Here is a 442312-nt window from a genome sequence, read left to right on the forward strand (position 1 = left end):
GTAACGGATATCTGGAGAGTGTTAAAATGTGGGAATATCGGGCGGACCGATACCCGTGGTTTGCTCCCCAGTTGTCGGCTTCATCCCACGGCTAAAACCGTGGGCTTTCGCCTCGCTACCGCTGTAACAGGTCGCCGACCGCCGGCCCGGTCGGTACGCCTCAGTCGGCCACCGCCACCGCGACCTCGCGGCTCCGCGGGCCGTCACACTCGACCAGCAGGACCGACTGCCACGTCCCGAGTTCGAGGTCGCCGTCCGCGGCCGGGATCGAGACGCTCGGCCCGAGCAGCGTGGCCCGGAGGTGCGAATCGGCATTCCCGTCCAGCGCGTCGTGTGCGTGGCCCTCGTCGGGCACGAGTTCGGCGAGGAAATCCGCCACGTCGCCGCGCAGTCGCGACTCGTTCTCCTGCACCACGAGCGCCGCGGTGGTGTGCCGGACGAAGGCGGTGCAGACGCCGTCTGCGTCGTCGGGCACGGCCGCGGCGACGCGGTCGGTCACGTCGACGGTCGTCAGGCGCTCGTCGGTGTCGACGGTGAAGCGGGTTGGCATAGGAGGAGCGTGAGCCACCCCGGAGAAAAGCCTACGCCAGCCACTCGTCGGGCTTGGTGTCGTAGTCCACGTCGCTGGCAGCGATCCCCTCGACCTCCTCCCACGGCAGGTCCTCGACGGTGTGCTCGTCGCCGTCGTAGCGGAGCAGTTTGCCGCGCTCCTCCGGTTCCGGCTCCCTGTTCCGGCGCTTGGCGACCTCGATGTCGTGTTCGTCGACCTCCTTGACAATGGTCATGAGGTTCACCGGGCGCCCCCACAGCTCGAAGACGCGTTCGAGCGTGCGCTTGGCCTGCTCGATGTCGAGCATCACGCCGTTGTAGTGGTGGCCCAGCAGCAGTTCGTTCCGGTTGTTGTAGTTGCCGTCGTACACCGCGATGGTCGGCTTCCCGAAGTTGGTGAACTGGAGCAGGAGCTTCTGTTTCACGTCCTCGTAGTCGGTGCTGGCGACGCGGTTGCCGCCGGTCGCCTGCGAGTACTCGTAGGTGAAGTACTCGTTGGCGTCGACGAACTCCTGTGAGAGGAACTCGTCGATGAACGTCACGTCGTTGTGGCTCTCGCGGATCTCCCGCATCCGGTCCCAGCCCCGCGAGAAGTCCACGTCGGCGAGCGCCTCGTCCACGTCGTCGTACACGGCGTCGTCGAACAGGTAGCGGCCGATGCGCTCCAGGTCGCTCTGGCCGATCTGGGCGAGGAACCCGCGGTTCTGCCGCTTGATCAGCGAGTAATGTCGGCGGGCCAGCCCCTCGTAGGTGAGCATCTTCCATGGATGGCGGTCCACGTCGATCTCGCCCTCGCGGGCGCGGTCGAGCGCCTCGCGGTCGACGTACTCGTCCGGGAGGTCGGCCACCGCGTCGAGCGAGTCCGCCGTGATGGCATCGAGCGCCGCCGGCGGCTCCAGCGCCGACAGCACGCGGTCGAAGTCGACCGTGTCGGTGAAGTTGCGCCACGACACCCCGTCGACGCGCAGGAGCTTCTCGACGACTTCCCGGCGGTTCGTCGTGTTCTCGATGTACTCCCACAGCTCCTTGCCGAGCTTGTAGGGGTTGAGGCCCGGCGATCCGAGGACGCGGGCCTGATGGTCGGCGTAGCTGAGGAACTCGTCCGGCCCGGCGAACGCCTCCTCGCCCATCATCATCGACTCCCAGTAGGCGGCCCACCCCTCGTTCATCACCTTGCTCATCTTCTGGGCGGCGAAGTAGTACGCCTCCGCCCGGAGCATGTCGAGCACGTCGCGCTGCCACGGCTCCATCTCGTCGGCCTTCCCCGCCTCCTCGTCGTACTGCTTCCCGTGGCGGCGGAGGAAGGCCAGCACGTCCTTCTCGGGCTCGTCCGGGAACGAGACGGAGTCGCCGTCCTCGTCCTGCCGTTCGAGCCACTCGTCGCTGAACACCTCCTCGCGCACCTCGTCGGAGACGTCCAGTTCGGCGAGCTGCTCGCTCAGGTCGTCGTCGGTCTCGACGGGGTCGGGCGTCGACAGCACCTCCGGGTCGAACACCTGGTGCTGGTCGATGTTGTCCTCCAGCGAGAGCAGGTTGTCGATCCAGCGCTCGACCTCGGAACGGTCGATCTCCGGGTCGCTCATGTACTCGCCGATCTTCCGGCCGTGCCGCTCCAGCATCGCCGCGGCGTCCAGGTCGTCGGCGAACATGCCGAACCACTCGTTGTTGGCGAAGAAGTCGGCGTGGGCCTCGACGTGGGTGATGACGGCCTTCTGGTCGGCCAGCGAGTTCGACTCCTGCAGGAACGCGTGTGAGGGGTTGTCGTTGTTGACGATCTCGAACGCCTTCCCGCCGCCGTAACGGTCCTGCTTGCGCTGGCGGTCGTACTTCATCCCCCAGCGCCAGTGGGGGTAGCGCCGCTGGAACCCGTCGTAGGCGATGAGCTGGTTCATCTCGTCGTAGTCGACGATCCAGTAGTTCACCGGGTACGGCTCCAGCCCCAGGCGCTCGGCCAGTTCGTTCGCGTCGTCGACCGGCTCCTGCAGGTCGGCGGCGATCCGGCGCGCCTCGTAGCGGTCGAAGCTCATCGTTCCTCCGTGTGGCGGCCGCAGTCGTCCGGGGTCGGTGGCTGTGCTGTGGTCATGATTCGTCCTCCTCCGTGCTGAGGATCTCGTAGATCGCATCGGTCACGTCGTCGGGACCGGTGACGTACGCCACGGCCACGTCGTCGTTCTCGCCGAAGTGGCGCTCGACTTCCTCGGCGTGGGTGGCGTTGATGGCGTTGCCGCTTGGCTGGGTCTCCACGTAGGCGTGGAGGTTCGCCGGGATTTCCTCCATCAGCGGGATGACGCCCTCCTCGGTGTCGTTCGAGGAGTTCTCGCTGTCGCCGGCCGCGAACACGTAGCGGTTCCAGTCGCTCCAGGGGTACTCCGCCAGCAGTTCCTCGGCGAGTTCGTACGCCGAGGATATCTTCGTCCCGCCGCCGCTGCGGATGCCGAAGAAGTCGTCGCGCTCGACCTCCCAGGCCTCGGCGTCGTGGGCGATGTAGACGAACTCGGCGTTGTCGTACTTCCCCTGGAGATACCAGTCCAGCGGCGTGAACGTGCGCTCGACCAGTTCGCGCTTCTGCTCGCGCATCGAGCCGCTCACGTCGCGGATGTTCACGACGACGACGTTCTTCTCCTTCTCCTCGATGACCTCGGGATGGCGGTAGCGCTCGTCCTCCCGGCGGAACGGGACGTGGTCGATCCCCTCCCGGCGGATCTGCTCCTGCACCGTCTCGCGCTCGACGTTTTCCTCGACGGCCGCGATGCTGTCCCACTCGTCGCGCTCGTCGGCCGGGATGTCGCTGTACGCGTCGTCCAGCCACGCCCGCGAGACGGGGATCGACTCGCCGCGCGCCCACTCGAACGCCTTCGCCGGGCCGACGCCGTCGACTTTCAGCACCTCGCGGAGGAACTCCCCGTCGAAGTCCATCGCCAGCTTGCGCTTGAGGCCCTGTTTGAACATCCGCTCGAAGTCGAGCGTGCTGTCGGGACCGGTCTTCGTGAGGTCCTTGTACGGCCCCTCGGTCTCCTCGACGACGCTCTTGCCCTTCGGTTCGAGGTCCAGCCCGAGTTCCTCGTCCAGTTCCTCGGCGAACTCCTCGGGGTCCATCTGGTAGTACTCGTGCTCGCCGTGCTCCTCGCCGGGGTCGCCCTCCTCGTCGCCGTCGCCGGGCTGGGGCTGTGGCTGCCCGACGGGGTCGCCCACGTCGGCGTCGCCCTGTCCGACGCCGCCCTGGTCCAGCTGGTCGTACTCGAACTCCGGGAGGTCGACGATCTTGATCGGCACCCGGACCTCGTCCGAACGGCTCCCACCGAGGTCGCCGTACTGGATGAACTCCGAGAGGTCCTCGCGCCGTTCCTCGCCCACCTCGTAGAACCGCTCGACGTCGTCTTTCAGTCCCATTTGTAGCTCACCTGTCCCATGACGTGTCGGCTTGTCAGCTCCGCCGACGCCTCGCTGTAGCCGAACAGTTCGACCATGTTGTCGATCGTCTCGGCTTTGATCGCGGCCGTCTCGGTGTCGCTCGGCGGGTCGTCCCACTGTCGCGGGTCGAAGTCCTCGAACAGCCGCGACACGTCCTCCCAGTCGTGGGATTCGAGGACGCTCCGGATCACCGGGATCTCCGTGAGGTCGGCGTCGGCCGCCGAGAAGTCGTCGCCGCGGTGCTCCCACGCGTGGCGGTTCAGCGCGGTGATCACCTTCTCGGTGCGGAACTGCCGGACGGCCGGCGAGGCCTCGTCGCCGTCGTAGCTCTCCGGCGAGAACCGGCCGAGATGCTCGGTCTCGAACACCTTCATCTTCAGCGGGTCCGGGTCGACGCGCTCGCCGCGCTCGTTCTCCAGCTGCTCGTCGGTCGCCCAGGCGTACACGTGCTCGACGTACTCGGCGACGGTCTCCTCGTCGACCCGGCGGTCGCGCATCATCGCGTCGAGCACGTCATCCTCCTGGCGCTGGAACACGTGGTTCTTGACGGGGACGACGCGGTTCTCGAACTCCGTCCGCTCGCCCGGCGAGAACACCGGAGCCTCCGTCAGCCCCTCGGCCATCGCGTTCAGCACGTCGCGGGGCATGATCACGTCCTCGACCGGCAGGTCCGCGTGGTGGCGGTCCGGGGTGCCGTGGAGCAGGTCCGCGATCGTGTCGCGGGTGTAGGTCACCGGGATGCCGTGGTCGCCGTCCGACGTGCCGTCGCCGAACTCGAAGTCGTCCTTCTCGACGCGCTCGTCGCCGTCCCGGAGGTAGCCGCGGTCGAACAGCAGCGCCTTGTCGACGAGGTCGAGTCCGGGCGGCAGATCCTCGTCGTCCAGCCTTGTGACGACGCTGTACAGCGCCGCCGCCTCGACGGCGTGGGGCGCGAGTTCGCGCTCCCTGAGGTCGCCGTCGGCGTCCTTGACGGCCACGGTGATCGGCTCGGCGATCTTCGCCTCGACCGCCTCCTCGTCGCCGTCCCACACCTCGGTCTCGTTCGTGAGTTCGCGCCGCACGAGTTCGGTCTCCAGGCTCCGGTTGGTGAGGTACGCGAACTCGTGTTTGTCGAGGCGGCGCTTCAGCGCCTTCAGGGGGTCCATCCCGTTCTTCTCGGCGTGCTGGTTCAGCTTCGCCTCCAGGTCCGGGTTCGAGATGATCACGAGCTGGGTGTCGATGTCCATCCCGATCCCCTTGTCCAGCTTGACGGTGCCCTCGTCGGGCACGTTCAGCAGCTTCTGGAGCAGGTCGGCGTGCTGGGCGGCGTCCTCGACGACGGTGAGGAGGCCGTTGCCCTGCGAGAGCACGCCGTCGTAGGAGAACGCCTGCGGGTTCTTCCGGCCGCGGGAATCGAGTTCCTGCAGCATACCGCGCATCCACGTGCCGACCAGCCGCTCCTTGGGCTGGCCCTCGTCCTCGGAGTGGAGGACGCCGATCCCGCGCCCCACGTCGACGACGTAGTTCTTCACCCGGAGGTGCGACTCGTCGGTCACCGCCGAGAACAGGTCCTCGACGCCGCGCCGGCGGTACTCCTCCTCCAGGTAGTCGTACGCCTCTCGGGAGAACGGGTCCAGCCGCTCCTCGACGCGGACGTCGAGGTGGTCGTCGTTCGCCTCGTTCAGTTCCGCCAGCAGTTCCTCGCGCACGTCGTCCGGGAACGCCGAGAGCGGGTGTGCCTGCACCGGGCTCTCGTACCACTGGTCCTCGTCGGCGGGCGCGTCGCCGCCGTAGGAGAGGCCGCGGGTGTCGGCCGCCGTCGCCACGTTCCACTCGACGGTGTAGCGCCGGCCCTCCGGGGTCTTCGAGTACTCCCGGAGCCCGTTGATCAGGCAGCGCTTCAGCTCGGACTTGCCGGTCGCGGTCGGCCCGTCGAACCAGATGATCTTCTCGTCTTTCGCCCGGCCCGCCGCGATGGAGCGCAGGTCGTCGACGAACGCGTTCAGAACTTCCGTGTTGCCCAGCACGGCGTGCTCGCCGTCGTTGTGCGGGTCGTCGAAGAAGCGGTAGCGCTCCGTCTCCTCGCCCTCCTCGACGACGGTCCGCGTGCCGGCCGCCTCGATCGCCTCCAGCAGGTACTTCGAGGCGTGGGAGGCGATTCGGGGGGTCTCGAACACCGCGTCGACGTACTCGGCGAGGCTCACCGGCTCCTCGTAGGCCCCTTCGAGGGCGCGGTCGGCCTCGCTGACGAACTCGTCGCCGCGACTCATCAGTCCTCCATCTCGGCTTTGGCGACCTCCGCGCCGGCGAACTCCAGCACCTCGCGAGCGCCCGACTCGGAGTAGCCCTGCTCGATCAGGGCGTCGATCCACTCGTTGCGCTCGTCGTCGTCGAACTCGTTGCTGGAGACCAGCGCCGAGAAGTTGATGTTGTGTTTCTTGTCCTCCCAGAGCTTGCGCTCTAACGCGCGGCGCAGGCGCTCGTTGTCCTGCGGATTGAACGCCTCGCCCTCGCGGGCGCGCCGGGAGACCCAGTTCGACACCTCCTGCCGGAAGTCGTCCTTCCGGTCCTCGGGCACGTCGAGTTTCTCCTCGACCGAGCGCAGGAACGTCTCGTCGGGCTCCTGCTCGCGCCCGGTGAGCTCGTCCTCGACGGTCTGGTCGTCGATGTAGGCCATCACGTGGTCCATGTACTTCTCGCCCTGGCGCTGGATCTCGTCGACGTCGTAGGCCAGCGCGTGGCGCACGTCCTCGATCGCCCGCTCCTTGTACTCCTCGCGAACGGTTTCGAGGTAGCGGTAGTACGTCCCGAAGTTCTCCTCGGGGATCGAGCCGTGGTGTTCGAGGTTCTCCTCGAAGAAGTTGAACACCGTCAGCGGCGAGAGGAACCCGCGGCTCCGGTGTTTGGAGTCCATGATCGCCTCGGCGATCTCGTCGCCGATGAAGCGCGGCGAGATGCCCATCATCCCCTCGCCGATGTCGGCTTTCTCCTCGGCCTCCTCGCGGAGCTTCTTCACGTCGACCTCGTCGCCCTCGTCGACCTCGCCGTTGTACGCCTTGGCCTTCTGGAGCAGGTCGACCGTCTCGGTGTCGGGCTCCTCGATCCGGGTCAGGACGCCGAACAGCCCGGCCATCTCCAGGGTGTGCGGTTCGACGTTGATGTCGGGCACGTCGGCGTTGGCGAGCATCTTCCGGTAGATGTCGGCCTCCTGCTCGTAGGAGAGGACGTACGGGAAGTCGATCCGCTTGGTGCGGTCGTTGAACGCCTCCATCTTCTCGTCGCCCTTCTTGTCCTTGTACTCGGGCATGTTCGTCCGGCCGACGATCACCTGGTCGATGTCGATCCGCGGGTTGTTCTTCGGCTTGATCGTCTGCTCCTGGGTCGCGTGCAGGAAGTCGTAGAGGAACTCCCGCTGGAGCTTCAGCAGCTCCTCGCCCGAGAAGATGCCGCGGTTGGCGTTGCAGAACGCGCCGGAGTAGTCGAACGCCCGTGGGTCGGACTCGCCGTAGACGGCGATCTTCGAGTAGTTTACGTCGCCGGTCAGCTCCGTCTCGTCCTGGTTCTTCTTGTCCTTCGGCTCGAACGTCTCCAGGCCCTGCCGCTTGTTCTCGTCGGCGACGAGCCGGACGACCTCGATGTGGTTCGAGAGCACCTGCTCCAGGTCGTCGTCGTAGTACGACAGGAGCCGGTCCATGTAGAACTCGGACTCCGGATCCAGCGCCTGCTCGTTGCGGATCGAGTACGGGGCGTCGAGGCGCTCGTTGAGGTCGGCGATGATCGACCCCCGCTGCTCGTGGGGCACCAGCACAAGGGGGTCCTGATTCATCGGGGACCGGACGGTGTCGTCGGCCGGGTCCTGGTCCTCGATCACGTCACAGAGGTTCGTCCAGCGGAACGTGTACAGCCGCCCCTCGTCCCGGGCGGTGTAGTCCTCGTAGTACTCCCGGATCTGCTGGTCGAAGGCGGACTTCCCCGACCCGACGGGGCCGAGCAGGAGTTTGATCCGGCGCTCCGGGCCGAGGCCGCGGGCCGACGACTTCACCTTGTTGACGAACTCGTGGATCGCCTGGTGGATCACGCGGCCGTAGAACGTGTTCTCGCCGTCGTTGACCGGGTCCTCGGAGACGAGTTTGTACTCGACGACGCCGGCCTCCTCGTCGTACTCGGTGCCGTAGTAGTCAAACATGTCCGCGACGCGCTGGTGTGCGTTGCGGGCGATCTTCGGGGACTCGTACACCTCCTCCAGGTACCAGTCGAACGGCTTCGCCGCACGCAGGTCCTCCGGGACCGAGTCCTGGTACTCCTGACTCAACTCCTCTAGCGTGTCGATATCTCCTGTCATTGTATCACGGTCGGTTGGTTGCCCACCCGTTCGGGCGGCCGGGCCGTCGGCCCGACCGCCGCGGCGACTGGCAGCGGGGGGAGAGCGCGGGACCGACCCCGCAACTTCGGCGCGCACCTGCCGTCGTCCCCACCCGACGCCGCAGTAGCGACTTCCGCCGACGGCGGCCACGACGCGTCGATCCGAGTTACCCGGGAGCGTGACATGTGTGGTCGTCTGTCATGCCCGCGCGCGAGACCGTCACTTCGTCCGCTGGGGGCGACTGAGAACGTCGTCGACGACTGAGTCGATCCGGGGCGCGAGGGTGGCACGGTGGCAGGCTCCACCGATAGTATTTAATCTATGAGTTCCTGAGCAACTTAAGCGTAACCCCAAAAGGTATTTGTCGCCATCAGATCCGCAATGAACGTTCCGGAATTAACCGGAACGTCGGCCACCGGTCCGGAGGATCGCGGACATATTCTGCCCCATTTATATACACACCGGTGATAGCGCGGTCGTCGAGCGCCGGTAGCGGACCCGTCCGGACTACGGCGCGGAACCGTACACCCCTTACGGTGGGGACGCGTACGGCTTCGCGATGAGCGACCTCGACACGCCCGACGGCTGGGTCGTCTGGAACGAGGGCGCGGACGGCCGGCTGGTGCTCGCGTACCGCCCCGACGTGTTCGACGCCGGCGAGTTCCCCGCCGAGTGCCTCCCGACGCTGTATCTGACCCGGGGCCGAAAGGGGGGCCGCCCGCCGGGCGAGTCGCCCGCGGCCGGCGCGGACTGGCACGTCACGCTGTTCCTCGAACCCGACGTCGACGACGGCGGCGAGCGCTACGACTCGCGCGAGGCGGCCGTCGAGGGTGCCATGGAGCGCGCCGCGGCGTTCGCGGCCGGCGAGGTCGACTACCGCGCGCTGTACCAGGTGCCGCGGGAGTCGTACTTCGAGCGACTGGACGAACTGACGGGTCGGGAAGCTTAACCCATCCGGCCGACTACGGTCGGCCATGTCACAGGTCACGCTCGTCGGCACGCGCCTCGCGGCCGTCGACGAGGAGTTCGTCTACCACGGCGAGGCCCCCGGCTGTGACGGCTGCCCCTACCGCGACCAGTGTCTGAACCTCTCGGAAGGCGTCAGGTACCGCGTGGTCACCGTGCGCGAGAACGCCCAGTCTCTCGACTGCGCGGTCCACGACGGCGACGTGCGCGCGGTCGAGGTCGAACCGGCCCCGGTCCGCGCGAACGTCCCGTCGAAAAACGCCTACGCCGGCAGCAAAGCGAGCCTCGCCGGTCCCTGCCCCCACGTCGAATGCCCCAGCCACGAGTTCTGCGTCGCCGACGGCGCGGACGACGAGACGGAACGGCAGATCGCCGAAGTCGTCGGCGACCCGCCACACGACACCTGCGCGCTGGACCGCGACCTGACGCTCGTCGAGTTCGCGCCCGAGGAGTGACCGCAGGGCGGAATGCCGGCGGGTTAAGTCGCCCCGGCCCCTACCGGCGTGCATGGACGACCCCGACACGCCAGCCCCCGCAGCGGGGGACGCCGACGGCGGCCCGGAGTTCGCCGGCGACCCGCCCGCAGCGCTGGCGCTGCTCGCCGACGCCGTCGACCCGCTACGCGCCACGCTCCAGCAGGCGACCGGCGCGTTCGGGCTGCCCGACCCCGAGATGCTCGTCAGCGACGTGCTCACGACGCCCCCCGACGAGCGGTTCGCCCGCTGTGCGCGCCGGTACGCCGAGCGATTCGGCGACGGGGCGCTGCTCTCCGACCCCGAGCGCCTGACCGCGCTGACCGCCGACCTGCCCATCGCGGACCCGGTCGGCCGCGCGGTCCGGGTCGTCGTCCGGATCGCGGGCCAGCTTGAGGGCGAACTGCTCGCTGCAGCACCCGAGACGCCGGCCGACGCGGAGCCGTACCTCGCGCTGGCGGTCGCGGCCCGCCAGCTCCGGGACCTCGCGCTGGACGTCGGGGTGACGTTCGACGCCGGCGGCGGGAGCGACGGCGACCTCGCACACCTGCTCTCGGCGACGCTCGCGCTGACCGCGCGGTTGCTCGAACTCGCGCCGGGCGACGCGCCGACCGCGGACGGAACCGCGGAGGGGTCCGACGACCACGGGGAACAGCCCGGGGATCAGGCCGAGCACGCTGCGGAAGAAGTCGAACTCACTCCGGAGGACTGGCTCGACACGGTCGCCCGCGACGTGGTGCGGGCGGGCTACCACCGCGAGTCGGCGATGGGCGACACCCCGTCGACGGTTCCGGCGGCCAAGTCCGACGCCGAAGTCCGGCGTATCGTCCGCCTCCGCGGCGCTGCTGCGGCCGTGGACGTGCTCGACCTCGACCCCGCCGGTGCCGCCGCGCTGGTCGACGAGTCGCCGGCGACCGTCGAGGCGCTGCTCGACCGACGCGGCTGATCCACCGGCGAGCGTGGCGCTCCGTTCGTCGGTGAGCTGGGCCTCGTGGCCGCCCTACTCGCCGATGGTGACCTCGCCGCCGACGCTCCCGACGCGCTCGGCGGCGTAGCCGAACACGCTGGCGTAGCCGTACGCCGACAGCAGCACCGGGAAGAAGTCCGTCTCGGCGGTGACCGCCTCGCCGTCGACGGCGGCGAACGGCTCGCCGGCGGTCACCCGCTCGAAGTTCTCCGCGAACACCTCGTACTCCGTGGCGGGGCGCTTGTCGATCGCCCGCAGCAGCTTGTACACCGGCACCTCGCGCCGAACGGTGTCACCCGGGAGGACGCCCGTCGCGGTGAGGAACTCCCGGGCGATCCGGAGCGCGTTCTCCTCGGCCTGCGCCGACCCCTGTAGCCCCGCCTCTATCTCGATTGCGTCGGTCGCCACGAAGATCCGGCCCTCGATGTACTCGCTCGTCTCGACGAGCGCCGTGACCGAGAGCTGCGGCGGGACCTCCCGCGCGAGGTCGTCGATGCCGTCGACGACCGCGAACGGCTCGGCGTAGGACTGCGTCGAGTGGATCGCGAGCGTCAGACAGCCCTCGATCTCCTCGCTTATTTCGGCGGCGAGCCGGCGCTCGTGTTCCTCGGCGTCCGGGTCGCCGGGGAACGCGCGGTTGAGGTCGGCGTCGACGTACCGCTCCTCGCGCGCTATCGCCTCCTCGTTGGCGACGATGAACTTCACAGGTCTGTCGACGGTGAGCGGCTCGTCCAGCAGTCGCTCGACCGCCCGGACGCCGCAGGGTTCGTCGCCGTGGATCCCGCCGACGACGGCCACCTCCGGGGTCCCCTCGCCGCGCTGTTCGACACGCATCGTGTCGTGACACGAACTCCTCGGTAAAGTGGCTTGAGATCCACACCCGGGCGCCACGAGGCACGACGGGTCGGCGGCCGACGGAGCGGACCGAACCCCGCCAAGGAGACGTGTCGCCGCCCGACACCTCGGCCGACCACCTCCTGCACAGGGTTATCCGCGTGGGTCGCGTACCGTTTCGAATGGCAGACGACAAGAGCGGCCGAGACAAGCAAGCGCGGGACGCAGAGCGGCGACAGCGAAAGCGCGACCTCGCAATCGAACTGGAGCGCTCGGACGAGACGGAGCCCCCGGTCGAGGAGCGCGAACTCGGGGACCTCGAAGCGGAACTCGAATCCCTTGAGTTCCCGGCGACCGGGACGGAGGTCGTCGCCGCCGTGGGCGACCGGACGGTCGCGTCGGCTGACGGGAGCTACCCCGTCGAGGAACTCGTCCCGGCGACGGACGCGGAGGCGTTCGGCTCGCCCGAAGCGGTGCGGGCGCGAGTCCAGCGACCGACGGTCGCCGCGGCGATGAAACGCGTCGTCGAGGCCGGCGAGGAGCTCCCGAACGGGGAACTCGGCCGGTCGCAGCGAGAGGCCTACGAGAAGACGTTCCGGGCGCTCACGGCGATAGACGCCGACGACGACGACGAGGGCGTCCGAGCGGTCGCGGACTGGATCGTCGAGCAGGTCGCCGAGAAGGGCAAGGTGCCGGACTCGCGGGGAGTGCGACGGCAGGCGGCGAAGTTCTGTCGGGCGAACGGGTACGAGGTTCGGAACGACGAGTGGCTCGGGGTCTAACCCGCGACCGGCGAACCACCGCGGTCGAAGGCGGCCGCCGCTACTCCAGGCCGGCCGCGTACGCGAAATCCTCGTCGCGCGCCGTCGGTCGGTCGCCGTCCAGCGGGATCCGCCAGTCGTGGAGCGTCTCGGGGTCGTCCAGCGCGTTCGACAGCGTCGTCCGCACGGCGAGCAGGTCGACGCCGTAGAAGTCCCGCGGCACGCCGTGGAAGTACTGGAGCGCGGTCTCGAACAGCGAGCGCATCCCGTCGTCGTCGCGGAAGTCGAAGTGCTTGTACGCGCCGGCGGCGACCTGTACCATCCCGTGGAGGAACTTGCTCTCGGTCGTCCCGCGGCCGTAGTTGTACCACTCGTCCTCGAAGCAGTCGTGCGATTCGTGGAACTCGCCGGCGTTGTAGAGCCGCACCCCGTGGACCGTCGCCCGGCGGAGCGTGGCGTGCTCCCACTGGCCGTCGTCGCGCCACCCCGTCGGGTCCCCGGCCGGCGGGCCGACGCTCGGGTCCCGCGTGTGGTCGTCCATGGCCGGATCGTCGCCGCGGACGCGGGTAACTCCTCCGGCGGATCGACGCGCCGAAGTGTTCGCCCCTCGGAACACTGGCACGAATGCCGTACGACGCCATCCTGCTGGACCACGACGGCGTGATCACCACGCCGCCCGGTCGCGACCTGCTCCACGACGCCGCCCGCGAGGCGTTCGCCCGCGCCGGCGTCGAGTCGCCGCCCGACCGCCACGTCGAGGGGCTCGCTCTCGGCGTCACCGAGGACTGGCTCGACGACCTGTGTGCCCGGTACGGGCTGGACCGCGACGCGTTCTGGCGGACGCGCGACGAGACGGCCTCGACCGCACAGCGCGAGGCAGTCCGGGCCGGCGAGAAGACGCTGTACGACGACGTGCCCGCCATCTCCCGGCAGGTCTCGGCACACTCGCGGAGCGTCTCGGCGCAGACCTGACAGTGCTCGGCGTCGTGGCGCTCACACTCGTCCGCGCACTCCTCGCAGGCGTCGGCGCAGGTTTCGGCCAGGTCCTCGCTGAACGCGGAGTTCCGGGCCATGAACCGCGCGTGCATGGTCGTCAGGTCCGCCACGTCGCGACAGAGCCGCAGGCACTCGGCCATCTCCTCGCCCTCGCCGGCGCACTCGTCGGCGCACCACTCGCAGGCCTGCGCCGCCTCGAAGCAGTTGTCGATGCACTCCGCCATCAGGTCGTCCTCATCGACGTGACTGATCTCGGTCAGGGACATCGCGTCGGCGGCTACGCCGTCACGGCACTTCGTTATCGGCCGCCAAGTGACGTTACCATCGCAGGGAAACCCGCGTAACCGTCGCCGAGGGCCTGTCGACGGGGCGACCATGTCGGCGTAACCATGGATTTCTCCGACGCTGTGCGGGGCCGTCGCTGACGAGATCGCAGAGTAGTTAAGCGATTCGGGACAAGAGCCGACCGCGTGCGAGGGTAGCCAAGCCTGGAAACGGCGGCGGACTCAAGATCCGCTCCCGTAGGGGTCCATGCGTTCAAATCGCATCCCTCGCACTGCTGGCCCACGCGGGCCCTCGCAAACAGTGCGGAAGTTCGCCTCTCGGGGCGATCTTCCCTCGCAAAACGTCTCACTGAACCGCCCGCCAGCGACGGCTGACGCTACTCCGCTTCGTCGTCGTCAGTGAGCCAGCGGATCGCGCCGCCCGCTGCCAGCGCCGTCAGCGCGCTCCCGACGCCGAAGCCGGGCATCGCCTGGGAGTCGCCTGCGAACTCGGCCGAGCCGTTGGCGGACTCGTTGCCGGCGGCATCGGCGGTCACGTCGTCGGTGCCCGACTCATCGCCACCATTGCCGCCACCGCCGCCGCTTCCGCCGTTGCCTCCACCGCCGCCACCGGCGTTCCCCGGGGCGACGACGGTGACGACGCCCTCCTGCCCGAGCGACTCGTGGGGCTGGCAGTGGTACTCGTACTCGCCGACGACCCGGAACGTGTGCTCGTGGACGTGGCCCTCGTCCTCGACTGATTCGTGTCCCTGCCACGTTGCTCCCTCGGGCTGGCTCTCCACAGCGAGGTTGTGGCTGCCGTCGGCCCACCGGAACCGGACCGTCGTCCCGACCTCGACTGTCAGTTCCTCCGGGTCGAACGTGTTGTCGCCAGTGTGCTCGACCACGCGGGGGTCGTCGCCCAGATTCTCCGCGACGACGATGGATCCTACCTCGCCGACACCCTCGTGGGGCGCGCAGTGGTACTCGTACTCGCCGGGGACCTCGAACGTGTGTTCGTGGACGAACCCCGGGTCCTCGATCGGCTCGACGCCGCTCCAGTTCGCCCCGTCGGGCTGGCTGTCGACGACGATGTTGTGCGCGCCGCCCTCGGCCCATTCGAACGTAACGGTCGTCCCCGGTTCGACGTACAGCCGGTCCGGGATCGTGAAATCGTCGGTGAAGCGCACGGTCGGACCGCTGCCGCCGCCGGCCCCTCCGCCGCCGCCTCCGCCGGTATCTTCATCACCACCGCCGCCACCGCCTCCCCCGCCATTGCCGGGGTCGGTCACCGTGTTGTACTTCTGCCGACCTACCGAGCCGTGCATCGGCACGTCGAGCGTGTCGTACCACATCGTTTCTATGACCGGGTGGAGCACAGGGAGCAGAACGATGTCCTCCCAGTTCGCTTGCTCCATCGCGACGTACGCGCCGGGATCCGGATCGGGCCTCTGCTGGATGTACTCCCACGCCGCGGCCGCCTCCTCGGCTGCGTTGGTTCCGGCCCAGTCGACGTACGACAGGGGTGCCGACTGGGCGTCGGCGCGCTCCGGGGCTAACAGCTGGAGGAAATCGGGTGCACCTGGGTAGTTGCCTCCCCATCCCAGGGAGTACGCTTCGAGGTCGCCGTTGCGTCCGCGTTCGGTGAGCGTCCCGAAATCCATCCGCTGGACCGTGAGGTCGACGTTCGCGGACTGGAGCTGGTCGCTGAGAATCCCCCCGAGGTCGGCCCAGAACGCCCCCGTGTACACGGCGAACTCCAGTTCGTAGGGGTCGCTCTCGCTGTACCCCGCCTGCTCCATGATCTGCCGTGCGCGCTGAATGTTCGTTTCGTCGATACCGTACGGGTACTGCTCGGCGTGCTCGCGGTAGCCCGCGGCGTTGTTCGGGAACAGGTTCGGTGGGGTCAGGTGGGCCGCGGGTCGAGCCGGTTCGTTGAACAGCTCCTCAACCACCGTCGACTGGTTGAGTACGTGTGCGAACGCTTCCCTGACGGCCCGGTTCGTGTTCTCCTGATTGAACCCGACGTAGTAGGTGATCAGGTCCGGCACGGAGAAGTAGTCCACCGTCTTCTCGTTCTCAAGCGGCCCGTAGGTGCCGATCCGGCGGCCGCGGTCGTCGGTTCGGTCGATGGAGCGCTTCCCCGCGTCGAACCGTTCCGGCGGGACGGTGACCTCGTGGGCGTTCTCGTCGACGACCGTATAGCCGTATCGGTCCATCGGAGCCTGGATCAGTCGCCAGTTGACCGCCTCGACCGACGGAACCGTCCCGTGGTACTCCTCCCACCGACGGACCTCGATCCCGTTGCCCGGTTCCCAGCCAACGAACTCGAACGGGCCGGTGCCGACGGGGTTTTGCGCGAACGCCGGCTGCTGCAACTCGCCGCTGTACCCCTCGACGTCGCCGACGATCCCCTCCGGCATGATCGAGCACCAGGGCATCGCGAGCATCTCTTCGACGGAGTGAAACGGGGTTTCGAGCCGTATCGAAACGGTGTACTCCGACTCCGCCGTGACCGCCAGCGACCCCGGAGCGTACTCCCCGTCGCCCGAGCGGTGTTCGATACCCATGTCGTCGAGCAGGAACAGCTGATATCGGGACTGGTCGGACTGGACGATCCGCTCGAACGAGTACACCACGTCGTCGGCGGTGAGTTCGCTCCCGTCGTGGAACCGGACGCCCCGCTTCAGGTCGATCTCGACGTAGCGGCCGTCGTCCTCCGTCCGGATATCGCTGGCGAGCAGCGGCTCCGCCCGGGTTTCGCCGTCCGGGAAATGAGTCAGCGTGTCGAACACCTGCGTGATGACTTCCATCGAGGTCTCGTCGCTGGCGACCACGGGGTCGAAGCTTTCGGCGCGGCCGGCGACCAGTTGCAGTACGTCAGTGCCGGGCGGGATGGCGGACCGCCGTTCCGCGATGCTCCGACCGGCCACCGCGGCCGCCGTCGCCGTGCCGGCCGTCGCTTGCAGCAATCGTCGTCGTGAGAGCGTCGGATCCATACTGTTTCGGTCCGCCGGAGGGGGAATAAATTTGGTGACAGGTTACGGGTCGTCGCCGCGCTCGGCCTCGAACACGTCGGCGTGGAGCCGCTCCGTCACCGTCTCCATCAGCGTCGCGAGGTTCGCCGCGTCCTCGCGGTTGTACGAGACGAGCGTGTCGAGCGCGCCGTCGTTCCCGGCCTCGTACTCGCGCCAGAGGCGAACGGCGTCCTCGCCGGAGATGTCGGGCCGGTCGCGTTCGAGCCCGACAGCCTGCTCTATCGCCTTCAGGCCGCCGGTGAGACCCACCTGCCGGCAGGGGTACATGAGGTCGACGTGGGGCGTATCGACCGACACGTCGAACGACGTTTCGAGGAACGGCACGTCGAAGCGCTTGCCGTTGAACGTCGCGACGAGCGAGGCGTCAGCGAACTGCCGTTCGACGGCGTCGGCGGTGAGGTTCTCGCCGCGGACGAGCGTCGTCGTCTCGCCGTCCTGGTGGAAACTCACCGTCGTCACGCGGTCGCGCTCGGGCGAGAGCCCGGTCGTCTCGATGTCGAAGTAACAGACATCAGACCGGAAGTTCTCGTACAGCCGCCAGTGGCTCCCCTGCGGGAACCGCTCGGCGAAGAAGTCGGCGTCGCCGTCGTCGAGGCGCTCCCACGCCGTCGCGATGAACTCCTCGACGCGCTCGCCGGTCGTCGGCCCGAGCAGGTCGGGGTCGAACGCCTCCCAGCGCGTGACCCCGTCCCGCCAGAGCCGGCGCTCGGTCGCTTCGCCGACGCCGTCGACCGGGATGAAGCTGTTCTCGATGCGCACGTGGTGACGGGTGCGCCGCGGCGACAAAACCCTTTCTACACCGAGGAGTTCGCGGCCGGCCACCACGCTCTCCGGCGACGCGTTCGGGCGGAGCGCCGGGCGGTTTCGTCCCCGCGTTCGGGCGTCGAGCAGTACCGTTATGGTGCTCGCATCTGTCCCAATCGACTATGGAAAACGATCTGCTGGCGGACGAAGCGGCCGACAGGGTCGTCTCGCTGTGTCGCACGGCTATCGGCGACAGCCTCCGGTCGATCACCTACTTCACGCGGGACGACTTCGAGCAGCTGTACCTGCGCGACGACCTGGAGCAGGACGCCGACCTGATGGGCTTCATCGGCAACGAGTGGCAGGACTTCAAGACCACGCAGTCGGCGTACGAGGGGACCGAACTGGGGGACTACGAGTTCACGATCCGCGCGTTCGAAAACGGCTACCTCGTCCGCGTGACGACCGACACCGAAGGCGTGTTCGCGACGGCGGACAGCATGACGCTGCAGACGTACGAGGACGTCGCGGCCGCGCTCTCGGAGATCCTGGAGGAGCGCTGACGGCCGCCGGTCACGGCATCGGACCCCGACGGTCCGGTTGTCCGGGGATAGATTGACGACACCGGGATCCCAACCCCGGGTATGGAACTGGACGAGACGGACCGGGAGATCCTCCGCATCCTCCAGGCCGACGCTCGGACGCCGTTCAGCGAGGTGGCACGGGAGATCGATATGTCGAGCGCGACCGTCCACGACCGGGTCTCCCGGATGGAGGAGGCCGGCGTCATCGAGGGGTACCACGCCGAGGTGGACCCGCGGGCGGTCGGACTGGGCATCTCCGCGGTCGTCGGCCTGCGCGTCGAGCAGGGCCGCGAGCAGGACACGCTCGACCGCTTGCAGGAGATCGAGGGCGTTCAGGAGATACACCTGACCACCGGCGAGTGGGACGTGATGGCGCGGGTGTACGCCGACGACGCCGACGCGCTCCGGGAGCTGATGTTCGAACGGGTCGCCCGGATGGACGGCTTCGCCCGGTCGCAGACGATGGTGATCCTCGGGACCCACCACGAGAGTCCTGAGCTGCCGGTGGAGTAGCGCCGGTCACACTGGAACGCCCGCGGGACCGGCAACGCGCGGCGGGCGCACGAGACCGGAAACGTCAAACCGCCCGCGTCGCAGATGCACGCTATGGACGACGTTCTGGACCGGATCGACCCCGAACGCGGGTGGGCCGCGCTCGTCGCCGCCCTCGTGGCCTGCTTCAGCATCGGGTCGGTCGTCTTCCCCCGGACCGTGTACGCGGAGTTCGTCTGGCACTACTTCTGGGGCCCGGTGTACGCCGACTCCGAAGGGGCGAGCTGTGTCGCCTGGGCTGACGGCGAACGCCGCCTGCTGGGTGTAGACGAGTGTCGGGCGCTGGCGAACGACCCCGAACGCCTCGCCGAGATCGGTCCGGTGGCCGAACCCGGCTACACGATCGTCTCGGAGATCGGGTACGTGATCATCCTGCTGATCGCGCTGATCGGCGTCATGTTTCTGCTCCGGCGGCTCGACATCCAGCGCTACCGGGTCGGCTTCTTCGCGCTGTTCCCGTTCATGCTGTTCGGCGGCGCGCTCCGGGTCGTCGAGGACGCGAACGTCGCGGCGATCCGCGCCGGCGTGGGCCAGCCGATCAGCTACCCGCTGAACACGCTGCTCATCAGCCCGCTGATCTACTTCACGATGTTTTTCTTCGCGCTGGCGGCCGTCGTGATCTCGGTGTGGCTCGACCGCAACGGGTACGTCTCCGGCTACGAGTACCCGCTGGCGGGCATCGGAACGGCGGCGCTCGTCGCCTGCGTCGGCTATCTCGGGGCCCTCGCGGCGACGAAGGAGTACGTGTACTTCTACCCCGCGATCCTCGGGGTCGTGCTCGTCGGCGCGACGCTGTCGGCCGGGATCACATGGGCGCTCGTCAAGCGATACGCGCCCGAGGTCAACCGCGGGACTGGGCTGATCGGGCTGGTGATCATCTGGGGCCACGCCATCGACGGCGTCGCCAACGTCGTCGGCCTGGACTGGGCCGGCGAACTCGGCGTCCACTACGGCGACCTCGGGCCGAAACACCCGGTCAACGCGGGGATCGTCGACCTCACCGACGCCGTGTTGCCGGCCAGCATCACCCACTACACCGGCACCGCGTGGCCGTTCCTGTTCGTGAAGCTCGTCGCGGCCGTCTTCGTCGTCTGGATCTTCGACGAGCAGATATTCGAGGAGAACCCGCGCTACACGATCATCCTACTGATTACAGTGCTCGCGGTCGGTCTCGGGCCCGGAACCCGGGACATGCTCCGGGCCACGTTCGGCATCTAGCGCCGCGAGCGCCCGCTCCGGGAAATGTCGGCTCCCGCAGTCGGCACACACCGCAACGTCCACCGTCCCAGTCACGTTCGCATTAACCGCGTCCGCTCCCAGCGTTTGCTCTTCGAGTCGCCCCCCACACGTCGCACAGCCGAGGTCGAACTCCGTCGTCATTCCGGTCCTCCGAAGAAGCCACGTACGTTCATGCGATAGGATGACACACCGCTAGGGAGTACGTGGGGTCCCAACATAAAGTTACGTGCTGGGGGAATAGACGACGCTCGCCGGGATCAGACGGCGGCTCAGGGGTACGGATGGTGTCGCCGGTCGAGGCGCGGTTCGAACCCGAGGTCGGCCGGGACGGTCCCCGCACGCTCCCCGAAGACGGGGTCGCCGGTGAACAGCGGCTGTGCGCCGGGGACGACGACCCGGACGGCCTCCAGGTCGATCCCTGCCGCGTCCCGGGTCGTCAGCCGGGCGGCGTGGGGCGTCAACCCGGCGTCCGCGACCCGGTCGACCACGGCGTCCAGTTCCGCCGCGCCGGTCGGCACGTCGCCCGGACCGACCCGGTCGCTCGGCACCGAACCGTCCGCGTCGAGGAACGCCTCGGCCTCGGGCGGGCGGTCGGCGTAGTCGGCGATGGCGCTGGGGTCCTCGGCGGCCTCCGCCGGTCCCATCGAGCGCAGTTCCGTCCAGTTCTGGACGGCCTCGGCGAGCGCCGCCGTCGCCGCCCGGTCCGGGTCGAGGTCGGCGTCGGAGCCGACCGCGAATCGCGGCCACTCGCCGTCGCGGTGGACGGCGACGCTGACGACCGGCACGTCCACGTCCTGTGTCACCAGCAGCGGCGTCACGGTCAGCCCCTCCGAACGCGCCCGGCGGGCCAGCGTCTCGAACCGCTCGTCCTCGACAGTCAGCCCGAGCGGGTCGAACGTGGAGTACCAGGCGAGCATCGTCGCGTCGCGCTCGACCACCTCGTACAGCCCGGACAGCAGCGCGCCGACGGTGGAGGTGCCGAGCCCGAGACCGGTGGTGATCGACTGGAGGTGGCGCTGTTCGGGCGGCGGGAAGTGGACCGCCTCGGCCGGGAGCGAGACCGGGTCGCCCGACGCGAGGGTCTCGCCGGGCACCCACGGGATCGGCTCGTCGACCGACTCGTCGGTACCGCGGACCAGATCCGACGGCGGAACGGCGTCCGCCACGTCGTCGGGACGCGCAACGCGGAACTCGTCCTCGCGGTAGACGCCCGCGCAGTACCGCTCTATCGCCTCGCCGAGCGCCTTCATGAACGCCCGGTCCCAGTCGGCGTCGACGCCGGCGGCCTTCGCGGCGGCCGACGCGTCGCTGAACCCCTCCGTCTCGGCGTTGTTCGCCAGGTAGTACGGCGCGGGGAACGACTCGATCTCGCCGACGGAGTTGACGAGACCGACGCGCTCGTCCAGCGCGCGCTCGGCGCGGGCGAGCGCGGCGTCCACGTCGACCGCCTCGTGGTCGCGGCCGAGCGAGCGGTCGCGCTCGCCGCCGCAGTCACACCCCGGAACCGGGCGGAACTCCCGGCGTGCGTGGGGCACCTCGACGACGCCGCCGAGGATCGACGACTCCCCGCCCGACAGCAGGGTGACGGCCTCCCGGCCCGCTATCGCGCCCGCCAGCCGGACGGCGGCGCGGTCCGCCGAGGCGTCCTCGGCGACTTCCCCGTCGGACGCGTTGGCCGCGACGCGCTGGCGCAGGCAGTCGAAACAGCCGGACGACGGCGCGAACCCGGCGACGGCGGCGTCGATGGCCGCCAGCGGAACGCCGCCCAGACCGCCCACCTCGACGGCCAGCCACGGCGTGCCGCCGTCGCGGGCCGCCCGGTCGGCCGCCGCGAAGTCGTCGTCGCCCGCGACGGCCGAGACGAGGGCGAAATCGGCGGCCGCGACGCTCCCGGGCGTGCCGCTTGACCCTTCGACGCCTGCGTCTTCGAGCGCGGCACGGGCGGCCTCGACGGCCGGCCCGTCCCCGACGTACGTGACCTTCATGGCGTGGACAACTCGCGGCGGGAGCAAAAGGGCGGCGGGTTCACGTGGCGTCCGGGACGGACACGACGCTACCGGGACGGCGTCGAAGGGGAGAAACGGTCCGCAGCGTCAGGCCAGCAGGCTGGTCGCCGCGCTGGCGAGTTCGTCGCTCTCGGCGTCGCGGAGCCGGTCGTCGCCGAGCTTCAGGCGCAGGCGGGGGCGACCGACGTCGATGGGGACCTTCTCGGTGTCGATCAGGCCCATGTCCTCCAGCTTGGTCTTGGTGCGGGAGAACGTCGCCTTCGAGGCGATGCCCACGTCCTCGCCCCACTTGCTGATGTCGTACAGCAGGGCCTCGTTCTTGGCGGCGACCAGCAGGCTGATCGTCACCTCGTCGAGCCCGTCGCCGTCGCCGCGGGCGGTCTCCAGCGAGTCGAGGATCGTCGTGAAGTCCGACTCGGCGTCGGCGCTGATCTCGTCGGCCAGCGTCTCGCGGACGCGGCTGATCGGCGGCGTGCGGAGGCCGAACTCGTCGGCGTCGTCCCACTGCGTGTCGTAGGCGTCGTAGGCGGCGTCGACGAACCCGCCGTCGTCGGCGGTGAGGCCGCCGACCTGGTCGCCGGCGTCGACCAGCGCGACGACGCTGTCGGCCGTCACGAGCAGGGAGTTCCGGCGGTCGTCGTCGGTCGTGCGGAGCGCGAGCGAGCCCTCGTCGATGAGGTCCGCCGCGTTGCTGGCGACGATGAAGTCGTCCATCACGTCCTTGAGCGTGCGCTCGTCGGCCAGCAGTCGGATCGACGGGAGGCTTTCGTCGGCGTCGATCGCGACGCGGATCAGGTCCTCGATCGCGTCCGCGGTCGGGTTGACGACGATCACGTCGTCGGCGTCGGAAAGCACCCGGGTCAGTATATCGTCAAGTTGGCTGTCCAGTAAATTCGAGGTCATGCCTATACGGCAGAAAGAACAGCCAGCTATTTAATTTTACTGGCCGGATTCGGAGCAAATCTTGCTCGTTTCGGACTGTTCCGGCCGAACGCGTGGGATTCATTGCCCCGGCCATCGGCTCGGCGTCGGCGAGCGCTACAGCGAGCGAGCGAGGTCGGTCGACCAGTACACGTCCCCGTCGTGGACGACTGGCATCTCCACCCCCTGGAGGAAGGTGCGAGTTGCCTCCCGGTCGAGCACGAACTCCGACTCGTTGCCACAGAGGTAGGCGTACTCGCCGTCGCCGGCGCGGGGCCGGTAGAACGCGCCGAGGTTCCCCGGCGAGAACTGGTCGTAGGTCAGCAGGAACCCGCCGTCGACCCCCTGAAGCCGTATCGTCGCCGGCGGGCGCTCCCGGCCGCCTGTCAGGACGTGCGTCCCGTCGCCGACGACGGCGTAATCCTTCCCCATCAGGATCCGCCGGCGGGAGAGCCGCAGCGCCCGTTCGATGCAGAAGCCGTGGACGAGCAGGCGCGCGAACGTCGACCCGACCGTCGCCGCGTGGTCGTCGAGCACCTCGGAGAACGTCACCGCGCCCGCGACGCTGCCCTGCTCGACGAGCGCCATCCCCTCGTGGTAGGAGCCACAGGCGTTGAGGAAGAACGTCTCGACGTTGCAATCGTCGAGTTCGGCCGCCGAGAGGTGGCCGTCCGGACAGCAGAGTCCGTCCCGCTCGCAGTGGCCGATGTAGTGGACGAAATCCCGCCGCGACTGGAACACCTCGGCCAGTTCGGCCCGTGGCAACCGGCGGCGAACGGAAAGGTCGAGCGGGATGTCCTCCGACCGCTCACGGTAGATCCGCTCGACCTCGTCGTGTTCCTTGGCCATCTCGGTGTCGTTGAGCACGACCGTCACCGACGTGGGACCGTCGTCCCGGTCGCGGTAGTCGAGGCGGTTCTCGTGGGCCGCCTGTGCCGATTTGAACACGTCTATCGGGACGCCGTCGGCGAGCCAGCCGTGGACGCGACCGCTGCGGAGTTCCGGTTCGACCACGTCGACCGAGGCCACCTGTCCGGAGCCGCCCGCCGACGGCGCGCGGTAGAAGTCGTCGAGCGACCGTTCGACCAGCTCCGACCCTTCGAGTTCGGAGGTCCGGGGGCGGTAGACGAGGCTCATGTCGTCGAGCAGGTACGGGAGACAGTCGACGCGCTCCGGTCGCGGCTCGACGTACGTCGAGAGGTGCCAGTCGGGGAGCCGCCGCTCTATCGCCCCGTACGGCACGTCGAGGTAGGTCGACAGCCGCTCGGCGGGCGACATATCGGCGAGCCGGGCGGCGTCGAGGCCGAGCGCGTCGAGCAGGTTCCGCTCCGCCAGCGCGCTCGCCCGCGGCCCGACTTCCCGGACGAGACAGTCGAGGAAGAACGCCTTCCTCAGCAGCCGCGGGGTGGACCGCTCCAGACCCGGCATCGGGTCCAACTGCCGTTCGACGCCGGCCGAGGGGGCGCGGACGACGGCGGCGCTTCGCTCCTCGGTCACGACGTCGGCACCGAGGTAGTACGCGAGCGGCGCGAGTACGAAGAGGTCGGGAAACGACGGCGGTGCCGCGACCTCGATCCCCGTTTCGGGCGTCGCGGCGACGACGCGGTCGGGGACGTGCTCGTCGCGGATCGTTTCGGCCGTCTCGACCAGCGGCGGATGGCCGCGCAGCGCCGGAAAGGACCGTTCCGGGCCGACGGTCTCGTGGGCCGCGGCGCAGTGTGTCAGCGCGGTCGCCAGTCCCGACGGCGTCGGCGGGACCCTGACGGTTTCGAGGGCACGGTCCCGTGGCGCGCGAAACCCGATATCACAGCGACGGCGCTCGGGGAAGGAGATGACCGTCTCGTCGCCGTGGGCTCGGACGACCGCGGCCCCCTCGAATCGGAGGACGAGGTCGATCGATGCCGCCGCTTCGACGACGTACTCGTCGGCCGGGAGGTCGCGTCGGGACGGGCCACGCAGCGGGTCGATCCGCTCGCCGGTCGCCAGCGAGGTGACGGAGAGGTCGCGGGACGGGATCCGAAACTCGTCGGCGGTGCCGGCCAGCGCGCCGTCGGTCCGTCGCGGGAGCGTCGCGTCGGTCGCGCGGAGGTCGAACCCAGGGGCGGCCACTGCGAGGTCCGCGCCGTCGGCGGACGCCCGCAGGCCGGATTCGGTCTCCACCCACTCCATCGTTGGCCTGAGAGCACGGGGCACTGGCAGGTTATTCTTTCGGAAGCTACAGGTGTGATACGAGCTGTCGGCGGGCGGGCACCGGGGCCGTCGTCGTGAGAAAGGTACACTTATGGCCGCGCCCGACCCGTGTTCGAACATGAACTACGACACCGTCCGCGAGGCCGATCCGGCGGTCGCAGACGCCCTCGCCGACGAGGTGGACCGGCAGCGCGACACGCTGTCGATGATCGCCAGCGAGAACCACGTCAGCGAGGCGGTGCTGGAGGCCCAGGGGAGCGCGCTCACCAACAAGTACGCCGAGGGCTACCCCGGCTCGCGCTACTACGCGGGCTGTGAGAACGCCGACGAGGTCGAGGAGCTCGCCATCTCCCGCGCGAAGGAGCTGTGGGGGGCCGACCACGTCAACGTCCAGCCCCACAGCGGCTCGCAGGCGAACATGGGCGTCTATCTGGCGATGCTCGACCCAGGCGACAAGATCCTTTCCCTGGACCTGACCCACGGCGGCCACCTCAGCCACGGCCACCCGGCGAACTTCGCCGGCCAGACGTACGAGGTGGAGCAGTACGAGGTCGACGAGGAGACGGGGTACGTCGACTACGAGGGCCTCCGCGAGCACGCCGAGGCGTTCGAGCCGGACATCATCGTCTCGGGCTACTCCGCGTACCCCCGCGAGGTCGAGTGGGAGCGCGTGCAGGCCGCGGCCGACGCCGTCGACGCCTACCACCTCGCGGACATCGCCCACATCACCGGACTCGTCGCCGCGGGCGTCCACGAGTCGCCGGTCGGCGTCGCGGACTTCGTCACGGGCAGCACCCACAAGACGATCCGCGCCGGCCGCGGCGGGATCATCATGTGCGACGAGGAGTACGCCGACGACGTGGACAGCGCCGTCTTCCCCGGCGCGCAGGGCGGCCCCCTGATGCACAACATCGCCGGCAAGGCCGTCGGGTTCAAGGAGGCGCTGGAGCCCGAGTTCGAAACGTACGCCGAGCAGGTCGTCGAGAACGCCGAAGTTCTGGGCGAGACGCTGGAGGACCGCGGCTTCTCGCTGGTCTCGGGCGGCACGGACACCCACCTCGTGCTGGCCGACCTCCGCGAGTCCCACCCCAACGTGACGGGCAGCGACGCCGAGGAGGCCCTGGAGGAGGTCGGCATCGTCCTCAACGCGAACACGGTGCCGGGCGAGACGCGGTCGCCGTTCGTCGCCAGCGGCATCCGAGCGGGGACGCCCGCGCTGACGAGTCGTGGGTTCGGGGCCCAGGAGATGGAGCAGGTCGGCGCGTGCATCGCCGACGTGGTCGACAACGTCGACGACGCGGACGTGAAAGCGGAGGTCGCCGAGCGCGTGCAGGCGCTCTGCGACGAGCACCCGCTGTACGAGTAACGGAGCGGCGAGCCCCCCCACGCCCGCCCGAACGCCCCCGGTCCCGCGTCCCTGAATGATCCACTTCTTTGCACAGATCCTGATCGAGATAGTCGAAGATACGCACGAACCCGAGGGTTGAAGGCCGCCGCGCTCGCCGATGTACGTAATGACAAACGTCATCGACGGGAACGCGGTCGCCGACGGCATCCGCGACGACCTCTCGGACGCCATCGACGCGCTCGAAGCCGAGGGCGTCACGCCCGGTCTCGCCACCGTGCTGATGGGCGGCGACGCCGGCTCCGAGACGTATATCTCGATGAAGCAGAAGGCCTGCGAGTCGGTCGGCATCGACGGGACCCACGTCGACATCGACCCCGAGAAACCGCCCGAGGCGCTGTACGACACCATCGACGAACTGAACGCCGACCCGTCGGTCAACGGGATCCTCGTCCAGATGCCCCTCCCCGAGCACGTCCCGAAGCGGGAGGTGCTCCGCCGGGTCGACCCGGCGAAGGACGTGGACGGCTTCCACCCGGAGAACGTCGGCCGCCTCGTCGCGGGCGACGCCCGATTCAAGCCCTGCACGCCCCACGGCATCCAGAAGCTACTGGACGCCGCCGACGTGGACCCCGAGGGGAAGGACGCAGTCGTGGTCGGGCGCTCGGAGATCGTCGGCAAGCCGATGGCGAACCTGCTGATCCAGAAGGCCGAGGGCGGTAACGCCACGGTGACGGTGTGTCACTCCCGTACCGGGGATTTGGCCGCGAAGACCCGCGACGCGGACATCGTCGTCGCCGCGGCCGGCGTGCCGGAGATGATCGACGGGTCGATGCTGTCCGAGGGGGTCACGGTGATCGACGTGGGGATCAACCGCGTGGACGCGGACACCGACAAGGGGTACGAACTCGTCGGCGACGTCGAGTTCGAGAGCGCGAAGGAGAAGGCGTCGGCGATCACGCCCGTCCCCGGCGGCGTCGGCCCGATGACGATCGCGATGCTCCTGTACAACACGGTGAAGGCGACGAGCCTGCAGGAGGGCGTCGACGTGGAACTGCCCTGACTCGTCCCAAGCGCGCTACGTCTCCAGCCGGTCCAGCCGGTCGGTAGCGGTGGCGAGCGCGTTCTCGTCGCCGTCCCGACAGTACGCCGAGATGTCCCGGACGACGGCGACCAGCGCGTTGGCGGTTCGCGGGGCCACGTCGCCGCCGAGCGCCCGGACGCGTTTGACGTGGTCGCCGAGGCGCTCAAGCGCGTCCTCCGCGGCCGGGTCGGCGTCGTCGTTCCACTGCCGGAGGTCGCGGCCGTACTCGCGGACGGCGTTCGCGGCGGCCAGCCCCCGCGCCTCGCGGATCGACTCGGGGACATCGGCGGCGTTGGGGCGCTCGCCTTCGTCCGCGCCGCGGAGCAGTTCGAGGAAGTAGATCTCCTCGGCCTCCGAGGGCTGGAACGACCGCCCGAACACGTCGGCGGCGTGCATGAGCTCCGCGGCCGCGAGATACGTCTCGTCCAGCTCGCGGAGGTCGCCGCCGTGGACGAACCCGCGCTTGCGGACGTAATCGCGACAGGTCTCCTTGGCGGCGTCGGCGACCCGGTGGAGCGGCTTCACGTCGACCAGGTCCCGCGCCTCCGTGAGGTCCAGATCGACGGGGCTGGTGGTGTGCAGCCGTCGCTCCTCGTCGACGCCGACGCTGTGCATGCTCCCGCAGTCCGGGCAGGTGACGCTGCCCGTGTCGTAGTACGACCAGCGGGTCCCGCAGTCCTGACACTCGCGCTCGCCGCGGATCTCCATGGGTGCCGGTTCGCCGCGGCGGGCCAAAACTCCGGCGGCTCGCGGCACCCCGGCCGGATCTGCGTGACCGCCGCGTTTATTGGGGCTCCGGGGGTACGGTCGGGTGCAATGTCGTTCCAGACCCCGCAGTCCGACACCGAGGATAGAGGAAGTCGCCACGCGGCGGCTGGTCGAGAAATTCTCCCCCGAACGTAACGCCGATACTGCGCCGACAGACGAACACCCCGACCAGCGACCGCCATCGGATTCCGACCGTCGGGAGTTCGTCCGCACGGCGGGCACGCACCGGGCGGACGGCGCGTACGTCGTCGAGCGCCGCGGCGCGGAGTCGTCCGGCCACCGGAAGGTGTTCGACGGGTTCGCGGAGTGCCGGCGACTGTACGAGCGACTCCCGGACGAGTTCACGGCCGACGACGTGCGGCACGCCGGCCTCACCGGCGCGCGCCGGCACATGCTCGTGTGGCACTTCGCCGAACACGACGGCTTCGACTGCGAACTCGCGGCCCGGCAACCCCTCACGGCGCGCAAACGGGACCACCCGGAGGTGAACCCCGACGAGTAGCCCGGGATTCATACCGTCCGCGGCCGTACGCCCCGCCATGCGCTCCGAAGAGGAGATCCGCGAGCAGTACGAGTTTCTCGTCGAGGAACTGGACGACGAGGAGATGAACCACGAGGGCGTCCGGCAGATGTTCAGCTACTACCGGCGGGCGCTCGGCTGGGTGCTGGAGGAAGAACACATGTGAACAGTGTCCCACGAAAGTAATCGTACGCCGACACGTCTGTTCCCGGGTCGTTACATTTAAGGTATCCTCGCTTCTACGTACAGGTGACGCTTCGCTTGGAGGGCCGAAGCGTCAGCGGGGACCAATTCAGGGCGGCAAGCGAACCACGCGCGCTTTTCACTCGCGTGGTTCGCTTTCCATTTCCTATTCGACTCGCATATCGTCACCAGCGACGCGTTCGTCGGTTTCGCTCTACTCGACTCGGACGTCACCCTCAGCGTCGCTTCCGTCGCTCTCGCTCCACTCGACTTCGAGCTCGAAGCTCGTCTCGTCGGGGCCGGACCCAGTCTCGCGCTCGACTTTGATCTCGAACGTCGGCGATGCGGGCGGGTCGACCGTAACCGACTCCTCGCCTGCGGCGAACGTCACCGGGTCGCCGTCGTCCAGTTTGTTCGCGACGTTTCGGAGCACCGACGCGATCTCCGCACCGTCCATCCGGCTCTCTGACTCGAAGAGTACTTCTTCGGGCATACGCCCGATACGTGCCGCTACGGAATAAGCGAACGTCGGTGCGACGGCGTCGGCAGGCGACGCCCTGGACTGTACTGCCGGCCGACAGTTAGTCGCTCTGTTCAGATATATTAGTAATGTGCTGTTTGTGGAAACAACTGAAATATGGATGTTTGGCCCGGATGAACGGCAGTAAGTCGGTATGTTTATTTTATTCCTACACTAACCCCATTGCGTACTTTACCAATGTACGACCTGACAGGATTCCAGCGAGACCTGCTGTACGTCATCGCCGGCGAGGAGGAGCCACACGGACTCGCGATCAAGGAGGAACTGGAAGCCTACTACGAGAAGGAGATCCACCACGGGCGTCTCTACCCGAACCTCGACACGCTCGTCGACAAGGGCCTCGTGGAGAAGGGGCAGCGTGACCGCCGGACCAACTTCTACACGCTCACTCGGCGCGGTAGCCGCGAGATAGAGGCTCGCCGCGACTGGGAGTCCCAGTACGTGACGGTCTGACGGCTACGGAACGCCGTCGAAACGGCGATGACCGGCCGCCCCAGGTCTCCGGTCCCCGCTACCCGGTGACGTGACCGGGCGATCGGATCTCGCCAAGAATTAACTTATCCACCGAAAAAGGGGGAAGAGTGGAAGTCGTCGCACAGCTCACGTCGGCGCCGCTGGAGAGCACTGTCGTCCGGATAGCGCTGGCCGGCGCGCTCGGGCTGTTTCTCGGGCTGGAACGCGAGTGGTCGCACAAGGACGCCGGGATCCGCACGTTCTCGCTCATCAGCCTGCTTGGCGCGGTGTTTACCGTGCTCGACCGCCCCGAACTCCTCGTCGTGGGCGGCGTCCTCGTCATCGTGCAGGGGATCGTTCTGGCGACTCAGGGCCTGCTCACCGACCCGGACGAGGGCGGGCTCTCGCTGACCACCTCCGTCTCGATGCTCGTGACGTACGGCGTCGGCGTGCTCGTCGGCCGCGGGTACATTCTTGAGGGCGTCACCGTCGCGGTGCTCTCGTCGCTGCTGCTGGTGTTGAAGCGGGAGCTACACGACCTCGCGGACAGCCTCTCGCGCGAGGAGATCCAGTCAGCCACGGAGTTTGCCATCCTCGCCTTCGTCGTCTACCCACTGCTCCCCGCCGGCTCGATGACCGTCGGGGCCGAACCGGTCACCGTCTCGGTGGAGCCACGCGTCGTGTGGCTGATGGTCGTCACCGTCGCCGCCATCGGCATCGTGAACTACATCGTGGTCCAGACGTACGGCGGCCGCGGCATCGCCGTCACCGGCTTTTTCGGGGGGCTCGCCTCGTCGACCGCGGTCGTGGGGACGATGCTCGACCACGCGCGCCAGCGACCGGACGTGTCGTCCTACGCCGTTGCCGCCATCCTGCTCGCCGACGCCGCGATGGCGGTTCGGAACCTCGCGATCGCGGTCGCGTTCACGTTCCCGGACGTGCTGACGGGTGCGATACTCCCGCTCGGCACTGTGGTCGGGGGGAGTTTCGCCATCGCCGCCTACACCGCCGACTGGTCCGAGACGGTGCAGGTCGACCTGACCAGCCCGTTCTCGCTGACGAACGCGCTGGCCTTCGGCGGGATCTTCGCGCTCGTCATCGTCGCGGGGGCCGTCGGCCAACAGCAGTTCGGATCGGCCGGCTTCTACGTCGCGACGTTCCTCTCCGGCCTCGTCTCCAGCGCGGGCGGGACGACGTCGGCCGTCGTCCTCTACCGGGGCGGCACCATCGGCGGCACGACTGCGGTCATCGGCATCCTGCTGGCCACGGCCTCCTCGATCGGCGTCAAGGCGATGCTGACGGTGCTGGGGCCGAACCGGCGGTTCGCCTACCGCGTCGCGCTCTGGAGCACCGTCCTGTTGCTCGGCGCGGGCGTGGCGACGGTCGCCGTCGGAGTGTAAGAATTGCGCCGACCGTAACGAATTATTTAACCTATCCCTCCCGGATTGTGTCGTATGGACAGGCACACCGCGACGCCGGAGGTCACGGAGATGCCGGGCGAGCGAGCCCAGGAGTGGGCCGACTACCACCACGAGGCCGCCGCCACGACGACCTACGTTTACGACTTCGTCTGGGACATCACCGAGGACGCCGAGGGACCGTTCTGTACGGACGTGGACGGCAACGTGTTGCTCGACTTCACGAGCCACGTCGCCGCCGCGCCGCTCGGCTACAACAACCCGAAGATCGAGGAGAAACTGGCGTCGTTCGACCTCGTCGACCCGCTGAAGATCGCCGGACAGGATTTCTACGCCAGCGGCGGGTGGCCGCCGGAGGACCCCGAGTTCCCCGGCCCGACGCAGTTGATGCACCGACTTACCGACCTGTCCGACCACTACGACATGGACACCGTCTTCCTGTCGAACTCCGGTGCGGAGGCCGTCGAGAACGCGATCAAGGCCTGTTACGACCACCGCGACGGAGCGAAGTACGCCATCACCTTCGACGGCGCGTTCCACGGCCGGACGCTCGGCGCGCTCTCGCTCAACCGCTCGAAGTCGGTGTACCGCCGGAAGTTCCCCGAGATGGCGGGCGTCCACGACGTGCCCTTCTGCGACGATTCGAACTGCGCGCCCGGCTCCTGTGACTGCGGCTTCTTCCCCGGCGGCGCGGACGACCCTTCCGTTCTGCGGCGAAAGCTGGACCCGAAGCGCGGCCACATCGACCCCGATGAGGTGGCGTACCTCATCATGGAGCCGATCCAGGGCGAAGGTGGCTACCGGTTCCCCAGCGACGCGTTCATGGAGGAGGTCCAGGCGGTCTGTGCCGAACACGACATCCCGATCATCGCCGACGAGATCCAGTCGGGCGTCGGTCGCACCGGCGAGATGTGGGGCTCGGACCACTACGCGATCGAACCCGACGTGATCACCAGCGCGAAGGGGCTCCGCGTCGGCGCGACGATAGCGAACGAGGATACCTTCCCGGACGAGCGGGGCCGCCTCTCCTCGACGTGGGGCGCGGGCGACGTGGTCGCGGCCCTTCAGGGCGTGCTGACGCTCGACGCGATCGAGGAGTACGACCTCATGGACAACGCCGTCACCCGGGGCGAACAGCTCAAAACCCGGCTCCGCGAGGCCGACGACGAGGTCGTCACGGACGTGCGCGGCAAGGGGCTGCTCGTCGCCATCGACCTCGACACGAAGGAACGCCGCGACGACCTGCAGGAGGCGGCGCTGAAACGCGGCCTGCTCACGCTGGGCTGTGGCTACCGGACGCTGCGCCTGCTCCCGCCGCTGGACGTGACCGAACGGGAGATCGACCTCGGTGCGGACCTGCTGCTGGAGTCCATCGCCGACGTGGCTCCGGCGGCAAGTGTCAGCAACGAGTAACGAGTCAGTCCCGGGTCGCCTCGCGGACGACGATCAGGTTCGCCACCATCCCGCCCGTCGTCAGCGTCACGACGCCCGTCCCGAACACGAGCAGGGCGAAGGCGACGGCTGCAGCGGTGTCGCCGACGAACTGGTCCCCGATGACGCCGGCGACGCCGAGCGCCATCGCCGGCGCGCCGACCGTCAGGCCGGCGCGAAAGGCGAGGTCCACCCGCGAGTCGAGCACGCTGACGCCACTGTCGTCGTGCCCGTACCGTCGGTAGGCGACGACCGCCCCGACGAGCACGGCGACGACGAGCAGGGCGAACAGGGCGAGACCGCGGTACAGCGCGCTGACCATGGTCGAACTCGGAACGGCGAACGGAAACCGTTTGTGTTAGAACTGGTACCGACGGTCGTCCTTCTGTTGTTGCTGGGGGAAGCTCCCGCCGGTCATCTCCTCGAACGTCATTCCGGAGAGGTACTCGTCGTAGGTCACGTCGTACGTGCTCCGCAGGTGGAAGTCGAGCTTGCCGGTGTCGACTGTCGACTGGAACAGCAGGTGGACGGCCCGCCGGACCAGGTCCTCCGGCTCGTCGGGGTCAAGCGCCGCGACGAGCATCGTCAGTTCGCGCTTCGTCTCCTCGTCCAGCGTCAGGTCGAGATCCCCGTCTACCTCGTCGTAGGCGTCCTCCACATCGGCTTCGAGGTCGTCGAGACTCATGTCGGGGTGGTCGGCCGCGCGCCGGAAACGGTTTTCGAGTCGGCGGCGTCCTGTAACGCCATGCGGCCGCGAGTCGGGGTCGACCGGCAGGCGTATGTCGGTCCCGTCGCTAGCCGACGGCGATGAGCGAGGCCGACGCGCCCGCGCTGCCGGACGACGCCGACGCCGTCCGGGCGGCGCTGGTCGAGTGGTACGAGGACGACCACCGCGATTTCCCGTGGCGGCGCACCGAGGACCCCTACGAGATACTCGTCTCGGAGGTGATGAGCCAGCAGACCCAGTTGAGCCGGGTCGTCGAGGCGTGGGAGGCGTTCCTCGACCGCTGGCCGACCGCCGCCGACCTGGCCGACGCCGACCGCGCGGACGTGGTCGGCTTCTGGACGGACCACTCGCTCGGGTACAACAACCGCGCGAAGTACCTCCACGAGGCCGCCCGGCAGATCACCGAGGAGTGCGGCGGCGAGTGGCCCCGCGACCCCGACGGTCTCTCGGAGTTGATGGGCGTCGGTCCGTACACCGCCAACGCCGTGGCGAGTTTCGCGTTCAACAACGGCGACGCGGTGGTCGACACCAACGTCAAGCGCGTGCTGTACCGCGCGTTCGACGTGCCGGACGACGACGACGCGTTCGAGCGCGTGGCGCAGGCACTCATGCCCGAGGGCCGGTCCCGTGTCTGGAACAACGCGGTCATGGAACTGGGCGGCGTCGCCTGCGGGAAGACGCCGGCCTGCGACGAGGCCGGTTGCCCGTGGCGCGAGTGGTGTCACGCCTACGAGACGGGGGACTTCACCGCGCCGGACGTGCCGACACAGCCGGACTTCGAGGGGAGCCGGCGGCAGATGCGGGGCAAGGTCGTCTCGCTCCTGCGCGAGTACGACGAGCTCGCGCTGGACGAACTCGGCCCCCGAGTCCGCGTGGACTACAACCCCGATGGCGACGGCGAGGCCACCCGCGAGTGGCTGCGCGGCATCGTCGAGGACCTCGAAGCCGACGGGCTGGTCCAGTTCGACGCCGACAGCGGGGTCGCGCGGCTCGCGCGCTGACGCCGGCGCGGCCGCCGAAGGTTTATGTACCGAACCGCGGCCATCGTGTCTCGATGCGCTACGCCATCGAGAAGCGGCCCAGTTACGCGGTGCTCGACGTGACGCTCGAACGCGGCGAATCGATCGAGGCGACACCGGGCGCGATGATGACTCGAACCGCCGGGGTCGACAACGAGACGAACGTCGGCGGCAACGACGGGCTGACCGGGATGGTCAAGCGGGCGGTCAGCGACGAGCGCGGACTGGTCGACAACGCGTTCGTCGCGGACGCCGACGAGGAGCGAGTGACGCTCGTTCCGGACCACCCCGGCGACATCACAGCCGTCGACGTGAGCGACCGAGGGCCGGTCCGGGCGCAGTCCGGCTCCCTGCTGGCGTGGGAGCCAGCCGTCGAGCGCTCGACCGAGGTCAACAACCGGTCGAACCTGTTCTCGTCCGGCGAACTCACCGTGCTGGGGCTGTCCGGACAGGGGCTGGCCTTCGTCTCCTCGTACGGCTCGATGTACGAGGTCGACGTGACGGCGGGCGACCCGCTGGTCGTCGACGAGGACCATCTCGTCGCGTGGACGGCGGGACTCGATATGAACCGCCGCAAGGACGGCAGCATCAAGTCGACGGTGCTCGGCGGCGAGGGGTTCGTGACGGAGTTCCGCGGCGACGGGCACGTCTGGCTCCAGACGCGGGACCCACTGACGTTCGCGGCTCGCGGGACCGATCACGAAGACGAGAACGACGACGCCGACGGTCCGAGCGTCGACGACTTCATCTGACTGGCGGTGTCCGGCGGGTCGGACTACGCTCCGGCAGGCCGGTTCAGAACGGCCGCCGAACGCCGAGACGGTCGGGCCAGCACGATGACGGGGTTCGACACCCTGTCGAGCCGGCTATCCCACGACCGGATGGCGGATAGTATTAGTCCCTGCCGGCCGGACCGCAGGGTATGACCGACGGACCCCACGTCGTGGCGATAGCCGGAAGCCTGCGTGCGGAGAGCAAGTCGCGACGCTCGCTCGAACACGCGCTCGACGCGGCCGCCGCGGGGGGCGCGACGACGGAACTGCTGGACCTCCGGGAGTTCGACCTGCCGATGGTCGACCCGGACGAGGACACGCCGCCGGACGCCGAGGCGCTGAAGGAGGCCGTCCGGGGGGCCGACGCAATCCTGCTCGGGACGCCGGTGTACCACGGATCGTACGCCTCGCCGCTGAAGACGGCGCTCGACTACTGCGGCTTCGACGAGTTCGAGGACAAGACGGTCGGCCTGCTCGCGGTGGCCGGCGGGAGCTTCCCGATCACGGCGCTGGACCACCTCCGGTCGGTCTGCCGGTCGCTGAACGCGTGGGTGATCCCCCATCAGGCGGCCGTTCCGAAAGCCGGGAGCGCGTTCGAGGACCGCGAGTTCGTCGACGACGGGCTGGCGAAGCGCGTCCGGACGCTCGGCCGGCGAGCCGTCCAGTACGCGAACATCGAACCCGACCCCGACTCGTTCGAGAGCGAGGCAAACGTCGGCGCGGTCGACCGGTAGCGTCGCCGACGGACGCGGCCGGACTGGGACGGTTCCGATACACCGCGATCGGGCGGCGACGAACGCGAAGGGAACGGCTTTACTTTCGCGGCCGAACGGTCCCACACATGGACGCGTTCGACGCCACGACGCGCCGCGGAGGGGTTCCGTGACCCAGTGGATCGAGAACCCGACCGGCGGGCGCGACCGCGGGCCGGCGGCGCTCGTCCGCGCGTGGGCCGAGGTGCTGGTGCGCCCGACGCGGTTCTTCCGGTCGGCGGTCGCGCCGGGCGACCAGGCTCCCGGACTGGTGTTCGCGATGGCCGTCGTGCTGGTCGAGGAACTCGTTCGCTTCGCGCTGGTCGCCGACGCCTACCCCGTGATAGCCGACAGCCGTCTGCTGTCCGGCGTGCTGTGGCTCGGCGTCGCCGTCCTGCTGGTCGCGCCGGCGGCGCTCCACCTCACGGCCGCGCTCCAGACCGTCCTCCTGATCCCGTTGGTCCGGGACCGGGCGGGGATCAGCGAGACGGTCCAGACGATCGCCTACAGCGCCGCGCCCTGCGTCGTCGCGGGCGTTCCGGTGCCGGAACTGCGCGCGCTCTGTGGCGCGTACGGCGCGGTCCTCCTCGTTGTCGGGATCCGGACGGTCCACGGGACGACCGGCAAGCGGGCGGCGCTGGTCGCCGCCGTCCCCGCCGCGGTCGTGTTCGGCTACGGCTTCCGGGCCTTCGCAGCCGTCGAGACGCTGCTGCGGCAGTGGTATATCATCTGACGGCCGGATCGCTGTGTCGTCGCCGGCTGATCCGGGCGTCGGACCACTCTTTGCCCCGCCGCTCGTATCGTGGCGCATGGGCTTTCACACCTACGACCCGGAGCGCGCGGACAATCTGGAGGACGCGGCGTCGCGCTACCGCCACTGCTCGGCCGAGGAACTGCTCGGCCCGCTTGCGGGGGCGTCGACCGTCGTCGACATCGGAAGCGGGACGGGCTTTTACACCGACGACGTGGCCGCCCACGCCGACCACGTCCACGCGGTCGACGTGCAGAGCGAGATGCACGACCGCTACCGCGAGAAGGGCGTACCCGACAACGTCGACCTGGTTACCGCCGAAGCCGCCGACCTCCCGCTGCCGGACGGCGAGGCCGACGCCGTGGTCTCGACGATGACGTACCACGAGTTCCATAGCCCCGACGCGCTGGCCGAACTCCGGCGCGTCCTCGCTCCCGGCGGTCGCCTCGTGCTCGTCGACTGGTCCGCCGACGGCCCCGGCGAGGCCGGGCCGCCGACCGACGAGCGGTTCGGCCCGGACGACGTTCGTGAGCATCTGGCCGACGCGGGGTTCGACCTGACCCGCCTCGACGAACGGCCCGAGACATGGGTCGCCGTTGCGACCGCCCCGGACGCGTAGTTACGCGGCCAGCGCGTCGACCACGGCGTCTACGTCTTCCGCGTCGTTGAACGCGTGCAGCGACACCCGGAGCGACGCGGGGTCCGGGATCGACCGCACGACGATCCCGGCCTCACGCAGGCGATCGACGGTGTCCGCCGGGTCGTCGTCGGCGAGCGTCACGAGTCCGGATTCGAACTCGCGGGGCGAGAGCAGGCGCTCGTCGTCGATCCCGGCCTTCAGCCGGTCGGTCAGGCGCTCGATCCGGTCCCGGACCGCGTCGACGCCGACCGACTCGATCACGTCGATCGCTTCACGGAGTCCGGCGTACGGTGCGGGTGAGACGGTGCCGACCTCGAACCGCGGCGCGCCGGGGTGGAGCTCGTACCCGTCGTCGCCCGCCTCGGCCACGCCGCGGTAGCCGAGCGCGGCGGGGTCGAGGTCCGGTCGGTCGTCGTTCACGTAGAGGAAGCCCGCGCCCCACGGACCGAGCAGCCACTTGTGGCCGGCCGCCGCGACGAAGTCCGCGCCCCACTCGTCGTAGTCGACCGGGACCTGCCCGGGCACCTGGACGGCGTCCACGAGCACGCGAGCGCCGTTGTCGTGGGCGATCTCGACCGCCTCGGCGACCGGGAGCCGCGTGCCGTAGTTCCACGAGAGGGCGCTGAAGACGAACAGCTCCGCGTCACGGGTCGCCTCCTTCACCGCGTCCAGCGGCAGGCGGCCGCCCTCGCAGGCGACGGTTCGCGGCTCGATCCCGCTGGTCTCGGCGAGGTGTTGCCAGGGGAGGACTCCGGCCGGATGTTCGAGGTCGGTCCGGACGACCACGTCGCCGGGTTCCCAGTCCATCGCGGCCGCCACGCGGCCGATCCCGTCGGCCGTGCTGTTCGTGAGCGCTATCTCCGACGGTGCCGCGCCGACGAAGCCCGCGACCGTCTCGCGGGTCTCCTCGTAGGCGTCGAAGGCGAACTCGTAGGGGTCGCTGGCCGCGTGGGAGCGGTCGTGGGCCTCGACCGCATCCGTCGCGGCCTCGGTCACGCGTCGGGGGCTGGGTCCCGATGCACCGGTGTTGAGGTAGACGGCGTCGTCGGTCGCGGGGATCGCGGCGCGGAGGTCTTCCGGCGTCATGGTCCGTCGGTTCGGTCCCCCGGAGTATAGTACCGGCGGCGCGGGGATCCGGGACACGGTCGGGAATCCCGCACGACCGGACCGGGCGTGTCGTGCAACCGAACACGTTCCGGAGAAGGCGTTTGGGGGTTTCCTCCGAACCGCCCCGCACATGGCATCCAGTGCGACGCAACTCTCCATGACTGCGGCGATGGCGCTCCTGCTTCTCCTCGTCGTCCGGTGGATCGGGACGCTGGAGGACTGGCGGTCGTACGCGCCAAGCGGTGTCGGCCGGGGCGGCACCGCGACCGAGCGCGAGCACGCGGAGAAGCCGGGCGGCCTCGTCCGGTGGCTCACGACGGTCGACCACAAGGACATCGGCCTGCTGTACGGGCTGTTCGCCGTCATCTCCTTCGCGTGGGGCGGGATCGCGGTCCTCCTGATGCGGACGGAACTGACGACGGCGACCTCCGCCTTCCTCTCGCAGGGGACGTACAACGCCCTGCTGACGAGCCACGGGATCACGATGCTGTTCCTGTTCGGGACGCCGATACTGGCGGCGTTCTCGAACTACCTGATCCCCCTGCTCATCGGCGCGGACGACATGGCGTTCCCGCGGATCAACGCCATCGCGTTCTGGCTCCTGCCGCCCGGGGCGCTGCTCATCTGGGGCGGCATCCTGCTGGAGCCGTTCGGCGCGATAGAGGGCGCACAGACCGCCTGGACGATCTACCCGCCGCTGTCGGTCGAGCAGACCAACCCCGGCGTCGACCTGCTGATACTGGGGCTCCACCTGACGGGCGTCTCGGCGACGATGGGTGCGATCAACTTCGTCGCCACCATCTTCACCGAGCGCAGCGACGAGGTGGGCTGGTCGAACCTCGACATCTTCTCGTGGACCATCCTCGTCCAGTCGGCCCAGATCATCTTCGCGTTCCCCCTGCTCGGGAGCGCGCTGGTGATGCTCCTGCTCGACCGCAACTTCGGCACGACCTTCTTCGCGACGGAGGGCGGCGGCCCGATCCTCTGGCAGCACCTGTTCTGGTTCTTCGGCCACCCGGAGGTGTACATCCTCGTCCTCCCGCCGATGGGGCTGATCAGCTACATCCTCCCGCGCTTTGCGGGCCGGAAGCTGTTCGGCTTCAAGTTCGTCGTCTACTCCACGCTCGCGCTGGGCGTGCTCTCCTTCGGCGTCTGGGCCCACCACATGTTCACGACGGGCATCGACCCACGCCTGCGCGCGAGCTTCATGGCCGTCTCCATCGCGATCGCCATCCCGAGCGCTGTCAAGACGTTCAACTGGATGGCGACGATGTGGAACGGCGCGCTCCGGCTGACCGCGCCGATGCTGTTCTGCATCGGCTTCATCGCCAACTTCATCATCGGCGGCGTCACCGGCGTGTTCGAGGCGGCGATCCCCGTCGACATGATCCTCCACGACACGTACCACGTCGTCGCGCACTTCCACTACGTCATCATGGGCGCGATCGCGTTCGCCGTGTTCGCGGGCATCTACTACTGGTTCCCGCTGGTGACGGGGCGGTGGTACCAGCGCACGCTGGCGAAGTGGCACTTCTGGCTCTCGATGGTCGGCACCCACCTCACGTTCTTCCCGATGGTGTTGCTCGGCTACGGCGGGATGCCGCGGCGGTATGCGACCTACGACCTGACGGTCGGCCCGCAGGCGTACTTCGTGGACCTGCACCAGCTGGTGACCCTCGGAGCGTTCATCCTCGCTGCCGGCCAGCTGATCTTCGTCTGGAACCTCGTCGTCTCCTGGCTGGAGGGCAAGCGCGTCACGGACGCCGACCCGTGGGACCTCGACGAATGGGGCCTCAAGACCCGCGAGTGGGACTGGTTCGAGCAGCAGCGCGCCCGCCCCGACGGCGGTGCCGCGACCGACTCGCCGACGCCGGCCGACGGCGACGCCGGGACCGAGTGACGTGACGCGCTCGCCCGTTCCAATCGGCTTTTACGCGCTCGCCGGCTATCTCCGCCCATGTCGAAGGTAAGCATCGGTCTCCGCGGGTGGCGCTTTGAGGAGTCCGAGATCCTCACCGAGGACGGCGACTGGCGGCCGTTAGCGGAGATCCCGGAGGAGACCAGGGACCGGCTGATCCGCCTCCGGTCGCTCGTGACCAAGCCCTGCGACGCCTGCTACCTGATCCACGGCGAGGCGGAGAAGTCGCGGTGCCGCGAGGCGGCGATCGTGTACGGCGAGCCGTACTCGGAGGTCGTGCTGTGTGACGACCACGAGGCCGACTTCCTCTACTGGTTCCGCGAGGTCGGCGGCGAGGAATACGCCGGCGAGGAGGAACTGCAGGACGAGTTCCACGAGTGGTTCGCCGGCGGCGGGCGCGCGCCGGACGGGTACATCGGCGTCGAACACGTCGACACCGACCCCGAGGAACTGCCCGAACCGCCGGAGGACGCAAAGCCCGAGGAGGAGCGCCGCCGTATCAACCTCCGCGAGGCGATGGAGCCCGAGGACGAGGACCTCGACGACGAGGACGTGGAGGATCTCGACCTCTCTGCCGACTACCCCTCATGAGCGCGCCGGCCGTCGTCGTCGTCGAGCCACAGACGCCGGGCAACGTCGGCACCATCGCGCGGGCGATGAAGAACTTCGGGTTCTCGGACCTGAAGCTCGTGGACCCGCCCGAACTCGACCGCGACGGCGAGGCGTACGGCTTTGCCGGTCAGGCCCGCGAGGACGTGCTGCCGAACGCCGACCGCGTCACGTTCGACGAGGTGGTCGAGAACTACCACACGATCGGGATGACGGCGATCACGAACGAGGACTGCCGGAAGCACACCCGGTTCCCGTTCGTCACGCCCGCGGAACTGGCCGACGACCTCGCGACGGTCGACACCGAGGCCGCGCTCCTCTTCGGCCGCGAGGACAACGGCCTCCGGAACGACGAACTGGAGCGCGTCGACCGCATCGGCGCGATCCCGGCCAGCGCCGACTACTCGTCGCTCAACCTCGGGCAGGCGGCGACCGTGACGCTGTACGAACTGCGCGACCTGACGCTGGATGAGACCCAGCTGCCGGACCGCGAACGCGAGCGCGCCGCACAGCCCGCCGTCGAGCGCCTGCACGACGAGTTCTCGGCGTTCCTCGACGCCGTCGGCCACCCCGAGGAGAAACAGCCCAAGACGGAGCGGATGCTCCGCCGGGTGGTCGGCCGGACCCACCCGACCGAGCGCGAAACGTCGCGGCTGACTGGACTGTTCCGAAAGGCGGCGGCGCGGCTGGACGAGTAGCTCGGGACCGCGAGGTTTCGGTGGGCAGGGGGTCGAAACGGGCGGAGGGCTAATGACGCGCTCCGACGACACTGTAAACACACCACCGATCATGCACACCGACGGAGAGACGCTGCCCCCGGAGACCCGCATCGGCCGGACCGCACTCGCGGTGTCGGACCTCGCCGAGATGACCGACTTCTACCGAACCGTCGTCGGACTGACGGTCCTCAGCCGCAGCGACGCGGGAGCCGTCCTCGGTGTCGAGGACACACCGCTGCTGGTCCTCGAACACAGCCCGGACGCCCCCGAGCGACACCGGTCCGGAGCGGGCCTCTTTCACAGCGCGTTCAGGGTCCCGTCGCGTGCGGCGCTGGGCGACGCGCTGGCCCGGGTTCGGGAGCACTGGCAACTCGACGGCGCGTCCGACCACGGCGTCAGCGAGGCGCTGTACCTGACTGACCCGGAGGACAACGGGGTCGAGATCTACCGGGACTACCCGCGGGACGACTGGCCGTACGGCGACGACGGGCGCGTTCGGATGGGCACGTACCCCCTCGATCTCGGTCCGCTGGAAGCCGCTTCGGCGGGCAACCCGGGAGTGCCGGCCGGGACGGACGTTGGCCACGTCCATCTCGAAGTCACGTCACTGGCGTCGTTCGGCGAGTTCTACGTGGACACCGTCGGGTTCGAGGCCCAGGCCGAGGTCCCGGACGCGCGCTTCGTCGGTGCTGGCGGCTACCACCACCATCTCGGCGCGAACGCGTGGAACCACCGGTCCGAGCCAGTCGGCGGCCGCGGGTTGGCCTGGTTCGAAGTGGTCCTTCCGGACGAGGAGGCACTCGACGCGGTCCGGGAGCGAATCACGGGGGGCCAGTACGCGGTGACCGAGACGGACGACGGTATCGCCGTCACCGGACCGGACGGGATCGAGGTACGGTTCCGCGCGTGAAGGTTTCCGAGAAGTAATCGGCACGCAGTTCCACGCTGGCCTGCCGGTTCGGTCGAAGCGGTTACAGAAGCGTTCCAGATGCGGGGATCGCGCTACGCCCGCTGCTGGATCTCCTCGCGGAGCACCTCGCTCACGAGGTCGCCGTCGGCCTTGCCCCGGAGCGCGCCCATCGCCTCGCCCATCAGCGCGGAGAACGCGCCCATCCCTTCCTGCTCGACCTGGTCGGCGTTGCGCTCGACCACGTCGACGACCGCCTCGCGGACCTCGCTCTCGTCGACGCCGCCCAGATCCTCGCGCTCGACGGCCTCGGCGGCGGTCAGGTCGGGGTTCTCGGCGAGCGCAGTCAGGAGGTCCTCCAGCCCCTCGCTGGGCACCTCGCCGTCGTCGACGAGCGCGACCGCCTCGCGGAGGTGCGTCTCGGTCAGCGCGTCGACGGGCACGTCGTCGCGCCGGAGCGCGGTGAGCGTCGATTCGAGGGTGTCCGCGGCCAGCGTCGGGTCGACTCCCGCCGCGACCATCTCCTCGAACAGCGGCATGTAGCGGCCGTAGGCGACCTGCTCGGCCAGCCCGGCGTCGAGACCGTGCTCGGCCTGATAGCGCTCGACCTTCTCGGTGAGCAGTTCGGGCGTCTCGACCTCGGTCACGTCCGGTTCGACCGGCGGCACGTCCGTCTCGGGGTACATCCGCGCCGCGCCGGGGAGGGGTCGGAGGTACGACGAGGTGCCGTCCTCGTTCGCGCCGCGGGTCTCCTCGGGGACCGCTTCGACCGCGACGGCGGCGCGCTCGGCGGCGGCCTCGATCGCCGCCTCGGCCACGTCCGGGTCGTCGGCGACGATGGCGACGGCGTCGTCCGCGTCCGCGCCGACGGCGTCGCGGAGGGCGGCGACCTCCTCGGCGGTGACGCCGTAGGCGGGAAGCTCGTCCGTGTGGAAGATGCCGCCCGCACCGTGGCGCTTCGCGTGGTCCGAGAGCTCGGTGCCGAGGCGGCGGTCGGGCTGGATCTCCCGGCCGACGAGGCCGTCGAAGCCGTACAGCGGGACGGCCTTCACAACACCGCCGTCGTCCAGTGCGCCCCGGATCACGCCGCTGTCGGTGTCCGCGAAGGCGTCGGTGACGTCGGTGGGGTCGCCGACCTCGGCGTCCCGGGACTGCAGTTCCTCGGCGACGTCGAGCAGTTCGACCTGCCGGCGCACCTCGTTGCGGACGAGGTCGTCGATGTCGTCGAGGCTCTGGACGCCTTTCATCTCGACGCGCGCGCCGTCGGCGATCGAGACGTTCACGTCCTGCCGGATCGTGCCGAGGCCGCGCTTGACCGCGCCGGTCGAGCGCAGCAGCATCCCGATGCGTTCGGCGGCGGCACGGGCCTGCTCGGGCGTGCTGATGTCCGGCTTCGTCCCGATCTCGACCAGCGGGATGCCGAGGCGGTCCAGCGAGTAGCGGACCCCCTCGTCGGTCTCTTCGACGCGCTGGGCGCTCTCCTCCTCCAGCATCAGGTCCTCGACCCGGACCGTCCCGTCGTCGGTCTCGATCGCGCCGCCGCTCGCGATCTTCGTCGTGCGCTGGAAGCCGGAGGTGTTCGACCCGTCGACCACGATCTTCCGCATCACGTGGGCCTGGTCGACGGGGTTCATGTCCAGCAGCTGTGCGATCTCCAGTGCGACCTCCATGGCCTCGTCGTCGAGCCGGTGGGGCGGTTCGTCGTCGGCCTCGACGAGGCAGGTCGTGTCGTAGCCCAGATACTCGAACTCGCGGTCGACCTGACTCTCCTCCAGGGCCGCCTCGTCTATCTCGCCCAGTTCGCTCTTCGTCGGGTGGAGGTAGCGCGTGAAGCGCCGCGTCGCCGCCTCCGGCTCGCGCAGTTCCGTCGGGCACTCGCAGAACAGCTTCGTCGCCGTGTCGAGCTGCTGGTGGATCTCCAGCCCGGCGACCAGCCCGAGCGCCTCGTAGTCGTACTCCGTCATTGGTACGGTGTGGGAGCGCGGGCGGTAAAAAACCGTTCAGTTCGCGGCCGTGTCGTCCGGGCCGTCGGATCCGTCGTCGGACCCCGCCGCCGTCCCGTCCGGATCGCCCGAGGCGTCGCCGTCGGTGCCGCCGTCCGTGTCGTCGTCGTCCGCGGATTCGGTCGGCGAGCCAACGGACCCGTCGCCGTCGACCGACGATTCGGCGTCGTCGACGGACGCGAGGTCGGCGTCCCCGCTAGCCCGCCCGGACCGAAGGCGTTCGCGCCGCTCGCGGAGGCTCCCCTGCAGGCGCTCGCGGAGCGTGTCGCGGAGCCGGACGGCGTCCTCGTCGTCGATGTCTATCGCCGTCGCGTCGCGCTTGCGGATGCTAAAGGAGCCGGCGGTGTCCGCGGTGAGGCTCGCCAGTCCCCAGCGGCGCTGGAAGACCGTCCGGGTCCGGACGACCGTCTGGAGGCGGTAGTAGGGGACGACCTTCGTCGTCCGCGTCCAGAAGCCGGCCCGGGTGAGCACGTGGTCGTCCTGCACGTCGTAGCCGCGGTGCGTCCAGGTGAGCTGAGCGGCGACGGGGACGACGACCAGCAGGGCCAGCGCAGCGTACCACTGTGTCGGTGCGCCGAAGGCGACGTTCGCGCCGTACAGCACCGCGGTCAGCGCGCCGACGGCGAGCGAGTAGCGCCCGAGGTACCGGCGTCGGGCGCGCTCGGGCGGGCGCTCGAACTCCGGTTCGTCGAACGCCTCGACCGACTTCGCGAGGTCGCGGACGTGGTCGCGCCGGGCCAGCGGCACGGCGGACTCGGAGCCGGCGGCCTGCCCGGCGGCGTACCCCGCCGTCTCGACGACGAGCGTAGCGTAGCCCGCCCGCCGCGTCACCGGGTTGTCGGTCATCGTCACCGTCTGGACCTTCTCCGTGGGGATCGAGCCGCTGTAGCGCTGGAGCAGGCCGCGCTCGTACTGGAGTTCGTCGCCGACGCGAGTGAGTTCGAAGTCGTAGTACCGGGCGAAGGTCAGGGCGGCGCTGATGACCCACGCGCCGATCACCAGCGCGACGAGCCGGGAGACGACCAGCAGGATCGGCGGCTGCGGGGTCGACGGCGTGAAGAGGGCGAATATCGTCGACAGGTCGACGAGGTCGACGTACGGGAAGAAGACGACGGAGAGGACGAGTGCCCCGGGGCTGACCGAGGCGACGCTGAGCAACAGCAGTTCCTGCGTCCGGATGGCGAACAGCTGTTCGGTGGGTTCGTCCGTCCGGTCGCGCGGGGCGGCGGTGGTTCCGTCCCCGGTCCAGCCGTCGGATTCCGACTCCGCGGCGTCGCCGGAGCGCTCGCTCCGCCCCTCGCCGTTTTTCGCGCGGCGGAGTTCGCTCTGGAGGCGCTTCGCCTCGTCGTACCCGACGTACTGGAGCGACGCCTCGGTCTGCCCGCCGCCGGCCGTCTCCAGCGTGAGGACCGCCACGTCGAGCGCGCGCTGGACGACGTTCTGGCTGATGTCGACGTTCTGTATCCGGTGGAGGGGGATCTCGCGCTCCCGCCGGGCGACGACCCCGGAGTCGATGTCGAAGGTGTCCTCGGTCAGTTCGTACTCGAACCGCCGGTAGTACGCCACCTCGTAGGCGACGCCGGCGAGGAAGCCGACGACGGCCAGCGGGACCGTGAGGGCGAGCCCCTCCAGCCCGAACGGCCCGGCGGCGACCACGCCGAGGAAAAACAGGGCGGAGCCGCCGGTGAAGCCGCGCGACACGCCGCGGTACGGGAGCGAGATGGGGTGGAGTTTCATCGTGGGGCGCTCACACCGCGTCCTGCTGTTCGCTCTCCCGGGCCAGTTCCCGCAGGTCGGACTGGAGCGCCTGTGCGCGCTCGGGCGTCAGTCCGGGGATCGTCACGTCGGCCCCGCGCGACCCGGCGGTGTACACCACGACGCTCGCCAGCCCCGTCGCGCGCTCCAGCGGGCCGCGCTGGGTGTCGACGTGCTGGACGCGAACGAAGGGAACGACGGTGTCGACCCGCGTCAGGACGCCGCGCTCGAGGTACAGCGCGTCCTCCTGCAGGTCGAACCGCCAGATACGGTAGTGGGCGACCGCGTGCGCGGCACCGAGGACGGCGGCGACCACGCCGAGCGCGAGCGGGAGGGCGACATCGAGGGCAGCGACGCGGCCCAGGTCGATGCCGACCGCGTCGGCTCCCCGGATCCCGACGCCGGCGACGACTGTCAAAACCGCTGCGGCGACGACCGCACCGACGCCCCAGACGACGCGAATCCGCGGGTGGAGGCTCTCCATGGTCCGACGTGACAGGCCGACGGCTGATTAAACCGCCCGTTTTCGCCGCGCGAGCGTGGATCCGCCATCGCGCTTATTCGGCAGGGTACCGTACCCCCGTGCATGGAGATCCGTGAACCCGACACCGTCGACGGCGACGCCGTCAGGGACGTTGCGGGTCGGTCGCTCCGCGCGTCGTACGCCCTCAGCCCGGACGCGATCGAGGTACTGGTAGGGGACCGGCAGAGCGACGAGCGCCTGCGCGAACTGGCGGAGATGGAGCGCGGCGTGTTCGTCGTCGCGGCACGGGACGACGGCGTCGTCGGCTTCGCACAGGGCGAGGTCGACGACGAGGGGCACGGCAACGTCCGCTGGCACCACGTCGCGCCGGAAGCCCGGGGCGAGGGGATCGGCACGGAACTGTTCGAGCACGTCGAGTCGGCCCTGCTGGACCGCGGGGCCGAGACGGTCCGGGCGCACGTGCTCGGGGACAACATGGAGGGCGCGCAGTTCTTCGAGCGCTTCGGTTACGCCGAGGCGGGGACGACGGAGGTCGAGATAGACGGGGCGACCCACGCCGTCAACCTGTTCCTGCAGGAGTCGGAGACGGACGCCGAACCCGGCGACGAGCGCACTGCCCCCACGAACGTGCCCGAGACCGTCGAGGACGAGGGGGAAACGCTGTACGTCGACCGCGAGGCGGAGATACCGGGGGACAAGGGACCGTTCTTCGAACTGTACTCGGACGCGGCCCGCGAGTCGCTGTACGCGTACTGGTGCTCGCACTCGGAGAACGTCGTCGCCGCGGGCGACGACCTCGGCCGGCTGGAGTGTTCGGACTGCGGAAACGTCCACCGCGCCGACGAGTGGGACGACGGCTATCTATAGCGTCACTTTCGCATCCGAGACCTCGACGAGGTCCTCGCCGCGTCCCTCGCCGTCGCAGTCCTCGTTCGGACATCGGTAGTGCCAGCCGTCGCGTGTGGCGGCCCCCTCGCGGAAGCGCTCGCCGCAGGCCCGACAGACCATGTCCGCGTCCGCGCAGGTGTCCCGGTGCAGGTCGAGGGCGAGTTCGGTCGAGAAGCTCTGATTGCAGTTACGACAGGTGTGCATACTGTGGAGTATCACGGCATCACCCAAAACTACACATGTTCGTTCACGGCATCGAGAGCCGGTAACACGGCCCACGAACGGTGCCGCTCGGACCGCGTCGTGGTGGCAAGCGGGCCTTACTCGTCGCCGCCGAGGATGCCGCGGTGGGTCATCTTCTCGGGGTCGAGCACCTCGTCGACCTCGTCCTCGTCGAGGTAGCCCTTCTCCACGACGACCTCGCGGACGGTTTTGCCCTCCTTCAGCGCGGTCTTGGCGACCTCGCTGGCCCTGTCGTAGCCGATGGCGGGGTTCAAGGCGGTGGCAAGCGCCATGCTCTGCTGGACCTGCGCCTCGCAGTGCTCGCGGTTGGCCTCCAGCTTCCGGACGAACTTCTCGGCGAACGTCTCGCTGGCGTTGGCCAGCAGCGCCGCGGACTGGAGGTAGTTGTACGCGATGACCGGCTTGTACAGGTTGAGGTCGATCTGGCCCTCGGCCGCGCCGGCGGAGACGGCGGCGTCGTTGCCGACGACCTGCTTGTGGACCTGGTTGACGGCCTCGGCGACGACGGGGTTGATCTTGCCGGGCATGATGGAGGAACCGGGCTGGTTCTCCGGCTGTTCGATTTCGCCGAGGCCGTTGCGCGGCCCGGAGGCGAGCAGGCGGAGGTCGTTGGCGACCTTGTTGAGCGACCCGGCGACCGTCCGGAGCGCGCCGTGGGCCTCGCTCATCGCGTCGTGAGCGGCCTGGGCCTCGAAGTGGTCGTCGGCCTCGCGGAACTGGACGCCCGTCTCCTTGGTGACGTACTCGGCGACGAGGCCGGGGAAGTCCTCGTGGGTGTTCAGTCCCGTCCCGACGGCGGTGCCGCCGAGCGCGAGTTCGGCGAGGTGTTCCCGGGTGTTGTCGACGCGCGCGAGGCCCTTCTCGACCTGCGTTCGGTAGCCGCCGAACTCCTGGCCGAGGCGGACCGGCGTGGCGTCCTGGAGGTGCGTGCGACCCGTCTTGACCACGTCGTCGAACTCCTCCTCCTTGGCTTCGAGCGCTTCGCGGAGCGTGTCGAGCGCCGGGATGAGGTCCTTCTCGACGGCCTCCAGCGAGGCGACGTGCATCGCCGTCGGGATCACGTCGTTGCTGGACTGGCCGAAGTTGACGTGGTCGTTGGGGTGGATCTCGCGGGTCCCGACCTCGCCGCCGTAGATCTCCGTCGCGCGGTTGGCGATCACCTCGTTGGCGTTCATGTTCGTCGAGGTGCCCGACCCCGTCTGGAACACGTCGACGGGGAACTGGTCGTCGTGCTCGCCGGCGATGACCTCGTCGGCCGCTTCGACGATAGCCTCGCCCTTCTCCTCGGGGATCAGGTCGAGGTCGAGGTTCGCCTGCGCGGCGGCTTTCTTCACGACGCCGAGCGCGCGGACGAACCGCCGGCCGAACGTGAGCCCGCTGATCGGGAAGTTCTCCACCGCGCGCTGGGTCTGTGCGCCCCAGTACGCGTCGGCCGGCACGCGCATCTCGCCGAGGCTGTCCCGCTCCGTGCGGTAATCGTCGGACATACTCGGAGGACGGACCGGTACGAGGTAAAAGCCACCGGAACGCGACGGATCCGGCCGGCCACGGAAACGACATCGGCTCGAAAGTAATTTCTTTCACCGTGCCAAACCCGAGATAACGGGGCTACAGTCCCGTAGACGCGACGGCGTCCCGAATATAATCTCCATGATATAAAAAGTTCACTCGATAGCGAATTAATTTGGGAAACATTTAAGTTGCTCCCCTATTATCTTTCGTGTGAGTCTCTCACAGAGGCAGGAACATGACAGACGAAACCACATCCGACGACGTTTCGCGTCGTACGATACTCAAGACGACCGGTGCGGCCGGTGCGATCGGGATGACGGGCACGGCTGGTTGCCTGAGCGCGATCACCGGCGGCGGCGGTGGCGGGTCCGGGACGCTCAACGTCCTGCACGGCTGGACCGGCGGTGACGGGAAAGCGGCCGGCGAGGCGCTGTTCGAGGCGTTCAGGGAGTCTCACGAGGACGTCGAGACCGACGTCGAGCCGATCGGCGGCGGCGGTAACGAGAACCTCGACACCGTCGTGAGCAACCGCCTGAGCAGCAACGAGCCGCCGAGCGCCTTCGCCGGCTGGCCCGGTCGCAACCTCACCCAGTACGAGGGCGTTCTCGGCGACATCGAGTCGGACGTCTGGGAGGAAGCGGGTCTGAAGGACGCACACATCGACGAGGCGGCCGAACTCTGCCAGTTCGACGGTAACTACTCGGCGGTCCCCATCGGCTCCCACCGACTGAACTGCCTCTTCTACAACGTCAGCGTCGTCGAGGAGGCGGGCGTCGACCCGTCGTCGCTCTCCAGCGTCGATGATCTGATCAGCGCGCTCGGTCAGGTCCAGGAGAACACCGACGCCGTCCCGATGGCCCAGGCGATGAAGGCACCGTGGACGACGCTTCAGCTGTTCGCCGTCGTCCTGCTCGGGCAGGAGGGGTACGACTCCTACATGAACTTCGTCGAGGGCGGCGACGCGTCCAGCGCCGTCTCCAGCGCCCTCGAATCCACGAAGGAGATCCTGGAGAACTACATCAACAGCGACGCCGCGTCGGTCGGGCTGACCGGTGCCAACTCCAAGATCATGAACGGCGAGGCGGCGTTCATCCACAACGGGAACTGGGCCGCCGGCGCGTACCGGAACAACGACATGACCTACGAGGAGGACTGGGGGTACGTGCCGTTCCCCGGCACCGAGGGCATGTACACGTTCCACATCGACTCGTTCATCTATCCGGTCAACAGCAGCAGCGGCGAGAACCCCTCCCCCGAGGCGTCGAAGGAGTTCCTCCGCTTCGTGGGCGGGAAGGAGGCACAGATCGCCTTCAACAGCCGCAAGGGGTCGATCCCCACGCGGACCGACGTGTCCGCCGACGAGTTCGGCCCGTACCTCCAGCAGACGATGGAGGAGTTCGCCAACGCCGAGGAGCTGCCGCCGACCATCGCTCACGGCCTCGCCGTGAGCCCGACGCAGCTTCAGGACCTCAAGGGTGTCATCACCTCCGAGTTCACGGGGCCGTACAACGTCGACGCGGCGACCCAGGGAATGCTGGACGTCGTCCAGGAGTAACACCGCGTCGATCTTCCAATGCGTCATTTATTGACCGCCGCAAAACGGTTACTCGTCGGCAAAGGCAGCGACGAGGAGGTCCGTGCTGACGGAGGAACGGTAGAGGAATCTACCGGCTTCCGCGACCGGTTCGACAGCGACCTCGTCGAGTCGAGCCCGTTCTGGCTCCCGCCGTTCCTGCTGATGGGCTTTTTCGTGTACGGCGCGATCATCTGGAACCTCCTCATCTCGCTGACCGACCACGCCGGCTACGGACGGCCAGACTACTCGAACCTGGACTTCGAGATGTACGTCCGGGCGTTCAACGATTCGCAGTTCATTTTCGCGGCACGCAATACGGTCGTCCTCATCGTATCGTTCATCGTGGTCTGTCTGGTGCTCGGGCTGTTGCTCGCGATCCTGCTCGACCGGCAGATCCGGTTCAAGAACGGGTTCCGGACGATTTACCTGCTCCCGATGAGCCTCTCGTTCGTCGTGACGGCCCAGTTCTGGCTCTGGCTGTACGACATCGACGACGGGATCGTAAACAGCGTCCTCGGCGTCGTGGGGCTCGGTCCGTACAACTGGATCGGCAACCCGCAGCTCGTCCTCGGCGCGGTCCTGTTCGCGCTGGTGTGGCAGTTCAGCGGCTACACGATGGTCGTCTACCTCGCGACGCTCCAGTCGATCCCCGACGAGCACTACGAGGCGGCCCGGGTCGACGGGGCCAGTACCCTGAAGATGTACTGGCGGGTCATCATCCCTCAGCTGCGCAACGCGATGGTCAGCGCCACCGTCGTCCTGATGGTGTTCGCGCTGAAGGCGTTCGACTTCCTGTACGCGCTCGTCGGCGGCTACCGGCCACCGAAGGGGGCCGACATCCTGCCGACGCTGATGGTTCGGACCGCGTACGGTAGCAACCAGTTCGCGTACGGCTCGGCGATCGCCATCCTGCTGTTCCTGCTCGCGCTCGGCATCGTCGCACCGTACCTCTACTACCAGTACAAGAACGGATACCTATGAGCGGGGAAACGACATCCACGACCGACGAGACGACCGAGACGGGCTTCGACATCAGCGGCAAGCGCGTCGGACTCTACTCGGTGCTGGCGGTCCTGGTCGCCTTCTTCCTGGCCCCTATCGAGACAGGGGTCGTGACGTCGATCAAGACCACCACCGCCGTCACGGAGACCGCGCCGTACGCGCCGCCGGGGCCGGACGGCTTCACGCTGGCGAAGTGGCAGACGGCGTTCGACCAGCTCAGCAGGGGCCTGTTCAACAGCGTGCTGATGGCGGTGCCCGCAACCGTCTTCTCGGCGCTGTTCGGCAGCATGGCGGCGTACGGCCTCACCCAGATCAGCTGGAAGGGCCAGATCCCCATCCTCTCCCTGTTCGTCGCCGGGATCTTCATCCCGTACCAGGCGGTGCTGGTGCCGCTGACGCAGTTCTGGTCGATCTACTTCCCGGTGGACGACCTGTTCTGGTTCATCTGGGAGAGCGAGGCGGTCCCGGCCGACTACTCGGGGCTGCTCGAACTGACAATCACGCACATCGCGTACGGCATCCCGATCTGTACGATCCTGTTCCGGTCGTACTACAAGTCGATGTCCGTCGAGATGATCGAGGCGGCGCGGCTGGACGGCGCGAGCATCCGGCGCATCTACCGGCGGATCGTGTTCCCGCTGTCGACGCCGATGTTCGCCGTCGTGCTCATCTACCAGTTCACCCAGATCTGGAACGAACTGCTGTTCGCGCTCATCCTCATCTCCAGCGGGACCAGCGAGGCCGCGCCCGTGACGCTCATCCTGTCCGGACTGGGCGTCGCACAGCAGGGCACCGACTTCGCCCTGCGGATGGCCGGAGCGCTGCTGACGGCGCTGCCGACGCTGGTCGTCTACATCATGTTCGGCGAGGAGTTCGCCGAGGGAGCAGCGACATGACTATCATCCATACAGATCCACGATAAACCATGGCAGAACTCACATTCGACCACGTGACGAAGGTGTTCGTCGACGACGACGGCAGCGATATCGTCGCCGTCGACGACGTGTCCGCCGAGATCGAGGACGGCGACTTCCTCGTCCTCGTCGGCCCGTCGGGCTGCGGGAAGTCCACGACCCTGCGGATGGTCGCAGGACTCGAATCGATAAGCAGCGGCGAGATACGGCTCGGCGACGAGGTACTGAACGACAAGAAGCCGTCGGCCCGGGACATCGCGATGGTGTTCCAGTCCTACGCCCTCTACCCGCACATGACGGTGCGGACGAACATGGCGTTCGGGCTGCAGGAGTCGACGGACATGCCCGACGACGAGATAGACGCCCGTGTCGAGGACGCCGCCGAGATGATGGGCATCGGCGACCTGCTCGACCGGAAGCCCCGCGACCTCTCGGGCGGGCAGCAACAGCGCGTCGCGCTGGGCCGCGCCATCGTCCGCGACCCCGAGGTGTTCCTGATGGACGAGCCGCTCAGCAACCTCGACGCGAAGCTCCGGTCACAGATGCGGACGGAGCTGCAGCGCATCCAGGAGGACCTCGACACGACGACGATCTACGTCACCCACGACCAGACGGAGGCGATGACGATGGGCGACCGGATCGCAGTCCTCGACGACGGCCAGCTCCAGCAGGTCGGCACGCCGCTTGAGTGTTACCACGAGCCGAACAACCGCTTCGTCGCGGGGTTCATCGGCGAGCCGTCGATGAACTTCTTCGAGGTCGAAAACGAGACCGGCACGCTCGTCGGGCAGGACTTCGAGTACCCGCTCTCGACCGAGACCGCGAAAGCCATCGAAGGCAAGAAAGATGTCACCCTCGGGATCCGCCCGGAGGACATCGAGCTCACGACCGACGGCGACGGCGACCACGACTTCGCCACGACCGTCGACGTCGTCGAACCGATGGGCGACGAGAACAACGTGTACCTCGCGTTCGACGGGAGCGACAGCGACGAGCCGCGGACGTTCGTCGTCACCGTCGACGGGATGCGCCACGTCGAGTCCGGCGAGTCCGTCGTCGCGCACATCCCGGAGGACGCGGTCCACCTGTTCGACGGCCGCACCGGCGAGGCGCTGCGGAACCGCCGGCTGGACGCCGTCGAGACGCTCGAACCGAAGATCTAGGTCCAGCGGTCGAGCCCGGTCTGGCTGACCGACTCCTCGATCCGTTCGAAGCCGCGCGCCACCTCGTCTTCCCTGACGCCCCACTCGTCGACCACGTACTCGCGAGCGGCGGCCACGTCCGGGTCGACCGTCGCGTCGAACTCGTACTCCTCGGTGACGTTCGGGTGCAGGAACAGCTCACGCACCACGTCGGCGTTCTCGACGTAGGCGTCGCGGGCCTCCAGCACGCCCCAGAGGTCGCCGTGTTCCTTCACCGCGGAGACGGCCGTCTTGGGACCGATGCCCGTCACGCCCTCGTTGAAGTCCGTGCCACAGAGGATCCCCGCGTCGACGAGCTGTTCCCAGGTGATGTCGTGTTCGGCGAGGGTCGCCTCGAACCCCATCAGCTCGGGGTCGCCCTTGCTCGTCAGCTGGCGGAGCGTCTCGGGCGCGCCGAACAGGAGCGCGTCGTAGTCCTCGGTGCCGACGTAGTCGATGTCGCCCTGCCGGGCCATGTGGGCGGCCTGCGCCTCGCCCTCCGCCGGGGCTTCGACCTGCGGCACGTCGAGCAGGTCGAGCAGTTCGCGGGTCGTCCGGTGGATGGCGTCGGTGAGCCGCTGGGTCTGGGAATCCAGCCGGGCGGCCTCGACGGCGTCGCCGCGCTCGCGGGCGTCTTCGAGGCGCTCCTCGCGGGCCTCGCGGGCCTCGCGGCGCTCGGCGATCTCGTCGGCCTTCAGCTCGGAGGGGCCGCCGTCCCAGACGAACACCGGCGTCACGTCCCCCTCGAAGAACTTCGGCAGGCCCTGGACGACGCCGATCAGGTTCGCCACTTCGGTGCCGTCGGCGGTCGTGTACGCGCCGTCGTCGGTCCACCGCACCGTCGTCGTCAGGTAGCGGTACAGCCAGTTGTGCGCGTCCACGCCGACGACGCTCCCCGCGAGGTCGTCGAACGGCACCGGCTCGATGACGGCAAGATCGCGCAGGTCAGCGTTTCCCATTGCCCGGACGTAGGCGGGCGACGGCTTGTAGTGTTTGCTCTCGCCGATTCCGGTGGTCGCCGGTACCGGCGACCACCGGGACACAGAGAGAACAACACTGTGAAGGGTTGGTATCGGACCGGGCCGTCTGTCAACCGCCCGGGGCGGCGACGGGTATTTACGCGTGAGCCGCGAAGCGTGACCGAAGTTCACATGCCACAGGGTACGGTGGCCTTCTTCCACGACCGGAAGGGGTACGGGTTCATCGAGACCGACGACGCCGAGGAGGACATCTTCTTCCACATGGAGGACATCGGCGGCCCGGACCTGGAGGAGGGACAGGAGGTCGAGTTCGACATCGAGGAGGCCGACAAGGGGCCGCGAGCGGTCAACCTGACGCGCCTGTAGGGGGAATCGACGGCTGCGACGCCCACACGGAGCGACGGCGCTGGCCGCGGTGGCCGGTGTCAGTCCTCGCCGGCGGCGCTCCCGCGCTCGGCCATCATCGCCTCGGTCTTGCCGACCCAGCCGCCGCGGTGGAAGCCGGCCGCGACCAGTATCGTCGCCCAGACGAAGTAGACGACGATGCCGGCGTACGCCGCCACGACGCCGTAGTCCAGCCGGATCCCGACCACGTACGAGATGCCGATCATCCCGACGAACATCCCCGTGATCCGGGCGACGAACGGCGTTCGGGTGTCGCTCCCGCTCGTGAGCGCCCCGGCGAGCACGACGTACACGACGGTGAAGGGCGCGGCGACGGCGTAGGCCCGGGTGAATCCGACGGCGTACCGGGCCGTCTCGGCGTCGCCGGTGAAGACGGCGACGAGCGGTTCGGCCCCCACGAAGAGCACGCCGCCGAGCGTTCCGACGGTGACCAGCCCGAGCAGCGCCGCCGCCCAGCCGCCGTACCGGGCCGCGCCGGCGTCGCCCTCGCCGAGCGACTGGCCGACGACGATGCCGGTGCCGGTGCGGTACCCCCGCGACAGCGGCGCGGTGACCTGCTGGAACGCGCGCCGGCCGATCTGGTAGGCGGCGTTGACCTCCGTCCCGAACACGAGCAGGATCGAGTTGAACGGGAAGTCCATGACGAACGTCGCCACCCCTTCGAGGATCCGCGGGAGGCTGATCGCGAGCAGTTGCCGGGTGATGGTCCAGTCCCGCGGCCGGACCAGGTTCGCGAGCGTCCACGGCCGCCACATGGCGAGAAGCAGGACGCCGGCGGTGAACACGTTGCCGAAGGCGGTCGCCAAGCCGACGCCCACGATCTGCAACTGCGGGGCGGGACCGAGTCCCAGACCGAGGACGAGCGTGCCGGCGACGTTCAGCGCGTTCGAGAACCCGTTGACGTACATCGGCGTCCGCGTGTCGCCGGTGCCCTGTATCGAGCGCGCCGCAACGAGCGCGACGTGGCGGGCGGGGCTGGTCGCGAGGATGATCGCAAGGTACACCCCGCCCATGGAGACGACCTCGGAGCCGGCACCCAGAACGTCGATCGCCCAGTCGCCGAGCAGGAGGCCGAAGGCGGCGAAGGGGAGGCCGGCGAGCGCGCCGAGCAGCACCGCCTGCGTCACCGCCTCGTCGCGGTTCGCGTCCGCGCCGCTCCCGGTGTCCTGGCTGGAGAGCGCGATGACGCCGCTGCCCAGTCCCAGCCCGATCCGCAGGGGGAGGCGCGCGTACAGGTCCGCCAGCCCGACGGCGGCGATGGCGGCCGGTGAGAACAGCCCCGTGACGACCACGTCCGTCGTCCGCATCAGCGTCCGGAGGAACTGCTCGACCATCACCGGCCACGAGAGGTCGAGGACTCGTCGCCAGAGGTCCAGCAGCCGCCGGCGTCCGCCGTCGGGGAGCACTTTCGGCTACTTCTCGGGCGGGCGGTTAGAAGCTACCGGAGGGGGAAATCACGGCTTCACGCGCGCGACGGCGGCTCCTCGGCCTCGGCGACGAACGCGCGCTCGGCGTCGGTCAGGTTCTCGCGGCCGCGGAACTCCGCCATCCCCTCGCGGTATCGCGCCCCCCCGCGGTCGTCCGGACGCTCCAGCACGAGTTCCGCGATGCCGGTGGTCTCGCCGGTGTAGCCGAAGCCGGCCTTGTACAGCGCCTCGTACGCGAAGGGGTTGTTGACGGCGATGCGGACGCGGTCGTAGCCGCGGTCGGCGGCGCGTTCCGCGACGAACTCCGCGAGTTCGGGGCCGATCCCCTCGCCGCGCTGGTCCTGCCGAACTGTGATGTACCGGATCCACAGCGTCGCCGCGTCGGTGCGGTCCTCGTTGAACGCGGCGGCGGCGAGGAGTGCGTCGTCGTCCGCGTCGTCCTCGGTCTCGCTGGCTCTGTCCCCGGACTCGTCCTCGCCCCCGTTCGCGCTGTCCGGCCGGACCACGGCCTTCCCCGTGTTCGACATGACGAACTTCCCGGCGTAGCTGAACCGCTCGTGGTCGAGGCGGAGCGTCGGGCCGTCCGCGGGCCAGCCGAGCAGTTCGGTCTCCATGGACGGGCGGACGGGTGCGGGCCGCTTCAGGCTGACGCTGTCGCCGTTAGTGGCCGTCTTACTAACCCGGATAACGTACTCTCGCCAACAGGAATGGGACCGCGCTTCACTACCGGCGTCGACCGACTCGACCGCGAACTCGACGGGGGGATCCCGGCGGGTAGCCTCGTCGCGCTGTCCGCGCCGCCGGCGAGCCAGTCCGAGCGACTGCTGTACGAGATCGCGGCCCAGCGCCGGACGCTGTACGTCACGACCGAGCGCGCCGCCGCCGGCGTCGAGGCGGCGCTCCGGGACGCCGTCACGCCCGGCACCGTCGAGGTGTGCGAGGTTGGCGGCGGGGACCCGCTGACGGAGCTGATTCGGGCCGTCCGCGCGCTGAACGAGCGGACGCTCGTCGTCGTCGACCCGGTCGCGCCGCTCGAACGGACGCCGAACTACCGGGCCGCGCTGACGGAGCTACGGTCAGTGCTGCGGGAGAAGGAGGCGGCCGCCGTCCTGCACTGCGTCGACGGGCGGGCCGTTCCGGACGGCCGCGACGCCACCGAATACATGGCCGACGTTATCTTCGACCTCTCGGTCGACCTGCACCGGAACCGGCTCCGGACCCGGCTGACCGTCCCGAAACTCCGGGCCGGCGACGCCCCGCAGGACGCGCTCAGGCTCGACTTCAAACGGCGCGTAACGGTCGACAACAGCCGCGACATCGCCTAGGCGGAGCGGGCGGCTCGCTGTGCCGGCGTCGCAGACGGCGCATAACAATGGGGCAAAGCGGTGCCGACGGTCGTATGGGTGCCACGAACCACTCCGACCTGACGGCCGCGGCCGACCCCGCCGTCTCCATCACCGTCGTCGTCGCGGGCGTCCGCGTCGAGAAGACCGTCGTCACCGACGCCTTCCCCGTGCCGGTGGTCGCGCTCTCGGTCGACTCGCTCCACGACGACCCCGCCTCCGTCCGGATCGTCGACGAGGTGCCCGCGAGCGTGCCGCTTGCGGATCTCGGCAACGGGGGCTGGGAGACCGTCGACGACGAGCGGATCGCCTGGTCCGGCCGGCTGGCGGCCGGCGAGGAACTGGTGACTACCTACGGCGTCGACGCCGACCCCGACGCCGCTGACGCCTTAGAGACGCCGCCGACGGTCGAGTCCGTGGAGCCGGAGCCGTAGCGCCGGCCACGGCATCAGTCGAGGGTGTCCTCGGTGATGGCGTTCGGCAGGAGCTCGCCGAGCGTGTACTTCGCGAACCCGTCGCCCTCGTCACAGAGGACGACGAAGTCCTCGTCGCAGAACTCCGTGAACGTCTGTCGACACCGGCCGCAGGGCGTGACGCCGTCGCGCTTGGCGGAACTCACAGCCACGCGTTCGAACTCGGTGTGGCCGGCGTGGACCGCGTGGGCGACCGCGACGCCCTCGGCGTGGAGGGTGTTGCTGTAGTTGGCGTTCTCGATGTTACAGCCCGTGAACACCGTTCCGTCCGCGGTTTCCAGGGCCGCGCCGACGGGGTACTCCGAGTACGGGACGTGTGCGGTTTCGTGGGCCTCGCGAGCGCGTTCGACGAGTTCGTTGTCGTCCATGCGCTCCGGTTCGGCCACCGGGGAGAAGTAAGCACCGGAGCCGGTGATACCGGTCGGCCCGTGACCGCTCACTCAGCGACGGCGGCCTCGACGGCGTCCCGGGCCGTCGCGATCAGGTCGTCCACGTCGTCGCTCTCGGCGTAGATCCGGACGTACGGCTCCGTCCCGCTCGGCCGGACGAGCACCCACGAGCCGTCGGGCAGTTCGACGCGGACGCCGTACTCCGTGTTCGCGTCGGCCTCAGGGAACCGCTCGGGCATGGTCGTCGCCAGCCGCTCCATGGCGGCGTCCTTGCGCTCGTCCGGGCACTCCACGCTCACCTTCCGGTACGGGCGCTCGGTCACAGGTTCGCGGAGCGCCGCGACACCGCCGGCGTCGGCGACCAGTCCCGAGATGACGGCCGCGCTGGCCACGCCGTCGATCCAGCCGCCGAACGCGGGGTGGATATGCTTCCACGGCTCGGCGGCGAACGCGATTTCGGTCCCCGCGTCGCCCGCCGCGCGCTCCCGGGCGATCCCCTCGTGGAGCGCGCCGAGGCGAACCCGTTCGACGCGGCCCCCTGCGGCCCGGACCCGCTCGTCGATCCGCGCGGAGGCGTTCGGCGTGGTCACAACGACCGGGTCGGCTGCGTCGCTTGCCGCGGTGTAGTGGTTCGCCAGCACCGCCAGCACGGTGTCCTCGTGGACCACGTCGCCGTCCGGCCCGATGATCACGATCCGGTCTGCGTCGCCGTCGTGCCCGATGCCGAGGTCGTGGCCGTCGCGGACGAACTCCCGGAGGTCCGTAAGCGACTCCGGCGTCGGCTTGCTCTCGCGGCCGGGGAAGTGGCCGTCGACGTTGGCGTTCAGCGCGGCCACGTCCGCGCCGAGCGCGCGGAGCACCTGCGGCGTGGCGACGCTCGCCATACCGTTGCCACAGTCGACGGCGACCGACAGCCCGGCGAGCGGCGTATCGTCGCCCGCGTCGAGAGCGTCACGCGCGTACGCCGCCACGGCGTCACGGTAGCGGTCCAGCACGCCGAGCCGCTCGCCAGCGCCCCACTCGGCCCAGTCCGTGGGCGATCCACCCTCGTCGACGCGCTCCTCGACGGTCCGCTCCGCGTCGCGGTCGTACTCGACGCCGTCGTCGAACAGTTTGAGGCCGTTGTCCTGCGGCGGGTTGTGGCTCGCCGTCACCATCACGCCGCGGCGGCCCTGCGAGGCGAAGGCCAGCGCCGGCGTCGGCACCTGCCCGACCCGGCGCACGTCCGCGCCGGAGCTCTCCAGCCCCGCCTCCACGGCCGCCGCGAGCGCCGGTCCGGTGACGCGCCCGTCCCGGCCGACCACGAACGTCTCGCCGTCCACGCCCGCCGCTCGCCCGACCGCGAGCGCGAGTTCCGGCGTCACGTCGTCGCGGACGGGACCGCGGATCCCTGCGGTTCCGAACAGTGTCATGCGTGGCGGTTTTCACGCGGCCGTCAATACTGTGTCGGTCGACGCCGTTCCGCCCGCTGATACGGTCGGATCGCCCGACGAACGTCGGCGGGCGAGTGTCGAATCGGCAGGCCGGGACAGCCGACAACGGGCCGTCTCGTCCCTGTTCGAGACGCCCCAGCGCACGGCGTGCGGAGCCGCGTGCACCACATCCATTTAAGCAGATGTGGTCAGTACTGGCAATCGAGGACACCGGTCACACGATCCGACATGAACACGCACGATACCGACGTTCCGCTGGACTCGCTGCCCGGGGGAACGAACCTGCTGGTCGTGGGGCCGTCGATGACCGGGAAAAGCGACCTGATATTCGACGTGCTGGCGGACGGGTACGCCGACGACGAGGGCGCTATCGCGGTCACGACGCAGGACGGTCCCGACCGGGTCCACGCCCGCCTCACCGACCGGCTCGACACCGACTCTGTCGCCGAGCTCGGCGTCGTCGACTGCACCGGTCAGGACGGGCCGAACCACAGCGACGAACGCATCCGGCGGGTCTCGTCGCCGCGTGACCTGACCGGGATCGGGATGGCCAGTTCCGACCTGATGGACCTGTTTACCGACCGCGGCTACAGGCCGCGGACGGCACTCGATTCGCTCTCGCAGTTACTGCTGTACGCCGACGTCCAGACGGTGTTCCGGTTTCTGCATATCTTCACCGGGCGCGTCGATACGGCCGACACGCTCGGCCTGTATACGCTCGACAGCGACGCCCACGACGAGAAGACGGTCCACACGATCCAGCAGCTGTTCGACGGGATGATACGGACGAAAGTCGAGGACGACGAGCGGATGTTCCGCGTTCAGGGCCTGTCGGACGTCGACGACGAATGGGTCCGGTTCTAGAGTTCGACGCCGCTCGGAATGAGGCTGTGCTGTCTGAGCAGGTTCCCCTCGCTGTTGTACACGAGGAAGGTTCGCTTGTCGTAGACGACCAGTTCCTCGCCGTCGACGTGGATGCGCACCTCGTACCGCCCGTCGTCGTCGGCCGCCTCCTCGCCGTAGCGCCGCGCGGCGCGGATGAAGGCGAGCACGTCGTCGGCGTCCTCGTTCAGTTCGAGGATGAAATCACCGGTGACCCGGTTCGTGACGCTCACGACGCCCGTCGCGTCCGGGTCGTCCAGCGGCGACTGGAGTCGGAACGCCACGTCCGTTCCGTCCGCGTCGAGGAACTCGTCGTCCGTCCCGGTGAGTCCCTCCCGGAGGGTAGACGCCGGGCCGTCGAAGTCGATCCGTACTGTCGGCTTCGCGGGGTCCCCGCCCTCGTCCACCCAGCCAACGTCGCTCACGTCTAGCGTAAAGTAGTCGCGCCTCATTCCCTGTCCGATGGTACGTTCTCGCCGGGTATGAACGTAACGCCCGAGGCGGGCCGTCCGAGACGGTCGCAACTTCGGTGGTTCCCCGGCCCCTGACACCGGTCACGACGGACGTGGCAGCCGCGAGTGGCCGTCCATTTTAAGTCACGCCGACCTAACATCCGACAAGTGACTCCTATCGGTACAGTGCGCCGTTCAGGTGGTGGCTGATGGCGGGGGACCCGGACGACCGACGGGCTGGCGCGTCGGAGGGCTCGGCCGACGACCAGCCGTCCGCCGCCCCGGCGGACGACCCGACAGCCGGCGACGGCCCACGCGACGACGGCGACACCAGGCCCGCGGAGCCGGGCGGGCTCGACAGCGGCGTGTCGAACCCGACCACGACCGGGGACCGGCCCGAACTGTCGACGTTCGACGCGCTACGGCGACGGATCCGCCGCACCGTCGAGATGCTCCGCGGGTCGACGGTCGACCCGGAGAACTACGACCCCTCGCGGCACGGCCATCTGGTCACCTTCGACGGGCTGGACGGCCACGAGGAGGTCGAGCGCTACTGGGTGAACGCCCCCTTCGCGTTCGTGTCGATACTGTTCGACGAGGCGGCGAACAAGCACCTGTACCACGTCGTCGAGCCGGAACTGGACGCCGACGAGTACGCGCTGCTGTCGGCGCTGTTCGAGGACATCCGCGATCCGCTGATCTACCGGCAGGACGTCGACGAGGAGAACGTGGAGTCGGTGCTCGCCGAGGAGCTTCGGGAACACCTCGAACGCTACGGCGCGGAGGTCGACATGCGGACGTTCCACACGCTGTTTTACTACCTCCACCGGGCGTTCCGCGGGTTCAACAAGATCGACCCGATCATGCAGGACCCCCACATCGAGGACATCTCCTGTGACGGCTACGACCTGCCGATCTTCGTCTATCACGACGAGTACACCGACATCGAGACGAACGTCTCCTTCCAGCGCAACGAACTGGACAACTTCGTCGTCCGTCTCGCCCAGCACTCCGGCCGCCACATCTCCATCGGCGACCCGATGGTCGAGACGACGCTCCCGGACGGGAGCCGCGCCGAGCTCGCGCTCGGCGAGGAGGTGACCCCTCGCGGCTCGGCCTTCACCATCCGGAAGTACTCCGACGAGCCGTTCACGCCGGTCGACCTGCTGGAGTACGGCACGTTCAGCGTCGACCAGATGGCGTACCTCTGGCTGGCGATCGAGAACAACAAGAGCCTCGTGTTCGCCGGCGGGACGGCGTCCGGCAAGACCACGTCGATGAACGCCATCTCGATGTTCATCCCGCCGCGCTCGAAGGTGCTGACCATCGAGGACACGCGCGAACTGACGCTGTACCACGACAACTGGCTCTCCAGCGTCACCCGTGACCGCCTCGCCGAGGGCAACGACATCACGATGTACGACCTCCTGCGCTCCGCGCTGCGCCACCGCCCCGAGTACATCGTCGTCGGCGAGGTCCGCGGGGAGGAGGCGATCACGCTGTTCCAGGCGATGAACACGGGCCACACGACGTACTCGACGATGCACGCCGACAGCGTCCGCACCGTCATCAACCGACTGGAGAACGAGCCGATAAACGTCCCGCGGGCGATGGTCCAGAGCCTGGACGTGCTCTGTGTCCAGACGCTCACCCGGTTCGAGGGCGAGCGCGTGCGCCGCAACAAGACCGTCGCGGAGATCGAGGGGATCGACCAGCGGACCGGCGAACTCGACTACTCGACGGCGTTCTCGTGGAACGCGAGCGACGACTCCTTCGACCGCGGCGACAGCCAGCTGCTGGACGAGATCCGCGACGACAACGGCTGGGACCAGTCCGAACTGCTGCGGGAACTCCAGCGCCGCCGAGACTTCCTCCGCTTCCTCTGGGAGAACGACGTGAGCGACTACCGCCGGTTCACCGCGATGATAAACGAGTACTACTCCGACAAGGAGGCGGCGATGGATTCGATCGGGGCGGACGACGAGCCGCTCGAACCCGAGCCGGCGACCGACTGATGGCGCTCGTCAACTACCTCCCGCTGGTCGTCGCCGTCGCCGTCCTGCTGCCGGTGGCGCTTGCGCCGGTCAGCACCCGGGCGGACCGCGTCGTCACCCGGTTCGCGATGGTCGTGTTCGGCGAGTACGTCAGCGACGTGGGCCGGAAGCGCGCAAGGCGACGCCGCCAGCTCCGCGCGGCCCACCTCCCGACGACGTTCCGACTCTACGCGGCCAAGACGCTGTTTTTCGCCTCGCTGATCGCGCTCGCGGGGAGCGTCCTGGCGACGTACGTCATCTGGGGCGTGCTCACGCTGCTCGCCGTGGACCCGGCGACGATCCGCGAGGCGGTGCCAGAACAGATCGCCTTCGTGGCGAGCGTGGGCGGGGTGACGAGCGTGCCACCGACGGACCTCCTGTTGCTCCTGTTGGCCGCCGGGCTGACCCTGGGCACCGTCGGCGGGCTGGCGACGTACTGGCTCCGCTGGTGGTATCCGCGACACCGCGCCGACGGGCGCGCCGAGCGGATCGAGGTCACGATGCCGGGCACGGTCGCGTTCGTCTACGCGCTCTCCCGCAGCGGGATGCCGTTCCCGAAGGTGATGCGCATCCTCTCGCGGAACCGCGACGTGTACGGCGCGGCCGCCGACGAGATGCGCGTCGCCGTCCGGAACGTGGACCTGTTCGGGATGGACATGATCACGTCGCTGAAGACGATGGCCCGCCGGACGCCCAGCGACGACTTCAAGGAGTTCGGCGAGAACCTCGTCAGCGTCCTCCAGAGCGGGCGGAGCCTCTCGGAGTTCCTCCGACAGCAGTACGAGCAGTACCAGGAGGAGGCCGAGGCCCAGCAGGAACAGCTGCTCAACCTCCTTGCGACGATGGCGGAGGCGTACGTCACCGTGCTGGTCGCCGGGCCGCTCTTTCTCATCACCATCCTCGTGGTCATCGGGATCACCGTCAGCGACACGCTCCCGGCGTTGCGGCTCGTGGTGTATCTCCTGTTGCCGGTCGCCAACGTCGGCTTCGTGATCTACCTCGACTCGGTGATGGGGTCGTACACCGGCTCCGTCGACCGGACCGAACGGGAGGACATCTCGTTACGCGCACCCGACGTTCGCCGCGTGGCCTCGGCGCGCTCCGACGGCGGTCAGCCGGCGGGCGACCACCCGAACATTGAGCGGCTCCGCGCACACCGGCGGTTCCGCTGGCTTCGCGACCGGCTCGGACAGCCGGTGCAGACGGTGATCGACGACCCGACAACACTCCTGTGGGTCACGATCCCGATCGCGATACTCGTCACCGCGGTTCGGTTTCCGTCGGCGATGGTCGACGGGCAGGTCACGGCGGCCGGGGTCGACGACCTGCTGATCCAGGCGGCGCTGTTCGTCGTCGGTTCCTTCGCCCTCGCCTACGAGGTGCACAAGCGCCGGATCGAGGCGATCGAGGCGTCGATCCCCGACTTCCTCGACCGCCTCGCCAGCGTCAACGAGGCGGGGATGACCGTCGTCGAGAGCCTGAACCGCGTCCGGGGCGGCGAACTCGGCGCGCTCAACCGCGAACTCGACCGCGTGTGGGCCGACATCCAGTGGGGCGCGGACATCGACGCCGCGCTGCGCCGGTTCGAGGCGCGGATGCGAACCCCGACGGTCTCGCGGGTCGTCACGCTCATCACGCAGGCGATGAACGCGAGCGGCGACCTCTCGACGGTGCTCCGGATCACCGCCGCGCAGGCGAAGGCGGACCGCCGGCTCAAGCGCGAGCGCAGACAGGAGATGCTGACGTACGTCGTCGTCGTGTACGTCTCCTTCGGCGTCTTCCTCATCATCATCGCGGCGCTGAACAACGTCCTGATCCCGAATCTCCCGGAGGGCGGCGCGGTGGCGAACGACACGTCCGACGCGATCGGGGGCGTCCAGTCGCTCCAGACCGTGAACAGCCTCGGCAGTCTGAACGAGGCGGCGTACACCCTCGTGTTCTTCCACACCACGATCATCCAGGGGGCCTGCTCGGGCTTCGTCGCCGGGCAGATGACCGGCGGGAGCGTCCGCGACGGGGCGAAACACGCCGCCATCCTGCTCGCGCTGGCGTACGCCGCCTTCCTCGTCATCTGATCGCCGGTGTTTACGAGACGCGGCCCGAACGACCGCTATGGACCGCCGCCCCGCCGCGGTTCGGGACACCTACGACCGCATCGCCGGCCACTTCGCGCAGACCCGCGAGTACCCCTGGCCGGAGGTCGAATCGTTCCTCGCCGACGCCCCGGCGGGCGGCGTCGCGCTCGACCTGGGCTGTGGCAACGGCCGTCATGCCGAACTTCTCGCCGAGCGCGCGGACCGCGTCGTCGGCGCGGACGTGAGCAGCGGGCTGCTGGAAACCGCCCGCGACCGCGCCGCCGAACGCGGGTTCGCGGTCGACCTCCTGCAGTGCGACGCCGCCGCGCTCCCGCTGGCGACCGACGCCGTCGCCGTCGCGGTCTACGTCGCCACGCTCCACCACCTCCCGACCCGCGAGGCCCGCGTCGCCAGCCTCGACGAGCTCGCCCGCGTCCTCGCGCCGGACGGCGTCGCGCTCGTCTCCGTCTGGAGCACCGCCCACGACCGCTTCGACGCCGACGAGGGGTTCGACACGACCGTCGACTGGACGCTGCCGGGCGGCGAGACGGTCCCGCGGTTCTACCACGTGTACTCGCCCGCCGAGTTCGAGGCGGATCTGGGCGACAGCGACCTGACCGTCAGGAAGGCGTTCGTTTCCAGCGGCAACTGCTACGCCGCCGTCGAGCCCGCGGCCGACTGAAAAGGACAACGCCCTTATTGCAGGACGAGTTAGCGATTCGTGAGCGCCGGACTGGTGGACGGTATCCGCCGAACCGCTGCGCGAGTGAGCGCCGATGGTGAGCAAACCCGGAGGGTTTGCGAGCCACGGGGCACGAGCGAACGAAGTGAGCGACCTGCGCCGATGTCCGACCGAGCGTAGCGAGGTCGGGGTCGGGGCGAATGAACGCAGTGAATGAGCGCCGATGGTCTAGTGGCAGGACCTGAGCCTTCCAAGCTCATGGCCCGGGTTCAAATCCCGGTCGGCGCATTTCTGCGAGGAACGGACGTGACGAGCGAAATCGCCGGCGGGATTTGAACTACGCGAGACCGAACGAAGTGAGGTCTCGCCATCGAGTTCAAATCCCGGTCGGCGCACTCCCTACGGTCGTTTGCCGACCGACCTCCCGCTCGCGTTGCTCGCGGGAGTCCCGGTCGGCGCATTTCTGCGAGGAACGGACGTGAGACACGTTTGAGCGGCCGGCTTCCCGCCCCGAACTCACCGCTCGGTGTACGGTTTCTCTATCTCGGGGTCGACCGTGAGGACCGCGTTCATCCGGCGGGTGACGGCGTCGAACAGCGTGATGGCCGGCGAGAGCGCTCGCTCCACGAACCGCACCGGCGACGCGACCGCGAGCGCCCAGCGTTGCGCGTTGCCGAGGCCGAACGCCTTCGGCACGATCTCGCCGAAGATCAGGACGAGAGTGCTGGTGACGACGGTGGTCGCCACGATCGCCTGCCCTGGCGGGAGATAGTTGGCGATGAGAACCGTCACGATGCTGGAGATGGCGACGTTCACGATGTTGTTGCCGACGAGCAGCGTCACCAGAAGGCGGTGCGGGTCGTCGTACAGCTCCCGCAGCACGTGCGCGCGCTGGTCGTCGCTCGCTGACTCCCGCTCGACCCACTCGGGCGGGAGCGAGAAGATCGCCGTCTCGGAACTGGAGAAGAACGCGCTCAACGCGAGGAGGCCGAGGACCGCGACGACTCCGCCACCCACGACGACTGGACTGATCATGGAGCGTCGTTCGGACAGGCCGTCCATGAAACCCCCCGGAAGACGGCGCGTGCTCGATCGGCACGACCGCGACGCAGGGCAGGCTACCGGGACGCATGGACCGCCACGCGTTCTCCGATTTCGGCGGCCTCGTAGGCCCGGTCGATGATCCGGAGGTCGGCGTACCCCTCCTCGCCGTCGGACTCGCAGGTCCCGCCGTCCAGCACGCAGTCGGCGAAGTAGTCGAACTCCTCGCACACCTCGTCGACCGGGCGGCCGGCGTAGCTGGTCCGGGCCTCGCCGCGGGCGAGGACGACGCCCTCGGTGGCGTGGCCGCCGAAGGGCGAGTGGACGATCACCTGGCCCTCGGTCCCGAGCACTTGGAGGCGGCTGTCGTGGTGGCCGCCGAAGCTGGCGGTACAGGACGCCGTGACGCCGTCGGGGAAGGTCAGCAGGAGCGCGGCGTGTTCCTCGACGCGGTCGAACGGCGCGCCCGAACTCTGCGTCTCGGCGCTGACGGCGACCGGGTCGGCGTCGAGCAGGAACCGGCTGGTGTTCAGCGGGTAGACGCCCAGGTCCATCAGCGCGCCGCCGCCCGCGACGTCGGGGTCGAGCCGCCAGGACTCGGGGCCGGCGTTGTCGAGCAGGCGCGAGGAAAAACCCGCGTGGATCTGGACGGGGTCGCCGATAGCGCCGTCCCGGATCGCCTCGCGCATCCGGCGGATCGCCGGCTCGGTCCGGAGCCGGTAGGCGGTCATGAGCACCACGCCCGCGTCGGCACAGGCGTCGACCATCCGCTCGGCGTCCGCGACGGTCGCGGCGAGGGGCTTCTCGCAGAGGACGTGCTTACCGAGGTCGGCCGCGGCGACGGCGTACTCGTCGTGAAACGCGGGCGGCGTCGACACGTACGCCGCGTCGTAGCGGTCGGCCGCCTCCCCCTCGCGGAACGCGTCGTAGGAGACGGTGCGCTCGGTCCCGAACTCGTCCGCGAGCGACGCGGCCTTGTCGGGCGACCCGCTGACCAGCACCGTCGCCTCGCAGAAGTCGCTGTCGCGGATCGCCGGGAGCGCGCGGTTGCGGGCGAAGCCGCCGAGACCGACGACCGCGATCCGGACGGTGCCCTCGCTCGCGGTCCGCCAGTCGCGGCGGTTGAACTCACCGAAGTACGTTCCGGAGTCCATCCCTCGACGTACCGCCGCCAGCGGCTAATGCGTTGTTCGTTCCCACGCGAGATGTCGGATCCCGATCGTGCCGTGTCACCGGGGTATTTATCCGCCGCCTGCCAACCCGCGGGTATGCCCGGAGACAGCGAGGACCCGAACGACGAGGTACAGTACCACCTGGAGGTCGGTCCCGAGGACGTGGCGGACGCCGTCCTGTTGCCCGGCAACCCCGAGCGCGTCGACAAGATCACGGCGCTGTGGGACGACCACGAGGAGCGCGCCCATCACCGCGAGTACCGCACCGCGACTGGGACGTACGAGGGCGCGCCGATCAGCGTCACATCGACGGGGATCGGCTCGCCCTCGGCGGCCATCGCCGTCGAGGAACTGGCCCGCGTCGGCGTCGACACGTACATCCGCGTCGGCTCCTGCGGGTCGATCAAGCCGGAGGCAGAGGTCGGCGACCTGATCATCACCACCGGCGCGGTGCGACAGGAGGGGACCACAGACGAGTACGTCCGGGAGGACTACCCCGCCAGCGCGAACCACGAGGTCGTCTCGGCGCTGGTCGCCGCCGCCGAACGGCTGGGCCACGACTACCACACCGGGATCACGACCAGCACCGACAGCTTCTACGCCGGCCAGGGCCGCCCCGGCTTCGACGGGTTCGAGGCCGCCGGCAGCGACGAACTGGTCGAGAACCTCAAGGAGGCAAACGTAACGAACATCGAGATGGAGGCCAGTTCCATCATCACGCTCGCGAACCTGTACGGCCTGCGCGCCGGCGCGGTCTGTTCCGTCTACGCGAACCGCGAGACCGGCGAGTTCCGCACGGAGGGCGAGAGCCGCGCCGCGGAGACCGCGTCGCTCGCGGTCAAACTGCTGGCGAAGATGGACGCGAAGAAGGCCGAGGCCGGCGTCGACGAGTGGCACGCCGGGCTGAGCCTGGACTGACGACGGGCCGGGAGGACCCGCTCCGGGTAGCGGAGCGTGGTCCGATACGGGGGAGGGCAGGCGGTCAGCGGCAGGCGAGACCCGACAAGCATCCGCGCGAGCGGAGCGAGCGGGGTTCCCTACACACCAGCATACGGCGGCTTTGCTGCCGTTTCACCGCGAGCGCCGGCGGCGCTCGCGGCCTTTTTCATCGAAGTTTTTCCCGGGAGCGGTCGCCGAAGGCGACCCGACCGGGAAAAAGTTCGTCTAGAGATCGGGCCACGCCTTCAGCGCGCGGCCGTACGACGACACGTCGGCGATCCAGCGGGCGGCGATGGCCTTCTTCAGCGTCTCGGCGGGGAGGGAGCCGAAGGTGTTGAACGGGAGCATCATCACGTCGTGGGCGACGGCCTCGTCGCCGACGGAGATGACCGTCCCCTTGTCCTTGTGGGTCCAGGTTTTCAGCGGCCGGTCGTCAACCGCACGGGCGACGTTCTCGCCGGCGACCTCGGCGGCCTGCCAGGCGGCCTGGGCCGTCGGCGGCGCGGGCTGGTCGTTCTGCTCGACGATGGCGGAGTCGCCGAGGGCGAACACCCGGTCGTCGCTTGTCTCGAAGGTGGCCTCGGCGTTGACGCGGTTGTGCTCCTTCTCTACGTCCGCGCCGTCGAGCGCGTCGCGGCCGGTGATGCCGCCGGTCCAGAGGAAGGTGTCGTACTCCAGGGGCTCGCCCTCGTCGAAGTAGATGGCGTCCTCGCCGGCCTCGACGATGGGGTCGTCGGTGAGGATCTCGATGTCGGCGTCCTGAAGCCGCTTCCGGAGCGCGCCCTGGACCTCGGGGTCGTTGCCCGGGAAGATCTCTTCGAGGGCTTCGACGAGGTAGATGTCGATGGGGGCCTGGTGCTCGTCGCGGAACTCCGCTATCTCGCCGGCGCTCTGGATGCCCGAGAGGCCGGCACCGCCGACGACGACCTGCGCGGGGTCGTTCCGGGTGGCGTCCCGGGCGGCGGCCTTGACTTCCTCGTGGATCTCGAGGGCGTCGTCGAGGCTCTTCAGCGTGAGCGCGTTCTCCGCCATCCCCTCGATGCCGTAGTAGGCGGTCTGGCTGCCGAGCGCGACGAGGACGTAATCGTAGTCGATCTCGTCGCCGTCGGCCAGTTCGACCGTTCGTTCGTCGACGTCCAAGTCCACGACCTCACCCTCGACGAAGCGGGTCGTCGGGGACTTGATCTCGTCGACCGGAATGGTGATCTTCTCCTGAACCGTCGGGTCCCGGATGCAGCGGTGTGACTCGTGGAGGACGAGGTGGTAGTCGTTGTCGGCCACCCACGTCAGCTCCGCCGAGTTGCCGAGTTCGTCTTCGAGCTGCTTGACCGCGCCTGCACCGGCGTACCCCGCGCCGAGAACGACAACCTTGGCTGTCATGGCTCGAACTGGGGAACCCTGCGATACAAAGGCTTTGAAAGCCACACCGCGTGGTTCGTGGTAGCACGATACGCCGTCTCACGATCGGACGGCGGCCTGCCCGACTTGAGTCGAAAACGAAACCGCAGTCAGTGCTCCGGTTCGCCCGCGGGTGCCCGCATCTCCTCGATCCGGAGGATGAGGATGTTGCTGGTGTCGTCCTTGCCGTCCACCTCGCCCTTGATCTGGAGCTTCGAGAGCGGCGTCGGGCCGACGGTGACCGAGTCGCCCTCGTGGAAGTCGCGGACGGACCCCTGCAGGTGGATCTCGGCGCGACAGAGTTCGGGGTGGTGGACGCTGCTCAGGTCGATCTCCTCGACGTTGGCGTCGGTCACGTTCTCGCCCTCGTGCTGGAGCGGGACGGCGGCCGGCTCGTCCATCTGCTGGATCTCCAGCGCCTCGTAGGCGGTCGCGGTCGGCTTGTACCCACCCTTCGGTCCCGGAACGCCCTCGACGAGCTGGAGTGCTTTCAGGCTCTGCATCTGGTTGCGGATCGTCCCCGGATTCCGGTCGACCTCGTCGGCGATGTCCTCGCCCTTGACCGCGTCTTCGGTCTCCCGGTGGAGATTGATAAGCGCGTTGAGAATTGTTTTCTGACTGGGCGTCAGTTCGATCGATGACATGGGAAAACCTTCGTAATAGATTTCCTTAAATCCGACGGTGAAGCTAGGATTTAGCGACGTCGAACCGTCGGTCGCTCGGAGCCGTAAGCCTGTTGATGTCAGGAGGGCGGCGGGATCGGTCTCCCGATCGATCGGCGACTGCGGGAAAAATAGAACAACTGACATACGAACTTTTTCAGCCCCTCCGGGAAGCGATAGCCATTTGTCGGTCGGTCGTGGCGTTGCAGCCATGCACGGGCAACGCGTCCTCGTAACCGGCGGCGCGGGGTTCATCGGCTCGAACCTCGCCAACCACCTTGCGGCGGACAACGACGTGGTCGTCGTCGACGACCTCTATCTCGGCACGCCCGAGAACCTCGACGACGACGTCGAGTTCCACGAGGCCAGCGTGCTGGACGACGACCTGCCGACCGACGTCGACGCCGTGTTTCACTTCGCCGCGCTCTCCTCGCGGGCGATGCTGGAGGACGACCCCCAGCGCGGCGCACGCGTCAACGTCGAGGGGTTCGTCAACGTCGTCGAGCAGGCCCGCGCCGACGGCTGTGACACCGTCGTGTACGCCTCTACGTCCTCCATCTACGACGACGACCTGCCCTCCAGTGAGGACGAGGACGTCGTCGCCGACACCGGCTACGAGGCGTCGATGCTGGGCCGCGAGCGGTACATGGAGTACTACAACGAGTTCTACGACGACCTGACCGTCGCCGGGATGCGCTTCTTCTCGGTGTATCAGGGGTACGGCGGCGCGGAGGAGCACAAAGGCGAGTTCGCCAACACCGTCTCGCAGTTCGCCGACAAGGTGGCCCGGGGCGAACCGCCGGTCCTGTGGGGCGACGGCACGCAGACGCGGGATTTCGTCCACGTCTCCGACGTGGTCAGCGCGCTGGTTCGGGCCGCCGAGGAACGCCTGACCGGCGCGTACAACGTCGGGACGGGGGACCACTACTCGTTCAACGAGGTGGTCGACCTGATCAACGATGCGCTCGGCACGGATGTCGAACCGGAGTACGAGCCGATCCAGCTGAAAAACTACAATCACCAGCAGCGAGCCGACGCCTCGAAGCTCCGCGAGGCGACGGGCTGGGAGCCGACGGTCGACTTCGAGGACGGCGTTCGGCGGGTCTGCGAACCGTACCAGTAAATCACCGGATTTAATCGCCGCGACGGCGGAGCCCCGGGCATGACCGACACCGTCAGAGTCGTCGGCGTCCCCGCCGACTACGGGGCGAACCGACGCGGCGTCGACATGGGACCGTCGGCGATCCGGTACGCCGGACTGGCCGAGGCCATCGAGAGCGCCGGCGTGGACTGCGTGGACGGGGGCGACGTTCCGGCCCCGCGGCCGGAGGAGCGCGATCCCGACCGGGAGACCCCGGCGACCGGCGACGCGAAGTTCCTCCGCGAGATCGAGGGTGTGTGTCGTCGCCTGCGCGACGAGACCGCCGGCGCGATCGCGGACGGTGAGACGCCGCTCGTGCTCGGCGGCGACCACTCCATCGCGATGGGCTCTCTCGGCGGTGCCACCCGTGACGCCTCGCTCGGGGCCGTCTGGTTCGACGCCCACGCTGACCTGAACACGCCTGCGACGACGCCCAGCGGCAACGTCCACGGGATGCCGCTGGCCGCCGCGCTCGGCCGAGGGGAGATCGGCGCGACCGAGTGGGCGAACGCGCCCGGACTCGCAGAGGAGAACGTCGCCCTCGTCGGCCTCCGGAGCCTCGACGACCCCGAGAAGGAGGTTATCCGGGAGAGCGACGTGGCTGCATTCACGATGTCGGACATCGACGAGCGCGGCATCACGCCCGTCGTCGAGGACGCGCTGGACGTGGCCACCGACGGCACCGACGGCATCCACGTCAGCCTCGATCTGGACTGGCTCGACCCCAACGAGGCACCCGGCGTCGGGACGCCCGTCCGGGGCGGCGTCACCTACCGCGAGGCCCACGCCGCGATGGAGGCGGTCGCCCTACGCGACGAGCGCAACGGCGTCCTCCGGTCGATGGAGGCCGTCGAAGTGAACCCCATCCTCGACGAGCAGAACGAGACGGCCCGACTCGCCGTGGAACTCGCCGCCAGCGCCTTCGGACGGCGGGTGCTGTGAGCGCGCGGCCCGACAGGCCTTTAAGTGCTTCTCGCAACAAGGGTTCGTAGTGAGGAGGACCGCGGCGGGGTTCTACGGACGTTCGACTCCCGAGCGACGGTGTTATCGGGTTCAGTGAAAACAGCGAGTGACAACCGACGGAGCGACGGCGCTACTCGCCGTCGGGTTCCGGCAGCACGTCGACGCTGGCGACGGTGTCGCCGTCCGCCAGGTCCATCACGGTGACCCCCATCGTGTTCCGGCTGACGGAGGTGACGTCGTTCGCCCGAGTTCGCATGATCTGGCCCTGTTCGCTCATCGCGACCAGCCCGTCGGCCGGCCCGACAGATTTGACCGAGACGACGCGGCCGTTCCGGTCGCCGGTCTTGATGTCGATCAGACCCTTGCCGTAGCGTGACTGGGTGCTGTACTCCGCAAGCTGGGTTCGCTTGCCGAACCCGTTTTCGGTGACGGTGAGCAGCGCGCGGTCGTCGCCCTCGTCGGTCGCCACGAGGCCGGCCACTTCGTCGTCGCCCTCCAGTTTGATCGCGCCGACGCCGCGGGCGTTGCGGCCCATCTCGCGGACCTCGCTCTCGTCGAACCGGATCGTCATCCCGTCGCGCGTGGCGACGACGAGGTCGCGCTCGCCGTCGGTGACCGCCACGTCGACCAGTTCGTCCCCGTCCTCCAGGTCTGCGGCGATGATCCCCGTCGAGAGGACGTTCTCGAACTCGGTCGCGGCGGTGCGCTTGATGTAGCCGTCGCGGGTGACCGTCGTCACGCACTCGTCGTCGGTGAACTCGTCGGTGGCGACGACGGCGGTGATCTCCTCGCCGTCGTCGAAGTCGATGAGGTTGACCGCGGACTTGCCGCGCGCGGTGCGGCTCATCTCCGGGATCTCGTAGGTCTTCAGGCGGTACACCTGCCCGTGGTTGGTGAAACACAGCAGGTAGTCGTGGGTGTTGGCCCGGAACACCTTCGAGACGCGGTCGCCCTCCTTCACGTCGACGCCGATGATCCCCTTGCCGCCGCGGTTCTGCGCCTCGAACCGGTCGAGGGGCATCCGCTTGACGTAGTCGTCCTCGGTGACGACGACGACCACGTCCTCCTCGGGGATGAGGTCCTCGTGGGTGACGGTGCCCTCGTCCTCGACGATGCTCGTCTTGCGCTCGTCGCCGTACTCCTCTTTGATCTCGCGCAGTTCGTCCTTGATGACCGCGAGGAGTTCGTCCTCGTCGCCGAGGATGGTCTCCAGGCGCTCGATGCGCTCCTGGACCGCCTCGTACTCCTCCTCTATCTCCGCGGCCTCCATCGAGGTGAGGCTGCCCAGCTGCATCCGGACGATATGGTCGGCCTGGTCCTGCGAGAAGTCGTACGCCTCGATCAGCGCGTCCTTGGCGGCGTCGCGGTCGGCGGCGTCGCGGATCAGTTCGACCACGTCCTCGGCGTTTTCGAGCGCGGTGAGGCGGCCTTCGAGGATGTGCGCGCGGTCCTCCGCCTCCGCGAGGTCGTACTCGCTGCGGCGGCGGACGACCTCCTTGCGGTGGGCGACGTACTCCTCAAGGGTCTCCTTCAGCGTCAGCACCTTCGGCTGGCCGTCGACCAGCGCGAGGTTGATGACGCCGAACGTCGTTTCGAGGTGGTTCTCCAGCAGCTGGTTCTTGACGACCTCGGCGTTCGCGCCGCGCTTGAGTTCGACGACGACGCGGACGCCGTCCCGGTCGGACTCGTCGCGCAGGTCGCGGACGCCCTCGATCTTCCCCTCGTTGACGTCCTCGGCGATGCGCTCGACCATCCGCGCCTTGTTCGCCTGGTAGGGGACCTCCGTGATGACGATCCGCTCGTCGTCCTCGACCTCGAACTCGGCGCGGACGCGGATCCGTCCCCGGCCGGTCGAGTACGCGGAGTAGATGGCGTCGCGGCCGACGATGTTCGCGCCGGTCGGGAAGTCCGGCCCCTTGACGTGCTCCATCAGGTCGTCCACGTCGCAGTCGGGGTCGTCGATGAGGTGGATCGTCGCGTCGATCACCTCGCGCAGATTGTGCGGCGGGATGTTCGTCGACATCCCCACTGCGATGCCCGAAGAGCCGTTGACCAGCAGGTTCGGGAACGCCGAGGGGAGGACCTCCGGCTCCTGCAGGCGGTCGTCGTAGTTGGACTGGAAGTCGACGGTGTCCTTCTCGATGTCTTCGAGCAGTTCCTCGGAGATGGGGCTCATCCGGGCCTCCGTGTACCGCATGGCGGCCGCGGGGTCGCCGTCCATCGAGCCGAAGTTCCCCTGGCCGTCGACCAGCGGGTAGCGCATCGAGAAGTCCTGGGCCATCCGTGTCAGCGTGTCGTAGATGGGCCCGTCGCCGTGCGGGTGGTAGTCACCCATCGTCTCGCCCACTACGGACGAGGACTTGCGGTGCGAGGAGCCGCTGGAGACGCCCATCTCGTGCATCGCGTAGAGGATGCGGCGGTGGACGGGCTTGAGACCGTCGCGCACGTCCGGCAGCGCGCGGCCGGCGATGACGCTCATCGCGTAGTCGATGTAGCTCTGCTCCATCTCGTCCTCGATGCGGACGCGGTCGACGCGCGCGGCGTCGGCGTCCACGTCGGTCGGATCGGGTGCGTCGGAACTCATGTGTTCACCTCGTTAGCCGTCGTATTAGATCCGCGAGCGCCGGTCGGCGCGAGCGGCTTTTTTGGCCTCTCGGCGAGCGACGCGAGCCGAGGCTCGGGAGAGCGAAGCTCTTCCGGTGGAGCTTTTTGGCGTGAGCGGTGCCCGCAGCCCGCCTGTGGCGGGCGAGGACACCCGAGCGCGAAAAAGGTCGTCATATGTCCACCCACTCGGCTTCCGGCGAGTGTTCCTTGATGAACTGCTTTCGCGGCTCGACGGCGTCGCCCATCAGCACGGAGAACATCTTGTCCGCGGCGGCGGCGTCCTCGATGGTGATCTGCTTCAGGACCCGGTTCTCCGGGTTCATCGTCGTGTCCCAGAGCTGCTGGGGGTTCATCTCGCCCAGCCCCTTGAACCGCTGGACCTGGGTCGGGTTGCCGTCGCACTCCTCCTCGATGATCCGGTCGCGTTCGGCCTCGGTCATCGCGTCGTACGTGTTCCCGCGGTAGCGGACGCGATAGAGGGGCGGCTGGGCGGCGTACACGTAGCCCGCCTCCAGCAGCGGCTTCATGTGCCGGTAGAACAGCGTCAGCAGGAGCGTCCGGATGTGCGCCCCGTCGACGTCCGCGTCGGTCATCATGATGATCTTCTCGTAGCGGGCGTCCTCGATGTCGAACTCGTCGCCGATCCCCGTCCCGACGGCGGTGATCATGTTCCGTATCTCGTCGTTTTCGAGGATCCGGTCGAGCCGGTGTTTCTCGACGTTCAGGATCTTCCCGCCGAGCGGGAGGATCGCCTGAATCTCCGGGTCGCGGCCCTGCTTCGCGCTGCCGCCCGCGGAGTCGCCCTCGACGATGAACAGTTCGGAGTCGCTCGGCTCCTTGGTCTGGCAGTCGGCCAGCTTCCCGGGCAAGGCGGTGGATTCGAGCGCGCTCTTCCGGCGGGTCAGCTCCTCGGCCTTCTGTGCGGCCTTGCGGGCCTTCGCGGCCTCGACGGCCTTGGAGACGACGGCCTCGGCGGTGTCGGGGTGTTCCTCGAAGTACGTCCCGAGGCCGTCGTGCATCGCGCTCTCGACGATGCCCCGGACCTCGCTGTTGCCGAGCTTCGTCTTCGTCTGGCCCTCGAACTGTGGGTCGGGGTGTTTGATCGAGATCACGGCCGTCAGCCCCTCGCGGATGTCCTCGCCCTTGAGATTCTCGTCTAAGTCGCCGAGCAGGCCGTTGTCGCTCGCGTAGTCGTTGACGATCCGCGTGAGTGCGGTTTTGAACCCGGTGAGATGGGTGCCGCCCTCGCGGGTGTTGATGTTGTTGGCGAAGGCGTGCAGCGAGCCCTGCAGTTCGTCGGTCGCCTGCATCGCCATCTCGACCTGGATCCCCTCCTCCTCGTCGTCGAAGTAGATCACGTCCTCGTGGAGCGGGGAGCGGGTCTCGTTCAGGTAGTGGACGAACTCCCGGATCCCGCCCTCGTAACGGAACGTCTCGCCGCTCCCGTCGCGCTCGTCCTGCAGCGTGATCGCGACGCCGGAGTTGAGGAAGGCGAGTTCGCGCAGGCGACTTTCAAGCGTGGAGTAGGTGAAGTCGGTGTGCTCGAAGATGTCGTCGTCCGGCCAGAACCGGATCGTGGTGCCCGTGTCCTCGTCGGGCTCCATGTCCCGGACGCGCTCCAGTTCGTACTCGGGTTCGCCGTGGTCGAAGCGCTGTTTCCACACCGCGCCGTCGCGCTTGACCTCGACTTCGAGCCACTTCGAGAGGGCGTTGACGACGCTGACGCCGACGCCGTGGAGACCGCCCGACACCTGATAGGACTTGTTGTCGAACTTCCCGCCCGCGTGGAGGACCGTCATGATCACTTCGAGGGCGGGCCTGTCGTGTTCCTCGTGGGTGTCGACGGGGATGCCGCGGCCGTCGTCGTGGATGCTGACCGAGTCGTCCTCGTGGATCGTGACGGTGATCTCGTCGCAGTGTCCGGCCAGCGCCTCGTCTATCGAGTTGTCGACCACTTCGTAGACGAGATGATGCAACCCGCGAGAATCCGTAGAACCGATGTACATCGCCGGGCGCTTCTGGACGGCCTGAAGGCCCTCCAGTACCTGTATCTGCCCAGCGCCGTACTCTGTCTCCTCGCTCATAAAATCTGTTTGCGGCTAAGCCTCCGGGGGTAATAAAGGTCACGTACGCGCTCGCGCGTGCGTGATTTCGCCGGCATGACACGACACCGTTGGCCGGCCGGACTCGTCCGAACACCGCCGCCCGCCTTCACTTTCACCGCGGTAGCACACAGGTTTTAACCCCGCCCCGACTAAGTGGGGGCACAGAATGACCTCGTTCCAGTCGACGCTCGGCGAGGACGAGGGGATCGCCGAGGAGTTGGCCGAGAGCCAACGGCAGATCTCCATCGCCGAGTTCTTCGAGAAGAACAAGCACATGCTCGGGTTCGACAGCGGTGCCCGAGGGCTGGTAACCGCCGTGAAGGAAGCGGTCGACAACGCCTTGGACGCCGCTGAGGAGGCGGGCGTCCTTCCCGACATCTACGTGGAGATAGAGGAGGTCGGCGACTACTACAAGCTGGTCGTCGAGGACAACGGGCCGGGGATCACGAAGGAACAGCTCCCCAAAGTGTTCGGGAAACTGCTGTACGGCTCCCGGTTCCACAAGCGAGAGCAGTCCCGCGGGCAGCAGGGTATCGGGATCTCCGCGGCCGTCCTCTACTCCCAGCTCACCAGCGGCAAACCCGCGAAGATCACGAGCCGGACGCAGGGCGCGACGGAGGCCGAGTACTTCGAACTGATCATCGACACCGACGAGAACGAACCGGAGATAAGCGTCGCGGAGACCACCTCCTGGGACCGCCCGCACGGCACCCGCATCGAACTGGAGATGGAGGCGAACATGCGCGCCCGCCAGCAGCTCCACGACTACATCAAGCACACGGCGGTCGTCAACCCCCACGCCCGCCTCGAACTCCGCGAACCGCAGGAGCAGTTCAAGTTCGAGCGCGCGACCGACCAGCTCCCCGACGAGACCGAGGAGATCCGCCCGCACCCCCACGGCGTCGAACTCGGCACCGTCCTGAAGATGCTGGAGGCGACCAGTTCACACTCCGTCTCGGGGTTCCTGCAGGAGGAGTTCACCCGCGTCGGGAAGAAGACGGCCGACGGCGTCCTCGACAACCTCCGCGACCGCCACTTCGGGCGCGAGATGGCGTGGGAGCCGCCCCGCGACCACGAGGACGAGGACATCGCCGCCGCGGTCGCCGACGCTACCGCGAACAAGGGCGCGGACGCGACCGATGCGTTCGCCGAGGCCGTCGAGGATCGCATCGACGACCACGACAGCGTCGCCCACCACCAGGTCGTCGACGCCGTGCGCGAGGCCGCCGAGGAAGTCGGCGACGGCTTCGGTGCGACGTTCGGCGCGACGGTGCAGGACAACGCCGCCGCGGCCGCGTGGGACGCGATCCTCGGCGTCGACGAGGACGCGGACGTACCGGAGGGCCGCCGCAAGGCCGACCTCTACGGGCTGATCGACGACGCGACGAGCACCCGGAAGGACGACGCCACGGTCGAGGCGCTCGCCTCGCGACTGGCCAACCGGTTCCGGAACCACGAGGACGACCGGGACCGGCTGACACACGACGAACTGGTCGAGTACGTCGACTGGGCGGCCGACCGCACCGCCGACCGCGAGGACGCGTCGATCGGCGACACCGCCCGCGAGAACGTCGTCGAGGCGGTCTGGTCGCGGATGGCCACCGTCCCCGACGACGTGCCGAAGGTCCGGGAACTCGCCGACGACCGCGACGCCGCCAGCGACCTGCTGGAGGCGATGCGCGAGACGGACATCATCGCGCCGCCGACGAACTGCCTCGCGCCGATCACCGACGAACTCGTCGAGGCGGGGCTGAAAAAGGAGTTCGACGCCGACTTCTACGCCGCCTCGACCCGGGACGCCGACGTGACCGGCGGCGACCCGTTCATCGTCGAGGCCGGCATCGCCTACGGCGGCGAACTGCCCGAGGACGGCAAGGCCCAGGTGATGCGCTTCGCCAACCGCGTGCCGCTTGTGTACCAGCGCGGCGCGTGCGCCACGACGGACGTGGTGAAAGACATCGGCTGGCGGAACTACAACCTCGACCAGCCGGGCGGCTCCGGCATCCCGAACGGGCCCGCGGTGATCATGGTCCACGTCGCCTCGACGAACGTCCCCTTCACCAGCGAGTCGAAGGACGCCATCGCCAACATCCCGGAGATCGAGGACGAGATCGAACTCGCGATCCGCGAGGCGGCCCGCGACCTGAAGAGCTACCTGAAGAAGCGCCGCTCGATGGAGAAGCGCCGAAAGAAACAGGACGTGCTCGCGACCATCCTGCCGGAGATGGCCGAGAAGGTCGCCGCCGTCACCGACAACGAGGAGCCGGACATCGACGACGCGATGGCCCGGATCATGAACAACGTGCGCGTCGGCCGGGAGGTGAAGGCGAACGGCGACGGCCGCGAGGTACGGGTGACCGTCGAGAACCACTCCGGCACGAACGAGTCGCTGGAGCTGACCGACATCGTCACCGCCGAACCCGCCTCGCTGCCCGACGACGCCACCGTCGTCGAGATGGACGGCGAGTGGTTCGTCAAGTGGTCCGTCGACGTGGCAAGCGGCGAGGACGCCACGCTCGCCTACGAGACGGCCGACGAGGCAACGTTCGACCTCGACGTCGAGGGGGTCGAGACCGAGAAGCTGACCATCAACGATGAGCACTGACACCGACGCCGACGCACGGGAGGAGTTGATCGAACTCGCCGCCGAGTTCTACGACCAGTTCGAGGAGGGCGACGTGCCGGAGATGACGCTGCCCACCCGGACCAAGAGCAACATCGAGTACGACGAGGAGAAGAACGTCTGGGTGTACGGCGACCGGCAGAGCACCCGGTCGGCCAACAGCGTCCGCGGGGCGCGCAAGCTGCTGAAGGCGATCTACACCATCGACTTCCTCGCCGACCAGCTGGACGAGGACCGCTCGTCGACCCTGCGTGAGCTGTACTACCTCTCCGAGTCGTGGGAGACCGAGGAGGCGCAGTTCAACAGTCAGGACGAGTCGAACCAGCTCATCGAGGACCTGGAGATCGTCTCGGAGGTCAAACGCGAGGACTTCCACATGCGCCCGGAGGAGTCCGGCGCGAAGGTGATGGGGCCGCTGCTCCTGCGGGAGCAGACGAACCGCGGCGACCGGGAGATCCACTGTCAGAAGGACGTGGGCCAGGGCGGCTACCAGATCCCGAACAACCCGGACACCATCGAGTTCCTCGACAACGACGCGGCGTTCGTCCTCGCCGTGGAGACCGGCGGCATGCGCGACCGGCTGGTCGAGAACGGCTTCGACGACGAGCACGACGCCCTCGTCGTCCACCTCGGCGGCCAGCCCGCCCGGGCGACCCGGCGGCTCATCAAGCGACTGCACGACGAACTGGAGCTGCCGGTCACGGTGTTCACTGACGGCGACCCGTGGTCGTACCGCATCTTCGGGTCGGTCTCCTACGGGTCGATCAAGAGCGCGCACCTCTCGGAGTACCTCGCCACGCCGGAGGCCCAGTTCATCGGCATCCAGCCCGCCGACATCGTGGAGTACGACCTTCCGACGGACCCGCTCAGCGACTCCGACATGAACGCCCTGGAGTCGGAACTGGAGGACCCGCGCTTCCAGACCGACTACTGGAAGGAGCAGATCGAGCTCCAGCTCGAGATCGACAAGAAGGCGGAGCAGCAGGCGCTCGCGTCGCGCGGGCTGGACTTCGTCACCGAAACCTACCTCCCCGAACGGCTCGGTGAGATGGGCGTGCTCTAGCGACGGCTAGCTGCTCCGACCTATCAGCCGGCGGTCCACGGCGCATAAACTGCTTCCTGCCGTACGATACGGTATGGCACACTCTCCGGAGAAACCCGAGCGGTACGTCTGCACGAACTGTCTGGTCGTCAGCGTCGGCGTCGTCGAGCACACGGACGGCGGCCACCAGTACGACCCGCCCACAAGGTGTAGCGCGTGCGGCGAGACCGACTTCGTCGAGGAGTCGCAGTACCCCCACCAGCACGGCTGAAGGTGATCGCGCGGTCCCCCCGTCCTCACTGCTCGTCGGCCAGCCGTTCGACGCGCTCCAGCGTGTCGGCGTCGTCGGGGTCCACGTCGTCACGCACCGCGAGGAACCGGGGGAACCGGAGCGCGTACCCCGAGGAGTACGTCGGCGATTTCTGGATCTCCTCGTAGCCGACCTCGAAGACGACCGCGGGGTCGATCTCCACTTCCTGCCCGTCCTCCGCAAGGATGTGGGGTTCGAGCAGGTCGGTCAGATCCGCGAGTTCCTCGTCGGTGATCCCGGTCGCGACCTTGCCGAGCGTCTCGTAGCCGTCGCCCGACTCCTGCCCGGACGCGTCCCCGGCCCGCGCCGAGAGCAGGAAGGTCCCAAGGTGATTCGCGCGGCGGCCCTCGCCCCACTCCGCGCCGGTGACGACAAGATCCAGCGTCTCAACGTCGGGTTTGCGCTTCCGCCAGTGCTTCCCCCGGCGGCCCGGGGAGTACGGCGAGTCGGGGTTCTTGAGCATGATCCCCTCGTGGCCGGCGTCAAGCGAGTCGGCCTCGATGGCGGCTATCTCGTCCGGGTCGTCGCTGATCCACAGCGTCGACAGCCCCTCGCCGTCCGGCAGGACCGCCTCCAGCCGCTCGTGGCGCTCGGAGAGCGGCGCGTCGAGCAGGTCGTCGCCGGCGTGGTGGAGGCAGTCGAAGAACACGGGCCGGACCGCCACTTCCTCGCGGGCGGCGGCAACGTCGTGTTTCCGGCGGAAGCGCCGCAGGACCTCCTGAAACGGAAGTGGATCGCCGTCGTCGTCGACCGCGACCACCTCGCCGTCGAGGATGACGGGGTCGTCGATGCGCTCCGCGGCGAACTCGACCACCTCCGGGAGCGCGTCGGTCACGTCCTCCATGTTCCGGGAGAAGACGCGGGTGTCGCCGGCCGGGTCGTGGTGGAGGGCGACCCGCGCGCCGTCGTACTTCCACTCGACGGCGGCGGCGTCCCAGTCGTCCAGCGCGCCGCTCACGGTGCCGGTCTGGGCGAGCATCGACTGGACCGGGCGGCCGACCTCCAGGCGCATCGCGTCCAGCCCCTCGACCCCCTCGTCGCGGGCGACGGCGGCCACTTCGCCGTAGTCGTTCGACACCTGAAGCGCGCGTTCGACGGCGTCGACGGGCACGTCGAAGGCCTCGGCGGTCGCGTCCCGGACGGCCCCCTCGCCGACGCCGATCCGCATCTCCGAGAGAACGATCCGCGCGAGGTAGCGCGCTTCGTCCGGGGAACAGCGGTTGAACAGGCCGAAGAGGAGGTCGATCTTCGCGTCCTGGCTCCCCTCCCCCTCGGTCGCGGCCAGCGTCGCCAGTTCGTCGGCCACCTCGCCGACCGTCAGGCCGTCGTCGCCCGCCCCGCCGGCGAACGCGCCGAGACCGCGCTGGCCCCCGAACTCGTAGCTGGCGGCCACCTCGCCGATCTCGCCGCGGTCGGCGAGGCGGTCCTCCACGTCGTCGGCGGAGACGTTCTGCCCCGCCGCCCGGGCGATCGCCTCGTAGCAGTAGTTCGGCCCGATGTCGAGCGTCGTCGAGTCCCACGCGGGGAAGACGCGACCCTGCACGAACCGGGCGACGGTCGGCAGGTCGTCGTCCGCGGCGCGGAGCAGGTCGGTGAGGCGGTCGACTATCTCCAGGTCGGCCGTCTCGGCCTCGATCGCCGCCGCGCGGTCGGCGAACTCCTCGAACTCCATCACCGCCCGGTAGCGCGGGCGGGGAATTAAACGGTCCGGATGGCGACGAGGCCGATCGGGACGAGCCACGGGTTTGAAGACGGTCGCACGCTCACGGGGGCGTATGACCGACGACCTCGCCGGGGCAGTCGACGACGTGCTCGACATCGACGCGGCGGAGTTCCAGGACCGCGTGGAGTCCGAGGCCGAGGTGATCGTCGACGAGCTGCGGGACGGGACCTTCGACAACCCGCAGGCGATCCTCGGGCTGGAGTACGAGTTCTACGCGGTCTCGGAGCCGCGGCCGGACGCCAGGAAGGCCGGCGGTGCCGAGGACGCCGGTGACATGCCCACGCTGAAGCGGGTACCGCGACGCCTGCTGGAGCTCATCGGCTTCGAGAAGGAACTGGGGCTGCACAACGCCGAGATGACCGTCAGCCCCCAGCCGATGAACGCTCACGGGCTGGCGGCACAGGAGGCGGAGGTGAAAGCCCGGCTGTCGACGGCGCTCGACACCACCAAGGCGGAGGGGATGCGGCTGGTCAGCGACGGCATGTGGACCATCCCGCCGGAGGGCGAGACGGCGTCGTCGTACCTCACCGACAGCGTCGAGGACCGGGGCGTCCGGATCGCCTCGAACATGAGCGACTCGGTGCGGTACCACGCGATGGCGAACACGGAGCGCGCGACCGCGGCCGGGATGCACGTCAACGCGCCACACGTCACGCTGGACGCCGACACCGTGATGCCCGAGAGCCTCATCACGTCGATCCAGCCCCACTACCAGGTGCCGCAGGCGGTCGACCTGCCGGACTACTTCCGGTACGCGCTCCGGGTCGCCGGGCCGCTGCTCGCGCTCGGCGTCAACTCCCCCTTCTTCCCGCCGGACCTGTACGACGACGACGCCGACCCCGAGACGATCCTCTCGGACGCGTGGATGGAAAACCGGATCAGCGTGTTCGAGACGGTGCTGAACGCCGAGCACGACACCGCCGGCAAGGTGCGGTTCCCGCGGGACATCGACAGCGTCGAGGACGCCGTCCGCCGGATCGCCGAGGACGACACGCTCGTCCCGATGCCCGTCGAGGAGGGCGACCGCTTCGACGACAGGTTCGCCCACTTCCGGCTGAAACACGGCACGTTCTGGCGGTGGGTCAGGCCGGTGTTCGGCGGCCCGGACCGCTCGTCGGCCAACGCCCGGATCGAGTTCCGCCCCGTCCCCGCCCAGCCGACCGTCCGTGACTCCGTCGCCGTGCTCGCCGCCTTCGCGGGGCTGATGGAGAGCCTGCCGCGGCTGGAACATCCCGTCGCGGAACTGGACTGGGAGACGGCCCGTGATAACTTCTACGCCGCCATGCGCGACGGGCTGGACGCCGACCTGCGCTGGATCCCGAACGACGGCCAGGAGACGAGCGACTTCGAGGCCGTCTACGCCGACCTGTTCGACCACGCCGAGGCGGGACTGCAGGCACGGGGGCTCTCCGACGAGGAGGCGGCGAAGTACCTCTGGCCCCTGCGCCAGCGGGCGCGCCACCGGCTGACGCCGGCCGGCTGGAAACACGAGCAAGTTCGGCAACGGCTGTACGACGGGGCCACGTTCGAGGAGGCGGTCCACGGCATGCAACGGGAGTACGTCGACCGCCAGCGCGACACCCTGATCGAGGGGAGCTTCGCGGACTGGGTCGACGACAGCCGGCTAGCCGGAAGCGATTAGGGAGGGGGCTGAGATACCCGAACCATGGTGACGTTTCTCTCCGGCGGGACCGGGACGCCGAAGCTCCTGGACGGCGCGGCGGCCGCGTTCTCGCCCGCTGACACCACGGTCGTCGCCAACACCGGCGACGACGTGGAACTCGGGGGACTGCTGGTCTGTCCGGACCTGGACACCCTGATATTCCAGGGTGCGGGGCTGCTCGACCGGGACACCTGGTGGGGGATCGACGGCGACACCGAGCGAACGCACGACGGCCTCGGCGACATCGCCGCGGCGCTGGACCTGAACACCGGGCCGCAGTACCTCCCGGACAGCCGACAGACGGCGGGGCGGCCGCTCGCCGCGTGGCGGCGCTTCTCCGGCGTCGGCGAGTTCATGACGATCGGCGACCGCGACCGGGCGATCCACATCACGCGAACGAGCCTCATCGACGAGGGACACACCCTCTCGGAGGTGACGGACCGCTTCGTCGACGGGTTCGACCTCGCCGTCGACCTGCTCCCGATGAGCGACGACCCCGTGGCGAGCCTGATCCACACGCCCAATGGGAAACAGCATTTCCAGGAGTTCTGGGTCGCCAACCGCGGCGAGCCGACGGTCGAGCAGGTGGAGTTCCGCGGGGCGTCCGAGGCCGAGCCGGCCCCGGGCGTGTTAGAGGCCCTTGAGGACGACGTGGTGATCGGCCCGTCGAACCCCGTCACGAGCATCGGCCCGATGCTTTCGATCGACGGCATCGGCGAGGCGCTTCAGGAGACCACCGTCGTCGCGGTCTCGCCGTTCGTCGAGGACGAGGTGTTCTCCGGCCCGGCCGGGAAACTCATGGAAGCGGTCGGCGGCGAGGCGTCGACGGCGGGGCTGAAGACGGCCTACCCCTTCGCCGACGCGTTCGTGCTGGACGAGGACGACGACACCGAGTTCTCGGAGCCGGTCGTCCGGACCGACACGGAGATAACCGGCCCCGACGACGCCGCCCGCGTCGCGGAAGCCGCGGCGAAGGTGCTGGAGGTGGCGACGTAGTGTTCCGCCCCCGGGTCGCGCTCGCCAGCCTCAGCGGCGAGGCCGACGCCGACTGGGCGCTGGCGGCCCGGGCGTACGCGGGCGCGGCCTTTCTCGGCGGGATCGCGATAGACGAGGCGTCCCGCGAGGCCGCCCGCGAGATGGTCGCCGACCGGGACCGGACCGAGTTCCTGCCGGCCGACCCATTCGTGTTCGTCGACGACCAGCTTGCCGCACTCGACGGCGAACCGATACGTGCCGGGATCAACGTTCGGAGCGCGACGGTCGACCCGGTCCGGGACGCCGCGCGGATCTGTGCCGACCACGGCGCGGTCCTCGAAGTCAACGCCCACTGCCGGCAGGCGGAGCTCTGCGCCGCGGGCTGCGGGCAAACGCTCCTGCGCGATACGGAGCGCCTCTGCGAGTACGTCCGCGCCGCCGCCGGGACGGGCGCGCCGGTGAGCGTGAAGGTCCGCACGGAGGTGCCCGGCGTCGACCTGCCGGCGACCGCCCGGCGGGTCGCCGAGGCGGGGGCCGACGCCGTCCACGTCGACGCGATGGACTCCGAGGCGGTCGTCGCGGACGTGGTCGACCGGGCGGACGCGTTCGTGATCGCCAACAACGGCGTCCGGGGGCGCGAGAGCGTCGCGGAGTACTTCGAGTACGGCGCGGACGCGGTGAGCGTGGGCCGGCCGAGCGACGACCCCGACGTGCTCGCGCGGGTCCGTCGGGCGGTCGACGAGCTCGCCGTCGACGCCCACGCATAAGTGGCACCGCGCGAAAGGATCCCCCCATGAAAACGCCGGCGCAGAACGCGGAACTCGCGCTCCTGCTCGAAGTCGCCGGGACCCCCAAGCCGGGGAACGTCGACCGAGAGCGGGAGTACCCTGACCTCCGGTTCGAACACTTCCTCGCGGGCGCGGTCGGCGCGCGCGACGGTCTCGACATGGCGGCCGACGGCGCGCCGGTCGGCGAGGCGTTCGAGCGCGCCGTCGAGGGGATGAGCGACCAGCGCGGCGGCAACACGCAGTTCGGCGCGTTGCTCCTGCTCGTTCCGCTCGTTCAGGCGGCCGACGACCTCACGCCCGAGGGAGCGACCGCGGTCACGGAGAACACGACGGTCGACGACGCCGCCGGCTTCTACCGCGCGTTCGACCACGTCGACGTGGACGCGGGTAAGCTACCCGCGGACGCCGAGGCGCTGGACGTGCGTCGGGGGAGCGACGCGGTCCCCGATGTCCGCGAGCGGGGCCTGACGCTGTACGACGTGATGGCCGAGAGCGCCGACCGCGACGGCGTCGCCCGGGAGTGGGTCGGCGGCTTCGAGCGCACGTTCCGTGCCGCGGACCGCATCGCCGCGGGTGACGGCCCGGTCCCCGCCCGGGCGGCCGACACGTTCCTCTGGCTGCTGTCGCGGCAGCCCGACACGTTCGTCGCCAAGCAACACGGGACCGAGGCGGCCCGGAGCGTCATGGTCCGGGCACAGGAGGCCCGGGAGGGCGGTCCGGACCTCGTCGCCGCCTTCGCCGACTCGCTGGTCGAGTCGAACGTGAATCCCGGAACGACGGCCGACATCGTGGCGGCGGCGCTGTTCGTCGCGCTCGAACGGGACGGTGTCGACGTGTGAGCGGTGCGGACTGGCCGGTCGACCTCGACGGCGTCACCGAATCCGTCGTCACGACCCTCGGGCCGAACGACCTGTGGAACGCGGCGGCGCTCGGCCTGCACGCGGGCGACCCCGTCACGGCGACGACGTGGGGCAACACCCGGACCCGCCGGAACTTCGACCGACAGGGCGGCGGCTACGTCCAGTTCACGCGGGATCCTCTGTTGTTCGTCGAGGCTGCGCTCTCGATCCACGAGACCGCGGAGCCGGTGCTCGATGCGGCCGATGCCTGGATCGAGGTCGACGCTGACCGGGTCGACGCCGGCGAGGACGGCGGGACGCGCTGGGAGCGCTGGGAACTGCGTCCCGTCGATTCCGGCGTCGAGCGCGAGGTGGTGCCGACGACGAACCGCGGCTACTACGCCGTCGTCGAGGCGACGGTCGCGGCCTCCCGGCTCGACGTGGCGGCCTACGACACCGGCACACTGCTCGACCGGCTCTCGTACTTCGAAGGAATCGTCGAAACCTGCGGCGGCGAGCGCGAACTGGCGGCGTTTGAGCGCCTGACGGAGCTCACCGGGTGGAAATCGCAGAACGAATCATTTTAGGGCCGGACCGGGCAAGAACGGTGTATGCCGATCAAACCCGACTACGTCAAGAAGACCGGGAACGTGCTCCTGGAGCGATACCCGGAGGCGTTCAGCGCGGACTTCGAGCAGAACAAGGAGAGCGTCACGGCACTCACGAACATCGAGGCCAAGGGCGTCCGGAACCGCATCGCCGGCTACGTCACGCGCAAGCAGGGCGCGTCCGCGGAAGCGTAACGAACCCGAGTTCTCGCCGCGTTCACGTTCCGGGGAGCTGCGGCTCCGTCCCGGCTTCTCTCTCCGATCTGACCGGATCGCCTGCAAAAGGTGGTCCCATCCAAACCGTTTTGCGTCGCCGTTGCCGAAGGTAGGGCAATGTCCGTACGAGTAGGCGTGCTTGGCGCGACCGGTGCGGTCGGCCAGCGACTCATCCAGCTGCTCGACCCGCATCCCGACTTCGAGATCGCAGCGCTCACCGCAAGCGAGGACTCCGCGGGACGACAGTACCGCGAGGCGGCGAAGTGGCGCGTCGACAGCCCCATCCCCGAAGGGGTTGCCGACAGCACCGTCCACGCGACCGACCCCGACGAAGTCCCCGACGATGTGGATCTGCTCTTCTCCTCGCTCCCCTCCAGCGTCGGCGAGGCCGTCGAACCCGACTTCGCCGAGGCCGGCTACGTCGTCTCGTCGAACTCCTCGAACGCGCGGCTGGCCGACGACGTGCCGCTCGTCATCCCGGAGGTCAACCACGACCACCTCGACCTCATCGAGGTCCAGCGCGACGAGCGCGGCTGGGACGGCGCGCTCATCAAGAACCCCAACTGCTCGACGATCACGATGGTGCCGACGCTCGCGGTCCTCGACCAGTTCGGGCTGGAGCGCGTGCAGGTGTCGACCCTGCAGGCCGTCTCCGGCGCGGGCTACGACGGCGTCAGCTCCATGGAGATCATCGACAACGTCCTCCCGCACATCGGCGGCGAGGAGGAGAAGATGGAGACCGAATCGCGCAAGCTGCTCGGCGAGTTCGACGGCGCGGCGCTGTCGTGGCACGACGCCGACGTGTCCGCGTCCTGCAACCGGGTTCCGACGCTCGACGGCCACCTCGAAAACGTCTGGGCCGAGACCAGCGAGGACGTGACGCCCGACGCCGCCGAGGATGCGTTCCGCGACGCGCCCGGTCTCGACCTGCACTCCTCGCCCGACAGCCTCATCCGCGTGTTCGAGGACCCGAACCGCCCCCAGCCGCGCCTCGACCGCAACATCGAGGGCGGCCAGGGGATCGCGGTCGGCCCCGTCCAGTCGACGACCGACGGCCTCCAGTACGACTGTCTCGCCCACAACACCATCCGCGGCGCGGCCGGCGCGAGCGTGCTGAACGGGGAACTGCTGCTCGATCAGGGCTACTTATAAGCGTCAGTTCACCCGGTTCGCCAGTTCCTCGCCGGCGGCGAACCGCTCGGCGTTGCCGGCGACGATGTCGGCCAGGCGCTCGTAATACTCGGGCGTGTGGCCGGCGTTGTGCGGCGTGATCTGCACGTTTCCGAGGTTCCAGAGCGGGTGGTCCTCCGGCAGCGGCTCGGGGTCGGTTACGTCCAGCGCCGCGCCGCGGATCCAGTTGCTCCGGAGCGCGTCGACCAGCGCGTCCGTGTCGACGACCGGGCCGCGCGCGACGTTGACGAGGACTGCCTCGGGCGGCATCGTGACGAACTCCTCAGCTCCGATCAGCCCCTCGGTTTCGTCGGTGAGCGGGCAGGCGAGCACGAGGTACTCGGTCTCGGCGACGACTTCGCCGACCTCGTCGAAGCTGACGACCTCGTCGGTCGGGCCGCCTTTTTCCGGGGAGTACCGGACGCCGACCGTGTCGACGCCGAACGGTTCGAGGCGGTCGACGACCGCGCGACCGATCGCGCCGAGGCCGACCACGCCGACGGTGCTGCCCTGCAGTTCGTGCGCCCGGTAATGTCGCCACTCGCGGCGCTCCTGCCGGCGGCGGCCCTCGTGGAACCGCCGGGCGAACGAGAGGATCGCACCGAGGACGTGCTCGCCGATGTTCGGGCCGTGAACGCCCGAGGCGTTCGTGACGGCCACGCCGCGCTCGTTCAGGGCGTCCATCGGGAGGTGGCCCGTGCCGGCGTAGGCGCAGGCGAACACCTCCATCTCGGTCGCGCGGTCGAGCAGGGCCTCGTCCAGTTCCATCCCCGTGACGTAGCGCGCGTCGGCGATCAGGTCGCGCTCCGCGTCGGGGGTGCGGGCCAGCGTCACGCTCCCCCCGGGGAGCCGTTCCCGGATCGCGTCGGCGTACTGCTCGACGGGCGCGCCGTGTGTTCCCTTCCGCAACACGAGCACCTCGGGTGTGTCGCTCATGATCGGGACCACCGGGGGGAGCCGCTTAATCGGTCGGGTTGCGGCGGACCTGTCGAGCGCGGACGCGACGGCCGCCGCGGTCCGCGCGTCAGCGCCCCTCGAACGACGGCTCGCCGTCGCCGAGGAACGCGGCGTGGCCCCGGGCGTAGTCGTCGGTCTCCGCGAGCCGCGAGACGGAGTCGGTCTCGGCGGCCAGTTGCGCGGGCAGCGTCCGCGAGTAGCTCCGGTTGAGCAGGCGCTTGGTCGCCGCGTACGCACGCGTCGGCCCCTCCGAGAGCGTCGCGGCGAGTTCCGCCAGCCGGTCGTCGAACGCGTCCGGCTCGACGGCCTCCGTCGCCAGCCCCATCTCGACCGCTTCGTCGGCGGGGATCGGCTCGTCCAGCAGGGCGATCTCGCGGGCGCGCCGGTGGCCGACCAGTCGGGGCAGGAAGAACGTCGACCCGCCGTCGCCCGACAGCCCCAGTTGCGGGTAGGCGAACTCGAACCGGGCGTCCGCCGAGACGAGGACGATGTCGGCCGACAGCGCCAGTCCGAACCCGCCGCCGGCGGCGACGCCGTTGACGCCCGAGACGGTCGGCATCGGCGCGCTCGCGAGGTTCCGGACCGCGCCGTGCAGCCGCGACGCGACCGTTCGAAGCCTGCGGCCGTCGGTCGCGTCGCCCTCGAACGCCGAGAGGTCCGCGCCGGTGTTGAACACGGCCCCGGTGCCGGTGAGGACGGCGGCGCGCACGGCGTCGTCCTCGACCAGGTCGGCGGTCGCGTCCCGGAGTTCCGCGGCCATCGCCGCGTTCATCGCGTTGTGGTGGTCCGGGCGCTCCATGACGATCCGGCCGACGCCGTCGACGCGCTCGACGGTGAGGTAGTCGAACTCCTGCATGGACGGCCCTGCGCGGGCGACCGACAAAAGTCCCCACGACGGACGCCGGCGGGATCGCGACTCGAAGTGCTCGCGTCGCTGACGCGTGCTGACTGCCTCCCGCCCCGAGTGGTGGGAATTTAATACTTCGTAACCTGTCGGGTCGGGGTATGGAACGGATCGACGTTGCCGTCGTCGGCGGCGGTCCGGCCGGGACCGCGGCCGCCCTGACGGCGGCGCGAAACGGCGCGGACGCCGTCGTCTTCGAGAAGGGAGTTCCCCGCGAGGACCGGGACGGACCCGGCCCGGACTCGACGGATGCCGCCGGGATGCTCGACTACTGGGTCGACATCATGGATGTCGACCACGAGGCGATCCCCGACGACGTGATCCTGCAGGAGTTAGCCGACGTTGACTTCCTCGGCCCGAACGAGTCCTGCACCCTCCGACACACCGGGATCGAATCCTCGTACCCGAACTTCGGCTTCACCTTCCAGCGCGCCCGGATGGACGACTGGTGGCGCGACCGCGCCGAGGACGCCGGCGCTGAGTACCGCGTCGGCGCGAGCGTCCAGGGCGTGGAGACGGACCTCGACGGGCCGACCCACCGCCTCTCGCTGGCCGACGGCGGTGAGGTGGTCGCCGACGCGCTCGTCCTCGCGGACGGGCCACAGCGGACCGTAACGAACCGCGTGCTCGACGGCTTCCTCCCGGATCGGTCGATGGCGGAGGTCCTGCCCTCCGTCGAGGCCAACCACATCGCCTACCAGGAGCATCGTCGCGTTCCCGAGGAGGTCTTCGACGACGACACGCTGAAGTTCTGGTGGGGGGTGATGCCCGGCGAGACGGCGTACCCCTGGGTGTTCCCGAACGACGACAACGTCGCCCGGATCGGGCTGACGATGCCCATCGGCATGGACATCGACGACGTGGAGAACCCCGAGGCGTACGCCCTGCTCCGCGAGGACGACGACGAGATCCCCCGCGGTGGCGAGTACATCCGCCGCCTGCTCGAACGCGAGTACGGCGACGAGTACGACATCGAGTCGGACTTCCCCCTCGTCGAGGACCGCGGGAAGTCCGGCGGCACGGAGACGTACCCCATCTCCTCGACTCGCCCGATCGACTCGCCGACCGGCGCGAACGTCGCCGTCGCGGGCGGCGCGATGGGCACTACCTCCGCGTTCCACGAGGGCGGCTACCACGTCGCGATCCGGACGGGGAAGATCGCGGGCGAACTCGCCGCGACCGACTCCCTGGGGCGCTACAACGACGCCTGGAAGGACGCCATCGGCGACGAGATACTCCGCAACGTCGCGTTCGCAGACATCGTCGCCGACTACGGGCCAGCGGACTGGGACGACGCCTTCGGGACCGTCGACGGCCTGCTCGCCGACGAGGACAGCGACCGCCTGCTGAAGCCGAGCCTCCGGAGCGGCATCTCGGGGGCGAAGATCTACGCGACGTACAAGCGGGCCAAACGGAAGTACCGCGACGGGAAGTACGTCCAGCTCTCCGAGTCGGCCTACTCTGTTTGAGGCGGCTGCTGGTCCCCGTCACCGCCGGATCGCAACGGTTAAGCGTATTTTAGGCAACCCTAAAACATGTCCAGTGGATCGGCTCGCGGCCCGACGCGCAGACAGTACATCACGACGACCGGCACCCTCATCGGTGCCGGCACGCTCGCCGGCTGTACGAGCACGGGGCCGGAGTCCGAGGAGGATGGGAACACCGGCGACGGTGACGACGGCGGTCCACACACCGCTACGATGTCGCCCGTCGGAACCGTCGAGTTCGACGAGGTCCCCGAGAGCGCCTTCGTCGCCTTCCCGCAGTACGCCGACGCCGCCGTCGCGCTCGGCCACGGGGACGCCGTGAACACGCTGTTCACCCCCGATCTGGCCGGGACGACGATGAACGCGTACTACGAGCGACTCCCGGGCGTCTCGTTCGACTACGAGGGGCTGACCGACCCGCTCGCAGAGGGCCTGTCCCGGGAGCGACTGCTCGAACTCGACAGCGACGTGCACTTCATCGACCCGGCCTACGTCGTCTCGACGGACGGCTGGGAGCGGTCGGACGTCGAGGATGTCGCCGAACAGGTCGGGCCGTGGTTCGGCAACTACTACAGCGGCACGCACGCCACCCCGCCGTCGGCCTACCGGGACGGCTACGAGTACTACGACCTCTGGGGGGTCGTCGAGCGCGTCGCCGCCGTCTTCGACGAGACGCACCGCTACGAGGCGCTGGCGTCCGTCCACGCCGACCTGCTGTCGACCATCGAGTCCGGACTCCCGCCCGCCGAGGAGCGCCCGACCGTCGCGCGGGTCTCCTTCATGAACGACACGTTCTACGCGCTCAAGGCCGACGCGCCGGGGTACTGGCAGGCCGACACCCGGCCGCTCGGAGCCGAGGACGTGTTCGCCGGCGGGGAGTGGAACCTCTGGGGCACCCTCGACTACGAGGCGATGCTGGAGGTCGACCCGGACGTGATCCTCAACCTCTGGGGGACCGCCCCGAGCTACTACGTCGAGGACACGCGTCAGACCGTCGCCAACGACCCCGCCGGGAGCAAGCTCTCCGCGATCGATAACGACCGCTTCTACGCGTCCGGGCTGCGGTATCAGGGGCCGATCATGAACCTGTTCCAGCTGGAGATGACGGCGAAACAGCTCTACCCCGACCAGTTCGGCGAGTGGCCCGGCTTCCCCGAGGGCGGCCCGTACCCCGAGTTCCCCGAGAGCGAGCGCCTGTTCGACCGCCAGCGCCTCGCCGACGTGGTCGCCGGCGAGGTCTGACCGCCGCGACACGTTTTTGTCCGCCCCCGGCCAACTCGCACCCGAGCGCCTCAAGTCCCCGCCCGAGCAGTCCCGTCAGGGAGCGATGACAGCGCGGAGAACCCGGGCGCGCGACATTCCCACGCCGCGGCGACGCGGCGCTGGCCCGGCACGAGGGTTTCCCGGTCGACGCGGCACGCCGCCAGGGATGAGACCGGTCGTTAGTGTTCCGGGCCACATCTCACCGAATGACCAGTGACGACTCGGTCGACCGGTTCGAGCGCCCCGTCACGGTCGCCAGCGATCCACCGCCGGACGCCGCGGCCGGTGCGGTGACAAACGACTTCAATGCCATCCCCGTAGTTTGCGGTACGCATGTACGACGAGATCCTGCTCCCGTTCGACGGCAGCGACGGGGCCGCCGAGGCCCTGCACCACGCCGCCGAGGTCGCACACTGGGCCGACGCGACCATCACGCTCCTGTTCGTCGCGGACACGACGCGCGACAGCGTCAGCGTCGTCGAATCCACGGTCGTCGACTCGCTCGTGCAGGAGGGCGAGGCCGTCGTCGAGGACGGGGAGAAGACGCTCGAAACGCTCGGCGTCGCGCACAACTCCGACGTGGTGCAGGGGAACCCCGCACCCACGGTCGTCGACTACGCCGAGCGATACGACTACGACCTGGTCGTCATGCCGACGCACGGCCGGGAGGGGGTGTCGCGATACCTCGTCGGAAGCGTCACGGAGAAGGTCGTCCGCCTGTCGTCGGTCCCCGTCCTCACAGTGCGGATGCAACCGGACGAGCGACTCGCGTTCCCCTACGAGGACGTGCTCATCCCGACCGACGGGAGCGACGGGGCGGCCCGCGCCGCCGAGCACGGACTCCCGCTCGCGGCCGCTCTCGACGCCACCGTGCACGCGCTGTCGGTCGTGGACGACACGGCGCTGGGACCTGACGTTCGCTCCACCGTCTCGGAAACCGAACGGGAGCAGGTCGCGACAGACGCCGTCGACGACCTCGCGTCCCGGGCGGAGACCCACGGCGTCGCGAACGTCGTCCGGCACGTCGAACGGGGGAGCCCGATCGAGGTCCTGCTCGACACCGTCGAATCGACCGATGCCGACGCTGTCGTGATGGGAACGACGGGGCGGCGCGGGACCGACCGGATCCTGCTCGGGAGCGTCGCCGAGAAGACCGTCCGCTCCGCGCCGGTGCCGGTGATCACGGTCGGCGGCGGGGAGTAGGGGTTCGATCCCGCCGCGACCGGAGCCGTCAGGACACCTTCTTACCGGTCCCGTGCCGACGTTTCCGCATGAACGGGATCGAGCTGACGCTTCGCCTCGTCGCGGGACTGGCGCTCATCCTCGCGAACGGCTTCTTCGTCGCGATCGAGTTCGCGCTCACCCGCGTCCGCCAGTACCCGGAGTCGGAGTTCGACGTGCCGGGACTCAGGCGTGCCTGGGAGATGACACACGACCTGGAGATCTACCTCACGAGCTGTCAGGTCGGCATCTCCGCGACGAGCATCGCCGTCGGTATCGTCGCCGAACCGGCACTGGCCGCGCTGATCGATCCGGTGTTCGAGAACACGCTGCTCGCGGCCGTCGGCGCTGGCGGGATCGTCGCCTTCATCATCATCAACCTGCTGCACCTGACCCACGGCGAGCAGACGCCGACGTATCTCGGGGTCGAACGGACGAAGTTCGTCGCCCGGTGGGGCGCGACGCCGCTCTACTGGTTCGCCAAGCTGCTGTACCCGGTCATCGTGATCGGCGACAAGGTCGCCAAGTGGACCCTCGGCCTGTTCGGGATCGAGATGACCGGTGCGTGGCTCGAAACCGAAACCGAACGCGTCGAGTCGCGGGCGGAGCTTCGCAACCGGCTCGGGTCGCTGCTCGCCCGCGGCGACGTTCCTGCAGAGCGAAGGGAGGAGGTTCTGAACGCCCTGACCGTCGGTGAGCGGCCGGTCAGCGAGGTGATGACCGACCGGGACGAAGTCGTCTTCCTTTCGACGGCGGCCCCAGTCGAGGAGAACGTCGAACGGATCGGCGGGAGCCCCCACACGCGGTTCCCGCTGGTCGGCGACGACCCGTCCGACTTCCGCGGTATCGTGTACGTGCCCGCCGTCGTCGACCGCATCGACGAACTCCGCCGGGGCGAGGTCACGTTCGAGGACATCGCCGCCCCGCCAATGACGATCCCCGATGACACGCCGATCAGCGAGGCCGTCGACCGGTTCCAGGCCGAGCAGCAGGAACTCGCGCTCGTGAGTGACGGGACCGACGACGCCCCCGTCGGGCTGATCACCGCCACCGACGCTCTGGAAGCGGTGATGGGCGAGATAGAGGACCCGCTCGATGTCGAACTGGAACCCCGGGGAATGCAATGACGATCGCCGGGTCAGTCACCACTCGCACACCGCTTCGGGCCCGGAAACGGTGATGAAGCACCGTCGGGCACGCCCGCGGCCCGGTCAGGCGTCGTCTTCACCCGCCCCGTCGTCCGTCGAGTCGTCGCCGTCCGTGCCGGACTCGCCGACCTGTACCGTTTCGACCTCGACGTCGTCGTCCGCGTCGTCCGCCTCCTCATCGGGTTCCAGCAGGAGCGTCACGGCACCCGCGGCGACCATCCCGACGCCGACCGCCCGGAGCTGGCGGACGTAGGCGGGCCTGGCCTCGAGTTCCCCGGCGTTCTCGAAGTTCGTCCCGATCAGCTTCTTTATTAGCGCGATACTCACCTGCGGCACGAGGGCGGCCACCGCGCCCTGCGCGATGCTCCACAGGGCGGCGTACCGTCGGCCTTTCGAACAGTTCATCGTGCGGAGGTTAGGACGAGAGACGTATTAGTTTGCCGACGGCATCGCACCCGGACACGATCCGGTCCCATGCCGGGCCACTGCCACGCGGGCGTCAGACGACTCCGGGCGGCCAGCGCAACAGGTAATATAAAACACCGGATCAATCCGGCACCATCGACTCGTGGCGAGACCGGGTAGGAACAGGTAATGGCGACGACGGCGGACCCCTCACGGACCGACGGCACGCGGGAGACCGAGCGCTCGACCACGATCCATCGGGATGGCGAGCGACGAGTCGCGTACAGCGAGTACGGGCGTCCGGAGGGGTCTCCGGTCGTGTTCCTCCACGGAACACCCGGATCGCGTCGACTCGGGAAGCTACTCGACGAGGCGGCGACGGACCACGACGTTCGGCTGCTCGCCCCCGACAGGCCGGGGTATGGACGGTCCTCCCCGTGGCCGGATCGTGGCGTCTCGGACGCCGGAGGGTTCGTCGCGACCGTCCTCGACGACGCCGGCGTGGAGCGCGCCGGGGTCGTCGCGTTCTCCGGCGGCGCGCCGTACGCGCTCGCCGCCGCGGCGACGCATTCCGACCGGATCGCGCGGGTCGACCTCGTCGCCGGGGCCACGCCGCCGGCGGTGAGCGAACGGACCCCGGCCGTCCAGCGCCTCCTCGGCGGGCTGGCGAGCACGACACCCCGGGTCCTTCGGGGCCTGTTCCGCGGGCAGGCGTGGGTGGCAAAGCGTCGCGATCCCGCCTTCGTCGTCGGGCTGTACGCGGACGCACCCGAGTCGGTGCCGGACGACGTGGCGGCGGTCGTGCAGGCCGACTTCGTCGAGGCGTTCGCCGAGCACCGCAGCGGCGCTGTGACCGAGTTCCGCCACGCGGCGACCGACTGGGGGGTCGACTACGCCGCGGTCGACGCGCCCGTCCACCTCCGGCACGGGTCGGACGACGCGAACGTCCCGGTCGACGACGCGCGGCGGTTCGCGGACCGGCTTCCCGCGGCGGCGGTCACGGTCCTCGACGGCGCGGACCACCTCGGGACGCTGCTGCGGAGCGCACCGGACGTGATGAGCGCGCACGCCTGACCCGGGCGACCACCCGGATTGAAATAGTCCCGACCGATGCACTCCGACGTGAAGCGGATCGAGTTCTCGATGACGTACGACGGGGTCGTCCACCCGCTGCACCGTCGGGTCATCGCCGACGGTGACCTCGGCCGCGCCGAACTCCTGACGTGGAGTCCGACCCCCGACGCGACCGCGCTGCTGTGGCTGGACGGACCGCGGGACGCGGCCGAGCGTGCCGTCGCCGCCGACGGGACGGTCGACGCCGTCACGTTTAGCCCCGGGGACGACGGCACCTACGCGTTCGTCGCGCGGGAAGAGTACGCGTTTCCGGCGGCGGTTCTCGACGCGATCGCTGCGGCGGAGGTGGCGTTTCTCCCGCCGGTCGCCTTCCTCGGCTCCGGCGCAGTCGAGTTCGAGGCCGTCGGCGAGGCCACGGCCCTTAGCGCGCTCCACGACGCGCTCTCGGAGCTGGGTGACCTTCGCATCGAACGGGTCCGTCGGTTCGAGCGGAACCGTTCGCCAGCGCGGCTGACCGACCGCCAGCGGGCGGCGCTGGAGGCCGCCGTCGAGGAGGGCTACTACGAGATCCCGCGGACGGGAACCGTCGAAGACGTGGCCGAGGCGCTCGGCAGTTCTACGAGCGCGGTGGGGGAGCTGATACGGAAGGCGGAGGCGGCGGTGGTCGGGAGTTACGTCAAGTGAGCAGTTGAGCGCAAGCCGTGATCCGGGGTGTACACGCGCCTGTCACCCGGGCGTCGGATACCATCGCTGCGACGGTTACAGCGCCAGCGAAAGCGATCGCACGCCGATACCGAGCGCGGCTCCGCCGACGGCCACGCCCGTCACGAACTGTATCAGGTGACGGCGGACGACGGCCGATTCGGTCCCCCTGCTGATGCGATAGCTGTCGGGTTCGGACGCGGCGACGGTCGCGTCGACGCCGCTGCCCCATTCCTCCGGGACGCTTTCGACGCTCGCTCCGGCGACGTGGACGGTCTCACCCGGCTCCAGCCGCGCCTCCCGGTACCTGACGGTCGCTTCCTCGTCGTCCCAGGTGTCGACGGTCGCGTCGAACCCGTCGTCGCCGCCGTCGAGCGCCGCCAGCCTCTCGCCGGCGTCCTCGGACAGCGTCTCGCCCTCGTCGACGGTCAGTACGGACTCGCCCATGTGGCCCGTGATGTCGAGAGTTGCGCCTTCGGGGTCGACCATCACGCGCGCACCGCCCTCGCCGACCGTGAACGGCCGGCGTATCTCGTCGCTCTCGGCCAGCCCCCAGGTGACCTCGTGGTCGTCCATGCGCATGTGCTCCTCCGAGGAGTAGACCTTCATCCCCTCCTCGTCCCTGTCCGGTCGTATCGACTTCTTCTCCATCCACACCTCGCAACAGAGCGCCGGCTCGCCCGAGAACGGGGCCGCGAACGCGTCCTCGTCCGCTCGGGGTTCCGCCCGACCGTCGAACTCGACGGTCCCCTCGCTCCCAGCTACGTCCCGTACCGACACCGCGTCGTTGCGGTACAGCGAGAGGCCCGACCGGAGCTGGCGAAGCCCCCCGTAGAACAGGCCGACACCGAACAGGGAGAAGACGGTCCCGATAACGACGCCATCTATCGCCGTCATACTCTCGGTTTATCCGTTCGGACGAACATGAAACTACGTCGTGGGATCGTTGCACGCCGTGCACAGCAGGCCTGCGGCGAGTCGCCTTCCTCCGCAGGACGCCAGTCGAGCGCCCGTGCGGTCCGCGGATCGGAAACCGTTTTTCGCGCTCCCGCCAACGGTGGGGTATGAACGCCAGAGCAGTCGCCGACCTCGGCCCGAACGACCGCGCCGCGCTGTTCGACCGCGACGCCGGCGTCGAGGCGGTGCGGAGCGACGTCGTCGACATCGTCGAGCGCGTCCGAACGGAGGGCGACGTGGCGGTTCGGGATTTCTCCCGGGAGTTCGACGACGTCGAGGTTGCGAACCTCGAAATCACGGACCGGGCCGAGCGCGCGTACGACGAACTGGACGACGAACTGCGCGACACCATCGAGACGGCGGCCGCGAACGTCCGCGAGTTCCACGAGGCACAGGTGCCCGCGGACTGGCGGGAGTCGTTCGACGGTCGGGAACTCGGCCGGCGATTCCGCCCGCTCGAACGCGTCGGCGTGTACGCGCCCGGCGGCACTGCGGCATACCCCTCCAGCGCGATCATGGGCGTCGTGCCCGCGAAGGTCGCCGGCGTCGAGGAGGTCGCGGTCGCCACGCCGCCGGCCGAGGAGATGAACTCCGTCACCCTCGCGGCCATCCACGCGGCGGGGGCCGACACCGTCTACAGCGTCGGCGGCGCACAGGCCGTCGCGGCGCTGGCCTACGGGACGGAGACGGTCCACCGCGTCCAGAAGGTCGTCGGCCCGGGCAACCGCTGGGTCACGGCCGCCAAGGCCGAGGTCCGGGGCGACGTCGACATCGATTTCCTCGCCGGACCGAGCGAGGTGCTGGTGCTCGCCGACGACACCGCCGACCCCGAGTACGTCGCCGCCGACCTCGTCGCGCAGGCCGAACACGACGAGAACGCGTCGGTCGTCGCGGTCACGGACGACGAGCCGACCGCCGAGGCCATTGCCGACGCCGTCGAGGCGCAGGCCGACGGGCGGGACCGCGAGGGGACGGTCCGGGCGGCGCTCGAAAGCGACGCCAGCGGCGTGTTCCACGCCCGGTCGATGAGCGAGGCCGTGCTGTTCGCCGAGGAGTACGCGGCCGAGCACCTCTCGATACAGGCCGAGGACGACGAGGCGCTGCTCGACCGGGTCGACAGCGCCGGCAGCGTCTTCCTCGGCCCGTACACCCCCGTCGCCGCCGGAGACTACGCCAGCGGCACGAACCACGTCCTCCCGACCAACGGCGGCGCGAAGCGCCACGGCGGCCTCTCCGTCGACACGTTCCTGCGCTCCACGACCGTCCAGCGCCTCTCCGAGGAATCGCTCGGCGACCTCCGGGACACCGTCGAAACGCTCGCCGAGGCCGAGGGGCTGGAGGCACACGCCGAGAGCGTTCGGACGCGGTTTGACGGGCGGTAGCAGGAGGTCGCCGGACGGGTGGTGATCGGCACCTTCAGCGTCAGGGTTAACACGTTCGGCCGCGTCGTGTGAGATATGAGTACGGACGCCGCGGGGAGCGGGGAGACGCGCCCCGAGATCACCGTGACCGAACAGGCCGCCGAGCGCGCCCTCGACCTGCTGGAGGGCGAGGACCTCGACGTGACTGAGGCCGGGCTGCGGCTGTTCGTCCAGCAGGGCGGCTGTGCCGGTCTCTCCTACGGGATGCGCTTCGACGACGAGGCCGACGAGGACGACACCATCTACGAACACCACGGCCTGCAGGTGTTCGTCGACCCCGCCAGCATGAACTACATCGAGGGCAGCGTGCTGGACTACGAGACGGGGTTACAGGGCGAGGGGTTCCACGTCGAGAACCCCAACGTCGTCAGCGAGTGTGGCTGCGGCGAGTCGTTCCGGACGTAGCCCGAACGACGGCGGCCCGGTGACGCTCCCTTAGTCTTCCAGTTCGAACGCCACCGTGACCTCGGCCTGATACTCGCGGTCCTCGGCGCTGGCTATCTCGACGCCGAGTTCGTCGACCTCGATCCAGTGGACGTTGTTCAGCGTCGCCTCCGCGCGGTCGATCGCGTCGTCGGCCGCGGCGTCGAAGCTCTCCGAACTGGTACCGATCAGCGTGATCTTCTTGAACACCATGGCACACAGGCGTTTTCCCGCCGCTCGACTTAATCCTCGGGGTCGGGACACCCCTCCGTCCGCCCGCTCCGGCTGTCGGCAGTCGGCTTCGGCGTCGAGCCGAGAGTTAGACCGGACGGATATCAGAGCCGTTCCCGGACGCGCTCGACCCCCCAGCCGCCGCCGAACGGCCCCCAGTCGGCGAGCATGTCGTGTTCGACGACGTGGTCGGCGACGTAGATGCTGCCCACGGCGAGTATGATGCCGGCGACCACGTCGGTGCCCCAGTGGATACCGAGATACATCGTCGACAGCGAGACGCTAACCGAGAAGATCCCGGCGATGGGCACCCACGCGAGGTACTCGTCGCGGGTGCGCCAGGCAAGCAGGAACGTCGTAGTCGCCAGCGAGGCGTGGAGCGAGGGGAACACGTTCGTGTTGTGGTTGATCTCGCCGGTGAGTAGCTGTGACTGCGGATACGTGATGTACAGAAGGGAGTTGACGATGTCGGGGATGAGGTTCCGCGGGCCGTACGCGATGAAGGCGACGTAACAGACCAGCCCGACGCCGTAGTTGAACCCGTACGCGACGAGCAGTTCCTTCATCGAGCGCATCTCGTCCCGGGCGAAGTAGGCGATGACGGGGAAAACGAGGAGGAACACGTAGCCGTACAGGTAGATGAACACGAAGTAGTCCGTCAACAGCGGCGTCCGTATCGACTGGATGTCGGCGACGAGCGTGCCCTCGAGGCTGTAGATGAGTTCGGTGATGTTCCAGTCGAGCGCCCACGACAGTTCGCCGGTGTAATCCATCGTGAGCTTTCGCACCCCGAGAATGATCAGCAGGAGGCTCAGATAGGGGGCCACTTCGTCGAGCCGCCAGCGGTAGTTCCTGATCGCGTGCCACAGCCGGCGAGGGCCGACGAGGACGGTAGTCGTGACGGTGAGGAGGATAGAGACCATCACCGCGAGCTGCAGTACCACGTCTACCAGACCCATACGTACACCTACGGAGCGTACGTTTTAAGTTCGACGGAAGCAGTCAGCGCTACCCCTGGATCAGCAGTTCGCCCTGGCTGCTGTACCGATAGCCGGCGTCGCGGAACAGCTGTTTCGCCGCCTCGACGTCGACGGTCCCGTCCTCCCCGGGGAACTCTCCGAGGGCACTCGTCCCCGACCACTGCAGGTCGTCGGGGATGTACTGGTCGTCCACCAGCGGGGCGTTTCCGGGCGTCGCGTAGCTGTCGAATATCTCGTCGGTGATCGTCCGGCGGTCGAGCAGGCGTCCGAGCACCTGCCGGAACCGCGGGTTCGAGAGCGGTGCCGACCGCGTGTTGAACCCGAGGATGTAGAACTCGCGCGGGTCGCCGACCATGAGCTGTACCGAGTCGGAGCGGTTCGCCCGTGGCACGTCACCGGTGTCAAGCGACGACCCGATGATGTCCAGTTCGCCGTTCTCCACGAGTTCGATCCCCGCCGGCCCGGAGGGGACGACGGAGAACTGCAGGCTCTCGTACGCCGGCCTGCCCGCGAACTCGTCGACTGGCGCGTCCAGGTCGCGGCCGTCGAGGAGGAAGTGGTCGTCGAACCGTGTCAGGGTGAGCCCCTGTCCCTGGGTCGCGCTTTCGAACGCCAGTGGCCCGCTTCCGACCGGCTGGCGGTTCTGCCAGACGAGCGCTCGCGTCAGGTACTCCTGGATCACGTTCGTCTGTTCGGACCAGACGTGTTGGGGGAAAAGCGGGACTGCGAACGCGCTCGTCGCCACGTCCCGGCTACAGGGGTCGAACTCGATCCGACACTGGCGGTTCGAGACCGCGGTGACCGACGAGACGAGGCTGGAGGCGGCGCGATACCGTGGGGCGGGGACCGTCCCGTTCGCGTTGCCCATCGACGTGTCGGACAGGAACCGGTAGGTGAACGCCACGTCGTCGGCGGTGATTGACTCGCCGTCGTGCCACTGCAGTCCGTCCCGGAGGTTGAGAACTGCCGTCGTCGATTCGGTGTCGTCCTCGTCGCCGACCCAGCGCCAGCTCCGGGCCAGCCAGGGGACGGTCTCGCCGTTGATCCGCCGGCAGAGCCGGTCGTAGATGAGTCCGAGTATCCGGTCGCGGTCGTGTTGCTCCACCGCCAGCGGGTTTCGGTTACCCGTGACCGCACCGTTCCGTGTCGCCACGCGGATGCTGTCGCGGGGGTCGCCCGTGTCTGTCGGGCTGAGCCGGAGGTAGTCGACCGCCCGCTGTAGCGTCGGGACGGTCCAGTTCCGCTGGAGTTCGGCGTCGGCGGCCCCGAGAAACTCCGGGTAGGCGATGACGGAGAACGGCTGAATGTTGACCGCCGTTCGGAGCGCACTCGCGATCGCCATCTCCCGCGTCCGCCCGTCCGACGTTCGCTGGCGGGTCAGGTCGTCGTCGAGCGTGACGTTGGTGATGCCAAAGGGGTTCTGCCAGCCCTGCTCCTGCACGAACAGGGAGTGAAGCAGCGAGTACAGTTCGTCGGGGTGTTCGATGCCCGGGTGTCGGGCGACGAAGATGTCGAACTCCTGGTCCAGAAGGACGTCGGTCATCAGTTCGCTCTCCGCTTTCGGTTCGATCGAGGCGTCGATACCGAGCGACTGCAGTCGTTCGGCGTACTGCCGAGCGATCTCGATGCCAGCGGCGTCCTGGTCGGCAGGGAGGGATTTGACCGTCAGCGAGATCTGGTCGGGGGCGTCCCGGGTCGAACTCGCCCACAGCTCCGTCACACAGCCGGCAGTACCGGCGGCTGCTGCCGCTCCGAGTCCCCCGAGCAACTGGCGTCGGCCGAGACTCGCACCGCGCTCCTTCATACACCATCCAAGCGGCGGGCCGTATTTGATTGTTTCCTTGAGAGAACGGCTGGAACGTGCGCCATCACTCCGTCTCGGAACGGCTTTCGAGCCGGGTCCCTATCGCACCGACCACGTCGGTCAAGTGTGCGGTTCCCCACGTCGCCACGATCACGGCCCCGCCGAGGTTGTAGAGGAGGTCTTTCATCGTGTCCTCCAGACTGTACTGGGTGAGCACGCGCGGCGCACCGGTCGCGGCGGCGAACTCGGCGATGGCGAACTCGACGACCTCCCAGAACACGCCGAAGGCCATCACGAACATGAGGATGAACACGAACATGAACCGACCCGGGAGGTGTATGCCCTCGCTGTGTTCCTCGATCGCCCGGACCGTCGCGTACCCCGCGCCGGCGACCAGCGACGACGACAGCGCGTGGGTCATGTGGTCCCACCACGGGACCGTCCGGTAGAACGTCGCTCCCGACCCGGGGATCCCCACCACACCGAGCGCGTGGAGGAACGCGGCGCTCGTGATCCACAGCGTCAGCGCGGGGTCCATCGGCACGCCGTAGTCGCGCTGGAGCAGCGTCGGGATCTGTGTCACCAGCAGTCCGACCGCGCAGTTGACCATAACGCCGACGCTCCCTCGCTCCATCCCGAGGAAAAAGAGGACGATCAGTCCGATCTCCATCGCGTAGGAGATCTGGTTCTGTCGTTCCTGGGAGATCCCGAAGTAGTCGCGAACCCTCATGCGAACTCCTCCGTCACGTCTCCGGGGAGGCGATCCTCCGGCTTGACGCGCCGACGGAAGTACAGTTCGAAGACGACGCCCGCGACGATCCCCGCGACGAAGGAGTAGACGAACTCCATCATCAGCGCGCGCTCCGGGTCGGCGAACCCGTCGAGAAACCCGGTCCCAAGCTGGATGTCGGCCGCCCACCGGACGACGGCCCACGTGCCGGCCGCCGCCATCGTGGTGACGACGACGAAGAGGATGGCGAAGCCGTACGTCATGTCCACGTCGGTGAACACGTGGATCTGGACCGCGATGATGAGCGCGACCGCCGCCACCGAGATGTACGTCGCGAGGGTGCCGGTGACCGGGACGGTCGCGACGGCCCTGCCGAGAACGGGCAGCGCCGCGACGGCGATCACCTCCCACGGGAGCATCACTTCCGCCGACCGGTACGCCACGAACGGGAGCAGCGAGAGGACGAAGACCGCCGCCGCGAAGCCGGCCCACAGGAGTTCGCCGACCAGCAGTTCCTCGACCGCGACGAGTCCGAGGAACCCGACGAGCAGCCAGGCCAGCCCGGCGTTGAGCCGTCGGTCGCGGAAGAGGCGGTCGATGTTCGCGTCTGCCATACGCTAACGTAGCCGTCTCGTGTGTAAAAGATTGCGTCCGCGGAACGGCACAGGGGACGAGCCGACAGTCGTCACATCGCCACGACAGCGTAGGCGGCTGCGTACGCCGCCAGCGCAACCGTTAGCGCCGATAACCCGGTGAGGATTCGTCCGAGGACGCCGTCGACGGACCGCGTCCACGCCGGACGGCCAAGCCGGCGAGGCAGCGTCGGACGGCGTAGCGGCGGCCCGATGAGCAGGCCCACTGCGAGGATGCTGAAGACGAAGTGGTACGACGTGGACAGCGTCGGCGGGTCGATCGCCAGCGCGGCCGCGCCGTACAGGCCGCCGACCGCCGCACGACGGCCGACGTACTCCGGGATCGACCGGTCGGTGAGTCGGCAGTAGACGGCGGCCGCGAGCCACAGCACGCCGAGTTCGACCGCGAACGCGCCGAGGAGGTGGACCGTCGGGTCGGCCGACAGCGCCACGCGCGAGACGAGCACACGGTCGGCGAAGGGGTACAGCAGGTGGGGCGGCTGGCCGGTAAACGCGTCGCCCCACGGGTGCGACCAGAGCCCGACGAGCGCGGCTCCGAACACCGTTCGCGGCCCCAGCCCGCCGTACGTGTCGGCCAGCCGCGCGACGAGCGCACCCGCCGTGAGGAACGCCGCCATCACTATCGCGGCGAGCGGGTCCGTGACGACGAACGCGGTGGCGACGAGCGCGCCCGCGACCGCAACGCCGGCCGCGTGAGAGCGCCGGGAGCGGTCGCTCCAGAGCGCGAACGCGACGGCCGCCGGAACCGCGACGACCAGCGAGTGCGTGACCGACCGGTGGACGGCGGTGCTCGCCGCCCAGAACGACTCCGCGGCGGCGACCGGCCCGCCGGTCGCGTCGAGCAGGCCGACCGGCGCGTACACCATGTCAGCGTCCGGCGCGGCCGCGAAGCCGGCGGCGACGAGGCCGACCGTCAGCGCCCGCTCGCGGTTCGCCCCGGCGGCAGCAAGCCCGCCGGCGACGATGGCGAAGGCGAACAGCGCGTGGCCGACCATCATGACAGTTCGGCTACGCGCCGCCAGCGCTTAAGCCCCTCGGGGGGTACGGTAGCGTGGCGCGTCCCGCGGGGTGTCGGGATCAGCCCTCCGCCCCGGTCGAGTCGCCAGCGTCGGTCGCCTCGCGTTTCGTCCACTCGGACTCGATCTTCCCGTTCGCGCGGACGAGCGTGTCGCCGTCCACTTCGAGGCGCGTCTTGCGGAGTTCGATCGCCTGCACCACGCCGGTCCTGTCGCCGGTGGTGACGGTGTCGCCGGGCATGAAGTCCGGGTCGCGCAGGAGGTAGATCCCGGCGACTGCGTCGGCGATCATCCCCGAGAGGGCGTAGGAGACGCCCAGCGCGACGAACCCGCTCGCCGTCCCGAGCGCGGCGGCGATCCGGCCCAGCCCGACCACCGAGAGAAAGGCGAGGGCGACGGCGAACCACAGCAGGATGGCGGTGATCCGGGCCAGGAACTGCCGGTAGACGGGGTCCTCCCCGGCGAACGCACGGTTGAGGAACCGAGAGACGACGAGCATGACCAGTTTCACGCCGGCCGCGGCGATGAGGACGAACAGGAGTCCGGCGAGGATCCGCGGGAGTGCCCCGACGACCGTGGCACCGAACTCCCTGAACGTCCCCTCGACGACCTCGACGATCCCATCAGTGATCTGAAGTAACATGGCACGGACCTCGGACGCCGGCGTGTTAAACGTGGTTCCGGGGGGCGAGGATTTTTGACGTCATCACACGCAGTTGCCGCCATGCCACGCGACAGCGACGACGCGCCCGAGGTCGGCGAACTGACGCCGCCGGACCGGACGCTGATGGGACCGGGACCGAGCGACGTGCACCCGCGGGTCCTCCGTGCGATGAGCACGCCGCTGGTCGGCCACCTCGACCCCTCCTTCATCGACGTGATGAACGAGGTCCAGGAGCTGCTCAGGTACACGTTCCGCACTGACAACAAGTGGACGATCCCGGTGTCCGGAACCGGCTCGGCGTCGATGGAGGCGGCCATCGGCAACCTCGTCGAGCCCGGCGACACGATGCTCGTCCCGACGAACGGCTACTTCGGCGGCCGGATGGAGAGCATGGCCGAGCGCGCGGGCGGCGAGGTCGTCCACGTCGACGCGCCGTGGGGTGAGCCGCTCGACCCCGTCGACGTCGAGGACGCGTTCGCGGAGCACCAGCCCGACGTGTTCGGCTTCGTCCACGCGGAGACGAGCACGGGCGTCCGCCAGCCCGACGTGCCGGAGCTGACGCGGATCGCCCACGAGCACGACGCGTACGTGATAGCCGACTGCGTCACGTCGCTGGGCGGCGTCGAACTGCGCGTCGACGAGTGGAACGTCGACGTGGCCTACTCCGGCCCGCAGAAATGTCTCTCCTGCCCGCCGGGCGCGAGCCCGCTCACGCTGAACGACCGCGCGATGGACAAGGTGCTCTCCCGCGAGGAACCGGCCCGGTCGTGGTATCTCGACCTCTCCTTGCTGGAGGGGTACTGGGGCGACGAGCGCGCGTACCACCACACCGCGCCGATCACCAACGTGTACGCGCTCCGCGAGGCGCTCCGGCTGGTCGCCGAGGAAGGGATCGAGGCGCGCTGGGAGCGCCACCGCGAGACGGCGGGCGCGCTGAAGGCCGGCGTCGAGGCGATGGGGCTGGAGATGAACGCGCCCGACGAGTACTGGCTCCCGAGCCTCAACGCGGTCCGGGTGCCCGACGGCGTCGACGACGGCGACGTGATCGACGCGCTGCTGGACGGCTACGACCTGGAGATCGCCGGCGGGCTTGGCGACCTCTCCGGGGAGATATTCCGGATCGGCTGCATGGGCCACTCCGCGCGCCCCGGCAACGTCGCCCTGCTCATGAGCGCGCTGGGCGACGTGCTGGAGCGACAGGGCGCTGACGTCGACGTGGACGCCGGGCTGTCGGCGACGAGTGAACGGCTGGGCTGACGCTTGCGGGGTCAGACCGCGGCGACGGTCGCTTTCAGACCGCCGTGTCGCGGCACGGGGGTGCGCGGACGACCTCGTAATCGTCGTCGGCGACCGAGATGATCGCCCACTCGTACTCGGGGTCAGCGCGCTGGAGTCGGTTTCGAAGGGTCGGGGCCTGTTCCTCGGAGGTTACGAAACAGCGATAGCGCCCTGACTCGGGCGTTTCGGACGGCTCCTCGGTCACTGTCACGCGGACCGATTTCCAGTCGCGCTCGGCGCGGAACTCCTCGCCGTCGTCCGTGACGGTGTAGCCGAGGTCGGTGAAGATCGTCCTGGCCTGTTCGTCCAGCTGCGTGGTAACAGGTCCCATTCGATACCGTGTACCACGGGATGGGTTATAAGCTTTCTCACGGAACGGCTCGTTGATACGTCGTTCCGGTGGCTACGGGCGTCGGCGGCACCATCGCGCTCATACGGCTTGCGCTCACTCGTGGGCGGCGTCCCACTCGGTCGGCTTCCGGAAGTTGCCACAGACGTTGCATTCGATCCGGCCCATCGAGTCCATCGCGTTGTCGAACGTCTCGCAGTTCGAGCAGAACCAGCCGTACCTGCGCTCCCGGTCGGGCGTCCGATACGTGACGAAGAAGGGACCGTCGGTACCGCGGTCGCCGTCGCCGCGGTCGACGTACACCGTCTCGCCCTCGTCCGTCGTTCGCTCCTCCATGGGCCCGATAATGCGTCCCGGGCGCTTAAACGCCGCCGATCGGGTCGCGGGGCGGGCAGGTCGGGTAGCCGACGATTGAGAAAGTTTACCGGCGGTGACGCGCTGGGACCCTGTAATGACCCGCATCGTCGTCCCCGTCCGCTACCCCCTCTCGAAACACTCCAAACGGACCCTCTCGGAGGCGCTCGCCCTCGCCGCGGAGCGCGACGGCGAACTCACGGTGCTTCACGTGAACCTCTACCAGAACGGGAAGACGGTGAACCGATCGGCGCTGAAACAGGCCGTCGAGCGGGAGTTCGGCGACCTCTCGAACGTTCGCTACGCCGTCCGGACGGGATTCCTGATCGAGGAGTCCATCCTGGAGGAGGTCGCCGCCGAGGACGCGGACGTGGTCGTGATCGGGCACAAGCAGGTCGGACGGTGGCGGCGGATGCTCCGGCGGATACTCGACGAACCGGACATCGAGCGGTATCTCCGCAAACACCTCTCCTGTCAGGTCGTCACGGTCGGCCTGGAGTAGTTACGCCCCGCGCTCGTCCGGCCCGGTGGCTCCGCCGTCGACGTGGACGCTCGCGGTCCCGCTGGTGTCGTCGAACACGAGATGCTGGTGCGGGTAGGCGATCGTCACGTCGTCGGTCTCGGAAAACGCCGTCCGGATCCGCTCGTTCACCGCCGACCGCACCGTCAGCAGTTTGTACGGCTGTTTCGCCCAGTAGCGGAGCGTGAGCAGGACGCCGTCGTCGGCGTACTCGTCGACGTAGCACGTCGGGGCCGCCGGGTACCGCGCCGCGCCGATGCGGATCGTCGGGCCGCCGCCCACGACGGCGTCGACGTCCCTCGCGGCCCGCTCCATCAGGTGGCGGGCGGTCTCCACGTCGCTCTCGTAGGTCACCTGCACCGACAGCGACAGGCGCGTCCGCTCGTCCTCGGCGGAGTGGTTCACGATGTCGCGCTCGCGGATGCTGGAGTTGGGGATGACGAGGAACGTGTTGTCGAGCGTCATCATCTTCGTGTACCGCAGCGTGATGTCCTCGACGTAGCCGCGCTGGCCGCGGTCGGCCAGTTCGATCATGTCGCCGATCTCGTAGGGCTGGTCCGCGAGGACGAACAGCCCGCTGATGATGCTACTCGCGATCGGCGCGAGGGTGATACCGACCACCGCGGAGAGGACGGTAACGGAGATGAGCACGTCGCCCGGCTGGAGACCGACCTGGATGCCCGCCAAGGCGGCCGCCCCGAGCAACACCACGGCCCGGACGCCCCGGAGGACGGTCCGCGTGACGCTCGGGCGTCGGAACCGCCGGGCGACGCTCCGGCCGGCCAGTCGGACGGCCAGCTGCGAGACGTACCAGCCGACCACGAGGATGGCGAGCGCGATGACGGGGTCGGGCACGACGAGCTCCACGCTCGACGACAGCTCCTGCAGCGCCGACCACCACTCCCGGACCTGCGCCTGTCCGACGGTGGGTTCCCCCTCAACCCGACCCTGCGACATACCGGAGACGAACCCGGCCCGCGAGAAAAGGGTTGGGGCGGCGGCGATCCGCCGCCGCTGATGCGACCGTCGTGCCTGTCTCTCGGCCGTCGCCGGTCCCGGGCCGGGACAGTCGGGGCCGAGTACAACAGTCCGTATGAAGTGGTGCCATCACGTACGGGATGTATGCACACGGGAGCGAGTCACGATTCGGCGTTTCGGGTCAGCGAGGACGCCTCGCCGGAACGAACCGTGATCGCGGGGTTCTCGTCGTTCGGCCTCGCGGGGCTGACCGCCGTCGACTACCTCGCCGACCACCTCGGCCTCGAACCACAGGGCCACGTCAGCGCGGAGGGCGTTCCGACCATCACGCCGTTCGAGGCGGGCCGCCCGCGGCATCCGACGCGGTTCCTCTCGGGCGAGGGCGTCGACGCGACGCTGCTGCTCTCCGAGCAGTCGATCCCCCTCCCCCTCGCCGACCGGTTCGGTCGGTCGCTGCTCGACTGGATGGACGAGGAAGGGGTGCTTGAGGTAGCGGTCCTCGCGGGGATCCCCGTCGCCCACGGTCCCGACGAGCACCGGACGTTCTACGTCGCCACCGACGACTACCGGGAGCGCCGCCTCGCGGACGCGGACGTACCGCCGATGGCGAACGGCTTCCTCGACGGGGTCAACGCGGCGCTGCTGGAGCAGGGCATGGAGAGCAGCCTCCGGGTCGGCGTCCTCGTCACGCCCGTCCACGCGCAGGTGCCCGACGCCGAGGCGGCGCTCCGCCTGCTCGACACCCTCGCCGGCCTGTACGACCTCGACATCGACACCGGACCGCTCCGCGAGTTCGCCGACGGCGTCCAGCAGTACTACGCCGAACTCTCCGAGCGCCTCGACCGGGTCGCCGACGAGGACCGGCCCGAGGACCGGATGTACATGTAGCCCACCGGGAGTGTGCGCCTGCGCACGCACGGGCGGCCGGATGAAACTCGTTTTCGAAACGCGGTGCAACTCGCGTTTCGGTAAATCCTTTATCCAAGAACGATCGTGTGGGTTACATGGCCACGGACGACCTCCGCTCGACGATGGAGCAGGTCGGGGAGCGGTTCAACCTCGGCGAGTACGAGATCGACGCGTACCTCTCGGTGCTGGAACACGGGCAACTGACGGCCAGCGAGATCGCGGACAAGACGGAGATCCCTCAGCCGCGGGTGTACGACACCGTGCGGAGCCTGAGCGACAGGGGGCTGGTCGAACTGCGCGAGTCCCGCCCGATGAAGATCATCGCGGTCGACCCCGAGGACGCGTACGCGGACGTGCAGTCGTCGCTCTCGGGGATGGTGTCGGAACTGGAGTCGCGGTATCAGGCACCCGCCCGCGAGACGGAGGCGGTGTCGCTCGTCAAGTCGCGGTCGACGATCCTCCGGTATCTCTCCGAGGTGATCGACGAGGCGGAGTACGAACTCGCGCTCTCCCTGACGCCGGAGCTCTTGGAGCGGTTCGAGGAGGACCTCGCGGCGGCGCGGGCCGACGGCGTGAGCGTCGAACTGCTCCTGACGCCCGCCATCGACGCGCCGGATCCCGAGGAGTTCGATTACCTGCGCGTCGCCACGACGGCCCGCGCCCGGCGCGGGATCACGACGCCGGTGATCGCCGTCGCGGATGGTGAGTACTCGATCTACGCCACGCAGGACGCGCTCCGCGACGACCAGGACCGCTACGGCGTCATCTTCAATCGCTCGGCGCTCGGCTTCCTCGTCTCGGGCTTCTTCGGCACCGTGCTCTGGACGACGGCGGCGAAGACGCTGGCCGCCGACGGCTCCGACCGGCCGTTTCCGCGTCGTTACGCCTCGATCCGCCGGTGCGTGAAACACCTCATCGAGGCGGGCGGCGAGTTCTACGCGACGATACAGGGCCGGGACGTGGAGACCGGCGAGTCCCGCATGGTTCAGGGGAAGGTCGCCGACATCGCCTTCGAGGCCAGCGAGGAGGTCGCCGCGCTCACCGTCGAGACCGAGGACGGGCGGGTCGACATCGGCGGACAGGTCGCCGCGTTCGAGGACATCGAGGCCTACGAGATCCGGATCGGCCGGGACGAGCCGCCGTCGTTCGAACCCTAGAAGGTGTACAGCCGCTCCTCGCAGTCCGCGCAGGCCAGCACGTCCGCGGGGCCGCCCGTGGGGTCCCGCGGCCCGCCGCAACACCGCGTCTCCGTCGTCTCCTCGACCGGGCCGTCGCAGGCCGGACACCGCTCCAGGAAGGTCCGGAGCGGCTCCGCGGCCGCCGACCGGACGGCGGGGTCGTCGACCCGGTCCGCAAGCGCCCGCGCCGCGCCGACCGACGCGAGCGCGACAGGAACGGTCAACTGTCGCTCGTCGACCGCCGACCCGGTTCCGGGATCGATGATGACGTACCGCCGGGAGCCGACCCGCTCGACGCGCGCCTCCTCGGCCGCGGGCGCGGCGTCCGCCGCGGCGGCGGCCAGCGCGTCCTCGTTCATCCCCCGAAGCGTCTCGACCTCGGCGCGCCACGCCTCGCGGAACGACTCGTCCAGATACAGCGTCTCGCCGTCCGGGACGACGACGCCGGCGTCGACGAGCGCGGCGAGCACATCCTCGCCAGCCGCCCCGGAGCCGTCGTCGTCCTCTTCCCCGGCGAGCGCGTCGCTCGTTCCGTCGGCCCCCGGCGCTTCGCCGGCGTCGCCCCCGTGGAAGGGGTCGACCGGGAGCGCAGCGACGAGTTTCGGGGCGAACTGCGGGGTGTATGGGACCAGATACCCGCGGACGGCTATCGCCGCGGCACCGACGACGGCGACGGCCGCGGCGGCCGGCGGACTGACGACAGCCACCCCGACGCTAGCAACCGCAAGCAACAGGCCGTTGACCGCCGTACAGGGCCAGCAGCGCCGGTCGCCCGTATGTTCCGGCCGTCTGACAGCGTCCAGCAGGGTCGACATAGTCGGGCAGTCCGGCGGGGAGGGCTTCAGCGTTCCGGCGTCAGAATTTTTAACCACGGGTGTGGTAGTAATTAGTATGACCAGTTCTCCCATGGAGTACACGCGGCTCGGCGACACGGGACTGGAAGTCTCCCGGCTCTGTCTCGGCTGCATGAACTTCGGCAGCGACGAACCGTGGATGATCGGGGACGAGGCCGAGAGCCGCGAGGTCATCGACCGCGCGCTGGACCTCGGGATCAACTTCCTCGACACGGCGAACGTCTACTCGCAGGGGGAGAGCGAGGAGATAGTCGGCGACGCCATCGAGGGCCGACGCGACGAACTCGTGGTCGCGACGAAGGTGTACGGCCGGATGCGCGAGGGACCGAACGGGCAGGGACTGTCGCGCAAGCACGTTCTGGAGCAGGCCGAGAAGAGTTTGGAGCGGCTCGGTACCGACTACATCGACCTCTATCAGATCCACCGCTGGGACGACGACACGCCGATCGAGGAGACGCTGTCGGCCCTGGACCACCTGGTCGAGGAGGGGACGGTGCGGTACGTCGGCGCGAGCACGATGCCCAACTGGCAGTTCCAGAAGGCGCTGTACACCGCCGACGTGGAGAACTACGAGCGGTTCGTCTGCATGCAGCCGGAGTACAACGCCGTCGACCGCCACGAGGAGGCGAACCTCCTGCCGGTCTGCGAGATGGAGGGCGTCGGCGTCATCCCGTGGTCGCCGCTGGCGGGCGGCTTCCTCACCGGCAAGTACGAGCGCGGCGAGGACCCCGACGACGGCCTGCGGGCGGACGCCGACGAGTACACCCGGCAGCGGTTCACCGAGGAGAACTGGGCGGTGTTGGACGAGATCCGGGAGATCGCCGCGGACAAGGGGGCGACGCCCGCACAGGTGAGCCTCGCGTGGCTGCTGCACAAGGACGTGGTCGACGCCCCGATCATCGGACCGCGGTCGACCGGCCATCTGGCGGAGAACGTCGGGGCGGTCGACGTGTCCCTGACGGACGCGGAGATCGAACGGATCGAAGCGCCGAAACGGCCATCGTGGCCGGCAGCAGGGAAAGATTGATGCGGCTGTCCGAACCGATGGCTGACAGCTATATCACAGATCTATGAACACGGACGACCTGACCGACGTACTCGAAGACGCCGGACTCTCGCCGTACCAGGCAGACGCCTACGTCGCGGTGCTGGAACTCGGTGCATCACCCGCCACCGACATCGCCGAGGCCAGTTCAGTCCCCGACCCGCGCATCTACGACGTGCTCCGCGACCTGGAGACGGAGGGGTACATCGAGACGTATCAGCAGGGGAGCCTCCATGCTCGGGCACACAGCCCGTCCGAGGTGCTTGAGGACCTCCAGACCCGGGCGGACCGCTTCTCGACGGCGGCCGAGGAGATAGAGAACCGCTGGGAGAGCCCGCCGATGGAGGACCATCGCGTCAGCATCGTCAAGCGGTTCGAGACGGTGCTCGACCGGGCCGAGGAACTCATCAGGGACGCCGACAACCAGGTCCAGCTGTCCGCGGATCCGGAACAGTACGAGCGGCTCGCGCCCGCGCTGGCCGAGGCTCGCGACGACGACGTCAACATCAAGCTCTCGCTGTATACGCACGACGATGAAGTCCGGGCTGACTCCCTCCCCGGCGAGTCGGCGCTCGCGGACACCTGCACGGAGGCGCGACACCGGACGCTCCCGTCGCCGTTCATCGCGCTGGTCGACCGGACCTGGACCTGTTTCACCCCACACACCGACTCGGTCAACGAGTACGGCATCCTCGTCGACGACCGGACCCACACGTACGTGTTCAACTGGTACTTCAAGACGTGCCTGTGGGGGGTGTGGGAACCCGTCTACTCCGAAGTGCGGACCGAGCCGCCGATAACGTACGTCGACATCCGGCAGTGCATCCAGGAGATCGAACCGCTGCTGGAGGCCGGCGAAACGATCCCGGTCCGGATCGAGGGGTTCGAGACCGCGACCGACGAACGCGTCGAGCTGACCGGCCGGATCGTGGACACGACCTACTCCGGCGGCTCCGACGACGGCGGCGCGGAGCCGCCGCTGTCGCATCTCGCCGGGCGCGTCCAACTCACGATCGACACTGACCAGGGCGAGTACGTCGTCGGCGGCTGGGGGGCCATGCTGGAGGAGATCGAAGCCGTCCGGATCACGCTCCTCGAACCGCCGTCTGACCGCTGACTCTGACTGCCTGATTCGAATATCGGTGGTACACAGCTGTTACCGGGTGGATAGTAGAGTTAACAACACCTGTAGTATATAGTCCATTAAATATAAGTATCAATGTCTCCCATCGTTTGATTGGCAATGGCTGACAATACCGATCCCAGCGCGCGCTCGGGCGTGTCCCGGCGCACGTTCGTGAAAGCGACAGGTGCATCCGGCGTGGCGGCAGGCCTGGCCGGCTGTGTCTACGGCGGCGGCGGAGGGGGTAACGGGAACACGGTCCAGTTCGGCACGGACCCGGTGTTCATCGAAGAGGTCGGCGACGATGCGAAGGACCTGATGCACGAGGCCGGCCTCTCGGACGACATCGAGATCGAGTGGGTCGCCGGGAACGAGGAGACGGGCGCACGCCGCGACAACTACAACCGTCTGCTCAGCACCGGCGAGCCGGACCCGGACATCCTGATGATGGACAACGGCTGGGTGAACGTGTTCATCCAGCAGGGCCTGATCGAGAACCTGAGCGACTCGGACGCGATCAGTGACGAGGTCATCTCCACGGTCAACGACGAGTACTTCGAGGGCTTCACCGCGACCGCCCGCAACCTCGACGGCCAGCTGTTCGGCGTCCCGATGTACCCGGACTTCCCGACGATGCAGTACCGGAAGGACCTGGCCGAGGACGCCGGCTACAACCCCGAGAGCGACAACTGGGCGACCGAGCCGATGACGTGGGCCGAGTGGTCGCAGATCACGGCGGACATCCAGGAGCAGAGCGGCGTCGACTACGGTTTCACGACCCAGTGGGACATCTACGTCGGCACGGCCTGCTGTACGTTCAACGAGGTCATGACCTCGTGGGGCGGCGCGTACTTCGGCGGCCGGGAGAACCTGTTCGGCCCCGTCGGCGAACGGCCGGTCACGGTCGACGCCGAGGAAACGATCAACGGGCTCCGGATGATGACCCGGTTCGTCCAGGGCACGAACTTCAGCCAGCTCAGCGAGGACTACGCCGGCGGTATCGCCCCGACGGAGATCACCTCGTGGAACGAGGAGGACTCCCGCGCGCCGATGGTCAACGGCAACGCGGTGATGCACCGCAACTGGCCGTACGCCATCGCCAGCAACGCCTCCGAGGAGAACTTCGGCGAGGACTACGGCGCGATGCCCATGCCGTACGCGGTCACCGAGGAGAACGCAGCCCAGCAGGGTGCTGGTGGCTCCGCCTCGGCGCTCGGCGGGTGGCACGCGACCGTCAACCCCAACACCGAGAACACCGAGAACGTCAACGAGGTTCTGGAGGTGCTGACGACCGACGAGTGGCTGCTCGGCATCATGGAGCTGTACGGCTGGGTGCCGCCGAAGCCCGCGCTGTTCGAGTCCGAGGAGGCACGGAACCTGGACACGATGGGCCGCTACATGGACACGCTGCAGGTGGCCGGCGAGAACACGATCGCCCGTCCCGTCACGTCCGTGTGGCCCAACCAGGTCCCGGTCATCGCCGAGCAGGCCAACCGCGCCGTCGCGGGCGAGAAAGACCCCTCGCAGGCCATGGCGGACCTGCAGGGCCAGCTCGAAAACATCGAGGATCAGGCGTAACCGAGTGGGATGAGCACGGAACAGCCTACGGACGGGCCGGGGCGTGAATCCCGCCGGTCGGGGCCGCTCGTCTCGGCAGTCCGCTGGATGGAGAACCTCGGGGACACCGGGTTCGCGTACCTGCTGTTGACCCCCGTGTTCCTCATCCTCGGGGCGGTCGCGCTGTACCCGCTGCTGGCGACGTTCGAGATGTCGCTGCACGCGGACGCAACCGGCAGGGTCGGCGAGTTCGTCGGGTTCCAGAACTACGTCGAACTGTTCAACGGCGAGAAGGACGTGTGGCTCGGCGGCGCGAACTTCCTCCCCGAGGGGTCGTGGCTCAGCATCAGCAACCTGCTTGGCAGCGCCGTCGGCGTGACGCTGATCTTCACGATCGTGAGCGTGTTCTTCGAGACGATCATCGGCTTCGGGCAGGCGCTCATCCTCGACCAGGACTTCCGCGGCCGGCGGTGGGTCCGGGTCGCGATCATCATCCCGTGGGCCGTTCCGATCGTGATCCAGGGGATGATATTCTACCTGATGTTCCGCCCCGGCATCGGCTTCGCGACCGCACCCCTCGCCGACATGGGGCTGCTCGCGGCGCAGAACACGCTGAACGACCCGGCGAGCGCGATGTTCATCATCATCGTGGCCGACATCTGGAAGACGTCGGCGTTCATGGCGCTGCTCATCCTCGCCGGGCTCCAGAGCATCGACCGGAGCCTCTACGACGTGGCGAAGGTCGCCGGCGCGTCGAAGTGGCAGCAGTTCCGGATGATCACCCTGCCGCTCATCCTGCCGACGGTCGGCGTCGCGGTGCTGTTCCGGACCGTCGCAGCGATGCGCGTCTACGGCGTGATCGACACCGTGTCGAGCTGTCAGGTCGTGCCGTCGCTGTCGTGTATGGTCGTGCAGACGTTCAGTTCGCCCCCGCGGTACGCGACGTCGGCGACCATCGCCTTCGTCACCGCCGCGATCATCGGGGTCGCAGTGTCCGTGATAATCGTGCAGCAGGCACGGGAGGGGATCTGAGATGTCGACCGCAACCGAACCCGACGACGACGAGGCGCGCGGACCGCTCCAGCGATGGGTGCGGGACGCGATACAGAACCCGCAGAAGGTGTACCGGGCGCTGTTCTACAGCGCGACGGGGTTCTTCCTGGTGACGACCCTGTTCCCGTTCTACTGGCTGCTGGTGCTGGCGCTGACGCCGCGGGAGCTGATGACGCAGTTCTCCTTCCCGCCGACGCCGAACGGGTTCAACCCCGAGTCCTTCATCACGGTGTTCCAGCAGGAGCCGTTCCACCTGTACGTGTTCAACAGCTTCGTGCTGGCCATCGTGACGACGGTCATCGTGATCTTCATCGCGAGCCTCGCGGGGTACGTGTTCGGCCGGCTGGAGTTCCCGGGCCGCGGGCCGCTGATGCTCGGGATCCTGGCCATCTCCTACTTCCCGCCGGCGGCGTTCGTCGTGCCGCTGTTCCGGGTGTTCACCGGCCGGACGCCGGTCGAGATCCCCTTCGTCGACCTCGTTCTCTTCCAGCCGCCGCGGCTGCTGAACACGCCGGGGTCGATGATACTTCCCTTCAGCGCGCTGTTCATGCCGCTGTCCATCTTCATCCTGACGACGTTCTACGCCCAGATCCCGGACGGGCTGGAGGACGCCGCCAGGGTCGAGGGGACGACGCGGATCGGCGCGCTGTTCCGGGTCATCATGCCGCTGTCAGCACCGGGCGTCGCCACTGCCGCCGTGCTGACGTTCATTTCGGTGTACAACGAGTACTTCTTCTCGTCGATCATGGCGCTGTCGAACGAACCGAGCCAGTGGTCGCCACTGGTCGGCGGGATCCTGAGCTACCAGACCCAGTACGCGACGGCCTACGACCTGATGGCAGCGGCGAGCATCATCGGGGTGTTACCCGTCGTGATACTCGTGGTCATCGCGCAGGAACGCATCGTCAGCGGCCTCACAGCGGGCGCACTCAAGGAGTAACACAATGGCACAAGTCAAACTCGAACACATCACGAAACGCTACGAGGACGTGACGGCCGTCGACGACATGAACCTCGACCTGAAGGACGGCGAGTTCATCTGTCTCGTCGGGCCGTCAGGCTGCGGGAAGTCGACGACGATGGAGACGGTCGCCGGACTCACCAAACCCACCGAGGGGAAGGTGTTCATCGGCGACCGCGACGTGACGAACCTGCCGCCGAAGGACCGCGGGGTGGCGATGGTGTTCCAGAACATCGCGCTGTTCCCGCACATGGACGTGTACGACAACATCAGCTTCGGGCTTCGGCTCCGGGACTTCGACAAGGACGAGATCGACCGACGCGTGAACAACGCGGCGGAGATCGTCCAGCTCGAAGGTATGCTCGACCGGATGCCCGACGAGATGTCCGGCGGGCAGCGACAGCGCGTCGCCATCGCCCGCTCCATCGTCCGGGAACCCGACGTGTTCCTGATGGACGAGCCGCTGGCGAACCTGGACGCGAAGCTCCGCGTGAGTATGCGGACGGAGCTCCAGCGGCTCCACAAACAGCTCGACACGACGATCATCTACGTCACCCACAACCAGGCCGAGGCGATGACGATGGCCGACCGCATCGCGGTGATCGACAGCGGCGAACTCCAGCAGATCGACCCGCCGCTGACCTGCTACAACGAGCCGGCGAACCTCTTCGTCGCCGGCTTCATCGGCTCGCCGTCGATGAACTTCATGTCCGGCGAGATCACCGGTGCCGGGCTGGAGACCGAGCATTTCGTGCTCGACTTCGACCCGTCGACCGTCGACGGCGTGAGCGTCGGCCAGGAGGTCACGATGGGCATCCGGCCCGAGGACGTGTACCCGTCCGAGAACGCCGAGCGGCTCGCGACGCCGACGAAGCGGATCCGGGCCACGACGGACGTGCTGGAGCCGATGGGCGACGAGATATTCGTCTACCTGTTGTTCGGCAACGGCGACGGGTCGATGGACATGGAGAGCCGGGGCGGCGGCCAGCTCCTGATGAGCGTCGACCCAGACTCGGCGATCGAGGAGGACGAGGACGTCGAGGTCGTCCTCGACCGCTCGAAGGTTCACCTGTTCGACAGCGCCTCGGGCGACGCCATCGTCCACGGGATGACGGCACCCCAGACCGCCGAGGAGCAACCGGAACCCGGAGGTGACGACTGAGATGGTGGGTGCCGCCGAACTCGTCTACTTCGGTGGCGGGACGGTCCTGTTTTTCTTCTGGGTGTACGGCATCGCGTCGTTCGTCTTGGACCTGAAAAACAAGATCATCCCGGGCATCCGCAAGTACCGGCGCGGTCGGCGGCGGCTCAAGGAGGAACAGCAGGAAGAGGAGGAGCGCGAGGAACGAGAACGACAGCTGTACTGAACGCGCCGGTGACGCCATGCCGGTCCCGGGACCGACCGGGGCCGCCCGGCAACCGGGCGCATTCGGGGATCCGAACCTGAAGAGTTAACCGCGGCTACGGGTGAAGTTCAATCAATGACTGAGAGCACCGCACCACGAGTCGGGATCGTCGGTCTCGGCAACATCGGCCAGTATCACGTGGACCGACTCCGGGAACTCGGCGCGAACGTCGTCGGGGGGATGGACATCGACGCTGGGGCACGGTCCCACTTCACGGAGACGTACGGTATCGCCGCATACGACGACCACGAGGACCTGTTCGACGTCGCCGAGGCGGTCATCATCACGACGCCGAACAAGTACCACGAGGAGTACGCGACCGACGCGCTCGACGCCGGACTGGACGTGTTACTGGAGAAGCCGCTCGCCCACTCCGTCGAGAGCGCGGAACGGATCGCCGCGGCCGCCGCCGAGGCAGACGGGTTCTGCATGGCCGGGTTCAACAACCGGTACGCGAACCCCGTCGAGGCGATCAAGGGCCATCAGGCGGAGGGACGGTTCGGCGACGTTCGGCACGTCGAGGCGAACTACATCCGGCGGCGGGGGATCCCCGGGCGAGGGTCGTGGTTCACCTCGAAGGAGGTCGCCGGCGGCGGCGCGCTCATCGACATCGGGGTCCACGCGATCGACCTGGCGCTGTACTTCCTCGATTTCCCCGAAGTCGTCGAGGTGTCCGGACAGACGCGGGCGCAGTTCGGCGACCGCGACGAGTACTCCTTCATCGAGATGTGGGGCGAGGACATCGGGCCGGAGGGGTTCGACGTCGACGACTCCGCGAGCGCGTTCATCCGCTGTGCGGACGGGTCGACGGTCTCGCTCGAAGTCGCGTGGGCGACGAACCGCGAGAGCAACCAGGAGTTCATCCTGCGCGGCAGCGGGGCCGGCGCGAAGTTCGACAAGTCGACCGGCGACCTCACACTGTACGAGTCCAGCGACGTCGGGACCGACCAGCTGACGGACACGACGGTCGAGACTCGTCCGAACGACGCCCACAAGTCCGAACAGGAGGCGTTCCTTTCGGCGGTCGAGGCCGGCGAGGCACCCGAACGGAACACGATGGAGCAGGCGCTGACCGTCCAGCGCGTCATCGACGCCATCTACCGGTCCAGCGAGCGCAACGAGGCCGTCTCGCTCCGGAGCGTCGAGGACCCGGAGCTTCGGCGGGAATAAGCCGCTATTACCGGGTGGAACGGTCGAAACGGTGCGGAACGACTGGGCCCGTTTAACGCCCGACCTACCAATGGGCCGACCATGGTCAGGAAGGCGGTCTGGGTCGGTGCCTCGGTCGTGTTGCTTACGCTCGTCGTCGCCGTTGCCGTCCCGACGCTCGCGCAGTTACCGACGGAAGAGGACGTGTACGCACAGGAGGACGGGAACGCCACGACACAGCCCGCGTGTCAGTATCAGGAGCTGTATCAGGACGCGAGTCCGGCCGTCGCACAGGTGCTTTCCGACGGCGGGCAGGGGTCCGGGTTCGTGTACGAGCGTGACGACGGAACGAGTTACGTCGTGACCAACGAACACGTCGTCGCGGGCGTCGGCCCGGGCGGTCCGGTCGACGGCGCGGAGCGTGACCCCGCCGCCGTCGACGTGCGCTTCGCGGACGGCGCGGTGCGGTCCGGGAACGTCACCGGCACCGACGTGTACACCGACCTCGCCGTCGTCCGGGTGAACGACACGCCCGACGGGGTCGAGACCCTCCCGGTCGCTAATGACAGCCCGCCAGTCGGCCAGCGGGTCGCCGCGCTCGGCAGCCCGTTCGGGCTGGAGGGGACGATGACCCACGGCATCGTCAGCGGCGTCAACCGGTCGATGCCGACCGGCGCGGGCTTTTCGATCCCCGACACGGTCCAGACTGACGCGTCGATCAACCCCGGGAACAGCGGCGGCCCGCTGATCGACTGTGACGGCGACGTGGTCGGCGTGAACCGTGCCGGCGGCGGTGACAACGTCGGCTTTGCCGTCTCGCCGGCGCTCGTCGAACGCGTCGTCCCCGAACTGATCGCGAACGGGAGCTACGAGCATCCGTACCTCGGCGTCGGGACGGTCCCGGTGACGCCGGCGGTGGCCGAAGCCAACGGACTGAACGAGAGCCAGGGCGTGCTCGTCGTCGGCACGGCGGCCGACGGTCCCGCCGACGGGGTTCTGGTCGGGAGCAACGACACCGTGACGGTCGACGGACAGCAGGTCCCCGTCGGCGGCGACGTGGTCGTCGCGGTCGACGGCCGGGCCGTCACCTCTCAGGAAAGCCTCGGCAGCTACCTCGCCCGGGAGACCGCGCCGGGCGACGAGGTGGATCTGACCGTCCTCCGGGACGGCAACCGGACGACGGTGAACGTCACGCTCGGGGAGCGCCCGGCACCGGGCGAGGGACCGGCGGGCGCGTGAGCGAAGTGGTCGCCTCGACCCCCTGATTTTTGCCGCGGGTCGCCGAAACGAGGGGTATGCAGATCGGCGTCCACACACCACCGCTGTACGGCGAACCGCTGGCCGACGCACTGGCGTATCTGAACGGCATCGGCGTCGACGCCGTCGAACCCGGCGTCGGCGGCCACGCCGGGGACACGCACCTGCCCCGGGACGAGTACCTGGACGACGACGAGGCCCAGGCCGAACTGCTGGGTCTCCTGTCGGAACACGACATGGAGATCAGCGCGCTGGCGACGCACAACAACCCGATCCACCCTGACGAGGCGACCGCCGAGGAAGCCGACCGGGAGCTACGGGAGGCCATCGAGCTCGCGGCCCAGCTTGACGTGGACACGGTCACCACGTTCTCGGGCCTGCCGGCGGGCGGCCCGAACGACGAGGTGCCGAACTGGATCACCGCGCCGTGGCCCAACGAGCACGCCGAGGCCCACGAGTACCAGTGGAAGGAGGTCGCGATCCCCTACTGGTCCGAGATCGCCGAGTTCGCGGAGGACCACGGCGTGAACGTCGCTATCGAGATGCATCCGAACATGCTCGTGTACGAACCGCACGGCCTCCTGCGGCTCCGCGAGGCGACCAACGAGCGGATCGGCGCGAACTTCGACCCCTCACACCTCTACTGGCAGGGGATCGACGTGACGGACGCGATCCGGCTGCTCGGCGAGGCGGACGCGATCCACCACTTCCACGCCAAGGACACGAAGGTGTACGACGCCAACGCCCGCGAGAAGGGCGTGCTCGACACGACGGCCTACACCGAGGAGGCCGACCGCTCGTGGCTGTTCCGCTCAATCGGCTACGGCCACGGCGAGGCACACTGGAAGGACGTGGTCTCGACGCTCAGGATGGTCGGCTACGACGGCACGCTCTCGATCGAACACGAGGACTCGCTGACGAGTTCGCGGGAGGGGCTGGAAAAGGCCGTCGACGTGCTCTCACGCGCCGTGTTCGAGACGACGCCCGGCGACGCCCACTGGGTGTAGCGCCGCCGAAGGACCACCGCGGACGGTCAGAGCTGTTCCCAGGCGTCCTCGTCGTCGGGGTCGGGTGCGTCCCCGAGCATCCCGTCGGCGTTCGCCGCCGCTTCGGCGGCCGACTGCTCCTCGGCCGCGGCGTCGATCGTTCCGACGTCCGGCCACGCCATCTGGTCCCAGGACCCCTCGCGGCAGTAGTAGTAGATCATGTCACCGTCGATCACGGCGTAGATGTCGGACCGCTGGTCGTGGATCACCCGCTGGTTCCCGTCTATCGCCACGTCGACCACGTCCTCCAGCGTGTCCAGCTGGACCTGCTCCTTGTCGACCCACATCGGGATCGACCCACAGGAGATCCACTCGTCGTGCCGGCGGCGGTGGATCTCCTCGCGGATCGCCCCCACGTCGACCGCGTCCTCGCGGCCCATCCAGAGCACGCCACCCATGCCGAACGCGCCGACGCTACCGGCAAACAGCGACAGCAGGAGTCCGTAGTCCGGCGGGACCTCGGTCTCTCGGGTGACCGGCGTGGAGTGCTGGCGGTCGGACGACAGTTCGCCGTCGATCCAGTAGGCGTTCTCGGTCACACGGAGCGGCGCGCTGGCCGACAGTTCGCCGGCGTAGTCGCCCGTGTCGTACGTCGTGCTGACCGAGAGGCTGACGGAGAGCGACCCGACGTTTCTGAGGCGCTCGGTCGTGTTGTCGAGTCGCTCGTCGAGTTCGCGCACGTCGATGGTGGCGTTCGTCCGGGCCGTCCCGTCGGTGGCGGTCGTCGTCTCCTTGACCAGCACCGTCTCGTTGCGCCAGAACGTCTCGCCGTCGGCGACAGCACGGACCTCCATCCGGAGCTGATGGGTCACCTCCGTCCCGCTCGGCGCGTCCGTGACCGGCGTGACCGTGAGGACGGGCGTGTCGTTGATCAGGTAGCGCGCGTTGTTCTCCAGCGTGGCCCCTTCCTCCCAGACGGAGTCGTCGTCGGCCACCACGGCGCTCGTCTCGACTGCCGTCTCGACGCGCTGTGGGTTTCGCTCCTCGGTCACGGTCTCCGTCTCCGACGTCGCAGCGACGGCCCCGCCGGCCGCAAGCGTGATCAGCCCGATGACCACACACGCCACGGCCAGTTCGCGGCCGTACCGGGCCGTGACCAGACGAACGCGTGGCGGGAAAAGGTCGCTCATCGACCCTCGCCTCCCGACGCGATGGCGTTCGGCCCGCAATCGATCATGTTGTTTTCGTTGCCGTTCTCGTTCATAAATGTTCACAATCCAAGCCGTCTCCGCAGGCGGTCAGTCACCGACCGCTCGCCGCCGATCGACCTGAGTCGCTGGTCCCGCAGGCCGACGGCGAGGACGACCAGCAGCGTGACCCCGGCGACGACGACGCCGTTGATCGCCGCGATCGCGGTCCACGGGTGGACGTCGTGGAGCCCCTCGATCACACCCGCCGGGAGAAGCGCGACGTAGCGCCGCTCGGTCACCTCGCGGTAGGCGACACCCTCGGCCGCCGGCCCCTGGAGCGTCACGTTCGTCGCGGTGGCGCTGCCGCTCGGGACCGTCGCCCGTTCGTCGGATACAGACACACCCTCACTGGCCGGTTCGACCACGACGACCGTCGACACCATGCCGTCGTTTTTGATCCGTTGTTCGACGGTCGTCTCCCCGCCGGGTTCGACGATCAGCGGGTCGTCCTCGGTCTGTTCGGCCCCGAGGACTGCGTACTCCATCGTTCCCGAGGGCACCGTCATGGCCGCCGTCGTCGGGACGACCACGATCAGCAGGAGCAGGCCGAACAGGAGCCGTTTGTCGAGCACGTTCGGGCGCGTCCGCGCCCGCGTCTTCGGCCGGTCCTTCGACCCCGTCAGCCCGGCGACAACGAACAGCACCGCCCCCGAAAGGACGAGAATGCCGCCGACGCTGTCGCCCGGCGTCGTCGGACCGACGACCCCCGTGACGACGCCCCGAGCGCCGTCGACGGCGGTCCCGAGATGCGGGATGGTGACGACGCTCCCGCCGACCTGCAGCGCTTTCGCGCGTATCTGTCGGTCCGAAACCGGCGGCTCCGGGCCGTCCTGGTCGGTGAAGGGGTTGTTGTCCCCCTTCGTCACGTACCCCTCCGTCGTCCGGTCGACGACGCGGTGGGTCGTCAGGCCGCCGCCGTTGAGCCGCTGGGCCTCGAACACCACGACGTCGCCTTCCTCTACCTCGCCCGTCACCGCCGTCGGGAGGACGACGAATCCGTCGCCCGCCGAGATCTCCGGTTCCATGCTGTCCGTCGTCACGTAGCCGAGCAGGATCGGCTGGCCGAGCGCCTGTCCGAGCAGAAGCGAGACGAGCGCGACGATCAAGAGGGCCTCGACGACCCCCCTGACGGCTGCACGGACTGTCACTATCGGACCATGTCAACGCCCGGTTATAGTCCTTTTCGCCGACGCTGCCGGACGAGCCCGGCACCGAGCAGCAGCGGTCCCACCACCGCTGCACCCGACGCCGACGTGCGAATCATCGACGGCGTGACCAGCCCGGCGTCCCCGCCCCCGACGCTCACCGCCCCGGCGGTGGTTCCGCTGACGCCGACCGTGGCGTCACGTTCACTCCGGAACGACCGATCGAACGTCACGGTCCGGGTCTCGCCGGCCGGGACGGCGACTCGCTGGGTCGCGACGACGGTCCCGTCAACGACGAGTTCGGCGGTGAACGTTCCGTCCGCGTCGCCGTCGTTCGCGACCGTCGCCGTCACCGTGGCGGGTTCGCCGACATCGACATCGTCGTCGGTCACCGTCGCGTTCGTCACCGCGAAGTCGGGGGCGGGGCCGTCCGGTTCCGTCACCGTGACCGGCCCGATCTCCCGGTCGCCGACGGCCAGCGCGTACTCCCCGCTCCGCTCGAACCGGCGCTCGAACGTCACGGTCCGGGTCTCGCCCGCGCCGACACGAACCCGTCGGTCGTCGACCGTCACGCCGTCGACGCGGAACGGGACCGGCACCGTCGCGGTCCGGTTCCCTCGGTTCGTCACCGTCGCAGTGACGGCGACGCGCTCCCCGGAGTCCACCTCCGCCCGGTCGATAGTGCTGTCGATGTCCACGAGCGTCCCGTTCGCCAGCCCGAAGCCCTCGCCGTCTGCCGCCGCACCGGACCCGGTCAAGCTGTCCAGGTACACGTCCTCCTCGTCGACCGGCTCCTCGCCGTCAGGCGTGAGTGCGACGACGGTGAACGAGGAAAGCGACCCCGCGTCGCTGCCCTGCGTGTCGACCTCGACGCCGACCGCCAGTGACTCGCCGGGGTCGAGCCGGACCGCGTTATTCCGCCCTTCGACCTCGTTCGACGGGTCGCCCCCGCGGTAGAACGTGACGGCGTCGGAGGTGTCCTCAACCGCGACGCGGACCGGCTCCTCGTCGGCCGTGACCGAGAACACGCGGTCCGCCGTGGTGACGGCCTCGTCGTTGAGGTCAACGAGTTCGACGGCGAGTTCGCCGTTCCGGACCGTCGCGTACTCGCCGTTGGGGCCGTCGTGCGGGTGGAGAGTGACTACTCCGGCGTCGTCGGTGTTCCCGTCCTCGACCGCGACGGCCGCTGCTGTGGGGACTGCGAGGCCAGCGAGGAGGAGGGCGACGACGGCGAGGACGTTGAAGCGCATGTACGGCGAGAAAGGATACGGTATCCTCAGGAAGTGTCCTCAACTCGGATAGTGATCGTATCGGGGCCGATATCAGATCCACCACTGGTGATGGTTTTGGAATTAATCACGACGTCGAGGGTCACCGAATCATCACTGCCACCACTTGTGTCCAGCGTTTCCGGGTCAGTACTACCGACGAACTGAATCGCAGATCCGGTATCGCTCGTATCCGCACTCGTCTTCAGAAGGCTATTTTCCGACGGGTTCTCGATATAGACATCGTATTTACTCCCGTCAGTCCCCGACGGAACCGTGATCGTTAACCCACCGTTGTATCTCGTGATGGCATCTGCATTGATGTCCTGCTCGCTCAGCTCGATAGTATCTCCGCCACTTGAGAGACCGTCCGAGACGGAAAGCTGCACCTGAGCACTACCGTCTCCGCTGGTTTGTAGGTCGACTGTCCGTTCGGCTTCCACGTTCGTAAATGCGCCCGACCCGAACGCCGCGCCGCCGCCGACCACTGCTGTGCCAAGACCGATCAGTACGTTGCGTCGATTCATTCTCATTGTTGTTGTCTCCGATGCACGGTAGTCCGTGCTTACACCACCCAAGAGACCCCTACCACTTTGTATTAGTGAGCTTGACCGGGGTTCACACCGTACCTGAACGGTCCGAAACCCCCGCTTGAACCGGGGATATCGGAGTGAAACAACGACCAACGACGGGGGAGCCACAAGCCATATATCACGTCAGAAGATTGGTTCGAACGAACAGGAATGGCGGCACAGAGCGACGACGGGAAGGACGAACTCTTTTCGATCCTGAGCAACCATCGCCGTCGCTACACGATCCAGCTCTGCAAGCAGGCAGAGGACACCGTCACGCTGTCGGATCTGGCCGAGCAGGTCGCGGCGTGGGAGGAGGACAAGACGGTCTCGGAGATCACCTCCGCCGAGCGCAAGCGCGTGTACACGTCGCTCCAGCAGACCCACCTCCCGACGCTGGAGGAGGCGGGGATGATCGAGTACGAGGACCACGAGGTCGAACTCACCGACGCCGCCGACGAACTCGACGTGTACATGGACGTGGTTCCGGAGGGCTCGATCCCGTGGGGCGTGTACTACCTCGGCCTGTCGGTCGTCGGTGCCGGGATCCTTGGGGGAGTCTGGGTCGGCTTGCTGCCGACCACTCCGATCCCGGAACTCGGCTGGGCAGCACTCGTCCTCGGTCTCTTCGCGGCGTCGGCCGTGGTACACGTGATACAGAACCGGCAGATGGAACTCGGCGAGATGGAGCGTCCGCCCTGAGAGCGCTGCGAGGTGACTGACTCGTCCTCGGCGGGGTTCGCTGTGTCGTCGAACCGATTGGATACGGGTTTATCACGGTCGTACACGGGCCACCGACAGCACGACCGTGACGATACCACTCCGGGGAAGGATCGGGATCCGGGTGTCGACCTCGATGGAGGAAGGTACGGTCGAGTGCGTCCCGGAGTAGCCGGCAGACCACCTCTCCCGTCGCGGAAACACTAAATCCGATCCCGCCGAACCACCGTCCATGACGCTACAGGTCGGCGTACTCGGCTACCGGTTCATGGGCAAGGCCCACGCGAACGCGCTGGCGCGGCTGCCGATGTTCTTCCCGGACGCACCGGACGTGGAACGGGACGTGATCGTCGGCCGCGACGAGGCGGCGCTCGCGGACGCCGCGGACCAACTCGGCTTCTCCCGCACTGCGACGGACTGGCGCGAAGTGGTCGACGAGGTCGACGTCTTCTACAACCTCGGGCCGAACCACGTCCACGCCGAGCCCTCCATCGCGGCGCTGGAGGCCGGGACGCCCGTTTTCTGCGAGAAGCCGCTCGCGCCGACGCTCGACGACGCCGGAGAGATGCGCGACGCGGCGCGGGACGCGGGCGTCCCTGCGGGGAACGCGTTCAACTACCGGTTCGTGCCGGCGATCCAGTACGCGAAGAACCTCATCGACGCGGGCGAGATCGGCGAGATACGGCACTTCCGCGGCACGTACCTCCAGGACTGGCTGGTCGACCCCGAGGCCCCGTGGTCGTGGCGCAACGACGAGGAACTGGCCGGCAGCGGCGCGCTCGGCGACCTCGGCGCGCACACCGTCGACCTGGCGCGGTTCCTCGTCGGCGAGGTCGAGCGCGTCAGCGGCCACCTGACCACGTTCGTCGACGAGCGCCCGGTCGAAGGCAGCGACGAAACCCGTCCGGTCACCGTCGACGACGCCTACTCGGCGCAGGCCGAGTTCGAAAACGGCGCGATGGGCACGTTCGAGGCGTCGCGCTTCGCCACGGGCCACAAGAACGACCACAGCATCGAGGTCCACGGATCGGAGGGTAGCCTCCGCTTCTCGCTGGAGCGACTGAACGAACTCGAGGTGCTCCGGGACGGCAACCGCGGCTACGAGACGGTGCTCGTCACCGACGAGGACGACCCCTACGTCGACCACTGGTGGCCGCCGGGCCACGTCATCGGCTGGGAGCACACGTTCGTCCACGAGAACTACGAGTTCCTCTCGGCGGTCGAAAACGACGGCGAGTTCGAGCCGAGCTTCGAGGACGGCTACGCCGCACAGCAGGTGCTGGACGCCGTGGAGCGGAGTGACGAAACCGCCCAGTGGGTCGAGGTCGAGGGCCGGTAGGCGTCTCGACCGCACCGCTGGGCGGTTTCCGGAGAGTGGGTCGAGGTCGAGGGACGGTAGGTGCTCGACCGCACCGCTGGGTGGGCTGAAACCCTCAGAACTCGCGCTGCCCCTCGTCAGTGATGACGCTGTCGAGCAGGGAGAGCGGCGTCGCGTCGTAACTCGGGTTCTCGACGGCAAAGCCCTCGGCCGGTTCGCGCATCACCTCGCTGGCCGAGCGGTACTCGTTCTCGAAGACGAACCCCTCGTCGATGATCTTCGCGCCGGAGCCGACGACGCTCATCGGGACGCCGAGCTGGGCGGCCGTCGCCGCGATCGGGAACGTGCCGACGCGGTTGTACAGCGTGTCGTCGGCGATGGAGGTCATGCCCATCAGCACGCGGTCGCAGTCGGGTAACACCTCGCCGCAGGCCGCGTCGGTGAGCAGCGTCGTGTCGACGCGGTCCATCCCGGCGAGCGTCCGCGCCGTCTTCCGCCCGAGGTAGCGCGGCCGCGCCTCGGTGACGTACACGTCGAGATAGTTGCCGTTCTGCACCGCCCGCTCGACGGCTTCGAGGAACGTCGTGGAGTAGGCGTGCGTGAGCAGCGTCTCGCCGTCGGCCAGCGTTTCGGCCGCGCGGGCGGCCGCCTCCCGTTTGCCCGTCTCGATATCGTCGGCGACGCGGTCGATGACCTGCCGGAGCCGCGCCTTTGCGTCCTCGACGGTCCCGTCGTCGGCGTCGAGCACCTCGTGTTCGACCTCGCGGAGCGCGTTCTGGAGGGACGCATGGGAGGGGTTCGCCCGGCGGAGCGTCTTGCTGTTGCGCTCGATGTCCCGGTGGAACGCCTCGACGGAGGTGAACTCGCGGTCGAGCAGCTCCCCGAGCGCGCGGGTCGCCTTCACGGCGACGACGGAGGAGCTGTGGGTCTGCATCGCCTCGATCTCCTCGACCGTCTCGTCGATCATGCGGTGATCCAAACCGCCTGCCGACAAAGCCCTTGCGGGGGAGCGACTCCCACCCGTCGCCCGCCGGAGCTAACTGGCCGCGCGCCCTACGTCGGAACGATGGTATCGGTCACCTACACCTGCCCCTACTGCGACGCGGTCGTCGCCATCGACCGCAACCCGTACATGCGCGACAAGTCCGTGACTGCGGAGCCACAGGACGGCCGGGAGTACGCCAGCACGACCGGCGAGTACGAGGAGGCAGACGGGATCGAGTTCGTCTGCATCGGGACGCAAAGCGTCCCGGGCGATCGGACGGCGTCCGATACCGTCGGCGACCCGGACGGCGAAGACGGCGGGAGCGGTCCGGACGACGGGGAAGACGGCTGCGGGCGGACGTTCTACCTCAACTACGTGAAGTACGAGCGCGGCCGGGAACTCCACGAGGGGCCGTCGCTCGAAGACACGCCGCGGTTCGACTTCAACCCATGAACGACGACGTACTCGACGAACAGCGCGAACTCGTATCGCTGCTCGAAGACGCGGGCTGGGACGTCACCGAGACGGAACTCTCGGTGTACGAGAGCCCGTGGGCGGACGACGACTCGCCGGAGGCGACGGTGACGCTCACGGCGCGGAAGCTGCTTGGCGACGGGGACGACGCGGACGGCGCGGACGGTGATGACGACGACACCAGCGAGTTCCGGATCGGCTGACGCTGCCGGTCAGCCCTTGATGTTACAGACGGGGAACGTCCGGGCGACCTTGTCGCCGATGCCGAGCGCGTCGGAGACCCGCACTACCTCGTCCACGTCCTTGTACACGCCCGGCGCTTCCTCCGCGACGGTCGCGCCGCTCTCGGCCTTCACGTAGACGCCCTGCTGTTCGAGGTCGTCCTGCACGTCGCCGCCCCAGTAGTCCTGCTTGGCCTGCGTCCGGCTCATCAGCCGGCCCGCGCCGTGGGCCGTCGAGCCGAACGTCAGGTCCATCGACGACTCGCCGCCGCGCAGGACGTAGCTCCCCGCGCCCATGCTCCCGGGGATGATGATCGGCTGCCCCACGTCGCGGTACGCGGCGGGGACCTCCGGGTGTCCGGCGGGGAACGCGCGGGTCGCGCCCTTCCGGTGGACGTACAGTTCGCGGTCCTCGCCGTCGACCGCGTGGGTCTCCTTCTTGGCGATGTTGTGGGCCACGTCGTACAGCAGCTCCATCCCCAGTTGCTCCCAGGTGCGGTCGAACACGCGCTCGAACACCCGGCGCGTCCGGTGCATGATCACCTGCCGGTTCACCCACGCGAAGTTGATCGCGGCGCACATCGCCCCGTAGTACTCCTCGGCGAGTTCCGAGCCGGCCGGCGCGGCGGCGAGTTCCCTGTCCGGGAGGTCGGCCAGCAGGTCGCCGTGCTCCTGCTCGATCCGCCGGAGGTAGTCGTTGCACACCTGGTGACCGAGTCCGCGGCTCCCGCAGTGGATCAGGACGACGATCTGATCCTCCCGAAGGTCGAACGCCTCGCCCACGTCCTCCCGGAACACGTCCGTGACGCGCTGGACTTCGAGGAAGTGGTTGCCGCTGCCGAGGCTGCCGATCTGGTTGCGGCCGCGGTCCTTGGCCTTCTGCGAGACGGCCGACGGGTCGGCGTCCGGCCGGCGGCCCTCGTCCTCGCAGGCGCGCAGGTCCGCCTCGACGCCGTACCCCGCCTCGACGGCCCACTCGACGCCGCGGGAGAGGATTTCCTCGACCGTGTCGGCGTCGCCGTCGACGATGCCGCCGCCGCCGAGGCCCGAGGGGACGTTGGCGAACAGGGCGTCGACGAGTTCCTCCTCCTTCCCGCGCACGTCGTCGTACGTCAGGTCCGTCGTCATCATCCTGACGCCGCAGTTGATGTCGTATCCGACCGCTCCCGGCGAAATACAGCCGTTCTCGGCGTCCAGCGCACCGACGCCGCCGACCGGGAAGCCGTACCCCTGGTGGCCGTCGGGCATGCAGATGGCGTGGTTCGTGATCCCGGGCAGATGGGTGGCGTTTTTCAGCTGCTGGAGCGTCTTGTCCTCGCTGATTTCGTCCAGCAGCGCCTCGCTCGCTAGCACGCGGGCGGGAGCGCGCATGTCGCCCTCTCGCGGAATCTCCCAGACGTACTCACGCACTTTTTCGAGCGTGATGCCGTCGGCGTCGTAGGTGGTCATACGCGAACGTGGGGGAGGCGGCCCGGAATACGTTTCGTCTCCGGGGACGGCGTCGGCCGCCGGCGACCCGTCGCGCTACACGTCGAAGACGACGTACGCCGCCCACCCGGATTCGGTCTCCCGCAGGTCCATCTCGGAGTAGGTGACGGCTTTCACCTCGCGGGCGCTGACCGCCGATAGCGGGACGCCACGGGCGCTCCCGGACAGGTGCCACTCGCCGTCGCGCTCGGTCACCGTCGCCCGGTTGTCGACCGGTAACACCGACCGCACGTCGCGCTGGAAGATGAGCTCATCGAGGTAGTCAAAGAGGAGCGCCTCACGCCCCTCGGCCGCGACGGTCACGTCGAACCGGTCGCCGGCGTCGGGCACGTCGTCGCACATCGCGGCGGCGAGCCCGTCGGCCGCGGCCGCGAACGCGTCCCCGAGCCGGTCGCCGCTCGCGGCCACCGCCACGTCGGCGGTGTGGTCCCGGAGTTCGTAGGGCATGCCCGGTCGTATCCCGCCCGGCGGCTTGGGGGTTCGGATCCGTGTCGGTGGTGGTCACTCGCCGGCGCGTGACCCGCCGTCGCCGCGGGCTGCCGGTGGAATTATATTTGCGAACGCATTACAGGGAGGCAGTGAGCGTCAAGGTCGACATCCGGGTCGTCGGGGCCGGCAGCGACGAGTTCATCGAGGAGGCGTGGGACCTCAAGGAGTCGATCCGGCAGGACGACGGCGTGCTGAAACAGCGCCGTAGCTTCTTCACCGACGCCTACCAGCGCTCGACGGTCCACGTCGCGTTCTGTGACGGCGACCTCGTCGGCTTCGCGGCGGCCCGCCGGGACGGCTACATCCTGTTTCTCGCCGTCGCGCCGGCCCACCGCGGCGAGGGGCTGGGCGAGCAGCTCGTCGCCCGCGTCGCCGACGACCACTCCACCGTCACCTGTCACGCCCGGACCACCAACGAGAACGCCCTCCAGTTCTACGAGCATCTCGGCTTCGAGATCAAGCGCCGCATCGACAACTACTACGAGGACGGCGGCGACGCCTACTACCTGAAGCTCGGCTCCGACGCGGGGATCGCCGAACGGCTCTCCGACATCATCCGCGGGTAGCGAACCGACGACGCCGAGCGACCGCGAGCGCGTTCGGCATCCTTTTCCCACCCCCGCGCATACCGAACTGACGACATGGAGGAGCACACCCGGGGGTATCTCCGCGGCCGGTTCCGCGACCACTACCGGCGGGCGGAGATCACGCCGCCGCCGGACGCCCCCGACCGTGAGTGGGGCTTCATCCCCTGGACGGAGGGGCCGGGCACGACGATGGTCCGCCATCGCTCGCTGCTCGACATCGGTTCGCTCCCCGATTTCCTCCAGCGCAAGCGCCCGCGCCACGTCTACTTCTCGGCCGGGCGCTACGCCGACCCGAGCGCGAACTCGATGAGCGAGAAGGGGTGGCAGTCGGCCGACCTGGTGTTCGACCTCGACGCCGACCACCTGCCGAGCGTCGATCCCGCCGAGACCGCCTACCCGGAGATGCTCGCGGCCTGCAAGGACGCGCTGGAGCGCCTGCTCGACTTCCTCGAGAACGACTTCGGCTTCGAGGACCTGACGGTCGTGTTCTCCGGCGGGCGCGGCTACCACGTCCACGTCCGCGACCCGGGCGTCCGCGAACTGGACAGCGAGGCGCGCCGCGAGGTCGTCGACTACGTCCGTGGGATCGACGTCGAGTTCGACGACCTGGTCGACACCGAGGCCGTCGCCGGCATGGGCCGCGAGACGCCGGCCCAGAAGCGAACCCTCGACACGACGGGCGGCTGGAGCGCCCGCGTCCACGACCGGATCTGCGCGTTCGTCGACGACCTGCTCGCGGCCGACGAGGCCGACGCGCTGGAGCGCCTGCGCGAGTTCGACGGCATCGGCGAGGGGAAGGCGACGGCGGCGCTGACGGCCGCCCGGTCGAACGCCGAGCGGATCCGCGGCGGGAACGTCGACGTCCACCCCGCCTTCTTTCAGGTGGCTCGCATCCTCGCGGAGGGCGTGCTGGAGACCGAGAGCGCGCCGATCGACGAGCCGGTCACCACCGACACGAACCGCCTCATCCGCCTGCCGGGGAGCCTCCACGGCGGGAGCGGGCTGGCGGTCCGCCGCATCCCGCGCGACGAACTGGACGGCTTCGACCCCCTTGTCGACGCCGTCCCCGAGACGTTCGTCGGCAACACCATCGCGGTCGACGTGACCGACGTGACGGACCTGTCGCCGGCCGGAAACCCCGACTTCGGTGACGTGTCGCTCGGCGGCGACACCTTTACGGTATCGGAGGGCACACAAACTGTACCGGAACCCGTGGGCGTCTTCCTGATGGCCCGCGGCCACGCCGAAAAGGGTGAAGAATGAACTTGGATGAACTGCGGTCTGTCCAGAGCAAGGAACGGCAGAAGGACAGCTTGCAGCATCTCCGCGACTCGTTTTACGCCGACGTGGGCCAGTACATCGCGGACCTGAAGGCCCAGCGCGACCGCGCGGCCGAGGAAGCCGACGACCCGTTCTCGGACCCCGAGGTCGGCCGTCTCACCGACGAGATCGAGACGGCAGAGGAGGTGGTCGAGTCGGTGTACGAGCGCCGGATGGGGAAGATCGTCAAGCGCGCCAGCATCGCCGCGGCCGGGATGCAGTCGGACGAGGAGGGCCTGACGACCGAGGAGAAGGACCTGTACGCCGACATCGTCGACCGGATCGAGGCGAACAAGGGGGTCGTGCTCGACACGCTCTCCGGCGAGGAGACGAGCGAGTCGACGGAGGAACCGCCCACAGAGACCGAGCCAACCCAGTCGTCGGACGGCGTCGCCGCCGCCGACCTGATGGGCGACGGGACCGAGGCGGCGAGCGATGACGACGCCGTGCCCGACCCCGTCCCCGAGACGGGCGACGCCGTGCCCGAACCGATAGCCGAGGCCGAAAAGGAACGTGCCGACGAGTCCAACGACACGTCGACCCCGACGCCGTCACCGGAGGCGACCACGGAGACCGACGGCGGTGCGGTGGCCGACGACGGCGACACGTCGTCGCAGGACGAAGCAACGGCCCCGGCCGGGGCACCGTCCGGCACCGACCGTTCGACCGTCCGCATCACGGAGGACGTGGGGCAGATCCTCGGCGTCGACGAGCGCGAGTACGAACTCGCGGCCGAGGACGTGGTGTCGCTCCCCGACCAGAACGTCGACCCGCTGATCCAGCAGGACGCCGCCGAACGGCTGGACTGAAAGCGGAACCCGTTTGTAACCCCGAGTGCTGACTCGGGGTATGCTCTGTACCGGCCAGTCGGCCCCCGAGTTCGAACTGCCCGACCAGAACGGCGACCTCGTCTCGCTGTCGGACTTCCGCGGCCAGCGAGTCGTCCTGTACTTCTACCCGCGAGCGAACACCGAGGGCTGTACGACGCAGGCCTGTGGCTTCCGCGACAACTGGGCGGCGTTCGAGGACCGCGACGTGGCCGTCCTCGGCGTCAGCGACGACGAGGTGTCCGACCTCAAGACGTTCGAGGCGGACCACGACCTCCCGCACACGCTCCTCTCGGACGAGCACGGCGAGGTGTCGACGCTGTACGACTCCTACGGCGAGAAGCAGATGTTCGGCAACACGTTCGACGGCGTGTTCCGGAACACGTACGTCATCGACGCCGAGGGCGAGATCGAGTTCGCGTACGAGGGCGTCTCGCCGGAGGGCCACGCCGAGGCGATCCTAGCGGATCTGGACGAGTAAACTACCTCTCCCTACTCCCTCGGCGCATACGCGCCTCGGTCCTTGAGGGAGGGGCTTTGATGTGGACTTCCGGTGATTAGCTGTCGGCGGTTGGCCGATAGCCGTCACCGTTCAACATCCCACCATGTATACGCACGTCTACTGGTGCGTCTGCGCTCCCCGACGTGGGCGAGGAACGCAGGCTGTGGTGTCGCTTCCGCATATACCGTAACGCGACGTTTTTCGCGCCGTTGTAATCCGCGTTGATTTCGTACCCACACTTCAGGCACTGGAACTGCTCGCCGTCCCGGTTGTCTTCGTGAGTAAACCCACAATCAGTCCGAGAACACCGCTGACTCGTATGGGCAGGCTCGACCTGCTCTACAGCCACCCCTCGATCTGGAGCTTTGTACTCAACGTACTCGACAAGACGGCGGAACGCCCACACGTGATGCCAGTCAGCGTGAGGGAGTCGCTCTCGAATATCCGTCAACTCCTCGAATACGATCACGTCGCAGTCGTAGTCAACCGCTTCCTCAACGATCTCGTTGGCGACCGTGTGGATGTACTGTTTCCGCCATGCTCGCTCTCGCTTCCCGAGTCGAAGGACGGCGTTGTGTGCGGCTTGTGTGCCACGCTGTTGCATTTCTGCTCGGCGGTTCTCGAACTCCCGGATCCAGTGGTCGTACTCATCACCACTCCAGAACGTCCCTGTGGTGGCGACGGCGAGACTGTTCACACCGAGGTCGATCCCGAGGACTGTCTGGTGCCCGGGATCGGCCGAACCCTCGATCTCAACAGCCTCTCCATCTTCGTCTATCTTCCGCGTTTTGACGTGGAAGTAGAATTCGTTGCTGGCTTGGTCGTACTGGAGTGTACTCGTCCGAAACTCGTACTCCTCGGACAAGACGTACTCTTCGTACGGCGTTGGACTATCCGCTGGCAACTCGAAATCACACTCGATACGCCCGTTCACCGTTGACAGTGAGATTTTGTTCCGATAGAACGTCGCACTGCGCTTATCGTAGACCATACTCCAGGAGGTGAACTCCGGCTTGTTCGTCCGCTTGCCGTTTTTCCAGCGGTCAACACCACTATCGACAGCGTGAACGGCACGCCGGATGGCTTCTTGGACAAGGTTCGCCGTGAGTTCAGTCTCCTCGCGCAGCCGGTCGTACAACGCATCCCGGGCTGTCACGTTCGAGGTGACGCAGTCTTCGTAGTCGGTGTTGTCCCAGCAGTAGTCACTCGCCTCGTTCGCACAGTACAGGAATTGCTCGGCGGTTTCGTGGAGGTCATCACGGTACTCGTCGGGAACAACGAGTTTGACCGGCGCGGTACGCCTGACCGCCATACTTCAGATTCTGATTCGGCGGTACTTAATAACTCGGGAGTCGGGAAGCTACTGTCTCGTAGTTTGTGTCGTGAGTGTCGGCTTCCTCCCCGGCCTACTCGCTTCGCGCTTCCGACCAGCCGGAAGCTCTCGCTCCTTGAGGCCGGGGGCTCCGCCTCGAAACTGCTGAAAAAACAGCGACCGACCGGCGACCGACCTACTGGAACGTCCGGCCGACGGTCTCCTCGCCTTCGACCTCGGTGGTGTCGAACTGCTCTTCGATCTCCTCGTACTGCTCGCGGACGTCCTCGGTGACGCTGGGGGTCACCTCGTCCAGCGCAGTCTCGAAGTGCTCGCGGCGCACACGGACGTTCCCGACGCTCTCGCCGATCTCGTCGGGGTCGACGGAGTCGATGAACTCGCGGCTGGCGGCCATCGACGCCTCGCGGACGAGCGCCTCGATGTCCGCGCCGACGTAGCCATCGGTCTCGCCGGCGAGCCAGTCCAGGTCGACGTCGTCGGCGACGGGCTTGTTCCGGGTGTGGACCTCGAAGATCGCGCGGCGCGCGTCCTCGTCGGGGACGGGCACGTGGACGTGCCGGTCCAGCCGACCGGGCCGCAGCAGCGCGTTGTCGATGAGGTCCGGGCGGTTCGTGGTCGCGATGACGACCACGTCCTCCAGCTCCTCCAGCCCGTCGAGTTCGGTCAGCAGCTGCGAGACGACGCGCTCGCTGACCTCGCTGCCGCCGCCGGTGCCGCGGCCGCGTTCGCCCGCGATGGAGTCGATCTCGTCGAAGAACACCACGGTCGGGGCGTTCTCCCGGGCCTTGCTGAACACCTCGCGGACGCCCTTCTCGGACTCGCCGACGAACTTGTTGAGCAGCTCCGGTCCCTTGATCGAGATGAAGTTGCTCTGGGACTCGTTGGCGACGGCTTTCGCCATCAGCGTCTTGCCGGTGCCGGGCGGGCCGTACATCAGTACACCCTTCGCGGCCTCCATGTCCATCTGCTCGAACACCTCGGGGTAGTCGAGCGGCCACTGGACGGTCTCCCGGAGGCGCTCCTTGGTGTCCTCCAGGCCGCCGACCTGGTCCCAGGACACGTCGGGCACCTCGACGAACACCTCGCGGAGTGCGGAGGGGTCGATCCCCTTTAGCGCCTCCTTCAGGTCGCGCTCGGTGACCTGCAGCCGGTCGAGCACGTCGGCGTCGATCTCCTCGGATTCGAGGTCGAGTTCGGGCCGGATGCGCCGGAGCGCGTTCATCGCGCCCTCCTTGGTCAGGCTCTCCAGGTCCGCGCCGACGAACCCGTGCGTGTTCTCGGCGTACCGGTCCAGGTCGATCCCATCGGCCAGGGGCATCCCGCGGGTGTGCACCTGCAGGATCTCCTTGCGGCCCTCCTTGTCGGGGACGCCGATCTCGATCTCGCGGTCGAAGCGACCGCCGCGCCGGAGCGCGGGGTCGATGGCGTCGACACGGTTGGTCGCGCCGATGACGATGATCTCGCCGCGCTCGTCCAGCCCGTCCATCAGCGAGAGGAGCTGCGCCACGACGCGGCGCTCCACGTCACCGCCGGCCTCCTCGCGCTTCGGGGCGATGGAGTCCAGCTCGTCGATGAACACGATCGCGGGGGCGTTCTCCTCGGCCTCCTCGAACACCTCGCGGAGCTGCTCCTCGCTCTCGCCGTAGTACTTCGACATGATCTCCGGCCCGGAGATGGTGTCGAAGTGGGCGTCGATCTCGTTGGCGACCGCCTTGGCCATCAGCGTCTTGCCGGTGCCGGGCGGCCCGTGCAGGAGGACGCCCTTCGGCGGCTCGATGCCGAGCTGCTGGAACAGCTCGGGGTGGCGCATCGGCAACTCGATCATCTCGCGGACCTGCTCCAGCTCGTCGTCGAGACCGCCGATGTCCTCGTAGGTGACGTTCGGCGTGTCGCCGCCGCTCGTGTCACCGGGCGCGCCGGCGATCTGCTCGGCGGGCTTCTCGCTGATCTGGATCTCGGTCGAGTCGGTGATGACGACCGTGCCGCTCGGCTCGGTCGAGGCGATCTTCAGCGGGACGGACTGCCCGCTGCTGGACATCGGGCCAAAGGAGAGCGGGAACGGCACCGTCTGGCCCTCGGTAACGGCCTGGCCGGAGAGCTTGTCGCGCACCAGCGGGCCGATGTTCCCGCGGATGCGGAGGTTCTGCGGCAGGGCGACGGTGACGCTGGTCGCCGGCTTCACGTCGGCCGTCTCGACGGTGACGTTGTCGTCGATGCCGACGTTTGCCTCCTGTCGCAGGCGGCCGTCGATCCGGATGATCCCGCGGCCCTCGTCCTCGGGGTAGCCGGGCCAGACGCGCGCGACGGCGCGGTCCTCGCCCTCCCCGATGAGGATGTAGTCGCCGTTCTCCAGGTCCAGTTCCCCCATCGTGGCGCGGTCGATCGCCGCCAGTCCGCGGCCCGCGTCTTTCTGTTTGAGTGGTTTTACGGTGAGCTTCATGCTTCGTCCTCCAGTTCGATGGTGAGGACGCCGTTTTTCATAAACACTTCCGCGTCCTCGCCGGGCAGGTCGATCTCGATCTGTTCCTCGTCCCCGTCGGTTCCGGTCACGACGATGGCGGTGTCGGCCAGCACGTCGACGTCGGCGTCGGCCACCGGTCCGAGGTCGGCCGCGATCACGACGCCGTCGTCGTAGCGGTACTCGCGGACGACCCGTTCGTCGCCGTCGGCCAGTTGATTGAGGTTCATGTAACTAACCCAAAGTTAGTCGTACTACTATTTAAACCTTTCTCCAGCTCCCCCTCGAAAGGGCGGTGTTTCGGAGGTTCGGCTGAATTGCGGTTCACACGAACATTGTGCCGGTCGCGAATTGAACTTTATGGTCGCCCCCGTCCAAGGTCCGGTATGGAGACAGTCACACATCAGGGGCGGGAGACCGCCTACCGGCGCTCGGACCGTGGCGGCGACGGGACGCCGCTCCTTCTGGTCCACGGCAGCGGCGGAGCACGCGGCGTGTGGAAGTCGCAGTTCCGGCTGGCCGACGACCGGCCCGTCGCGGCGCTCGACCTGAGCGGCCACGGCGCGTCCGACGACGTGGACGCCGACGCGGGGTACGGCACGCTCTCCGCGTACGCGGACGACGTGATCGCCGTGGCCGAGGCGACAGATGCCGGCGTCCTCGTCGGCAACTCGCTGGGCGGCGCGGTCGTGCTGCACGCCGTCCTCGACCGCGGGATCGATCCCGACGGGGTGGTGCTCGCCGGCACTGGCGCGCGCCTCTCGGTCAACGAGGACCTCCTGCACTGGCTGGCAACCGACTTCGAGCGCGCGGTCGAGTTCCTCCACGGCCCGGGCCGCCTGTTCGACGACCCCGACGACGAACTGGTCGAACTGTCGACGGCCGCGATGCGCGACTGCGGCCGGGCGGTCACCGAGCGGGACTTCCGGACCTGCCACGCGTTCGACGAGCGCGACCGGGTGAGCGAGGTCGACGTGCCCGCGCTGGCGGTCGTCGGGGAGCACGACCGCCTCACGCCGCCGTGGTTCCACGAGTATCTGGCGGAGGAGATGCCGGACGCGGCGCTCGCTGTCGTCGAGGACGCGGCGCATCTGGCGATGCTGGAACAGCCGGCGGCGTTCAACGCGGCCCTGGAGAACTTCCTCGACGGGCTGGACGGGTAGCCGGTCCGGCGGTTTCGCCGACCGCCGCGGTCAGTAGAACTCGTCGTACTCCGCCTCGTGGCCGCCGTCCTCGCCGGGGTAGTCGCCGGACTCGACCGCCTCGACGTAGTCGTCGAGCGCCCCCTCCATCTCGCCGCGCACGTCGCCGAACTGCTCGGCGAACGGGGGCGTCCAGTCGCTCAGGCCGACGACGTCGTTGAACACGAGCACCTGGCCGTCGGTTTCGGAGCCGGCACCGATCCCGATGGTCGGGATCGACAGCTCCTCGGTGACCCGCGCCGCGAGGTTCTCCGGGACGTGTTCGAGCACCAGCGAGAACGCGCCGGCGTCCTCGTGGCGCTTCGCGAGGTCGAGGATCTCAGCGGCGGCTTCGTCGTCTGTCCCCTGGCGCGTGTGGCCGCCGAGCTGGTTGACGCGCTGGGGCGTCAGCCCGAGGTGGGCCTGGACCGGGATCCCGAGGTCGACCAGGTGCTCCGTCAGTTCGACCGTGTGCGGACCCGACTCCAGTTTGACCGCGTCCGCGCCCTCCTCCTTGATCAGGCGACCGGCGTTCTCGACGCTTCGCTCGCGGCTCGCACCGACCGAGAGGAACGGCATGTCGGCGATCACGAGTGCCTCGTCCGTCCCGCGGACGACGGCCCCGGTCCGGCTGGCCATCTCGTCCATCGTGACGGGCACCGTGGAGTCGTAGCCGAGGGAGACGTTGCCGACGCTGTCGCCGACGAGGATCACGTCGACGCCCGCCGCCTCGACCAGCGACGCGGTCGGCGCGTCGTACGCCGTCAGCATCGTGATCGGCTCCGACCCCGCCATCGACTGCACCTCGGGAACGGTAGGCATAGGCGGACGTTGACGCTTCGATACAAAAGGACTCCGCCTCGCGGCACGGATCGCTGGCACGGCCCCGACCGACGGGGACGGTCCCGAACCCGGGACGGACGGACAGCTTTTCGGTCACCCGGTTCGACGGGTCGGACATGTACGGCATCCGTGAGATCCTTGCCATCGTCCTGTCGGTGGGTCTCGGCGGCTTCCTGATCGCCTTCCCGGGTGCGTTCATCCGCATCCAACTGGTCGGCCGCGGACCGCACGACCGCGGCCAGTACGGCGAGGACTGGGACCCGCCCCGGAAGTACACGCTCCCGGTCCGTCTGCTCGGGCTGGCCGCGGTCGGCGTCGGTCTCTACCTCGTCGCACAGCCGCTGTGAACGCCGATAGCAGAACCCGGGAACGCGTCAGCCGCCCCGAACCGTCACGCATTAGCCGCGTACGACCCAAGCCCGCCTGTGCCAGAGCGCGTCGAGACGGACGAACCGGAGGAGGGGGTCGACACGACCCGGGTCATGCAGCTCACCTTCCTCACGACGCTCGCCGTCGGCGTGCCGGTCGTCGTCGCGCTCTCGCTGTTTGTCACCCTGCCGACGTGGGAGGCCCGCGCCGAGTTCGTGGTCCGGGTCGGCGCGCTGATCTGGCTGGTGACGGGCCTCGGATTCTACGTCCGCGAGCGGCGGCGCGACGCACCGCCCGAGTCGCCCTAGCGCACGTCGACGTAATCGACGCCCGCCCGTTCGGCCGCCTCCCGGTCGCGGAGGGAGTCGCCGACGAACACCGCTCGCGACGGGTCGACGCCGAGCGCGTCGACGGCGGCCAGCAGGGACTCCGGTTCGGGCTTCCACGTGTCGACGGTGTCCCGGCCGACGACCCGCTCCACGTGGGCCGATAGCCCGTGGGTCTCCAGCGCGACGGCGCAGGCGTCCTCGCAGTTCAGCGAGCAGACCGCCGCCGGCCGGTCCAGCGCGGCGAGTTCGTCGGCGGTCGACAGGCGGCGCGACGTCCGCGCCCCCTCGCGCTCGTGGTCGGCGATGGCGGCGTTGACCTGCTCGAACAGTCCCTCCTCCCGGGCCGCGCCGAGCAGGTCCCAGAGGCTCCGTCCGTCGGGGTCCACTCCCGCGCGCTCGTACACCGCCTCCACGTCGGCGGCGACCGCCCCCCAGTCGACCGCCAGGTCGACGAGCGTCCCGTCGAGGTCGTACACGACGCCGTCGTACGGTTTGTGTGGCACGGCCGACGCTACGGCCCACCCGGATATGGTCGTGTCGGTCGAACCACCCACGCGGCCGAACCACCCGCGGCCTGGCCGGAACCGAACCGGTTTTGGGCGCGAGTGGACGAACGTCCACCATGGCGTCGCATCTCCGCACCGGCGGCACCGTCGTCGACCGTGACAGTTCCGGCCGGGAGCTGTGCTGTTGCGGGGACGCGACGCGGCACGCCAGACCGACGCCGTCGACCCTGACGATTCATCGAGGATACCATGCTTGACCGGGTGCGCGAGGACGTGCGGGCGGCGCTCGACCGCGACCCGGCCGCCAGAAGCGCGCTGGAGGTGGCGCTCTGCTACCCCGGTCTCCACGCCGTCTGGGCGCACCGCCTCACCCACGCCCTCTGGGAGCGGGGCTTTCGCCTCGTCGCGCGGGTCCTCTCGCAGGTCGCCCGCCTCCTCACCGGCGTCGAGATCCACCCCGGCGCGGAGGTGGGCCGCCGCCTGTTCATCGACCACGGCGCGGGCGTCGTGATCGGCGAAACGGCCGAAGTCGGCGACGACGTGCACATGCACCACGGCTGTACGCTCGGCGGGAACGACCCCCGGCCCGTGAAGCGCCACCCGACGCTGGAGGACGGCGTCGTCCTCGGCGCGAACGCGACGCTGATCGGCGATATCACGGTCGGGGCGGACGCGGCGGTCGGGGCCGGTGCGGTCGTCGTCGACGACGTGGAGCCGGGACGGACGGTCACCGGCGTCCCGGCCGAACCGATCGACGGGGGCGAGGACGTGGATGCCGACGCCGACGGCGCGGCAGAGGATTAGTCGAGCAGTTCGCGGGCGATCACCGTCTTCTGGATCTCGCTGGTGCCCTCGTAGATGGTCGTGATCTTCGCGTCGCGGTAGAGCCGCTCCACGTCGCCCTCCGTGGTGTAGCCGTAGCCGCCGTGGATCTGGACCGCCTCGTTCGTCACGTCCATCGCGGCCTCGCTGGCGAAGTACTTCGCCATGCTCGCGGCCATCCGCGGCGACTCGCCGCGGTCCTCGCGGGCGGCGGCGTCGCGGGTGAGTAGTCGGCTCGCCCGCACCTGCGTCGCCATGTCGGCCAGCTTGTGCCGGATCGTCTGGATGTCGCCGATCGGCTTGCCGAACTGCTCGCGCTCGCCGGCGTACGCCTCGGCCTCGTCCAGAGCCGACTGCGCGAGGCCGACCGCCTGCGACGCGATGCCGATCCGGCCGCCGGTGAGGATCGACAGCGCGGCCGAAAGGCCCTTGCCCTCCTCCGTGAGGCGGTTCTCGGCGGGGACCCGGACGCCGTCGAACTCCAGCGACGTGGTGTCGCTGGCGCGCAGCCCGAGTTTCTCCTCCTTCTTGCCGACGGTGAGGCCGTCGGCGTCCTTCGGCACGACGAACTGGGTGACGCTCTCCGGGTCCTCGCGGTCGGTCTTCGCGAACAGGACCACGACGCCGGCGCGCTCGCCGTTGGTGATCCACTGCTTCGTGCCGTCGATGACGTACTCGTCACCCTCCTTCCGTGCCTCGGTCGTCATCTCCGCGGGGTTCGACCCCGCGCCGGGTTCGGACAGCGCGAACGCACCGACGGGCCGCCCGTCGACCATCTCGGGGAGCCAGCGCTCCTTCTGGTCCTCGCTCCCGAACGTCGCGATGCAGGACGTTGCGAGGCAGTGGACCGACAGGGCGGTCGCGACGGAGAGGGTTCCGTACGCCACCTCCTCGTTGACGACGCTGTAGGTGAGGCGGTCGGCTTCGTAGCCGCCGTACTCCTCGGGCACCGTCAGCCCAGTCAGGTCCAGGTCGGCGAGGCCGTCCCACACGTCCTCCGGGAACCGCTCCTCGACGTCCGCCTCGCGGGCCACCGGCCGGATCTCCTCCTCGGCGAACTCCCGGACCACGTCGCGGACGGCGCGTTGCTCCTCGGATAGCTCCATACCCCGCCTTCGATGTCGGATGGAAAAAGGTGAACGTTATCCGTCGAGCGCGTCCTCGCCGTAGCGGTCGGCGACGTACGCTTCGACCTCGGTCGCCCGTTCCCACACGTGGTCGAACAGCCGCCGCCCCCAGTCAGTCGCCTCCTCGGACTCGGCGACGACCTCCGTGTGCGGGTCGTACGACCCGTCGAGCGTCGGAAACGAGAGGAGCAGCGTCTCCGACGAGACGACCATCGCGACGGCGGCGTCGTACACCCGGGTGACGACCTGTGCGTCCTCCGTCGGTCCGGGTGGGTCGCCCTCGACCACTTCCCGGAGCACGTCCGGCGTGACGACGAGTCGACGGGCGGCCCCGGACGACTCGTTCAGCGCCTCGGCGTAGCGGTCGTGGTACACCGGCGCGACGACCGAGACGCAGTCGGCCGACGCTATCTCGTCGGCGACGCGGCGGGACGCCCGGTACGGGTCGGTGTCGGGCGACCTGACCACCTCGTACCCCGACAGGGCAGCGAACTCCGCCCGGAACGTCTCGGGGATCCCGGCGGCGTCGTGTTGCTCCCAGTACTCGGCGTCCGCCGAGAGCGCCCTGTCCGTGCGTTCACAGCGCCGCAGCGTGTCGGCGACCACCTGTCCGGCGGCGGTCGCGGCCCACCTGTCGTCGGCCCGCTGGTAGACGAGTCCCCGCTCCTCCAGCCGTTTGATCGCGTCGTACACGGACGACTCGCTCGCCCCCGTCGCGTCGAGCACGGCGCTCCGGGTCGCCGGATCGGCCACGAGCGTCGAGAGCACCTCCTGCCTCGCCCGCGAACCGACCACGAACTGCAGGCTGTCAAAGCTGGCGCACATCGTCGTTGACGAACCGTTCGTGCGGTCGCTATTAGCGGTGACGATCGTTTTGCTCGTTCTGGAGTTAGTTCAAAGCCGAACTTATCAGTTTCCAGTTCTTCCGGATCGTTTTCCGCCGGATATAAAGGAAAAATTTAGCCCCGATGACGTTGACCCGACAAACGCTGCCAGGTCATGCCTTCCTGTGACGGGGCCCACGACCGCCCGGCGGCCCCCACGCTGACGCACTGGCCCTCAGCAGTCGGGCAACTCGCCCGACTGCAGGTACTCGACGACGCGCTCCGGGTCGGCGTCCAGTCCGCCGGCCTGGGCAACGTTCGGTGACCCCCCGCCACCGCCGCCGAGCGTCGCGGTAACGTCGTCGACGACGCCGGCTGCGTCGGCCGTCTCCCCCGCGCCGACGACGACGAACGGCGGCCGGTCGGTGCCGACGAGCGCAACCACGTCCGCCGCGTCGCCCGCGAGTTCCCGCGCGCGGTCGTCCACGTCGTTGGGGCCGGCGCGGTCGACCGTGCCGACGGCCCACGTCCGCCCGTCGCGTTCGACCACCTCGTCCCGGAGCGCCGCGACCTGCCGGTCGAGCAGTTCGCTCCGGAGTTCGGTGACCTCGGCCTCCAGTTCGGCGACCGTCTCGCTGACCTGCTCGGCCGCGGACGGGAGCCCCGGCACGCTCGCGTCGAGCGTGGCGCTGGCTTCGAGCGCCGCCGCCTTCTCGGTCGTCCGCCGGTCGACGCCCGCCGGGCCCACGGCGAACTCGACGCGGGTCAGCCCCTCGCCGGGGTTCGAGCGGCCGAGCACGGTCACCGGACCGATCTCCCGCGTGTTCCGGACGTGCGTCCCGCCGCAGGCAGCCACGTCCCAGTCCTCGATGGTGACGACCCGGACGGTGCCGTCCTCGCCGAACACGCCCTCCTCCGTCTTCGTGTTGAACGCCACGTCGTCGCGCTCCCGCGCCTCGTCGGCGGGGACCTCCTCCCACGACACGTCCCGGGAGTCCCAGACGGTCTCGTTCACCAGTCGCTCCAGTTCCACGAGCGTCCCGTCCGTGATATCCGTCGAGGTGCGGAAGTCGATCCGGACCTTCTCGTCGTCGATGCCGAAGCCGCCGTAGCCCAGGTCGTCCAGCACCCGCCGGCCGGCACCGTACAGCGCGTGGCTGGCGGTGTGGGCACGCATGCAGTACATCCGGTACTCCCAGTCGACCTCGCAGAGCGCCCGTCGGCCCGGCCGCCAGTCCGGGTCGTCGCCGAGGCGGTGGACGACGGCGTCGCCGTCCTCGTACACGTCGACCACGTCGATGCCGTCGATCCGGCCGCGGTCCGCCGGCTGGCCGCCGCTCTCAGGGTAGAAGTACGTCGTCTCCAGCCGAACGTCGCGCCCGTCGACCTCCGCGATGGCCGTCTCGAACCGCGTCGTGTACGGTTCGGCGGCGGCAAGCTTGCTCATCGAGTTGGTCGATGCGGTCGACCGGGAAAAATCCTATCGCCTACGTCGACTCGACCAGTTCCACGTCGAGTCGCTGCTCGACCGCGCGAACGAGGCTGCCGCCGACGCCCGCCTGCGTCGCCCGGCCCTGCTCTAGCGCGAGCAGGTCGGCCTCGTCGGCCTCCAGTTCCTCGGCGAGTTCCGACCGCTGGAGTCCCGCCGCCTGTCGTGCTTCCTCCAGCACGTCGCCGTAGTCGCTCACCAGATACGGAAGCTGGTCGTCGTCGTAGTTCGTCCCGCCCTCCTCCCAGTGTTCGGTGTCGCCGTCCCAGTTCCGGCTCGCTTTCGCGGCGTTCTCGACGGCGCGGCGCTTCCGGTCGCCGTCGCTGTCGCCGCCGTTGCCGCCGGATTTCCGGTCCTTGTGGGCGTTGTCGTCGTGGGGCGCACAGTCGGCACACACCTGCAGCACCGCCCCGGCGACGTTCGCCTCGCGGAGCGAGTCGCTCTCGGACCCGCAGAGCTCACAGGCGTCGCCGCCGTCGGCTCCCGACGATCCGCCCGTCGAGTACTTGGCCATACACCCGATACGTACCGGGGCGATTTGAACGCCCCGATCCCTACCGTCGGCCTGTTCCACCGGGATCGAGTGGCGACTACACGACCGCGACGACCGAAACGAAAGCCCTTTAATTCGTCCACGGGATAGGTCTCAGTGCAGAAAGCCACCGCGAGCGTGGGTAGCCAAGCTAGGCCAACGGCGCAGCGTTGAGGGCGCTGTCCCGTAGGGGTCCGCCGGTTCAAATCCGGTCCCACGCATCGCAAGCGCGGGTTTCCCGCGACACCGAGGCGGCGTCGCCGCCGAGGACGATGCAGGTGATCTCCCTTCGCGGACATCACCCACGCACAATTCCTACCGAAAACTTCCGAACAGTTAGCTCCGGGTCCGCCGGTGAGAAGTCGACACAGTCGACTCCGAGCGGCATCGAGGGGGTGTGACGGGGTTGTAATTTTCGTTTACACTTCCGCACACGTTTTTATTACTGCGACGCTATTGACGCCACACTTGCAGGTTATCGGGCTATGAAGATACGTTACGCCGCCACGGAGACGGTCGCTGGTGTCCGGTTCGAGGACAGGATCGAGCAACGGCAGTTCGTGGTCCAGTCCGACACCCCCGTCTCCCCCGAGGAGGCGGACCCGGACGAGTTCCGGTACCCGGTCACGCGCGCCTGTCAGTTCGAGACGACGGGTGTGTACTTCGACCGCCTCGACGGGTTCACCGTCCGCGACGGGGACGGCGAGTTCCTCCGCTCGGTCCAGTCCCACGGGTCGTTCTCCTTCGGGTCAGGGACCTACGTCCTCGACGGGAACGGCCCGATGAAGATATACTGTCGGGTGGCCGGCCCGCTGGAGGTGACGACCGGCGCGAACTACATGCGGGTGGCGTTCGAGGAGTCGACCAGGGTCGTCGTGGGGCTGCGGTCGTACCACGAACAGCCCGCCGGGACGATCACCGTCCCGGACGACCCACGGGACGTCATAACCGCGGTCAGCCACCTCTCCTCGGCGCTGAAGACCACGAAATGCGAGCGGTCGTTCCCGACGCTCCGGGGGCATCCGCCGCTGTTCGAGCGCGGCGAGGAACTCGCTATCCCCGACACCTTCGATCCGCCGGAGACGGGGATCAGGATCGTCGTGCCGCCCGACTACCGCCACGTGTACGCCGTCTCGTCGCTCGCGTTCTACCTCGGTGCGGAGGTCGTTCCGGGTGACGTACCGGGGATCGAGACCGTGGGAGGATTCAGCCGCGACCTCGCGAGCCAGCAGTGGTTCGAGGACGAGGTCGCGCGGACGCTGAAACAGGTGTTCTTCCTCGACTGCATCGTCAGGACGGCGGGCCTGTACAAGGTCGACCTCGACGAGCGCACCCGCGTCGAGCCGTATCTCCCGTTCGACGTGGACGCGATGTACGGCCGGCCGACCCACGAGCAGGTCGCCGCGTACCTGCAGATCCCGTACGACGTGATCGCCGAGTACGTGCCGAAGTGGAGCCTGACGGCACACGTCCCGTCGGGCCCCGAGGGGGTGCAGGCGCTCCCGTTCGTCGCGTACGACCTCGGCGTCGTCCGGGAGCCTCGCGGAACGCGGATCTCACAGCCGCGCGTCCAGGCGACGGAGTACTCCCGCTCGGCCGCGACCGAGGGGGGTGCGGACGCGGGGACCGCGCCGCTGCTCAGGTCCAGCGGGGACGTTGAGGAGTCGATGCTGCTCGTCGACCCCGAAACGACCGACGAGTCGATCGAACACGCCTGGTTCGGGGACCACGTCCCCCGGGGCGCGACGAAGGCGACCGTCGACGCGTTCGAGAACCGGCTTCGGCGGGGACCACGCTCCAGCGAGATCGAGATCGCGGTCGTCTGCAACGACGACCGGATGCTCGCCGAGCACGAGTCGCTCGACGGCGTCTACGGGAACCGGGAGGAACTGCCGTACGAGACCGCGTTCTACACCGACCTGTCGACCGACGCGCTGGCCGACGTGCTCGCCGGCGACCACGACTTCCTCCACTTCATCGGCCACGCCACGCCGGAGGGGCTGCGCTGTCCCGACGGGAAATTGGACGTCAACGACCTGGAGACGGTCGAGGTTGACGTGTTCCTGCTGAACGCTTGCCGGTCCGTCCATCAGGCGATGGCGCTGGCCGACCGGGGCGCGACCGGCGGCGTCGGGACGCTGAGCGACGTGGTGAACGAGCAGGCCGTCGAGATCGGACGGGCGATGGCACACCTGCTCAACCTCGGCTTCCCGCTCCGGGCGGCGGTCGAACTGGTCCGGGACCACACCCGCACCGGGGACCAGTACATCGTCGTCGGCGACGGCGGCGCGGACATCGCACAGTCGGAGGGCGGGACGCCGCTGCTCTGCAAGGTCGACGACGGTGCCGACGGGCAGTTCTCGCTCACGGTCCGTGCGTATCCGACCCGGGAGTACCAGATCGGGTCGTACGTGACGCCCACGATCAACGACGTGGAGCGGAGTTTCCTCCTCCCCGGCGAGATGGTGCAGTTACAGCTGTCGGGAGACGACCTGCAGGAGTATCTCTCCTCGCACCGAAGTCCGGTGCAGTACGACGGGAAGATTTTCTGGAACGATACGCCCGGCGGGATCCCCGTCGACTTCGACGGGGCCTGATTCGGCCTGTTGTAGCGGGTTCCCGGCAGTCATTGGTCTCCCTGACCGGCCACCGGTCGGCCAACGGTTAGTGTGTACTACGGCCCCGAGACCGCCTGTGCGCCGTTCGCGGCGGCCGTTCCGGCCTGCGACGCGATCAGGACCAGCGTGAACAGCGCGCCGATCATCCGCGGGTGGTCTGCGAGGTATGCCTTGAGTGAACTGTTATCAGACATCGCATATCGGATGACGGTTCGATTTTATATGAAAATATCTGAATCTTTCTTATAATTTAATCAATATTACAATCTATTATATCGGATCGTCCGGCAGCCGTCGGACCGTCGAACCCCTCGGTCGAAAGGAACGTCTTTCAACGCACGGTCCCTACGGACGGCCATGGAAAGCCGCGTCAGGCAACACGTTCCGGCGGTAACTGGCGTTCTCACTGCCGTCTCGCTCGCGCTGGTGTTCGGGACGGCTCTCGGGATGGTGCCGGGCGACGCCCTTCCCCGCGCTCCCGACGGTCTCCTGAACGCGATCCCGCATATCAACGCCCTCCTCAGTGCGGCCGCCATCGCGACGATCCTCGGCGGCGTGCGGGCGATCCGACGGGGGAACGTGGACCGCCACCGCGCGCTGATGGTCGCCTCGTTCGCCCTGTTCGCGGCGTTTCTCGGCCTCTATCTGTATCGGATCGCCATCGAGGGGCCGAAACCCTTCCCCGGCCCGGACGGCGTCTACACGTACGTCTACCTGCCGATACTGGCGGTCCACATCCTGCTCGCGGTCGTCACCATCCCGTTCGTCTACTACGCGCTTTTGCTGGCGTGGACGCGGTCGGTCCGGGAGCTTCGCGAGAGCGTCCACGCGCGGGTCGGCCGCGTGGCGGCGTCGCTGTGGCTCGTCTCCTTCGCGCTCGGCGAGGTGGTGTACGCGATGCTGTACGTCGTCTACTGACGGTCCTCCGGGGTCAGTCGTCGGCGGGGACGCTCGGACGGCCGACCTCCCGGTCGGTCGCCTCGCCGTCGATGTCGTAGGGGTACTCGCCGGTGACACAGCCCAGACAGAGGTCCGACTGGGGGGTCTCCAGCACGTCGGCGACGGCCTCCGTCGAGAGGTAGGCGAGGCTATCGGCGTCGATCTCGTCTGCGATCCCGTCGACGCTCTTGTCGCTGGCGATCAGTTCCTCGCGCGAGGCCATGTCGATCCCCATGTAGCAGGGGGCGACGATCGGCGGCGCGCCGATGCGGACGTGGACCGCCTCGGCTCCCACGTCCTTGAGTAGCTTGACGAGCTGTGTCGATGTGGTTCCCCGGACGATCGAATCGTCGATGATCGTGACGGTCTTGCCCTCGATGGTGCTCTTGATGGGGTTCAGCTTCAGGCGGACCGCCCGCTCGCGCTCGTCCTGTGTCGGCATGATGAACGTGCGCCCGACGTAGCGGTTCTTCATCAGCCCCTCCGCGAACTCGACGGCCTCGTCGTCCTCGTTCGCGGCCTCGGCGTAGCCCGAGGCGAACGCGCGGCCGGAGTCGGGGACGGGCATCACCACGTCGCTGTCGATGCCGCTCTCCGCCCAGAGCTTCCGGCCGAGGTCGCGTCGCACCTCGTAGACGCGCTTGCCGTCGATGACGCTGTCCGGCCGTGCGAAGTAGACGTGTTCGAAAAAGCAGTGGGCGGTGTGCTCCTGTTCGACCAGCTGGTACGTGTCGAAGCCCGAGCCGTCCTCGTGCAGGACGACGAGTTCGCCCGGTTTCACGTCACGGACGAGTTCGCCGTCCAGCGTGTCGACCGCGGCGCTCTCGCTGGCGAGGATGTAGCCGTCCTCCAGTTCGCCGATGCAGAGCGGCCGGTTGCCCTGCGGGTCCCGCACGCCGAGGACGGTGTCGTCGTGGGTGATCGTCAGCGAGTAGGAGCCGTGGATCCGACCCATCGTTCGCTTGACGGCGCGGACCAGGTCCTCTTCCAGCAGGTTACGCGCGAGGTCGTGGGCGATCACCTCCGTGTCGCCGTCGGAGGTGAAGGCGTGGCCCTGGCCGGCGAGTTCCTCGCGGATCTCGTCGGCGTTGACGAGGTTGCCGTTGTGGCTCAGGCCGAGCGACCCGCTCTTGAACGAGACCGAGAAGGGCTGGGCGCAGGAGGCGTCGACGCTGCCGGCGGTCGGGTACCGGACGTGTCCGATCCCCGTTGCGCCGCTCAGTCCCGCGATGTCGTCCTCGGAGAAGGCGTCGCCGACCAGCCCCATCTCGACGTGGCTGTGCTGCTGGAACCCGTCGTGGGTGACGATGCCCGCCGACTCCTGGCCGCGGTGCTGGAGGGCGTACAGGGAGTAGTACAGCGGGCGCGCGGCGTCGCGGTCGGCAAGCGAGATCCCGACGACGCCACACTTCTCGGTCATCCCGGTCGAAGGCCGCTCGGCCCGGCCGTCTGACATGGGCGTCCATAGCGAGCCACCGGAGATAAAACCTCGCAATCGTGGTCCGTCGGACCGGTTTTACTCCCCGGAATACACACGTTCGTGAATATTCCACCACCATCCCGTACGCCGTCGGCCGTCGTCCGGACTGTCGGCTGATCGATCGTGTGAATAGTTACCAATTGGCGATGAGGTGGCCGGTCCCGTCGGTGTCCGCGACGCTGGGCGGCGCTCGTCGGGCGCGGAACTGTGGAGAAGAACTAGCCTACTCGCCGGCCTTCGACTGCCACTCGTAGTCGCGCCGCTTCGCCGACTTGCCGAAGCCGCACGACGAGCACTCCTTCTTTTTGACGTGATACGACTTCTCGCCACACCGACGACACTTCACGTGGGTCGTGGTGTTTTTCTTGCCCTGGCTCGGGGTACCTGCGCCAGTCATGGGATGATCGACACGACGTTATCGCCGCGTATAATCGTTGTGTCTTCGCCGTCGTCCAGCACGAGGTTCATATGCTGGTCGTAGCCCGCGAGCCGGCCCGCGTACTCCTCGCCGTCCTTCAGTCGCACGGTGACATCCTGTCCCACGGACGCTTCGAGCACGTCAAGCGGACGTTCGCTCATACCGTCTACGCCCGTCGACTCGTGCTTAAACGTACCGGAAGGGGACCCGGATCCCGTGTCAGATATCCACGGCAAACGGCGCGTACCGGTCGGCCGACCGGGCGAATCCGGCGAACAGGTCCGCGGCCGCGGTCAGGTCGTCGGTGTCGACCACCTCGACCGGCGTGTGCATGTAGCGGTTCGGCAGGCCGAGATACACCGACGGGACGCCGCTTCGCGACGTGGCGAAGGTGTCCGCGTCGGTCAGCGTGTGCGTCGGCGCGGCCTGCACCTGTGCGTCGACGCCGTCCTCGGCCGCGACCGAGCGGAGCGCGTCCGCCAGCACGGGGTGGTTCGTGCTCCCCCGGGTGACGACCGGCCCCTCGCCGAGCGCCACGTCGCTGCCCTTTTCGCCGGGCGCGGCGGGGTAGTCGAGGGCGTGGGTCACGTCCGCCGCGATGACCGCGTCCGGATCGAGGTCGAAACCGACCATCCCTGCGCCCTTGCGGCCGATCTCTTCCTGGACGGTGCTGACCGCGTACACCGTCGCGTCGGCGTCCGCGGCCCGCCGGAACGCCTCGGCCGCGATCCACATCCCCACGCGGTTGTCCATCCCCGGTCCGGCGATCCGCGACCCCTGCAGGTCCGTCACCGCGCCGTCGACCGTGACGGGGTCGCCCACGGCGACGCGCTCGCGGGCGGCGTCGCCGTCCGCGGCACCGATATCGACGTGCTGTTCGGCCACGCTGGCGTCGTCGTCGACCTCCTCGCGGACGTGGATCGCGGTCTGGCCGACGACGCCCGGGACCGTGCCGTCGTCCGCGTGGACCGTCACCCCCTGCCCCCGCGTCACGGTCCGGTCGACGCTCCTGACCGGACCGACGTGGAGGTGGCCGTCGTCGTCGATCTCGCGGACCAGCAGCCCGATCTGGTCGGCGTGGCCCGCGACGGCGACGGCCGGGCCGCTTCCGTCGCTGACCGCGACCGCGTTGCCGTAGTCGTCCGTCCGCAACTCGTCGGCGGCCGGTTCGACGCGGTCGAGCCAGACGCGTTGACCCGGGGCCTCGTACCCCGAGGGCGTCGGTGCGGCGAGCAAGTCGTCGAGGAACGCCCGTTCGTCGTCGTCCATGCCTCCTGCTGGGGCGTCGACACACGAAGGTCTACTCATCTCACCGACCGCGACCAACAGTATAAGTTCGTCCCCGTCGAACGGTGAAACATGGTAGATATCACACTGTTCGAGTTGCACGTGGACGGCGACCCGCAGTTCGCGCCGAGCTGGAGCACCGGCGGCGAGGACGAGACGTTCGACGACGAGGACGGCACCGCCGTCGACGTGGAGGACGACGAGAGTGGCGGCGCGGGCGGCAAGGTACTCGTCGGCCTCGTCGCGCTGGTGGTCATGGCCGCCGTCGCGCGGAAGCTCCGCGGCGGCGACGACGGGTTCGAGGAAGAGGAGCCGGAGTACACCGTCGAGGAGCCGGCGTAAGCCGCCGCCACCGTCCGGTTTCGGTCCCCGCGTCGGGAGAAGGGTTTTGTCCCCTGACGCGCAATCGAATCCATGAACCTCTACCGAAGCGTCCGGGCCGTCACCGGTGCGTCCGGCGACGGACCGATCGACTGGGACGCGGTCGCCGAGGCGGCGAAGGCGTCGACCGACGCCGGTTCGCTGGACCTCTCGCCGGGCGAGCGCGACGGCTACGCCGACGACGTACGCGACGCCCGCACCCGGGTGCGGAAGGTGTCTGGTCTCGACTTCGACGTGCCCCGCGCCGTCGAGGTCCAGCACCGCCACCACTGGATCGACGCGAACGTCGAGACGTTTGCCCGGCTGATGGAGCCGCTGGAGGACGAGGTCGGCGGCGTGTTCCCCGGCGCGGCTCGCGTCGTCAACACCGGCTCGATGAGCTTCATGCTCGGCTTCCTCGCGCGGAACGTGCTCGGTCAGTACGACCCGCTGCTGCTCGCGGACGACCCGTCCGACCACGCGCTGTACTTCGTCCGGCCGAACATCGTCCGCACGGCCGACGCGCTGGACACCGAGTACCCGCGCTTCCGGCGCTGGATCGCGTTCCACGAGGTGACCCACGCCGCCGAGTTCGGCGCGGCCCCGTGGCTGTCTGACCATCTTGAGGAGCGCATGGAGCGTGGCATCGGCGCGGTCACGGAGGGCTCGCTCGACCGGGAGGCGTTCCGCGAACTCGACGCCGCGATGACCGTCGTCGAGGGGTACGCCGAACTGCTGATGGACCACGCGTTCGACGACGAGTACGCCGACCTCCGGCGGAAACTCGACGAGCGCCGGCAGGGTCGGGGACCGCTTGCCCGCCTCGTCCGCCGCGCGCTCGGTCTCGGCCTGAAGCGCCGCCAGTACGAGCGCGGCAAGGCCTTCTTCGAGACGGTCGCCGACGAGCGCGGCGTCGCCGCCGCCGGCGCTGTGTGGGACCGCCCCGAGAACCTCCCGAGCGACGCCGAGATCGACGCGCCCCGCGACTGGATCCGCCGGGTCGACCCCTGAGCACGCTGTTCCCCCGACCGCCAAGCAGCCTCCTTGAGACGCCGCACCACGCCCGCACAAGACACTTGTACCGCTTCCGCGACGGCCGACCCATGACCGACAGGCACGCCGTCCGCGAGGGGTACGACGAACTCGCGGAGACGTACGCCGCCGAGCGCTCGGACGACGAGACGCTCGGCACGTCGCTCGTCGAGGACCTGCTCGCCGACCTCCCGACCGAGGCACGACTCCTCGACGCCGGCTGCGGCGGCGGGGAGCCGGTGCTGGCCCGCGCCGGCGAGCGCGCGGTCGGCCTCGACTTCTCCGGGAAACAGCTCGAACTGGCGGCGGCGAACGTCCCGGTCGCACCGCTCGTACAGGGCGACATGACGGCGCTCCCGTTCCGGGACGACGCGTTCGACGCCGTCACCGCCATCCACTCGCTGATCCACGTCCCGCTCGACGACCATCAGCGGGTGATCGGTGAGTTCGCCCGCGTGCTGCGGCTCGGCGGCCGGCTGCTCGTCTCGGAGGGCCACGGGCGCTGGCAGGGCCGGAACCCGGGCTGGCTGGACTCCGGCGCGGCGATGGAGTGGGACATCGCGGGAGCCGAGGCGACGCGCGAACAGCTCCGCGCCGCGGGGTTCCAACTCCGCGACCAGTGGGCCGTCGCCGACACGCTCGCCGACGAGGACGCCCGGAAGCCCTTCTTCCTCGCGGAGCTGTGCGGGCGGTGAACTTATCGGAACCGCCACCGCAGTTTGCCCCATGCCGCCCGAATACGACCCCGTGGAGTCGCCCGACGAGACCACCGTGTTCCCGTACCACGACCTGACGCCGCCGACCACCGCCGACGTGTACCGCGCCCGGCCGGTCGTCGACCGCCACCTTCCCCGGACGCCGCTGGTCCGGAGCGAGCCGCTGTCGGCCGAGTTCGACGCTGACGTCTACCTCAAGCGCGAGGACACGCTCCCGACCGGCGCGTTCAAAGTTCGGGGCGGGGTCACGCTCGCCGCCGGGCTGGCCGACGAGTTCCGCGACCCCGGCCTGATCGCCGCCAGCACCGGAAACCACGGCCAGTCCGTCGCCTACGCCGGCCGCGAGTTCGACGTCCCCGTCACCGTCGTCGTGCCCGAGGACGCGAACCACTCGAAGGTGACCGCGATGGAGCGGCTGGGCGCGACGGTGCGGCACCACGGCGACGACTTCGACGCCGCCCGCGAGCGCGCCGAGACGCTGGCGGCCGAGGAGGGGTACCGGTACGTCCACTCGGCGAACGAGCCGTCCCTCGTCGCGGGCGTCGGCACCGCCGGCCTCGAAGTCGTCGAGGACCTGCCGGACGTCGACTACCTCTTCTGTCCCGTCGGCGGCGGCTCGAGCGCCGCGGGCTACTGTCTCACCGTCGGCGAACTCACCGATGCGACGGTCGTCGGCGCGCAGTCCGAGGCCGCGCCGGCGATGTACCGCGCCTGGGACGAGGGCCACCTCCGGCCGTCCGACGAGATGGGGACGTTCGCGGAAGGCATCGCCACGAGCGTCCCGTTCGCGCTCACCGCCGACCTGCTCCGGGAGCGCCTGGACGACTTCCGCCTCGTGAGCGAGGACGCCCTCCGGGCCGGCGTCAGGGACCTGCTCGTCGAGGACACGGTCGTGATGGAGGGCGCGTGTGCCGCCAGCGTCGCCGCGATGCGCCAGTTCGGGGACGACCTCGGGGGCGAGACCGTCGTTCTGCCGGTTTCGGGGCGGAACCTCGACGTGGAGAAACTGCGGGCCGTGCTCGCCGAGTGACAGGTACCCGCGGTCGCCGGCGGGAATTACCGTCCCGAAATCAGGGAACGATCGAGGAGAGGTACGCGATCAGCACGACGCCGAGGACGAGTCCGGCGACGACCACGCCGAGGACGGCGGGGAGCGACGCGCCGCCCTGCACTGCGATCATCCCTGCGGAGACGCCGACGAGGAGCACGAACCCGGCTTTCAGTCGGGTTCTGTTCCGTTCCTGTTCCTCCTCGGAGAGCGACGGGCCGACCATCTCAGTCACCGGCAGCCGCCAGCGCCTCGTCGGGCGTGCTGACGTGGAGCGTGGCGAACAGCCACTCGTCGTCGTGTCGTTCGAGCGTGCCGCTCCAGCGCGTCGGATAGGCGCGCCGGCGGTCCGCCGACGTGTCGGTCCACGCGAGGTCGACCGCGTCGCTGAACCAGGCGTACCCGTCGCGCTCGGCGACGCTCAGCCGGCGGGAGTCGACGGTCCACTCGTCGGTGGTCCGGCTCTGCTCCCGGAGCGCCTCGGCCACGTCGTCGTAGCCGATGAGCGACTCCGAGATCCCGAACTTCGCCGTCCCCGGGTCCTCGACGAAATACGGGTACAGCGGCTCCCCGCGACGGAGCGACTCGTAGTACTCGCGCACCGTGTCGGCGGCGGTCATACCGGAGTACAGGGCGGCCGCCGGTTTGAACTCACTGGAATCCGCGGTCCACGCCGTCGTCGTCGATGAGGTCGTCCAGTTCCGCGTCGAGCAGTTCGTCGGCCTCCTCGAACGTGGCCGAGAGTTCGTCCAGTTCGTCGGGCCGGTCGTACTGGTCGTACTCCATCGGCCCGAACGCGGGGCTGTCCAGCGCCTCCATCACGTCGTCGAACAGGTCGCCCGGCGTCGTCGGCGCATCGGCGTGGGCCCTGATCACCTCCTCTAGCTCGGTTGCACGGTCCTCGGCCTCGTCCTCGTCGTCCGGCGGCGACTGGACGGCAAAGCGCCCGGCCTCGGACTCCGCCGGGAGGAACGACCCGATCTCGTCGTCGAGGCTTCGGGCGACGCGAGCGCCGACGCCCCGGACGTCGAACGGGTTCTTCGCGTAGGTCTTCAGCTGGTAGACGCCACTCGACGGGTGGCCGACGTAGAGGTCCTCGCCGACGCCCCCGGACCGGTCTCCGGCGACTGCGCGCCAGCCCTGGGGGTCGACGTCCTGATCCACGACGTCCTCGACGATGTCGTCCCACTCTCTGACACGCATGTCTACGGCTTTCGAATCTATCGGAATGAACGTGTCGGTCGTGGCGATCCGGACCGCCGCTTCGGGGCCTGCCGGACGCGCGCCCGGAGAGTAGCGCTTTTGAGGCCGGGCGACCTGTGACGGGATAGTGAAAATTCGGGGAACCGCGGCGGGTGCGGCCGAGGTCCGGACCGTCTCGACGCAGTACGGCGAGAGCGAACTGGCGGAGGTGCCCGTCCGGCTCGCGGAGGGGGCCGACCCCGTGCCGGTGACGCTGTGGGGGAAGTGGACGGAGACGGCCGACCTCGTGGAGCCGGGAATGGAGCTACTCGTCACGGACGCCGAGGCGGACGACTACGACGGCGGCTACGCCACGACCGGCGATTCCTACGTCGTCCTCGAACCGGACTTCCTCGTCGACGTGACCGACGTGCGCTCGTGGGTGCAGTGCCCGCGGATGTACTACCTGAACAAGCTCTCGGGCGTCCCACTGGCCTACCCCGTAGTGAAGGGGACCATCGTCCACGAGGTGTTCGGCGACCTCCTGCGGGGCCGCGACATCGAGGAGTCCATCGCGGACCGCGTCGAGGAGGCCGGCCTCGAACTCGGCCTGCTCGGGCGGACGCGCGAGGAAGTCGCGGACGAGGTGCGGCAGAACGCGGCGGCCATCGAGGGCTGGCTGAACCAGGGCGTGCTCACCGATGGGGACCAGTGGCGCAGCGAGCAGACGCTGATCAGCGAGACGTTCGGCATCAAGGGCCGGGCCGACGCGATCCGGCGCGGGATGCCGGTCGAACTGAAGACCGGGAAGAACACGAAGCGCGAGCCGCGCTTCCACGACAAGATACAGGCGGCCTGCTACGCGCTTGTCCTGCAGGAGCGCGGCGTGCCCGTCGACACCGGGACGCTGCTGTACACCAAGAACTCCGCGCTGGACCGCGGAGAGGCGACGGGCGACCTCTCGCCGGCCAAGGAGTTCTCGGTCGGCGACGGCCTGCTGAAGTTCGTCGTCCGGACGCGCAACGAGATCGCGGCGATGGAACACGACGCGAGCGTCCCGACCGGCTACGAGGCCGACGCGACCTGCGAGTACTGCTTCGAGCAGGACACCTGTCAGGTCGTCTCGGGCCGGCTCGACCAAGAGTCCAAAGCCGGGCAGATCGGCCGGGCGATCCCCGACGAAGAGCAGGCGTACTTCGACCGCTTCTACCGCGCCATCGAGGACGAGCGCCGCGAGACCCACCGCGAGTACGCGAAGCTGTGGGAGCAGAGCGCCGCCGAGCGCGCCGACGACGACCGGGCGCTCATCGGGCTGGAGCCGACCGACCGCCGGCAACTGGATGGCGGGCGGTGGGAGCTGCGCGCCGAGCGGACCGACGACGCGGTGTCGAAGATCCGCGAGGGCGACGTGGTGCTCGCCAGCGACGGCGACCCCGTCTCGGGCCACGCCGAACTCGCCCGGGTCGAGCGGCTGGACGAGGACGTCGTCGTCACGGCCGACGAGCCGGTCGACCTCCGGCGGCTGGACGTGTACCCCTCCGAACTGTCCGCCGACCGGATGCTCACCGCGCTGCACGACGGCCTGCTGAAGGGCGACGAGCGACGGAAGGACGTGCTCTTCGGCCGCGTCGATCCCGAGTTCCGCGACGTGGACGGGACGTTCGTCGACAACAACGAGGCGCAGGACGAGGCGGTCCGGAAGTCCGTCGCCGCCGAGGACTTCGCGCTGGTCCACGGCCCGCCCGGCACCGGGAAGACGTACACCATCGCCCGGACCGTCCGGGAACTGGTCGAGCGCGGCGACCGCGTCCTGCTGTCGGCGTTCACGAACCGCGCCGTGGACAACGCGCTGGAGGCAGTGCGGGATCAGGGAACGGAGGACGTCCTCCGCGTCGGCACCGAGTCCGGCGTCCGCGAGGACATGCAGGACGTGCGCTTAGCGGAGCGCGGCGACCCCGGCGAGCGCGTCCGGGAACTCCGCGACGCGCCGCTCGTGGCGGCGACGACGGCCACCTGCGGCTCGCGGGTCATGCGCGAGCAGTCGTTCGACGTGGCGGTCGTCGACGAGGCCGCACAGCTCACCGAGCCAGAGACGCTGGCGGCGATCAACCTCGCCGACCGGTTCGTGCTCGTCGGCGACCACGAGCAGTTGCCGCCCGTGGTCAGAGCCGAAAACGACCTCACGGAGTCGCTGTTCGAGCGCCTCATCGACGCCAGCCCCGAGGCGGGCGTCCTGCTCGACCGCCAGTACCGGATGGCCCAGCGCATCCAGGCGTACGCCTCCCGGGAGTTCTACGACGGCGCGCTCCGCCCCGCGAATGGCGAGGTGGCGGGGCAGCGCCTCGCGGATCTGGCTGGCGTCGACGTGGACGCGCTCCCGGCCCACCTGCGCGACCCCGTGACCATGCTGGACGTGCCGGGCGACGCGTCGGCCCACACCGACGCCGTCGAGGCCGAGCGCGTCGCCGAGACGGTCGAGTCGTTCGTCGACGCTGGCGTTGACCCGTCGGACGTGGGCGTCATCGCGCCGTTCCGCGCGCAGGTCGCCGAGGTATCTCGCCGGGTCGGCGACTCGGTGACTGTCGACACGGTCGACCGCTTCCAGGGCTCCGCGAAGGAGGTCATCGTCGTCTCCTTCGTCGCCAGCGGCGACCTCGACAGCCCGATCTTCGAGGACTACCGCCGGGTGAACGTGGCGCTGACGCGGGCGAAGCGCTCGCTCGTGCTGGTCGGCGACGCCGACGCGCTGGCGACCGACGACACCTACCGACGGATGGTCGAGTGGGCGCAAGCCTGATCGTCCACGTCCACAGCGTCGCGACGGTCAGATCCGAAACGGCTCGTCCACCGGCTCGACGTTCGCGGGGATCCGGTCCGGGTCACCGATCGTCGCGTCGTATGCGGGCGCGACGTGAAGCTGCGGGGCCGCCGACGGCCGGCCGACGCCCGCTGCCGAGAACAGCGTGTTCTCCCCGATATCGGCAACTGCGGTCCGCAGCCGCCACGGGTCGTGGTCGAGGACGGCCGTGTAGATGCCGCCCCTGCCGGGGAGGTAGAGCCGATAGCGGTCGACCGCGTACGACCCGAACGAGCCGTCTTCGACCGGTTCGAGCGGGCCGTCGGGCTCGTACGTCGCGCGGAAGCGGGCGTCGGGTTCGCCGGCCTGCACGCGCTCGCTCTCGAACGTGACCTCGGCACCGCGTCGCCGGACCGACGCGTCCGCGAGGTAGTACGGCACGCCGAGCGTCCGCCGGGCGGCGGTGACCCCGAGTCGCTCGTCGGCGTCCATGCTGAGGAAGTAGACGCCGGGGTCGCCGTCTATCGTGACGTACGTCCGGAGGTTCACCTGCGGGAACGTCCGCCCGAACGGCGCGAACGAGGGGCGCACGTCGGTCATCGTCAGCGCGACGACGCCGAGCCACGCCTGCCCGTCGTACGTGTCGAGCGTCGCGGCGTCCGGCAGGTGCGGCCGGAGCCAGTCGGGCGCGACCGGATAGTGGGCGAACAGCAGGTCCCGCCACTGCATGGAACCGAGCGAAGCCATACGGATCCCAGGGGGTCCGCGACCTTCGACCTGTCGCCCGGCGGTCGTCCGACCGCCCGGGGACTTTTCACTCGGTCCCGCCAACGGCGCGCCATGGAACTCCCGCTCGGGACTGGCACGGTCGAGGCGTCGTTCCCGGACTGCGATGTGACCGTCGCCGACCCGCCCGGCGGCGAGGCGGTCGACCCCCACGCGGCCGCCGAGCGTGCCGTGGCCGATCCACACGGCCCGTCGCTGGCCGAGCGCGTCGCCCCCGGCGACGACGTGGCGGTGGTCGTGACGGACGTGACCCGCGCCACGCCGGACGACGCACTGCTGGACGTGCTTCTCGACGAACTGCGGGACGGCGGCGTCGACCGGACGGACGTGACCGTCGTGATCGGTCTCGGTCTCCACCGCCCGATGGACGACGGCGAGATCCGCGCGGCGCTGGGCGAGCACGCGGACCTCGCGGTCAACCACGACGCCGACGCCGCCGTCGAGGTGGGCCGGGTCGACGGCTGCCCGGTCGAACTCCACCCGGCGGTCGCCGACGCCGACCGCGTCGTCTCGACGGGGATGGTCGAACCGCACCAGTACGCCGGCTTCTCGGGCGGCGCGAAAACCGTCGTGATCGGCGCGGGCGGCGAGCCGCTCATCCGGCACACGCACGGCCCCGACATGCTCGCCCGCGACGGCGTCCGACTGGGCCGCGTCGACGGGAACCCGTTCCGCGAGACACTGGACCGGGCGGGCGACGTGGCCGGCGTCGACTTCTCCCTGAACGTCACGCACGGGCCGAGCGGGATCCTCGACGCCGCCGCGGGCGACCACCGCGCCGTCGTCCGGGATCTGGCGGCGACGGCGCGGGCGGCGCTGTCCGTGCCAGTTGCCGACGAGTACGATGCCGTCGTCGCCGGCGTCGGCGCGCCGAAGGACGCGAACCTCTACCAGGCGACCCGCGCCGCGACGTACGTGGCGCTCGGCGACCGGAACCCGCTCCGCGATGGCGGCCGGATCGTCGTGCCCGCCGAACTGCCCGAGGGGGCGGGGCAGGGAACCGGCGAGCGGCGCTTCTACGACCGTCTCTTGGGGGCGTCGGGCGCCGCCGAACTGTACGACGCGATGCGCGAGGGGTATGACCCCGGCGCGCAGCGCGCGTTCGTCGTGGCCCGCGTCCTCCGGGACCACGACGTGTACGTGACCAACAGCGAGTCGCCCGCGGTCGTCGAGGAGTGCCTGATGCACGCCCGGGAGGGCGTGGCCGACGCGGTCGACCCGGGGAGCGACGTGCTCGTCGTCCCGGACGCGCTGAACACGCTGCTGGTGCGGCCCTGACTACTCGCTGACGCGTTGGCTGATCCCCTCGCCGACCCGTTCGCCGGGCCGCCGGAGGTGGCCGCTCTCGACCTCGTACACGTAGCCCGTGACGGTCACGTCGTCGGGGATCAGGTCGGACTCGCGGAGGTACTCGACCTGCGCGGCGCAGGCCTCGTCGATGTCGTCGGTCATCTTCACCCAGTCCGCGACGCTCGCGTCGCCGACGTTCAGTTCGGGCAGGCTCGGGTCGAGGTCCGCGTCGTCCAGGTCGCCGGCCTGCGCTTCCAGCCCCTCGGTCACGGCCTCGTCGGAGGCGCTCATCATCCCGCAGTCCGTGTGGTTGACGACGATGATCTCGTCGGTGTCGAAGAAGTTCGTCGTCAGCGCGGCCGAGCGGATCACGTCGTCGGTCACCTTCCCGCCGGCGTTGCGGTAGATCTGGGCGTCGCCGAGTTCGAGACCCAGCACGTCCTCGACGGGAATGCGCTCGTCCATGCACGCGACGACGAGCAGGTTCTCGTCGGTCGGGATCCCCTTGCGTCGCCGTCGCGCCCAGTCGTCCAGCGCGTCGACGTCGGCGTCCACGCGCTCGTGGACCGGTCCCTCGTGGTCGTCGTGGTCGTCGTCTCCGTGGGTGTGGTGTGCCATGCAACCGTTGTAGGGGACCCAGCGACGAAAAGGCGGGACCACCCGGTAAGCCTGGCCCGGACTCCAGGATAGCTGTCGATCGTGCCGGTATCGTGGGATCTCGGCTGCGGATCCGCAGTCAGTCCTCGCCGGCCAGCGCGCCCGCCCCGGCGTCGTCGCCGATGGCTTCAACGACGCGGTCGTGGAACGCCCGGAGCGCGGCGCTCTCGTCCTCGGCCAGCACCACGTCGCTGGCCATCAGCGTCGCCAGGCCGAACGCGCGGGGCGTCGGCGACGCGACGGTCCGGCTCGTCACCGCGATTTCGCCGTCGCCGACCGCGCCGACGACCGCCTCGATGGCGTCGACGTTCAGCTTGTCAGAGAGGATCTCGCGGTACGTCTCCTCGATCACCGCGAAGTCCTCCAGGTCCTCGGCGAAGCCGAGCAGCATCTCGCTGGACACCTGCTGTTCCTTCGCCGACTTCTCGTACCCCTTGTACCGCTTCAGGATCATCAGCGAGCGCGTCGCGTTGATCCGGAAGTAGCGCTGGAGCAGTTCGGTGCCGTCGATGCTCTCCCGCAGCAGCGGGCGCACCTCGTCGGCGTCGAGGTCGCGCAGGATCCCCACCACGTCGACCTTGCGGTTCAGCGGCATCGAGAGCGAGAAGCCGTGGTCCGCGACCGCCACGGAGACGTTGGCGTTGGTCTCCTGGGCGCAGCGGTACGCCAGCAGGCGCGAGAGCCCGTCGTTGAACCGCCGGCCGTAGCCGGAGTGGACGTAGTACCGGCGCTCGTACTCGTCGCGGTCCTTCTCCACCTCGATCGCGATCCGCTCGTCGGTGGCCACGCTCTCGGCCCCGGCGTAGCGGACCTGCTGGTCGAACATCCGCGTGACCGCCCGCACGCTGTCGTCGTCCAGCGGGAACTCGCGGAGCCAGCGCCGGGCCGCCGGCGGGCCGCCCGACGCCAGCCGATCGAGCAGTTCGCCCTGGAAGGCCAGTATCTCGCGGCCGAGGTCGTACGACAGCGGGAGGCGCTCGGAGAACCACGAGGGCACCGTCGGGCGGGCGCTCGTCGGGTCGACGTACACCTTCGAGCCGCGGCGGTAGCGGAACTCGAAGTTCCGGCCCCCGAGCACGAACACGTCGCCCCCCTCCAGCGTGTCGAGGTAGTTCTCGTCCAGATTGCCGACCCACTCGTTGTCGGCCCGGGTGAACACGTCGCAGGTGAAGGAGTCCGGGATCGTGCCGATGTTGGTCATGTAGATCACCCGCGCCAGCCGGCCGCGCTTGCCCATCAGCGGCTCGCCCACCGGGAACTCCTCGTAGTGGTGCTCGCCGCCGGGCGGGTCGTTTTCGTCGCGCCACACCTTCGCGTACACGTTCTGCTCCTCCAGCCCCTCGTAGTCGGCGGTGAGGTAGCGACAGAGCCGCTCCCAGTCGTCGTCGCCGTAGTTCCGGTAGGGGTAGGCCCGGGTGAGGATCCCGCGGACCTCCGCCTCCGGCCGGATCTCGGCGATCGCCATGCCGTAGACGTGCTGGGCGGCCACGTCGTGGGCGTTCTCCGGGATCGACACGCTGTCGACGAACCCCTCCTCGGCCTTCTTGAGCATCACCGCACACTCGACGAGTTCGTCGCGGTCGAGCGCGATCACCCGGCCGGTGACGGTCTGGCCGACGCGGTGGCCGGCGCGGCCGACGCGCTGGAGCAGGGCGGCGACGCTTTTCGGCGACCCGACCTGCACGACGAGGTCGACGTGGGGCATGTCGATGCCGAGTTCGAGGCTCGTCGAGGACGTGACCACGTCGAGCGTGCCGTCCTTGAGGTCCGTCTCGACCGCCTGCCGGGCCTCCTTCGAGAGGCTGCCGTGGTGACAGCCGGAGTTGTCCTCGTCGTACGCGTCGAACCGCTCGCGGAGGGTCTGGAGGACTCGCTCGGCCCCCGAGCGCGTGTTCGTGAACACGAGCGTGTTCGTGTGGTCGGCGATCAGGTCGTGGAGTTCGTCGTAGAACCGTCCCTGTACCACCTCCCGGGGTGTGTTGATCAGGTCGTCGGTCGGACAGTGCAGTTCGATGTCGAACTCGCGGGCGAAGCGCGCGTCGACGATCTCGCAGTCGCGGGCGTCGCCGCCGGGGTCGTCGCGCCCGACGAGGAACTCCGCCACGTCGTCGAGCGGTTCGATCGTCGCCGAGCAGCCGATCCGGGTCGGCGACCCGTCGGCGAGCGCTTCGAGGCGCTCCAGGCTGACCGAGAGATGCGTGCCGCGCTTCCCGGCGGCGATCGAGTGGATCTCGTCGACGATCACGTACTCGACGGTCCGGAGCTTCTCGCGGAACTTCGGGGAGTTGAGCAGGATCGCGAGCGTCTCCGGCGTCGTGTTGAGGATGTGCGGCGTCTCCTCCAGCATCCGCTGGCGGTCGGCGTCGCTCGTGTCCCCGTGGCGGATCGCGTGGCGGATCTCGCCGGCGTCCTCGCCGCGGCGCTCCGCGACGTCCGTGATGCCCTCCAGGGGCACCTCCAGATTGCGGTGGATGTCGTTGGCGAGGGACTTCAGCGGCGAGACGTAGAGGCAGTACACCGAGTTCTCCAGCCCGCCGTCACCGTCATCGGGGTCCGCCGCGGAGTCGTCGCCAGCCGTCCCGTCGCGCGCCCGCCGGTACAGGTCGTCGATGATCGCGGTGAAGGAGGCGAGCGTCTTCCCGCTCCCCGTCGGGGCCGCGACGAGCGCGTTCCGCCCCTCGTCGACGAGCGGGATCGCCCCCTCCTGGGGCGGCGTGAAGAAGCCGTCGTTCTCGGGGACGAACGCCCCGAACTCCTCGACCCACCACTGCCGAACGACGGGGTCGAGCCGCGCCAGCACGTCGGCGTCGGTTATCGTGGCGTCCGTCGGGTCGAACGGGAGCTCCGTCCCGTCGTCCGCGTCGAACGGCAGGCCCGTCGCGTCGGTCGGCCCGGTCGGGTCCATCGGTCGATCCTTGGCCGCCGCGGGCAAGAGGGTTGGGACAGCGGGGCGGAACTGAAACGGGCCGACGACCCAACCCTTTTCGGCCACCTCGCCGCAAGGGGGCGTATGAACGTCACGTTTCTCGGCACCGGGAGCGCGATGCCGACGGGCGAGCGCGCCCAGACCGGGCTTTTGCTCGAACGCGACGACCGGACGCTGCTGGTCGACTGCGGGAGCGGCGTCCTCCACCGTCTCGCGCGGACGGAGATCGGCTACGAAGGGGTGTCGTCGGTCCTCCTCACCCATCACCACCTGGACCACGTCTCGGACCTGCTGTCCCTGCTGAAGGCGCGCTGGCTGGCGGGCGAGGAGCATCTGGAAGTCGTCGGCCCGGCCGGGACGAAGGCGCTGGTCGACGACCTGCTCTCCGTCCACGACTACCTCGACGGCCGGGTCGACCTGCAGGTCCGTGAGGTCGGCCCCTACGAGTTCGAGGTGGCCGGGTTCGCGGTCGAGGCGTACGAGACGCGCCACTCGTTGCCCTGTCTCGCCTACCGCTTCGGCGACGAATTCGTCTACAGCGGTGACACCGAGGCGTTCGAGGGGCTGGCGAACTTCGCCGACGGCGCGGCGGTGCTGGTCCACGACTGCTCGTTTCCGGACGACGTGGACGTGGCGAACCACCCGACGCCGACCCAGCTGGGCGAGACGCTCGGTGCATCGGGGGCGTCGGTCGGCCGCGTCTATCTCACCCACTTCTATCCCCACACGCAGGGGCGCGAGGAGGAGATGGTCGACTCCGTCCGCGACTCCTACGACGGCGACGTGCGCGTCGCCAGCGACCTGACGACCGTCCGGATCGACTGATCCCGACCTTCGGTTCGGTCCCTGTCGACCCCGATCCGAATCCCGCAGCCTTAAGGCTCGCCGCTGTTAGTAGGTAGATAACAACAGTGATCCGAGCGATGGTGCGACGGACGGATGCGGCCCTGAAACGGAGGGAATCGGCGTGAGCGCGACCGGGCGGATCGCGTCGGCGATCACGGACCACTCGCGGATCGTGATCGTCGTCATGTTGCTGCTGACCGCCGGGGTCGGTGCCGGGGCGGTGGATGTCCAGCAGTCCTCGTCGATCACCGACCAGTTCGACACCGGCTCGGTCGAGGAGGAGAAGCTCTCCTACGTCCAGCAGAACTTCACCGCCGGCCGGGAGAACACGACGACGGTTCAGGTTATCGTCCGCAACGAGGACGGGAACGTCCTCTCGCGGGAGTCGCTCGTGCGCTCGCTGCGGTTCCAGCAGTCCCTCCGGGCCAACGAGTCGATAAACGAGACGCTCGCCGAGCAAAACGCGATCGTGGGCATCGAGAACTACGTCGCATCCTTCGGGCTACTCCGGGCCAACGCCAGGAGCCTGCAGGCCGCAAACGAGAGCTTGCAGGAGAACATCACCGCACTGGAAGAGCGGCAGGCGGCGCTGAATGCGACCTCCACCCGCCTGCAAGACGCGGCGACGGCGGCGGCACGCGGTGAGACGACCGCCGACGCCGCCTTCGACGGTGTCCGCGAGAACTCGTCGGTGACGTTGACCGACGAGGACGGCGAAACGTTCTCGCGCGCGGTCGAACTGCTTCGAAGCGCCGAGACCGAGTCCGACCGGCGGGCCGCCTACGCGCTGGCGACCTACGCCGGCCCCGGTAACGAGAGCGTCCTCAGCGACCAGTACGCGGCGCTGCAGGAGCGGTCCGCGGAGATCGAGGCCCGCGGTGACGAACTCGCCGAGCGCGCCGCCGCCCTGGAGGAGCAACGCGCCGGGATCCAGGCGGGCGACCTCCCGCCGCTCCGACAGCAGACGGTCGCCATCGAGGCGATGAACGAGTCCGAGGTCGATACGGTCGTCGAGAGCCTCCTGAGCGACGGCGGGAACGGCGGCTCCGGGGGACCGCTCGGCTTCATGTCGGCGGATTACGAGCCCGGTAGCACGAACGCCAGCGCGCGGATGATGATCGTGTTCCAGTCGACGGAGTCGGGGACGGCGAACCCGGCCTCGGTGTCCGACCGGGTGTCCTCGTCGCAGTTGCTCATCCAGGACCAGGCCACCGACACGAGCGAGAACGGCGAGGAGTACGTCGTCTTCGGCTTCGGCGTCATCAGCGAGGAGACCTCGCAGTCGATGAACGACAGCCTCGCCATCGTCGGGCCGCTGGCCCTGCTGTTCGTATTGCTGACGCTGCTGATCGCCTACCGCGACATCGTCGACATCGCGCTGGGCTTCGTCGGCATCTTCACCGTCCTCATCTGGACGTTCGGCTTCATGGGCTGGGCCGACATCACGTTCAACCAGATCATGATCGCGGTGCCCGTGTTGCTGATCGGGCTCTCTATCGACTACGCGATCCACATCTTCATGCGGCACCGCGAGCAGCGCCAGGACCGCAGCACGAACGGCGACGAGACCGTCCGCGGGTCGATGCGGACCGCGCTGCTCGGCGTCGGCGTCGCGCTCGTCTGGGTGACGGCGACGACGGTGATCGGGTTCATGTCGAACCTCATCAGCCCGCTCGGGCCGATCCAGGACTTCGGGATCGTCAGCTCCTTCGGCATCGCGGTCGCCCTGCTCGTATTCGGCGCGTTCGTGCCGGCGCTGAAAGTCGAGATAGACAGCCTGCTCGAGGGCTGGGGGCTGGACCGCAAGAAGCGCGCCTTCGGGACCGGTGGCGGCGGGTTCAGCGCCGTCCTCTCGGTCGGCGCGAAGGCGGCGAAGGCCGCGCCACTGGTGGTTATCGTGCTCGCGCTGACGATAAGCGTCGCCGGCGCGTACGGCGCGACGCAGGTCGACACCAGCTTCTCGAACGAGGACTTCATCGCGGACGACCCCCCGGACTACATGTACGACCTGCCCGAGCCGTTCAAGCCGGGCGAGTACAGCGTCAAGCAGAACCTGGAGTACATCAACGACAACTTCCAGCGCGAGGACCAGACGGGACAGATACTGATAGAGGGCAACGTGACGAACCCCGACACGCTGAACCGTGTCCAGCGCGCCGAGGACCGGGTCGCCGAGAGCGAGGTCGCCTACGTCGGCTCCAGCGGCGAGCCGTCCGTCACCAGTCCGAACTCGGTGATCCAGGAGGTTGCCGCGCGCAACGAGACGATGGCGGCGGTCGTCAACGACACCGACACGGACGGCGACGGGGTCCCCGACCGGAACCTGACCGCCGTGTACGACACGCTGTACGAGGTCACGCCGGACCAGGCCACCAGCGTCGTCTACCGCGAGGGCGGCGAGTACCGCGCCCTCCAGATCGAGGTGTCGGTCAAGGGTGGTCTCTCGACGGCCGAGACCACCGAGCGCCTGCGTGACGCCGCGGCGGCCGTCGACGACGACGGCGACAGCGACGTGTGGACGGCGACGGCGACCGGGACGCCGGTCGTCAACGAGATCGTGCAGGGCGAACTCCTGACGACCGTCATCGACAGCCTGATCATCACGCTCGTCGCCGTGTTCGCGTTCCTGATGGTCGCCTACCGGGTCACGGAGGGGAGCGCGACGCTCGGGGTGGTGACCCTGCTCCCGGTCGCGCTGTCGGTGGCGTGGATCCTCGGGACGATGTACCTCATCGGAATGCCGTTCAACGTCCTGACGGGGATGATCACCAGCCTCACCGTCGGGCTGGGGGTCGCCTACAGCATCCACCTGAGCGAGCGGTACAACCTCGAACTCGAACGCCGTGGCGACGTGTGGGAGGCGATGCGGACGAGCGTCACGGGCACCGGCGGCGCGCTGCTCGGCAGCGCGGCGACGACCGTCGGCGGCTTCGGCGTGCTCGCGCTCGCCATCTTCCCGGCGCTCCAGCAGTTCGGGATCATCACCGGGCTGACCATCGTCTACGCGTTCATCGCGTCGGTGGTCGTCCTGCCCAGCCTGCTCGTCGTCTGGACGAAGTACCTCTCGCCGGACGACGTGCCGGGGCTCGACGAGTCGGGCGACGCGACGCCCGACGACGAGGACGGTGACGACAGTGACGACGACAGCGAGGACGACGGCATCAGCGGCGACAGCGACGACGAAGGTCCCGACCCGCTCGCCGGCAGCCCGGACGACGACGAGTCCGTGGTCGCGACCGACGAGACGGTCGACCCGCTGACGGCGTCGACCGGTGCTGACGCCGATGCGGACGACGGGTCGCCCACGCCGGACGGGACGCCGGCCGCGGCCGCTGGCGGCGCGATGGCCGACGACGAGGACGCCGGAACGGAGGCCGACGAGGCCGCGGACGAGCCGTCGCCCGCGACCCGAACGGTGTACCCCGAGACGGTCGCGCCCGGGGACGAGTTCAGCGTCTCGGTCGATGTCGACGGCGTCTCGGGCCGCGTCGTGCTGGTGGAGGACGCGCCCGGCGTCGGCGGGGAGATAACGACGCTCGACCCGTCGCCCGAGAGCGTCACGCAGGTCGGCCGGACCGTCTACGCCGCCTGGGAACTCGACGGCCCGACCGACCTCCACGTCGCCTACACGGCCGACGCACCCGCGGACGCCACGGCCGGCGAGGACCTGTCGTTCGACGGCGAACTCCGGACCGCCGACGGCGCGCATCGGACCGGCGAGGCCGACGCGCTGCCGGTCGTTTCGGAGTTCCTCGAACGGGTCCGCGAGCGCTCGGCACCGACCACGGCCGACGTGAACCGCGCTGCGGAACTGGCGGCGGCCGGCGACCTCACGGAGGCGGAACTGGAGCGGATCCACGAGCGGTGGCTCGCGGCATCGGAGCGGCAGGCACCGCCGTCCCGCGCCGACGGTGGTGAGGACTGAATGGACGAGAGCGCGGCCGTCGAGTCGCTGGAGCGCCTCGGGCTGACCGGCTACGAGGCGAAGGTGTTCATCGCCCTCCAGAAGCTCGGGATCGGCACCGCCAGCGACGTGGACGGCATCGCCGACGTGCCGCGGTCGCAGGTGTACAGCGCCGCCGAGAGCCTGGAGGACCGCGGCCTCGTCGAGGTCCAGCAGTCCAACCCGATGCGCTACCGCCCCGTCAGCATCGAGACGGCGCGCTCGACGCTCCGCGAGCGGTTTGAGCGCGAGCAGGACCGCGCGTTCGAGTACGTCGAGACGGTGCGCGAACAGCACAGCGACGGCGACGAGGAGCAGGAGGACATCTGGACCGTCCGCGGACAGGACCGGGTCACGGACCGGATCGTGGAGCTGATCGAGGGAGCCGACGAGAGCGTGGTGTTCGGGGCACCGCACGTCGACCTGGTCGGCCCCGACATCGAGGCGGCTCTCCGCGAGTCGGCGGATACCGGGAAGCAGGTGACCGTCATCAGCGCCGACGAGGGCGTCCGCGACCGGTTCGCCGACCATGGGGGGATCGTCGCGACAGCGCCGCCGCCCGCGTTCCGGCACGATTCCAGCGCGGGGCGTGTCGTCCACACCGACGACGACGGCGTGCTCATCTCCGTGCTCGGCGAGGAGCCGATACCCGGGATCAACCGCGAGACGGCGTTCTGGAGCCGCGAAACCAACTTCGCGTCGGTGCTGGTCCAGATCATGCGGTCGAGCCTCGGTCCGTTCGAGGCCTGACGCGGCGGTTCGGCCGACTCTCATCGCCTGGAACCTCACCCTCCGGCAGCCGGCCATGGCCCCCGCTCGGCATTCTGAACGTGCCGCATCCGACGGTGTATCGGGTGACCGGGAGGCGTTCCTTCGACATCGACAAGTGTTCGATACGAGTTCGGAGCAGTATGGACTTCGTGGAGCTTCCAGCCGAAGAAGCCGCAGTCCGTCGGTTCGTCGAGGATCTCTGGCTGCCGTACAACCGCGAACTCGAAGCGACCGTCGACCAGTTCTCCCTCGCCGACGACGTCGACCTCGTAATGGAGGAGGTTCCGTTCCGGATCGACCGCGTCGGCACCGAGGGGTACAGAAAGTGGATCGCCGTCGATGGCTCCGCCGACGCCGCCACCCTCGCCGATGTCGACGCCGAGTTCGCCGGGTTCATTGCGGCCGAACTGGACGAGGCCCCGAGCGTCTTCGACCGTCCCGACCGGCTGTACATCTGTGATATCTACGTTCGCGAGCCGTATCGCGGGACGGGGTTAGCCAACGACCTGTTCGACCGTCTGCGAGCGTGGGCCCGGGATGCCGGCTGTGAGGAGTTCAGCCTCGACCCGCACGCGGACAACGACCGCGCCATCGCGTTCTACGAAAAGCTCGGCTTCGAGACGACGCAGTACCACATGGTGGCCGGCGTCGACGAGTGAGCCCACTGCCTGACCCCGGTGAGGTGGCCGTCAGGCCTCCTCGTCGTCCCCGTCGGGCAGGCGGCGGACCGCTCGCTCCCACCGCTGTTTGGCCGCCTGGCCGGGGTACGCGATGGGGTCGTACGCGATGTCCTCGTCCGTTCCGAGATGCACGGCGTCCTTGCCGGCCCGCCGGCGTCGCCACCCGACGACCCCCGCGATCAGTATCGACAGTATCAGCACGGCCAGGGCGATGTTCGCGGGAGTATCCGGCGGCCACACCAGCACGCCGATGATCGCCACCAGTACGGGTGCCGAGACGGCGTAGAAGAGGTAGACGAGCGCACTCCCGGACAGCTCGATACGCCTGCTCACGTTCGGACTGGACGAGCGAGCGAATATCGGCCTGGTGGAGCGACAGCGATTCTTCGGGACTACTCCAGCCGGTAGCGCAGCAGCGCCGCGATGCCGCCGAGGTTGGCCAGCTGGTCGCCCGGGGCGAAGTCCGAGGAGAAGACGGTCACGTCGCCGCCCTGCTGCTCCACGTCGGTGACGATCTCGTTGACGTCCACGTCCCACTGGCGGCCCTCCTCGTCCTCGCTCACCGCGCCGCGCTCCTTCCGGAGGCGCTCGTCCAGAACCAGCAGCGTCTCGACCGCGCCGAAGTCAGCCGCCTTCGCGACCTGCTCCGGGCCGTAGGCGGCTTTCGCCCCCTCGCCGATGCGGCGGGTGAGCTCGTCGATCAGTTCGGCCTCCTCGGCGATGCGGGTCTCCTCCTGTACGTCCGCGACGGCACCGCGCTTCAGCACCTCGTGGACGCCGCGGTCGCCGACCGCGCTCGTGTCGACCGTGGAGATCCTCTCGGCCACGTCGGGGGCCTCGTCCTCGACGAAGTCGAGCAGGTCCTGCTTGGTAAACCCCGGACCGGCGAGGATGATCGCGTCCACGTCGAGCCGACGGAGGGCGGCCGTCACCTCGCCGAATAACTCGTCGCGGGAGCGAGCGTACTCGCCTTTCCCGGTCGTGCCGGTGAAGGAGCCGTACTCGTCGGTGCCGTACTGCGCGACGGTGTGGACGTGCGCCTCGCCCTCCTCGACCGTGGCGATCGCCACGTCCGGCGCGTCGGTCGCCGCGGCGGCTTCCTCCAGCCGTTCGATCTGGTCGGGTTTGAACCGCTTCTCGACGGTGATCTCGTCGCGCTCCTCGACGTTCAGCGTGTGGTGGAAGCCGAGTTGGTCCTCCCGGGAGGCGTCGACGATCTCGCCGCCCACCCGGAGGCGGTTGGCGAACTTCGCGAACTCGACGCTGTTCACGTCGATGCCGACGTACATGTGTTCGCGCTCGCCGCCGGTGTCGCGCATCTTGTCGTCGTCGCGCTGGATGCGCCGCGTCGTGTCGCCGGAGACGCGGTCGCCGGGTTCGAGGACGTACTGCAGGTGCCAGAGGTCGTCTAAGCTCTCCGGGACGAGCGTGATCCGCTCGCGGCCCTCCTCGGCCGGCTCCCGGCTCTGTATCTTCATGGTTTCGCCTCCGGGCTACCGGGATAAGTGCCCTGCCATTCAGCCTGTCTCGCCCGCACCGCCGAGCGCCCGGCCGTACGCGAGACCGACGTAGCGCACGGCGACGAGATGGAGGTAGAAGGCGGCGAAGACCGAGACGACGCCGCTGAGGTCGTAGCTCCACACCGCGCCGACGGTGAGCCCCCACGCGAGCACCGCGGCGACGAACGCCCCGACGAAGGCGGCGAAGTACGCGCCGCTGGACAGCACTGCGGACACCGACCGCGGGTCGAGCGTGCCACGGAGGTCGCCGCCGTCCGCCAGCCGGAGGACGGCGGCCGGGAACACGTAGCTCACGGTCAGCGCGAGCAACAGCGTCGCGGTCGCCCCGAGGATCACGACGACGCCCGTGGTGGTGTCGGGGTCGGACCCGATGTCCGCGCCGGTCAGCCCCTGCACCGTCACCAGCAGGACGGCCAGCGGCGCGCCGAGGTAGACGAGGGCGACGACCCACGCGCGTCCCCCTTGCGCCAGCAGTTCCCGCGGGTTGTCGAACCCCGGGGGCCGATCGGTCCCGCTCACGGTCGACCGGCCGGCCCGGAGCAGGTAGCCGAGCAGCGCCGTCGCCGGGACGAGCGCGAGGAGGGCCACGACGAGCGCGGGCCACGCCGGGAACAACCCGGTGGCGTACCGCAGCAGCAACAGCGTGACCAGCCCGAGGATCCCGCCGACGGCGAAGGTGTCGGCTGTACGGTCGCCGCTGAACGGGTACTTCAGCGCGTCCGCCGCCATCATCGGTCGACCACCCCCTGCGTGGTCCGGGTCATCGGCATCACGACTCCTTGATCCGGGACCCGCCCGGCGGCAGGAAATGCTGGATGCGGTCGGGGCTGGCGACCTTGCGGACGAACGACGTGTCCGCGAACCGCTCCCGGAACTCGCGGTACAGCTTCTTCCCCACGTCGCCCTGTGCGAACTGGCCGGGTTCGACCTCGACCCACGTCTCGGCCTGCTCGCGGACGGCGGCCAGCGGTCCGCCGACCACCCGCGTCGACGGCTCGCAGGTGATCCCGACGGCCACGTCGGCCGGCACGTCCCGGAAGTACGTGCGGTCGCCACGGATGGCGAAGCCGCCCTTCTCCAGGAACTCGCCGCTTTCCGGCGTCTTGCTCACCTGATCCGGCGTCACCATGTACGCGTCGCCGGCGAACCGACCGTCCTTCCACACAGAGGAGTAGGAGACCGCGAACTGCGCTGCCTGCTCCTTGCTTGTGTCGGGGATGTCCACGTCCGTCGCGGACTCGCTCGGTCCCGTCGCCTTGAGCACCGTGACCGGACCGCCGTGGGCCTGCGCGTGGAAGAACAGGTCGCCCGGTTCGAGGTACTTCTTGACCAGTTCCTCGTTCTGGTCGGCGTCGCGCCCGCCGATGACGAGGAAGCCGTCGCTCGTGTGGAACCAGCGGAACCGCTCGAACCACTGCTCGGAGCGCCGGACGGGGATCGAACTCCGGGAGAGCCAGTCGATGTCCTTCGGCTCGTCTTCGTCGTCCTCGTCGTCCTCGTCGGGCCCGTCGTCAGCCTCCCACTGCCGCTTTCGTTCGCGGGCGGCCTCCAGGTCCTCGCGAGTGTCCTCGATGGCCGCTTTCGCGCCCTCCTTCTTCTCCTCGATGCGCTTTGCCTCGGTGTAGAGCCGGTCGGCGTTGTGCTCGACGCCCTCGCTCGCGTCGAGTTCGACCTCCGTGTCGTCGAGGCGGAGCGTCACGGTCCCGGCGTCGCCGTCGACGCCGACGACCGCTTCGGCGGCCGCGATGCCCCGGTCGGCCCCCTCCTCGAAGCGCGCCGCGATCTCGTCCCACGGCGTGTCGCGTTCACGGGCCTCCTGTACCGTCGACAGCACGTCGTCGACCAGCCCGTAGCGCTCGTACAGCAGTTCCGCCCGCTCCCGTTCCTCCTGGGCCTGCTGTTCGAACCCCTCGATCGCCTGCTCCTGCTGTTCGATGATCCGCTCGTGCTTCTCTATCTCCGCGTCGAAGTCCGGCGACTCGTCGACCTCCGGACTGTCGTCGTCCGCCGAGCGGTCGAGTTCGTGGAAGTACTCGTCGAGCGCGGCGTTGAACGTGTCGAACGACTCGCTCTCTATGTCCTCGTACTCGCTGAGCGGGAACGGCGTCACGTCGACGTAGCGGTCGTCCTCGACGTAGATCCGCGGGTCCAGATCGGCGTTCTTGAGGTCCTCGCGGAGGCGCTCGACGGCGGCGAACAGCGCCTCGTACTGCTCGTCGGTCGCCTCGTCGATGTCGGTCGTCTTCTCCACGCCGGCCCGGGTACAGACCTCCTCGGCGTACAGCCCGCCGAAGTTGTGCTGCGTCGCCAGCGTGCGCACGACGTCGGTGTCGGACTCTTCCATCAGCGCGACGAACCCGTCGTAATCCATGTCGAGCGGGTTCACCCGCGAGTCCGGGAACTCGTACTGCGACCCCGGCGCGACGGTGCGGGATTTGAGCCGCACGGTGTCCAGTGAGTCGATCACCTCGTCGTTCGGGTCCAGCACGGCGACGTTGCCCGGCCCGAACAGCTCCGCGATGATCGTCGTGTCCTCGTCGTCGCGCTCGAAGTGGAACTCGAGGATGCGGTCGAACTCGAACTGCTCGACGCCCGCGAAGTCCGCGCCCGAGAGCCGGTTCCGCAGCATCATCGCGAAGTTCGGCGGCCGGCCCGGCGCGTCGGGGACGTTGTCGGGGTCCGCGACGTAGGCGCGCTTCACGTCGCCGACCTCCACGAGCAGTTCGACGCGCCCGCGGTCGAAGTCCCGGAGTTTGAGCCGCAGGAAGTCGTCGCCGTAGAGGTAGGCCTTGTCGACCTTCGCGCCCTCGTATCCGCCGAGTTCCCCGACGAGCGCCGCGAGGTCGACGCTCGTTAGCTCCCGCTTTGCGTCCATACGCCACAGGTCCGTTCCCCGGGGCAAAGACGTGTCGCTCCGCGATGCGTACAGCCACGGCGATCGCAGGCCCCGGAGGTCCGGGACCCCTGGCGGTTTTTTGTCCGGTATGTCGATCTGACATAATCTTTTTCCGTGAGGGGTTCTAACTGTTGACACATATTCGGACCGTCAGTGAGACGGTACTGACCATCGTCCAATGAGCGAAACCGATTCCGATGATACGACCGCCGACAACCCCTCCTACGTCGCCGAACACGACTGGGAGGGGGACGAATCACTCGCCGCAACGATCGTTTCCGCTGTCGCCGCCATCCGGAACGTCGAACCGACGGCGGTCGAACCGCTGAACGAGACGGTCGACCCGGACGCGCTGAACGACATCTTCGACGCGCGACACAACGGCGGCGACCGATCCGGGCCGACGCTGTCGTTCCGGCTCAGCGGCTGTGACGTGACGGTCCACGCCGACGGCCGCGTCGTCGTCGTGCCGCCCGAGGACGAGTGACCTACAGCCGTTTGCTCACGTACGGCCCGTCCTGATAGTAGCCCAACTTCTCGCGGTAGTACTCGACCTTTTGCGCTGCGCTCGCTTCGCTCGCTCGGCAAAAGGTCGATCAAAACCGGGCGTGCTCCTTTCGCCTGACGGCTTCAGTCCGCGCGCCCGGCCGGTCGCTCGCTCCGCTCGCGCCCGGGACTACAGCCGCTTGCTCACGTACGGCCCGTCCTGGTAGTACCCCAGCTTCTCCCGATAGTACTCCCGTGCCCCGATACCGCTGATGACGCTCAGCTTGCCGTAACCGGCGTCTGCTGCCAGTTCTTCGGCTTTCCGGAGGAGTTTCCGGCCGTACCCCTTGTGCTGCCAGTCGTGGCTTTCGTCGCCGACTTCTACCATCGGGCCGTACACGTGCAGTTCGCGGACGAGCGCGGCGTCGCGCAGTTCGGCGCGCTGCGGGTTGCCCGGGAACCGCAGGCGGCAGAAGCCGACGAGCAGGTCGTTGTCCGGGTCCTCGTAGCTGATGAACAGCTCCGTGCCGCCGGCGGCCTCGTACTCCATAATATCGAGTTCGACGCTTTCGGGCACCTCGTCGTTCATCCCGACCTCGCTACAGCGGATGCAGTCGCAGGTCCAGCCGTGCTCGTCCATCCGCTGTCGGGCGAGCTGTCGGAGGTTCGACTTCCAGACGCCCGCGTCGATGAAGTCGGCGGGGATATCCCGCTGGACGCGCTGGAGGCGCGTGTACTTCGGGATCATCGACTTGATCTCGGCGACGAGTTCGGCGGCCTCGTCGTTGCCGAGGGGTTCGTACTCGTCGTCGTGCCACATGTCGTACGTCCGGGTGCCTCGGACCACGAGCGTCGGGTAGATCTTCAGGTAGTCCGGCCGCCACTTCTCGTCCTCGAACAGGCGGCGGAAGTCCTCCAGACACATCTCCTTGGTCATGCCGGGCTGGCCCGGCATCATGTGGAACCCGACCTTGAACGCGGCGTCGCGCAGGCGGCGGTTGGCGTCGATGGAGGCCTGCGCGCCGTGGCCGCGGTGCATCTCGCGGTTGATGCGTTCGAACGTCGTCTGGACGCCCACCTCGACTTTCGTGCCGCCGAGGCGGAGCATCCGGTTTATCTGCTCCTGGTCGCACCAGTCGGGCTTGGTCTCGAACGTCGTCCCGATGTTGCGCACGTCCGCCGTCTCGTTGCGGGCGATCACGTCCTCGAGGTACTCGAAGTCGTACTCGTCGGGGTCCTGCGCGAAGCTCTCGTCCTCGGCCGGCTCGGGCTCCTTGTCGGCGTCGAACTCGTTCAGCGCCTGCAGCGCGCGCTTGACGAACCACTCCTGATAGTCGTGCGAGCGAGCGGTCATCGTCCCGCCCATCAGGATGAGTTCGACCTTGTCGACGGGGTGACCGATCTCGCGAAGCTGTTCGAGGCGGAGCCGCACCTGGCCGTAGGGATCGTAGTCGTTCTGGACGCCGCGGGCGGCGGCGGGCTCGTGGCCCGTGTAGCTCTGCGAACTGGAGAACTCCGAGGACGGGCCGCCCGGACAGTAGAGACATTTCCCGTGCGGGCAGTTGTGCGGGCTGGTCATGATGGCGACCGGCGAGACGCCCGAGGCGGTCCGGACCGGCTTCCGCATCAGCACCGCCTCCAGCTCCTCGCGGCGCTCCTGTGGCGCGTAGTCGAGGATCTCGGAGTTCTTCGGCACCTTCGGCGACGAGTGCTCCGAACAGACCTCCAGCTTCGCCGACTCCACGTCGTCGCGCTCCAGGTCGCCCGCGAGGATGCGGTCGACCAGTTCCTCACAGACCCGCTCGAACGCCTCCGACTCCGTGGCGTCCGTCTCGGTACTCATTGCCCTGCTATCGCGCCGTCGCGGGGTTAAGCGTGTCGCTCGGGGGAGGACGAACGGTCCTTGACGCCCGGCGCGGGTCGCCGGAGCCACAACGTTCCTATACGTGGGACACCATGTCAAAGTCAGTATGAAAGATCCGGGACGCGATTTCGTGCCGTCGTGACAGCCGTCCCGTGGCCGGCGGTCGGGGCGTTCGCGGGCGGGATCGGGACGCTCCTGCTCGTCGCGTACGTCCGCCGTCACCGGGGTAAGCCCGGCGTGAACTGGTTCGTCGCCGCGCTCTGTATGCAGGCGGCCTGGGCGCTGCTCCACGGCGTCGCCCTCCTGACGTTCGACCCCGCCGCGCGCAGGCTGCTGGAGACGGTTATCTGGGTGCCGGTGAGCACGCTGGGGTTCCTGTTTCTGGCGTTCTCGCTGGACTACACCGGACGGGGCGGGCTCGTCCGGTCGCCGTGGTTCGGACTCCTCGCAATCGTGCCGGGCACGGGCGTGGCCCTCGCCGCGACGAACTCCGTCCACGGCCTCGTCTGGACCGGCTTCGACGTCGAACCGGTGCTCGGCGTGGCGAGCGTGGACTACGCGTTCGGGCCGTCGGCGTACGTCATCGTCGCGTTCGGACTGGCCTTCGCCGCGGTCGGCGTGCTCCTGCTGGTCGAAACGGTGCTCAGCTACGGCCCCCTGTACCGCCGCGAGGCGGCCGCCGTCGCGCTCAGCGCCGTCCCCGTCGCGGCCGCGACGGCCGCGTGGGCGCTCGGCGTGGGACCGTGGCAGCCCCTCAGCCTGGTCACGCTCTCGTTCCTCCCGCACCTCGCGCTGGACGCGTACGCGTTCGTCGGGACCAACATGTTCGAGACGAACCCCACGACCCGCCGCGCCGCCGAGGAGGAGGCGATCGAGGGGCTCGGCAACCCGGTGCTCGTGCTGGACGCCAGCGACCGCATCGTGGACGCCAACGACGCCGCGCGGGAGCTGTTCGACCTGTCGAACCCGTCCTACCTCGGCGCGTCCGTCGCGGCGGCGGTCGGCTCCGGGTTCGATCCGGCCCGGGCGGAGACAGTCACCGCGACGCACCGCGGTCGTCGCCGCGAGTACGCCGTCTCGGTCTCGCCGCTCTCGGACCCGACGGGAACGGACGTGGGGCGGACGGTCGTGTTCCAGGACGTGACGGCGGAACTGCGTCGCGAGCAGCGCCTCGAAGTCCTCAACCGGGTGCTCCGCCACAACCTGCGCAACGAGATGACGACGATAGCCGGCTACGCGTCGATGATCGAGGACGAGGCGGCCGACGAGTCGCTCGGCGACGGCGCGGCGATCATCGCGGAGCGGGCGGCGGAGCTCGTCGACATCGGCGAGCGGGCCCGCGAGTTCGAGCAGGCCGTCGAGGGCGAGACGGGGAGTTCGCTGGTCGCCGTCGACGACGTGCTGGCGGACGCCGCGGTGGAGATCACCCGCGAGTACGGCGAACGCGTGACCGTCGGGGCGGCGGACCACGAGATCCGCACCGACCCGAGACTCCTCCGTCTCGCGGTCGAGAACTTGGCCGCGTCGCTGCTGGAGCGCGACGACGAAGCCACGGTCGAACTCTCGGCCCACGCCACCGCCGACGGGACGACGGTCCTCGTCGCCGCCGACGGGGCGGCCCTCCCCGAGCAGGAGGTCGCCACGCTCCGGGCGGAGGGCGAACGGCCGCTCCAGCACGGGCAGGGCATCGGCCTCTGGATCGCTCAGTGGAGCGTCGACACGCTCGGCGGGGAGGTAGCGCTCGCCGACGGGACGGACGGGCAGGTCAGGATCCGACTGCCCGCCGCGGAGGCGGGCCTGAACGAGCCGGCGTAGGCGTCCGTCTGAGAAGTGTGGGCGACGACTACGCGTCTATCTCCGCGGCGACCGCTTCGACGACGCCGTCCAGCACGGCGTCGCGCTCGCCGGTCAGGAACTCCAGGTGGCCGTCGCGGCCGCCGACGACCGTGATGCCGGCCTCGTCGGCGCGCTCGCTCGCGGCCTCGCCCACCGCGCGCACGTCGACTGCGTCGGTGCTGCGGAGGTGGATCTCGTCGTCGCCGACGCCGAGCGTGACGAACGGCCCGTCGTCCGCCTCGCGGCGGTGGAGTTCGTCCAGCAGGAGCGTCGTCGGCGGGAAGTCGAAGCGGTGCGTGAACGCGTCGGTGTCGAGCACGGCGAAGCTGACGCCGCCCGCCTCGCGCTCGTCGATGTTGCGCTCGGCGGTCTCGACCTCGGTTTCGAGTTTCTCGCGGAACTGCTCGCTGACGTGGGCCGCGAGGCTGTCGGCGTCGCCCGGCGCGTCGGCGTCGCCGAACAGCAGGTCCGCGACCAGTTCGCGCTTGTCGTCGTAGGACTGGTAGTACGCCTCCAGCGCGATCGCCTCGCGGCGCTCGCGGACGGCGGTCCCGTCGTAGCCGGCCTCGGTCGCCAGGTCGGCGTACGCCCCGGGGGCGTCCGTCCAGTAGCTCACTGCGGGCAGGTGGCGCAGGTCGTCGCGGGCGTCCTCGCGGACGTGCGCGGCGACGTTGGCCGCAAGGGCCGTCGTCGTGAGTTCCTCGGTGTCGCCCTCGTCGGCGAGCCCGGGGTTGACGACCGTGTCAACGTCGTCGACGATGGCCTCGTCGGGATGGCTCGCGTCGACGACGACGCGGCGCGCGCCGTACACGTCGAGCAGGCGGTAGCCGTCCGCCGACTCCAGCGTGCTGCCGGCGTCGACGAGGACGACCAGCGGGAGCTGCTCGCCGTGGCGCTCGCGGGACTCCAGCATCTGGGTCACGTCGTCGGTCGCGGCGTCCATGTCGTACACCGCGCCGTCGAGCGGGCGGCGCTCGAAGTAGTGGTACTCGGCGTCGGCCTGCGTGTGCTCCTCGCGGACCAGCGGCAGGACGGCGCGCTCGATGGCCGCGCCGGCCGCGTAGCCGTCGGCGGTCGCGCTGTGGCGGACGACGACGGGGCGGGCCGACAGCACCGCGCGGCGGACCGCTTCGGCGGCGTCGGCTATCGAGTCCTCCACGACGGCTGCGGGGTCGTCCTCGGCCAGCAGGTCGACCGAATCCGGGCGCGCCCGGTCGGTCATCGCGGCGGCGAGGCGGCCCTCCACCGCGGCGGCGTTCTCGCCGTCGAGAACGGCAAGATCCTCGGTCTCGACCTGCAGTTCGTCGTGGCGCAGTTCCACCTCGCCGTCGAGGCGGACGAAGTCGTCGATCGCGACCTCGGGGTACGCGCGGACGCCGGCCTCCACGAACGCGGCGCACTCGACGGTGCCGGTCTCGTCGCGGAGTTCGAAGATCGTCGGGCCGCCGGTCTGCCGGACGCCCGTCACCTCGCCCTCGATCCGCACGTCGTCGCCCACGCGGTCCGAGAGCGACTCGATCGGGACGCGCTCGGGGTCGGGCTCCTCGGTCGGCTCCGCGGCGGTCTCGTCCGCCGATGCGACGTCGGTCTCGGTCGCTGGTTCCGTCTCCGACTCGGCCTCCGTCTCCTCCTCGACGGCGTCGGTCGTCGTCACGGTACTGGCGCTCGCTGCGGCCGCGCCGCCCCCCGCGGGCTCCGCGGCCGCGTCTTCATTTCCCGACGCGCTCGCCTCCGGGGCGTCCGCGTTCGGGTCGTCGACGAGGGAACCGCGGAACTCGGCCTCGTCCTGCCGGATCGACCAGCCCAGGTCGACGTTGCCGTTGTCGCGCACGTCCGTCACCTGCACGTAGACGGTGTCGCCGGAGTCCCAGTCGAGCGTGTCGAGTCGCTGGTCGAGTTCGCTCTTGTGGAGCAGGCCGGTGACGCTGTCGCCGATGTCGACGAACACGCCGAACTCGGCGAAGCCGTCGACGGTCCCGCGGTAGTAGCGGCCGGGGGTGAGCTGGTTCGGGTGGTCGCCTCTGAACTCGAAAACTACGTCTTCCTCGTGGCTGCTGCAGATCCGCCCGTCAGCGGGCGTACCGCAGATGATACAGGTAGCCATTTGCTGGTGATAAATATCCCCGGCCTAAAACGGTTGTCGAATCGTCCCCGCCGGAACGGCCGTTCGTCGGCCCGAGCCGTGTGGTCACGGAACATACCCGAAGCGGCGACGCGGCCGCGCCGTCACTCGAACACGGGGCTGTCGTCCTCCAGCGCCGCAACGTCGTCGACGAGCGCGCGTACGTCCTCGGGGAACAGGGCGACCTGCACCTCGTTGCCCTCGTCGTCCTCGAAGACGAGTTTCACGCGCTTGTCACCGAACTCGCGGGCCTCGGCGCGCTCGACGTCGAACAGCTTCGCCTCGGCGGACTTGTTCGACGGCCCGACGTTTTTCACCGCGCCGTCTTTCAGTTCGACCATGAAGTCATCGATCTGCAGGGTGAGCACGGACGGCGGTTCGGCCGGCAGCGGCAAAACGGTACGGCCGTCGTGCGCCTTTAAGTGTCAGTCGCGCGTACTTCCGCCCGAACCATGGAGCTTACCTGGCACGGTCACTCGACCTGGCGCGTGGAAGTGGGCGACACGACACTGCTGATCGACCCCTTCTTCGACAACCCGCACACTGACCTCGACCCGAGCGACGTCGAGACACCGGACTACGTCCTGTTGACGCACGGCCACGCCGACCACGTCGGCCACGCCGGCGAGTTCTCGGACGCGACGCTCGTCGCGGTGCCCGAACTCGTCTCCTTCGCCGAGGACGAGTTCGGCTTCGAGGACGCCGTCGGCGGGATGGGGATGAACCTCGGCGGCACCGTCGAGTGCGGCGACGCCTACGTGACGATGCACCGCGCGGACCACACCAACGGCATCAACACCGGCTACGAGTACTCCGCCGGGCCGCCGGCCGGGTTCGTCGTTTCGGACACGAAGCCGACGCAGGTGTCCGACGAGGAGAGCGAGACGTTCTACCACGCCGGCGACACGGGGCTGATGACGGAGATGCGTGACGTGATCGGTCCACATCTCGAACCCGACGCCGCCGCCGTGCCGGCCGGCGACCACTTCACGATGGGCCCGATGCAGGCCGCCATCGCGGTCGACTGGCTCGACGTCGACCACGCGTTCCCGATGCACTACGACACGTTCCCGCCGATCGAGATCGACACGGACGACTTCGTCAATGAGGTCAGGGGGACCGGGAGCGACGCCGAGGTCCACGTGCTCGACGGCGACGAGACGTTCGACCTGACCGAAGGCTACTGACGGCACCGCGTCCGACCCACGAGACCGGGACCGTCCCCTCGAACTACTCGTTTTTCGCCCGCGACCGTGGCCGAACGTTCCGGAGCAACAACGCTTACGCCGCCGGCCGTCGATACACCGGACGCAATGGCAAAGGAAGTCCACAGCGTCTCCGAGGAGGGGTTCAGCACGACGAGCCAGATCCGCGAGTTCGAGACCACGATCGACGCCGAGGGCGAGGAAGCGCCCGACACGCTCGAAGCGCTGCTCGCCGCGTACGCCGCCTGTTACGTGCCCGCGCTCCGCGTCGGCGCACAGCAGCGCGACGCCGGCGACCTCGGCCGGATCGAGATCGACGCGACCGGCGAACTGAACGACGACGACAAACTGGAGTCGGTCAGCTTCGCCGTCTCGACGGACGCCGACCTGGACGACGACACGGGCGCGGCCGTCGCCGAGCGCGCGCACGAACTCTGCAAGGTCGGCGACGCCGTCAAGGAGAGCCTCGTCGCCGACGTGACGTTCGAGTAACGGACGCGTCGGCCGACCCGAACGTTCGGCGAGGGGAAACCATTTGTCCGTTCTCCCCTAACCGGGGGGTATGACCGACAGCGAGTGGACCGACCGCATCGTGGGGGACCGCATGACGGTCGACCAGGAGTTCTCGACGCAGGTGCGGAACTCGCAGTTCTCGAACCAGGAGTGGGGGATGATCATGACCGCCGTCGAACTTGAGATCGAGGACGCCGACGACCCCGACGCCGCTCGCATCGTCGCGGACACGAGCAAGATCGACCAGGTGCTCCCCGCCATCGACGAGTCCCGGTCGCAGATGAACCAGATGGGTGGGGCCGGCGGCGGTGGCTCCGGGTCGTCCGGCGGCGGGATCGTCGACGGGATCAAGGACGCGCTCGGTCTCGGTGGCGGCGGTGGCGGTGACGATGGCGACGACGGCCGGGAACGGGCGGCGGCGTCGCTCGCGCAGGCGTACGCCGAGGAGCTACAGTCCCACCTCGAACAGAAGGGCAAGTGGGAACAGATCCGGACGGTCGCCCAGGGCTAGCCCGGCTGCCGGAGCCGGGCGGGAACCGGTCACCCGTCGCCGGAGTGGAACAGCGTCAGCTCCTCGGCCTGATAGATGTTGATGAGTTCGTTGACAAGTTCGTCGTACGACTCGTCGTCGATGCGGAGGCTGTCGAGGCGCTCGATCGTCTCTTCGTCCAGTTGAACCTGCGGCATACGTGAGCCATGACCGCCGACGGGCTTAAACCTGAGCCGTCGCGGCCACGGTCTCTGGTGGTCACCCCGCGCTCACTCCTCGTCGCGAAGCTCTTCGAGTTCCTGCCGGGTCTTCTCGCGCCCCTTCCGGAACTCGCCGATCGCCTCGCCCGAGGACCGGGCGAGCTTCGGGATCTTCTGTGCGCCGAACAGGAGGCCGACGAGCAACAGGATCGCCACGAGTTCGACGCCGCCGGGCGCGGCAAACAGCGGTGTCGCAACTCCTGACATAGTTGCACCCACACGGCAGTACGGCGCGTCGGAAGTTGTATTTTCCGCCTGACGGGGCGGTGGTGTCGGCCCGATTCGCGGGCGGCCTTACAGCGCGTCGACGACCGCCTCGGTGACGTCCTCCGTCGTCGCGTCGCCGCCCAGGTCGGGCGTCCGGGGGCCTGCGTCGAGCACGTCCTCGACGGCAGCGCGAACGCGCGCAGCTTCGTCGCTGTGGCCGAGGTGGTCGAGCAGCATCGCGGCCGAGAGGATCATCGCGGTCGGGTTGGCGACCCCCTCGCCGGCGATGTCCGGCGCGGAGCCGTGGACCGGCTCGAACAGCGCGTTCTCCCGGCCGACGTTGGCCGAGGGGAGCAGGCCGAGCCCGCCGACGAGCCCCGCAGCGAGGTCCGACAGCATGTCGCCCGCGAGGTTCGGGCAGATGACGACGCCGTACTCCTCGGGCCGCATCACGAGATGCATCGCCAGCGCGTCCATCAGCGCGGTGTCGTAGTCGGCGTCGCGGGCGTCGCCGACCGCCTCAGCCGCCGCCAGGAACTCGCCGTCCGTCGTCCGCATCACGTTGGCCTTGTGGGCGATCGTCACGTCGTCGTAGCCGTTCTCGGCGGCGTAGTCGAAGCCGAACTCGGCGATGTCCCGGGAGGCGTCCTCGGTGATCACGCGGGTGAGCGTCGTCACGCCGTCGGTTATCTCGGACTCGATGCCCGAGTAGACGCCCTCGGTGTTCTCCCGGATGAACACGAGGTCGGTGTCGGGCTGGACCGCGTCGAGGCCGGGGTAGGACCGCGCCGGGCGGACGTTGGCGAACGAGCCGACGACCTCCCGGAGGGGGAGGATCACGTCGGCGGCCGTCTCGCCGGCCGCGCCGAACAGCGTCGCGTCGGCGTCGGCCGCGAGGTCGCGCGTCGCCTGGGGCAGCGCCTCGCCGGTTTCCGCCTTCACTGCGTCGCCCGCCTCGCCCTCGACGAACTCGAAGTCGGGGTCCAGCGCCGCCAGCACGTCGACTGCTGCGGGCGTCACTTCCTGTCCGATGCCGTCGCCGGGGATGACGGCGATCTGGTGGGTCATTGCTCTCCCTGACGCGTCGGTGGTTGGAAAGGGATTCGGTTACGGAAAATCAAGGAGAAAGCCCCGCGCTTCAGGGCGGGGAGGATGTCAAGGCAGGTGTCTCGAAGGACGGTTCGGCGAACGCGTGTCAGACCCGCTTGCCGTCCTCGACGTACGGGAGGCTCTCGGCCGTCTCGCGGATCGCCGCCTCGTTCGACTTCATCAGCGCGGTGGTGTCCCAGACGCCGTCGACCAGGGCCTTTCGCTGGGCGTCGTCGACGGTGACGTCGACGGTCTGACCGCCGTACGTGACCGTCTCGGCCTCCACGTCGAGGTCGATGTCGCCGTCGGGGTTCGCGTCGACCCAGTCCTGTAGCGTTTCGATCGTTTCGCTGTCGGCCGTGACCGTGGGGATGCCGAGCGCGAGACAGTTGCCCGCGAAGATCTCCGCGAACGACTCGCCGATGATTGCGTCGATGCCCCAGCGCATCAGCGCCTGCGGGGCGTGCTCGCGCGAGGAGCCACAGCCGAAGTTCGCGTTGACGACCATCACCGAGGAGTCTTTGAACCGGTTCTCGTTGAACGGGTGGTCCTTCGGATTGTCGTCGTCGTCGAAGCGCAGGTCGAAGAAGGAGAACTGGCCCAGTCCGTCGAACGTGACGACCTTCATGAACCGCGCCGGGATGATCTGGTCGGTGTCGATGTCGTTGCCGCGGATCGGCACGCCGGAGCCGGAGACGTGGGTCACCTCGGGGATCTCGACCTCGTCGGTCATGCGGAAGTCACCTCCTTCAGTTCGCGCACGTCAGTGACCTCGCCGTTGACCGCCGCCGCGACGACCATCCGGGGGTTCATCAGGACGGTGCGGCCGTCCTTGCTCCCCTGACGGCCGACGAAGTTGCGGTTCGACGACGAGGCACAGGCCTCGTCGCCCTCCAGCTGGTCCTCGTTCATCCCGAGGCACATCGAACAGCCGGCGTTGCGCCACTCGAAACCGGCGGCTTCGAAGATGTCCTTGAGTCCTTCCTCCTCGGCGGCTTTCTGCACGCGCTGGCTGCCGGGGACGACCATCGCGCGGACGTCGTCGTGGACCTCGCGGCCCTCGACGATGCGCGCTGCGCGGCGCAGGTCGGGCAGACGGGCGTTCGTACATGAGCCGAGGAAGGCCACGTCGATGTCGTACCCTTCCATCGTGTCGCCCGGTTCGACGCGCATGTGCTCCTGCGCGCGTCGGGCGGTGTCCTGCTTCTCCTCGGGGAGCGCCTCGGGTTCGGGGATGGGTTCGGTCACGCCGACGCCCTGGCCGGGGGTCGTGCCCCACGTGACGACCGGTTCGAGCTCCGACCCGTCGATGGTGACCACGTCGTCGTACTCGGCGTCCTCGTCCGATCTGATGGACTCCCAGTACTCCTTTCGCTCCTCGAACGCCTCGCCCTCTGGGATCTCGTCGCGGCCTTCGAGCCACTCGTACGTGGTTTCGTCGGGGTTGACGTAGCCCGCGCGAGCGCCGCCCTCGATGGACATGTTGCAGATCGACATCCGCCCCTCCATGTCGAGGTTCTCGATGGCCTCGCCGGCGTACTCGTACACGTAGCCGACGCCGCCCTCGGTGCCGAGGCGGCGGATGATCTCCAGAATGATGTCCTTCGCTTCGACGCCGGCCGGCAGTTCGCCGGTGACCTCGATCTTCCGGACCTTCTGTTTCTCCATCGCGACCGTGCCGGTCGCGAGCACGTCCCGGATCTGCGACGTGCCGATCCCGAACGCGAGCGCGCCGAACGCGCCGTGGGTCGAGGTGTGGCTGTCACCACAGACGATGGTCGTCCCGGGCTGGGTGAGCCCCTGCTCCGGGCCGATGACGTGGACGATGCCCTGGTCGCCCGTCGTCGGGTCCGAGAACTCGATGCCGGCCTCGCGGACGTTCTCCTCCAGTTCGGCCATCATCTCCTCGGCGGAGTCGTCGCCGTACGGCCGGGACTGGTCGGCCGTCGGGACGATGTGGTCGACCGTCGCGTGGGTCAGGTCCGGGTACGCGACCTCCAGGTCGCGCTCGCGGAGCATCCCGAACGCCTGCGGGCTGGTCACCTCGTGGATGAGGTGGAGACCGACGAACAGCTGGTCCTGTCCAGTCGGTAGCTCCGTCACCTTGTGCTCGTCCCAGACCTTGTCGTACAGCGTGCCCTGGCTCATCTGTCGGCTACGTCCTCCGACTCCGCGTCGTCGTGTTCGCCGCCGCGCTCGAAGACGCGGTTCGCCCCGTCGCCCTCGGGGGCGTCGTGGCTCACCTCGCGCATCTCGGCGGTCGGTTCCTCGTCGGACTCCGAAGCGTCATGCTCCCCGCCGTCGGCGACGACGGTTGGACCGCGCTGGAAGATCCGCCCTGTGCTACGGTCGTCGTGTGGATGCGTGTGGTCGATCTCTTTCATTTCAGTCATCGGCAGTCACCTGTTCTTTGTCGTTCTCGTTCCCCTGTTCCTCCGCCCACGCGAACAGGTCGCGCAGGCGCTCGCCCACGTCCTCGATCTCGTGGTTCTTCTCGGCCTCCCGGAGCTGGGTGTAGCTCGGGCGGCCGGCCTGGTTCTCCGCGATCCACTCCCGGGCGAACTCGCCGTTCTGGACCTGCTCCAGCGTCTCCTCCATGTTCTCCCGGACGCTCTCGTCGACGATCTCGTCGCCCTTGACTAGCCCGCCGTACTCGGCGGTGTCGGAGACCGAATCCCACATCTCGCCGAGCCCGCCCTCGTACATCAGGTCGACGATGAGTTTCAGCTCGTTCAGGCACTCGAAGTACGCCGCCTCCGGGCTGTAGCCGTTGTCGACGAGCGTCTCGTAGCCGTGCTTGACCAGCGAGGTGACGCCGCCACAGAGGACGGCCTGCTCGCCGAACAGGTCGGACTCGACCTCCTCCTGGAACGTCGTTTCGAGGACGCCCGCCCGGGCACAGCCGATCCCCTGCGCGTAGGCCAGCGCTTCGTCGGTCGCCTCGCCGGTCGCGTCCTGGTACACCGCCAGCAGCGCCGGGGTGCCCTCGTCCTTCTCGTAGTTGCGGCGGACGAGGTGGCCCGGGCTCTTGGGCGCGACCATCGTCACGTCCACGTCCTCGGGCGGCTGGATCTGGTTGTAGTGGATGTTGAACCCGTGCGCGAACTGGAGCGTGTCGCCGGGGTCGAGGTTGGGCGCGACCGCGTTCTCGTACACGTCGGGCTGGACCGTGTCGGGCACCAGCACCGAGACGACGTCGGCCGCCGCGGCGGCCTCGGACGGCGTCGCCACCGTCAGGCCCTCCTCCTCGGCGGCGGCCCGGGAGGCCGACCCCTCGCGGAGGCCGACGACCACGTCGACCCCGCTCTCGTGGAGGTTGAGCGAGTGGGCGTGGCCCTGGCTGCCGTAACCCAGGACCGCGACCGTCTTGTCCTCGATGTGCGCGCTGTTCGCGTCGTCCTCGTAATGTACCGTCGTGGTGAACTCGTGTTCGTCTGTCATCGTGTCTCCGTTGTCGCGTTCGTCTCGGTCGCGTCGCCGTCGGGCGTCGCGCCGCGTCGGTTCATCGCGTCTCCTCCGCGCCGCGCTCCAGCGCGGCGGTGCCGGTGCGGACGACCTCCCGGATGTCGAACCGCCGGAAGGTGTCGACCGCGGCGTTTATCTTCTGTCTGCTGCCCGTGATCTCGACGGTGACCGTCTCCTGGCTGGCGTCGACGGCCTCGCCGCCGTACATCTCCGCGACGGACTGGACCTGGTCGGGGGCGTCGCCGTCGACCTTGATCAGGGCCAGTTCGCGCTGGGACGCGGACGGGTCCAGCTCCGTCACCGAGATGACCGGGATGAGCTTTTCGAGCTGTTTCTTGGCCTGTTCGACGCCCGGGTCCGGCTCCTCGATGACGAGGGTGATCCGGGCGCGGTTCTCGTCCTCCGTCGGCCCGACGGTGAGGCTCTCGATGTTGAACTGCCGCCGGGAGAACAGCCCCGAGACGGCCGCCAGCACGCCGGGCTCGTGTTTGACCGTCGCCGACAGCACCGCGCGCCGCGGCTCCGGCTCCGCCTCGACTTCGGGGTCGATGCGGACGCCCTGCGAGTTGCGCCGTCCGTCGGGGTGTGGTCGCTCGTCCGGTGCCGCGCCGGGAAGTCCTCCTGTCATGCTTTGTCCTCCATTAGAGCTGGTCCAGATGGTCGGCTTGCAGTGCGAACTTCCCGTTTTTCCCGCCGCTGGGGACCATCGGGAAGACGTTCTCCTCGGGGTCGATGTGGAAGTCGATGACGCTCGGCCCGTCGTACTCGACGGCCGCCTCGACGGCGTCCTCGACGCCGTCGTAGTCCGCGACGGTATGGCCCTGTGCGCCGAAGGCCTCGGCGAGCTTGGCGAAGTCGGGACACCACGAGTACTCCGAGGCCATCCGGCGGCCCTCGAAGAAGCCGTCCTGCCACTGCCGGACCATGCCGACGTACTCGTTGTTCAGGACGGCGACGGTGATGTCCAGGTTCTCGCGAACCGCGACGGAAAGCTCCTGGATCGTCATCAGGAAGGAGCCGTCGCCCTCGAAGCAGACGACCGACTGGTCGTCGTCCGCGGCCAGTTTCGCGCCGATTGCGGCCGGCAGGCCGTACCCCATCGTCCCCAGCCCGTGGGAGGAGACCCACGTCCGCGGCTCGGTGTAGTTCCAGAACTGGAACGCCCACATCTGGTGCTGGCCGACGCCGGTGGTGACGACGGTGTCGTCGTCGGTCGCCTCGTCCAGCACCTCGACGACGAACTGCGGCTTCAGCGGCTCGTCGTCGGGCGTGGCGTAGTCCATCGGGTACTCCGTCTTCCAGGCCTGGACCTGCTCGCGCCACTCGGCGTAGCGGTCCGAGGGGTCCGGACGGCGGTCCAGTTCGTCGTCCAGCTGGTCGATGACGCGACCGGCGTCGCCGATCAGCGGGTAGTCGGCGTGGACGTTCTTGCTGATCTCCGCCGGATCGATATCGACGTGCACCACGTCGGCCTCCGGCGCGAACGAGTCGACACCGCCGGTGAGGCGGTCGTCGAAGCGCGTGCCGACCCCGACCAGCACGTCGCAGTGGGTGATTGCCATGTTCGCGTAGCCCGTGCCGTGCATCCCGGCGACTTCCAGCGAGAGATCGTCGTCCTCGGGGTACGCGCCGATGCCGGGCATCGTCGTGATGACCGGGATCTCGTACTCGCGGGCGAACGCGCGAAGTTCGTCCGTCGCCTCGCCCTTGATCACGCCGCCGCCGGCCAGGATGACCGGCTTCTCGGCGGCCGCGATGGTGTCAGCGGCGGCCTCGACGGCGTCGTCGTCGGCCTCCTCGGGCGGGTTGTACGTGTCCGGGGTCTGGGCTTCACCCGGTTCGACGTCAGTCTCGGCCTGGGTCACGTCCTTCGGCAGGTCGACCAGCGTCGGGCCCTGTCGGCCCTCGCTCGCGACGGCGAACGCCTCGCCGACCACGTCGCCGACGGTGTCCTCGTCGCCCGCGAAGTAGTTCGTCTTCGTGATGGGGTCGGTGACGCCGGTGGTGTCGGTCTCCTGGAACGCGTCGTTGCCGACGAAGTCCGTCGGCACCTGTCCCGTCAGCGCGATCATCGGGTCCGAGTCCATCGACGCGTCGGCGATGCCGGTGACGAGGTTCGTCGCGCCCGGGCCGGACGTGGCCAGGCAGACGCCGGGGTCGCCCGAGACGATGCCGAAGGCGTCGGCCGCGTGGGCCGCGCCCTGTTCGTGGGCCATCGTCACGTGGTTCAGGTCGGAGTGGAACAGCGCGTCGTAGACGGGCATGATCGCCCCGCCCTGGACGCCGAACAGGTACTCCGCGCCGGTGTTTTCGAGCGCGCGGACGACCGACGACGCGCCGGTCGTGACGCCCTTGGGCGCGTCCTCGGCACCTTCGTCGGTGTCGGCGGCGGCCGCTTCGGCCTCGGTCTGTGTAGTCGGGGGCACCTGTTCGCTCATCGGTACCCTCCAGCGTTGCGCGGCTGTCTCTCTGTCGGACGATGCTGTCGCGGACGCCCTGCTGCGGTCGGTGTGGCGGCGGGCGTCGGTGTCGGTTCGGTCGACGGTGTGCGTTCGGTGTTCATGGTCGGCGTGGTCGTGGTGGCCGGGTGATCCCGGTCGTCGGCGTCGGTGCGATTGTGGCGGTTGTCAGCGTCGGTGCAGTCGTGCCGGCCGTCAGCGTCGGTTCGGTTGTGGCGGTCGTCGTCAGCGTGGTCGGCACGACGGACCGGATCGCGCGTCGCTGAATGGCGGTCGAGTCGGAGTACGGTCGTGGATGTAGTGTTGCAGGGGCTAGCGAGCCCCTACAATGATGCCGAGAAGAGCGGGCAGGACGGCCGGACCGCTCGCGGACCGCGCGCGACCGGTGGTGGGTGGCCGTCTCATCGGTATCGGAACGTTGGGTGCCCGGAACATAACTCTTGTGCGCGGTGCAACGATTGCGGCCGGACGCGTTCCGGTCGGCACCGCACTCGTCGTCCTCGGCATCGGCCTTGGCCGTTCGGCCCGGTTCGCGTGGCCGCCGCTCTGCGGTGTGGCGGTCCACCCGTGGCTGCCGGGGGGAAGCGAACCGGGCGGACGGCATCAGGCGCGGACCTCCTCCTGCTCGCGCTCGACGCCCTCCTCCTTGGCGAACTCCTTCAGGTCCGTCATCGTGACGCGCTGTTTCTCCGCGCCGTAGTCCTTGACGCGGCGCGTCACGGCGCGTACCTGGTCCTCGGTCGGGTCGAAGCCCGCGTCCTGCAGGCGCTCCCGTACCGAGTGGTTACCCGTGTGCTTGCCCAGTACCAGCTCGCGCTGTGCGCCGACCATCTCCGGGGTCATGACCCCCGGCTCGAACGTGTCGGAGTTCTCGATGACGCCGGCGGCGTGGATGCCGCTCTCGTGGGCGAAGGCGTTGTCGCCGACGACGGGCTTGTTGCCCGGCACGTCGACGCCCGACTTCTCCTCGACCAGCCGCGACAGCGCCGTGATGCCGGTCGTGTCGATGCCGGTGTCGACCTGGTAGACGCTCTCGATGGCCATCACGAACTCCTCGTAGGCGGCGTTGCCGGCGCGCTCGCCGATGGAGTTGACGCTGACCTGCGCCTGGTCGGCCCCGGCCTCGATGCCGGAGACGGCGTTTGCCGTCGCCATCCCGAAGTCGTCGTGCGTGTGGACGTCGACGCGGGCGGTCGTGTGCTCACAGACCATTTCGATCAGGTCGTGGAACCGCCGCGGCGTCGCCACGCCGCAGGTGTCCGGGATGTTTATCCAGTCGGTGCCGGCCTCGGTGACGGCCTCGATGACCTCGACCAGGAACGACTCGCTCGTCCGGGTCGCGTCCATCGGGGAGAACATCACCTCGACGCCGGCGTCCTGCAGGCGGGAGACGGCGTCGACGGACCGCTCCACCACCTGCTCGCGGGTCGCGTGCATCGAGTCCTCGATCTGGACGTCGCTGGTGGACGCGAACACGTGCACCATCTCGACGCCAGCGTCGAGGGCTGCCTCGATGTCCTTGTCGACGACGCGGGCCAGCCCGCACACCGTCGTGTCTGTGCTGTTAGCGATGTCGCGCACGGCCTCGAACTCGGCGTCGGAGTTGACGGGGAACCCTGCCTCGATGACGTGGGTTCCCATCCGGTCGAGCGCCGCGGCTATCTCGCGTTTGTCCTCGTAGGAGAACGACGTGCGCGGCGACTGCTCCCCGTCGCGGAGCGTCGTGTCGAAAACTCGTGCGCCGTCTATCTCGCTAGTGGAATCTAACGTGCCCTGGAAGAACTCGATCCCCCCGGCTTGTACCGGAGGACGAACCCATGGACTGCGTGTTGCGCTCAGGCATGGTAACTGGACTGGGGGTCTCTCCGGTATATAAAACTGTCCCTGTGACAGCATCTATTGAATTTCCTATATTTGGAGTCCGCCGGACGCTTCGGCGGAATCGCAAGACGTAGTCGGCCTTACTGTGTTCATATGTCCTATTACACTACGCCATGATAGTGTTTCAGCGACAGCAATAGTCGACCGTGATACTGAATATTCCCCCGTTATCGGCGGAAAATAATCCGTTCGTTGACTCGCACGCGCTCCGGCGGCATCGGAGTGATCAGTCGCGGAGTTGAGTCGGTTCCCCGGACCGACCGGGTCGTACGTCGCGACGAACGTCGTCGGTTCGAGACCGCAACGGTTTTTCTCGGTCTCCCGAGAGTAACCCGGGTGACCACGGCAAAGCGACAGTTCTACGCGCTCTACCTCGCCCGCTTTGCCAGCGGGTTCGGGCTGGCGACCCTGTTGACACTGCTACCGGACTACATCGACCTGTTCGACCCTTCGGGGTTCGTGATCGGCCTGTACACGACCGGGCTGACGCTCGCACAGGCGGTCGCGGTCGTCCCCTTCGCGTGGGCGGGTGACCGACACGACAAGCGGCTCGTGTTGCTCGTGAGTCTGGGACTCAGTGCGGCCACGTACGCCGCCTTCGCGTTTGTGGGATCCAGCGCCGGGTTCGTCGCGACCCGGGGTCTACAGGGCATCGCCGTCACCGGCGCGGGGCTGATGAGCCTCGCGCTGGTGGGCCAGCTCGCCCCGGCCGACCAGCGGGCGAACTACATCGGGACCGCGAACGCCGCACGCTTTGCCGCTGCCATCGCCGGGACGCTCTCGGCCGGCCTGCTCTACGAGGCGTACGGTTTCGACGCCGTGTTCTCGGTACTCGTCTCGCTCGTGACCGCCGCGTTTCTCGGGGTGCTTCTCTTCATCGACCCCGACGAGACGACCGTCGGAGGGTTCCCCTTCACCGACCTCGCCCTGAACCGCCGCATCCTGACGATCACGAGCTTCCGCGCGCAGTATGCCCTCTCCGTGACGCTCATCCGGACCTGGGTCCCCATCTACGCGGGCGTATCCGCGGCCCGGGGCGGTCTGGCCTACAGCGCCGTCGCCGTCAGCGTCGTGATCACCGCCGAGAAGTTCACCAACATGGTCTGCCAGCCGTTCACCGGTCGGCTCTCGGACCGGATCGGGCGGGCGTGGTTCGTGTTCGTCGGCGGCGGCCTGTACGGTCTCGTCGCGCTCGCAGTGCCGTTCTCCCCCGCACTGGGTGCGGCGCTGCCGGTTCCGGCGTCGCTCCCGCTGCTCGGCGCGCTCGGGCCGGCGTTTCTCCCGCTGGTTGCACTCAACGGCTTGCTCGGCGTCGCCGACAGCCTGCGCGAACCCGCGAGCATGGCGCTCTTTGCCGACGAGGGCAGCGACAACGGCGGCATCGCAAGCAGCTTCGGGATCCGTGAACTCGTCTGGCGCCCGGGAAGCGTCCTCGCGCCGATGGGCGGGGGCCTCCTGATGGGCGGCGTTGGCATGCAGTGGGTGTTCTACGTCGGTGCGGCGTCGGCGTTTACAGGGATCGCGGCGTTCGCCGGGATCCTCGTGTACGACCACGGCCGCGGGGCGTTCGCCGAGTGGTGACCGAGTGGTGACGCGCCGAGTGGTGCTGGAATGGTGACGGGGTGTCGAGCGCGTCGTCGCTTCCCACGGTCCCCGTTCGGGCGGGAGCATAAGCCGCTGGCCGTCCAACGCTAGCGCGTATGACCAACGAAGAGGTAACGGACCTGCTGAAGAAGGCGTACGGCGACGAGATAGAGACCGTCATGAACTACCTGACCAACTCCATCGTACTGGACGGCGTCAGCGCCGAGGAGGTCAAAGGGAGCCTGGAAACGGACATTCAGGAGGAACTCGACCACGCCCGGATGCTCGGCGAACGGCTGAAGCAACTCGACGAGCGGCCGCCGGCCTCGATGGAGTTCACGGCCAGACAGGAGAGCCTCCAGCCGCCGGAGGATTCGACGAACGTCCTCTCCGTGATCGAGGGCGTACTGGAGGCCGAGGAGGACGCGATCGAGACGTACCGCTCGCTCATCCACGCCGCCGAGGAAGCCGACGACCCCGTGACGGAGGACTACGCGGTGACGATCCTCGCCGACGAGGAGGCTCATCGCACCGAGTTCCGCGGGTTCCGCAAGGAATACCGGGACGACTGACTGCGACGGGGCGACTGACCGACGGCGAACGGCTCCGCATGTACGCGAGACGGTTCCGCACGCACGTCGAACGGCTTCACATTCGACCGGCGGGGGAGACCCGGGGGGGTGACTGGGTACTATCGGGAACCGCGTGGAGACCGTCGAGAGGCGAGGATTTTTCTCGGCTGAGGTTTACCGGGGGTGTATGGGCGACTTCAGCCTCGACCTCAGGGCGGTCGAGGACCACATCGAGGAGGAAGAGGACGGGGAGGGCTCCTCCCGGGTCGAACTCGGCAGGCTCGACGGCACGACGCCGGACGAGGAGTGGATCGAGACGGTCGAGTCGGGTGCCGTGCTCGTGCTGAACGTCGAGGGCGACGTGAACGAACTCGCCGCCGGTTTCGCGCGGGACGTGAAAGACGCCGGCGGCGAACTGGTCCATTTCCGGGGGTTCCTGCTTGTGGCACCTTCCGGCGTCCGGATCGACACGGACCGGCTGGGTTGAGTCGCTCGTCGATTTGGTTCGGACAGTAGTTCCCCACATCCTCCCCGCAGCGTGAATACTGGCTCAACGAGATACTGAGCTGATCTGATTTCGCGGTGGGAGTGGAGACACACACCCCGGGTTTCCAATGCTATCGGTGGGAAGGAGAGATGCCTGTGAGGGGTCAGGCGCATCGGTTGTCGTCGGTCGCGGCTGTTTCCCGTGCTCATTTGAGTAATCTGCATATTATTCAGAAAAGTTTTTACACAGGTTGCTACAAACTGTCCACTAGCCTAGTCGTCTAGTTAAGTATGAATAAGGTAACAGATCCTGTGGGTAACTGATCTAGTTTCGACTTCAAGTTTCGACTTCATTTTGACCGATCGTCTTGACCGGTCGAGTCCTGAGGGATCCCCTCCCACATTGCCTGGCCTCGCTGCAACACTGCCCCGACGGTTCTCCACCCGGAAAGCATCGGAAACGTGGGGTGGGTGCACCGGTGTCCCACACGGATCCGACCGCTACGGAGCAGTATGGAGGCTCCTGAAAGCATCGGAAACGTGGGGTGGGTGCAAACCGTTGCCGCACGCTCCGGAAACGAACGCCGATAGCATTGGAAGCCCGGGGTGAGTGATAGGCAAACACGGTCCATCAGTTCGACTCGCGAATCACGGCGCTCGTCGATCACAGTCCGAGCGATTCACTCACACTTCCCAGCAGCGCCGGGATAGCCGGACGAAGCATCGGAAACGCGGGGTGGACGAAACCACGGCACTTATGCCCGACCCCTCGAACGACCGTTACGATGGGAAGTCGAGAGTCGGCAGACATCGCGAAGGAGGTGTTCGAGCAGGAGGACCAGATATTCGCCAACAAGCAGCTCCTCAGCATCGGACACGTCCCCGAACCCGACCGGATCGTCGGTCGGGACGACGAGATCCGCGACCTCGCCGAGCAGCTTCGCGGCGCTATCGAGGGGTACTCGCCCGACAACGTCATCGTCTACGGCAAGACCGGGACCGGGAAATCGCTCGTCTCGAAGTACGTGATGGGCCGCGCGCGGGACCTCGCGGAGGACGACGTGGCCGTCGGTACGGCCTACCTCGACTGCTCCGAGGACAACACCGAGACGCAGGCCGTCTCGTCGCTGGCGAAGACGCTGAACGACGAGGGGGCGACGGACATCGCCGTCCCGCAGACCGGCCTCAGCACGTCGAAGTACTACAAGCGGCTCTGGGACATCCTCGACCGGCGCTACGACGTGATGATGGTCATCCTGGACGAGGTCGACCTGATGGCCGACGACGACCTGCTGATGAAGCTCTCCCGCGCGGAGGAGGCGAACAAGGTCGACTGCCACATCGGCGTCATCGCCATCTCGAACAAGATCCAGTACGCCGAGAACCTGAACGAGCGCGTCAAGTCCAGCCTCCAGCACAAGGAACTGTTCTTCCAGCCCTACGACGCGACCCAGCTCCGCGAGATCATGCGCAACCGGGCCGACGCGTTCCAGGAGGACGTGCTCACCGACGACGTGATCCCGCTCTGTGCCGCCTTCGCCGCACAGGAACACGGCGACGCACGCAAGGCGATCGACATCCTCCGGCACGCCGGCAAGATCGCGTACAAGAACGGCTCGGACACCGTCACGGAGGCGCACGTCCGCGACGCCCAGCAGCTCGCCGAGAAGGACCGCTTCCGCGAACTCATCGACGGCGCACCGACGCAGGCCAAGACCGCCCTGCTCGCCCTGGCCGAACTCTCCCTGAACAACGACACTGAGGCGTTCCCCACCCGGGAAGTGTTCAAGCAGTACCGCGTCATCTGCGACGCGATCGACATGGACACGCTCTCGGAGCGCCGTTTCCGGGACATCCTCAAGGAGCAGGCGTTCCTCGGCATCGTCGACGTGGAGAAACTCAACCAGGGCCTCGCCGGCGGGGTCACGCTCAAGAACCGCCTCATCGAGGACCCCGACATCGTCCGCGAGATCCTGCTGGAAGACGGCCGGATGTCCGAGTGGACTGACGAACCGGACCGGTAGCCGGACCGCCGCTCCTACCGATTCGCCCCGACTGACCGCCGCTCCTGCCGACTCGCCCCGACTGACCGCCGCTCTTGCCGACAGGCCTCAACTGAACGTCAGGTGGTGGCCGTCGGGGTCGGTGATCCGAACGTCGTCGTCGATCATCGTCACCTTCGACGCGCGGTCGAGCACCGCGTCGACGGCCACGCCCGGACTCCCGTCCGTCGCGAACCCGAGGTCGACGTGAACGCCGCCACGGCCGTCGGCGATCCCCAGCTGGGGCTCCCACAGCTCCAGGTCGACGGGACCGCCGAGCCGAACGCGGCGACGATCCTCCCCGCGATCGGTGACCTCGAACCCCAGCGACGTGTAGAACGTCGTGGCGCGCTCCAGGTCGGACACCTCCAGCACGACCTCGAAGATCCCGCCGATCCCCTTCCCCGAAACGTCCCGCTGGCCGAGTTCGACGCAGTTCCCGTCAGGGTCGTAAAGGTAAAGCGACTTCGCGGTCCCGAACTCCCGCTCGACGAGGTCGTAGCTCCGCGAGAGTCGGTCGTACCACTGGTCGTACTCCTCGTGGGGGATCGCGAAGGCGAAATGCGTGTGGAGCCCGCCCCGTGGTATCGCCTGGGGCCGTCGGAGGATCAGGCTGGCGTCGCCCGTACCGAGCGCGACCTCGCGGTCGTCCGACCGGCGGACCGGCAGGTCCAGCGTCCCGGCGTAGAACCCGCGGGTCCGGTCGAGGGACTTGACTTCGAGTGCGAGCCACCGGAGGGCGTCGAGCATACTGCATTATTGTTCGGGAGGAACTTAGTAACGTACGCTAGACCGGATGGCCGAACCGCAACCCCGCCGACACGCTGGTCCCCCGGCGACCGGCGGCCGGGCCGCCGACCCGCCGGTCAGCGTCGGCCTTCGAACCCGGTTCCGCGGGACGACCGCTTATGTCCGTCCGGGCCTTGCTCGTAGATATGCCGATGAAGGCAGACGGTCGCCCGACGGAGCCGCGTGAGATCGATAGCTGGGACGGCGGCCTGGGGTGGATCGCCTCCCCCGACGAGACGATGCAGCGCGCGAGCCACGCGCTGGCGACCGACGAAGGAGTGTGGCTCGTCGACCCGGTCGACTGCGAGGGGCTGGACGACATCGTCGCCCCGCTCGGGGAGGTCGCCGGCACGGTCGTCCTGCTCGACCGGCACAAGCGCGACGCGGCGGCGATCGCCCGCCGTCACGACGTGTCGGTCGCGCTCCCGCGGGAGCTTCGCGACGTGGCGTCCGACCTCGACGCGCCCACGACCACGTTCGGCGACGAACTCGGTGCAACGGGCTACCGGACGATCCCCGTCGTCGACAACCCGATCTGGACGGAGGTGGCGCTGTTCGACGCGGATTCGGGCACGCTCGTCGTTCCGGAAGCGGTCGGCACGGTCGACTACTTCCTCGCGGACGGCGAGCGCCTCGGGGTTCACCCGATGCTCCGGGCGTTCCCCCCGCGGCAGGCGCTCGGGCGGTTGTCCGTCGACCGCGTCCTCGTCGGCCACGGCGAGGGCATCACGACCGACGCGCGGGCGGCCCTCGACGACGCACTCCGGAACTCCCGGCGGAACGCGCCCGGTCTCTACCTGGGGACGGTTCGGGATCTGCTCCCGGTATAGGCGTCGCGGCGGCCCTGCATTCGATGTGACCGTCGCCGGGTGACTACTCGCCGCCCGACGCGTCCCGGTTCTCCGTTCGCTCAGGGGAAGCGTCCTCGGCTTCGCCCACCTCGTCGTCCGGGTCCCGCGCCGCCTGCGTCGCCGGTGGCTCCGGCGGAGCGAGCGCCGCCCCCACGCGCTGGAGGAGCGACGACCGTTCGACTACCCGTTCTACCGCGTCGACAGTCCGGACGACGAACCGCCAGGTGAGGGAGTTCCGGACGACCGAAGCGATCGGCGGGACGATGCGGTCCAGAAGCCGAACGAACGGGCCGACCGTGTACGTTTCGCGGAGGTCGATGACGATCACCTCCGGGTCCGGTTCGGCGGTCAGCCACCGGTAGAGCCACGACCCGCGGACCCAGCGACCGGCCGTCCGGGCGACGCTCCGTGCCCGACGAGCCACTCCGGCTGCCGCCGCCCGGACTGCGGACCCGTCGTACCCCGCCGCCAGGCGGTCGAGCAGTCCGCGGGAATCGGTTTCGCCCGGCATCACGAACCACCGGCATCGTCCGTCCAGCGAGTTCTCGACTCCGAACGCCCCGTCTCGTCGGTCGCCGTCGAGTCCACGAACTCGGTCACCGTTCCCTCGACGCGGACGCGGTCGAAGTCGAGCGTCACGCCGCTCCCCGTCCGTAGCTCCGAGCCGTGGAAGTACGCCTCGCCGTTCGCTGTCCGTGTCTCCAGCTCTACGGTGAGGGACACGTCCCTGTTCTCGGGATGGTCGCGCCGGTGGATCTCGCCGTCGTCGCTCGTGAGGACGACCGTCGCCGGCTCGACGCGCCTGTCGACGATCCGGGCGCGCGGTCCGTCCCCACCGGACTCGGTCATCCCGACGGCCGTCGCTTCCGCCACCGCGGGCGAGACGTTCCGCTGTTCCACGACGACCGTCGTCGTTCCGCGCTCGCCGGGCATCGTCGTCGCGCCGCGGTGGACCACGGTCCCGGAGAGGGTGTAGGCGTCGAGGCCGAGGGAGACGCTCCGACCGATCGTCAGCGGCGCGCCGCCGAAGGTCGTTCGCTCGCCCTCCGTCCGCGTCGCCAGCGACGCGCCGACCCGGACGCGCCGCGTGGCGTCGTCCCCGGTCGGGAACGTGGTCACCGACTGCACGGTGCCGACGGTCCGGCCGGCCACGCGGTATTCCTCGCCTGCACGGATCGCGTCGAGCGCTTCAACCGGAACCGTGGCGTCGAGGACGATGTCGGTCTCGCCGGCGTCGACCGACTCGCCGTCGGCGACGAGCGCCGACACCGTCCCGTTGACCCGGTACTCCGGCGTCTGCAGGCGCAGTCCGTCGCCGACGGTGAGGTTGCCGCTCCCGTATCGGAACGCGGTGCGGTTCCCGTCCGCGATCGCCCGGCCGTCGAGTCGCATGCGGAGCGTCGTGGCTGCGCCGCCGTCGACGGGCGAGACGTGCACGTCGGTCACCGTCGCGTTCGCGCCGCCGACCGCGACCTCGTCGCCGGCGTGGATGCGCTCGGCGAGGCGCTCGGGCTGTGTGCCGAGCTCCACCGTCGCGTACCGGACGGCGCGCTCGCCGGGCGGCTCCCCGTCGGCCGCGCTCCCGTTCGTCGTTTCGTTGGCGGGCGCATCAGCTGACCCACCGCCCCCCATGACCAGCGCCGCGCCCGCGGCGACGACGGCGACCACCAGCAGGACGACCAGCGCGTCGACGACGTTCACCCGGCCGAACAGGTTCCCGTCATCGTCGATAAGCGGCATTTGCGTGGGTTTCTCCCCGGGGTCACTCAAAACCTATCGTTGCGGCTCGAAAGCGGCCACTCGGAACCCGCGGGCTCACACAGCTACCGTCCCGTTCACCGCGACGGCAGTGCCGTTCGCCACGGCCCGCTCCGGCACCGTCACAGTCCGGTTGCCGACCGCGTACTCGCCGGGGTGTGCGACGGTGACGGCGAACGTGCCGTTCTCGACCGCCGCCGTCCGCTGATACGTAAACGCCGTCCCGCCGAGGTCGACCTCGCGGGACAGCGTCACGGTCCCGTTCGAAGACGCCACACCCCTCACAGTCGCGCCCGGCACCGGGCGGAACACCTTCCGCTCGCCACCGTCGGTCGCGTACACGGCGCGGTAGTGGGCGGTTCCGTTCCCGTAGCGCTCGTGTAACGTGGCGTACAGCGTTTCGTCGTCGAACTCGTCCCCCGACTCGATGTCCTCCGTGACGACGTACGCCGCCCGCCCGTCGAGTCGCTCGTACCACGTCGATGCGTTCGTACTGACGAGGAAGCCGTCGTAGTTCGCTCGGGCGTAGCCGTAGGACTCCGACTGCCCGCTGGCGAAGGCGTTGTACAGTCGGTTGCGGTCCCAGCGGCTGAACACGTAGCGGTCGTCCGTCGCCAGCCCGCGCTCGTCGGCGTCGTCGCCGATCCAGGTCGCGGCCCGATAGGACTCCTCGCTGTGTGTGAGGTCGGCGGTGAGCGCCGGCGTCAGCCCCGCGCCGAGGCCGGCGACGAGGATGACGAGGGCGGCCAGCAGCCCGGCGGTTCGCCCGTCGATACCTCCGAGGTCGAACGCTCGTCCCGCGCCGTCCCCACGGAGCGTCCCGGTGTCGGTCACGGACTGCGCGCCGCGACGTTCCCTCCTGCCGCCGAATACGGCTGGTCTGCGTGCGAGGTCGACGACGCTGGCGAGGTGGACAAGGCCGAGGCCGCCGAGGACGGCGACCGGCACCGCAAGCGCCCCGGCGAAGCGGACCTGCAGGACGCCCAGCACCAGCAGGAACGCGGTGTACGTCGCGACCACGAGCCACTCCGCCCGGTCCCGCGAGACGGCCATCCAGCCGCCCCACGCCGCGTACGGGAGCGCCAGGAACAGCACCAGCCCGAAGTAGAAAACCGGCGCGACTGGACCGCCGAGGTCCGACTGAAACAGCGACTGGAACTCGACGATGTCGCCCTGCTCCGGCGTCAGCACGAGCTTTTCGACCTCCTGACGGAACTCCGTCCGGAACACCGGGAACCCCTGCCACGCGCCGGCGAACACGGCCCCCACGGCTGCGACGAGTCCGCCACCCGTCACGCGCCACGACAGCCCGGCCTGCCGGCCCGCCTCGGCGACGAGAACGACCGCGAGGCTCCCGGCAAGCAGGAACGCAGGGGTGTACGCCACGTAATCGGCGTGCCAGCCACCCGTCTCGTGTGCCACCAACACCGCGACCGTCGCGAGCGCGACCCCCGCGAGTTCCGGACCCAGCGTCCGGAGCGGCGACCGTCCCGCACGGAGGTCGACCGCGGCACGGGTGAGGACGTACAGGCCGACCGGGAGCACCAGCAGCGGCCCGGCGTTCCAGGCGAGTACCTGCGTTGCAGTGCCCGCGGCGAACAGAACCGTCCATGGCGCGGCGGCCGCGACGAGTTCTCGAAGCGACTGATCCCTGTCGACCGCCGCAAGCGCGACGAGCGCGTACAGCGTCACCGCGACGATCATGTAGTCGAACGCGTGGTGGTCCCCGAAGCCGACCGCCGAGCGGTAGGCGTGGACCGGCGTCGTGGCGAGCAGCCCGACGGCGGCGACGCCGACGCGGGCGTCGCCAGTCAGCCGCCGCGCCGCCCCGTACACGGCCAGTCCGGTCACCAGCGCGGCGACGACGGGGTACCACGCCAGCGTGAGGTCGACGGCGCGAGCGTCGCCGCCGACCGCCCTCGCGACCGTCCACAGGGCCGCGGTCAGGAGCGGCTCCTCCTCGATCAGGTGTTCCGGGACGGCGAACGCCCCGGCGTCGCTCGCGGACAGCTGGAGCAGCCAGTGGCGGTAGAAGTACGGGTCGTTCGCGAGCAGGACGATGTCGCCGTTGCGGAACACGCTCGGGTAGGCGAACAGCCGGAACAGGGCGACCAGCGCGAGCGCCGCGGCCAGCCCGGCGGCGGCGTCGCGGCGGACGGTCGGCAGTCGGGTCCGGACGGCGTCGAGGTCGAGCGCCGTTCCCGCGCCCGTTCCACTGGCGTCGTCGGTCGTCTGCTCCTCGCCGTCAAGGACGGCCGCGACGGCGTCGCGGTCCGCGAGCCGGTACTCGTCGCCGGCGCTCTCGACGATGCCGCGCGAAACGAGTTCGCCGAACGCCCCCGAGTCGACGGGCACGTCGTCGAACGTCCACGTATCCTCGCCCCCGTCGACTTCGTGGATCGCCCGGAGAGCGGGTTCGAGTTCGGGGCGGTCCGCGAGGAGGGCGGCGGCCTCCTCACGAGCGTCGGTCATGTTCCCGGCGAGAGTTCACATCAGCATAAAACCAACTACTCGCCGGTTCGCCCGCCCGGCGGTCGGTCGGCCGACTCGCCGACGCGCCGGTCCGCGACCGCGACCCCCCCGGCGACGAGCGCCGCCGCGGCCAGCACCGCGGGGTCGGACGACACGTACAGGCTCGGCGTCGGCGGTCGCCAGGGGATCGGGTAGAGCCAGAAGCTCGCCCGTCCGTCCGCGTACGCCCGGAGACCGTCGAAGACGAGCGACGCCCCGCCGCCGGCGACCAGCGCGGCGTACGCCGGCCGCCACCGCCGGCCGAACGCGAGCGCGATGACGCCGGCGACGAGCAGGACGCCGCCGAGCGTGCCGATGGCTTCTACGTCGAACGGGACGCCGATCGCACGGCTCACGACCGCCGAGTCGACCAGCAGCTCGGCCTTGATCAGGTCCGGGATCGCCGCCCCCGCGACGCCGACCGCGATCCACTCGTCCGTGAGCCGGTTAAGCCGCCAGCTCGCGACGGTGAGAACCGCGTAAGCCAGCAGGACGTGCGAGAGCAGGTCAGGCATCGTCGGCACCCCCCGCTTCGTCGGCGGTCGGTCCGGACGTCACGGTCTCACCCTCGCGCGGCACGAACGACAGCGTCGCCACGTCTACCCGCCAGCGCCGGAAGAACAGCGCGAGGATCCCGACCGCGCCGACGAGGGAGACGGCGTACTTGTACAGCGCCGCCCCGCCGTCGCGTTCGACGACGACCGTCTCGGAGACGGTCATGGTCCGCCCCGGGCCAAGCCGTCCGTACGCCTGCACGAGGCCCCCGGGTGCTACGTCGGCCCGGACCGACCGGAGGCGTATCGTGAACTCCCCGCCGTCGTGTTCGACGCGGACCGTCGCGGTGCCGGCGTCGCGGTCGATACGCTCGACGGTGCCGAACAGGAGCGCCCGTTCGCCGACGTGCGCGTCGTAGTCCGCCGCGAGTTCGTCCTCCGTCGGGGAGTCCCAGCGCCGCTCCTCGGTCGCGTCGAAGTGGACGCAGAGTCCAAGCACTGCGGCGAGCAGGACGACTCCGACGGCCGCGCGACGCCACGGCAACATACCGTCGACTGCCGACGCGCTGCGAATGAACGCTTCGGTTCGATAGTCCGATGGGTCGCGTTCGCCTCAGATCCACAGCGCGACGCCGCCGAGCATCGCCAGGCCGCCGAGGCCGACACAGACCGCCCAGAAGTCGATGCGCTCGACGACGCGCATCAGCGCGTCGATGGTGAGATAGCCGACGATGGCGGCGGCGACCACCGCGATCAGCGCGGGGCCGGGAGCGACGCTCGGGATGCCCCCCTCGTCAAGCACCGTCAGCGCGCCCGCGCCGAACGCGGCCGGGACGGACAGCAGAAAGGAGAGGCGGAACGACGCCGGGCCGTCGTGGCCCCGCAGGAGCAACGCGCCGGCGGTCGTCCCCGAGCGCGAGACGCCCGGCAACACGGCGATCCCCTGAAGCGTCCCCACGAGGACGGCGTCGACGAGGTCCGGGAGGTCACGCGCGCCGAGCGCCCGCTCGCCGGCGAAGCGCTGGAACGCGCCGGTCGCGACCAGCAGGAGTCCGACGACGACGATGAACGCGCCGCCGGTGAGTTCGCCGACCAGACCGTCGAGCGCGAGGTAGGCGACGAGTCCGGAGCCGACCGAGGCCAGCGTCGCGACGACGACGAAGGACAGATCGGCCGTCTCGTCGCCGAAGGCAGTCGCCGGTCGCCACTCCGGCGCGACGGCGAGCGCGTCGCGGAACTCGTCGCGGTAGTAGACCGTCGCAGACAGCGCCGTCCCGACGTGGAGGAACAGGGAGAACTGGACGGCGGCGTCCGGCGACGAGCCGACCGCGGTGAGGAAGACGGCGACGTTGCCCTCGCTGGAGATCGGCAGCCACTCGAAGATACCCTGCAGGATCCCCGCGATGAGCGCGACGAGCGTGGCGCTATCCATGCGCAACTCCCGTCACGCGCCGGACAAAACGCCTTCGGATCCGCCGTTCTCCTCCGGCCGTCGAAACGAGCCTCCTCGCTCCGGCGGGCGATCAGGTCCCACGTCCGGCGGCCTCGCGCTTCCCGGCGGCGTAGACGAGCGCCCAGAGCACCCCCAGCGCGAACAGCCAGGCGAAGGCGACGGCGAGCACGACCAGCACGCCCCGTCAGTCGGCCCGCCCGGACCTTGTTATACGCTAGCAAACTACGGTAGAGGTCGACTGTCCGCCGGGTAAGCGGCCGTTTCCGCCGAATACGACCGGCCCCGGCGATGCACATTTCACCACGGGGGCCGTACGGGAGCCGTGGTCTACGTCACGCGCGGCCTCGTCGAGGTTCTGCTCGAACTCGCCCGGGACGCTGAGCCGGGCGAGGTCACGGCGAACCTCGCTGTCACGCCGGCGGGGGAGCTCAGCGGCGCGGAGCGCCTGCCGGCCGACGCGCCCGTGTTCACGGACTTCTACCTCCCCGACAGCGGCGGGGCGGTCGACGCCGTGTTCGGGGTCGACCTCTCGACGCCCTCGCGGCAGACGCAGGGGCGGTTCGTCTCGCACCCGCAGGGGGATCTCGCGGTCTCCCGGACGGACGACCTCCACGAGGCGGTGTTCGTCGCGGTCCCGCCGTGGGAGGAGGCGAACCTCGCGGCGTTCGACCGGCGGGGTCGCAGCCGCGACCTCACCGTCGTCGACGCCGAGCCCCCCCACGAGTCGCTCCCGTAGCGCTCGGCTTCCGCGCTACTCCAGATAGCCGAGGTCGCGCAGCTGTGACGTTATTTCGTCGAACTCGGCCTCGGTCAGCTCGCCCTGCTGCTGGTGCTGGATGACGATGCTCCGGAGGAGAAACCGGACGAGGTCGCTCGTGCTCTGGAAGCTGGTCCCCTCGATCGTCTCGTCGACCCGCTCGGCCAGGTCCTTCGGGATGGAGACGGTCGTGTACTCGGTCATACCCGAAGTGGGGCCGGTCGACCGAAAGGCTTTGCGACCACGCCGCCGGCCGGGACTGCCTCGGCACGCCGGAGCCGGTCCGCCGGGGTTTTTTGCTCCCACAATCGGATCCGACCGATATGGGAGTACGGCCGCCAGCGAACGACAGCGACGAACCGGACGCCATCGAGTTCGGGATCGCCGCCGTCGACGCCCGACTCGACGCGGCTGACGTGACGTTCCCGGCGACGAGGACGGACCTCGTCGACGCGTTGGACGACGAGGTGCCGTACGACGCCCAGGGGCGGACCGTCGCGCTCGCCGAGGCCATCGACGAGACTGACCGCCACGAGTTCGACTCGGAGCAGGACCTGTTAAACGAGTTGCATCCGGTGTTCGAGAACCGGCGATCGTCGCCCATGAGCCTGCTCGACCGACTGCGGGCGATGGTTCCCTTCTAGCGGTCCGGCGGTCCGGCCTCGTGTTCGGCCGTCGACTGGTCCGGTCGCGTCGCTTCAGACCCGGCGTCCGTTACCCCCTCCGAGTCGACGCCGTGTTCCGCGCCGCCCTGCCCAGTCCCGCGCTCGGCGGCCGAGGTCTCACCGCGCCCCACGCCCCGCCCGGTTTCGATCCGCTGTAGGCGGTGCATCTGGTCGCGGTGGAGCGTCACGATCATGTCCGAGAGGACGCCGAAGATGAGCAACTGGACGCCAAACAGGAGGAAAAACGCCGCGACGATCGCGAGGACCTCGTGGCTTATCCCGCGCGTGAACCACTCGACGCCGACGTACGCCGCGATCACGCCGCCAATAGCCACGCCTGTCGCGCCGACGCTTCCGAAGTAGAACAGCGGGTTGTTCGTCTTCGCCAGCCGGTACAGCGTCAGGATGATGGTCCCGCCGTCCCAGACCGGGTGCAGGTTCGTCTCGGAGTCCTCCGGGCGCGCGAGGTAGGTGATCGGCACCTCCGCCATCTCGACGCCGTGTTTCACGCATTCGACGGCCAGTTCCGTTTCGATGCCGAAGCCCTCCGAGTTCAGCCTGAACCGCTCGACCGACTCGCGGGTGAACGCCCGGTAGCCGCTGAGGATGTCGTAGTTCTCCTGGCCGTGGATGAAGTGGAACGCGCGGTCGATGATCCCGTTGCCGAACTGGTTGAGCCGGGTCATCGCGCCGGCCTCCATGTCGGCGAACCGGTCGCCGATGACGTGCTCGGCCTCGCCGGCGAGCAGCGGTTCGAGCATCGCGGGGGCGTCCTCCGGGCGGTAGGTGCCGTCGCCGTCCAGCATCAGGACGTACTCGTTCTCGACGAGTTCGATCCCCTCCTGTACGGCCTGTCCCTTCCCGGTTCCCGACTGGACGACGACGCGAGCGCCGCGCTCGGCAGCGATGTCACGGGTGCCGTCCGACGAGTCGCCGTCGACGACGAGGACGTTCTCCAGCCCCTGCTCGCGGAACCCGTCGATCACCTCGCCGATGGTCGCGGCCTCGTTCAGCGTCGGGATCAGGACGCAGACGTCCCCGTAGTCCGCCATTGACAGGGACTCCACGAGGGAGGCGCAAAAGGTTTGCTTTCGGCCGGGGCCGAGCGTTGCCGGCGTCGGGTCGTGCGGGACGCCGTGGTCAGTCGCCGGCGGCCTCGCGGCGCTCGCTCAGGTGCTCCCAGATCTCGGTGCAGCCACAGCCGTCGTTGACGCCGTCCAGGTGGTCGTCGACGCCACACGCCTCGCCCTCGTCCTCGGTTGTCCCGTCGACCATAGTTACTCAGTTCGTGAGTAACCGATTGACGGCGGCCGCCATAAGCTTTTGGGAGCCGCGCCGTCGACTCGCGCAACACCCCATTTACGTGCTTCGGGGCGCAACGGGCCGGTAATGGCCACGCGCGAACCGGCGGACCTCCTCGAACGGCTCGACCTGAAGGAGTACGAGGCGACGGCGCTGTCGCATCTGCTCACGGCCGGTCGGACGACCGCGCCCGACATCGCCGAGGCGACCGGTATCCCGAAGGCGCGGGTGTACGGCGTGCTGGACTCGCTCGCCGACCTGGGCTACATCAAGGTGTTCCCGGGCCGGCCGAAGGAGTACCAGCCGAAGTCGCCCGCGGAGATACTCGAACGGGTCAAGGAGAACCGCCGACAGGAGTACGAGCGCCGGTGTCGTGAGGTGGAGGACCTGCGCGAGGAGTTCCTCGCGGAGTTCCGCCCGCGCTACGAGCAGGCCGACGAGGACACGTCGCCCACGGCGGAGCTGTTCTACGTGGTCGACGTCGGCGAGCCAAGCGAGTCCGAGACCCGGACCCTCTACGCCGACGCCGAGGAGCGAGTCAACGTCATCACGAACAGCTTCGCCTACTTCGACGCCGTCGAGCCGGCGTTCGCGGACGCGGCCGACCGCGTCGACGTGGACGTGCTCTTTCTCCACCCGACACACCTGCCCGAGGCGAAGCGCGAGACGCAGGCCGACATCGTCGACCGCATCGCCGCGGAGTACCCGGAAGTCGGCATTCGCTTCTCCGAGGAACGGCTCCCCTGGCGCGGGACCTTCGCGGACCCGAGCGCGTCGTACGACTCCGGGAAGGCCATCTTCCTCGTCGAGGAGCGGGACGTGCCGAACCACAAGCGCCAGGCCGCGATCACCGAGAACGGGTCGTTCGTCGCGGGGATGCAGCGGTACTTCGACCTCGTGTGGGACCACGAGAGCCTCGCCGAGTATCCGGGCTGAACGGGCTGTTTCCGGCTTTTTCGTGGCTCCGTCCGGGCGGTAGCCGCGGCGCTCCCGCTGCCGACCCCTCCCGATCCGAACAAAAGGCTTATGCCATCAGTTACTCACATTCTGAGTAACTATGACGGTTCTCGTCACCGGTGCCGACGGCTACGTCGGCTGGCCGACAGCGCTTCGACTGGCACGACGACTCGACGAGCGGGTCGTCGGCGTGGACAACCTCGCGCGACGCGACTGGGTGGAGGACGTCGGCAGCGTCTCCGCCGTCCCGGTCGACGACCCCGAGACGCGGTACGCGGCGGAGCCGAACCTGAGCTTCGTGTACGCGGATCTGGCGGACCGCGACGAAGTGCAGCAGTTGCTCGACGTGCACGAGCCCCACACCGTCGTCCACGCGGCGGCCCAGCCCAGCGCGCCGTACTCCCAGATCAACGGCGAGCGCGCGCTGTACACGCAGCGCAACAACCTCTCGATGAACGTCAACCTGCTCCACGGGCTGAAGGACGCGGGGCTTGACGACACTCACTTCATCGAGACGACGACGACCGGCGTCTACGGCGCGCCCGAGTTCCCGATCCCCGAGGGCGGCGCGACGATGGAGAACCAGGGCGAGCGCGACGACGTGCCGTTCCCGGCGATGGGCGGCTCATGGTACCACGTCACCAAGTCGTTCGACAACGCGAACGCCCGGCTGGCGAACACGCAGTGGGACCAGCCGGTCAGCGACCTCCGGACCGCCATCGTCTACGGCACCGAGACCGACGAGACCGAGGAACTGGGCCTCCCGACGCGCTTCGACTTCGACTACTACTTCGGCACGGTCGTCAACCGCTTCTGCGCGCAGGCGGTCGCGGGCTACCCGCTCACCGTTTACGGCAAGGGCGAGCAGCGCAAGCCGATGGTCGGCCTGCGCGACACCGTCGAGAGCATCGCCACGCTGGTCGAGGACGGCCACGACGGCGAGGGCGTCGACGTGTACAACCAGGTGACCCGGCCGGTCGCCATCGTCGAACTCGCCGAGACGATCCAGGAAGTCGGCGAGGAGTTCGACCTCGACGTGGAGATCACCCACGTCGAGAACCCCCGCGAGGAGGACGAGGAGCACCAGATGGAGATGGAGAACGAGCGCTTCGAGGAACTCGTTGGCGAACCGCAGTCCCTCGAAGCGGGCGTCCGCGACGTGCTGACGACGCTGACGCGCCACCGCGACCGCATCACCGCCCGCGAGGACCGGTTCCTGCCGGAGGTGTTGCTCGATTAACGTCCTCGTCACCGGGGGCGCGGGGTACGTCGGCAGCGCCCTCCTGCCGGTGCTCGCCGACGCGGGCCACGAGGTGCGGGTGCTCGACGACTTCTCGCTGTCGTCGCCCCGGAACCTCGTCGACGCCCCGCCCGTCGACTTCGTCCGCGGCGACGTGCGCGACGAGGGGACCGTCCACGAGGCGATGGCGGACGTCGACGCCGTGATCCACCTCGCGGCGATCACCGGCGCGGCCAAGACCCACGACATCCCCGAGAAGACGTTCGACGTGAACCTCGGCGGCACGGAGACGGCGCTGTCGGCCGCCGAGGACGCGGGCGTCGACCGGGTCGTGCTCGCTAGCTCCTGCAACGTGTACGGCGAGACCTACGAGACGGACCTGCACGAGGACTCGCCGACGGACCCCGGTAACCCCTACGCCGAGTCGAAGCTCGCGGCCGAGGAGGCCTGTTTCGACGCCGACGTGGAGACGGTCGCGCTCCGCCTGGCGACGAACTACGGCTGGAGTCCCGGCGTCCGGTTCAATCTCGTCGTCAACAGCTTCGCCTTCCGCGCGGTGATGGACGAGCCGCTGACCGTCTACGGGGACGGCCGGAACTGGCGGCCGTTCCTCCACGTGCAGGACACGGCCCGCGCGTTCGCCGCGGCGCTCGACTGGCCCGAGGGCCGGTACAACGTCGGCGAGGACAACTACCGGATCGAGGAGATCGCAAGCACCGTCGCGGAGGTCGTCGGCAAGCCGGTCGAGACGGACTATCTGGAGGAGAAAGACCCCGGCCCCTCCTACAGCGTCACGTTCGACCGGATGGCCGAACGGGACTTCGTCCCCGAGTTCTCGCTCCGGAAGGGGGTCCGGGACCTGACCGAGCGGTTCGCCAACACCGAACGACTATCAGACTTCACGATGAGAGAGCATACATGACAGCGGACACGACGGAAACCCACACGGTCGGCGTGACCGGAGCAGCGGGCTACATCGGCTCCCGCGTCACGAAGGTCCTCCTTGACGAGGGCCACGACGTGGTGCCGGTCGACGACTTCTCGGTCGGCGACGTACAGTCGATAGACGGCCGACGGGTCGAGGAACTCGACGTGCGCGACCGCGGCGCGCTCCGCGAGGCGTTCGACGGCGTCGACGCCGTGATGCACCTCGGCGCGGTGAGCGGCGTCCCGGACTGTCAGGAGGACCCGGAGTACGCCTTCGACGTGAACGTCGGCGGCACCGAGAACGTCGCCTGGCTCTGCCGCGAGTGGGGGACGCCCATGGTGTTCCCCTGCAGCATGGCGATCATCGGCGACCCCGTCGAGTTCCCCATCTCCGCGGACCACCCGCGGAACCCACTGAACTTCTACGGCCGGAGCAAGGCGCTGTCCGAGAACGACGTCCACCAGCTCGCGGACGGCGAGTTCCCGGCCCACGTGTACGTGAAGTCGAACCTGTACGGCCATCACGAACTGAACGGCCGGGAGATCGGGAAGAACACCGTGATCAACATCTTCGTCGACAAGGCGCTGAACGAGGAGCCGCTGACCGTTCACGAACCCGGCACCCAGGCGCGGGACTTCATCCACGTGAAGGACGTGGCCCGCGCCTACGCGCTCTCGCTCGACGAACTCGTCGGGAGCGACCCGGGCGCGACGACGTTCACGCTCGCAAGTGGCGACGACCGGAGCATCCTCGACATCGCCGAGGCCGTCCAGTCGATCGTCGCCGAGGAACGCGGCTACGAGGTGCCGATCGAGATGGTCGAGAACCCCCGCGAGAGCGAGACGGAGGTCGGCGACTTCACCGTCGACACCTCGGAAGCCGCCGACGAGATCGGCTTCGAGGCGGAGTACGATGTCGACCGCGCGGTCCGGGAGATGGTACGATGAAGGCGGTCGTCGTCGCCGCCGGCGAGGGGACGCGGATGCGCCCGCTGACCGCGAACCGGCCGAAGCCGATGCTCCCCGTCGCCGGGAAGCCGATGCTGGAGCACGTGATGGACGCCTGCGCGGACGCCGTCGACGGCTACGTGGTCGTCGTCGGGTACCACGCGGAGGCGATCCGCGACCACGTCGGACGGGAGTTCCGCGGCCTGCCGGTCGACTACGTCGAGCAGGACGAGCAGCTGGGCACCGCCCACGCGATCGGGCAGGCCGAACCGCACGTCGACGAGCGCTTCCTCGCGCTGAACGGCGACGTGGTGTTCGACCCCGAACTGGTCGACCGGCTCGCCGACACCGGCACCACGACGATAGCGACGATGCGCGTCGACGACCCCACGTCGTACGGCGTCGTCGGGCTGGACGGGAGTCGGGACGACGGCACGCGCCGCGCGACCAGCATCGTCGAGAAGCCGTCGGACCCGCCGTCGAACCTCGCGAACCTCGGGCTGTACGCCTTCGACCCGGCGATCTTCGAGTACATTGACCGCACGACGCTCAGCCAGCGCGGCGAGTACGAGATCACCGAGTCGCTCGGCATGCTGCTGGACGACGGTCACGAGGTCGCCGTCGTGGAGCACGACGGCCGGTGGCTCGACGTGGGGCGGCCGTGGGAACTGCTCGACGCGACCGAGGCGGCGCTCGCGGACCTCGACGGCCGGATCGACGGCGAGGTCGAGGAGCGCGCGACCCTGCAGGGGCCGGTCGTGGTCGAAGATGGCGCTCGCGTCCGGAACGGCGCGTACGTCGAGGGGCCGGCGATAATCCAGTCCGGCGCGGACGTGGGACCGAACGCCTACGTCCGCGGTGCGTCGGTGATCGGCCCGGACGTCCGCGTCGGCAACGCCGTCGAGGTGAAGAACTCGATCCTGATGGCCGGCGCGTCAGCCGGCCACCTGTCGTACGTCGGCGACTCCGTGGTCGGCCGCGACGCTAACCTCGGCGCTGGGACGACCGTCGCCAACCTCCGGCACGACGACGCGAACGTGAAGATGACCGTGAAGGGCGAACGCGTCGACACCGGCCGGCGGAAGCTCGGCGTCGTCCTCGGGGACGAGGCCAAGACGGGGATCAACACCAGCCTCAACGCCGGAACGAAGCTCGGTGCGGGGGCGATGACCCGCCCCGGCGAGGCGGTGATGGAGGACAGAGGGGATTCGATATGAAAGCAGTCATTTTGGCGGCCGGCGAGGGACAGCGGCTCGAACCGCTGACGAACCGCCGGCCCAAGCCGATGGTACCGATCGCGAACCAGCCGCTGCTCGAGTACGTCGTCGAGGCGGTGTCGGACGCCGGCATCGACGAGGTCGTCCTCGTCGTCGGCTACAAGCGCGAGCGCATCCAGACGTACTTCGGCGACGGCCACCGCTGGGGCGTCGACATCGAGTACGCCGTCCAGGAGAAACAGCTCGGCACCGGCCACGCCGTCCTGCAGGCGAAGGAGCGCATCGACGACGAGTTCCTCGTGTTGAACGGCGACCGGATCATCACCGCGGACCTGGTCGAGCAACTCGTCGAGGCCCGCGCGGACACCGGCGACACGGTGCTGGGGCTGACGCGGGCCGACGAGCCGAGCGAGTACGGCGTCGTCACGCTCGACGGCGACCGCGTCGTCGGGATCACCGAAAAGCCCCGCGCCGCGGCAGCGCCCTCGGACATCGTCAACGCCGGCGTGTACGCGTTCGACGGCTCGGTGTTCGACGCGATCCGTGCGATAGACGTCGGCCCGACCGGCGAACTCGCGCTCACGTCCGCGATCGAGGAACTCGTCGACCGCGGGACCGTCCGCGGCCTCCGTTACCGGGGGCTCTGGGTCGACGTGTCGTACCTGTGGGACGTGACCGAGGTGACTGCCCGGGTACTCGACGAGACGGCGGACGCGACACAGCACGGATCGGTCGAGCCGGGGGCACACGTCGCCGACGACGTGCGGATCGGGTCGAACACCCGCATCGGTGCCAACGCGACGGTCCGCCACGGCACCGCGCTGGGCGACAACGTCTCGGTCGGGGCCAACGCCGTCCTCTCGAACGTCGTCGCCTTCGACGACGCGACGATCGGCGACGGCGCGGTGCTCCGGGACTGCGTCGTCGCCGAGAACGCCACGGTCGGACCGAACGCGACGGTGCCGGGCGGCCCGGCCGACGTGATCGTCGACGGGACGGTGTACGAGGACGTGGATCTCGGCGCGGTCGTCGGCGACAACGCCAGCGCCGGTGCCGGCGTTGTCTTCGACGAGGGGACCGTGGTCGGCGACGGCGCTCGCGTCGGCGACGGCGTCACCGTCTCCGGGCGCGTGCCGCCGAACGCGGAGGTGCGGAGGGGGTAACATGTGTGGGATCGTCGGCTACGTCGGCCCGCAGTCCCCCCTCTCCGTCGTCGCGACCGGCCTGAAGAACCTGGAGTACCGCGGCTACGACTCCGCGGGCGTCGCGCTCAACGACGGAAGCATCGAGGTGTACAAGCAGGAGGGCGAGATCGACGACCTCGAACTCCCGGCGTCCACGGACGCCCGGGTCGGCGTCGGCCACACGCGCTGGTCGACCCACGGCGAACCGACCGACGCGAACGCGCATCCCCACACCGACTGCGACGGTCGGATCGCGGTCGTCCACAACGGGATCATCGAGAACTACGACGCCCTGAAGGGCGAACTGGACGGTCACCGGTTCACCAGCGAGACGGACACCGAGGTCATCCCGCACCTGATCGAGGAGGTGTACGACGGGTCGGACCTCGTCGGCGCGGTCCAGGCCGTCCTCGGCCGACTCGAGGGGAGTTACGCCTTTGCGGTCACCGCGGTCGGGTACGACGGGATGGTCGCCGCACGGATGGACAGCCCGCTCGTCGTCGGGCACGGCGAGGACGGCAACTTCCTCGCCAGCGACGTGACCGCGTTCCTCGAACACACGCGCGACGTGTCCTACATCGAGGACGGCGACGTGGTCGCGGTCGACGCCGACGGCGTGACGGTGTACGCCGACGGCGCGGTCGTCGAGCGCCCGGTCAACACTGTCGACTGGGAGGCCGAGGCCGCCGAGAAGGGCGGCTACGACCACTACATGTTGAAGGAGATCCACGAGCAACCCCGGTCGCTCCGGCAGACGCTGTCCGGCCGGGTCGACGCGGTCAACGGCGACGTGGACCTGGACGTCGACCTGCCCGAGCAGTACCTCCAGTCCGTCGAGGAGATACAGATCGTCGCCTGCGGCACCTCCTACCACGCCGGGCTGTACGCACAGCAACTGATCGAGTCGCTGGCGGACGTGCGCGTCACGGTCCACGTCGCCAGCGAGTACGACTTCACCGGCGGCCGGGATCCGTGGCGCACGCTCGTCCTCGCGGTCACCCAGAGCGGCGAGACGGCGGACACGCTGTCGGCAATGCGCGAGGCGGCCCGCGCCGGCGCGCGGACGCTGGCGGTGACCAACACCGTCGGCAGCACCGCCGCCCGCGAGGCCGACGACGCGCTGTACATCCGCGCCGGCCCGGAGATCGGCGTCGCCGCGACCAAGACGTTCGCCGCGCAGGTGACGACGCTCACCCTGCTGTCGGCCTACCTCGGCCGCGAGCGCGGCTCCCTCTCGGCCAGCGACGCGGGGGACCTGCTGGAGAACGCCCGCGGGCTACCCGGGGCGATCCAGCAGATCCTCGACGTTGAGGACGCCATTCGCGAGGTCGCCGAGGAGTACGTCGACGGCGACGGCTTCTTCTTCGTCGGCCGGAAGCTCGGCTGCCCGGTGGCGCTGGAGGGGGCGCTGAAGCTGAAGGAGATATCCTACGCCCACGCCGAGGGGTTCGCCGCCGGCGAGCTGAAACACGGCACGCTCGCGCTGGTGACGCCCGAGACGCCGGTGCTGGCGGTCCTCACCGAGGGGGCGAACCCGGGCGCGACCCTGAACAACGTCAAGGAGGTCGAGTCCCGCGGCGCGCCGGTGATCGGCGTCACCTCGCACGACGACGCCGAGAAGTTCCTCGACGCCTCCTTTGCGGTGCCCGACCTCGGCCGGCTGGAGCCGCTGCTGGCGAACGTCTACCTCCAGCTGTTCGCCTACCACGTGGCGAAGATCAAGGGGCGGTCCATCGACAAGCCGCGGAACCTGGCCAAGAGCGTCACGGTGGAGTAGCCCGGGCCGGCGCTCCGCCTACCAGGTCAGCCCCTCGTACACGTCGAGTTCGTCCTTGTCGACGTCGATCCGCCGGCCGTCGACCACGACCTTTCGTGTCATCCCGGAGTAATCCAGATCGTCGAACTCCGGCCAGTCGGTCGCGACCATTGCGGCGTCGGCGTCCGCCAGCGCGTCGGCGGCCGAGTCGGCGTAGGTCACGTCCGGGTACGTTTCGCGGGCGTTGTCCATCGCCACGGGGTCGTACGCGACCACGTCCGCGCCGCGGTCCCGGAGGTGCCCGACGAGATCCATCGCACGGGAGCCACGCACGTCGTCGGTGCCGGGCTTGAACGCGACGCCCAGCACCGCGACGCGAGCGCCGTCGGGGTCGACGTGGTCCGCGAGGAGGTCGACCATCCGGCGCGGCTGCAGGTCGTTGACGGCGACGACGGCGTTCAGGAGTTCCGGCTCGTACCCCTGTTCGCGGGCGACCGCCCTGACTGCGTCCACGTCCTTCGGGAAGCAGGAGCCGCCCCAGCCGAGGCCGGACCGGAGGAACTGCGCGGAGATGCGGTCGTCCATGCCGACGGCGTCGAACACGTCGTAGGCGTCGACCCCCAGCTCCTTGCAGACGTTGCCCAGTTCGTTCACCAGCGACACCTTCGACGCCAGCATCGCGTTGTTGGCGTACTTGATCATCTCGGCCTCGCGGAGCCCGGTGTTGACGACCGGCGCGTCGACGACCGGCTCGTACAGTTCGTCGAGCAGGTCGCGAACCCACGCCTGTTCCGTTCCGAACACGATCTTGTCCGGGTTCAGGAAGTCCGACACGGCCGTGCTCATCCGCAGGAACTCGGGGTTCATCCCGAGCCCCAGGTCCTCGCCGACGGTCTTGCCGGACGACGCGGCGACTGTGGGTCCGATCGTCCCGTCGGTCGTTCCCGGGACGACCGTGCTCTTGGTGACGACGGCGTGGCGGCCGTCCTTCGCGGCCAGTGCCTCGCCGAGCGCCTCCGCGCCGGCCTCCATGACCGAGAGGTCGATGCTACCGTCGTCGCGCGACGGCGTCGGGAGACAGAGCAGCGTGAGGTCGGTCTCGACGACCGCGTCGTAGTCGGTCGTCGCGCGCAGGCCGTCGCCCGCGGTCCGCTCGATGCGTTCCCCCAGTCCGTCCTCGTGGATCGGCGCGTCGCCTGCGTTGATCGTCTCGACGACCGACTCGTCGATGTCGATGTTCACTACCTCGTGCCCAGCGTCCGCGAGGCAGGCGGCGACGGTAGTGCCGACGTAGCCGCTGCCGACGATGGAGACGTTCACGAGTTCATCACCAAGGGTTCGTACCACTCGCGGTTTGCACGGTACCACTCGACGAACCGGGCGACGCCGTCGCGGATGCTCACGCTCGGCTCGTAGTCGAGCAGTTCGCGGGCCTTGGAGACGTCGGCGTGGGTGTGGCGGGCGTCGGCCTCGTTGGCGTCGGTGTACTCGATGTCCACGTCGGCCCCGGTTTCGGCGACGATGTGGTCGGCCAGTTCCTGGATGGTGATGTTGCCGCCGGAGCCGACGTTTACCGCCTCGCCGTCGGCCGCGTCGGTCTCCAGCAGCGCGAGGTTCGCGTCGACGATGTCCGAGATGTACGTGAAGTCGCGGGTCTGCTGGCCGTCGCCGTAGATGACGGGCGGCTCGCCGTTGAGACAGCGCGACGTGAAGTTGGTGATCGCCATGTTGGGTCGCATCCGCGGGCCGTACACGGTGAAGTGGCGCAAGCTGACTGTCGCCACGTCGTGGAGATCGTTCCACACCCGGCAGTGGTGCTCGGCGCTGAGGTTGGTGACCGCGTACGGGCTCTGGGGGTAGTTGGGATGCTCTTCGTCGTAGGGGAGGTAGTCGACCTCCCCGTACACCGACGAGGAGGAGGCGTTGACGACGCGTTCGACGCCGTGGTCCTCGGCGGCCTCCAGGACGGTCAACAGCCCGCCGACGTTGTTCTCGGTGTACGCCTTCGGGTTCTCGACGCTCGTGCGGACGCCGGCCTTCGCCGCCTCGTGGTACACGAATTCGATGTCGTCGCCCGCGACCACGTTCCGGACGAGGTCTTCGTTAGTGATCGAGCCTTCCACGAACCGGAAGCGGTCACCGCCGGCATCGCGACACCGGTCCAGATTGTGCTCCTTGATCCCGAGGTCGTAGTACGGGTCCATTTTGTCGAGTACCGTCACCCGGTGCCCGTCGGATAGCAGTCGCTCGGCGACGTGGGAGCCAATAAAGCCCGCGCCACCCGTCACGAGGACGTTCATACACCACCTGTCGGCGAGGACGGGTTTGTTGTTTCCGGTATTTTCGGGGGTCAGCTCTCGCCTGTCTCGGTTGTCGCGGCCTCCGCTCCTCCGTCCTCGGACAGGCGCTCCTCGACCCGGTCGCGGTCCTCGGGATAGCCCACGTCGACCCGCCAGCCGTCCATCCGGATCGCGTCGATGGTACGCCCGGACTGGATGAGCAGGTCGACGGCGTCGGGCAGTTCGTACTCGCCGCGGTCGCTCGGCTGGACGAGGTGGCAGGCGTGGAAGATGGCCGGAGTGAAGGCGTAGAAGCCGGTCATCACGAGGTTCGACGGCGGATCGTCGGGTTTCTCGACCAGTTCGACGATCTCGCCGTAGCCGTTCGTGTCGCAGACGCCGTACCGCGACGCCTCCTCGATCGGTACCTCCTCGACGAGGAACGCGGCGTCGGCGCGGTCCTCCTGCATGCGGTTGACCACGTCGCCGAGGTTCGCGCGGAACACGTTGTCGCCGAGCATCAGCACGAACTCCTCGTCGACGTGCGGCTCGGCCTGGAGGAGCGCGTGTGCGAGGCCCAGCTGCTCGCGCTGGTGGGCGTAGGTGATCGGGACGCCGCGGTACTCGTCGTCGTACCGCTCCATGATCTTCTGTTTCTTGTAGCCGACGACGACGACGAACTCGTCGACGCCGACCTCGATGAGGTTGTCGAACACGTCCTCGATGAGCGGCTTCCCGTCGACTTCCACCATCACTTTCGGCTTGTCGTCCGTGAGCGGGCGGAGGCGGGTGCCCTTGCCCGCGGCGAGGATGACGGCCTGCATGTTCGGAAACGCGACCCGGAGCGGTAATAAACGTGTCCTCTGTGTCCGGTGAGTGCGGAGAGGCCGGGGGTTTCACGGGTCGAGTGTCGGAGTCCCCTACACGTATCCCAGGTCTTCGAGACGTTGGCGGGTCGCGTCGCTCGCCCCCTCGATCCCCTTGCCTTTGGCCCGGACGCCGGCGTCGCTCACGTCGGCAAACGCCTCCTCGACCCGGGAGCGGACGGCGTCGGGATCCGCGTCCACGGCGTAACTCGTTTGCGCGTCCCGGACCACGACCCGCCGGGCGCGGTCGCGCCAGGTCACGTCCTTCACCACCGTGCCGTCCTCCACGGTCAGGACGGCGCGGGCCGTGGCGGTGTACGGTCGGAGGTCGTCGATGTACTGCCCTGCCCGGTCCAGGAGTGCGTCGTTGAGGCCGACCGCCGAGACCAGGACCGGCCCCTCGGGCACGAAGCTCTCCGGACCGGCAGTCCCCTCCCGCGACTCGGCCACGACGTCCGGGAACCGGGTCAGCGTCGCCGGCTCGGTAACCGTTGCCCCCTCGGTCTGGCCCGGGTACTTCACGAGCAGGGGCACGTGGGTGACGCCCTCGTGGATTGCGACGCCGTGTTCGGCGACACGGACGTCGCGGATCTCGCTGCGCTCGCCGAACCCTTCGCCGTGGTCGCTCGTGACGACAACGAGCGTCTCGTCCAGCGATCCGCGCTCAGCCAGCGTCTCGACGATCCGGCGCAACTGCGCGTCCATCTGGGCGATCGCCCCGTCGTAGAGTCCCTCCAGGGCGCGCCGCTTCCACCAGGGCTCCTGTCCGCCGAGGAACACCCACTTTAGATCCTCGAGGTCGTCCTGTATCTCCCTGGCGTCCGGCCCGCCCCAGTGATCGAACTCGGGGTCCGGCTCGTACGGGATGTGGGCGTCCATGAAGTTGATACAGGCTGCCCACGGGCCGTCCTGCTCGCGCTCCCAGTCCAGAAACAGGTCCGCGTACACGTCTGCCGGCGTGCTGGTTCGCAGCGATTCGGGAAGCAGCCAGGGGAAGTCCCAGGTGAGCTTCGTGACCAGACCGTTGGTGAGCGACCGCACGGGCTGGTCGCCGCCGAGGCTCGCCTTCAGATACTCGCGGTACTGTCCCTGACCCTCCTCGGCGACGAACGATTTCGGGTCGACGGCGTCCGGGAACGGAACGTTGCGCGGCCCCTCGACGGTGTCGAACCCGTCCTTGAGGCCGACCTCTACGTCGGTTACCCATGTGTTCTCGGAGAAGACACCGGTCGCGTAACCGTCGTCGCGGAGTCGCTCGAAGACGGAGTAGCCGCCAGCGAGACTATCGCCCGCCGAGGTAATGTTGTGCTGCTCGACGTGAAGCCCGGTGAAGATGCTCATGTGGCTCGTGAGGCTCTTCGCGCCCGGCGACCGCGCCTGGGTGTAGGTGGTCGCCCGGTCGGCGAACGTCTCACAGAACGGCGTCGTCCCGTTCCCTGCGCCGCCGAGCGAACAGTTCCTGGCCCGCACACTGTCCAAGATAACGAGAAGAACGTTCGCCGCCATAGTCGGGGTCCGAAGGAGACGATTATATGTGTGTCGATATCTGCGACCGGCTACATGTACCCGAGGTCCTGAAGCTGCTGCTCCACCTCGCTCCCTCCGTCGAGGCTTCCCCGTTCGTAGTCGTCGAGGTGGTCGTGACGGGACAGTTCGGCCTCGATAGCGCCGCGAACGTCGAGGACACTGTCGATCGTCGACACCATCTCCGGCGACGTTCCGGCGACCATCGCCACGTCGGTGTGGACGCCGTTCTGGAGGCCGTGGTCGCTCACCAGCAGCAGTTCGTCCTCGGGTCCGAGGTCGCTCCGGAGTTCTCCGACGAACTCGTTGAGTTCGTCGTACGCCGCTTTCCGGAGGTCGGGCAGGTCGTACGTCACATGGCCGATCAGATCGAGCCCGCTCGTGTACCCGAAGACGAGTTCGTGTCGGCCACCGCGCAGGCCACGCCGTACTCGGGCAATGCGTACCATTGCCATCTCCATGCACTGTTCGTAGAACTCGTAGGGGTCGGCCGACGTGTGTCCGCCTGTCGCCGTCGAGTCACGCTCGAAGAGATCCCCGAGGTTTCGTCGGAGGTTGTGCTCCCGGTCCTCGGTGTCGGGGTCGACGACGTAGTTCGGGATCCCGATCGCGGTCGCCTCGCGGTCGTCGAAGACGGTCGCGATGTTGTTGTCGGCGTAGTAGGTCGCCGGCGTTCGGAAGGCGTCCGCGGAGGTGTTGGTCAGTAGCCAGGCGCCCAGCCGTGTCTGGATCGCCTCCGGGAGGACGACGTCCGCTACGGTGCTCCCGAGCTCCAGCAGCGGATTCCCCCAGGCGACACCGTCGTCGGCGAGCGTCAGTTCGTGGTCTGTCGGCCGTAGCCCGGTGATGATCGTCGGCCATAGTTCGTGTGTGCTCGGCTCCCCCGTGTCGCTGACTATCGTCTCGATCGGGTCGTACCTGTCGAGGGTCAGATGAGGGTGTTCGGTGGGGGTGACCAACTCGGGATCGAGCGCGTCGATCCCGAGTACGACGACTGTCATGGTCTCGTGGGGACAGCGGTCAGTCAAATATCTTTGTCTTTCGGTCGGAGGCTCCGGAGGGAAAGATGGAAATGACTGTTCGTCGCAGTAGATGTCATATGACCTCTCGCCCTAACGTTCTCTGGATCACCCTCGACAGCGTCCGGGCGGACCACACCTCGATGGACGGCTACTCCCGTGACACGACGCCACGGATGCAGGCGGTCGCGAACCTCGCGGACGGGCGGTCCTTCTCGAACTGTTTTGCCACCGGGAACTCGACCCCCAAGTCTACCGGATCGATGCTCACCGGGACGTACCCGACTCGACACGGCCTCGGCATCTCGAACGAGTACCTCCCCGAGAACATTGACACCGTCCCGGAACTGTTCCGCCGGGTCGGATACGCGACCGCGGGACTGACGCGCAACTCCTACGTCAGTTCCGGGACGGGACTCGACAGGGGTTTCGACAGGTTCGAGTGGGTCGCTGCCTCGACGATGCTCGACGCCGTCGACTTCAGAACCATCGCGAAGTACCTCTTCAACATCCGAAAACACTCCGCCGGACTGTCGCTGGATACGGCGAAACACGCCACCCCGTACCTGTTGAACGAGATGGCGAAGCAGTGGCTCGCCGACCTGGCCCGTGACGAACCGTTCTTCATGTATCTCCACTACAACGAGCCCCACCGTCCGTACTTCCCGCCGCTCCCCTATCTGGACCGATACACCGACCACCTCGACATCTCGGCGTCCGAAGCGGCGGAGATCTCCATGCGGGTCCACTACGAACTCGAGGACATCGTGGCCGACGGCTGCGACCTTACCGAGACCGAACTGGCGGCTGTTGAAGCCATGTACGATGCCGAGATCGCCTATACCGACGAACAGGTCGGGAACCTGCTCGACTATCTGCGCTCGCTCGACCTCTCGGACACGGTGGTCGTGATCACCGGGGACCACGGCGAACTGTTCGGCGAACGCGGCCTGCTCGCACACGACTTCGCCGTGAACGACGCAGTCACCAGGGTCCCGCTCGTGATATCCGGGCTCGACGATGTCGAGTACCCGACGGACGAGCTGATTCAGCACATCGACGTCCTGCAGACGATCCTTTCCCGTGCGGGCGGCGAGACCGACCAGTTCCAGGGGATCGACCTCCGAACCGGGACGCGGGACCACGTGCTCTCGCAGCGTGGCCCCGCAAACTTCGAGCCGTACCTGAACTGTAACCCGGACTTCGACACGTCCCGGTATCACGAGGGGACCCTCACCGGTCTTCGCACTCACCAGTACAGACTGAAAAAGAGCGAGAACCGGGTAGATCTCCACGCGCTCCCGGACGAGACGACGGACGTAGCCGACGCGCACCCCAAGATCGCCGCGGAACTCAACGACGAGCTCTCCGAGTGGCTCGCCACTGAGGGACAGCCGATAGCGACCGGCGAGGACTCGGAGCTCTCCGAAGCGATGCAGAAACAGCTCCGGGACCTCGGGTACATGGAATAATGCGGCTGGGCAGAACCGCGACGGTCCACTTCGTCGGGCAGGTCGTCGTTTCCGTCGCCGGGTTCGTCGCCACGTTCCTGATCGCCCGGCTTCTCGGAGCCGGACCGCTGGGGGAGTACGCCATCGCGGTCGGCTTGCTGTTCTGGTTCAGTATCCCGCTGAACGGGATCGGCGGCGCGATCACGAAACGGGTGAGCGAGGGAACGAACACGGGATCGCGGTTCACCGCGGGTTTCCTGTCGAATGTGGGCATCGCCGCCGGGATCGCGGCTGTCGTGGTCCTGTTCCGGGACGAACTGAACGCCTACATCGGGGCACCAGTGGGGAGTCTCGTCGGCCTCCTCGTCGTTGCGAACGCGCTGTTCATCAGCGTTCGGTGTGGCCTCGAAGGAGAACAGCGCGTCGCCGAGGCGGGGCTGTTCAAAGCTGCCGAGCGCGTCTTCCGGACCGGAGGGCAGGTCGTGTTTATCGTGCTGGGCTGGCACGTCGCTGGCCTCGTCATCGGCCACGTTCTGTCGCTGCTGATCGTCGTCGTGGCGGGACTGGCCGTCTCGAACCTGTCGGTCCGGCTCCCGACTCGGAAGGACTTCCACGACCTGTACACGTACGGTCGGTACTCGTGGATGGGGACACTCGAATCGCGGGTGTTTGGCTGGATGGACACGCTGGTTCTGGCACTGTTCGTCAGCTCGACGTTCATCGGCATCTACGAGGTCGCCTGGACGCTGTCGTCGTTTCTGGGCATCGCCAGCGCGTCCATCCGGACGACGCTCTTCCCGAAACTAAGCGAACTGAGCACGGAGGACCGCGAGGACCGCGTCCTCCACTTTCTGGAGGAGGGGCTCGCGTTCACCGGCGTGCTCACGATCCCGGGGCTCTTCGGCGTGGCCGTCATCGGTCCGCGCGTTCTCGGGGTCTACGGGACGGAGTTTACACAGGGTGGCCGCATACTCCTGCTTCTCATCGTGGCACAGATATTCAACGTGTACAAGTCGCCGTTGACGTCCGTCATCAACGCGATCGACCGCCCCGACGTGACCTTCCGGATCAACGTTCAGTTCATCGTCACGAACGTCACCCTGAACGTGGTGCTTATCTGGCAGTACGGGTGGTACGGTGCCGCCGCCGCGACCGTGCTCTCGTCCGGGCTGGCTCTCTTCCTCGGGTACAGGGCGGTCTACAGCCTGCTCGACAGGCCTCCGTTCCCCGTGTCCGAGATCGGGATCCAGACGCTCGCCGCGGCGGCGATGGCCGTCCTCCTCGTCGTCGTGGACGAATACGCGCCGAGTAACGCCGTCGGGACGGTGTCCCTGGTCCTCTTCGGGGCGGCAGTGTACGGGACCCTGCTGTGGACGTTCTCCGGGCGCTTCCGGGAAAAAGTGGGGCTGGTGCTCCCGGATACGGCGCTGCCCTGATGGGTCCGAATCGCGTCGTTCGGCGCGTTCGTCTCCCGTTCCCGCCGGGTGGGTCGAGACAACAGGGTTAAGCCGCGACTCCGTTTACGTCACCGCAAATGGAAAACGTCCTCCTGATAACCGTCGATTCGCTCCGCCCGGACCACATGGGGTGTTACGGCTACGACCGGGACACCACGCCCCGGATCGACGAGTACGCCGACCGCGGGAGCAAGTTCACGAACGCCTTCGCGCACGTCGGCGGCACGCAGCCGTCGTTTCCCGGCATCCTCTCGTCCGTCCACACGCTCATGTACGGCGGTCCGCAGCGCATCTCGGACGAACAGACGCTCGTCTCCGAGGCGTTTTCCGAGGCGGGCTACCAGACGGGCGGATTCCACTCCAACCTGTGGCTGAGCGGCGAGTACGGCTACGAACGCGGGTTCGACGAGTTCTTCGATTCGAAACCCGACCCGTCCGTCACCACGCGTGCCCGGCGCTACGCGAAGAAGAACCTCCAGGGAACGTTCCTCCTCGACCTCCTGAAGCGCGCCTACGACTCGGTTGAGTCGTCGAGCGGTATCAACGTGGGCTCGTATCACGTCCCCGCGGACGAGATGACCGACATGGCCGTCGACTACATCGAGGGCGCCGACCCGGACCGCCCGACGTTCCTGTGGGTCCACTACATGGACGTCCACCACCCGTTTCTCCCGCCCGAGGAGTACCAGCTGCTGTTTCGGGACTCCGTCGTCGACGACCGGGAGGCGATCAAACTCCGGCGGAAGGCGATCGAGGACCCCGACGAGGTCACCGACGCCGAACTCGACGACATGCTGGACCTCTACGACGCGGAGATCCGCTTCACGGACGACGAGGTGGCCCGACTCGTCGACGCCGCGGAAGCCGCCTGGGACGACCTGACGGTCGCGATCACCGCCGACCACGGTGAGCACTTCGTCCGGCGGGGGAGCCTCAGCGGCCACCGGCCGTACGACGAGAAGCTACACGTGCCGCTCATCGTCGACGGCTGGGGCGACGACGGGACGTACGACGACCTCGTGGGCCTGAACGACCTCTCCCCGACGCTCGTCGACCAGGCCGGCCTCGACAGCCCGGACACATGGTGCGGGCGGAGCCTTCGGAACCTCGTGTTCGACGGCGACTGGGACCGGGACGCCGTCCTCGGCGGCTACGGCGACGCCGACGAACGGGTGTACATGTACCGTGATGAGGAGTGGAAGTACATCCAGCGTCAGGGCGAAGGCCGAGAGGAGCTGTATCACCTGCCTGCGGACCCGAAGGAGACCGACAACGTCGCCGATCGCAACCCGGCGGTCGTCGAACGGTGCAGGGAACGGATCGAGGAGTACGCGGAAACGCTCGCTCATACGTCAGACGATGCCGTGGGTGTCGAAATGGACGCCGAAGTCGAGGAGCGTCTCGAGCGGCTCGGGTACAAGCCCTGATACGGAATGCCGTGACCGTTTCCCGGTATAACCGCGGGATCCCTCTCCCCCGCCCCGGCACCCCGACAAACGGCGCGATCACCGGCCGAGCGAACGGAGGATGTCGTCGTATCGCCGGACGGCCGCGTCGAACGAGTACTCGGATTCGACCAGTTCGCGCGCCCGTCGGCTCGTCGCCGCGGCGTCGTCGTCGAGGATCTGGGTGATCCTGTTCGCGATCGCCGCGGGCGTCTCCTCGGTCATGCGGTACCCTGTCTCGCCGTCCCGGACCACGTCCGGCACGCCCGACACTGGCGTTGCGTAGGCCGGCGTCCCGCAGGCCATCGCCTCCAGGATCGTGGTCGGCAGTCCCTCCGTCGGCTGCGACGGCATCACGAGCAGTCGGAGGTCGTTCAGCTCCGCGGGCACGTCGTCGTGGTCCACCCATCCGGCGAGTTCGACGGAGCCGTCGGCGACCTCCGCTTCCAGCTCCCGCGCCAGCCAGTCCGCGCGGTCGCCGTCACCGATGAACCGGAACGTTACGTCCTCCGGGAGTCGCTTCGCTACGGCGGCCAGCTTCTCGACGCCCTTCTCCTCGTCGATGCGGCCGAGGAAGCCGACCGTCCGGTTGCGCTCGTCGTACGGTACCGTAACGTCGAACTCGTCGGTGTCGACGTACCGCGCGCCGTTCGAGTAGAGCTTGTCGCCGTAGCGGTCGAGGTCCAGTTCCGACGCCATCCCGGGGGTGTAGGTGACGATTCCGTCCGCCAGTCGGTAGTTGATCCGTTCCAGCGTCCACACCGCGCCGGCGAGGAGTCGAGCAACCGGCGACGGGATCCGTTCCTCCCAGTTCAGGCGGAGGGTCAGCGGCACGTCGCCGCGCGGTTCGAGGACGACGGTCCTACCGAGGAGGGTGGCGGCAACGACCGGTAGCAGGTACGAGGTCGCGCCGAAGAAGAGGACCACCTCATCGTCGCGGTCGGCGATGGCCTTGCACATCCGGAACTGGTTCAGGAGGAACCGGACCGCCGCGAGGGCGATGTTGGAGCCAGCGCCCTTCGTCGTGATCTCGACGAGTTCGTGGCGGTCCCGGATCTCGGAGTCGTCGGGCAGGTCGGCGGTGATCAGGGAGACGGCGGTAACCGTGGACAGTATCTCCAGCAGGGTCCGCGTCGCGTTCTCGCCGGCCGCGGAGAGCGGGTGGGTGACGACGCAGACGTTCGGGCGGCCGTCGGTCGTGCCGTCCGCGTCGGAAATGTCGCTCACCATTTCCACGCTCCGTACACGTACCCCAGTCCGACCGCCGCCGTAAACACCAGCAGCGCGACCGCCTGCAGCGCCTGCGTCGCCGACGGTCCGGTCACCGCACGTCGCACGCGGTCCGGGAGGAACCGGAACAGCAGTTTCCCGAGGAACTCGCTCTCCTCGTCACCGGAGTCGGGCACGAGCGTCTCCATCGCCCGCTTCGAGTACCCCTGCCAGAACGCTCGGTCCAGCAGCCACATCGGGTCGGTGCGGTAGTCGAACACCTTGTGAGCCACCTCGGCGTCGGGGACGTAGTAGACGCCCTCGCCGTACTCGCGGGCGAGGCGGGCGCACAGTTCGGTCTCGCCGCCCTGCAGGTTCCTGTCGCCCTTCCGGCCGCCGATCTCCGGGTCGAAGCCGTCGAGTTCGAGGAAGGCGTCCCGCCGAAACGAGATGTTCGACCCGAACGTGTTGCGGACCTCGCCCGGACCGTCCGCGAACCCGCGATGCGTGACGCCGACGAGCCAGTAGAACTCGCTGGGCAGGAAGACGGGCTTGCCTGCGACCCAGGCGGGAGTCATCTTCCCGCCGACGGCGACCGCGTCCCGCTCTTCGTAGGCGTCGACGAGGCGGGCGGCCCACTCCCTGTCCGCTATCGCGTCGTCGTCGATAAAGGCGACGGCGTCGCCGGACGCGATCTCCGCGCCGCGGTTACGGCTCCGCAACAGGCCGACGTTCTCGTCGTTGCAGTGGAGGACGACGCCGTCGCGGTCGCCGTACTCCTCGCGGACGCGCTCGTACACCGCCTCGGTGCCGTCGACGACCACGACGAGTTCCACGTCGTCGTACGCCTGGGCGAGGACGCTGTCGGCCGCCTCCCGGAAGTCGTCGTAGGCGTCCATCGCGTACGTGCACAGCACGACCGAGAGCTTCATTATCGACCCGTTCGATCCCCCGACAGTAGTCGTTTTTCATCCCCGGCCGGTCGCTGTCCCGTCGCGGTCCTGCGGTCCCTGCGTCGCTCCGTATCACAAGGCCTATAGGCGTTTTCGGAGTTACATCATCCAATGAGTAGCGAGACCGAAACCGTCGAGGAGGAGACCGTAAGCGACCGGTCCCCGCTCGACATCTGGGAGGACTGGTACCACGTACCGGTGCTCTCGGTGCTGGTCGCGTTCATGTTCTGGGTTCGCATCCAGGCGCGCGACCGGTTCCTCCGTGGCGACGGGATCCTGTACAGAGGTAACGACGCGTTCTACCACTACCGCGAGGTCCAGTACGCCGTCGAGAACTGGCCGTTTACGATGGCGTTCGATCCGTGGACCCGGTTCCCGTTCGGCAACGCCTCAGGCGGCCAGTTCGGGTCGCTGTTCGACCAGATCGTCGCGACGGCCGCGCTGATCGTCGGTCTCGGTGACCCCTCCAACGAGACGGTCCGCACCGTCCTGCTGTACGCCCCCGCTGTCTTTGGGACGCTGACGGCCATCCCCGTCTACTACCTCGGGAAACACTACGCCGGCCGCCTCTCGGGCGTGTTCGCCGTGTTCGTCTTCGCCCTCGTCCCCGGGACGATACTCACGCGTGCGACGGTCGGCTTCGCCGACCACCACATCGCCGAGGCCTTCTTCCTCTCCATCGCCCTGCTGATGGTCGCCCGCGCCCTCCGGGTCGCCCAGCGCGAGAAGCCGGTGTACGAACTCGTCGCCGACCGCGACTGGGAGACGCTCCGGAGCCCGGCGGTCGCCAGCGTTCTCGCCGGCGTCGCCATCGCCCTGTACATGTGGACCTGGCCGCCGGGCATCGTGTTCGTCGGCATCCTCGGCGTCTTCTTCACAATCTCGCTGTCGCTTGACTACGTCCGCGGCCGGAGTCCGGACCACTCCGCGTTCGTCGGCGTCGTCGCGCTTTCCACCACGCTCGTGATGCTGATCCCGAAGACCGGTTCGCTCAGTTTCACAACGACGACCATCTCGCTCACGCAGTACTTCCTCGTGTTCGCCGTCGCAGTCGGCTGTGCGTTCATGGCGTGGCTCGCCCGCGAGTGGGACGACCGGGAACTGTCGACGGCTGGCTACCCGGCCGCCATCGCCGGCGCCATCGTCGTCAGTCTCGTCCTGTTCGCCGTGGTCCTCCCGGAGGGGTTCGACCTGATCGTCGGCAACGTTGAGCGCGTGCTGGCACTCGGCTCGAGCGACACCGGACGGACCGTCGGCGAGGTTCAGGCCGTCCCGCTGGGCAGCGTCGGCAGCTTCATGACCGGACAGTTCGGGCTGACCTACCTCACCGCGGTGTTTGGCCTCTTCTGGCTCACGTCGCATCTCGTCTTCGCGGGCGACGCCTACCGGTCCGACGAGCTGTTGCTGGTCGTCCTGACCGTGTTCTTCACGCTGATGGCGCTGACCCAGCGTCGCTTCTTCTACTACCTCGCGATCCCCGTGTTCGTGCTGAACGCGTGGATGTTCGGGCAGGTGATCAAGCTGCTTGACGTGCCGACGACCGTCGAGCGCCTGGGCGACATCGAGGGGTATCAGGTGCTCACGCTGGTCGCCGTCCTCCTGCTCGTAACCGTGCCGCTCGTCGGCCCGCTGGCACCGACGACCGCCGCAAGCGCCGCAAACCAGACGGGGCCGGGCGAGTCGGTCTACTGGGCCCAGAGCAGCGACTGGATGCAGGAGAACACGCCCGCACCGGGGACCTACGCGAACCCCGACGGTGAAGCGATGGAGTACTACGGGACGTACGAGCGGACCGAGGACTTCGACTACCCCGAGGGGGCCTACGGCGTGATGTCGTGGTGGGACTACGGCCACTGGATCACAGTCGAGGGCGAGCGCATCCCGAACGCCAACCCGTTCCAGCAGGGGCCACGTCCCGCCTCGGCGTTCCTCCAGACGACCAACGAGACACGCGCCGAACTGATCCTGGAGGCGCTCCCGTCGCTCGACGAGCGCGACGAGCACATCAGTAACCTCTCGAACGCCCAGCTCCGCGAGATAGTCGCCCAGCAGACCGAGCAGGAGGCCGGCGAGGACACCCGCTACGTGATGATCGACGACCAGATGGCGAGCAACAAGTTCTCGCCGATCACGCGGTGGGCCGGTGCGGACTACGCCGACTACATCGGCGTCCAGGAGTACCGCCTCGGTGGGAATCGGACCGCCAACCTGCAGGGGATGAACGAGCGCTTCGAGAACACGATGCTGTCCCGGATGTACTACCACGACGCGCAGGGGCTGTCCCACTACCGGCTGGTCCACGAGACGCAGTCGGACACGACGATCCTCTCGGTCGCACAGCAGACCGAGGGCGGGATCCAGGCCACGAACTTCATCAACCGACGGCTGACGCCGCAGGTGCTCAGTAGCATCCGGGACCCGACCTCAGGGCTGGTGCCGTACGACGTCCGTCAGGAGTCGACCGTGAAGACGTACGAGCGCGTCGAGGGCGCGACCCTCGAGGGGAGCGTCAACACCTCGAACGCCACTTCCGTGACGGCCTACGTCACCCTCAACGGGACGGCAGACCAGCGGCAGTTCAGCTACTACCAGACCGTCGAGACCGACGCGGACGGGAACTTCGAGATGACCGTCCCCTACCCGACCGAGGAGACGCTCGGCCCCGAGGACGGCTACACCAACTCCAGCGTCCGTGCGGTCACCAACTACACCGTGTTCACCGGCAGTCTGGCGGACCAGGACCTCTCCAGAGTGAACCGTCTCGTGATGCTCCAGAACATGGAGCAGCCACAGCAGATCGGCCAGGCGGACGTGCCCGAACCGGCGATCCACGAGGGCGACAGCATCACCGTCGAGATGGAGTCGCTGAGCGAGGCGATGAACGGGAACGAGACGACCGACAACTCGACCGACGGGAACGCGACTGACGGTAACACAACCGACGGCAACGCCACGGACGGCAACACGACCGACGGGAACACCACCAACGGCACCAGCGGTGCCGGCGACGGTTCGAACACCACCACGACCGCGGCAATCGACGCCCGCTCGATGACGGCCGTGGCACCCTGACACACGATGGTGCTCGGTTCCGTCGGATCCGTTCGGGAGCTGCTGTCGGTGTACCTGAAGGGGTTTTTCATGGGCAGTGCCGACACCATCCCCGGCGTCTCCGGCGGGACCATCGCCCTGATCACCGGGATTTACGAGCGGCTCATCGCGGCGCTGACGGCGGTCGACCCGGCGACGCTCCGTGATCTTGCCCGTCCCCACGACCCCGACGCCCGGCGTGCGGTGTGGGACCAGCTCGTCCGGATGGACCTCCCCTTCCTGCTCACGCTCGGGACCGGGATGCTGACGGCGATCGTCACGCTCGCCCACGCGCTCGAAACTGCCGTCCAGCAGTACCCCGGCCCGGCCTACGCGTTCTTCTTCGGGCTTATCGGCGCGTCGGCGGTCGTGCTGTACGACCAGGTCGACGTGACGACCCCTCGCCGATTCGGCGTCGCCGTCGTCGGCGTCGTCCTCGCGGCGGCGGTGACGGGCGAGGCCAGCGCCGGTGTCTCCCACGCCCTCCCCGTGCTCCTCGCCGCTGGCGCGATCGCTGTCTGTGCGATGATCCTGCCGGGGGTCTCCGGCTCCTTCCTGCTCATTCTGCTCGGGCAGTACGAGTACATGCTCGGCGCGCTGAACAACTTCACGGGCGCGCTGGCGGCGCTCGTCGGGGATGGGTCGCTCGGGGCTGTCGTCGACGCCACGCCGCCGGTGTTCGTGTTCGTCGCGGGCGCGCTGGTCGGCGTGCTCACGCTGGCGCGTGTCATCGACTGGGCGCTCAGCAACTACCGCGCGGCGACGCTCACCTTCCTCGTGAGCCTCATGGTCGGCGGGCTTCGCCTGCCGGTGGAGCGGGTACTGGCGGCCGTGAGTGCCGACGCCGTGACGATCGTCGTCGCCGCCGTCGCCGGCGGGGCGTTAGTTTTCGCCGTGGACTCGCTCACGGACGACCTGGACTACGCCTGACGGGCGGTCTCCTGTGGGGTCGAACGGTCCCTGCTACGCCTGTCCCGCGTAGAGGCGCTCGAACACCAGCGTCGGGAACCGCGGCTCGACTCGGCTCGGGCGGCGGCCGGTTCCCTCTGCGTCCGTCGCGGCGACGCGTTCGAGGACCCCGCTCTCGGCGAGTTCGTACAGGAACCGCTTCACCGTGCTTGCCGTGAGGTCCGAACGCTCGCCGATCCGCGTGGCCGCCTCGCTGACCGTCGCCGGTTCGTCGAGGTCGAGCAGCGCCGCGAGCACGCGCTGGCGGTTCTCCGGCAGCGCGAGCACCCGGCCGACGTGGACGCAGCCGTCGGGGACGGCGTCCATTCCGGCGTCGACGTCGCTGGCCCGGATGCGGTCCGCGCCGGCCCGGTCCGCGGCGTCGGCCGCGCCGAACGTCGCGGCGAGCGCGTCGTGGGCGTCGCCGCCGGCCCATTCGGCGATCCGGCGGGCCTGCCCGTGGCGGAGGACGCCGCTCTCCAGGGCCTTCGAGGCGCGGGCGGTGAGCACGTCGACCAGCGCGTGCTGGCGGTAGGCCGGGACGTGGATGGTCTCGCCCGTCCACGACGGCGGGACCGTCCGACTGACGAGGAGGAGCGAGACGGAGTCCTCGACGGGGGCCAGCCACGACCGCACGTCCTCGACGGTGACCTCCTCGGCGCCCCCGACGTGGTCGACGGCGACGACGGCCTGGCGGTTCGGCGTGTCGAACTGCTCGCGGAGGCGGTCGCGGAGCGTCTCCGTGCCGACCCCGCGTTCCGGGACCGGGTCGTCCGCGACGGCGTTGAGCAGCGTGTGATAGAAGCGGAACTCGCTGGTGGCGCGGTAGGCGTCGACGCGGACGAAGCCGACGCTGGCCTCGGCGCTGCCGGCGCGTGTGGTGGTTCCGATCGGCTGCCGGCTGCGGCCGATCTGGTCGCTCAGCGCCGCCAGCAGCGCGCTGACGACGGCGGACTTCCCGGTGCCTTTGGTCCCGTAGACGGCAACGTCGTCGGGTAGTCGGTCGCGGAACACGGGATCTAGCGCGTCCAGTAGCCGTTCGAGCACCGGGCCCCGACCGACCGGTTCGGTCAGGTGGACGGCCGGGTTCAGCGGTCCGCGGTCGAGAATGAGGCCGCCCTCCCGCGTCCGGGTCTGTCGCCGTGCGATGCGGTCGCTGATGTCCATGCCTCGCTACGCCTCGACGAGTGCGGTCTCCAGCAGTTCCAGCGGGTGCTTGATCTCGTAGCCGGTGCCGTGCTCCATCTGCATCGCGCAGGTCGGACACTCGGTCATCCCGGTGTCGGCGTCCGCGGCTTCCATGTGCTCGAACATCTCCTCCCCGATCTTCATAGACGTGTCGTAGTTCTCCTCCTTCCAGCCGTACGTGCCGCTGATGCCGGAACAGGAGTCGCCGACGTCGTGCGCGTCGACGCCGTCGATGGATTCGGTCACCTCGACGGCCTGCCCGGCGAGCCCCTGGTTGCGGGCGTGACACGGCGCGTGGTAGGCCACGTCGGGGAAGTCGACTTCGGTGTCTTCGAGTTCGCCCTCCAGGTCCTCGTGGATCCGGAGGTACTCGACGGACTCGTAGGTGTTCGCCGCCAGGTCGTCGATCCCGTGGAGGTCGAACAGCTCGGGGTACTCCTGCCGGAGCGACATCGAGCAGGAGGTACAGGAGGCGATCACGTCCGCGCCTTCGCCGATCGCGGCGACGAACTCCTCGACGTTGGTCTCGGCGGCGCGGCGCGCGTCGTCCAGCATCCCGTTTGCGAACATCGGCGTCCCCGAGCAACGCTGGGGCGGGACCATCACCTCGTAGCCGAACTCCTCGAACACGCGGACCATCGCCTTGCCGACCTCCGGCGTGTTGTAGTTGGAGTAACAGCCGTGGAAGTAGGCGACGCGCTTGTCGGGGTTCTCGACCTGCGCGCCGCCGCGTTCGTCCCACCACTCGCGGAACGTCTGCGTGGCGAACTCCGGCATGTCGCGCTCGCTGGAGATGCCCATCACCTTCTCCCCCAGCCACGAGGACACGCCGAGTCCGAGCACGAAGTTGGTGAGGCGGGGGACCTTGCTCCCGAGGTTCGCGAAGAAGCGGTAGTTCGAGAGCATCCGGTTGCGGAGATACTCGACCGACAGTTTGTCCATCTGCTCGTCGACGTACTCCCCGCGGGCCGTGTTGTGCATCTGGCTCAGCGGGACGTTCGACGGGCAGGCGTCGTCGCAGCGCATGCAGTTGGAACACTTCATCACGGAGTCGTCGATGTCGTGGTCCTCCTTGCGCTTCAGCCGCCACTGCTCCGGGCCCTGGAACTTCGGGCCGGGGAACTCGTCGTCGACCTCCGCCACCGGGCAGTTCGTGTCGCAGGTCGAGCACTTGTAACAGTCGTCCGACCCCGGGCGGAGGTCCATGTCGGTCTCGTCGCCGAACACCTGTACCGGTTCGAAGTCGTCGTCAGGGGATTCTGCGTCGCTCATTGGGTATCACCGTGGATCGTCGCGCCGTCCGTCCCGCCAGCCGCCGGGTCGCTCGTCGCGCCGCTCGCCGCCGCCCTGCCAGCCGCGTCGCCGGCAGCGTACCCCGTCGCGAGGGAGACGCCGCTGCCGGACTTCTCGGCCGCGAAGTCGTAGCCGCCCAGCACGCTCCCGGCGGCTCGCAGGTTCTCGTACTCGATGCTCCCGTCGGCCGCCAGCGGCCGGAGGTCGCGGTCGACGTCCACGCCGAAGCGGGCGAAGGGGTGGTCGCCGAACGCGTCGCCCTCGAACCAGTCGTAGCGGTCCTCGGGGTGGGGGACGTGACAGTCGAAGACGGGCTCGCGGACCGACTCGCGGTCGGAGTCGATGCCCTTGCCGACGAGGCCGCCGGTCGCCAGCACGACCTGGTCGGCGTGGTACGGGACGGGCTGGCCGGTTCGATTGACCACGACCGCCCGGATCCGGTCGTCGACTGTCTCCACGTCGACCGCGGGGTTCCCCGTCGTCACGCGGACGCCGGCCTCGTCGAGCGCGTCGTAGAGGCGGTCCTCCAGTCGGAGTCCGGGGAGGCTGGGCGGCCCCATCGGCACCTCAAAGACGTCCGCGCCGAGGGTATCGGCGAGCGACGCCCGGACGCCGGCCGGGTCGTCGTCGCCGAGGACGGCGGGGAAGCCGACGCGCGCCTCGCCGTCGAGATGCGGCTCGACGGCCTCGGCGAGCGCCGTCCGGGCGGGTGTTCCGTTCAGGCTCTCGTTGCGGTCCAGCGCGTGGGCGTACCGCGTCACCTTCGCGTCGTCCCGGAAGTCGCCTGGGAACGGTATCGTGACGCCCCGTGTCTCGAAGGGCACGCCCGCCGCCGCGAGGTGGTCCGCCGCGAGCGGCGCGTCGAAGTCCGTCAGCGAGGCGAAGCCGACCAGCAGGGCGTCGCGCCCGTCGCTGGCGAGGCCCGCTGCGGCGGATTTCGGGTAGCGCGCCGTCGGCTTCACCGTACCGCCGTGGGTCGGGACGAGCGCGTTCCGGTCCGTGTGGCCGCCGCGGTACGCGTCGCCGACGGCGTCGTCGAACAGCGCCAGCCCCTCGCGGACGGCCTCGCTCCCGACGCGCTCGTAGGGGTGGCCGTCCGGGACGTCGCCGAACGCGTCGAACGGGTCGACGATCGGTTCCGCCTCGTCCCCGGCGTCAGGCGGGTAGCCGAGCACGTCGATCAGCCCGCTCGCGTTCCGGAGCGTGCTCTGCTTGTGGGAGAGCAGGCGCACGTCGGCGTGGTCGCTGGCGGCGAGCGCGGCGGCGATACCCGCCAGCCCGCCGCCGACCACGAGCACGTCGTCCCTAATCGCCATGGTCGCCCCCGTCGGTGGCCACGCCGCGACCGCCACCTGCGGCGTCGGGCGCGTCAGCGCCGTCGTCGAAGGCGGCGTAGTCGACGCCGCCGGTCTTCGCGGGGTCGCGGTCGCGGTTCATCGTCGTCGCGTGCAGCGCGTAGTTGAGCGCAGCCTGCGAGAGCTGTTCGCCCCAGAGCGCGTGCACTTCGCCCTTCCAGCGCTCCTGGAACAGTTCGTCCAGCGCCTCGCGGGCGGTCGGCTCGTCGTATTCGGGATACAACTCGGCGGCCATCCGGTGACAGCAGAAGCCGCCCTGGCAGTTCCCCATCGACGCGCGGGTGCGGATGCGGACGGCGTTGAGGTCGGTGCCGGCTCCCTCGATGGCGTCCTGCACCTCGGCGCGGGTGACGCCCTCGCAGTCACAGAGCACCGGGTTCGGGTCGGCCTTCGCGAGCACCTCCTCGGTGCGGGAGCCGAGCCGCTGGGTGCTCCGGCGGGCGACCGGCGAGCGCAGGCCGAAGCGGTCCATCGCGGCGTCGAGGTTTCCGGGGTTCTCGCTGCCGGGCAGCGGCTCGTCGGCGGTCCGGCACTCCCCCCGGACGCCCAGCTGCTCGCAGACGTGGTCGCTTATCTCCTCGGCCATCATCCGGTAGGTGGTGAACTTCCCGCCGACGATGGAGGTGAGTCCGCGCAGGTCGTCGCGCTCCTCGTGGTCGAGCAGGAAGTAGTCCCGCGTGATGTCGGTCGGGTCCTCGCTGCCGACGTCCGGCGGCTCGTACAGCGGGCGGACGCCCCAGAACGACCGCACGGTCCGGGCGTCCTCCAGGATGGGGACCAGCTCGGAGAGCGTGTCGATCATCATGTCGACCTCCCACCCCTCCTCGGGGTAGTCCTCGGGGTCCTCGACCTCCTCGTCGGTCGTGCCGAGGATGGCAGTCGTCTCGTGGGGGACGACGATGTCGGCGTCGCCCTTCGGCCGGCAGCGGTTGACGACGGTGTCGACCTGCCGGCAGTTCATCACGACCATCACGCCCTTCGACGGGCGCACCTCCACGTCGACGCCCGCCATGTCGCCGATCTGGCCGGCCCACGCGCCGGTCGCGTTGACGACGTACTCCGCGTGGATCTCCTCGGTCGTGCCAGGGGTGGCGTGCTCGCGCTTGCCGGGGCCGCTCTCGTGGCGGACTTTCACCCCGGTCACGTCGTCCTCGTCGCCGAGCAGGTCGATCACTTCGGCGTGGGTCTCGATGCGCGCGCCGTGGTTCTCGGCGCTGACGGCGTTTGCCACGCAGAGCCGGAACGGGTCGATCGCGCCGTCCGGCACCTCGATGGCTCGTTTGATGTCCTCGTCGAGATACGGTTCGACCTCGCGGGCCTCCTCGGCCGTGAGCTCCTCGGCAGGGATGCCACACTCCCGACACCCTTCCAGCTTCTCGCGGAAGTACTCGTCCGAGTCCTCCGGTCGCTGGACGAACAGGCCGCCGGTCTCCTCGACGCAGTGGCTCGCGATCTCCCGGAGGACGCGGTTCTCCTCGATACACTCCGTCGCACTGGCCTGGTCCGACACCGCGTAGCGCCCGCCGCTGTGGAGCAGGCCGTGCATCCGCCCGGTCGTGCCGTGTGTGAGGTTGCCCTTCTCGACGAGGGTCACGTCGACCCCGCGCATCGCGAGGTCGCGGGCGATCCCCGTCCCCGTCGACCCCCCGCCGATGACCAGTGCCTCGGTTGTGTGTGTCATCCGTTTTCTGGGATGTGGTGTCGCTCCCACTTTACTTTACCGCCAAACGCAAGTAGCCAGTAAACTGACGCGATCTACTGCGCCGAACATCCAAGCTGATCGGATAGAACCCGCTCTATCGGGCGTGTCAGGGAAAGTTTTATAATGAAAGTGCTTACTGTTTACTGGTAGAGCGGCACCATCGATAAAGACATCAGGGTGCCGTCAGTCCGGCGGAAGCCGGCGCTAACCACTGGTGATTCCAGAATGACAAACGATACATACGTCGGTGCGGTCGACCAGGGAACGACCGGCACGCGATTCATGGTGTTCGACCACAGCGGTCAGGTCGTCGCCAACGCGTACGAGAAACACGAACAGATCTACCCGGAACCCGGCTGGGTTGAGCACAACCCGATGGAGATCTGGGAGAACACGAAGACGGTCGTAAACCGTGCGCTCGACGACGCTGGCGTCGACGCCGAGCAGCTGGAGGCGCTCGGCATCACGAACCAGCGCGAGACGACGCTGCTGTGGGACGCCGAGTCCGGCAAGCCGGTCCACAACGCGCTCGTCTGGCAGGACCGTCGGACGACCGACCGGGTCGAGGAGCTGCAGGAGCAGGGGCAGGTCGAGGAGATCCGCGAGAAGACCGGGCTGGAGGCCGACGCCTACTTCTCGGCGACGAAGGCCGAGTGGCTGCTGGAGAACGCCGACCCGCTGAAGCTCGAGTCCGCGCAGGTACAGGACGTCCGTGACCGTGCCGAGGCGGGCGAGGTGCTGATGGGCACCATCGACACCTGGCTCATCTGGAACCTCACCGGCAACCACATCACGGACGTGACGAACGCGTCCCGGACGATGCTGTACGACATCGAGGCGATGGAGTGGGACGACGACCTGCTGGACGAGTTCGGCGTCCCACGGGAGATGCTGCCGGAAGTCCGGCCGTCCTCCGACGAGGACACGTACGGCACGACCGACCCGGACGGGTTCCTCGGCGCCGAGGTGCCGGTCGCCGGCGCGCTCGGCGACCAGCAGGCCGCGCTGTTCGGCCAGACCTGCTTCGACGAGGGCGACGCGAAGAACACCTACGGTACCGGGTCGTTCTTCCTGATGAACACCGGCAACGAGGCCGTCGGGAGCGACCACGGGCTGCTGACAACGATCGGCTTCCAGCGGTCCGGCGAGGACGTGCAGTACGCGCTGGAAGGGTCGATCTTCATCACCGGCGCGGCGATCGAGTGGCTCGAAGACGTCGACCTCATCGATTCGGCGGCACAGACCGCCGAACTCGCCCGCTCGGTCGACTCGACCGACGGCGTCTACATGGTCCCGGCGTTCACGGGGCTGGGTGCCCCTCACTGGGACGGCCGTGCCCGGGGGACCATCGTCGGCATGACCCGGGGCACCGAGAAGGCCCACATCGTGCGGGCGGCACTGGAGTCGATCGCCTACCAGACCCGCGACGTAGCCGAGGCGATGGAGGCCGACTCCGGCATCGACATGCAGAGCCTCAAGGTCGACGGCGGAGCCGTCAAGAACAACTTCCTCTGTCAGCTGCAGTCCGACATCATCCAGACCGACATCGCCCGGCCGCAGGTCGACGAGACCACCGCGCTCGGCTCGGCGTACGCCGCCGGGCTGGCCGTCGGCTACTGGGACACGCTCGACGAGTTGCGCGAGAACTGGCAGGTCGACCGGACGTTCGAACCCGAAAAGGGTCAGGACGAGGTTGACGAACTCTACAGCCGCTGGGACGACGCGATAGAGCGGTCGAAGGGCTGGGCGCAGGACGGTGGTGAGTGAGGATGGCACTCGAACTACTCGACGCCGTGATGCAGGTGCCGGTCATCGGCCTCGAAACCGAGCATTTCATCGTGCTCGTCCTCGCTGCGGCGGCCGGCGGCGCGTTCGGTGCCGCAGTCGGCGCGCTGCCGTCGTTCGTGTTCACCGGCTTCGTCGTCCTGCTCGGCGAGGGCCTCGTGGCGCTGGCCGGCGAGGGAACCGAGTTCACCGAACTCGGCGGAGCCGACCTGGCGTCCGGCGTCACCGGCACGATCGGCTTCGGGCCCGTCACGGGCCCCCACGTCGCGTTCGCGGGCGGCGTCGCGGCCACGGCCTACGCCGGCCGACGATACGGCGAGATGGAACCGCCGGACTGGGACTACCACTTCGGGAAGAACATCCTCTACGCGTTCGGCACGAAGCCGGACATCCTCGCCGTCGGCGCGGTGTTCGGCGTCCTCGGCATGTTGCTGGTGCGGATCGGGAACGGGCTGGCGATGCCGTTCGACACCATCGCCTTCACGGTGTTTTTCACCGCGTTCCTCGCACGGCCGGCGTTCGGCTATCCGATCGTCGGTAGCGCGGGCGGGAGCGGCTACTTCGACATGACGCCGTTCGAACGGGAGGAGGAGCGCGGCGACGGCAGCGGCCGACTCGCCGTCGAACCGTGGCTCCCCCAGCAGTACAAGTGGTCCGGCGTCACGGCGATCGGTCTCGTCGGCGGCGCGCTCGGCGGCTGGACATGGATCATGACCGGCAGCATCTTCATGGCGTACGGCATCTCCGCCGCGAGCCTGCTGTTCCTCAACCTCGGGGTCGAGAAGTTCCCGGTCACCCACCACATCACCCTCGGCGGTTCGACGTTCGCCGTCGTCGCCGCGGGCGCGACCGGTAGCGAACTGGTCGTGATGCTGGCCGCTATCGCCGGCGGTGTCGTCGGGGCGCTGCTGGGCGAGATCACCCAGCGGCTGTTCTACGCCCACTCCGGGACCCACGTCGACCCGCCCGCGATGTCTATCTTCATCTACACGCTGGCGATCGGCGTCCTCTATCTGGCCGGTCTGTTGCCGAACTCGGGCTACCTCGGCCTGTAGCGCGGTCCACTTTCTTCCTCTCCGTCGACACCGACCCGCCAGCGACGGCGTTTGCGGCCGGTTAAGTGGCTCCCGGCCCGACCCGTCGGTATGGACGCGCCCCCGCTCGCGGTCGACATCGACGGCACGCTGACCCGCCCCGAGGGCGGGCTGGACCCCCGGACGTTCGACGCGATCCGAGACTGGCCCGCGGACGTGGTCGTCGCCACCGGGAAGTCGTTCCCCTACCCCGTCGCGCTCTGCCAGTTCGTCGGGATCGAGGAGCTGGTGATCGCCGAGAACGGCGGCGTCGTCTGCACCCGCGACGACGTGTCGGTCGTCGGCGAGCGAGAGGCCGCCCGAACCGTCGCCGAGGAGTTCGCCGCGCTCGGCCACGACTTGGGGTGGGGCGACGCCGACCTGGTCAACCGCTGGCGAGAGACGGAGGTCGCCGTCCGGCGGAGCGCGCCGCTGGAGCCGCTGGAGGAACTGGCTGCCGACCACGGGCTGACCGTCGTCGACACGGGCTACGCCTACCACGTCAAGTCGCCGGACGTGAGCAAGGGTGCCGGGCTGGCGGCACTCTGTGATGTCCTGCCCCACGACCCGGCCGACTTCGTCGCGGTCGGCGACAGCGAGAACGACGTGTCGACGTTCGAGTACGCCGGTCGGAGCTACGCCGTCGCCAACGCCGACGCCGCCGCGACCGCCGCCGCCGACGAAATCACGGAGGGGGCACACGGCGAGGGGTTCCTCGAAGCGCTCGACGCCGTCGCCGGAGACTGACCGTACAGTTAATACAGGAAACACTTTTCCCCGGCCATGACAAGGTAGCATCATGAGTCGGAGCACGGTTGGATCTCTCGGCTATCTCGTGATCGGGCTTGTGATCGCCGTCATTCCGGTGTTCCTCGTCAGCGGGCCGGAACTGCGCTCGCCGGCGTCGCTCCTGCAGTACGCGGGTGGGGGGCTGCTTGTGATCCTCGGCCTCGGCACGCTGCTCGGTGTATCGTCGTTCAGCGGCCAGCGGAGCCGCGCCGTCGAAGTGGTCGGGACGGTCGTGGGTCTCGTGGGGTTGGTCGGGCAGTTCGTCCTCTAACTCGACCGGGCCACGACAAACCTCGCTGGTTGCGGTTCCGACCGCACCCCGGTTCCTCGTACACTCGTCCGAACGATCCGGAAACAGGGGACTCCTGGCTCCATGTACGGGGATGGGTGGATCGATTCCTTGGCCACGTGATTGACTGTTGATGTGGCGGCCTGCATCAGCGGGGGATCGCCTTGCGGTGTCGAACCAGCACCGTGCGATTCGTCGCTCATCGCTCTCCCGTTCGGCGTGTGGGGATGGGTGGTGGAGATACGGTCCAATCCCAGCCGCCGACGATTTTTCGCGATTCGGGCGTACAATCAGGTTTAGGACCCGGATATCAGCACTTGATGCATGACTCGACCTGCGCCACTCTGCGGACGGCGTATCACCTGTCTGTCCCCCTCTCAGACACTCTCGGCCGACTATCGTCGAATAGAGCTACACGCAATAAGTATCAGATACAGCACTCATGGCGGGTATATAGAACCTGTAAAGTCGTACAATCGGGTTCAGTACTGCGATCTTGACTATCTCAATCCAAATATAGAGATACAAGTATAACTAATCTTAATCCGGCTGTCAAGCCGTCTCTCCGGGGATGAGCGGGGTCTGTATTGGCCGCCGCCACCATGATTATCGGCAGAGAGGGGTACTGGGGATCCCGAAGGGTACACACCACGGTTCACGGACCCTTTGCGGTCTGTAGCGGGAGTGTACGATCCCGGAGCGTCCTCGATAACCGCGATACGGGATCCTCACGCTTTCAGAGCCCCGATTACAGGGTGTACTCGGTTGACTCCAGACTACCTCATCTGTCGCGGTAGCTCCTGTAGGTACACTGTACTGAACGGCACAGAAGTCACGCATGATCTCACTCGAGGCAGAAGATGGTACGCCCGACTACAGGGCAAGGACCCGCCTCCCTACAAACAGGTCGGCCGCCGACTACGGTAGACTGATCCCGTGTCGGGAGAGGTACTTGCTCGCCTCCTTGATCTCCACGGGGCTGCCGATGATCCGGTAGTAGCCGTCCTCCTCGTAGATGGTGACGACGAACTCCTCGCGCAGGCCGTCTTTCAGCCCGCCGGATCCGTCCAGGTCGTCGAAGGGAAGGACGATCTGGGTGCTGTCTCGCAACCTGGACGGATCCGGCATTCTCTATTCGTTGCGAACGGTGGCCGGTGTATTAACGTGTCGAAGTTTCCTCCTCCCCGCCCCGGAAGGAAGGCTTTTTCGGCGTCGGCGGCCGACTGGGGGACGATGGGGCTCGAAGAGGAGATCGAGGAACTCGAGGAGGAGATAGCGACCACTCCCTACAACAAGTCCACCGAGGCCCACATCGGTCGCCTGAAGTCCAAGCTCGCCGAGAAAAAGGAGAAGCTGGAGAACCAGAGCTCCGCCGGCGGCGGCACCGGCTACCACGTCGAGAAACACGGCGACGCGACAGTCGCACTCGTCGGGTTCCCCAGCGTCGGCAAGTCGACGCTTCTGAACGCCATGACGAACGCCGACAGCGAGGTCGGCTCCTACGAGTTCACGACGCTGGACGTCAACCCCGGGATGCTCCAGTACAACGGCGCGAACATCCAGATGCTCGACGTGCCCGGGCTGATCGAGGGCGCGGCCAGCGGCCGCGGCGGCGGGCAGGAGGTGCTCTCCGTCGTCCGCGCCGCGGACCTCGTCGTGTTCGTCCTCTCCGCCTTCGAGATCGACCAGTACGAACGCCTCCGGGAGGAGCTGTACGCGAACAAGATCCGGCTCGACCAGAAGCCCCCGCGCGTATCGATCACGAAGAAGGGGAAAGGCGGTCTGAAAATAAACGCCAGCGTCGACCTCGATCTCTCCGAGGAGGCGATCAAGGGCGTCCTCCGCGAGCACGACTACATCAACGCCGACGTGGCGATCGGCGAGAAGCTCGACCTCGACCGGCTCATCGACGGCGTGATGGACAACCGTGAGTACATTTCCTCCGTCGTCACCGTCAACAAGGCCGACCTCATCGATCCCGACTACCTCGAGACCGTCAACGAGAACCTCCGCGCCCACGACATCGACCCGGACGACGCCGTGTTCATCAGCGCCGAGGAGGAGAAGGGGCTGGACGCGCTGGCCGAGCGCATCTGGGACGAACTCGGCCTGATGCGGATCTACATGGACAAGCCCGGCCGCGGCGTCGATTACGAGGAGCCGCTCGTCCTCTTCGAGGGGGCGACCGTCGAGGACGCCTGTCACAAGCTCGGCGGCGAGTTCGAGGACCGGTTCCGCTTCGCCCGCGTCTCCGGCCCCAGCGCGAAACACGACGAACAGCAGGTCGGCACCGACCACGAACTCGCCGACGAGGACGTGCTCCGGCTGATCACACGGAAGTGATCGACCGCCGCCTCGCAGCCGTTCTCGCGCTTGCACTGCTTCCCTGGACCGTGACGATCTACCCCGGCGGGAGCGGGTTCGTCTTCCCGTGGGCGCTCTACTACCCGGGTGCCGGCGGTGCGGTTCCGATAACGGAGTACTACATCACGTACACGCACGCGACAACGCTCCCCCCACACCTGACCGCGTGGGGCCTCAGCGCGCTCGTCTACGGCATCGCTGCCGGGAGCGCGCTTCTCGGGGCCATCGCCGACCGCGAGGACAGACGGGTCACGGGGGCGCTGCTGCTGATCGCCGCGCTCGCCCATCTCCGCTTCTCGCTCGGCACAGACCACGCCGGGATCATCACGGTGCCCGTCGGCCCCGTGGCCGCTCTCGTCGTTGCGTGGTGGTTCCACGCCGACGACCTCCGGCGGCTCGTGAGTCCGGGGTAACGCGGACCCACCCTCCCTACGGCCCCGGAACCGTCCGCCCCTTCCGGTACCCTTTTCGAGCGAGCGACGGTACGATCGGGCATGAGCGCACCGCTCGACCACACGATGATGCGCGTCGAGGACCTGGAGGCATCGCTGGACTGGTACCAGGACTACTTCGACTACGAGGAGAAGGGCCGCTGGGAGGCCGACACGTTCACCAACGTGTTCCTCGGTCCCGAGGACGCACACGACGAGGGCGCGCTGCTGGAACTCACGTACAACCACGACGGGCGCACGTACGACATGGGCGACGCCTGGGGGCACATCGCCGTCCGCGTCGAGGACGTGTACGACGCCTACGAGGAACTGATGGACGCCGGCGTCGAGGACTACCGCGACCCCGACTCCTGCGGCGGCCAGTACGCGTTCGTCACGGACCCGGACGGCCACGAGATAGAGATCGTCGAGCGCGACCACGGCGCGCGCTGGAGCCTCGACCACACGATGATCCGCGTCGAGGACGCCGAGGAGGCCATCGGCTGGTACACGCGCGTGCTCGACTACGAACTGTTCCGTCGGAGCGAGCACGACTCCTTCGCGCTGTACTTCATGAAGCCCGACGACGCCGCCGACGAGGCGATGTCGGTCGAACTCACGTACAACTACGACGGCCGTTCCTACGACGTGGGCGACGCCTGGGGCCACGTCGCCGTCGAGGTCGACGACCTGCAGGGCTTCTGGGACACCGCGATGTTGCGCGACGCCGAGGACTACCGCGACCCCGAGTCCTGCGACATGCGCTACGCGTTCACCAAGGACCCGGACGGCCGCGAAGTTGAGATCGTCACGTCGGACTGAGGATGGACTTGTCGAACTGCGAGTGACGAAGGTGCTCGCCTCGTTCGGATACGGGGTCAACTGCGGTACGTCTCGACGCTGACTCCGTCGATATTCTCGAAATGGATGTCGCCGGTGAGAACAGGCTCGTCACGTTCGATGGCAGTAGCGGCGATCGCTGCATCCCCTTTCCCGATCCCGGGTCCCTCCCCTTCGTCGGTCGTCGCCATACGCTCGCCGAGGAGTCGACCCGCTCGGCGGGAAATGCTCGGTGTCATTTCGACTATCGGGTACGAATCGAGCACAGCCTCGACTGATCGGCGTTCCTGCCGAGTGTTCGCGACCGTTCCGACACCGATGTACAGCTCCAGTACGGTCATCGTGGGGATCGCTAACGGGACGCCTTCGGCTTCGAGTTTCCGTTCCTTCGAGATGGCCGATTCGACACCGTCGATGACATCGAGGACGAAACTCGTGTCGACGATCATTCGAACCGCTCGGCGACGCTCCGGACCTCCTTGCGGTCGCTCTCGTCGGCGGCGTCGATGGCGTCACGCATCCTGCTCGTCTGGTCGTCGTCGAACACGTCGCGGAGATCGCGCAGCGAACGGCCACCGATTAGCCGATCGACGGCGTCGCTGAACGACTCGTCGGCACGCTTGTTCGACTTGATGCGTTCGTACACGTGATCCTCGAGGCGAATCTGTGGCGACATCCCTGTTGACAGCGTTGACGCTCCGACCGAATCAATATTGCGGTGCCGCCCCGAAATCCGCGACCAAGCGCCCACACGCACTCTCTGCCGGATCTCCCACAGTCCCGACTGGTCCGTTGGACGGAACGACGGATTCCAGTTTCCTTTATATACCTTCCCTCCCCCCGTCGACGACGCTCACGCGGCGAAAACCGGCGGTAACCCGGCGCTACCGAGGTTGTGAAAGGTTCTCACGCGGTACTCCCACCACAAAGCATTTATAACGACGGGACAAGGGTATCAATCGTACCCCTACCCATGGTGACAGTAGCGAGTATCGATGGTCGCACCCCGTTCACGGGTGCATCTGCGGCAGAGAAAGCTGCGGTCGCCGGTGCAGCAATCCAAGACAAACTATGACAAGCAAAACAGAGAAGTTCCGTGGCCTGTTCCTGGCCGCTCTCATGGTCTTCTCCGTGTTCGCAGGCTCCGTCGCCTTCGCTGGTTCCGCCGCCGCGGCGAACCAGGCCGATGGTGACGAGGAGCTGACGAGCAACGGACAGACTTTCTGGGAGGGTCAGCAGGTCTACGTAGACTTTACTAACACACCAGACATTGCACAGGGCGAAGACTATCAGATCCGCGACGCTGACGACGGTACCCTCGAGCGCGAGCGTACCGCCGACTCGTCCGGTAACGGGTTCCTCATCGACACGTCGGGGCTCGACGGTCAGTACAACCTGACCGACTCGACTGGCACCGTCCAGTACACGTTCGAGGTCGCCCCGCAGGACTTCAACGTCACGGCTGACGACGGTCGGGTCGTCAACGACGGCTCCACCGAGGAGTTCGACATCGACTCCCGCCGTGGCACGTTCTTCGTGAACGCCTCCGCGGACGGCCTGAACGCGTCTGAAGTCTTCGCGGACGAGAACGTCGACACCGTCTACGGTGACACGGTCAAGCTCGAGGTCTCCGGTGGCGGCTCGCTCGTAGGTAACTTCAGCGGCGTCTCCGCTGACACCTACGATCTGGAATTCAGCGTGAACGACACTGACGCCGAAGACACGGCGTCGGTCAACGTGACCAGCGCGGGCGAGGCTGACACCAGCTTCCAGAACCGCCTCATCACCGAGCAGATCGGTGACAACGCGCAGTTCACGGTCGAAATGGACAACACCGATACGGCTTCGGTCGTCATCGGTGACATCCAGAGCTCCGGCTACCAGGCCAACCTGACCGTCGTGGACGGTGACGACGACGGCCAGGCCACGGTCCAGTTCAACACGTTCCAGGCTGGCAGCGGCAACGGTGACGCGATCAGCGTCGTCAGCGAGGACGACGAGCTGACCGACGCAGACGACTCCAACCTGGGCGAGCTTCTGGCCACGACCACGTACGAGGTCAACGTGGCTGCCGGTGACCAGAGCTACGACGCCAGCTCCGACGCGCGCGCCTCGCTGAACCTGCAGAGTCGCTCGACCAACGACATGACCATCGGTACGGTGCCGGGCACTGCGAGCCCGAGCGAGTTCTCCGACGTGACGGAGGCCGTCACCGAGGATAGCTCCATCGTCGAGGGCGACTGGATCGTCCACGAGGTCGACGCAACCGGTCTGTCCGGCGCGATCGCCGCACAGAACGGTGCTGACACGACCGAGAAGTTCTTCAACCTGCTCGGCACCGGCGCCGGGGAGGCCAACGTCACGCTCACGGCCACGCAGGACAACCCTGCCCCGAACCGTGACGCCAAGTCGCTCGCGCTGAACGACAGCAACACCGTCGTCTTCGCTGACGGTGCCAACGACACGTACTACGTCGTCGTTGACAGCGCGAACGTCGAAAACGCAGACGGCACCGCGTTCACCCCGGACGACGGCAGCTACACTACGGATCTGACCATCGCCGAGGAGTCGCCCCTCGCCAGCGGTGACGAGGACGAGGTGGTCAGCGGGTCCTACGAGCTCTCTGAGCTCGAGGCAACCGTGACGCCGCCGGAGGTCTCGGCGGAGTCCGGTCAGACCATCGAGGGCACTTCGACTGCGGCCGCCGGCACCGAGCTGACCATCCGCGTCGAAAGCACATCCGACGTCAGCCCGCCGTTCATCCTGGAGGACCAGGTGACGGTTCAGGAAGACGGCACGTGGTCCGCTGACTTCGACTTCAGCGAAGACGCGTCCGCCGGTGACAACTTCACCGTTCAGGTGATCGGCGACACCGAGCTCCTGGACGAACCCCAGACGGGCACGGTCGGCGACGCGCCTGACGCCCAGGTCACCTTCAGCGGTGAGATCAGCGACGACGGGTCGACTGTCACGGTCGACGAGGCCTTCCTGCCCGAGGGCGGCTTCGTCACCATCCACGACAGCACCCTCGTCAGCGAGGACGACCCGCTCGGTAGCGTGCTCGGTACGTCCGAGTACCTCGAGTCCGGCCAGCACACGGACGTGCAGGTCGAACTCGACAGCGCCCTCACCGAGGATCAGGAGCTCATCGCGATGCCGCACATGGACTCCAACGACAACGAGGAGTACGACTTCGTCTCCTCCGAGGGTGACGCTGACGGTCCGTACACCGCTGACGGGAACGCCGTGACGGCCAGCGCGGACGTCACGCTCCCGACTGACGAGACGACGACCACGACGACTACCACGACGACTACGACGACCGAAGAAACCACGACGACCACGACGACCGAGGAAACCACCACCACCACCACCACCGACGACCCCGGCACGACGCCGAGCGACGGTGACGGTGACGGTGACGGTGACTCCGACTCCGGCGGTCAGCCCGGCTTCGGCATCAGCATCGCCATCGTGGCGCTGCTCGCCGCCGCCATGCTGGCCCTGCGTCGTCAGGACTAACGTCCACTAACTTCCGGCTCACGCCGGTTCTTCGCGGTTTCATTTTTTCGCGTGCTACCCCCGACAGCGACGGCTGTTCGCTGAGGAGTTACTGTACTCGCACCGCCTGGAACTAACAGGTTCGTCGCTCAGTCGAGCAGTTCGGCCGGCGCGTCGGCAAGGTCCCGAAGCGCATCTCGTTCGATGTGATGGAGGTCGCCCGGGACGACGAGCAGGTGGAGCGGACCGCCGAACGATTCCGTGGCGAGGTCGGCCATCCTGCCGGCACGGACCAGCGGATCGGAGCTACCAGCGCGTGCGACCACGACGGCGAGCAGGTCCGGGTACTCCGCGGCGAGATACTCGGCGGCCGTGTCCGCGGTCATGTACTCCTGTAGCTCCTCGTCGCCGGCGCGGGCGACCGCGGCCTCGTTGTCTACCTTGATGTCGAGGTAGACGAGCGTGTGGAGGCCGCGCTCCCGGTTCTCGTCGATCGTCTCGGTGACGCTGGCGGGGAGACCGTCCGCGCCGTGGGCGTAGTCGAACGGGAGCGTCGTCGCCTCCCCGAAGCGGTAGTTCTGGAGCCCGGTCAGCGCGCTGGCAGCCGTCTGTGCGGTCGTGCCGTGGATCACGCGGGTCTCGACTCCGCGGTCCTGTGCGCGGAGGCGCAGGTCGACGTGGGTCGTCGAGATCATCGTGTCGCCGGCGGTGAGGAAGGCGACGTGCTCCGACTCGGCGGCATCAAGGATCTGCTCGGGATGCTGTTCCACGTCCGCGCGTTCCAGTACCTCGATCTCCGTGTCGTGATACGCTTCCAGGTCCGCTACGTTCGTCCCGACGAGCGTGCTGGTGTAGAACTCCGCGAAGGCGCGGTCGGCGTCGCGGAGCGCATCGCGCCCGGCGACGGTGACCGACCGCTCGTCGTAGAGACCGAGACCGATGAACGTGAGCATATCCGGACTCGGCGGCCCGGCCGCTTAACGGCCGGGGTTCGGACGCGTCACGCGTGCGGACCCGGAAGCGTTAGCCTTACGCCCGCGAGGGGTCCACGTCAGCCGTATGGAAGCTCCGTGCGTACGGGTCGCCCGAGAGGACGGCGAGGAGACCCGCCGCATCCTTGCCGACGCCGACCTCGTCGCCGAGGACCTGGAGATCGAGTTCGAGGACGGCTCCCTCTATCTCCCCGTCACCGACGCGGCGGCGGTCCCCGACGAGTACGAGGTGGTGGTCCGCGACGTCCCGGAACGTGAGACCCAGACGACGCCCGCCGACCTGCTCGACGACGAGCCGAGCTACGGCCGGCTGGGCGACATCGTGGTTCTGGACGAGGACGACCCCGAGCGCGCCCGGACGGTCGCCGATGCAGTCGTCGAGTCGGACCTGCCCGTCGGGACCGTCGTCAATCGCGCCTCGAAGGTTCGGGGCGAGCTGCGGGTCCGCGACTGGGACGTGCTAGCCGGCGACTCCACGGAGACAGTCCACCGCGAATACGGCTGCGAGTACGCCGTCGACATCGCGGAGATGTACTTCTCGCCGCGGCTCGCCACCGAACGCCACCGCGTCGCCGAGCAGGTCCAGTCCGGCGAGCGCTTCTTCGACATGTTCGCCGGCGTCGGCCCGTTCGTGATCCCGGCCGCGAAACGGGGCGCGACGGCCGTCGGCGTGGACCTGAACGAGCGCGCGGTCGCGTACCTCCGCGAGAACGCCGAGCGCAACGGCGTCGCCGACCGCGTGACGGCGGTGGCCGGCGACGTGCGCGACACGGCGGCCGACTACGCGGACTGGGCCGACCGGATCGTGATGAACCTGCCCCACAGTGCCGACGAGTTCCTCGACACGGCGGTGTCGCTCGCCGGCAACGACTGCGTCCTCCACTACTACGACATCCAGCATGAGGACGACCCGTTCGGCCCCGGCGAGGCGGCGATCCGTGAGGCGGCAGGGGACGAGTACGACGTGACCGTCGAGACGCGACACACGGTGCGTTCGTACGCCCCCCACGAACTGAACGTCTGTCTCGACGTGCGACTGACTCGCGAGGGCGGGTGAATTCGCAATCCTTAAACCGATTATCGCGCCTATCAGTAAGTGCGCGAGCGAACGCGAGCGCGCCGGTGTAGCTCAGACTGGCTAGAGCGAATCCTTCGTAAGGATTAGGCCGAGGGTTCAAATCCCTCCACCGGCTCTTTCTGCCGAACGGAGTGAGGCTGAAGAGCCCTCTGTGGTGGGATTTGAATCAGGGAGGAGCTTCGCTCCGACCGTGGTTCACGATTCCCTCCACCGGCTCTTTCTGTCGAACAGGTCACCCGCCAGCCAGCAGCTTTGCCTCCCACCGCGGCACCGCCCGCTGATACAACGCGACACCGACGATAGCGAAGGCGACACCGCCGGCCGCCAGTCCACCGAGCAGGGTCGTCGAGACGGGCGAGACGACGAGCGCGATCACGAGTACCGGCACCAGCGCGACGGCGACGGCCGCGCCGAACACGGCGAACAGCACGCTGTCGAAGAGGAACTCGTTTGGCTGGAAGCCGGCGAGGTACGTCGTCAGGCCGAACAGGTACAGCTCGACGCCGACGAGCAGGGCCGCACCGACGGCGACGTGGGCCGGGTCGCCGCCGAGCCACGCGACCGAAAGCGCGAGAAAGAGGAGGCCGTTCGGGACGGCGAGCAGGAGGAACGCGCGGAACTTCGCGGCGAACAGGTCGGCGACGGAGACGGGGTAGGCGAGGTGTTCGCCGGGGTCGTCGAACTGCGTCAGCCAGTTGTAGCTGGTGAAGGCGGTCAGCCCGAGCAGCGCGCCGAAGGAGAGCCCGGTCGACGGCTCGACGCCGGTAACCGTCTCCGTGACGCCGATGAGCGCGGCGCTGACGCCGAAGAGGACGGCACCGGAGAACACCACCTTCCAGAGACCGCCGCTGGAGCGGGCCACGTCGAGCAGACTGCGGGTGAGCAGGCCGTTCTCGTCCCCGAGGCGGCGACGCCAGCGGCCGAACGACGGGTCGGCGGTCCGCGCGCCGCTCCGACTCGTCGGGTCGTACGCCGCCAGGCCGACGGCGGCAAGCGCGAGCGCGGGGAGGACGGCCGCGCCGAGCGCGGCGGCCGACGGGTCGCGGTACAGCGCGTACGGCGTGAGTGCGAGGGGGTCGACCTCCGCGACGACGGCCAGCCCGAGCGCGGCCGCCGCCGCGAGGCCGGCGACCCGCGCCGACAGCCCGCGCGTCGAGAGGCCGACGAGCGCGAACGTGACGCTCATCCCGAGCAGGAACGTCAGCGTCGTCGTCGCCCACAGCGCCGGCACGCCGGCCAGCAGCGCCGGGTCGCGGGCGTACGCCAGCGGCGCGACCGACAGCGCCAGCGGCAGGAGGAAGGCGACGGCGTAGAACGCCACGTCCTTGACGAGGAAGACGGCGAGCAGCCGGCGGCGCGACAGCGGGAGCGTCCGTGCCGAGAACACCAGCAGCGTCATGTCGCCGAGCAGGTTCTCCAGAGCGTCGCGCCCGACGAACCCGACAGAGCCGGTGTGCAGGCCGAACGCGAACGCCAGCGCGTGCAGGCCGGCGGTGACCGTCGCGACGGTCACGTCGGTCAGCGAGAGGAACCACATCGTGCCAGTCCCGAGCGCGCCGATGAGCAGGGGAAAGCCGACGAAGCGCCGACCGCCGAACAGTTCGGCGTGCAGGCGGTACTCCTCGCGGACCATCGCGCCGAACAGGGTCCGGGTCAGGCTCATGGCTCCGGAGGTGCCGCCTCGCGGGCTTCGGGCGCGTCGACGTTGTCGAGGAAGATGTCGAGCAGCGACTCGTCGTCACCCATCTCGCGCGGGTCGCGTTCGGCGAGCAGTTCGCCGTCCCCGACGATGCCGACCCGGGTACAGATCTCCTCCGCCACCTCGACGTGGTGGGTCGAGAAGAACAGCGTGTTCCCGTCGGCGGCGTAGGACTCGAAGAACCGCTTCGTTCGCTCCTGGACGATCGGGTCGAGGTTCGCCAGCGGCTCATCGATGAACACCAGATCCGGCTCGTGGAGGAACGCGCCGGCGATCATCGCCTTCTGCTGTTGGCCCCGCGAGAGGTCCGTCGAGATCGTATCGAGCTTCTCCGCGAAGGAGAGCCGGTCGGCCCATTCGGCGACGCGTTCCTCGCGGTCCTCGTCGTCGATCCCCCGGACAGCGCCGACGAACTCGAAGTACTCTCGCGGCGTGAGGAAGCTCGGCGGCGACTCGCGCTCGGGGAGGATGCCGACGCGCCGCCGGGTCTCCACCGGATCGGTCGTCGGGTCGGTGCCCAGAACCGACACCTCGCCGCTGTCCGGCCGGAGCTGTCCCGTGAGGATCCCGATGGTCGTCGACTTCCCTGCGCCGTTCGGCCCGAGCAGGCCGAACAGTTCGCCCTCGTCGACCGAAAGCGAGAGGTCCGAAAGCGCCGTCAGGTCGCCGTAGGACTTCCGGAGTCCCTCGGTGCGTATCGCGGTCATCGCCCCGACAGTCGCACGGCCGCCCCAAATTCCTGTCGCCGACCGGACGGTTTGCCGCTACCGGCTCCGGACCGCTCCTCCCGACGGGTCACGTCGCCGCACATATGCCGACGCACCGTGAAGTAACGGTATGGGGCTCTACGACGAACTCGCGGACCTCCCGCTCCGCGTCGACGCGGTCGAACTCGTTCGCAACGAACGCGAGACGTCCTCCGACTTCACTCGCGTGACGACCACCGTGGAACTCCACGGGCCAGACGTGACGGGCCGCGGCGAGGACGTGACCTACGACGCCGGGGCACACGACGCGGTCGACGTGGCGGACTTCGACTTCGCCGGCAAGTACACGCTAGACGAGTTCTCCGACGCCGTCGGGGCCGCCGACCTGTTTCCGGCGGGCGACCCCGAGCAGAAGGCAGCGCGGAACTACCGACAGTGGGCGTTCGAGAGCGCGGCGCTGGACCTCGCGCTGCGGCGGGCCGGCGAGACGCTCGCCTCGGCGCTCGGCCGGACGTACGACCCGGTGCATTTCGTCGCCTCGACGCGGCTGGGCGACCCGCCGACGACGGACCGGATCGAGACGCTGCTCGGCGTCCACGACGACCTGGCGTTCAAGCTAGACCCCACGTCTGACTGGGACGACGACCTCGTCGCGGATCTGGCCGACCTGGCGACGGTCCGCATCCTTGACCTGAAGGGGCAGTACGAGGGGACGGAGGTCGACCAGGAGCCCGATCCTGAACTGTACCGCCGCGTCGCCGACGCGTTCCCCGAGGCGGCCATCGAGGACCCGGCGCTGACCGACGAGACCGAGGCGTTCGTCGAGGACGAGGCCGACCGGATCTCGTGGGACTACCCGATCACCGGCGTCGAGAGCGTCGAGTCGCTCCCGTTCGAGCCGAACTGGCTCAACGTCAAGCCCTCGCGCTTCGGCTCCGTCGAGTCGCTGCTCGACACGGTCGAGTACGCGCTGGAGCGAGATATCACGCTGTACGGCGGCGGTCAGTTCGAACTCGGCGTCGGCCGCGAGCACCTGCACGCGGTCGCGTCGCTGTTCTACTCCGACTCCCCCAACGACGTGGCTCCGGGCGGCTACAACCTCCCGGACCCGCCGTCGGACCTCCCGGCGAGTCCGCTCGAACCGCCCGCTGACCCGTCCGGGCTCGCCTGGGCATCGCCGGACGCGAGTTCGTCGCGATAAGCCGGAGTCCCACGCCTATGTACACGGGGCTCTAACGGGGGACCATGAGCGAGAGGGCCGCGGAGGACACCGAACAGCGGCGAGACGAGACCGCCGACATGGGCGGGAGCGGCGGGTCGCTGGCGATCGACGTGGACGGGTTGCAACTGACGTACGGCGACGGGACGGAGGCCGTCCGCGACGTGTCGATTGCCGTCCCGGAGGGCGAGTTCTTCGGCTTCCTCGGGCCGAACGGCGCGGGGAAGACGACGACGATCAAGGTGCTCGCGACGCTGCTCCGGCCGACCGGCGGCGACGTGCACGTCAACGGGTTCGACGTCGAGCGCGACGCCCGGGCGGTCCGGGAGTCGATCGGCTACATGGCCCAGGAGACGAGCATCGACCCGGAGCTCACCGCCCGGGAGAACGTCCGGTTCGCCTGCGAGGCGTACGGCGTCCCCCGGAGCGACCGGGACGACCGGATCGACGAACTGCTCGAACTGGTCGACCTCGCGGACGTGGCCGACAAGCGCTCCGACGAGTTCTCCGGCGGGATGAAAAAGCGCCTCGACGCCGCGACCGCGCTGGTCCACCGCCCGCCGCTCGTCTTCCTCGACGAGCCGACGACCGGGCTGGACCCCTCGGCGCGCAACCGCCTCTGGGAGTACTTCCGCCGGATCAACGACCGGGGGACGACCATCTTCCTGACGACGCAGTACCTGGAGGAGGCCGACCAGCTCTGCGACCGCCTCTCGGTGATCGCCGACGGCGAGATTGTCGCCGAGGGGTCGCCGGCCGAACTCAAGCGGGAGGTCGGCGGCGAGATCCTCGACGTGAACGTCGCGGGCGACGCGGACGCCCGCCGGCGGGCCGCCGAGGTCGCACGCGAGGGCGACGTGTTCGACGACGCCGCGGTCGAGGTGACGGACGACGGCATCACCGTCACCTCGCCCGTGGCGCGCCAGCGCGGGACGGACCTGCTGGTCGCCCTGCGGGACGCCGAGGTGTCGGTGTCGGGGTTCAACGTCCGTGCGCCGACGCTCGACGACGTGTTCCTCGCGATCACCGGCGAGCGGGCCGAGGCCGAGGACGACGCGGCGGCCGCGGAGGTGGGCCGATGAGCGACGCGGCCGCCGACCGGACGGTGCGCCGGTCGGGCAACACGTTCCTCGGCGACGCGTGGATCAACTTCAAGCGCTGGAACCTGAAGGCGGTCCGCAACCCGTTCGTGCTGGTCGTCTCGCTCGTCCAGCCCGTGATCTTCCTCGTGCTGTTTACGCAGGTGTTCGGGCAGGTGGCGACCGGCGCGGTCAACCAGGGCGCTGGGGGGATCACCTACGAGACGTATCTCGTGCCCGCCATCGCGATGCAGGTGTCGCTCGCCGCCGCCGCGACCTCCGGCATCGGCCTCGTCAACGACATCGAGGAGGGGATGTTCGAGAAGGTGATGGTGTCGCCGATGAACCGCACCGCCGTCTTCCTCGGCAAGACCGCCGCGGAGATGGTCCGGATCGTCGTCCAGATAGCGATCATCCTCGGGCTCGGCGTCCTGCTCGGCGCGGAGATAGCGACGGGCGTCGTCGGCGCGCTCGGCATCGTCGCGGTCGGGATCCTCTTCTCGGTGTGGTTCGTCTCGCTGTCGAACACGCTGGCCGTGCTCACCCGCGACCAGGAGTCGACGATCATCGGCGCGAACCTGCTCCAGTTCCCGCTGCTGTTCGTCTCGACGGCGTTCCTGCCCCTCGCGGTGCTGCCGGACTGGATCCAGACGGTCGCCACGTACAACCCGGTCACGTACGGCGTCGACGCCGCGCGGGCGCTGATCCTCGCCGCGACGTGATGACCGTCGTGGAGGTGACGGCGTTCCCGACGACCGTCGGCGGCGTCGAGTTCGGCGCGGTCTGGAACACGCTGTTCCCTGCCGTGGGGATCCTGCTGGCGCTCGACCTCGCCCTCGGTGCGGTCGCCGTCGTCGCGATCCGCCGGGCGTCGAGTTCCGACGTGCGGTAGCTACTCCAGGTCGACCCCTATCTCCATCTCGTACCGGCGGAGCGACTCGCCGTCGTCGCTCAGGACGAACTCGCCGGCAAACGTCTCGCCGGCCAGCAGGTGCGGGACCCACACGCGGTCGTCGACCCACATCTCGCCGTACGGCGGGTCGTCGACCGGGTGCCACTCCGGCACCGCCTCCGCGGTCGCCCGCGGTTCGCCGTCCACGCCGTCGGCCGCGAAGACGTGGACGTACATCGAGTCGTCGTCGGCCTCGCCGTCGCGGAAGTGGAAGGCGAACTCGCCGCGCTTTGCCAGCCCGACCGGGTCGACCCGCAACTCCTCGCGCACTTCCCGCTGGGCGGCCTCCGCCGGCGTCTCCCCGGTCTCCACCTTCCCGCCCGGGCCGACGAGTTTCCCCTCGCCGACGCCGCGCTGTTTGCGGATCAGGAGGAGTTCGCCGTCGACGACGGGGTGACACAGCGTCGCGTCCTGCATGCCGCCGTATCCTCGCTCCCCCGACATAATCCTCGCGGCCTGTGGCCCGCGATGCGGGCCGTCGCCGCCGGCTCGCTCCGCGCCGAAACGCTGCCCGAAGCCGAAGGAATAATTCGACGGCCGCCGTGGTGACAGCTATGAACCGGACGATCGTCGACCTGCTGCGCCGCAACGCCGACCACGCCGCCGCGTTCCACGACCGTTTCGACGACGTACAGGACGCCCAGCATCCCGACGCCGTCACCGTCTGCTGTTCCGACTCCCGCGTCCTGCAGGACAGCATGTGGGGCAACGACGACCCCGGCCACGTGTTCACGGTCGGCAACATCGGGAACCGGGTCGTCCAGCGGACCGCGGACGGCGAGGCGGTGTCCGGCGACGTGCTGTACCCGATCGCCCACACCGGGACGGAGACCGCCATCGTGGTGGGCCACACCGGTTGCGGGGCCGTGACGGCGACCTACGACGCGATCACCGGCGACATCGGCGACGAACCGGCGGGCATCGAGCACTGCGTCGACCTGCTGAAACCCCGCCTCGAACCGGGCGTCGAGGCGCTCCCCGACGACATCGAGCGCACGGCGGCGATCAACCGCCTCGTCGAGTACAACGTCGACCGGCAGGTCGAGTTCCTGCGGGAGAGCGACGACGTACCGGACGACGTGTCGGTCATCGGCGTCGTGTACGACTTTCAGGACGTGTACTCCGGCCAGCGCGGCGAGGTCCACGTGATCAACGTCGACGGCGAAACGGACGTCGAGCAGCTGCGGGACGCCGACCCCGAGATCGCGTCGCGCGTGGAACGGCTTGAAGAGTTCTGACGTCGGCCCTCAGCCCGGAAACCACGCGCTCACGAGGTTTTCATCCCGATCTCGGAATTTGTCTCCGGCTGTTCGACCAGACCAGATCAACATAGCGGGGACTGTCCCCCTCGCGGTTCCGGATCCTATCGGGTGACTCCGCAGAAATATTCGGATCGGATCTGTTCAAAAAATTCTTGATGCGTTGCCCACGATGACGGTACGATGACTCGCTTTCGGTCCGGTTCCTCGGAAGGGGCCGCCTCACTACCGGGTCTCCTGCTCGTCTGGCTGCTCGTCGGGCCGTCGTTTTTCGGTCTCGGCCGGGAGTTGACCGATGCAGTTCCGCTCTCGGTTTCGCTCTCCTCGATGGGAACTGGACTGCTCTTCGGAACCCTCGTCGTCGTCTCGCTCTGGATAGTCGGGGTTCGCCCCTCGCCCTCCGCTACTGGTGGCTATTTTATCGCCGAGTTGGGGTTGCACTCGCTACTGGCTATCGGCGGTGGCCTGTTCCTCCCCGGGTGGCTCGTATCACCGTGGTACGACGTTCTGCTTCGGAGCCTCTCGATAGCACTCGCGGCCGCGCTCGTCTTCACCAGTTCGGGAAGACGGGTTCGTGAGTTCGTCCGGAAGCAGGGACTGAAGCTAGTCAAAACGCCCCGTGAAGTGAACGGATAGGTGGTCAGCGGCGAATACGGTGGTTTCGGTCACCTGTTCTCCCGCTGTTCGACGTTGTCCAAATTGATGTGACCTACCCCACACACTACTGAAACGATTTGGTGGATGCCATCAAACACGTTTTAGTGGTAAGATTCTTTGTCTGTGGCGCTCTACACTCATCTATGTCAACAGAGACGGATGCACAGGGGCGGTTGTATATCCCGAAGGAGGTGCGCGAGAAGTACGGCCAGAAGTATCACATCGTCATGTACGAGGACAGAATCGAGCTGATTCCGGTCGCGGACGACCCGCTCGCGGCTGTCCGCGAGGCGGCAGGCGAACTCCACGACGCATCAGTCGAGGAAATCCGAGCGGATATCGAGGCCGAGGCGAAAGACGAGGCCGAGCAAGTAGGCGGCGACAGATGACCGTGTACGTCGAGACGGATTTCCTGCTCGCACTCGCCAAAGATACCGATTGGCTACAGGGCTCCGCAGAGGACGCCCTCACCAAGTACGATGTCGAGACGTCACCGTTCTCGTATCTCGAACTCCTCCTCGCACGGGAACGCTACGAGTTCGACTACGTGCCGCTTGTGGCGAACCTGCTCGAACTCGTCCCCGTACGGGACGAGGAGGAGAAACAGGTAGTGCTGAAAGCCGTCAACTACTACGACGAGGGAATGACGCCGTTCGACGCGTTCCACGCGGCGACTGCGGAAACCCGAGGGGCGGAGGTACTCTCCTCGGAGACGGACTACGACGATATCGAGGTCGAACGAGTTCCTCTCGAACCGACCGACGACGAGTGACGTTCGCCCCGTTTCTGCTACCGACTCTCCCGCTGCTCGACCTTGTTCAACTCGATCAGCAGCCGGAAGATCGCCTTCACGAGGTTGGCGTCGACGCCGAACTGCTCGGCGTTCTCGCCCGCCCGCTCCATCACCGCCTCCTCCTGTTTCTCGTCGGTCGTCGGCAGGCCCTCCTGTGCCTTGACCTCGGCGACGGTGTCGGCGACGTAGGTGCGTCGCGCGATGAGTTCGACGAGTTCGCGGTCGATGCTCTCTATCTCCTCGCGGAGTTCGTCCAGACTCATCTCGTCCGGCCGCCGCTGGTCTCCGTCGTCGTCAGCCGTGTCGTTCCCGGTCGTGTCTCCCATTGTTCTCGTAGTTCCTCCAGTGTTTCGCGCTCCCCGACCGCCGTAAAGCTCGGCCCGGTGCCCGACAGCGAGACGCCGGTCACGTCGGGCAACGCCTCCAGCAGCGGATCGGTCGGGGCGTCGAGCGCCGCGCAGAACGCGAAGCCGTTGACCGTCATCGCCTCGCCGTACCGGCCGTCGAGCGCCAGTTCCGCGACGAGGTCCGCGACCGGCGCGATCCGGCGGCACCGGTCCACGTCCGCGTCCGCCGAGAAGGCCCGCTCGGGCGGCGTCCACACGAGCACGTCCCAGTCGACCGTCTCACGGGCGAGCAGGTCGTCGGTCCGGTTGTCGGTGACGGTGACGCCGCCGAGCATGCTCGCGCTGGCGTCGTCGAACGCGCCGGTGACGGTGACGCCGGCCTCGCGGGCCGCAGTCACGCCGATCCGGCAGGCGGCCTCGCGGTCCACGTCCTCGACGCCGAGGGCGTCGAGCGTCGCCAGCACCGTCGCGTTGGCGGCGGCGCTGGAGCTTTTCAGTCCGGAAGCCATCGGCACGTCGCTCTCGGTCCGGACCGTGCCGCCCTCGCCGTCGCCGAACTCGGCGGTCACCAGTTCGACGCAGCGCTCGATCAGGTCGGTGTCGGCGTCCGGCGCGCCGGCTATCTCGCCGCGCACGTCGTCGGCGTCGCCGTCCAGACGCACCTCTGCGGTCGTGTGCTCGTCGATGGCGAAGGCCGCGCCTCTGCCGCTGGCGAGCGCGTTCAACACCGTCCCGGCCGCCGGGGCCTCGGCCCGACCGTCCATACGGGAAGGGAATCAGAACGCGCACTTACCGCTGGCGGTCCCCGCGGATTTGGCCGGGTGGTCGTCGCGCACGAGCGCTCCCCGGGCCGGAGCGGGCCGCTTTTGGGTGCGCCGGGCGAAGGCGGAGGCATGAGCGCCCGCAACAACGTCTCGCCGTCGACGCTCTCCGTCCGTCTGGAGGAGGAGGGCGTGTACGTCGAGTACGTCGACGGCCGCGAGGTCCTGTACCACGGCATCCCGGAGAAGGTCGAGGGGTCGGTACGCACGCCGCCCGGCAAACACGTGCAGGTGCTCGTCACCGACCCCTCCGAGACGGAGGGCGTCATGATGTACGTCAACGACCGCAACACGCACGACGACATCCTCGAAACGACCGGCGTCGGGCGGATCTTCGTCGAGGACGAGACCGAACTGTTCCCTGGCGTCACCGCGTGGGTGGACGGCCACGCGGTCGTCGTCGAGGCCGACCCCGAGGTCGCCCGCGGCCGGGTGTTCGTCTTCGCGGAGGACGAGATGAGCGAGCGGTCCTACGAGGTCGTCTGATGCCGCTGGGCAAGCAGTGGCGGCCGCTCTCCCGGGAGACGGTCGGGCGAGCGCCCGAGCGCTACGGCATGTACGAACTCGGCGAGGACGGCGACGTGGTCGAGGTCGGGCACGGCGTCCTGCGCGACGAACTGAAGACGGCGCTAACGTACGGCGACGGGTCACAGGTACGGTGGGAGGAAACGAACACTGCGGAGCGGGCGGCGGAACTCGCGGAGCAACACCGGGACCGCCGCTGAGGCGGCCCTCACTGGATGTACGACGGCTCCTCGGCGTCGCAGTTCGTCTCGTGCTGGCGCGCGTCGTCCCGGTCGTCGAACAGCAGGCCGCAGGCCTCGCACTCGAACCAGGTCATGTCGTCGCGCTCCGTTTGTACGACCATGTGATGGCTTCGAACGCGCGGCGACATATGCGTTTCTCCGGAAAGGGTCAAGGGCGTCGCGGCGCTACGGGCGGGCATGAACTCGCAGGATTCCGCCGCCGTCGAACTCGTCGTTCGGGGCGCGGAGAAGCGCGACGCCGGCCGCGGCGTCGCAAGGATCCCCGAGGCGGCGCGCCGGAAGCTTGGCGTTCTCTCCGGCGACACCGTCGTCGTCCGGGGCGAGCGGACGACCGTCGCCAAGGTGTGGCCCGCCGACGGCGACGTGGCCGCCGACGCCATCCTCGTCGACGCCGACACGCGGGCCAACGCCGGCGTGCAGATCGGCGACAGCGTCGTCGTCGCCAAGCGCGCCGTCGAGGACGCGACCTCGGTCACCGTCGCGCCGCCGCCGTCGCTCGACGACGTGGACGCGGCGGTCGTCGAACGGGCGGTCACCAGCGACCTCCACGACCGGCCGGTCAGCGAGGGCGAGCAGGTCCGCCTCGAACGCGTCGCCGACGCGCCGTTCAGGGTCGTCGACACCGACCCCGACGGGCCGGTCCGCGTGACCACGACGACGACGGTGTTTACCGCACCTGACTCGTACGAACCCGACGATTCCGGCGTCCCGGCGGACGCGCGCGACGACGGCGAGGCGGTCGTCACCTACGAGGACATCGGCGGGCTGGACGAGGAACTGGAACTCGTCCGGGAGATGATCGAGATCCCGCTGTCGGAGCCGGAGCTGTTCCGCGAACTCGGCGTCGACGCGCCGAAGGGCGTCCTGCTGTACGGGCCGCCGGGAACCGGGAAGACGCTCATCGCGAAAGCCGTCTCGAACGAGGTGGACGCGGAGTTCGTCACGGTCCACGGCCCGGAGATCATGTCGAAGTACAAGGGCGAGAGCGAGGAGCGCCTGCGCGAGGCGTTCGACCGCGCGGCGGAGAACGCGCCCGCCGTGGTCTTCTTCGACGAGATCGACTCCATCGCGGGCGACCGCGACGACAGCGACGGCGCTGAGAACCGCGTCGTCGCCCAGCTTCTCTCGCTGATGGACGGGCTGGACAGCCGCGAGGACGTGGTCGTCATCGGCGCGACGAACCGTCCGGATGCGATCGACCCGGCACTGCGGCGCGGCGGCCGCTTCGACCGCGAGATCGGTATCGGCGTGCCGGACGAGGTCGGCCGCCGGGAGATCCTGCAGGTCCAGACCCGCGGGATGCCGCTGTCCGACGACGTGTCGCTCGAAACGCTCGCCGCTCGGACCCACGGCTTCGTCGGCGCGGACCTCCACGCGCTGGTGACGGAGGCCGCCATGCACGCCCTCCCGCGGTTCCGCGAGGCCGACGACGACGAGCCGCGCGAGGTGACCCGCGCCGACTTCGATTCGGCGCTCGCGGCCGTCGAACCGTCGGCGATGCGGGAGTACGTCGCGGAGACGCCCTCGACCAGCTTCGATGACGTGGGTGGGTTGCAGGACGCCAAGGACACGCTCACCGAGGCCGTCGAGTGGCCGCTCGCCTACGACCGGCTGTTCGAGGTGACGAACACCGACCCGCCGAGCGGCGTCCTCCTGCACGGGCCGCCGGGCACCGGCAAGACTCTGCTCGCCCGCGCGCTGGCCGGCGAGACGGACGTGAACTTCGTCCACGTCAACGGCCCCGAGATCATCGACAAGTACGTCGGCGAGAGCGAGAAGGCCGTCCGGGAGGTGTTCGACCGCGCCCGGCAGGCCGCGCCGAGCATCGTCTTCTTCGACGAGATAGACGCCGTCACGGCCAGGCGCGGCGAGGGCCACGAGGTGACCGAGCGCGTCGTCTCACAGCTGCTGACCGAACTCGACGGCCTCGCGGAGAACCCGAACGTCGTCGTGCTGGCGGCGACGAACCGCCGCGACGCCATCGACCCGGCGATCCTCCGACCGGGCCGGATCGACACCCACGTCGAGGTGCCCGAGCCCGACGAGGCCGCCCGCCGGAAGATCCTCGCGGTCCACGCCCGCGGCAAGCCCCTCGCCGACGAGGTGGACCTGGACGCGCTCGCCGCCGAACTCGCGGGCTACACCGGTGCGGACCTCGAAGCGGTCGTCCGCGACGCGACGATGCGGGCGATCCGCGAACTCGCCGACGAACTCGGCCCCGAGGAAGCCAACGAGCGCGCCGAGGAGGTCGAGGTCACGCCGGCACATTTCGACGCCGCGGTCGCGGCGGTCGACCCGAGCGGCCGTTAGCGCCCGTCGCAGTCGCCGCCGGCATTGCGGTCGCGGCGGTCGTTCCGGTCCGGTCGTCGCTCGCGCTGGCCGTCCCGTCGTCCCTGTTCCTCGCTGCGCCCCGTTCGTCCGGCGTTCGGCCCGCGCCCTGCTCGGTTCCGGGCGGCCGTCCGCCGTCCACCGGAACGGTCTTCGCTGCCGGGCGGCCGCGGACCGGGCCGCTGCCGATCACCGGATCGGCCCGACAGTGTGCGTGCGGCGTACCCTCCGACTGCTCCGAACACGACCGGGTAGCCGACCGCTGCGACGAGCAGCGACGGCGAGAGCGTCGGCCCGAATCGGACCGAGTACTCGACGAACTCGCCGGTGCCGAGGCCGGACTGGCCCCACTGGAACCCCAGTGCGGCGAGGGCGGCGACGACGGCGTACCCGACGGCGATCGTCGCACCGGCCGTTGCCGCCTCCGCTGCCGAGCGAGACCCGCCTCGCCTGACCACGAGGTACCCCGCCGCGACGAGCAGGAGCGGCGGGACGGCCATCAGCCACGCGTCAGCCGAAACAGCCAGCGAGAGGTCGAACGTCTGCGATCCGCTGCCGCCGGACATCGTTAGCTCGCCGTCCAGAGCGGCCCCGTGACGGTCGAAGAACGCCCAGCCGACGACGGTGCGCGTCCCGGGCGGCGAGAGACCCTGGAAATCCGAGGCGACCAGCTCCGTCGACGTGCCCCGTCGCGAGAGCGTCAGAAAGCCCTCCTCCGTGATCGCCGACTCGACCGTGCTCCGTGCTGCCAGATACGTGACGGCGTAGCCGGCGAGGAAGGCGAGCGCCCCCAGCACGGCCGGGAAGCCGAAACCGGCGTCGTCGGATCCTGTCGTTGCCACGGTGGCGCGTTTGCCCACCGGACGCAAATAGCTTGGTCACCCGGTGGCTGGTTCCGTGCCCTCAGGGCCAGTACACGTCGGTCGCGCGGTGGCGCTCGTTGTACGCTTCCACGCCCTCGCCGAGCAGCCCCGTCATGTAGAAGTCGTCGTACAGCGTCGAGTGCGTGTAGTCGACGAACGTGACGGGGATCACGAGGTCGCCGTCCTCCCGGACGACGCTCCCGACGCCGGTGTACACGTGCTTGTGGCGCTCGTCGATCACCTTCAGGCCGACCGCCGGACGGCGCTGCCCCCACGCCGGCACCGCGTGGAGCGCTTCCAGCGAGCGGTTCGTGAACTCCCAGCAGAACATCCCCGTCCCGTCGTCCTCGCGGACCGCGTCGAAGTTCGCGGGCGTCCGGAAGTGCTGGCGCAGGTCGACGGTCCCGAACAGCACGTTGTCCTCGATCGACCCGGCGACGTACCGCGCCACGTCGTAGGAGGAGTGCTCGCGGAACGCGTCGACCAGCCCGCGGAGTACCTCGCGCGGTCGCGTCGGGTCGACGTCGGCGAACGCCCGGATCGTCTCGGGGTCGACGTCGTCGTAGTACGGTCCCCGGAGCGCCCCCGTCGTATATGCCCGCGGTTCGGCGGCGTCGACGCGCTCGAAGAAGGGGTCGCGCTTCGAGAACGCGTACTCGTAGTTCCCCCGGCGGATGTCCGACAGGTCGGCGACGAGCTGTTCGACCGGGCCGTCCGCAAACCCGAGTTCGTCGTCGACGGCGGCTCCCTCCGACGGGTCGGCCGGGAGCGCAACGGACGCGGCCACTTCGTCGCCGTCCATCACGAACAGCGTCGCGTCGTCCACGGCGAGGCGGTGGCCGTCCGGCAGGGGGGAGTCGCCCAGCGACGGGTCGAGGCGCTCGTCGACCAGCGCCGCGAGGTCCTGGGTGACGAGGTTCGTGCCGACGACGACGCCGTAGCCGATCAGTACGTTGTCGACGGCCTTGCCAGCGCCGAGCGCGCCGACGCCGCCCGCGCCTGCGAGCAGCCGGCGGCGGGTGATCTCCACATCGCCGACGCGGTCGCGCACCGAGCGGGACTCCTCCTCGCCGCTCATGCCGGATCACCCTCCTCGGCGGGGGCGTCGCCGGCGGCCGGGTCGACGCCGCCATCGTTCTCGGCTCCTAGCACGGTCGTCCCGTCGAGGTCGGCGGTCCCGTCCCCGGTCCGGGCGATGACGCTCTCGCCGGCGGTCACCTTCTCGCCCGTTTCGACGGCAAGGTCCTCGCGGTCCACGTCCGGCGGCAGGACCACGTCGGCCCGGCTCCCGAACGCGATGTGGCCGATTCGGTCGCCCCGGGAGACGGCGTCCCCCGCGTCGACGTAGGGGTGGATCCGCCGCGCGAACGCGCCGGCGATGAGGCTCACCTCGTGGTCGCCGAAGTCGATCCACACCCGCTCGTTCCGGTCGGAGTCCTTCGAGAACGCGGGGCGGTGTGCCCCGGGGCGGTGTTCGACCGACTCGACGGTGCCGCCGGCCGGCGCGCGATTGACGTGGACGTTCCAGACGTTCATGAACACGCCGACGCGGAGGCGGTTGTCCTCCTCACGGATCACCGACACTTTGCCGTCGGCGGGCGAGAGGATCCCGGTCGGCGGCGGCGTCCGGTCGGGGTCACGGAAGAAGGCGACGACGCCGACGGCCAGCGCCACCAGCGCGGCGCTCAGGCCGACCGAGAAGACGAGGGCGGGGGCGGCGGCGAGCGCCGGGGGCACCGCGTAGCGCCAGCCGCCGGGCGCGAGGTTCATGTGTGGATGCGTGGGAAGCCGTGGGTATGTGCGTTACGGACGCCTACAGCCGGTCGGTGTCGTCGAACGACGGCGCGTCGGTCGACGCCCGCCGGAACGCCACGTACCCGCCGAGCGCCCCGAAGACGAGGGGGTACGCGACGCCCATCACCGCGACTGCGAGCAGCGGGTTCGGCCCGTAGGAGAGCGCCGTCGAGGACGACCCGGAGGCGTTGAGCACCGCGCCGGTCTGGCTCCAGCGGAACAGCGCGACCGCCGCGACCGTGGCGAGCGCGTAGCCGACGGCGACGGTGCCGCCGAGCCGGCCGGCCGCCTGCATCTCCTCGGGCGCGCCGACCCGCGAGACGACCGTGTACCCCGCCGCGGTCAGCACGACCGGCGGGACCAGCAGGAGGTACGTCTCGACCGGCACCGCGAGCGAGAGCGCGTACGTCGCCGACTCGCTGCCGGTCTCGACGACGAGGCGACCCGAGGGGTTGAGTCCGTGCGCGCCCTCGTACAGCCACGCGACCATCGTCGCGTCGCCCGGCGGGTCGACGCCGAAGACGTTCAGCGTCCACTGGACGCCCGACTCCTGCGCGGAGATGACCAGTTCCTCGCCGAACACGTCCCCGGCGGGGATCGTCGAGGACTCGTGGGTCGCGACGAACAGGCCGCCGTCCGACGCCGACCTGGCCTTCGCGGCCGCCACGTCGCCTACCTTCAGCAGGTACGTGACGAGGTAGCCGGCGACGAAGGCGGCTACGCCCGCGACGCCGCCCTCCACCAGCGGCAGGTCGTCGACGCGCTCCGAGAGCGATGACATTGCCGGCAGTTACCGGAGGGGCGACAAGTGCTTTCGGGGGCCACTGCGGCCGACGGGCGTACACGCTATCAGTCCCAGAATGACTGCGTCCGGGCGTACTGGCGCTCCTGCGCGAGGATGTCGCGGTAGAACTCGTCCTCGTCCTCGCGGAGCTTGTTGATGATCCGGGCGGCGTTGTGCGGACCGACGCCCCGTGCGGCGAGCGCGATCACCGCCCGCTTCCCGTGGCTCTGAACGAGGCTGGCCGACCGGTAGGCCCGTTCGGTCTGCTTCTCCTGTTCCTCGTCTTTCTCCCCGGCGCGAACCGCCTTCACGACCTCGTCGGCCCAGGGGTTCAGCGCGGCGACCCGCGTCGACCCGCACTCCGGACACTCCGGCCGGTCGCGGACGCGTCGGACCGGCTTCTTGCGCTTCCAGTCCTGGCAGTGCAGGCAGAACAGGATCACGCGGTCGTTCCGGATGCGCTCCCGGACGGTGTCGATGACGCTCGCGTCGGCGTTTTCGGGCGCGAGCAGTTCGCGCCCGCCCGACCGGCCGCCGGTGCCGACGCTGGTGCGCCCGCCGACGGAGACCAGTTCGAGGTCGCCCGCCTGTATCGCGGACAGCACCTCGGCCGCGCCCGCCACGTCGAGTTCCTCGTGGAACACCTCGCGGACCGCCTCGTCGTAGACGGGCGTGTCCTCCAGCGCGGCGAGCAGGCGGTCGGCGGAGAAGCCGCCCGACCCCTGCCAGCGCTTCAGCGCGCCGAACTTCGCGGCCACCTGCGAGAGCTTGAACTTCAGCGCGTCCGAGCGCTTGAGGCTCAGTTCGATAATCGCCTCGACGTGGTCGGGATCGGTCTCTTCGAGCACTTCGACCACGTCCGGCCCGGTCACGCCGCTGGGCACCTCCAGTTCGATCCGGTAGGGGTCCACGTCGAGGCCGACCGACGACCCCGTGCGCTGGCCGACCAGCGCCGAGAGGACGCGCCCGAGCGTCTCGTTGACCTGGTGGCCGAACGCGGCGTTGACGACGACCGTTCGCCCCTGGTGCTCGACGACGATCCGGCCGTCGGTCGGCATCGGGGCCTCGGCCTCGACCTGGCGCTCGACCTGTTCCAGCGCGCGCTCGGCGGTCCGCTCGTCGGTCGGATAGCGCGACGCGAACTCGCTGGCGACGCCGGCGGCGTCCGCGCCCGCGCCGAACTGCGGTTCGGCGACGCCGCGCATCTCGCCGACCTCGCCCGCGACGGCGCGGGGCACCGGGATCTCCTGGCCGACCCACGACGGCACCTCGCCGGCGGGGTCCTCGATGGGGGTGACCAGCACCTCGCTCTCGTCGTCGTCTATCTCGGTGATGCGCCACATCTCGCCGCGCTGGATGAACACCTCGCCCGGCTCCGCGAAGTTGACGACGAACCGCTCGTCGAGCGTCCCGATCCCGCGGCCGCTGGCCACGTCCTCGACGGTGTACGTCTCCTCGTCGGGGATCATCGAGAGGTTGGCGTACACGTACTGCCAGGTGCTCCCCGAGGACTCGATCCGGTCTTCCGCCTCGTCGAGCCAGACGATCCGGTTGCCCTTCAGTTCCCGGAGAACCGCCCGGAACTCGTCCTGCGAGAGGTCCCGGAACGGGTAGGCGTTCGTCACGACATCGTAGGCGTACATCGCGGAGACGCCGTCCTCGCTCGCCATCACCATCCCCGGGACCTGATTGGCGACCACGTCGAGGCTCCCGTCGTGGATCGCCGTCGGCTCGACCTCGCCGTCCTTCGCGCGCCGGGCGATGGCCAGCGCCTCGAACGTGTCGTCGGGCCGGGTCGTGATGACCGTCCCCTCCGAGACCTGGTCCATCCGGTGCCCGGCCCGGCCGACGCGCTGGAGGAGCCGGGTCACCTGTCGGGGGCTGCCGTACTGGACGACGTGGTCGATGCGGCCCACGTCGATGCCGAGTTCCATCGACGACGTGCAGAGCAGGGCGTCGATCGCCCCGTCCTTGAACTGGTCCTCGACCTCGATGCGGGCCGACTTCGACAGCGACCCGTGGTGGACGCCGATCGGCAGGTCCAGTTCCTTGAACCGCGAGCCGAGCGCCTCCGCGGTCTGGCGCGTGTTGACGAAGATCAGCGTCGACTCGTTCTCGGCCACCACGTCACGGATCGCCCGGACGTGGCTGGCCGTCTCCGCGTCGGTCATCAGCTCCCCGGCCAGTCGCTCGTCCTCGTCGGTGACCGTCGGCTCGCGGACGGTCACCTCGACCTTGCTCCCCACGTCGACCGAGCGCACGGTACAGCCGCGGCCGCCGGTGAGAAAGCGCCCGACTTCGGCCGGGTCGCCGACCGTCGCGGAGAGGCCGACGCGCTGGAACGGCCCGGCGAGTTCGCGCAGGCGTTCCAGCCCGACCGTCAACTGCGCGCCGCGCTTCGACGCCGCGAGTTCGTGGACCTCGTCGACGACGACGTGTTCCACGTCCTCGAGCGCGCGCCGGAGCTTCGACCCGGTGAACATCGCCTGCAGGGTCTCCGGCGTCGTCACCAGCACGTCCGGCGGGTCCTCGGCCTGTTTGCTCCGCTGGTAGTCGGTTGTGTCGCCGTGGCGCACGTCGATGTCGACGCCGAGTTCCTCGCCCCACCACTCCAGACGTTCGCGCATGTCACGGTTGAGCGCGCGCAGCGGCGTGACGTACAGCGCCGAGACGCCGAAGCGCGGCTCGGCCCGGGCGATGGCGTCGAAGACGGGGAGCATCGCCGTCTCGGTCTTGCCAGTGCCGGTGGGTGCCACGACCAGCGTGTCCTCGCCGGCGGCGAGCGGCGGGATGGCGCGCTTCTGTGGCTCGGTCGGCGTGTGGAACCCCCGTTCGGAGAGCGCCGCCCGGACCTCGTCGCCGAGTCGGGTGAACGCCGCAGAATCGGGGGCGACGCGGCCGTCGCTCATCGGTCCTCAGTAGCGGTTCGAACGGATTAAGCGCGTCGTCCGCCCCGGTCGAAAAATGCGGTGGCCCCTCGCGTTTCCCGCGGCCGCGTCACTCGGCTTCCGCGACCCGCCCGACGTCCAGATCCTCGCCGTCGTCGAAGTACTGTGCCTCCCACTCGCGCCGGGCCTCGACCTCGCGCTCGCCGCGCTGGGTCAGGGCGTAGTAGTTCGTCCGCCTGTCGACCTCGCCCTTGTCGACGATGCCTTTCTCCACCAGCGTGTCGAGGTTCGGGTACAGCCGCCCGTGGTGGATCTCGGACTCGTAGTAGTCCTCCAGTTCGTCCTTGATAGCCAGTCCGTGCGGGTCGTCTTCCCCGGCGATCACGTACAGCAGATCGCGCTGAAATCCTGTTAGGTCATGCATTGGTTTCCCCCCAGTTGCCCCCCTGCTGGAGGCGGCTACCCCTACCACGCTCAGTCGGGTAAACCCTTGTCCCAAAGAGTTTGGTAGCTCCGCGGACAGTGTCACGGGACCGAACGTCCCGGCCGCTGTCCTCCCGGCCGGGTCCGCATGCCGTCTCAGACCCGGTCGTACGCGCCGAGTCGAGTGCCGTCGAGCAGGTACGCCTGCCCGTCGACCAGCCCCTCAGGCAGGAACGGCGACAGGAATCCCTGTCCCTCGACGTTGACCCACGTCCCGCCCGAGAGGTCGTTGAACGCCGGAAACACGACGAGGTCGGGGTCCGTCCAGTCGAGCCCCTCGTACCGGTCCACGAAGGGGCCGGGGGCCGCCCTCCCGCGGAGCCAGACGCGCTCGACCCGGCTCCCGCCGACCTCGTCCTCCAGCCGGACCGCGGGATGCTCGTGGCCCGTACACACCACGTCGGCCGCGAGCACGTCCCGCGAGGGCCACGTGTGCCCGTGCGCGAACCCGACGTTTCCGATCCGGACGCCCGCCCCGTCGGTCACCTCGACGCCCTCCACCCACGACTCCGCGTCGCCGTCGTGGTTCCCCTTGACGAGCGTGACGGGCAGGTCCGCCGGGAGCGACTCCAGCAACACCTCAACCTCGCCGCGCTCCGCGCCGCCCGGCTCCCCGATGGCGTGCAACAGGTCGCCGAGCACCACCAGCCGGTCGGGGTCGGTCTCCACGATCAGTCCCCGAAGCCGGTCCCGCCGGCGCTCCGCACGGCTGTCGATCTCCACGCCCTGCTCGTACCGCAGTCCGGCCTCGATCCCGGCGTGGTAGTCCGCGACCACAAGCGCCCGCTCGCCGCCGAGGTCCGCGGTCGCGGCCGGCGTGCCCGGGACCGGCTCGACCGCCGCCATCAGATCGGCTTCAGCGTGTCGTCGCCGGACTCGTAGCACTGTCCGCCCATCAGTGCCTCCTGGATCGCGTCCTCGACGGCGCCCGGGTCCGCGCCGGTCCGGTCGACGACCGCGGCGACCAGCTCCTCGCGGGGCGCGCCGTCGCCGTCGTCCAGGTCCTCCATCGCGTCCATCACGACGGTGTCGAGCGGCGCGTCCGCGTCGGCCGGCCCGGCGTCGTCCTCGTCGTCGCCCGCAGCAGCGGCGTCCGCGTCCCCGTCGCTCGCCGACCCCGCTTCGCTCTCCGAGTCGTCCCCGTCGTCGGTGGCGTCGGTCGCGCCCGCCTCCCCTTCGACTGGCGGATCGACGTCGATGCCGGCCTCGCCGGGTTCGTCGACCTCGGTTCCGGTCGAGAACTCGGTGCCGTACTCGGCCTCGATCTCCTCGCGTTCCTCCTCGTCGAACTCGTACATCTCGTCGCCCGCGCCGGGCATCTCTCCCTCGGTCGCGCCGTCGGAGGCTTCGCTCGCACGCTCGCCCTCGTCCGTGGACGCCGAGGTGTCCATCCCGGGTTCGAAGTCGCCGGGACCGTCGTCGCCGGCGTCCGCTTCGGCGTCGGCGTCGACCGACGTAGTGTCCGGTTCGGCGGTCGTCGTGACCGTCTTGCCGCCCGTGTCTGCGGACGTTTCGGCCGCCTCGTCGCCCGGTTCTGCGGTCGGCTCGGCCGTCTCGGCGTCGGTGTCCGCAGTTGCAGGCTCGTCGGACGTCGCCTCGTTGGCCGCGGCGTCCGACGCCGTCGTCGCCGAGTCGTCCCCCGTGGACGCCGCTGCCGTCGCTTCGCCGACCTGCGAACGTGTGAACGGGACGCCCGCCTCGTCGCCGCCCTCGCCCGGTTCGAGCGACAGCGGGCCGACATCGTCGGTGTCTATCTCGCCGGCGACGACGCGGGCGGCGTCCACCGCCACTGCGTGGAGTTCCCCGAGGTACTCGCGGGTCGTGCCGTAGTGGTCGAGCGCGACGGCGGTCCCCTGTGCCAGCGCGGGGTCGACGCCGCGGTCCGCGAGGGCCGCTTCGAGTTCGTCGCCCGTTGCGCCGAGTTCCAGCGCGTCGGCGAACGTGCCGACGCGCTCCAGCGTCTGCTCGGCGGTGGCGACGACCCAGCGGTCACGCGTGTCCGCGCCGACCTCGTTGATGCTCTCGGGGCGGATCGAGGTGAACACGCGGTCCGAGTCGTCCGGCTGGAAGGTGTTTGCCTTCCCCGTCACCGCGACGAACGCCGGCGGGTCCAGTCGCTCCAGCGCCGCCATCTCGTCTGGCTGGTACTGGCCGGCGTACACGACGAACGCGCCGGTCGGGTCGACCACGCGGGCACGCAGCACGTCCTCGCTGACCTGCTCTATCTCCGTGAGCACGCCCACCGCGAACAGGCGGTTGACGCGCGCGCCGGTCGGCGTCACGACGTAGTTCGGGGCGCGCTCCTCGTCGCTCTCGGAGAACTCCACCTCGGCGTCCTCGTACTCGGCGGCGAACAGGCGGTGGGCGACCTCGCGGGTGCCCGGCCCGCCGTCGTCGCTCTCGCTCATGCTTCCACCTCCTCGACGAGGGCGCTCGCACGCTCGGCCGGGTCGTCGTCGGTCCGGTCGAACTCGGCGGCGTCCAAGTTCGCGCCGTACTCGTCGACCGAGAGGTGGCCGCGGACGCGGTACTCGCGCCCCACGATGTTCTCACGGATCGTGTCCGCGACGACCTCCTGGTCCATCGCGTCGCGGGCCTGCTCGCGGGCGTCCTCGACGCCGCCGCCGTACACGTCCTCGGTGAGTTCCTCGTCCAGCACCGCGGTGAGCGCGCCAGTGCCGTCATCGACGATGGCCTTGACGCGCAGGTCGTCCTCGCCGTCGACCTCGCCGTGGGTGCGACACTGGCCCTTCTGGATGACGCGCCCGCACTCGGGGCAGCGCTGGACCAGTCCGGAGCCGTCACGCACCGCGATGACGTTGCCGACGACCGCCACGTCGTACACGCCGCCCGTGGCGATGGCCTCGCCGACGCCCATCTCCGGCGCGGCGTCGCTCAGGTCGACCGCGCGGTCGAGCGCGTCGACTGTCGAGAACTCGGAGACGTTCACCGACGGCACGCCGCGGTACTCCCTGACGTAGACGTTCTCGACCCGGAGGTCCGCGCCCTCCTCGATCTCGGGATGTGGGTCCCAGTCGGTGAACGGGAGCCGCGCGGTCTCGTCGCCGAGCACGCCCGAGAGGATCTCCGTCTCGCCGTCGCGGCCGTCGATGGTGCGGCGCTCGACCTCGACGACGCGGGCCTCGACGTTCACGCCGCGGTCGCCCACGTCCACGTCGATCAGGTCGGCGTCGCCGCCGACCTCGTACTCGACGGCCAGGTCCTCGTCCGCCCGGGCGACGGTCGTGCTCTCGCCGACGTTCAGCTCGGGTTCGCCCTCCCACTCGCGGACGCCGGCGTTGCCGAGCGTGACGGTGTCGCCCGGCTCGAAGCTCACGTCGGTCCAGGCGGTGTAGTCGATGACGCCGCTCTCGTCGGCGAGGCGGCCCTCGTAGATGACGTTGTCCTCGCCCTGGTAGCGGATCGAGCGCTTGCCCTTTGTCAGCACCGTCGCGGTGACCGTGACGTTGCCGTCGTCGGTTTCCACGTCGGCGATGTCGGTCTGACTCGGCGCGCCGCCACCGCCGTCGCTCCCGTCGCCGTACTTCCGGCGGAGGCTCTGCTTCGCCTCGTCCATCGGCACGCTGTACGACACCAGGTTCTCCAGGTCCTCTTTGACCTCCTCTTTGTCGACACCGAGGTCGGAGGCGAGATCCTCGGCATGGTCGTCTAAACTCATCAGCGGTACTTCGGCGGGGTTCCCTAAAAACCATTCCGTGGGTTCGGCCCGTGGAGCGTGCGCTCGCACTCAGCGCCCGGACTCAGTGTCACCGAACCGCACTCGTTTTTTCGCACACATCCGGGCGATATTTTATCCACCTTATAAACATCTATTGTTTATTTGGACTCATATACTATTTCTAATATAACTGGTGGCGTGGTCTGTCTATTCAAGATCGAAGTTTCTCCCGTCTCGAGGAAGCACGATTGTACTCATGTCGATCATCTTCGGTACGGCTCGGCAATGCGCCACAGAACTTTGGTCTCTTAGATTTGCACTAGCTAAAATTGAAACTGAAGTAACTAATATAGAATACAAATTATTTTTAAAATTAGCTAATTTTATATAGTATAGATATGTTATTTGGGATGAGTTATGAGGAAATCAAACGACTTCACTCGACGCAGAATTTTAGCATCAAGTACAGGTATTGTCGGCATTAGTGCACTATGCGGTGGCTCCGTGGCAGCCGACTCTGCTCGAAAGTCCCAAGACACGGAGAATGGACTCAGTATCAAAGAACTATCAAACGCGATTACGATCGCAAATGGAAAAGCGAAGGTGAAGGGGTGAGCTCGTTCCTCAAAGAAAGCCGAAGTTTTAGTGAAGACAGAAAGTGGGGAATCAATTACATATACCGCCATGGATTTGGCGGAAGATATCAACCGAGCGGTTGAAATGGGCTTTATGATCGTCCGCGACGGCCCGAGCGGACTTCAGTTCGACCTGACGGCGAGGGGTCAACAACTCATCAGCGGAGTTCAGGACACACCTGTCAAAGTATCCGATCATTGTGACGGTAAAAACAAGATCGAGGGGGACACTATCTACCTCGATGACGACTCAGTAGACGAGTTAGTGATGGGAGGGACTCTGAGCGGCGGTGTGTTTACAGTCGCTGGTACCATCGTCGGATTGCTTACAACTGCTACGCTTGGACCGATCGTTTTCGCTGCAGCTGGCGTCCTCATTGGTGTGGGTGCAACTGGAGTCAACCTGGAGAACGATGGTTGCGGCATCAAAATCGACACGAACTCGAATTCACTATCTTCACAGCATTGCGACTGTTGAACGGCCAACGACAAGGAAGACTTCGTTCCGTTACCGTACGGAACCCGTGGGACTGACCCCGAATGTCAAATTATTTTATGGTATAATAATAAAAACAATTATGCCGGATGATACGATTCATACAAGTAAGGTCGAAACCGATGGGAACGGCTGATACAAACAGGCTTCCGGCGCTGGAAGTTCATGACACCCGGTTCGGCATGCTCGCCGGAAGCTACACGGCGTCGCTGCTTGCGCCTGTTATCACGCTCCTCATGGTACAGTACTTTCAGGTTCGTAGTTGGCCGCTCGCGATCGGCCTTCTCGGGGCCACCGGTGCTGCCATCTACTCCGTGGTCATCTTGCTGCTCGCCGACAGCGGCGAAATGCTCAGGTGGCTCAACGAAGGATGGTCATCTTGGATTCTTCCACTCCTCGGGTTCGCGCCACTCACCGCCTACGATTTCTTTGTCATCGAGTTCTTTGCCTATTCGCTCACTGAATTCAAGTCCGGAGCGGCGGCTACCTTGGTCGGTACGGTCGGTTTCATCCTCGCCATTGCGGCCTGTTTACTGGGTGAAATCACGGTGCGAGAAGCTCGAAACCGGGTTGCTTCGTTGGCAATCGCAGATGAAGACGTATTGGTCGAATGGACGGCTGCAAGGCCAATGGAGGACAGAGTCAAAGTACAATCGGTTGTGGTCCTCGTCGGGTTCGTGCTCGTCGGCTTGCTCGCGGCCAAGTATTCAGTGTTGACAACAGTGTATACACTACTGTTCGTCGCAGCGACTGCGTTCGCTGTAAAATCGAACTTCGCTGAACGGGTCTATCGGCTAACTCCGTCGGGGCTGGAGCAATCTCGGGAATCTACACTTTTCAAACACCGACAATTCATCGCGTGGTCACAGTTCGATGCGTTCAGCATGACCGACAAGGCGTTTATCCTCCACCGACAGTCACTTCGCCCAGACATCCGGTTCTCTCGAAAAGACGCCCGCTCGAATGAAGAAACTATCAGGGATGCGTTAAGAACGCATCTCGACCATCGCGATTCGTAGTACTCTCGAACCTGTCATCGAATTGTATCTATGTTTGCTCTCACACAACAACTGCTCTCGGCAGCGAAACTACCATTATCGGTCATTCGGCAAGCGTGCGACGAAGTGGGCAATTGACTACCTCTATAGCCCGCGTTACCGGTCCAAGTCGGTTATTAAACACGACAGCTATCGATCGGAGCAACGGTGCCTCGTAATTCGACCGCGCGTTCGCGGTCAGTACCCCGACTCCAGCGTGCCGCCGAGCGTCTCGAACTCCAGCGCGTCGAACTCCTCGGGCGCGGTGTCGGTTTCGGCGTAGGCGTACAGCGCCGTCTTGATGACGCCCCAGAGCGCGCTGTGGACGAGGAACCCGAGCACCGCGACGGTCCCGGCGAGGATTCCCCCGACAGCGAATCCGCCGAGCGACGGGACGAGCACGGCGGGGACAGCGAAGGCGACGAGGACGGCGAGCACCGTGACGAGACCGGTGATCAGCCCGATCCCGAACCCTGCGCCGATCGACTCGCCCCACGTCTGCTTGAACGTGTTCACGCTCTCGCCGAACATCCCGGTGACGGAGGTGTCCTCGAAGACGATGACCGGGACGACGAAGAACGTCGCTATCGACCAGCCGGCCGAGAACACGACCGAGACGACCTTCGCGGCGATGGAGCTCCGGCTCTCCAGCCACTGGATGAGTATCCCGACGGCCGCCGCGATGAGCGCCCAGACCGCGATGATCCCGGCCTTGTTCCCGGTCGCCTTCAGGGACCGGACGACCCTCGGCTCCTTCCCGGCGAAGCTCTCGCCGACGGCGTGGACGAGCGCCGCGTTGGCGAAGGTGGCGATGAAGGTCGTACCGAAGTAGACCACGAACAATCCGACCCACAGGCCGGCCTCGCCGAGCTGCGCCAGCCCGTACGTCGTCTCGAACAGGAACACCGGGCCGAGCAATGCGACCAGAAACGCGATCGAGAGGACGCCGCTGACGAGCGGGAACACGAGCAGCTTCGGATGGTTTCGGAGGACGCGGAGCCCGCCGACCGTGAGGGTCAGGCCGAGCCGGATCCGCTGGATGAACGATCTGATTCCGAACATGTGGGTGGTCGTTTCTCTCTTCTACGTTATAAAATTTTGCTACTGTAGACCGAAAACGAGGTATCGAAGGGCGAAAGCGGTTACACGCCCGCCCCGCAACGGACCGTCATGCACGTCGTCGTCAACGCCGCGATGAGCGCGGACGGGAAGCTCTCCCACTGCGAGCGCGAGCAGGTCGCCATCAGCGGGCCGGCGGACTTCGACCGCGTCGACCGCGTCCGGGCCGACAGCGACGCCGTCGCGGTCGGCGTCGGCACCGTCCTCGCGGACGACCCACACCTCACGCTGGACGACACCGACCGCGTGGCGGCGCGGCGCGAGCGCGGCGAGCCGGCCCATCCCGCCCGCGTCGTCGCCGACTCGCGGGCACGGACGCCGACCGATGCCCGAGTACTGGACGAGGCGGCGATGACCTACGTGCTCGTGAGCGACGCCGCGCCCGCCGACAGAGCCGAGGCGCTCCGCGATGCCGGCGCGGAAGTCGTCGCGGCCGGCGAGGAGCGCGTCGACCTCGCGGCGGCCTTCGCCGAACTGGAAGCGCGCGGGGTCGACCGGCTCATGGTCGAGGGCGGCGGCGAGGTCATCTTCTCGCTGTTCGACGCGGGGCTGGTCGACGAGCTATCCGTCTTCGTCGGGCCGACCGTCATCGGCGGCCGCGACGCGCCGACGCTGGCCGACGGCGAGGGGTTCGTCGAGGAGTTCCCGGCGCTGTCGCTGTCGGGCGTCGAGCGCATCGACGACGGGGTCCTCCTGCGCTGGACCGTCGAAAAGAGCGACTGACGCTAGTGGTCGTGGCCGGTTAGCTCGCCGAACGTCGCGCCGAAGCGCTCCTCGAAGATCTCCATCGTGTCGGCCTCGACTTCCTTCACGGCCTCGCTCGGTTCGCCCTGACCGTGGTGGATCGCGCCGTGGATCCGCTGGGCGCAGCCAAAGAGTGCGATGTCGCCGATAACCGTCGCGGCGTCCTCGTCGTCCTCCGCGAGCATGTCGATCAGGTCCTCGGGGAGTTCGATCTCGTCCTCGCCGTCGTCGGACGACGCTATCGTCACCGAAACAGTGTCCGTCATGCGGCGTCCTTCGGGGGTCCGACTAATCCGTCTTTGGGTCGCGTGTTCCGTCGATGGGCATCCGTTCGCGCGGACGGGCGATCAGTCGTCGGCAAAACAGAAGCCGCGACCGCAGTCTCGCGATGAAACGCTCACCCGATCAGTCGTCGGCAAAACAGAAGCCGCGACCGCAGCCTCGCGATGAAACGCTCAGCCGATCAGTCGTCGGCTTCCGCCACGGCGTCCGCGGACGCCTCCGTCCCGGGGCTTTCGAGCGTTTCGAGGTAATCGTCGGCGTCCAGCGCGGCCTTGCAGCCCATGCCGGCGGCGGTGACGGCCTGCTGGTAGTGGTAGTCGACCACGTCGCCGGCACCGAAGATGCCGGGGACGCCCGTTTTCGTCTGGCCGCCGCCCTTGCCGCCCTCGGTCCTGATGTAGCCGGCCTCGTCCATCTCGACGGCGGTGTCTTCGAGGTACTCAGTGTTGGGCGTGTGGCCGATGGCGAGGAACACCGCGCCCACGTCCATCTCGTACTCCTCGGTCTCGGGGTCGTCGCGCTTCTCGGAGGGGTAGCCCTCCGGGTGTTCGACCAGCGTCGCCTCGTCGACGCCGTCCTCGGCGCTGCCCTCGATCCCGACGAGTTCGGTGTTTCGCAGGATCTCGACCTCGCCCTCGTCGACTTTCTCCTGAATGCGGTCGACCCAGTAGTCCTCCGCGCGGAACTCCTCGCGGCGGTGGGCGATGTACACTTTCGAGGCGAACTTGGTGAGGAAGTCGGCCTCCTCCATCGCGGCGTCGCCGCCGCCGACGACGAGCATCTCCTCGCCGCGGAAGAACGCGCCGTCGCAGGTCGCACACGTCGAGACGCCGTACCCCATCAGTTCGTCCTCGCCGGGGACGCCGAGCGTGCGGGCGCTCGCGCCGCTGGCGGCGATGACGGCGTCGGCCGTGTAGGTGTCGCCGTTTTTCATCTCGACGCGGTAGGGGCGCGACGAGTCGTCGACCTGCTCGATGACGCCGTTTACCGTCTCCGCGCCGAACTTCCGGGCCTGCTCTTTCATGTTGTTGATCAGGTCCGGGCCGCTGATCCCCTCGGGGAAGCCGGGGTAGTTCTCCACGTCGGTCGTGAGCGTGAGTTGACCGCCCGGCTCGTCGCCCTCGATAACAAGCGGGTCGTTGTTCGACCGGGCGGCGTAGATGGCCGCCGTCAGTCCGGCGATGCCGGTGCCCGCGATGACCAGTTTACGGTGCTCGACCACGTCGCTCCCGCCGTCCGCGATGCCGAGCTTCTCGTCCAGTTCGCCCGTCTCGTTCAGCGCGCTCGTGTCGTCCCAGCCGCCGATAAGTTCGTCGTCGATGAACACTTCGGGCGCTGTCTGCCGGCCGTCCGCTCGTTCGACCATCTCGTCGAACAGGTCGTCGTCGCCGGTGACGTTGTACTCCTCGTACTCGATACCCTTGGCGTCGAACAGGTCCTTCGCCTTCTCGCAGTAAGAGCAGTTCTCCTTGGTGTATATCTCCACGCGCGGCTGGTCACTCATGCTCGATAGTTCGCCTGCGCGGCGTATTTACCTTGTGTTGTGTACATGGATTTCCGACACCTGCGACGCGACAGTCGGCCGCTGACGCTTGCTATCGCCCGTCAGGACCCCGAAGGGCTTACGGCCGCGTCGGCCGTCTCCCCGCCCATGCCCGCCGACCTCGCCGAGAAGACGGACCGCTACGAGCGACTGCTGGCCGAGGCGCTGGACGCCGCCGAGCCGGTCGCCCCGGACGGGACGCCGCTCGACGACGCGAGCGCGGAGTGCCTCGAAATGGCCGAGTCGTACCTCGACGACGGCAGGCACTTCCGCGAGAACGACGACCCCGTCAACGCGCTGGCCGCGTTCTCCTACGGCCACGCGTGGCTCGACGCGGGCGCTCGCATCGGCCTGTTCGACGTGCCGACCGACGGCCACCTCTTTACCGTCTGACCGGAACGCGGACCACCACGGACACAGCAAACGATCTACCGGTACTCTCCAACAACCTCTTACGGCTCCGCAAGAAGACATTTAAAACCAACAGCAATAGTTATATGCTTATCGGCCTAACCTACAGTTAGGAAGACGCCCGGGTTCTTTTGGTTTCCCGCCCCCGGTAGCCGGTTCCGTCCCACCCCATCATGACAGACCACACGATACGAACGATCAGCGACGAGACGGACGCGGAACGGACAGCGGAACGCGACGAGGCGGAGACCTGCCCCGAGTGTACAGGACCGCTTCGTCAGGACACCGAGCGCGGCGAGACGGTGTGTGCGGACTGCGGGCTCGTCGTCGAGGCGGACGAGATAGACCACGGTCCGGAGTGGCGCGCCTTCGACGCCGGCGAACGCGACCGGAAGAGCCGCGTCGGCGCGCCGACGACGAAGATGATGCACGACGAGGGCCTCTCGACCAACATCGGCTGGCAGGACAAGGACGCCTACGGCAACTCCCTGTCCTCGCGCCAGCGCCAGAAGATGCAGCGGCTCCGGAAGTGGAACGAGCGGTTCCGCACGCGTGATTCCCAGGAACGCAACCTGAAGCAGGCGCTGGGCGAGATCGACCGCATGGCCTCGGCGCTGGGCCTCCCCGAGAACGTCCGCGAGACGGCAAGCGTTATTTACCGGCGAGCGCTGGAGGAAGACCTGCTCCCCGGTCGCTCGATCGAGGGCGTCGCAACGTCCTCGCTGTACGCCGCCGCACGACAGGCCGGCATGCCGCGCAGTCTCGACGAGATCGCCGCCGTCAGCCGCGTCGATCGGATGGAACTCACCAGGACGTACCGCTACGTCGTCCGCGAACTCGGACTGGAGGTTCAGCCGGCCGACCCGGGGAGCTTCGTTCCCCGGTTCTGTTCGGACCTGGGCCTCTCCGAGGAGGTCGAACGCCGGGCGCGGGCGCTCCTCGAAGACGGCAGAACCAGCGGTCTCCACAGCGGGAAGTCGCCGGTCGGCCTCGCGGCCGCCGCCGTCTACGCGGCGTCGCTGCTCACCAACGAGAAGGTGACGCAGTCGGCCGTCGGCGAGGTCGCGAGCGTCAGCGAGGTCACCATCCGGAACCGCTACACGGAACTGCTCGAGGCGTCCGAGTCGGCCGCCGCCGTCGCCTGATACCGGCGGCTGCCCGTTTCCGGTGACGTACCGGTCGCTCCGGTAGATCGTCGCGCGCTCTTCATTATGGCTCCGACAAGATTTTTCACGGTGCCGCGTGAGGGTCTATGGCATGGAGGAAGCGTTTGTGCAGTTGGTCTGCCCCGAATGTGCGAAAGACTGGGAATCCTCGCCGAGCGACCTCCCCCAGTACGACGATATGTTCCACTGCCCGAACTGTCATGCGACCCGGAGAACCGCCGAGTTCACGCGTACGAACCGCGACCTGGAGACGCTGAAGTCCCTCCAATAAGCAGACCCAGGGCGACTGTTTCGGACCGTTCGCGGGGACGCTCCGGCGAAACGGTTCGACTGTTCTCGTCGTCCGGGCTCACGAACTCGTCGCCGAGCGTGCGCCACACGCCTCGCACCGCAACACGGGCACGCCCTGCTCACGTTCGATCCGCGTGTCCGGCAGCCCACACTCGTCACAGAGGACGAACTCCTCGGTGTACGCCTCGATCGCTTCGTCGATGCGCTGCTGGCTGAACTCGCCGGTGAGCCGCGCCCGGCCGCTCTCGTCGATGTGGCCGCTGGTTCCGAGTTCGTTCTGGAGGGACTTCATCACATGCTCGTCGTCCCTGTCGAGCCGGTCGACCGTGTCCTGAAAGTTCTCGTACACGGTGACGTTGCCCTCCTGACGAACGTCCGGGTCCGGAACGTCGAAGCGGTCGGTCGTCCCCTCGATCTCCGGCGTCGCCTCGATCGCGCGGTCCAGTTGCTCGTCGTAGTCCATATCGGGCAAAAGCCGATCGGCGAACAAAAAGCTTCAGACTTTTGCCGTACCTTCATGTGTACCCGAGCGATCCGAAATACCGTGTCAAAAGCTCTCACAACCCCGATATTTGGAGATGTGTGTTAACGGGACTCAAGATAATAATATAACCCTCCAGTCGTAAGGCATGGCTGTCCATGAAAAAGCAGGAGCTTATCCACCTTCACGGCCTGCTTGCAGAGATTTCCAACCATTACGAAGAGCGAAACGGAGTGCCCGTAGACCTCGACGAGTACGAGTCCCTGGGCGTACGCCCGACATCGATCCACAAGTCGAAGACCGACCACAAGGCCGCCGTTTTTGCCCTGGCAACTGGCATCACTTCCGAGATGGAAGACGAGGAGACGTCCGAGACGGTTCCCGCCGCCGCTGACTGACGGGACACTCGCGTTCTGCCGGATCTCACACTCTCCAGCGATAGCTCCGTGTTCGAATCCGTCACCTGCTTCGAAAGAGACGAACTGCAGCAGCCGTCGCGCTACTCGATCAGGTCCTCGAACTCGGGGAGGACCTCGTCGTCGTCATCGCCGGTCCCGTCCGAGGACTCGTCGTCGACGGCCACGCTTCCGTCGTCCTCGGTCTCGTCTTCGATCTCCTCTTCCTCGACGACCTCGACCTCCAGCACTTCGAGCGGGATGTTCTCCAGGCGCTGTCCGATCTCCTTGCGCGCGATTCGGGAGGCGTGTTCCTCCCGCTCGACGTTGAACACCGTCATCTCCAGTTCGAGCGCGACGAGGCTCTCGTCGGCCGCGAGGAACGCCGGGTCGATGCCCTCCCCGCAGTGCGGGCAGTGCCGTTCCCCCATGTTTATTTCGACGTAGTTCAGGTCCGGATTCAGCATCTCGCCCGTCTTCGAGATGGCGATCCGGACCGCCTCGTCGGGGGTTTCCACGTCGTACACCGGCACCGCGGCCTCGACGACGACTCTGCAGTTCATGGCCATCCTGTGTTTCGTCGGCCAACAGTATGAAGCTTAGCCCCGGCCGAACTCGAAACCGGCTTTACGCGGCCGTCCCACATCGAAACCGATGGAAACGGGCACGATCGACGTGGCGACGCTCCCCGGCGGCTTCGACCTCCAGTCGACCGTCGAGAGCGGCCAGTCGTACCTCTGGCGGCGCGAGGACGGGCGAACGTACGAGACCGACGGGCTGTACGGCGGGTCGGCGTGGTACGCGACGGTCGTCGACGGCGAGGTGATCCGGGCCAGACAGGTCGACGGTCGACTGGAGTGGGCGTCGACGACCGACGCGGCGCCGCAGCTCCGGGAACTGCTCCGGCTGGACGACGACCTGCCGGGCATCGTCGACGCCTCGCCCGGCGACGACCTGATCCGCGAGGCGTACGACGCCTACCGCGGGATGCGGCTGGTGAACGACCCGCCGTTTGGCTGTCTGATATCCTTCATCTGCTCGGCACAGATGCGCGTCTCGCGGATCCACTCGATGGTGACGGCGCTCGCGGAGGCGTACGGCGACCCCGTCGAGTTCGACGGCCGGACGTACCACGCGTTCCCGCGACCCGAACAGCTCGCCGCGGCGACCGAGGACGAACTCCGGGACCTCGGACTCGGCTACCGCGCGCCGTACGTCCAGCGCACCGCCGAGATGGTCGCCGACGGCGAGGCTCACCCGGCCGAGGCGCGGGAGATGACCTACGAGGACGCTCGCGAGTACCTCACGCAGTTCGTCGGCGTCGGCGACAAGGTGGCCGACTGCGTGCTGCTGTTCTCACTGGACTTCCTCGAAGCCGTCCCGCTGGACACCTGGATCCGGACGACGATCGAGGAGTACTATCCGGACTGCGACCGCGGCAACTACGCCGACACCGCCCGGGCCATCCGGAAGCGGTTCGGCGGCGCGTACGCGGGGTACGTCCAGACGTACGTGTTTCACCACCTGCGGACCCAGTAGCCACCCGCACCGCTCGATACTTTCTTGCCCGGGGCAGTCGATCCGCCGACCATGAGCGACCGAGTGCGCGCACACGTGTTCGTCTCCGGCCGGGTGCAGGGCGTCTACTTCCGTGCGACGACGCGGGACACGGCCGAGGAGGCCGGCGTCGACGGCTGGGTGCGGAACCTGCAGGACGGCCGCGTCGAGGCGGCGTTCGAGGGTCCCGAGGCCGCCGTCGAGTCGATGGTCGAGTTCTGTCACGAGGGGAGCGAGATGGCGAGCGTCGAGGGCGTCGAGGTGGAGTACGAGGAGCCACAGGGCGAGGACGGGTTCCGGATCCGGCGGTGAGTGCGGGCCGCTGGCCGCGGCGGTGTCCAGTACCGGGGTTTTCTTCCCGGTCCGACACTCCAGAAAGCATATCACGACCCGCCCGAACCGAGGGATGTGACCAGTCGTCCCTCCCTCCGCGTCTCGGTTCTGGTGCTCGTCATGGGCGTCGCCCTGCTCGCGCTTGCGGTCACCACCGGCGGCCCGGTGACGGACTCCGTCTACCAGTACACGGCGTTCGAGGTGGACCACGACAACGACGAACTCGTCCTCACGAACGCCGCGACCGGCCGGGAACGCCGGGGCAGCAGTGCGACGGAGACGAACGTCGACGAACGGATCGCCTGTCTCCCGGCCTACGTCAGGGAGTGTACCTTCGAGTACCTGGCTATCGAGGAGAACCGAACCGTCGATGGTGTCGGTAGCGAACACGACTTCGTCTACCTCGACGGGACGTTCTACGGGATCGTAGAGGCCAGTCCCGGAAGCCTGGCGTACGGCTACGAGCGAACCGACGCGGACGCGGCGTTCGAGTACCTCGCGATGGACGCCGCCGGACTGACCGACGACGAACGGACCGCAGTCGAACGCGGGCGGGTGATCACGACACACCCGCTGCCGAACGCGAACCGGATCGTCGAACACGACGGAACGTACTACACGATCCTGGAGACGGGCGTGAAGTCGTACGGCGAGGGCGGGTCGTTCTGCTCGTCGGGCGGGGACGGGTTCTGTAGCGCCGCGAACGACAAGCGGTGGGACACACGGCTCCGACGCGCCGGACTCGGACTGCTCGGACTGCTGGGCATTGTCACAGGCGGCGGCAACCTGCTGGTGGCCTGGAGCAACCGCAACGAGTAGCGCCGCTGCGACCGTCTCCCGCCGCCGACCGCGGTTCCGCAACTGCAAAGGCCCGCCCCGCCCGCTTTCGAACCATGTACGAGGGCGTCCACGCCCGCCCCGACGGCGACAGCACGGTCGCGCGGCTCGCCAGCACCGCGGCCGACTACGGCTTCGACGGCGTCGTCGTCCGCAACCACGGCGACGCCCGCGCCGACTACGACGCCGAGCGCGTCGCCGACGAGTACGGCGTCGACGTGGTCGAGGGCCTCGAAGTGCGGGCGGACGACCCGGAGGCGGCGAGCGGCTACGTCGGCAACTACCGGCGGGACGTGACCGTGCTCGCGCTCCACGGCGGGACGCCCGCGCTGAACCGCTTCGCCGTCGAACAGCCCCGCGTCGACGTGCTGGCCCATCCGATGGCCGGCGACGGCGACTTCAACCACGTGCTAGCCAAAGCCGCCCGCGAGAACGGTGTCCGTGTGGAGTTCGACCTCTCGCCGGTCCTGCGGGCGAGCGGCGGCCGGCGGGTGCAGGCGCTGTCGGACCTCCGGAAGCTTCGGGAGGTCGTCGAACACTACGATGCCCCATACGTCGTCAGCGCCGACCCGGCATCACATCTCCAGCTCCGCGCGCCGCGGGAGCTGGTCGCGGTCGGCGAGGCGGTCGGCTTCTCGGCCGAGCAGGTCCGGACGGGGCTCCGGGAGTGGGGCCGCCTCGCGGAGCGCAACCGCGAGCACCAGTCCGAGGCGTTCATTGAGCCGGGGGTCGAACGTGGCCGGTATGAAGAAGAGCCTTGAGGAACACGCCGAGCGATTCTCCGAGAAGGCCGACGAGTACGACGAGCACAAGTCCGACGAGTACCGGGCCTGCGCGGATCTGGTCGTCGACCACGCCGCGCCGGAGGCGGACGACACCGTCCTCGATCTGGGCACCGGTACCGGGGCCATCGCGCTGGCGCTCGCGCCCGACGCCGGCCGCGTGATCGGCCGCGACATCAGCGAGGGGATGCTGGAGCAGGCCGAGACGAAGGCGGCCGACCGGGGGATCGACAACGCCGAGTTCGGCGAGGGGCGGTTCCGCGACTCGAACGCGCCCGACGACGCCGACGTGGACGTGGTGACGACGAACTTCGCCATGCACCACCTGAGCGACGACGAGAAGCGCGAGGCGATCGCGGCCATCGCCGCGCTCGAACCGCGACGGGTCGTGGTCGGCGACGTGATGTTCTTCGGCAACCCCGACCCCGACGAGCCGTTCTACAGCCCCGAGGTCGACGACCCCGCGACCGTCGGCGTCCTCGCGGACGCGCTGACGGACGCCGGCTTCGCGCTGACCGCAGTCGAGATGGTTCATGAACAGGTCGGCGTCCTCGCCGCCGAGCGCGCGCCGGACGCTGCGGGCGCGGTCGGGGACGACCTCGCAGCCGACGGGACCGACGACGGATGAAACACCTCCCGAAGCACCTGCGGCCGCGGTGGCGGTACCTCGCCGTCACTGTCGAGGGCTGGCCCGACGCCGAGATCGACCGCGGCGCGTTCCAGCGGGCGCTGTGGTACGCCGGGCAGAACCTGCTCGGCGACGCCGGGGCCGCCGACGCCGACCTCACCGTGCTGGACTTCGACTTTTCCGACGGGTACGGCGAGACCGTGGTCCGTGCACGCCGGGGCCACGCCGACGACGCGCGGGCCGCGGTCGCCTGCGTCGACGCGGTCGACGACCAGCCCGTCGGCGTCGCCGTCCGCGGGACGAGCGGCACCGTCCGCGCCTGTGAAGAAAAGTATTTAGGACGCCGTCCGGAAGTTCCCGGCCAGAGCACGGTCGTGTTCGAGAACGAGGAGCGGGCCGCAGTCGGCCGGAACGACGCGTACGACGTGCGGCTCGACGGCTCGTTTGCGGGCGCGACGGAACTCGATTTCGAGTGATACTATGCAGGGACAAGCCCAACAGCAGGCCTACGACCGCGGGATCACGATCTTCTCGCCGGACGGACGCCTCTATCAGGTGGAGTACGCGCGAGAGGCGGTCAAGCGAGGCACGGCGAGCATCGGGGTGCGAACCAGCGACGGCGTGGTGCTGGCGGTGGACAAGCGCATCCGGTCGCCGCTGCTGGAAGGCACGAGCGTCGAGAAACTGCACAAGGCCGACGACCACGTCGGCATCGCGAGCGCGGGCCACGTCGCCGACGCCCGCCAGCTCATCGACTTCGCCCGCCGCCGCGCGCAGGTGAACCAGATCCGCTACGGCGAGCCGGTCGGCGTCGAGACGCTGACCAAGGAGGTCACCGACCACATCCAGCAGTACACCCAGGTCGGCGGCGCGCGCCCGTTCGGCGTCGCGCTGATCGTCGGCGGCATCGACAACGGCGAGCCCCGCCTGTTCGAGACCGACCCGTCGGGGACTCCCTACGAATGGAAGGCGCTGGCCGTCGGCGCGGACCGCGGCGAGATCCAGGAGTACCTGGAGGACAACTACGACGAGGACGCCGACCTCGAGGGCGGGATCAAGCTCGCGCTTGAGGCGCTGGCCTCGGTCAACGACGGCGGGCTCTCCCCGCAGGGACTGGGTCTCGCGACCGTCGACGGCGAGTCCGAGAGCTACATCTCGCTGACCGACGACGAGATCGAGGAGTACCTCGTCGAGAACGACCTGCTGGCCGACGAGACGCCCGAGGACGCCGACACCGAGGGCGAGTCGGACGACGCCGACGAGTAATCCCGTCCGGCGATTTCTCGCGGGAAACACCTTTTACCCGGGCCGCGTTACTGCCCGATATGATTTCGCTGGAGGACGCGGTGACGGCGCGGCTCGAATCCCACGGGGCGCGCTTCGAGGTGCTCGTCGACCCCGACGCAGCCCTGGAGATAGCACGCGACGAGTTCGAGGGCGACCTCGAAGACGTGATCGCGGCCGAGGACGTGTTCGAGAACGCCAGCAGGGGGGACCGCCCGGCCGAGAGCGACCTGGAAGACGTGTTCGGGACGACCGAACCGCTGGAGATCATCCCCGAGGTCATCAAGCGCGGCGAGATCCAGATCACCGCCGAGCAGCGCCGCGAGATGCAGGAACAGAAGCGCAAACAGCTGATCCAGCGCATCGCGCGCAACGCCGTCAACCCACAGATGGACGACGCGCCCCACCCGCCCGACCGCATCGAGAGCGCGCTGGAGGAAGCCGGCTTCACCGTCGACCCGATGGAACCCGTCGAGAGTCAGGTCGACGAGGCGCTGGACGACCTCCGGCCGGTCATCCCGATCCGGTTCGACGAGGTGACCGTCGCCGTGAACGTCCCGGCGGACCACGCCGGCAGCGCGCAGGCGAAGATCCGGTCGTACGGCGACCTCGAACGCGAGGAGTGGCAGCCCGACGGCTCGTGGATCGGCGTGCTGACGTTCCCGGCCGGCCTGCAGAACGATTTCTACGACACCGTCAACGAGATCACGAGCGGCGAAGCCGAGACGCGGATCGTCCGCGACGAGGACGAGATCAGCACCCGCTAACCCACTGCGGACAGCCGTTTTACTCCTCGGTGAGTCCCCGTTGTCCGGGTCATTGCGTCACCGTCGCGGCGTCCTGTAGGGACGCCGGCTTCGGCCCCGTCTGGTGACGGAGGGTGAGTTCAAGCCCGTACCGCGGCGGTGCCTCGACCGTCAGCCGGAGCCACTCCGGGTCGAGGAGCGTCAGCAGGTCGTCGTACACCTCGGCCGCAAACTCCTCGTGGCCGATCTCGCGGTCCCGGAACGTCTGCATGTAATCCCGGTAGCTCATCAGTTCGACCACGTACTCGTCCGGGCAGTACTCCAGGGTGACCTCGTAGTAGTCCGCGGTGCCCTCGTACGGACACCAGGCGGTTGCGTCCGACGTTTCGATCGTCAGCAGTCCATCCGTCTCGGTGGCGACGCGCCGCAGCACGGGCACGTCCGCGACCGCCTCGCCGTCCTTCGACGGGCTCCGTCGCCCCGCCCCTTCGGAGTCTGCATCATCGCTCATGGGTCGATGTCGGCTTCGTGGAGCGCGGTAAAATGAGTGACGACAGCAGCGCGGCGCTATCCCTTCTTGAAGCCGACCAGGAAGCCGCCGGTGAAGCCGACGCCGATGGACATCGTAGAGAGGATGGGGGCGATCCAGCCCGGGTCCTGCACCTGTTCGCCGGTCTTCAGCAGGCCGGCGGAGAGGCGGTTCCAGTCGACGGAGAGGATCCCCTTCGCTTCGAGGAACTTGAACAGCGCCAGTTCGAGCCCGACGATGATCGCCAGTATCTTGGCGATCTTCTTGGCGGCGAAGCCGATGATGGCTCCGATGAAGGCCCCGCTACCGAACTCGAGGCCGAGTTGTTGTGGATCGATTGCTACCATATCCGATACGACGGGAGCTAGATGGTATTAGTTTTGTGGGATGTCCCGTTGGGCTGTCAGTTCACGGCAGTGTCCCGCGATACCGGTCCGGAACCCATGGCAGAATAGTAAGGTATCGGAACAGTCGGCGGTGCGGCCCGGGTTTAAATAGGTCGAACCCGTAGCTCCGTGAAAGGGTGACGGCGATATCGCAAGCACCAGCATGAAGGCCATCATCGCAAAACGCGTCGACTCCGGGACGGCCGACACCGGGGAGATCCGCGACCTGGCTCGCGCCGCCGGCTACACGGTCGCCGGCGAGGTGACCCAGACCCGGACGGAGGACCCGGCGCTCGAATTGGGTGAGGGGAAAGTCGAGGAGCTGGCGGCGACGGTCCATCGGACCGACGCCGACGCGGTCGTCTTCGACAACCGCCTCGGGCCGTACCAGACGTTCAACCTGGGTCAGAAGCTCCCGGAAGGCGTCGAGGTTATCGACCGGTTCACGCTCATTCTCGACATCTTCGGGCAGCGCGCACAGACCCGGAAGGCGCAGCTACAGGTCGAACTCGCGGAGCTGCGCTACGAACTGCCCCGCGCCGAGGCGAAGGCGAGCCTCGCCAAGCGCGACGAGCGCCCCGGGTTCATGGGGCTCGGCGAGTACGACGAGAGCCGCGAACAGGACATCAAGGCACAGATCAGCCGGATCAAGGACGAACTCGACAAGATCGAGCGGACCGAGGAGCAGCGCCGCGCCCAGCGCCGCGAGTCCGGCTTCGACCTCGTCGCGCTCGCTGGCTACACCAACGCCGGCAAGTCGACGCTGATGCGCCGCCTCGCCGAGGACCTGGACGTCGACGAGAACGAGGACCTCCACCCGGATCTGGACGAGACCGCCGAGTCCGAGGACCGCCTGTTCACCACGCTTGGCACCACCACGCGCCGGATGGACATGGACCGCCGCGACGTGTTGCTCACCGACACCGTCGGGTTCATCAGCGACCTGCCCCACTGGCTCGTCGAGTCGTTCAAGTCGACGCTGGACGAGGTGTATCAGGCCGACCTCGTCCTGCTCGTCGTCGACGTGAGCGAGTCCGTGGAGGCGATCCGCGAGAAGCTCGTCACCTCCCACGACACGCTGTACGAGCGCAACGAAGCGCCCATCGTCACGGTCCTGAACAAGATCGACCTCGTGGACGACGAGGAACTCGCCGAGAAGCGCGAGGCACTGTCCGCGCTCGCGCCGAACCCCATCGCGGTCAGCGGGAAGGAGGGGATCGACGTGGACCGCCTCCGGGACCGCATCGACCGGGAACTGCCCGACTGGGAGCGCGAGACGCTCGTGATGCCGATGACCGACGACACGATGAGCGTCGTCTCCTGGCTCCACGACCACGCCCGCGTCGACGACGTGACGTACGGCGACGGCGACGTGGTCGTCGAGTTCGAGGCCCGGCCGACCGTCGTCGAACAGTCTCGCGCGAAGGCGTCCGACCTGTCGGTCCCCGAGTCCGCCTAATCCATCTCCGTCTGCTCCATCTCCTCGGCCGCCGCCAGTAGCTCCTCGCCGCGTCCCGAGTCGACCGACAGGTCGGGCACCGGCGACGGCGACCCGTCCTCGTCGACCGCGACGAAGACGAACCGCGACTCGGTCGTCTGCTCGCGCTCGCCGGTCTCTGGCTTCTCGCGGAACGCCCGGATCCGTGTCCTGACGCTCGTCTTCCCCGCACCGTAGACGTACGCCTCGACGACGACGGTGTCCCCCGTCGGGACCGGGCGCTGGAAATCCATATGGTCGATGCTGGCCGTCACGCAGGACTGGCCGGCGAATCGGATCGCCGACATCGCGCCGACCTCGTCCATCCACTTCATCACGTTCCCCCCGTGGACCGTTCCGAGATTGTTGGCGTGGTTCGGCTGCACGCGGCTCCGGTTCTCGATGTAGGTGTCCATCAGGTTCGGCATACCCGGAGTTGACTCGGCACGCGGAAGAGTCTTGGCTGAGCTACGACCGACGGCCCGAGACACGGTCTATCGCTGCTTCCGTCTCGTCGACGAGGTCGGCGACGACGGTCGCAGCGGGCGAGACCGCCCCCGTCAGTCCCGCGCTCTGCCCAGCGAACAGCGCCATCGCGTCGATGTCGCCAGCCACGTCCGGCGTCGCGAGCGCCTCGTCGTACCGCTCGATCGACTCCCCGTCGCCCGTCGTGGCGACGACCTCGTCCTCGCCGGGTCGGTCGCCGGGTTCCGGCTCACCGGCGTCGGTCCAGCCCTCGACCGTGTCGTTCTCGACCACGCGGTGCGGGGTCCCCGGCCACCCCTTGTCGAACAGTTCGGTGTGGACCGTGTCCGTCTCGTCGGCCGCCGCGACCCGTTCCCGGTAGGCACGGTGGACGTTCGCCTCCTCGGTCGCCACGAACCGGGTCCCCAGCCACGCCGCGTCGGCACCGAGCGCGAGCGCCGCGGCCACCCCTCGCCCGTCCGCGATGCCGCCCGCCGCAACGACGGGCACCTCGACGGCGTCGGCGACCCGCGGAACGAGCGGCATCGTCGCTACGTCGCTCTGGACGTGGCCGCCGGCCTCCCAGCCCTGTGCGACGACGGCGTCGACGCCGGCGGCCGCCGCCTCCCGCGCCTCGGCGGCGCTTCCGACGGTCTGGAACACGACGCCGCCGGCCTGGTGCACCTGGTCGACGTACGGCGCGGCGTTACCGAACGACAGGGAGACGACTTCCGCCCCCGCGTCCAGACAGGCGGCGAGGTGGTCCTCCGTCGGATGCCGGGTCGTCGCCTCGTCCAGCACGAGATTGACCGCGAACGGGCGGTCAGTCAGTTCACGGGTGCGATCGATCGCGTGCTTCGTCTCGTCGACCCCTCGCCACGTGACCGCGAGGTGGCCGAGTCCGCCGGCGTTCGACACTGCGGCGGCCAGTTCCGGGCACGTCGCGCTCCCGATCGGTGCCTGCACGAGGGGGTGGTCGACACCGACCAGATCGGTAAACGGCGTGTCCATACACTGGCAAGCACCGGTGACACGGAAAACCTTCGCCCCCACCGCAGGTTTATCCGCGAAGCCGCGGCCAACCCCGCCGTGACCTGACCGTCGCCGTGGGGCGTCGAGCGGTTGCGCGACGCACCGCCCCACGGGTCGCTTGCGTCGCCTGCTCGCCCTACTCCAGCGGCCGCTTCGTCTTCTCGACGACTTCCACGTCGCCGATCCCGGTCTCCGGGTACTCCCCTTCGGCGTCCTTCTCGGCCGCCTTCACCATGTCCCAGACGACGTTCAGGCCGGTCGTCACTCCCTCCAGCGCCTCCATCTCGCAGCCGGTCTTGCCGGTCGTCTCGACGGCGACCGTCAGCTCGATCCGGTCGTCGCCCACGTCGAACTCGGTGTCGACGTTCGTGATGGGGATCTGGTGGCACATCGGGATCGTCTCCCAGGTGTGCTTGACGGCCTGGACCGCGCCGACGCGGGCCGTCGCGAGCACGTCGCCCTTCCCGATCCCGTCCTCGCGAACCGCCTCGACCGTCGAGGGCTGGAGGCGGATAGTCCCGCGTGCGACCGCTCGCCGCGCCGTGTCGGGCTTGTCGCCAACGTCGACCATCTGCACGTCGCCGTCGTCGTCCGTGTGAGTCAGGTCGTCGCTCATTCGTCGTCACCCCACATCGCCTCGGGAACCCGGTCCAGCAGGTCCGTCGCCAGCAGCCCGTACCCCTGCTCCTCGACGACGAGGTCGCCGGCTCGACCGTTGACGTACGCTGCGAGGCCGGCCGCCGTCACGGGGTCCCGGATGCTCGCCAGCGCGCCGGTGATCCCGGCGAGCACGTCGCCGGTGCCGCCGACGGTCATGCCGGGGTTGCCGGTGCGTCCGACCCGGGTTCGGTCGCCGTCCGAGATCACGTCGTACGCTCCCTTCACCAGCAGCGTGTGGCCGAGGTCGGCCGCGAACCGCTCGACCAGGTCCCGGCGTTCGCGCCAGTCGTCGGCCGTCTCGCCGCCCATCGCAACCAGTTCGCCCTGGTGGGGCGTACAGACCAGTTCGGCGTCCGTCTCCACGTCCGGCACCTCGCGGAGCGGGTCTGCGTCGACGACGCAGGTGCCGTCGAACGACGACAGGAACTCCCGGGCCGCTGCGCCGGTCTCCTCGGCGTCGCCGAGTCCCGGGCCGAACACGACGGCGTCGTGGTCGGCGGCCAAGTCGAGCAGTCGGTCGACGTGGCCCGCACGCAGGCGTTCGCCCGGCAGCGGGCGGACGATGAGGCTCTCCTCGTACCCCTGCACCTCGCGGGCGACGGATTCCGGACAGGCGACCCGGACGAGGTCGGCCCCCGCCCGGAGCGCCGCTTGCGCCGACAGTGCGGGTGCGCCGGTGTAGGGGCCGCCGCCGACGACCAGCACCTCGCCGTGGTCGCCCTTGTGGCTCTGTGGGTCCCGCGAGAGCGTCCGCAAGTCGCCGCGCTCGACGAACAGTTCGGCAGCGTCGGGGATGCCGATGTCCGCGACCCGGACCCGGGCGTCCAGTTCGGACAGGCCAGGCTTCTCGTCGTGGAACGTCACTACACGGTCGGCCTCGACCGCGACGCCGTCGCTCTCGCCGGTGTCCGCGTCGACGCCGGACGGCACGTCCACCGCGATCACCGTCGCGTCGGCGTCGTTGATCGCCGCGGCCGCCGTCGCCTCGGGCTCGCGGAGCGCCCCTGTCACGCCGGTGCCGAGCATCGCGTCGACGATAACGTCGGCGTCGGGGAGTTCGAAGTCAGCCGAGTCGGTGACCTCTCGCGTGTCGGCCTCCGCGGCCGTCAGCGCGTCCCAGTTCGCCCGAGCGATGTCGGTGCCGATCCGTTCGGCGCGGCCGAGCAGGAGCGTAGTCACGTTGTACTCGTCGAGAAAGCGGGCGGCGACGAAGGCGTCGCCGCCGTTGTTCCCCCGTCCAGCGACGATACAGACAGCGTCGCCGGGGTCGGCGACCTCCCGGACCTCGCGCGCGACCGCGTTGCCACTCGACTCCATGAGCTGCTTCCGCGGGACGCCGAGCGCCGCGGCGTTTGCGTCCACGGCGGCCATCCGCTCGCTTGTGATCATGGCCGACGGTTCGGCGGCCGCGGGCGTTAACGTTGCGGGGATTACTCCCGGGTGAGCGCCTCGCGGGCGTTCTCGACGGCGGCCGCCTTCTTGGCAGGGTACGCCTCCACCTTCGCGCGGAAGGTGATCCCCTCGCCGAGTTCGACGTCGCCGTTGAACGCGGCCTGCTTGTCGAGGTGGACGAAGAACTCGCAGTTCTCGGTGACGCGGTCGTCGAGTTCGTCGACGAGGCGGTCGATGTCGCCGAGTTCCATCACCCGGTCGAGCACGTGTCTGATCCCATCGGCGTTCTCGACACGGGCCGACAGCACGACGATGCGGTCGCCGTGGTGGCCCTCGCTCTCGGCGCGCTCGACGGGGAACTCTTCGGGGAGAAAGCTCCGGAGCGCCCCCTCGACGCGCTTCTCGTCCTCGGTGGCGTAGCAGAACGCGCGGAGGTCGACGTAGTGGAAGGGGACGCTCGCCATCGGCGGGCGTTACTCCTCGACCGCTTCGAGCGAGTCCTCGGGGACGCCGGTCTCCTGCCCGTCCTCGAAGCTGACGGTGTACGTACTGTCGCCGAACATCGTGTCCATCACCTGCGTGACGGTGCCCTCGTCCCCGTCGTGCTCGCTGTGCTCGTCGTGCAGAACCACGCGGTCGTCTTCTTCGAAGCTCATGCTCGTCCGTATCCCCGGCGGAGACAAAAATGGATCCATTCAGTCGCTCCGGCGACCGAGCGACGGGGACGGCTCGTCGGACGACCAGCGCCGATAGCTGACGCAGGCGGCCAGCACGACGAGGAGACCGTACAGCGTCACGGTCCCGACCGACAGCACCGGGGTGACGACGCGCATCACGCCGGAGGTGACGACGGCCGGTGCGTCGCTGACGGCGAACGTCCGGTGGATCTGTCCGGGGAGGACTGGAAACAGCATCAGAAGGGTGCCGAGACAGAGCGCCCTGCGGACGCCGGGCCGCTCTATGCCGTAGAGCAGCGGAAGCAGCGGAACGAGGAGGTAGACCGCATGGTGGATCATCGTCGCCGGCGTCACAAGCAGCGCGGCAGCCAGCGTCGCGAGGAATCCGACGAGGCGGTCCGTGACGGTTTCGGCGTGGAGGACGCACGCGGCGACGGCCGGAGCGACGGCTACGGTCGCGAGCGCGAGATACGCGACCGCCGGGAGGTCCGGCACGAGCACCGACAGCGGCCGGTGGAGCGTCAGCGCCGAGTAGTTGGGGTCGATCCCGGCCGCGGCGTCGGAGAATCGACTGCGCTCGTGGAGGACGAACTCCAGATAGGCCCGGTGGGTGTCGACGCCGAACAGCGCGACGCTGGCGGCGACCGCAGCCAGCCCCGTACCGACGGCGGCGGCCACCGCGCGATACGCACGGCGGTGGAGCAGCCAGAGACCGACGACGACCGGGAACACCTTCACGACGGACGCGAGCGCGAAGAGGACGCCGGACGTGTGGTCCCGGCCGCGTTCGAGCGCGAGGAACCCGCCGGCGAGACAGACACAGACGAGGGGGTCGATCTGTCCCTGGCCGATCACGACCGCGGCGAAGGTGTTCCCGAGCACGAACAGGCCGAGCAGCGTCCGGTCGACGGCCGGCAGGTCGTCACAGCGAACGTGTTCGACGATCCGGACGATGAGCGCGGCGGTCAGCGCCAGCAGCCCGAGGTTCACCACGGTGAACGCGGCGTACGCGCTCTCCCACGTCGGAAACGCCGACAGGGGGGCAAACAGCACCACCACGATCGGTGGGTACACCCATTCCCCGCCGCCGACCGGCGGTTTCGCGCCGACGAAGGGTTCGCCTCGGGCGAACAGTTCGGCGGCGTGGTAGTACGCCCGGAAGTCCCAGGCCAGCGGCGTCACGTCGGCCAGCAGGAGGAAGTACACCGGGACGAGCGTCCCGCCGACGAGGCCGGCAATCAGAACCGTGCGGACTGCCACGCGGTCCAGGATCCGGTCGGAGTCGGCGATGCTCACGGTCGCACCACCTCCGGTGCGGTCGTCGGGGAGGGAGGACCAGCGGCGGCGTGCGTCGATCGTTCCATCGGTACGAACGCGTTGACAGGACTGACCTATCAATGTTACCGGGTGTTTCTGGCTCTGAGAAAGTGCGGTACGTCGCCTGATACAGCCATCAGCTAGTGGCTGAAGGATTTCGGGATAGCGTCCGGTCTCGTCACCGTCCGATCAGTCAGCCGCCGTAGCTCTCCCCGTCCTGCGCGTCCGCCTGCATCCGGCGAACGGCGGCCCGGGCGTTGCTGGCATCGTAGCCGAACAGCACCGACTCGCCGTACTCGGCTGCGACCTCGGCCGCGTGGATCAGGTTGTCGATGTCGACGTCGACCGCGTACAGTTCGACGCTGAAGGGGGCGTCGAGCAGGTCGGCGAAGCCGCTGGCGATCGTCTCCAGCCAGTACGTCGTCTCGTAGGCCATATCGTACAGCGGGACGACGAACTCGTCGACGTGGTCGGCGAGGGCGTCGAGGTCGAGGCCGGCCCGTTCGTACAGGTGGCCCGGGTAGGGGTCGGGGTAGAGCGTGAGGTACGTCCGCCCCGGGATCCGGTCGGCGGCCTCGGCGACGAAGTCGGTGATAACGTCGGCCCGCCATGCGTAGCGGTCGTCGAACTCGCTGTCGGCGAACCGCTCGTCACAGACCTCGCAGTGGCAGTACTCGGCCCGGGGGAACCCCACGTCGTCGAGCCGAACGTCGGGGTTGGCCGCGACGCAGTCGTCGACCATCTCCAGCAGGCCCTCCCGGTACCGCTCCCGGGACGGACAGACGAACCCCCAGTCGAAGTACGGCTGCTCCCGCGTGGCCCGCTCGCCGTCCTCACTGACGGGGACGAGTTCGGGGTTCGACTCGCCGGCCGCCGTGTCGCCGAAACAGGAGATCATGTTCACGCCGCTCTCCAGCGGCTCCGCCGCACGGCCGGTGACGTCTTTGACCTCGTAGAACCCGCGGTCGAACTCGCCCCACTCAAGTTCCTCCTCGTTCCGCGTGACGACGCCGTACATGCGACTCGCTACGCGGCGGCGTCGGTAAGAAGTTCCGTTACGGCCCGTCGGTTACGCTTCGTCGTACTCGATCTCGTCGGGCGCGTCGCCGCCCGAGACGAACTTCACGGCGACCACGATCAGTACCAGGGCGAGCAGGAATTTGACTTTCCTTGACATACAAACAGGTAGGTGGCGCAGGTATATAGAATTTCTGGGACGACCTACGCCGAGTCGATGAGGTCCGGAATGCCGTCGCGGACGATCGTCTCGCAGTACTCACAGCGGACGCCGTCCGGCAGGACGGCGAACTTCGAGTCGATCGGTTCGTCGTCGGTGCTGATGCAGTTGCGGTTCGGACAGGTCAGGACGCCGGTGACTTCCGCGGGGCGTTCGAGGCGGTGCTTGTCGACCACGTCGTAGTCGCGGACGATGTTGATAGTCGCCTCCGGCGCGATGAGCGAGAGCACGTCGACCTCGTCCTGACTCAGTTCCCGCCCCTCGACTTTCACGATGTCCTTCCGACCGAGGCGGTCGCTTGGGACGTTCATCCCGATGCTGACCTCCTCGCCGCCGGTGCCGTCGATGTCGAGGATGGCGAGGACGTTCAGCGCCTGCCCGCCCGAGATGTGGTCGATCACGGTGCCGTCGCGGATCTTGCTGACGCGGAGTTCGTGTTCGCTCATGCCGAATCACCCAGGAGGAGGTCGAGCAGCGCCATGCGAACCGGGACGCCGTTGTGCGCCTGCTCGAAGTACGTCGCGTGGTCGGTGTCGTCGACGTCGGCGGCGATCTCGTCGACCCGCGGCAGGGGATGCATCACGGTCAGGTCGTCCTTCGCGGCCGCGAGCGTGTCGGCGTCGACCTGGTACTCGCCGGCGATGGCGTGGTACTCGTTCTCGTCGGGGAACCGCTCGCGCTGGATCCGGGTGACGTACAGCACGTCGAGGTCCGACAGGACCGTCTCCAGTTCCGTGTGCTCCCGGACCGACGCGCCGGCCTCGTGGAGGTCGTACCGGACGCTCCGGGGGAGCTTGAGGCTCTCCGGGCTGATGAAATGCTGGTGGGCGTCGAAGTTCGTCAGCGCGTGGGCCAGCGAGTGGACCGTCCGGCCGTACTTCAGGTCCCCCATGATGCCGATGGTGAGGTCGTCCAGTCCGGCGTTCTCCCGGATCGTGTACAGGTCGAGCAGCGTCTGTGTCGGGTGGTGGCCCGCCCCGTCGCCCGCGTTCAGCAGGGGCACGTCGACGTACTCCCCCGTCATCTTCGCCGCGCCCTGCCGCGGGTGACGCAGAACGAGCGCGTCGGCGTACCCCTCGATCACCCGAACGGTGTCGGCGAGGCTCTCCCCCTTCTTCACGCTGGAGGACTCGACCGACCCCATGTCGACCACGTCCCCGCCGAGCCGTTTGATCGCCGCCTCGAAGCTCATCTTCGTCCGGGTGCTCGGCTCGAAAAACAGCAGGCCGAGCAGCGCCCCGGCGTGTCGGTCCCGAAACGCGCCCGGATCGGCGTCGATCTCCGCGGCGCGGTCGAGGACGGTTTCGATGTCCGCCCGCGATAACTGCTTTGCCGTGACGAGATGGTCGTGCCGCATCGCCTAGTGAGGCTCACCCGGCCCCCTTGAATCCCCCCATCCTTCCGTCCCGCGACAGGTCGGACCGAAGGTTGATACGCGATCCCGCGGCGACGCCCACCTGTGATCGCTATCGCCGGCGGAAAGGGTGGCTGCGGCAAGACGACGACCACGCTCGGGCTCGCCAGGGCGCTGGCCGACGCCGGGCGGCGCGTGCTCGCGGTCGACGTCGACCTGGACATGCCGAACCTGCACGCGCTCGCCGGCGTCCCGGCGGAGCCGTCGCTGGCGGCCGTCGGCGACGAATCCGCTGCATCGCTCGCACATCCGGACCCGCAGACTGCGGGCGTTCGCGTACTCCCCGCACCGTCGGAACGGCCGGACGACCCCGCCGCCGCGTTCGCGGCAGTCGCGGCGAATGATCAACGCGTCCTGCTCGACTGTCCTGCGGGTGCGGGCCCGGACGCGGCCGCCCCGCTCCGCGCCGCGGACGCGACGCTGCTCGTGTCGCTGCCGACGTCCGAAAGCCTGCGGGACGCCGCCAAAACCGCGGCGATGGCCCGTGAACTCGGCGCGCCGCCCGCGGGAGCGGTCGTCGTCCAGTCGGAGGCCGTTCCGGACGGCGTCGGGGAACTGCTGGGCGTCGATACGACCGTCGCCGTCCCGGACGGCGGGGCGGCCCCGCTTCGATGCTCGGACACGAAAGCCGCGTTCCGCCGGGTAGCAGAAGCGGTCGGGGTGGGTAGCGAGACACCGCTCGTCAATTAATTCACACCTCCGGACAGGGCCAAAAAGGTTAACAAGTCCGACTGTCTCTTGCACGTATCATGGCGGGCCGGCTGCAGACGGGTATCGACGTCCTCGACAGGAAGCTGAACGGGGGCGTTCCCGCCGGGAACATCATCGCACTCACCGCCTCGCCTGCGAGCCAGGCGGAACTCCTGCTGTACGAGCTAACGGCCGCGCGCGGCACCCTGTATCTCACGACCCACCGATCGGACCAGGCGGTACAGGACGCCATCGACGCGACGAACACCGGTACCGGGAGTCCGACGGTCAGAGACGTCGGCGGGAGCGAACCGCTCGACGAGGCCAACCGCCTCATCCGGGCGCTCCCCGAAGGAGCGAACCTGATAATCGACCCGGTCGACCCGCTCGAACGCCGGGAACGGCCCCGCTACCGCACGTTTCTCAACGAACTGCAGACGCACATGGTCAACACCGGTTCGATCGCCATCCTCCACTGCCTCGACGGGCAGGACCCGCCGCAGAACCGCGACGCGACCGAACACATGGCCGACGTGGTGTTCGATCTGGAGACCCGCGTCGAGGGAACCGACATGGTGAACCGCCTCGCCGTCCCGAAGTTCCGCGGCGGACAGGCGCTGAGCGAGACCATCAAGCTCGAACTGACCGAGGAAGTCGCCATCGACACCAGCCGCGACATCGCGTAGTCCGCCCGCCTACCCCGTCTTCGCACGGACGAACAGCGTCGTCGCCGCCGAGAACGTCAGCCCGACCGGCGCGGTACAGAGCGCTGCGACCGCGACTCCGACGATACCGAAGTTCGCGGCGACCAGCGTCGTCGGCACCGACACGAGCGCGACGGCGACGAGGAACTGGACGGCGAAGGCGAAGTACTCGTCGCCGGCGACCGCCCACTCGTAGCTTCGCCCCAGCGCCTCGCCAACGCCGTCGCCCCGGACGACGATCAGGTACGGCGCGGCGAAAAACAGGTAGTTGAACAGGAGAAACGCCGGAACGAGCACGAGCAGAAGCGGGCCGGCGAGCAGGCCGAACCCGAGGACGGCTAGCGTAACCGCCCAGACGAGGACGTTGTAGCCGAGTATCCCCCGGACGTGTCGCTCCACGTTTCGCAGGAAGTCGAACCGCCGTTCCTCGATCCACTGGTCGATGCTCCCGAGGTAGCCCGCCGCCAGCGCGCTCTGGACCAGCACGAAGACCGGGATCAGCCACACGGGTTCGGCGACGCGAACGCCCGCGCCGGCGGCGGGAAGACTTACGAACGCCCAGAGGTCGACCACCGCCGTCGGGAACCTGAAGGCCACGCCGAGGTGGAAGTCGTAGCCGCCGGTCGTGGCCGCGCGCCGCACGTTATCGATCGCGAGCAGCGCCGTGACGAACGGGACGGCGGCGAGTATCGGAACGCTGCCGGCGACGCTGCGGGCGTCGCCGAGTAATGACCGGAAGTCCGGCACGTTACTCTCCCCCATCCGGACAGCGGTCGGTGTCCGGGGCGTTCACCCCGTCGTCGGATTCGAGCACGTTACAGCCCGCGACTCCCGCGATACCGGTCGCGCCGAGGAGGCCGAACCGCCGTCGAGAGATATGACTGGAGGGCATACGTTCGCTCGCGTTGGCTCGGAAGAAAAACGTTCCGTTCGGACCGAATTACTCCTCGGCGTCTTCGAGTTCGTCGACGATCTCGTCGGCGTCGACGTCGGCGTCCTCGAGGGCGTCCTCGATGTCGCCGCCGCCCATGCCGCCGCCCATCATGCCGGGCATCCCGCCCATCATGCCGGCACCCTCGCCGAGGGTCTCCTGCACGATGATGCGGTCCAGGTCAAGCCGGTCGACCACGTCCTGTGCGACCTGCTGTTTCGACATCATCCACTGCTGGTTCATCGCCAGCTGGGGCGTCGACTCGATGTACAGCGTCTCCTTCTCGACGGTCTCGGTCTCGAACTCGGGTTCGGCGTCCTCGTCGTCCTCGTCGGGTTCGACCTCGACCTCCTCCTCGACCTCGTCGGTCTCGATCCACATCTCGAGGTCGGCGTCGACGTACATGCCGATCAGCCCCTGTGCCTGCTCGACGCGGTCCTCGACCTCTTCGAGCACCTCGTACTCGTACTCGACGTCCTCGCCGGCGAGCGGGTGGTTGAAGTCGACGCGGGCGCGGCCGCCGATGATCGTCTCGACGTGGCCGTGCTGGCCGTCGATGTCGACGTGTGCTCCGGGGTAGCGGTCGTCCTCCGGGATCTTGTCGGCGCTGACGGTGCGGACCTCCTCCTCGTCCTTTTCGCCGAAGGCGTCCTCGGCGGCGACGGTCACGTCGCCGGACGCGCCGACCTCCTCGCCGTAGATGTCCTCCTCGACGTCGGCGAAGATGTGGCCCTCGCCGAGCACGACGACGCGGGGCTCGAACGTCTGCTCCTGTTCGTCGACGCCCTCCTCCTCGGCGACCTCGGGGTCGGTCGTGTCGACGAGCTGGCCGCCGTCGGCTGTGCGTGCGGTGTAGTCGAGGCGGACGAAGTCGCCCTGCTGGAGTCCCTCCTCCTGCTCGACGTCTTCCTCGCCCTCGGTGGCGTCCGCTTCATCGGCCGTGTCGGCCTCTGGTTCCTCGCTCATACCTCGTACCACTGTCGGTCGCCATTTAAGGACCACGTTTTCCGGCGCGACCGCCGCTCTCGGGCGAAACGGTCACCCTTTTGCCGCCGCTGGCCGTCCCCGAAGCCATGTACGAGGTGGAGGTGAAGGTCCGGGCCGACCACGACGCCGTCCGCGACCAACTCGACGAACTCGACGCCGAGCGCGTCGGCGCGGTCGTGCAGGAGGACACCTACTACGACGCGCCCCACAGGGATTTCGCGGCGACCGACGAGGCGCTCCGGATCCGCCGGGAGCGCCCCGCCGACGGCGACGCGTTCGAGGCGCGCGTCACCTACAAGGGACCGCTCGTCGACGACGCGTCCAAGACCCGCGAGGAGTTCGAGACCGGCGTCGCCGACGGCGAGACGATGGCCGACGTACTCGACGGACTCGGCTTCGAGCCGGCCGCCACGGTTCGGAAGGAGCGCGAGCGCTACGCCGTCGACGGCTACGTCGTCACGCTCGATTCGGTCGACGGGCTCGGCGAGTTCGTCGAGGTTGAGACCGAGACCGACGAGGCGGGCGTCGCGGCGGCACGCGAGGGGGCGTTCGACCTGCTCGACCGACTCGGGCTCGATCCCGACGACGGGATCCGCACGTCGTATCTCGGCCTCCTGCTGGAGTGAGGCGGCCGCTCGGAATTACTGTCCGGCATTTTCCTCCATCCGCCGGTTTCCGGAAGTTATAGAACCACGAAAGGAGAACGTCCGGCAATGAGCGAGCGGAACATCGCGGTCGAGTCGATCGACCGACGCGCAGTCGAGGACCAGGAAGTGGAGATCGTCGAGCGAAAAGGCATCGGTCACCCCGACTCTATCTGCGACGGCGTCGCCGAGTGCGTCTCCGGGGCGCTGGCACGCGAGTACATCGACCGCGTCGGGAAGGTGCTGCACTACAACACCGACGAGACCCAGCTGGTCGCCGGCACCGCGGCCCCCGAGTTCGGCGGCGGCGAGGTCATCGACCCGATCTACCTGCTGATCGTCGGGCGCGCGACCAAGGAGTATCAGGGCACGCGCATCCCCGCCGAGACCATCGCGCTCCGGGCCGCCCGCGAGTACCTCTCGAACCACTTCCCGGAACTCGACGTCGGCACCGACATCATCGTCGACGTGAAGCTCGGCGAGGGGAGCGGTGACCTGCAGGAGGTGTTCGGCGAGGAGGGCCAGACAGTCCCGATGGCCAACGACACCTCCTTCGGCGTCGGCCACGCGCCCCTGACCGAGACCGAGCGGATCGTCCTGAACGCCGAGCGGAGCCTCACCGGCGAGTACGCCGCGGCCAACCCCGCGGTCGGTCCCGACGTGAAGATCATGGGCAAGCGACAGGGCGACCACATCGACGTCACCGTCGCCGCCGCGATCGTCGACAGCTACGTCGACGACCTGGACGAGTACGACGCCGTCGTCGAGGGGATCCGCGACCACGTCGAGACGCTCGCGGCCGACTACACCGACCGCGACGTGACCGTCCACGTCAACACCGCCGACGACTATCAGGACGGCTCGATCTACCTCACGACGACGGGGACAAGCGCCGAGCAGGGCGACGACGGCTCCGTCGGCCGGGGCAACCGCGCCAACGGGCTCATCACGCCGAACCGCTCGATGAGCATGGAGGCGACAAGCGGCAAGAACCCGGTCAACCACATCGGGAAGATCTACAACCTCCTGTCGACGAGCATCGCCGAGAGCGTCGTCGCGGAGGTCGACGGCATCCGCGACCTGCGCGTCCGCCTGCTCAGCCAGATCGGCCGCCCCATCGACCAGCCCCACATCGCCGACGTTGAGGTCGTCACGGAGGACGGCGTCTCGGTCGGCGACATCGAGGACGAGGTCGTCCCCATCGTCGACGACGAACTGGCGAACGTCACCGACGTGACCGAGCAGGTCATCGCCGGCGAGCTGTCGACGTTCTGAACTGCGGCCGGCGGGCCGCGCCCGAAGCCTGTTTATTTCCCTACCTGCAACCCCCTGGTATGCACCCCCCGGGAGCCGACACCGTCGTCGTACGCCACGGCGATATCAACGGGAAGAGCGGGGGCGTCCAGCGCGACATGGAGCGCCGCCTCGTCGACAACATCTCGGCGCTCCTGGCCGACCGCGGCGTCGACGCCGACGTGGAACGCCGCTGGACGCGCCCGCTGGTTCACGCCACCCCCGACACCGTCGAGGCGGCGACCGACACGGCGACGGACGCGTTCGGCGTCGTCTCCGCCAGCCCGGCGCTCGTCGTCCCGGCTGAGCGGGACGCCATCGTCGACGCGCTGGCGCGGACGGCCCGGGAGCGCTACGACGGTGGGACGTTCGCCGTCGACGCTCGCCGGGCGGGCGATTCGCTGTCGTTCACGAGCGAGGACGTCGAGACGTTCGGCGGGCAGGCCGTGTGGGACGCCGTCGCCGACGAGTTCGACCCCGAGGTCGACCTCGACGACCCCGACCTGACCTTCTACGTCGAGTGCCGCGAGGACGGCGACGCGTTCGTCTTCCTCGAAAAGCGACCCGGTCCCGGAGGTCTCCCCCTCGGCAGTCAGGCACCCCTCGTCGCGCTGGTCAGCGGCGGCATCGACTCGCCGGTGGCCGCCTACGAGGCGATGAAACGCGGCGCGCCGGTCGTTCCCGTCTACGTCGACCTGGGCGACTACGGCGGTCCCGACCACGCGGCCCGGGCGATGGAGACGGTCCGGACGCTTTCCGACCTGGCCCCGAACTTCGACCTCCGGCCGTACCGGGTGCCGGCCGGCGAGACGGTCGCCCTGCTCGCCGACGAACTGGAACAGGGGCGGATGCTCGCGTTCCGCCGGTTCATCTACCGCGTCGGCGAGGCCATCGCCGAGCGGGAGGGCGCATCCGGGATCGTCACGGGCGAAGCGATCGGGCAGAAGTCGAGCCAGACCGCCCGGAACTTCGGCGTCACCAGCCGCGCGGTCGATCTCCCGGTCCACCGGCCGCTGCTGACGCTGGACAAACACGACATCACCGAGCGGGCGCGGGCGATCGGCACCTTCCGGGACTCGACCATCCCGGCGGGCTGTAACCGCTTCGCTCCGGACCAGCCCGAGACGAACGGACGGATCGAGCCGCTTCGACGGGCGGAGCCGGACGACCTGTTCGAGCGGGCAGCGCGAGCGGCCGAACGGGCCGAGCGCGTCGAGCCCTGACGCACGGGGGTTCGACCGCAACGGAGCGAAATCCACATTACCGACCCGGGACCAACTGGACGTAGTGACCCGCGTCTGTCTCGTCGGTGCCGACGACGTCGACCTCCGCTTCGAACTCCTCTCCCGGGAGACGGCCCGCGAGGCGCTGTCGACGTACGACCTCAGCCAGCCGTACGAGAACACGCTCGCGCTCTCGACCGTCTCGGTCGGCGCGGCGGTGTCGCTGTTGAACGACCTGAACTGGTATCTGGTCCGCTACGCCGACGCCGCCCTGGTCCGCGACCCGAGCGTCAGCGAGACGGAGTGGCTCTCCCGCGACCTCGCGGAGGCGGTCCGGAACGACGACGTGACGCCCGCCGACACCGACGAGTACCTCCGGCTGTACGGCGTCGACGAGGGCCGCCTCGTCGAACCGCTGTTCGTCCGGCGCACCGACGGCGAGGTGCCCGAGTACGACCTCCGGGAGGTCGAGGAGACGGTGACCGTCCGCGTCACGGAGGCCGAGTTCGGCGGATGATCCGGAGCGAGGCCGTGCCGGCGGCCGACTCGCTGTACGCCACCGTCGACGGCCGGCGGATCCGCTACCTGCGGGCCGGCGACGACGGCCCGCCGCTCCTGTTCCTCCACGGCGGCGGCGTCGACGACGCCGCGGTGTCGTGGAAGCACGCGATCCCCCACTTCGCCGAGGACCACCGGGTGTACGCGCTCGACTGGCCCGGCTACGGCGAGAGCGACCCGTCCGAAACGACCCCGACGACCGACCTGTACGCCGGGACGCTCACGGGCTTTCTGGACGCGGTCGGGCTGGATTCGGCGACGCTGGTCGGCATCTCGATGGGCGGCGCGGCGGCGCTTTCGGTCGCCGTCCGGGATCCGGAACGGGTCGACCGCCTCGCGCTGGTCGACAGCTACGGGCTGGCCGACGCGGTCCCCGGCGGGATCGGGTCGTACCTGCTGGCCAACGCGCCGTTTGCCAACGCCGTCGGCCGGCTGGCGTTTGCCACCAGCCCGCTCGGCGCGCGGGCGGCGTTACGGAACATCGTGTACGACGCCGACGCCGTCGACGACGAGTTCGTCGCTGCCGTCGGGGAGCGCCTCCGGCGACCGGACGCCGGGGAGGAGTTCCTCGCCTACCTCCGTCACGAGTTCTCGCCGGACCGCGTCCGGACGAGTTTCGTCGACGACTTCGCCGACCTCCGGCCGCCGACGCTGTTCGTCCACGGCAGGGAGGACCCGCTGATCCCCGTTTCGTGGTCAGAGCGGGCCGCCGAGCGAGTGCCGGACGGGGAACTGGCGGCGTTCGAACACTGCGGGCACTGGCCGCCGCGGGAGCGTCCGGACCTGTTCAACCGGACGCTCAGGGCGTTTCTCGACCGGACGGAGTGACGGTCCGGGTTCCCCGGTGATCACTCGATGTCGAGCGTGTAGAGGCGCTTCCGGGCGTCGGAGAAGGAGTACCGGGACGCGACCACGTCGACCTCTTCGAGCCGGTTCAGCGCGTACCGGACGGTCCGGGGCGGTAGCAGCGTCTCCTCGGCGAGCTGGCTCTGCGTGAGGGTGTCGTTGTACTCGAGGACCTTCGCAACGAGCTTCGCGCTCGGCGGCAGGTCACGGACGTCGTCCCACGATGCCGCGGGATCGGTTTCCTCGGGCCGTGCTGGCTCTGATGCACTCATCGTACACCGTCATAGTGAATACAGCGTAATAATATTACCTCTTTCAAAATATTACTATAGAGAATACCAGGGAAGGGACGAACCGCAGCGTTGTCACCCGGCAACACCGTCGATCCCGGCGGTGTGCGCCCCCGGATCACCCCCACCCGCAGGCTTTTATGAGACAACCCCTTATCCCGGGGTGATGACCGACACCGTGGAAGACGTCGACCTCCCGTACGACGAGGAGGACACGTCCCAACAGGAAAAGATCGAGGCGTTGCGCGAGCGCCTGGAGGTCCTCGAGGCCCAAAACGAGGAGATGCGCGACAAGCTCCTCGACGCGAACGCTGAGAACAACAAGTACCAGCAGAAGTTGGAGCGGCTCACCCACGAGAACAAGAAGCTGAAGCAGTCCCCGCTGTTCGTCGCGACGGTGCAGGAGGTGACCGACGAGGGCGTCATCATCAAGCAGCACGGCAACAACCAGGAGGCGCTGACCGAGGTCACCGACGAGATGCGCGCGGACATCGAGCCCGACAGCCGCGTCGCGGTCAACAACTCCCTCTCGGTCGTCAAGACGCTCGACGACGAGACCGACGTCCGCGCCCGCGTGATGGAGGTCAGCGAGAGCCCGGACGTGACCTACGCCGACATCGGCGGGCTCGAAGAGCAGATGCAGGAGGTCCGCGAGACCGTCGAGATGCCGCTGAACAAGCCCGACGCCTTCGACGAGGTCGGCATCGAGCCGCCGAGTGGCGTCCTGCTGTACGGCCCGCCGGGGACGGGGAAGACGATGCTGGCGAAGGCCGTGGCCAACGAGACCGACGCCACGTTCATCAAGATGGCCGGCTCCGAACTCGTCCACAAGTTCATCGGCGAGGGCGCGAAGCTGGTCCGTGACCTGTTCCAGGTCGCCCGCGAGCACGAGCCGGCCGTCATCTTCATCGACGAGATCGACGCCATCGCGGCAAAGCGCACGGAGTCGAAGACCTCCGGCGACGCCGAGGTCCAGCGTACGATGATGCAGTTGCTCTCGGAGATGGACGGCTTCGAGGACCGCGGCGAGATCCGCATCATCGCGGCGACGAACCGGTTCGATATGCTCGACCGCGCCATCCTCCGGCCCGGCCGGTTCGACCGCCTCATCGAGGTTCCGAAGCCCGACCACGAGGGTCGCGAGATCATCTTCGAGATCCACACCCGCGACATGAACACCGCCGCCGACGTCGACTTCGGCGCGCTCGCCGAGATGGCCGCCGACGCCAGCGGTGCCGACGTGAAGGCCATCTGCACCGAGGCCGGGATGTTCGCCATCCGCGACGACCGCACGGAGATCCGCCAGTCCGACTTCGAGGAGGCCTACGAGAAGATCCAGGCCGAATCGGAGGAGGAGGACGTGTCGAAGACGTTCGCCTGAGGTCCTTCCGTTCTCCCGGTTTTCTTGTTTCCGCTGCGTAGCGCGCGCTTCCGAGCCTCGTAGCGACGCGCGAGGCGACGGCGACTGAACCGTCGTCTACAGCGACAGGAAGAGGAGATACGGCAGGCCAAACAGCAGCGCAGTCATCGCAACGAGGATCAGCCCGTAGCCGACGCCGGTGCCGATCGCGGTCCGCCACGCAGGGTGGTCGTACTCCGCCAGCGAGTCGAGCATACCGGCACCGTCGGGCGCGGCCGACATAGTAGTACCGAGAACCGAGGGTCGACAACGGGCCGCCGGTGGGCGACGCCGAGCGCAGAGGCCCCCCGGCCAGACCGGGCGGCCACTCCGGACCGCTTTTACCCGCCGGGCGGCTACGAGGGCGTAATGACGCGGATCGTCGTGGTGGACAACCACGGGCAGTTCACGCATCTCGAACAGCGCGCGCTCCGGGACATGGGCGTCGACGCGGACCTCGTCGACAACGACACGCCGGCCGACGAGATAGACGCCGACGGCGTCGTTCTCTCGGGCGGCCCCGACATGGACGACGTGGGCCGGTGCGCGGAGTACCTCGACCTGGACGTGCCGGTGCTCGGCATCTGTCTCGGCATGCAGTTCATGGCCGACGAACTCGGCGGCAGCGTCGGCAGCGGCGAGTACGGCGGCTACGCCGACGTGACCGTCGACGTGCTGGACGCCGACGACCCCCTTACCGGGTCGCTCGCGCCCGAGACGCGCGTCTGGGCGAGCCACGCCGACGAGGTGACCGAGCTCCCCGACGGGTTCGAACTCACCGCGCGGAGCGACGTGTGTGACGTGGAGGCGATGAGCGACACGGACCGAGACCTGTACGGCGTCCAGTGGCACCCCGAGGTCGCGCACACCGAGGAGGGCGAGGAGCTGTTCGAGAACTTCCGGCGGCTCTGCGAGGCCTAACTTTACTTGGCCGGGGTGAGATCCTCCGTTCGATGACAGCTACCCAGGGCGACCTGGCCAGCCTCTCCCGGTTCGTCTTCCGGGCACCGCGATGGCCGACGACCGCGGCGTTCGCGCTGGTCGTCGCGGCCGTCACCGGACTCGGCGTCTTCGACACCACCTACGCCCTGGAGGACGCCTGGCAGGGCGTGTTCTACATCGGGATCCCGACGCTTGCCGCCGGCTTTCTGACCAGCAGCATCGACCGGTCGCTCGGCGGCCAGCTCACGCCGAACCGGTCGTCGCTGCTGGCGCTCGTCTGCGAGGTGTTCGTCGTCGTCACGCTCGTCGCCGCGGGCGTCGCCGCCGCGCTGACGCCGCTCGGGCAGAACTTCGTCTTCGACGCGTTCCTCGCGGCGCTTTCGGGTATCTTCGCCTTCCGGCTGCTCGTCGTGATGGCGGTGTCGCGCCACGGCGCGCTGGTCGCGGTCGTGCCGGCGAGCGTCCAGACGGTCGCGGCCGCCGCCCTCCTGTTCGTCTACAGCGGGACGATGCGCTACGTCGCCGTCGAGGGGGCGCTGGTCGACGCCTTCCTCTCGCGCCAGGAGCAGGCTCCGGCGGCGCTGAACGTCGTCGTCCCCGCCGACTTCGGCGTGCTGGCCGCGGTCTGTGTCGTCTACGGCACCGCCGTCTACGCGTTCGTCCGGATCATCGACCGGCCGTGGCAGCGCAGCCTCGGCGTGAGCGTCCTCGACTTCCTCGGCGGGTTCATCGGGCACATCGCGGACGGCACGCGCGAACTGGAGGACTTCTTCGAGGAGATCGGCGAGGAGGCGGTCGTCCCGGTTACGGTCTGTTCGATCCGCCGGCCCGACGGCGCGGAGAAGGCCCGGTTCGTCCTGCCGATGATCCACCCCGGACCGATGGGTGAGATCGGGGGCGGCAACCTCCCCGTCCGCGTCGCGGAGTCGGCCGAGGGGCTGGCGTTCCCGCCCCACGCGACTGCGGGCCACGACTTCAACCTCGTCACCGAGCGCGAGGTCGACACGATCCTCTCGGCGGCCGAGCGTGCCGTCGACGAGGTGGAGTACACGGACCGCGCGACCCGGAGCGTTCGAACGACCGAGGGCGACGCCTCGCTGCTGGCCCAGGCCGTCGGGGACGACATGCTCTCGACGGTGACGTACGCGCCGTCCTTTGCCGACGACGTGTCCTACGCCGTCGGCCTCGCCGCCGCCGCGGAGGCCCGCTCGGGCGGTATCGACGACGTGTTGCTGGCCGACGCGCACAACTGTAACAACGGGCTGCAGGGCGAGGACCTGGGCCACGTGACGCCGGGCAGCGAGCGCGCGTTCGACACGCAACACGCTGCCGGGGCGGCGGGCGACCGCCTCGCCGACGCCGAGCGCCACGCCCTTCGGGTCGGCGTCGCGTGGGACGAGACCGACTGGGAGCCGACAGAGGGGATCGGTCCGCTCGGCGTCCGGGTCGCCGTCTTCGAGGTCGACGACCAGCGGACGGCGTACGTGCTGGTCGACGGGAACAACATGGAACCCGGCCTCCGCGACCGCCTCGTCGCCGGGGTCGAGGGCGTCGACCGCGTCGAGGTGCTGACGACCGACACCCACATCGTCAACCAGGTCGAGGCGACGAATCAGGTCGGCGAAGCGATCGACGACGGGAAACTGCTGTCGCTGATCAACGACCTCGTGGAGGAAGCGACCGCCGACCTCGAACCCGTCGAGGCAGGCGTGGCGACCGAGCGGGCGGCCGTCACCGTGTTCGGTAACGACCGCACGGAGACGCTCGCCAGCACCGCCAACGCGATGGTGTCGATGGGCGGCGGGCTCGCTGCGGCGACGACGCTCACCGCGATGGTGATAAGCGGCGTCGTGTTCCTGCTGTCCTAGCCCTCGAACAGGTCGTCGACCGCGCCGCGGGCGGCGAGCGCCGCGTCGTCGGCGACGCGCCCCTCGTCCGCGCTCGCGTCGGGGGCGTGGACGTACACGTCGACCTCGAGCACGCCGTCCTCGAACGTCACGGTCACGTCGAGGTCGTCGACGTCACTGTTGTCGATCCGCGAGAAGACGACGTCCTCGGCCGCCTCGGCGGCGGTCCGAACGACCTCGTCGTCGGTCGGCATCTACGCGCCGCCGGGGCCGCCCATCGGGCCGCCGCCCGCGCCGCCGGCACCGCCGAGCATCTGCTGCAGTTCGCTCTGGAGCTCCTCGAACTGCTCCTGCACGCGCTCCTCCTGCTTTTCGAGCGTCTCGACGCGGATCTCCAGGCTGTCGACCTTCTCGTCAAGGTCCTCCTGGGCCTCGTCGTAGTCGGTGGCGACGAGCAGTTCGCCGACCTCGCGGTACATCTGCGTGTCGTCGTCGATGTCGTCCAGCTCGTCGAGGGCGTTCTGTGCCTCGGTCAGCTGGCTCTCGGCCTCGTTCTTCTGGACGGCGACCTGCTGTGCCGTCTCCTGAAGGTCCTGTAGCTCCTCGAGTTTCTCCTGCGCTTCCGGCGGTAGATTACCCTGCATACGCGTTGGGTCGTGCCCCGCATTGAAAAACCCCCGCTTTACGTACGCCCGAACCCCGCCGTCCCCTCGGTCGTTACTGTTAAGGCGATGATTTGTAAACTGTGAGGGAGATGCGTGGCGACAACAGCAACTGCCGACGAGTCCGTCGTGACGGCTCCCGGACCACGCTCCTGCGGTCCGACGATGGCGTGCCGCCGGAGCCGCTCTCCCCCGATACGGTCTTCGAACTCCTGGCGTCGCGCCGCCGCCGGTTCGTCCTCTATGCACTCGCTGACACCGACGGGGAGGTGCCGTTCGACGCCCTCGTGGCGCAGGTGGTCGAGTGGGAGACGGCGGGGCTGACCCCGCCGCGCGGCCACGAGGACCGGGTCGCGACGGCGCTTCACCACGTGCATCTCCCGCGGCTGGCAGCCGAGGGGGTCGTCAGCTACGACGAATCCGACGACACGGTTCGCTATCTCGGCTCGGCAGAGCTCGAACGGCTCCTCGACGCGGCCCGCGAGACCGACCGGGTGTAGCGGTCACGCGCTGACCTGCTCGGCCACGTCGACCAGCGAGAGCCAGGTGTTGATGCTCGCCCGGAGCGCCACCGGGTCCGCGGCCTCGACCGTGACGGTGACGGTCGGGCCGTCCCGGTCGACGACCGCCGTCGACCGGTCGCCGTCTATCTCGCCGACCTCCTGCCGGACGCTCCGCTCGACGGTCCGAGCGCGCTCCGGAGAATCGTAGTCGAACGCGAACGTCGCCTCGTGGACGAACGCCGGCACGTTACCGGACGTCGACTTCCTTGACGTCGCGGCTCCGCTCCTTCAGCAGCACCCGGTGGCCGCAGTACGGACACCGGACCCCGCCGTACTCGTCGAGTTCGACGTCGCGCTTACAGCGGGAACACTTGTAGCTCATTCGTCCTCTTCGCCCAGCGCCGCGCGGATCGACCGGGTGACGCCGCGGCCGCCCGGGGTCTGCGGGCGGTACGTGCCGCCGGCGAACTTGTAGCCGCACTTGCCGCACTGCCAGATCCCGGTGCCCTGCCGGTCGACCGCGTTCGCGCCGCAGTCGGGGCAGGCGTGGTCCTCGTTCATGTCCGACTCGATCTCCGAGACGCGGCGTCGGGAGACGCGACCGTAGCGCGCCCCGAACCGCCCGGCACTGCCGGTGTTCTGTGGTCCGTCTTCGGCCATAGTAACGACACGTAGCCCCAGCGGGCAGATAAACCCTACGAGTCGGAACCGGCGTCGAACGCCGGCCGCGTCACACCGACACGGTATCTCGCAGTGGTTGCTCTCACTCCTCGACCGGGAACGTCGCCATCTCGTGGGCGATGAGCGCGAGCGCCGCGAGGAACCCGCCGGTCCACAGCGGGAACTCCCCGGGCGACCCCGCCAGCCCGACCGTCGTATCGAGCGCCCGAACGGCGGCGTGGAGGACTACGCCGGTCGCGGCGACGACCGGGATGGCGGCGAGCACGGCGTCGTAGCGGGTGACCATCGGCTAATTATATCTCATTACCGGTGAAAAGCGTCGGGGTTCCTGGCGGGCGCGTGAGTGGTCGCCCCCGAGAGCTACTGGAGGTCGGCTTCCGCCAGCGCGCCGTTCAAGTCCTCGCGGACGCGCTCGCCGGTCTCGCGGTCGCCGGCAGTCGTCACGACCCGGTTCTCCTGCACGCTGGACCCGTTGCGGATCAGCAGGCGGACGTTGCCGTTGCCGTCCGCCCGGGTCGCCTTTGCCCGGACGCCGGACTGCGATCCGGTGCCGCCGGCGTCGATCGGACCGGGGACGATCTTCTTGACGTGGGGGTGTCCCGCGACGGTCTGGACGGCGCGACGGCCGCTCCGCCCGCCGATGAGCGTCGAATGGGTGCCGCCGATCTTCTCGGCGGGCGCGGCGTCGACGACCTCCAGCGCCGTCTCGCCCCGACGGGTCCGGACTGCCTCCACGGGGTCGCCGCCGTCGACGCGGTAGAACTCGTGGTGCAACTGCTCTCGGGCCGCGCGGAGCACCTCCCGGTGGCCCGCGGCGAACACCTCGTCCGGTCGCTTGCGCCGCACCTCGTCGGCGATCCGGCCGGCGAAGTTGCGCAGTTCGACGACGCCCGTCTCCTCGCCGTCCTCCGGTGATGTGGTGATCGTCGTCGTCGCGACCACCTCGTCGTCGGACAGCATCGTCACCGCCGCGCGGTCGCGGTCGATGTCTAGCACGACGGCGTCGGCGTTGGCGGTCCGACAGACCAGGCAGTAGTCGCCCGGCCGTTCCAGCGGGGAGCCGCACTGCCGACAGTCCATGCCCCGGCATAGCTCCGCGGCGAATAAAACTGGCGCGCTTCCGGGATGCGGCCGGCGGTGTGGCGCCAGGTGGCCCGCCGATTCAGGTGGCGACATCCCTCCCGCAGTTGCGGCAGTAGCGCGCGTCCGCCGAGAGGACGACGCCACACTCCGGACAGTTCCGCGGCCCGCCGGCGTCCTCGGGGAGTTCGTCGCCGCAGTTGCGGCAGTACTCGGCGTCCGCCGCGGCACGGGACCCGCAGTTCGGACAGGCCCGGTCCGACTCCCACAGGACACGCCGCCGAGAGTCGTTCAGGTACTTGTAGGCGGCGTACACCGCGTTGACGATGCCGAACGTCCACCAGGCGGTCAGGATCGCGATGACCACGTGGACCCCGAGCGCACCGTAGTTCCGCTTGACGAGGACGACCCGGTCACCCGACTCGTCCTCTATCTTCCAGCCCGCCTGCAGGGCGTCGTCCATCTCTCGCCGCATCCGTTCGGTTCGCATGGCCGCCCTACCACGCCGACGGGTAAATGCGCTCGCGGGGCGCTCCCACCCCGACCCGGGAGACGGTTAGTCGAACAGCCCCGTCGAGAGATACCGTTCACCGCTGTCCCAGAACACGGTGACGACCAGCGGGCAGTCGTCGTAACCGGCCGCCTCGCCGCCGTCGGACTGGAGCTCCCGCGCGCCGGCCGGCGCTGGCGGGCAGTCGAGTTCCGGAGCCGCCAGCCGCTCTGCGACCCGCCGCGCGGCGAGGCTGGTCGCACCGCTGGACTGGCCGACGAGGATCCCTTCCTCGCGGGCGAGCCGGCGACATTCGGCCTCCGCGTCCTCCAGCCGGACCGTCTCCACGTCGTCGATGAGGCTCGTGTCGAGGTTGTCGCTGACGAAGCCCGGTCCCATCCCCTGGTAGTCGTCGTCGCCGGGCTCGCCGGTCGAGAGGACGGCGTTCCGCGCCGGCTCGACCGCGACGACCTCCAGCTCGGGGAACTCCTCGCGGAGCCGCCGGCCGGTGCCCGACAGCGTGCCGCCGGTGCCGACGCCGGCGACCAGCGCGTCCACCTCGCGCTCGCCGACCTGCTTGACTATCTCCTCGCCCGTCGTCCGGTAGTGGGCCTCCGGGTTCGCCGGGTTCTCGAACTGGCCCAGCTGTACCGCGCCGGTCTCCGCGACGATCTCGTCGGCGCGCTCGCGGGCCGTCTCCATCTCGCCGTCGACGAGTTCGAGGTCCGCGCCGTACGCCTTCATCAGTCGCTGACGCTCCTCTGACTTCGACGCCGGCATCACGATCGTCAGGTCGTATCCACGGGCCGCGGCGACCAGCGCGATCCCGATCCCGGTGTTCCCGCTCGTCGGCTCGACGAGGCGGTCGCCCGGCTCGATCCGGCCCGCCTGCTCCGCCGCGCGGACCATCGCTCGCGCCGGCCGGTCCTTGGCCGAGCCCCCCGGATTGAACGACTCGACCTTCGCGGCGACGGTCGCTCCCGTCGGGGAGTCGACCTGCACCAGGGGCGAGCCGATGGTGTCCAGAATGCTCTCTCTCATTGCGTTCTCCTAACCGTCCGGTGCGTAAACCGATGCCGGTCACCGGCAGGACGTGCCGCCGCCCGTGGAGGAACCGGCGGCCCGTCGGCGCTCCCCATCTCAGAGTTCGACCGCGCCGAGCCACCGCTCGGTGCCGTCGGCGTCGCACCACTCGGCGTGGGCCGCGGCACAGCGTTCGTGCAGGAGCCGTCCGCACTGGCACAGCACGCGCTCGGTTCCCGCGTCGATGCTCCCCCGGCACAGCGTACAGCGTCGTTCCATACTCCGTGCTACTGATCCATACGCAATAACTGGTGTAGCGATTTCCCGGACAGCTCCCGGACTGCAATGAACCGGTCGGTGTTGCCGGTACTCCCCGGTTCTGCGGGGAACGCGGCGGTTAAGCCGCTCGACCGTCTACGGCGATCCATGTCACTCGAAACGATGGAACCGACCCCGACGTGGGACAGCGATGCCCACGGCGACACGGTCGAGACGCTCGCCGCGCACGACGACCTGACGTACAGGGTGTGGGGCGGCGACTGGTGCAAGGACTGCCGCGCCGTCCTCCCGGACTTCGCCGCCGCGCTCGACGCCGCCGGCGTCCCCGAGGACCGGATCGAACAGTACCCCGTCGAGCGCGAGGACGGCGAGAAAGTCGGTCCGAAGGTCGAGGAGTACGGCATCGAACTGATTCCGACGATCATCGTTGAGCGAAACGGTGACGAAGTCGCCCGCTTCGTCGAGTCGGCCGACCGGCCCGCTGCCGCGGTCATCGCCGACCAACTCGACGAACTCGACGCGACGGCCTGACCGTCGTTCCGAACGGAAACGGCGCTATTCCGCGTCCTCGTTTTTGCCGTTCGGTCGAAGCCGCTCGGCCCACTCCAGCGCCGCTCCCACGTCCGTCTGCGGCGGCGAGCAGGTGAAGGACCGACAGACGTACAGCGTCGGCTCGTCCCCGTCGCGCTCCCGGTTCGCCCAGACCGGCGGCGCGTCGGCCAGTCCCAGTTCGTCCAGCCACTCCTGGAGGCCGTTCGCCGTCGGCGGTCGCCGGGAGAGCACGCGGTTGGGCAGGAACTCGTCGCCGAAGCGGTCGCGCCACGCCGTAGGTGTCTCGTCGGCCACGACGGTGAGTTCGAGCCCGCCGGTTTCCAGCCGGTCGGCCGCCATCGCCAGCGAGACGTACTCGACGGGGCTGGCCCGGACCTCGTCGCCGTGCGTGCCGACGGCCGCCTCGGCTATATCGGCGAACGACTCCTCGGGGAGGAAGTGGTCGAGCGCCAGCAGCGCGTCGACGGCGACGCCGACGCTCGACGGCGTGGACTGGTCGCGGAGTTCCTGCGGGCGCGTCACCAGCTGTTCGCCGCTCTCGGGCGTGAAGTACAGCGTCCCGGCGTCCGCGTCCCAGAACTCCTCGCGGATCACGCGGGCGAGGTCGAGCGCGAACGCGAGGTGGTCCACGTCGCCGGTCGCCTCGTACAGCACGAACGCGCCGCGGGCGAGGAACGCGTAGTCCTCCAGATAGCCCTCGCCCTTCACGTCCCCGGACTTGTACCGCCGGGCGAGCCGTCCGGCGTCCGCGTCCCAGAGGTGCTCGTGGACGAAGTCGAGCGCGTCCCCGGCCGCCGTCGCGTAGTCGCCGTCGAGGGCGACGTCGGCCTCGGCGAGCGCGCCGATCATGAGGCCGTTCCACCCCGCCAGCACCTTTTCGTCGCGGCGCGGCCGGGGCCGGTCGCTCCGGGCCGCGAACAGCTTTTCGTCGGCGGCGGCGAGCCGTTGCTCGACCGTCTCCGCGTCGAGCCCGTACTCGTCGGCCAGCGTCTCGACGCTCGAATCGACGGTCAGGACGGTCGTCCCGCGCTCGAAGTTGCCGGCGTCGGTGATCCCGTAGCGGTCGCAGACCAGGTCCGCAGTCTCCTCGTCCAGCACCTCGCGGACCTCGTCGGGCGTCCAGACGTAGAACGCGCCCTCCTCGTCGCCTTCTGCGTCCGGGTCGCGCTCCGTCGGGACGGGGCTCTGTGCGTCCAGCGTGCTGTAGAAGCCGCCGTCGGGGTGGGTCAGTTCGCGCTCGACGAAGTCGAACGTCTCGCGGACGACCTCGGCGTAGCGCTCGTCGCCCGTCACCTGATAGCCGGCGAGGTAGACGCGGGGCAGTTCGGCGTTGTCGTACAGCATCTTCTCGAAGTGGGGCACCGTCCACTCGCCGTCGGTTGCGTAGCGGTGGAAGCCGCCGCCGACGTGGTCGTACATCCCGCCGTCGGCCATCGCGTCGAGCGTCTCGACGGCCACCTCTCGGTACGCTTCCCGGCCGGTCCGGTCGTATGCGCGGAGCAGGAGGTCGATCCGCCCCGGTTGGGGGAACTTCGGCCCGCCGCTGCTGAACCCGCCGTGCTCCCGGTCCGCTCCGCGGAGGACGGCGTCGGCCGCGTCCGTCAGCAGTTCGCTCCCCGGGGCCTCGCCGCCCGCGCCCGGCGTGGCCTCCAGCCGGTCGGTCGCGGCGTCGGTCCACTGCTCCGCGCGGTTCTCCATCTCCGGCCGGTCCGTCTCGTCCGCCCAGGAGTCGGCGATGTTGCGGAGCAGGTTCGCGAACCCGGGCATCCCGCGTTTCTCCTCGGGCGGGAAGTACGTCCCCACGTAGAACGGCTTCCCCTCCGGCGTGAGCCAGACGGACAGCGGCCAGCCGCCGCGGCCGCTGACGAGCTGGCTCACCGTCTGGTAGATCCGGTCGATGTCCGGTCGCTCCTCGCGGTCGACCTTGATCGGGACGAAGTTATCGTTGAGCAACTGCGCCACGTCCTCGTCCTCGAAGCTCTCCTCCTCCATCACGTGACACCAGTGGCAGGCCGAGTAGCCCACGGAGAGGAAGATGGGCACGTCGCGCTCCTTCGCCGCGTCCAGCGCGGCGTCGTCCCAGGGCTGCCAGTTCACGGGGTTGTCGGCGTGCTGGCGCAGGTACGGGCTCTCCTCCTCGTCCAGTCGGTTGCGGTCCGTCGGGTCGGTCATACGCCCCCGTAGTCGCTTCGGACACCTAAGTGCGGCCGTCCCGGAACGCCGGTGCCCGGCGAAGGCGCGCCCGTCGGGATTCCACGTTCGTGGATCGTATGAGTCAGTGAAAGAGCAACCTTTACACTCACGTGCCCACCACCGTCGCCCATGACCGAGACCGTCCTGCTGGTCGGCGGCGGCGGCCGCGAGCACGCCATCGCCCGCGCGCTGGCCGAATCGGACTGTGACCTGTACGCCTGCGCCGGCAACCGAAACCCCGGGATCGCCCGGGTCGCCGTCGGCTTCGAGAGCCTCGACACGACGGACACCGATGCCGTGGTCGACTACGCCGAGGCGGTGGAGGCGACCCTCGCGGTGATCGGCCCGGAGACGCCGCTGGCCGCGGGCGTCGTCGACGCGCTCGAAGACGTCGGCGTGTACGCGTTCGGCCCGAAGCAGGCCGAGGCGCGCATCGAGACGGACAAGCGGTTCCAGCGGGAGTTCATGGCCGACCACGACATCCCCGGCTGCCCGGACTTCGCGACGTTCACCGACCCCGACGAGGCGGCCGCGTACATCGACGACTACGACGGCGACCTCGCCGTGAAGCCGACCGGACTCACGGGCGGCAAGGGCGTCCGCGTAACTGGCGACCAGATCACGAAGGCGGAAGCGAAGGAGTACGTCCGGGAGAGCGACTACGACGAGTTCGTGCTGGAGGAACGGCTCGTCGGCGAGGAGTTCACGGTACAGGCGTTCGTCGCCAACGGCGAGGTTCGCGTGACGCCGGCCGTGCAGGACCACAAGCGCGCCTACGAGGGCGACGAGGGACCGAACACCGGCGGGATGGGCAGCTACAGCGACGCCATCCCGCAACTGCCGTTCATGAACGAGGCCGACTACCGCGATGCCGTCCGGATCATCGAGGCCGTCGTCGACGCGCTCGACGGCTACCGCGGCGTCCTCTACGGCCAGTTCATGCTCGGGGCTGACGGCCCGAAGGTCGTGGAGTTCAACGCTCGCTTCGGCGACCCCGAGGCGATGAACACGCTCCCCGTCCTCGAAACCGACTTCCTCGACGTGCTGACCGCGGCCCGCGACGGCGAGCGCCTGCCCGACCTGGAATTCGCCGAGCGCGCGACGGTCTGCAAGTACGCCGTCCCCGCCGGCTACCCCACCGACCCCGAGGCCGGCGCGCCGGTGACCGTCGACGAGGAGAGCGTCGCCGACGTGGACGCCCCCGGCGAGGCACAGCTGTTCTACGCCTCCGTGGACGCCCGCGACGACGGCGTGTACACGACCACCTCGCGATCCTTCGCCGTCGTCGGGCTTGGCGACACCATCGTCGACGCCGAGGAGACGGCGGAGGCCGCCCTCGCGCTCGCCGGCGAGGCTGGCCTGCGCGTCCGCCACGACATCGGGAAGCCGGACCTCGTGCAGTCACGGATCGACCACATCGACGAACTCCGCGGGAACTGACCGGACTCACCGACCACGGCCCCCGCCCCGCGCCGGGAGCGTTTATTAGCTCCCGCCCCGAACGCCGTGGCGTGACAGAAGACGACGCGCCGGCCGACGGCTCCCGCCACGACCGCGTCACCGCCCACCCGACGCCGGGACCGCGCAACTCCCTCCGCCACTGGCCCGACGCCAAGCACCCGCTGCGCGTCGCGCTCAACTACGTCGTGATCGTCCTCGCGCGGATCTCGCCGAGCCTCCGCCTGAAGTGCTGGCTCCTGCGGCGGATCGGCGTCACGGTCGGGACGGGCGTCTCGTGGGGGCTGGAGTCGACGCCGGACGTGTTCTGGCCCGAACTGATCACCGTCGAGGACGGCGCGATAATCGGCTACGACGCGACGATCCTCTGTCACGAGTTCCTGCAGGAGGAGTACCGCACCGGCGAGGTGGTCGTCGGCGAACGGGCGATGGTCGGCGCGGGAGCGATCATCCTCCCCGGTGTTCGGGTCGGCGAGGGCGCGAGCGTCGCCGCGAACTCGCTGGTTACGGAGGACGTGCCGCCGGGCGAGACGGTCGCCGGCGTTCCGGCGCGGCCGATGTCGAGTGACGGCCTCGACGACGCCTGACGGTGCTGGCGGGGTCCTGTCGTCTGTCAGTCCCGGATCCGGACGATCCCGTTCTCCAGCACGCGGCTGTTGGGGACGATGAACTCCTCCTCGTCGTTCTCGATGTGCGTGACGAACACGTCGACCTCCTGAACGATCCCCTCGTGGTCGCCGATCCGGACGCTATCGCCGATGCCGTACGGCTGGTTCAGGAGGAGATACACCCCCGCCGCACCGGACGCGAGGAAGTCCTTGAACGCGAGGCCGCCGAGGAACACGAGGGCGAACGCGTACACCGCGAGCAAGACGATCAGCGCGTCGGTGTTGACGCCGATCTGGTCTAACGCGACCAGCGAGGCGATGTAGAGGACGCTGTACTTGATCACCCGCGGTAGAAGCCCGACCTCCGGGAGCTTGATCCCGCGGAGGCGCTCGCTGGCCATCAGTTCGGCCTTGTCGGCGACGACGAAGCCGACGACCAGTACCAGGGCGGCGATGAACAGCCGGGGGACGAACTCCGTCACGCGCAGCCAGAACCGCTCGGCGCTGAACAGCTGGGCGATGTGGACCGCCGTCAGCAGGGCGACGCCGTACACGAACCACGAGGAGAGCCGCGCGACGATGGTGACCGTCGAGGTGCCGAGGCTCTGTGCGGTTCGCTCGAACGGCGTCCCCTCCACCGACTCCGGGATCCCCGCGGCGGTGAGCAGTCGCTTGTTGAGCTTGCCGACGAGGTAGCCAAGCAGGATGCCGACCGCGAGCACCGCCGCGGCCAGCGCTGCCGGCTGGTTCGTGACGAGGCTCCACTCCACCATCAGTAGTCCTCCGGGTCCAGTTCGAGCACCAGTTCACCCGCCTTGAACGCCCGCACGAGGCCGTCGCTCTCGCTCAACACGATGGCGGTGGCGTTCGTGTCCCGGGTGACCGCGCCCGCGGCCATGTGCCGCGTGCCCAGCCCCTTCGGGATGTCGACGCCCTCCGCGGAGGGTTCGAGGTAGCGATACGCCGAGACGATCTTGCCGGAGTCGCTGATGACGAACGCCCCGTCGAGCCGGGAGAACTCCTTCAGCATCACGTTGACGATGGGGTCGCCGACGTGGACGTGGGACTTCTCGAAGGGGTTGTACGAGAGCGGCCGGGACTTGTTCATCACCTTCCCGGCGTCGCCGACGACGAACAGCGCGCCGACGGGCTTGCCCTTCTGCCCTTTCTTCCCCAGTTCGATCACCAGTTCCAGCACGGACCGGATGACGCTCGGTTCGGCCCGCGACTCCGAGAACAGCCCGTAAACCCCCGACGACATCGACTCGTCGACGCGGATGCGGGAGACCGTGTCGATCTCGTCGGCGAACACGCCCAGCGCGCAGGCGACCACGTCGCCGTCCTCGACGTAGCCCGCGTCGAACGCCCCTTCGATACCGAAGCGGATCCGGTCGACCACGTCGTCGAACTGTAGCGGGAGTTCGACGAACTCGTCCGCGCCGTGGTCGTTCTCGCCGGCCACCACGATGATGGGGTGTTCGGCGTTTTCGGTCACCTCCTCGTAGTAGGACCCGCTGGGCGAGAACAGCAGTATCGCGTCCACCGACGGGACCAGCTCCGCAAACAACTCGCTTGCCTCGGCCATTGTGCAAGGCAACTCCCGCCCGACGAAAAAGGTTTGCGTCGCGTGAGACGTGTCCGCGGTGGTTCAGCCCATCTCCGGGGTAACCGTCGCATCGACGAGGCGACCGAGCGGAGCCTCGACGGCGTACCCCGGTGTCTCGACGCGGATGGGGGAGTCGCGGTCGACGTCGACGAACCGGAGCGTCATGCTGAACCGGCCGTCGTCGCCGATGGTCGTCGCCTCGCGCTGGCCGGTCGGCTCGTGCCGCGCCCACGCCGTCTCGCCGGCGAACCGAGCGTCGGCTTGGCCGCTGACGACGTGGCCGAACGGCGTCTCCGAGAGGTTCGTCCCGGCCATCGCGTAGTCCCGGCCGTGCCACTCCCAGAACCCCTCGTCGATGACGTACACTTCCTCGTAGCCGCCGTCGATGAGCGACGCCGCCCGGATCGACGAGAGGTGGTGCGGACAGCCGCAGTAGCAGACGATCCGGTCGCCCTCGGGCCACTCGACGACGGGGTCGCCGTCGGTGCCGCCGCGACCGGCCGGACTCAGGACCGCGCCGTAGACGTGTGAGGTGTCGTACTGCTTCCGGCCGCGGGCGTCGACCATGCGTGCCTCGCCCCGCCGGTACCAGTAGTTGGCCACGTCGATCGGTGCCAGCGGCACCTCGACGCCGTCGCGGTCCACCGTTCCGAACGACGACGTGTCGACCTCGCGCTCGTCGGGGACCTCGTCGAACTCGGGCGGATAGCCGTCGGTCGGGTCCTCGTCCGGCGGGAACTCGCCGTTCGTGTCGTAGTCGGCCGTCGCCGTCCCGGTCGCCGGGCCCCCGCTCGTCTCGGTCGCTGTGCGCTCCGTGGTGCCGTCGCCCGACCCGTTGGAGCCGAGACAGCCGGCGAGTGCGGCCGTCGCCGCGACGCTCGCGAGGTAGGTTCGTCGGTTCATATGTGGTGGTTGGGACGCATCCGGTATCAGGATTCGCTCCCCGGACGGGGCGTCGGCAGCGCGCGGTGTCGCCGCGGCGGCACGAGGAAGTTGCCGCGGTTGTTGACGAAGATGTACTCCAGGATGCCGTTGTTCACGCGCTGTTTGACCGCCGGGCTGTCGATGTCGCTCCCGTTCATCGCCTCGCGCACCCGTTCGAACTGCTCGATGTCGCGCTGCAGCGTCGGGAAGTGGAGGCTGGCCACGTCGTCGTCGGTCGACTCGAAGTGCCGGCGCAGCAGGAGGACGTTGCCGTCCTCGTCGCGGTTCGCGCGGGCCGCCTTCTGGGCGTGGCCGACGCGGCTGAACTCGCGGGCGTGCTCCTCCACGCTCTCCATCATCTCCTCGGTGACCCCGCTGTGGTCCCCGAGGTTGTGACCCGCGCCCTCGACCATCCCCTCCTCGGCGTGGACGGGGCTGAACATCTCCATCACGCGGTCCTCGTAGTTCTGCTCGACGTACCAGTCCGCGAGGCGCTGGCGGATGTTGGCGACGTGTTTCGTCGTCCCACCCGCGAACGGCCCCTCGTCGATGGTGACGTAGTCCTCGCTGGCCTGATTGCCGGCGAACCCGGCGGTAAAGCCCATGAACAGCGGCGACTCCTCCGGTACGGGGTTCCCGTCGGGGATGCCGCTCACGTCCTGTCGTTCGGCCGGCATCCCGTCGCCGATGAACCCGGTCCGGCGGTCGTCGACCGTCATCGCGTCGGTCAGCGGCGTCTCAACCGCCGTGCCGTTGGCCTCGACGTTGCCCCGGAGCGCCTCGTCGGCCTCCAGCACCACGTCGGCGCGGTCGCTTGCCAGATGCAGGAGCGCGTCCTGCGTGTCCAGTTCCGGCTCCTCGAACGCCGAGAGCCGCCGGGGCTCCGGCAGGTTCACGTTCTCCGGGAGGTCCTCGTCGAACCGGTCGAAGTACGCCGGCGAGTAGGCGACCGAGTGGATCAGCCCCTCGTTCGACCGCTCGTACGCGCGGTCCAGCGTCGCCAGCGCGCTCTCGACCGTCGTCCGTGCCTCGTCGCTCGGCGGGCCGGACCCGTCGAGCGTCAGGTACAGCAACACCTGATGCCGCGGGAGGACGGTGTTGCCGTGCTCGTCCCGCGGGATCAGGTCGTTCCAGCCGTGCTGGCGGTCGGGGAGCGACGAGGGATCCTCGACCCCCTCGGGGACCGGGCCGCCGGTCGTCGGCGTCGTCGATCCCTCGCTGTCGCCGTCGTCGGCGTCGAGACAGGCGCTCAGGGCGCTCACTCCGCCGGCGGCGACCGCCGCCTTCAGGAATTCGCGCCGCGACTGGTCGGGGGAGGGTTTCATCGTCCCACCGTTGGGACCCCCCGGAAATGGGGGTTCTGGTGTGGCTCTCGAACGGTCATCCGTCCCCCCGTCGGCGGGCGGCCAGCAGCGCGCCGGCGGCGACCGCCGCCAGCGTCCCGACGACGCCGACCGCGGGCATGCTCGTCTCCCCGTCGCCTGACGCCGTGGTCGTCGTGGTGGTCGAGTCGCCCGGCGCGGCGGTCGTCGTCGGCGTCGCCGTCGCGGTGTTGACACCGACGTTGAGTCCGCCGGTGCCGCCGTCCGTCCCGTTCTCGCCGAGCGTCGCGGCGACGCGGGACTGGACCGGCGTTCCGCCGACGCGAACCGGCTCGTCGCTCTCACGGTCGAACTCGCCGTCGCCGTCGTCGCGGTACACGGTCACCCACAGCGACACGCGGCTGTCGTTACCGGGCAGGCGGCTTCGATTGACCGGGACCGTCACGTTCTCGTGGGCACCGGCAGCCAGCGACGTGCTGCCGACCACCTCGCCCGGGGCACCGGTCTCCTCGTCGCTCCGCCTGACGACGAGGTGCCCGTCCTCGGCCAGCTGGGCGTTCGGCACCGTCAGCGAGTCGGCGACGGTGTGACCAGACAGCGACATCGCCACGACGGTGACCGACCCGTCACCCTGCCTGACGGCGAACTCGTCCGCGGCGAGGGTGCCGAGGCTGAACAGGGTCGAGTCCGTCTCGGGATCGAACTCGTCGCCGTCCTCGGCGTCGTCGTGGAGCACCGCTACCAGCGACGTGTTGCCGGACGTCGACTCCCACCAGGACTGGTCGACGGCGACGGCGACGTTGCGGTGATAGCCGGACGTGAGCTTTCGGTGGCCGACGACCTCGCCGGGGTCGCCGCCGTCGCTCTCGTGGATCGCCACGTACCCGTCCTCCAGCAGGAACAGTTGCTCGACGACCACGCTCCCGTCGCCCGACACCTGCGCCCTCGCGGTGAGGTGGTTGCCGTGGCCGCCCGCCGGGGCGACTACTGGGCCGGCAAGCGGCGCGACCACGGCGATGGCGAGCAGGGTCGCCACGGCGCGACGCCGTCCGGTCATAGCTGGATATCGACGCTCGGCGTGCCGATAAACGCCGTCTCGTACCCCTGGTGGCGGGCCACCTGTGGCGGCACGTCCACGGACAGCGTCAGCGTATCGCCCGACTCGACGCCGTCGACCAGCGCGCCGTAGTGGTAGTCGAGTTCGGGGTCGAGCGTCCGCTCGAACGCGCCCTCGTACACGGGCTCCCCGTCGCGTTCGACCGTGCCGGACAGCCCCATCTCGGGCACCAGCAGCGCGTTGTACCGCGTCCGGGCCGAGACCGCGACGTAGGTGCCGTCGCCGAAGCGGTCGTCGGACAGCGTCGTGACGACGTACCGCACGCCGTCGGCGCGCGACTCCCCGCGGACCGTCCCCGGCAGGTCCTCGGGAGCGGCCGCGCGGCCGAGCGGCACCATGTCCATGTCCATCGGCTTGACCGCCCCCGGCTCCCCGGCGGCGTCGATTTCCTGTGTCGTCAACTGCTCGCGCTTCCGGTCGTTCAGTTCGAGCGGAACGGTCGCGCTCGCCGGCTCACCGAACTGTCCCTCGAACACCCCTGTGCGACGCGTCGACATTCCGCCGACGCTGACCGTCACGTCGTACGTCCCGTTCCCGTCGAGTTCGAAGTTCGCGCCGTAGTGGAACCCCATCCGCTGTGAGAACATCGGGTAGATGACCTCCTCGGAGACCAGGTCGCCACCCTTCGTGATCTCGACGGACAGCCCCGTGTCCGGGAGCACGGTCCCCGTCTCGGGGTCCCACACCGACGCCATCAGGTGCATCGTCTGCTCGTTGGTCCGTGGATGTTCGGAGCGCTCGGTCCCCGTCACCGTCCAGAACTGGTGGGGGAACGTGTAGAACACGCCGAACCGGTAGTCGCCGTCCGACGCGGTACCGGCCATCAACATGTTCTCCACGAACGGCTGGACGTAGATTCCCCGGGGGGAGGACCCCTGTCCGTCCGCCGTCGTATCCGTGGTCGTTTCGGCCGTTCCGGTCGTCGTGTCGGTGTTCGTCGAGTCGCCGTCGTCGCCGCCGAGACAGCCGGCGAGGAGGGGAACCGATGCGCCCGCAGCGAGGAACCTTCGGCGTTTCATCTACCCGGGCTTGGGGTCGTACCAACAAAAAATCACGTCCTTCACGGGGTCGTCTCGGCCGCTGCGACTGGTCCTGTAGCACACATTTATATCGTTCGGTCGGCAACTGGTACGTATGAACCAGTCGAGACGTACGTTCCTGCAAGCGAGCGGCGCGGCCGCCCTCCTCGGCCTGTCGGGCTGTACCGGCGTGCTCGAAGGCGACGAGGGGATCGGCGACGCCGGCCCGCCGGGCTTCACGTCGTGGGTGTACGACCCGAGGGACCTCCTCGGCGTCGAGACCCGGGGCTTCGCGACGTACGACATCGAGAGCGTCCTCGCACAGCGTGACTCCCTCCCCCAGGACCCCTTCGAGGGGCTGGAACAGGCAAACGAGAACATCGACGAAGTCGACCTAGAGGAGTTCTCCCGGCTGACGATGGTCGGCGGGAGCACGCTCAACGCCGACAACCCCGAGGCCGGCGGGTCGGCCGTCCTCGAAGGCTCCTTCGACGTGGAGACGATCACGGAGGAGATAGAGTCCCAGTCCACCGGCGTCCAGTACCAGACCGGCTCCTACGAGGGGTACGAACTGTACTACGGCTCGCAGGAAAACGAGTTCCAGGGGACGACGAACTCCTTTGCCTTCGCGATCAACGAGGAGAACGTCGTCGTCGGCGGGTCGAACTCCGACGCGATGAGCGGCCGCGGGGCGGTCGAGGCGATGATCGACACCAGCCTCGGGGACCAGGCGCAGTACTACAACCGGAGCGACTACGCCGAACGGCTCGTCAACGAACTCGGCGACGCGACGATGCTGATCGGCGTCGAGTTCGACCTCGGCACGCTCATCCGTGACCAGGTGAACAACGACAGCGCCCGTCTGGTTCTCAGCGGCCTCGGCGCGGCCGGCATGGCCGGAACGATCGAGGGCGAGACCGCCACCAACGAGATCCTGCTCGTGTACGAGGAGGACGCCGAGGTGCCCGAGGAGACCGCACAGGACCTGCTCGACCGGGCCCGCGAGCAGTCCCCGACCGCCTTCGAGAACGTCGAGGACGTGAACATCTCCAGCGGCGACCGCACGCTCCGGTTCACGATGACGGTCGACACCCAGCAGCTGTGGGAGCAGAGCGGTCTCGGCCCGACCGCCGTCGCCGACACCGCCACCGAGAGCAACACTGCTACTGGGCCCCCGCGAGCGTCGTTCGAGATCGAGTGGTCGGACTACGACGAGAACCGGAAGGAAGCGACGATCACCCATCAGGGCGGCGACTCGATCGACGCCGATCGGCTCTCGCTGGAGGGCGACATCGAGGCGGAGGGTAGCTGGGTCAACACCAGCGACGGAAACGTCGTCGCCGGGTCGACCACCCAGGCCCTCGTCGAAGCCGGCGGCTACATCGCCGTCGTCTGGACCAGCGCGAACGGCTCCACGTCGGCACAGCTGGCCGGCTCCTCGGCCCCGAACTGAGGCGACGCCGCCGTCGGACGATTACGCTTCCTCGCCGTCGATACTTCTCGCCTCGATGTGCATCCCGAGCACGAGCAGCGGGATCCCGACGATCGCACCCACGACGGTGAGTGTGAACAGCAATCCCACTATCTGTAGCATCTTCCCGGCGTTCCGACTCGCGTCTGCCCGCGCCTCGTCACGTGATTTCCCGTCGTCGGTGCCTGCCCCGGAGCCGGCGGCGGACGGTTCGCTTTCCAGGAATCCACAGTCATAGCACATCTTCGTCCGGCTCAGGAGCTTCCCAACCCGGGGACCGTAGTGGTCCGACCCGCACCTCGGGCACGTCGACTCGGACCGACACGAGTTCCGAACGAGCCGCGGGAGGTCAGCGAACTCACGGTCGAGGTACTCCCGTTCCTCGTCCGTGAACGGGTCGTCGTCCCTGGCGGGTGGTCCTTTTCCGCGCTGTAGCGCCCCGCATGCGTAACAGATCTTCCCAGTCGACAGCCCCGCCGCCGGGTGTCTGAACGCGACTCGCACGGCGTCACAGGCGTCGCAGCTGTCGTTGAGGTGGGACGTGAACCGGACGTACAGCGGGACACGACCGTCCCCGTCGACGATCCGTTGCTCCCGCTCGTGTATCTCCGACATACGGTGTACTGGCGAGAAGTGGGCTTATATCCCCACCTCCGCAGGTGGTGGAGCGATCAGTTGCCCAAGCTTGCGGGACCGGATTTGAACCTCGCCGAGACGGTCGCCCTCGCCACAAGCTTTTGCACCCTTCGAGGAGGTACAGAAGCGTCCGGTCCCGTATTTGACTTCCACCATGATATTTGTAGCCTCGCTGTTCACTCTTCTCTCAATGGACAGGGACGAGATAGACGAGTACGTCCGGCGGTGTCAGCAACTCATCGAATCGTCACCGCAGATGGACGAGGAGAACACGAAGGTCAAACTCGTCCAGCCGTTTCTCGAACTTCTCGGATGGGATCTCTACTCGACGGAGGTTGCGCTCGAATACACGATCCCGATGGCTTCGGGAAGTACGCACGTCGATTACGCCCTTCTGGTGGGCGATTCTCCCGTCGTGTTCGTCGAAGCCAAGCCGGTACGGTCTACCCTCTCCGAGGCCGAGGTTCAGCAGTTACGAAGTTACATGCGTCAGGAACTCGACGTGGATTGGGGGATTCTGACCAACGGGAAGTCCTTCGAGGTGTTGACGAAGAACCACAACCGGAACGGCGGCGAGGAGGTGTCCGTGGTTCAGTTCGATCTCGACGATCTCGCCGAAAGCCCGGACGTACTGGAACTCCTCACCAAGGAGTCGATACGGTCGGGGAAGTCCGACAAAATCGCCGAGCAGGTCGCACAGACGAACCAGGCGATTCGGTATCTGCGGGAAAACGAGGACAGCGTCACCGAATCCGTCGCCGAAGCGGTCGAGCGCGAGGTCGGCGATCTCACCGTCGACATAGAAGCCCAGTCCCGGGAGTTCGTGCAGAATCTCGTTTCGGTGCTCCGCGAACAGCGACACTTCGTCAGCGAGGAGCCGGCCACTGAATCGAACGTCGAAGGTGAAGAAAGAGAAACGAACGATACTCCTGACGAAATTCAGCCGCTTGAGAGCAAAGTGGCGGGCACTATTTCCCGGCAGGAGATAGAAGGCGACCCCGACTCACGCGTTGCTGTCTTCCCGACGAAGGAGTCGGGACTTCCGTTCCTCAAAGAGAACGAGGCTTGGGGATTCGTTCGAGTCAGTAGTGATTTCGACTACGTGGCGATGTACGTTACCGGGGACGTTCAAGAGGTGAAATACATCGCCAAAGTGAACGACGTGGTAGTCCCTGACGAAGCCGACTTGATGCGGGAGCCACTGGACTACAAGGACCGGGCGAAGATCGCGGATGGGAAGAAGGTCATCGTGTTCGAGCCGGGGTCGCTCTACGAACTCGAAGACCCAGTACCATACGAGTCGAAATATCCACAATCGCTCCGGTATACGACTCTCGGGAAACTACGGACTGCGAAGACGACCGACGACATGCTCTGAATTGACACCGAGCGATCCGTGCCGGTTCAACACCACCGCCACAAGTTCGGGACCGGATTTGAACCGGCGGACCCCTACGGGACAGCGTCCTAAGCGCTGCGCCGTTTCCTGGCTTGGCTACCCGCGCTCGGCCGCACGTACTCCCGTCCCGGAAAAATACCTGTCGTTCCGAACCGGAGGCTTAAGACCGAACCCGCCGTACGGCGGGGCATGTATCGGGCGCGGGACCGGGTTGACAACGAGGAGTGGATCGAGGACCTCCACGCGGCGGCGGACCGACTCGACCTCGGCGCGGAGGCTCGGTCGACGGCGACGGACCTCTTTCTGACGGCCATCGGCGAAGACGACGGTGAAAAGCGGACCGTGTTGGCGGCCAGCCTCTACGCCGGGTCGCTGATCGCGGGCGAGGAACGGTCGCAGGGCGCGGTCGCGTCGGCGGCGGACGTGTCGCGGTTGAGCATCCAGCAGCGCTGGAAGTCGGTGCTGGAGACGGCCGGACTCGAACCGCCCGGCTGGTAGGTTCAGTCGGTTCGTTCGCGCCCGTCGCGCTCGGGCGTGAGGTTGCCGTGTTCGTCTATCTCGCCGCGGACGATGCGGGTACTGGAGATGATGTCGCCGTCCGCCGCGCGCTCGTAGTCGACGACTTCGATCGAGAGCGGGTCGAACCCGCGTTCACGGCGGATCTCGTTGATGCGCTCGGCCCCCTCCGCCGTCTCCGGGGAGACGACGAGGTAGTCGAACGGCTCCTCGGAGGCGATGCCGGTCGGCTTCTCCAGCGTGCGGATCTCGTAGTCGCGGTCGTACCGCTCCGCGAACTCGTCGAGTTCCGCCGCCAGGTCGGTCTTCCGTTCGGCGAACGGCCTGACGTACCGGTCCTCCGTGCGGGTCTTCGGCGCGAGTTCGTCACTGGTGAGACCGACGGTTACGTCCCCGAGTTCGAACGCGTGCTCGAAGAGGGAGCGATGACCGTCGTGCACCGGGTCGAACGTCCCACCCAGCGCTACCTTCATACCCACCAAAAGCGGTGCCCGGTGCTTAAAAGAGTCGGGTTACGTCTCGGTGCCGTCCGACTCGCTGTCGCCGTCCTCGACCGTGATCGTCACCGGATCGCTCTCCTCCTCCTCCTCCTCCGACTCCACGCCGCGCCCGTCGAGGTGGTCGTCGAGATTGAACACGGTGTTGAGTTCGTGCTGGACCTGCTCGACGACGCCGGAGACCAGTTCGCTCGGGGCGATCGCGGTGTACTCGTAGGGGTTGTTGCCGGCCCCGTCGCTCTGGCGCTTGCGCCGCGTGACGGTCTCCTCGTCGTGGAGTTCCGCCAGGGCCTCCCGGACGGTGCTCGGATAGAGTCCGGTGCCCTCGGCGATCTCCTCGCTCGTACTGCCGGGGTTCTGCCGGAGGTAGACGAAGATTCGCGCGCGCGTCTCGGTGTCCAACACCCACGAGAGCAGGTCGACGACGCCCTGGTCGAACCCCTCGACCGCGCGGTCCCTCGTCGACCCCGCCTCGGCGGATGCGTCCGCCCCGTCCCCGTCGACTGTCACGTCCTCCCCGTCCGTGGTCTCGTTCTCGCCGGACATTGTCCTTTCGTAAAGGACGAAATACACGGACGGTAAAAAGCGTTGTTCATCCGGGCGTCGGCGGCAGTTAGCCCTGCATCCGGTGTTCCGGCGGACATCGCCGTCCCGCCTGTCGTTTCAGAGCACAAGTGACTCCCGCAGCGCGGCCGGGCCCTCGGCCTCCCGAAGCCGGCGCTGTCTCGCCGCGCCGCTCTCGGCGTCGTACACGTCGCGGAGGCCGTCGACGCCGAGGCGGTCGCACTCCCGGTCGACGAACTCCCCCAGCTCGATCGTCGTCTCGCCGTTGCGCCCGACGAACGACGCGTCGTGCCCGTGCCGGATGGCGCGCCACTTGTTCTCGTCCAGCAGTTCGCGGCGGAGTCGGTCGGTCCCGTCGCTGGCCGCGCCGTCCTCGTAGCGCGCCGCCAGGTCGAGGACGAGTTCGCGGACGTACTCGGCGAACGCGAGGACGCGCTCGGGGTCGGCCTGGCCGTCGGGCGTCCGGACCTCGACGGTGCCGTGTTCCGTGTGCGGGCGAACCTCGTACCAGAGTTCGCCGCGGTCCTCGATCGACCCCGTCTCGATCATCCGGCGTTCGAACTCGCGGTACGCGTGGAAATCCTCGAACGCGGTCGGCATGCCCGTGTTCGGGAGCCCCTCGAAGATCTTCGCGCGGGCCGACTGGAGGCCCGTGTCGAACCCGTTCCAGAACGGCGAGTTGGCCGACAGCGCGAGGATCGGCGGCAGGTACCAGCGGACCCGGTTCGCGACCCACGTCGCCTTGTCCGCGTCGTCGACGCCGACGTGGACGTGCAGCCCGGCGGTCGTGTTGCGGTGCTGTGGGTACTGGATCCGGTTCAACTGCGACCGATAGCGGGGCTTCTCGGCGTGTTCCAGTTCGCGCCACTTCGCGGCGGGGTGCAGGCCGGCCGCGGCGATCCGGTAGCCGTGGCGCTCGGCGTGCTCGACCAGGGCCTCACGGACGTCGCGGAGCGTCCCCTCGGCGTCGGCGGGCGACTCGATGACCGGCGTCTGCGTCTCGATGACGCACTTGAACAGTTCGTGGTCGATCCGGCCCTCCAGGATCTCGGGCGGGTCGTACCGGTACACCAGGTCGTCCGTCCCGGACGTGGGGCGGCCCGCATCGTCGACGACGTAGAACTCCTCCTCGATCCCAAGCGTTCCAAGCTCGTCGAACGTCTCGGCGTCGCCCTGGTCCATCGCAATGCTGTTTGGAACCCGCGAATAAATAGGGAACGGAGTCGGCAGGGTAGCTGTGCCGGCGACGTGGCCGCGGAACCGGCGGTCACCGCCCGACTACCGGGCGGGTCGTTCTCGCAGTTCGCCGTCTTCGTTTTAAGTGCCTCTCGCGACAAGGGGTCATAGTGAGGGAGTTCTCCGAGCTACTCGCCGTCGAGTGCCGACGCTACCGGTCCGGCCACCGACGCGTGCATCGACTGTTCCTTTAAGTGCTTCTCGTCACAACGGTTCGTAGTGAGGACGACGCCGACGGTCCCCGACTTCGTTTTCGCGACTGGTATCCGGTTCCGACAGGCCACAGGTTTGTATAGCTCCGCGAACGAGGTAGGGACGTGATGACGAGCGGCCGCCCCCCGGCGTCGACGGGACCTTCCACGACCGAGCACCAATCAGCCAGCGGACGGCGTGAGGTAAGCGCCGGCCCCGGCGACGGCGCGCTGTCGCGCGTCGATGCGGTCAAGGACGAGCGGTTCCGCCGGTGGGACGTGGTGTCCCCGAGCGCGACCCTTATCGGGCGCGCCGAGCGCGCCGGCGAGGACGTGAGCGAGAACCTCCGCCGGCTCCACGACGAGCAGCATCCGGCGATGCAGGGCCACAGCGCGCGGATGCACCGGCTGGAGAAGGCCCGGATCACCCAGGCCTTCTGCAACACGCTGTCGCTGACGGCCTGGGAGCGCGACCGCGTGCTCGGGATCATGACCGAACTCGACCTCACCGCCTTCGGCAGCCAGCGCGCCATCGGCAAGGTGGCGCTGGTGGTCATCCGCCACGTCGTCGACGAGGAGCGCCAGCGCCGCCTCGGCCTGCAGGACGACGAGTGGGTGAGCGAGCGCTCCCCGGACGAACTCGAATCGCTGTACGACCGCTTCGAGTCGATCACCGACGACCCGCAGTACAAGGACCTGCTCGACGCGCAGGGCCTCGACACCATCGGCGTCAACCGCCTGCACCGGACGCTCCGGGACCAGCTGGACGAGCAGGACCTCCACGGTGCCGTCCTCGGGCGGTCGCCGCACCGGGACCCGAGTCTGCCGGCGGTCACGGACCGGGGGGACGGCGACGCGCCCGACGAGACAGCCGAGAGCGCGTAGGGCGACCGCGCCGCCCGACCTACCGGGGCTGCGCGACGACGCCGAGGTGGTCGTCGTGGAACGGCTCCAGCCGCGCCGTCTCCAGTATGTCGTAGCTCTCCGCCAGTTCCGCTTCCACCGAATCGAACACTGCCGCGGGGTCGCCGGTCACGTCCTCGCTCCGCGCCTTGATCGCGGCGACGAGGCGGCCGTCGTCCGCGAGAAACCGCCGGTTCTCCGCCGCGACGCGGGCCTGTCCGCGCGTCGCAACGTCCTGTACGATCGCGTCCAGGTCCGCCTCCACGACGTGGGCGTACGTCTCCGGCTTCCGGGCGTCCTTCAGGAGCGGAAAGAGCCGGTCCCTGTCCCGCGCCACGTCGAGCAGGTCCCGGGCCGGACGCGCGGCGAACTCGACGGCGTACGTCGGCCCGGCGAAGTCCGCGACGTGGCTCACCGTCGTCCCGCTGGCGGCCCCGAGATACAGCACCGAGTCACCGCCGGCCAGCCCGACGTCCATCCCCTGTTCGAGCATCGCGCCGAGCTTCGACCGGCGGGCGTCCCAGAGCCGCCAGTCGCCGTCGGTCGGCTCGCCGTACACCGGCGTCCCGCGAGTGGCCAGCCGCTCCTCGCCGTCGAACGCGCGGCGCTTGACGCCGTCGGGGAGCGTCATTCGCCGTCACCCCGCGCCCGGATCGCTGCGATGCGCTCGTCCAGTTCCGCGTCCAGTTCGGGCTTGCGCTCGCCGGAGTAGTGGTCCACGCGCGCCGCGATGGTCAGCTTCCCGGCCAGCGCACGGGACGCCGAACCGCGGTGGTCGGGGTCGGTTCCCCGGACGTACTCGTGGGTGTAGATGACCCCGTGCTTCGGCGAACTCGCGTGTCCGCGGAGGTGGGCGAACAGCGCGTCCTCCGCGCCGAGCACCTGTACCGTCCCGCTGGGCATCTTCGCCAGCGACTCCAGCCCGCCGGCGAGCGCGATCAGCCGGGCCGCAAGCACCGGCCCGGCCATCGCCGCGAGGTTTGGCGCGACCACGCCCGCCTGTCGCTCGACGTACTCCCGGAGCGCGTCGCGCTCGTCGACTACCCCCTCGACGCGCTCCGCGAGCGAGACGACCCGTTGCTCCGCGGGGCCGGACGGATCGCGCCCGGCGAGTTCGAGCGCACCGTCGACGCCGGTGCCCGCATCCTCGAACAGCGCACCCGCCCACTCCGCGACGCGTTCGGCCAGTTCGTTTGCGGTACGTTCACAGTCGTCCATGGCGCGGACGGCGTGGACCAGCTGCTGGTCGTCGGCGCGCTCTGCCTCGTCGACAGCTTTGGCCGTCGCCGAGAGCGTTGCCTCCCGGAGCCGGTCGTAGTACTCGTCCTCGTCGGCGACGGCACCGGTCCCGACGGCTCGCGCGGGCCAGTCGTCGGGGCGCTCGGCGGTTCCGTCCCGGACGCGCTCCGCCGCCGCGGCCGCGTCGCCGGCGTCGATCCCGGCGAACCAGCCCTCCGTGTCGGTCATACCCCTCCGTTCGGCGGTGGAGGGTTAAAACCGTGCGACTCGCGGGGCGAACCACCGGTCCGACAGGTCAGGCTGTCCCGGAGACAGCCTTATGTACCGAAGCGCGCCCAGGGACAGGTAGCGAATGGCAGCCGACCAGCAACCCCCCGGTGACGGGACCGTCAACGACAGATACCGCGCTTACGAGACCGACGACGACCGCTTCGTCGTGTACGACGCCGACAACGGCGACGCGTGGATCCACTCCACGGCGTCCGTGGCAGTCGAGCGGTAGCGGTCGCGTTACAGCGATACTCCCTTCCCGCGGCTCATCCCGTCTTGTACACGCCGCGAGCGTCGGCCACGGCCGTCCCGTCGGCGGCGAACACGTCCACGTCCACGACGCCCACGTCGCTCCCGCAGCGCACCACGTCGGCCTCGGCGCGCAGGTCGCCCGTGCCGGCCTCCAGGTAGTCGATCCGCATGTCGATGGTCGGCACCGGCTGGTCGACGAGCGAGACCAAGGCGGCCCCGCCGACGGTGTCGGCGAGCGTGAACGTGACGCCGCCGTGGGCCATCAACTGGTCGGCGTTCCACGACAGCTCCTCGCGCATCTCGATGCGCCCCTCGGCGTGGCCGTCGTCGACCGCGGTCACTTCGACGCCCAGCAGGTCCGCGAAGGGCATCTCCTCGAAGAACGACTCGGTGTCCATGTCGCCGGGTACGGGAACCGCCGGATTAAACGTGTATGATCCGGGCGAGGATTCCGGCAAAGGGTTCATACCCGTCCGGAAAATACCCCTTGCTACATGCCCCGCATCGAAGTGACGCTACCGGACGACGTCGAGGTCCAGCTCGATCAGATGGTCGACCAGGGGGAGTTCGTCAACCGCGACGAGGCGATCGAGGAACTGCTGTCGCTCGGGATCAAGGAACACCAGACCGTCGCCGACACCGAGGAGCGCGGCGAGGTCGGCTTCGAGGAGGAGATGATGGCGACCGACGAGCGCTCGATCGGCGACGACGACGACGGGTACGCGTTCTAACCGACTGCCTTCTAGAGGTCGAGGAACCGTTCGGCGTTCTCCCAGAGGAGCTTCCGCTGGACCTCCTCGGGGAAGTCGAGGTCGGCGAACTGCTCAAGCCACGGCTTCGGCTCGAGCATCGGATAGTCGGTGCCGAACATCACCTTGTCCGACAGCAGCGTCTTCGCGTAGTGGAGCACCTGGTCGTCGATGTAGTTCGGCATCCAGCCCGACAGGTCCATGTACACGTTGCCCTTCTGCTGGCAGATGGCGAGCTGCTCCTTCTCCCACGGGAACGCCGGGTGGGCGATCAGGATCTGCAGGTCCGGGTGCTCGGCGGCCACGTCGTCGATCAGCATCGGGTTCCCGTACTTGATCTTGAGGCCGCGCCCGCCGGGCCCGCACGCGCCGAGCGTGGAGTTGCCCCCGTGGAACACGACGGGGACGCCCAGGTCCTCGATGGTCGCGAACAGCTCCTCGTGTTCCGGGTCGCTCGGGTCGAACCCCTGGGCGATCTGCTGGAACTTGAACCCCGAGAGGTCCAGGTCCTCGACCGCCCGGCGGGCCTCCGCGACGCAGTCGTCCTTGAGCGGGTCGACGGAGGCGAAGCCGACGAAGAAGTCGTCGTGCTCGTCGCGCACCTCGGCGACGTAGTCGTTCGGAACGGGCGGGTTGCCGGTGTTGGTCTCGGCGTCCCATCCGAGCAGGACCGCGCGGCCGACGCCGGCGTCGCGGTACTCCGCGATCATCTCGTCGTAGCCGTGGGTCTCCAGGTCCGTGCCGAAGCGGTCGGCGGCGTCCTGCATCATCTGGCCGCCGGCGTCGTGGAGGAACTCCTCGGTCGGCTGGTGGGCGTGCGTGTCGATCGCCCGCGGTTCGTCGGCGAGGAGGTCGGGAATCGCCATGCGTGGACGCTCGGCGGTGGGGACCAAAAACCCCCGCGTCAGAGCCGCGCCCGGAGCGAGGCCGCGACATCGCCGAACGCCTCGTCGGCGACGGCGGCGTCCTCCGCCAGACTCAGGACCCCGTGGGGGACCGATGGGTAGTGCAGGTGGTCCACGTCGACGCCGGCGTCGTCGAGCGCCTCCGCGTAGTCGGCCCCCTCGTCGCGGAGCGGGTCGTGGCCGCAGGTGACGACCGTCGCGGGCGGCAGGTCGCCGAAGTCGTCAGTCTCGGCGGGCACCGCGTAGGGGTTCGCCCGGTCGACGGAACTCCGGAGGTACTGGTCCCAGAACCACGCAACGTCGCGCCGGGTCAGCAGCGGGCCGTCCGCGTTCTCGGCGTAGGAGCCGCCGGAGTCGTCACCAGTCGCGTCGCCGCCGTCCACACCGCCGTCGAGCGCGGCGTCGTCGACCATCGGGTAGCAGAGCGCCTGCGCCGCGAGGTCGGGACCCCCCTCGTCCCGCGCCCGGAGCGCCGTCGCCGCGGCGAGGTTCCCGCCCGCGCTCGTCCCGGCGACGGCGAGGCGCTCGGGGTCGCCGCCGACCGCCCCGGCGTGCTCGGCGACCCAGCGCAGCGCGGCGTACGCGTCGTCGACCGCCGCCGGGAACGGGTGTTCCGGCGCGAGGCGGTAGTCGACCGAGACGACGACGGCACCGGTCCGGCGGGCGAACTGCCGGCAGATGTCGTCCGACGAGTCGAGGGTCCCGAGCGTCCAGCCCCCGCCGTGGTAGAAGACGACGACCGGCGCAGGCGTCTCGGCGTCGGGGCGGTAGACCCGCAGCGGCAGGTCGCCGCCCGGCCCGTCGACCGCCAGATCCCGGACGAGGTCGACCGGCGGCGGGTCCGCGCCGCCGAACACCTCGTCCTCGATCCGCCGCGCTGCGTCGACCGACAGCGCGTGCCACTCGGGGATCCCCTCCCGCTCGATCCGCTCGACGACCGCGGCGATCGCTCCATCGAGTTCCGTGCGCATCCTGTCGGTCCATCCCGCCGCGGGACAAAGGTACTTGCCCCGGGCGGCCCCTGTGGCGTGCATGGACGAACTGGACGCCGACCCCGCGGTCGCGGAGCGCCGCGACGAGGCGGACCCGATCGCCGGGTTCGCGGAGCGGTTCCACGTCCCCGACGAGCAGATCTACATGGACGGCAACTCGCTCGGGCCGCTCTCGGACGACGCCGAGCGGACGCTCGACCGGGTGGTCGACGAGTGGCGCGAGCGCGGGATCGAGGGGTGGACCGAGGGGGAGCAGCCCTGGTTCCACTACGGCGAGCACCTCGGGGACCGCCTCGCGCCGCTGGTCGGCGCGCGCGAGGACGAGGTGGTCGTCGCCAACTCGACGACGGTGAACGTCCACACGCTGGTCGGCACGTTCCTCGACGCCGCCGACGGCGACGCGGTGATCGTCAACGAACTCGACTTCCCAACGGACCACTACGCGATCCGCGCCCAGCTGCGCCAGTGTGACCTCGACCCCGACGAGAAGCTCGTCGTCGTCGAGAGCCGCGACGGCCGGACGATAGCCGCCGAGGACGTGGTCGCGGCGATGGACGAGCGCGACGACGCCGGCGTCGTATTCATGCCGAGCGTGCTCTACCGGAGCGGCCAGTTGCTCGACGTGGAACGGATCACCCGCGCTGCTCACGACCGCGGCCTGCTGGCCGGCTTCGATCTGGCTCACTCCGTCGGCGTCGTCCCGCACGACCTCTCGGCGGTCGGCGTCGACTTCGCGACGTGGTGTAGCTACAAGTACCTCAACGCCGGCCCCGGCGCGATCGCCGGCCTGTACGTCAACGAGCGCCACTTCGGCGAGACACCGGCGCTCGCCGGCTGGTGGGGCCACGAGAAAGAGACCCAGTTCGACCTGAACATGACCTACACGCCGGCGGACTCCGCGGGCGCATGGCAGACCGGGACGGTGCCGATGCTCTCGGCCGCGCCGCTGGAGGGGTCGCTCGACGTGATCCACGACGCCGGGATCGACGCCGTCCGCGAGAAGTCACTCGAACTCACCGACTACCTCATCGAACTGGTCGACGACGAACTCGCCGCGTACGGTTACGGCGTCGGCACCCCGCGGGAGCACGACCGCCGCGGCGGCCACGTCGCGCTCGAACACGACGACGCCGAGCGGATCAGTCTGGCCCTGCGGGACCGCGGCGTCGTCGTGGACTACCGCCCGCCGAACGTCGTCCGCGTCTGCCCGTCGCCGCTGTACACGTCGTTCCGGGACGTGTACGACGCCGCCGCGCACTGCCGGGACGTTGTCGAGACCGGTGAGTACGAGGCCTACGACGCCGGCGACGACGTGACGTAGCGCGACCGCCGCCGGCGTCAGCCCTCAGTGCTCCAGCCCCTCGACCAGCGCGACGACGTTCTCTTCCTCGTCCAGTTGCCGCGGGTAGACGGCGATCGGAACGACGTAGTCGCCGTCGTGGTCGACCTGCCCGATGTGGATGTACACGTCGACCGTGGTGCCGTCGAGGTCCGCCTGCCCCTCGAACTTCGACAGCGTCACCGTCTCGCCGAGCGTCGACACGTCCGTCGTTCCGACCTCGTCGCCGACCTCCATCCCGCCGTACTTGCCCTGCACCTGCTGGATGAGGTCGCGGTTCGACATCTCCTCGATGGGGTTGAACGTCTCTCCGAGGATCTCGACCTTCGGCGTCGAGAACGCGACGAACACCGCCGCGCGCTGCTCCACGCTGAGGACGGAGACGCTCCGGTCGTACTCGCTCATGTAGTTGACCGCGACGACCTGCCGCTCCTGATTGGCGGCCGAGAACGTCCGGTCTATCTCCATGCGTTCGCTCTCTTGCTCCCCCGCCGCCTCGTACTCCGTCTCCTCCAAGCTGGCGTCGCCCGCCGTCGCCGCCGACGCCTCGAACTCCTGGGCCTCGTTGCCGAGGATGAAGCCGAGACAGCCCGACCCGGCGACGATCGCGCCGGTTACAAGTCCCCCGAACGCTCGTCGTGAGAGTGTCATGGGGGTGGCTTCCCGTCCGGGTGATAAAAGCTTCGTGGCTCGGCCCGACCCCGTTCGGAAATCGACGAGACGGCCCCGCTACCGGCGGAACGTCGGGCCGTCGTCGGCGTCCTCGACGGTGACGCCGAGCGCCTCCAGTTCGTCGCGGAGCTCGTCGGCGCGCTCGTAGTTGCCGGCCTCGCGCTCCCGCTCGCGCAGGTCGAGGACGAGTTCGATCGCCTCGTCGGCGAGGCGGGCGTCGCCGTCGGCCGTCGCGTCGCCGAACGTCAGGCCGAGCACGTCGCCGCCGAACTCGTCGAACGCCTCGACGGCTCGCCGGAGCGCGCGGTAGTCGTACGCGTCGCGGTCGTCGAGGTGCCGGTTGACCGCACCGGCCAGGTCGGTGAGGATCGCCAGCGTCTCCCGGGTGTTGAAGTCGTCGTTCATCGCCGCCGTCGCGTCCGTGCGGGCCGAATCGACGGCCTCGCGCAGGGCCTCGTCCGTCACCTTCGTCCGCGCGTCGACGCCGTCGACCGCCTCGACGGCGCGGTCATAGGCGCGGTCAAGCCGGTCCCAGCGGTCGCGGGCCTCGTCTAAGGTGTCTGCGGAGAACGTCGCGCGGTTGTGGTACGCCGTCGACAGCAGGAACGTTCGGACGACGTTCGCGCCCTCCTCGGCGACCAGGTTCTCGACCGTGGCGAAGTTGCCCAGCGACGAGGACATCTTCTCGCCGGCCGTCTCCAGCAGGCGGACGTGCAGCCAGTAGTTGGCGAACTGCTGGCCCGTGGCGGCCTCGCTCTGTGCGATCTCGTTTTCGTTGTGCGGGAAGACGAGGTCCTGCCCGGCGACGTGGATGTCGATGGTGTCGTCGAGGTGGGTCGTCGACATCGCCGAGCACTCGATGTGCCAGCCGGGACGGCCCTCGCCCCACGGCGAGTCCCACGTCTCTGCGGTCGCGGCCGCCTCCTCGGCGGGGGCCGCTTCGTCGTGCTGGTGCTCGGCGATCTCGTCGGCGTCGACGCCGCCCGCCTTCCACAGCGCGAAGTCGGCCGGGTTGCGTTTCTCGCCGCGGTCCGCATCGGATCCCTGAGCCTCCATCTCCTCGACGTCCTGGTTCGACAGCTTTCCGTATTCGGGGTACTCGGTCACGTCGAAGTAAACGGAGCCGTTCGCCTCGTAGGCGTACCCCTTGTCGATCAGCGTCTCGACCATCTCGATTATCTCCGGGACGTGCTCGGACACCCGGGGGTACACGGTCGCGCGCTTGAGGTTGAGCGATCGCATGTCCCGGAGCGTGTCGGCGACGTAGTGCTCGGCCACGTCGGCCTCGTCGCTCCCGTCCTCGCCGACGCGGGCGACGATCTTCTCGTTCACGTCGGTGAAGTTCTCGACGTGGCGGACGCCGTACCCCTCGTGGTCGAGCCAGCGGTGGATCACGTCGGTGTGCACCCACGCTCTGGCGTGGCCGAGGTGGGCGGGGTCGGAAACCGTCAGGCCACAGAGGTAGAGCAGTACGGAGTCGGGGTCCTGTGGCTCGAACGGCTCCTTCTCGCCCGTGAGCGTGTTCGTCACGCGAAGGGTCATTGCCGACCACTACCCGCCCGCACCCTTTGAAATCGTCGGAACGGCCGCCGTCGCGGTCGCGCTCCCCTCGCGGTTGGATTCGTCACTCCCCCGTCTCGCTCGCCGGCACCGCCTCCAGCGCGGCCTCGACGGTCCGGACGGCGTCCGCGCCCGCCCGCCGCGGCACCGCCACGACGAGCGCGTCGCCGGCCGTCGCCGCGGCCTCCACCGGTACGCCGGCGCTCGCAAGTCGCCGCAGGACGGCGGCCAGCGCCGTCGGGTCGACGTCCCCGGTCGCAAGCACGCCCGTGAGCGACCCGCCGCCGGGCGCGAGCGCGACGCCGCCCGCGACCAGCACCGCGTCGGCGGGGTCGTCGGTCGGCCCGAGGCCGCTTTCCATGGTCACGCGGGCGTCCCGCGACTGCGCCTCCATGGGTGGGAGGTCGTCGGCGTACCGCCGGAGCGCGGTGGCGACGGCGTCCTCGTCCCCCTCAACGTCGAGGAACCGGGCGGTGGCGGTGTAGTTGCAGACGCCGGCCCGAAGCGCGTCGACGAGGAACGGGCGCTTGTCGACCGCCCGGCGCGTTCGTTCGGCGAGTGACATGATCGGCACGGCGCGCTCCGGGGGCAAAAAACCGCCCGCCGTGGCCGCCGGGCGCTCGCGGCCGTGGCGGGCCGCCCGAGCGCCCCGGACCGCCGGGAGCGAAGTCCCTAAGTCGCCACAACCCTTCGATTTTCCCATGCAAGCGCTGGTCATCGTGGCGCACGGCTCGCACCTGAACCCGGGCTCCAGCACGCCGACGTACCGGCACGCCGACACCGTCCGCGAGACGGGCGCGTTCGACGAGGTCCGGACCGGCTTCTGGAAGGAGGAACCGCACTTCCGCGAGGTCCTGCGCACCGTCGAGAGCGACGAGGTGTACGTCGTCCCGCTGTTCATCAGCGAGGGCTACTTCACCGAGGACGTGATCCCCCGCGAACTCCGCGTCGACGACGAGGTCGGACTGGACGACCCCGACCCCGGGTGGGAGCCCCGCGTGGCGACGCCCGAGGACGTGGACAAGACGGTCCACTACTGCGGTCCCGTCGGCACCCACGACGCGATGAGCGACGTGATCGTCCAGCGCGCCGAAAGCGTCACCGGCGACCCGGACGTGGGCGAGGGCTTCGGCCTCGCCGTCGTCGGCCACGGCACCGAACGCAACGAGAACAGCGCGAAGGCGATCTACCACCACGCCGAGCGCATCGGCGAGCGCGACCGCTTCGACGAGGTGAAGGCGCTGTTCATGGACGAGGAGCCGGAGGTCGACGACGTGACCGACTACTTCGAGAGCGACGACGTGGTCGTCGTCCCGCTGTTCATCGCCGACGGCTACCACACGCAGGAGGACATCCCCGAGGATATGGGGATGACCGACGACTACCGCGAGGGGTGGGAGACGCCGACGGAGGTCGACGGCCACCGGATCTGGTACTCCGGGGCGGTCGGCACCGAGGACCTCATGGCCGACGTGGTGCTCGAACGCGCCGAGGAGGCGGGTGCCGACGTGGGCGACGCCGTCGAGGCGGTCCGCGAACTGACGGGCGGCGTCCGGTCGCCGGCGGACGACTGACGGGACCGGACGGCATAGCCCGGGCACGACGTTTTTCTCGTCCTGAATTCGCACGAGGCTTTTAAACGATCCCCGTCCGATCCGGGGGACGTGAGCGAGGACCGTGACCTGGCGGACGTACTCGACGCCCTCAGCGACGAGTACGCCCGGGCGATCCTCGCCGAAACGAGCACCGAGCCGATGTCCGCGAAAACGCTGAGCGAGCGCTGCGACGCGTCCCTCCCGACCGTGTACCGACGCATCGAACGGCTGCAGGAGCACGACCTCGTCACGGAACGGACCCGGATGAAACCTGACGGCGGGCATCACAAGGTGTACACGGCGACGCTGTCCTCGCTCACTATCGACCTCGACGACGGGGAGTACGAGGCCACCGTGGAGCGAACCGACCGTGCGGCGGATCTGGACGCGGACGACGCCGCGGACCGCCTCACCTACATGTGGGAGAACCTCTGACCATGACCATCGCAACGACACCCATCGAGTGGGCCATCCTGGCCGCGTCAGCGGCCTCGACGGCCGTCGGACTGTACGTCGCCTATCAGGCATACCGCGGCTACCGCCGCCACAGCAGCAGGCCGATGCAGTACCTCTCGCTGGGGCTGGTCATCCTGCTCGGGGTGACGTTCGCCTCCGCGTTCGTCGGCTCCCTGCTGCTCCGGGGCGGGGTCGTTCCCGGCGACTATCGGCCCGGCTTCACCCTGCTGGTCAGGCTGCTCCAGCTGCTCGGCGTGGTCTTCATCGCGTACTCCCTGTCGATCCGCTCCTGATCCCCCGACTCTCCACACTCCACCGTCGCCACCACGTCCAGGAGCGTGGACTTGCTGACGTTCTCCCCGTACACGCTGTACCGGTGGCCGCCACACTCCCAGGCGGCGAAGTTGAGCCCGCCGAGTTCGTCGTAGCTCACCGGCCGCCCGTCGGCGACGGCGCGGTTCTCCTCGGTGATCTCGACGATCCCCGTCCGGTTCGACTTCGTCACCGACACCTCCGCGGTGGCGTTGGCGTAGGCGACCTCCACGCTCCGGATCTCGCCGCTCGTCCGGCGGAACGTGTCCGGTTCGAACCCTGACGGCGGCCTCGGCTCAGGCACGGACATCTCGGCGGCCGCCGCGAGCGCCGTCCGTGATTCGTACGTCGTCGTCTCGGGCAGTGTCTGCCGTTCGACGGTGACGTTTTCCGGCGGCTCGAACTCGAACGTGGCGTCGGTCAACCCCGGATCGAACGTGACGTTGGAGTACGTCATCCGGACCCGGTACTGTTCGCCGTCGATCCAGTAGCGCTGGTCGTACTTCAGCGGGTAGTACCGCTCGGCATCGATCCAGAGCTTCTGGGTGACGTTCGTCAGCAGGCTACTGTTGCCCCCCGACAGCGTCCCGTTTAGCATGACCACATGCGTCTCCCGCCCGTCGACCGTGTCCGTCCCGAGGTAGGTCACATCGTACTCGGTGGCGTTGCGTGACGGCTCGCCGACCGGCGGCTCCGTCGTCGCCGGCCCCGACACGACCGGCAGCGGGGAGACGCCGGGGTTCGGGTCCTCGACGTCGGACACGCCGCGCTTGTCGTTTATTCGGGCGAAGATGTCCTCGACTCGCTCGCCCGTCGACGTGCCGTTTCCGAGGGTGTCGGGCAGCTCCTGCCGGGTCGCCGTCCCGGCGTCGTGGTCGTACAGCCACATCGTCGATCCGTTCGCGTAGATCGAGGTCCTGTTACCCGGTCCTTCGATGGTACGCTGGTACAGATACTGGCTGTCGGGGCGCTCTTTGACCGCCATCACGGTCCGGGACGAACTGTTCGGACCCTCGAACTCGGTCGTCACGGTTGCCGAGATGCCGTCTATCGCGGCGTACTGCTCGGAGGCGTTTTCGCCGATGGGGGCCGGCTCCGACGCGCCGGTGTCGCCGCCGAACGCCGCGAACAGCCCGGCGGCGATGATGAACACGGCGAACACGCCGACGACGGCGCGACGGAGGGGGGACTCGGTGAGCGGCATCCGTTCGATACGATCCGACAGAAGCGGCAAAAATGCTTGCATTCAGGGTCGTGACAGGGCGACTGCGTGGTGTCTGGAGGGCCGCGAACGTCAGCGGGACCGGCGGCGTGTTCGAGGCGCCGCCGGCGTCAGTGGGGATGACAGTGGCAGGTTGCTGTCGCGGTCAGTGACACGCCATCGACTCCGCTATCTCGACGAGGCCGTCCTCGTCGAACGGGCCAGTCACCGAGTACGTCCGGCCGTCGCAGGTCCAGCTGACCATCGCGGTGCTACCGAGCTCGTCGTACGCACCCTGCTGGTCGCCGACGGTGACGTTCTCGCCGTTCGTATCGTAGGTGGCGGCGATCTTCGTGACGGTGAACCGGTCGGTGCCGTTCGTGTAGGTGATCGACACCTGTTCGGTGTTCCCCGTCACGGTCATGCCGGATTCGAACTCGTAGCCCGCCGGCACGTCCGGGTCGGGCACCGAGAGGTTCGACGCCGCCGTCAGCGCCTCGCGGGAGTTGTACGTCTCGGTGTCGGGCGTCTCGTACGTCTCGAACGTCACGTCGTCGGGCAGGTCCTCGAACGTGAACGTCGAGTCCGGGAGGTCGGGGTTCAGGGTCACGTTCTCGTACTCGACGGTCGTCGAGACGTTGTATTCGCCGGTCTGTGCGGCGCTCTCGTAGCGGACGGGGAAGTACGTCTCGGCGTCGATCCAGCCGGTCACCTCCACGTCGGTCCCGACGGTGTTGGTCGGGGTGATCGAGACGCGGTAGGTCCGCTCGCCGTCGACCTGCTCTGTCGCCTCGTACTGGAGGCTAGCGTTTTCGAGGCCGCCGAAGGTGGTGCCGAGCGTGCCCTGTGAGGTGCCGCTGCGGTCGTACACCGTCACCGTCGACTCGCTCTCGTCGTAACGCTGCATCGCACTCTCGTTGATGATGGTCACGTCACCGCTGGCCGCTTCGGGCGAGAGCGTCTTGGTGCGGGACTCGCCAGTGTCGAAGCGGGCCCACGTCCGCGTCTCCGTCGTCGTCTCGTTCCCGTCGATGACGTAGGTCATCTCCTGGGTCATCGTGATGCTGTCGAGGCCCGACAGCCGTTCACGGAAGCTTTCGGTCAGCTCCTCGTCGGTCGGCGGCTCGGTCGTCTCGTCGTCGCTTTCGGCAGTCTCGGTGGCCGTCGCTGCCTGTTCGTCCGGGCGTTCCGTCGTCGGGTCGTCCGTCTCGGTCTCCGTGGCCGAGTCGCCGGGGGCGACCGCGCCCAGACAGCCGCTGAGCGCGATCATCCCCACGAGCAGCAGGGCCGGGAGGGAGGACCGAAGTGAGTTGGGGACCATTGCATCTCAACGGTGTCGCTGTACCCCCATAAACCGGACAGCGACGTTTCCCCGTCGGAAGCTCGGGGAAAAACTTAAATACCACATTTGCTGCTCCGATCCTCGCCTCGGCCACTTCCTCATGCCCCAACCGCCGAATGGCCGGGCTTATGCCGCCCCCAGCCTACGGTAAACGTATGCAACCAGAGCAGGTCGAGGCGCTCCGCGAGGCGGCCGGCGAGGGAGTCGAGTGCGACGGACTCGAAGCCGAGCGCGGCGACGACGGCTACCGCTTTGCCGTCCCCGGCGACGAGCGGACCGGCCTGAACGCCGAGGCGTTCGAGGCGGCCGCGCGGGACGCCGCGGCGTACGTCACGAACTGGCACTTCTGGACCCGCGAGGCCCCGACCCACGACGCCCGCCGGGCGTTCCTGCGCTGGCTCGAAGCGGCCGACGAGCACGCCGTGCCGGACCGCTACGAGGCGCTCGCCGACGGCACGGCACGCGGCTGGGGACAGCTTCGCATCACCGTGACGCTCGGCGACGACGGGTGCCGTCGCTACGACCTCCGCCACGAGGCCGATGCGGGGACGCCGGTCGCCGACCTCGACGCGTTCCACGACCCCCGGGACGCCCGCGAACTCGTTACGTTCGACGACCGGGAGCGCTACCGGCCGCTGAAGACCGCGCCGACGCTCCGGACGGGCTGGGCGTTCCCCGACCTCTCCGCGGCTGACCTCGTCGAAACCGTCGGGGTCGTCTACCCGGCGACGGTGGTGAACTGGCACCGCGAACGCGAGGGCGACCTCGACGTGTCCCACTGGCGCGAGACGGCCGAGCGACAGACCGGCATCTACGACATCGTCGACGAACTCGACGCCGAGGCCGTCGACCGCATCGCGGCGAGTTGCTGCGTCGACTCGCAGTGTCTCAAGCGCCGCGAGTGGGACTTCGACGCGGACCACGAACTCGACGCCGACCGGGGCGACGGCGAGTTCCCCTGCCGCGAACCCTGCTCGCTCGTGGTCGCGGCCGCGCGCAAGTGGACCAAACTGGAGGAAGAGGAGCCACACACCTACGAGTTCGAACTCACGCCCAGCGAGAAGGAACAGCTTGAGGCCATCGTCGACGCCGTCGCCGACGGTCGGGTCGACGAGATCCGCGAGGCCGACGTGTACGAGGGTGCGAACCGCTACCGGGCGCGATATCTGCGCGAGAAACTGTTCGACGACGAAGGTCGGCTCGGTGGCGTTCCGACCGAGGAGTAGCCGCCGGGGGTCCGCCGCGCCACGCTCATTCGCGAATCAGCAGGACGCCGGCGACCGCGACGCCCGCGAGCACGACGCCGACGCCCAGCGCCGCGACGACCCCGTCGACCAGCGTCGCGGTGACCGCCGCGACGAGCACGGCGACGCCGGCAAGCGCGGCGACCGGCGCGTTCTCCCGCGCCCGGAGCGCGTCCGATATCTCGGACCCGGTCGTCCCCACATCCTGGGTCTGCTCTGCCGGCTCCGACAGGGTCTCGTCGACCGCCACCGACTCGCCCTCCCCGAGTTCGGCGGTACCGGTCCGTGGCGCGGCCGGCTCGTCGACCGCCACGTCGACGTAGGCCGTCTCCGCGCCGTAGCCGGTGACGACTTTCAGTTTCCCGCTGGCCGGGAGCGCGCCGTCGACGACGCCGACGCTCACGCGTTGCACGGCGTCGGTCTCGACGAAGTGGTTCGTCGCCTCAAGGGTGACGCCGCGTTCCAGCCCCTCCATGAGGTTCAGATGCACGTGCACCGCCCGACCGTGGTTGACCAGTTCCACGTCGAACGGTCCCTCGGTCTCGAACGACGGCGGCTCCGCTCGCACGGAGTGGAGGCCGTCCTCGCTCACGTGGACCGACAGCGTCGGGGGCACGGCTCGACCCACGGAGCGCGACAGGAAAAGTGTTCAGGCCGGTGCTTCGTCGCGCATGTCCGGCGGCAGGAGGTTCGGGATGCCGTCCTCGATCGGGTACGTCTCGCCGCACTCGGTGCAGACCAGCGACCCGTCGACGATCTCGCCGTCCTCGCGTACTTCGTCCTCGAGTTCGAGGTCGTGCTTGTCCATCGGGCAACAGAGTATGTCCATGAGGGATTCCTTCACGACGAACTCACCTGATACCGAATACAACGGACCCCCCGAGGAAAAGCGTGCCGGGTCGCGGCGGGTGGGGCACCGCTTCGGGACAACTTATATTCGCCTCCGCTCGGTCGGAACCGGTATGGGAAACGACCAGACGCTGTACGACGAACTGGGCGGCGAGGCGGCGATCAGCGCCGTCGTCGACGAGTTCTACGACCGCGTTCTCGACGACGACCAGCTCGTCGGCTACTTCGAGGACACCGACATGGACGAGCTTCGGGGCCACCAGACGAAGTTCCTCTCGGCCGTCACGGGCGGCCCGGTCGACTACACCGGCGCGGACATGCGTGCGGCTCACGCCCATCTGGACCTGACCGAGGACGATTTCGTTCGCGTCGCCCAGCATCTGGAGGCGAGCCTGGCCGAGTTCGACGTGCCGGAGGAACACATCGAGACGATCCTCGGCGAAGTGAGCGACCTGAAGGGCGCTATTCTGGCGGACTGACGGTCAGAACGGGCGCTCGACGACGACCGTGTCGTCGCGCCCCGGGCCGACCCCGACGGCGTAGACCGGCGTGTCGAGTTCGTCGCTGACGTACTCCAGATACGCCCGTGCGTTCTCGGGGATCGCCCCGTACCCCTCGGCGGCGACTGCGCTCCAGTCGACCTCCGGCCACCCGTCGAACGTCCGGTAGTTCGGCTCGCACCGGCCCCAGCGTTCGGTCGTGGCGGGAACGCTGTCTCTCTCCTCGCCGTCGAGGTCGTACGTGTGGCCGACCTTCACCTCGTCCAGGCCGGCGAGCACGTCGATGTGATTGACCGCGAGGCCGGTAAACCCGCTCACGCGGGCTGCGTGGCGGAGCATCGGCATGTCGAGCCACCCGACGCGTCGCGGGCGGCCGGTGACGGTGCCGTACTCACCGCCCTCGTCCCGGATGTAGGTGGCGAGTTCCTCCGCCTCGGCGTCGCTGTCGCCGGAGTAGCCCGGCGTCTGCCCCTCGACGCCGGCGAGTTCCGTAGGCAGGGGGCCGGTGCCGACCCGGGAGAGATACGCCTTGACGATGCCGATGACCTCGCCCTGGCCGACGGTGGTGGGTGCGAGGCCCGTCCCGACGCAGGCACCGCCGGCAGTGGGGTTCGAGGAAGTGACGTAAGGGTAGATGCCGTGGTCGATGTCGATGAGGGTCCCCTGTGCGCCCTCCATCATCACGTTCTCGCCGTCCGCGATGCGGTCGGCGAGGAACTCGCCGGCGTTCACGGTCATTCCCTCCTCGGCGAGGCGTTCGCCGTACTCCCGGTAGCTGTCGTAGAGGTGGTCGACGTCGAACGCTTCGCCGGTCTCGATGCCGTACACGTCCTCGGCGAGCGCACGCTTCTGGGGGACGACGTACTCCAGCCGGTCACGGAGCGTGTCGGGGTCGAGCAGGTCGCCGACGCGGACGCCGCGGCGACCCATCTTGTCCTCGTAGGTGGGGCCAATGCCGCGTCCGGTGGTCCCCGCCGCGAGGTCGTCGTCGCTTTTCACGTCCTCCTCGATGCCGTCGAGCACTCGGTGGTACGGGAGGATGACGTGTGCCCGGCGGGCAATGCGGACGTCCGGATCGAGCCCCTTCTCGCGGAGCGTGTCGATCTCCTCGAACAGCGTCGCCGGGTTGACGACACAGCCGTTGCCGAGAACCCCGACCTTCCCGCGGACGGCACCGCTCGGAACGAGCGATAGCTTGTACGTCTCGCCACCGTGAACGACGGTGTGGCCCGCGTTGTCGCCGCCCTGATACCGCGCGACGACGTCGGCCGCGTCGCCGTAGAGGTCGACGACGCCGCCCTTGCCCTCGTCGCCCAGCTGGGCACCGACGATGGTAACGGTCATAACACGGGTCGATTCACCCTTCGCCGATAAACAGATTACGATACCGACCCCTCTTCGCGGCATTAGAATCCACGTTCGTGATCGCTTCGGACATCTGAACGGCGTGATGACGGCATCACCGTGCCCAATAGCGGGACAGCCCACGCCGCGACGCCGGCGACTGAATCAGCTTCTCTGCACCCAGCTGACTACCGGGTCGGTGTCAGTACCGACGGCGTCGACGCAACCAGAGCCAGCCAAGAACGCCCCCGATCCCCGCAGTCATCGTGAATCCGGGCGTCCCCTGACTCGACCGGCTTCCAGTCGATGTTTCATTCGTGTTCGGCTCCGCCGTCGGTGACGGCGTTCTTCGCTCCTTCGTCGTCACCGTCCTCTCCGCTGTCGTTCCGTCGACGACGGCAACCCACCCGTCGGATTCGACGTCGCCCCGGTCCAGCACTCCTCCGACGACGGCCCTACCGTCGCGTATCGGCTGGACGGTGGTGAGAGCCAGGTCCCGCTTCTCGTCAGCGAGGGTCAGTTGCCATTTTCGTTCTCCGTCCGCCGCGAGGTAGAACAGAAGTCCCTGGGTCCGTTCCGATTCCGGGTCCGCGGCATTCCCGGCGACGAAGAACCCATCATCTGTCGTCCGTTCGACTGCGACGGGACTGTACGAACCGGTTTGCATGTCGTACCGTTTCGACCACTCGATCCGTGCGTCGAACCCGGTCCGAACCAGCTTGAGGCCGCCCTCCGCGCGCCGTGCTGAGAGGAATCCGTCCCCGTCTGCGACGGTATTACCGGGATAGACGTCGGCCGATCCGACGATCTCAGGATCCGTCTCGCCATTCACTCGAACGATACTGAGCTGGTCGACCCCAGCTTGCCGCCTCAGGAAGACGAGCTCGCCGTCGTCGGTCGCTACCGGTCCGAACGCGCGTCGCAGTTCACGGGTCCACCTCTTCTCGCCCGTTTCCGTCAGCGCGGTCAGGGAGACGGTGGATCCGCTCGGACGGGGAGACTCCTGAGCGAGGACGACTCCGTCGTCGAGGTCGAACACGTCGACGGGGGAGCCGATGCCGATGTCCGTCATCTCCCACATCGCTTCGAACTCGTCGTCGACCTTTCCGATGGCGTTCCCGGAGGCGACCAGTATCTCGCCGTCGTCCGTCGCCGTGACCACCGTACCGCCGCCGAAATCGTCATCGAACGGGAATCCCCGGCGAACGCCGCTCCCGTCACCGTACGAAAGCAGGAACGGTTGCGTCTCCAACGCCCCAGCGTAGTCACTCAGCTGTGTTCCGCCGCAGAAGACGGGTCCATCGCCCGTGCTCGCGCTCCCCGAAACCACTTCCATTCCCCCGTAATCGATCCGGGATTCCCGGACGACCGACGGGGATGATTGTCCCACTCCCGCAGATCGGCCGCCTTGGACAGCCACACCGAGTGCGCTGCCTGCAGTCGACAGAAACGCCCGCCGATGGAGGACCATACTGGTCGTTCAGACGGGATCTCCAAACGCTTTCTGCCTCCGCGCTGCGACCTCACCACCGATGGTGGACGTGCTCTTTCACGTACTCCTCGTACACCTCGTCGACCGCCTCGCGCTGGGCCGCGGAGAGCGGCGGCAGGTCCGCGGCGGCGACGTTGTCGCGGATGTGCTCCGGCGTCGTGGAGCCGGGGATCACCGTCGAGACGGCGTCGTGGTCGAGGATCCAGCGGAGCGCGGTCTGTGCCATCGTCGCGTCGTCCGGCACCGCCGGCCGGAGTTCCTCGACGGCGTCCAGCCCGGTCTCGAACGGCACGCCCGCGAACGTCTCGCCCACGTCGAACGCCTCGCCGTCGCGGTTGTAGTTGCGGTGGTCGTTCTCGGGGAACTCCGCGTCGCGCGAGAGCTTCCCGGTCAGCAGGCCCGAGGCCAGCGGGACACGGACGATGACGCCGACGTCGCGTTCCGCCGCGCGGTCGAGAAACAGGTCGGCCGGGCGCTGTCGGAACGGGTTGAAGATGATCTGAACGGTCTCGACGCCCGGGTACTCGATGGCTTTCAGCCCTTCCTCGACGCGCTCGACGGAGACGCCGTAGTGGTCGATCCGGCCCTCGTCGGACAGCGTCGCCAGCGCGTCGAACGTCTCGGGCTGGTAGTAGGCGTCGGTCGGCGGGCAGTGCAGCTGCACGAGGTCGAGCGAGTCGACGCCGAGGTTGTCGCGGCTCCGGTTCACGAACCGCCGGAGGTTCCCCTCGTCGTACCGTTCGGCGTCGTGCGGGTCGAGCCGCCGCCCGGCCTTCGTCGCCACGTACACGCGCTCGTCCGGGTCGTACTCGTCCAGCACCTCGCGGATGATGCGCTCGCTCCGGCCGTCGCCGTACACGTCCGCGGTGTCGAGGAAGTTGATACCGGCGTCCAGCGCCGTCCGGACCGCCTTGCGGCCCTCGGCCTCGGACACGTCGCCCCAGTCGCTGCCGACCTCCCACGTTCCGAGGCCGACCTTCGTCACGTCCCATCCAGTCGATCCGAGTCTGCGTCGGTCCATGCGTACTGACAGCCGACCGACGCCCGTAAGGGTACGCTCCGGGGCAATCCGCGTCGCTCGACCCAAAGTGTTAACCCGTCTCACGAAGAAGGGTTCAACCTCACGCACCGAGCCGCCGTAACAACTTTTAAAAACCCCCAAAGACAAGTTAACAAGTGCCATGATAGACCGACTTGAGAAAGAGGTCGATATGCTCGAACGACACCTGCAGGTTCTGAAGATGGTCATCGAGAACGAGCCCATCGGCATCGTCAAGATGTCGAACGAGACGGGCTACCCGCACCACAAGGTCCGCTACTCCCTCCGCGTTCTCGAAGAGGAGAACCTCATCGAGCCCTCCAGTCAGGGTGCGATCAAGACCGAGCGCACCGACGAGTTCGTCGAGGACCTGGACGAGAAACTCGACGACATCGTCGGCAAGCTTGACGAGATGAAGATCGAGGAGAGCGCCGAGATCGAGAGCTAGAGTTCCGGGACGTTGATGTGGAAGTCCGTGCCGCGGGCCTCCACGAGACACAGATGATACCCGTCCTTCCTGGATAGCTTCACGAAGCTCTTCTTCGAGTCCCGACTCAGGAAGCTCCCGCTGGTCGCCTCCGCGGCCGTCTCCAGCGCGCCCGGCTCGAAGAACGAGGAGGTGACGACGAAGGCGGCGCTCAGACGGTCGTTCGTCTCCTTGACGCGGGACGCGCTGCTCTCCAGCGTCGCCATCCCGCTCTCGGTGACCGGCTGGCGCGAGTCGTTCAGGTCCGCGACGATCAGGGGGTTGCCCATCCGGTCGCGCAGCACCACGTCGAACTGCTTCTGTTCGCGCACCTCGTCGCCGTTCTCCTGGTACACGAGGCTGACGCTCCCCTTCAGCTCCGCGCGGTCGATCTCCGGGATGGCGTCGTACAGTCGCTCCAGCGAGCCGGCGTGGCCCGTGTCCCGGATCTCGTACAGCAGGCCGCCGACGATCCAGTCGACGAAGTTGAACTCCAGCGTGCCGGTGAGGAACTCGTCGAACGCTTTCCCCTCGACGGCGACGTTGCCGCTCTCGAACTGCGTGTGGTGTTCCAGCCGGAGGTTGGCGTTGACATCGTCGGCGTCGGCGTCCCCGGCGTGGGCGTCCTCGAGCGTCGCGTCGCCTTTCGACGCGTAGCGAACGAACAGGTTCGTCCCCTGCAGGGCCTCGGCCTCGCCGATCCGCCGGTCCGCGTTCGGCGCGCCGCCGGCGGCCCGCTGTGCCTCCGTCAGTTCGGTCTCCAGCCGCTCGACTTCGCCTTCGAGGCGCTGTATCTCGGCCTCCAGTTCGGTCACGCGCTCCGAGAGCGACTCGTTCTCGCTCCGTAGCTCGTCGCGCTCCTCACGCAGTTCGTCTCGCTCGGTTTTCAGGTCGGTGACGTGCTGTTGGAGCTGGTCGATCTTGTCCTCGCGTTCGAGGACCTCCTGTTCGAGCGCCTCGTCCTGGCGGGTGCGCTGCCCTGCGCTCGCGGCCCCGGCCTCGGTCTCGGATGCGCGCCGAGTACGGTCTTCGGTTGCGGCGGCGGACTGTCGGTCCGTACTCCCGGCGTCGCTGTTTCGTGTCGCGCTGTTTCGCGCCGCCGACTCCGTTCGCGACCGGTCGTTCGACCCGTCGTCGCCGGTACTCGTCCGATCAGGGTCCAGCGCGGGGATCGTGCGAGCCTCCTGCCACTCCCGTTCCTCGGTGACGGTCGGTTCCGGGTCCGAGTCGTCCGGCTCCGGCGACGACCCTGCGGACCCGAGGTCCGCGTCCCAGCTCTCGCGTCCCTCGTCCCCGCTTTCAGTCGCCGACTCCGCCGTCACGTCGGCGTCGCGGGCAGGTGTACTGTCAGGCTCCGGGTCGACGGCGGTCGCCTCGCCCTGTTCGGCCCGGTCTACGTTCGGCGTCGTCCCGGTGCCCGAGGACGTAGCCGCCTCGGAAGACTGGTCGGTGTCGGTATCCGGGTCGACCGCACTGCCGGGGTCGGTCGGCTGCGACGGGTCGATGCTCTCGGCTGTCCGTTCCGTCCCGGCGGCCGTCTCCGAGGGGCCGGAGCCACGGTCCGGGCGTTCCGCCCGGTCGATCGACGGCGAAGCGTCGCGGGTTCCCTCCACCCGTCCGTCGGTGGGCGTCGGGGCGGTGTCAGCCTGTGTCCCCCGCCCCTCTGCGGCCGTCGGATCCTCGGTCGACGTCGTCTCAGTCGCCTCCCCGTTCCGTCCGCGATCGCGGCGGTCGCGGTCCGGGTCGCTCGCCCGCTCCGGCTCGTCCGGGTCGGTCCCCTCCGTGGCCCGTCCGCCGTCCCGGTCGGGCGACTGCCCGGCCGTGGGGTCTACGTCCGGGGTCGTCGAACGCTGTCCGGACGTGGCGTCCGCAGACGCCGTGTCGGCTGCCTCCGCCTCAGTCTGCTGTGTCTCGGACGGGTCCGCCGCGTCGGGGGCGTGGTCCGCGGGATCCGGTGTCTGCTCCGTGCCGGAATCGGTCGCGTCCACGCCGGCGGCCGGGCGCTGGTTCCCGGCGGTCGCCGTCGGGTCGATCCCGTCTGCCGACCCCGCATCCGTCTCGGTGCCGCCGTTTGCCAGCCCCGCTCCGGCCGCGGCTCCAGCGCCGTCGTCGGACTCGTCCGCCGCCGGTTCGGGGACGTCGGTGACCTCGATGTCCACGTCGCGGACCTCGTAGATGCCGACCTCGTCGCTGGCGCGCTCGAACGCCTCGTCGCCGGTGATCAGTTCCTCGCGGTTGCCGACGAACGCACAGCTCATCGACTTGCCGCCGTAGTAGGCGACGTAGTAGTCGCCGCTGAGAACGTTCTCGCTCAGTTCGATGTAGCCGGTGAAAGAGCCGGACGAGAGCGTTCCGTCGGCCTCGTCGACCGGCGTGTCCTCGGTGTAGTACTTCGCTCGCTGGTCACCGCCCTTCTCCAGCATCGTAAAGAGGAGCGGGAGCGACGGGTCCGGGGCGACGTGTGCGGTCGCGTCGGCTGTCTCGAAGTCCTCGATGGACCCCTCGAACACCCCCACGATCCGCCCGTTCAGCATGAACAGCGTCGCGCCCCGCGCCCGGACCGCACCGGAAAACCCCTCGTCCGCGAGGTCGCGCAACCCGTCGTACCCGTCCGCGACCGACCGGGTACGCCAGTCGCCGACCCGTTCCTCCGTGCGCGTATTCATACGTACGCAAAGCCACAAGCGCCCCAAATACTTTCCGCCCCCGGCGTGCCCGTACGTTGACGTGTTCCGGAGCCTGACCCGCGCTCAGATGCGCTGCTCGGCGTCGTCGGCCAGCTCCTCCATCCGCTTGCCGATCCGGCCGGCGCTGGAGAACTCGTCCTCGCTCATCGCCGTGGCGAGCGCGTTACCGAGCACGAAGACGGCGTGTTTGTGCTCGCTCTTCGACTTGTGGACGTGCGAGGGGTCGACGTCGAGCTGGTAGTAGGGGTCGAACAGCTCCGGGTCGACCTCCTCGCGCTCGGCGACGTTCTCCATGATCGTCACCATCTGTTCGTGCAGTTCGAGCAGCTCGTCTTTGTGCATGCCCGGCCATAGGGAGGGTCCGAATTTCAACCTTTTGACCGCCTGCACCCCGCGGTGCAGGGTGAGTTCGGGACGAGACGGACGGGAACCCGCCGACGGAACGCTTTTGTGTCAGTCATCGCAACCCGATTGCGAATGAGCAAGTGGCGCCGGCGGACCGGACTGTATCTCGTCTCGCTGGCCACCGTCATCGTCGTCTACGCGCTGGCGTACCACGCCGGGATGGCACTTCTGGAGAACCGGCCGCAGCCGTTCCTCCACTCGCTGCAGGTCGTAGTTGAGACGTTCACGACGACCGGCTACGGCTCCGACGCCCCGTGGTCGTCGCCCGCGATGAACGTCTTCGTCATCCTGATGGACCTGACCGGCGTCCTCCTCATCTTCATGGCCCTGCCCGTGTTCGTGTTCCCGCTGTTCGAGGAGGCCCTGCAGACGCGCGCGCCGCGCTCGGTCGACGGGCTGTCGGACCACGTCGTCGTCTGTGAGTACACCGCCCACGGCGAGGCGCTCGTCGACGAACTGGAGACCCGGGACGAGGAGTACGTCGTCGTCGAATCGGACCCGTCGACGGCCGCCGACCTCCACGAGAACGGGCTGTCGGTGATCGCCGGCGAGCCCGAGTCGACGGCGACGCTGGAGCGGGCGGCCGTCGACGAGGCGACCGCCGTCGTCGCGGACGCCGGCGACGAGCGCAACGCGAGCATCGTCCTCTCGGCCCGGGAGGTCGACCCGGACGTGCAGGTCGTCAGCCTCGTGGAGGACAGCGACAACGCCGACTACCACCGCTACGCGGGCGCGGACGACGTTCTCTCCCCGGAGCGGATCCTCGGCGAGAGCCTCGCGGACAAGATCACTGCGGCGGTCGACTCGCCGGTCGGTGAGGCGGTGGCGGAGGACTTCGAAATCGCCGAACTCACCGTGCGCGACGACTGCGAACTCGCCGGGACACGCCTCGTCGACAGCGGGATCCGCGAGCGAACGGGCGCGAACGTCGTCGGCGTCTGGGACGGCGGCGAGTTCCGAAGCCCGCCGCCGCCGACGTTTCGGCTGACCGCGGGTACTGTCCTCGTTGCCGCGGGGCGGGACTCGGACCTGCAGTCGCTCCGCGGCCTCACGCTGTCGACGAAGCGCCGGCCCTCGCGGGCCGACGTCGTCGTCCTCGGCGCGGGCGAGGTCGGGTCGCAGGTGGTCGACGCGCTGGCGGCCGCCGACGTGGGGGCGACGGTCGTCGACCGGAAGGCGGGACCGACCGTCGACGTGGTCGGCGACGCGACGGAGGAGCGGACGCTCCGGGAGGCCGGGGTCACCGACGCGACCACCGTGGTCCTGACGCTCGGAACGGACACGGCGACGACGTTTGCCACGCTCGTCGTCTCGGAACTGGCCCCGGACGTGGAGGTCGTCTGTCGCGCCGACGACGCCGAGAGCGTGCCGAAACTCCGCCGCGCGGGGGCCGACTACGTGCTTGCACTGACCACGGTGAGCGGCCGGATGCTCGCCTCGACGGTGCTCGACGAGGACGTGCTCTCCCTCGACACCCAGATCGAAGTGGTCCGGACGCCGGTGCCCGCGCTCGCCGGGCAGTCGCTCGGCGGCGCGAACGTCCGGAAGCGGACCGGCTGTACCGTCGTCGCCGTCGAACGCGACGGCGAGGTGACGACCGACCTCGACCCGTCGTACCGCTTCCGGGCCGACGACGAGGTGGTCGTCACGGGCACCGACACGGACGTGAACCGCTTTACCGCGCTGGCGACACGGAACGACTGAGACTGCCCGACAGCAGGCGCGCAGTCCCGAGGAGCCAGCCGGCGAACATCGCCGCCCCTGCGGCCTCCGCGGCGGCGAAGTAGGCCGGCGCGAGCGTCAGCCCCCAGCCGACCCACATCGCGACGTGCCCGACGCCGAGTCCGACCGTGGCGAGTCCTCGCCGTCGCTCCCCGGCACGGAGGTCGCCGGCACCCCACACCAGCATCGTCACCGTCGCGAACAGGTAGTGGCCGATCGCCACTGCGCCGTGTCCGGCCCGCGGGAGATGGAGGACGCCCACCAGCCCCATACAGACGACCGCGACGACGAAGGCGGCGACGCCCGCGCGGTGGACCGCGTTCCGGGCCGCGCCGGCGAGCGCGTAGGCGAACGGGACGCCGACGACGCCGGCGACGACCAGTCCGCCGTTGAACAGCCAGTACGTCGGTTCGCCGGGCCGGCCCATGTCCGAGAGTGCGGCCCCGGCCCAGGTGAACGACGGCGAGACCAGCGTCGCAAGCATGAACGACCCGACCGCGACTATCGGCGCGACGAGACCGGTCGCGGCCGCGACCCGTCGGAGATCCGTCATACGATCGCCAACCGGGGCGGGGACCAAAGCCGTTGTCCCGGGCAAGCGTTTTGTGCCGGCCGGGCGACGTTCGCTTCATGGCCGGTATCGTCTTCTTCGGCACCGAGCGGCTCGACCGCGTCGTCCAGTTCTACCTCGACGAGGTGGACGCGAGCGTCTGGATCGAGCAGGACGGCTGTACGATCCTCCGACACGGCGACTTTCGCTTCGGCTTCTGCGAGCGCGAGTCCGCCGACACCTGCGGGACGGTCACGTTCTACTACGACGACCGCGACGCCGTCGACGCGATGTACGACCGCCTCGCCCACCTGGCGCGCGACCCGCCCCGCGAGAACGAACAGTACGACATCTATCAGTTCTTCGCGGACGACCCCGAGGGGCGGACCGTCGAGTTCCAGACGTTCCTCCATCCCGTGTCTGACTGACGGTGACCTGTGTCACGCACCTTCCCCCACGGGATCCCCCGTTGGTCACTCCTCTGGGAGGTCGTCGATGAGCACGACCGCTTCGCCCTCGACGGCGGCCCGGTCGGCGTCCTCGTCGGTCACCGTGGTCGACAGGCGATACTGGTTCTCGCCCAGGTCCTCGATGACCTCCACCGTCGCGGTGACGCGGTCGCCGATGGACACCGGTGCTGTGAACTCCAGGTCCTGCGAGAGGTAGATCGTCAGCCCCGGCAGGCGCGCGAGCGCCGCGCTGATCAGCCCCGAGACGAGCGTCCCGTGGGCGATCCGACCGCCGAACCGCGTCGTCTCGGCGAACTCGTCGTCCAGATGGAGCCGGTTCGTGTCGCCGCTCGCGCGGGCGAAATCGTGGACGTCCTCGTCGTCCAGGTCCTTGGAGAAGCGTACCGTATCGCCGACCGTGATCGCCTCGGAGTGCTCGACGGTGCGCTCGAACGTCCAGTCGGCCTCCTCGTAGTCCAGCGAGGGGATCGACGGCTCCCCTCGGTCCTGTTCGTCGGTGTCTCCCGTCTCCTCGCCGTCGAACGCCGAGATGGCCGCCGTGTTGGCGGCGGCCGCGCTCTTGATGAACGACCCGGTCATCCGCGCCCACGCGCTCGTCATCGCCGACATCGGCGTCGCCGCCTCCTGGGAGTGCTTGCTCATGAACAGTCGGGCTTGGCGGTAGACTGTTAAGACTTCTTTGGCTGTTCGCGGCCGTAACGGAACCCTGACCGCACGGAGTCGCCAGAAGGTGTTGCTTTCTAGATGTTCCATCGTCGCCACAGCAGCTACGCGCCCGACCCAACCTCTGACATTGAATGGTATGAGATGGTATTCAGCGGAAGCTTTATCCGTTTCGGGGTGGTATGAACTGGTGATGACGGAGGACGACGACCGCGGCGGGATGCCGTGGACGCCAGCCGATTTCGCACGCCAGGTTCAGCAGGCCAGCGAGGACGCCGTCGAGTCCCAGCAGGAACTGTTCGAGCAGTTCCTCTCGGCCAACGCCGGCGGGATGGACGGGATGTCCAGCCTCGGCCCGATGAGCATGGGTACCGCGACGTTCAAGACCCGCGTGCAGAGCGGCGGCCGGATCAGCATCCCCGACGCGGAGCGCGAGGCCCTCGACATCCAGGAGGGCGACATCGTGCAGACCGTCGTCGTCCCCGTGAAACGCAACAGAAGTGATTCCGATGACTGACACTACCAACCCCATGACGACCGTCTTCGAGTTCCAGCGCACCGCCGTCGAACAGACCCAGCAGGCGACCCACGACGCCCTCGAGGCCCAGAAGGCCGCCGTCGACACGCTCGCCGAGAGCGTCGAGGCGATGCAGTCCCTGCAGGAGCAGTCCACCGAGATGACCCAGGAGGCCGCCCACGCCTACCTCGACGCCGTCGAGAGCGCCCTCCCCGAGGACGCCGCCGACTTCGACGAGCTCCGCGCGGCCGTCGACGACGGCTTCGACAACGTCGACGAGCTGCAGGCCGACACCTGGGCCGCCCTCGACGAGGCCGTCGACGAGAACGTCGCCGCCTTCGACGAGTACGCCGACAACTACGCCGACGCCGTCGACAGTTCGTTCGACACCTTCCTCGACGCCCACGAGCAGGTCGCCGAGAGCGTCGAGGGTGCGGCCGACGAGTTCGACGTCGCCGCGAACTGAAGCCACCTTTTTCAGGTCCCGTCTCCATTCTTTCCACAATGACAGACTCATACACACCCAACGCGACCGCAGAGGGCTGGAACCAGTTCGTCGACCAGATGAACCAGCAGTTCATGGACGCCTTCGAGCAGAACGTCGAGGCCCAGGCCGAGTTCGTCGAATCCTGGACCGAGACGTTCGAATCGAGCGTCGACGACGACGAGATGACCGAGGGCGTGAAAGGCTACGCCCGCGCCTACGAGGCGTGGATGGACGCGGCCCAGCGGATGGTCGACCGCGCCAACGACGCCGCCCAGGGCGAGGACGTGGAGGTCGAGGAGTTCCGCGATATCTGGCTCAACACCGCCAACGAGGCGTTCAAGGAGGCGATGAGCACGACTGCCTTCGCCGCCGCCACCGGCGAGTCCGTGGGCGAGGCGCTCGACCTCCGCCAGCAGGCCGACGAGGCCGCCGAGTCGACGCTCCACGACCTGGGCTTTGCCACCGAGGGTGACGTCGTCGAGATCGGCGAGCGACTGGTCGAGCTCGAACGGCGACAGCACGCCGTCGAGGAGAAGCTCGACCGGATCTTAGAGGAACTCGACGAATGAGCATGAACCCGTTCGCCGACGCCATCGACCTCCAGCGCCGCACCTGGGAGAACGCCGCCGAGGTCGTCGAGAAGACCGGCGCAGCGCCCGACGCCGGCGAAACCATCGCGGACGTCGACGTCGGTCAGACGCCCAAGGAGGTCGTCTACGAGGAGAACAAGCTCCAGCTCTACCACTACGAGTCACGGACCGAGGAGCAACACGACGTGCCGATCCTCATCGTGTACGCGCTGATCAACCGGCCGTACATCCTCGACCTCCAGCCCGACCGCTCGGTCGTCCAGACGCTGCTGGACAACGGGTTCGACGTGTACCTCATCGACTGGGGCGAGCCCTCGAAGCTGGACGCGTCGCTCACGCTCGACGACTACGTCAGCCGCTACATCGACAACTGCGTCGACGTGGTGCGCGAGCGCTCCGGGCAGGACAGCATCAACGTGCTCGGCTACTGCATGGGCGGGACGATGAGCGTGATGTACTCCGCGCTCCACCCCGAGAAGGTCCGGAACCTCGGCCTGATGGCCGCCGGGCTCTGCTTCGCGGGCGACGGCGGCGTCCTCGAACTGTGGGGCGGCGAGGAGTACTACGACCCCGAGAAGGTCACCGAGACGTTCGACAACGTCCCGGCGGAGTTCCTGGACGTCGGCTTCGCGCTGATGGACCCCGTCGCCAACGGCGTCACGAAGTACGTCCGCCTCTACGAGAACATCGAGGACGAGGACTTCGTCGAGAACTTCGCCCGCATGGAGGAGTGGCTCGGCGACGGCATCGACGTGGCCGGCGACACGTACGTCCAGTTCCTCCGGGATATCTACCAGGGGAACAAGCTGTACAACAACGAACTCGAACTCGACGGGAAACCGATCGACCTTGACGAACTGGAGATGCCGATCCTCCAGATCGTCGCGGAGTACGACCACCTCATCCCGCCGGAGGCCTCCAAGCCGTTCAACGACGTGGTGCCGAGCGACGACGTGACCACGATGGAGTTCCCGACCGGTCACATCGGGATGTCCGTCTCCTCCAGCTCCCACGCGGAGCTGTGGCCGGACGTCTGCGAGTGGTTCGAGGACCGATCCGACGTCGACGACGCGACGGGCGAAAGCGCCACCGACCCCGAATCGCCTGATTCCGCACTGGCGGAGGACGCGGACCCCGACGAAACGGACGCTCCGGCCGCCGCCGAGGACGGTCCCGACACGACCGTCGAGCGCGACCTGGAGGACATCGACGGGATCGGTCCCTCGTACGCCGACCGACTCCGTGACGCCGGCGTTGAGAATGTCGCCGACCTGGCCGACGCGTCCGCCGCGGACCTCGCGGACGACGCCGACGTGCCGGTGAGCCGGCTCGAAAGCTGGATCGAGCAGGCGCAGTCGAGCAACTGACGCGGCGTCTCGCCTTTTTCCGTCCAGCCTTTCGCCCGAAGCCGGGGGAATCCTTATGCCGCGACTGGTAGAAGGGCCAACTAGATTCGAGAACGGCCAGCGGGCGGACCGGCCCCGTCGGCCGTTCCGGGACCCACCATGAACATGGACGACCGCACCTGTCTGATCACGGGATCGGGGCGAGGAATCGGCCGCGGCATCGCGGAACACCTGGGCAGCGAGGGTGCAAACGTCGTCGTCAACTACCGCAGTTCGGAGGCGTCGGCCCACGAGGCCGTCGAGGCGATCGAGGATGCCGGCGGGAATGCGATCGCCGCGCAGGCGGACGTGACCGACCGCGATGAGGTCGACGCGATGCGCGACCAGGTGCACGACGCGTTCGGTCCCATCGACGTCCTCGTCAACAACGCCGGGATCACGAAGGACACCCGGTTCACGAAGATGAGCCGCGAGGAGTGGGACCAGGTGATGAACGTCAACCTCGGCGGGACGTTCAACTGCACGCAGGCCTTTTACGACGACATCTGGAACGCCGACGAGGGCCGGCTGATCAACATCTCCAGCATCGTCGGCAAGCAGGGCAACTTCGGGCAGGCCAACTACGCCACCGCCAAGTCCGGCCTGTTCGGCTTCACCCGCACGATGGCGCTGGAACTGGCAAGCGGCGGCTCCACGGCGAACTGCGTCGCGCCGGGCTTTACCCGAACCGACATGCTCGAAACCGTCCCCGACGACGTGCAGGAGAAGATCCTCGCGGAGATCCCGCTGGGCCGCTTCGCCGAGATCGAGGACATCGCCTGTACCGTCCGGTTCCTCGCCAGCGAGCACTCCTCGTACATCACCGGCGAGGTGCTGGACATCAACGGCGGGATGGATCTGTAACCGCGACCTTTTGCGCTGCGGTCGCGCGCCGTCGGCGCGCTCCCTCGGCAAAAGCTCGGCCAAAATCACTCCTCCTTCACTTCGCTTCGCTCCGTTCAGTCGTCGGACCGCTCGCTCGTTCACGCCGCTCACTCGCTCGCGGGTGCTATCGTGGCGGCGGCCTGCCCTTCCCCGGGTCGCGCGGGTGCTTCCGCACCACGCGCTCCCGGCCGACCATTCGTGGTTGTTTTCCCCGCCGCCAACGCTCGCCCTAGCACCAGCCTATAAACCGGTCCGCCCTGTCAGGCCGTGTATGGAACGCGTAGCGATCATCGGCGCGTCGATGACCCAGTTCGGGGAGCGGGAGGGCTGGGTCAACGAACTGCTCGCGGAGGCGGGCAAGGCGTGCCTCGACGACGCGGGGGTTTCGGGCGACGACCTGGACCACCTGTACGTGTCGAACATGGCGAGCGGCGAGTTCGAGGGGCAGACCGGCGTCCCGAACGCGCTCGCCCACGACCTCGGGGCGATGCCGGCCTACACCCAGCGGGTCGACCAGACGAGTTCGAGCGGCGGCGCGGGGACCTTCGCCGCGTGGCAGTCCGTCGCGAGCGGGGCCAGCGACCTCACGATGCTCGTCGGCGGCGAGAAGATGACCCACCGCACGACGGCGGAGGCGACCGACGTGATCGCGTCGCTGACCCACCCCGTCGAGTACAAGCACGGCGTCACGCTCCCGAGCTTCGCAGGGCTGACCGCGCGGCACTACCTGGAGAAGTACGACGCGCCCCGCGAGAGCCTCGGCAAGGTCGCGGTCAAGAACCACAGGAACGGCCTCGACAATCCGCACGCGCAGTTCCGGAAGGAGGTCGACCTCGACACCGTCCTCGACTCGCCCATCGTCGCGGACCCGCTTCGGCTGTACGACTTCTGTCCCATCACGGACGGGAGCGCGGCGCTCCTGCTCTGCCCCGAGTCCGAGGCCGAGCAGTACACGGACGACTACTCGATCATCACCGGCGTCGCGGGCGCGACGGACACCCACGTCGTCCACGAGCGCGACGACCCGACCACGATGGGCGGCGTCGTCGAGAGCGGCGAGCAGGCCTACGAGATGGCCGGGATCGGTCCGGAGGACGTGGACGTGGCGGAACTGCACGACATGTTCACCATCCTCGAGTTCCTCCAGATGGAGGGGCTCGGCTTCGCCGACCCGGGCGAGGCCTGGCAAGCGGTCGAAGAGGGCCGCACCGAGCGCGACGGCGAACTGCCGATCAACACCTCGGGCGGCCTGAAGTCGAAGGGCCACCCGCTCGGCGCGAGCGGCGTGGCGCAGGTGTACGAGATCCACAAGCAGATCACCGGCGACGCCGGCCCCCGGCAGGTCGAAGCCGGGACCGGCCTCGCCTGCAACGTCGGCGGCTTCGGCAACTGCGTGATCACCACCATTCTGGAGGAACCATGAGCTTCGACGCACACCGCTGTCCGAACGGCCACGTCACCTACCCGGGCCACACCGTCTGCCCGGACTGCGGCGAGGAACAGACCGAGACGATCGACCTCTCCGACGAGACCGGCGAGGTCGTCACGTGGACGAAAAGCACCGCGACGCCGCCCGGCGTCCGTCAGCCCAACACGCTCGCAATCGTCGAGTTCGACGTTGACGGCGCGTCCGTCCGCGCGCTCGGGCAGGCGACGACCGACGAAATCGAGACCGGCGACACGGTCGAACCGGTGTACGTCGAGGAGCTCCGCGACCCCGACGCCGGTATCCGGGAGCGGGAGAGTCAGGCGTGGGATGGGTTCCGGTTCGAGCCGGTCTAAGCGACGGTTTATCGTCGCGGCACGGATCGAAGCGGAATGGTTCGAGCCGACGCAGTGAGCGCGTCGGCGCGAATCGTGGGGTCGAAGCGGAAAGGTTCGAGCCGGTCTAAGCGGCGGTTTCGCACGCCCTGGTTCGAGCTACCTACTGCGAGCCGTCTTCGCCGTCGTCATCGGCACCGTCGTTTTCGCCGTCCTCGTCGCGGTACTGGTCGCGGAGCGAGTCGAGTTCGGCGTCCACGTCGACGTTCACGTCCTCCCCCGCTTCCGGTTCGTCGTCGAACTCGTCCAGCGTCCGCTCCTCGGCGGTCGCGTCGCGGAGCCGACGGTCGATCTCCCGGCGGAGGTCGCGGGCGTCCTCCAGCACCGGGGCGGCCGGCGAGTCGTCCGGGAGCCCGCCCGACTCGACGGCGCGCTGGAACTCCTCAAGGGCGGTGTCGACGCGCTGCAGGGTGGACCGGCTCAGGTCCGCCGCGCGGTCGCGGGCCTCGCCGCCGCGTTCGCGCGCCTCCCGGCCGGTTCGGGTTAGTTGAATCGCACGCTGGAGCGCTTCGAGGGCGCGCACGTTCGCCTCCAGGATCGCGACGAGCGCTGGGATCGCGGCCTCGTCGGCGAACCGCAGGAGTTCGTCGGGACGGGGCGGTCTGGGGAGGCCGAGCGGGCCGCGCGGCGGCTCCACGTCCCCCTGCAGCTCCCGGAGGGAGTCCGCGAGGTCCGCCGCCGCCCGGGCCAGGTCGTCGTCCGGCATCGTGTCGCTCATACGGACGGCTTCGGGCGGACGGGCCAAAACGGTCACGCCCCGGCCAGACGCAATGCTTATTGTATCCTCCGTGCATCTTCCCGGAAGAATGCGTCCGGAGCACGGCGGTGGCCCGTCCGAGGGGACCGAGTTCTCGCAGGCGCTCGCCGACCTGAAGCGGGACGGCTGTAACGTGCTGGTCGTCGGCGGGGCGTCGGAGAGCGCCGACCGGGGCGTCTGCCGCCGCCTGCTGGGGGACGCCGGGGAGGACACCCGAACCCGGCTGTTCGTGTTCACGGAGAACGTCGACGCCCGCGAACGCGTTCCGGAGGGGTTCGGCGACGGTGACAGGGTGCTCCTCCAGCACGACGCCGAGACGGCGGCCGAGCCGCCGGAGTGGGCGTCGGCGGTCGACGCCCGCATGCTCTCGGCGCTCTGCCGGGAGTTCGTCGCGGTCGTCGACGAGTACGAGGCGGAACGCGAGGGGCTCGACCCCGGCGAGCTACGGGTCTGTGTCGACTCGCTCGTGCCCCTCCTGAACGACCACGCCTCGGAGAACGTGTTCCGCCTGCTCCACATGGTCACCGCACGCGTCAGGGAGGCCGACGGGATGGGCCACTTTCACCTGCCCGTCGGCCGGGAGGCCGACGCCGTCAACCTGCTCGAACCCCTGTTCGACGCGGTCGTCGAGGTCAGAGCCGCGGACGGCACGCCGGAGCACCGGTGGCAGCTGCGCGAGTCCGGCGTGTCGAGCGACTGGATCGGACTCTAGCGTGGGAGCGAGACAGCCGCCGCTACCCGTGTAGAAATACTGTGTTCTATCGCCGATGCCCTGCGGTTGCCGGCCTACAGGCGCTCCAGGTTCTTCGCCCGGGGGCCCTTGTCGGCCTGCTCTATCTCGAACTCGACCTCCTGACCTTCCTCCAGGTCCGGACCGCCGACGTCTTCCATGTGGAAGAACACGTCCTCGTCCGCGTCCTCGGTGTCGATGAAGCCGTAACCGCCAGTGTCGTTGAAGAAATCGACCGTACCTTGCGCCATTGCAGTTCCCAGTGAGACGACCAGAGCATATAATAGTTTCCTGCCGGGCGGAGGTGTCCACGTTCCCGGAGTCCGTGGGTTCATTACGATGCGGGGAGACCATCCGACGAGCGAATGACCGAGACCCAACACGTCACCGTCGGCGAACTCCGGGCGGAGGACGGCGAGGCGGCCGACGGACCGGTCTCCCTGCCGGTGGTGCAACTGCTGACCGGCCGCGGGTTCGTCACCGGGAAGTCGGGCAGCGGGAAGTCAAACACCGCGAGCGTCGTCGGCGAGGAGCTACTGGAGGCGGGCTACCCGCTCCTGATCGTCGACACGGACGGCGAGTACTACGGGCTGAAGGAGGAGTACGAACTGCTCCACGCCGGGGCCGACGAGGAGTGCGACATCCAGGTCGCGGCCGAGCACGCCGAGAAGGTCGCCACCATCGCGCTGGACGAGAACGTCCCCGTCATCCTCGACGTGTCGGGCTATCTCGACGAGGACGAGGCGGACGAACTGATCCGCGAGACGGCGCGGCACCTGTTCACCAAGGAGAAGAAGCTGAAGAAGCCGTTCCTGCTCGTCGTCGAGGAGGTTCACGAGTACATCCCGGAGGGTGGCGGCCTCGGCGAGACCGGGAAGATGCTGATCAAGATCGGCAAGCGCGGCCGCAAGCACGGCCTCGGCATCCTCGGCATCAGCCAGCGCCCGGCCGACGTGAAGAAGGACTTCATCACGCAGGCTAACTGGCTCGTCTGGCACCGACTCACCTGGGAGAACGACACGAAAGTCGTCGGCCGCATCGTCGACCGCGAGTACGGTGAGATGGTGTCGGATCTGGACGACGGCGAGGCGTTCCTCCAGACCGACTGGACGGAGGCCGACGTGCGTCGGGTCCAGTTCCGGCGCAAACGGACGTTCGACGCCGGCGCGACGCCGGGGCTGGACGACTTCGAGCGCCCGGAACTGAAGTCGGTGAGCGACACGCTCGTCGAGGACTTACAGGACATCACCGAACGGCAGGAGCAACAGCAGGACCGCGTCGCCGAACTGGAGTCGAAGCTCGAACGCCGGGACGAACGCATCGCGGAACTGGAGAGCGAACTGGAGTCGGCCCGCGACGTGTCCGCCGCCGCCCGGAAGATGGCCAACGCCCTCCGCCACGGCGACGTGGAGCCGGCCGAGACCGAGCAGACCCAGCTCCCGACGGGCGAGGCGGCCGAACGGGAACGCGAACGGATTCAGGAACTGGAGAGCGAACTCGCTGAGGCACGCGACCGCATCGAGGAACTTGAGGCGGAGACCGAGCGGCTCCAGCGCGAGAACGAACGGCTCGCAGCCCGCGCCGGCAATGCCGAGGTGGACGCGCTGGAGGAGCGCGTCGAGGAGCTGGAGACGGCGCTGGCACAGAAGGAGGTCAAACTGGAACACTACCGTGATCTGGCGGCCAACCAGTGGGGGGATGGTGCGGACGACCACGGCCAGCCTGACGACCAGCAGTCCGGTGACACGGCTGCCGGGCCGATCGGTGGAAGCCAGCGGGCCAACGGCGGTCACGACGCGACGGCCGACACCCCGACCGACTCGTCGGCGGCCGACACCGCGGACGACGACATGGCGCTGCTCCGGTCGGAGCCGGTCAGCCGACGGATCGCGCTGGCGCGCCGGGAGTCGCTGTGCAACGAGGACTACGCCTGGGACGTGCTGACGGTGCTCGCGAGCGACGGGCCGCTCCGGCCGCGGGCGGTCGAGCCGAAGGTCGACGCCTCGCTGGAGTCGGTCCGGAGCCTGCTCACGGAGCTCCGGTCGGACTCCATCGTGACCCGGGACGCCGACGGGGCGTACGACTTCGACCGGCCGCGGCTGCGGCGACTGCGACGCGACGCCGACTGACCGGCGAAACGCTTTGGTTCGGTCGGTCGTACGTAGGTGTATGCCCGCTGCCCCGTCCCCGGACGCGGTGCGGGAGCGCGCGGAAGTCACGCACGTCGAGCCGCCGGTGTACGGACTGGACGAGGCGCTCTGGTCGGCGGAGGACCCCGAAACCGACTGCGTCGGCTACGGCCGCGTCGAGGCGGAAGCGGTCGGGAACCTGGTCGCCGTCGTCGTCGAACACGGCGACGACTCCCCGGTCGGCCACGTCAAACTCCCGGGCGAGGTCGTCGAACGGACCTGGGAGCGCGACGCAGACGGGGTCCTCTCGCGGATCGGCGACCTGTTCTGACGACCGCTGTGCCATTCGAAACCTTTGTTGCCCGGAGGTTCGGCCGATGAGACATGTCGCTGCTGTCGGCGCTGACCTCCTCTATCCTCCCGGTGCTGTCCGTCGCCGGCGTCGGCTACGTTCTCGGGCTGTACCGGGACATCGACGTCGACGCGCTGGCGGCCGTCGCACTCTACGTCCTCACGCCCGCGCTGGTGTTTCACAGCCTCGCTACGACGCCCATCGCGGGGGACACCGCCGTCGCGCTGTTCGTCGCCGTCGGCGCGTTCACCGTCCTGATGGCGGCGGTGGCGGCGGGGTTCGGGTGGGCGACCGGCGAGCCGACGGCGACCCGCGGTTCGCTGGTGTTGACCAGTAGCTTCCCGAACGCGGGCAACTACGGCATCCCGCTGTCGGCGTTCGCCTTCGGTGCCATCGGGCGGAGCACTGCGGTGCTGTTCATCGCCGCCCAGTCCGTTCTGATGTACACGCTCGGGGTGTACGTCGCGTCCAGAGACGGAACCGGGTCGCCCCGCGAGGCCGTGCGCACGGTGTTCAAACTCCCCCTCATCTACGCCGTCGTGGCGGCGGTCGCGGCGCGGGCTGTCGGCGTCGTTCCCGAGGCGGGGACGGCTGCGATGGAGACGCTCAAGCTGACCGGGGACTCGGCCATCCCGGTGATGCTGCTGTTGCTCGGTATCCAGCTCGCCAACACGTCCTCGGGGACGCCGACGAGGCGCGTCTCCCCGGCCGTCGCGCTCAAACTGTTCGTCGCGCCGGTCGTCGCCGTCGCGGTCGCCCTCGTGGTCGGTCTCGACGGCCCGGTCGGCCGGGTGTTCGTGCTGGAGTGTGCGATGCCCGCCGCGGTGACGCCGCTGATGCTCACCGTCGAGTTCGGCGGCGATGCCGACGGGCTGTCGGCCGCCGACTACGTCAGCACGGCCATCCTCGTCACGACGCTTGCGAGCACGGTGACGCTGACCGTCCTGATCTGGCTGTTGCAGACCGGGGCGGTGCTGTGACCGCCCCCGTTTACGAAAACGCCGGAAGCCAGGGCAGGGATTTGAACCCTGGGAGTCTCGATTACAAGTCGAGTGCTTGAACCGCCCAAGCTCCCCTGGCGCTACGTCGTCGTTATCGGTCGTCCTTTGAGTGAGTATCGCTTTCGTCCGCCAGCGGCTTCGTCATGGTGACGCGATGGCTGTCGTACCCCTCGCGGCGGTAGAACCGGCGTGCCGCCTCGTTCCCCGCGAGGACCTCGAGGCTGACGGCGTCCGCGCCGTCCTCGGCTAACGCTCGCTCCGCGGCCGCGAGCAGTTCGGAGCCCACCCCCTCCCCGCGGCGGTCCGGCCGGACGAACAGGTTGGTGACGGTCCCGGTCGTGACGTCCGTCTCGTAGGACCCCGTGTCGGGTTCGAACGTGACGAATCCGACGACTCCGCCGTCGTCGCGGCCGACGAGAGCGTTCCCGGTGACGACGCTTCTGGCGAGTGTTTCGCGGATCGGGCCGCGGTTCGAGTCGGCGAGGAGCCGGGAGCCGTGGTCCCGCTGTTCCGCCGCCAGCCGGACCCACTGGTCGACCAGCGTGGCGAGATCCTCCGTGGTCGGGGCTTCGACGTTCATGGTGGACAACAGTCCGTACGACCGGATATTCCAGTACGGTCTCTCGTTTGCTCGGTCAAAGGTGTTTGTACTCGGTCGGCGTGCCACCGAAAGAGGGTGATCGTGTGCAAGAATTCGCCCACCGGCGTCAGTACGCTCAAGGAAAAGTTATTATGAGTTGGGTGCGGGAACGTGTTGTGTGGAGTGTTGCCAATGGGTGTATCTGAAACGTATTCACGCGGTCGGCGGGTTGTCGTAGAGCAACCGTTCGCCATCGTGGTCGGCCTCGTGGCCGTCTGGATGGCGTGGTTTCTCATCGAGGGCCTGCTCACCGGGCGAATCCAGTTCAGCGACGTAGGCGGCTACGTCTGGGACGGCCTGATGCGCGGTCTGGTCGTTGGACTCGCCGGTGTCGGACTCTCGATGACGTACAGTATTCTCAACTTCGCGAACTTCTCACACGGGGACTACCTCACGAGCGGCGCGTTCTCCGGGTGGGCGGTGACGTACCTCATCGCGGGGTACGGGAACGCCAACATCGGGTCGTTGCTGCTCGTCGGTGCCGGCGGGTCGGTGTTCGGCGGTGCCCTCAGCGTCGGCATCGTCACGTCCCCCCTCGCCGTGATAGTCGGGGCGCTCGTCGCCGGGGCGTCGACGATCGTGCTCTCGCTGGTGATCGACCGGTTCGTGTACAAACCGATCCGCGACGAGAGCGGGATCGCTCTGCTCATCACGAGCGTCGGCGTCGCCTTCGCGCTCCGATACCTGATGCAGTTCGTCTTCGGCCCGGGCGTCCGGGGCACAACTGACGCCGGGAGTCAGCCGGAGTGGAGCCTCCTGTTCATCGACGGCACGGTGTTCGTCCACGCACACGACATCACGCTGCTGGTCGTGGCCGTGTCGCTGATGCTCGGCGTCCACTTCCTGCTCCAGCGGACCAAACTGGGCAAGGCGATGCGCGCGATGTCGGACAACGAGGACCTCGCCCGCGTCACCGGGATCCCGACCGAGCGGGTCATCCGTTCGACGTGGATCATCGGCGGCGGGCTGACGGGGATCGCCGGCTACATGTTCGTCCTCTGGAAGGGGACGCTCGGCTTCAACGACGGCTGGTTGCTCCTCCTGCTCGTGTTCGCCGCGGTCATCCTCGGCGGCATCGGGTCGATATACGGGGCGATCGCCGGTGGCATCATCATCGGGCTGACCGCCTCCACCTCCGTGATCTGGATCCCCTCGGCGTTCGGCCGGGCGGCGGCGTTCCTCGTGATGATAACCATCCTGCTGTTCAAGCCACAGGGCATCTTTAGTGGGAGGTCGACAGCATGAGCGAGACCGAAAGCACGGGCGGTGGCGACAGCGGCAACCCGCTCGTCGACTTCCTCAACCGGGACCCCGGACTGGTCCTGGCGGTGCTGGGTGGCATCTACCTGGTGTACATCCTCTCGGGCGTGATCTTCGGGTTCACGCTCCGTGGACAGCTCAACACGGTCGCCAACCTCACGTTCTTCATCGGCGTGTTCGGGATGCTGGCCCTCGCGTTGAACCTCCACTGGGGATACACGGGGCTGTTCAACATCGGCATCGTCGGGTTCATGGCGATCGGCGTTTACGTGACCGCGATAGTTTCCAAGCCGCCGGCGGGACAGGGCGGCGCGGCGCAGATCGGCGGCCTCGGCCTGCCGCTCGGCGTCGGCGTGTTCGCCGGCGTCCTCGTCGCCGCGCTGTTCGGACTGCTGGTTGGCCTGCCCGCGCTCCGGTTGCGGGCCGACTACCTGGCGATCGTGACGATCGCCTTCTCCGAGATCATCCGGTTCACGCTGATGTCGCGGACGTTCCAGACGTACCAGCTGCCCGATACGATCGACCTGTGGCTGTTTACCATCGACCCGGCCGCGGACACGATCGGGCTTGGCGGCGGCGGGGGGCTCATCCTCAACTACACGCAGCCGCTGGAGGCGATCCTCCAGACCCTGTTCCTCTGGGGTCCGTATCTCGGCTTCGTCGACTTCGTCCAACAGAACTTCATCTCGAACAACCCCAAGCCGGTCATCGACGGGCTCACGTACGGCCTGATCCTGTTGCTGACCTGTGGGCTGTTCTACTGGCTGCTCACCCGGACCGGCTCGTCGCCGTTCGGCCGCGTCCTCAAGGCGATCCGCGAGGACGAGGACGTCGCCAACGCCCTGGGGAAGAACACGAACCGCTTCAAGCTGAAGTCGTTCGTGTTCGGCTGTGCGCTGATGGGGCTGGGCGGCATCCTCTGGTACGCCGGCCGCGGGAGCATCACGCCCCCGTCGTTCCGGCCGAACATCACGTTCTACATCTGGATCGCGCTGATCATCGGCGGGGCCGGCTCCAACACCGGGAGCTTCCTCGGCGGAGCTGTCTTCGCGGCGGCGCTGTACGAGGGTCCGCGGCTCGTCAAGAACCTCGTCGAGGCGGCGGTCGGATCCCTCGAAGGCCCGGGTGGCTTCGGACCGGCGATGGCCGCCATGGGTTCGTTCGACCCGTGGCCGATGCTGGCGTACACGCTCAACAGCATCAGCCAGCTTCGACTGGTAATCATGGGGGTCGTCCTCATCTGGTTGATGCACAACCGGCCCGAGGGGATGCTCGGTCACCGCAAGGAGACCGCGTCGAGCATCGACCTCTCTCGGCCCGAAAGTAGCAGCACGGAGTCGGACGCGACGGCGGCGGACGGAGGCGAGCAACAATGAGCGGCACCACCAACACGACCGACGGATCGAGCCTCTCACAGGGCGATGTCGACACAGACGATGAGACCCCGCTCGAAGTCGAGGGGCTGCGCAAGACGTTCGGCGGCATCACCGCCGTCGACGACGTCACCTTCGGCGTCGAGAAAGGGTCGATCACCGGGCTCATCGGCCCCAACGGTGCCGGGAAGTCGACGACGTTCAACCTGATCACCGGGATGCACGACGCCGACGGCGGCACGGTCCGGTTCAACGGCGAGGACATCACGGGGCTCCCTCCTCACGAGATCGCGAACCGGGGGCTCGCTCGCACCTTCCAGATCGCCCGGGAACTGGAGGAGATGACGGTGCTGGAGAACATGATGCTCGCGCCCAAGGGCCAGATCGGCGAGGCGCTGTGGCGCTCGATCGCGCCCGGCGCGCGCGACAACGTCAAGCGTCAGGAGGCCGAGCATCTCGAACGGGTGTGGGAGGTGCTCGACTTCTTCGAGATCGACCACCTCGCCGACGAGTACGCGGAGAACCTCTCGGGCGGCCAGCGGAAGCTGCTGGAGATGGCCCGCGCGCTGCTGACCGATCCGGACGTGCTCCTGCTGGACGAGCCGTTCGCCGGCGTCAACCCCTCTCTGGAGAAGCGCCTGCTCAAGCACATCCACGAACTCCGGGAGGATGGCTACACCTTCCTCATCGTCGAGCACGACATGGATCTCATCATGGAGAACTGTGAGCGTGTCATCGTCATGCATCAGGGCCGGGTGCTCAAGGACGGTACCCCGGCGGAGGTCAAGGAGAGCGAGGACGTCATCGAGGCGTACCTCGGGGGTGAAGTATGAGCCTGCTCGAAGTCCGCGACCTGGACGCCGGGTACGGCGACCTCCAGATCCTCACGGACGTCGACCTCGACGTCGGCGACGAGGAGTACGTCACCATCGTCGGCCCGAACGGGGCCGGCAAGTCGACCGTGATGAAGTCCGTGTTCGGGCTGACGACCCACATGGGCGGGACGATAACCTTCGCCCGGGAGGACATCACCGGTATCGAACCGGAGGACGTCATCCACAAGGGGATGGGCTACGTCCCGCAGAGCGACAACGTGTTCGCCGAGCTGTCGGTCCGGGAGAACCTGGAGATGGGCGCGTACATCCTCGATGAGGTGCCCGAGGACGCGCTGGCGGAGGTGTACGAGCGGTTCCCCATCCTGGAGGAGCGCGAGGACCAGAAGGCCGGCACGATGAGCGGCGGCCAGCAGCAGATGCTGGCGATGGGCCGGGCGCTGATGCTCGACCCCGACCTGCTCCTGCTGGACGAACCAAGCGCCGGGCTTGCCCCGGATCTGGTCGACGAGATGTTCGACAAGATCGACGAGATCAACGACAACGGGACGGCTGTCCTGATGGTCGAGCAGAACGCCAAGGAGGCGCTGAGCCGCTGTGACCGCGGCTACGTGCTCGCCAACGGCCAGAACAGGTACGTCGACGAGGGCGAGAAGCTGCTGAACGACGAGGAAGTCAGAAAGCAGTTCCTCGGCGGCTGACCGCTCGGGATTCGTTCTTTTGCCGCTGTTTTGCCGTCACTACGCCAGTCGCGTTTACCGACAGCGGCGTCGCGGCTGGTGACGCAGTCGCTCGCCGTACAGTGTGTAAAAAATCGCGGTGGTTCGTGGGGTCGCGGCCGACCGACTATCCGCTCGACAGCGCCGAGTCGATGACGTTGGAGTACGACGACGCGCCGATGTTGAAGCTGATCTGGTCGTACACCTCGCCGTCGAACGACTGCTCGAACACGTTGGTGAAGCGGTTCGAGAGCTGCTGGCCGTAGTCGTTGTTGACGTACAGCGTCGCGGCCGTCTCGGCACCGAGCCGTTCGGAGGCGACCTGTGCCATCACGCGGCCCTGCAGCTGGTCGCTCGGCGCGGTGCGGAAGATGTAGTCGTCGTCGTCGAGGTTCGTCACCGACAGCGCGGTGCTGGACGGGGAACAGCCGACGATCTCGTTCGGGATGAACGCCTCCTGACAGACGGGGACGTTCACGCCGGACGACGCTGTGCCGTTGACCGCGGGGACGCCGCCGCTGATGAGCGACTCCGCGCCGCTGACCCCCTGGTCGGGGGAGGTCTGGGTGTCCTCGAACTGGACGTTCACCTCGAGGTCCAGGTCGGAGTTGTTCACCTGCATGGGCGGGATCTCGGAGGCGTTGATCATCGGCCCACCGGTCGACGCCAGGTCACCCGTCTCGGGGAGCAGGATGCCGAGTTCGATGGTGCGGCCCAGTCCGCCCGGCGAGCTATCAGCCGACGGGCCGGAACCTCCGGGGTTCTCCCCGGAGAAGTTCTGGGTCTCCTGCACGTCGACGGTGTCGGCGTCCTGGCCGGCGAACTCCCAGATCTGGTACGCCGCGGAGGCGGGGTCGCCGTTCTGGTCGAAGTTCACGGCGCTGGACGCGCCCTGGTAGTTGATGTTCTCGCCGTTGGCGGCGGCCTCGACCGCTGAGACGAACTCGCTGGGCCCGTACTCGGTACCCTCGGGGTTGGCCATCCGGCGCATCTGGTCGCGGACAGCCGTCCCGTCGTTCTCGCCGGCCGCAGCGTTGGCGAGGATGAGGATCGCGCTGGAGTCGTACGACTGGGACGTGAACACGCCCGGCGACGACCCGTACTCGTCCTCATAGAGGCTCGCGAACGCCTCCTGGTTCGGACCGCCCGCCGCCGGTGCCGTCCCGGTGACGTTGTTCATATCGTTCCCCACCTGTCCCGGCAGCGCCGGGTCCTGCAGGCCGTCGGGAATGAGGATGTCCTCGGAGCCGTCGGAGGCGCTGTAGTAGTCGCGGAACAGCTGGATACCGCTCTCGGGGTAGCCGATGACGGTCAGCAGGTCGGGACCGCTCCCGCCGTCACCGCCGCCGCCGTTCTCCTCGCTACCGATGCAGCCGGCGACGCCGAGCATCCCAGCGGCACCGGCACCCTTCAACACGTCACGCCTTCTCACACGGTATGACATGTGTACCCATATAGGGGCATCTGTTATAAGTATATCCCTCCGATGTTCACCGATCCGGGGGATAAATGATCATAGCCTCCGTGATCCGAAAATATATGAAAATACCGAATAATCGGGTTCTGGACCGCAGCGCCGTCAGATCCGAGGGATCGATCCTTCCGGCGGGCCGACATTCGGTGACCGCCGGTCCGTGACGGAGGCGGCGTGCCGGCACGACGGCCGGCAGCCTGGTCACACCTCGCGGCACTCCGCACAGACGAGTTGCCCGTTGAACTCCCGAAGCGTGTCGGCGAGCGCGCCACACGTTTCACAGACTCCCTGGTCGGCGTAGCCGCCGTTTCCGTTCGGCTCCGTCCGGGCGCGGGCGTCGCGCTGCCCCCCATCGACCGGCGTTCCGCCGACCGAGTTGTCGGCGAGCGGCGCGGCCGGATTGGACTCGGGCGCGGAGGCGGTGGCGGTGGCCGCGATCACGTCGCGCTCGGTCAGCACGCCGACGACCTCGCCGTCGTCGGTCACGACCAGCCTGCGGACACGCTCGCGGGACATCTTCCCGGTCGCCGTCCTGAGTCCCTCGTCCGCGGGGACGGTGAGCACCGGCTCCGACATCACCGAGGCGACGGTCGTCTCCGCCGGGTCGGCCTCGTCGGCGACGAGTCCGAGCACGTCCCACTCGGTCAGCACGCCGACCGGGTCGCTGCCCCGGAGAACGACCACGCTGCCGGACTCCTCCTCGCGCATCAGCCGGACCGCGCCGAGGACGGTGTCGGACTCGCTGACGCCGACGTACTCCCTGGTCATCACGTCCCTGATCGTCACGCTCTCCATATGCGAAACGTTGCCACGGTGTGTCTAAAATCTACCCCCGCTATCTTTAAGCGAGCCCGCGTCGAACTATACAGATCGGCCAACTGTCCTGCGGTTGTGTGGTGCGACAGCGGGGGCTCGATGCGGGAGCGCGCAGAAACTGGGCGGCCGACGACGGCCGGACGAACCGGGCTGACGCTCGGCCGAGCGAACGACGAGCAGAAGATGCCCGGCTCAGGCGGGGTTGTGCTCGGGGTCCTCGCCCTGCGGGTGGTACTCCCAGAAGTCGCCTTCGCGCATCGCACGGCCGACGCCCTTGTGGAAGGAGACGATGTCCTCGAACTCGTCCTCGCGGACGTGTTCGAACACGTCGGCGACGCTGACGACGCGGCGGTGGTTGAGCCGGAGCGGTTCGTCCCCGTGCTCCGCGACGAACTCGTCGACGTCGAGCGGGAAGCCCTCGTCCTCGTCCAGCTTCTTGGCGAGGATCGCCATCCCGTACTTCCGCATCCCTTCGCTGCCTTCGTCGCCGTCGGGGTCGTGGGGCCAGTCCATGACGGGACCTGTGAACGGGCGGCGCAAAAGGATTTCCATAGCGTCGATCCGGCGGCCGACAGCCGACCTCGGAGGTTCGCCCGGCCAGTCAGTCGTCGTCGGCCGTCCGCACCGGGCCCAGTATCTCGCCGCGGTGTTCGTCCAGCAGCGGCGCGCGGTCGCCCGGCTCCGGCGGCGTCTCGGTCATCTTGATCGGCGTTCCGGCGACGGTGACCTGCCGGTCCGCACCCGGTTGGTCGACCTCGACCAGCATCTCCCGGTTGCGGACGTGCGGGTCGTCGAACACGTCGGCGGTGTCCTGCACCGGCGCGACCGGGATGCCGTCCAGCGTCTCGACCACCTCGTCGGTCGTCCGGTCGGCGGTCCACGCGGCGATCGTCTCGCGGAGCGAGTCGCGATTGCGCAGGCGGCTCCCGGCGTCGGGGTAGTCGGCCGCGAGGTCCGGGCGGTCCATCGACTCGCACAGCGCGGTCCAGTGGTTGTCGCCGAACGCCGCGACGACGACGTGCCCGTCCGCGGTTTCGAAGGCGTTGTACGGGAACAGCGTCGGATGAGCGTTCCCGCGCCGCGTCGGTGACTCGCCGGTGTAGGAGTACTGGTACACCGTCCGCTCGCACAGCGAGAGGATCGAGTCGTACATCCCGGTGTCGACGAACTGGCCCTCGCCGGTCCGCTCGCGGTGGTGGACCGCCGCGAGGATCCCCACGGCGTTCAGCGCCGCGGTGAACAGGTCCCCGATGCCGGGGCCGACCTTCGTCGGCGGGCCGTCCTCCTGCCCGGTGATCTCCATGACGCCGCCGAGCGCCTGCGCGACGAGGTCGAACGAGGGCTGGCCCTGCCGGTGCGTCTCGCCCGTGCGCGGGTCGCCGAAGCCGCGGATCGCGCTGTACACGAGTTCGGGGTTGCGCTCGCGGAGCCGCTCGTAGCCGAGCTCGAACCGCTCCATCGTCCCGGCGCGGTAGTTCTCGACGACCACGTCCGCGCGCTCGACGAGGTCGAGGAACGCCTCGCGGTCGGCGTCGTCCCCGAGGTCGAGTTCCAGGCTCCGCTTGCCGCGGTTGACGCTCTGGAAGTAGCCGCCGTACGCCTCCGCCTCGGGATCCTCGGCAAAGGGCGGGTTCGACCGGATGAGGTCGCCGCCGGGCCGTTCGATCTTTACCACGTCCGCGCCCATGTCCGCGAGCAACATCGTGCAGTACGGGCCGGCGAGCACCTGCGTCAGGTCGAGCACGCGCAGGTCGTCGAGCGCTCCCATACGGCTTCCTGCGTCGACCCGCCCGAAAAACCTTGGCTATAGATCGTTAACATTGTGGTTGTCTCTCACATCCATATCAAAAGACCATTAAGGAGTATTATCATGAAAAACCATTAGGTTTATTGGGCCGGTCGCGGTCCGTGGTGGTACCGATGGCCCAGACAGTCATCCTCGGCGTTATCGGGTCGGATGCCCACGTCGTCGGCATCACGATCTTGGAACAGACGCTGGACGCGGCCGGGTTCGACGTCGTCAACCTCGGCGTCCAGAGTTCACAGGCTGAGTTCGCGAGCGCTGCGGACGCACACGACGCCGAGGCGGTACTGGTCTCCTCGCTGTACGGCCACGCCGAACAGGACTGCCGGGACTTCCACGACACCCTCGCCGAACACGGGGCCGACGCGGTCACCTACATCGGCGGGAACCTCTCGGTCGGACAGACCGACTTCGCCGAGACGCGGGAGCGGTTCCGCCGGCTCGGCTTCGACCGGGTCTTCGACTCCGAGACCGACCCGGAGGAGGCGGTCGCCGCTCTGCGACAGGACCTGGGGATCCACAGCACGGAGCCCGACGAACGGGTTCGCGCGTAGCGACGCATGACACGCGACGAACGCCTGCCCCCCGAGGAGTTGCGACGCATCGACGAGTCCGTCCGGAGCGACTGGCCGACCGGCGAGACGGTCGACTTCGAGGCGGCGGTCGCCTACCACGAGTCCCTGCCCGACGGGAAGCGATTCGCGCGCGTGCTGGAGTCGGCGGACCGCCCGCTCCTACAGCCACGCGCCGGCGTCCCGTGTCTCGACGACCAGATCGAACTGCTTCGTCACCTGGAGCGCGAGGGACTCGCGGACCTGCTCCCGACGACCATCGACTCGTACACGCGCGACAACGAGTACGAGAAGGCCCAGCAGGGGCTGGAGGAGGCCCGCGAGACCGGCGAGGACGCGCTCAACGGCTTCCCGGCGGTCAACCACGGCGTCGACGGCTGCCGGGAGCTGATCGAGGCGCTGGACCGCCCGATAGAGGTGCGCCACGGGACGCCCGACGCGCGCCTGCTCGCCGCCGTCACGTTCGCCGGCGGGTTCGAGAGCTTCGAGGGCGGGCCGATCTCCTACAACATTCCCTACACGAAGGAGGACGACCTGGAGACGACGATCGAGCACTGGCAGTACGTCGACCGCCTCGCCGGGGCGTACACCGAGCGCGGCGTCCGGATCAACCGCGAGCCGTTCGGCCCGCTGACCGGGACGCTCGTCCCGCCGTGTATCGCCATCGCGGTGATGCTCGTGGAGGGGTTGCTCGCGGCGACACAGGGCGTCCGCTCGCTCACGCTCGGCTACGGACAGGTCGGCAACGTCGTGCAGGACGTGGCCGCCCTGCGCGCGCTCCGCGAACTCGGGGAGGAGTACCTCCCCGACGCGGTGACCGTGACGACCGTCTTCCACGAGTGGATGGGCGGCTTCCCGCCGGACGAGGCCCGCGCCAGCGGCGTCATCGGGCTCGGCGGCGCGACGGCCGCCATCGCACAGCCGGACAAGATCATCACGAAGTCCCCGCAGGAGTTCCAGGGCGTCCCGACGAAGGAGGCCAACGCCGCGGGGCTTCGCACCACCAGACAGCTGATCGACATGCTCATCGAGCAGGACATCGACATCGACGGCATCGACGAGGAACAGGAGCTGATCGAGCGGGCGACACACGACCTGATGGATGCGGTCGACCGGCACGGCAACGGCGACGTGGCCCGGGGCGTAGTCGGGGCGTTCGAAGCGGGCGATCTGGACGTGCCTTTCGCCCCGAGCGACAGCGCGGCGGGCGACGTGCTCCCCGCCCGCGACGACGACGGTCGGGTCCGGATCTTCACGTTCGCGGACCTCGCGGTGAGCGACGAGATCAAGGAAGTCCACGGCGCGCGCCTCGCCGACCGGGCGCGCACCGAGGACCGCGACCGCTCGTTCACGATGGTCGCCGACGACGTCGACGCTATCAGCGACGGGAAGCTCATCGGCCGCCCCGGAGGTGGCACGGATGCGGATTGAGCGCGTCAGCGCCGTCCCGACGGTCTCGGGCTTTTTCTTCGACGACCAGCGGGCGATCACCGACGGCGCGACACGCGACGGGTTCACCTACGAGGGCGACCCCGTCACGCCGGGCTTCGACCGGATTCGCGAGGCCGGCGAGGCGCTGTCGGTCGACCTCGAACTTTCGGACGGGGCCGTCGTCTCCGGCGACTGCGCCGCCGTCCAGTACTCGGGAGCCGGCGGGCGCGACCCGCTGTTCCGCGCCGACCGCTACGCCGACGCCGTCGAGGGACCGGTCGCCGACGTGATCGCGGGCCGCCCAGCCGACGCGTTCGCCGAGAACGCGGCCGTCGTCGAGGACCTCCCGCCGGTCGAGAGCGGCGGCGACCGCCTCCACACCGCAGTCCGGTACGGTGTCTCGCAGGCGTTGCTCGCGGCGGCCGCCCACGCCCGACGGACGACGCGGACCGACGTGCTCGCCGACGCGCTCGGCACGACGCCGGCCGACCGCCCCGTACCGGTGTTCGGCCAGTCCGGGGACGCGCGCCGGGAGAACGCCGAGAAGATGCTCGTCAAGGGCGTCCCCGTCCTCCCGCACGGCCTGTTCAACGGCGAGGGGAAGGTCGGCGAGGACGGCGGGAAACTGGTCGACTATCTCGGCTGGCTGTCGACCAGAGCCGAGGAACTCGGCCCGGAGGACTACGCGCCGCGGTTCCACGTCGACGTGTACGGCACGCTCGGCGACCTGTTCGGGCCGCCGTACGACCGCGAGGAGGTGGCCGACTACTTCGCCGACCTGCGCGCGGCGGCCGCGCCGTACCCGCTGCAGGTCGAGGGGCCGATGGACGCCGGCGGGCGCGCTGAACAGATCCACGCGATGGCCGAACTCCGCGACGGTCTCGCGGACGCCGGCGTCGGCGTCGATATCGTCGCCGACGAGTGGTGCAACACGGCAGACGACGTGCGGGCGTTCGTCGACGCGGGCGCGGCGGACGTGGTCCAGGTGAAGACCCCCGACCTCGGTGGTATCCAGCGCTCCGGCGAGGCCGTGCGCTACTGCGAGGGGACCGACACCCGTGCCTACCTCGGCGGCACCTGCAACGAGACGGTCACGTCGGCACGCGCCTGCGCGCACGTCGCGCTCGCCACCGACGCCGCGCAGGTGCTGGCCAAGCCCGGGATGGGGTTCGACGAGGGGTACATGGCCGTCACGAACGAGATGCGCCGCACGCTCTCGCGTCGGACCCGCGACGCGCCGGAGGTGACCGCCGGTGACTGACTGGACCGACCCCGACACGTTCGGCGCGGCGCTCGACCGCGCGACGACGCTGGAGAAGGGCAACTACTTCGAGGCGTTCGCGGAGGGCGACCGAATCGAGCACGACGCCGGGATCCGGCTCACCCGGCACGGCAACGACGAGTGGCTGAGCCGGACCCTCAACCACGACCCGGCGTACTGGCGGACCGACGCCGCCCGCGAACGCGGGTTCGACGAGCCGCCGGTCCACCCGGACTACCTCGTCGCCTGCACGATGGGACCGAGCGTCGAGGACCTGAGCGAGAAGGGCGGCTACTTCCTCGGCCGCGACGACGTGACCGTCCACGAGCCGGCGGTGTATCCGGGGACCGAACTCCACGTCGAGTCCGAGGTGCTCGCGACGCGCGAGTCGAGTTCCCGGCCGGACTACGGCATCGTCACCTGGGAGACCAGAGGGGTCGACGCCGACACCGGCGAGGCGCTGCTCTCCTACGAGCGCACGAACATGGTGCCGCGCCGGGAGCCGCTGGAGACCGACGGCAGGGAGGCGGAGCGGGACGGTCGCGGATCAGACGCCGACGACATCCCAGCGCTCCCCGACGAACTGATCGCGCCCGACGGTCCCGCGTTCGGCGACTTCCGCCGGGCGCTCGACCGGGCGGCCGACCGCGACGCCGCCGTCGCGTACCGCCACGAGCGCGGCCGGACGATGGACGCCGAACTCGTCTCCGGGCTCCCCCTGGCCACGCTTAACACCGCGAAACAGCACCACGACGCGAACCGCATGGCCGACTCGCCGTCCGGCGGGCTGGTCGCCTACGGGGACGTGACCCGTTCCGTCGCGCTCGCACACGCCCGGTCCGACGAACTGACCCACCGCGAACTCGGCTACGACGACGAGCGGTTCCACGACTTCGTGACGCCGGGCGACACCGTCTACGGGTTCACCCGCGTCCTCGACGCCGACCGGTCGGACGGGCCGCCCAATGGCGGCCGGGTCCGGTTCCAGCATATCGCGTTCAACCAGCACGATGAGCCGGTGTACTCCGGCATCAGAACCGCGCTCGTCCGGGGCGGGAACAGCACACACACACCATGACACGACTCTGCCGCACGTTCCAGACCGCACCGGCCGCCGTCGCCAAGGAGAACTCGGCGAAGTACCTCGACTCCGCGCTCGCCGCCGAGGGGTTCGAGGCCCCCGACTGGCTCGTCCCCGACCTGGAGGACGGCACCGCGCCGAACCGCAAGGACGAGGCGCTGGAAAACGTCGTCGACCGCCTCGCCGGCGGCACCGGCTTCGCCGGCGAACTCTGGCCGCGCGTCCAGTGGGGGTACGACAGCGAGCGCGACCGGGAGCGCGGCCGCGAGGAGATCCGGACGATCGTCCGCGAGGCGGGCGACGCCGTCGACGGCGTCGTCGTCCCCAAGGTCGGCCGCGTCGCGGACGTGGAGCGCGCCGCCGAGGCGGTCGCCGAGGCCGAGCGCGAGTACGGCCACCCCGACGGCTCGGTCGAACTCTCGGTCATCGTCGAGACGGCCCGCGCGAAGTCGGACCTCCGCGAGATCGCCCGGTTCGGCGCGGACTCGCGGCTCGCCGGCCTCGTCTTCGGCCCGGTCGACTACACCGCAGAACTGGGCGGCCGGGCCATCGACGGTCAGCGCCCGACGTGGGACGGCCTCCTCGCGGACCTCTCGAACGAGGCGAGCGCGAATGACCTCGTCGCGGTCGGCGGCCCGTTCGACGACCTGTTCCGCGAGCGGGCGGGCGTCCGCTTCTACAACGGCGACGCCTACGCGGACCAGGTGGAGCGCGAGGCGACGCTCGGGCTGGACGGAAGCTGGTCGCTGTACCCGAAACAGACCGCACAGGCCAACCGCATCCACATGCCGACCCCCGAGGAACTCCGACGGGACGTGCGCAAGATCGAACGGTTCGAGGCGGCGAAGGCGGAGGGAACCGGAGCCGTCACGCTCGACGGGCAGATGGTCGACGAGGCGACGTTCAAGAACTTCGCGAACACCGTGCGGACGGTCCACCGGATAGACGCGGCCCGCCCGGCACAGACCGAGGCGGCGTACGACCCGGACCTGCTGGACCGTGCGCTCGGTCTGGACCCCGAGTGGTGAGGACCGACCTCAGGAGTCCCCGACGAGGTCGTCCACGTCCGCCACGGCGTCGGTGTCGTCCACGGCTTCCTGCAGGTCGTCGTACAGCGACTCGGCGAGGACGGTGAGCATCTCGAACCGGTCGCTCTCCGCGAGCTCCTCCTCGGTTTTCTCCTCGCGGAGGACCTCGATCTTCGAGCGCAGTCGCAGGTACTCGTTGACCTCCGCGTCGTGGCTCGCCCGCAGGAGCTGGCGCTCGACGACGGCGTTTATCTCCGCCTTGTCGGTCGGTTTCACGACGTAGTCGTCGAACGGCATGTCGACGATGTCCATGGTCGGCTCCAGGGCGGTGACCAGCACCACCTGGCAGTCGTACCCCTCCTCCCGAATCGCGTCGAGCACCTCGTCGCCGGACATGTCCGGCATCTGCCGGTCGAGCAACACCACGTCCACGTCTTCGTCGACCGCCCCCAGCGCGCCCTCCCCGTCGTACGCGCGCCGCACGTCGAACGCCGGTTCGAGATAGCCGGCGTAGAGGTCGGTTACTTTCGGCTCGTCGTCGGCGACCACCACTGTCGCGCCGTCGCCAGCCGGATCACCGCTGTCGCCCATTACGTACGAACCCTGAATCCGGCGGCAAATGAGGGTTCTGGTCCGGGCAGTCGCCGTACGAGCCACGCCGGCAACGTGCCCGGCAGAGCCCGATCCCCGGCTGTCGAAAGAACTACCCCCCTCCGCGGCCCCGAGTCCGGCATGGTCGGACTGGCACGCGGGACGGTGTCGCTTGCACCACACGACCCGGCGTGGGCGGAGCGGTACGCGGCCGAGGTCGACCGCCTCCGGGCCGTCGTGGGCGACGACATCAGTGAGTTTCACCACGTCGGGAGCACGGCGGTTCCCGGGGTCCCGGCCAAACCGATCGTCGACGTGCTCGCGGTCGTCCCGAGCCGCGAGACGGCGCGTGCACTCGTGCCGACTCTGGAGGCGAACGGCTACGAACACCGGCCAAACGATGGCGTCCCCGACCGCGTCTTCCTCGCGAAGGGCCCGCGGTCGAACCGTACGCACTACCTCTCGCTGACCGAGCGGGGAAGCGACACCTGCGCCGAACAGATCGCGTTTCGCGACTATCTCCGCGCGAACCCGCCCGTCGCCGCGGCGTACGCGGGCCTGAAACGCGACCTTGCGGCACGGTTCCCGGACGACCGGGCGGCGTACACCGAGCGCAAAGGGGAATTCGTCGAGCGCGTGCTCGACCGTGCAGGGGACGGACCGCCCTATTCGTCGACCGAGACGCACTCACCGGTCTCGGCCGACCGATAGATGGCGTCGATGACGCGCTGGACGGTCAGCGCCTGCTCGACCGTGTTCCTCTCGGGCGCTTCGCCCGCCGCCACGGCGTCGAGGAACAGCTCGGCGCTTCCCTCCCAGCCGGTGTGGTCCAGCGAGCCGCCGGATGCGGTGGACTCGACGAGGTGGTCCGCGCCGTGTTTCTCCGCGTCGTAGATCGTCAGCTCCTCGCCGCCCAGGGTCAGCTCCGCGCCGGCCTCGGTCCCGCGGATGACGAACTGGTTGGACTCCGGCTCGTTGGCGGCCCAGGCGACTTCGAGCGAGATGGTCCGGTCGTCGGCACACCGGATCAGCGCGGTCGCGGAGTCCTCCACGTCGAACACCGCCTCGGCCGTCTCGTCGTACCAGTCGTCGGGGTCGACGTAGTCCTCGCGGTTGCCGAACTGGCTCCGCGTGACCGCCGATACCGTCTCGACCTCGGGGAAGTCCATCGCGTACAGCGCGAAGTCGATGGCGTGGACGCCGATGTCGACGACCGCGCCGCCGCCGGAGAGCCGCTCGTTGGTGAACCACGATCCGACGCCGGGGATGCCGCGCGTCCGGACGTAGTCGGCCCGGACGTGGGAGATATCGCCGAACTCCCCGTCCGCCTGATACGCCTTGAACATCTCGGCGGCGGCCGAGATGCGGTTGTGGAAGTTCACCGCGCAGAACGCGTCGGCGTCGGCGGCCGCCGCCGCGATGCGCTCGGCGCTCGCCAGGTCGTGGGCCAGCGGCTTCTCACAGAGCACGTCGTAGCCGCGTTCGAGCGCCGGGACGACCGCCTCCTCGTGGACCGAGTTCGGCGTCGACACCGCGACGGCGTCGAGTTCTTCGGCGTCGTACATCGCCTCGAACCCCTCGTAGGTCGCCGCGCCGAACGTCTCCGCGAAGTCCTCGCGCGCCTCCGGCGCGAGGTCCGCGCCGGCGACCACCTCGTGCCCGAGCGTCTCCGCGTTCGTCGCGTGCGTCCGCCCCATAAAACCAAGTCCGACGACACCTAGCCGTACCGTCTCCGAGTTCTCGGTCATCGGCTCGACTACTGTATCGGCCGACTGAAGAAACTTCGTTTGTGGGAATATATCGTCGGTGCGGCGGGGCGGGCCGGCCCGTCAGCTACGGGTGGAACCGCTCGCGGTGGACGACCTGTGCCTCGCCGTCGGTCGTCAGCGTCACCACGACCTCGTCGCCGTCGGGGTCGATCCCGAGGGTGGCGTAATTGATACTCGACGGCGAGTCGGTCGACACCGATCCGCCGGCGACCGTCGACTCGGCGGCGAGTCGCTCGCCCTCGGCGTTCCCTGTGAACTCGACCCTGGCCGTCGCGTCGTACAGGTCGGTGTCGGGGTCGGTGTCGTACGTGACCTCGTCGACGACCCGGTGTGAGTCGGGGTATCGCTCGCGGTGGATCGGCCGCGACTCGCCGTCCAGCGTCGCGCTCACGAGCACGGCGTCGCCCTCCGGGTCGAGGTACACCGTGAGATACTCGACGGGTTCGGGCGTGCTCGTCGAGTTCGAGGAGAACCTGTGTTTCGCCTCGACCGTGACGCTGTCGGCGACCGGCGAGTCGACGAAGTGAACCCGCGCGCTGTCCTCCTCGGCGTCGAACGTCACGTCGTCGACGACGCGGGTCTCGAACTGCGACGAGCCGTCCGCCCGGTCCTCGTCGGGGGATTCGATCCCCTGTGCGAGCACGACCCACTCGCCGTCGGCCGTGACGGTGACCGAGCGGAACTCGGTCGTCTCCTCGTTCCCGTACGTCACCGTCGCGTCGACCACGGCCGTCCGCCCGCCGTCGATCGCTTCGCCGACGGCGTCCCGGCTGACCTCCGACATCCGGAACAGCGGTGCCGAAAAGACGGTGTCGGTCGTCACCTCGGCGTCCTCGACGACTTCGGTTTTCACCTCCTCGACCTCCCGGTCCAGCAGCAGCCACTCCTCGGCCTCCTCCTCGATGTTGTCCGGGTGGAACGGGTGGACGGGGTGGAAGTACGACCCGACGACGTCCGGGTCGTCCGCCGTCGCGCTGGCTTCGACGTACCCGGCAACCGGGTCCGCCGGGCTGCCGGTCACTTCGGCCTCCCGTTCCTCGGTCGTCGGCTGTTCGGTGTCGGTGTTCGTGGCTGCCTGTTCGTCGGTCGCGTCCGTCTCCGTGTCGTCGCTCTCGTCGGTACCGGTGTCGCCTGCACAGCCTGCGAGGGCGGCGATAGCGAGCATGGAGAGGCCGGACGCATAGCGTCGTCGCGTCGTGCGGGGAACCATTGCACTCGTTGAATCGGTGCCCCGACCACTTAATCCGGGGAGCGGTGTTCTCCGAGCGGAAACGCGGAGAAAGGTATTTACGAGGGCGACAGGGTGGGATCCGGACCACGTCCGGACGGGCTACTTCAAACCCAAGTCGGCCCGCTGTTCGCTCACGTCCGTTCGCTCACAAGCGGTGGGGCTGGGATTTGAACCACGCCGAGACAGTCCTGCTCGGTCGCTTCGCTCCCTGTGCGGGCTGTGACTCGTCTACTTCAAATCCCAGCGTGGACGCGTCGCTCCTCGTGCAAGCACTCGGAGCAGACGCGGTGGGGCTGGGATTTGAACCCAGGAGTCCTCTCGGACACCTGCTCTCAAGGCAGGCGCAATAGGCCGCTCTGCCACCCCACCTCGGTCCGCAATACAGCGCGGCCGGTTTAAGATGTGTCGGAACGCACCGACCCCCGCAACGGCGTGACTACAGCGGTTCCTGTACTCTCCACAAAGCACCTTATACCGGCTGTGGTAGCACCGGATATGCCCCCGACATCAAGACGAACGACCCTCCGACTCGGCGGCGCGACGCTCGCGGCCGCGCTGGCCGGCTGTCTCGGAAGTGCGGACTCCGGCGACGAAGATACGACCGGCGACGGCGAAGCCGACGAGCCGGCCGAACTGGTCGACAGCGAGGTACAGCAAGCGCCGTCCGTCGGACGGCTCGGCTGGGACGGCGGCGAGACGACGGCGGACCTCGTCGTCATCGACAGCCGGGAACGTGCGGACGCGGCGCTCGGGAGCGGGCTCTCCGACCCGACCCGTAGCTTCGTCGGCGACACTGATTTCGAGACGTCGACGCTGCTGCTCGTGACCGCGGCCGCGCCGAACGGCTGTTACCGCGAACTGTCCGTGAGCGATGTCTCGCTGGCCGACGGCGCGGTGACGGCCGAGGCGTCCGCGGTCGACGGAAGCGACGAAAACACGATGTGTACGCAGGCGATCACCTACCCGAGCGCGCTGGTCCGCGCGACGTTCGACGGCGACCCGGTCCCGGAGGCGACGGTGACCGTCACCGACGGCTGGGGCGAGACGACCGAACTCTCGGCGACGGCCGACGACCCGCTCGGGCCGGACCCCGAGTCGCTGCCCGGCCACGTCCGGCCCGACGGTGACCCCGAGACGGTGCCTGCGGCGCTGTCCTGCGAGGACGACGGGTTCGAACGCCACCCGGCGGGCTTCGACGAGGACGAACTCGCCTGGGGCGAGGCGTCCCGCGACGGTACCGATCCGGGGTTCGCGCTGCGCGTCGACGAACTGACCGCCGGCCCCGGCGACGAGGTGGTCGTGCGCCTGACGAACGTCAGCGACTCGGAACTGTCCACCGGGAACCGGTACAAGTACAACCTGCAGGTGCAAACCGAGGGCGGCTGGCAGGACGTTCGCGGCATCGCCGGCGACGGGGCGTTCGATTACACGGACGAAGCCGTCTCCCACGCGCCGGGCGAGGGGTTCGAGTGGCGGCTCCCGATGACCGAGGACGGCGTGGTCGAGGACCACCCGAACGCGAGCGACCTCGAAGTCTGTCCCGGGCTTCCGGCCGGGCGCTACCGGTTCGTCTACTGGGAGCCGGCCGTCGCCGTGGCCTTCGACCTGCGCTAGTCGCGGACCACGGCGGGGCCGTCGCCGCCCTCCGCGACGCGCAGCCCGAGGTCCGCGACCACTGACGCCGTGTGCTCCGGGATGGACAGTTCCGCACGGGTCCGGGCGCGGACGGTCGAGACGACCGACGCGAGGTCCCGCCCCGTCTCGATCAGGGGGAGCATCGGCAGGTACTCGACCGCGTGCCCGGCGTCCGCCCCGCGGTTCGTCAGCGTCTCAAGCACCGGCGGCGTGTACGCGCCCTCGAAGTCGACCGGATCGGTGAAGCCGGCGTAGTACGCGCGGCCGGCCTCGCCCGGGCCGAGAACGACCTCGTTCCGGCGGAGCTTCATCGCCGCCTCGTCTATTTTCGTCCGGTCGACCAGCGGCGCGGCGGGCGAGAGCACCGCCGCCGACTGGACGCTCTCGGTCTCCAGCAAGTGCGTCACCGTGTTGCCGACCCGGGCGGCCCGGGAGGAGCCGACCTGCACTTCGAACCGGACGTCGTCGGGGCTCCCCAGCGCGTCCACGACCGCGGCGCGGAGCTGTGCCTCGGCGCTCTCGCCGTCCCACGACGGCAGGTCCTCGTCGTCGCGGTAGTTCACGAGGAGATCCGCGCCGCTGCCGTCGACCGCCGTGACGGTGTCTTTGAACGTCGCCTCGTAGAGGTCGGCCGCCTCGTCGGCAGAGAGCGGCGACGTGTCCGGGAGCCGGGGCAGTACGACGCCCTCGCGGGGCGGGTCGGCGGGGACTGCGACGACTGTCATGTCCGTGGCTCGGGCGGCCGCTCCCTTAGGTGCGCCGTTTTATTACCTCGGCGCGACGATAGGCGTCCGTGCACTGGACGAAGCCACTCGCCGGACTCGCGACGCTTCTGACCGCCGTCGCCATCGTCGGCGGACCGGCCGTCCTTGTCCTCGAAACCACCCGGACGGCGGCACTGGCGACGGCCGCGCTGGTCGCCGTCCTCGTCGTCGGCTGGACCGCACTCGGCCGACGCGGCGGTGACGAGACGCCGTACTGGTGAAAGAACTAATACGTTACATTGCTAACGTGTACCATGGCGTTCCTCGAAGGTTCCAGCGTCGAGCTCGTCCCACTGGACCCTGACCGGACGGCTCACGTCCGGGCCTACGCGCAGTCGCGGACGGACCCGGAGATGCGGACGACGGGCGCGTACGGCGGCACGGTGACCCGGGAGGAGGCCAGCGAGTGGATCGAACGGAAGCAGTCGACCGAGGCTCCCAACGCGCTGTGTGCGATACGCGTCGCCGGGGATGTCGTCGGCTGGGCCGGATGCACGCTGCAGGACCTGCGTGCCCGGACCGCGACGCTCGGGTTCTACGTGCTGCCGGAGGAGCAGGGCAACGGGTACGCGACGGAGGCCATGTCGCTGCTCGTCGACTACGCGTTCGACGAACTGAACGCTCACAAGGTCGAAGCGAAGGTCCAGTGTGGTGCCGGTGCCAGCGAGCGCGTGCTGGAAAAGCTCGGGTTCGAACACGAGGGGACCCGCCGGGACCACTACTTCAAGGACGGCGAGTACAAGGACATCTGTCTGTGGGGCGCGATGGAGGACGAGATCGACCCGCCGTAAGGCACCCCGCCGCGTAGCTGTCCTCTCCTGCTGCCTACCGGCTGCGCCGACCCTTCGTCTGCCGGTAGTCGCTGGCCATCAGCTCCGAGAACGACTCGACGAACGTCTGGGTCCGTTCGTCGCTGGCGTCGCCCGGCGGGACCATCGGGACGAGTTCGAACCCCCGCCCGCGGATCGGCTCGCCGTGGTGCTCGGCGATGTCGAACTCCTCGGCCGGCGTCGTCGTGTACTCGGTCGCTATCTCCGCGAGCGCGCGCTCCCCGACGGGAACGATGATCTCCGGGTTTATCATCCGGACCTCGGCGTTGAGGTACGGCTCACAGGTCCGGATCTCCTCGTCGGTCGGCGGGCGCTCGGGGTCCCGACAGCGCGTGAGATACGTCAGGAAGGCGTTGTGTAGCTCCGGCTCGTCGCTGTCGGCCGGGGAGGCACAGAGTCCGAGTCGGCGTAGGACCGAGAGGAACGCCTCGCTGTCCGAATCGCCGGTGAAGGGGACGCCCGTCTGGTCCGCGCCCGGACCGGGGCGTTCGCCGACGAAGACGAAGTCCGCGCCAACGTCGCCGTAGCCGTGGACGACCTGCTCCCGTGTCTCGCAGAGGGCGGGACAGTTCTCGCAGTCCTCGTCCATCCCGAACGGGTTCGCGGTGTCCTGCTGGTGTGCGTCCACGCGTCAGCCGAGGGGGTCCAGCGTAAAAACGGCCGCGGTGCGCTGCGGCTGCTCGTCCGTCCCGCGCGTATCAGCGCTCCAGCCCGCCCTGCTCTTTGACGTTCAGGATGTTCCGGACGTTCAGATAGATCTCCTGCGGGTCGGTGTCCTCGTCGGCGTCGTACAGGTCGCTGACGCGGTAGAGGATCGCCGCGATCTGCTTGCTCTCGGAGCTGTCACCGCGCACGTCGTCAGCGACCGCCCGGAGCGTCTCGACGCGCTCGGGGTCGGGGTCGAAGTCGGACATGTCGCCCGCTACGGACGGGGTGGTGTTAACCGCTACGCGACGGGTCCGTGCCTGAACACGCACGCCCCGGCCCGAGACGGTCTACTGCCGGCGGCGCTTGACGATGCCGACGTTGTTGGCGACGCGCTCGGTCATGTCGCGGAACGCCTGGCCCGTCTCGCTGTCCTCGTCCAGCACGATGGGTTCGCCCTCGTCGCCGCCGTGGCGCACCGCCGGGTCGAGCGGCACGGAGCCGAGGAACGGCATGTCATTCTCGGCGGCAAAGCGCTCGCCGCCGCCCTCGCCGAAGATGGGGTGTTCGCCGCCGCAGTCGGGACATTTGAACGTCGCCATGTTCTCGGCGATCCCGAGGACGGGCGTGTCGTGCTTGCCGAACATCTCCAGGCCCTTGCGGGCGTCGTCCAGCGCCACCTCCTGGGGCGTCGTGACGATGACGGCCCCGGCGATGGGGACGCTCTGGAGCAGGGTGAGCTGGGTGTCGCCGGTGCCCGGCGGCAGGTCGACGACCATGTAATCGAGGTGGCCCCACTCCACGTCCTCCCACAGCTGCGTGAGGATCTTGTGGACCATCGGGCCGCGCCAGATGACGGGGTCGTCCTCGCCGACGAGGAAGGCCATGCTCATCAGCTGCATCCCGTACTGCTCGGGCGGGACGATCGTCTCGTCGGCCGTCGCCTGTGGCACCTCGTCGGCGTCGACCATCCGCGGCACGTTCGGGCCGTACACGTCGGCGTCGAACAGGCCGACCCGCGCGCCGAGCTTCGACAGCCCGGCCGCGAGGTTGACGGCGACCGTGCTCTTGCCGACGCCGCCTTTCCCGCTCGCCACGGCGATGATGTTCTCGACGTTGGGCAACACCTGCTCGTCGGCCGAGATGCCGTCGTCGACCTCGGCGGAGAGGTCCGCTTCCAGCCCCGCGTCGGCGAGCACCTCGCGCACGCGGTCCGCGATCCCCGTCTCGTTCGGGGAGTACGGCGCGCCGAGCGCCAGCGACACTCGCGCCGTCTCGCCGTCGACGGTCACGTCGTTGACGAGGTTCAGGGAGACGATGTCGTCGCCGAGGTCCGGGTCCTCGACCTCGCGCAACAGGTCGAGCACGTCGTCTGCGTCCATACCCGGGAATAGGCGCTGATGCGCCGATAAGGGTTTTCGTCCCGTCGGCCCGCCCCCGGCGACTCCGCGGTCAGCGTCGCCCCGCCTCGATCCGCTCGGCGGCGGCCGCGAACCCCTCGCGCGTGTTCACGTTCTCGAACGTGTCGAGCGAGCCGACCGCCCGGATGTCGGCCTCGTCGACGGCGACGTAGTCGAGGTCGGCCAGCGCGTCCGCGACCTTGCGGTTTCCCGCGGCGAGGGTATCCTCGCAGGCCGCCGCCATCGCCGACGCCCGGTAGACCGCATGGGTCGGCTCGACGTGTTCGCCGCGGCGCGGTACCGCGGCGTCGTGGCCCTCGGCGCGCTCGAACAACAGTGTCGCCACGTTCGGGTCGACGAACGGCATGTCGCAGGCGACGACGAGTGCGTACTCGTCGCCGACGGCGCGGAGTCCCGTTCGGATCCCCGCGATCGGCCCCTCGTCCGGTTCCGGGTCCTCCGCGTACGTCACCGGACGCTCGTACCCCGCCAGCGCCTCCCGGATCGCCGCCGTCTGGTCCGTCCGGCAGTTCACCACCAGGGCGTCCACGGCGGGCGCTATCCGGTCGGCGACCCGGCGGATCATCGGCGTCCCGGCCAGTTCCGCCACGGCTTTGTCCGCCTCGCCGAACCGCGTCGAGCGCCCGCCGGCGACGATCACGCCCGTTGACATCGTCCGTGTGTTTCCGTTCCACCCGGGTAACTCACACGGCGAACGCCCCCGGCTAAAATATATTTTAGCTAACATATTTCCCGGGGCGGCCCCGACTGGCTCACATGGAACGACCCTCCGGGCCGGCGACGGCCCACGGCCGAACGGACGCGACGACAGACCACGGCGACGGCACCGCGACGGACGCGCCCGTCGCGAAGACCGGCACCACCACCGTCGGCCTCGCAGCCGCCGACGGCGTCGTCCTCGCGGCCGACCGCCGGGCGAGCCTCGGCGGGCGGTTCGTCGCGAACAAGGGCGTCGACAAGGTCGAGCAGGTCCACCCGACCGCGGCGATGACGCTGTCGGGGTCGGTCGGCGACGCGCAGGCGGTCGTCCGGCAGATCCGCTCCGAGGCGAGCCTCTACGAGACGCGGCGCGGTCGCCCGATGTCGATGGACGCGCTGGCGCGGGTGACCGGCGACCTGCTCCGCGGTGCGCCTGTGACCCCCGTGCTCGGCGGGGTTGACGCCGACGGCTCCCACGTCTACGACCTCGACGGCGGGGGCGGCGTGATGGCCGACGACTACGCCGCGACGGGCAGCGGGATGCAGCTCGCGTACGGCGTCCTCGAACGGCGGTACGACCCGGACGCGAGCCTCGACGACGCGGTCGGCGCTGCGGCCGACGCCATCGCCGCCGCCAGCGAACGCGACAACGCCAGCGGGAACGGCGTGCTGGTCGCCCGTGTCACGGACGACGGCGTGACGTTCGAGCCACACGACGACGCGGCGGAGGTGGCGTAGATGCAGGGACACGATCAGACGGCCTACGACCGCGGCGTCACGGTGTTCTCGCCGGACGGCCGGCTGTATCAGGTTGAGTACGCCCGCGAGGCAGTCACGCGTGGCCACCCCGTCGTCGGCGTCCGGTACGACGACGGCGTCGCCCTCGCGGCGAACGGCCGAAGGCGCTCGCCGCTCCAGGAGGCCGACAGCGTCGAGAAGCTCCATGCCGTCGACGACCACCTCGGGATCGCCACCGCGGGCCACGTCGCCGACGCCCGGCGGCTCGTCGACCACGCCCGCGTGACCGCCCAGCGCGAGCGCCTGCGCTACGGCGAGCCGATGCCCGTCGAGGCGCTCGCCAAGTCGCTGGCCGACCTCGTGCAGGAGACGACTCAGACCGGCGGCGCGCGGCCGTTCGGCGCGGCGCTGCTCGTCGCGGGCGTCGACCGGGACGGCCCCGCGCTGTACGAGGTCGACCCCTCCGGCACGCCGACCGGCTGGCGGGCCGCGGCGGTCGGCGGCGACGGGACGGTCGTCGAACATCTCGAAGGTGCGTACGAGTCGGACCTCGGGGAATCCGGGGCCGTCGAGATCGCGCTGGACGCGCTCCGGACGGACGCGGATGACGAGCTGTCGGACGAGGACGTGGACGTTGCGACGGTGACGGCGGACGGCTACCGGGCGGGTGCGCTCGACTGACCGCGGAACGCTCAGGCCGACGCACCCTCGCTCTCGTCATCGACGGCCGCCGCCTCCGACCCCTCGACGCGCGATTCCTCGGTCACTTCGCTTCGGCCCTCCACCTCCCGCCGCCGGTGCTCCACGACGGTCGCGTCGCGGGCGACGAACAGCTGTAGCTCCTCGTCGTCAAGCCGGGTCGTCACCCGGACACACCACGGCTCCTCGGAGACGACGCGCTCGCGCCACTCGTCGCCGACGTTCCACAGCGGCCGGTCGCGCACGTCGCGGCCGTGGTCGTGGTAGAAGGCGACGACCGCGGGGTGGTTCAGGGTCGCCAGCGTCACCGGACAGCGTAGCCGCGCGCCGCAGGCCTCGCAGGTGAACGTCGCCACCGCGGGCCCCGGGTCGCCCGCCGCCTCCGCTTCCGCGTCGACCGCGCCGCCACACTCCGGACAGACGCCCTCGGAGAACCCGGCGATCCGGTGGCGGTGATGCACGTCGAATGCCCGCGGCAGGTCGTCGCCGTGCGTGTCGTGGCCGCTGGGCGGGAAGGGGAGTTCCAGCACCGCCCGGTCACAGGCGTCGCAGGCGACGGTCGTCACGTTGTCAGCGACCGTCGCGACAAGCGCCGCCTCGCCACAGAGCGGGCAGTCGTCGTCGAGGGGGATCGGGTCGCTGTCCACGCTCTCGGTGTACGTCCCGGCCGCGACGGCGCGGGCGACGCGGAGCCCGGCGTAGGTGAGTTCGTACGACTCCTCGTCCTTCCGGACGTAGCGGTCGGTCAGCTGCCGGAGGTGGTACGAGAAGCCCGCCGTCGTGTCGACATCGGTCGCCTCGAACAGCTCCGAGAACGACCGGCTGGTCGGTCGCCCCTCGTCGTCGACGAGCGCGCGCAGCGCCCTGAGACGCGGCTCGCTTCCGAGCGCCTCGAACGCGGCGTCGGCACCGGCGGGGTCGTCCATGCGCCTCTTTGGCACCCGACGGGTCATAAGCGCTGTGCGACGGCGCTCGCCGGCTGAGTAACTGAAACTGGTTTCGAAACGGCTGTGTTCGACGGCGGATTTAATAACTCCCGGTGGCAACCCTGTGGTATGCTCGCGGACGACTTCGGTCGGGAGGTGACGGGGGTCAGGGTGTCGCTCACCGACCGGTGTAACTTCGACTGCGTCTACTGCCACAACGAGGGGCTGGGCGACACCCGCGGCCCGATGGACCCGCAGGACGACGAGATGACCGCCGACGAAGTCGTCCGCTTCCTCGAGGTCGCCGCGGAGTTCGACGTCGACTCCGTGAAGTTCACCGGTGGCGAGCCGATGCTCCGCGACGACCTGGCGGAGATCGTCCGCCGCACGCCCGACGAGATGGAGGTGTCGATGACGACCAACGGGACGTTCCTCCCCGGACGCGCCGAGGACCTCGTGGACGCGGGGCTCGAACGCGTCAACGTCTCGCAGGACGCGCTGGACCCCGACGACTTCGCGAAGGTGACCAAAAGCGGCGCGTACGAGCAGGTCATCGAGGGCGTCGAGGCCGCCCTCGACGCCGGACTCGACCCCGTGAAGCTCAACATGGTCGTGTTCGAGCAGACCGCGGGGTACGTCCCCGAGATGGTCGATCACGTCGCCGAAAACGAGGGGCTGCAGCTTCAGCTCATCGAGTACATGCCCGAACTGACTGGCCGCCCGGAGTGGGCGGTCGACATCGAGCGCGTCCACGGCTGGCTGGAGGAGCAGGCCGACCGGATCGAGCGCCGCGAGATGCACGGCCGCCGGCGCTACTGGGTGAGCGCGGACGACGGGAGCGCGGCAGCGGGCGACGCGGACGAAGTGGCGGCGGACGGCGACGCCGGGATGGTCGAGATCGTCGACCCCGTCGAAAACAAGTCGTTCTGCGCGAACTGCCACCGCGTGCGTGTCACGCACGAAGGATACCTCAAGGGCTGTCTCAACCGCAACGACGACCTGCGGTCGATGGGCGAGATGACGAAGCCGGAGATCCGCGAGACGTTCCGCGAGACGGTGGCCAACCGCGTCCCCTACTACGGCGAGTACATGGTCGAGAACGAGGACGGCGAGTGGGAGATGAACGAGGAGTACCTGGCGTAAGGCGGCGCGTCGCGCCCGAACTGCTCCCCCTCAATCCCCGCCACGGTTCCCGACCGCTGGGAACCAGCACAACGCTGTTGGCCGTACCGCCGCTATCTCTCGGTGATGACACGGACCGTCGCCGACACGGTCGACTCGATCCTCGAACGCGTCGAGGAGCAGGTCGACGACCCCGACCTCGCCTTCGACGTCCGGACGGCCCGCCAGCTCGTCGTGCTGCTCGGCGAGGAACTTGACCTCGCTCACGAAGCTATCGACGACGCCGACATCGACGAGGGCCTGCGCGAGGACCTCCGGGAACTGGGTTACCTCGACTGAGCGTCGCGAACCCCTTCGATGCAGGCGGTTTTCCCGCGCTGTCCCACGGTCGGTCGCGCCCGGTACTTTCGTGACGCTTAAGTACCCTCCACGGAGTATTCCAGTACGCAATACGATGTAGGGGTACCGGGCCCCGAGTCCGGAAGGGCGACAATAGACACGCGAGTCGTGGTAGCCTAGCCTGGCCCAAGGCGCAGGGTTGCTAACTCTGTGGCGTCAAGCCTCCGGGGTTCAAATCCCCGCCACGACGTCGTACCGAACCGGACTTCCGGTTCGCAGGGGGTTCACCCCGCCGCAACCATCGAAGCGTTTTCAGCGCTTCGACCCAGACACCAGACAAGCTATGAGTGCAGAAGAACCACAGGACGACCCCGAAGACGATGAGGACCTTCGGTACTTCGTCCGCATCGGGCAGACGGACCTCGATGGGACGAAGGCCGTAGAGCGATCCCTCATCGAGATGAACGGCATCGGGCGACGAACAGCCCGCATCATCGCCGACGAGGCCGATGTCGACCGCAAGGCGACGTTCGGCCGCCTCGACGACGACGAGATCGACCGCGTGGTCGACGAGGTGGAGAGCTACGCGGACACGGTTCCGGAGTGGCTCACCAACCGCCGGAACGACTTCTTCTCCGGCGAGACCACCCACGAGACCGGCAACGACCTCTCGATGACCCGCCGGCAGGACATCAACCGGATGAAGATGATCAGTTCCTACAAGGGCGTGCGCCACCAGCGCGGACAGAAGGTCCGCGGACAGCGCACCAAGTCCACCGGCCGTACCGAGGGGACTATCGGCGTCAACGTCGAGGAGATCCGCGAGGAAGCCGCCGAGGAAGAAGCCGCCGAGGAGGGTGGTGAGGAATAATGCCGCTCGGTAGCAAGACGAAGGCCTACGAGACGCCGAACCACCCGTTCCAGGGCGAGCGCATCGCCTCGGAGCACGACCTGGTCGGCCGCTACGGCCTCAAGAACAAGGAGGAACTCTGGCGCGCCCAGTCCGAACTGCGTTCGTACCGCCGCGAGGCGCGGGCGCTGCTCGGTCGCGCACAGGGCGACGCGGAGGTCGCCGCCCAGCGGGGCGACGAGTTCCTCGCCCGCCTGAAGCGCATCGGCGTGCTCGACGAGGAGGACAGCCTCGACGACATCCTGTCCCTGGAGATCAACGACGTGCTCGAGCGTCGTCTCCAGACCGTCGCCTACCGCAAGGGCCTGGCGAACACGCCCGAGCAGGCGCGGCAGTTCATCGTTCACGGCCACGTCGTCGTCGGCGACGCCCGCGTCACGCGGCCGTCGTACAAGGTCGACGTCGACGAGGAGGCTCACGTCGACTTCGACGAGACGAGCCCGCTCGCGGACGAACTCCACCCCGAACGCGCGGAGGAACAATAACATGAGCGAATCCGAAGACGCGAAGTGGGGCATCGCCCACGTGCACGCATCGTTCAACAACACCATCATCACCGTCACTGACCTGACCGGCGCGGAGACGGTCGCGAAGTCCTCCGGCGGCGCGGTCGTCAAGCAGAACCGCGACGAGGCGTCCCCGTACGCGGCCATGCAGATGGCCGAGACGGTGGCCGAGGAGGTGCTGGCGGCCGGCGTCGAGGGCGTTCACGTCCGCGTGCGCGGCCCCGGCGGCAACCTCCAGAAGAGCCCCGGCCCGGGCGCACAGGCGACGATCCGAGCGCTCGCCCGCGCCGGCCTGGAGATCGGTCGCATCGAGGACGTCACGCCGATCCCGCACGACGGGTCGCGCGCCCCCAAAGGGAAGGGCGGATTCTAACCCATGGCTGAGGAGTACGACGTCCAGTTCATCGAACGCGAGGACCGGTCCGCCAGGTTCCTCGTCCGGGGCGTCACGCCGGCCTTCGCCAACGGCATCCGCCGGGCGATGATCGCCGACGTGCCGACGCTCTCGGTCGAGACCGTGCGGGTGATCGAGAACTCGTCGGTGATGTTCGACGAGCAGATCGCACACCGGCTCGGCATGGTGCCGCTGACGACGCCCGCCGACGAATTCGAGGCTGGCGACACGGTCACCCTGAGCATCGACGTGGAGGGGCCGGACACGGCCTACTCCGGTGACCTCGTCAGCGCCGACAGCCAGGTCGAACCGGCCGACGACAACGTGCCGATCATCGACCTGAAGGACGACCAGCGCCTCGAACTGGAGGCCGAAGCGGTGCTCGACACCGGGAAGGACCACGCCAAACACCAGGGCGGGGTCGCGGTCGGCTACCGCCACCTCCAGTACGTCGAGGTCCTCGGCGACGCCAGCGAGTTCGAGGAGCAGGAGTCGAACGTCCTGCGCGGCGTCATCGAGGAGCGCGAGGCCGAACACGCCGACGCCGACGCGGCGAACGGCGACCTCGTGCTCACCGAGTCGTTCGACAACGACCTCTCGGAGCGCTACCCCGGCAAGGAGGTCGCGGTCCACGACGTCGACAACGCGTTCGTGTTCCACGTCGAGACCGACGGCTCGTTCACGGTCGAAGAACTCGTGACCCGGGCGGTCGACACGCTGGAGGACCGGGCGACGGAACTCCGCGACGCGGTCCAACTATAGAGTACAGATGACCCTTCACACCGGTTCCCTGACGGCGGTTCGCCCCTTCGACGGCGACAGCCGCGGGACCCGACTCCGGTCGGCAACCGAAACTGGTTTGAAGGGCCGGCAAGAACGAACGGATGCCTACGAAGGCCCGACGTGCAGGGATAGCCAAGTTAGGCCAACGGCGCAGCGTTCAGGGCGCTGTCTCGTAGGAGTCCGCAGGTTCAAATCCTGCTCCCTGCATCACTTCTTCAATTCAGGAGGTACGTTATGAGTAAGACAAATCCGAGGCTGAGCAGTCTTGTCGCCGAGCTGAAATCGGTGGCGCGAGATGCGGACGCGAACGTCTGGAAGGACGTCGCGGCCCGCCTCGAGAAACCACGCCGTACGCACGCTGAAGTCAATCTCGGCCGCATCGAGCGGTACGCCGAGGAGGACGAGACGGTCATCGTGCCCGGCAAGGTTCTCGGGAGCGGCGCGCTGCAGAAGAGCGTCACCGTCGCCGCCGTCGACTTCTCGTCGACGGCCGAGACGAAGATCGAACAGGTCGGCGAGACCGTCCAGCTCGAACAGGCAGTCGAACAGAACCCCGACGGAACCAACGTGCGGGTGATCCGATGAGTATCGCCGAGTTCGAAGCCGACCTCGTCGTGGATGCGGGCGACTGCATCCTCGGTCGGGTCGCAAGTCAGGTCGCGGAAGCAGCACTGAACGGCGACCGCGTCGCCGTGATCAACGCCGAGGAGGCGGTCATCACGGGCGGCGAGGAGGACATCATGTCCACCTTCCGGAAGCGCCGGGAACTGGGCTCCGACAGCGGGCCGTACTACCCGAAGCGGCCGGACGAGATCCTGAAGCGCTCGATCCGCGGGATGCTCCCCTACAAGAAGCAGCGCGGTCGCGAGGCGTTCGAGAACGTCCGCGTCTACGTGGGCAACCCCCACGACCGCGACGGGGAGATCCTCGAGGGCACGTCGCTGGACCGGCTGTCGAACATCCGTTTCGTCCATCTGGGCGATGTCAGCGAGCAACTGGGTGCTAACGTCACATGGTAACCAACACGAGCGGCAAGAAGAAGACCGCAATCGCCCGCGCCACCGTGAGCGACGGGGACGGTAAGGTCCGTATCAACTCCCAGCCAGTCGAGCTGGTCGAACCGGAGCTCTCGCGCCTGAAGATGCTGGAGCCGTTCCGCATCGCCGGCGACGAGCGCGAGCAGGTCGACGTCGACGTCCGCGTCGAGGGCGGCGGCGTCAGCGGACAGGCCGACGCCGTCCGCACCGCCATCGCTCGCGGCGTCGTCCAGCACCTCGGGGACGCCGAACTCCGCGACGCGTTCATGGAGTTCGACCGCTCCCTGCTGGTCAACGACGTGCGCCAGTCCGAGCCCAAGAAGTGGGGCGGCCCCGGCGCACGGGCCCGCTACCAGAAGTCCTACCGCTAACCATGATGGTCCCAGTCCGGTGTTTCACCTGCGGCAACGTCGTGGGCGAACACTGGGAGGAGTTCAAGGCCCGGTCGCGCGAGGGCGACGAGGACCCGGAGAAGGTCCTCGACGAGCTTGGCGTCGAGCGGCACTGCTGCCGCCGGATGCTCGTGTCGCACAAGGACCTGGTCGACATCGTCGCACCCTACCAGTAATGTCCACCAACGAACGCTTCACACGGTACGAGAAGGCACGCATCCTCGGCGCGCGAGCGCTGCAGGTGTCCTACGGCGCGCCGGTGCTCATCGACACGGACCAGACGGAGCCGATCCTGATCGCCGCCGAGGAGTACGACGCCGGCGTGCTGCCCTTCACCGTCAACAGGGAGATGCAATGACGCTCATCACCACCGTCCGACTGCGCCGCGTGCTCGACTCCCGCGGGAACGCCACCGTCGAGGCCGACGTGCTCACCGAGAGCGGCGGGTTCGGCCGCGTGGCGGCACCCAGCGGCGCGAGCACGGGCGAGTACGAGGCGATCGAACTACCGGCACAGGAGGCCATCGCGAAGGCCCGCGAACTCGCCGTCCCCCGACTGGAGGGGCAGGTGTACGCGGGCAACCAGCGCGACGTCGACGCCGCGCTGCGCGGCGCGGACGGCACCGACGACTTCTCGGAGATCGGCGCGAACAGCGCCGTCGCCATCAGCATGGCCGCCGCGAAGGCCGGTGCCGACGTGCTGGGCGCGCCGACGTACCAGCACCTCGGCGGCACGTTCCGGGGCGAGAACTACCCGACGCCGCTGGGCAACGTTATCGGCGGCGGCGAGCACGCCGCGGACGCGACCCACATCCAGGAGTTCCTCGCCGCGCCGGTCGGCGCGCCGAGCGTCGCCGACGCCGTGTTCGCCAACGCGGCCGTCCACGACGAGGTCGCCGAGATCCTCGACGAGCGCGGCGTCCCCGCGGGCAAGGGCGACGAGGGCGCGTGGGCACCCTCGATCGACGACGCCGACGCGTTCGAGATCATGGACGAAGCCGTCGACACGGTCTCCGACCAGTTCGGCTTCGAGATCGGCTTCGGCCTCGACATGGCCGGTGCCGAACTGTACGACGCCGACGAGGACGGCTACGTCTACGGCGACCGGGTCCGCGACACCGACGAGCAGATCGACTACGTCGCGGAGCTGGTCGACGAGTACGACCTCGTCTACGTCGAGGACCCCCTCGACGAGGACGACTACGAGGGCTTCGCCGAGCTGACCGACCGCGTGGGCGAGCAGACGCTCATCTGTGGCGACGACCTGTTCGTGACGAACACGGCGCGCCTGGGGGACGGCATCGACGCCGGTGCCGGCAACAGCATCCTCATCAAGCCCAACCAGATCGGCACGCTCACCGACGCGTTCGACGCGATCGAACTCGCCGAGGAGCACGGCTACGACGCCGTCGTCTCCCACCGCAGCGGCGAGACGGAGGACGCGACGATCGCACACCTCGCCGTGGCGACCGACGCGCCGTTCATCAAGACCGGCACCGTCGGCGGCGAGCGAACCGCTAAACTCAACGAACTCATCCGCATCGCGGACGACGCACTATGACAGAGAACGACGCAGAACAGGAGGGGCTCGACGCGGCCGAGGAGGAGGTCGACCCGGAGCCGGCGGCAGGTGCCGGTCCGGCGGCCGAGGCCGAGGACGCCGAGCCCGCTGAGGAAGCGACCGCCGAGGACGCCGACGAGGCGACCGAGGACGAACCACAGCTGGACGAGGACGTGATGTCCGACGAGGAGGCCGACCTCCTCATCCCGGTCGAGGATTACCTCGGGGCCGGCGTCCACATCGGGACCCAGCAGAAGACCCAGGACATGGAGCGGTACATCCACCGCGTCCGGACCGACGGGCTGTACGTGCTGGACGTCTCGAAGACCGACAGCCGGATCCGCACCGCCGCGGACTTTCTGGCGAACTACGACCCCGAGCAGATCCTGGTCACGTCCTCGCGCCAGTACGGCCGCTTCCCGGCCGAAAAGTTCGCCGAGGCCGTGGGCGCTCGCGCCCGCACCGGCCGCTTCATCCCGGGCACGCTGACCAACCCCAAGTACGAGGGGTACATCGAGCCGGACGTGCTGGTCGTCACCGACCCCATCGGCGACGCCCAGGCCGTCAAGGAGGCCATCACGGTCGGCATCCCGGTCATCGCGATGTGTGACTCCAACAACAGCCTCGGCAACGTCGACCTCGTCGTCCCCACGAACAACAAGGGGCGCAAGGCGCTGTCGGTCGTCTACTGGCTGCTCGCCAACGAGACGCTCGACCGCCGCGGGGCCGAGCCCGCCTACTCGCTCGACGACTTCGAGAGCGGGATTTAACGTTTCGCGCTTCGACTCGTTTTCCGTTCTCCACCCCCGGCAGCGGTCGCTCCGCCGCACGGCCGTCGCCCGCCCGCCGGCCACACGATTAAGCCGCTGTAGTCCCTAGCCGTGTCGATGGCAGGCACACCCCCCGGACCGAACGGGGAACCGCTGTTCGGCGACAGCCGGCGCTACGCGCGGGACCCGTTCGGGTTCATTTCGGCGCTGGAGGAGACGTACGGCGACGTGTCGCGGTTCGACATGGGGCCGCTCGACACCTACGTGCTGTGTGCGCCCGAGGCGATCGAGCGCGTGCTCGTCTCCGAGGCCGACAAGTACCGGAAACCCGACTTTCAGGGCGACGCGCTCGGCGACCTGCTCGGGGACGGGCTCCTGCTCTCGGAGGGCGACACCTGGGAGCGCCAGCGCGATCTGGCTCAACCCGCGTTCTCGATGCGCCGCCTCTCCGGGATGGCCGACCGGGTCACCGACCACGCCGAGGCCCGGATCGAGCCGTGGGCGGACGGGGCGACGGTCGACGCCGAGGACGAGATGACCCGCGTCACGCTCGATGTGATCCTCGATCTGATGATGGGCGTTCGGCTCTCCGAGGAGCGCGTCCGGACGGTCCAGGAGCAACTGGAGCCGCTCGGCGCGCGGTTCGAGCCGGACCCGATCCGCTTCGCCGCCCCGGAGTGGGCCCCGATGCCGGGCGACGCGGAGTTCGAGCGGGCCGTCGACGCGCTCGACGACGTGCTGGACGAGATCATCGCAACACGGCAGGGGACGACGGGCGACGAGGACGGCCCGATGGACTTCCTCTCGGTCCTGCTACGCGCCCGGGACCGCGGCGAGCAGTCGGCCGACCAGCTCCGCGACGAGATGATGACGATGCTGCTCGCGGGCCACGACACGACCGCGCTCACGCTCACGTACACCTGGTTCCTGCTCTCGGAGCACCCCGAGGCCGAGCGACGGGTCCACGAGGAGGTCGATACCGTGCTCGACGGCGACCGCCCCGGCTGGGAGCACGTCCAGCAGTTCGACCACGTCGAGCGCGTGATCCAGGAGGCGATGCGACTCTACCCGCCGGTGTACACGATCTTCCGGGAGCCGACGGTCGACGTGGAGCTTGCGGGGTACGAGATCGACGCCGGGACGACGCTGATGCTCCCCCAGTGGGGGGTCCACCGCTCCGAGCGGTTCTGGGACGACCCCGAGGCGTTCGACCCGGATCGGTGGCTGCCCGAGCGGTCCCGCGACCGGCCGCGGTTCGCGTACTTCCCGTTCGGCGGCGGGCCGCGACACTGCATCGGGAAGCACCTCGCGATGCTGGAGGCGCAACTGATCGTCGCGACCGTCGCCAGCGAGTACCGACTGGAGTACGTCGGCGAGACGCCGCTCGACCTGTTGCCCTCGCTGACCGCCCACCCGCGGCAGACAATGTCGATGCAGGTCACGGAGCGGTCCGAAAACTCCTAACCCCCTCGGTCCGCACGGGCCGGTATGACTGTCTCCAGCGCTCCCGGGAAGGTGTACCTGTTCGGGGAGCACGCGGTCGTCTACGGCGAGCCGGCGGTCCCCTGCGCGATCGAACGCCGCGCGCGGGTCACCGCCGAGAAGCGGAGCGACGGGAAGCTCCTGGTCCACGCCGAGGACCTCTCCCTCGACGGCTTCACCGTCGAGTACAGCGGCGAGTCCGAGACACATCCGGACGTGGACGTCTCCGAGTCGCTCCTGGAGGCGGCCATGGGCTACGTCGACGCCGCCGTCGCGCAGGCCAGGGACGCCGCCGACGCGCCCGACGCCGGGTTCGAGGTGACCATCGAGAGCGACATTCCGCTCGGGGCCGGGCTCGGCTCCTCCGCGGCGGTCACCGTCGCGGGCATCGACGCCGCGACGCGGGAACTGGGCGTCGAACTCGCCCCCGAGGAGCTCGCCGACCGCGCCTACCGCGCCGAGTACGAGGTCCAGGACGGGCAGGCCTCGCGGGCCGACACCTTCTGCTCGGCGATGGGCGGGGCGGTCCGCGTCGAGGGCGACGACTGCCGCCGGATCGACGCGCCCGACATCCCGTTCGTCATCGGCTTCGACGGCGGCGCGGGCGACACCGGGAAGCTCGTCGCGGGCGTCCGCGAGCTCCGCGAGGAGTACGGCTTCGCCGCCGACACCGTCGGGACCATCGGGGACATCGTCTCGGAGGGCGAGCGCGTGCTCGCCGCCGCCGAGAACCCGGACGGCGACTGGATCGCGGAGCTCGGCGACCTGATGGACTTCAACCACGGCCTGCTGGAGTCGCTCGGCGTCTCCTCGCGCTCGCTGGACGCGATGGTGTGGGCCGCCCGCGACGCCGGCGCGTACGGCGCGAAGCTCACCGGCGCGGGCGGCGGCGGCTGCATCGTCGCGCTGGACGAGACCGAGGAGACGGAGACGGCGCTCAAGTTCACGCCCGGCTGCGAGGAGGCGTTCCGCGCCGAACTGGCGACCGAGGGGGTGCGTCGGGAGTGATCGTCCTGAAGCTCGGCGGGAGCGTAATCACCGAGAAGGACCGCCCGGAAACGCTCGACGGCCCGGCGCTGGACCGGGCGGCGGACGCCGTCGCCGACGCGGACGAGGACCTAGTCGTCGTCCACGGGGCCGGGAGCTTCGGCCACCACTACGCCGAGAAACACGGGACGTCGACGACCGAGGGAACGCACGACCCGGACGCGGTGCTGGACATCCACGGGGCGATGACGACGCTGAACCGCTTCGTGATCTCGCGGCTACGGGCGCGGGACGTGCCCGCGCTCCCGGTGCATCCGCTCTCGGCCGCCTCGCGCGACGACGGCGGTCGGCTGTCGCTGCCGACCGAACAGGTGGCGACGATGGTCGGCGAGGGGTTCGTGCCGGTGCTCCACGGTGACATGATCGCTCACGAGGACGAGGGGACCACCGTCCTCTCGGGTGACGAAGTCGTGACGCGCGTCGCCGCGGCCCTGGACGCGGACCGCGTCGGCGTCTGCTCGACCGTGCCGGGCGTGCTGGACGCCGACGGGGACGTGGTAGACACCGTCGAGGCGTTCGCGGACGTGGCCGACGCAGTCGGCGAGAGCGAAGCGACCGACGTGAGCGGCGGGATGGCCGGGAAGGTGCGGGAACTGCTCGCGCTCTCCCAGCCTGCCTCCGTGTTCGACCTGGACGGACTCGACGCGTTCCTCGCCGGCGAGGCCCCTGGAACGACGATCCACGGGGATTGATGGGCGAACCGGCGACGCAAACCACCCGCGGAGCGACGCGTCGCGCGACCGCTCACCGCTCCGCGGTGAACTCCCAGCGCATGGCCCTGGCTGGTTCCGTCCCCCGTTGTAAACCTGTGGACGTGCGAGTTCGGTGTCGCGCCCGCCAACCCACGCAGTTTTTAACACCAGGGTGTGTAGAGGTCAGTAACGGAAACCCGCGGGCAAGTGTGGAACGCCGTCTTGCCGTGCTGTGGGCCTGCTGGCCCTGCGTTCCACATAGCGGGTGCGTGGCCGACGTGCTGTAAGACGCCGGGGTCGACGTATCCGTCCCCCGTGGGGAGTTTCAGTGAGCGACATCGCCACGACGCCGTGGCTTTCAATGCTCGGATCAAACCATGGAAATCGAAATCGCAACCATCGGCGGCTACGAAGAAGTCGGCCGGCAGATGACTGCCGTCCGCGCAGGCGACGACGTCGTCGTCTTCGACATGGGTCTGAACCTCTCGCAGGTTCTGATCCACGACAACGTCGAGACCGAGAAGATGCACAGCCTCGACCTGATCGACATGGGCGCCATCCCCGACGACCGGGTGATGAGCGAACTCGAAGGTGACGTGAAGGCGATCGTGCCGACGCACGGCCACCTCGACCACATCGGCGCGATCAGCAAGCTCGCGCACCGCTACAACGCGCCCGTCGTCGCCTCGCCGTACACGATCGAGCTGGTCAAACAGCAGATCGAGAGCGAGCAGAAGTTCGGGGTCGAGAACAACCTCGTGAAGATGGAAGCGGGCGAGACGATGAGCATCGGCGAGCGCAACGAACTCGAGTTCGTGAACGTCACGCACTCGATCATCGACGCGATCAACCCGGTGCTGCACACGCCCGAGGGGGCGATCGTGTACGGGCTGGACAAGCGGATGGACCACACGCCGGTCATCGGCGACCCCATCGACATGAAGCGGTTCCGGGAGATCGGCCGCGAGGACAACGGCGTCCTCTGTTACATCGAGGACTGTACCAACGCCAACAAGAAGGGCCGTACCCCCAGCGAGTCCGTCGCGCGGCGGCACCTGAAGGACGCGCTGTACAGCATGGAGGACTACGACGGCGGCATCGTCGCCACGACGTTCTCCAGCCACATCGCGCGCGTCCGGAGCCTCGTCGAGTTCGCCAAGGACATCGGCCGCCAGCCGGTGTTGCTGGGACGCTCGATGGAGAAGTACTCCGGCACCGCGGAACGCCTCGACTTCGTCGACTTCCCGGAGGACCTGGGGATGTTCGGCCACCGCAAGTCCGTCGACCGGACGTTCAAGCGGATCATGAAGGAGGGCAAGGAGGACTACCTGCCCGTCGTCACGGGCCACCAGGGCGAGCCACGCGCGATGCTCACCCGGATGGGTCGGGGCGAGACGCCGTACGAACTGGACGACGGCGACAAGGTCGTCTTCTCGGCCAGGGTCATCCCGGAGCCGACCAACGAGGGCCAGCGCTACCAGTCCGAGCGCCTGCTGAAGATGCAGGGCGCGCGCATCTACGACGACATCCACGTCTCCGGCCACCTGAACCAGGAGGGTCACTACGAGATGCTCGACGCGCTCCAGCCACAGCACGTCATCCCGGCTCACCAGGACATGAGCGGCTACTCCTCGTACGTCAACCTCGCGGAGAACGAGGGGTACAAGCTGGGCCGCGACCTGCACGTCACCCGCAACGGCAACCTGATCCAGCTGGTCGAGTAGAGTCATGACAAGCCCTGAGGCGCGCGAGGAGACGGTGCTGTCGGCGGTCGCGGAGCGACGCGAACTGGTCAACGACGCCATCGAGGAGTCGCTCCCGGTCGAGGAGCCGGAGCGACTGTACGAGGCGTCCCGCTACCTGCTGGACGCCGGCGGGAAGCGCCTCCGGCCGACCGTGCTGCTGACCGTCGCCGAGGCGCTCGGCGACGAGTCGCCGGCGACGGCCGATTACCGGGCGTTCCCGGACCTCACGGACGGGGTCGTCGACGTGATGGCCGCTGCCGTGAGCGTCGAGGTCATCCAGTCGTTTACCCTGATCCACGACGACATCATGGACGACGACGACCTCCGGCGCGGCGTCCCGGCGGTCCACCGCGAGTACGACGTTGAGACGGCGATACTGGCCGGCGACACGCTGTACTCGAAGGCGTTCGAGATCATGCTGGACACCGGCGCGCCGGCCGAGCGGTCCGTCGAGGCGCTGGACGTGCTCGCCAACACCTGCACGCAGATCTGCGAGGGGCAGTCCCTCGACGTCGAGTTCGAGAGCCGCCGCGACGTGCTCCCCGACGAGTACCTCGGGATGGTCGAGCAGAAGACCGCGGTCCTGTACGCGGCCAGCGCCGCGCTGCCGGCCATCCTGCTCGGCGCGGACGACGAGACGGTCGACGCGCTGTACGGCTACGGGCTGGACGTGGGCCGCGCGTTCCAGATCCAGGACGACGTGCTCGACCTGACGGTGCCGAGCGACCGGCTCGGCAAACAGCGCGGGAGCGACCTCGTGGAGAACAAGCGGACGCTGATCACGCTCCACGCGCGCGAACAGGGGATCGATGTGGACTCGCTCGTCGACACCGACGACGTCGACGCCGTCACCGAGGCGGAGATCGACGAGGCCGTCGCCGCCCTGGCGGACGCGGGAAGCATCGATTACGCGAAAGAGACCGCCGAGGAACTGGTCGAAAACGGGAAAGACAGGCTCACGGTCCTGCCCGACAACGACGCCCGGCGGCTGCTGGAGCAGATCGCCGACTACCTGATCGAGCGCGGCTATTAAAGCCGCCACTTCTCCCCGTTCGCCGCCCGGATAGCGGCGCTACTCGTCGCCCGACGGTCCGTCCTCGTCGACCCAGTAGTCAACCGCGTCGTCGGCCCGGTAGTATCCGTGGACCGTTCGCTCCGCCTCGCTCCCGGGCGCTGACCCGGCGAACACGCCCACTTTGCCGGAGTCGGGATACACCGTCACGTCCGGGTCGTCCATCGTCGACACCATCAGGTAGCGGAGCGGTTCGTCCGAGTCGTTGATGACGCGGTGGCCGCTGTCCTCGCCGGGCGGCAGTGCGACGTAGTCGTCGGTCTCCAGCGGGACGCGCTCCCCGTCGAGCCGGAGTGATCCCTCCCCCGAGAGCACGAAGATGGCCTCCTCGTTGCCGGTGTGGTAGTGGTACGGCCACGACCGCCGGCCCGGCGGGATGCGGTAGAGGCTGCAGCCGATCCGGTCTCCGTCGGCCGCGGCGGCGAGCTTTCGGCGTTCGAACGCCGTGTCGCCGCGCTCGGTGCGGGCCGGCTCCACGTCCTCGGCGTTGACTTTTCCCATGACGGATCGTAGTATGCCGCCGACAAGTAGGTTGGTGGGGGCGCGGTCAGTCGGTCGGCGTCTCGTCCGAAGCGTCGTCTCTCCCGTCGTCGGGGTCGTCCTCCCCGCCGCCGGGGATGTCCGTGGACCCGTCCGCCACCGGGGCCTCGTCGTCGTCGTCCTCGGCACCCTCGTCGGGGACGGCGTCGTCGCCCGGCTCGACGCCCGTCGGCGGCGGTACCGACGCCCCCGCGGTCAACGGCTCCCCGCGCACGAGCTCCGGCAGGACGATCCGGGCGAACTCCACGACGAGCACGAGCAGGAGTGGCCCGAGGAAGATGCCGTACCAGCCAAAGAGGAGCGGGCCGAAGATGTAGGCGAACAGAACGAGACCGACGTGCAGGTCACGGCCGGAGATGTAGGGCCGCAGGAGTACCTCGGGGACGGTGTCGACCACGACGAACGTGACGACGGCGAAGACGGCACCGAACCAGAGCAGGGCTGGGTTCGTCGCCGCCGCGACGGCGAGCAGGTACAGCGCGGCGGGCACCCAGATTATCTTCATCCCCACGACGGGGACGAGGCTGCCGACGCCGGTCAGCAGACCGAGCAGGGTGGGGGCCGGCACGGCGAGTTCGGCCGGCGAGACCAGATCGAGCGCGTTGTAGGCGACCGTCGCCACCGCGGCGTTGGCCGCCGCAAAGAGGATGTTGCCGAAGTAGATCGACTCCATGTTGCGGTCGACTGCGGTGAGGAAGGCGTCGGCGGTCGACCCCTCGCCGGCGAACTCCTCGCGGACCCACCCGGCGAGGCGGCGGTCGTCGCGAAGGAGGTAGAAGGCGACGGTCAGCGCGATGAAGAGGTGGACGGCGACGTTGACGACCACCCCGAGCGAGCTTGCGACCGCCGACGCCGCGTCGAGTGCGTTTCCGGGCGACGCGACGGCACCGAGACGGCCCGGGTCGGCAACGAGGTCGGAGACCAGTTGCTGGGGGTCCTGCAGCCACGCGGCGTCGACGTACGGTTCGAGCGCGCTCGTGTACCCCTCCGGGACCGCGTCGTCGGCCTCCCGTGCGGCGATGACGACGGCGTAGCCGAGCACCAGCAACACCGGCAGCGCGATGGTCGACAGCGAGACGATGGCCGCGAGCGACGGTGGACTGATCCGCCGGCGTGTGCGGCGGTGGATCCGCCGCGTCGCGTAGTAGACGAACAGGCCGAGGACCAGCGTGCCGACGTACGTGTACGCGACGAAGGCAAGCGCCGCGAAGAGGGCGACGGCGACGAGCCACCATGCGACACGTCCGCGTCCGGGCGTCGTCCCGGTCGATGCCATACCCTGCGTACCCAGGGGAGTCACAAGTAGGTCGGGGAAAATCCACGGGGGTTTAGTCGGCCGGGCCAGTAGCCGGGGGTAATGAACGAGGACCTCCGAGCGGCGATCGAGCGGGAGGCGGAGAAACACGCCCTGCTCAACGCGGTGAAACACGAGAGCGACCCGGACGTCGGGGCGATCATGGGCCCGCTGATGGGCGACAACCCCGAGTTCCGGGAGCACGGCGACGAGATCCCGGGCGTCGCCGGCGGGGTCGTCAGCGAAGTCGGCGGCCTCTCCCACGAAGAGCGCATCGCACGGCTGGAGGAGATCGCACCCGACGAACTGGACGAGATCCTCGCCGAGGACGAGGGCGACGACCGCGCCCTCCCCGACCTCCCGAATGCGGACGAGTACGACGAGGTCCGGATGCGCAGCGCCCCGAACCCAAACGGCCCGTGGCACATCGGTCACGCACGGATGCCAGCCGTCATCGGGACGTACAGGGACCTGTACGACGGCTGGTTCTGCGTCCGCTTCGACGACACGGACCCCGAGACCAAGCGCCCGGACCTCGACGCCTACGACGACATCCTGGAGGACATCGAGTATCTCGGCTTCGAACCCGACGCCGTCTACCGGGCCAGCGACCGGATGGAGACGTACTACGAGCACGCCCGCGACCTCATCGAGGCCGGCGGCGCGTACACCTGCTCGTGTCCGCAGGGGGAGTTCTCCGACATGAAAAACAGCGGCGAGGCCTGCCCTCACAGGGAGAAAGACGCCGAGACGACGCTGTCGGAGTTCGAGTCGATGGTCGACGGCGAGTACGACAGCGGCGAGATGGTGCTCCGCGTTCGCACTGAAATCGAGCACAAGAACCCCGCGCTCCGGGACTGGGTGGCGTTCCGGATGATCGATACGCCACACCCCCGCGAGGAGGCCAGCGACTACCGCTGCTGGCCGATGCTGGACTTCCAGAGCGGCGTGGACGACCACCTGCTCGGGGTCACGCACATCATCCGGGGCATCGACCTGCAGGACTCCGCGAAACGCCAGCGCTTCGTCTACGACTACTTCGGCTGGGAGTACCCCGAGGTCCTCCACTGGGGCCACGTCCAGATCGACGCGTTCGACGTGAAGATGTCGACCTCCCGGATCAAGGAACTCATCGAGGCCGGCGAACTCGACGGCTGGGACGACCCGCGTGCGCCGACCGTCGCCGCCTTCCGCCGCCGGGGGATCCGCGGTGAGGCGATCACCGAGGCGATGGTGGAACTGGGGACCTCCACGAGCGACGTGGACTTGGCGATGAGCGCCGTCTACGCGAACAACCGCGAACTGGTCGACGACGACGCGAACCGCTACTTCCTCGTCCGCGATGGCGGCGACTACGACGCCGTCACGCTCCCGCTGGCCGGCGACGCGCCGAGCGAGGCGACGCCGCCGGTTCACCCGGAACACGAGGACCGCGGCACCCGGTCGATCCCGGTCGGTGACGCCGTCCGCCTGGAGTCCCGCGACCTCCCGGCCGAGGGCGAGACGCTCTGGCTGAAGGGGTACGGCCCGGTCGAGTACACCGGGGACGGACTGCGCTACACCGACGACGACATCTCGGTGGTCCGCGAGGGCGACGCCGACGTGGTCCACTGGGTGCCCGCCGACGGCGCGGTGCCGACCCGGCTCCGGACGCCCGAGGGCGACGTGACGGGGTACGCCGAGCCGTCGTTCGCCGACACCGAAGTCGACGGAATGGTTCAGTTCGTCCGCGTCGGCTTCGCGCGGGTCGACGCCCACGGCGACGAGGAGTCGGTCGCGTACTTCGCCCACGAGTAGAACTGTAGCGGGCGCGGGAGACTCGCCGGCTACGCCCGCTCGTGGACCACACCGGCGGCGAACCCGGTCCACGCGAGCACCAGCCCGAGCACGCCGGACGCGATGTTGTCCGAGGATCCAGCGCCGATCAGCAGCGCGAGCGTGCCGAACGTGGCCGCGCCGGCGAACGCGCCCGCCGCCCAGTTCGGGCTGTCTCTTCGCTCCCGGAACGGGGCGGGGTCGGCGAGGACGAGGGCCGCGCCGACGAAGGAGACGACGGCGATGCCGGCGAGGAGGGGGAGCGTCCAGCCCTCGTCGGGGGTGAGCGCGACGCCGCCAGCGAGGGCGGCGGCGACGACGGTAGCGGTCGCGTACCGCGGTGCGGGGTCCATGTGGTCACGATCGCGGGCGGTGGCCTAATGGTTTGTGCGGCGACGGGTTAGAGGAAGACGACCAGCACGAACGCGACCAGCATCGTCGCGGTGAGCAGCACCTGCGCGACCGCGGAGCCGAGCATCCCGACGGTGGCGAACAGCGCCGCCCGCGCGCCGGCCGTCCGGGACCGGCCCCGGTACGCCTCCACGAGGAACACGGTCAGCGCGACGGCGACGAGCGCGCCGAGCGGTCCCGTCGCCAGCAGCGCGACGACGCCGACGACCCCGGCAGCGACCGACGCCAGCCACGACGCGCCGCCGGCCTTCGCGGAGATGGCCCCGGCGAAGTAGTCCACGGCGACCGCCAGCGCGCCGACGGCGACGAGCGCCGCCAGGGTCAGCCCCGACGGCACGTCGAGATACCACCAGTGGAGGACGACCGCGCCCGTCGACAGCAACGCGCCCGGCACCAGCGGCACGACGCTTCCGACGACGCCCGCGACGAGCAACGCGACCGCGAGGAGGGTGACCGTCTCGACCATGCACCCGGGTTCGACCGCGTCCCGGAAAGGCCTGACTAGACGGGTCTGGCGGAGCGAGTCGTATTCGTCGCGGTCCGTCGGTCAGGACAGTCGCGCCGCGAGGTCGGCCTCGGTGACGATGCCGACCGTCTCGCCGTCCTCGGTGACCATGATTGCCTTGTAGTGGTCCAGCAGGCTGCTGATCTCGTCGAGCGTCGCGCTCCTGGAGACGGTGGGGAACGACTCGCTCATGTACTCGCGCACCGGCTCGCCGCGGGCGTCCTCGTCGGCGTGGACCAGGTCGCTCTCGCTGATGCTCCCGACCGGGATCCCCTCCTGGATGACCGGTAGCTGGGAGTACGCCTCCTCCTCCATCTTCCGGACGGCGTCTCGGAGTTCGTCGTCCGGCGAGACGTTGATCACCGTCTCGTGCATCAGGTCCTCGGCGCGGACGATACCGCCCTCGGCGGCCTCCAGCGCGTTGACGATCCGCCGGAGCGTCGACAGCCGCGGGTCCACGTCGCCCCCCTCGATGCGGGCGATCAGCGGCTGTGACACCTCCGCGCGCTCGGCGAGTTCGCTCTGGGTCAGTCCGAGTTCGTTCCGTCGCTCCCGCAGGTCGGCGGGCGTCGGCAGGTCCATGCCGGTGGATTACTTTCGGTTATAAAATAAGCTTTGGGTCACTCCCCGTCGAGTTCGTCCTCGTCCTCGTACTCGATGGTCTCGACGACCGACAGCGGTACGTCGCGCAGCGCGCCGCCGACCTCGCTTTTGGCGATGCGCTGGGCATGCTCCTGGCTGTCGGCGTTGAACACCTTCATCTCCAGCACCAGCCCCACAAGCGCCGTGTCGGCGGCGATGAAGGCGGAGTCGAACGGCTCGCCGCAGGCCGGACAGCCCGTCGCGCCCACGTCGACCTCCACGTAGTCCATGTCCTGCTCGTTCAGTCGCTTGCCGGCCTCGCTGACCGCGACGCCGATGGCGTCGTCGACCGCTTCCACGTCACGAACCAACCAGGCCGCCTCCATCACGACGAGATAGTTGCTCATGGGTACGTCTGTGGCCCGGAGGGTTTCCCCCTTTTCGGTTCGTCCCCGCCGCGCTCGACCGCGCACGTCAACGGGATAATGCTCATAACTTATAGCAATCCCCGGCGTTGGCGGGCGGGTACGTACCGATGACTCGACACGAATCCGCCCGAAGACGGGTTCGATACAAGTCCAGTTGAATCGCACGACGTGACGGGGGTCGAACCCGAACGAACTATCGGGACCGTCCCGGTTCGTCGGCAAGACTTATATACGACCCCCGGCTGGGGACGGCTGAAGTTCAATGATACAACGGGTGTATCGGGCAACGCTACTCGCCCTGTACCAGATCAGCCTCGCAGTCGGCATCCTCCTGATGCCGCTCGCGCTCGTCGCGAACCGCGCCGGCCTCACGCTGCCGGTCCACAAGCTCATCGACCGCCTCGACGCCGCATACGAGGGCGTCCGCGACGCCTGATCCGGTCGCCCCGGCGGCGAGTCCGAACGTTGCACTTTTTATGCGTCCGGGGAGAACCAACGAGCAATGCGTACGCCTATGCAGGAGTCCGAGTTCTCGCGGAACCGGGATCGGCTCTCGGGGACCCACGCCGGCCCCTTCGAGCCGGAAGTCGGGACGCTGCCGGAGAACTCCGTGACCGAGGAGGACATCGAGAACGTGAGCAAGACGGGGACGACGACGGTCGGCCTCGTCACCGCTGACGGCGTCGTCATCGCGACGGACATGCGGGCGAGCCTCGGCGGCCGGTTCGTCTCGAACAAGAACGTCCAGAAGGTCGAGCCGATCCACGACACGGCGGCGCTGACCCTCGTGGGTTCGGTCGGCGGCGCGCAGTCGTTCATCCAGAACCTCCGCGCCGAGGCGAACCTGTACGAGGCGCGCCGCGGCGAGTCGATGAGCATCAACGCGCTGTCCACGCTTGCGGGTAACTTCGCCCGTGGCGGCCCGTTCTTCGCCATCAACCCCATTCTGGGCGGCGTCGACGACGACGGCCACCACGTCTACTCGATCGACCCCGCTGGCGGCGTCATGGCCGACGACTACACCGTCACCGGCTCGGGGATGCAACTGGCCTACGGCGTCCTCGAACAGGAGTACGAGGAGGGACTCTCGAACGAGGAAGCCAAGACCGTCGCCGCTCGGTCGGTCAAGAGCGCCGCCGAGCGCGACACCGGCTCCGGCAACGGCGTGTTCCTCGCCGAGATCACCGACGATGGCGTCGACATTCACGGCCACACCGACTTCGACGAGGTCCTGTAGCCGCCGCGACTCGCGACGTTTTTTCACCGAGAACGCCGAACCGGGGCGCATGAAGACGATCAAGGACAGCGTCCACGACCACATCACGGTCGACGGCGTGGCCCGGGACCTGCTTGATACCCCCGCAGTCCAGCGACTCCGCCGGATCAAACAGCTCGGCACGGTGTCGCTGGTGTACCCCTCCGCGAACCACACGCGCTTCGAGCACAGCCTCGGCGTCTACCACCTCGCCTGCGAGGCGCTGGACCAGCTCGGCGTCTCCGGCGACCGGGCCGCCCGCGTCGAGGCCGCCGCCCTCCTGCACGACGTGGGCCACAGCCCGTACAGCCACAACGTCGAGGCGCTGCTCCACCGGCGGACCGGCAAGTACCACGACGACGTCCACGACCTGATCGCGGGCGGTGCGGTCGGGGAGGTCCTCCGCGACCACGACATCTCGCCGGACGCCGTCGCCGACCTGGTCGCCGGCGACGGCCGGTTCGGCCAGATCGTCTCGGGCGAACTCGACGTGGACCGGATGGACTACCTCGTCCGGGACGCCCACCATACCGGGGTCCCGTACGGCACGATCGACCACGAGCGCCTGATCCGCGAGCTGACGTTCGAGGGCGGCGAACTGGTGCTGGCCGAGGGCAACGTGCAGGCCGCCGAGAGCCTGCTGGTCGCGCGGGCGCTGATGAACCCGACCGTCTACAGCCACCACGTCGCCCGGATCAGCAAATCGATGCTCCGGCGCGGGACCGAGCGCCTGCTCGACGAGGCGGGGTACGACGCCACCGAGGTTCGCCGGCTGGACGACCCCGGTCTGCTGTCGGCGCTCCGGGCCGAGCCGGAGACCGAGCGCGTCGCCGAGCGGCTCTGCAACCGCGACCTGTTCAAGCGCGCGCTGTGGGTCGAACTGGAGGACGTGCCGGAGGGCGTCATCACGGCGGACCACGACGCGATCCGGGAGTTCGAACACGAGATCGCGGCGGCCGCCGACCGCGACCGCGAGGACGTGATCCTCGACGTGCCCGCCCGCCCGGAGATGACCGAGAGTTCGACCCGCGTCGTCGTCAGCGGCGAGATCCGCCGCCTCGACCAGCAGTCGCCGCTGGTCGAGGCGCTGCGGGCGGCACAGCGCTCCCAGTGGCGGCTCGGCGTGTACGCCCCCGAAGGCAAGACGGACCGCGTCGGCCGCGCCGCCGTGGAGACGCTCGGACTCGACATCGACGGCGCGCTCGTCAACGAGCGCCGGAGCGGGTGGAACACCCGGCTCGACGAGTTCGCCGAGCGGTAGCCGCTCGGCCGAGCCACTCATTACGGAGTCCTCACAACGCCCGTACATGGAGCTAGAGGGGACGATACTTCGGGGTCGCGAGTTCGACCCCGTCGAGGGACGGGTCGTCGTCGAGGACGGCGAGATCGCGGCCGTCGAGGAAACGTCGGTCGAGAGCGACGCCATCGTCTGTCCGGCGTTCGTCAACGCCCACACCCATCTGGGCGACTCGATCGCCAAGGAGGCCGGCCGCGGTCTCACGCTGGAGGAACTGGTCGCGCCGCCGGACGGCCTGAAACACCGGCTGCTGCGGCAGGCCGACCGGTCGGAACTGGTCGACGGGATGCGGCGCTCGCTCCGGTTCATGGAGTCGACCGGCACCGCGGCGACGGTCGAGTTCCGCGAGGGCGGCGTCGAGGGCGTGTACGCCATCGAGGAGGCCGCCGAAGGCCTCGGGATCGACCCCGTCGTGCTGGGCCGCGAGACGGTCGACGCGATGGCGGCGGCCGACGGCTTCGGCGCGAGCGGCGCGAACGACGCCCACTTCGACCACGAGCGCCGGGAGACCCGCGAGGCCGGCAAGCTGTTCGGCATCCACGCCGGCGAGGTCGACGAGAGCGACATCAACCCGGCGATGGACCTGGAGCCGGACTTCCTCGTCCACATGGTTCACCCCGAGCCGATCCATCTGGAGCGGCTGGCCGACACCGAGATCCCGGTCGTTCTCTGCCCGCGCTCGAACCTAGTCACGGACGTCGGGCTGCCGCCGGCTGCGGCGCTGGCCGAGCGCACGACGCTCGCGCTGGGGACGGACAACGTGATGACCAACAGCCCGTCGATGTTCCGCGAGATGGCGGTTGCCGCCAAGGTCCTCGACCTGTCGGCCCCCGAGGTGCTGCGGATGGCGACCGTCAACGGCGCGGAGATCGCGGGTCTGAACTGTGGGCTGGTCGAACCGGGACGGGACGCGAAGCTGCTGGTGCTCGACGGCGACTCCGACAACCTCGCCGGCGTGCGTGACCCCGTCCGGGCCGTCGTCCGCCGGGCCGGTGCGAGCGACGTGGACCGCGTCGTGCTGTAGCCGGGGGCGCGGAGGGTTTTTATCACCCCCTGTCCTATGCCACTCCATACCACGATGTACGACCGGATCCTCGTCCCGACGGACGGCTCCGAGGGCGTCGAGCGGGCCATCGAACACGCCATCGACCTGGCGGTCGCCCACGGAGCGAGCGTCCACGCGGTGTACGTCGTCAACTCGGCGAGCTACGGCACCATCCCGATGGAGACGTCCTGGGAGGGGATCGCCGACGTGCTCCGGGACGAGGGGGAGTCGGCGCTCGACCGCGTTCGCACCCTCGCCGACGAGGCGGGCGTCGAAGTCGAGACGGCACTGCTCGACGGCTCGCCGAGCAAGGAGGTCGTCCGCTACGCCGACGCCGAGGGCTGTGACCTGATCGTGATGGGGACCCACGGCCGGGGGGGTATCGACCGACTGCTTCTGGGGAGCGTCGCCGAACGCGTCGTGCGCTCGGCGGACGTGCCCGTCCTGACGGTCCGGGTCAGCGGCGACGGCGAGGACCGGCAGGAGCCGTCGGTCGTCGAGGACGCCGAGGGGTAGCTACTCCGCCGGCCGGAGGTGTTCGCAGTCGCCGGCGTGGACGCGGCGCTCGCCGTCGTCCGTCGCCACGACCAGCGTCCCGGGTGATTCGATGTCGACCGCCTCGCCGACGACATCGCCGGTCGGCGTCTCGACGCGGACGCGCCTGCCGAGGGTCAGCGCCTGTTCGCGCCACGCGTCCAGTACGGCGTCGGAGTCCCCGAGCAGGTCGTGGAACGTCTCCAGAAGTCGCTGGACGAACGCGCGGCGGGACACGTCGCCGACGCGCTCCCTGACGCTCGTCGCCGTCTCCGGCAGGTCGGCGGCGTCGACGTTGACGTTCGCGCCGACACCGACGACGACCCAGTTCACGCGGTCGGCCTCACCCTCCATCTCCGTGAGGATCCCCGCCAGTTTCCGGCCGTCGTCGCGGGCCAGCACGTCGTTGGGCCACTTGATCCCGGCGTCGACGCCCGCCTCGCGGAACGCGCGGGTCGTCGCCACCGCCGCCGCCAGCGTGACCAGTGGGACGCCGGCGGGCGAGAGGTCGGGCCGGACGACGACGCTCGCCCACACTCCGCCGCTCGGCGCGGTCCACTCGCGGTCGAGTCGCCCCTTGCTGCTGGTCTGCTCGTCGGCCAACACGACCACGTCGTCCGCGCCGGCCGCCGCGCGTTCGCGGGCGCGGTCGTTCGTGCTGCCGACCGCGTCGTGGTACTCCACCTCGTACGGCGCGTCCAGTTCGTACTCGACTGCGGTGCCGCCGTACTCCGGAACGCCGGTCAGCCGGTAGCCGTCCCCGTCGCTCTCCACGTCGAACCCCGCCTCGCGGAGCGCCTCGACGTGCTTCCAGACGGCGGCCCGCGAGACGCCCGTCTGCTCGGCCAGATCCGGGCCGGCCGCCGGCCCGTCGGAGAGCGCCCGCAACACCGCGCGTCGCGTGTCGTTCATGCCGGGGGCTACGCGCTTCCGCGACTTGAATCGCCCGAGAACCGATGCACGCCGTCAGGACTGAGCGCCGTCCCGACGGCTCAGGATTCCGCCGACGCGCCCTCGCCGAGCCACTCGGCCGCCCAGTCCTCTATCTCGTCGAACACGGGGCAGAGCGACTCGCCCTTCGCCGTGAGGCTGTAGTACGTCGCCACCGGCGCGTCCTCCTCCAGGCGTCGCGTGACGAAACCGAGGTCGCTCAGGTCGTCGAGCACCCGGGACAGCGTCCGGGAGTTCGCGCCGGTCGACCGCTTCAGTTCGTTGAACCGCTTTTCCCCGTCCCGCAGGTCGCTGAGCACGATGAGCCGCCACTGCGAGCCGATCTGCTCGATCGATTCGACCACGTCGCAGGCGTCGGCGTTTTTCTCCTCGGGCGTGGGCGACGTCTCCAATGACATGGATGTTACCTGCTAACCCCTTCGTCCGGGAACGGCTAAAAGGTTCGCTATCGTACCAGGTAACGTGATGAAACCACATTGCGCGACGCAACTTCAGCACGATTCGACGACTGTCCGCGGCGACGGGGTGAGCGCCTGATGGCGCTCGAACTCTCGGCCGCCGGCGAGGTCATCTTCCTCGTCGGGCGGGCGCTGTTCGGCGTCGTCCTCGCGTTCATGGGACTGAACCACTTCATGGACACGGAGTCGATGGCCGGCTACGCCGAGGCGAAGGGCGTCCCGGCGGCCGGTCTCATGGTCCCGTTCACTGGCGGCATGCTGCTGGTGGGCGGCCTGCTCGTCGCGGTCGGGGCGTATCCGATCGTCGGCGCGGGCGCGCTGGCCGTCTTCCTGCTCGTGACGACGCCGGTGATGCACGACTTCTGGACCGTCGACGACCCGCAGGAGCGGCAGAGCGAGATGATCAACTTCCTGAAAAACGTCGGCCTGTTCGGCACCGCGCTCGCGCTGCTGGCGCTCGGCGCGGAGGCGTGGCCCTACGCCGTCGGCGTCGGCCTGTAGCCCGGTCCTTCGTTCTCCGCCGACAGCGAATTTAACTGCCGTCGGTCCGACGGTCACGTATCGAATGATCGAGGTGGCGGACCTCCGGAAGGAGTACGGCGGTTTCGTCGCGGTCGAGGACAGCACGTTCACCGTCGAACCCGGCGAGGTGTTCGGCATCGTCGGCCCGAACGGGGCCGGCAAGACGACGACGCTGAAGGCCGTCGCCGGCCTGATCGAGCCGACCGCCGGCACGGTGACGGTCGACGGCGGCGACGCCGACGACCCGGAGACGCGGCGCAACCTCGGCTTCCTCCCCGAGGAGTCGCCGCTGTACGAGGAGATGACCGCGACCTCCTACCTCCACTTCTTCGCGGACCTGTACGACGTGCCCGACGACGCGGCCGCCGAGCGCATCGACGACGCGCTGACGCGGCTGGAACTGGAACACCGGGAGCGCCGGATCGGCGACATGTCCAAGGGGATGAAACGGAAGGTCGCCATCGCCCGCGCGCTGGTCAACGACCCGGACGTGCTCGTCTTCGACGAGCCGGCGAGCGGTCTCGACCCGCTGACGACCAACTACGTCATCGAGTTCACCCGCGAGCTGAGCGAGGCCGGCAAGACCGTCGTGTTCAGCGCGCACAACCTCTACCACGTCGAGGAGGTCTGCGACCGCGTCGTCATCATGAACCGCGGCGAGATCGTCGCCCGGGGCACCGTCGAGGGGATCCGCGACCGGCACGGCCGGACCGAATACCGCGTGTACACGTCGGTACCGGTCGAGGGGTCGGAGCCCGTCGACGAGAGCGACGCCGGGGCGCGCGACCTCGGGGGGCAGGCGGACGCGGACGACCCCACCGGCGACCAGCGCCGCCACCGCACGACGGTCGCCGACATGGACGCCGTCGAGGCGGTCCGGGAGGCGGCGCGGGACGCCGGCGGCGAGGTCGTCGACATCCGGACGGACGAGCCGAGTCTGGAGGAGATCTTCCTCGACGTAGCGGGCGAGTCGCCGCTGGAGGCGGAGGCCGAGCCGTGACCCCGTCGAAGGTCCTCCGGATCGCGCGCTGGGAGGTCAGCAAGAGCGCGGGCACGGTCGACCGCCGCACCGCCGTCCTGGCCGTCGTCGGCGTCGTCTTCGGCGCGCTGGTCGGCCCGGCGGTCGTCTCGGGCGGGCTGGCGCTGAACGAGGGGATCTACCGCGTCGGCGTCGCCGACGACAGCCCGTACCACGACGTGGTCGAGTCGTCGCCGGCGTTCGCGCCGGGCGAACCGACCGCCGACGCGCTGGCGGAGAACCGCGTCGACCTCGTCGTCGTCGACGGAACGGTCCGAACGAACCCGGACACGCCCGCCAAGAGCGACGCCGCGCTCGCCGAGTTCCGGTCGGCAGTCGAGCGCTACAACGACGACGTGTTGATGCGGGCCGAACCGGACCAGAACGCCGCTTTCCCCGTCGAAGTCGCCGTCAGGTACGAGTCCCGAACCGTCGCCCAACCGACCGCTGGCGGTGCAGGTGGCGGCGACACGGCCGGGGGCGGGACGACCGACGGCGGAACCGACGGCGGTACGACGGGCGACGGCACCGACGGCGGAGCGACGGACGGCAGTGGTGACACCAGCGACGGGAGTGCCGGGGCAGGAGCCGACGGCTCCGACGGCGACGTACAGGCCCCGAACGTGGGTGGTGGCGTGTTCGGCGGCGGCGATGGCGACGGGACGCCCGGTGGCCTCAGCCCGCCGTTCCCGTTCACCTCGCTCGTGCTCGCCTTCCTCTTCGTCGTCCCGATGAACTTCGTCGTGCAGGCGTACGGCTCGACGATCATGGACGAGCGGCTCAACCGCCGGGGCGAACTCATGCTCGTTTCACCCGTGACGCGGGGCGACATCGTCGCCGGCAAGACGCTGCCGTATCTGGTCGCGCTGCTCGCGGTCACGGTCGGCGTCGCCGCGGCGGTGGGCGGCGGCCCACTCTCCGTGGCTGCCGTCGTCCCGCTGGCGCTGCTGTTCCTGGGGGCGACGTTCGTCGGTGCGATGTTCGCACGCTCGTTCAAGGAGCTCACCTTCGTCACGATCACGGTGAGCGTGTTCCTCACGTCGTACGCCTTCGTCCCGGCCATCTTCGCGGACGTGACGCCGATCGCGCTCATCTCGCCGCTGACGCTGGTCGTCTGGGACCTCGGGTCCCGCCCCGTGTCCGTCGCGGAGTTCGCGTTCTCGGCCGGCCCGGCGCTGCTCACTGCGGTCCTGCTGTTCGTGCTGGGGGCGGGCGTCTACCGTGAGGAGGACATGTTCACCCAGCGGCCGGTCCCGCTGAAGGCCCTGGACGCGCTGGCGACGCGGATCAGCCGCCCGCGCTCGGTGGCGCTCGTCACCGCCGCGTCGATCCCCTTCGTCTTCGTCGTCGAACTGCTCGCGGTGGCGCTCCTGTTCGCGCTCCCGCTGGAGGCGTCGCTGCCGGTCCTGCTCGTCGCCATCGCCGTGATCGAGGAGGTGGCAAAGAGCGTCGGGAGCTACGCCGGGTTCGTCCACGCGCGGTACGACCGCGCGCTCGGGACGGCGCTGGTCGTCGGCGCGCTCTCCGGCGTCGGGTTCTTCGCCGCCGAGAAGGTCACTGCCATCGTGCAGGCGGTCGGGCTGACACAGCTGGAGCTGGGCCGCGCCGCCTTCGCCACGGCCGGCGGCACCGGCGGCTCGCTCTTGCTCGTCGGGCTGGCCGCGTCGCTCGCGCTGCACGTCGTCACGGCGGCCATCTCCGCAGTTGGCGCGCGCCGCGGGCCGTACCAGTGGGTCGCCGGCGTCGGCGTCGCCGTCATCGTCCACGTCGCCTACAACGCGGCGGTGATCGGCAGTGTCTGACCCGCGCTTCGCGGTCGCGCGGCGGGAGCTGGCCGCGCTGAAAAGCGAGAAGACGATCGTCCTCGCGCTCTCGATCCAGCTGTTTATCGCCGCGTTCTCCTCCTTCCTCGTGGTCGGTCTCGTCTCGCTGTACGACCCCGGCAACGTCGAGGGGTACACCCCCTCCGTCGGCGTCGCGGGCAACGCCAGCGACGACCTCGGCGCGGCGATCGACGAGGTCGGCGGTATGGCCGAGACTCAGTACGGGAGCACCGGCGAGGCTCGCGCCGCCTTCGCGGACGGCCGGGTCGACGCGACGCTGGTCGCCAACCGCACGGCCAACGGGACGGTCCAGGTCACCGCGACGGTCCCGGAGGAGAACCTCCGGACGACGGTGCTGATAGTGAAACTGCGCAACGTGCTGGAGCAACTGGAGCGGTCCGAGCGCGACCGGCTGGCCGACCGCCTCGAACGCCAGCCGCTCGACCTCCCGGGACGGGTCGCCGCCAGCCCGTACTTCAGTTTCACCTACACCGTGCTGGTCCCGCTGCTCGTCTTCCTGCCGGTGTTCATCAGCGGGAGCGTCGCCGTCGACTCGCTCACCGAGGAGGTCCAGCAGGGGACGCTCGAACTCCTGCGGGTCGCGCCGCTGTCGCTCGGCGACGTGGTGGACGGGAAACTGCTCGCGGCCGCGGGACTCGCGCCCGCGCAGGTCGCCCTCTGGCTCGGCCTCCTCTCGTTCAACGGCACGCGGATCGCCCACCCGGTCGCGCTGGTCGCCGTCGGCGCGGGCTTCTCGCTGGCGGTCGTGGCGGTGGGACTTGCCATCTCCCTGCTCGCGCCGGACCGCCGGCAAGCCCAGTTGCTGTACTCCTCTGGGATCCTGCTCGTGTTCACCGCCGCGACCCTGCTGCCGGCGTCGCCGCCGAACGTCGTCGCGAAACTCGCAATCGGGAGCGCGACAACGCTGACGTGGACTGCCGCCGCGGGCTACGTCGCGCTCGGCGTCGTCACCGTCGCACTGGTCCGGGCGGGCGTCCGGCGGACGAACCCTGAGAACCTGTAACCGTCGCCCCCTCCCCCACCCTCTTGCACCGGGAACCCCTACTCCGGGCCATGGAGTACACGACGCTCGGTTCCACGGGGATGGAGGTCAGCCGGATCTGTCTTGGCTGCATGAGCTTCGGCACCAGCGACTGGCGCGAGTGGGTGCTGGACGAGGACGAGAGCCACGCGGTCATCGACCGCGCCATCGACCTCGGGATCAACTTCTTCGACACCGCCAACATGTACTCCGAGGGCGAGAGCGAGCGCGTCCTCGGGAACGCCCTCGACGGCCGCCGCGACGAGGCCGTCGTCGCGACGAAGGGGTACTTCCAGATGGACGAGGACGACCCCAACTCCGGCGGCCTCTCGCGGAAGGCGATCGAGCAGGAGCTGTCCAACAGCTTAGACCGGCTCGGGATGGACACGGTGGACCTCTACCAGATCCACCGCTGGGACGACGACACGCCCATCGAAACCACGATGCGGGCGCTCGACGACGCCGTCCGGCGCGGGCAGGTGCGCTACCTCGGCGCGAGTTCGATGTGGGCTCACCAGTTCGCGGAGGCGCTGCACGCCAGCCAGCGTCTCGGACTCGAACGCTTCGTCACGATGCAGAACCACTACAACCTGCTGTACCGGGAGGAGGAACGCGAGATGCTGCCACTCTGCGAGAAGGAGGACGTCGGCGTGATCCCGTGGAGTCCGCTGGCGCGGGGGTACCTCACTCGCCCGCACGAGGCGTTCGACGAGACGACGCGCGGCGAGACTGACGACTACGCCCGCGAACACCCCTACTTCGAGGGCGGCGGTCGCGAGGTCAACGAGCGGGTCGCGGACCTCGCGGACGACCACAACGCGACGATGGCGCAGATAGCGCTCGCGTGGGTGCTCCACCGGGACGCCGTCGACGCGCCCATCGTCGGAACGACCAGCGTCGAGCATCTGGAGGACGCCGTCGAGGCCGTCGAGATCACGCTGTCCGACGACGAACTCGACTATCTGGAGGAACCGTACGAGCCGGTCCGCGTCTCCGGCCACGAGTGAGGCGGCGACGGCGCACCGCGACCGCGGCTCCCTACCTACGACTCCCGCACCTCCTCGCTGACCCGCTGGACGATGTCGAACTCCTCGTCGCTGTACGCGATGAAACGCACGTCCGAAAGCGCGTCCGATTCGTAGTCGTGGATCGTCTCGCAGATGATCCGCGCGCCAGCTTCGAGGTCGAACCCGGCGACGCCACAGCCCAATGCGGGGATCACCAGCGACTCGCAGCCGAGGTCGTCGGTGCGGGCGAGCGCGTTTCGCGTGGCGTCCCGGATGCTGCCGGCCGTCGCCTGCCCGTCCCCGTAGTGGGGCATCGCGGCGGCGTGGATCACGTACTCGGCGTCGAGGTCGAACGCGTCCGTGACGGCGACGGCTCCCAGGTCGACCGGCCCCTTCGCCATGGCGGCCTCGTTAATGTCGCCGCCCGCCCGCCGGCGGAGCGCGCCCGCGACGCCGCTGCCCATCCGGAGGCTCGTGCCGGCGGCGTTGACCAGTGCGTCGGCGGACTGTGCCGCGATGTCGCCCTGAATCACGTTCCAGTCCATATGCGACCGTCCGTGCCGATCGGTGGTAAGGATCGGGGTGGAACCCTACGGTCTTAGGTCGACCAAAACCCTTTTTGCTTTAGGCTCACCTAATCCCTGGTAATGGCAGTTCACGGCAGCACGGAAGCCGAAGAGACGATGTCCGACACGGAAGAGGAAACGCTGGTGACGGCCTGCGAAACGCGCCCCGGGCGGACCGTTTTCACCGAGGCTGACAACAGCGACGCCTGGATCGCGACCGACCTGACGGTCGACCTCGAACGATAAAAAAACCGCGTCCCCGTCGTCTACCAGTCCTTCAGCGAGTCGTCCTCGAGGTAGTGCTCGATGTGGTGGGCGTACTCCTCGGTCTCGACGAGCTGGTCCCGGAGCATCTCGGCTGTCGCGTGGTCGCCGAGGTTCTCTGCCAGTTCGATGTGGTCGCGCATCGTCTCGATGATGTCGCCGTACATCTCCAGGTCGTTTTTCAGTGACGTGCGCACGTCGTACACGTCCTCGCCCTCGGGTTCGACCGGGGCGGCCTCCTGCAGGTCGGACATCCCGCTGATCGGGACGCCGCCGAGCGCCTGTACGCGCTCGGCCTGCTCGTCGGCCGCGCGCTCGGCGACCTCGTAGGCCTCCTCGAGGAACTCGTGGAGCGGGAGGAACTCCGCGCCCTCGACGTTCCAGTGGTGCTTTTTCAGCTGGTGGTACAGCACGTACGACGCCGCAAGGTCGGTGTTCAGCGCGTCGACGATCTGTTCGGCCTTCTCCTCGTCGATGCGGAGCGCGGACTGTTCGACGGTGCCTGCCTCTCGACGGACGGACTTCTGAGTGCTCATGTTCGTCTCGACGTACGCGTTACAGGTACTTAAAGATTCACCTCCGGGAAACATATTTTTGGCTTTCCTAAAATATTGTCCTCGGGATCGAATTCGAAGTTCGTTCCCACCGGGAACAACGGGGTGTGACGATAGTTTTACACCGGATCCCGCGGACGGGAAATTATGGGCGTCATCGCGGAGTTCACGGTCGACGACGGCTCCCTGCTGCTCATGGAGTCGCTCAAGGCGGTGCCCGACATGTCGCTGGAGGTCGTCCAGGACACCGCGAGCCGTGAGGGGTTACCGATCTTCTACTTCTGGGCGACGGGGGGCGACGTCGAGGCCTACGAGTCGGCGCTGGACGACGACGACAGCGTCGCCGACTACGAGGTGCTGGAACGGCTGGACGACCGGCGGATGTACCGCGTGAAATGTTCGCGGAACTCGTTTTACGACGCGTACCGGGAGTCGTCGGCGACGATGACCGAACTCACCGCGGACGGGTCCGGCTGGCATCTCCGGATGCGCTTCCCCGACAGGGAGTCGCTCCGGCGGTACCGCGCGAACTACGAGGCGGAGAACGTCCCCGTCACCGTTCACCGCCTGTACACCGACACGGGCGGCCCCGGCGACGCCTGGGGGCTGACCGACAAACAGCGTGAGGTCCTGCGACTCGCCCACGAGCGCGGCTACTTCTCACAGCCGCGTGACGTGACCCTCGAGGAACTCGCGGGCGAACTCGACGTCTCCCCGCAGGCGGTTTCGGCACGGATCCAGCGGGCGCTCGACGCGCTCGTCGGCGCGACGGTCGCGTCGAACGACCGGGATGGTATATAAAACGTTGAGCACGAAACCCGATGATGGAGACGACGGCCGCTGCTACAACGCAGCAATGAACGCGAACGACGAGCTGGAGGACATCCCTGTCGAGGACGCGGGCAACGACGAGTTCGAGCGCACGGACGGCACCGTCGAGCGCCGGTACGACTCCGACGATACGTCGACGAGCGAGGCCGTGGTGTACACGGTTTCAGCGGCGGCCGACGCCGACCCGCTCGAACTGCCCCCCCATCCACGACAGCGTCGACACCGACGCGCTCGACAGCCTGTTCGAGGACGCAGACCGGTCGACCCTGCTCTCCTTTTCGTACGCCGGCTTCGACGTGAGCGTCTCCGGCGAGGGTCGCGTCGTCGTCGCCCCGACGCGGTAGCGGCCGCCGCTGGCCGTCGGACCCGCCCGGTCCGACCAGCTAAAGTGCCGTCGGGACCAACGTCACGGGAATGAACGTCCGCCGCGGCTTCGTCACACAGATCGGCATGGACGCGGAGCTGTTCGCCCGTGCCGCCGACGCGGGGTACGACTACGTCGAACTGATGCTCGACGGCGACTGGTCGCGCGAGGCGCTGGAAGCCACCCCCGACCGGCTCCGCGAACCGCTCGACGAGCACGACCTCGACCTGCTCGTCCACCTGCCGTTCGGCGGGTTCGACGTCGGCTCGCCCCACCCGCACGTCCGCGAGGGGTCGGTCGAGGAGCTATCAGCCTGTCTCCGCACCGTCGGCGAGTTCGGCGCTGAGAAGGCGGTCCTCCACGCCGAGTCGAACGCCTGGAAGCCCGCCGCCGACGAAGACGAGCGGATCGACCTCGTCGTCGATTCGGTGCAGGAACTGGTCGACGTCGGCGAGTCGGTCGGCGTCGAGGTGTGTGCAGAGAACATCCCGCGCGCGACGCCGAGCATCCACGGGTTCGACCGCCTGTTCGAGGTGACCGACGTCTCGATGACCGTCGACACGGGTCACGCCCGGATGGACGGCGTCGACGCCGGCGGGATCGCTTCGATGGTCGCCGACCGGCCCGACCGTATCACCCACTTCCACCTCAACGACACGCGCGTCGCCGACGACGAGCACCTGCCGTACGGTGCCGGGACGGTCGACTTCGACCGGATCTTCGACGCGCTGCGCGCGGTCGACTGGACCGGGACGCTCTCGCTGGAGGTGTTCACGCTCGACTACGGCTACATCGCGGGGAGCCTGGACCGGCTTGACGCCGACCTCGGTTGACGCGAAGCGTGCGCCGCCGCGCCGTCGGTCACGACGCGCGCGAGCGCTGACACTGTCGGCAGAGCTATGGGACCGAAAGTCCCAGTAGTCCGCATGACTCGGGACGTGCTCGTCGCGGGCGAGACGCTCATCGACTTCCTCCCGGAGACGCCCGGCAAACTGGACGAGATAGCGGCGTTCGGCCGGCGCGCGGGCGGCGCGCCGGCGAACGTCGCGGTCGCGCTGGCGACGCTCGACCTGCCGCCGCTGTTCTGGACGCGCGTCGGCGACGACCCGTTCGGCGACTTCCTCGTCCGGACGCTGGCCGAGTACGGCGTCCCCGACGAGTTCGTCGAGCGCGACGCGAGCGCGAAGACGACGCTCGCCTTCGTCACCCACGACGAGGACGCCGACCGCTCCTTCTCGTTCTACCGCGACGGCACCGCCGACACGCGCATGCAGTCCGGGACCGTGCCGGACGCGGTGCTGGACGACGCCGAGTGGGTCCACGTCGGCGGCGTGGCGCTGGCCGACGAGCCGAGCCGCTCGGCGAACCTGGACCTCACCGAGCGCGCCGCCGAGGCGGACTGTACCGTCTCGTTCGACCCGAACGCCCGACCCGAACTGTGGGGGAGCGACACGGAGTTCGAGACGGTCGCGGGGTGGGCCGTCGAGGAGACGGACGTGCTGAAGGCGACGCCCGAGGAACTGCGCGCGCTGGGGGCCGACGGCGACGACCCCGAGGCGCTGGCGCGGAGCGCCTGCGACCTCGGCCCACACACCGTCCTGCTCACGCTCGGCGGCGACGGCGCGCTCGCCGTGGCGACCGACGACGCGCCGTGGGCCGGCGTCGCGCGACACGGGGGCTACCCGGTCGACCCCGTCGACACGACCGGCGCTGGCGACGCGTTCACGGCCGGTGCGATCGCCGCGTTCGTCGACGGGGAACCGCTGGAGGAGGCCCTGGCATTCGCCAACGCGGTCGCCGTCACCACGACGACGGCGAAGGGCGCGATGACGGCGCTGCCGGACCGCGACGAGGTCCGTCGGATCCGCGAGCGCTGACGCCTCGGCTCAGCCGAGCGGACGCTCGCTCGCGGTCGCCGGCCCTCCGGGCACCAGCACCACGAGGGCCGCGCCGACGGCGATGAGTCCTGCCGCCGCGCCGAACGCGACGACGTAGCCCGCCGATGACGCGATCCAGCCGCCGAGCGCGCTGCCGACGCCGCCGCCGAAACTCGACAGCGCGGCGTACGTCCCGAGCGCCTCGCCGCGGGCGGACGGCGGGGCCAGCCGGGTGACGAGGCCCGTCGCCGTGACCGCGATCACCGCCCAGGTGACGCCGACGAACGCGAACAGCGGGGCCTGCCCGACCACCGCCGCGGGCGGCACGAACAGGACCCCGACGGCGGCGATCACGGGGAACGACCCCGCCCGCCCCAGCAGGGCCGCGATCTGGAGCCGCCGGGCGTCGAACCGCGTCGAGAGGTCGCCGGCGCGGACGTAGAACGCGGCCGACCCGGCGCTGGAGAGGACAAAGAGCGCGAACACGCCGTCGGTCGGGAACGCCTCGGCAGTCAGGTAGGCGGGCAGCGGGCCGAAGAAGACGGAGAACCCGACGAAACACAGCGTCAGCGCCGCGAAGTACGAGCCGAGCTGCGACCGGAACCGGCCCGACAGCCGGTCTGAGTCGAGCGACCGCAACGACCAGTACACCCGGGCAGGACCGAACGGAACCGCCCGGACGGTCCGACCGCCGGTCCGCGCTGTCCTGCGGTAGATGCGCTGGAACCGGACGGGCGACACCCGCGGGCGCTCCGGGTACCAGTACCGGACGACGGCGAGCGCGAGGGCGGTCGACGCCGCGCTCGCGAGGAAGAAGCTCCGCTGGGCGGCGACGGGCCCGGCGTCCGACACCGCGCCGGCCGCGCCCGTCCACGCCGCCCCGGCGACGAGCCCGAGGAGCCAGCCGTACCCCTGATAGTGGTTCAGCCGGCCGATCTCGCGGTCCCAGTCGGACTCGGGGACGCCGTCGACGACGATCAGGTTGAGCACTGGCGCGGCCGCCGCGACGACGAACCACAGCGCGGCGTTCGCCGCGAGCAGCGCCACGGGGTCGGTCAGGAACGGGACGATAGCGAGAACGCCCGCCGTCGCGGCGAGCGCGACGAGGACGAAGACGCGCCGACGGTCGGTGCGGGCCGCAAGCCGGCCCCACAGGATCGCCCCCGGAACCCCCGCGAACGCGGCCGTCGACGCCATCAACCCGACGAGTAGCGGGCCGGCCCCGAGTTCCAGCGCGTACAGCGGTATCAGCAACGACGCTGCGCCGACGGCGGCGTATCCGAGTCCCCATCCGTACAGCCAGCGGTCGGTCATCGTCCCCCCGTCGAGCGCTCGGTCATCGTCCGCCTATCGCCGCGCCGATACTTCACTTCGTCGCCACACGTTCCCTGCACGGATCGCCGCGCTCCGATCCCTTTTAGGATCCCAGCGCCAGCCACGCGGTATGCACCCGAGCGCCGAGGCGTTCGCCGAGCGAGCGCGCGACGAGCACGACCTGTCGGTGGAAGTCACCGAGTTTCCCGAAGGAACCAAGACGGCGGCCGACGCCGCCGATGCGGTTGGCTGTGACGTGGCCCAGATCGTCAAGAGCATCGTGATGAACGCGGACGGCGACCACGTCGTCGCGCTCACGAGCGGCGCGAACCGCGTGAGCGAGCGCCGACTGGCGGACCATCTCGGGGCACCGGCGGACGAGGTCGGCCCCGCATCGCCCGGCGCGGTCAAGGAGACGCTCGGCTGGTCGATCGGCGGCGTCCCGCCGGTGTGTCACGACCGGGACGTGCCGGTCCTGTTCGACCCGGACCTCGGCGAGTACGAGACGGTGTGGGCCGCCGCCGGCACCCCGGAAGCGGTGTTCCCCGTCGACCCCGATCAGTTGCTGGCGACGGCCGGGGCGTCGGTCGTGGACGTGACGGAGTAGCGGGGCGGCCGGAGCGGACGAACCGGTGCCGTCGGCCGTGACTCGTTCCCGCACGGTGGGAAGATGCGTGCGTTTAATCCTCCGGGCGGTCGAAGGTCGAACCGATGGGATCGTTATCGGCTCTGTTCGCGCCCGAAAGCGTCGCCGTCGTCGGCGCAACCGACCGCGAGGGGTCGGTCGGACGGGCGATCCTCACGAACTTGCGCGACGATTTCGAAGGGCGCATCGTCCCGGTGAACCCCAGCCGGGAGTCCGTACTCGGGTTCGACTGCTACCCGGACGTGAGCAGCGTTCCGGACGGACCGCCGGACCTGGCGGTGATCGTCGTCCCGCCGCACGTGGCCGTCGACGCCGTCGAGGAGGCGGGCGAGGCCGGCGTCGAGAACGTGGTGGTCATCACGGCCGGGTTCAGCGAGACCGGAAGCGAGGGCGCGGCCCGCGAGCGCGAACTCGTCGACGTCGCCGAGACGTACGACATGGCGCTGGTCGGCCCGAACAGCCTCGGCGTGATGAGCACGCCGGTCGGGATGAACGCCACGTTCGGCCCGGAGAACGCACAGGACGGCTCGCTGTCGTTCATGAGCCAGTCCGGCGCGTTCATCACCGCCGTCCTCGACTGGGCCAACGACCAGGACATCGGGTTCAAGGACGTGGTGTCGCTGGGCAACGAGGCGGTCGTCGACGAGACGGACCTGATCGAGCACTGGGGCGACGACCCCGATACGGACGTGATCATCGGCTACCTCGAAGGGATAGACGACGGGCAGGAGTTCATCCGGACCGCTCGCGAGGTGACCGACGACACGCCGATCGTCCTCGTGAAGTCCGGGCGGACCGACGCCGGCGCGCAGGCGGCGTCCTCCCACACCGGCTCGATCGCCGGGAGCGACGAGGCCTACGAGGCGGGGCTGGAGCAGGCGGGCGTCCAGCGCGTCGAGACCGTTCAGGAGCTGTTCGACTACGCCCGCGCGCTGTCGGGCCAGCCGCTCCCCGACCGCGACGACGTGGCGGTCGTCACGAACGCCGGCGGCCCCGGCGTGATGGCGACCGACGCCATCGGCGACTCGTCGCTGTCGCTGGCCTCCTTCTCGGACGACACCATCGACGCCCTGCAGGAGTCGCTGCCCGACGAGGCGAACGTGTACAACCCCGTCGACGTGATCGGCGACGCGGACATCGACCGGTTCCGCGCGGCGATAGACACCGCGCTGTCGGACGACGGCGTCGGCGCGGCCGTCGTCGTCTCCGCGCCGACCGCGGTGCTCGGGTTCGACGAACTAGCGGACGCGGTCGTCGACCTGCAGGCGAAACACGACAAGCCGGTCGTCGCCTGCCTCATGGGCGGCGAGAGCACCGAGTCGGCGGCCGACCGCCTCCGCGAGGGCGGCATCCCGAACTACTTCGACCCGGCCCGCGGCGTCCGGAGCCTCGACGCGCTCTCGGGGTACCGCGAGGTCCGCGACGGGTCGGTCGACGAGCCGGCCCAGTTCGACGTGGACCGCGAGCGCGCCCGCGAGA

At 68.7% G+C, this 442312-nt stretch carries 468 protein-coding genes, 9 tRNA genes and 2 pseudogenes (1 of these 479 cut by a window edge); 252 read left to right on the forward strand and 227 right to left on the reverse strand.

Annotation, left to right across the window (positions count from 1 at the left end; all coding sequences use genetic code 11):
- Positions 1-160 precede the first annotated feature (160 nt).
- Genes D8896_RS06075 through D8896_RS06095 form a run of 5 tightly spaced genes read right to left on the reverse strand, consistent with a single transcriptional unit; the run spans position 161 to position 8281 of the window.
- Positions 161-550, reverse strand: a complete 390-nt coding sequence (locus tag D8896_RS06075) for a secondary thiamine-phosphate synthase enzyme YjbQ (protein ID WP_121821207.1) — start codon at positions 548-550, stop codon at positions 161-163.
- 31 nt (positions 551-581) lie between these two features.
- Positions 582-2576, reverse strand: a complete 1995-nt coding sequence (locus D8896_RS06080; RefSeq protein ID WP_121821208.1) for a SpoVR family protein — start codon at positions 2574-2576, stop codon at positions 582-584.
- A gap of 52 nt (positions 2577-2628) precedes the next feature.
- Complete coding sequence (locus D8896_RS06085) at positions 2629-3939, reverse strand: YeaH/YhbH family protein (RefSeq protein WP_121821209.1); 1311 nt, start codon at positions 3937-3939, stop codon at positions 2629-2631.
- On the reverse strand, positions 3930-6209 hold the full coding sequence (locus D8896_RS06090) for a PrkA family serine protein kinase (RefSeq protein WP_121821210.1): 2280 nt from the start codon (positions 6207-6209) through the stop codon (positions 3930-3932). The genes D8896_RS06085 and D8896_RS06090 overlap by 10 nt, the downstream gene beginning before the upstream one ends.
- Entirely contained in the window at positions 6209-8281 is a 2073-nt protein-coding gene (locus D8896_RS06095) for a PrkA family serine protein kinase (protein ID WP_121821211.1), read from the reverse strand. The genes D8896_RS06090 and D8896_RS06095 overlap by 1 nt, the downstream gene beginning before the upstream one ends.
- A gap of 580 nt (positions 8282-8861) precedes the next feature.
- Between D8896_RS06095 and D8896_RS19730 the strand changes: the two genes are divergently transcribed.
- Genes D8896_RS19730 through D8896_RS06110 form a run of 3 tightly spaced genes read left to right on the forward strand, consistent with a single transcriptional unit; the run spans position 8862 to position 10687 of the window.
- A complete protein-coding gene (locus D8896_RS19730) occupies positions 8862-9251 on the forward strand; it encodes a DUF5820 family protein (RefSeq protein ID WP_205596784.1) in 390 nt (129 codons plus the stop codon).
- 25 nt (positions 9252-9276) lie between these two features.
- On the forward strand, positions 9277-9723 hold the full coding sequence (locus D8896_RS06105; RefSeq protein WP_121821212.1) for a UPF0179 family protein: 447 nt from the start codon (positions 9277-9279) through the stop codon (positions 9721-9723).
- Between the two features lie 52 nt (positions 9724-9775).
- Complete coding sequence (locus tag D8896_RS06110; RefSeq protein WP_121821213.1) at positions 9776-10687, forward strand: hypothetical protein; 912 nt, start codon at positions 9776-9778, stop codon at positions 10685-10687.
- A 54-nt stretch (positions 10688-10741) separates the two neighbouring features.
- On the opposite strand, the gene D8896_RS06115 is transcribed toward D8896_RS06110, so the two are convergent.
- Positions 10742-11542 carry a M14 family metallopeptidase gene (locus D8896_RS06115; protein ID WP_121821214.1) on the reverse strand — a complete coding sequence of 267 codons (801 nt, stop codon included), beginning with the start codon at positions 11540-11542 and terminating at the stop codon, positions 10742-10744.
- Positions 11543-11724: 182 nt separating this feature from the next.
- On the opposite strand from D8896_RS06115, the gene D8896_RS06120 reads away from it, so the two are divergent.
- A complete protein-coding gene (locus tag D8896_RS06120; RefSeq protein WP_121821215.1) occupies positions 11725-12324 on the forward strand; it encodes a DUF5789 family protein in 600 nt (199 codons plus the stop codon).
- A gap of 40 nt (positions 12325-12364) precedes the next feature.
- Here the strand turns inward: D8896_RS06120 and D8896_RS06125 are convergent, their stop codons facing one another.
- Complete coding sequence (locus D8896_RS06125) at positions 12365-12844, reverse strand: DUF309 domain-containing protein (RefSeq protein ID WP_121821216.1); 480 nt, start codon at positions 12842-12844, stop codon at positions 12365-12367.
- 83 nt (positions 12845-12927) lie between these two features.
- Between D8896_RS06125 and D8896_RS06130 the strand changes: the two genes are divergently transcribed.
- Positions 12928-13275 (forward strand): HAD family hydrolase, encoded by a 348-nt coding sequence (locus D8896_RS06130; protein ID WP_121821217.1) that lies wholly within the window; start codon positions 12928-12930, stop codon positions 13273-13275.
- On the opposite strand, the pseudogene D8896_RS19835 reads toward D8896_RS06130, so the two are convergent.
- Positions 13221-13565: pseudogene (locus D8896_RS19835) on the reverse strand (four-helix bundle copper-binding protein); the annotation flags it as partial. The gene D8896_RS06130 and the pseudogene D8896_RS19835 overlap by 55 nt on opposite strands.
- A 206-nt stretch (positions 13566-13771) precedes the next feature.
- On the opposite strand from D8896_RS19835, the gene D8896_RS06140 reads away from it, so the two are divergent.
- A tRNA-Leu gene (locus D8896_RS06140) sits at positions 13772-13855 on the forward strand.
- Positions 13856-13960: 105 nt separating this feature from the next.
- Here the strand turns inward: D8896_RS06140 and D8896_RS06145 are convergent.
- Both D8896_RS06145 and D8896_RS06150 read right to left on the reverse strand, forming a co-directional pair.
- Positions 13961-16561 carry an ABC transporter substrate-binding protein gene (locus D8896_RS06145; RefSeq protein WP_121821218.1) on the reverse strand — a complete coding sequence of 867 codons (2601 nt, stop codon included), beginning with the start codon at positions 16559-16561 and terminating at the stop codon, positions 13961-13963.
- A gap of 42 nt (positions 16562-16603) precedes the next feature.
- Entirely contained in the window at positions 16604-17359 is a 756-nt protein-coding gene (locus D8896_RS06150; protein WP_121821219.1) for a ribonuclease H-like domain-containing protein, read from the reverse strand.
- A gap of 167 nt (positions 17360-17526) precedes the next feature.
- On the opposite strand from D8896_RS06150, the gene D8896_RS06155 reads away from it, so the two are divergent.
- From D8896_RS06155 to D8896_RS06165, 3 genes are all read left to right on the forward strand, one after another.
- Complete coding sequence (locus D8896_RS06155; RefSeq protein ID WP_121821220.1) at positions 17527-17907, forward strand: DUF7522 family protein; 381 nt, start codon at positions 17527-17529, stop codon at positions 17905-17907.
- Positions 17908-17988: 81 nt separating this feature from the next.
- Positions 17989-18441, forward strand: a complete 453-nt coding sequence (locus tag D8896_RS06160; protein WP_121821221.1) for an Lrp/AsnC family transcriptional regulator — start codon at positions 17989-17991, stop codon at positions 18439-18441.
- Between the two features lie 93 nt (positions 18442-18534).
- Entirely contained in the window at positions 18535-19698 is a 1164-nt protein-coding gene (locus tag D8896_RS06165) for a DUF63 family protein (protein WP_121821222.1), read from the forward strand.
- A 290-nt stretch (positions 19699-19988) separates the two neighbouring features.
- Here D8896_RS06165 and D8896_RS06175 read toward each other — a convergent pair whose 3' ends face one another.
- The 3 genes from D8896_RS06175 to D8896_RS06185 all read right to left on the reverse strand — a co-directional run bounded on the left by D8896_RS06175 (position 19989) and on the right by D8896_RS06185 (position 24815).
- Complete coding sequence (locus tag D8896_RS06175) at positions 19989-21704, reverse strand: YcaO-like family protein (protein WP_121821224.1); 1716 nt, start codon at positions 21702-21704, stop codon at positions 19989-19991.
- 108 nt (positions 21705-21812) lie between these two features.
- Positions 21813-22628 carry a transcriptional regulator TbsP gene (gene tbsP, locus D8896_RS06180; RefSeq protein ID WP_121821225.1) on the reverse strand — a complete coding sequence of 272 codons (816 nt, stop codon included), beginning with the start codon at positions 22626-22628 and terminating at the stop codon, positions 21813-21815.
- 135 nt (positions 22629-22763) lie between these two features.
- Positions 22764-24815, reverse strand: a complete 2052-nt coding sequence (locus D8896_RS06185) for a hypothetical protein (RefSeq protein WP_121821226.1) — start codon at positions 24813-24815, stop codon at positions 22764-22766.
- A 139-nt stretch (positions 24816-24954) separates the two neighbouring features.
- Here D8896_RS06185 and glyA point away from each other — a divergent pair, with 139 nt between their 5' ends.
- Positions 24955-26202: a serine hydroxymethyltransferase gene (glyA, locus tag D8896_RS06190; protein WP_121821227.1), complete on the forward strand. Its 1248-nt coding sequence runs from the start codon at positions 24955-24957 to the stop codon at positions 26200-26202.
- 148 nt (positions 26203-26350) lie between these two features.
- On the forward strand, positions 26351-27244 hold the full coding sequence (locus D8896_RS06195) for a bifunctional methylenetetrahydrofolate dehydrogenase/methenyltetrahydrofolate cyclohydrolase (RefSeq protein WP_121821228.1): 894 nt from the start codon (positions 26351-26353) through the stop codon (positions 27242-27244).
- A gap of 15 nt (positions 27245-27259) precedes the next feature.
- On the opposite strand, the gene D8896_RS06200 is transcribed toward D8896_RS06195, so the two are convergent.
- On the reverse strand, positions 27260-27973 hold the full coding sequence (locus tag D8896_RS06200; protein WP_121821229.1) for a DUF7117 family protein: 714 nt from the start codon (positions 27971-27973) through the stop codon (positions 27260-27262).
- 103 nt (positions 27974-28076) lie between these two features.
- Between D8896_RS06200 and D8896_RS06205 the strand changes: the two genes are divergently transcribed.
- Both D8896_RS06205 and D8896_RS19265 read left to right on the forward strand, forming a co-directional pair.
- Complete coding sequence (locus D8896_RS06205; RefSeq protein ID WP_205596786.1) at positions 28077-28535, forward strand: DUF7528 family protein; 459 nt, start codon at positions 28077-28079, stop codon at positions 28533-28535.
- A 37-nt stretch (positions 28536-28572) separates the two neighbouring features.
- Complete coding sequence (locus tag D8896_RS19265) at positions 28573-28719, forward strand: hypothetical protein (RefSeq protein WP_162991482.1); 147 nt, start codon at positions 28573-28575, stop codon at positions 28717-28719.
- A gap of 231 nt (positions 28720-28950) precedes the next feature.
- On the opposite strand, the gene D8896_RS06210 is transcribed toward D8896_RS19265, so the two are convergent.
- The gene (locus tag D8896_RS06210) at positions 28951-29229 is read right to left on the reverse strand and encodes an amphi-Trp domain-containing protein (protein WP_121821230.1); all 279 of its coding nucleotides are present in this window, start codon (positions 29227-29229) and stop codon (positions 28951-28953) included.
- Between the two features lie 225 nt (positions 29230-29454).
- Between D8896_RS06210 and D8896_RS06215 the strand changes: the two genes are divergently transcribed.
- From D8896_RS06215 to D8896_RS06225, 3 genes are all read left to right on the forward strand, one after another.
- On the forward strand, positions 29455-29730 hold the full coding sequence (locus tag D8896_RS06215; protein ID WP_121821231.1) for a PadR family transcriptional regulator: 276 nt from the start codon (positions 29455-29457) through the stop codon (positions 29728-29730).
- A gap of 128 nt (positions 29731-29858) precedes the next feature.
- A complete protein-coding gene (locus D8896_RS06220; RefSeq protein WP_121821232.1) occupies positions 29859-31130 on the forward strand; it encodes an MgtC/SapB family protein in 1272 nt (423 codons plus the stop codon).
- A gap of 54 nt (positions 31131-31184) precedes the next feature.
- Positions 31185-32561, forward strand: a complete 1377-nt coding sequence (locus D8896_RS06225) for an aminotransferase class III-fold pyridoxal phosphate-dependent enzyme (protein WP_121821233.1) — start codon at positions 31185-31187, stop codon at positions 32559-32561.
- Between the two features lie 4 nt (positions 32562-32565).
- Here the strand turns inward: D8896_RS06225 and D8896_RS06230 are convergent, their stop codons facing one another.
- Both D8896_RS06230 and D8896_RS06235 read right to left on the reverse strand, forming a co-directional pair.
- Positions 32566-32901, reverse strand: a complete 336-nt coding sequence (locus tag D8896_RS06230; RefSeq protein ID WP_121821234.1) for a hypothetical protein — start codon at positions 32899-32901, stop codon at positions 32566-32568.
- A 36-nt stretch (positions 32902-32937) separates the two neighbouring features.
- On the reverse strand, positions 32938-33264 hold the full coding sequence (locus D8896_RS06235; RefSeq protein WP_121821235.1) for a hypothetical protein: 327 nt from the start codon (positions 33262-33264) through the stop codon (positions 32938-32940).
- 122 nt (positions 33265-33386) lie between these two features.
- Between D8896_RS06235 and D8896_RS06240 the strand changes: the two genes are divergently transcribed.
- The 5 genes from D8896_RS06240 (at position 33387) to D8896_RS06260 (ending at position 37220) form a co-directional block, all read left to right on the forward strand.
- A complete protein-coding gene (locus D8896_RS06240) occupies positions 33387-34307 on the forward strand; it encodes an HhH-GPD family protein (RefSeq protein ID WP_121821236.1) in 921 nt (306 codons plus the stop codon).
- A 53-nt stretch (positions 34308-34360) separates the two neighbouring features.
- Positions 34361-35077 carry a TIGR00266 family protein gene (locus D8896_RS06245; RefSeq protein ID WP_121821237.1) on the forward strand — a complete coding sequence of 239 codons (717 nt, stop codon included), beginning with the start codon at positions 34361-34363 and terminating at the stop codon, positions 35075-35077.
- A gap of 170 nt (positions 35078-35247) precedes the next feature.
- Complete coding sequence (locus D8896_RS06250; RefSeq protein WP_121821238.1) at positions 35248-35832, forward strand: NADPH-dependent FMN reductase; 585 nt, start codon at positions 35248-35250, stop codon at positions 35830-35832.
- Positions 35833-35980: 148 nt separating this feature from the next.
- Positions 35981-36583: a YIP1 family protein gene (locus D8896_RS06255; RefSeq protein ID WP_121821239.1), complete on the forward strand. Its 603-nt coding sequence runs from the start codon at positions 35981-35983 to the stop codon at positions 36581-36583.
- A 76-nt stretch (positions 36584-36659) separates the two neighbouring features.
- On the forward strand, positions 36660-37220 hold the full coding sequence (locus tag D8896_RS06260) for a class I SAM-dependent methyltransferase (RefSeq protein ID WP_121821240.1): 561 nt from the start codon (positions 36660-36662) through the stop codon (positions 37218-37220).
- On the opposite strand, the gene D8896_RS06265 is transcribed toward D8896_RS06260, so the two are convergent.
- A complete protein-coding gene (locus tag D8896_RS06265) occupies positions 37221-38327 on the reverse strand; it encodes an aminotransferase class V-fold PLP-dependent enzyme (RefSeq protein ID WP_121821241.1) in 1107 nt (368 codons plus the stop codon). It lies immediately after the preceding gene.
- 151 nt (positions 38328-38478) lie between these two features.
- On the opposite strand from D8896_RS06265, the gene ctaD reads away from it, so the two are divergent.
- Genes ctaD through D8896_RS06285 form a run of 4 tightly spaced genes read left to right on the forward strand, consistent with a single transcriptional unit; the run spans position 38479 to position 42504 of the window.
- On the forward strand, positions 38479-40248 hold the full coding sequence (ctaD, locus tag D8896_RS06270) for a cytochrome c oxidase subunit I (protein WP_375137053.1): 1770 nt from the start codon (positions 38479-38481) through the stop codon (positions 40246-40248).
- Between the two features lie 57 nt (positions 40249-40305).
- On the forward strand, positions 40306-40857 hold the full coding sequence (locus D8896_RS06275; protein ID WP_121821242.1) for a hypothetical protein: 552 nt from the start codon (positions 40306-40308) through the stop codon (positions 40855-40857).
- Positions 40854-41573 carry an RNA methyltransferase gene (locus tag D8896_RS06280; protein ID WP_121821243.1) on the forward strand — a complete coding sequence of 240 codons (720 nt, stop codon included), beginning with the start codon at positions 40854-40856 and terminating at the stop codon, positions 41571-41573. The genes D8896_RS06275 and D8896_RS06280 overlap by 4 nt, the downstream gene beginning before the upstream one ends.
- Positions 41574-41625: 52 nt before the next feature.
- Entirely contained in the window at positions 41626-42504 is an 879-nt protein-coding gene (locus D8896_RS06285) for a VOC family protein (protein WP_375137054.1), read from the forward strand.
- Between the two features lie 92 nt (positions 42505-42596).
- Here D8896_RS06285 and gatE read toward each other — a convergent pair whose 3' ends face one another.
- The 3 genes from gatE to D8896_RS06300 are packed head-to-tail and all read right to left on the reverse strand — an operon-like array spanning position 42597 to position 46743.
- A complete protein-coding gene (gene gatE / locus D8896_RS06290; protein WP_121821244.1) occupies positions 42597-44465 on the reverse strand; it encodes a Glu-tRNA(Gln) amidotransferase subunit GatE in 1869 nt (622 codons plus the stop codon).
- A 36-nt stretch (positions 44466-44501) separates the two neighbouring features.
- Positions 44502-46241, reverse strand: a complete 1740-nt coding sequence (locus D8896_RS06295; RefSeq protein ID WP_121821245.1) for a PH domain-containing protein — start codon at positions 46239-46241, stop codon at positions 44502-44504.
- 10 nt (positions 46242-46251) lie between these two features.
- On the reverse strand, positions 46252-46743 hold the full coding sequence (locus D8896_RS06300) for a PH domain-containing protein (protein WP_121821246.1): 492 nt from the start codon (positions 46741-46743) through the stop codon (positions 46252-46254).
- Between the two features lie 102 nt (positions 46744-46845).
- Between D8896_RS06300 and D8896_RS06305 the strand changes: the two genes are divergently transcribed.
- Positions 46846-47610 (forward strand): GNAT family N-acetyltransferase, encoded by a 765-nt coding sequence (locus D8896_RS06305; RefSeq protein WP_121821247.1) that lies wholly within the window; start codon positions 46846-46848, stop codon positions 47608-47610.
- Here the strand turns inward: D8896_RS06305 and D8896_RS06310 are convergent.
- Together D8896_RS06310 and D8896_RS06315 are read right to left on the reverse strand one after the other, a co-directional pair.
- Positions 47605-47835, reverse strand: coding sequence for an HVO_2901 family zinc finger protein (locus D8896_RS06310; RefSeq protein ID WP_121821248.1), 231 nt, complete (start codon positions 47833-47835; stop codon positions 47605-47607). The two genes, D8896_RS06305 and D8896_RS06310, sit on opposite strands and share 6 nt — an antisense overlap.
- 116 nt (positions 47836-47951) lie before the next feature.
- Positions 47952-49361, reverse strand: coding sequence for a class II fumarate hydratase (locus tag D8896_RS06315; RefSeq protein WP_121821249.1), 1410 nt, complete (start codon positions 49359-49361; stop codon positions 47952-47954).
- Positions 49362-49621: 260 nt separating this feature from the next.
- Here D8896_RS06315 and D8896_RS06320 point away from each other — a divergent pair, with 260 nt between their 5' ends.
- Genes D8896_RS06320 through D8896_RS06335 form a run of 4 tightly spaced genes read left to right on the forward strand, consistent with a single transcriptional unit; the run spans position 49622 to position 54041 of the window.
- Positions 49622-50941, forward strand: a complete 1320-nt coding sequence (locus tag D8896_RS06320; protein WP_121821250.1) for an ABC transporter substrate-binding protein — start codon at positions 49622-49624, stop codon at positions 50939-50941.
- An 18-nt stretch (positions 50942-50959) separates the two neighbouring features.
- Complete coding sequence (locus D8896_RS06325) at positions 50960-51943, forward strand: carbohydrate ABC transporter permease (RefSeq protein WP_121821251.1); 984 nt, start codon at positions 50960-50962, stop codon at positions 51941-51943.
- On the forward strand, positions 51940-52860 hold the full coding sequence (locus tag D8896_RS06330) for a carbohydrate ABC transporter permease (RefSeq protein WP_121821252.1): 921 nt from the start codon (positions 51940-51942) through the stop codon (positions 52858-52860). The genes D8896_RS06325 and D8896_RS06330 overlap by 4 nt, the downstream gene beginning before the upstream one ends.
- Positions 52861-52889: 29 nt before the next feature.
- Positions 52890-54041 carry an ABC transporter ATP-binding protein gene (locus D8896_RS06335; RefSeq protein WP_121821253.1) on the forward strand — a complete coding sequence of 384 codons (1152 nt, stop codon included), beginning with the start codon at positions 52890-52892 and terminating at the stop codon, positions 54039-54041.
- On the opposite strand, the gene fen is transcribed toward D8896_RS06335, so the two are convergent.
- A complete protein-coding gene (fen, locus tag D8896_RS06340; protein WP_121821254.1) occupies positions 54038-55018 on the reverse strand; it encodes a flap endonuclease-1 in 981 nt (326 codons plus the stop codon). The two genes, D8896_RS06335 and fen, sit on opposite strands and share 4 nt — an antisense overlap.
- A gap of 192 nt (positions 55019-55210) precedes the next feature.
- On the opposite strand from fen, the gene D8896_RS06345 reads away from it, so the two are divergent.
- A complete protein-coding gene (locus D8896_RS06345) occupies positions 55211-55405 on the forward strand; it encodes a cold-shock protein (protein WP_121821255.1) in 195 nt (64 codons plus the stop codon).
- 59 nt (positions 55406-55464) lie between these two features.
- On the opposite strand, the gene D8896_RS06350 is transcribed toward D8896_RS06345, so the two are convergent.
- Complete coding sequence (locus D8896_RS06350) at positions 55465-56778, reverse strand: MATE family efflux transporter (protein ID WP_121821663.1); 1314 nt, start codon at positions 56776-56778, stop codon at positions 55465-55467.
- Between the two features lie 128 nt (positions 56779-56906).
- Entirely contained in the window at positions 56907-57485 is a 579-nt protein-coding gene (locus D8896_RS06355; protein WP_121821256.1) for a GNAT family N-acetyltransferase, read from the reverse strand.
- 93 nt (positions 57486-57578) lie between these two features.
- Here D8896_RS06355 and D8896_RS06360 point away from each other — a divergent pair, with 93 nt between their 5' ends.
- Positions 57579-58196, forward strand: coding sequence for an RAD55 family ATPase (locus D8896_RS06360; protein ID WP_121821257.1), 618 nt, complete (start codon positions 57579-57581; stop codon positions 58194-58196).
- Between the two features lie 74 nt (positions 58197-58270).
- On the forward strand, positions 58271-58648 hold the full coding sequence (locus tag D8896_RS06365) for a hypothetical protein (protein ID WP_121821258.1): 378 nt from the start codon (positions 58271-58273) through the stop codon (positions 58646-58648).
- A 14-nt stretch (positions 58649-58662) separates the two neighbouring features.
- Here the strand turns inward: D8896_RS06365 and cdd are convergent, their stop codons facing one another.
- Together cdd and D8896_RS06375 are read right to left on the reverse strand one after the other, a co-directional pair.
- On the reverse strand, positions 58663-59055 hold the full coding sequence (gene cdd / locus D8896_RS06370; protein ID WP_121821259.1) for a cytidine deaminase: 393 nt from the start codon (positions 59053-59055) through the stop codon (positions 58663-58665).
- 68 nt (positions 59056-59123) lie between these two features.
- Positions 59124-60488 (reverse strand): phosphopentomutase/phosphoglucosamine mutase, encoded by a 1365-nt coding sequence (locus D8896_RS06375; RefSeq protein WP_121821260.1) that lies wholly within the window; start codon positions 60486-60488, stop codon positions 59124-59126.
- A 249-nt stretch (positions 60489-60737) separates the two neighbouring features.
- Between D8896_RS06375 and D8896_RS06380 the strand changes: the two genes are divergently transcribed.
- Positions 60738-61373: an RAD55 family ATPase gene (locus D8896_RS06380; RefSeq protein ID WP_205596787.1), complete on the forward strand. Its 636-nt coding sequence runs from the start codon at positions 60738-60740 to the stop codon at positions 61371-61373.
- Here D8896_RS06380 and D8896_RS06385 read toward each other — a convergent pair.
- Positions 61370-61843, reverse strand: coding sequence for a DUF5793 family protein (locus D8896_RS06385; RefSeq protein ID WP_121821261.1), 474 nt, complete (start codon positions 61841-61843; stop codon positions 61370-61372). The genes D8896_RS06380 and D8896_RS06385 overlap by 4 nt on opposite strands.
- Before the next feature lie 209 nt (positions 61844-62052).
- On the opposite strand from D8896_RS06385, the gene D8896_RS06390 reads away from it, so the two are divergent.
- The 4 genes from D8896_RS06390 to D8896_RS06405 all read left to right on the forward strand — a co-directional run bounded on the left by D8896_RS06390 (position 62053) and on the right by D8896_RS06405 (position 66921).
- A complete protein-coding gene (locus D8896_RS06390) occupies positions 62053-63858 on the forward strand; it encodes a type II/IV secretion system ATPase subunit (RefSeq protein WP_121821262.1) in 1806 nt (601 codons plus the stop codon).
- Entirely contained in the window at positions 63858-65951 is a 2094-nt protein-coding gene (locus tag D8896_RS06395; protein WP_121821263.1) for a type II secretion system F family protein, read from the forward strand. The genes D8896_RS06390 and D8896_RS06395 overlap by 1 nt, the downstream gene beginning before the upstream one ends.
- Positions 65952-65988: 37 nt before the next feature.
- Positions 65989-66633, forward strand: coding sequence for a class I SAM-dependent methyltransferase (locus tag D8896_RS06400; protein ID WP_121821264.1), 645 nt, complete (start codon positions 65989-65991; stop codon positions 66631-66633).
- A 217-nt stretch (positions 66634-66850) separates the two neighbouring features.
- Positions 66851-66921 (forward strand) — tRNA-Gly (locus D8896_RS06405).
- Positions 66922-67149: 228 nt separating this feature from the next.
- Here the strand turns inward: D8896_RS06405 and D8896_RS06410 are convergent.
- On the reverse strand, positions 67150-67668 hold the full coding sequence (locus D8896_RS06410) for a CNNM domain-containing protein (protein ID WP_121821265.1): 519 nt from the start codon (positions 67666-67668) through the stop codon (positions 67150-67152).
- Positions 67669-67751: 83 nt separating this feature from the next.
- Positions 67752-68828 carry a D-xylose 1-dehydrogenase Gfo6 gene (gene gfo6 / locus D8896_RS06415; RefSeq protein WP_121821266.1) on the reverse strand — a complete coding sequence of 359 codons (1077 nt, stop codon included), beginning with the start codon at positions 68826-68828 and terminating at the stop codon, positions 67752-67754.
- Between the two features lie 114 nt (positions 68829-68942).
- Here gfo6 and D8896_RS06420 point away from each other — a divergent pair, with 114 nt between their 5' ends.
- Positions 68943-69764 (forward strand): nucleoside phosphorylase, encoded by an 822-nt coding sequence (locus D8896_RS06420; RefSeq protein WP_121821267.1) that lies wholly within the window; start codon positions 68943-68945, stop codon positions 69762-69764.
- A 246-nt stretch (positions 69765-70010) separates the two neighbouring features.
- Here the strand turns inward: D8896_RS06420 and D8896_RS06425 are convergent, their stop codons facing one another.
- Together D8896_RS06425 and D8896_RS06430 are read right to left on the reverse strand one after the other, a co-directional pair.
- A complete protein-coding gene (locus tag D8896_RS06425) occupies positions 70011-71165 on the reverse strand; it encodes an NAD(P)/FAD-dependent oxidoreductase (protein WP_121821268.1) in 1155 nt (384 codons plus the stop codon).
- A gap of 128 nt (positions 71166-71293) precedes the next feature.
- Positions 71294-71827 (reverse strand): Rrf2 family transcriptional regulator, encoded by a 534-nt coding sequence (locus D8896_RS06430; RefSeq protein WP_121821269.1) that lies wholly within the window; start codon positions 71825-71827, stop codon positions 71294-71296.
- A gap of 229 nt (positions 71828-72056) precedes the next feature.
- Between D8896_RS06430 and D8896_RS06435 the strand changes: the two genes are divergently transcribed.
- Together D8896_RS06435 and rocF are read left to right on the forward strand one after the other, a co-directional pair.
- The gene (locus tag D8896_RS06435; RefSeq protein WP_121821270.1) at positions 72057-72968 is read left to right on the forward strand and encodes an NAD-dependent epimerase/dehydratase family protein; all 912 of its coding nucleotides are present in this window, start codon (positions 72057-72059) and stop codon (positions 72966-72968) included.
- 39 nt (positions 72969-73007) lie between these two features.
- Positions 73008-73928, forward strand: coding sequence for an arginase (rocF, locus tag D8896_RS06440; RefSeq protein ID WP_121821271.1), 921 nt, complete (start codon positions 73008-73010; stop codon positions 73926-73928).
- 151 nt (positions 73929-74079) lie between these two features.
- Here rocF and gyrA read toward each other — a convergent pair whose 3' ends face one another.
- Entirely contained in the window at positions 74080-76533 is a 2454-nt protein-coding gene (gyrA, locus tag D8896_RS06445) for a DNA gyrase subunit A (RefSeq protein ID WP_121821272.1), read from the reverse strand.
- A 190-nt stretch (positions 76534-76723) separates the two neighbouring features.
- The gene (gyrB, locus tag D8896_RS06450) at positions 76724-78637 is read right to left on the reverse strand and encodes a DNA topoisomerase (ATP-hydrolyzing) subunit B (RefSeq protein WP_121821273.1); all 1914 of its coding nucleotides are present in this window, start codon (positions 78635-78637) and stop codon (positions 76724-76726) included.
- A gap of 187 nt (positions 78638-78824) precedes the next feature.
- On the opposite strand from gyrB, the gene D8896_RS06455 reads away from it, so the two are divergent.
- The 3 genes from D8896_RS06455 (at position 78825) to D8896_RS19270 (ending at position 82594) form a co-directional block, all read left to right on the forward strand.
- Entirely contained in the window at positions 78825-81263 is a 2439-nt protein-coding gene (locus D8896_RS06455; protein ID WP_121821274.1) for a DNA topoisomerase VI subunit B, read from the forward strand.
- On the forward strand, positions 81253-82344 hold the full coding sequence (locus D8896_RS06460; RefSeq protein WP_121821275.1) for a DNA topoisomerase IV subunit A: 1092 nt from the start codon (positions 81253-81255) through the stop codon (positions 82342-82344). The genes D8896_RS06455 and D8896_RS06460 overlap by 11 nt, the downstream gene beginning before the upstream one ends.
- Before the next feature lie 73 nt (positions 82345-82417).
- Positions 82418-82594, forward strand: coding sequence for a hypothetical protein (locus D8896_RS19270; RefSeq protein ID WP_162991483.1), 177 nt, complete (start codon positions 82418-82420; stop codon positions 82592-82594).
- A gap of 25 nt (positions 82595-82619) precedes the next feature.
- Here D8896_RS19270 and ligA read toward each other — a convergent pair whose 3' ends face one another.
- Complete coding sequence (gene ligA / locus D8896_RS06465) at positions 82620-84305, reverse strand: ATP-dependent DNA ligase LigA (protein ID WP_121821276.1); 1686 nt, start codon at positions 84303-84305, stop codon at positions 82620-82622.
- 103 nt (positions 84306-84408) lie between these two features.
- On the opposite strand from ligA, the gene D8896_RS06470 reads away from it, so the two are divergent.
- From D8896_RS06470 to asd, 7 genes are all read left to right on the forward strand, one after another.
- Positions 84409-85998, forward strand: coding sequence for a hypothetical protein (locus D8896_RS06470; protein WP_121821277.1), 1590 nt, complete (start codon positions 84409-84411; stop codon positions 85996-85998).
- 24 nt (positions 85999-86022) lie between these two features.
- Positions 86023-87015, forward strand: coding sequence for a 2-phospho-L-lactate transferase (gene cofD / locus D8896_RS06475; protein WP_121821278.1), 993 nt, complete (start codon positions 86023-86025; stop codon positions 87013-87015).
- On the forward strand, positions 87015-87761 hold the full coding sequence (locus D8896_RS06480; RefSeq protein WP_121821279.1) for a tRNA-dihydrouridine synthase: 747 nt from the start codon (positions 87015-87017) through the stop codon (positions 87759-87761). The genes cofD and D8896_RS06480 overlap by 1 nt, the downstream gene beginning before the upstream one ends.
- A 26-nt stretch (positions 87762-87787) precedes the next feature.
- Positions 87788-88621, forward strand: coding sequence for a triphosphoribosyl-dephospho-CoA synthase (locus tag D8896_RS06485; protein ID WP_121821280.1), 834 nt, complete (start codon positions 87788-87790; stop codon positions 88619-88621).
- Positions 88618-89208, forward strand: a complete 591-nt coding sequence (locus D8896_RS06490) for a DUF447 domain-containing protein (protein WP_121821281.1) — start codon at positions 88618-88620, stop codon at positions 89206-89208. Before D8896_RS06485 ends, D8896_RS06490 begins: the two co-directional genes overlap by 4 nt.
- A 24-nt stretch (positions 89209-89232) precedes the next feature.
- Positions 89233-89424, forward strand: coding sequence for a 30S ribosomal protein S17e (locus D8896_RS06495; RefSeq protein ID WP_121821282.1), 192 nt, complete (start codon positions 89233-89235; stop codon positions 89422-89424).
- 138 nt (positions 89425-89562) lie between these two features.
- Positions 89563-90597, forward strand: coding sequence for an aspartate-semialdehyde dehydrogenase (gene asd / locus D8896_RS06500; RefSeq protein WP_121821283.1), 1035 nt, complete (start codon positions 89563-89565; stop codon positions 90595-90597).
- A 3-nt stretch (positions 90598-90600) separates the two neighbouring features.
- Here asd and D8896_RS06505 read toward each other — a convergent pair whose 3' ends face one another.
- Both D8896_RS06505 and D8896_RS06510 read right to left on the reverse strand, forming a co-directional pair.
- Complete coding sequence (locus D8896_RS06505; protein ID WP_121821284.1) at positions 90601-91551, reverse strand: D-2-hydroxyacid dehydrogenase; 951 nt, start codon at positions 91549-91551, stop codon at positions 90601-90603.
- A gap of 88 nt (positions 91552-91639) precedes the next feature.
- Positions 91640-92428, reverse strand: a complete 789-nt coding sequence (locus tag D8896_RS06510; protein WP_121821285.1) for an enoyl-CoA hydratase/isomerase family protein — start codon at positions 92426-92428, stop codon at positions 91640-91642.
- Between the two features lie 149 nt (positions 92429-92577).
- Here D8896_RS06510 and D8896_RS06515 point away from each other — a divergent pair, with 149 nt between their 5' ends.
- From D8896_RS06515 to D8896_RS06530, 4 genes are all read left to right on the forward strand, one after another.
- Positions 92578-93945, forward strand: coding sequence for an NAD(P)/FAD-dependent oxidoreductase (locus D8896_RS06515; RefSeq protein ID WP_121821286.1), 1368 nt, complete (start codon positions 92578-92580; stop codon positions 93943-93945).
- A gap of 66 nt (positions 93946-94011) precedes the next feature.
- Entirely contained in the window at positions 94012-95205 is a 1194-nt protein-coding gene (locus D8896_RS06520; RefSeq protein ID WP_121821287.1) for an ABC transporter substrate-binding protein, read from the forward strand.
- 354 nt (positions 95206-95559) lie between these two features.
- Complete coding sequence (locus D8896_RS06525; RefSeq protein WP_121821288.1) at positions 95560-96429, forward strand: universal stress protein; 870 nt, start codon at positions 95560-95562, stop codon at positions 96427-96429.
- Between the two features lie 68 nt (positions 96430-96497).
- The gene (locus D8896_RS06530) at positions 96498-97574 is read left to right on the forward strand and encodes a hemolysin family protein (protein ID WP_121821289.1); all 1077 of its coding nucleotides are present in this window, start codon (positions 96498-96500) and stop codon (positions 97572-97574) included.
- Between the two features lie 84 nt (positions 97575-97658).
- Here the strand turns inward: D8896_RS06530 and D8896_RS06535 are convergent, their stop codons facing one another.
- Positions 97659-98000: a hypothetical protein gene (locus D8896_RS06535; protein WP_121821290.1), complete on the reverse strand. Its 342-nt coding sequence runs from the start codon at positions 97998-98000 to the stop codon at positions 97659-97661.
- Positions 98001-98189: 189 nt separating this feature from the next.
- Here D8896_RS06535 and D8896_RS06540 point away from each other — a divergent pair, with 189 nt between their 5' ends.
- Positions 98190-99074 (forward strand): alpha/beta fold hydrolase, encoded by an 885-nt coding sequence (locus D8896_RS06540; RefSeq protein ID WP_121821291.1) that lies wholly within the window; start codon positions 98190-98192, stop codon positions 99072-99074.
- A 48-nt stretch (positions 99075-99122) separates the two neighbouring features.
- On the forward strand, positions 99123-99758 hold the full coding sequence (locus tag D8896_RS06545) for a helix-turn-helix domain-containing protein (protein ID WP_205596788.1): 636 nt from the start codon (positions 99123-99125) through the stop codon (positions 99756-99758).
- Positions 99759-99833: 75 nt separating this feature from the next.
- Here the strand turns inward: D8896_RS06545 and D8896_RS06550 are convergent, their stop codons facing one another.
- Complete coding sequence (locus D8896_RS06550) at positions 99834-100673, reverse strand: hypothetical protein (RefSeq protein WP_121821293.1); 840 nt, start codon at positions 100671-100673, stop codon at positions 99834-99836.
- A gap of 167 nt (positions 100674-100840) precedes the next feature.
- Between D8896_RS06550 and hisD the strand changes: the two genes are divergently transcribed.
- Together hisD and D8896_RS06560 are read left to right on the forward strand one after the other, a co-directional pair.
- Positions 100841-102115, forward strand: coding sequence for a histidinol dehydrogenase (hisD, locus tag D8896_RS06555; RefSeq protein WP_121821294.1), 1275 nt, complete (start codon positions 100841-100843; stop codon positions 102113-102115).
- Between the two features lie 75 nt (positions 102116-102190).
- Positions 102191-102559 carry a HesB/IscA family protein gene (locus D8896_RS06560; RefSeq protein WP_121821295.1) on the forward strand — a complete coding sequence of 123 codons (369 nt, stop codon included), beginning with the start codon at positions 102191-102193 and terminating at the stop codon, positions 102557-102559.
- A gap of 30 nt (positions 102560-102589) precedes the next feature.
- Here the strand turns inward: D8896_RS06560 and D8896_RS06565 are convergent, their stop codons facing one another.
- The 7 genes from D8896_RS06565 to D8896_RS06595 form a co-directional block, all read right to left on the reverse strand.
- Entirely contained in the window at positions 102590-102790 is a 201-nt protein-coding gene (locus tag D8896_RS06565; protein ID WP_121821296.1) for a dodecin, read from the reverse strand.
- Between the two features lie 122 nt (positions 102791-102912).
- The gene (locus tag D8896_RS06570) at positions 102913-103767 is read right to left on the reverse strand and encodes a phosphatase PAP2 family protein (RefSeq protein WP_121821297.1); all 855 of its coding nucleotides are present in this window, start codon (positions 103765-103767) and stop codon (positions 102913-102915) included.
- 49 nt (positions 103768-103816) lie between these two features.
- Complete coding sequence (locus tag D8896_RS06575) at positions 103817-105592, reverse strand: ABC transporter substrate-binding protein (RefSeq protein ID WP_121821298.1); 1776 nt, start codon at positions 105590-105592, stop codon at positions 103817-103819.
- A gap of 64 nt (positions 105593-105656) precedes the next feature.
- Entirely contained in the window at positions 105657-106322 is a 666-nt protein-coding gene (locus D8896_RS06580; protein WP_121821299.1) for a hypothetical protein, read from the reverse strand.
- The gene (locus D8896_RS06585) at positions 106319-106936 is read right to left on the reverse strand and encodes a hypothetical protein (RefSeq protein WP_121821300.1); all 618 of its coding nucleotides are present in this window, start codon (positions 106934-106936) and stop codon (positions 106319-106321) included. Before D8896_RS06585 ends, D8896_RS06580 begins: the two co-directional genes overlap by 4 nt.
- 71 nt (positions 106937-107007) lie before the next feature.
- The gene (locus D8896_RS06590) at positions 107008-107973 is read right to left on the reverse strand and encodes a metal-dependent hydrolase (protein ID WP_121821301.1); all 966 of its coding nucleotides are present in this window, start codon (positions 107971-107973) and stop codon (positions 107008-107010) included.
- Positions 107974-108052: 79 nt separating this feature from the next.
- Positions 108053-108634 (reverse strand): mechanosensitive ion channel domain-containing protein, encoded by a 582-nt coding sequence (locus D8896_RS06595; protein ID WP_121821302.1) that lies wholly within the window; start codon positions 108632-108634, stop codon positions 108053-108055.
- Positions 108635-108715: 81 nt separating this feature from the next.
- On the opposite strand from D8896_RS06595, the gene D8896_RS06600 reads away from it, so the two are divergent.
- Positions 108716-109912, forward strand: coding sequence for a pyridoxal-phosphate-dependent aminotransferase family protein (locus D8896_RS06600; protein ID WP_121821303.1), 1197 nt, complete (start codon positions 108716-108718; stop codon positions 109910-109912).
- A gap of 34 nt (positions 109913-109946) precedes the next feature.
- Here the strand turns inward: D8896_RS06600 and D8896_RS06605 are convergent, their stop codons facing one another.
- Together D8896_RS06605 and D8896_RS06610 are read right to left on the reverse strand one after the other, a co-directional pair.
- Complete coding sequence (locus tag D8896_RS06605; protein WP_121821304.1) at positions 109947-110264, reverse strand: DUF7116 family protein; 318 nt, start codon at positions 110262-110264, stop codon at positions 109947-109949.
- A gap of 114 nt (positions 110265-110378) precedes the next feature.
- Positions 110379-110618: a DUF5816 domain-containing protein gene (locus D8896_RS06610; protein WP_121821305.1), complete on the reverse strand. Its 240-nt coding sequence runs from the start codon at positions 110616-110618 to the stop codon at positions 110379-110381.
- Between the two features lie 115 nt (positions 110619-110733).
- Here D8896_RS06610 and D8896_RS06615 point away from each other — a divergent pair, with 115 nt between their 5' ends.
- Positions 110734-111138 (forward strand): universal stress protein, encoded by a 405-nt coding sequence (locus D8896_RS06615; RefSeq protein ID WP_121821306.1) that lies wholly within the window; start codon positions 110734-110736, stop codon positions 111136-111138.
- Here the strand turns inward: D8896_RS06615 and D8896_RS06620 are convergent, their stop codons facing one another.
- Positions 111139-112113, reverse strand: a complete 975-nt coding sequence (locus D8896_RS06620; RefSeq protein ID WP_121821307.1) for a mechanosensitive ion channel family protein — start codon at positions 112111-112113, stop codon at positions 111139-111141. It lies immediately after the preceding gene.
- 165 nt (positions 112114-112278) lie between these two features.
- Here D8896_RS06620 and D8896_RS06625 point away from each other — a divergent pair, with 165 nt between their 5' ends.
- Complete coding sequence (locus D8896_RS06625; RefSeq protein WP_121821308.1) at positions 112279-113022, forward strand: proteasome assembly chaperone family protein; 744 nt, start codon at positions 112279-112281, stop codon at positions 113020-113022.
- 116 nt (positions 113023-113138) lie between these two features.
- A complete protein-coding gene (gene trmB / locus D8896_RS06630; protein WP_121821309.1) occupies positions 113139-114200 on the forward strand; it encodes an HTH-type sugar sensing transcriptional regulator TrmB in 1062 nt (353 codons plus the stop codon).
- On the opposite strand, the gene D8896_RS06635 is transcribed toward trmB, so the two are convergent.
- The gene (locus tag D8896_RS06635; RefSeq protein WP_162991484.1) at positions 114197-115036 is read right to left on the reverse strand and encodes a hypothetical protein; all 840 of its coding nucleotides are present in this window, start codon (positions 115034-115036) and stop codon (positions 114197-114199) included. The genes trmB and D8896_RS06635 overlap by 4 nt on opposite strands.
- A gap of 76 nt (positions 115037-115112) precedes the next feature.
- Between D8896_RS06635 and D8896_RS06640 the strand changes: the two genes are divergently transcribed.
- The 10 genes from D8896_RS06640 (at position 115113) to D8896_RS06685 (ending at position 125633) form a co-directional block, all read left to right on the forward strand.
- Positions 115113-116102 carry an aldo/keto reductase gene (locus tag D8896_RS06640; RefSeq protein WP_121821311.1) on the forward strand — a complete coding sequence of 330 codons (990 nt, stop codon included), beginning with the start codon at positions 115113-115115 and terminating at the stop codon, positions 116100-116102.
- A 43-nt stretch (positions 116103-116145) separates the two neighbouring features.
- Positions 116146-117237: a TrmB family transcriptional regulator gene (locus D8896_RS06645; RefSeq protein ID WP_121821312.1), complete on the forward strand. Its 1092-nt coding sequence runs from the start codon at positions 116146-116148 to the stop codon at positions 117235-117237.
- A gap of 126 nt (positions 117238-117363) precedes the next feature.
- Positions 117364-118821, forward strand: coding sequence for a substrate-binding domain-containing protein (locus tag D8896_RS06650; RefSeq protein WP_121821313.1), 1458 nt, complete (start codon positions 117364-117366; stop codon positions 118819-118821).
- Between the two features lie 9 nt (positions 118822-118830).
- The gene (locus tag D8896_RS06655; protein WP_121821314.1) at positions 118831-119832 is read left to right on the forward strand and encodes a carbohydrate ABC transporter permease; all 1002 of its coding nucleotides are present in this window, start codon (positions 118831-118833) and stop codon (positions 119830-119832) included.
- Between the two features lies 1 nt (position 119833).
- On the forward strand, positions 119834-120793 hold the full coding sequence (locus D8896_RS06660; RefSeq protein WP_121821315.1) for a carbohydrate ABC transporter permease: 960 nt from the start codon (positions 119834-119836) through the stop codon (positions 120791-120793).
- A 4-nt stretch (positions 120794-120797) separates the two neighbouring features.
- Positions 120798-121976, forward strand: coding sequence for an ABC transporter ATP-binding protein (locus tag D8896_RS06665; protein WP_121821316.1), 1179 nt, complete (start codon positions 120798-120800; stop codon positions 121974-121976).
- 1 nt (position 121977) lies between these two features.
- Entirely contained in the window at positions 121978-122181 is a 204-nt protein-coding gene (locus D8896_RS06670) for a hypothetical protein (RefSeq protein WP_121821317.1), read from the forward strand.
- A 114-nt stretch (positions 122182-122295) separates the two neighbouring features.
- Positions 122296-123390 carry a Gfo/Idh/MocA family protein gene (locus D8896_RS06675; RefSeq protein ID WP_121821318.1) on the forward strand — a complete coding sequence of 365 codons (1095 nt, stop codon included), beginning with the start codon at positions 122296-122298 and terminating at the stop codon, positions 123388-123390.
- An 81-nt stretch (positions 123391-123471) separates the two neighbouring features.
- Positions 123472-124608 (forward strand): S1C family serine protease, encoded by a 1137-nt coding sequence (locus D8896_RS06680; RefSeq protein ID WP_121821319.1) that lies wholly within the window; start codon positions 123472-123474, stop codon positions 124606-124608.
- Between the two features lie 56 nt (positions 124609-124664).
- The gene (locus D8896_RS06685) at positions 124665-125633 is read left to right on the forward strand and encodes a sugar phosphate isomerase/epimerase family protein (RefSeq protein ID WP_121821320.1); all 969 of its coding nucleotides are present in this window, start codon (positions 124665-124667) and stop codon (positions 125631-125633) included.
- Positions 125634-125659: 26 nt separating this feature from the next.
- Here the strand turns inward: D8896_RS06685 and D8896_RS06690 are convergent, their stop codons facing one another.
- From D8896_RS06690 to D8896_RS06705, 4 genes are all read right to left on the reverse strand, one after another.
- Entirely contained in the window at positions 125660-126802 is a 1143-nt protein-coding gene (locus D8896_RS06690; RefSeq protein ID WP_121821321.1) for a DUF5305 domain-containing protein, read from the reverse strand.
- Positions 126803-126882: 80 nt separating this feature from the next.
- Positions 126883-128010, reverse strand: a complete 1128-nt coding sequence (locus D8896_RS06695) for a signal peptidase I (RefSeq protein ID WP_121821322.1) — start codon at positions 128008-128010, stop codon at positions 126883-126885.
- Between the two features lie 23 nt (positions 128011-128033).
- On the reverse strand, positions 128034-129257 hold the full coding sequence (locus D8896_RS06700) for a CARDB domain-containing protein (RefSeq protein WP_121821323.1): 1224 nt from the start codon (positions 129255-129257) through the stop codon (positions 128034-128036).
- A gap of 26 nt (positions 129258-129283) precedes the next feature.
- Positions 129284-129802: a hypothetical protein gene (locus tag D8896_RS06705; RefSeq protein WP_162991485.1), complete on the reverse strand. Its 519-nt coding sequence runs from the start codon at positions 129800-129802 to the stop codon at positions 129284-129286.
- Between the two features lie 216 nt (positions 129803-130018).
- Here D8896_RS06705 and D8896_RS06710 point away from each other — a divergent pair, with 216 nt between their 5' ends.
- Complete coding sequence (locus D8896_RS06710) at positions 130019-130549, forward strand: DUF7344 domain-containing protein (RefSeq protein WP_121821325.1); 531 nt, start codon at positions 130019-130021, stop codon at positions 130547-130549.
- 250 nt (positions 130550-130799) lie between these two features.
- On the forward strand, positions 130800-131906 hold the full coding sequence (locus tag D8896_RS06715; RefSeq protein WP_121821326.1) for a Gfo/Idh/MocA family protein: 1107 nt from the start codon (positions 130800-130802) through the stop codon (positions 131904-131906).
- A gap of 94 nt (positions 131907-132000) precedes the next feature.
- On the opposite strand, the gene D8896_RS06720 is transcribed toward D8896_RS06715, so the two are convergent.
- Complete coding sequence (locus tag D8896_RS06720; RefSeq protein WP_121821327.1) at positions 132001-132852, reverse strand: translation initiation factor eIF-2B; 852 nt, start codon at positions 132850-132852, stop codon at positions 132001-132003.
- Between the two features lie 99 nt (positions 132853-132951).
- On the opposite strand from D8896_RS06720, the gene D8896_RS06725 reads away from it, so the two are divergent.
- Positions 132952-133323, forward strand: coding sequence for a hypothetical protein (locus D8896_RS06725; protein ID WP_121821328.1), 372 nt, complete (start codon positions 132952-132954; stop codon positions 133321-133323).
- The gene (locus D8896_RS06730) at positions 133320-133547 is read left to right on the forward strand and encodes a hypothetical protein (protein WP_121821329.1); all 228 of its coding nucleotides are present in this window, start codon (positions 133320-133322) and stop codon (positions 133545-133547) included. The genes D8896_RS06725 and D8896_RS06730 overlap by 4 nt, the downstream gene beginning before the upstream one ends.
- Before the next feature lie 9 nt (positions 133548-133556).
- Here the strand turns inward: D8896_RS06730 and D8896_RS06735 are convergent, their stop codons facing one another.
- Both D8896_RS06735 and D8896_RS06740 read right to left on the reverse strand, forming a co-directional pair.
- Positions 133557-135014, reverse strand: a complete 1458-nt coding sequence (locus D8896_RS06735) for an RtcB family protein (protein WP_121821330.1) — start codon at positions 135012-135014, stop codon at positions 133557-133559.
- Positions 135015-135089: 75 nt separating this feature from the next.
- Positions 135090-135500: an archease gene (locus tag D8896_RS06740; protein ID WP_121821331.1), complete on the reverse strand. Its 411-nt coding sequence runs from the start codon at positions 135498-135500 to the stop codon at positions 135090-135092.
- Positions 135501-135631: 131 nt separating this feature from the next.
- Between D8896_RS06740 and D8896_RS06745 the strand changes: the two genes are divergently transcribed.
- From D8896_RS06745 to bcp, 4 genes are all read left to right on the forward strand, one after another.
- Positions 135632-136108, forward strand: coding sequence for a GNAT family N-acetyltransferase (locus tag D8896_RS06745; protein WP_121821332.1), 477 nt, complete (start codon positions 135632-135634; stop codon positions 136106-136108).
- 75 nt (positions 136109-136183) lie between these two features.
- The gene (gene priS, locus D8896_RS06750) at positions 136184-137392 is read left to right on the forward strand and encodes a DNA primase small subunit PriS (RefSeq protein ID WP_121821333.1); all 1209 of its coding nucleotides are present in this window, start codon (positions 136184-136186) and stop codon (positions 137390-137392) included.
- Positions 137389-138258: a hypothetical protein gene (locus tag D8896_RS06755; RefSeq protein ID WP_121821334.1), complete on the forward strand. Its 870-nt coding sequence runs from the start codon at positions 137389-137391 to the stop codon at positions 138256-138258. Before priS ends, D8896_RS06755 begins: the two co-directional genes overlap by 4 nt.
- 40 nt (positions 138259-138298) lie before the next feature.
- On the forward strand, positions 138299-138757 hold the full coding sequence (bcp, locus tag D8896_RS06760; RefSeq protein ID WP_121821335.1) for a thioredoxin-dependent thiol peroxidase: 459 nt from the start codon (positions 138299-138301) through the stop codon (positions 138755-138757).
- A gap of 76 nt (positions 138758-138833) precedes the next feature.
- On the opposite strand, the gene D8896_RS06765 is transcribed toward bcp, so the two are convergent.
- The 3 genes from D8896_RS06765 to D8896_RS06775 form a co-directional block, all read right to left on the reverse strand.
- Entirely contained in the window at positions 138834-140090 is a 1257-nt protein-coding gene (locus D8896_RS06765; RefSeq protein WP_121821336.1) for an RNA-guided endonuclease InsQ/TnpB family protein, read from the reverse strand.
- A gap of 196 nt (positions 140091-140286) precedes the next feature.
- Complete coding sequence (locus D8896_RS06770; RefSeq protein WP_121821337.1) at positions 140287-142551, reverse strand: CDC48 family AAA ATPase; 2265 nt, start codon at positions 142549-142551, stop codon at positions 140287-140289.
- On the reverse strand, positions 142548-142799 hold the full coding sequence (locus tag D8896_RS06775) for an Hsp20/alpha crystallin family protein (RefSeq protein WP_121821338.1): 252 nt from the start codon (positions 142797-142799) through the stop codon (positions 142548-142550). Before D8896_RS06775 ends, D8896_RS06770 begins: the two co-directional genes overlap by 4 nt.
- 156 nt (positions 142800-142955) lie before the next feature.
- On the opposite strand from D8896_RS06775, the gene D8896_RS06780 reads away from it, so the two are divergent.
- Positions 142956-143732: an alpha/beta fold hydrolase gene (locus D8896_RS06780; protein ID WP_121821339.1), complete on the forward strand. Its 777-nt coding sequence runs from the start codon at positions 142956-142958 to the stop codon at positions 143730-143732.
- A gap of 30 nt (positions 143733-143762) precedes the next feature.
- On the opposite strand, the gene panB is transcribed toward D8896_RS06780, so the two are convergent.
- Positions 143763-144572 (reverse strand): 3-methyl-2-oxobutanoate hydroxymethyltransferase, encoded by an 810-nt coding sequence (gene panB / locus D8896_RS06785; protein ID WP_121821340.1) that lies wholly within the window; start codon positions 144570-144572, stop codon positions 143763-143765.
- A gap of 137 nt (positions 144573-144709) precedes the next feature.
- On the opposite strand from panB, the gene D8896_RS06790 reads away from it, so the two are divergent.
- Both D8896_RS06790 and D8896_RS06795 read left to right on the forward strand, forming a co-directional pair.
- Positions 144710-144940, forward strand: coding sequence for a hypothetical protein (locus D8896_RS06790; protein WP_121821341.1), 231 nt, complete (start codon positions 144710-144712; stop codon positions 144938-144940).
- A 78-nt stretch (positions 144941-145018) separates the two neighbouring features.
- The gene (locus D8896_RS06795; RefSeq protein WP_121821342.1) at positions 145019-145270 is read left to right on the forward strand and encodes a DUF5822 domain-containing protein; all 252 of its coding nucleotides are present in this window, start codon (positions 145019-145021) and stop codon (positions 145268-145270) included.
- Here D8896_RS06795 and D8896_RS06800 read toward each other — a convergent pair.
- On the reverse strand, positions 145267-145794 hold the full coding sequence (locus D8896_RS06800; RefSeq protein ID WP_121821664.1) for an HAD family hydrolase: 528 nt from the start codon (positions 145792-145794) through the stop codon (positions 145267-145269). The genes D8896_RS06795 and D8896_RS06800 overlap by 4 nt on opposite strands.
- A 252-nt stretch (positions 145795-146046) precedes the next feature.
- Between D8896_RS06800 and cysE the strand changes: the two genes are divergently transcribed.
- Entirely contained in the window at positions 146047-146601 is a 555-nt protein-coding gene (gene cysE, locus D8896_RS06805; RefSeq protein ID WP_121821343.1) for a serine O-acetyltransferase, read from the forward strand.
- Here the strand turns inward: cysE and D8896_RS06810 are convergent.
- The 4 genes from D8896_RS06810 to D8896_RS06825 form a co-directional block, all read right to left on the reverse strand.
- Positions 146598-147725: an acyl-CoA dehydrogenase family protein gene (locus tag D8896_RS06810; RefSeq protein ID WP_121821344.1), complete on the reverse strand. Its 1128-nt coding sequence runs from the start codon at positions 147723-147725 to the stop codon at positions 146598-146600. The two genes, cysE and D8896_RS06810, sit on opposite strands and share 4 nt — an antisense overlap.
- A 36-nt stretch (positions 147726-147761) precedes the next feature.
- Positions 147762-148571, reverse strand: a complete 810-nt coding sequence (locus D8896_RS06815) for a helix-turn-helix transcriptional regulator (RefSeq protein ID WP_121821345.1) — start codon at positions 148569-148571, stop codon at positions 147762-147764.
- Between the two features lie 234 nt (positions 148572-148805).
- Positions 148806-150017, reverse strand: coding sequence for an alanyl-tRNA editing protein (locus tag D8896_RS06820; protein ID WP_121821346.1), 1212 nt, complete (start codon positions 150015-150017; stop codon positions 148806-148808).
- Positions 150018-150057: 40 nt separating this feature from the next.
- A complete protein-coding gene (locus D8896_RS06825; RefSeq protein WP_121821347.1) occupies positions 150058-150573 on the reverse strand; it encodes a multiprotein-bridging factor 1 family protein in 516 nt (171 codons plus the stop codon).
- 154 nt (positions 150574-150727) lie between these two features.
- Here D8896_RS06825 and D8896_RS06830 point away from each other — a divergent pair.
- Both D8896_RS06830 and D8896_RS06835 read left to right on the forward strand, forming a co-directional pair.
- Positions 150728-150812 (forward strand) — tRNA-Leu (locus D8896_RS06830).
- A 264-nt stretch (positions 150813-151076) separates the two neighbouring features.
- Positions 151077-153188 (forward strand): hypothetical protein, encoded by a 2112-nt coding sequence (locus D8896_RS06835; RefSeq protein ID WP_121821348.1) that lies wholly within the window; start codon positions 151077-151079, stop codon positions 153186-153188.
- Positions 153189-153265: 77 nt separating this feature from the next.
- On the opposite strand, the gene D8896_RS19275 is transcribed toward D8896_RS06835, so the two are convergent.
- Complete coding sequence (locus D8896_RS19275) at positions 153266-153403, reverse strand: DUF7503 family protein (RefSeq protein WP_162991486.1); 138 nt, start codon at positions 153401-153403, stop codon at positions 153266-153268.
- 163 nt (positions 153404-153566) lie between these two features.
- Between D8896_RS19275 and D8896_RS06840 the strand changes: the two genes are divergently transcribed.
- A complete protein-coding gene (locus D8896_RS06840; protein WP_121821349.1) occupies positions 153567-154127 on the forward strand; it encodes a DUF420 domain-containing protein in 561 nt (186 codons plus the stop codon).
- Positions 154128-154140: 13 nt separating this feature from the next.
- Here D8896_RS06840 and purF read toward each other — a convergent pair whose 3' ends face one another.
- The 4 genes from purF to D8896_RS06860 all read right to left on the reverse strand — a co-directional run bounded on the left by purF (position 154141) and on the right by D8896_RS06860 (position 157315).
- The gene (purF, locus tag D8896_RS06845; protein WP_121821665.1) at positions 154141-155568 is read right to left on the reverse strand and encodes an amidophosphoribosyltransferase; all 1428 of its coding nucleotides are present in this window, start codon (positions 155566-155568) and stop codon (positions 154141-154143) included.
- A 283-nt stretch (positions 155569-155851) separates the two neighbouring features.
- On the reverse strand, positions 155852-156025 hold the full coding sequence (locus tag D8896_RS06850) for a 50S ribosomal protein L37e (protein WP_121821350.1): 174 nt from the start codon (positions 156023-156025) through the stop codon (positions 155852-155854).
- On the reverse strand, positions 156022-156207 hold the full coding sequence (locus tag D8896_RS06855; RefSeq protein ID WP_121821351.1) for an LSM domain-containing protein: 186 nt from the start codon (positions 156205-156207) through the stop codon (positions 156022-156024). The genes D8896_RS06850 and D8896_RS06855 overlap by 4 nt, the downstream gene beginning before the upstream one ends.
- Before the next feature lie 58 nt (positions 156208-156265).
- On the reverse strand, positions 156266-157315 hold the full coding sequence (locus D8896_RS06860) for a M20/M25/M40 family metallo-hydrolase (RefSeq protein WP_121821352.1): 1050 nt from the start codon (positions 157313-157315) through the stop codon (positions 156266-156268).
- Between the two features lie 90 nt (positions 157316-157405).
- On the opposite strand from D8896_RS06860, the gene D8896_RS06865 reads away from it, so the two are divergent.
- From D8896_RS06865 to D8896_RS06880, 4 genes are all read left to right on the forward strand, one after another.
- Complete coding sequence (locus D8896_RS06865; RefSeq protein ID WP_121821353.1) at positions 157406-157675, forward strand: hypothetical protein; 270 nt, start codon at positions 157406-157408, stop codon at positions 157673-157675.
- 72 nt (positions 157676-157747) lie between these two features.
- A complete protein-coding gene (locus D8896_RS06870) occupies positions 157748-158704 on the forward strand; it encodes a zinc-dependent metalloprotease (protein ID WP_121821354.1) in 957 nt (318 codons plus the stop codon).
- A 92-nt stretch (positions 158705-158796) separates the two neighbouring features.
- Positions 158797-159420: a class I SAM-dependent methyltransferase gene (locus D8896_RS06875; protein WP_121821355.1), complete on the forward strand. Its 624-nt coding sequence runs from the start codon at positions 158797-158799 to the stop codon at positions 159418-159420.
- Positions 159421-159451: 31 nt separating this feature from the next.
- The gene (locus D8896_RS06880; RefSeq protein WP_121821356.1) at positions 159452-160471 is read left to right on the forward strand and encodes a threonine ammonia-lyase; all 1020 of its coding nucleotides are present in this window, start codon (positions 159452-159454) and stop codon (positions 160469-160471) included.
- A gap of 40 nt (positions 160472-160511) precedes the next feature.
- On the opposite strand, the gene D8896_RS06885 is transcribed toward D8896_RS06880, so the two are convergent.
- Genes D8896_RS06885 through D8896_RS06895 form a run of 3 tightly spaced genes read right to left on the reverse strand, consistent with a single transcriptional unit; the run spans position 160512 to position 161692 of the window.
- A complete protein-coding gene (locus tag D8896_RS06885) occupies positions 160512-160715 on the reverse strand; it encodes a hypothetical protein (RefSeq protein ID WP_121821357.1) in 204 nt (67 codons plus the stop codon).
- 1 nt (position 160716) lies between these two features.
- Positions 160717-161109: a nuclear transport factor 2 family protein gene (locus tag D8896_RS06890; RefSeq protein ID WP_121821358.1), complete on the reverse strand. Its 393-nt coding sequence runs from the start codon at positions 161107-161109 to the stop codon at positions 160717-160719.
- Positions 161110-161140: 31 nt separating this feature from the next.
- Positions 161141-161692, reverse strand: a complete 552-nt coding sequence (locus D8896_RS06895) for a hypothetical protein (protein WP_121821359.1) — start codon at positions 161690-161692, stop codon at positions 161141-161143.
- Between the two features lie 127 nt (positions 161693-161819).
- Between D8896_RS06895 and D8896_RS06900 the strand changes: the two genes are divergently transcribed.
- A complete protein-coding gene (locus tag D8896_RS06900) occupies positions 161820-164468 on the forward strand; it encodes an AAA domain-containing protein (protein ID WP_121821360.1) in 2649 nt (882 codons plus the stop codon).
- A gap of 27 nt (positions 164469-164495) precedes the next feature.
- Here D8896_RS06900 and D8896_RS06905 read toward each other — a convergent pair whose 3' ends face one another.
- Entirely contained in the window at positions 164496-165215 is a 720-nt protein-coding gene (locus tag D8896_RS06905; protein WP_121821361.1) for a YqjF family protein, read from the reverse strand.
- 93 nt (positions 165216-165308) lie between these two features.
- Here D8896_RS06905 and D8896_RS06910 point away from each other — a divergent pair, with 93 nt between their 5' ends.
- Positions 165309-166532, forward strand: coding sequence for a lactate racemase domain-containing protein (locus tag D8896_RS06910; protein WP_121821362.1), 1224 nt, complete (start codon positions 165309-165311; stop codon positions 166530-166532).
- On the opposite strand, the gene D8896_RS06915 is transcribed toward D8896_RS06910, so the two are convergent.
- On the reverse strand, positions 166533-167162 hold the full coding sequence (locus tag D8896_RS06915; RefSeq protein WP_121821363.1) for a beta-class carbonic anhydrase: 630 nt from the start codon (positions 167160-167162) through the stop codon (positions 166533-166535). It abuts the gene before it with no gap.
- Positions 167163-167280: 118 nt separating this feature from the next.
- Positions 167281-170106: an ATP-dependent helicase gene (locus D8896_RS06920; protein ID WP_121821666.1), complete on the reverse strand. Its 2826-nt coding sequence runs from the start codon at positions 170104-170106 to the stop codon at positions 167281-167283.
- 105 nt (positions 170107-170211) lie between these two features.
- Here D8896_RS06920 and D8896_RS06925 point away from each other — a divergent pair, with 105 nt between their 5' ends.
- From D8896_RS06925 to D8896_RS06940, 4 genes are all read left to right on the forward strand, one after another.
- Positions 170212-170952: an MBL fold metallo-hydrolase gene (locus D8896_RS06925; RefSeq protein ID WP_121821364.1), complete on the forward strand. Its 741-nt coding sequence runs from the start codon at positions 170212-170214 to the stop codon at positions 170950-170952.
- Between the two features lie 142 nt (positions 170953-171094).
- Complete coding sequence (locus D8896_RS06930) at positions 171095-174898, forward strand: MMPL family transporter (RefSeq protein ID WP_240452004.1); 3804 nt, start codon at positions 171095-171097, stop codon at positions 174896-174898.
- On the forward strand, positions 174899-175666 hold the full coding sequence (locus tag D8896_RS06935) for a TrmB family transcriptional regulator (protein ID WP_121821365.1): 768 nt from the start codon (positions 174899-174901) through the stop codon (positions 175664-175666).
- 161 nt (positions 175667-175827) lie between these two features.
- Positions 175828-176346, forward strand: coding sequence for a GNAT family N-acetyltransferase (locus D8896_RS06940; RefSeq protein WP_121821366.1), 519 nt, complete (start codon positions 175828-175830; stop codon positions 176344-176346).
- Positions 176347-176376: 30 nt separating this feature from the next.
- On the opposite strand, the gene D8896_RS06945 is transcribed toward D8896_RS06940, so the two are convergent.
- From D8896_RS06945 to rqcH, 4 genes are read right to left on the reverse strand one after another with little or no spacing between them, the layout of a single operon-like run.
- Positions 176377-176700, reverse strand: a complete 324-nt coding sequence (locus D8896_RS06945; RefSeq protein ID WP_121821367.1) for a hypothetical protein — start codon at positions 176698-176700, stop codon at positions 176377-176379.
- A 59-nt stretch (positions 176701-176759) separates the two neighbouring features.
- Complete coding sequence (locus D8896_RS06950; RefSeq protein ID WP_121821368.1) at positions 176760-177845, reverse strand: mRNA surveillance protein pelota; 1086 nt, start codon at positions 177843-177845, stop codon at positions 176760-176762.
- A gap of 39 nt (positions 177846-177884) precedes the next feature.
- Positions 177885-178619 (reverse strand): DUF4013 domain-containing protein, encoded by a 735-nt coding sequence (locus D8896_RS06955; RefSeq protein WP_121821369.1) that lies wholly within the window; start codon positions 178617-178619, stop codon positions 177885-177887.
- Positions 178620-178656: 37 nt separating this feature from the next.
- Positions 178657-180762 (reverse strand): ribosome rescue protein RqcH, encoded by a 2106-nt coding sequence (gene rqcH / locus D8896_RS06960; protein ID WP_121821370.1) that lies wholly within the window; start codon positions 180760-180762, stop codon positions 178657-178659.
- Positions 180763-180961: 199 nt separating this feature from the next.
- Between rqcH and D8896_RS06965 the strand changes: the two genes are divergently transcribed.
- Complete coding sequence (locus tag D8896_RS06965) at positions 180962-181270, forward strand: HalOD1 output domain-containing protein (protein WP_121821371.1); 309 nt, start codon at positions 180962-180964, stop codon at positions 181268-181270.
- 189 nt (positions 181271-181459) lie between these two features.
- Here the strand turns inward: D8896_RS06965 and D8896_RS06970 are convergent, their stop codons facing one another.
- Positions 181460-183112 carry a tRNA uridine(34) 5-carboxymethylaminomethyl modification radical SAM/GNAT enzyme Elp3 gene (locus D8896_RS06970; RefSeq protein WP_121821372.1) on the reverse strand — a complete coding sequence of 551 codons (1653 nt, stop codon included), beginning with the start codon at positions 183110-183112 and terminating at the stop codon, positions 181460-181462.
- Positions 183113-183271: 159 nt separating this feature from the next.
- On the opposite strand from D8896_RS06970, the gene D8896_RS06975 reads away from it, so the two are divergent.
- Complete coding sequence (locus D8896_RS06975; RefSeq protein WP_162991487.1) at positions 183272-184948, forward strand: histidine kinase N-terminal 7TM domain-containing protein; 1677 nt, start codon at positions 183272-183274, stop codon at positions 184946-184948.
- Positions 184949-184976: 28 nt separating this feature from the next.
- Here the strand turns inward: D8896_RS06975 and D8896_RS06980 are convergent, their stop codons facing one another.
- Positions 184977-187073, reverse strand: a complete 2097-nt coding sequence (locus tag D8896_RS06980) for a DHH family phosphoesterase (protein WP_121821374.1) — start codon at positions 187071-187073, stop codon at positions 184977-184979.
- Positions 187074-187195: 122 nt separating this feature from the next.
- Complete coding sequence (locus tag D8896_RS06985) at positions 187196-187459, reverse strand: hypothetical protein (protein ID WP_121821375.1); 264 nt, start codon at positions 187457-187459, stop codon at positions 187196-187198.
- A gap of 84 nt (positions 187460-187543) precedes the next feature.
- On the opposite strand from D8896_RS06985, the gene D8896_RS06990 reads away from it, so the two are divergent.
- The 3 genes from D8896_RS06990 to D8896_RS07000 all read left to right on the forward strand — a co-directional run bounded on the left by D8896_RS06990 (position 187544) and on the right by D8896_RS07000 (position 189320).
- Positions 187544-188278: a metal-dependent hydrolase gene (locus D8896_RS06990; protein ID WP_121821376.1), complete on the forward strand. Its 735-nt coding sequence runs from the start codon at positions 187544-187546 to the stop codon at positions 188276-188278.
- Between the two features lie 126 nt (positions 188279-188404).
- A complete protein-coding gene (locus tag D8896_RS06995) occupies positions 188405-188788 on the forward strand; it encodes an OsmC family protein (protein ID WP_121821377.1) in 384 nt (127 codons plus the stop codon).
- A 70-nt stretch (positions 188789-188858) separates the two neighbouring features.
- A complete protein-coding gene (locus D8896_RS07000) occupies positions 188859-189320 on the forward strand; it encodes a DUF5799 family protein (RefSeq protein WP_121821378.1) in 462 nt (153 codons plus the stop codon).
- A 29-nt stretch (positions 189321-189349) separates the two neighbouring features.
- On the opposite strand, the gene D8896_RS19280 is transcribed toward D8896_RS07000, so the two are convergent.
- The 9 genes from D8896_RS19280 to ilvB all read right to left on the reverse strand — a co-directional run bounded on the left by D8896_RS19280 (position 189350) and on the right by ilvB (position 196758).
- Entirely contained in the window at positions 189350-189496 is a 147-nt protein-coding gene (locus D8896_RS19280) for a DUF7557 family protein (protein WP_162991488.1), read from the reverse strand.
- 72 nt (positions 189497-189568) lie between these two features.
- Complete coding sequence (locus tag D8896_RS07005; protein WP_121821379.1) at positions 189569-189766, reverse strand: Sec-independent protein translocase subunit TatA/TatB; 198 nt, start codon at positions 189764-189766, stop codon at positions 189569-189571.
- An 87-nt stretch (positions 189767-189853) separates the two neighbouring features.
- Entirely contained in the window at positions 189854-190834 is a 981-nt protein-coding gene (locus D8896_RS07010; protein ID WP_121821380.1) for an isocitrate/isopropylmalate dehydrogenase family protein, read from the reverse strand.
- A 127-nt stretch (positions 190835-190961) separates the two neighbouring features.
- Positions 190962-191588 (reverse strand): 3-isopropylmalate dehydratase small subunit, encoded by a 627-nt coding sequence (gene leuD / locus D8896_RS07015; protein WP_121821381.1) that lies wholly within the window; start codon positions 191586-191588, stop codon positions 190962-190964.
- Positions 191585-193003, reverse strand: a complete 1419-nt coding sequence (leuC, locus tag D8896_RS07020) for a 3-isopropylmalate dehydratase large subunit (protein ID WP_121821382.1) — start codon at positions 193001-193003, stop codon at positions 191585-191587. The genes leuD and leuC overlap by 4 nt, the downstream gene beginning before the upstream one ends.
- Positions 193000-193248, reverse strand: coding sequence for a hypothetical protein (locus tag D8896_RS07025; protein WP_121821383.1), 249 nt, complete (start codon positions 193246-193248; stop codon positions 193000-193002). Before D8896_RS07025 ends, leuC begins: the two co-directional genes overlap by 4 nt.
- Complete coding sequence (gene ilvC, locus D8896_RS07030) at positions 193241-194296, reverse strand: ketol-acid reductoisomerase (protein WP_121821384.1); 1056 nt, start codon at positions 194294-194296, stop codon at positions 193241-193243. Before ilvC ends, D8896_RS07025 begins: the two co-directional genes overlap by 8 nt.
- Positions 194297-194357: 61 nt before the next feature.
- The gene (gene ilvN, locus D8896_RS07035; protein WP_121821385.1) at positions 194358-194948 is read right to left on the reverse strand and encodes an acetolactate synthase small subunit; all 591 of its coding nucleotides are present in this window, start codon (positions 194946-194948) and stop codon (positions 194358-194360) included.
- A gap of 13 nt (positions 194949-194961) precedes the next feature.
- Positions 194962-196758: a biosynthetic-type acetolactate synthase large subunit gene (ilvB, locus tag D8896_RS07040; RefSeq protein ID WP_121821386.1), complete on the reverse strand. Its 1797-nt coding sequence runs from the start codon at positions 196756-196758 to the stop codon at positions 194962-194964.
- 149 nt (positions 196759-196907) lie between these two features.
- On the opposite strand from ilvB, the gene D8896_RS19285 reads away from it, so the two are divergent.
- Entirely contained in the window at positions 196908-197045 is a 138-nt protein-coding gene (locus D8896_RS19285; protein WP_162991489.1) for a hypothetical protein, read from the forward strand.
- A 337-nt stretch (positions 197046-197382) separates the two neighbouring features.
- Here D8896_RS19285 and D8896_RS07045 read toward each other — a convergent pair whose 3' ends face one another.
- Complete coding sequence (locus D8896_RS07045; protein WP_121821387.1) at positions 197383-198675, reverse strand: LeuA family protein; 1293 nt, start codon at positions 198673-198675, stop codon at positions 197383-197385.
- Between the two features lie 321 nt (positions 198676-198996).
- Here D8896_RS07045 and D8896_RS07050 point away from each other — a divergent pair, with 321 nt between their 5' ends.
- From D8896_RS07050 to D8896_RS07065, 4 genes are all read left to right on the forward strand, one after another.
- A complete protein-coding gene (locus D8896_RS07050; RefSeq protein ID WP_121821388.1) occupies positions 198997-200241 on the forward strand; it encodes an MFS transporter in 1245 nt (414 codons plus the stop codon).
- Positions 200242-200360: 119 nt separating this feature from the next.
- Complete coding sequence (locus D8896_RS07055) at positions 200361-200816, forward strand: ferritin-like domain-containing protein (protein ID WP_121821389.1); 456 nt, start codon at positions 200361-200363, stop codon at positions 200814-200816.
- Between the two features lie 187 nt (positions 200817-201003).
- Positions 201004-201303 carry a DUF5779 family protein gene (locus tag D8896_RS07060; protein ID WP_121821390.1) on the forward strand — a complete coding sequence of 100 codons (300 nt, stop codon included), beginning with the start codon at positions 201004-201006 and terminating at the stop codon, positions 201301-201303.
- 784 nt (positions 201304-202087) lie between these two features.
- Entirely contained in the window at positions 202088-203326 is a 1239-nt protein-coding gene (locus tag D8896_RS07065) for a Cdc6/Cdc18 family protein (RefSeq protein ID WP_121821391.1), read from the forward strand.
- Between the two features lie 87 nt (positions 203327-203413).
- On the opposite strand, the gene D8896_RS07070 is transcribed toward D8896_RS07065, so the two are convergent.
- Complete coding sequence (locus D8896_RS07070; protein ID WP_121821392.1) at positions 203414-204094, reverse strand: VOC family protein; 681 nt, start codon at positions 204092-204094, stop codon at positions 203414-203416.
- Positions 204095-204279: 185 nt separating this feature from the next.
- Between D8896_RS07070 and D8896_RS07075 the strand changes: the two genes are divergently transcribed.
- The gene (locus tag D8896_RS07075; RefSeq protein ID WP_121821393.1) at positions 204280-204963 is read left to right on the forward strand and encodes a hypothetical protein; all 684 of its coding nucleotides are present in this window, start codon (positions 204280-204282) and stop codon (positions 204961-204963) included.
- 43 nt (positions 204964-205006) lie between these two features.
- On the opposite strand, the gene D8896_RS07080 is transcribed toward D8896_RS07075, so the two are convergent.
- From D8896_RS07080 to D8896_RS07105, 6 genes are all read right to left on the reverse strand, one after another.
- Positions 205007-205495 (reverse strand): hypothetical protein, encoded by a 489-nt coding sequence (locus D8896_RS07080; RefSeq protein WP_121821394.1) that lies wholly within the window; start codon positions 205493-205495, stop codon positions 205007-205009.
- Positions 205495-206724 (reverse strand): DUF4330 domain-containing protein, encoded by a 1230-nt coding sequence (locus D8896_RS07085; protein WP_121821395.1) that lies wholly within the window; start codon positions 206722-206724, stop codon positions 205495-205497. Before D8896_RS07085 ends, D8896_RS07080 begins: the two co-directional genes overlap by 1 nt.
- A 75-nt stretch (positions 206725-206799) precedes the next feature.
- Entirely contained in the window at positions 206800-209214 is a 2415-nt protein-coding gene (locus tag D8896_RS07090) for a hypothetical protein (protein ID WP_121821396.1), read from the reverse strand.
- A 35-nt stretch (positions 209215-209249) separates the two neighbouring features.
- Entirely contained in the window at positions 209250-209768 is a 519-nt protein-coding gene (locus D8896_RS07095; RefSeq protein WP_121821668.1) for a hypothetical protein, read from the reverse strand.
- The gene (locus D8896_RS07100) at positions 209761-210294 is read right to left on the reverse strand and encodes a hypothetical protein (protein ID WP_121821397.1); all 534 of its coding nucleotides are present in this window, start codon (positions 210292-210294) and stop codon (positions 209761-209763) included. Before D8896_RS07100 ends, D8896_RS07095 begins: the two co-directional genes overlap by 8 nt.
- A 66-nt stretch (positions 210295-210360) precedes the next feature.
- Positions 210361-211179, reverse strand: coding sequence for an undecaprenyl-diphosphate phosphatase (locus tag D8896_RS07105; protein ID WP_121821398.1), 819 nt, complete (start codon positions 211177-211179; stop codon positions 210361-210363).
- A 343-nt stretch (positions 211180-211522) separates the two neighbouring features.
- Here D8896_RS07105 and D8896_RS07110 point away from each other — a divergent pair, with 343 nt between their 5' ends.
- Positions 211523-211936 carry an MPN domain-containing protein gene (locus D8896_RS07110; RefSeq protein ID WP_121821399.1) on the forward strand — a complete coding sequence of 138 codons (414 nt, stop codon included), beginning with the start codon at positions 211523-211525 and terminating at the stop codon, positions 211934-211936.
- Between the two features lie 15 nt (positions 211937-211951).
- Here the strand turns inward: D8896_RS07110 and D8896_RS07115 are convergent, their stop codons facing one another.
- On the reverse strand, positions 211952-212161 hold the full coding sequence (locus D8896_RS07115) for a ribbon-helix-helix domain-containing protein (protein WP_121821400.1): 210 nt from the start codon (positions 212159-212161) through the stop codon (positions 211952-211954).
- 119 nt (positions 212162-212280) lie between these two features.
- Between D8896_RS07115 and D8896_RS07120 the strand changes: the two genes are divergently transcribed.
- Positions 212281-212601, forward strand: coding sequence for a DUF5789 family protein (locus D8896_RS07120; protein ID WP_121821401.1), 321 nt, complete (start codon positions 212281-212283; stop codon positions 212599-212601).
- Here D8896_RS07120 and aglJ read toward each other — a convergent pair.
- The gene (gene aglJ, locus D8896_RS07125; protein ID WP_121821402.1) at positions 212598-213674 is read right to left on the reverse strand and encodes an S-layer glycoprotein N-glycosyltransferase AglJ; all 1077 of its coding nucleotides are present in this window, start codon (positions 213672-213674) and stop codon (positions 212598-212600) included. The genes D8896_RS07120 and aglJ overlap by 4 nt on opposite strands.
- An 88-nt stretch (positions 213675-213762) precedes the next feature.
- Positions 213763-213897 (reverse strand): hypothetical protein, encoded by a 135-nt coding sequence (locus D8896_RS19980; RefSeq protein WP_259372642.1) that lies wholly within the window; start codon positions 213895-213897, stop codon positions 213763-213765.
- 114 nt (positions 213898-214011) lie between these two features.
- Between D8896_RS19980 and D8896_RS07130 the strand changes: the two genes are divergently transcribed.
- The 7 genes from D8896_RS07130 (at position 214012) to glmS (D8896_RS07160) (ending at position 222174) form a co-directional block, all read left to right on the forward strand.
- Positions 214012-214860 (forward strand): TrmB family transcriptional regulator, encoded by an 849-nt coding sequence (locus tag D8896_RS07130; RefSeq protein ID WP_121821403.1) that lies wholly within the window; start codon positions 214012-214014, stop codon positions 214858-214860.
- 121 nt (positions 214861-214981) lie between these two features.
- Positions 214982-216121, forward strand: a complete 1140-nt coding sequence (locus D8896_RS07135; RefSeq protein ID WP_121821404.1) for an NAD-dependent epimerase/dehydratase family protein — start codon at positions 214982-214984, stop codon at positions 216119-216121.
- Entirely contained in the window at positions 216117-217043 is a 927-nt protein-coding gene (locus tag D8896_RS07140) for an NAD-dependent epimerase/dehydratase family protein (protein ID WP_121821405.1), read from the forward strand. Before D8896_RS07135 ends, D8896_RS07140 begins: the two co-directional genes overlap by 5 nt.
- Positions 217040-217996 carry an NAD-dependent epimerase/dehydratase family protein gene (locus tag D8896_RS07145; RefSeq protein WP_121821406.1) on the forward strand — a complete coding sequence of 319 codons (957 nt, stop codon included), beginning with the start codon at positions 217040-217042 and terminating at the stop codon, positions 217994-217996. Before D8896_RS07140 ends, D8896_RS07145 begins: the two co-directional genes overlap by 4 nt.
- Complete coding sequence (gene glmU / locus D8896_RS07150) at positions 217993-219213, forward strand: bifunctional sugar-1-phosphate nucleotidylyltransferase/acetyltransferase (RefSeq protein WP_121821407.1); 1221 nt, start codon at positions 217993-217995, stop codon at positions 219211-219213. The genes D8896_RS07145 and glmU (D8896_RS07150) overlap by 4 nt, the downstream gene beginning before the upstream one ends.
- A complete protein-coding gene (glmU, locus tag D8896_RS07155) occupies positions 219210-220376 on the forward strand; it encodes a bifunctional sugar-1-phosphate nucleotidylyltransferase/acetyltransferase (protein ID WP_121821408.1) in 1167 nt (388 codons plus the stop codon). The genes glmU (D8896_RS07150) and glmU (D8896_RS07155) overlap by 4 nt, the downstream gene beginning before the upstream one ends.
- A gap of 1 nt (position 220377) precedes the next feature.
- Positions 220378-222174, forward strand: a complete 1797-nt coding sequence (glmS, locus tag D8896_RS07160) for a glutamine--fructose-6-phosphate transaminase (isomerizing) (RefSeq protein WP_121821409.1) — start codon at positions 220378-220380, stop codon at positions 222172-222174.
- Between the two features lie 18 nt (positions 222175-222192).
- Here the strand turns inward: glmS (D8896_RS07160) and aglM are convergent, their stop codons facing one another.
- From aglM to D8896_RS07185, 5 genes are all read right to left on the reverse strand, one after another.
- Positions 222193-223473 carry a UDP-glucose 6-dehydrogenase AglM gene (aglM, locus tag D8896_RS07165; RefSeq protein ID WP_121821410.1) on the reverse strand — a complete coding sequence of 427 codons (1281 nt, stop codon included), beginning with the start codon at positions 223471-223473 and terminating at the stop codon, positions 222193-222195.
- Positions 223470-224453 carry a GDP-mannose 4,6-dehydratase gene (locus tag D8896_RS07170; protein WP_121821411.1) on the reverse strand — a complete coding sequence of 328 codons (984 nt, stop codon included), beginning with the start codon at positions 224451-224453 and terminating at the stop codon, positions 223470-223472. Before D8896_RS07170 ends, aglM begins: the two co-directional genes overlap by 4 nt.
- A gap of 50 nt (positions 224454-224503) precedes the next feature.
- Positions 224504-225256, reverse strand: a complete 753-nt coding sequence (gene aglF / locus D8896_RS07175; RefSeq protein WP_121821412.1) for a UTP--glucose-1-phosphate uridylyltransferase AglF — start codon at positions 225254-225256, stop codon at positions 224504-224506.
- A 96-nt stretch (positions 225257-225352) separates the two neighbouring features.
- Positions 225353-226804, reverse strand: a complete 1452-nt coding sequence (locus tag D8896_RS07180) for a sulfatase-like hydrolase/transferase (protein ID WP_121821413.1) — start codon at positions 226802-226804, stop codon at positions 225353-225355.
- A 50-nt stretch (positions 226805-226854) separates the two neighbouring features.
- A complete protein-coding gene (locus D8896_RS07185; RefSeq protein ID WP_121821414.1) occupies positions 226855-227823 on the reverse strand; it encodes an alkaline phosphatase family protein in 969 nt (322 codons plus the stop codon).
- Positions 227824-227921: 98 nt separating this feature from the next.
- Between D8896_RS07185 and D8896_RS07190 the strand changes: the two genes are divergently transcribed.
- From D8896_RS07190 to D8896_RS07200, 3 genes are all read left to right on the forward strand, one after another.
- Positions 227922-229313, forward strand: a complete 1392-nt coding sequence (locus D8896_RS07190) for a sulfatase (protein ID WP_240452006.1) — start codon at positions 227922-227924, stop codon at positions 229311-229313.
- Positions 229313-230728 (forward strand): flippase, encoded by a 1416-nt coding sequence (locus D8896_RS07195; RefSeq protein ID WP_121821416.1) that lies wholly within the window; start codon positions 229313-229315, stop codon positions 230726-230728. Before D8896_RS07190 ends, D8896_RS07195 begins: the two co-directional genes overlap by 1 nt.
- 98 nt (positions 230729-230826) lie before the next feature.
- A complete protein-coding gene (locus D8896_RS07200) occupies positions 230827-232176 on the forward strand; it encodes a sulfatase (RefSeq protein ID WP_121821417.1) in 1350 nt (449 codons plus the stop codon).
- A 78-nt stretch (positions 232177-232254) separates the two neighbouring features.
- On the opposite strand, the gene D8896_RS07205 is transcribed toward D8896_RS07200, so the two are convergent.
- Positions 232255-233424 carry a glycosyltransferase family 4 protein gene (locus D8896_RS07205; RefSeq protein WP_121821418.1) on the reverse strand — a complete coding sequence of 390 codons (1170 nt, stop codon included), beginning with the start codon at positions 233422-233424 and terminating at the stop codon, positions 232255-232257.
- Positions 233418-234335 (reverse strand): glucosyl-dolichyl phosphate glucuronosyltransferase, encoded by a 918-nt coding sequence (gene aglG / locus D8896_RS07210; protein WP_121821419.1) that lies wholly within the window; start codon positions 234333-234335, stop codon positions 233418-233420. The genes D8896_RS07205 and aglG overlap by 7 nt, the downstream gene beginning before the upstream one ends.
- 132 nt (positions 234336-234467) lie before the next feature.
- Here aglG and D8896_RS07215 point away from each other — a divergent pair, with 132 nt between their 5' ends.
- Positions 234468-237428 carry an oligosaccharyl transferase, archaeosortase A system-associated gene (locus tag D8896_RS07215; RefSeq protein ID WP_121821420.1) on the forward strand — a complete coding sequence of 987 codons (2961 nt, stop codon included), beginning with the start codon at positions 234468-234470 and terminating at the stop codon, positions 237426-237428.
- Between the two features lie 6 nt (positions 237429-237434).
- Positions 237435-238376, forward strand: coding sequence for a DUF368 domain-containing protein (locus D8896_RS07220; protein ID WP_121821421.1), 942 nt, complete (start codon positions 237435-237437; stop codon positions 238374-238376).
- Positions 238377-238409: 33 nt separating this feature from the next.
- Here the strand turns inward: D8896_RS07220 and D8896_RS07225 are convergent, their stop codons facing one another.
- The 4 genes from D8896_RS07225 to glpA are packed head-to-tail and all read right to left on the reverse strand — an operon-like array spanning position 238410 to position 243911.
- Positions 238410-239561 carry a Cdc6/Cdc18 family protein gene (locus D8896_RS07225; protein WP_121821422.1) on the reverse strand — a complete coding sequence of 384 codons (1152 nt, stop codon included), beginning with the start codon at positions 239559-239561 and terminating at the stop codon, positions 238410-238412.
- A gap of 6 nt (positions 239562-239567) precedes the next feature.
- Positions 239568-240854, reverse strand: coding sequence for an anaerobic glycerol-3-phosphate dehydrogenase subunit C (locus tag D8896_RS07230; protein WP_121821423.1), 1287 nt, complete (start codon positions 240852-240854; stop codon positions 239568-239570).
- Positions 240851-242191, reverse strand: coding sequence for a glycerol-3-phosphate dehydrogenase subunit GlpB (gene glpB, locus D8896_RS07235; RefSeq protein ID WP_121821669.1), 1341 nt, complete (start codon positions 242189-242191; stop codon positions 240851-240853). Before glpB ends, D8896_RS07230 begins: the two co-directional genes overlap by 4 nt.
- On the reverse strand, positions 242181-243911 hold the full coding sequence (gene glpA, locus D8896_RS07240; protein ID WP_121821424.1) for an anaerobic glycerol-3-phosphate dehydrogenase subunit GlpA: 1731 nt from the start codon (positions 243909-243911) through the stop codon (positions 242181-242183). The genes glpB and glpA overlap by 11 nt, the downstream gene beginning before the upstream one ends.
- Before the next feature lie 246 nt (positions 243912-244157).
- On the opposite strand from glpA, the gene glpK reads away from it, so the two are divergent.
- The 4 genes from glpK to D8896_RS07260 all read left to right on the forward strand — a co-directional run bounded on the left by glpK (position 244158) and on the right by D8896_RS07260 (position 247850).
- Complete coding sequence (gene glpK, locus D8896_RS07245; protein ID WP_121821425.1) at positions 244158-245699, forward strand: glycerol kinase GlpK; 1542 nt, start codon at positions 244158-244160, stop codon at positions 245697-245699.
- Positions 245700-245701: 2 nt separating this feature from the next.
- Positions 245702-246772 (forward strand): hypothetical protein, encoded by a 1071-nt coding sequence (locus D8896_RS07250; RefSeq protein ID WP_121821426.1) that lies wholly within the window; start codon positions 245702-245704, stop codon positions 246770-246772.
- Between the two features lie 90 nt (positions 246773-246862).
- A complete protein-coding gene (locus D8896_RS07255) occupies positions 246863-247537 on the forward strand; it encodes a phosphoglycolate phosphatase (protein ID WP_121821427.1) in 675 nt (224 codons plus the stop codon).
- Positions 247538-247589: 52 nt separating this feature from the next.
- Positions 247590-247850: a hypothetical protein gene (locus D8896_RS07260; protein WP_121821428.1), complete on the forward strand. Its 261-nt coding sequence runs from the start codon at positions 247590-247592 to the stop codon at positions 247848-247850.
- A 936-nt stretch (positions 247851-248786) separates the two neighbouring features.
- On the opposite strand, the gene D8896_RS07265 is transcribed toward D8896_RS07260, so the two are convergent.
- The gene (locus tag D8896_RS07265) at positions 248787-248996 is read right to left on the reverse strand and encodes a VNG_1110C family protein (RefSeq protein WP_121821429.1); all 210 of its coding nucleotides are present in this window, start codon (positions 248994-248996) and stop codon (positions 248787-248789) included.
- Positions 248997-249101: 105 nt separating this feature from the next.
- Between D8896_RS07265 and D8896_RS07270 the strand changes: the two genes are divergently transcribed.
- The 3 genes from D8896_RS07270 (at position 249102) to D8896_RS07280 (ending at position 251485) form a co-directional block, all read left to right on the forward strand.
- Entirely contained in the window at positions 249102-250211 is a 1110-nt protein-coding gene (locus D8896_RS07270; RefSeq protein WP_121821430.1) for an OBG GTPase family GTP-binding protein, read from the forward strand.
- Entirely contained in the window at positions 250208-250645 is a 438-nt protein-coding gene (locus D8896_RS07275) for a TIGR04206 family protein (RefSeq protein WP_121821431.1), read from the forward strand. The genes D8896_RS07270 and D8896_RS07275 overlap by 4 nt, the downstream gene beginning before the upstream one ends.
- A gap of 81 nt (positions 250646-250726) precedes the next feature.
- Entirely contained in the window at positions 250727-251485 is a 759-nt protein-coding gene (locus D8896_RS07280) for a VOC family protein (RefSeq protein ID WP_205596789.1), read from the forward strand.
- 56 nt (positions 251486-251541) lie between these two features.
- Here D8896_RS07280 and D8896_RS07285 read toward each other — a convergent pair whose 3' ends face one another.
- Both D8896_RS07285 and D8896_RS07290 read right to left on the reverse strand, forming a co-directional pair.
- Positions 251542-251952, reverse strand: a complete 411-nt coding sequence (locus D8896_RS07285; protein WP_121821432.1) for a PIN domain-containing protein — start codon at positions 251950-251952, stop codon at positions 251542-251544.
- Positions 251949-252179 (reverse strand): antitoxin VapB family protein, encoded by a 231-nt coding sequence (locus D8896_RS07290; protein ID WP_121821433.1) that lies wholly within the window; start codon positions 252177-252179, stop codon positions 251949-251951. The genes D8896_RS07285 and D8896_RS07290 overlap by 4 nt, the downstream gene beginning before the upstream one ends.
- A gap of 395 nt (positions 252180-252574) precedes the next feature.
- Here D8896_RS07290 and D8896_RS07295 point away from each other — a divergent pair, with 395 nt between their 5' ends.
- The gene (locus D8896_RS07295) at positions 252575-255025 is read left to right on the forward strand and encodes a DUF7282 domain-containing protein (RefSeq protein WP_121821671.1); all 2451 of its coding nucleotides are present in this window, start codon (positions 252575-252577) and stop codon (positions 255023-255025) included.
- Positions 255026-255153: 128 nt separating this feature from the next.
- Here D8896_RS07295 and dph5 read toward each other — a convergent pair whose 3' ends face one another.
- Positions 255154-255957, reverse strand: a complete 804-nt coding sequence (dph5, locus tag D8896_RS07300; protein WP_121821434.1) for a diphthine synthase — start codon at positions 255955-255957, stop codon at positions 255154-255156.
- Positions 255958-256063: 106 nt separating this feature from the next.
- On the opposite strand from dph5, the gene D8896_RS07305 reads away from it, so the two are divergent.
- Both D8896_RS07305 and D8896_RS07310 read left to right on the forward strand, forming a co-directional pair.
- Positions 256064-257053 (forward strand): class I SAM-dependent methyltransferase, encoded by a 990-nt coding sequence (locus tag D8896_RS07305; protein WP_121821435.1) that lies wholly within the window; start codon positions 256064-256066, stop codon positions 257051-257053.
- A 61-nt stretch (positions 257054-257114) separates the two neighbouring features.
- A tRNA-Thr gene (locus D8896_RS07310) sits at positions 257115-257189 on the forward strand.
- Between the two features lie 117 nt (positions 257190-257306).
- Here the strand turns inward: D8896_RS07310 and D8896_RS07315 are convergent.
- Together D8896_RS07315 and D8896_RS07320 are read right to left on the reverse strand one after the other, a co-directional pair.
- Positions 257307-258737 (reverse strand): hypothetical protein, encoded by a 1431-nt coding sequence (locus D8896_RS07315; RefSeq protein ID WP_121821436.1) that lies wholly within the window; start codon positions 258735-258737, stop codon positions 257307-257309.
- Positions 258734-259480, reverse strand: coding sequence for an ABC transporter ATP-binding protein (locus D8896_RS07320; protein ID WP_121821437.1), 747 nt, complete (start codon positions 259478-259480; stop codon positions 258734-258736). The genes D8896_RS07315 and D8896_RS07320 overlap by 4 nt, the downstream gene beginning before the upstream one ends.
- 130 nt (positions 259481-259610) lie before the next feature.
- On the opposite strand from D8896_RS07320, the gene D8896_RS07325 reads away from it, so the two are divergent.
- The 3 genes and pseudogenes from D8896_RS07325 to D8896_RS07335 all read left to right on the forward strand — a co-directional run bounded on the left by D8896_RS07325 (position 259611) and on the right by D8896_RS07335 (position 262670).
- On the forward strand, positions 259611-260681 hold the full coding sequence (locus tag D8896_RS07325; RefSeq protein ID WP_121821438.1) for a hypothetical protein: 1071 nt from the start codon (positions 259611-259613) through the stop codon (positions 260679-260681).
- 98 nt (positions 260682-260779) lie between these two features.
- Entirely contained in the window at positions 260780-261781 is a 1002-nt protein-coding gene (locus D8896_RS07330; RefSeq protein ID WP_205596794.1) for an ABC transporter ATP-binding protein, read from the forward strand.
- Positions 261778-262670 (forward strand): annotated as a pseudogene (locus D8896_RS07335) (ABC transporter permease). The gene D8896_RS07330 and the pseudogene D8896_RS07335 overlap by 4 nt, the downstream one beginning before the upstream one ends.
- Here the strand turns inward: D8896_RS07335 and D8896_RS07340 are convergent.
- Positions 262671-263147 (reverse strand): 8-oxo-dGTP diphosphatase, encoded by a 477-nt coding sequence (locus tag D8896_RS07340; RefSeq protein WP_121821440.1) that lies wholly within the window; start codon positions 263145-263147, stop codon positions 262671-262673.
- Positions 263148-263284: 137 nt separating this feature from the next.
- Here D8896_RS07340 and D8896_RS07345 point away from each other — a divergent pair, with 137 nt between their 5' ends.
- The 4 genes from D8896_RS07345 (at position 263285) to D8896_RS07360 (ending at position 265418) form a co-directional block, all read left to right on the forward strand.
- Positions 263285-263968 (forward strand): carbonic anhydrase, encoded by a 684-nt coding sequence (locus D8896_RS07345; protein ID WP_121821441.1) that lies wholly within the window; start codon positions 263285-263287, stop codon positions 263966-263968.
- A 204-nt stretch (positions 263969-264172) separates the two neighbouring features.
- Positions 264173-264625 (forward strand): hypothetical protein, encoded by a 453-nt coding sequence (locus tag D8896_RS07350; protein WP_121821442.1) that lies wholly within the window; start codon positions 264173-264175, stop codon positions 264623-264625.
- Between the two features lie 164 nt (positions 264626-264789).
- Complete coding sequence (locus D8896_RS07355) at positions 264790-265035, forward strand: AbrB/MazE/SpoVT family DNA-binding domain-containing protein (RefSeq protein ID WP_121821443.1); 246 nt, start codon at positions 264790-264792, stop codon at positions 265033-265035.
- Positions 265032-265418 carry a PIN domain-containing protein gene (locus D8896_RS07360; RefSeq protein WP_121821444.1) on the forward strand — a complete coding sequence of 129 codons (387 nt, stop codon included), beginning with the start codon at positions 265032-265034 and terminating at the stop codon, positions 265416-265418. The genes D8896_RS07355 and D8896_RS07360 overlap by 4 nt, the downstream gene beginning before the upstream one ends.
- 17 nt (positions 265419-265435) lie before the next feature.
- Here the strand turns inward: D8896_RS07360 and D8896_RS07365 are convergent, their stop codons facing one another.
- A complete protein-coding gene (locus D8896_RS07365; RefSeq protein WP_121821445.1) occupies positions 265436-265765 on the reverse strand; it encodes a chorismate mutase in 330 nt (109 codons plus the stop codon).
- Positions 265699-266550, reverse strand: a complete 852-nt coding sequence (locus tag D8896_RS07370; RefSeq protein WP_121821446.1) for a shikimate kinase — start codon at positions 266548-266550, stop codon at positions 265699-265701. Before D8896_RS07370 ends, D8896_RS07365 begins: the two co-directional genes overlap by 67 nt.
- 129 nt (positions 266551-266679) lie before the next feature.
- Here D8896_RS07370 and D8896_RS07375 point away from each other — a divergent pair, with 129 nt between their 5' ends.
- Both D8896_RS07375 and D8896_RS07380 read left to right on the forward strand, forming a co-directional pair.
- Positions 266680-267093, forward strand: coding sequence for a DUF5796 family protein (locus D8896_RS07375; protein ID WP_121821447.1), 414 nt, complete (start codon positions 266680-266682; stop codon positions 267091-267093).
- Positions 267093-267332 carry a DUF7508 domain-containing protein gene (locus tag D8896_RS07380; protein ID WP_121821448.1) on the forward strand — a complete coding sequence of 80 codons (240 nt, stop codon included), beginning with the start codon at positions 267093-267095 and terminating at the stop codon, positions 267330-267332. The genes D8896_RS07375 and D8896_RS07380 overlap by 1 nt, the downstream gene beginning before the upstream one ends.
- A gap of 8 nt (positions 267333-267340) precedes the next feature.
- Here D8896_RS07380 and D8896_RS19985 read toward each other — a convergent pair whose 3' ends face one another.
- Positions 267341-267475, reverse strand: a complete 135-nt coding sequence (locus tag D8896_RS19985; RefSeq protein ID WP_259372643.1) for a DUF7128 family protein — start codon at positions 267473-267475, stop codon at positions 267341-267343.
- A 76-nt stretch (positions 267476-267551) separates the two neighbouring features.
- Here D8896_RS19985 and D8896_RS07385 point away from each other — a divergent pair, with 76 nt between their 5' ends.
- Positions 267552-269684 carry an AAA family ATPase gene (locus D8896_RS07385; RefSeq protein WP_121821449.1) on the forward strand — a complete coding sequence of 711 codons (2133 nt, stop codon included), beginning with the start codon at positions 267552-267554 and terminating at the stop codon, positions 269682-269684.
- Here D8896_RS07385 and D8896_RS07390 read toward each other — a convergent pair.
- The 9 genes from D8896_RS07390 to D8896_RS07430 form a co-directional block, all read right to left on the reverse strand.
- Positions 269681-270544 (reverse strand): hypothetical protein, encoded by an 864-nt coding sequence (locus tag D8896_RS07390; RefSeq protein WP_121821450.1) that lies wholly within the window; start codon positions 270542-270544, stop codon positions 269681-269683. The two genes, D8896_RS07385 and D8896_RS07390, sit on opposite strands and share 4 nt — an antisense overlap.
- 61 nt (positions 270545-270605) lie before the next feature.
- Positions 270606-271643 (reverse strand): hypothetical protein, encoded by a 1038-nt coding sequence (locus tag D8896_RS07395; RefSeq protein WP_121821451.1) that lies wholly within the window; start codon positions 271641-271643, stop codon positions 270606-270608.
- Entirely contained in the window at positions 271640-272335 is a 696-nt protein-coding gene (locus tag D8896_RS07400; protein ID WP_121821452.1) for a protein sorting system archaetidylserine decarboxylase, read from the reverse strand. The genes D8896_RS07395 and D8896_RS07400 overlap by 4 nt, the downstream gene beginning before the upstream one ends.
- A 43-nt stretch (positions 272336-272378) precedes the next feature.
- A complete protein-coding gene (locus D8896_RS07405) occupies positions 272379-273140 on the reverse strand; it encodes a hypothetical protein (protein ID WP_121821453.1) in 762 nt (253 codons plus the stop codon).
- Positions 273141-273208: 68 nt separating this feature from the next.
- On the reverse strand, positions 273209-276052 hold the full coding sequence (locus tag D8896_RS07410) for a DEAD/DEAH box helicase (protein ID WP_121821454.1): 2844 nt from the start codon (positions 276050-276052) through the stop codon (positions 273209-273211).
- An 88-nt stretch (positions 276053-276140) separates the two neighbouring features.
- On the reverse strand, positions 276141-276455 hold the full coding sequence (locus D8896_RS07415; protein ID WP_121821455.1) for a PadR family transcriptional regulator: 315 nt from the start codon (positions 276453-276455) through the stop codon (positions 276141-276143).
- Between the two features lie 155 nt (positions 276456-276610).
- Positions 276611-277360 carry a metallophosphoesterase gene (locus D8896_RS07420; protein ID WP_121821456.1) on the reverse strand — a complete coding sequence of 250 codons (750 nt, stop codon included), beginning with the start codon at positions 277358-277360 and terminating at the stop codon, positions 276611-276613.
- Positions 277360-278922 carry an RPA family protein gene (locus D8896_RS07425; RefSeq protein WP_121821457.1) on the reverse strand — a complete coding sequence of 521 codons (1563 nt, stop codon included), beginning with the start codon at positions 278920-278922 and terminating at the stop codon, positions 277360-277362. Before D8896_RS07425 ends, D8896_RS07420 begins: the two co-directional genes overlap by 1 nt.
- Positions 278919-280193, reverse strand: coding sequence for a Single-stranded DNA binding protein (locus D8896_RS07430; protein WP_121821458.1), 1275 nt, complete (start codon positions 280191-280193; stop codon positions 278919-278921). Before D8896_RS07430 ends, D8896_RS07425 begins: the two co-directional genes overlap by 4 nt.
- Before the next feature lie 645 nt (positions 280194-280838).
- Here D8896_RS07430 and D8896_RS07435 point away from each other — a divergent pair.
- The gene (locus D8896_RS07435) at positions 280839-281306 is read left to right on the forward strand and encodes a hypothetical protein (protein WP_162991490.1); all 468 of its coding nucleotides are present in this window, start codon (positions 280839-280841) and stop codon (positions 281304-281306) included.
- Positions 281307-281446: 140 nt separating this feature from the next.
- A complete protein-coding gene (locus tag D8896_RS07440; protein WP_162991491.1) occupies positions 281447-282343 on the forward strand; it encodes a hypothetical protein in 897 nt (298 codons plus the stop codon).
- 216 nt (positions 282344-282559) lie between these two features.
- On the opposite strand, the gene D8896_RS07445 is transcribed toward D8896_RS07440, so the two are convergent.
- Positions 282560-283423 carry a DUF6159 family protein gene (locus tag D8896_RS07445; RefSeq protein WP_121821461.1) on the reverse strand — a complete coding sequence of 288 codons (864 nt, stop codon included), beginning with the start codon at positions 283421-283423 and terminating at the stop codon, positions 282560-282562.
- Positions 283424-283531: 108 nt separating this feature from the next.
- Between D8896_RS07445 and D8896_RS07450 the strand changes: the two genes are divergently transcribed.
- Complete coding sequence (locus tag D8896_RS07450; RefSeq protein ID WP_121821462.1) at positions 283532-284203, forward strand: 2,5-diamino-6-(ribosylamino)-4(3H)-pyrimidinone 5'-phosphate reductase; 672 nt, start codon at positions 283532-283534, stop codon at positions 284201-284203.
- Between the two features lie 2 nt (positions 284204-284205).
- Here the strand turns inward: D8896_RS07450 and D8896_RS07455 are convergent, their stop codons facing one another.
- Together D8896_RS07455 and D8896_RS07460 are read right to left on the reverse strand one after the other, a co-directional pair.
- The gene (locus tag D8896_RS07455) at positions 284206-284490 is read right to left on the reverse strand and encodes a DUF7545 family protein (RefSeq protein WP_121821463.1); all 285 of its coding nucleotides are present in this window, start codon (positions 284488-284490) and stop codon (positions 284206-284208) included.
- A 197-nt stretch (positions 284491-284687) separates the two neighbouring features.
- Positions 284688-286010, reverse strand: a complete 1323-nt coding sequence (locus D8896_RS07460; protein WP_121821464.1) for an FAD-dependent oxidoreductase — start codon at positions 286008-286010, stop codon at positions 284688-284690.
- Positions 286011-286157: 147 nt separating this feature from the next.
- On the opposite strand from D8896_RS07460, the gene D8896_RS07465 reads away from it, so the two are divergent.
- From D8896_RS07465 to D8896_RS07475, 3 genes are all read left to right on the forward strand, one after another.
- Positions 286158-286442: a DUF357 domain-containing protein gene (locus D8896_RS07465; RefSeq protein WP_121821465.1), complete on the forward strand. Its 285-nt coding sequence runs from the start codon at positions 286158-286160 to the stop codon at positions 286440-286442.
- A gap of 191 nt (positions 286443-286633) precedes the next feature.
- Entirely contained in the window at positions 286634-287605 is a 972-nt protein-coding gene (locus D8896_RS07470; protein WP_121821466.1) for a transcription initiation factor IIB, read from the forward strand.
- A gap of 112 nt (positions 287606-287717) precedes the next feature.
- Positions 287718-287897, forward strand: coding sequence for a DUF7836 family putative zinc-binding protein (locus D8896_RS07475; RefSeq protein ID WP_121821467.1), 180 nt, complete (start codon positions 287718-287720; stop codon positions 287895-287897).
- A gap of 78 nt (positions 287898-287975) precedes the next feature.
- On the opposite strand, the gene D8896_RS07480 is transcribed toward D8896_RS07475, so the two are convergent.
- Positions 287976-288380, reverse strand: a complete 405-nt coding sequence (locus tag D8896_RS07480; protein ID WP_121821468.1) for a translation initiation factor IF-2 subunit beta — start codon at positions 288378-288380, stop codon at positions 287976-287978.
- 176 nt (positions 288381-288556) lie between these two features.
- Between D8896_RS07480 and D8896_RS07485 the strand changes: the two genes are divergently transcribed.
- Positions 288557-288796: a UPF0058 family protein gene (locus D8896_RS07485; RefSeq protein WP_121821469.1), complete on the forward strand. Its 240-nt coding sequence runs from the start codon at positions 288557-288559 to the stop codon at positions 288794-288796.
- A 101-nt stretch (positions 288797-288897) separates the two neighbouring features.
- On the opposite strand, the gene D8896_RS07490 is transcribed toward D8896_RS07485, so the two are convergent.
- Entirely contained in the window at positions 288898-289356 is a 459-nt protein-coding gene (locus tag D8896_RS07490) for a DUF555 domain-containing protein (protein WP_121821672.1), read from the reverse strand.
- 91 nt (positions 289357-289447) lie between these two features.
- Here D8896_RS07490 and D8896_RS07495 point away from each other — a divergent pair, with 91 nt between their 5' ends.
- The 8 genes from D8896_RS07495 to D8896_RS07530 all read left to right on the forward strand — a co-directional run bounded on the left by D8896_RS07495 (position 289448) and on the right by D8896_RS07530 (position 294981).
- On the forward strand, positions 289448-290332 hold the full coding sequence (locus D8896_RS07495; protein WP_121821470.1) for a DNA-3-methyladenine glycosylase family protein: 885 nt from the start codon (positions 289448-289450) through the stop codon (positions 290330-290332).
- A 51-nt stretch (positions 290333-290383) separates the two neighbouring features.
- A complete protein-coding gene (locus tag D8896_RS07500) occupies positions 290384-290662 on the forward strand; it encodes an acylphosphatase (protein ID WP_121821471.1) in 279 nt (92 codons plus the stop codon).
- Between the two features lie 96 nt (positions 290663-290758).
- Positions 290759-291502 carry a hypothetical protein gene (locus D8896_RS07505; RefSeq protein WP_162991492.1) on the forward strand — a complete coding sequence of 248 codons (744 nt, stop codon included), beginning with the start codon at positions 290759-290761 and terminating at the stop codon, positions 291500-291502.
- 74 nt (positions 291503-291576) lie between these two features.
- Positions 291577-292281: an RNase P subunit p30 family protein gene (locus tag D8896_RS07510; protein ID WP_121821473.1), complete on the forward strand. Its 705-nt coding sequence runs from the start codon at positions 291577-291579 to the stop codon at positions 292279-292281.
- A complete protein-coding gene (locus tag D8896_RS07515) occupies positions 292265-292930 on the forward strand; it encodes a class I SAM-dependent methyltransferase (RefSeq protein ID WP_121821474.1) in 666 nt (221 codons plus the stop codon). The genes D8896_RS07510 and D8896_RS07515 overlap by 17 nt, the downstream gene beginning before the upstream one ends.
- Positions 292927-293406, forward strand: a complete 480-nt coding sequence (locus tag D8896_RS07520; RefSeq protein WP_121821475.1) for an Rpp14/Pop5 family protein — start codon at positions 292927-292929, stop codon at positions 293404-293406. The genes D8896_RS07515 and D8896_RS07520 overlap by 4 nt, the downstream gene beginning before the upstream one ends.
- Before the next feature lie 4 nt (positions 293407-293410).
- A complete protein-coding gene (psmA, locus tag D8896_RS07525) occupies positions 293411-294196 on the forward strand; it encodes an archaeal proteasome endopeptidase complex subunit alpha (protein WP_121821476.1) in 786 nt (261 codons plus the stop codon).
- A gap of 59 nt (positions 294197-294255) precedes the next feature.
- Positions 294256-294981, forward strand: coding sequence for a ribosome assembly factor SBDS (locus tag D8896_RS07530; RefSeq protein WP_121821477.1), 726 nt, complete (start codon positions 294256-294258; stop codon positions 294979-294981).
- Between the two features lie 49 nt (positions 294982-295030).
- On the opposite strand, the gene D8896_RS07535 is transcribed toward D8896_RS07530, so the two are convergent.
- Positions 295031-295471: a hypothetical protein gene (locus tag D8896_RS07535; protein WP_121821478.1), complete on the reverse strand. Its 441-nt coding sequence runs from the start codon at positions 295469-295471 to the stop codon at positions 295031-295033.
- A 56-nt stretch (positions 295472-295527) separates the two neighbouring features.
- Positions 295528-295836, reverse strand: a complete 309-nt coding sequence (locus D8896_RS07540) for an FUN14 domain-containing protein (RefSeq protein WP_121821479.1) — start codon at positions 295834-295836, stop codon at positions 295528-295530.
- Positions 295837-296038: 202 nt separating this feature from the next.
- Between D8896_RS07540 and hflX the strand changes: the two genes are divergently transcribed.
- Positions 296039-297334: a GTPase HflX gene (gene hflX, locus D8896_RS07545; protein WP_121821480.1), complete on the forward strand. Its 1296-nt coding sequence runs from the start codon at positions 296039-296041 to the stop codon at positions 297332-297334.
- On the opposite strand, the gene D8896_RS07550 is transcribed toward hflX, so the two are convergent.
- The 10 genes from D8896_RS07550 to pyrB all read right to left on the reverse strand — a co-directional run bounded on the left by D8896_RS07550 (position 297331) and on the right by pyrB (position 305489).
- Positions 297331-297780, reverse strand: coding sequence for an acyl-CoA thioesterase (locus D8896_RS07550; protein WP_121821481.1), 450 nt, complete (start codon positions 297778-297780; stop codon positions 297331-297333). The genes hflX and D8896_RS07550 overlap by 4 nt on opposite strands.
- Before the next feature lie 40 nt (positions 297781-297820).
- On the reverse strand, positions 297821-298828 hold the full coding sequence (locus D8896_RS07555) for an NAD(P)H-dependent flavin oxidoreductase (RefSeq protein ID WP_121821482.1): 1008 nt from the start codon (positions 298826-298828) through the stop codon (positions 297821-297823).
- A 157-nt stretch (positions 298829-298985) separates the two neighbouring features.
- Positions 298986-299465 (reverse strand): cyclic pyranopterin monophosphate synthase MoaC, encoded by a 480-nt coding sequence (gene moaC / locus D8896_RS07560; RefSeq protein ID WP_121821483.1) that lies wholly within the window; start codon positions 299463-299465, stop codon positions 298986-298988.
- Entirely contained in the window at positions 299462-300898 is a 1437-nt protein-coding gene (locus D8896_RS07565; RefSeq protein ID WP_121821484.1) for an NAD(P)H-hydrate dehydratase, read from the reverse strand. The genes moaC and D8896_RS07565 overlap by 4 nt, the downstream gene beginning before the upstream one ends.
- A 41-nt stretch (positions 300899-300939) precedes the next feature.
- Positions 300940-301365: an RNA-binding protein gene (locus D8896_RS07570; protein ID WP_121821485.1), complete on the reverse strand. Its 426-nt coding sequence runs from the start codon at positions 301363-301365 to the stop codon at positions 300940-300942.
- Positions 301366-301374: 9 nt separating this feature from the next.
- A complete protein-coding gene (locus tag D8896_RS07575; protein WP_121821486.1) occupies positions 301375-301557 on the reverse strand; it encodes a DUF1918 domain-containing protein in 183 nt (60 codons plus the stop codon).
- A 39-nt stretch (positions 301558-301596) separates the two neighbouring features.
- Positions 301597-302874 (reverse strand): glycosyltransferase family 87 protein, encoded by a 1278-nt coding sequence (locus D8896_RS07580; protein ID WP_162991493.1) that lies wholly within the window; start codon positions 302872-302874, stop codon positions 301597-301599.
- Positions 302875-303088: 214 nt separating this feature from the next.
- Positions 303089-303913, reverse strand: coding sequence for a hypothetical protein (locus tag D8896_RS07585; RefSeq protein ID WP_121821488.1), 825 nt, complete (start codon positions 303911-303913; stop codon positions 303089-303091).
- A gap of 203 nt (positions 303914-304116) precedes the next feature.
- Complete coding sequence (gene pyrI / locus D8896_RS07590) at positions 304117-304578, reverse strand: aspartate carbamoyltransferase regulatory subunit (protein WP_121821489.1); 462 nt, start codon at positions 304576-304578, stop codon at positions 304117-304119.
- Positions 304575-305489, reverse strand: a complete 915-nt coding sequence (gene pyrB, locus D8896_RS07595) for an aspartate carbamoyltransferase (protein WP_121821490.1) — start codon at positions 305487-305489, stop codon at positions 304575-304577. The genes pyrI and pyrB overlap by 4 nt, the downstream gene beginning before the upstream one ends.
- A 102-nt stretch (positions 305490-305591) precedes the next feature.
- Here pyrB and D8896_RS07600 point away from each other — a divergent pair, with 102 nt between their 5' ends.
- A complete protein-coding gene (locus tag D8896_RS07600) occupies positions 305592-306236 on the forward strand; it encodes a MinD/ParA family ATP-binding protein (RefSeq protein ID WP_121821491.1) in 645 nt (214 codons plus the stop codon).
- A gap of 59 nt (positions 306237-306295) precedes the next feature.
- Entirely contained in the window at positions 306296-306922 is a 627-nt protein-coding gene (locus tag D8896_RS07605) for an RAD55 family ATPase (RefSeq protein WP_121821492.1), read from the forward strand.
- A 9-nt stretch (positions 306923-306931) separates the two neighbouring features.
- Here D8896_RS07605 and D8896_RS07610 read toward each other — a convergent pair whose 3' ends face one another.
- The 3 genes from D8896_RS07610 to D8896_RS07615 are packed head-to-tail and all read right to left on the reverse strand — an operon-like array spanning position 306932 to position 308837.
- Positions 306932-307702, reverse strand: a complete 771-nt coding sequence (locus D8896_RS07610) for a hypothetical protein (protein ID WP_162991494.1) — start codon at positions 307700-307702, stop codon at positions 306932-306934.
- Complete coding sequence (locus D8896_RS19290) at positions 307689-307832, reverse strand: hypothetical protein (RefSeq protein ID WP_162991495.1); 144 nt, start codon at positions 307830-307832, stop codon at positions 307689-307691. The genes D8896_RS07610 and D8896_RS19290 overlap by 14 nt, the downstream gene beginning before the upstream one ends.
- Before the next feature lie 48 nt (positions 307833-307880).
- Complete coding sequence (locus D8896_RS07615; protein WP_121821494.1) at positions 307881-308837, reverse strand: FKBP-type peptidyl-prolyl cis-trans isomerase; 957 nt, start codon at positions 308835-308837, stop codon at positions 307881-307883.
- Between the two features lie 107 nt (positions 308838-308944).
- Here D8896_RS07615 and cyaB point away from each other — a divergent pair, with 107 nt between their 5' ends.
- The 5 genes from cyaB (at position 308945) to D8896_RS07640 (ending at position 313404) form a co-directional block, all read left to right on the forward strand.
- Positions 308945-309484: a class IV adenylate cyclase gene (gene cyaB / locus D8896_RS07620; protein ID WP_121821495.1), complete on the forward strand. Its 540-nt coding sequence runs from the start codon at positions 308945-308947 to the stop codon at positions 309482-309484.
- 87 nt (positions 309485-309571) lie between these two features.
- Positions 309572-310777, forward strand: coding sequence for a methionine adenosyltransferase (locus tag D8896_RS07625; RefSeq protein ID WP_121821496.1), 1206 nt, complete (start codon positions 309572-309574; stop codon positions 310775-310777).
- 59 nt (positions 310778-310836) lie between these two features.
- A complete protein-coding gene (locus tag D8896_RS07630; RefSeq protein ID WP_121821497.1) occupies positions 310837-312018 on the forward strand; it encodes a tRNA sulfurtransferase in 1182 nt (393 codons plus the stop codon).
- 64 nt (positions 312019-312082) lie between these two features.
- Positions 312083-312535, forward strand: a complete 453-nt coding sequence (locus D8896_RS07635) for a DUF5804 family protein (protein ID WP_121821498.1) — start codon at positions 312083-312085, stop codon at positions 312533-312535.
- On the forward strand, positions 312532-313404 hold the full coding sequence (locus tag D8896_RS07640) for an alpha/beta fold hydrolase (protein WP_121821499.1): 873 nt from the start codon (positions 312532-312534) through the stop codon (positions 313402-313404). The genes D8896_RS07635 and D8896_RS07640 overlap by 4 nt, the downstream gene beginning before the upstream one ends.
- 20 nt (positions 313405-313424) lie before the next feature.
- On the opposite strand, the gene D8896_RS07645 is transcribed toward D8896_RS07640, so the two are convergent.
- Positions 313425-313694 (reverse strand): MarR family transcriptional regulator, encoded by a 270-nt coding sequence (locus tag D8896_RS07645; RefSeq protein ID WP_121821500.1) that lies wholly within the window; start codon positions 313692-313694, stop codon positions 313425-313427.
- A gap of 184 nt (positions 313695-313878) precedes the next feature.
- Here D8896_RS07645 and pan1 point away from each other — a divergent pair, with 184 nt between their 5' ends.
- Positions 313879-315093 (forward strand): proteasome-activating nucleotidase Pan1, encoded by a 1215-nt coding sequence (gene pan1, locus D8896_RS07650; protein ID WP_121821501.1) that lies wholly within the window; start codon positions 313879-313881, stop codon positions 315091-315093.
- A gap of 96 nt (positions 315094-315189) precedes the next feature.
- Here pan1 and D8896_RS19295 read toward each other — a convergent pair whose 3' ends face one another.
- Positions 315190-315327, reverse strand: coding sequence for a hypothetical protein (locus D8896_RS19295; protein WP_162991496.1), 138 nt, complete (start codon positions 315325-315327; stop codon positions 315190-315192).
- A gap of 153 nt (positions 315328-315480) precedes the next feature.
- Here D8896_RS19295 and D8896_RS07655 point away from each other — a divergent pair, with 153 nt between their 5' ends.
- Both D8896_RS07655 and D8896_RS07660 read left to right on the forward strand, forming a co-directional pair.
- Positions 315481-316032: a GMP synthase subunit A gene (locus D8896_RS07655; protein ID WP_121821502.1), complete on the forward strand. Its 552-nt coding sequence runs from the start codon at positions 315481-315483 to the stop codon at positions 316030-316032.
- A 32-nt stretch (positions 316033-316064) separates the two neighbouring features.
- The gene (locus D8896_RS07660) at positions 316065-317921 is read left to right on the forward strand and encodes a DUF2070 family protein (RefSeq protein ID WP_121821503.1); all 1857 of its coding nucleotides are present in this window, start codon (positions 316065-316067) and stop codon (positions 317919-317921) included.
- Here the strand turns inward: D8896_RS07660 and D8896_RS07665 are convergent.
- Together D8896_RS07665 and D8896_RS07670 are read right to left on the reverse strand one after the other, a co-directional pair.
- Complete coding sequence (locus tag D8896_RS07665) at positions 317918-318154, reverse strand: DUF3194 domain-containing protein (RefSeq protein WP_121821504.1); 237 nt, start codon at positions 318152-318154, stop codon at positions 317918-317920. The genes D8896_RS07660 and D8896_RS07665 overlap by 4 nt on opposite strands.
- Complete coding sequence (locus D8896_RS07670) at positions 318155-318544, reverse strand: prefoldin subunit beta (protein WP_121821505.1); 390 nt, start codon at positions 318542-318544, stop codon at positions 318155-318157.
- Positions 318545-318654: 110 nt separating this feature from the next.
- Between D8896_RS07670 and D8896_RS07675 the strand changes: the two genes are divergently transcribed.
- Positions 318655-319062 (forward strand): DUF7344 domain-containing protein, encoded by a 408-nt coding sequence (locus D8896_RS07675; protein ID WP_121821506.1) that lies wholly within the window; start codon positions 318655-318657, stop codon positions 319060-319062.
- A 3-nt stretch (positions 319063-319065) separates the two neighbouring features.
- On the opposite strand, the gene D8896_RS07680 is transcribed toward D8896_RS07675, so the two are convergent.
- The 8 genes from D8896_RS07680 to D8896_RS19300 all read right to left on the reverse strand — a co-directional run bounded on the left by D8896_RS07680 (position 319066) and on the right by D8896_RS19300 (position 322618).
- Positions 319066-319311, reverse strand: coding sequence for a KEOPS complex subunit Pcc1 (locus D8896_RS07680; RefSeq protein WP_121821507.1), 246 nt, complete (start codon positions 319309-319311; stop codon positions 319066-319068).
- A 1-nt stretch (position 319312) separates the two neighbouring features.
- Positions 319313-319447, reverse strand: a complete 135-nt coding sequence (locus D8896_RS07685; RefSeq protein WP_121817820.1) for a DNA-directed RNA polymerase subunit P — start codon at positions 319445-319447, stop codon at positions 319313-319315.
- Complete coding sequence (locus D8896_RS07690) at positions 319444-319725, reverse strand: 50S ribosomal protein L37ae (protein WP_121821508.1); 282 nt, start codon at positions 319723-319725, stop codon at positions 319444-319446. The genes D8896_RS07685 and D8896_RS07690 overlap by 4 nt, the downstream gene beginning before the upstream one ends.
- Positions 319726-319828: 103 nt before the next feature.
- Positions 319829-320032 (reverse strand): hypothetical protein, encoded by a 204-nt coding sequence (locus D8896_RS07695; RefSeq protein ID WP_121821509.1) that lies wholly within the window; start codon positions 320030-320032, stop codon positions 319829-319831.
- Between the two features lie 74 nt (positions 320033-320106).
- Positions 320107-320826, reverse strand: a complete 720-nt coding sequence (locus D8896_RS07700) for a DUF2103 domain-containing protein (RefSeq protein ID WP_121821510.1) — start codon at positions 320824-320826, stop codon at positions 320107-320109.
- An 82-nt stretch (positions 320827-320908) separates the two neighbouring features.
- Positions 320909-321316, reverse strand: coding sequence for a zinc ribbon domain-containing protein (locus tag D8896_RS07705; protein ID WP_121821511.1), 408 nt, complete (start codon positions 321314-321316; stop codon positions 320909-320911).
- Positions 321317-321382: 66 nt separating this feature from the next.
- Positions 321383-322357 (reverse strand): PLP-dependent cysteine synthase family protein, encoded by a 975-nt coding sequence (locus D8896_RS07710; protein ID WP_121821512.1) that lies wholly within the window; start codon positions 322355-322357, stop codon positions 321383-321385.
- Between the two features lie 99 nt (positions 322358-322456).
- Entirely contained in the window at positions 322457-322618 is a 162-nt protein-coding gene (locus D8896_RS19300; RefSeq protein ID WP_162991497.1) for a hypothetical protein, read from the reverse strand.
- 147 nt (positions 322619-322765) lie between these two features.
- Between D8896_RS19300 and D8896_RS07715 the strand changes: the two genes are divergently transcribed.
- The gene (locus D8896_RS07715) at positions 322766-323149 is read left to right on the forward strand and encodes a thioredoxin family protein (RefSeq protein WP_121821513.1); all 384 of its coding nucleotides are present in this window, start codon (positions 322766-322768) and stop codon (positions 323147-323149) included.
- A 24-nt stretch (positions 323150-323173) separates the two neighbouring features.
- Here D8896_RS07715 and D8896_RS07720 read toward each other — a convergent pair whose 3' ends face one another.
- Positions 323174-325342 carry a thioredoxin domain-containing protein gene (locus tag D8896_RS07720; RefSeq protein ID WP_121821514.1) on the reverse strand — a complete coding sequence of 723 codons (2169 nt, stop codon included), beginning with the start codon at positions 325340-325342 and terminating at the stop codon, positions 323174-323176.
- A 150-nt stretch (positions 325343-325492) separates the two neighbouring features.
- On the opposite strand from D8896_RS07720, the gene purD reads away from it, so the two are divergent.
- A complete protein-coding gene (purD, locus tag D8896_RS07725) occupies positions 325493-326803 on the forward strand; it encodes a phosphoribosylamine--glycine ligase (protein ID WP_121821515.1) in 1311 nt (436 codons plus the stop codon).
- A 71-nt stretch (positions 326804-326874) separates the two neighbouring features.
- Positions 326875-327408 carry an acyltransferase gene (locus tag D8896_RS07730; RefSeq protein WP_121821516.1) on the forward strand — a complete coding sequence of 178 codons (534 nt, stop codon included), beginning with the start codon at positions 326875-326877 and terminating at the stop codon, positions 327406-327408.
- 26 nt (positions 327409-327434) lie between these two features.
- On the opposite strand, the gene D8896_RS07735 is transcribed toward D8896_RS07730, so the two are convergent.
- From D8896_RS07735 to D8896_RS07760, 6 genes are all read right to left on the reverse strand, one after another.
- Complete coding sequence (locus D8896_RS07735) at positions 327435-328202, reverse strand: mechanosensitive ion channel family protein (protein ID WP_121821517.1); 768 nt, start codon at positions 328200-328202, stop codon at positions 327435-327437.
- Entirely contained in the window at positions 328202-329014 is an 813-nt protein-coding gene (dacZ, locus tag D8896_RS07740) for a diadenylate cyclase DacZ (RefSeq protein ID WP_121821518.1), read from the reverse strand. Before dacZ ends, D8896_RS07735 begins: the two co-directional genes overlap by 1 nt.
- A gap of 63 nt (positions 329015-329077) precedes the next feature.
- The gene (locus tag D8896_RS07745; protein WP_121821519.1) at positions 329078-329938 is read right to left on the reverse strand and encodes a rhodanese-like domain-containing protein; all 861 of its coding nucleotides are present in this window, start codon (positions 329936-329938) and stop codon (positions 329078-329080) included.
- 26 nt (positions 329939-329964) lie between these two features.
- Complete coding sequence (locus D8896_RS07750; RefSeq protein WP_121821520.1) at positions 329965-331284, reverse strand: DUF7405 family protein; 1320 nt, start codon at positions 331282-331284, stop codon at positions 329965-329967.
- Between the two features lie 55 nt (positions 331285-331339).
- Positions 331340-332338 carry a DUF7282 domain-containing protein gene (locus tag D8896_RS07755; RefSeq protein WP_121821521.1) on the reverse strand — a complete coding sequence of 333 codons (999 nt, stop codon included), beginning with the start codon at positions 332336-332338 and terminating at the stop codon, positions 331340-331342.
- Positions 332335-333417 carry an iron transporter gene (locus tag D8896_RS07760; protein WP_121821522.1) on the reverse strand — a complete coding sequence of 361 codons (1083 nt, stop codon included), beginning with the start codon at positions 333415-333417 and terminating at the stop codon, positions 332335-332337. Before D8896_RS07760 ends, D8896_RS07755 begins: the two co-directional genes overlap by 4 nt.
- Positions 333418-333532: 115 nt before the next feature.
- Between D8896_RS07760 and D8896_RS07765 the strand changes: the two genes are divergently transcribed.
- Positions 333533-334870 (forward strand): hypothetical protein, encoded by a 1338-nt coding sequence (locus D8896_RS07765; protein WP_121821523.1) that lies wholly within the window; start codon positions 333533-333535, stop codon positions 334868-334870.
- 21 nt (positions 334871-334891) lie between these two features.
- Here the strand turns inward: D8896_RS07765 and D8896_RS07770 are convergent, their stop codons facing one another.
- Positions 334892-335503, reverse strand: a complete 612-nt coding sequence (locus D8896_RS07770; RefSeq protein ID WP_121821524.1) for a hypothetical protein — start codon at positions 335501-335503, stop codon at positions 334892-334894.
- A gap of 211 nt (positions 335504-335714) precedes the next feature.
- Between D8896_RS07770 and D8896_RS07775 the strand changes: the two genes are divergently transcribed.
- Positions 335715-336902: a type I restriction enzyme HsdR N-terminal domain-containing protein gene (locus D8896_RS07775; RefSeq protein ID WP_121821525.1), complete on the forward strand. Its 1188-nt coding sequence runs from the start codon at positions 335715-335717 to the stop codon at positions 336900-336902.
- A gap of 43 nt (positions 336903-336945) precedes the next feature.
- Here the strand turns inward: D8896_RS07775 and D8896_RS07780 are convergent.
- Positions 336946-337025, reverse strand: a tRNA-Leu gene (locus D8896_RS07780).
- An 87-nt stretch (positions 337026-337112) separates the two neighbouring features.
- On the opposite strand from D8896_RS07780, the gene D8896_RS07785 reads away from it, so the two are divergent.
- Positions 337113-337421 carry a transcription initiation factor IIB family protein gene (locus D8896_RS07785; protein WP_121821526.1) on the forward strand — a complete coding sequence of 103 codons (309 nt, stop codon included), beginning with the start codon at positions 337113-337115 and terminating at the stop codon, positions 337419-337421.
- 2 nt (positions 337422-337423) lie between these two features.
- On the opposite strand, the gene D8896_RS07790 is transcribed toward D8896_RS07785, so the two are convergent.
- The 3 genes from D8896_RS07790 to D8896_RS07800 form a co-directional block, all read right to left on the reverse strand.
- Positions 337424-337912, reverse strand: coding sequence for a phosphopantetheine adenylyltransferase (locus D8896_RS07790; protein WP_121821527.1), 489 nt, complete (start codon positions 337910-337912; stop codon positions 337424-337426).
- Positions 337913-337951: 39 nt separating this feature from the next.
- A complete protein-coding gene (locus D8896_RS07795) occupies positions 337952-338482 on the reverse strand; it encodes a winged helix-turn-helix transcriptional regulator (RefSeq protein WP_121821528.1) in 531 nt (176 codons plus the stop codon).
- A 117-nt stretch (positions 338483-338599) separates the two neighbouring features.
- Entirely contained in the window at positions 338600-339682 is a 1083-nt protein-coding gene (locus D8896_RS07800) for a glutamate--cysteine ligase (RefSeq protein ID WP_121821529.1), read from the reverse strand.
- A gap of 374 nt (positions 339683-340056) precedes the next feature.
- Here D8896_RS07800 and D8896_RS07805 point away from each other — a divergent pair, with 374 nt between their 5' ends.
- Complete coding sequence (locus tag D8896_RS07805) at positions 340057-340812, forward strand: DNA-directed RNA polymerase subunit epsilon (protein WP_205596791.1); 756 nt, start codon at positions 340057-340059, stop codon at positions 340810-340812.
- Between the two features lie 19 nt (positions 340813-340831).
- Here the strand turns inward: D8896_RS07805 and D8896_RS07810 are convergent, their stop codons facing one another.
- Positions 340832-341461 carry a fibrillarin-like rRNA/tRNA 2'-O-methyltransferase gene (locus D8896_RS07810; RefSeq protein ID WP_121821530.1) on the reverse strand — a complete coding sequence of 210 codons (630 nt, stop codon included), beginning with the start codon at positions 341459-341461 and terminating at the stop codon, positions 340832-340834.
- Positions 341458-342297, reverse strand: a complete 840-nt coding sequence (locus tag D8896_RS07815) for an NOP5/NOP56 family protein (RefSeq protein WP_121821531.1) — start codon at positions 342295-342297, stop codon at positions 341458-341460. The genes D8896_RS07810 and D8896_RS07815 overlap by 4 nt, the downstream gene beginning before the upstream one ends.
- Before the next feature lie 124 nt (positions 342298-342421).
- Between D8896_RS07815 and D8896_RS19305 the strand changes: the two genes are divergently transcribed.
- The gene (locus D8896_RS19305) at positions 342422-342571 is read left to right on the forward strand and encodes a DUF7331 family protein (RefSeq protein ID WP_162991498.1); all 150 of its coding nucleotides are present in this window, start codon (positions 342422-342424) and stop codon (positions 342569-342571) included.
- 34 nt (positions 342572-342605) lie between these two features.
- On the opposite strand, the gene D8896_RS07820 is transcribed toward D8896_RS19305, so the two are convergent.
- Positions 342606-342989 carry a PaaI family thioesterase gene (locus D8896_RS07820; RefSeq protein WP_121821532.1) on the reverse strand — a complete coding sequence of 128 codons (384 nt, stop codon included), beginning with the start codon at positions 342987-342989 and terminating at the stop codon, positions 342606-342608.
- 96 nt (positions 342990-343085) lie between these two features.
- On the opposite strand from D8896_RS07820, the gene D8896_RS07825 reads away from it, so the two are divergent.
- Complete coding sequence (locus D8896_RS07825) at positions 343086-343322, forward strand: CopG family ribbon-helix-helix protein (protein WP_121821533.1); 237 nt, start codon at positions 343086-343088, stop codon at positions 343320-343322.
- A gap of 11 nt (positions 343323-343333) precedes the next feature.
- Here D8896_RS07825 and D8896_RS07830 read toward each other — a convergent pair whose 3' ends face one another.
- Together D8896_RS07830 and D8896_RS07835 are read right to left on the reverse strand one after the other, a co-directional pair.
- Positions 343334-344206, reverse strand: coding sequence for an amidohydrolase family protein (locus D8896_RS07830; protein WP_121821534.1), 873 nt, complete (start codon positions 344204-344206; stop codon positions 343334-343336).
- 38 nt (positions 344207-344244) lie between these two features.
- Positions 344245-345216 (reverse strand): alpha/beta hydrolase, encoded by a 972-nt coding sequence (locus D8896_RS07835; protein ID WP_121821535.1) that lies wholly within the window; start codon positions 345214-345216, stop codon positions 344245-344247.
- Between the two features lie 61 nt (positions 345217-345277).
- Here D8896_RS07835 and kynU point away from each other — a divergent pair, with 61 nt between their 5' ends.
- Positions 345278-346558 carry a kynureninase gene (gene kynU / locus D8896_RS07840; RefSeq protein WP_121821536.1) on the forward strand — a complete coding sequence of 427 codons (1281 nt, stop codon included), beginning with the start codon at positions 345278-345280 and terminating at the stop codon, positions 346556-346558.
- A gap of 24 nt (positions 346559-346582) precedes the next feature.
- Here the strand turns inward: kynU and D8896_RS07845 are convergent, their stop codons facing one another.
- From D8896_RS07845 to D8896_RS07855, 3 genes are all read right to left on the reverse strand, one after another.
- Positions 346583-347227: a DUF6517 family protein gene (locus D8896_RS07845; protein ID WP_121821537.1), complete on the reverse strand. Its 645-nt coding sequence runs from the start codon at positions 347225-347227 to the stop codon at positions 346583-346585.
- 78 nt (positions 347228-347305) lie between these two features.
- Complete coding sequence (gene cysS / locus D8896_RS07850) at positions 347306-348790, reverse strand: cysteine--tRNA ligase (RefSeq protein WP_121821538.1); 1485 nt, start codon at positions 348788-348790, stop codon at positions 347306-347308.
- 82 nt (positions 348791-348872) lie between these two features.
- Positions 348873-349373 carry a DUF7523 family protein gene (locus D8896_RS07855; protein ID WP_121821539.1) on the reverse strand — a complete coding sequence of 167 codons (501 nt, stop codon included), beginning with the start codon at positions 349371-349373 and terminating at the stop codon, positions 348873-348875.
- A gap of 136 nt (positions 349374-349509) precedes the next feature.
- On the opposite strand from D8896_RS07855, the gene D8896_RS07860 reads away from it, so the two are divergent.
- The 3 genes from D8896_RS07860 (at position 349510) to D8896_RS07870 (ending at position 351152) form a co-directional block, all read left to right on the forward strand.
- Entirely contained in the window at positions 349510-350382 is an 873-nt protein-coding gene (locus D8896_RS07860) for a CbiX/SirB N-terminal domain-containing protein (protein ID WP_121821540.1), read from the forward strand.
- A gap of 90 nt (positions 350383-350472) precedes the next feature.
- Positions 350473-350838 (forward strand): ArsR/SmtB family transcription factor, encoded by a 366-nt coding sequence (locus tag D8896_RS07865; RefSeq protein WP_121821541.1) that lies wholly within the window; start codon positions 350473-350475, stop codon positions 350836-350838.
- A gap of 2 nt (positions 350839-350840) precedes the next feature.
- Positions 350841-351152, forward strand: coding sequence for a DUF7521 family protein (locus D8896_RS07870; protein ID WP_121821542.1), 312 nt, complete (start codon positions 350841-350843; stop codon positions 351150-351152).
- Here D8896_RS07870 and D8896_RS07875 read toward each other — a convergent pair.
- The gene (locus tag D8896_RS07875; protein ID WP_162991499.1) at positions 351065-352375 is read right to left on the reverse strand and encodes a LolA family protein; all 1311 of its coding nucleotides are present in this window, start codon (positions 352373-352375) and stop codon (positions 351065-351067) included. The two genes, D8896_RS07870 and D8896_RS07875, sit on opposite strands and share 88 nt — an antisense overlap.
- 163 nt (positions 352376-352538) lie before the next feature.
- Positions 352539-353693 (reverse strand): outer membrane lipoprotein-sorting protein, encoded by a 1155-nt coding sequence (locus D8896_RS07880; RefSeq protein WP_121821544.1) that lies wholly within the window; start codon positions 353691-353693, stop codon positions 352539-352541.
- Positions 353694-353869: 176 nt separating this feature from the next.
- Between D8896_RS07880 and D8896_RS07885 the strand changes: the two genes are divergently transcribed.
- A complete protein-coding gene (locus D8896_RS07885) occupies positions 353870-354940 on the forward strand; it encodes a DR2241 family protein (protein ID WP_121821545.1) in 1071 nt (356 codons plus the stop codon).
- Positions 354941-354965: 25 nt separating this feature from the next.
- Here D8896_RS07885 and D8896_RS07890 read toward each other — a convergent pair whose 3' ends face one another.
- Both D8896_RS07890 and D8896_RS07895 read right to left on the reverse strand, forming a co-directional pair.
- On the reverse strand, positions 354966-355574 hold the full coding sequence (locus D8896_RS07890; protein ID WP_121821546.1) for a DUF7524 family protein: 609 nt from the start codon (positions 355572-355574) through the stop codon (positions 354966-354968).
- A gap of 33 nt (positions 355575-355607) precedes the next feature.
- On the reverse strand, positions 355608-355802 hold the full coding sequence (locus tag D8896_RS07895) for a methytransferase partner Trm112 (protein ID WP_121821547.1): 195 nt from the start codon (positions 355800-355802) through the stop codon (positions 355608-355610).
- A gap of 118 nt (positions 355803-355920) precedes the next feature.
- Between D8896_RS07895 and D8896_RS07900 the strand changes: the two genes are divergently transcribed.
- Entirely contained in the window at positions 355921-356286 is a 366-nt protein-coding gene (locus D8896_RS07900) for a group I truncated hemoglobin (protein WP_121821548.1), read from the forward strand.
- 3 nt (positions 356287-356289) lie between these two features.
- Here D8896_RS07900 and D8896_RS07905 read toward each other — a convergent pair whose 3' ends face one another.
- From D8896_RS07905 to D8896_RS07915, 3 genes are all read right to left on the reverse strand, one after another.
- The gene (locus tag D8896_RS07905; RefSeq protein WP_121821549.1) at positions 356290-357651 is read right to left on the reverse strand and encodes an adenylosuccinate synthase; all 1362 of its coding nucleotides are present in this window, start codon (positions 357649-357651) and stop codon (positions 356290-356292) included.
- Positions 357652-357853: 202 nt separating this feature from the next.
- A complete protein-coding gene (locus tag D8896_RS07910) occupies positions 357854-359122 on the reverse strand; it encodes a hypothetical protein (protein WP_162991500.1) in 1269 nt (422 codons plus the stop codon).
- 52 nt (positions 359123-359174) lie between these two features.
- Complete coding sequence (locus tag D8896_RS07915; RefSeq protein ID WP_121821551.1) at positions 359175-360164, reverse strand: aldo/keto reductase; 990 nt, start codon at positions 360162-360164, stop codon at positions 359175-359177.
- A gap of 160 nt (positions 360165-360324) precedes the next feature.
- Between D8896_RS07915 and D8896_RS07920 the strand changes: the two genes are divergently transcribed.
- Positions 360325-360630: a hypothetical protein gene (locus D8896_RS07920; RefSeq protein ID WP_121821552.1), complete on the forward strand. Its 306-nt coding sequence runs from the start codon at positions 360325-360327 to the stop codon at positions 360628-360630.
- Here D8896_RS07920 and D8896_RS07925 read toward each other — a convergent pair.
- Together D8896_RS07925 and D8896_RS07930 are read right to left on the reverse strand one after the other, a co-directional pair.
- Positions 360627-363314 carry a DUF7527 domain-containing protein gene (locus D8896_RS07925; protein WP_121821553.1) on the reverse strand — a complete coding sequence of 896 codons (2688 nt, stop codon included), beginning with the start codon at positions 363312-363314 and terminating at the stop codon, positions 360627-360629. The two genes, D8896_RS07920 and D8896_RS07925, sit on opposite strands and share 4 nt — an antisense overlap.
- A gap of 84 nt (positions 363315-363398) precedes the next feature.
- On the reverse strand, positions 363399-363677 hold the full coding sequence (locus tag D8896_RS07930; RefSeq protein ID WP_121821554.1) for a UPF0058 family protein: 279 nt from the start codon (positions 363675-363677) through the stop codon (positions 363399-363401).
- Between the two features lie 135 nt (positions 363678-363812).
- Between D8896_RS07930 and D8896_RS07935 the strand changes: the two genes are divergently transcribed.
- Positions 363813-365444 (forward strand): potassium channel family protein, encoded by a 1632-nt coding sequence (locus D8896_RS07935; RefSeq protein ID WP_121821555.1) that lies wholly within the window; start codon positions 363813-363815, stop codon positions 365442-365444.
- Here D8896_RS07935 and D8896_RS07940 read toward each other — a convergent pair.
- Positions 365416-366015 carry a DUF998 domain-containing protein gene (locus tag D8896_RS07940; protein WP_121821556.1) on the reverse strand — a complete coding sequence of 200 codons (600 nt, stop codon included), beginning with the start codon at positions 366013-366015 and terminating at the stop codon, positions 365416-365418. The genes D8896_RS07935 and D8896_RS07940 overlap by 29 nt on opposite strands.
- A gap of 77 nt (positions 366016-366092) precedes the next feature.
- Between D8896_RS07940 and D8896_RS07945 the strand changes: the two genes are divergently transcribed.
- On the forward strand, positions 366093-366440 hold the full coding sequence (locus tag D8896_RS07945) for a VOC family protein (protein WP_121821557.1): 348 nt from the start codon (positions 366093-366095) through the stop codon (positions 366438-366440).
- Positions 366441-366485: 45 nt separating this feature from the next.
- Here D8896_RS07945 and D8896_RS07950 read toward each other — a convergent pair whose 3' ends face one another.
- Positions 366486-367124 carry a MaoC family dehydratase gene (locus D8896_RS07950; RefSeq protein ID WP_121821558.1) on the reverse strand — a complete coding sequence of 213 codons (639 nt, stop codon included), beginning with the start codon at positions 367122-367124 and terminating at the stop codon, positions 366486-366488.
- Positions 367125-367338: 214 nt separating this feature from the next.
- Here D8896_RS07950 and D8896_RS07955 point away from each other — a divergent pair, with 214 nt between their 5' ends.
- The 7 genes from D8896_RS07955 (at position 367339) to D8896_RS07985 (ending at position 372791) form a co-directional block, all read left to right on the forward strand.
- The gene (locus D8896_RS07955) at positions 367339-367662 is read left to right on the forward strand and encodes an AbrB/MazE/SpoVT family DNA-binding domain-containing protein (RefSeq protein WP_121821559.1); all 324 of its coding nucleotides are present in this window, start codon (positions 367339-367341) and stop codon (positions 367660-367662) included.
- Complete coding sequence (locus tag D8896_RS07960; protein ID WP_121821560.1) at positions 367655-368128, forward strand: hypothetical protein; 474 nt, start codon at positions 367655-367657, stop codon at positions 368126-368128. Before D8896_RS07955 ends, D8896_RS07960 begins: the two co-directional genes overlap by 8 nt.
- Positions 368129-368166: 38 nt before the next feature.
- Complete coding sequence (locus tag D8896_RS07965) at positions 368167-368718, forward strand: poly(R)-hydroxyalkanoic acid synthase subunit PhaE (protein WP_121821561.1); 552 nt, start codon at positions 368167-368169, stop codon at positions 368716-368718.
- Entirely contained in the window at positions 368715-370106 is a 1392-nt protein-coding gene (phaC, locus tag D8896_RS07970) for a class III poly(R)-hydroxyalkanoic acid synthase subunit PhaC (RefSeq protein WP_121821562.1), read from the forward strand. The genes D8896_RS07965 and phaC overlap by 4 nt, the downstream gene beginning before the upstream one ends.
- A 138-nt stretch (positions 370107-370244) precedes the next feature.
- Complete coding sequence (gene fabG / locus D8896_RS07975; protein ID WP_121821563.1) at positions 370245-370988, forward strand: 3-oxoacyl-[acyl-carrier-protein] reductase; 744 nt, start codon at positions 370245-370247, stop codon at positions 370986-370988.
- 292 nt (positions 370989-371280) lie between these two features.
- Positions 371281-372432 carry a thiolase family protein gene (locus tag D8896_RS07980; protein WP_121821564.1) on the forward strand — a complete coding sequence of 384 codons (1152 nt, stop codon included), beginning with the start codon at positions 371281-371283 and terminating at the stop codon, positions 372430-372432.
- Complete coding sequence (locus D8896_RS07985; RefSeq protein WP_121821565.1) at positions 372429-372791, forward strand: Zn-ribbon domain-containing OB-fold protein; 363 nt, start codon at positions 372429-372431, stop codon at positions 372789-372791. The genes D8896_RS07980 and D8896_RS07985 overlap by 4 nt, the downstream gene beginning before the upstream one ends.
- Positions 372792-372933: 142 nt before the next feature.
- Here the strand turns inward: D8896_RS07985 and D8896_RS07990 are convergent, their stop codons facing one another.
- Positions 372934-373548, reverse strand: a complete 615-nt coding sequence (locus D8896_RS07990; RefSeq protein ID WP_121821566.1) for a DUF7547 family protein — start codon at positions 373546-373548, stop codon at positions 372934-372936.
- An 88-nt stretch (positions 373549-373636) separates the two neighbouring features.
- On the opposite strand from D8896_RS07990, the gene D8896_RS07995 reads away from it, so the two are divergent.
- The gene (locus tag D8896_RS07995; protein ID WP_121821567.1) at positions 373637-374299 is read left to right on the forward strand and encodes a DUF7504 family protein; all 663 of its coding nucleotides are present in this window, start codon (positions 373637-373639) and stop codon (positions 374297-374299) included.
- 74 nt (positions 374300-374373) lie between these two features.
- On the opposite strand, the gene D8896_RS08000 is transcribed toward D8896_RS07995, so the two are convergent.
- A complete protein-coding gene (locus D8896_RS08000; RefSeq protein WP_121821568.1) occupies positions 374374-374568 on the reverse strand; it encodes a cold-shock protein in 195 nt (64 codons plus the stop codon).
- Between the two features lie 114 nt (positions 374569-374682).
- On the opposite strand from D8896_RS08000, the gene D8896_RS08005 reads away from it, so the two are divergent.
- Genes D8896_RS08005 through D8896_RS08015 form a run of 3 tightly spaced genes read left to right on the forward strand, consistent with a single transcriptional unit; the run spans position 374683 to position 377778 of the window.
- Positions 374683-376446: an ATP-binding protein gene (locus tag D8896_RS08005; RefSeq protein ID WP_121821569.1), complete on the forward strand. Its 1764-nt coding sequence runs from the start codon at positions 374683-374685 to the stop codon at positions 376444-376446.
- A 40-nt stretch (positions 376447-376486) separates the two neighbouring features.
- On the forward strand, positions 376487-376777 hold the full coding sequence (locus D8896_RS08010; RefSeq protein ID WP_121821570.1) for a hypothetical protein: 291 nt from the start codon (positions 376487-376489) through the stop codon (positions 376775-376777).
- A gap of 53 nt (positions 376778-376830) precedes the next feature.
- Positions 376831-377778 carry an AEC family transporter gene (locus D8896_RS08015; protein ID WP_121821571.1) on the forward strand — a complete coding sequence of 316 codons (948 nt, stop codon included), beginning with the start codon at positions 376831-376833 and terminating at the stop codon, positions 377776-377778.
- Between the two features lie 26 nt (positions 377779-377804).
- Here D8896_RS08015 and D8896_RS08020 read toward each other — a convergent pair.
- Together D8896_RS08020 and D8896_RS08025 are read right to left on the reverse strand one after the other, a co-directional pair.
- Positions 377805-377878 (reverse strand) — tRNA-Thr (locus D8896_RS08020).
- A 12-nt stretch (positions 377879-377890) separates the two neighbouring features.
- Positions 377891-378379 (reverse strand): GNAT family N-acetyltransferase, encoded by a 489-nt coding sequence (locus tag D8896_RS08025; RefSeq protein WP_121821572.1) that lies wholly within the window; start codon positions 378377-378379, stop codon positions 377891-377893.
- A 360-nt stretch (positions 378380-378739) separates the two neighbouring features.
- Here D8896_RS08025 and D8896_RS08030 point away from each other — a divergent pair, with 360 nt between their 5' ends.
- The 4 genes from D8896_RS08030 to D8896_RS08045 are packed head-to-tail and all read left to right on the forward strand — an operon-like array spanning position 378740 to position 382606.
- On the forward strand, positions 378740-379684 hold the full coding sequence (locus D8896_RS08030; protein WP_375137056.1) for a branched-chain amino acid ABC transporter permease: 945 nt from the start codon (positions 378740-378742) through the stop codon (positions 379682-379684).
- The gene (locus D8896_RS08035) at positions 379681-381075 is read left to right on the forward strand and encodes a branched-chain amino acid ABC transporter permease (protein ID WP_121821574.1); all 1395 of its coding nucleotides are present in this window, start codon (positions 379681-379683) and stop codon (positions 381073-381075) included. The genes D8896_RS08030 and D8896_RS08035 overlap by 4 nt, the downstream gene beginning before the upstream one ends.
- The gene (locus tag D8896_RS08040) at positions 381072-381905 is read left to right on the forward strand and encodes an ABC transporter ATP-binding protein (protein ID WP_121821575.1); all 834 of its coding nucleotides are present in this window, start codon (positions 381072-381074) and stop codon (positions 381903-381905) included. The genes D8896_RS08035 and D8896_RS08040 overlap by 4 nt, the downstream gene beginning before the upstream one ends.
- The gene (locus D8896_RS08045) at positions 381902-382606 is read left to right on the forward strand and encodes an ABC transporter ATP-binding protein (RefSeq protein ID WP_121821576.1); all 705 of its coding nucleotides are present in this window, start codon (positions 381902-381904) and stop codon (positions 382604-382606) included. Before D8896_RS08040 ends, D8896_RS08045 begins: the two co-directional genes overlap by 4 nt.
- Before the next feature lie 145 nt (positions 382607-382751).
- Here D8896_RS08045 and D8896_RS08050 read toward each other — a convergent pair whose 3' ends face one another.
- The 4 genes from D8896_RS08050 to mct all read right to left on the reverse strand — a co-directional run bounded on the left by D8896_RS08050 (position 382752) and on the right by mct (position 386682).
- Entirely contained in the window at positions 382752-384068 is a 1317-nt protein-coding gene (locus tag D8896_RS08050; protein ID WP_121821577.1) for an ABC transporter substrate-binding protein, read from the reverse strand.
- A gap of 231 nt (positions 384069-384299) precedes the next feature.
- Entirely contained in the window at positions 384300-384893 is a 594-nt protein-coding gene (locus tag D8896_RS08055; protein WP_121821578.1) for a CBS domain-containing protein, read from the reverse strand.
- A 213-nt stretch (positions 384894-385106) separates the two neighbouring features.
- Complete coding sequence (locus tag D8896_RS08060; RefSeq protein WP_121821579.1) at positions 385107-385427, reverse strand: DUF5785 family protein; 321 nt, start codon at positions 385425-385427, stop codon at positions 385107-385109.
- 88 nt (positions 385428-385515) lie between these two features.
- Positions 385516-386682: a succinyl-CoA:mesaconate CoA-transferase gene (mct, locus tag D8896_RS08065; protein ID WP_121821580.1), complete on the reverse strand. Its 1167-nt coding sequence runs from the start codon at positions 386680-386682 to the stop codon at positions 385516-385518.
- A 152-nt stretch (positions 386683-386834) separates the two neighbouring features.
- Here mct and glmS (D8896_RS08070) point away from each other — a divergent pair, with 152 nt between their 5' ends.
- Genes glmS (D8896_RS08070) through citE form a run of 5 tightly spaced genes read left to right on the forward strand, consistent with a single transcriptional unit; the run spans position 386835 to position 392091 of the window.
- Positions 386835-387272: a methylaspartate mutase subunit S gene (glmS, locus tag D8896_RS08070; RefSeq protein WP_121821581.1), complete on the forward strand. Its 438-nt coding sequence runs from the start codon at positions 386835-386837 to the stop codon at positions 387270-387272.
- Between the two features lie 6 nt (positions 387273-387278).
- A complete protein-coding gene (locus D8896_RS08075) occupies positions 387279-388721 on the forward strand; it encodes a methylaspartate mutase subunit E (protein ID WP_121821582.1) in 1443 nt (480 codons plus the stop codon).
- The gene (locus D8896_RS08080; RefSeq protein WP_121821673.1) at positions 388711-389982 is read left to right on the forward strand and encodes a methylaspartate ammonia-lyase; all 1272 of its coding nucleotides are present in this window, start codon (positions 388711-388713) and stop codon (positions 389980-389982) included. Before D8896_RS08075 ends, D8896_RS08080 begins: the two co-directional genes overlap by 11 nt.
- Complete coding sequence (mch, locus tag D8896_RS08085) at positions 389975-391060, forward strand: 2-methylfumaryl-CoA hydratase (protein WP_121821583.1); 1086 nt, start codon at positions 389975-389977, stop codon at positions 391058-391060. The genes D8896_RS08080 and mch overlap by 8 nt, the downstream gene beginning before the upstream one ends.
- Entirely contained in the window at positions 391057-392091 is a 1035-nt protein-coding gene (gene citE / locus D8896_RS08090) for an L-malyl-CoA/beta-methylmalyl-CoA lyase (protein WP_121821584.1), read from the forward strand. The genes mch and citE overlap by 4 nt, the downstream gene beginning before the upstream one ends.
- Positions 392092-392100: 9 nt before the next feature.
- Here citE and D8896_RS08095 read toward each other — a convergent pair whose 3' ends face one another.
- Positions 392101-392682: a response regulator transcription factor gene (locus tag D8896_RS08095; RefSeq protein ID WP_121821585.1), complete on the reverse strand. Its 582-nt coding sequence runs from the start codon at positions 392680-392682 to the stop codon at positions 392101-392103.
- A gap of 141 nt (positions 392683-392823) precedes the next feature.
- On the opposite strand from D8896_RS08095, the gene D8896_RS08100 reads away from it, so the two are divergent.
- The gene (locus D8896_RS08100; RefSeq protein WP_121821586.1) at positions 392824-393393 is read left to right on the forward strand and encodes a GrpB family protein; all 570 of its coding nucleotides are present in this window, start codon (positions 392824-392826) and stop codon (positions 393391-393393) included.
- Here the strand turns inward: D8896_RS08100 and D8896_RS08105 are convergent.
- The 3 genes from D8896_RS08105 to D8896_RS08115 form a co-directional block, all read right to left on the reverse strand.
- Positions 393348-394430 (reverse strand): Gfo/Idh/MocA family protein, encoded by a 1083-nt coding sequence (locus tag D8896_RS08105; RefSeq protein WP_121821587.1) that lies wholly within the window; start codon positions 394428-394430, stop codon positions 393348-393350. The genes D8896_RS08100 and D8896_RS08105 overlap by 46 nt on opposite strands.
- 85 nt (positions 394431-394515) lie before the next feature.
- Positions 394516-395661, reverse strand: coding sequence for a hypothetical protein (locus D8896_RS08110; RefSeq protein ID WP_162991501.1), 1146 nt, complete (start codon positions 395659-395661; stop codon positions 394516-394518).
- Positions 395662-395967: 306 nt separating this feature from the next.
- A tRNA-Ser gene (locus D8896_RS08115) sits at positions 395968-396051 on the reverse strand.
- A 126-nt stretch (positions 396052-396177) separates the two neighbouring features.
- Here D8896_RS08115 and D8896_RS08120 point away from each other — a divergent pair.
- Positions 396178-397296, forward strand: a complete 1119-nt coding sequence (locus D8896_RS08120) for a hypothetical protein (protein ID WP_121821589.1) — start codon at positions 396178-396180, stop codon at positions 397294-397296.
- Here the strand turns inward: D8896_RS08120 and D8896_RS08125 are convergent.
- A complete protein-coding gene (locus tag D8896_RS08125) occupies positions 397293-398042 on the reverse strand; it encodes a hypothetical protein (protein WP_121821590.1) in 750 nt (249 codons plus the stop codon). The genes D8896_RS08120 and D8896_RS08125 overlap by 4 nt on opposite strands.
- Positions 398043-398110: 68 nt before the next feature.
- On the opposite strand from D8896_RS08125, the gene D8896_RS08130 reads away from it, so the two are divergent.
- Both D8896_RS08130 and D8896_RS08135 read left to right on the forward strand, forming a co-directional pair.
- Positions 398111-398302, forward strand: a complete 192-nt coding sequence (locus D8896_RS08130) for a hypothetical protein (RefSeq protein ID WP_121821591.1) — start codon at positions 398111-398113, stop codon at positions 398300-398302.
- A gap of 33 nt (positions 398303-398335) precedes the next feature.
- Positions 398336-398872, forward strand: a complete 537-nt coding sequence (locus tag D8896_RS08135; protein ID WP_121821592.1) for a GNAT family N-acetyltransferase — start codon at positions 398336-398338, stop codon at positions 398870-398872.
- A gap of 34 nt (positions 398873-398906) precedes the next feature.
- On the opposite strand, the gene D8896_RS08140 is transcribed toward D8896_RS08135, so the two are convergent.
- From D8896_RS08140 to D8896_RS08155, 4 genes are all read right to left on the reverse strand, one after another.
- The gene (locus D8896_RS08140; RefSeq protein ID WP_121821593.1) at positions 398907-399539 is read right to left on the reverse strand and encodes a uracil-DNA glycosylase; all 633 of its coding nucleotides are present in this window, start codon (positions 399537-399539) and stop codon (positions 398907-398909) included.
- Positions 399540-399609: 70 nt separating this feature from the next.
- Positions 399610-399825, reverse strand: coding sequence for a hypothetical protein (locus D8896_RS08145; RefSeq protein ID WP_121821594.1), 216 nt, complete (start codon positions 399823-399825; stop codon positions 399610-399612).
- Between the two features lie 81 nt (positions 399826-399906).
- On the reverse strand, positions 399907-400938 hold the full coding sequence (locus D8896_RS08150) for an Mrp/NBP35 family ATP-binding protein (protein WP_121821595.1): 1032 nt from the start codon (positions 400936-400938) through the stop codon (positions 399907-399909).
- A gap of 70 nt (positions 400939-401008) precedes the next feature.
- Positions 401009-401629, reverse strand: a complete 621-nt coding sequence (locus tag D8896_RS08155) for a molybdenum cofactor guanylyltransferase (RefSeq protein ID WP_121821596.1) — start codon at positions 401627-401629, stop codon at positions 401009-401011.
- A 104-nt stretch (positions 401630-401733) separates the two neighbouring features.
- On the opposite strand from D8896_RS08155, the gene D8896_RS08160 reads away from it, so the two are divergent.
- Complete coding sequence (locus D8896_RS08160; RefSeq protein ID WP_121821597.1) at positions 401734-402414, forward strand: Ntn hydrolase family protein; 681 nt, start codon at positions 401734-401736, stop codon at positions 402412-402414.
- Positions 402415-403095: an archaeal proteasome endopeptidase complex subunit alpha gene (locus tag D8896_RS08165; protein WP_121821598.1), complete on the forward strand. Its 681-nt coding sequence runs from the start codon at positions 402415-402417 to the stop codon at positions 403093-403095.
- Positions 403096-403106: 11 nt separating this feature from the next.
- Here the strand turns inward: D8896_RS08165 and D8896_RS08170 are convergent, their stop codons facing one another.
- Positions 403107-404039 carry a winged helix-turn-helix domain-containing protein gene (locus D8896_RS08170; protein WP_121821599.1) on the reverse strand — a complete coding sequence of 311 codons (933 nt, stop codon included), beginning with the start codon at positions 404037-404039 and terminating at the stop codon, positions 403107-403109.
- Positions 404040-404168: 129 nt separating this feature from the next.
- Between D8896_RS08170 and moaA the strand changes: the two genes are divergently transcribed.
- The 20 genes from moaA (at position 404169) to idsA3 (ending at position 417851) form a co-directional block, all read left to right on the forward strand.
- Positions 404169-405182 carry a GTP 3',8-cyclase MoaA gene (gene moaA / locus D8896_RS08175; RefSeq protein WP_121821600.1) on the forward strand — a complete coding sequence of 338 codons (1014 nt, stop codon included), beginning with the start codon at positions 404169-404171 and terminating at the stop codon, positions 405180-405182.
- Between the two features lie 105 nt (positions 405183-405287).
- Positions 405288-405500, forward strand: coding sequence for a hypothetical protein (locus tag D8896_RS08180; RefSeq protein ID WP_121821601.1), 213 nt, complete (start codon positions 405288-405290; stop codon positions 405498-405500).
- Between the two features lie 165 nt (positions 405501-405665).
- Positions 405666-405750 (forward strand) — tRNA-Ser (locus D8896_RS08185).
- Between the two features lie 93 nt (positions 405751-405843).
- Positions 405844-406371: a 30S ribosomal protein S13 gene (locus tag D8896_RS08190; RefSeq protein WP_121821602.1), complete on the forward strand. Its 528-nt coding sequence runs from the start codon at positions 405844-405846 to the stop codon at positions 406369-406371.
- Complete coding sequence (locus tag D8896_RS08195; protein WP_121821603.1) at positions 406371-406895, forward strand: 30S ribosomal protein S4; 525 nt, start codon at positions 406371-406373, stop codon at positions 406893-406895. Before D8896_RS08190 ends, D8896_RS08195 begins: the two co-directional genes overlap by 1 nt.
- A 1-nt stretch (position 406896) precedes the next feature.
- Entirely contained in the window at positions 406897-407289 is a 393-nt protein-coding gene (locus D8896_RS08200; protein WP_121821604.1) for a 30S ribosomal protein S11, read from the forward strand.
- Between the two features lie 3 nt (positions 407290-407292).
- Positions 407293-408072, forward strand: a complete 780-nt coding sequence (locus tag D8896_RS08205) for a DNA-directed RNA polymerase subunit D (protein WP_121821605.1) — start codon at positions 407293-407295, stop codon at positions 408070-408072.
- A gap of 143 nt (positions 408073-408215) precedes the next feature.
- A tRNA-Leu gene (locus tag D8896_RS08210) sits at positions 408216-408300 on the forward strand.
- Between the two features lie 27 nt (positions 408301-408327).
- Complete coding sequence (locus tag D8896_RS08215; RefSeq protein WP_121821606.1) at positions 408328-408678, forward strand: 50S ribosomal protein L18e; 351 nt, start codon at positions 408328-408330, stop codon at positions 408676-408678.
- A complete protein-coding gene (locus tag D8896_RS08220) occupies positions 408675-409112 on the forward strand; it encodes a 50S ribosomal protein L13 (RefSeq protein WP_121821607.1) in 438 nt (145 codons plus the stop codon). Before D8896_RS08215 ends, D8896_RS08220 begins: the two co-directional genes overlap by 4 nt.
- Positions 409106-409501: a 30S ribosomal protein S9 gene (locus D8896_RS08225; protein WP_121821608.1), complete on the forward strand. Its 396-nt coding sequence runs from the start codon at positions 409106-409108 to the stop codon at positions 409499-409501. The genes D8896_RS08220 and D8896_RS08225 overlap by 7 nt, the downstream gene beginning before the upstream one ends.
- Before the next feature lie 2 nt (positions 409502-409503).
- Positions 409504-409698 (forward strand): DNA-directed RNA polymerase subunit N, encoded by a 195-nt coding sequence (locus tag D8896_RS08230; RefSeq protein WP_121821609.1) that lies wholly within the window; start codon positions 409504-409506, stop codon positions 409696-409698.
- Positions 409698-409880 carry a DNA-directed RNA polymerase subunit K gene (locus D8896_RS08235; RefSeq protein WP_121821610.1) on the forward strand — a complete coding sequence of 61 codons (183 nt, stop codon included), beginning with the start codon at positions 409698-409700 and terminating at the stop codon, positions 409878-409880. The genes D8896_RS08230 and D8896_RS08235 overlap by 1 nt, the downstream gene beginning before the upstream one ends.
- Positions 409877-411082: a phosphopyruvate hydratase gene (gene eno / locus D8896_RS08240; protein ID WP_121821611.1), complete on the forward strand. Its 1206-nt coding sequence runs from the start codon at positions 409877-409879 to the stop codon at positions 411080-411082. Before D8896_RS08235 ends, eno begins: the two co-directional genes overlap by 4 nt.
- Positions 411079-411852, forward strand: coding sequence for a 30S ribosomal protein S2 (gene rpsB / locus D8896_RS08245; protein ID WP_121821612.1), 774 nt, complete (start codon positions 411079-411081; stop codon positions 411850-411852). Before eno ends, rpsB begins: the two co-directional genes overlap by 4 nt.
- Positions 411853-411969: 117 nt before the next feature.
- Positions 411970-413316 (forward strand): cytochrome P450, encoded by a 1347-nt coding sequence (locus tag D8896_RS08250; protein WP_121821613.1) that lies wholly within the window; start codon positions 411970-411972, stop codon positions 413314-413316.
- Positions 413317-413340: 24 nt separating this feature from the next.
- The gene (gene mvk, locus D8896_RS08255) at positions 413341-414342 is read left to right on the forward strand and encodes a mevalonate kinase (RefSeq protein ID WP_121821614.1); all 1002 of its coding nucleotides are present in this window, start codon (positions 413341-413343) and stop codon (positions 414340-414342) included.
- Positions 414339-415073, forward strand: coding sequence for an isopentenyl phosphate kinase (locus D8896_RS08260; RefSeq protein WP_121821615.1), 735 nt, complete (start codon positions 414339-414341; stop codon positions 415071-415073). The genes mvk and D8896_RS08260 overlap by 4 nt, the downstream gene beginning before the upstream one ends.
- A 377-nt stretch (positions 415074-415450) precedes the next feature.
- Positions 415451-416797: an RNase J family beta-CASP ribonuclease gene (locus D8896_RS08265; RefSeq protein ID WP_121821616.1), complete on the forward strand. Its 1347-nt coding sequence runs from the start codon at positions 415451-415453 to the stop codon at positions 416795-416797.
- Positions 416798-416801: 4 nt separating this feature from the next.
- On the forward strand, positions 416802-417851 hold the full coding sequence (gene idsA3 / locus D8896_RS08270; protein WP_121821617.1) for a geranylfarnesyl diphosphate synthase: 1050 nt from the start codon (positions 416802-416804) through the stop codon (positions 417849-417851).
- A gap of 39 nt (positions 417852-417890) precedes the next feature.
- Here the strand turns inward: idsA3 and D8896_RS08275 are convergent, their stop codons facing one another.
- Both D8896_RS08275 and D8896_RS08280 read right to left on the reverse strand, forming a co-directional pair.
- A complete protein-coding gene (locus D8896_RS08275; RefSeq protein WP_121821618.1) occupies positions 417891-418391 on the reverse strand; it encodes a cupin domain-containing protein in 501 nt (166 codons plus the stop codon).
- Between the two features lie 46 nt (positions 418392-418437).
- Positions 418438-419706 (reverse strand): AI-2E family transporter, encoded by a 1269-nt coding sequence (locus tag D8896_RS08280; RefSeq protein WP_121821619.1) that lies wholly within the window; start codon positions 419704-419706, stop codon positions 418438-418440.
- Positions 419707-419787: 81 nt separating this feature from the next.
- Between D8896_RS08280 and D8896_RS08285 the strand changes: the two genes are divergently transcribed.
- Positions 419788-421521, forward strand: coding sequence for a glutamate--tRNA ligase (locus D8896_RS08285; protein WP_121821620.1), 1734 nt, complete (start codon positions 419788-419790; stop codon positions 421519-421521).
- 29 nt (positions 421522-421550) lie between these two features.
- On the opposite strand, the gene D8896_RS08290 is transcribed toward D8896_RS08285, so the two are convergent.
- From D8896_RS08290 to D8896_RS08305, 4 genes are all read right to left on the reverse strand, one after another.
- Positions 421551-421892 carry a hypothetical protein gene (locus tag D8896_RS08290; RefSeq protein WP_121821621.1) on the reverse strand — a complete coding sequence of 114 codons (342 nt, stop codon included), beginning with the start codon at positions 421890-421892 and terminating at the stop codon, positions 421551-421553.
- 47 nt (positions 421893-421939) lie between these two features.
- Positions 421940-422416 carry a DUF456 domain-containing protein gene (locus tag D8896_RS08295; protein ID WP_121821622.1) on the reverse strand — a complete coding sequence of 159 codons (477 nt, stop codon included), beginning with the start codon at positions 422414-422416 and terminating at the stop codon, positions 421940-421942.
- 81 nt (positions 422417-422497) lie between these two features.
- The gene (locus D8896_RS08300) at positions 422498-423037 is read right to left on the reverse strand and encodes a CBS domain-containing protein (protein WP_121821623.1); all 540 of its coding nucleotides are present in this window, start codon (positions 423035-423037) and stop codon (positions 422498-422500) included.
- A gap of 38 nt (positions 423038-423075) precedes the next feature.
- Positions 423076-423444: a DUF555 domain-containing protein gene (locus tag D8896_RS08305; protein ID WP_121821624.1), complete on the reverse strand. Its 369-nt coding sequence runs from the start codon at positions 423442-423444 to the stop codon at positions 423076-423078.
- A 283-nt stretch (positions 423445-423727) separates the two neighbouring features.
- On the opposite strand from D8896_RS08305, the gene D8896_RS19310 reads away from it, so the two are divergent.
- The 5 genes from D8896_RS19310 (at position 423728) to D8896_RS08325 (ending at position 427578) form a co-directional block, all read left to right on the forward strand.
- On the forward strand, positions 423728-423901 hold the full coding sequence (locus tag D8896_RS19310; RefSeq protein ID WP_162991502.1) for a hypothetical protein: 174 nt from the start codon (positions 423728-423730) through the stop codon (positions 423899-423901).
- A 66-nt stretch (positions 423902-423967) separates the two neighbouring features.
- Complete coding sequence (gene psmB, locus D8896_RS08310; RefSeq protein ID WP_121821625.1) at positions 423968-424702, forward strand: archaeal proteasome endopeptidase complex subunit beta; 735 nt, start codon at positions 423968-423970, stop codon at positions 424700-424702.
- Positions 424703-424751: 49 nt separating this feature from the next.
- A complete protein-coding gene (locus D8896_RS08315; RefSeq protein ID WP_121821626.1) occupies positions 424752-425981 on the forward strand; it encodes an HD domain-containing protein in 1230 nt (409 codons plus the stop codon).
- 46 nt (positions 425982-426027) lie between these two features.
- A complete protein-coding gene (locus D8896_RS08320) occupies positions 426028-427041 on the forward strand; it encodes an amidohydrolase family protein (protein WP_121821627.1) in 1014 nt (337 codons plus the stop codon).
- 36 nt (positions 427042-427077) lie between these two features.
- The gene (locus D8896_RS08325; protein WP_375137055.1) at positions 427078-427578 is read left to right on the forward strand and encodes a universal stress protein; all 501 of its coding nucleotides are present in this window, start codon (positions 427078-427080) and stop codon (positions 427576-427578) included.
- On the opposite strand, the gene D8896_RS08330 is transcribed toward D8896_RS08325, so the two are convergent.
- The gene (locus D8896_RS08330) at positions 427579-428508 is read right to left on the reverse strand and encodes a biotin--[acetyl-CoA-carboxylase] ligase (RefSeq protein ID WP_121821629.1); all 930 of its coding nucleotides are present in this window, start codon (positions 428506-428508) and stop codon (positions 427579-427581) included.
- An 80-nt stretch (positions 428509-428588) separates the two neighbouring features.
- Entirely contained in the window at positions 428589-428945 is a 357-nt protein-coding gene (locus tag D8896_RS08335; RefSeq protein ID WP_121821630.1) for a winged helix-turn-helix transcriptional regulator, read from the reverse strand.
- Positions 428946-429083: 138 nt separating this feature from the next.
- Here D8896_RS08335 and D8896_RS08340 point away from each other — a divergent pair, with 138 nt between their 5' ends.
- The 5 genes from D8896_RS08340 to D8896_RS08360 all read left to right on the forward strand — a co-directional run bounded on the left by D8896_RS08340 (position 429084) and on the right by D8896_RS08360 (position 434417).
- On the forward strand, positions 429084-429506 hold the full coding sequence (locus D8896_RS08340; RefSeq protein ID WP_121821631.1) for a DoxX family protein: 423 nt from the start codon (positions 429084-429086) through the stop codon (positions 429504-429506).
- Positions 429507-429570: 64 nt separating this feature from the next.
- Positions 429571-430527, forward strand: coding sequence for an ABC transporter ATP-binding protein (locus D8896_RS08345; RefSeq protein WP_121821632.1), 957 nt, complete (start codon positions 429571-429573; stop codon positions 430525-430527).
- Positions 430524-432347: an ABC transporter permease family protein gene (locus D8896_RS08350; protein ID WP_121821633.1), complete on the forward strand. Its 1824-nt coding sequence runs from the start codon at positions 430524-430526 to the stop codon at positions 432345-432347. The genes D8896_RS08345 and D8896_RS08350 overlap by 4 nt, the downstream gene beginning before the upstream one ends.
- Positions 432340-433392, forward strand: a complete 1053-nt coding sequence (locus D8896_RS08355; RefSeq protein ID WP_121821634.1) for an ABC transporter permease — start codon at positions 432340-432342, stop codon at positions 433390-433392. Before D8896_RS08350 ends, D8896_RS08355 begins: the two co-directional genes overlap by 8 nt.
- A gap of 50 nt (positions 433393-433442) precedes the next feature.
- Positions 433443-434417 (forward strand): aldo/keto reductase, encoded by a 975-nt coding sequence (locus D8896_RS08360; RefSeq protein ID WP_121821635.1) that lies wholly within the window; start codon positions 433443-433445, stop codon positions 434415-434417.
- A 35-nt stretch (positions 434418-434452) separates the two neighbouring features.
- Here D8896_RS08360 and D8896_RS08365 read toward each other — a convergent pair whose 3' ends face one another.
- Complete coding sequence (locus D8896_RS08365) at positions 434453-434962, reverse strand: macro domain-containing protein (protein WP_121821636.1); 510 nt, start codon at positions 434960-434962, stop codon at positions 434453-434455.
- A 102-nt stretch (positions 434963-435064) separates the two neighbouring features.
- Here D8896_RS08365 and D8896_RS19315 point away from each other — a divergent pair, with 102 nt between their 5' ends.
- Entirely contained in the window at positions 435065-435229 is a 165-nt protein-coding gene (locus D8896_RS19315; RefSeq protein ID WP_162991503.1) for a hypothetical protein, read from the forward strand.
- 20 nt (positions 435230-435249) lie between these two features.
- Here the strand turns inward: D8896_RS19315 and dpsA are convergent, their stop codons facing one another.
- Complete coding sequence (dpsA, locus tag D8896_RS08370; RefSeq protein ID WP_121821637.1) at positions 435250-435783, reverse strand: DNA starvation/stationary phase protection protein DpsA; 534 nt, start codon at positions 435781-435783, stop codon at positions 435250-435252.
- 165 nt (positions 435784-435948) lie between these two features.
- On the opposite strand from dpsA, the gene D8896_RS08375 reads away from it, so the two are divergent.
- From D8896_RS08375 to D8896_RS08390, 4 genes are all read left to right on the forward strand, one after another.
- Positions 435949-436602, forward strand: a complete 654-nt coding sequence (locus D8896_RS08375) for a helix-turn-helix domain-containing protein (RefSeq protein WP_121821638.1) — start codon at positions 435949-435951, stop codon at positions 436600-436602.
- A 233-nt stretch (positions 436603-436835) separates the two neighbouring features.
- The gene (locus tag D8896_RS20120) at positions 436836-436976 is read left to right on the forward strand and encodes a HalOD1 output domain-containing protein (protein ID WP_375137057.1); all 141 of its coding nucleotides are present in this window, start codon (positions 436836-436838) and stop codon (positions 436974-436976) included.
- Positions 436977-437046: 70 nt separating this feature from the next.
- Positions 437047-437829 carry a sugar phosphate isomerase/epimerase family protein gene (locus D8896_RS08385; protein WP_121821639.1) on the forward strand — a complete coding sequence of 261 codons (783 nt, stop codon included), beginning with the start codon at positions 437047-437049 and terminating at the stop codon, positions 437827-437829.
- 93 nt (positions 437830-437922) lie between these two features.
- Positions 437923-438873 (forward strand): carbohydrate kinase family protein, encoded by a 951-nt coding sequence (locus D8896_RS08390; protein WP_121821640.1) that lies wholly within the window; start codon positions 437923-437925, stop codon positions 438871-438873.
- A 9-nt stretch (positions 438874-438882) separates the two neighbouring features.
- Here D8896_RS08390 and D8896_RS08395 read toward each other — a convergent pair whose 3' ends face one another.
- Positions 438883-440187: an MFS transporter gene (locus tag D8896_RS08395; protein ID WP_121821641.1), complete on the reverse strand. Its 1305-nt coding sequence runs from the start codon at positions 440185-440187 to the stop codon at positions 438883-438885.
- Between the two features lie 130 nt (positions 440188-440317).
- On the opposite strand from D8896_RS08395, the gene D8896_RS08400 reads away from it, so the two are divergent.
- Together D8896_RS08400 and acs are read left to right on the forward strand one after the other, a co-directional pair.
- Positions 440318-440794, forward strand: a complete 477-nt coding sequence (locus D8896_RS08400; protein ID WP_121821642.1) for a YbaK/EbsC family protein — start codon at positions 440318-440320, stop codon at positions 440792-440794.
- Between the two features lie 104 nt (positions 440795-440898).
- Positions 440899-442312, forward strand: partial view of an acetate--CoA ligase alpha subunit gene (gene acs, locus D8896_RS08405; RefSeq protein ID WP_121821643.1) — the 5' portion only. The gene runs 689 nt beyond the window's last position; 1414 of the gene's 2103 nt are visible here — the first part of the coding sequence; the start codon lies at positions 440899-440901; its stop codon lies beyond the right edge, outside the window.

The organism is Halostella salina, assembly GCF_003675855.1.
GTDB lineage: Archaea > Halobacteriota > Halobacteria > Halobacteriales > Natronoarchaeaceae > Halostella > Halostella salina.

Bases quoted from the DNA above. Each gene is read 5' to 3' on its own strand.
- D8896_RS06970 (WP_121821372.1), bottom strand. From the start codon at position 183,112: ATGAGTACCGAGACGGACGCCACGGAGTCGGAGGCGTTCGAGCGGGTC.
- D8896_RS08190 (WP_121821602.1), top strand. From the start codon at position 405,844: ATGAGTGCAGAAGAACCACAGGACGACCCCGAAGACGATGAGGACCTT.
- pan1 (WP_121821501.1), top strand. From the start codon at position 313,879: ATGACCGACACCGTGGAAGACGTCGACCTCCCGTACGACGAGGAGGAC.
- D8896_RS07705 (WP_121821511.1), bottom strand. From the start codon at position 321,316: ATGCGAACCGAACGGATGCGGCGAGAGATGGACGACGCCCTGCAGGCG.
- D8896_RS06485 (WP_121821280.1), top strand. From the start codon at position 87,788: ATGAAAACGCCGGCGCAGAACGCGGAACTCGCGCTCCTGCTCGAAGTC.
- D8896_RS08155 (WP_121821596.1), bottom strand. From the start codon at position 401,629: ATGTCAACGGGCGTGATCGTCGCCGGCGGGCGCTCGACGCGGTTCGGC.
- D8896_RS08315 (WP_121821626.1), top strand. From the start codon at position 424,752: ATGAAGACGATCAAGGACAGCGTCCACGACCACATCACGGTCGACGGC.
- D8896_RS08180 (WP_121821601.1), top strand. From the start codon at position 405,288: ATGACACGGACCGTCGCCGACACGGTCGACTCGATCCTCGAACGCGTC.
- glpK (WP_121821425.1), top strand. From the start codon at position 244,158: ATGACAAACGATACATACGTCGGTGCGGTCGACCAGGGAACGACCGGC.
- D8896_RS07940 (WP_121821556.1), bottom strand. From the start codon at position 366,015: ATGACGGATCTCCGACGGGTCGCGGCCGCGACCGGTCTCGTCGCGCCG.
- D8896_RS07315 (WP_121821436.1), bottom strand. From the start codon at position 258,737: ATGAGCCTGACCCGGACCCTGTTCGGCGCGATGGTCCGCGAGGAGTAC.
- D8896_RS07420 (WP_121821456.1), bottom strand. From the start codon at position 277,360: ATGGCGGCGGTCGAGCCGGTCCCGGGCACGCCGGCCGCGACCGCGGAC.
- D8896_RS07765 (WP_121821523.1), top strand. From the start codon at position 333,533: ATGAACCAGTCGAGACGTACGTTCCTGCAAGCGAGCGGCGCGGCCGCC.
- D8896_RS07075 (WP_121821393.1), top strand. From the start codon at position 204,280: ATGCCGATGAAGGCAGACGGTCGCCCGACGGAGCCGCGTGAGATCGAT.
- D8896_RS19290 (WP_162991495.1), bottom strand. From the start codon at position 307,832: ATGCCCTCCAGTCATATCTCTCGACGGCGGTTCGGCCTCCTCGGCGCG.
- D8896_RS06115 (WP_121821214.1), bottom strand. From the start codon at position 11,542: ATGCGTGTCGAACAGCGCGGCGAGGGGACCCCGGAGGTGGCCGTCGTC.
- D8896_RS08215 (WP_121821606.1), top strand. From the start codon at position 408,328: ATGAGTAAGACAAATCCGAGGCTGAGCAGTCTTGTCGCCGAGCTGAAA.
- D8896_RS07880 (WP_121821544.1), bottom strand. From the start codon at position 353,693: ATGGTCCCCAACTCACTTCGGTCCTCCCTCCCGGCCCTGCTGCTCGTG.
- D8896_RS06360 (WP_121821257.1), top strand. From the start codon at position 57,579: ATGGGACCGCGCTTCACTACCGGCGTCGACCGACTCGACCGCGAACTC.
- D8896_RS07135 (WP_121821404.1), top strand. From the start codon at position 214,982: ATGACGGTTCTCGTCACCGGTGCCGACGGCTACGTCGGCTGGCCGACA.
- D8896_RS06600 (WP_121821303.1), top strand. From the start codon at position 108,716: ATGCCACGCGACAGCGACGACGCGCCCGAGGTCGGCGAACTGACGCCG.
- D8896_RS07570 (WP_121821485.1), bottom strand. From the start codon at position 301,365: ATGGCGAGCGTCCCCTTCCACTACGTCGACCTCCGCGCGTTCTGCTAC.
- D8896_RS06720 (WP_121821327.1), bottom strand. From the start codon at position 132,852: ATGATCGACGAGACGGTCGAGGAGATCGAGGCGATGCAGACCCACAGC.
- D8896_RS07980 (WP_121821564.1), top strand. From the start codon at position 371,281: ATGGAACGCGTAGCGATCATCGGCGCGTCGATGACCCAGTTCGGGGAG.
- D8896_RS06110 (WP_121821213.1), top strand. From the start codon at position 9,776: ATGGACGACCCCGACACGCCAGCCCCCGCAGCGGGGGACGCCGACGGC.
- D8896_RS08015 (WP_121821571.1), top strand. From the start codon at position 376,831: ATGTCGCTGCTGTCGGCGCTGACCTCCTCTATCCTCCCGGTGCTGTCC.
- D8896_RS06420 (WP_121821267.1), top strand. From the start codon at position 68,943: ATGCCCGGAGACAGCGAGGACCCGAACGACGAGGTACAGTACCACCTG.
- D8896_RS06990 (WP_121821376.1), top strand. From the start codon at position 187,544: ATGGAGCTTACCTGGCACGGTCACTCGACCTGGCGCGTGGAAGTGGGC.
- D8896_RS08360 (WP_121821635.1), top strand. From the start codon at position 433,443: ATGGAGTACACGACGCTCGGTTCCACGGGGATGGAGGTCAGCCGGATC.
- D8896_RS06495 (WP_121821282.1), top strand. From the start codon at position 89,233: ATGCCGATCAAACCCGACTACGTCAAGAAGACCGGGAACGTGCTCCTG.
- D8896_RS06615 (WP_121821306.1), top strand. From the start codon at position 110,734: ATGACCCGCATCGTCGTCCCCGTCCGCTACCCCCTCTCGAAACACTCC.
- D8896_RS06755 (WP_121821334.1), top strand. From the start codon at position 137,389: ATGAACTTGGATGAACTGCGGTCTGTCCAGAGCAAGGAACGGCAGAAG.
- D8896_RS06640 (WP_121821311.1), top strand. From the start codon at position 115,113: ATGACCAGTTCTCCCATGGAGTACACGCGGCTCGGCGACACGGGACTG.
- D8896_RS07775 (WP_121821525.1), top strand. From the start codon at position 335,715: ATGGACAGGGACGAGATAGACGAGTACGTCCGGCGGTGTCAGCAACTC.
- aglF (WP_121821412.1), bottom strand. From the start codon at position 225,256: ATGCAGGCCGTCATCCTCGCCGCGGGCAAGGGCACCCGCCTCCGCCCG.
- D8896_RS07295 (WP_121821671.1), top strand. From the start codon at position 252,575: ATGACAAGCAAAACAGAGAAGTTCCGTGGCCTGTTCCTGGCCGCTCTC.
- D8896_RS08385 (WP_121821639.1), top strand. From the start codon at position 437,047: ATGAACGTCCGCCGCGGCTTCGTCACACAGATCGGCATGGACGCGGAG.
- D8896_RS07515 (WP_121821474.1), top strand. From the start codon at position 292,265: ATGAAGAAGAGCCTTGAGGAACACGCCGAGCGATTCTCCGAGAAGGCC.
- D8896_RS07305 (WP_121821435.1), top strand. From the start codon at position 256,064: ATGGAAGCTCCGTGCGTACGGGTCGCCCGAGAGGACGGCGAGGAGACC.
- D8896_RS07605 (WP_121821492.1), top strand. From the start codon at position 306,296: ATGGCGGGCCGGCTGCAGACGGGTATCGACGTCCTCGACAGGAAGCTG.
- D8896_RS07290 (WP_121821433.1), bottom strand. From the start codon at position 252,179: ATGTCGCCACAGATTCGCCTCGAGGATCACGTGTACGAACGCATCAAG.
- D8896_RS06820 (WP_121821346.1), bottom strand. From the start codon at position 150,017: ATGAGCAAGCTTGCCGCCGCCGAACCGTACACGACGCGGTTCGAGACG.
- D8896_RS07410 (WP_121821454.1), bottom strand. From the start codon at position 276,052: ATGAGCGACGGCCGCGTCGCCCCCGATTCTGCGGCGTTCACCCGACTC.
- D8896_RS06540 (WP_121821291.1), top strand. From the start codon at position 98,190: ATGGCGACGACGGCGGACCCCTCACGGACCGACGGCACGCGGGAGACC.
- D8896_RS07990 (WP_121821566.1), bottom strand. From the start codon at position 373,548: ATGAGCGACACGATGCCGGACGACGACCTGGCCCGGGCGGCGGCGGAC.
- D8896_RS08095 (WP_121821585.1), bottom strand. From the start codon at position 392,682: ATGGGCGACAGCGGTGATCCGGCTGGCGACGGCGCGACAGTGGTGGTC.
- D8896_RS07475 (WP_121821467.1), top strand. From the start codon at position 287,718: ATGGAGGAAGCGTTTGTGCAGTTGGTCTGCCCCGAATGTGCGAAAGAC.
- D8896_RS19305 (WP_162991498.1), top strand. From the start codon at position 342,422: ATGGCAGCCGACCAGCAACCCCCCGGTGACGGGACCGTCAACGACAGA.
- D8896_RS07825 (WP_121821533.1), top strand. From the start codon at position 343,086: ATGCCCCGCATCGAAGTGACGCTACCGGACGACGTCGAGGTCCAGCTC.
- D8896_RS07055 (WP_121821389.1), top strand. From the start codon at position 200,361: ATGACCAACGAAGAGGTAACGGACCTGCTGAAGAAGGCGTACGGCGAC.
- citE (WP_121821584.1), top strand. From the start codon at position 391,057: ATGACACGACTCTGCCGCACGTTCCAGACCGCACCGGCCGCCGTCGCC.
- D8896_RS06670 (WP_121821317.1), top strand. From the start codon at position 121,978: ATGGTGGGTGCCGCCGAACTCGTCTACTTCGGTGGCGGGACGGTCCTG.
- D8896_RS08150 (WP_121821595.1), bottom strand. From the start codon at position 400,938: ATGGACGCAGACGACGTGCTCGACCTGTTGCGCGAGGTCGAGGACCCG.
- D8896_RS06515 (WP_121821286.1), top strand. From the start codon at position 92,578: ATGGAACGGATCGACGTTGCCGTCGTCGGCGGCGGTCCGGCCGGGACC.
- trmB (WP_121821309.1), top strand. From the start codon at position 113,139: ATGGCCACGGACGACCTCCGCTCGACGATGGAGCAGGTCGGGGAGCGG.
- D8896_RS06105 (WP_121821212.1), top strand. From the start codon at position 9,277: ATGTCACAGGTCACGCTCGTCGGCACGCGCCTCGCGGCCGTCGACGAG.
- purD (WP_121821515.1), top strand. From the start codon at position 325,493: ATGACCGAGACCGTCCTGCTGGTCGGCGGCGGCGGCCGCGAGCACGCC.
- D8896_RS07555 (WP_121821482.1), bottom strand. From the start codon at position 298,828: ATGGACACGCCGTTTACCGATCTGGTCGGTGTCGACCACCCCCTCGTG.
- D8896_RS06940 (WP_121821366.1), top strand. From the start codon at position 175,828: ATGGACTTCGTGGAGCTTCCAGCCGAAGAAGCCGCAGTCCGTCGGTTC.
- D8896_RS07170 (WP_121821411.1), bottom strand. From the start codon at position 224,453: ATGAACGTCCTCGTGACGGGTGGCGCGGGCTTTATTGGCTCCCACGTC.
- D8896_RS07360 (WP_121821444.1), top strand. From the start codon at position 265,032: ATGACCGTGTACGTCGAGACGGATTTCCTGCTCGCACTCGCCAAAGAT.
- ctaD (WP_375137053.1), top strand. From the start codon at position 38,479: ATGGCATCCAGTGCGACGCAACTCTCCATGACTGCGGCGATGGCGCTC.
- D8896_RS07670 (WP_121821505.1), bottom strand. From the start codon at position 318,544: ATGCAGGGTAATCTACCGCCGGAAGCGCAGGAGAAACTCGAGGAGCTA.
- rocF (WP_121821271.1), top strand. From the start codon at position 73,008: ATGACCGACACCGTCAGAGTCGTCGGCGTCCCCGCCGACTACGGGGCG.
- D8896_RS06215 (WP_121821231.1), top strand. From the start codon at position 29,455: ATGTACGACCTGACAGGATTCCAGCGAGACCTGCTGTACGTCATCGCC.
- D8896_RS07845 (WP_121821537.1), bottom strand. From the start codon at position 347,227: ATGACACTCTCACGACGAGCGTTCGGGGGACTTGTAACCGGCGCGATC.
- rpsB (WP_121821612.1), top strand. From the start codon at position 411,079: ATGACAGAGAACGACGCAGAACAGGAGGGGCTCGACGCGGCCGAGGAG.
- D8896_RS06355 (WP_121821256.1), bottom strand. From the start codon at position 57,485: ATGGAGACCGAACTGCTCGGCTGGCCCGCGGACGGCCCGACGCTCCGC.
- D8896_RS07995 (WP_121821567.1), top strand. From the start codon at position 373,637: ATGCGTCCGGAGCACGGCGGTGGCCCGTCCGAGGGGACCGAGTTCTCG.
- D8896_RS07065 (WP_121821391.1), top strand. From the start codon at position 202,088: ATGGGAAGTCGAGAGTCGGCAGACATCGCGAAGGAGGTGTTCGAGCAG.
- D8896_RS06470 (WP_121821277.1), top strand. From the start codon at position 84,409: ATGACCGACGACCTCGCCGGGGCAGTCGACGACGTGCTCGACATCGAC.
- D8896_RS19985 (WP_259372643.1), bottom strand. From the start codon at position 267,475: ATGGTCGTACAAACGGAGCGCGACGACATGACCTGGTTCGAGTGCGAG.
- D8896_RS06520 (WP_121821287.1), top strand. From the start codon at position 94,012: ATGTCCAGTGGATCGGCTCGCGGCCCGACGCGCAGACAGTACATCACG.
- D8896_RS08075 (WP_121821582.1), top strand. From the start codon at position 387,279: ATGACACGCGACGAACGCCTGCCCCCCGAGGAGTTGCGACGCATCGAC.
- D8896_RS08280 (WP_121821619.1), bottom strand. From the start codon at position 419,706: ATGGCATCGACCGGGACGACGCCCGGACGCGGACGTGTCGCATGGTGG.
- D8896_RS06735 (WP_121821330.1), bottom strand. From the start codon at position 135,014: ATGACCACCTACGACGCCGACGGCATCACGCTCGAAAAAGTGCGTGAG.
- D8896_RS07935 (WP_121821555.1), top strand. From the start codon at position 363,813: ATGAGCAAGTGGCGCCGGCGGACCGGACTGTATCTCGTCTCGCTGGCC.
- moaA (WP_121821600.1), top strand. From the start codon at position 404,169: ATGCTCGCGGACGACTTCGGTCGGGAGGTGACGGGGGTCAGGGTGTCG.
- D8896_RS07860 (WP_121821540.1), top strand. From the start codon at position 349,510: ATGCAAGCGCTGGTCATCGTGGCGCACGGCTCGCACCTGAACCCGGGC.
- D8896_RS08080 (WP_121821673.1), top strand. From the start codon at position 388,711: ATGCGGATTGAGCGCGTCAGCGCCGTCCCGACGGTCTCGGGCTTTTTC.
- D8896_RS07025 (WP_121821383.1), bottom strand. From the start codon at position 193,248: ATGACTGAAATGAAAGAGATCGACCACACGCATCCACACGACGACCGT.
- D8896_RS07455 (WP_121821463.1), bottom strand. From the start codon at position 284,490: ATGACGGACACTGTTTCGGTGACGATAGCGTCGTCCGACGACGGCGAG.
- D8896_RS06245 (WP_121821237.1), top strand. From the start codon at position 34,361: ATGCGCTACGCCATCGAGAAGCGGCCCAGTTACGCGGTGCTCGACGTG.
- D8896_RS06460 (WP_121821275.1), top strand. From the start codon at position 81,253: ATGAGCACTGACACCGACGCCGACGCACGGGAGGAGTTGATCGAACTC.
- D8896_RS06915 (WP_121821363.1), bottom strand. From the start codon at position 167,162: ATGGCACACCACACCCACGGAGACGACGACCACGACGACCACGAGGGA.
- hflX (WP_121821480.1), top strand. From the start codon at position 296,039: ATGAAGGCCATCATCGCAAAACGCGTCGACTCCGGGACGGCCGACACC.
- aglJ (WP_121821402.1), bottom strand. From the start codon at position 213,674: ATGGCGGACTACGGGGACGTCTGCGTCCTGATCCCGACGCTGAACGAG.
- D8896_RS19310 (WP_162991502.1), top strand. From the start codon at position 423,728: ATGATACAACGGGTGTATCGGGCAACGCTACTCGCCCTGTACCAGATC.
- D8896_RS06375 (WP_121821260.1), bottom strand. From the start codon at position 60,488: ATGACACTGTTCGGAACCGCAGGGATCCGCGGTCCCGTCCGCGACGAC.
- bcp (WP_121821335.1), top strand. From the start codon at position 138,299: ATGCTCTGTACCGGCCAGTCGGCCCCCGAGTTCGAACTGCCCGACCAG.
- D8896_RS08055 (WP_121821578.1), bottom strand. From the start codon at position 384,893: ATGGAGAGCGTGACGATCAGGGACGTGATGACCAGGGAGTACGTCGGC.
- D8896_RS19730 (WP_205596784.1), top strand. From the start codon at position 8,862: ATGAGCGACCTCGACACGCCCGACGGCTGGGTCGTCTGGAACGAGGGC.
- D8896_RS06605 (WP_121821304.1), bottom strand. From the start codon at position 110,264: ATGGGACCTGTTACCACGCAGCTGGACGAACAGGCCAGGACGATCTTC.
- D8896_RS07190 (WP_240452006.1), top strand. From the start codon at position 227,922: ATGACCTCTCGCCCTAACGTTCTCTGGATCACCCTCGACAGCGTCCGG.
- D8896_RS07365 (WP_121821445.1), bottom strand. From the start codon at position 265,765: ATGGGAGACACGACCGGGAACGACACGGCTGACGACGACGGAGACCAG.
- D8896_RS06250 (WP_121821238.1), top strand. From the start codon at position 35,248: ATGACCGACGGACCCCACGTCGTGGCGATAGCCGGAAGCCTGCGTGCG.
- D8896_RS06075 (WP_121821207.1), bottom strand. From the start codon at position 550: ATGCCAACCCGCTTCACCGTCGACACCGACGAGCGCCTGACGACCGTC.
- D8896_RS06980 (WP_121821374.1), bottom strand. From the start codon at position 187,073: ATGGCTACCTGTATCATCTGCGGTACGCCCGCTGACGGGCGGATCTGC.
- D8896_RS06300 (WP_121821246.1), bottom strand. From the start codon at position 46,743: ATGGAGAGCCTCCACCCGCGGATTCGCGTCGTCTGGGGCGTCGGTGCG.
- D8896_RS08275 (WP_121821618.1), bottom strand. From the start codon at position 418,391: ATGGGAAAAGTCAACGCCGAGGACGTGGAGCCGGCCCGCACCGAGCGC.
- mvk (WP_121821614.1), top strand. From the start codon at position 413,341: ATGACTGTCTCCAGCGCTCCCGGGAAGGTGTACCTGTTCGGGGAGCAC.
- D8896_RS08225 (WP_121821608.1), top strand. From the start codon at position 409,106: ATGGTAACCAACACGAGCGGCAAGAAGAAGACCGCAATCGCCCGCGCC.
- D8896_RS07875 (WP_162991499.1), bottom strand. From the start codon at position 352,375: ATGCCGCTCACCGAGTCCCCCCTCCGTCGCGCCGTCGTCGGCGTGTTC.
- eno (WP_121821611.1), top strand. From the start codon at position 409,877: ATGACGCTCATCACCACCGTCCGACTGCGCCGCGTGCTCGACTCCCGC.
- D8896_RS06570 (WP_121821297.1), bottom strand. From the start codon at position 103,767: ATGGGTCTGGTAGACGTGGTACTGCAGCTCGCGGTGATGGTCTCTATC.
- D8896_RS06185 (WP_121821226.1), bottom strand. From the start codon at position 24,815: ATGGAGTGGGTGGAGACCGAATCCGGCCTGCGGGCGTCCGCCGACGGC.
- D8896_RS07965 (WP_121821561.1), top strand. From the start codon at position 368,167: ATGACAGACTCATACACACCCAACGCGACCGCAGAGGGCTGGAACCAG.
- D8896_RS08235 (WP_121821610.1), top strand. From the start codon at position 409,698: ATGTCCACCAACGAACGCTTCACACGGTACGAGAAGGCACGCATCCTC.
- D8896_RS06685 (WP_121821320.1), top strand. From the start codon at position 124,665: ATGCAGATCGGCGTCCACACACCACCGCTGTACGGCGAACCGCTGGCC.
- D8896_RS06880 (WP_121821356.1), top strand. From the start codon at position 159,452: ATGCCGCCCGAATACGACCCCGTGGAGTCGCCCGACGAGACCACCGTG.
- D8896_RS06590 (WP_121821301.1), bottom strand. From the start codon at position 107,973: ATGATGGTCGGCCACGCGCTGTTCGCCTTCGCCATCGTCGCCGGCGGG.
- D8896_RS07425 (WP_121821457.1), bottom strand. From the start codon at position 278,922: ATGAGCGAGAGCGACGACGGCGGGCCGGGCACCCGCGAGGTCGCCCAC.
- D8896_RS08290 (WP_121821621.1), bottom strand. From the start codon at position 421,892: ATGGACCCCGCACCGCGGTACGCGACCGCTACCGTCGTCGCCGCCGCC.
- D8896_RS06130 (WP_121821217.1), top strand. From the start codon at position 12,928: ATGCCGTACGACGCCATCCTGCTGGACCACGACGGCGTGATCACCACG.
- D8896_RS08230 (WP_121821609.1), top strand. From the start codon at position 409,504: ATGATGGTCCCAGTCCGGTGTTTCACCTGCGGCAACGTCGTGGGCGAA.
- D8896_RS07045 (WP_121821387.1), bottom strand. From the start codon at position 198,675: ATGCTGTCACAGGGACAGTTTTATATACCGGAGAGACCCCCAGTCCAG.
- D8896_RS07815 (WP_121821531.1), bottom strand. From the start codon at position 342,297: ATGACCGACACGGAGGGCTGGTTCGCCGGGATCGACGCCGGCGACGCG.
- glyA (WP_121821227.1), top strand. From the start codon at position 24,955: ATGAACTACGACACCGTCCGCGAGGCCGATCCGGCGGTCGCAGACGCC.
- D8896_RS06235 (WP_121821235.1), bottom strand. From the start codon at position 33,264: ATGAGTCTCGACGACCTCGAAGCCGATGTGGAGGACGCCTACGACGAG.
- D8896_RS07530 (WP_121821477.1), top strand. From the start codon at position 294,256: ATGATTTCGCTGGAGGACGCGGTGACGGCGCGGCTCGAATCCCACGGG.
- D8896_RS07760 (WP_121821522.1), bottom strand. From the start codon at position 333,417: ATGAAACGCCGAAGGTTCCTCGCTGCGGGCGCATCGGTTCCCCTCCTC.
- D8896_RS06560 (WP_121821295.1), top strand. From the start codon at position 102,191: ATGAGTACGGACGCCGCGGGGAGCGGGGAGACGCGCCCCGAGATCACC.
- D8896_RS08330 (WP_121821629.1), bottom strand. From the start codon at position 428,508: ATGAACGACACGCGACGCGCGGTGTTGCGGGCGCTCTCCGACGGGCCG.
- idsA3 (WP_121821617.1), top strand. From the start codon at position 416,802: ATGACAAGCCCTGAGGCGCGCGAGGAGACGGTGCTGTCGGCGGTCGCG.
- D8896_RS06085 (WP_121821209.1), bottom strand. From the start codon at position 3,939: ATGGGACTGAAAGACGACGTCGAGCGGTTCTACGAGGTGGGCGAGGAA.
- D8896_RS07265 (WP_121821429.1), bottom strand. From the start codon at position 248,996: ATGCCGGATCCGTCCAGGTTGCGAGACAGCACCCAGATCGTCCTTCCC.
- D8896_RS07665 (WP_121821504.1), bottom strand. From the start codon at position 318,154: ATGCCGACCGACGACGAGGTCGTTCGGACCGCCGCCGAGGCGGCCGAG.
- D8896_RS06995 (WP_121821377.1), top strand. From the start codon at position 188,405: ATGGCAAAGGAAGTCCACAGCGTCTCCGAGGAGGGGTTCAGCACGACG.
- D8896_RS08005 (WP_121821569.1), top strand. From the start codon at position 374,683: ATGACCGAGACCCAACACGTCACCGTCGGCGAACTCCGGGCGGAGGAC.
- D8896_RS06550 (WP_121821293.1), bottom strand. From the start codon at position 100,673: ATGACGGCGATAGATGGCGTCGTTATCGGGACCGTCTTCTCCCTGTTC.
- D8896_RS08265 (WP_121821616.1), top strand. From the start codon at position 415,451: ATGGAAATCGAAATCGCAACCATCGGCGGCTACGAAGAAGTCGGCCGG.
- D8896_RS07370 (WP_121821446.1), bottom strand. From the start codon at position 266,550: ATGGACGGTCGGGCCGAGGCCCCGGCGGCCGGGACGGTGTTGAACGCG.
- D8896_RS08160 (WP_121821597.1), top strand. From the start codon at position 401,734: ATGGAACGACCCTCCGGGCCGGCGACGGCCCACGGCCGAACGGACGCG.
- D8896_RS06155 (WP_121821220.1), top strand. From the start codon at position 17,527: ATGGAAAACGATCTGCTGGCGGACGAAGCGGCCGACAGGGTCGTCTCG.
- D8896_RS06295 (WP_121821245.1), bottom strand. From the start codon at position 46,241: ATGAAACTCCACCCCATCTCGCTCCCGTACCGCGGCGTGTCGCGCGGC.
- kynU (WP_121821536.1), top strand. From the start codon at position 345,278: ATGGACGAACTGGACGCCGACCCCGCGGTCGCGGAGCGCCGCGACGAG.
- D8896_RS06080 (WP_121821208.1), bottom strand. From the start codon at position 2,576: ATGAGCTTCGACCGCTACGAGGCGCGCCGGATCGCCGCCGACCTGCAG.
- D8896_RS07285 (WP_121821432.1), bottom strand. From the start codon at position 251,952: ATGATCGTCGACACGAGTTTCGTCCTCGATGTCATCGACGGTGTCGAA.
- D8896_RS07855 (WP_121821539.1), bottom strand. From the start codon at position 349,373: ATGTCACTCGCCGAACGAACGCGCCGGGCGGTCGACAAGCGCCCGTTC.
- leuD (WP_121821381.1), bottom strand. From the start codon at position 191,588: ATGACCGACGAGGTCGAGATCCCCGAGGTGACCCACGTCTCCGGCTCC.
- D8896_RS06385 (WP_121821261.1), bottom strand. From the start codon at position 61,843: ATGAGGCGCGACTACTTTACGCTAGACGTGAGCGACGTTGGCTGGGTG.
- D8896_RS08340 (WP_121821631.1), top strand. From the start codon at position 429,084: ATGGCGCTCGAACTCTCGGCCGCCGGCGAGGTCATCTTCCTCGTCGGG.
- D8896_RS08365 (WP_121821636.1), bottom strand. From the start codon at position 434,962: ATGGACTGGAACGTGATTCAGGGCGACATCGCGGCACAGTCCGCCGAC.
- D8896_RS06825 (WP_121821347.1), bottom strand. From the start codon at position 150,573: ATGGCCAAGTACTCGACGGGCGGATCGTCGGGAGCCGACGGCGGCGAC.
- asd (WP_121821283.1), top strand. From the start codon at position 89,563: ATGTCCGTACGAGTAGGCGTGCTTGGCGCGACCGGTGCGGTCGGCCAG.
- purF (WP_121821665.1), bottom strand. From the start codon at position 155,568: ATGACCGAGAAGTGTGGCGTCGTCGGGATCTCGCTTGCCGACCGCGAC.
- glpB (WP_121821669.1), bottom strand. From the start codon at position 242,191: ATGGCGATTAGGGACGACGTGCTCGTGGTCGGCGGCGGGCTGGCGGGT.
- D8896_RS06530 (WP_121821289.1), top strand. From the start codon at position 96,498: ATGAACGGGATCGAGCTGACGCTTCGCCTCGTCGCGGGACTGGCGCTC.
- D8896_RS06835 (WP_121821348.1), top strand. From the start codon at position 151,077: ATGAAGATACGTTACGCCGCCACGGAGACGGTCGCTGGTGTCCGGTTC.
- D8896_RS07785 (WP_121821526.1), top strand. From the start codon at position 337,113: ATGTATCGGGCGCGGGACCGGGTTGACAACGAGGAGTGGATCGAGGAC.
- D8896_RS07750 (WP_121821520.1), bottom strand. From the start codon at position 331,284: ATGAAACCCTCCCCCGACCAGTCGCGGCGCGAATTCCTGAAGGCGGCG.
- D8896_RS07805 (WP_205596791.1), top strand. From the start codon at position 340,057: ATGACGAGCGGCCGCCCCCCGGCGTCGACGGGACCTTCCACGACCGAG.
- D8896_RS07945 (WP_121821557.1), top strand. From the start codon at position 366,093: ATGGCCGGTATCGTCTTCTTCGGCACCGAGCGGCTCGACCGCGTCGTC.
- ligA (WP_121821276.1), bottom strand. From the start codon at position 84,305: ATGGAGTTCGAGGAGTTCGCCGACCGCGCGGCGGCGATCGAGGCCGAG.
- D8896_RS07205 (WP_121821418.1), bottom strand. From the start codon at position 233,424: ATGGTGAGCGACATTTCCGACGCGGACGGCACGACCGACGGCCGCCCG.
- D8896_RS07230 (WP_121821423.1), bottom strand. From the start codon at position 240,854: ATGAGCGACGCAGAATCCCCTGACGACGACTTCGAACCGGTACAGGTG.
- D8896_RS07610 (WP_162991494.1), bottom strand. From the start codon at position 307,702: ATGGGGGAGAGTAACGTGCCGGACTTCCGGTCATTACTCGGCGACGCC.
- D8896_RS06410 (WP_121821265.1), bottom strand. From the start codon at position 67,668: ATGATCAGTCCAGTCGTCGTGGGTGGCGGAGTCGTCGCGGTCCTCGGC.
- D8896_RS06315 (WP_121821249.1), bottom strand. From the start codon at position 49,361: ATGTCCGACGATTACCGCACGGAGCGGGACAGCCTCGGCGAGATGCGC.
- D8896_RS07430 (WP_121821458.1), bottom strand. From the start codon at position 280,193: ATGAGTTTAGACGACCATGCCGAGGATCTCGCCTCCGACCTCGGTGTC.
- cysE (WP_121821343.1), top strand. From the start codon at position 146,047: ATGCTTGACCGGGTGCGCGAGGACGTGCGGGCGGCGCTCGACCGCGAC.
- cdd (WP_121821259.1), bottom strand. From the start codon at position 59,055: ATGGACGACAACGAACTCGTCGAACGCGCTCGCGAGGCCCACGAAACC.
- D8896_RS06700 (WP_121821323.1), bottom strand. From the start codon at position 129,257: ATGCGCTTCAACGTCCTCGCCGTCGTCGCCCTCCTCCTCGCTGGCCTC.
- D8896_RS19275 (WP_162991486.1), bottom strand. From the start codon at position 153,403: ATGTCTGATAACAGTTCACTCAAGGCATACCTCGCAGACCACCCGCGG.
- D8896_RS07735 (WP_121821517.1), bottom strand. From the start codon at position 328,202: ATGGTGGAGTGGAGCCTCGTCACGAACCAGCCGGCAGCGCTGGCCGCG.
- D8896_RS07215 (WP_121821420.1), top strand. From the start codon at position 234,468: ATGAGTAGCGAGACCGAAACCGTCGAGGAGGAGACCGTAAGCGACCGG.
- D8896_RS07920 (WP_121821552.1), top strand. From the start codon at position 360,325: ATGATAGACCGACTTGAGAAAGAGGTCGATATGCTCGAACGACACCTG.
- D8896_RS07715 (WP_121821513.1), top strand. From the start codon at position 322,766: ATGTCACTCGAAACGATGGAACCGACCCCGACGTGGGACAGCGATGCC.
- D8896_RS06390 (WP_121821262.1), top strand. From the start codon at position 62,053: ATGGCGGGGGACCCGGACGACCGACGGGCTGGCGCGTCGGAGGGCTCG.
- D8896_RS08390 (WP_121821640.1), top strand. From the start codon at position 437,923: ATGACTCGGGACGTGCTCGTCGCGGGCGAGACGCTCATCGACTTCCTC.
- D8896_RS07440 (WP_162991491.1), top strand. From the start codon at position 281,447: ATGGGAACGGCTGATACAAACAGGCTTCCGGCGCTGGAAGTTCATGAC.
- D8896_RS07810 (WP_121821530.1), bottom strand. From the start codon at position 341,461: ATGACGCTCCCCGACGGCGTCAAGCGCCGCGCGTTCGACGGCGAGGAG.
- D8896_RS06665 (WP_121821316.1), top strand. From the start codon at position 120,798: ATGGCACAAGTCAAACTCGAACACATCACGAAACGCTACGAGGACGTG.
- ilvB (WP_121821386.1), bottom strand. From the start codon at position 196,758: ATGAGCGAACAGGTGCCCCCGACTACACAGACCGAGGCCGAAGCGGCC.
- D8896_RS06160 (WP_121821221.1), top strand. From the start codon at position 17,989: ATGGAACTGGACGAGACGGACCGGGAGATCCTCCGCATCCTCCAGGCC.
- D8896_RS07255 (WP_121821427.1), top strand. From the start codon at position 246,863: ATGGACGCGCCCCCGCTCGCGGTCGACATCGACGGCACGCTGACCCGC.
- D8896_RS06175 (WP_121821224.1), bottom strand. From the start codon at position 21,704: ATGAAGGTCACGTACGTCGGGGACGGGCCGGCCGTCGAGGCCGCCCGT.
- D8896_RS07790 (WP_121821527.1), bottom strand. From the start codon at position 337,912: ATGAAGGTAGCGCTGGGTGGGACGTTCGACCCGGTGCACGACGGTCAT.
- D8896_RS06780 (WP_121821339.1), top strand. From the start codon at position 142,956: ATGGAGACAGTCACACATCAGGGGCGGGAGACCGCCTACCGGCGCTCG.
- psmB (WP_121821625.1), top strand. From the start codon at position 423,968: ATGCGTACGCCTATGCAGGAGTCCGAGTTCTCGCGGAACCGGGATCGG.
- D8896_RS06525 (WP_121821288.1), top strand. From the start codon at position 95,560: ATGTACGACGAGATCCTGCTCCCGTTCGACGGCAGCGACGGGGCCGCC.
- D8896_RS06395 (WP_121821263.1), top strand. From the start codon at position 63,858: ATGGCGCTCGTCAACTACCTCCCGCTGGTCGTCGCCGTCGCCGTCCTG.
- D8896_RS07395 (WP_121821451.1), bottom strand. From the start codon at position 271,643: ATGAGCGGCGAGGAGGAGTCCCGCTCGGTGCGCGACCGCGTCGGCGAT.
- D8896_RS06240 (WP_121821236.1), top strand. From the start codon at position 33,387: ATGAGCGAGGCCGACGCGCCCGCGCTGCCGGACGACGCCGACGCCGTC.
- D8896_RS07345 (WP_121821441.1), top strand. From the start codon at position 263,285: ATGAACCGGACGATCGTCGACCTGCTGCGCCGCAACGCCGACCACGCC.
- D8896_RS08145 (WP_121821594.1), bottom strand. From the start codon at position 399,825: ATGTCCGACTTCGACCCCGACCCCGAGCGCGTCGAGACGCTCCGGGCG.
- D8896_RS19280 (WP_162991488.1), bottom strand. From the start codon at position 189,496: ATGCCGCAGGTTCAACTGGACGAAGAGACGATCGAGCGCCTCGACAGC.
- D8896_RS06925 (WP_121821364.1), top strand. From the start codon at position 170,212: ATGAACGTCACGTTTCTCGGCACCGGGAGCGCGATGCCGACGGGCGAG.
- glmS (WP_121821581.1), top strand. From the start codon at position 386,835: ATGGCCCAGACAGTCATCCTCGGCGTTATCGGGTCGGATGCCCACGTC.
- D8896_RS06635 (WP_162991484.1), bottom strand. From the start codon at position 115,036: ATGTCGACCCTGCTGGACGCTGTCAGACGGCCGGAACATACGGGCGAC.
- D8896_RS19300 (WP_162991497.1), bottom strand. From the start codon at position 322,618: ATGGAACGACGCTGTACGCTGTGCCGGGGGAGCATCGACGCGGGAACC.
- D8896_RS07450 (WP_121821462.1), top strand. From the start codon at position 283,532: ATGCACGTCGTCGTCAACGCCGCGATGAGCGCGGACGGGAAGCTCTCC.
- dacZ (WP_121821518.1), bottom strand. From the start codon at position 329,014: ATGGCCGAGGCAAGCGAGTTGTTTGCGGAGCTGGTCCCGTCGGTGGAC.
- D8896_RS07375 (WP_121821447.1), top strand. From the start codon at position 266,680: ATGAGCGCCCGCAACAACGTCTCGCCGTCGACGCTCTCCGTCCGTCTG.
- D8896_RS07105 (WP_121821398.1), bottom strand. From the start codon at position 211,179: ATGGATAGCGCCACGCTCGTCGCGCTCATCGCGGGGATCCTGCAGGGT.
- D8896_RS07180 (WP_121821413.1), bottom strand. From the start codon at position 226,804: ATGGCGGCGAACGTTCTTCTCGTTATCTTGGACAGTGTGCGGGCCAGG.
- D8896_RS08285 (WP_121821620.1), top strand. From the start codon at position 419,788: ATGAACGAGGACCTCCGAGCGGCGATCGAGCGGGAGGCGGAGAAACAC.
- D8896_RS06655 (WP_121821314.1), top strand. From the start codon at position 118,831: ATGAGCACGGAACAGCCTACGGACGGGCCGGGGCGTGAATCCCGCCGG.
- D8896_RS08100 (WP_121821586.1), top strand. From the start codon at position 392,824: ATGGTCGGACTGGCACGCGGGACGGTGTCGCTTGCACCACACGACCCG.
- D8896_RS06815 (WP_121821345.1), bottom strand. From the start codon at position 148,571: ATGTGCGCCAGCTTTGACAGCCTGCAGTTCGTGGTCGGTTCGCGGGCG.
- D8896_RS06715 (WP_121821326.1), top strand. From the start codon at position 130,800: ATGACGCTACAGGTCGGCGTACTCGGCTACCGGTTCATGGGCAAGGCC.
- D8896_RS06275 (WP_121821242.1), top strand. From the start codon at position 40,306: ATGTCGAAGGTAAGCATCGGTCTCCGCGGGTGGCGCTTTGAGGAGTCC.
- D8896_RS07220 (WP_121821421.1), top strand. From the start codon at position 237,435: ATGGTGCTCGGTTCCGTCGGATCCGTTCGGGAGCTGCTGTCGGTGTAC.
- D8896_RS07380 (WP_121821448.1), top strand. From the start codon at position 267,093: ATGCCGCTGGGCAAGCAGTGGCGGCCGCTCTCCCGGGAGACGGTCGGG.
- D8896_RS19315 (WP_162991503.1), top strand. From the start codon at position 435,065: ATGGCAGTTCACGGCAGCACGGAAGCCGAAGAGACGATGTCCGACACG.
- D8896_RS06430 (WP_121821269.1), bottom strand. From the start codon at position 71,827: ATGTCATCGATCGAACTGACGCCCAGTCAGAAAACAATTCTCAACGCG.
- D8896_RS06955 (WP_121821369.1), bottom strand. From the start codon at position 178,619: ATGATGGCGGCGGACGCGCTGAAGTACCCGTTCAGCGGCGACCGTACA.
- D8896_RS07830 (WP_121821534.1), bottom strand. From the start codon at position 344,206: ATGGCGATTCCCGACCTCCTCGCCGACGAACCGCGGGCGATCGACACG.
- D8896_RS07695 (WP_121821509.1), bottom strand. From the start codon at position 320,032: ATGGTCACCCGCTACGACGCCGTGCTCGCCGCCATCCCGGTCGTCGCC.
- D8896_RS07355 (WP_121821443.1), top strand. From the start codon at position 264,790: ATGTCAACAGAGACGGATGCACAGGGGCGGTTGTATATCCCGAAGGAG.
- D8896_RS07795 (WP_121821528.1), bottom strand. From the start codon at position 338,482: ATGTCCGGCGAGAACGAGACCACGGACGGGGAGGACGTGACAGTCGAC.
- D8896_RS08025 (WP_121821572.1), bottom strand. From the start codon at position 378,379: ATGAACGTCGAAGCCCCGACCACGGAGGATCTCGCCACGCTGGTCGAC.
- D8896_RS07250 (WP_121821426.1), top strand. From the start codon at position 245,702: ATGGCACTCGAACTACTCGACGCCGTGATGCAGGTGCCGGTCATCGGC.
- D8896_RS08250 (WP_121821613.1), top strand. From the start codon at position 411,970: ATGGCAGGCACACCCCCCGGACCGAACGGGGAACCGCTGTTCGGCGAC.
- D8896_RS07645 (WP_121821500.1), bottom strand. From the start codon at position 313,694: ATGAGTGCATCAGAGCCAGCACGGCCCGAGGAAACCGATCCCGCGGCA.
- D8896_RS07070 (WP_121821392.1), bottom strand. From the start codon at position 204,094: ATGCTCGACGCCCTCCGGTGGCTCGCACTCGAAGTCAAGTCCCTCGAC.
- D8896_RS07145 (WP_121821406.1), top strand. From the start codon at position 217,040: ATGACAGCGGACACGACGGAAACCCACACGGTCGGCGTGACCGGAGCA.
- D8896_RS08040 (WP_121821575.1), top strand. From the start codon at position 381,072: ATGAGCGGCACCACCAACACGACCGACGGATCGAGCCTCTCACAGGGC.
- D8896_RS06510 (WP_121821285.1), bottom strand. From the start codon at position 92,428: ATGCAGGAGTTCGACTACCTCACCGTCGAGCGCGTCGACGGCGTCGGC.
- D8896_RS07575 (WP_121821486.1), bottom strand. From the start codon at position 301,557: ATGAGCTTCGAAGAAGACGACCGCGTGGTTCTGCACGACGAGCACAGC.
- D8896_RS06455 (WP_121821274.1), top strand. From the start codon at position 78,825: ATGACCTCGTTCCAGTCGACGCTCGGCGAGGACGAGGGGATCGCCGAG.
- D8896_RS06335 (WP_121821253.1), top strand. From the start codon at position 52,890: ATGGCAGAACTCACATTCGACCACGTGACGAAGGTGTTCGTCGACGAC.
- D8896_RS07960 (WP_121821560.1), top strand. From the start codon at position 367,655: ATGACTGACACTACCAACCCCATGACGACCGTCTTCGAGTTCCAGCGC.
- D8896_RS07700 (WP_121821510.1), bottom strand. From the start codon at position 320,826: ATGGACTGTCGGCAGTGCGGCTCCCCGCTGGAACGGCCGGGCGACTAC.
- D8896_RS07640 (WP_121821499.1), top strand. From the start codon at position 312,532: ATGATCCGGAGCGAGGCCGTGCCGGCGGCCGACTCGCTGTACGCCACC.
- D8896_RS06145 (WP_121821218.1), bottom strand. From the start codon at position 16,561: ATGGATCCGACGCTCTCACGACGACGATTGCTGCAAGCGACGGCCGGC.
- D8896_RS06400 (WP_121821264.1), top strand. From the start codon at position 65,989: ATGGACCGCCGCCCCGCCGCGGTTCGGGACACCTACGACCGCATCGCC.
- D8896_RS06120 (WP_121821215.1), top strand. From the start codon at position 11,725: ATGGCAGACGACAAGAGCGGCCGAGACAAGCAAGCGCGGGACGCAGAG.
- D8896_RS06260 (WP_121821240.1), top strand. From the start codon at position 36,660: ATGGGCTTTCACACCTACGACCCGGAGCGCGCGGACAATCTGGAGGAC.
- D8896_RS07330 (WP_205596794.1), top strand. From the start codon at position 260,780: ATGGGCGGGAGCGGCGGGTCGCTGGCGATCGACGTGGACGGGTTGCAA.
- leuC (WP_121821382.1), bottom strand. From the start codon at position 193,003: ATGAGCCAGGGCACGCTGTACGACAAGGTCTGGGACGAGCACAAGGTG.
- D8896_RS07770 (WP_121821524.1), bottom strand. From the start codon at position 335,503: ATGTCGGAGATACACGAGCGGGAGCAACGGATCGTCGACGGGGACGGT.
- glmU (WP_121821407.1), top strand. From the start codon at position 217,993: ATGAAGGCGGTCGTCGTCGCCGCCGGCGAGGGGACGCGGATGCGCCCG.
- D8896_RS07950 (WP_121821558.1), bottom strand. From the start codon at position 367,124: ATGAGCAAGCACTCCCAGGAGGCGGCGACGCCGATGTCGGCGATGACG.
- D8896_RS08400 (WP_121821642.1), top strand. From the start codon at position 440,318: ATGCACCCGAGCGCCGAGGCGTTCGCCGAGCGAGCGCGCGACGAGCAC.
- rqcH (WP_121821370.1), bottom strand. From the start codon at position 180,762: ATGGACGCAAAGCGGGAGCTAACGAGCGTCGACCTCGCGGCGCTCGTC.
- D8896_RS07385 (WP_121821449.1), top strand. From the start codon at position 267,552: ATGAACTCGCAGGATTCCGCCGCCGTCGAACTCGTCGTTCGGGGCGCG.
- D8896_RS07270 (WP_121821430.1), top strand. From the start codon at position 249,102: ATGGGGCTCGAAGAGGAGATCGAGGAACTCGAGGAGGAGATAGCGACC.
- phaC (WP_121821562.1), top strand. From the start codon at position 368,715: ATGAGCATGAACCCGTTCGCCGACGCCATCGACCTCCAGCGCCGCACC.
- D8896_RS07445 (WP_121821461.1), bottom strand. From the start codon at position 283,423: ATGTTCGGAATCAGATCGTTCATCCAGCGGATCCGGCTCGGCCTGACC.
- D8896_RS06595 (WP_121821302.1), bottom strand. From the start codon at position 108,634: ATGTTACTTCAGATCACTGATGGGATCGTCGAGGTCGTCGAGGGGACG.
- D8896_RS07080 (WP_121821394.1), bottom strand. From the start codon at position 205,495: ATGCCGGGCGAAACCGATTCCCGCGGACTGCTCGACCGCCTGGCGGCG.
- D8896_RS08320 (WP_121821627.1), top strand. From the start codon at position 426,028: ATGGAGCTAGAGGGGACGATACTTCGGGGTCGCGAGTTCGACCCCGTC.
- D8896_RS07280 (WP_205596789.1), top strand. From the start codon at position 250,727: ATGAGCGCACCGCTCGACCACACGATGATGCGCGTCGAGGACCTGGAG.
- gfo6 (WP_121821266.1), bottom strand. From the start codon at position 68,828: ATGGACTCCGGAACGTACTTCGGTGAGTTCAACCGCCGCGACTGGCGG.
- D8896_RS07710 (WP_121821512.1), bottom strand. From the start codon at position 322,357: ATGAGAGAGAGCATTCTGGACACCATCGGCTCGCCCCTGGTGCAGGTC.
- D8896_RS07490 (WP_121821672.1), bottom strand. From the start codon at position 289,356: ATGAACTGCAGAGTCGTCGTCGAGGCCGCGGTGCCGGTGTACGACGTG.
- D8896_RS06885 (WP_121821357.1), bottom strand. From the start codon at position 160,715: ATGGTCGGCCCGTCGCTCTCCGAGGAGGAACAGGAACGGAACAGAACC.
- D8896_RS06580 (WP_121821299.1), bottom strand. From the start codon at position 106,322: ATGAGGGTTCGCGACTACTTCGGGATCTCCCAGGAACGACAGAACCAG.
- D8896_RS08045 (WP_121821576.1), top strand. From the start codon at position 381,902: ATGAGCCTGCTCGAAGTCCGCGACCTGGACGCCGGGTACGGCGACCTC.
- D8896_RS06965 (WP_121821371.1), top strand. From the start codon at position 180,962: ATGAGCGAAACCGATTCCGATGATACGACCGCCGACAACCCCTCCTAC.
- dpsA (WP_121821637.1), bottom strand. From the start codon at position 435,783: ATGAGCACTCAGAAGTCCGTCCGTCGAGAGGCAGGCACCGTCGAACAG.
- D8896_RS08200 (WP_121821604.1), top strand. From the start codon at position 406,897: ATGAGCGAATCCGAAGACGCGAAGTGGGGCATCGCCCACGTGCACGCA.
- D8896_RS06365 (WP_121821258.1), top strand. From the start codon at position 58,271: ATGGGTGCCACGAACCACTCCGACCTGACGGCCGCGGCCGACCCCGCC.
- D8896_RS06320 (WP_121821250.1), top strand. From the start codon at position 49,622: ATGACAGACGAAACCACATCCGACGACGTTTCGCGTCGTACGATACTC.
- D8896_RS07340 (WP_121821440.1), bottom strand. From the start codon at position 263,147: ATGCAGGACGCGACGCTGTGTCACCCCGTCGTCGACGGCGAACTCCTC.
- D8896_RS06265 (WP_121821241.1), bottom strand. From the start codon at position 38,327: ATGACGCCGGAAGACCTCCGCGCCGCGATCCCCGCGACCGACGACGCC.
- D8896_RS07630 (WP_121821497.1), top strand. From the start codon at position 310,837: ATGCACCCCCCGGGAGCCGACACCGTCGTCGTACGCCACGGCGATATC.
- D8896_RS07185 (WP_121821414.1), bottom strand. From the start codon at position 227,823: ATGACAGTCGTCGTACTCGGGATCGACGCGCTCGATCCCGAGTTGGTC.
- D8896_RS06865 (WP_121821353.1), top strand. From the start codon at position 157,406: ATGGTAGATATCACACTGTTCGAGTTGCACGTGGACGGCGACCCGCAG.
- D8896_RS07260 (WP_121821428.1), top strand. From the start codon at position 247,590: ATGAGTCGGAGCACGGTTGGATCTCTCGGCTATCTCGTGATCGGGCTT.
- D8896_RS07915 (WP_121821551.1), bottom strand. From the start codon at position 360,164: ATGGACCGACGCAGACTCGGATCGACTGGATGGGACGTGACGAAGGTC.
- pyrI (WP_121821489.1), bottom strand. From the start codon at position 304,578: ATGAGCGAACACGAACTCCGCGTCAGCAAGATCCGCGACGGCACCGTG.
- panB (WP_121821340.1), bottom strand. From the start codon at position 144,572: ATGCCTACCGTTCCCGAGGTGCAGTCGATGGCGGGGTCGGAGCCGATC.
- tbsP (WP_121821225.1), bottom strand. From the start codon at position 22,628: ATGACCTCGAATTTACTGGACAGCCAACTTGACGATATACTGACCCGG.
- D8896_RS19295 (WP_162991496.1), bottom strand. From the start codon at position 315,327: ATGCTCGACTCGCTGGCGGAGTACGACCACCCTGCGTGGCGGACCGCG.
- D8896_RS07405 (WP_121821453.1), bottom strand. From the start codon at position 273,140: ATGTCATCGCTCTCGGAGCGCGTCGACGACCTGCCGCTGGTGGAGGGC.
- D8896_RS07090 (WP_121821396.1), bottom strand. From the start codon at position 209,214: ATGACCGACGCTCGTGAGGAGGCCGCCGCCCTCCTCGCGGACCGCCCC.
- D8896_RS07485 (WP_121821469.1), top strand. From the start codon at position 288,557: ATGAAAAAGCAGGAGCTTATCCACCTTCACGGCCTGCTTGCAGAGATT.
- D8896_RS08220 (WP_121821607.1), top strand. From the start codon at position 408,675: ATGAGTATCGCCGAGTTCGAAGCCGACCTCGTCGTGGATGCGGGCGAC.
- D8896_RS08050 (WP_121821577.1), bottom strand. From the start codon at position 384,068: ATGTCATACCGTGTGAGAAGGCGTGACGTGTTGAAGGGTGCCGGTGCC.
- priS (WP_121821333.1), top strand. From the start codon at position 136,184: ATGGAGGAGCACACCCGGGGGTATCTCCGCGGCCGGTTCCGCGACCAC.
- D8896_RS06790 (WP_121821341.1), top strand. From the start codon at position 144,710: ATGTACGGCATCCGTGAGATCCTTGCCATCGTCCTGTCGGTGGGTCTC.
- D8896_RS06920 (WP_121821666.1), bottom strand. From the start codon at position 170,106: ATGGACCCGACCGGGCCGACCGACGCGACGGGCCTGCCGTTCGACGCG.
- D8896_RS07495 (WP_121821470.1), top strand. From the start codon at position 289,448: ATGGAAACGGGCACGATCGACGTGGCGACGCTCCCCGGCGGCTTCGAC.
- D8896_RS19270 (WP_162991483.1), top strand. From the start codon at position 82,418: ATGGCACACTCTCCGGAGAAACCCGAGCGGTACGTCTGCACGAACTGT.
- cyaB (WP_121821495.1), top strand. From the start codon at position 308,945: ATGTACGAGGTGGAGGTGAAGGTCCGGGCCGACCACGACGCCGTCCGC.
- D8896_RS07870 (WP_121821542.1), top strand. From the start codon at position 350,841: ATGACCATCGCAACGACACCCATCGAGTGGGCCATCCTGGCCGCGTCA.
- D8896_RS07520 (WP_121821475.1), top strand. From the start codon at position 292,927: ATGAAACACCTCCCGAAGCACCTGCGGCCGCGGTGGCGGTACCTCGCC.
- psmA (WP_121821476.1), top strand. From the start codon at position 293,411: ATGCAGGGACAAGCCCAACAGCAGGCCTACGACCGCGGGATCACGATC.
- D8896_RS08305 (WP_121821624.1), bottom strand. From the start codon at position 423,444: ATGAGCAACTATCTCGTCGTGATGGAGGCGGCCTGGTTGGTTCGTGAC.
- D8896_RS06535 (WP_121821290.1), bottom strand. From the start codon at position 98,000: ATGAACTGTTCGAAAGGCCGACGGTACGCCGCCCTGTGGAGCATCGCG.
- D8896_RS07565 (WP_121821484.1), bottom strand. From the start codon at position 300,898: ATGATCACAAGCGAGCGGATGGCCGCCGTGGACGCAAACGCCGCGGCG.
- D8896_RS07005 (WP_121821379.1), bottom strand. From the start codon at position 189,766: ATGTCAGGAGTTGCGACACCGCTGTTTGCCGCGCCCGGCGGCGTCGAA.
- D8896_RS06705 (WP_162991485.1), bottom strand. From the start codon at position 129,802: ATGAATCGACGCAACGTACTGATCGGTCTTGGCACAGCAGTGGTCGGC.
- glmS (WP_121821409.1), top strand. From the start codon at position 220,378: ATGTGTGGGATCGTCGGCTACGTCGGCCCGCAGTCCCCCCTCTCCGTC.
- D8896_RS08205 (WP_121821605.1), top strand. From the start codon at position 407,293: ATGGCTGAGGAGTACGACGTCCAGTTCATCGAACGCGAGGACCGGTCC.
- gyrB (WP_121821273.1), bottom strand. From the start codon at position 78,637: ATGAGCGAGGAGACAGAGTACGGCGCTGGGCAGATACAGGTACTGGAG.
- D8896_RS07480 (WP_121821468.1), bottom strand. From the start codon at position 288,380: ATGGACTACGACGAGCAACTGGACCGCGCGATCGAGGCGACGCCGGAG.
- cofD (WP_121821278.1), top strand. From the start codon at position 86,023: ATGGTGACGTTTCTCTCCGGCGGGACCGGGACGCCGAAGCTCCTGGAC.
- D8896_RS07540 (WP_121821479.1), bottom strand. From the start codon at position 295,836: ATGGTAGCAATCGATCCACAACAACTCGGCCTCGAGTTCGGTAGCGGG.
- D8896_RS08135 (WP_121821592.1), top strand. From the start codon at position 398,336: ATGGCGTTCCTCGAAGGTTCCAGCGTCGAGCTCGTCCCACTGGACCCT.
- D8896_RS06280 (WP_121821243.1), top strand. From the start codon at position 40,854: ATGAGCGCGCCGGCCGTCGTCGTCGTCGAGCCACAGACGCCGGGCAAC.
- D8896_RS06875 (WP_121821355.1), top strand. From the start codon at position 158,797: ATGACCGACAGGCACGCCGTCCGCGAGGGGTACGACGAACTCGCGGAG.
- D8896_RS07745 (WP_121821519.1), bottom strand. From the start codon at position 329,938: ATGAACCGACGAACCTACCTCGCGAGCGTCGCGGCGACGGCCGCACTC.
- gatE (WP_121821244.1), bottom strand. From the start codon at position 44,465: ATGACGGAGTACGACTACGAGGCGCTCGGGCTGGTCGCCGGGCTGGAG.
- aglG (WP_121821419.1), bottom strand. From the start codon at position 234,335: ATGAAGCTCTCGGTCGTGCTGTGCACGTACGCGATGGACGCCTACGAC.
- D8896_RS07200 (WP_121821417.1), top strand. From the start codon at position 230,827: ATGGAAAACGTCCTCCTGATAACCGTCGATTCGCTCCGCCCGGACCAC.
- D8896_RS06195 (WP_121821228.1), top strand. From the start codon at position 26,351: ATGACAAACGTCATCGACGGGAACGCGGTCGCCGACGGCATCCGCGAC.
- D8896_RS07550 (WP_121821481.1), bottom strand. From the start codon at position 297,780: ATGCCGAACCTGATGGACACCTACATCGAGAACCGGAGCCGCGTGCAG.
- D8896_RS06425 (WP_121821268.1), bottom strand. From the start codon at position 71,165: ATGACAGCCAAGGTTGTCGTTCTCGGCGCGGGGTACGCCGGTGCAGGC.
- dph5 (WP_121821434.1), bottom strand. From the start codon at position 255,957: ATGCTCACGTTCATCGGTCTCGGTCTCTACGACGAGCGGTCGGTCACC.
- D8896_RS07350 (WP_121821442.1), top strand. From the start codon at position 264,173: ATGACTCGCTTTCGGTCCGGTTCCTCGGAAGGGGCCGCCTCACTACCG.
- D8896_RS06165 (WP_121821222.1), top strand. From the start codon at position 18,535: ATGGACGACGTTCTGGACCGGATCGACCCCGAACGCGGGTGGGCCGCG.
- mct (WP_121821580.1), bottom strand. From the start codon at position 386,682: ATGGGAGCGCTCGACGACCTGCGCGTGCTCGACCTGACGCAGGTGCTC.
- D8896_RS08120 (WP_121821589.1), top strand. From the start codon at position 396,178: ATGCCCCCGACATCAAGACGAACGACCCTCCGACTCGGCGGCGCGACG.
- D8896_RS07930 (WP_121821554.1), bottom strand. From the start codon at position 363,677: ATGCACAAAGACGAGCTGCTCGAACTGCACGAACAGATGGTGACGATC.
- D8896_RS06860 (WP_121821352.1), bottom strand. From the start codon at position 157,315: ATGGACGACGACGAACGGGCGTTCCTCGACGACTTGCTCGCCGCACCG.
- D8896_RS06810 (WP_121821344.1), bottom strand. From the start codon at position 147,725: ATGGAGCTATCCGAGGAGCAACGCGCCGTCCGCGACGTGGTCCGGGAG.
- D8896_RS08170 (WP_121821599.1), bottom strand. From the start codon at position 404,039: ATGGACGACCCCGCCGGTGCCGACGCCGCGTTCGAGGCGCTCGGAAGC.
- D8896_RS07095 (WP_121821668.1), bottom strand. From the start codon at position 209,768: ATGCCTGACCTGCTCTCGCACGTCCTGCTGGCTTACGCGGTTCTCACC.
- D8896_RS07685 (WP_121817820.1), bottom strand. From the start codon at position 319,447: ATGAGCTACAAGTGTTCCCGCTGTAAGCGCGACGTCGAACTCGACGAG.
- D8896_RS07585 (WP_121821488.1), bottom strand. From the start codon at position 303,913: ATGTACGGCGTCGTCACGCGGAACGAGGAGGAACTTGAGTGGGGCGAG.
- D8896_RS06870 (WP_121821354.1), top strand. From the start codon at position 157,748: ATGAACCTCTACCGAAGCGTCCGGGCCGTCACCGGTGCGTCCGGCGAC.
- D8896_RS06710 (WP_121821325.1), top strand. From the start codon at position 130,019: ATGGCGGCACAGAGCGACGACGGGAAGGACGAACTCTTTTCGATCCTG.
- hisD (WP_121821294.1), top strand. From the start codon at position 100,841: ATGAACGCCAGAGCAGTCGCCGACCTCGGCCCGAACGACCGCGCCGCG.
- D8896_RS07195 (WP_121821416.1), top strand. From the start codon at position 229,313: ATGCGGCTGGGCAGAACCGCGACGGTCCACTTCGTCGGGCAGGTCGTC.
- D8896_RS06095 (WP_121821211.1), bottom strand. From the start codon at position 8,281: ATGACAGGAGATATCGACACGCTAGAGGAGTTGAGTCAGGAGTACCAG.
- D8896_RS07500 (WP_121821471.1), top strand. From the start codon at position 290,384: ATGAGCGACCGAGTGCGCGCACACGTGTTCGTCTCCGGCCGGGTGCAG.
- D8896_RS06575 (WP_121821298.1), bottom strand. From the start codon at position 105,592: ATGAAGGAGCGCGGTGCGAGTCTCGGCCGACGCCAGTTGCTCGGGGGA.
- D8896_RS07910 (WP_162991500.1), bottom strand. From the start codon at position 359,122: ATGGTCCTCCATCGGCGGGCGTTTCTGTCGACTGCAGGCAGCGCACTC.
- D8896_RS07835 (WP_121821535.1), bottom strand. From the start codon at position 345,216: ATGCGCACGGAACTCGATGGAGCGATCGCCGCGGTCGTCGAGCGGATC.
- fabG (WP_121821563.1), top strand. From the start codon at position 370,245: ATGAACATGGACGACCGCACCTGTCTGATCACGGGATCGGGGCGAGGA.
- gyrA (WP_121821272.1), bottom strand. From the start codon at position 76,533: ATGAGTTCCGACGCACCCGATCCGACCGACGTGGACGCCGACGCCGCG.
- D8896_RS08010 (WP_121821570.1), top strand. From the start codon at position 376,487: ATGCCCGCTGCCCCGTCCCCGGACGCGGTGCGGGAGCGCGCGGAAGTC.
- D8896_RS06350 (WP_121821663.1), bottom strand. From the start codon at position 56,778: ATGGTCGAGCAGTTCCTCCGGACGCTGATGCGGACGACGGACGTGGTC.
- D8896_RS06690 (WP_121821321.1), bottom strand. From the start codon at position 126,802: ATGAGCGACCTTTTCCCGCCACGCGTTCGTCTGGTCACGGCCCGGTAC.
- D8896_RS07690 (WP_121821508.1), bottom strand. From the start codon at position 319,725: ATGGCCGAAGACGGACCACAGAACACCGGCAGTGCCGGGCGGTTCGGG.
- D8896_RS06090 (WP_121821210.1), bottom strand. From the start codon at position 6,209: ATGAGTCGCGGCGACGAGTTCGTCAGCGAGGCCGACCGCGCCCTCGAA.
- D8896_RS19265 (WP_162991482.1), top strand. From the start codon at position 28,573: ATGCGCTCCGAAGAGGAGATCCGCGAGCAGTACGAGTTTCTCGTCGAG.
- D8896_RS06770 (WP_121821337.1), bottom strand. From the start codon at position 142,551: ATGAAGCTCACCGTAAAACCACTCAAACAGAAAGACGCGGGCCGCGGA.
- D8896_RS07225 (WP_121821422.1), bottom strand. From the start codon at position 239,561: ATGGACATCAGCGACCGCATCGCACGGCGACAGACCCGGACGCGGGAG.
- D8896_RS07535 (WP_121821478.1), bottom strand. From the start codon at position 295,471: ATGAGCGATGATGCAGACTCCGAAGGGGCGGGGCGACGGAGCCCGTCG.
- pyrB (WP_121821490.1), bottom strand. From the start codon at position 305,489: ATGCGGCACGACCATCTCGTCACGGCAAAGCAGTTATCGCGGGCGGAC.
- D8896_RS08110 (WP_162991501.1), bottom strand. From the start codon at position 395,661: ATGGTTCCCCGCACGACGCGACGACGCTATGCGTCCGGCCTCTCCATG.
- D8896_RS07755 (WP_121821521.1), bottom strand. From the start codon at position 332,338: ATGACCGGACGGCGTCGCGCCGTGGCGACCCTGCTCGCCATCGCCGTG.
- D8896_RS06895 (WP_121821359.1), bottom strand. From the start codon at position 161,692: ATGCGTGTCAGAGAGTGGGACGACATCGTCGAGGACGTCGTGGATCAG.
- D8896_RS06855 (WP_121821351.1), bottom strand. From the start codon at position 156,207: ATGAGCGAACGTCCGCTTGACGTGCTCGAAGCGTCCGTGGGACAGGAT.
- D8896_RS06775 (WP_121821338.1), bottom strand. From the start codon at position 142,799: ATGAACCTCAATCAACTGGCCGACGGCGACGAACGGGTCGTCCGCGAG.
- D8896_RS07900 (WP_121821548.1), top strand. From the start codon at position 355,921: ATGGGAAACGACCAGACGCTGTACGACGAACTGGGCGGCGAGGCGGCG.
- D8896_RS07800 (WP_121821529.1), bottom strand. From the start codon at position 339,682: ATGGACCAGGGCGACGCCGAGACGTTCGACGAGCTTGGAACGCTTGGG.
- D8896_RS08335 (WP_121821630.1), bottom strand. From the start codon at position 428,945: ATGTCATTGGAGACGTCGCCCACGCCCGAGGAGAAAAACGCCGACGCC.
- D8896_RS08395 (WP_121821641.1), bottom strand. From the start codon at position 440,187: ATGACCGACCGCTGGCTGTACGGATGGGGACTCGGATACGCCGCCGTC.
- D8896_RS06950 (WP_121821368.1), bottom strand. From the start codon at position 177,845: ATGAAGATACAGAGCCGGGAGCCGGCCGAGGAGGGCCGCGAGCGGATC.
- D8896_RS07510 (WP_121821473.1), top strand. From the start codon at position 291,577: ATGTACGAGGGCGTCCACGCCCGCCCCGACGGCGACAGCACGGTCGCG.
- D8896_RS06230 (WP_121821234.1), bottom strand. From the start codon at position 32,901: ATGGTCAGCGCGCTGTACCGCGGTCTCGCCCTGTTCGCCCTGCTCGTC.
- D8896_RS07120 (WP_121821401.1), top strand. From the start codon at position 212,281: ATGGGAGTACGGCCGCCAGCGAACGACAGCGACGAACCGGACGCCATC.
- D8896_RS07655 (WP_121821502.1), top strand. From the start codon at position 315,481: ATGACGCGGATCGTCGTGGTGGACAACCACGGGCAGTTCACGCATCTC.
- D8896_RS06840 (WP_121821349.1), top strand. From the start codon at position 153,567: ATGGAAAGCCGCGTCAGGCAACACGTTCCGGCGGTAACTGGCGTTCTC.
- D8896_RS06620 (WP_121821307.1), bottom strand. From the start codon at position 112,113: ATGTCGCAGGGTCGGGTTGAGGGGGAACCCACCGTCGGACAGGCGCAG.
- D8896_RS06905 (WP_121821361.1), bottom strand. From the start codon at position 165,215: ATGGCTTCGCTCGGTTCCATGCAGTGGCGGGACCTGCTGTTCGCCCAC.
- D8896_RS06680 (WP_121821319.1), top strand. From the start codon at position 123,472: ATGGTCAGGAAGGCGGTCTGGGTCGGTGCCTCGGTCGTGTTGCTTACG.
- D8896_RS08125 (WP_121821590.1), bottom strand. From the start codon at position 398,042: ATGACAGTCGTCGCAGTCCCCGCCGACCCGCCCCGCGAGGGCGTCGTA.
- D8896_RS08165 (WP_121821598.1), top strand. From the start codon at position 402,415: ATGCAGGGACACGATCAGACGGCCTACGACCGCGGCGTCACGGTGTTC.
- D8896_RS06890 (WP_121821358.1), bottom strand. From the start codon at position 161,109: ATGACCGCCGCCGACACGGTGCGCGAGTACTACGAGTCGCTCCGTCGC.
- D8896_RS06765 (WP_121821336.1), bottom strand. From the start codon at position 140,090: ATGGCGGTCAGGCGTACCGCGCCGGTCAAACTCGTTGTTCCCGACGAG.
- moaC (WP_121821483.1), bottom strand. From the start codon at position 299,465: ATGAGCGACGACCTGACTCACACGGACGACGACGGCGACGTGCAGATG.
- D8896_RS07115 (WP_121821400.1), bottom strand. From the start codon at position 212,161: ATGACCGAGTACACGACCGTCTCCATCCCGAAGGACCTGGCCGAGCGG.
- D8896_RS07955 (WP_121821559.1), top strand. From the start codon at position 367,339: ATGACGGAGGACGACGACCGCGGCGGGATGCCGTGGACGCCAGCCGAT.
- D8896_RS08300 (WP_121821623.1), bottom strand. From the start codon at position 423,037: ATGGACCTGCCGACGCCCGCCGACCTGCGGGAGCGACGGAACGAACTC.
- D8896_RS07465 (WP_121821465.1), top strand. From the start codon at position 286,158: ATGCCCGCCGACCTCGCCGAGAAGACGGACCGCTACGAGCGACTGCTG.
- D8896_RS06625 (WP_121821308.1), top strand. From the start codon at position 112,279: ATGCACACGGGAGCGAGTCACGATTCGGCGTTTCGGGTCAGCGAGGAC.
- D8896_RS08195 (WP_121821603.1), top strand. From the start codon at position 406,371: ATGCCGCTCGGTAGCAAGACGAAGGCCTACGAGACGCCGAACCACCCG.
- D8896_RS06725 (WP_121821328.1), top strand. From the start codon at position 132,952: ATGGTATCGGTCACCTACACCTGCCCCTACTGCGACGCGGTCGTCGCC.
- D8896_RS08060 (WP_121821579.1), bottom strand. From the start codon at position 385,427: ATGGACTGGCCCCACGACCCCGACGGCGACGAAGGCAGCGAAGGGATG.
- D8896_RS06330 (WP_121821252.1), top strand. From the start codon at position 51,940: ATGAGCGGGGAAACGACATCCACGACCGACGAGACGACCGAGACGGGC.
- D8896_RS06730 (WP_121821329.1), top strand. From the start codon at position 133,320: ATGAACGACGACGTACTCGACGAACAGCGCGAACTCGTATCGCTGCTC.
- D8896_RS08035 (WP_121821574.1), top strand. From the start codon at position 379,681: ATGAGCGAGACCGAAAGCACGGGCGGTGGCGACAGCGGCAACCCGCTC.
- D8896_RS06740 (WP_121821331.1), bottom strand. From the start codon at position 135,500: ATGCCCTACGAACTCCGGGACCACACCGCCGACGTGGCGGTGGCCGCG.
- D8896_RS06200 (WP_121821229.1), bottom strand. From the start codon at position 27,973: ATGGAGATCCGCGGCGAGCGCGAGTGTCAGGACTGCGGGACCCGCTGG.
- D8896_RS06650 (WP_121821313.1), top strand. From the start codon at position 117,364: ATGGCTGACAATACCGATCCCAGCGCGCGCTCGGGCGTGTCCCGGCGC.
- D8896_RS06210 (WP_121821230.1), bottom strand. From the start codon at position 29,229: ATGCCCGAAGAAGTACTCTTCGAGTCAGAGAGCCGGATGGACGGTGCG.
- D8896_RS07625 (WP_121821496.1), top strand. From the start codon at position 309,572: ATGAGCGAGCGGAACATCGCGGTCGAGTCGATCGACCGACGCGCAGTC.
- D8896_RS07985 (WP_121821565.1), top strand. From the start codon at position 372,429: ATGAGCTTCGACGCACACCGCTGTCCGAACGGCCACGTCACCTACCCG.
- ilvC (WP_121821384.1), bottom strand. From the start codon at position 194,296: ATGACAGACGAACACGAGTTCACCACGACGGTACATTACGAGGACGAC.
- D8896_RS07820 (WP_121821532.1), bottom strand. From the start codon at position 342,989: ATGGACACCGAGTCGTTCTTCGAGGAGATGCCCTTCGCGGACCTGCTG.
- D8896_RS06675 (WP_121821318.1), top strand. From the start codon at position 122,296: ATGACTGAGAGCACCGCACCACGAGTCGGGATCGTCGGTCTCGGCAAC.
- D8896_RS06565 (WP_121821296.1), bottom strand. From the start codon at position 102,790: ATGGTGTTCAAGAAGATCACGCTGATCGGTACCAGTTCGGAGAGCTTC.
- D8896_RS07130 (WP_121821403.1), top strand. From the start codon at position 214,012: ATGGCCACGCGCGAACCGGCGGACCTCCTCGAACGGCTCGACCTGAAG.
- D8896_RS06435 (WP_121821270.1), top strand. From the start codon at position 72,057: ATGCACGGGCAACGCGTCCTCGTAACCGGCGGCGCGGGGTTCATCGGC.
- D8896_RS07615 (WP_121821494.1), bottom strand. From the start codon at position 308,837: ATGAGCGAGGAACCAGAGGCCGACACGGCCGATGAAGCGGACGCCACC.
- fen (WP_121821254.1), bottom strand. From the start codon at position 55,018: ATGGGAAACGCTGACCTGCGCGATCTTGCCGTCATCGAGCCGGTGCCG.
- D8896_RS06610 (WP_121821305.1), bottom strand. From the start codon at position 110,618: ATGGAGGAGCGAACGACGGACGAGGGCGAGACGGTGTACGTCGACCGC.
- D8896_RS07905 (WP_121821549.1), bottom strand. From the start codon at position 357,651: ATGACCGTTACCATCGTCGGTGCCCAGCTGGGCGACGAGGGCAAGGGC.
- D8896_RS08105 (WP_121821587.1), bottom strand. From the start codon at position 394,430: ATGACCGAGAACTCGGAGACGGTACGGCTAGGTGTCGTCGGACTTGGT.
- D8896_RS06910 (WP_121821362.1), top strand. From the start codon at position 165,309: ATGGAACTCCCGCTCGGGACTGGCACGGTCGAGGCGTCGTTCCCGGAC.
- D8896_RS08295 (WP_121821622.1), bottom strand. From the start codon at position 422,416: ATGGTCGAGACGGTCACCCTCCTCGCGGTCGCGTTGCTCGTCGCGGGC.
- D8896_RS07925 (WP_121821553.1), bottom strand. From the start codon at position 363,314: ATGAATACGCGCACGGAGGAACGGGTCGGCGACTGGCGTACCCGGTCG.
- D8896_RS06310 (WP_121821248.1), bottom strand. From the start codon at position 47,835: ATGCACACCTGTCGTAACTGCAATCAGAGCTTCTCGACCGAACTCGCC.
- glmU (WP_121821408.1), top strand. From the start codon at position 219,210: ATGAAAGCAGTCATTTTGGCGGCCGGCGAGGGACAGCGGCTCGAACCG.
- D8896_RS07885 (WP_121821545.1), top strand. From the start codon at position 353,870: ATGCAACCAGAGCAGGTCGAGGCGCTCCGCGAGGCGGCCGGCGAGGGA.
- D8896_RS07470 (WP_121821466.1), top strand. From the start codon at position 286,634: ATGACAGACCACACGATACGAACGATCAGCGACGAGACGGACGCGGAA.
- cysS (WP_121821538.1), bottom strand. From the start codon at position 348,790: ATGACCCTTCGCGTGACGAACACGCTCACGGGCGAGAAGGAGCCGTTC.
- D8896_RS08325 (WP_375137055.1), top strand. From the start codon at position 427,078: ATGCCACTCCATACCACGATGTACGACCGGATCCTCGTCCCGACGGAC.
- D8896_RS07415 (WP_121821455.1), bottom strand. From the start codon at position 276,455: ATGCATGACCTAACAGGATTTCAGCGCGATCTGCTGTACGTGATCGCC.
- D8896_RS06585 (WP_121821300.1), bottom strand. From the start codon at position 106,936: ATGGCAGACGCGAACATCGACCGCCTCTTCCGCGACCGACGGCTCAAC.
- D8896_RS07660 (WP_121821503.1), top strand. From the start codon at position 316,065: ATGACAGCTACCCAGGGCGACCTGGCCAGCCTCTCCCGGTTCGTCTTC.
- D8896_RS07720 (WP_121821514.1), bottom strand. From the start codon at position 325,342: ATGACCGACCCGACGGACCGCAACCGACTGGACGAGGAGGAGAGCCCG.
- D8896_RS06345 (WP_121821255.1), top strand. From the start codon at position 55,211: ATGCCACAGGGTACGGTGGCCTTCTTCCACGACCGGAAGGGGTACGGG.
- D8896_RS19980 (WP_259372642.1), bottom strand. From the start codon at position 213,897: ATGGTCGACGGGACAACCGAGGACGAGGGCGAGGCGTGTGGCGTCGAC.
- D8896_RS06380 (WP_205596787.1), top strand. From the start codon at position 60,738: ATGAACACGCACGATACCGACGTTCCGCTGGACTCGCTGCCCGGGGGA.
- D8896_RS07060 (WP_121821390.1), top strand. From the start codon at position 201,004: ATGGGCGACTTCAGCCTCGACCTCAGGGCGGTCGAGGACCACATCGAG.
- D8896_RS06850 (WP_121821350.1), bottom strand. From the start codon at position 156,025: ATGACTGGCGCAGGTACCCCGAGCCAGGGCAAGAAAAACACCACGACC.
- D8896_RS07320 (WP_121821437.1), bottom strand. From the start codon at position 259,480: ATGACCGCGATACGCACCGAGGGACTCCGGAAGTCCTACGGCGACCTG.
- D8896_RS08000 (WP_121821568.1), bottom strand. From the start codon at position 374,568: ATGGCGCAAGGTACGGTCGATTTCTTCAACGACACTGGCGGTTACGGC.
- D8896_RS07010 (WP_121821380.1), bottom strand. From the start codon at position 190,834: ATGACCCACCAGATCGCCGTCATCCCCGGCGACGGCATCGGACAGGAA.
- D8896_RS07460 (WP_121821464.1), bottom strand. From the start codon at position 286,010: ATGAGTGACCAGCCGCGCGTGGAGATATACACCAAGGAGAACTGCTCT.
- D8896_RS06305 (WP_121821247.1), top strand. From the start codon at position 46,846: ATGGAGATCCGTGAACCCGACACCGTCGACGGCGACGCCGTCAGGGAC.
- D8896_RS08030 (WP_375137056.1), top strand. From the start codon at position 378,740: ATGCGCGGTCTGGTCGTTGGACTCGCCGGTGTCGGACTCTCGATGACG.
- D8896_RS06645 (WP_121821312.1), top strand. From the start codon at position 116,146: ATGAACACGGACGACCTGACCGACGTACTCGAAGACGCCGGACTCTCG.
- D8896_RS07400 (WP_121821452.1), bottom strand. From the start codon at position 272,335: ATGAACCTCGCGCCCGGCGGCTGGCGCTACGCGGTGCCCCCGGCGCTC.
- D8896_RS07000 (WP_121821378.1), top strand. From the start codon at position 188,859: ATGACCGACAGCGAGTGGACCGACCGCATCGTGGGGGACCGCATGACG.
- glpA (WP_121821424.1), bottom strand. From the start codon at position 243,911: ATGACACACACAACCGAGGCACTGGTCATCGGCGGGGGGTCGACGGGG.
- D8896_RS06285 (WP_375137054.1), top strand. From the start codon at position 41,626: ATGACGCGCTCCGACGACACTGTAAACACACCACCGATCATGCACACC.
- ilvN (WP_121821385.1), bottom strand. From the start codon at position 194,948: ATGACAGGAGGACTTCCCGGCGCGGCACCGGACGAGCGACCACACCCC.
- D8896_RS08375 (WP_121821638.1), top strand. From the start codon at position 435,949: ATGGGCGTCATCGCGGAGTTCACGGTCGACGACGGCTCCCTGCTGCTC.
- D8896_RS06325 (WP_121821251.1), top strand. From the start codon at position 50,960: ATGCGTCATTTATTGACCGCCGCAAAACGGTTACTCGTCGGCAAAGGC.
- D8896_RS06505 (WP_121821284.1), bottom strand. From the start codon at position 91,551: ATGAGCGACACACCCGAGGTGCTCGTGTTGCGGAAGGGAACACACGGC.
- D8896_RS07325 (WP_121821438.1), top strand. From the start codon at position 259,611: ATGGGGCTCTACGACGAACTCGCGGACCTCCCGCTCCGCGTCGACGCG.
- D8896_RS06660 (WP_121821315.1), top strand. From the start codon at position 119,834: ATGTCGACCGCAACCGAACCCGACGACGACGAGGCGCGCGGACCGCTC.
- D8896_RS07100 (WP_121821397.1), bottom strand. From the start codon at position 210,294: ATGTTGCCGTGGCGTCGCGCGGCCGTCGGAGTCGTCCTGCTCGCCGCA.
- D8896_RS07085 (WP_121821395.1), bottom strand. From the start codon at position 206,724: ATGCCGCTTATCGACGATGACGGGAACCTGTTCGGCCGGGTGAACGTC.
- D8896_RS06225 (WP_121821233.1), top strand. From the start codon at position 31,185: ATGGACAGGCACACCGCGACGCCGGAGGTCACGGAGATGCCGGGCGAG.
- D8896_RS07675 (WP_121821506.1), top strand. From the start codon at position 318,655: ATGCGTGGCGACAACAGCAACTGCCGACGAGTCCGTCGTGACGGCTCC.
- D8896_RS06935 (WP_121821365.1), top strand. From the start codon at position 174,899: ATGGACGAGAGCGCGGCCGTCGAGTCGCTGGAGCGCCTCGGGCTGACC.
- D8896_RS08345 (WP_121821632.1), top strand. From the start codon at position 429,571: ATGATCGAGGTGGCGGACCTCCGGAAGGAGTACGGCGGTTTCGTCGCG.
- D8896_RS06125 (WP_121821216.1), bottom strand. From the start codon at position 12,844: ATGGACGACCACACGCGGGACCCGAGCGTCGGCCCGCCGGCCGGGGAC.